At 70.4% G+C, this 428,770-nt stretch carries 397 protein-coding genes, 1 tRNA gene and 1 other RNA gene; 195 read left to right on the top strand and 204 right to left on the bottom strand.

The genetic code is table 11. The features are described from left to right. The first annotated feature begins 337 nt into the window (after window positions 1-337). From ACIBI5_RS29025 to ACIBI5_RS29035, 3 genes are all read left to right on the top strand, one after another. Complete coding sequence (locus tag ACIBI5_RS29025) at window positions 338-493, top strand: hypothetical protein (protein WP_397251908.1); 156 nt, start codon at window positions 338-340, stop codon at window positions 491-493. Window positions 494-561: 68 nt separating this feature from the next. Continuing rightward, entirely contained in the window at window positions 562-936 is a 375-nt protein-coding gene (locus ACIBI5_RS29030) for a hypothetical protein (protein ID WP_397251909.1), read from the top strand. Between the two features lie 255 nt (window positions 937-1,191). After that, complete coding sequence (locus tag ACIBI5_RS29035; protein ID WP_397251910.1) at window positions 1,192-2,328, top strand: recombinase family protein; 1,137 nt, start codon at window positions 1,192-1,194, stop codon at window positions 2,326-2,328. Between the two features lie 122 nt (window positions 2,329-2,450). Here the strand turns inward: ACIBI5_RS29035 and ACIBI5_RS29040 are convergent, their stop codons facing one another. Next, the gene (locus ACIBI5_RS29040; protein ID WP_397251911.1) at window positions 2,451-3,251 is read right to left on the bottom strand and encodes a DUF6551 family protein; all 801 of its coding nucleotides are present in this window, start codon (window positions 3,249-3,251) and stop codon (window positions 2,451-2,453) included. A gap of 653 nt (window positions 3,252-3,904) precedes the next feature. On the opposite strand from ACIBI5_RS29040, the gene ACIBI5_RS29045 reads away from it, so the two are divergent. After that, complete coding sequence (locus ACIBI5_RS29045; protein ID WP_397251912.1) at window positions 3,905-4,738, top strand: hypothetical protein; 834 nt, start codon at window positions 3,905-3,907, stop codon at window positions 4,736-4,738. Between the two features lie 56 nt (window positions 4,739-4,794). Here the strand turns inward: ACIBI5_RS29045 and ACIBI5_RS29050 are convergent, their stop codons facing one another. After that, window positions 4,795-5,460, bottom strand: a complete 666-nt coding sequence (locus tag ACIBI5_RS29050) for a GntR family transcriptional regulator (protein ID WP_397251913.1) — start codon at window positions 5,458-5,460, stop codon at window positions 4,795-4,797. 380 nt (window positions 5,461-5,840) lie between these two features. Between ACIBI5_RS29050 and ACIBI5_RS29055 the strand changes: the two genes are divergently transcribed. The 8 genes from ACIBI5_RS29055 (at window position 5,841) to ACIBI5_RS29090 (ending at window position 8,943) form a co-directional block, all read left to right on the top strand. Further along, window positions 5,841-6,170 carry a hypothetical protein gene (locus ACIBI5_RS29055; protein ID WP_397251914.1) on the top strand — a complete coding sequence of 110 codons (330 nt, stop codon included), beginning with the start codon at window positions 5,841-5,843 and terminating at the stop codon, window positions 6,168-6,170. 93 nt (window positions 6,171-6,263) lie between these two features. Then, the gene (locus tag ACIBI5_RS29060; RefSeq protein ID WP_397251915.1) at window positions 6,264-6,539 is read left to right on the top strand and encodes a DNA translocase FtsK; all 276 of its coding nucleotides are present in this window, start codon (window positions 6,264-6,266) and stop codon (window positions 6,537-6,539) included. Window positions 6,540-6,624: 85 nt separating this feature from the next. Further along, complete coding sequence (locus tag ACIBI5_RS29065; RefSeq protein WP_397251916.1) at window positions 6,625-6,882, top strand: hypothetical protein; 258 nt, start codon at window positions 6,625-6,627, stop codon at window positions 6,880-6,882. Further along, window positions 6,879-7,388, top strand: a complete 510-nt coding sequence (locus ACIBI5_RS29070) for a hypothetical protein (protein ID WP_397251917.1) — start codon at window positions 6,879-6,881, stop codon at window positions 7,386-7,388. The genes ACIBI5_RS29065 and ACIBI5_RS29070 overlap by 4 nt, the downstream gene beginning before the upstream one ends. Then, entirely contained in the window at window positions 7,385-7,897 is a 513-nt protein-coding gene (locus ACIBI5_RS29075; RefSeq protein ID WP_397251918.1) for a hypothetical protein, read from the top strand. Before ACIBI5_RS29070 ends, ACIBI5_RS29075 begins: the two co-directional genes overlap by 4 nt. Further along, window positions 7,897-8,127 (top strand): hypothetical protein, encoded by a 231-nt coding sequence (locus ACIBI5_RS29080; RefSeq protein ID WP_397251919.1) that lies wholly within the window; start codon window positions 7,897-7,899, stop codon window positions 8,125-8,127. Before ACIBI5_RS29075 ends, ACIBI5_RS29080 begins: the two co-directional genes overlap by 1 nt. Before the next feature lie 178 nt (window positions 8,128-8,305). Beyond that, the gene (locus ACIBI5_RS29085) at window positions 8,306-8,623 is read left to right on the top strand and encodes a hypothetical protein (RefSeq protein WP_397251920.1); all 318 of its coding nucleotides are present in this window, start codon (window positions 8,306-8,308) and stop codon (window positions 8,621-8,623) included. Next, window positions 8,620-8,943, top strand: coding sequence for a WhiB family transcriptional regulator (locus ACIBI5_RS29090; RefSeq protein ID WP_397251921.1), 324 nt, complete (start codon window positions 8,620-8,622; stop codon window positions 8,941-8,943). The genes ACIBI5_RS29085 and ACIBI5_RS29090 overlap by 4 nt, the downstream gene beginning before the upstream one ends. Before the next feature lie 78 nt (window positions 8,944-9,021). Here ACIBI5_RS29090 and ACIBI5_RS29095 read toward each other — a convergent pair whose 3' ends face one another. Both ACIBI5_RS29095 and ACIBI5_RS29100 read right to left on the bottom strand, forming a co-directional pair. Beyond that, the gene (locus ACIBI5_RS29095) at window positions 9,022-9,204 is read right to left on the bottom strand and encodes a hypothetical protein (RefSeq protein ID WP_397251922.1); all 183 of its coding nucleotides are present in this window, start codon (window positions 9,202-9,204) and stop codon (window positions 9,022-9,024) included. 285 nt (window positions 9,205-9,489) lie between these two features. Then, window positions 9,490-10,443 (bottom strand): restriction endonuclease, encoded by a 954-nt coding sequence (locus tag ACIBI5_RS29100; RefSeq protein WP_397251923.1) that lies wholly within the window; start codon window positions 10,441-10,443, stop codon window positions 9,490-9,492. A 233-nt stretch (window positions 10,444-10,676) separates the two neighbouring features. Between ACIBI5_RS29100 and ACIBI5_RS29105 the strand changes: the two genes are divergently transcribed. The 14 genes from ACIBI5_RS29105 to ACIBI5_RS29170 all read left to right on the top strand — a co-directional run bounded on the left by ACIBI5_RS29105 (window position 10,677) and on the right by ACIBI5_RS29170 (window position 23,159). Continuing rightward, on the top strand, window positions 10,677-11,357 hold the full coding sequence (locus ACIBI5_RS29105) for a hypothetical protein (RefSeq protein WP_397251924.1): 681 nt from the start codon (window positions 10,677-10,679) through the stop codon (window positions 11,355-11,357). Between the two features lie 168 nt (window positions 11,358-11,525). Continuing rightward, window positions 11,526-12,926, top strand: a complete 1,401-nt coding sequence (locus ACIBI5_RS29110) for a hypothetical protein (RefSeq protein ID WP_397251925.1) — start codon at window positions 11,526-11,528, stop codon at window positions 12,924-12,926. 97 nt (window positions 12,927-13,023) lie between these two features. Continuing rightward, window positions 13,024-13,539: a hypothetical protein gene (locus ACIBI5_RS29115; protein WP_397251926.1), complete on the top strand. Its 516-nt coding sequence runs from the start codon at window positions 13,024-13,026 to the stop codon at window positions 13,537-13,539. Continuing rightward, window positions 13,523-14,344 (top strand): hypothetical protein, encoded by an 822-nt coding sequence (locus ACIBI5_RS29120; protein WP_397251927.1) that lies wholly within the window; start codon window positions 13,523-13,525, stop codon window positions 14,342-14,344. Before ACIBI5_RS29115 ends, ACIBI5_RS29120 begins: the two co-directional genes overlap by 17 nt. Before the next feature lie 153 nt (window positions 14,345-14,497). Further along, complete coding sequence (locus tag ACIBI5_RS29125; RefSeq protein WP_397251928.1) at window positions 14,498-15,118, top strand: hypothetical protein; 621 nt, start codon at window positions 14,498-14,500, stop codon at window positions 15,116-15,118. Beyond that, window positions 15,115-15,285 carry an Rmf/CrpP family protein gene (locus tag ACIBI5_RS29130; protein ID WP_397251929.1) on the top strand — a complete coding sequence of 57 codons (171 nt, stop codon included), beginning with the start codon at window positions 15,115-15,117 and terminating at the stop codon, window positions 15,283-15,285. Before ACIBI5_RS29125 ends, ACIBI5_RS29130 begins: the two co-directional genes overlap by 4 nt. Window positions 15,286-15,333: 48 nt before the next feature. Further along, window positions 15,334-17,463, top strand: coding sequence for a hypothetical protein (locus tag ACIBI5_RS29135; RefSeq protein ID WP_397251930.1), 2,130 nt, complete (start codon window positions 15,334-15,336; stop codon window positions 17,461-17,463). A gap of 155 nt (window positions 17,464-17,618) precedes the next feature. Then, complete coding sequence (locus ACIBI5_RS29140) at window positions 17,619-17,882, top strand: hypothetical protein (protein ID WP_397251931.1); 264 nt, start codon at window positions 17,619-17,621, stop codon at window positions 17,880-17,882. Between the two features lie 42 nt (window positions 17,883-17,924). Then, the gene (locus ACIBI5_RS29145) at window positions 17,925-18,083 is read left to right on the top strand and encodes a hypothetical protein (RefSeq protein ID WP_397251932.1); all 159 of its coding nucleotides are present in this window, start codon (window positions 17,925-17,927) and stop codon (window positions 18,081-18,083) included. Beyond that, window positions 18,080-18,643, top strand: a complete 564-nt coding sequence (locus ACIBI5_RS29150; protein WP_397251933.1) for a hypothetical protein — start codon at window positions 18,080-18,082, stop codon at window positions 18,641-18,643. Before ACIBI5_RS29145 ends, ACIBI5_RS29150 begins: the two co-directional genes overlap by 4 nt. Before the next feature lie 81 nt (window positions 18,644-18,724). Then, window positions 18,725-19,630 (top strand): bifunctional DNA primase/polymerase, encoded by a 906-nt coding sequence (locus ACIBI5_RS29155; protein ID WP_397251934.1) that lies wholly within the window; start codon window positions 18,725-18,727, stop codon window positions 19,628-19,630. Continuing rightward, window positions 19,627-21,204, top strand: coding sequence for a hypothetical protein (locus ACIBI5_RS29160; protein WP_397251935.1), 1,578 nt, complete (start codon window positions 19,627-19,629; stop codon window positions 21,202-21,204). The genes ACIBI5_RS29155 and ACIBI5_RS29160 overlap by 4 nt, the downstream gene beginning before the upstream one ends. Before the next feature lie 387 nt (window positions 21,205-21,591). Continuing rightward, window positions 21,592-21,792, top strand: coding sequence for a helix-turn-helix transcriptional regulator (locus tag ACIBI5_RS29165; protein ID WP_397251936.1), 201 nt, complete (start codon window positions 21,592-21,594; stop codon window positions 21,790-21,792). Then, window positions 21,789-23,159, top strand: a complete 1,371-nt coding sequence (locus ACIBI5_RS29170; protein WP_397251937.1) for a tyrosine-type recombinase/integrase — start codon at window positions 21,789-21,791, stop codon at window positions 23,157-23,159. Before ACIBI5_RS29165 ends, ACIBI5_RS29170 begins: the two co-directional genes overlap by 4 nt. A 130-nt stretch (window positions 23,160-23,289) precedes the next feature. On the opposite strand, the gene ACIBI5_RS29175 is transcribed toward ACIBI5_RS29170, so the two are convergent. After that, window positions 23,290-23,361 (bottom strand) — tRNA-Arg (locus ACIBI5_RS29175). A 117-nt stretch (window positions 23,362-23,478) separates the two neighbouring features. On the opposite strand from ACIBI5_RS29175, the gene ACIBI5_RS29180 reads away from it, so the two are divergent. Continuing rightward, the gene (locus ACIBI5_RS29180; RefSeq protein WP_397251938.1) at window positions 23,479-23,865 is read left to right on the top strand and encodes a response regulator transcription factor; all 387 of its coding nucleotides are present in this window, start codon (window positions 23,479-23,481) and stop codon (window positions 23,863-23,865) included. Between the two features lie 8 nt (window positions 23,866-23,873). Here the strand turns inward: ACIBI5_RS29180 and ACIBI5_RS29185 are convergent, their stop codons facing one another. Beyond that, window positions 23,874-26,621 (bottom strand): AAA family ATPase, encoded by a 2,748-nt coding sequence (locus ACIBI5_RS29185; protein WP_397251939.1) that lies wholly within the window; start codon window positions 26,619-26,621, stop codon window positions 23,874-23,876. 537 nt (window positions 26,622-27,158) lie between these two features. On the opposite strand from ACIBI5_RS29185, the gene ACIBI5_RS29190 reads away from it, so the two are divergent. From ACIBI5_RS29190 to ACIBI5_RS29200, 3 genes are read left to right on the top strand one after another with little or no spacing between them, the layout of a single operon-like run. After that, a complete protein-coding gene (locus ACIBI5_RS29190; RefSeq protein WP_397251940.1) occupies window positions 27,159-27,653 on the top strand; it encodes a (2Fe-2S)-binding protein in 495 nt (164 codons plus the stop codon). A 52-nt stretch (window positions 27,654-27,705) separates the two neighbouring features. Next, complete coding sequence (locus tag ACIBI5_RS29195) at window positions 27,706-28,686, top strand: FAD binding domain-containing protein (protein ID WP_397251941.1); 981 nt, start codon at window positions 27,706-27,708, stop codon at window positions 28,684-28,686. 37 nt (window positions 28,687-28,723) lie between these two features. Next, window positions 28,724-30,949 carry a xanthine dehydrogenase family protein molybdopterin-binding subunit gene (locus ACIBI5_RS29200; protein WP_397251942.1) on the top strand — a complete coding sequence of 742 codons (2,226 nt, stop codon included), beginning with the start codon at window positions 28,724-28,726 and terminating at the stop codon, window positions 30,947-30,949. On the opposite strand, the gene ACIBI5_RS29205 is transcribed toward ACIBI5_RS29200, so the two are convergent. Further along, window positions 30,938-32,371, bottom strand: coding sequence for a GMC family oxidoreductase (locus ACIBI5_RS29205; protein ID WP_397251943.1), 1,434 nt, complete (start codon window positions 32,369-32,371; stop codon window positions 30,938-30,940). The two genes, ACIBI5_RS29200 and ACIBI5_RS29205, sit on opposite strands and share 12 nt — an antisense overlap. Before the next feature lie 73 nt (window positions 32,372-32,444). Between ACIBI5_RS29205 and ACIBI5_RS29210 the strand changes: the two genes are divergently transcribed. The 9 genes from ACIBI5_RS29210 to ACIBI5_RS29250 are packed head-to-tail and all read left to right on the top strand — an operon-like array spanning window position 32,445 to window position 40,884. Continuing rightward, window positions 32,445-32,840 carry a nuclear transport factor 2 family protein gene (locus tag ACIBI5_RS29210; protein ID WP_397251944.1) on the top strand — a complete coding sequence of 132 codons (396 nt, stop codon included), beginning with the start codon at window positions 32,445-32,447 and terminating at the stop codon, window positions 32,838-32,840. A gap of 30 nt (window positions 32,841-32,870) precedes the next feature. After that, window positions 32,871-34,058, top strand: coding sequence for an ABC transporter substrate-binding protein (locus tag ACIBI5_RS29215; protein WP_397251945.1), 1,188 nt, complete (start codon window positions 32,871-32,873; stop codon window positions 34,056-34,058). Beyond that, window positions 34,058-34,915: a branched-chain amino acid ABC transporter permease gene (locus ACIBI5_RS29220; RefSeq protein ID WP_397251946.1), complete on the top strand. Its 858-nt coding sequence runs from the start codon at window positions 34,058-34,060 to the stop codon at window positions 34,913-34,915. Before ACIBI5_RS29215 ends, ACIBI5_RS29220 begins: the two co-directional genes overlap by 1 nt. Then, window positions 34,902-36,602, top strand: coding sequence for an ATP-binding cassette domain-containing protein (locus ACIBI5_RS29225; protein ID WP_397251947.1), 1,701 nt, complete (start codon window positions 34,902-34,904; stop codon window positions 36,600-36,602). The genes ACIBI5_RS29220 and ACIBI5_RS29225 overlap by 14 nt, the downstream gene beginning before the upstream one ends. Further along, the gene (locus ACIBI5_RS29230; protein ID WP_397251948.1) at window positions 36,599-37,285 is read left to right on the top strand and encodes an ABC transporter ATP-binding protein; all 687 of its coding nucleotides are present in this window, start codon (window positions 36,599-36,601) and stop codon (window positions 37,283-37,285) included. Before ACIBI5_RS29225 ends, ACIBI5_RS29230 begins: the two co-directional genes overlap by 4 nt. Continuing rightward, on the top strand, window positions 37,282-38,844 hold the full coding sequence (locus ACIBI5_RS29235) for an amidohydrolase (protein WP_397251949.1): 1,563 nt from the start codon (window positions 37,282-37,284) through the stop codon (window positions 38,842-38,844). Before ACIBI5_RS29230 ends, ACIBI5_RS29235 begins: the two co-directional genes overlap by 4 nt. A gap of 21 nt (window positions 38,845-38,865) precedes the next feature. Next, entirely contained in the window at window positions 38,866-39,663 is a 798-nt protein-coding gene (locus ACIBI5_RS29240; RefSeq protein ID WP_397251950.1) for a class I SAM-dependent methyltransferase, read from the top strand. Window positions 39,664-39,718: 55 nt separating this feature from the next. Next, window positions 39,719-40,336 carry a LysE family translocator gene (locus tag ACIBI5_RS29245; protein WP_397251951.1) on the top strand — a complete coding sequence of 206 codons (618 nt, stop codon included), beginning with the start codon at window positions 39,719-39,721 and terminating at the stop codon, window positions 40,334-40,336. A gap of 5 nt (window positions 40,337-40,341) precedes the next feature. Then, on the top strand, window positions 40,342-40,884 hold the full coding sequence (locus ACIBI5_RS29250; RefSeq protein WP_397251952.1) for a TetR/AcrR family transcriptional regulator: 543 nt from the start codon (window positions 40,342-40,344) through the stop codon (window positions 40,882-40,884). On the opposite strand, the gene ACIBI5_RS29255 is transcribed toward ACIBI5_RS29250, so the two are convergent. Genes ACIBI5_RS29255 through ACIBI5_RS29270 form a run of 4 tightly spaced genes read right to left on the bottom strand, consistent with a single transcriptional unit; the run spans window position 40,877 to window position 45,092 of the window. Beyond that, window positions 40,877-42,073 (bottom strand): hypothetical protein, encoded by a 1,197-nt coding sequence (locus ACIBI5_RS29255; RefSeq protein WP_397251953.1) that lies wholly within the window; start codon window positions 42,071-42,073, stop codon window positions 40,877-40,879. The two genes, ACIBI5_RS29250 and ACIBI5_RS29255, sit on opposite strands and share 8 nt — an antisense overlap. A gap of 9 nt (window positions 42,074-42,082) precedes the next feature. After that, window positions 42,083-42,463 (bottom strand): RidA family protein, encoded by a 381-nt coding sequence (locus tag ACIBI5_RS29260; RefSeq protein ID WP_397251955.1) that lies wholly within the window; start codon window positions 42,461-42,463, stop codon window positions 42,083-42,085. 8 nt (window positions 42,464-42,471) lie between these two features. Next, window positions 42,472-43,530, bottom strand: coding sequence for an alanine racemase (locus tag ACIBI5_RS29265; protein ID WP_397251957.1), 1,059 nt, complete (start codon window positions 43,528-43,530; stop codon window positions 42,472-42,474). A 29-nt stretch (window positions 43,531-43,559) separates the two neighbouring features. Continuing rightward, a complete protein-coding gene (locus ACIBI5_RS29270) occupies window positions 43,560-45,092 on the bottom strand; it encodes an amidohydrolase family protein (protein ID WP_397251958.1) in 1,533 nt (510 codons plus the stop codon). 74 nt (window positions 45,093-45,166) lie between these two features. On the opposite strand from ACIBI5_RS29270, the gene ACIBI5_RS29275 reads away from it, so the two are divergent. Next, window positions 45,167-46,348, top strand: coding sequence for a glycosyl hydrolase family 8 (locus ACIBI5_RS29275; protein WP_397251959.1), 1,182 nt, complete (start codon window positions 45,167-45,169; stop codon window positions 46,346-46,348). Here ACIBI5_RS29275 and ACIBI5_RS29280 read toward each other — a convergent pair. Continuing rightward, a complete protein-coding gene (locus ACIBI5_RS29280; protein ID WP_397251960.1) occupies window positions 46,345-49,731 on the bottom strand; it encodes a DUF4153 domain-containing protein in 3,387 nt (1,128 codons plus the stop codon). The genes ACIBI5_RS29275 and ACIBI5_RS29280 overlap by 4 nt on opposite strands. Further along, complete coding sequence (locus ACIBI5_RS29285; RefSeq protein ID WP_397251961.1) at window positions 49,728-50,402, bottom strand: response regulator; 675 nt, start codon at window positions 50,400-50,402, stop codon at window positions 49,728-49,730. Before ACIBI5_RS29285 ends, ACIBI5_RS29280 begins: the two co-directional genes overlap by 4 nt. Before the next feature lie 73 nt (window positions 50,403-50,475). On the opposite strand from ACIBI5_RS29285, the gene ACIBI5_RS29290 reads away from it, so the two are divergent. Further along, window positions 50,476-51,336, top strand: a complete 861-nt coding sequence (locus ACIBI5_RS29290; protein ID WP_397251962.1) for an arylamine N-acetyltransferase — start codon at window positions 50,476-50,478, stop codon at window positions 51,334-51,336. On the opposite strand, the gene ACIBI5_RS29295 is transcribed toward ACIBI5_RS29290, so the two are convergent. Then, window positions 51,296-52,033 (bottom strand): alpha/beta hydrolase, encoded by a 738-nt coding sequence (locus ACIBI5_RS29295; protein ID WP_397251963.1) that lies wholly within the window; start codon window positions 52,031-52,033, stop codon window positions 51,296-51,298. The genes ACIBI5_RS29290 and ACIBI5_RS29295 overlap by 41 nt on opposite strands. 108 nt (window positions 52,034-52,141) lie before the next feature. On the opposite strand from ACIBI5_RS29295, the gene ACIBI5_RS29300 reads away from it, so the two are divergent. Next, window positions 52,142-54,295, top strand: a complete 2,154-nt coding sequence (locus tag ACIBI5_RS29300; RefSeq protein WP_397251964.1) for a hypothetical protein — start codon at window positions 52,142-52,144, stop codon at window positions 54,293-54,295. 91 nt (window positions 54,296-54,386) lie between these two features. Then, on the top strand, window positions 54,387-54,578 hold the full coding sequence (locus ACIBI5_RS29305; protein ID WP_379621872.1) for a hypothetical protein: 192 nt from the start codon (window positions 54,387-54,389) through the stop codon (window positions 54,576-54,578). Window positions 54,579-54,625: 47 nt separating this feature from the next. On the opposite strand, the gene ACIBI5_RS29310 is transcribed toward ACIBI5_RS29305, so the two are convergent. Next, window positions 54,626-54,934, bottom strand: a complete 309-nt coding sequence (locus ACIBI5_RS29310) for a DUF3817 domain-containing protein (RefSeq protein ID WP_397251965.1) — start codon at window positions 54,932-54,934, stop codon at window positions 54,626-54,628. An 8-nt stretch (window positions 54,935-54,942) separates the two neighbouring features. Then, on the bottom strand, window positions 54,943-55,725 hold the full coding sequence (locus ACIBI5_RS29315) for an SURF1 family protein (protein WP_397251966.1): 783 nt from the start codon (window positions 55,723-55,725) through the stop codon (window positions 54,943-54,945). A gap of 105 nt (window positions 55,726-55,830) precedes the next feature. On the opposite strand from ACIBI5_RS29315, the gene ACIBI5_RS29320 reads away from it, so the two are divergent. From ACIBI5_RS29320 to ACIBI5_RS29340, 5 genes are all read left to right on the top strand, one after another. Next, entirely contained in the window at window positions 55,831-55,998 is a 168-nt protein-coding gene (locus ACIBI5_RS29320; RefSeq protein WP_397251967.1) for a hypothetical protein, read from the top strand. Window positions 55,999-56,271: 273 nt separating this feature from the next. Next, window positions 56,272-57,090: a M24 family metallopeptidase gene (locus tag ACIBI5_RS29325; RefSeq protein ID WP_397251968.1), complete on the top strand. Its 819-nt coding sequence runs from the start codon at window positions 56,272-56,274 to the stop codon at window positions 57,088-57,090. Next, on the top strand, window positions 57,087-57,959 hold the full coding sequence (locus tag ACIBI5_RS29330) for a metal-dependent hydrolase (RefSeq protein ID WP_397251969.1): 873 nt from the start codon (window positions 57,087-57,089) through the stop codon (window positions 57,957-57,959). Before ACIBI5_RS29325 ends, ACIBI5_RS29330 begins: the two co-directional genes overlap by 4 nt. Next, window positions 57,956-59,410, top strand: coding sequence for a flavin-containing monooxygenase (locus ACIBI5_RS29335; RefSeq protein WP_397251970.1), 1,455 nt, complete (start codon window positions 57,956-57,958; stop codon window positions 59,408-59,410). The genes ACIBI5_RS29330 and ACIBI5_RS29335 overlap by 4 nt, the downstream gene beginning before the upstream one ends. A 59-nt stretch (window positions 59,411-59,469) precedes the next feature. After that, window positions 59,470-62,229 (top strand): hypothetical protein, encoded by a 2,760-nt coding sequence (locus tag ACIBI5_RS29340; RefSeq protein WP_397251971.1) that lies wholly within the window; start codon window positions 59,470-59,472, stop codon window positions 62,227-62,229. A gap of 504 nt (window positions 62,230-62,733) precedes the next feature. Here the strand turns inward: ACIBI5_RS29340 and ACIBI5_RS29345 are convergent. Together ACIBI5_RS29345 and ggt are read right to left on the bottom strand one after the other, a co-directional pair. Then, window positions 62,734-64,257: an alkaline phosphatase family protein gene (locus tag ACIBI5_RS29345; protein WP_397251972.1), complete on the bottom strand. Its 1,524-nt coding sequence runs from the start codon at window positions 64,255-64,257 to the stop codon at window positions 62,734-62,736. A 62-nt stretch (window positions 64,258-64,319) separates the two neighbouring features. Next, window positions 64,320-66,047, bottom strand: coding sequence for a gamma-glutamyltransferase (gene ggt, locus ACIBI5_RS29350; RefSeq protein WP_397251973.1), 1,728 nt, complete (start codon window positions 66,045-66,047; stop codon window positions 64,320-64,322). A gap of 94 nt (window positions 66,048-66,141) precedes the next feature. On the opposite strand from ggt, the gene ACIBI5_RS29355 reads away from it, so the two are divergent. Both ACIBI5_RS29355 and ACIBI5_RS29360 read left to right on the top strand, forming a co-directional pair. After that, window positions 66,142-67,242 carry a sensor histidine kinase gene (locus ACIBI5_RS29355; RefSeq protein ID WP_397251974.1) on the top strand — a complete coding sequence of 367 codons (1,101 nt, stop codon included), beginning with the start codon at window positions 66,142-66,144 and terminating at the stop codon, window positions 67,240-67,242. Next, a complete protein-coding gene (locus ACIBI5_RS29360; RefSeq protein ID WP_379621894.1) occupies window positions 67,239-67,886 on the top strand; it encodes a response regulator in 648 nt (215 codons plus the stop codon). Before ACIBI5_RS29355 ends, ACIBI5_RS29360 begins: the two co-directional genes overlap by 4 nt. Before the next feature lie 9 nt (window positions 67,887-67,895). Here the strand turns inward: ACIBI5_RS29360 and ACIBI5_RS29365 are convergent, their stop codons facing one another. Next, the gene (locus tag ACIBI5_RS29365) at window positions 67,896-68,279 is read right to left on the bottom strand and encodes a helix-turn-helix domain-containing protein (protein WP_397251975.1); all 384 of its coding nucleotides are present in this window, start codon (window positions 68,277-68,279) and stop codon (window positions 67,896-67,898) included. Window positions 68,280-68,412: 133 nt separating this feature from the next. Here ACIBI5_RS29365 and ACIBI5_RS29370 point away from each other — a divergent pair, with 133 nt between their 5' ends. The 4 genes from ACIBI5_RS29370 (at window position 68,413) to ACIBI5_RS29385 (ending at window position 72,119) form a co-directional block, all read left to right on the top strand. Continuing rightward, window positions 68,413-68,637, top strand: a complete 225-nt coding sequence (locus tag ACIBI5_RS29370; protein ID WP_397251976.1) for an SHOCT domain-containing protein — start codon at window positions 68,413-68,415, stop codon at window positions 68,635-68,637. A gap of 99 nt (window positions 68,638-68,736) precedes the next feature. Continuing rightward, window positions 68,737-69,642 (top strand): sulfite exporter TauE/SafE family protein, encoded by a 906-nt coding sequence (locus ACIBI5_RS29375; RefSeq protein ID WP_397251977.1) that lies wholly within the window; start codon window positions 68,737-68,739, stop codon window positions 69,640-69,642. A gap of 57 nt (window positions 69,643-69,699) precedes the next feature. Continuing rightward, window positions 69,700-71,088, top strand: a complete 1,389-nt coding sequence (locus ACIBI5_RS29380; protein WP_397251978.1) for a sel1 repeat family protein — start codon at window positions 69,700-69,702, stop codon at window positions 71,086-71,088. A 134-nt stretch (window positions 71,089-71,222) separates the two neighbouring features. After that, window positions 71,223-72,119, top strand: coding sequence for a hypothetical protein (locus tag ACIBI5_RS29385; protein ID WP_397251979.1), 897 nt, complete (start codon window positions 71,223-71,225; stop codon window positions 72,117-72,119). A gap of 217 nt (window positions 72,120-72,336) precedes the next feature. Here ACIBI5_RS29385 and ACIBI5_RS29390 read toward each other — a convergent pair whose 3' ends face one another. Beyond that, window positions 72,337-72,708 (bottom strand): VOC family protein, encoded by a 372-nt coding sequence (locus ACIBI5_RS29390; RefSeq protein WP_397251980.1) that lies wholly within the window; start codon window positions 72,706-72,708, stop codon window positions 72,337-72,339. A gap of 60 nt (window positions 72,709-72,768) precedes the next feature. On the opposite strand from ACIBI5_RS29390, the gene ACIBI5_RS29395 reads away from it, so the two are divergent. Together ACIBI5_RS29395 and ACIBI5_RS29400 are read left to right on the top strand one after the other, a co-directional pair. After that, a complete protein-coding gene (locus ACIBI5_RS29395; protein WP_397251981.1) occupies window positions 72,769-73,086 on the top strand; it encodes a PadR family transcriptional regulator in 318 nt (105 codons plus the stop codon). 5 nt (window positions 73,087-73,091) lie between these two features. Beyond that, window positions 73,092-73,553: a VOC family protein gene (locus ACIBI5_RS29400; RefSeq protein WP_397252265.1), complete on the top strand. Its 462-nt coding sequence runs from the start codon at window positions 73,092-73,094 to the stop codon at window positions 73,551-73,553. A 275-nt stretch (window positions 73,554-73,828) separates the two neighbouring features. On the opposite strand, the gene ald is transcribed toward ACIBI5_RS29400, so the two are convergent. Together ald and ACIBI5_RS29410 are read right to left on the bottom strand one after the other, a co-directional pair. Then, window positions 73,829-74,944: an alanine dehydrogenase gene (ald, locus tag ACIBI5_RS29405; RefSeq protein ID WP_397251982.1), complete on the bottom strand. Its 1,116-nt coding sequence runs from the start codon at window positions 74,942-74,944 to the stop codon at window positions 73,829-73,831. Between the two features lie 49 nt (window positions 74,945-74,993). Further along, a complete protein-coding gene (locus tag ACIBI5_RS29410; protein WP_397251983.1) occupies window positions 74,994-76,376 on the bottom strand; it encodes an aspartate aminotransferase family protein in 1,383 nt (460 codons plus the stop codon). A gap of 221 nt (window positions 76,377-76,597) precedes the next feature. On the opposite strand from ACIBI5_RS29410, the gene ACIBI5_RS29415 reads away from it, so the two are divergent. Then, complete coding sequence (locus ACIBI5_RS29415; protein WP_379621914.1) at window positions 76,598-77,953, top strand: dipeptidase; 1,356 nt, start codon at window positions 76,598-76,600, stop codon at window positions 77,951-77,953. A gap of 55 nt (window positions 77,954-78,008) precedes the next feature. Here the strand turns inward: ACIBI5_RS29415 and ACIBI5_RS29420 are convergent, their stop codons facing one another. Beyond that, entirely contained in the window at window positions 78,009-78,695 is a 687-nt protein-coding gene (locus tag ACIBI5_RS29420; protein WP_397251984.1) for a poly-gamma-glutamate hydrolase family protein, read from the bottom strand. Window positions 78,696-78,790: 95 nt separating this feature from the next. Between ACIBI5_RS29420 and ACIBI5_RS29425 the strand changes: the two genes are divergently transcribed. The 3 genes from ACIBI5_RS29425 to ACIBI5_RS29435 are packed head-to-tail and all read left to right on the top strand — an operon-like array spanning window position 78,791 to window position 80,404. Continuing rightward, window positions 78,791-79,654, top strand: a complete 864-nt coding sequence (locus tag ACIBI5_RS29425; RefSeq protein ID WP_397251985.1) for a lysostaphin resistance A-like protein — start codon at window positions 78,791-78,793, stop codon at window positions 79,652-79,654. Window positions 79,655-79,658: 4 nt separating this feature from the next. Then, window positions 79,659-79,895, top strand: coding sequence for an alpha/beta fold hydrolase (locus ACIBI5_RS29430; protein ID WP_397252266.1), 237 nt, complete (start codon window positions 79,659-79,661; stop codon window positions 79,893-79,895). A gap of 47 nt (window positions 79,896-79,942) precedes the next feature. Next, window positions 79,943-80,404, top strand: coding sequence for a PPA1309 family protein (locus ACIBI5_RS29435; protein WP_397251986.1), 462 nt, complete (start codon window positions 79,943-79,945; stop codon window positions 80,402-80,404). Here the strand turns inward: ACIBI5_RS29435 and ACIBI5_RS29440 are convergent. Genes ACIBI5_RS29440 through ACIBI5_RS29465 form a run of 6 tightly spaced genes read right to left on the bottom strand, consistent with a single transcriptional unit; the run spans window position 80,308 to window position 86,625 of the window. Next, the gene (locus ACIBI5_RS29440; protein ID WP_397251987.1) at window positions 80,308-81,537 is read right to left on the bottom strand and encodes a hypothetical protein; all 1,230 of its coding nucleotides are present in this window, start codon (window positions 81,535-81,537) and stop codon (window positions 80,308-80,310) included. The two genes, ACIBI5_RS29435 and ACIBI5_RS29440, sit on opposite strands and share 97 nt — an antisense overlap. 57 nt (window positions 81,538-81,594) lie before the next feature. Then, the gene (locus tag ACIBI5_RS29445) at window positions 81,595-82,749 is read right to left on the bottom strand and encodes an MFS transporter (RefSeq protein WP_397251988.1); all 1,155 of its coding nucleotides are present in this window, start codon (window positions 82,747-82,749) and stop codon (window positions 81,595-81,597) included. Between the two features lie 21 nt (window positions 82,750-82,770). Then, window positions 82,771-83,232, bottom strand: a complete 462-nt coding sequence (locus tag ACIBI5_RS29450) for an RrF2 family transcriptional regulator (protein ID WP_397251989.1) — start codon at window positions 83,230-83,232, stop codon at window positions 82,771-82,773. Between the two features lie 23 nt (window positions 83,233-83,255). Then, window positions 83,256-83,822: a TetR/AcrR family transcriptional regulator gene (locus ACIBI5_RS29455; protein ID WP_397251990.1), complete on the bottom strand. Its 567-nt coding sequence runs from the start codon at window positions 83,820-83,822 to the stop codon at window positions 83,256-83,258. Beyond that, window positions 83,819-86,062: a YhgE/Pip family protein gene (locus ACIBI5_RS29460; RefSeq protein WP_397251991.1), complete on the bottom strand. Its 2,244-nt coding sequence runs from the start codon at window positions 86,060-86,062 to the stop codon at window positions 83,819-83,821. Before ACIBI5_RS29460 ends, ACIBI5_RS29455 begins: the two co-directional genes overlap by 4 nt. Then, window positions 86,059-86,625: an ATP-binding cassette domain-containing protein gene (locus ACIBI5_RS29465; RefSeq protein WP_397251992.1), complete on the bottom strand. Its 567-nt coding sequence runs from the start codon at window positions 86,623-86,625 to the stop codon at window positions 86,059-86,061. Before ACIBI5_RS29465 ends, ACIBI5_RS29460 begins: the two co-directional genes overlap by 4 nt. A 117-nt stretch (window positions 86,626-86,742) precedes the next feature. On the opposite strand from ACIBI5_RS29465, the gene ACIBI5_RS29470 reads away from it, so the two are divergent. After that, window positions 86,743-88,548, top strand: coding sequence for an extracellular solute-binding protein (locus ACIBI5_RS29470; RefSeq protein WP_397251993.1), 1,806 nt, complete (start codon window positions 86,743-86,745; stop codon window positions 88,546-88,548). A 139-nt stretch (window positions 88,549-88,687) separates the two neighbouring features. On the opposite strand, the gene ACIBI5_RS29475 is transcribed toward ACIBI5_RS29470, so the two are convergent. The 5 genes from ACIBI5_RS29475 to ACIBI5_RS29495 all read right to left on the bottom strand — a co-directional run bounded on the left by ACIBI5_RS29475 (window position 88,688) and on the right by ACIBI5_RS29495 (window position 93,660). Continuing rightward, on the bottom strand, window positions 88,688-89,500 hold the full coding sequence (locus ACIBI5_RS29475) for a carbohydrate ABC transporter permease (protein ID WP_379621932.1): 813 nt from the start codon (window positions 89,498-89,500) through the stop codon (window positions 88,688-88,690). Continuing rightward, window positions 89,497-90,474: a carbohydrate ABC transporter permease gene (locus ACIBI5_RS29480; protein WP_397251994.1), complete on the bottom strand. Its 978-nt coding sequence runs from the start codon at window positions 90,472-90,474 to the stop codon at window positions 89,497-89,499. Before ACIBI5_RS29480 ends, ACIBI5_RS29475 begins: the two co-directional genes overlap by 4 nt. A gap of 2 nt (window positions 90,475-90,476) precedes the next feature. Continuing rightward, window positions 90,477-91,964 (bottom strand): ABC transporter substrate-binding protein, encoded by a 1,488-nt coding sequence (locus tag ACIBI5_RS29485; RefSeq protein ID WP_397251995.1) that lies wholly within the window; start codon window positions 91,962-91,964, stop codon window positions 90,477-90,479. A gap of 15 nt (window positions 91,965-91,979) precedes the next feature. After that, window positions 91,980-93,044: a LacI family DNA-binding transcriptional regulator gene (locus ACIBI5_RS29490; protein WP_397251996.1), complete on the bottom strand. Its 1,065-nt coding sequence runs from the start codon at window positions 93,042-93,044 to the stop codon at window positions 91,980-91,982. 94 nt (window positions 93,045-93,138) lie between these two features. After that, window positions 93,139-93,660, bottom strand: coding sequence for a cysteine dioxygenase (locus tag ACIBI5_RS29495; RefSeq protein WP_397251997.1), 522 nt, complete (start codon window positions 93,658-93,660; stop codon window positions 93,139-93,141). Between the two features lie 99 nt (window positions 93,661-93,759). Here ACIBI5_RS29495 and ACIBI5_RS29500 point away from each other — a divergent pair, with 99 nt between their 5' ends. Together ACIBI5_RS29500 and ACIBI5_RS29505 are read left to right on the top strand one after the other, a co-directional pair. Then, window positions 93,760-94,626, top strand: coding sequence for a LysR family transcriptional regulator (locus ACIBI5_RS29500; RefSeq protein ID WP_397251998.1), 867 nt, complete (start codon window positions 93,760-93,762; stop codon window positions 94,624-94,626). A gap of 358 nt (window positions 94,627-94,984) precedes the next feature. Continuing rightward, window positions 94,985-95,611, top strand: coding sequence for a LysE family translocator (locus ACIBI5_RS29505; RefSeq protein ID WP_397251999.1), 627 nt, complete (start codon window positions 94,985-94,987; stop codon window positions 95,609-95,611). Here ACIBI5_RS29505 and ACIBI5_RS29510 read toward each other — a convergent pair. The 6 genes from ACIBI5_RS29510 to ACIBI5_RS29535 form a co-directional block, all read right to left on the bottom strand. Then, window positions 95,592-96,215, bottom strand: a complete 624-nt coding sequence (locus tag ACIBI5_RS29510) for an HAD family hydrolase (RefSeq protein ID WP_397252001.1) — start codon at window positions 96,213-96,215, stop codon at window positions 95,592-95,594. The genes ACIBI5_RS29505 and ACIBI5_RS29510 overlap by 20 nt on opposite strands. A 69-nt stretch (window positions 96,216-96,284) precedes the next feature. Then, window positions 96,285-97,859 (bottom strand): acyl-CoA synthetase, encoded by a 1,575-nt coding sequence (locus ACIBI5_RS29515; RefSeq protein ID WP_397252002.1) that lies wholly within the window; start codon window positions 97,857-97,859, stop codon window positions 96,285-96,287. After that, entirely contained in the window at window positions 97,859-99,007 is a 1,149-nt protein-coding gene (locus ACIBI5_RS29520; RefSeq protein WP_379621958.1) for a thiolase domain-containing protein, read from the bottom strand. Before ACIBI5_RS29520 ends, ACIBI5_RS29515 begins: the two co-directional genes overlap by 1 nt. Next, window positions 99,007-99,990: a lipid-transfer protein gene (locus tag ACIBI5_RS29525; protein ID WP_397252003.1), complete on the bottom strand. Its 984-nt coding sequence runs from the start codon at window positions 99,988-99,990 to the stop codon at window positions 99,007-99,009. Before ACIBI5_RS29525 ends, ACIBI5_RS29520 begins: the two co-directional genes overlap by 1 nt. Beyond that, on the bottom strand, window positions 99,990-100,886 hold the full coding sequence (locus tag ACIBI5_RS29530) for a Zn-ribbon domain-containing OB-fold protein (RefSeq protein WP_397252004.1): 897 nt from the start codon (window positions 100,884-100,886) through the stop codon (window positions 99,990-99,992). Before ACIBI5_RS29530 ends, ACIBI5_RS29525 begins: the two co-directional genes overlap by 1 nt. Next, window positions 100,876-102,420, bottom strand: coding sequence for an acyl-CoA synthetase (locus tag ACIBI5_RS29535; RefSeq protein WP_397252005.1), 1,545 nt, complete (start codon window positions 102,418-102,420; stop codon window positions 100,876-100,878). The genes ACIBI5_RS29530 and ACIBI5_RS29535 overlap by 11 nt, the downstream gene beginning before the upstream one ends. Before the next feature lie 289 nt (window positions 102,421-102,709). Here ACIBI5_RS29535 and ACIBI5_RS29540 point away from each other — a divergent pair, with 289 nt between their 5' ends. From ACIBI5_RS29540 to ACIBI5_RS29560, 5 genes are all read left to right on the top strand, one after another. Then, window positions 102,710-104,503 (top strand): hypothetical protein, encoded by a 1,794-nt coding sequence (locus tag ACIBI5_RS29540; RefSeq protein ID WP_397252006.1) that lies wholly within the window; start codon window positions 102,710-102,712, stop codon window positions 104,501-104,503. Window positions 104,504-104,686: 183 nt separating this feature from the next. Next, complete coding sequence (locus ACIBI5_RS29545) at window positions 104,687-105,313, top strand: class F sortase (RefSeq protein ID WP_397252007.1); 627 nt, start codon at window positions 104,687-104,689, stop codon at window positions 105,311-105,313. 43 nt (window positions 105,314-105,356) lie between these two features. After that, window positions 105,357-106,166 (top strand): crotonase/enoyl-CoA hydratase family protein, encoded by an 810-nt coding sequence (locus ACIBI5_RS29550; protein ID WP_397252008.1) that lies wholly within the window; start codon window positions 105,357-105,359, stop codon window positions 106,164-106,166. A gap of 19 nt (window positions 106,167-106,185) precedes the next feature. Beyond that, on the top strand, window positions 106,186-107,091 hold the full coding sequence (locus ACIBI5_RS29555) for an RNA polymerase subunit sigma-70 (RefSeq protein ID WP_397252009.1): 906 nt from the start codon (window positions 106,186-106,188) through the stop codon (window positions 107,089-107,091). Between the two features lie 38 nt (window positions 107,092-107,129). Beyond that, complete coding sequence (locus ACIBI5_RS29560) at window positions 107,130-107,531, top strand: hypothetical protein (RefSeq protein ID WP_397252010.1); 402 nt, start codon at window positions 107,130-107,132, stop codon at window positions 107,529-107,531. On the opposite strand, the gene ACIBI5_RS29565 is transcribed toward ACIBI5_RS29560, so the two are convergent. Both ACIBI5_RS29565 and ACIBI5_RS29570 read right to left on the bottom strand, forming a co-directional pair. Continuing rightward, window positions 107,518-108,618 (bottom strand): NAD(P)H-dependent flavin oxidoreductase, encoded by a 1,101-nt coding sequence (locus ACIBI5_RS29565; RefSeq protein WP_397252011.1) that lies wholly within the window; start codon window positions 108,616-108,618, stop codon window positions 107,518-107,520. The two genes, ACIBI5_RS29560 and ACIBI5_RS29565, sit on opposite strands and share 14 nt — an antisense overlap. A 167-nt stretch (window positions 108,619-108,785) precedes the next feature. Beyond that, a complete protein-coding gene (locus ACIBI5_RS29570; RefSeq protein WP_397252012.1) occupies window positions 108,786-109,697 on the bottom strand; it encodes a DUF3068 domain-containing protein in 912 nt (303 codons plus the stop codon). Window positions 109,698-109,831: 134 nt separating this feature from the next. On the opposite strand from ACIBI5_RS29570, the gene ACIBI5_RS29575 reads away from it, so the two are divergent. Both ACIBI5_RS29575 and ACIBI5_RS29580 read left to right on the top strand, forming a co-directional pair. Continuing rightward, window positions 109,832-110,551, top strand: a complete 720-nt coding sequence (locus ACIBI5_RS29575) for a class I SAM-dependent methyltransferase (RefSeq protein WP_397252013.1) — start codon at window positions 109,832-109,834, stop codon at window positions 110,549-110,551. Then, a complete protein-coding gene (locus ACIBI5_RS29580) occupies window positions 110,548-112,242 on the top strand; it encodes an acyltransferase family protein (RefSeq protein WP_397252014.1) in 1,695 nt (564 codons plus the stop codon). The genes ACIBI5_RS29575 and ACIBI5_RS29580 overlap by 4 nt, the downstream gene beginning before the upstream one ends. Here the strand turns inward: ACIBI5_RS29580 and ACIBI5_RS29585 are convergent. The 4 genes from ACIBI5_RS29585 to ACIBI5_RS29600 are packed head-to-tail and all read right to left on the bottom strand — an operon-like array spanning window position 112,166 to window position 118,686. After that, entirely contained in the window at window positions 112,166-116,614 is a 4,449-nt protein-coding gene (locus ACIBI5_RS29585) for an alpha-(1->3)-arabinofuranosyltransferase family protein (RefSeq protein ID WP_397252015.1), read from the bottom strand. The genes ACIBI5_RS29580 and ACIBI5_RS29585 overlap by 77 nt on opposite strands. Beyond that, window positions 116,611-117,741, bottom strand: a complete 1,131-nt coding sequence (locus ACIBI5_RS29590; protein ID WP_397252016.1) for a glycosyltransferase family 4 protein — start codon at window positions 117,739-117,741, stop codon at window positions 116,611-116,613. The genes ACIBI5_RS29585 and ACIBI5_RS29590 overlap by 4 nt, the downstream gene beginning before the upstream one ends. Then, on the bottom strand, window positions 117,738-118,541 hold the full coding sequence (locus tag ACIBI5_RS29595; RefSeq protein ID WP_397252017.1) for a glycosyltransferase: 804 nt from the start codon (window positions 118,539-118,541) through the stop codon (window positions 117,738-117,740). The genes ACIBI5_RS29590 and ACIBI5_RS29595 overlap by 4 nt, the downstream gene beginning before the upstream one ends. Window positions 118,542-118,551: 10 nt before the next feature. Beyond that, window positions 118,552-118,686, bottom strand: coding sequence for a hypothetical protein (locus ACIBI5_RS29600; protein WP_281395023.1), 135 nt, complete (start codon window positions 118,684-118,686; stop codon window positions 118,552-118,554). Between the two features lie 218 nt (window positions 118,687-118,904). On the opposite strand from ACIBI5_RS29600, the gene ACIBI5_RS29605 reads away from it, so the two are divergent. Then, window positions 118,905-119,075, top strand: a complete 171-nt coding sequence (locus ACIBI5_RS29605) for a hypothetical protein (RefSeq protein ID WP_397252018.1) — start codon at window positions 118,905-118,907, stop codon at window positions 119,073-119,075. Here ACIBI5_RS29605 and ACIBI5_RS29610 read toward each other — a convergent pair. Continuing rightward, window positions 119,070-120,629, bottom strand: a complete 1,560-nt coding sequence (locus ACIBI5_RS29610; protein WP_397252019.1) for a hypothetical protein — start codon at window positions 120,627-120,629, stop codon at window positions 119,070-119,072. The genes ACIBI5_RS29605 and ACIBI5_RS29610 overlap by 6 nt on opposite strands. A gap of 73 nt (window positions 120,630-120,702) precedes the next feature. On the opposite strand from ACIBI5_RS29610, the gene ACIBI5_RS29615 reads away from it, so the two are divergent. Then, window positions 120,703-122,523 (top strand): hypothetical protein, encoded by a 1,821-nt coding sequence (locus ACIBI5_RS29615; protein ID WP_397252020.1) that lies wholly within the window; start codon window positions 120,703-120,705, stop codon window positions 122,521-122,523. A gap of 51 nt (window positions 122,524-122,574) precedes the next feature. After that, complete coding sequence (locus tag ACIBI5_RS29620) at window positions 122,575-123,981, top strand: serine hydrolase (protein WP_397252022.1); 1,407 nt, start codon at window positions 122,575-122,577, stop codon at window positions 123,979-123,981. A 42-nt stretch (window positions 123,982-124,023) separates the two neighbouring features. Here ACIBI5_RS29620 and ACIBI5_RS29625 read toward each other — a convergent pair whose 3' ends face one another. Both ACIBI5_RS29625 and ACIBI5_RS29630 read right to left on the bottom strand, forming a co-directional pair. Then, complete coding sequence (locus ACIBI5_RS29625) at window positions 124,024-126,213, bottom strand: acyl-CoA dehydrogenase (protein ID WP_397252023.1); 2,190 nt, start codon at window positions 126,211-126,213, stop codon at window positions 124,024-124,026. 60 nt (window positions 126,214-126,273) lie between these two features. Further along, on the bottom strand, window positions 126,274-127,389 hold the full coding sequence (locus ACIBI5_RS29630) for a hypothetical protein (protein ID WP_397252024.1): 1,116 nt from the start codon (window positions 127,387-127,389) through the stop codon (window positions 126,274-126,276). A 67-nt stretch (window positions 127,390-127,456) separates the two neighbouring features. Here ACIBI5_RS29630 and ACIBI5_RS29635 point away from each other — a divergent pair, with 67 nt between their 5' ends. Next, window positions 127,457-128,878 carry an AMP-binding protein gene (locus tag ACIBI5_RS29635; RefSeq protein ID WP_397252025.1) on the top strand — a complete coding sequence of 474 codons (1,422 nt, stop codon included), beginning with the start codon at window positions 127,457-127,459 and terminating at the stop codon, window positions 128,876-128,878. Between the two features lie 19 nt (window positions 128,879-128,897). Continuing rightward, the gene (locus ACIBI5_RS29640; protein ID WP_397252026.1) at window positions 128,898-129,944 is read left to right on the top strand and encodes a S1C family serine protease; all 1,047 of its coding nucleotides are present in this window, start codon (window positions 128,898-128,900) and stop codon (window positions 129,942-129,944) included. Window positions 129,945-130,002: 58 nt separating this feature from the next. Here ACIBI5_RS29640 and ACIBI5_RS29645 read toward each other — a convergent pair whose 3' ends face one another. Together ACIBI5_RS29645 and ACIBI5_RS29650 are read right to left on the bottom strand one after the other, a co-directional pair. Next, complete coding sequence (locus tag ACIBI5_RS29645; RefSeq protein ID WP_397252027.1) at window positions 130,003-132,759, bottom strand: BTAD domain-containing putative transcriptional regulator; 2,757 nt, start codon at window positions 132,757-132,759, stop codon at window positions 130,003-130,005. Next, complete coding sequence (locus tag ACIBI5_RS29650; protein ID WP_397252028.1) at window positions 132,756-134,249, bottom strand: serine/threonine-protein kinase; 1,494 nt, start codon at window positions 134,247-134,249, stop codon at window positions 132,756-132,758. Before ACIBI5_RS29650 ends, ACIBI5_RS29645 begins: the two co-directional genes overlap by 4 nt. A gap of 86 nt (window positions 134,250-134,335) precedes the next feature. On the opposite strand from ACIBI5_RS29650, the gene ACIBI5_RS29655 reads away from it, so the two are divergent. From ACIBI5_RS29655 to ACIBI5_RS29670, 4 genes are all read left to right on the top strand, one after another. Then, complete coding sequence (locus tag ACIBI5_RS29655) at window positions 134,336-135,037, top strand: helix-turn-helix domain-containing protein (RefSeq protein ID WP_397252030.1); 702 nt, start codon at window positions 134,336-134,338, stop codon at window positions 135,035-135,037. 55 nt (window positions 135,038-135,092) lie between these two features. Then, the gene (locus ACIBI5_RS29660) at window positions 135,093-135,638 is read left to right on the top strand and encodes a dihydrofolate reductase family protein (protein ID WP_397252031.1); all 546 of its coding nucleotides are present in this window, start codon (window positions 135,093-135,095) and stop codon (window positions 135,636-135,638) included. A 143-nt stretch (window positions 135,639-135,781) separates the two neighbouring features. Beyond that, entirely contained in the window at window positions 135,782-136,111 is a 330-nt protein-coding gene (locus tag ACIBI5_RS29665; RefSeq protein WP_397252032.1) for a hypothetical protein, read from the top strand. Further along, window positions 136,111-139,662, top strand: coding sequence for a hypothetical protein (locus ACIBI5_RS29670; RefSeq protein ID WP_397252033.1), 3,552 nt, complete (start codon window positions 136,111-136,113; stop codon window positions 139,660-139,662). Before ACIBI5_RS29665 ends, ACIBI5_RS29670 begins: the two co-directional genes overlap by 1 nt. A gap of 1 nt (window position 139,663) precedes the next feature. Here ACIBI5_RS29670 and ACIBI5_RS29675 read toward each other — a convergent pair whose 3' ends face one another. From ACIBI5_RS29675 to sigJ, 6 genes are all read right to left on the bottom strand, one after another. Next, complete coding sequence (locus tag ACIBI5_RS29675; protein WP_397252034.1) at window positions 139,664-141,361, bottom strand: ABC transporter ATP-binding protein; 1,698 nt, start codon at window positions 141,359-141,361, stop codon at window positions 139,664-139,666. Window positions 141,362-141,369: 8 nt separating this feature from the next. Next, window positions 141,370-143,115: an ABC transporter ATP-binding protein gene (locus tag ACIBI5_RS29680; RefSeq protein WP_397252035.1), complete on the bottom strand. Its 1,746-nt coding sequence runs from the start codon at window positions 143,113-143,115 to the stop codon at window positions 141,370-141,372. Beyond that, window positions 143,112-143,480: a cupin gene (locus tag ACIBI5_RS29685; RefSeq protein WP_397252036.1), complete on the bottom strand. Its 369-nt coding sequence runs from the start codon at window positions 143,478-143,480 to the stop codon at window positions 143,112-143,114. Before ACIBI5_RS29685 ends, ACIBI5_RS29680 begins: the two co-directional genes overlap by 4 nt. Further along, window positions 143,477-144,874: an MFS transporter gene (locus ACIBI5_RS29690; RefSeq protein ID WP_397252037.1), complete on the bottom strand. Its 1,398-nt coding sequence runs from the start codon at window positions 144,872-144,874 to the stop codon at window positions 143,477-143,479. Before ACIBI5_RS29690 ends, ACIBI5_RS29685 begins: the two co-directional genes overlap by 4 nt. A gap of 107 nt (window positions 144,875-144,981) precedes the next feature. Beyond that, entirely contained in the window at window positions 144,982-145,812 is an 831-nt protein-coding gene (locus tag ACIBI5_RS29695) for an SDR family NAD(P)-dependent oxidoreductase (RefSeq protein ID WP_397252038.1), read from the bottom strand. A gap of 90 nt (window positions 145,813-145,902) precedes the next feature. Beyond that, window positions 145,903-146,841 (bottom strand): RNA polymerase sigma factor SigJ, encoded by a 939-nt coding sequence (gene sigJ / locus ACIBI5_RS29700; protein ID WP_397252039.1) that lies wholly within the window; start codon window positions 146,839-146,841, stop codon window positions 145,903-145,905. A gap of 159 nt (window positions 146,842-147,000) precedes the next feature. On the opposite strand from sigJ, the gene ACIBI5_RS29705 reads away from it, so the two are divergent. Then, the gene (locus ACIBI5_RS29705) at window positions 147,001-147,663 is read left to right on the top strand and encodes a DUF2306 domain-containing protein (RefSeq protein WP_397252040.1); all 663 of its coding nucleotides are present in this window, start codon (window positions 147,001-147,003) and stop codon (window positions 147,661-147,663) included. Here ACIBI5_RS29705 and ACIBI5_RS29710 read toward each other — a convergent pair. Beyond that, entirely contained in the window at window positions 147,589-148,491 is a 903-nt protein-coding gene (locus tag ACIBI5_RS29710) for a LysR family transcriptional regulator (RefSeq protein WP_397252041.1), read from the bottom strand. The genes ACIBI5_RS29705 and ACIBI5_RS29710 overlap by 75 nt on opposite strands. Window positions 148,492-148,573: 82 nt before the next feature. Between ACIBI5_RS29710 and ACIBI5_RS29715 the strand changes: the two genes are divergently transcribed. Next, complete coding sequence (locus ACIBI5_RS29715; protein WP_397252042.1) at window positions 148,574-149,410, top strand: LLM class flavin-dependent oxidoreductase; 837 nt, start codon at window positions 148,574-148,576, stop codon at window positions 149,408-149,410. A 4-nt stretch (window positions 149,411-149,414) separates the two neighbouring features. Next, on the top strand, window positions 149,415-149,942 hold the full coding sequence (locus tag ACIBI5_RS29720) for a hypothetical protein (protein ID WP_397252043.1): 528 nt from the start codon (window positions 149,415-149,417) through the stop codon (window positions 149,940-149,942). On the opposite strand, the gene ACIBI5_RS29725 is transcribed toward ACIBI5_RS29720, so the two are convergent. Beyond that, window positions 149,939-151,162: an oxygenase MpaB family protein gene (locus ACIBI5_RS29725; RefSeq protein WP_397252044.1), complete on the bottom strand. Its 1,224-nt coding sequence runs from the start codon at window positions 151,160-151,162 to the stop codon at window positions 149,939-149,941. The genes ACIBI5_RS29720 and ACIBI5_RS29725 overlap by 4 nt on opposite strands. Window positions 151,163-151,300: 138 nt before the next feature. Here ACIBI5_RS29725 and ACIBI5_RS29730 point away from each other — a divergent pair, with 138 nt between their 5' ends. Together ACIBI5_RS29730 and ACIBI5_RS29735 are read left to right on the top strand one after the other, a co-directional pair. After that, a complete protein-coding gene (locus ACIBI5_RS29730) occupies window positions 151,301-151,945 on the top strand; it encodes a TetR/AcrR family transcriptional regulator (protein ID WP_397252045.1) in 645 nt (214 codons plus the stop codon). Between the two features lie 54 nt (window positions 151,946-151,999). After that, window positions 152,000-153,832 (top strand): CocE/NonD family hydrolase, encoded by a 1,833-nt coding sequence (locus ACIBI5_RS29735; protein WP_397252046.1) that lies wholly within the window; start codon window positions 152,000-152,002, stop codon window positions 153,830-153,832. Window positions 153,833-153,924: 92 nt separating this feature from the next. Here ACIBI5_RS29735 and ACIBI5_RS29740 read toward each other — a convergent pair whose 3' ends face one another. After that, on the bottom strand, window positions 153,925-154,494 hold the full coding sequence (locus ACIBI5_RS29740; RefSeq protein WP_397252047.1) for a hypothetical protein: 570 nt from the start codon (window positions 154,492-154,494) through the stop codon (window positions 153,925-153,927). Between the two features lie 196 nt (window positions 154,495-154,690). On the opposite strand from ACIBI5_RS29740, the gene ACIBI5_RS29745 reads away from it, so the two are divergent. Beyond that, window positions 154,691-155,956: an erythromycin esterase family protein gene (locus tag ACIBI5_RS29745; protein WP_397252048.1), complete on the top strand. Its 1,266-nt coding sequence runs from the start codon at window positions 154,691-154,693 to the stop codon at window positions 155,954-155,956. Window positions 155,957-156,527: 571 nt separating this feature from the next. Here ACIBI5_RS29745 and ACIBI5_RS29750 read toward each other — a convergent pair. From ACIBI5_RS29750 to ftsE, 6 genes are all read right to left on the bottom strand, one after another. Next, window positions 156,528-156,875 carry a type II toxin-antitoxin system VapC family toxin gene (locus tag ACIBI5_RS29750; protein WP_397252049.1) on the bottom strand — a complete coding sequence of 116 codons (348 nt, stop codon included), beginning with the start codon at window positions 156,873-156,875 and terminating at the stop codon, window positions 156,528-156,530. 567 nt (window positions 156,876-157,442) lie between these two features. Continuing rightward, window positions 157,443-157,827: a transfer-messenger RNA gene (gene ssrA / locus ACIBI5_RS29755) on the bottom strand. 295 nt (window positions 157,828-158,122) lie between these two features. Next, a complete protein-coding gene (locus ACIBI5_RS29760) occupies window positions 158,123-159,982 on the bottom strand; it encodes a penicillin-binding transpeptidase domain-containing protein (RefSeq protein WP_397252051.1) in 1,860 nt (619 codons plus the stop codon). Further along, entirely contained in the window at window positions 159,979-160,446 is a 468-nt protein-coding gene (gene smpB / locus ACIBI5_RS29765) for an SsrA-binding protein SmpB (protein ID WP_379609812.1), read from the bottom strand. The genes ACIBI5_RS29760 and smpB overlap by 4 nt, the downstream gene beginning before the upstream one ends. 23 nt (window positions 160,447-160,469) lie before the next feature. Then, window positions 160,470-161,375: a permease-like cell division protein FtsX gene (ftsX, locus tag ACIBI5_RS29770; protein WP_397252052.1), complete on the bottom strand. Its 906-nt coding sequence runs from the start codon at window positions 161,373-161,375 to the stop codon at window positions 160,470-160,472. A 20-nt stretch (window positions 161,376-161,395) separates the two neighbouring features. Then, complete coding sequence (ftsE, locus tag ACIBI5_RS29775; protein ID WP_091079803.1) at window positions 161,396-162,085, bottom strand: cell division ATP-binding protein FtsE; 690 nt, start codon at window positions 162,083-162,085, stop codon at window positions 161,396-161,398. A gap of 202 nt (window positions 162,086-162,287) precedes the next feature. Between ftsE and ACIBI5_RS29780 the strand changes: the two genes are divergently transcribed. Continuing rightward, window positions 162,288-162,479 (top strand): hypothetical protein, encoded by a 192-nt coding sequence (locus tag ACIBI5_RS29780; protein WP_379609814.1) that lies wholly within the window; start codon window positions 162,288-162,290, stop codon window positions 162,477-162,479. Here ACIBI5_RS29780 and prfB read toward each other — a convergent pair. Then, a complete protein-coding gene (prfB, locus tag ACIBI5_RS29785) occupies window positions 162,465-163,580 on the bottom strand; it encodes a peptide chain release factor 2 (RefSeq protein ID WP_397252053.1) in 1,116 nt (371 codons plus the stop codon). The two genes, ACIBI5_RS29780 and prfB, sit on opposite strands and share 15 nt — an antisense overlap. Before the next feature lie 47 nt (window positions 163,581-163,627). Between prfB and ACIBI5_RS29790 the strand changes: the two genes are divergently transcribed. Next, window positions 163,628-164,653, top strand: a complete 1,026-nt coding sequence (locus ACIBI5_RS29790; protein ID WP_397252054.1) for a hypothetical protein — start codon at window positions 163,628-163,630, stop codon at window positions 164,651-164,653. A 155-nt stretch (window positions 164,654-164,808) separates the two neighbouring features. Here ACIBI5_RS29790 and ACIBI5_RS29795 read toward each other — a convergent pair whose 3' ends face one another. Genes ACIBI5_RS29795 through ACIBI5_RS29810 form a run of 4 tightly spaced genes read right to left on the bottom strand, consistent with a single transcriptional unit; the run spans window position 164,809 to window position 171,301 of the window. Further along, window positions 164,809-169,677, bottom strand: coding sequence for an NAD-glutamate dehydrogenase (locus tag ACIBI5_RS29795; RefSeq protein WP_397252055.1), 4,869 nt, complete (start codon window positions 169,675-169,677; stop codon window positions 164,809-164,811). Between the two features lie 47 nt (window positions 169,678-169,724). Then, window positions 169,725-170,519, bottom strand: coding sequence for a tryptophan 2,3-dioxygenase (locus ACIBI5_RS29800; protein WP_397252056.1), 795 nt, complete (start codon window positions 170,517-170,519; stop codon window positions 169,725-169,727). 60 nt (window positions 170,520-170,579) lie between these two features. Further along, window positions 170,580-170,759, bottom strand: a complete 180-nt coding sequence (locus ACIBI5_RS29805) for a zf-HC2 domain-containing protein (RefSeq protein ID WP_184957688.1) — start codon at window positions 170,757-170,759, stop codon at window positions 170,580-170,582. After that, a complete protein-coding gene (locus ACIBI5_RS29810; RefSeq protein WP_184957689.1) occupies window positions 170,759-171,301 on the bottom strand; it encodes a sigma-70 family RNA polymerase sigma factor in 543 nt (180 codons plus the stop codon). Before ACIBI5_RS29810 ends, ACIBI5_RS29805 begins: the two co-directional genes overlap by 1 nt. A gap of 109 nt (window positions 171,302-171,410) precedes the next feature. Between ACIBI5_RS29810 and ACIBI5_RS29815 the strand changes: the two genes are divergently transcribed. From ACIBI5_RS29815 to ACIBI5_RS29835, 5 genes are all read left to right on the top strand, one after another. Next, the gene (locus ACIBI5_RS29815) at window positions 171,411-172,022 is read left to right on the top strand and encodes a DUF4142 domain-containing protein (RefSeq protein ID WP_397093965.1); all 612 of its coding nucleotides are present in this window, start codon (window positions 171,411-171,413) and stop codon (window positions 172,020-172,022) included. A gap of 16 nt (window positions 172,023-172,038) precedes the next feature. Further along, entirely contained in the window at window positions 172,039-173,460 is a 1,422-nt protein-coding gene (locus tag ACIBI5_RS29820) for a DUF1996 domain-containing protein (protein ID WP_397252057.1), read from the top strand. 56 nt (window positions 173,461-173,516) lie between these two features. Next, entirely contained in the window at window positions 173,517-174,239 is a 723-nt protein-coding gene (locus ACIBI5_RS29825; RefSeq protein ID WP_397252058.1) for a hypothetical protein, read from the top strand. Between the two features lie 16 nt (window positions 174,240-174,255). Further along, window positions 174,256-175,728: an NADH-ubiquinone oxidoreductase-F iron-sulfur binding region domain-containing protein gene (locus ACIBI5_RS29830; RefSeq protein ID WP_397252059.1), complete on the top strand. Its 1,473-nt coding sequence runs from the start codon at window positions 174,256-174,258 to the stop codon at window positions 175,726-175,728. 179 nt (window positions 175,729-175,907) lie between these two features. Further along, a complete protein-coding gene (locus tag ACIBI5_RS29835; RefSeq protein WP_397252060.1) occupies window positions 175,908-176,378 on the top strand; it encodes a hypothetical protein in 471 nt (156 codons plus the stop codon). A gap of 62 nt (window positions 176,379-176,440) precedes the next feature. Here the strand turns inward: ACIBI5_RS29835 and ACIBI5_RS29840 are convergent, their stop codons facing one another. The 7 genes from ACIBI5_RS29840 to ACIBI5_RS29870 all read right to left on the bottom strand — a co-directional run bounded on the left by ACIBI5_RS29840 (window position 176,441) and on the right by ACIBI5_RS29870 (window position 182,955). Beyond that, on the bottom strand, window positions 176,441-177,433 hold the full coding sequence (locus tag ACIBI5_RS29840; protein WP_397252061.1) for an ABC transporter permease: 993 nt from the start codon (window positions 177,431-177,433) through the stop codon (window positions 176,441-176,443). Further along, complete coding sequence (locus ACIBI5_RS29845; protein ID WP_397252062.1) at window positions 177,430-178,917, bottom strand: sugar ABC transporter ATP-binding protein; 1,488 nt, start codon at window positions 178,915-178,917, stop codon at window positions 177,430-177,432. The genes ACIBI5_RS29840 and ACIBI5_RS29845 overlap by 4 nt, the downstream gene beginning before the upstream one ends. Then, complete coding sequence (locus tag ACIBI5_RS29850; RefSeq protein ID WP_379630897.1) at window positions 178,914-179,885, bottom strand: sugar ABC transporter substrate-binding protein; 972 nt, start codon at window positions 179,883-179,885, stop codon at window positions 178,914-178,916. Before ACIBI5_RS29850 ends, ACIBI5_RS29845 begins: the two co-directional genes overlap by 4 nt. A 12-nt stretch (window positions 179,886-179,897) precedes the next feature. Further along, the gene (rbsD, locus tag ACIBI5_RS29855) at window positions 179,898-180,269 is read right to left on the bottom strand and encodes a D-ribose pyranase (RefSeq protein ID WP_379609828.1); all 372 of its coding nucleotides are present in this window, start codon (window positions 180,267-180,269) and stop codon (window positions 179,898-179,900) included. A 62-nt stretch (window positions 180,270-180,331) separates the two neighbouring features. Further along, window positions 180,332-181,342, bottom strand: a complete 1,011-nt coding sequence (locus ACIBI5_RS29860) for a LacI family DNA-binding transcriptional regulator (protein ID WP_397252063.1) — start codon at window positions 181,340-181,342, stop codon at window positions 180,332-180,334. A gap of 200 nt (window positions 181,343-181,542) precedes the next feature. Then, window positions 181,543-181,743: a ferredoxin gene (locus ACIBI5_RS29865; protein WP_397252064.1), complete on the bottom strand. Its 201-nt coding sequence runs from the start codon at window positions 181,741-181,743 to the stop codon at window positions 181,543-181,545. Window positions 181,744-181,746: 3 nt separating this feature from the next. Beyond that, window positions 181,747-182,955 (bottom strand): cytochrome P450, encoded by a 1,209-nt coding sequence (locus ACIBI5_RS29870; RefSeq protein ID WP_397252065.1) that lies wholly within the window; start codon window positions 182,953-182,955, stop codon window positions 181,747-181,749. A 115-nt stretch (window positions 182,956-183,070) separates the two neighbouring features. Here ACIBI5_RS29870 and ACIBI5_RS29875 point away from each other — a divergent pair, with 115 nt between their 5' ends. Further along, a complete protein-coding gene (locus tag ACIBI5_RS29875) occupies window positions 183,071-184,435 on the top strand; it encodes an FAD-binding oxidoreductase (RefSeq protein ID WP_397252066.1) in 1,365 nt (454 codons plus the stop codon). Window positions 184,436-184,454: 19 nt separating this feature from the next. Next, window positions 184,455-185,087, top strand: coding sequence for a GNAT family N-acetyltransferase (locus tag ACIBI5_RS29880; protein WP_397252067.1), 633 nt, complete (start codon window positions 184,455-184,457; stop codon window positions 185,085-185,087). Here the strand turns inward: ACIBI5_RS29880 and ACIBI5_RS29885 are convergent. Next, window positions 185,044-186,021, bottom strand: coding sequence for an AraC family transcriptional regulator (locus ACIBI5_RS29885; RefSeq protein ID WP_397252068.1), 978 nt, complete (start codon window positions 186,019-186,021; stop codon window positions 185,044-185,046). The two genes, ACIBI5_RS29880 and ACIBI5_RS29885, sit on opposite strands and share 44 nt — an antisense overlap. Window positions 186,022-186,110: 89 nt before the next feature. Between ACIBI5_RS29885 and ACIBI5_RS29890 the strand changes: the two genes are divergently transcribed. Next, a complete protein-coding gene (locus ACIBI5_RS29890) occupies window positions 186,111-186,668 on the top strand; it encodes an NADPH-dependent FMN reductase (RefSeq protein WP_397252069.1) in 558 nt (185 codons plus the stop codon). Here the strand turns inward: ACIBI5_RS29890 and ACIBI5_RS29895 are convergent. The 3 genes from ACIBI5_RS29895 to ACIBI5_RS29905 are packed head-to-tail and all read right to left on the bottom strand — an operon-like array spanning window position 186,658 to window position 190,433. Beyond that, window positions 186,658-188,604 carry an acetoacetate--CoA ligase gene (locus ACIBI5_RS29895; RefSeq protein ID WP_397252070.1) on the bottom strand — a complete coding sequence of 649 codons (1,947 nt, stop codon included), beginning with the start codon at window positions 188,602-188,604 and terminating at the stop codon, window positions 186,658-186,660. The genes ACIBI5_RS29890 and ACIBI5_RS29895 overlap by 11 nt on opposite strands. Window positions 188,605-188,661: 57 nt before the next feature. Further along, complete coding sequence (locus ACIBI5_RS29900; RefSeq protein WP_397252071.1) at window positions 188,662-189,519, bottom strand: serine hydrolase; 858 nt, start codon at window positions 189,517-189,519, stop codon at window positions 188,662-188,664. Next, complete coding sequence (locus tag ACIBI5_RS29905; protein ID WP_397252072.1) at window positions 189,516-190,433, bottom strand: LysR family transcriptional regulator; 918 nt, start codon at window positions 190,431-190,433, stop codon at window positions 189,516-189,518. Before ACIBI5_RS29905 ends, ACIBI5_RS29900 begins: the two co-directional genes overlap by 4 nt. Window positions 190,434-190,520: 87 nt before the next feature. Here ACIBI5_RS29905 and ACIBI5_RS29910 point away from each other — a divergent pair, with 87 nt between their 5' ends. Beyond that, entirely contained in the window at window positions 190,521-192,155 is a 1,635-nt protein-coding gene (locus tag ACIBI5_RS29910; protein WP_397252073.1) for a penicillin-binding transpeptidase domain-containing protein, read from the top strand. Window positions 192,156-192,332: 177 nt separating this feature from the next. Here ACIBI5_RS29910 and ACIBI5_RS29915 read toward each other — a convergent pair whose 3' ends face one another. Beyond that, the gene (locus tag ACIBI5_RS29915) at window positions 192,333-193,040 is read right to left on the bottom strand and encodes an HAD family hydrolase (protein WP_397252074.1); all 708 of its coding nucleotides are present in this window, start codon (window positions 193,038-193,040) and stop codon (window positions 192,333-192,335) included. A 188-nt stretch (window positions 193,041-193,228) separates the two neighbouring features. On the opposite strand from ACIBI5_RS29915, the gene ACIBI5_RS29920 reads away from it, so the two are divergent. The 3 genes from ACIBI5_RS29920 (at window position 193,229) to ACIBI5_RS29930 (ending at window position 196,293) form a co-directional block, all read left to right on the top strand. After that, window positions 193,229-194,434, top strand: a complete 1,206-nt coding sequence (locus ACIBI5_RS29920) for a sensor histidine kinase (RefSeq protein ID WP_397252075.1) — start codon at window positions 193,229-193,231, stop codon at window positions 194,432-194,434. Then, window positions 194,424-195,119: a response regulator gene (locus ACIBI5_RS29925; protein ID WP_397252076.1), complete on the top strand. Its 696-nt coding sequence runs from the start codon at window positions 194,424-194,426 to the stop codon at window positions 195,117-195,119. The genes ACIBI5_RS29920 and ACIBI5_RS29925 overlap by 11 nt, the downstream gene beginning before the upstream one ends. 106 nt (window positions 195,120-195,225) lie before the next feature. Next, on the top strand, window positions 195,226-196,293 hold the full coding sequence (locus tag ACIBI5_RS29930; RefSeq protein ID WP_397252077.1) for a hypothetical protein: 1,068 nt from the start codon (window positions 195,226-195,228) through the stop codon (window positions 196,291-196,293). 4 nt (window positions 196,294-196,297) lie between these two features. On the opposite strand, the gene ACIBI5_RS29935 is transcribed toward ACIBI5_RS29930, so the two are convergent. The 5 genes from ACIBI5_RS29935 to ACIBI5_RS29955 all read right to left on the bottom strand — a co-directional run bounded on the left by ACIBI5_RS29935 (window position 196,298) and on the right by ACIBI5_RS29955 (window position 199,767). Then, the gene (locus ACIBI5_RS29935) at window positions 196,298-197,251 is read right to left on the bottom strand and encodes a DNA polymerase domain-containing protein (protein WP_397252078.1); all 954 of its coding nucleotides are present in this window, start codon (window positions 197,249-197,251) and stop codon (window positions 196,298-196,300) included. A gap of 48 nt (window positions 197,252-197,299) precedes the next feature. Then, a complete protein-coding gene (locus tag ACIBI5_RS29940; protein WP_397252079.1) occupies window positions 197,300-197,926 on the bottom strand; it encodes an HAD family hydrolase in 627 nt (208 codons plus the stop codon). A 107-nt stretch (window positions 197,927-198,033) separates the two neighbouring features. Then, window positions 198,034-198,486 carry a DUF2690 domain-containing protein gene (locus tag ACIBI5_RS29945; protein WP_397252080.1) on the bottom strand — a complete coding sequence of 151 codons (453 nt, stop codon included), beginning with the start codon at window positions 198,484-198,486 and terminating at the stop codon, window positions 198,034-198,036. Between the two features lie 98 nt (window positions 198,487-198,584). Then, entirely contained in the window at window positions 198,585-199,091 is a 507-nt protein-coding gene (locus ACIBI5_RS29950) for a DUF6912 family protein (protein WP_379609845.1), read from the bottom strand. A 31-nt stretch (window positions 199,092-199,122) separates the two neighbouring features. After that, a complete protein-coding gene (locus tag ACIBI5_RS29955; RefSeq protein ID WP_397252081.1) occupies window positions 199,123-199,767 on the bottom strand; it encodes an HAD family hydrolase in 645 nt (214 codons plus the stop codon). 117 nt (window positions 199,768-199,884) lie between these two features. Between ACIBI5_RS29955 and atpB the strand changes: the two genes are divergently transcribed. Beyond that, entirely contained in the window at window positions 199,885-200,661 is a 777-nt protein-coding gene (gene atpB / locus ACIBI5_RS29960; protein ID WP_397252082.1) for a F0F1 ATP synthase subunit A, read from the top strand. A gap of 8 nt (window positions 200,662-200,669) precedes the next feature. On the opposite strand, the gene ACIBI5_RS29965 is transcribed toward atpB, so the two are convergent. The 7 genes from ACIBI5_RS29965 to ACIBI5_RS29995 are packed head-to-tail and all read right to left on the bottom strand — an operon-like array spanning window position 200,670 to window position 206,361. Then, the gene (locus tag ACIBI5_RS29965; protein ID WP_397252083.1) at window positions 200,670-201,953 is read right to left on the bottom strand and encodes a glycoside hydrolase family 3 protein; all 1,284 of its coding nucleotides are present in this window, start codon (window positions 201,951-201,953) and stop codon (window positions 200,670-200,672) included. A gap of 45 nt (window positions 201,954-201,998) precedes the next feature. Further along, window positions 201,999-203,672 (bottom strand): phosphoenolpyruvate--protein phosphotransferase, encoded by a 1,674-nt coding sequence (gene ptsP / locus ACIBI5_RS29970; RefSeq protein WP_397252084.1) that lies wholly within the window; start codon window positions 203,670-203,672, stop codon window positions 201,999-202,001. Further along, complete coding sequence (locus tag ACIBI5_RS29975; RefSeq protein WP_397093921.1) at window positions 203,669-203,926, bottom strand: HPr family phosphocarrier protein; 258 nt, start codon at window positions 203,924-203,926, stop codon at window positions 203,669-203,671. Before ACIBI5_RS29975 ends, ptsP begins: the two co-directional genes overlap by 4 nt. A 44-nt stretch (window positions 203,927-203,970) precedes the next feature. Then, window positions 203,971-204,591 carry an HAD family hydrolase gene (locus tag ACIBI5_RS29980; protein ID WP_397252085.1) on the bottom strand — a complete coding sequence of 207 codons (621 nt, stop codon included), beginning with the start codon at window positions 204,589-204,591 and terminating at the stop codon, window positions 203,971-203,973. Further along, the gene (locus tag ACIBI5_RS29985) at window positions 204,582-205,028 is read right to left on the bottom strand and encodes a PTS glucose transporter subunit IIA (RefSeq protein WP_184957721.1); all 447 of its coding nucleotides are present in this window, start codon (window positions 205,026-205,028) and stop codon (window positions 204,582-204,584) included. The genes ACIBI5_RS29980 and ACIBI5_RS29985 overlap by 10 nt, the downstream gene beginning before the upstream one ends. 11 nt (window positions 205,029-205,039) lie before the next feature. After that, window positions 205,040-205,276, bottom strand: a complete 237-nt coding sequence (locus ACIBI5_RS29990) for a glucose PTS transporter subunit EIIB (RefSeq protein WP_184957722.1) — start codon at window positions 205,274-205,276, stop codon at window positions 205,040-205,042. 50 nt (window positions 205,277-205,326) lie between these two features. After that, window positions 205,327-206,361, bottom strand: coding sequence for an SIS domain-containing protein (locus ACIBI5_RS29995; protein WP_379609852.1), 1,035 nt, complete (start codon window positions 206,359-206,361; stop codon window positions 205,327-205,329). 104 nt (window positions 206,362-206,465) lie between these two features. Here ACIBI5_RS29995 and ACIBI5_RS30000 point away from each other — a divergent pair, with 104 nt between their 5' ends. The 4 genes from ACIBI5_RS30000 to ACIBI5_RS30015 all read left to right on the top strand — a co-directional run bounded on the left by ACIBI5_RS30000 (window position 206,466) and on the right by ACIBI5_RS30015 (window position 210,905). After that, window positions 206,466-207,203, top strand: coding sequence for a GntR family transcriptional regulator (locus ACIBI5_RS30000; protein WP_184957724.1), 738 nt, complete (start codon window positions 206,466-206,468; stop codon window positions 207,201-207,203). A gap of 11 nt (window positions 207,204-207,214) precedes the next feature. Further along, window positions 207,215-208,558, top strand: coding sequence for a PTS transporter subunit EIIC (locus ACIBI5_RS30005; protein WP_397252086.1), 1,344 nt, complete (start codon window positions 207,215-207,217; stop codon window positions 208,556-208,558). 394 nt (window positions 208,559-208,952) lie between these two features. Next, complete coding sequence (locus tag ACIBI5_RS30010) at window positions 208,953-210,257, top strand: PTS transporter subunit EIIC (protein WP_397252087.1); 1,305 nt, start codon at window positions 208,953-208,955, stop codon at window positions 210,255-210,257. Window positions 210,258-210,485: 228 nt separating this feature from the next. Further along, on the top strand, window positions 210,486-210,905 hold the full coding sequence (locus tag ACIBI5_RS30015; RefSeq protein WP_397252088.1) for an Rv3235 family protein: 420 nt from the start codon (window positions 210,486-210,488) through the stop codon (window positions 210,903-210,905). 86 nt (window positions 210,906-210,991) lie between these two features. Here the strand turns inward: ACIBI5_RS30015 and secA are convergent, their stop codons facing one another. Continuing rightward, window positions 210,992-213,781, bottom strand: a complete 2,790-nt coding sequence (secA, locus tag ACIBI5_RS30020) for a preprotein translocase subunit SecA (protein WP_397252089.1) — start codon at window positions 213,779-213,781, stop codon at window positions 210,992-210,994. Between the two features lie 228 nt (window positions 213,782-214,009). Between secA and ACIBI5_RS30025 the strand changes: the two genes are divergently transcribed. Further along, entirely contained in the window at window positions 214,010-214,252 is a 243-nt protein-coding gene (locus ACIBI5_RS30025; RefSeq protein ID WP_184957727.1) for an HGxxPAAW family protein, read from the top strand. Between the two features lie 220 nt (window positions 214,253-214,472). Next, window positions 214,473-215,651 (top strand): winged helix-turn-helix domain-containing protein, encoded by a 1,179-nt coding sequence (locus ACIBI5_RS30030; protein ID WP_397252090.1) that lies wholly within the window; start codon window positions 214,473-214,475, stop codon window positions 215,649-215,651. Between the two features lie 444 nt (window positions 215,652-216,095). On the opposite strand, the gene ACIBI5_RS30035 is transcribed toward ACIBI5_RS30030, so the two are convergent. The 6 genes from ACIBI5_RS30035 to mtrA all read right to left on the bottom strand — a co-directional run bounded on the left by ACIBI5_RS30035 (window position 216,096) and on the right by mtrA (window position 223,299). Beyond that, complete coding sequence (locus ACIBI5_RS30035) at window positions 216,096-216,743, bottom strand: response regulator (RefSeq protein WP_221339980.1); 648 nt, start codon at window positions 216,741-216,743, stop codon at window positions 216,096-216,098. Window positions 216,744-217,171: 428 nt separating this feature from the next. Continuing rightward, entirely contained in the window at window positions 217,172-217,834 is a 663-nt protein-coding gene (gene hpf / locus ACIBI5_RS30040; RefSeq protein WP_379609860.1) for a ribosome hibernation-promoting factor, HPF/YfiA family, read from the bottom strand. 630 nt (window positions 217,835-218,464) lie between these two features. Beyond that, entirely contained in the window at window positions 218,465-219,145 is a 681-nt protein-coding gene (locus ACIBI5_RS30045; RefSeq protein WP_397252091.1) for a ComF family protein, read from the bottom strand. 48 nt (window positions 219,146-219,193) lie between these two features. After that, window positions 219,194-220,873, bottom strand: a complete 1,680-nt coding sequence (locus ACIBI5_RS30050) for an LpqB family beta-propeller domain-containing protein (protein ID WP_397252092.1) — start codon at window positions 220,871-220,873, stop codon at window positions 219,194-219,196. Beyond that, window positions 220,863-222,602, bottom strand: coding sequence for an MtrAB system histidine kinase MtrB (gene mtrB, locus ACIBI5_RS30055; protein WP_379609863.1), 1,740 nt, complete (start codon window positions 222,600-222,602; stop codon window positions 220,863-220,865). Before mtrB ends, ACIBI5_RS30050 begins: the two co-directional genes overlap by 11 nt. 19 nt (window positions 222,603-222,621) lie before the next feature. Continuing rightward, on the bottom strand, window positions 222,622-223,299 hold the full coding sequence (gene mtrA, locus ACIBI5_RS30060; RefSeq protein ID WP_043620615.1) for an MtrAB system response regulator MtrA: 678 nt from the start codon (window positions 223,297-223,299) through the stop codon (window positions 222,622-222,624). A 271-nt stretch (window positions 223,300-223,570) separates the two neighbouring features. Here mtrA and ACIBI5_RS30065 point away from each other — a divergent pair, with 271 nt between their 5' ends. Genes ACIBI5_RS30065 through ACIBI5_RS30085 form a run of 5 tightly spaced genes read left to right on the top strand, consistent with a single transcriptional unit; the run spans window position 223,571 to window position 228,935 of the window. After that, a complete protein-coding gene (locus ACIBI5_RS30065) occupies window positions 223,571-224,842 on the top strand; it encodes a glycerophosphoryl diester phosphodiesterase membrane domain-containing protein (RefSeq protein WP_397252093.1) in 1,272 nt (423 codons plus the stop codon). Beyond that, window positions 224,839-225,444 carry a DUF4129 domain-containing protein gene (locus ACIBI5_RS30070; protein WP_397252094.1) on the top strand — a complete coding sequence of 202 codons (606 nt, stop codon included), beginning with the start codon at window positions 224,839-224,841 and terminating at the stop codon, window positions 225,442-225,444. Before ACIBI5_RS30065 ends, ACIBI5_RS30070 begins: the two co-directional genes overlap by 4 nt. Further along, a complete protein-coding gene (locus tag ACIBI5_RS30075; protein WP_397252095.1) occupies window positions 225,441-226,580 on the top strand; it encodes a DUF4350 domain-containing protein in 1,140 nt (379 codons plus the stop codon). The genes ACIBI5_RS30070 and ACIBI5_RS30075 overlap by 4 nt, the downstream gene beginning before the upstream one ends. Further along, complete coding sequence (locus tag ACIBI5_RS30080) at window positions 226,570-227,556, top strand: AAA family ATPase (RefSeq protein ID WP_397252097.1); 987 nt, start codon at window positions 226,570-226,572, stop codon at window positions 227,554-227,556. The genes ACIBI5_RS30075 and ACIBI5_RS30080 overlap by 11 nt, the downstream gene beginning before the upstream one ends. After that, window positions 227,556-228,935 carry a DUF58 domain-containing protein gene (locus ACIBI5_RS30085; protein WP_397252098.1) on the top strand — a complete coding sequence of 460 codons (1,380 nt, stop codon included), beginning with the start codon at window positions 227,556-227,558 and terminating at the stop codon, window positions 228,933-228,935. The genes ACIBI5_RS30080 and ACIBI5_RS30085 overlap by 1 nt, the downstream gene beginning before the upstream one ends. A gap of 6 nt (window positions 228,936-228,941) precedes the next feature. On the opposite strand, the gene ACIBI5_RS30090 is transcribed toward ACIBI5_RS30085, so the two are convergent. Then, entirely contained in the window at window positions 228,942-229,934 is a 993-nt protein-coding gene (locus ACIBI5_RS30090; protein ID WP_397252099.1) for a stage II sporulation protein M, read from the bottom strand. Between the two features lie 30 nt (window positions 229,935-229,964). Between ACIBI5_RS30090 and ACIBI5_RS30095 the strand changes: the two genes are divergently transcribed. Then, a complete protein-coding gene (locus ACIBI5_RS30095) occupies window positions 229,965-231,203 on the top strand; it encodes an RDD family protein (protein WP_397252100.1) in 1,239 nt (412 codons plus the stop codon). A gap of 16 nt (window positions 231,204-231,219) precedes the next feature. Here ACIBI5_RS30095 and ACIBI5_RS30100 read toward each other — a convergent pair whose 3' ends face one another. The 3 genes from ACIBI5_RS30100 to ACIBI5_RS30110 all read right to left on the bottom strand — a co-directional run bounded on the left by ACIBI5_RS30100 (window position 231,220) and on the right by ACIBI5_RS30110 (window position 235,649). Next, the gene (locus ACIBI5_RS30100; protein WP_397252267.1) at window positions 231,220-232,521 is read right to left on the bottom strand and encodes an LVIVD repeat-containing protein; all 1,302 of its coding nucleotides are present in this window, start codon (window positions 232,519-232,521) and stop codon (window positions 231,220-231,222) included. Between the two features lie 313 nt (window positions 232,522-232,834). Next, window positions 232,835-234,214 (bottom strand): LVIVD repeat-containing protein, encoded by a 1,380-nt coding sequence (locus tag ACIBI5_RS30105; RefSeq protein WP_397252268.1) that lies wholly within the window; start codon window positions 234,212-234,214, stop codon window positions 232,835-232,837. 22 nt (window positions 234,215-234,236) lie between these two features. After that, window positions 234,237-235,649, bottom strand: coding sequence for an LVIVD repeat-containing protein (locus tag ACIBI5_RS30110; protein WP_397252101.1), 1,413 nt, complete (start codon window positions 235,647-235,649; stop codon window positions 234,237-234,239). A gap of 164 nt (window positions 235,650-235,813) precedes the next feature. Here ACIBI5_RS30110 and ACIBI5_RS30115 point away from each other — a divergent pair, with 164 nt between their 5' ends. Further along, window positions 235,814-236,446 (top strand): DUF305 domain-containing protein, encoded by a 633-nt coding sequence (locus tag ACIBI5_RS30115; protein WP_397252102.1) that lies wholly within the window; start codon window positions 235,814-235,816, stop codon window positions 236,444-236,446. Between the two features lie 56 nt (window positions 236,447-236,502). Here the strand turns inward: ACIBI5_RS30115 and ACIBI5_RS30120 are convergent, their stop codons facing one another. From ACIBI5_RS30120 to ahcY, 3 genes are all read right to left on the bottom strand, one after another. Next, on the bottom strand, window positions 236,503-237,813 hold the full coding sequence (locus tag ACIBI5_RS30120; protein WP_397252269.1) for an LVIVD repeat-containing protein: 1,311 nt from the start codon (window positions 237,811-237,813) through the stop codon (window positions 236,503-236,505). Window positions 237,814-237,961: 148 nt separating this feature from the next. Continuing rightward, window positions 237,962-239,194 (bottom strand): adenosylhomocysteinase, encoded by a 1,233-nt coding sequence (locus ACIBI5_RS30125; protein ID WP_397252103.1) that lies wholly within the window; start codon window positions 239,192-239,194, stop codon window positions 237,962-237,964. Between the two features lie 167 nt (window positions 239,195-239,361). Continuing rightward, a complete protein-coding gene (gene ahcY, locus ACIBI5_RS30130) occupies window positions 239,362-240,789 on the bottom strand; it encodes an adenosylhomocysteinase (RefSeq protein WP_397252104.1) in 1,428 nt (475 codons plus the stop codon). Window positions 240,790-240,890: 101 nt separating this feature from the next. Between ahcY and ACIBI5_RS30135 the strand changes: the two genes are divergently transcribed. From ACIBI5_RS30135 to ACIBI5_RS30150, 4 genes are read left to right on the top strand one after another with little or no spacing between them, the layout of a single operon-like run. Beyond that, entirely contained in the window at window positions 240,891-241,262 is a 372-nt protein-coding gene (locus ACIBI5_RS30135; protein ID WP_397252105.1) for a MerR family DNA-binding transcriptional regulator, read from the top strand. A gap of 16 nt (window positions 241,263-241,278) precedes the next feature. After that, on the top strand, window positions 241,279-242,982 hold the full coding sequence (locus tag ACIBI5_RS30140) for an asparagine synthase-related protein (protein WP_397252106.1): 1,704 nt from the start codon (window positions 241,279-241,281) through the stop codon (window positions 242,980-242,982). 5 nt (window positions 242,983-242,987) lie between these two features. Then, window positions 242,988-243,464, top strand: coding sequence for a GerMN domain-containing protein (locus tag ACIBI5_RS30145; protein ID WP_397252107.1), 477 nt, complete (start codon window positions 242,988-242,990; stop codon window positions 243,462-243,464). 24 nt (window positions 243,465-243,488) lie between these two features. Next, complete coding sequence (locus tag ACIBI5_RS30150) at window positions 243,489-245,444, top strand: protein kinase (protein ID WP_397252108.1); 1,956 nt, start codon at window positions 243,489-243,491, stop codon at window positions 245,442-245,444. Window positions 245,445-245,458: 14 nt separating this feature from the next. Here the strand turns inward: ACIBI5_RS30150 and ACIBI5_RS30155 are convergent, their stop codons facing one another. Genes ACIBI5_RS30155 through ACIBI5_RS30175 form a run of 5 tightly spaced genes read right to left on the bottom strand, consistent with a single transcriptional unit; the run spans window position 245,459 to window position 249,438 of the window. Next, window positions 245,459-246,379 (bottom strand): cation diffusion facilitator family transporter, encoded by a 921-nt coding sequence (locus ACIBI5_RS30155; RefSeq protein WP_397252109.1) that lies wholly within the window; start codon window positions 246,377-246,379, stop codon window positions 245,459-245,461. Window positions 246,380-246,422: 43 nt separating this feature from the next. Next, window positions 246,423-247,523, bottom strand: a complete 1,101-nt coding sequence (locus tag ACIBI5_RS30160; RefSeq protein ID WP_397252110.1) for a bifunctional phosphoglucose/phosphomannose isomerase — start codon at window positions 247,521-247,523, stop codon at window positions 246,423-246,425. Beyond that, on the bottom strand, window positions 247,520-247,693 hold the full coding sequence (locus tag ACIBI5_RS30165; protein WP_221339873.1) for a Trm112 family protein: 174 nt from the start codon (window positions 247,691-247,693) through the stop codon (window positions 247,520-247,522). Before ACIBI5_RS30165 ends, ACIBI5_RS30160 begins: the two co-directional genes overlap by 4 nt. After that, window positions 247,690-249,039: a phosphomannomutase/phosphoglucomutase gene (locus ACIBI5_RS30170; RefSeq protein WP_397252111.1), complete on the bottom strand. Its 1,350-nt coding sequence runs from the start codon at window positions 249,037-249,039 to the stop codon at window positions 247,690-247,692. Before ACIBI5_RS30170 ends, ACIBI5_RS30165 begins: the two co-directional genes overlap by 4 nt. A 30-nt stretch (window positions 249,040-249,069) precedes the next feature. Further along, window positions 249,070-249,438, bottom strand: coding sequence for a DUF3499 domain-containing protein (locus tag ACIBI5_RS30175; RefSeq protein ID WP_184957752.1), 369 nt, complete (start codon window positions 249,436-249,438; stop codon window positions 249,070-249,072). A gap of 148 nt (window positions 249,439-249,586) precedes the next feature. Here ACIBI5_RS30175 and ACIBI5_RS30180 point away from each other — a divergent pair, with 148 nt between their 5' ends. Further along, the gene (locus tag ACIBI5_RS30180; RefSeq protein ID WP_397252112.1) at window positions 249,587-250,012 is read left to right on the top strand and encodes a metallopeptidase family protein; all 426 of its coding nucleotides are present in this window, start codon (window positions 249,587-249,589) and stop codon (window positions 250,010-250,012) included. A 70-nt stretch (window positions 250,013-250,082) separates the two neighbouring features. On the opposite strand, the gene ACIBI5_RS30185 is transcribed toward ACIBI5_RS30180, so the two are convergent. Next, a complete protein-coding gene (locus ACIBI5_RS30185; protein ID WP_184957754.1) occupies window positions 250,083-250,343 on the bottom strand; it encodes a WhiB family transcriptional regulator in 261 nt (86 codons plus the stop codon). 317 nt (window positions 250,344-250,660) lie between these two features. Next, window positions 250,661-252,640, bottom strand: a complete 1,980-nt coding sequence (locus ACIBI5_RS30190) for a hypothetical protein (protein ID WP_397252113.1) — start codon at window positions 252,638-252,640, stop codon at window positions 250,661-250,663. 166 nt (window positions 252,641-252,806) lie between these two features. Between ACIBI5_RS30190 and cofD the strand changes: the two genes are divergently transcribed. From cofD to ACIBI5_RS30210, 4 genes are all read left to right on the top strand, one after another. Then, window positions 252,807-253,745, top strand: a complete 939-nt coding sequence (cofD, locus tag ACIBI5_RS30195; RefSeq protein ID WP_397252114.1) for a 2-phospho-L-lactate transferase — start codon at window positions 252,807-252,809, stop codon at window positions 253,743-253,745. 95 nt (window positions 253,746-253,840) lie between these two features. After that, complete coding sequence (locus tag ACIBI5_RS30200) at window positions 253,841-254,959, top strand: coenzyme F420-0:L-glutamate ligase (protein ID WP_397252270.1); 1,119 nt, start codon at window positions 253,841-253,843, stop codon at window positions 254,957-254,959. Window positions 254,960-255,056: 97 nt separating this feature from the next. Further along, on the top strand, window positions 255,057-255,791 hold the full coding sequence (locus tag ACIBI5_RS30205; protein WP_397252115.1) for a lytic polysaccharide monooxygenase: 735 nt from the start codon (window positions 255,057-255,059) through the stop codon (window positions 255,789-255,791). Window positions 255,792-255,795: 4 nt separating this feature from the next. Then, complete coding sequence (locus tag ACIBI5_RS30210) at window positions 255,796-256,218, top strand: DoxX family protein (RefSeq protein WP_397252116.1); 423 nt, start codon at window positions 255,796-255,798, stop codon at window positions 256,216-256,218. Between the two features lie 57 nt (window positions 256,219-256,275). Here the strand turns inward: ACIBI5_RS30210 and ACIBI5_RS30215 are convergent, their stop codons facing one another. Beyond that, a complete protein-coding gene (locus ACIBI5_RS30215; RefSeq protein ID WP_397252117.1) occupies window positions 256,276-258,003 on the bottom strand; it encodes a substrate-binding and VWA domain-containing protein in 1,728 nt (575 codons plus the stop codon). 81 nt (window positions 258,004-258,084) lie between these two features. Continuing rightward, window positions 258,085-260,631 carry a bifunctional FO biosynthesis protein CofGH gene (locus tag ACIBI5_RS30220; protein WP_397252118.1) on the bottom strand — a complete coding sequence of 849 codons (2,547 nt, stop codon included), beginning with the start codon at window positions 260,629-260,631 and terminating at the stop codon, window positions 258,085-258,087. Window positions 260,632-260,768: 137 nt separating this feature from the next. Here ACIBI5_RS30220 and ACIBI5_RS30225 point away from each other — a divergent pair, with 137 nt between their 5' ends. Both ACIBI5_RS30225 and ACIBI5_RS30230 read left to right on the top strand, forming a co-directional pair. Further along, window positions 260,769-262,295 carry an alpha/beta hydrolase gene (locus ACIBI5_RS30225; RefSeq protein ID WP_397252119.1) on the top strand — a complete coding sequence of 509 codons (1,527 nt, stop codon included), beginning with the start codon at window positions 260,769-260,771 and terminating at the stop codon, window positions 262,293-262,295. A 73-nt stretch (window positions 262,296-262,368) separates the two neighbouring features. After that, the gene (locus tag ACIBI5_RS30230) at window positions 262,369-263,265 is read left to right on the top strand and encodes a DNA-3-methyladenine glycosylase family protein (RefSeq protein WP_397252120.1); all 897 of its coding nucleotides are present in this window, start codon (window positions 262,369-262,371) and stop codon (window positions 263,263-263,265) included. Window positions 263,266-263,582: 317 nt separating this feature from the next. Here ACIBI5_RS30230 and ACIBI5_RS30235 read toward each other — a convergent pair whose 3' ends face one another. From ACIBI5_RS30235 to ACIBI5_RS30250, 4 genes are all read right to left on the bottom strand, one after another. After that, window positions 263,583-264,674, bottom strand: a complete 1,092-nt coding sequence (locus ACIBI5_RS30235) for a sugar phosphate nucleotidyltransferase (protein WP_397252121.1) — start codon at window positions 264,672-264,674, stop codon at window positions 263,583-263,585. Between the two features lie 20 nt (window positions 264,675-264,694). Continuing rightward, window positions 264,695-265,813 carry a glycosyltransferase family 4 protein gene (locus ACIBI5_RS30240; RefSeq protein WP_397252122.1) on the bottom strand — a complete coding sequence of 373 codons (1,119 nt, stop codon included), beginning with the start codon at window positions 265,811-265,813 and terminating at the stop codon, window positions 264,695-264,697. 93 nt (window positions 265,814-265,906) lie between these two features. Further along, a complete protein-coding gene (locus ACIBI5_RS30245; RefSeq protein ID WP_397252123.1) occupies window positions 265,907-266,803 on the bottom strand; it encodes a YbhN family protein in 897 nt (298 codons plus the stop codon). Further along, on the bottom strand, window positions 266,800-267,615 hold the full coding sequence (locus ACIBI5_RS30250; protein ID WP_184957762.1) for a class I SAM-dependent methyltransferase: 816 nt from the start codon (window positions 267,613-267,615) through the stop codon (window positions 266,800-266,802). Before ACIBI5_RS30250 ends, ACIBI5_RS30245 begins: the two co-directional genes overlap by 4 nt. 175 nt (window positions 267,616-267,790) lie before the next feature. Between ACIBI5_RS30250 and ACIBI5_RS30255 the strand changes: the two genes are divergently transcribed. From ACIBI5_RS30255 to ACIBI5_RS30265, 3 genes are read left to right on the top strand one after another with little or no spacing between them, the layout of a single operon-like run. After that, window positions 267,791-268,855, top strand: coding sequence for an SPFH domain-containing protein (locus ACIBI5_RS30255; RefSeq protein WP_397252124.1), 1,065 nt, complete (start codon window positions 267,791-267,793; stop codon window positions 268,853-268,855). A gap of 20 nt (window positions 268,856-268,875) precedes the next feature. Continuing rightward, complete coding sequence (locus ACIBI5_RS30260) at window positions 268,876-269,946, top strand: hypothetical protein (protein ID WP_397252125.1); 1,071 nt, start codon at window positions 268,876-268,878, stop codon at window positions 269,944-269,946. A 9-nt stretch (window positions 269,947-269,955) separates the two neighbouring features. Next, a complete protein-coding gene (locus ACIBI5_RS30265; protein WP_397252126.1) occupies window positions 269,956-270,909 on the top strand; it encodes a lysylphosphatidylglycerol synthase domain-containing protein in 954 nt (317 codons plus the stop codon). Here ACIBI5_RS30265 and ACIBI5_RS30270 read toward each other — a convergent pair. The 4 genes from ACIBI5_RS30270 to ACIBI5_RS30285 are packed head-to-tail and all read right to left on the bottom strand — an operon-like array spanning window position 270,816 to window position 276,252. Continuing rightward, on the bottom strand, window positions 270,816-271,871 hold the full coding sequence (locus tag ACIBI5_RS30270) for a glycosyltransferase family 4 protein (protein WP_397252127.1): 1,056 nt from the start codon (window positions 271,869-271,871) through the stop codon (window positions 270,816-270,818). The two genes, ACIBI5_RS30265 and ACIBI5_RS30270, sit on opposite strands and share 94 nt — an antisense overlap. Further along, entirely contained in the window at window positions 271,872-272,801 is a 930-nt protein-coding gene (locus ACIBI5_RS30275) for a glycosyltransferase family 2 protein (RefSeq protein ID WP_379609897.1), read from the bottom strand. 42 nt (window positions 272,802-272,843) lie between these two features. Then, a complete protein-coding gene (locus ACIBI5_RS30280; RefSeq protein ID WP_397252128.1) occupies window positions 272,844-273,704 on the bottom strand; it encodes a hypothetical protein in 861 nt (286 codons plus the stop codon). Window positions 273,705-273,738: 34 nt separating this feature from the next. Continuing rightward, a complete protein-coding gene (locus ACIBI5_RS30285) occupies window positions 273,739-276,252 on the bottom strand; it encodes a hypothetical protein (protein WP_397252129.1) in 2,514 nt (837 codons plus the stop codon). Between the two features lie 109 nt (window positions 276,253-276,361). Between ACIBI5_RS30285 and ACIBI5_RS30290 the strand changes: the two genes are divergently transcribed. The 4 genes from ACIBI5_RS30290 (at window position 276,362) to ACIBI5_RS30305 (ending at window position 282,056) form a co-directional block, all read left to right on the top strand. Continuing rightward, window positions 276,362-277,894, top strand: a complete 1,533-nt coding sequence (locus tag ACIBI5_RS30290; RefSeq protein ID WP_397252130.1) for a hypothetical protein — start codon at window positions 276,362-276,364, stop codon at window positions 277,892-277,894. 215 nt (window positions 277,895-278,109) lie between these two features. Then, the gene (locus ACIBI5_RS30295; RefSeq protein WP_397252131.1) at window positions 278,110-279,726 is read left to right on the top strand and encodes an LCP family protein; all 1,617 of its coding nucleotides are present in this window, start codon (window positions 278,110-278,112) and stop codon (window positions 279,724-279,726) included. A gap of 171 nt (window positions 279,727-279,897) precedes the next feature. Next, window positions 279,898-281,040 (top strand): acyltransferase family protein, encoded by a 1,143-nt coding sequence (locus ACIBI5_RS30300; protein ID WP_397252132.1) that lies wholly within the window; start codon window positions 279,898-279,900, stop codon window positions 281,038-281,040. A 107-nt stretch (window positions 281,041-281,147) separates the two neighbouring features. Then, window positions 281,148-282,056 carry a glycosyltransferase gene (locus tag ACIBI5_RS30305; RefSeq protein ID WP_397252133.1) on the top strand — a complete coding sequence of 303 codons (909 nt, stop codon included), beginning with the start codon at window positions 281,148-281,150 and terminating at the stop codon, window positions 282,054-282,056. On the opposite strand, the gene ACIBI5_RS30310 is transcribed toward ACIBI5_RS30305, so the two are convergent. After that, window positions 282,053-282,970, bottom strand: a complete 918-nt coding sequence (locus tag ACIBI5_RS30310) for a hypothetical protein (RefSeq protein WP_397252134.1) — start codon at window positions 282,968-282,970, stop codon at window positions 282,053-282,055. The two genes, ACIBI5_RS30305 and ACIBI5_RS30310, sit on opposite strands and share 4 nt — an antisense overlap. Beyond that, on the bottom strand, window positions 282,967-283,425 hold the full coding sequence (locus ACIBI5_RS30315; protein WP_397252271.1) for an RNA polymerase sigma factor: 459 nt from the start codon (window positions 283,423-283,425) through the stop codon (window positions 282,967-282,969). The genes ACIBI5_RS30310 and ACIBI5_RS30315 overlap by 4 nt, the downstream gene beginning before the upstream one ends. A gap of 89 nt (window positions 283,426-283,514) precedes the next feature. On the opposite strand from ACIBI5_RS30315, the gene ACIBI5_RS30320 reads away from it, so the two are divergent. Then, window positions 283,515-284,222 carry an acetoacetate decarboxylase family protein gene (locus ACIBI5_RS30320; protein ID WP_397252135.1) on the top strand — a complete coding sequence of 236 codons (708 nt, stop codon included), beginning with the start codon at window positions 283,515-283,517 and terminating at the stop codon, window positions 284,220-284,222. Here ACIBI5_RS30320 and ACIBI5_RS30325 read toward each other — a convergent pair. From ACIBI5_RS30325 to ACIBI5_RS30350, 6 genes are all read right to left on the bottom strand, one after another. After that, window positions 284,219-285,100: a glycosyltransferase family 2 protein gene (locus ACIBI5_RS30325; RefSeq protein ID WP_397093842.1), complete on the bottom strand. Its 882-nt coding sequence runs from the start codon at window positions 285,098-285,100 to the stop codon at window positions 284,219-284,221. The genes ACIBI5_RS30320 and ACIBI5_RS30325 overlap by 4 nt on opposite strands. A 187-nt stretch (window positions 285,101-285,287) precedes the next feature. Further along, entirely contained in the window at window positions 285,288-286,055 is a 768-nt protein-coding gene (locus ACIBI5_RS30330) for a CDP-alcohol phosphatidyltransferase family protein (protein ID WP_397252136.1), read from the bottom strand. Next, the gene (locus ACIBI5_RS30335) at window positions 286,033-287,091 is read right to left on the bottom strand and encodes an iron-containing alcohol dehydrogenase family protein (RefSeq protein ID WP_397252137.1); all 1,059 of its coding nucleotides are present in this window, start codon (window positions 287,089-287,091) and stop codon (window positions 286,033-286,035) included. The genes ACIBI5_RS30330 and ACIBI5_RS30335 overlap by 23 nt, the downstream gene beginning before the upstream one ends. Before the next feature lie 11 nt (window positions 287,092-287,102). Next, complete coding sequence (locus ACIBI5_RS30340) at window positions 287,103-287,834, bottom strand: sugar phosphate nucleotidyltransferase (RefSeq protein WP_397252138.1); 732 nt, start codon at window positions 287,832-287,834, stop codon at window positions 287,103-287,105. Between the two features lie 78 nt (window positions 287,835-287,912). Beyond that, window positions 287,913-288,521 (bottom strand): DUF5941 domain-containing protein, encoded by a 609-nt coding sequence (locus ACIBI5_RS30345; RefSeq protein ID WP_397252139.1) that lies wholly within the window; start codon window positions 288,519-288,521, stop codon window positions 287,913-287,915. An 11-nt stretch (window positions 288,522-288,532) separates the two neighbouring features. Beyond that, on the bottom strand, window positions 288,533-289,990 hold the full coding sequence (locus tag ACIBI5_RS30350; protein ID WP_397252141.1) for a CDP-alcohol phosphatidyltransferase family protein: 1,458 nt from the start codon (window positions 289,988-289,990) through the stop codon (window positions 288,533-288,535). A 95-nt stretch (window positions 289,991-290,085) separates the two neighbouring features. On the opposite strand from ACIBI5_RS30350, the gene ACIBI5_RS30355 reads away from it, so the two are divergent. Together ACIBI5_RS30355 and ACIBI5_RS30360 are read left to right on the top strand one after the other, a co-directional pair. Beyond that, window positions 290,086-291,477 (top strand): SDR family NAD(P)-dependent oxidoreductase, encoded by a 1,392-nt coding sequence (locus ACIBI5_RS30355; protein ID WP_397252142.1) that lies wholly within the window; start codon window positions 290,086-290,088, stop codon window positions 291,475-291,477. 20 nt (window positions 291,478-291,497) lie between these two features. Continuing rightward, entirely contained in the window at window positions 291,498-293,225 is a 1,728-nt protein-coding gene (locus ACIBI5_RS30360) for a CDP-glycerol glycerophosphotransferase family protein (RefSeq protein ID WP_397252143.1), read from the top strand. Here ACIBI5_RS30360 and ACIBI5_RS30365 read toward each other — a convergent pair. Continuing rightward, window positions 293,188-294,204 carry a glycosyltransferase family 2 protein gene (locus ACIBI5_RS30365; protein WP_397252144.1) on the bottom strand — a complete coding sequence of 339 codons (1,017 nt, stop codon included), beginning with the start codon at window positions 294,202-294,204 and terminating at the stop codon, window positions 293,188-293,190. The two genes, ACIBI5_RS30360 and ACIBI5_RS30365, sit on opposite strands and share 38 nt — an antisense overlap. Before the next feature lie 82 nt (window positions 294,205-294,286). Between ACIBI5_RS30365 and ACIBI5_RS30370 the strand changes: the two genes are divergently transcribed. The 9 genes from ACIBI5_RS30370 to ACIBI5_RS30410 all read left to right on the top strand — a co-directional run bounded on the left by ACIBI5_RS30370 (window position 294,287) and on the right by ACIBI5_RS30410 (window position 300,643). Then, window positions 294,287-295,741: an LCP family protein gene (locus ACIBI5_RS30370; protein WP_397252145.1), complete on the top strand. Its 1,455-nt coding sequence runs from the start codon at window positions 294,287-294,289 to the stop codon at window positions 295,739-295,741. A gap of 28 nt (window positions 295,742-295,769) precedes the next feature. Next, on the top strand, window positions 295,770-296,117 hold the full coding sequence (locus tag ACIBI5_RS30375; protein ID WP_397252146.1) for an STAS domain-containing protein: 348 nt from the start codon (window positions 295,770-295,772) through the stop codon (window positions 296,115-296,117). Between the two features lie 23 nt (window positions 296,118-296,140). Then, on the top strand, window positions 296,141-296,986 hold the full coding sequence (locus ACIBI5_RS30380; protein ID WP_397252147.1) for a GNAT family N-acetyltransferase: 846 nt from the start codon (window positions 296,141-296,143) through the stop codon (window positions 296,984-296,986). After that, the gene (locus ACIBI5_RS30385; protein ID WP_397252148.1) at window positions 296,983-297,822 is read left to right on the top strand and encodes an LLM class flavin-dependent oxidoreductase; all 840 of its coding nucleotides are present in this window, start codon (window positions 296,983-296,985) and stop codon (window positions 297,820-297,822) included. The genes ACIBI5_RS30380 and ACIBI5_RS30385 overlap by 4 nt, the downstream gene beginning before the upstream one ends. A 76-nt stretch (window positions 297,823-297,898) precedes the next feature. Continuing rightward, window positions 297,899-298,618, top strand: a complete 720-nt coding sequence (locus ACIBI5_RS30390) for a hypothetical protein (RefSeq protein WP_397252149.1) — start codon at window positions 297,899-297,901, stop codon at window positions 298,616-298,618. A 21-nt stretch (window positions 298,619-298,639) separates the two neighbouring features. After that, the gene (locus ACIBI5_RS30395) at window positions 298,640-299,197 is read left to right on the top strand and encodes a TetR/AcrR family transcriptional regulator (protein ID WP_397252150.1); all 558 of its coding nucleotides are present in this window, start codon (window positions 298,640-298,642) and stop codon (window positions 299,195-299,197) included. Next, complete coding sequence (locus ACIBI5_RS30400) at window positions 299,194-299,721, top strand: hypothetical protein (protein ID WP_397252151.1); 528 nt, start codon at window positions 299,194-299,196, stop codon at window positions 299,719-299,721. The genes ACIBI5_RS30395 and ACIBI5_RS30400 overlap by 4 nt, the downstream gene beginning before the upstream one ends. A 35-nt stretch (window positions 299,722-299,756) precedes the next feature. Further along, window positions 299,757-300,188, top strand: a complete 432-nt coding sequence (locus ACIBI5_RS30405; protein WP_397252152.1) for a nitroreductase/quinone reductase family protein — start codon at window positions 299,757-299,759, stop codon at window positions 300,186-300,188. Between the two features lie 35 nt (window positions 300,189-300,223). Continuing rightward, window positions 300,224-300,643, top strand: a complete 420-nt coding sequence (locus ACIBI5_RS30410; protein ID WP_397252153.1) for a hypothetical protein — start codon at window positions 300,224-300,226, stop codon at window positions 300,641-300,643. 4 nt (window positions 300,644-300,647) lie between these two features. Here ACIBI5_RS30410 and ACIBI5_RS30415 read toward each other — a convergent pair whose 3' ends face one another. Continuing rightward, entirely contained in the window at window positions 300,648-300,800 is a 153-nt protein-coding gene (locus ACIBI5_RS30415) for a hypothetical protein (RefSeq protein ID WP_397252154.1), read from the bottom strand. A 76-nt stretch (window positions 300,801-300,876) separates the two neighbouring features. On the opposite strand from ACIBI5_RS30415, the gene ACIBI5_RS30420 reads away from it, so the two are divergent. Both ACIBI5_RS30420 and ACIBI5_RS30425 read left to right on the top strand, forming a co-directional pair. Continuing rightward, window positions 300,877-301,161: a hypothetical protein gene (locus ACIBI5_RS30420; protein ID WP_397252155.1), complete on the top strand. Its 285-nt coding sequence runs from the start codon at window positions 300,877-300,879 to the stop codon at window positions 301,159-301,161. After that, window positions 301,154-301,777 (top strand): class I SAM-dependent methyltransferase, encoded by a 624-nt coding sequence (locus ACIBI5_RS30425; RefSeq protein WP_397252156.1) that lies wholly within the window; start codon window positions 301,154-301,156, stop codon window positions 301,775-301,777. Before ACIBI5_RS30420 ends, ACIBI5_RS30425 begins: the two co-directional genes overlap by 8 nt. A 6-nt stretch (window positions 301,778-301,783) precedes the next feature. Here ACIBI5_RS30425 and ACIBI5_RS30430 read toward each other — a convergent pair whose 3' ends face one another. Then, window positions 301,784-302,278, bottom strand: coding sequence for an HIT family protein (locus tag ACIBI5_RS30430; protein ID WP_397252157.1), 495 nt, complete (start codon window positions 302,276-302,278; stop codon window positions 301,784-301,786). A 70-nt stretch (window positions 302,279-302,348) separates the two neighbouring features. Continuing rightward, the gene (locus tag ACIBI5_RS30435) at window positions 302,349-303,512 is read right to left on the bottom strand and encodes an acyl-CoA dehydrogenase family protein (RefSeq protein ID WP_397252158.1); all 1,164 of its coding nucleotides are present in this window, start codon (window positions 303,510-303,512) and stop codon (window positions 302,349-302,351) included. 125 nt (window positions 303,513-303,637) lie between these two features. On the opposite strand from ACIBI5_RS30435, the gene ACIBI5_RS30440 reads away from it, so the two are divergent. After that, the gene (locus ACIBI5_RS30440) at window positions 303,638-304,951 is read left to right on the top strand and encodes a UDP-glucose dehydrogenase family protein (protein ID WP_397252159.1); all 1,314 of its coding nucleotides are present in this window, start codon (window positions 303,638-303,640) and stop codon (window positions 304,949-304,951) included. 187 nt (window positions 304,952-305,138) lie between these two features. Here the strand turns inward: ACIBI5_RS30440 and ACIBI5_RS30445 are convergent, their stop codons facing one another. Further along, window positions 305,139-305,603: a ribosomal protein L7/L12 gene (locus tag ACIBI5_RS30445; protein ID WP_397252160.1), complete on the bottom strand. Its 465-nt coding sequence runs from the start codon at window positions 305,601-305,603 to the stop codon at window positions 305,139-305,141. A gap of 46 nt (window positions 305,604-305,649) precedes the next feature. Beyond that, window positions 305,650-307,065: a serine hydrolase domain-containing protein gene (locus ACIBI5_RS30450; protein WP_397252161.1), complete on the bottom strand. Its 1,416-nt coding sequence runs from the start codon at window positions 307,063-307,065 to the stop codon at window positions 305,650-305,652. Between the two features lie 77 nt (window positions 307,066-307,142). On the opposite strand from ACIBI5_RS30450, the gene ACIBI5_RS30455 reads away from it, so the two are divergent. Then, the gene (locus tag ACIBI5_RS30455) at window positions 307,143-307,907 is read left to right on the top strand and encodes a TetR/AcrR family transcriptional regulator (protein WP_397252162.1); all 765 of its coding nucleotides are present in this window, start codon (window positions 307,143-307,145) and stop codon (window positions 307,905-307,907) included. Between the two features lie 42 nt (window positions 307,908-307,949). Continuing rightward, entirely contained in the window at window positions 307,950-308,462 is a 513-nt protein-coding gene (locus tag ACIBI5_RS30460; RefSeq protein WP_397252163.1) for a SecDF P1 head subdomain-containing protein, read from the top strand. A gap of 5 nt (window positions 308,463-308,467) precedes the next feature. Here the strand turns inward: ACIBI5_RS30460 and purE are convergent, their stop codons facing one another. From purE to ACIBI5_RS30475, 3 genes are read right to left on the bottom strand one after another with little or no spacing between them, the layout of a single operon-like run. Next, window positions 308,468-308,962, bottom strand: coding sequence for a 5-(carboxyamino)imidazole ribonucleotide mutase (purE, locus tag ACIBI5_RS30465; RefSeq protein ID WP_397252164.1), 495 nt, complete (start codon window positions 308,960-308,962; stop codon window positions 308,468-308,470). Beyond that, entirely contained in the window at window positions 308,959-310,113 is a 1,155-nt protein-coding gene (locus ACIBI5_RS30470; RefSeq protein WP_397252165.1) for a 5-(carboxyamino)imidazole ribonucleotide synthase, read from the bottom strand. The genes purE and ACIBI5_RS30470 overlap by 4 nt, the downstream gene beginning before the upstream one ends. 27 nt (window positions 310,114-310,140) lie before the next feature. Next, a complete protein-coding gene (locus tag ACIBI5_RS30475) occupies window positions 310,141-311,061 on the bottom strand; it encodes a hypothetical protein (protein WP_397252166.1) in 921 nt (306 codons plus the stop codon). Between the two features lie 232 nt (window positions 311,062-311,293). On the opposite strand from ACIBI5_RS30475, the gene ACIBI5_RS30480 reads away from it, so the two are divergent. Next, window positions 311,294-311,767, top strand: a complete 474-nt coding sequence (locus ACIBI5_RS30480; RefSeq protein ID WP_397252167.1) for a GtrA family protein — start codon at window positions 311,294-311,296, stop codon at window positions 311,765-311,767. 27 nt (window positions 311,768-311,794) lie between these two features. Here the strand turns inward: ACIBI5_RS30480 and ACIBI5_RS30485 are convergent, their stop codons facing one another. The 9 genes from ACIBI5_RS30485 to ACIBI5_RS30525 all read right to left on the bottom strand — a co-directional run bounded on the left by ACIBI5_RS30485 (window position 311,795) and on the right by ACIBI5_RS30525 (window position 318,899). Then, window positions 311,795-313,072 (bottom strand): ATP-binding protein, encoded by a 1,278-nt coding sequence (locus tag ACIBI5_RS30485; protein WP_379609939.1) that lies wholly within the window; start codon window positions 313,070-313,072, stop codon window positions 311,795-311,797. A gap of 3 nt (window positions 313,073-313,075) precedes the next feature. Further along, window positions 313,076-313,744 (bottom strand): response regulator transcription factor, encoded by a 669-nt coding sequence (locus ACIBI5_RS30490; protein WP_012888073.1) that lies wholly within the window; start codon window positions 313,742-313,744, stop codon window positions 313,076-313,078. 260 nt (window positions 313,745-314,004) lie between these two features. Continuing rightward, window positions 314,005-314,487 carry a bacterioferritin gene (gene bfr, locus ACIBI5_RS30495; RefSeq protein WP_379609940.1) on the bottom strand — a complete coding sequence of 161 codons (483 nt, stop codon included), beginning with the start codon at window positions 314,485-314,487 and terminating at the stop codon, window positions 314,005-314,007. 16 nt (window positions 314,488-314,503) lie between these two features. After that, entirely contained in the window at window positions 314,504-314,680 is a 177-nt protein-coding gene (locus ACIBI5_RS30500) for a bacterioferritin-associated ferredoxin (RefSeq protein ID WP_184957801.1), read from the bottom strand. 132 nt (window positions 314,681-314,812) lie between these two features. Beyond that, on the bottom strand, window positions 314,813-315,421 hold the full coding sequence (locus ACIBI5_RS30505; protein ID WP_397252168.1) for an MBL fold metallo-hydrolase: 609 nt from the start codon (window positions 315,419-315,421) through the stop codon (window positions 314,813-314,815). 31 nt (window positions 315,422-315,452) lie between these two features. Continuing rightward, the gene (locus ACIBI5_RS30510) at window positions 315,453-316,538 is read right to left on the bottom strand and encodes an S-(hydroxymethyl)mycothiol dehydrogenase (protein WP_184957803.1); all 1,086 of its coding nucleotides are present in this window, start codon (window positions 316,536-316,538) and stop codon (window positions 315,453-315,455) included. 16 nt (window positions 316,539-316,554) lie between these two features. After that, window positions 316,555-317,529: an adenylate cyclase regulatory domain-containing protein gene (locus ACIBI5_RS30515; RefSeq protein WP_397252169.1), complete on the bottom strand. Its 975-nt coding sequence runs from the start codon at window positions 317,527-317,529 to the stop codon at window positions 316,555-316,557. 9 nt (window positions 317,530-317,538) lie between these two features. After that, complete coding sequence (locus ACIBI5_RS30520) at window positions 317,539-318,051, bottom strand: PH domain-containing protein (RefSeq protein WP_397093793.1); 513 nt, start codon at window positions 318,049-318,051, stop codon at window positions 317,539-317,541. Between the two features lie 17 nt (window positions 318,052-318,068). Beyond that, on the bottom strand, window positions 318,069-318,899 hold the full coding sequence (locus tag ACIBI5_RS30525; protein ID WP_397252170.1) for a biotin--[acetyl-CoA-carboxylase] ligase: 831 nt from the start codon (window positions 318,897-318,899) through the stop codon (window positions 318,069-318,071). Between the two features lie 48 nt (window positions 318,900-318,947). On the opposite strand from ACIBI5_RS30525, the gene ACIBI5_RS30530 reads away from it, so the two are divergent. The 5 genes from ACIBI5_RS30530 to ACIBI5_RS30550 all read left to right on the top strand — a co-directional run bounded on the left by ACIBI5_RS30530 (window position 318,948) and on the right by ACIBI5_RS30550 (window position 326,016). Continuing rightward, complete coding sequence (locus ACIBI5_RS30530; protein WP_397252171.1) at window positions 318,948-321,161, top strand: FdhF/YdeP family oxidoreductase; 2,214 nt, start codon at window positions 318,948-318,950, stop codon at window positions 321,159-321,161. Beyond that, on the top strand, window positions 321,158-321,997 hold the full coding sequence (gene fdhD / locus ACIBI5_RS30535; protein ID WP_397252172.1) for a formate dehydrogenase accessory sulfurtransferase FdhD: 840 nt from the start codon (window positions 321,158-321,160) through the stop codon (window positions 321,995-321,997). Before ACIBI5_RS30530 ends, fdhD begins: the two co-directional genes overlap by 4 nt. 75 nt (window positions 321,998-322,072) lie before the next feature. After that, window positions 322,073-323,161 (top strand): epoxide hydrolase family protein, encoded by a 1,089-nt coding sequence (locus ACIBI5_RS30540; protein WP_397252173.1) that lies wholly within the window; start codon window positions 322,073-322,075, stop codon window positions 323,159-323,161. Window positions 323,162-323,312: 151 nt separating this feature from the next. Next, window positions 323,313-324,740, top strand: a complete 1,428-nt coding sequence (locus ACIBI5_RS30545) for an MFS transporter (protein WP_397252174.1) — start codon at window positions 323,313-323,315, stop codon at window positions 324,738-324,740. Between the two features lie 115 nt (window positions 324,741-324,855). After that, entirely contained in the window at window positions 324,856-326,016 is a 1,161-nt protein-coding gene (locus ACIBI5_RS30550; RefSeq protein ID WP_397252175.1) for a DUF418 domain-containing protein, read from the top strand. On the opposite strand, the gene ACIBI5_RS30555 is transcribed toward ACIBI5_RS30550, so the two are convergent. The 3 genes from ACIBI5_RS30555 to ACIBI5_RS30565 form a co-directional block, all read right to left on the bottom strand. Then, a complete protein-coding gene (locus tag ACIBI5_RS30555; protein ID WP_397252176.1) occupies window positions 325,979-328,600 on the bottom strand; it encodes a phosphoenolpyruvate carboxylase in 2,622 nt (873 codons plus the stop codon). The two genes, ACIBI5_RS30550 and ACIBI5_RS30555, sit on opposite strands and share 38 nt — an antisense overlap. A 68-nt stretch (window positions 328,601-328,668) precedes the next feature. After that, on the bottom strand, window positions 328,669-330,234 hold the full coding sequence (locus ACIBI5_RS30560; protein ID WP_397252177.1) for a hypothetical protein: 1,566 nt from the start codon (window positions 330,232-330,234) through the stop codon (window positions 328,669-328,671). After that, window positions 330,231-331,043 (bottom strand): ABC transporter ATP-binding protein, encoded by an 813-nt coding sequence (locus ACIBI5_RS30565; protein WP_397252179.1) that lies wholly within the window; start codon window positions 331,041-331,043, stop codon window positions 330,231-330,233. The genes ACIBI5_RS30560 and ACIBI5_RS30565 overlap by 4 nt, the downstream gene beginning before the upstream one ends. Before the next feature lie 36 nt (window positions 331,044-331,079). Between ACIBI5_RS30565 and ACIBI5_RS30570 the strand changes: the two genes are divergently transcribed. The 3 genes from ACIBI5_RS30570 to ACIBI5_RS30580 all read left to right on the top strand — a co-directional run bounded on the left by ACIBI5_RS30570 (window position 331,080) and on the right by ACIBI5_RS30580 (window position 334,088). Further along, window positions 331,080-332,666, top strand: coding sequence for an acyl-CoA carboxylase subunit beta (locus tag ACIBI5_RS30570; RefSeq protein WP_397252181.1), 1,587 nt, complete (start codon window positions 331,080-331,082; stop codon window positions 332,664-332,666). Continuing rightward, window positions 332,666-333,037, top strand: coding sequence for an acyl-CoA carboxylase subunit epsilon (locus tag ACIBI5_RS30575; RefSeq protein WP_397252182.1), 372 nt, complete (start codon window positions 332,666-332,668; stop codon window positions 333,035-333,037). The genes ACIBI5_RS30570 and ACIBI5_RS30575 overlap by 1 nt, the downstream gene beginning before the upstream one ends. A 106-nt stretch (window positions 333,038-333,143) precedes the next feature. Beyond that, entirely contained in the window at window positions 333,144-334,088 is a 945-nt protein-coding gene (locus tag ACIBI5_RS30580; protein ID WP_184957816.1) for an NYN domain-containing protein, read from the top strand. On the opposite strand, the gene ACIBI5_RS30585 is transcribed toward ACIBI5_RS30580, so the two are convergent. Next, window positions 334,062-335,039 (bottom strand): DUF5937 family protein, encoded by a 978-nt coding sequence (locus ACIBI5_RS30585; RefSeq protein ID WP_397252183.1) that lies wholly within the window; start codon window positions 335,037-335,039, stop codon window positions 334,062-334,064. The genes ACIBI5_RS30580 and ACIBI5_RS30585 overlap by 27 nt on opposite strands. Window positions 335,040-335,100: 61 nt before the next feature. Between ACIBI5_RS30585 and ACIBI5_RS30590 the strand changes: the two genes are divergently transcribed. Further along, window positions 335,101-336,315: an MFS transporter gene (locus ACIBI5_RS30590; RefSeq protein WP_397252184.1), complete on the top strand. Its 1,215-nt coding sequence runs from the start codon at window positions 335,101-335,103 to the stop codon at window positions 336,313-336,315. A 1-nt stretch (window position 336,316) separates the two neighbouring features. On the opposite strand, the gene ACIBI5_RS30595 is transcribed toward ACIBI5_RS30590, so the two are convergent. After that, window positions 336,317-337,213 carry a cation diffusion facilitator family transporter gene (locus tag ACIBI5_RS30595; RefSeq protein WP_397252185.1) on the bottom strand — a complete coding sequence of 299 codons (897 nt, stop codon included), beginning with the start codon at window positions 337,211-337,213 and terminating at the stop codon, window positions 336,317-336,319. Next, on the bottom strand, window positions 337,213-337,617 hold the full coding sequence (locus tag ACIBI5_RS30600) for a metalloregulator ArsR/SmtB family transcription factor (RefSeq protein WP_184957820.1): 405 nt from the start codon (window positions 337,615-337,617) through the stop codon (window positions 337,213-337,215). Before ACIBI5_RS30600 ends, ACIBI5_RS30595 begins: the two co-directional genes overlap by 1 nt. A gap of 94 nt (window positions 337,618-337,711) precedes the next feature. Here ACIBI5_RS30600 and ACIBI5_RS30605 point away from each other — a divergent pair, with 94 nt between their 5' ends. From ACIBI5_RS30605 to ACIBI5_RS30615, 3 genes are all read left to right on the top strand, one after another. Next, on the top strand, window positions 337,712-339,094 hold the full coding sequence (locus tag ACIBI5_RS30605; protein WP_397252186.1) for a DNA-3-methyladenine glycosylase 2 family protein: 1,383 nt from the start codon (window positions 337,712-337,714) through the stop codon (window positions 339,092-339,094). Next, on the top strand, window positions 339,091-339,591 hold the full coding sequence (locus ACIBI5_RS30610; RefSeq protein WP_397252187.1) for a methylated-DNA--[protein]-cysteine S-methyltransferase: 501 nt from the start codon (window positions 339,091-339,093) through the stop codon (window positions 339,589-339,591). The genes ACIBI5_RS30605 and ACIBI5_RS30610 overlap by 4 nt, the downstream gene beginning before the upstream one ends. Window positions 339,592-339,661: 70 nt before the next feature. Next, a complete protein-coding gene (locus ACIBI5_RS30615) occupies window positions 339,662-340,492 on the top strand; it encodes a hypothetical protein (protein ID WP_397252188.1) in 831 nt (276 codons plus the stop codon). A 50-nt stretch (window positions 340,493-340,542) separates the two neighbouring features. On the opposite strand, the gene ACIBI5_RS30620 is transcribed toward ACIBI5_RS30615, so the two are convergent. Continuing rightward, window positions 340,543-341,700: an MFS transporter gene (locus ACIBI5_RS30620; RefSeq protein ID WP_397252189.1), complete on the bottom strand. Its 1,158-nt coding sequence runs from the start codon at window positions 341,698-341,700 to the stop codon at window positions 340,543-340,545. Window positions 341,701-341,788: 88 nt separating this feature from the next. On the opposite strand from ACIBI5_RS30620, the gene ACIBI5_RS30625 reads away from it, so the two are divergent. Next, complete coding sequence (locus ACIBI5_RS30625; protein WP_397252190.1) at window positions 341,789-342,226, top strand: MarR family winged helix-turn-helix transcriptional regulator; 438 nt, start codon at window positions 341,789-341,791, stop codon at window positions 342,224-342,226. Here the strand turns inward: ACIBI5_RS30625 and ACIBI5_RS30630 are convergent. The 12 genes from ACIBI5_RS30630 to ACIBI5_RS30685 form a co-directional block, all read right to left on the bottom strand. Continuing rightward, entirely contained in the window at window positions 342,223-343,140 is a 918-nt protein-coding gene (locus ACIBI5_RS30630; protein WP_397252191.1) for a hypothetical protein, read from the bottom strand. The two genes, ACIBI5_RS30625 and ACIBI5_RS30630, sit on opposite strands and share 4 nt — an antisense overlap. After that, window positions 343,137-343,715, bottom strand: coding sequence for a hypothetical protein (locus ACIBI5_RS30635; protein ID WP_397252192.1), 579 nt, complete (start codon window positions 343,713-343,715; stop codon window positions 343,137-343,139). Before ACIBI5_RS30635 ends, ACIBI5_RS30630 begins: the two co-directional genes overlap by 4 nt. Next, a complete protein-coding gene (locus ACIBI5_RS30640; protein WP_397252193.1) occupies window positions 343,712-346,444 on the bottom strand; it encodes a BTAD domain-containing putative transcriptional regulator in 2,733 nt (910 codons plus the stop codon). Before ACIBI5_RS30640 ends, ACIBI5_RS30635 begins: the two co-directional genes overlap by 4 nt. 74 nt (window positions 346,445-346,518) lie before the next feature. Further along, a complete protein-coding gene (locus ACIBI5_RS30645) occupies window positions 346,519-346,932 on the bottom strand; it encodes a pilus assembly protein TadG-related protein (protein WP_397252194.1) in 414 nt (137 codons plus the stop codon). Continuing rightward, window positions 346,929-347,297: a TadE family protein gene (locus ACIBI5_RS30650; RefSeq protein ID WP_397252195.1), complete on the bottom strand. Its 369-nt coding sequence runs from the start codon at window positions 347,295-347,297 to the stop codon at window positions 346,929-346,931. Before ACIBI5_RS30650 ends, ACIBI5_RS30645 begins: the two co-directional genes overlap by 4 nt. A 10-nt stretch (window positions 347,298-347,307) precedes the next feature. Next, window positions 347,308-347,733, bottom strand: a complete 426-nt coding sequence (locus ACIBI5_RS30655) for a TadE/TadG family type IV pilus assembly protein (protein WP_397252196.1) — start codon at window positions 347,731-347,733, stop codon at window positions 347,308-347,310. After that, a complete protein-coding gene (locus ACIBI5_RS30660) occupies window positions 347,717-347,950 on the bottom strand; it encodes a hypothetical protein (RefSeq protein ID WP_379609969.1) in 234 nt (77 codons plus the stop codon). Before ACIBI5_RS30660 ends, ACIBI5_RS30655 begins: the two co-directional genes overlap by 17 nt. Further along, the gene (locus ACIBI5_RS30665; protein ID WP_397252197.1) at window positions 347,950-348,870 is read right to left on the bottom strand and encodes a type II secretion system protein; all 921 of its coding nucleotides are present in this window, start codon (window positions 348,868-348,870) and stop codon (window positions 347,950-347,952) included. The genes ACIBI5_RS30660 and ACIBI5_RS30665 overlap by 1 nt, the downstream gene beginning before the upstream one ends. After that, window positions 348,863-349,732, bottom strand: coding sequence for a type II secretion system F family protein (locus ACIBI5_RS30670; protein WP_397252198.1), 870 nt, complete (start codon window positions 349,730-349,732; stop codon window positions 348,863-348,865). The genes ACIBI5_RS30665 and ACIBI5_RS30670 overlap by 8 nt, the downstream gene beginning before the upstream one ends. Next, the gene (locus ACIBI5_RS30675) at window positions 349,732-351,000 is read right to left on the bottom strand and encodes a CpaF family protein (protein ID WP_397252200.1); all 1,269 of its coding nucleotides are present in this window, start codon (window positions 350,998-351,000) and stop codon (window positions 349,732-349,734) included. Before ACIBI5_RS30675 ends, ACIBI5_RS30670 begins: the two co-directional genes overlap by 1 nt. Beyond that, window positions 350,997-351,713 (bottom strand): hypothetical protein, encoded by a 717-nt coding sequence (locus ACIBI5_RS30680; RefSeq protein ID WP_397252201.1) that lies wholly within the window; start codon window positions 351,711-351,713, stop codon window positions 350,997-350,999. Before ACIBI5_RS30680 ends, ACIBI5_RS30675 begins: the two co-directional genes overlap by 4 nt. A gap of 1 nt (window position 351,714) precedes the next feature. Then, complete coding sequence (locus tag ACIBI5_RS30685) at window positions 351,715-352,368, bottom strand: hypothetical protein (RefSeq protein ID WP_397252202.1); 654 nt, start codon at window positions 352,366-352,368, stop codon at window positions 351,715-351,717. Between the two features lie 1,112 nt (window positions 352,369-353,480). Here ACIBI5_RS30685 and ACIBI5_RS30690 point away from each other — a divergent pair. The 5 genes from ACIBI5_RS30690 to eccB all read left to right on the top strand — a co-directional run bounded on the left by ACIBI5_RS30690 (window position 353,481) and on the right by eccB (window position 362,772). Further along, window positions 353,481-358,430: an FtsK/SpoIIIE domain-containing protein gene (locus ACIBI5_RS30690; RefSeq protein ID WP_397252203.1), complete on the top strand. Its 4,950-nt coding sequence runs from the start codon at window positions 353,481-353,483 to the stop codon at window positions 358,428-358,430. A 555-nt stretch (window positions 358,431-358,985) separates the two neighbouring features. After that, window positions 358,986-359,279, top strand: a complete 294-nt coding sequence (locus ACIBI5_RS30695) for a hypothetical protein (protein WP_397252204.1) — start codon at window positions 358,986-358,988, stop codon at window positions 359,277-359,279. Continuing rightward, window positions 359,272-360,249, top strand: a complete 978-nt coding sequence (locus tag ACIBI5_RS30700) for a hypothetical protein (protein ID WP_397252205.1) — start codon at window positions 359,272-359,274, stop codon at window positions 360,247-360,249. The genes ACIBI5_RS30695 and ACIBI5_RS30700 overlap by 8 nt, the downstream gene beginning before the upstream one ends. Then, window positions 360,233-360,649, top strand: a complete 417-nt coding sequence (locus ACIBI5_RS30705; RefSeq protein ID WP_397252206.1) for a YbaB/EbfC family nucleoid-associated protein — start codon at window positions 360,233-360,235, stop codon at window positions 360,647-360,649. Before ACIBI5_RS30700 ends, ACIBI5_RS30705 begins: the two co-directional genes overlap by 17 nt. A 704-nt stretch (window positions 360,650-361,353) precedes the next feature. Next, on the top strand, window positions 361,354-362,772 hold the full coding sequence (gene eccB, locus ACIBI5_RS30710) for a type VII secretion protein EccB (RefSeq protein WP_397252207.1): 1,419 nt from the start codon (window positions 361,354-361,356) through the stop codon (window positions 362,770-362,772). 607 nt (window positions 362,773-363,379) lie between these two features. Here the strand turns inward: eccB and ACIBI5_RS30715 are convergent. Continuing rightward, on the bottom strand, window positions 363,380-364,156 hold the full coding sequence (locus ACIBI5_RS30715; RefSeq protein ID WP_397252208.1) for a hypothetical protein: 777 nt from the start codon (window positions 364,154-364,156) through the stop codon (window positions 363,380-363,382). Window positions 364,157-364,165: 9 nt separating this feature from the next. Then, the gene (locus ACIBI5_RS30720; RefSeq protein ID WP_397252209.1) at window positions 364,166-365,281 is read right to left on the bottom strand and encodes a hypothetical protein; all 1,116 of its coding nucleotides are present in this window, start codon (window positions 365,279-365,281) and stop codon (window positions 364,166-364,168) included. Window positions 365,282-365,566: 285 nt separating this feature from the next. On the opposite strand from ACIBI5_RS30720, the gene ACIBI5_RS30725 reads away from it, so the two are divergent. Genes ACIBI5_RS30725 through ACIBI5_RS30750 form a run of 6 tightly spaced genes read left to right on the top strand, consistent with a single transcriptional unit; the run spans window position 365,567 to window position 369,810 of the window. Next, window positions 365,567-365,902, top strand: coding sequence for a WXG100 family type VII secretion target (locus ACIBI5_RS30725; RefSeq protein ID WP_397252210.1), 336 nt, complete (start codon window positions 365,567-365,569; stop codon window positions 365,900-365,902). A 33-nt stretch (window positions 365,903-365,935) separates the two neighbouring features. Beyond that, window positions 365,936-366,244 (top strand): WXG100 family type VII secretion target, encoded by a 309-nt coding sequence (locus ACIBI5_RS30730; protein WP_397252211.1) that lies wholly within the window; start codon window positions 365,936-365,938, stop codon window positions 366,242-366,244. A gap of 18 nt (window positions 366,245-366,262) precedes the next feature. Beyond that, window positions 366,263-366,631 carry a hypothetical protein gene (locus tag ACIBI5_RS30735; RefSeq protein ID WP_397252212.1) on the top strand — a complete coding sequence of 123 codons (369 nt, stop codon included), beginning with the start codon at window positions 366,263-366,265 and terminating at the stop codon, window positions 366,629-366,631. A 13-nt stretch (window positions 366,632-366,644) separates the two neighbouring features. Next, window positions 366,645-368,051, top strand: a complete 1,407-nt coding sequence (locus ACIBI5_RS30740; RefSeq protein WP_397252213.1) for a WXG100 family type VII secretion target — start codon at window positions 366,645-366,647, stop codon at window positions 368,049-368,051. Beyond that, entirely contained in the window at window positions 368,048-368,458 is a 411-nt protein-coding gene (locus ACIBI5_RS30745) for a hypothetical protein (protein WP_397252214.1), read from the top strand. Before ACIBI5_RS30740 ends, ACIBI5_RS30745 begins: the two co-directional genes overlap by 4 nt. 8 nt (window positions 368,459-368,466) lie before the next feature. Further along, on the top strand, window positions 368,467-369,810 hold the full coding sequence (locus tag ACIBI5_RS30750; protein ID WP_397252215.1) for a hypothetical protein: 1,344 nt from the start codon (window positions 368,467-368,469) through the stop codon (window positions 369,808-369,810). 4 nt (window positions 369,811-369,814) lie between these two features. Here the strand turns inward: ACIBI5_RS30750 and ACIBI5_RS30755 are convergent, their stop codons facing one another. From ACIBI5_RS30755 to ACIBI5_RS30765, 3 genes are read right to left on the bottom strand one after another with little or no spacing between them, the layout of a single operon-like run. Beyond that, window positions 369,815-370,252, bottom strand: a complete 438-nt coding sequence (locus ACIBI5_RS30755; RefSeq protein WP_397252216.1) for a YbaB/EbfC family nucleoid-associated protein — start codon at window positions 370,250-370,252, stop codon at window positions 369,815-369,817. A 58-nt stretch (window positions 370,253-370,310) separates the two neighbouring features. Beyond that, window positions 370,311-371,144, bottom strand: a complete 834-nt coding sequence (locus ACIBI5_RS30760; protein ID WP_397252217.1) for a hypothetical protein — start codon at window positions 371,142-371,144, stop codon at window positions 370,311-370,313. Further along, window positions 371,144-371,470, bottom strand: a complete 327-nt coding sequence (locus ACIBI5_RS30765; protein WP_397252218.1) for a hypothetical protein — start codon at window positions 371,468-371,470, stop codon at window positions 371,144-371,146. The genes ACIBI5_RS30760 and ACIBI5_RS30765 overlap by 1 nt, the downstream gene beginning before the upstream one ends. Before the next feature lie 142 nt (window positions 371,471-371,612). Here ACIBI5_RS30765 and ACIBI5_RS30770 point away from each other — a divergent pair, with 142 nt between their 5' ends. Then, window positions 371,613-372,023 carry a YbaB/EbfC family nucleoid-associated protein gene (locus ACIBI5_RS30770; RefSeq protein ID WP_397252219.1) on the top strand — a complete coding sequence of 137 codons (411 nt, stop codon included), beginning with the start codon at window positions 371,613-371,615 and terminating at the stop codon, window positions 372,021-372,023. Window positions 372,024-372,036: 13 nt separating this feature from the next. Here the strand turns inward: ACIBI5_RS30770 and eccD are convergent, their stop codons facing one another. Next, window positions 372,037-373,479, bottom strand: a complete 1,443-nt coding sequence (gene eccD / locus ACIBI5_RS30775) for a type VII secretion integral membrane protein EccD (RefSeq protein WP_397252220.1) — start codon at window positions 373,477-373,479, stop codon at window positions 372,037-372,039. 88 nt (window positions 373,480-373,567) lie between these two features. Here eccD and eccCa point away from each other — a divergent pair, with 88 nt between their 5' ends. Genes eccCa through ACIBI5_RS30790 form a run of 3 tightly spaced genes read left to right on the top strand, consistent with a single transcriptional unit; the run spans window position 373,568 to window position 378,993 of the window. Then, on the top strand, window positions 373,568-377,575 hold the full coding sequence (eccCa, locus tag ACIBI5_RS30780; protein WP_397252221.1) for a type VII secretion protein EccCa: 4,008 nt from the start codon (window positions 373,568-373,570) through the stop codon (window positions 377,573-377,575). Between the two features lie 3 nt (window positions 377,576-377,578). Further along, entirely contained in the window at window positions 377,579-377,914 is a 336-nt protein-coding gene (locus tag ACIBI5_RS30785) for a hypothetical protein (protein ID WP_397252222.1), read from the top strand. Beyond that, on the top strand, window positions 377,911-378,993 hold the full coding sequence (locus ACIBI5_RS30790) for a transglycosylase SLT domain-containing protein (protein WP_397252223.1): 1,083 nt from the start codon (window positions 377,911-377,913) through the stop codon (window positions 378,991-378,993). Before ACIBI5_RS30785 ends, ACIBI5_RS30790 begins: the two co-directional genes overlap by 4 nt. A 46-nt stretch (window positions 378,994-379,039) precedes the next feature. On the opposite strand, the gene ACIBI5_RS30795 is transcribed toward ACIBI5_RS30790, so the two are convergent. The 3 genes from ACIBI5_RS30795 to ACIBI5_RS30805 all read right to left on the bottom strand — a co-directional run bounded on the left by ACIBI5_RS30795 (window position 379,040) and on the right by ACIBI5_RS30805 (window position 382,800). Next, entirely contained in the window at window positions 379,040-381,094 is a 2,055-nt protein-coding gene (locus ACIBI5_RS30795; protein WP_397252224.1) for a serine/threonine protein kinase, read from the bottom strand. Between the two features lie 116 nt (window positions 381,095-381,210). Then, window positions 381,211-382,347, bottom strand: coding sequence for a S8 family serine peptidase (locus ACIBI5_RS30800; RefSeq protein WP_397252225.1), 1,137 nt, complete (start codon window positions 382,345-382,347; stop codon window positions 381,211-381,213). Window positions 382,348-382,527: 180 nt separating this feature from the next. Then, entirely contained in the window at window positions 382,528-382,800 is a 273-nt protein-coding gene (locus tag ACIBI5_RS30805) for a WXG100 family type VII secretion target (protein WP_184957858.1), read from the bottom strand. A 129-nt stretch (window positions 382,801-382,929) separates the two neighbouring features. On the opposite strand from ACIBI5_RS30805, the gene ACIBI5_RS30810 reads away from it, so the two are divergent. The 3 genes from ACIBI5_RS30810 to ACIBI5_RS30820 all read left to right on the top strand — a co-directional run bounded on the left by ACIBI5_RS30810 (window position 382,930) and on the right by ACIBI5_RS30820 (window position 386,900). Continuing rightward, window positions 382,930-383,649, top strand: coding sequence for an SDR family NAD(P)-dependent oxidoreductase (locus ACIBI5_RS30810; RefSeq protein ID WP_397252226.1), 720 nt, complete (start codon window positions 382,930-382,932; stop codon window positions 383,647-383,649). Between the two features lie 36 nt (window positions 383,650-383,685). Next, window positions 383,686-385,431 (top strand): acetyl/propionyl/methylcrotonyl-CoA carboxylase subunit alpha, encoded by a 1,746-nt coding sequence (locus ACIBI5_RS30815; protein WP_397252227.1) that lies wholly within the window; start codon window positions 383,686-383,688, stop codon window positions 385,429-385,431. A 113-nt stretch (window positions 385,432-385,544) separates the two neighbouring features. Next, complete coding sequence (locus tag ACIBI5_RS30820; protein ID WP_397252228.1) at window positions 385,545-386,900, top strand: LPXTG cell wall anchor domain-containing protein; 1,356 nt, start codon at window positions 385,545-385,547, stop codon at window positions 386,898-386,900. A gap of 242 nt (window positions 386,901-387,142) precedes the next feature. On the opposite strand, the gene ACIBI5_RS30825 is transcribed toward ACIBI5_RS30820, so the two are convergent. Next, a complete protein-coding gene (locus ACIBI5_RS30825) occupies window positions 387,143-388,537 on the bottom strand; it encodes an NAD(P)H-quinone dehydrogenase (protein WP_397252229.1) in 1,395 nt (464 codons plus the stop codon). A gap of 60 nt (window positions 388,538-388,597) precedes the next feature. Between ACIBI5_RS30825 and ACIBI5_RS30830 the strand changes: the two genes are divergently transcribed. Further along, entirely contained in the window at window positions 388,598-389,029 is a 432-nt protein-coding gene (locus ACIBI5_RS30830; RefSeq protein WP_184957863.1) for a gamma-glutamylcyclotransferase, read from the top strand. 58 nt (window positions 389,030-389,087) lie between these two features. Here the strand turns inward: ACIBI5_RS30830 and ACIBI5_RS30835 are convergent, their stop codons facing one another. Next, complete coding sequence (locus ACIBI5_RS30835; RefSeq protein ID WP_397252230.1) at window positions 389,088-390,392, bottom strand: MFS transporter; 1,305 nt, start codon at window positions 390,390-390,392, stop codon at window positions 389,088-389,090. 111 nt (window positions 390,393-390,503) lie between these two features. Between ACIBI5_RS30835 and ACIBI5_RS30840 the strand changes: the two genes are divergently transcribed. The 4 genes from ACIBI5_RS30840 to ACIBI5_RS30855 are packed head-to-tail and all read left to right on the top strand — an operon-like array spanning window position 390,504 to window position 395,245. Further along, window positions 390,504-391,481 (top strand): Lrp/AsnC family transcriptional regulator, encoded by a 978-nt coding sequence (locus ACIBI5_RS30840; protein WP_397252231.1) that lies wholly within the window; start codon window positions 390,504-390,506, stop codon window positions 391,479-391,481. After that, window positions 391,478-392,782: a M20/M25/M40 family metallo-hydrolase gene (locus tag ACIBI5_RS30845; protein WP_397252232.1), complete on the top strand. Its 1,305-nt coding sequence runs from the start codon at window positions 391,478-391,480 to the stop codon at window positions 392,780-392,782. Before ACIBI5_RS30840 ends, ACIBI5_RS30845 begins: the two co-directional genes overlap by 4 nt. A 1-nt stretch (window position 392,783) precedes the next feature. Next, on the top strand, window positions 392,784-393,587 hold the full coding sequence (locus ACIBI5_RS30850) for a purine-nucleoside phosphorylase (RefSeq protein ID WP_397252233.1): 804 nt from the start codon (window positions 392,784-392,786) through the stop codon (window positions 393,585-393,587). After that, window positions 393,584-395,245 carry a phospho-sugar mutase gene (locus tag ACIBI5_RS30855; RefSeq protein WP_397252234.1) on the top strand — a complete coding sequence of 554 codons (1,662 nt, stop codon included), beginning with the start codon at window positions 393,584-393,586 and terminating at the stop codon, window positions 395,243-395,245. Before ACIBI5_RS30850 ends, ACIBI5_RS30855 begins: the two co-directional genes overlap by 4 nt. On the opposite strand, the gene ACIBI5_RS30860 is transcribed toward ACIBI5_RS30855, so the two are convergent. The 3 genes from ACIBI5_RS30860 to ACIBI5_RS30870 are packed head-to-tail and all read right to left on the bottom strand — an operon-like array spanning window position 395,229 to window position 397,417. Then, the gene (locus ACIBI5_RS30860) at window positions 395,229-395,708 is read right to left on the bottom strand and encodes a GyrI-like domain-containing protein (protein WP_397252235.1); all 480 of its coding nucleotides are present in this window, start codon (window positions 395,706-395,708) and stop codon (window positions 395,229-395,231) included. The two genes, ACIBI5_RS30855 and ACIBI5_RS30860, sit on opposite strands and share 17 nt — an antisense overlap. Before the next feature lie 4 nt (window positions 395,709-395,712). Next, entirely contained in the window at window positions 395,713-396,606 is an 894-nt protein-coding gene (locus tag ACIBI5_RS30865) for an RNA polymerase subunit sigma-70 (protein ID WP_397252236.1), read from the bottom strand. Window position 396,607: 1 nt separating this feature from the next. After that, window positions 396,608-397,417, bottom strand: a complete 810-nt coding sequence (locus tag ACIBI5_RS30870) for a MerR family transcriptional regulator (RefSeq protein WP_397252237.1) — start codon at window positions 397,415-397,417, stop codon at window positions 396,608-396,610. Between the two features lie 56 nt (window positions 397,418-397,473). On the opposite strand from ACIBI5_RS30870, the gene ACIBI5_RS30875 reads away from it, so the two are divergent. After that, window positions 397,474-398,736 (top strand): FG-GAP repeat domain-containing protein, encoded by a 1,263-nt coding sequence (locus ACIBI5_RS30875; RefSeq protein ID WP_397252238.1) that lies wholly within the window; start codon window positions 397,474-397,476, stop codon window positions 398,734-398,736. A 4-nt stretch (window positions 398,737-398,740) separates the two neighbouring features. Here the strand turns inward: ACIBI5_RS30875 and ACIBI5_RS30880 are convergent, their stop codons facing one another. Then, on the bottom strand, window positions 398,741-399,733 hold the full coding sequence (locus ACIBI5_RS30880; RefSeq protein ID WP_397252239.1) for a FecCD family ABC transporter permease: 993 nt from the start codon (window positions 399,731-399,733) through the stop codon (window positions 398,741-398,743). A gap of 221 nt (window positions 399,734-399,954) precedes the next feature. Next, window positions 399,955-400,848, bottom strand: a complete 894-nt coding sequence (locus ACIBI5_RS30885; protein WP_397252240.1) for a hemin ABC transporter substrate-binding protein — start codon at window positions 400,846-400,848, stop codon at window positions 399,955-399,957. A gap of 122 nt (window positions 400,849-400,970) precedes the next feature. Between ACIBI5_RS30885 and ACIBI5_RS30890 the strand changes: the two genes are divergently transcribed. The 3 genes from ACIBI5_RS30890 to ACIBI5_RS30900 are packed head-to-tail and all read left to right on the top strand — an operon-like array spanning window position 400,971 to window position 403,796. Then, window positions 400,971-401,642, top strand: coding sequence for a TetR/AcrR family transcriptional regulator (locus ACIBI5_RS30890; RefSeq protein WP_397252241.1), 672 nt, complete (start codon window positions 400,971-400,973; stop codon window positions 401,640-401,642). Then, window positions 401,599-403,074 (top strand): class I adenylate-forming enzyme family protein, encoded by a 1,476-nt coding sequence (locus tag ACIBI5_RS30895; RefSeq protein ID WP_397252243.1) that lies wholly within the window; start codon window positions 401,599-401,601, stop codon window positions 403,072-403,074. Before ACIBI5_RS30890 ends, ACIBI5_RS30895 begins: the two co-directional genes overlap by 44 nt. Further along, a complete protein-coding gene (locus tag ACIBI5_RS30900) occupies window positions 403,071-403,796 on the top strand; it encodes an enoyl-CoA hydratase/isomerase family protein (protein WP_397252244.1) in 726 nt (241 codons plus the stop codon). The genes ACIBI5_RS30895 and ACIBI5_RS30900 overlap by 4 nt, the downstream gene beginning before the upstream one ends. Before the next feature lie 4 nt (window positions 403,797-403,800). Here the strand turns inward: ACIBI5_RS30900 and ACIBI5_RS30905 are convergent, their stop codons facing one another. Continuing rightward, window positions 403,801-404,415, bottom strand: coding sequence for a PH domain-containing protein (locus ACIBI5_RS30905; protein WP_397252245.1), 615 nt, complete (start codon window positions 404,413-404,415; stop codon window positions 403,801-403,803). Continuing rightward, window positions 404,412-405,491, bottom strand: a complete 1,080-nt coding sequence (locus ACIBI5_RS30910) for an adenosine deaminase (RefSeq protein ID WP_397252246.1) — start codon at window positions 405,489-405,491, stop codon at window positions 404,412-404,414. The genes ACIBI5_RS30905 and ACIBI5_RS30910 overlap by 4 nt, the downstream gene beginning before the upstream one ends. 22 nt (window positions 405,492-405,513) lie before the next feature. Between ACIBI5_RS30910 and ACIBI5_RS30915 the strand changes: the two genes are divergently transcribed. After that, window positions 405,514-408,432, top strand: a complete 2,919-nt coding sequence (locus ACIBI5_RS30915) for an ATP-binding protein (RefSeq protein WP_397252247.1) — start codon at window positions 405,514-405,516, stop codon at window positions 408,430-408,432. Between the two features lie 151 nt (window positions 408,433-408,583). Here the strand turns inward: ACIBI5_RS30915 and ACIBI5_RS30920 are convergent, their stop codons facing one another. From ACIBI5_RS30920 to ACIBI5_RS30935, 4 genes are all read right to left on the bottom strand, one after another. After that, window positions 408,584-409,402 (bottom strand): NAD(P)H-binding protein, encoded by an 819-nt coding sequence (locus ACIBI5_RS30920; RefSeq protein WP_397252248.1) that lies wholly within the window; start codon window positions 409,400-409,402, stop codon window positions 408,584-408,586. 62 nt (window positions 409,403-409,464) lie between these two features. Continuing rightward, entirely contained in the window at window positions 409,465-409,815 is a 351-nt protein-coding gene (locus ACIBI5_RS30925) for a cupin domain-containing protein (RefSeq protein WP_379610025.1), read from the bottom strand. A gap of 5 nt (window positions 409,816-409,820) precedes the next feature. Next, window positions 409,821-410,402 (bottom strand): hypothetical protein, encoded by a 582-nt coding sequence (locus tag ACIBI5_RS30930; RefSeq protein WP_397252249.1) that lies wholly within the window; start codon window positions 410,400-410,402, stop codon window positions 409,821-409,823. A 58-nt stretch (window positions 410,403-410,460) separates the two neighbouring features. Then, window positions 410,461-411,867 carry an MFS transporter gene (locus ACIBI5_RS30935; RefSeq protein ID WP_397252250.1) on the bottom strand — a complete coding sequence of 469 codons (1,407 nt, stop codon included), beginning with the start codon at window positions 411,865-411,867 and terminating at the stop codon, window positions 410,461-410,463. 87 nt (window positions 411,868-411,954) lie between these two features. Between ACIBI5_RS30935 and ACIBI5_RS30940 the strand changes: the two genes are divergently transcribed. Continuing rightward, complete coding sequence (locus tag ACIBI5_RS30940) at window positions 411,955-412,347, top strand: MarR family winged helix-turn-helix transcriptional regulator (protein ID WP_397252251.1); 393 nt, start codon at window positions 411,955-411,957, stop codon at window positions 412,345-412,347. Here the strand turns inward: ACIBI5_RS30940 and ACIBI5_RS30945 are convergent. Beyond that, window positions 412,344-413,165 carry an NAD(P)H-binding protein gene (locus ACIBI5_RS30945; protein ID WP_397252252.1) on the bottom strand — a complete coding sequence of 274 codons (822 nt, stop codon included), beginning with the start codon at window positions 413,163-413,165 and terminating at the stop codon, window positions 412,344-412,346. The two genes, ACIBI5_RS30940 and ACIBI5_RS30945, sit on opposite strands and share 4 nt — an antisense overlap. An 82-nt stretch (window positions 413,166-413,247) precedes the next feature. Here ACIBI5_RS30945 and ACIBI5_RS30950 point away from each other — a divergent pair, with 82 nt between their 5' ends. After that, a complete protein-coding gene (locus ACIBI5_RS30950; RefSeq protein ID WP_397252253.1) occupies window positions 413,248-414,174 on the top strand; it encodes an AraC family transcriptional regulator in 927 nt (308 codons plus the stop codon). A 69-nt stretch (window positions 414,175-414,243) separates the two neighbouring features. Here the strand turns inward: ACIBI5_RS30950 and ACIBI5_RS30955 are convergent, their stop codons facing one another. The 7 genes from ACIBI5_RS30955 to ACIBI5_RS30985 all read right to left on the bottom strand — a co-directional run bounded on the left by ACIBI5_RS30955 (window position 414,244) and on the right by ACIBI5_RS30985 (window position 421,661). Continuing rightward, window positions 414,244-414,522, bottom strand: a complete 279-nt coding sequence (locus ACIBI5_RS30955; protein ID WP_397252254.1) for a hypothetical protein — start codon at window positions 414,520-414,522, stop codon at window positions 414,244-414,246. A 99-nt stretch (window positions 414,523-414,621) separates the two neighbouring features. Beyond that, complete coding sequence (locus ACIBI5_RS30960; protein ID WP_397252255.1) at window positions 414,622-415,893, bottom strand: thymidine phosphorylase; 1,272 nt, start codon at window positions 415,891-415,893, stop codon at window positions 414,622-414,624. Then, the gene (locus ACIBI5_RS30965; protein WP_397252256.1) at window positions 415,893-416,288 is read right to left on the bottom strand and encodes a cytidine deaminase; all 396 of its coding nucleotides are present in this window, start codon (window positions 416,286-416,288) and stop codon (window positions 415,893-415,895) included. The genes ACIBI5_RS30960 and ACIBI5_RS30965 overlap by 1 nt, the downstream gene beginning before the upstream one ends. Then, a complete protein-coding gene (locus ACIBI5_RS30970; RefSeq protein ID WP_397252257.1) occupies window positions 416,288-417,568 on the bottom strand; it encodes an ABC transporter permease in 1,281 nt (426 codons plus the stop codon). The genes ACIBI5_RS30965 and ACIBI5_RS30970 overlap by 1 nt, the downstream gene beginning before the upstream one ends. After that, window positions 417,565-418,704 carry an ABC transporter permease gene (locus ACIBI5_RS30975; RefSeq protein ID WP_397252258.1) on the bottom strand — a complete coding sequence of 380 codons (1,140 nt, stop codon included), beginning with the start codon at window positions 418,702-418,704 and terminating at the stop codon, window positions 417,565-417,567. Before ACIBI5_RS30975 ends, ACIBI5_RS30970 begins: the two co-directional genes overlap by 4 nt. Next, the gene (locus ACIBI5_RS30980; RefSeq protein WP_397252259.1) at window positions 418,704-420,314 is read right to left on the bottom strand and encodes an ABC transporter ATP-binding protein; all 1,611 of its coding nucleotides are present in this window, start codon (window positions 420,312-420,314) and stop codon (window positions 418,704-418,706) included. Before ACIBI5_RS30980 ends, ACIBI5_RS30975 begins: the two co-directional genes overlap by 1 nt. Window positions 420,315-420,590: 276 nt before the next feature. Continuing rightward, on the bottom strand, window positions 420,591-421,661 hold the full coding sequence (locus tag ACIBI5_RS30985) for a BMP family protein (RefSeq protein WP_184957892.1): 1,071 nt from the start codon (window positions 421,659-421,661) through the stop codon (window positions 420,591-420,593). A 269-nt stretch (window positions 421,662-421,930) separates the two neighbouring features. Between ACIBI5_RS30985 and ACIBI5_RS30990 the strand changes: the two genes are divergently transcribed. After that, the gene (locus tag ACIBI5_RS30990; RefSeq protein WP_397252260.1) at window positions 421,931-423,808 is read left to right on the top strand and encodes a Xaa-Pro dipeptidyl-peptidase; all 1,878 of its coding nucleotides are present in this window, start codon (window positions 421,931-421,933) and stop codon (window positions 423,806-423,808) included. Between the two features lie 394 nt (window positions 423,809-424,202). On the opposite strand, the gene ACIBI5_RS30995 is transcribed toward ACIBI5_RS30990, so the two are convergent. Continuing rightward, complete coding sequence (locus tag ACIBI5_RS30995) at window positions 424,203-425,429, bottom strand: M20 family metallopeptidase (protein ID WP_397252261.1); 1,227 nt, start codon at window positions 425,427-425,429, stop codon at window positions 424,203-424,205. Window positions 425,430-425,910: 481 nt separating this feature from the next. Here ACIBI5_RS30995 and ACIBI5_RS31000 point away from each other — a divergent pair, with 481 nt between their 5' ends. After that, on the top strand, window positions 425,911-427,263 hold the full coding sequence (locus ACIBI5_RS31000; protein ID WP_397252262.1) for a peptide ligase PGM1-related protein: 1,353 nt from the start codon (window positions 425,911-425,913) through the stop codon (window positions 427,261-427,263). On the opposite strand, the gene ACIBI5_RS31005 is transcribed toward ACIBI5_RS31000, so the two are convergent. Further along, window positions 427,260-427,472: an SCO4848 family membrane protein gene (locus ACIBI5_RS31005; protein ID WP_397252263.1), complete on the bottom strand. Its 213-nt coding sequence runs from the start codon at window positions 427,470-427,472 to the stop codon at window positions 427,260-427,262. The genes ACIBI5_RS31000 and ACIBI5_RS31005 overlap by 4 nt on opposite strands. A gap of 83 nt (window positions 427,473-427,555) precedes the next feature. On the opposite strand from ACIBI5_RS31005, the gene ACIBI5_RS31010 reads away from it, so the two are divergent. Continuing rightward, window positions 427,556-428,674, top strand: a complete 1,119-nt coding sequence (locus ACIBI5_RS31010; RefSeq protein WP_397252264.1) for a D-alanyl-D-alanine carboxypeptidase family protein — start codon at window positions 427,556-427,558, stop codon at window positions 428,672-428,674. Between the two features lie 10 nt (window positions 428,675-428,684). On the opposite strand, the gene ACIBI5_RS31015 is transcribed toward ACIBI5_RS31010, so the two are convergent. Further along, window positions 428,685-428,770, bottom strand: an 86-nt coding sequence (locus ACIBI5_RS31015) for an integrase core domain-containing protein (RefSeq protein WP_397251324.1), incomplete at its 5' end; no start/stop codon positions are given.

The following is a 428,770-nucleotide window of genomic DNA, read 5'->3' on the forward strand; positions in this document are numbered from 1 at the left end:
CAAGCGGTTCCTTCATAGACGGCGACTCCACGGCGGTCTCGGACATCGAGTGTCTCTCCCATGATCATCAGATCCGCCGTTAGTTTTACAGTCCCTAGCCATGCCGCTGCGGGCGTCTCTGGTGCGGCGATGGCTCGGTGGCGGGGGCAGGTTTAGGGATTCTTGACCGATGGAGACGTCCGATCTCGCTCGTTCGAGGCGGTATTTGGATAAGTAAGAGGCCGCGTCGAGCTGGGTGAGGTGTCTCGTTTGGTGACCTGGTTGCTGTGCTTGACATGCCCCATAGAGGTTGGGGTCGATGATGCCCGCCCCCTGGCCGGGGCATGGCAGGGCGGGAATGATCGCCGTGCGCTTTGATGTGAGCGATCCACCACAGATCGACTTCGAGCTGGTGGTCGCTGAGTCGGCGCTTGATGATCAGCTTCGCCATCAACAAGCTCAAGTGATCGCGGAGGTACTGCAGTGGCTCATGGTCAGCCGCCCATCCCACTAAACGAGCTGGTCGCGGGAACCAGAGGTGTCAATGCCAGACGGGTAGGACGGGGGCCTTTCACCGGGGCGTTGCGTGTTGCGTTCGCAGGGCGCACCTCGACCGAGGATCAGCAGGACCCGACGCTGTCGATCCCGCGTCAGCTCGCCAACAGCCGGGCCGCCCTTCCCGCACACGCTCTCATTACAGCCCACTTCTACGACATCGAGTCCGGACGTAAGGACCTTGCTGCCCGAGGGCGCGGACGCGGCCACGAGCACATGGACATCCCAGTACCCCGGGACGGGGGAATCACCGACCTCCTCGCGGAAGCGGCCCGCCCGGACAGGCGCTTCGATGCGGTGATTTGCGAGTCGATCGACCGCATTTCCCGCCGCACGTATGTAGGAACGCTGATCGAGAACCAGCTGGAGCAGCTTGGTGTGCTGCTGCTGGCCTCCCGATGAGCCGATCATGTTGAACGGGAAGCGGGCCACCCAGATCCTCACTCGCCGGGTCAAGCAGGGCGTCGCTGAGTGGTAACGTCCTGGAGTTGCTGGAGAAGTCCTGGGACGGCTTTGAGGCGCACATCGGGCAGGGCTTCAATATCGGCAAGCCGCCCTACGGGTACCCAGGCAGCCAAGATTCCGCACCCTGTCCCAGCACGTCGCGCCGAGGGGGCAACCAAGCACCGTCTTGTGCCCGACCCGGTGCGTGGACCCGTGGTCACCCAGATCTTCGCCTGGCGCATCGGTGAACGGCTCAGCTACACCCACATCGCTGATCGCCTCAACTTGAGCCTGGAGCGCTGTCCGCCTCCGGTGCCGCCGGATCCGGCCAGGGCATTGGGGCGGTGGAGCGGCAGCGCCGTACGCGACATCCTGACCAACCCCAAGTACACCGGCTACATGGTGTGGAACCGGCGCAGTACCAAGACCGCCTCCGGCAAGGTGGATCCGCCCGAGCAGTGGGTGTGGTCTGACCAGCAAAGCCACGAGCCGCTTGTCACCCGGGAAGTGTTCATCACAGCGCAGCGGATCGCCAAGAGCCGTGAACGCTCTCGCAGCGAAGCGGGGCCCAGTGCGCATGTGCAGACCAAACGCTCCTATGCGCTGCGGTCGTTTATCTTCTGCTCGTTGTGTGATCGGCGCATGTTCGGCAAGACACGCCGGGAGACCGCCTACTACACCTGTCTGCCCGCGCGTGGCTACCGGCCCGAAGGGCATCCTCCGACCGTCTACGTGCGCGAAGACCGCCTGATGGAGGGCATCACCGAGTTCTTCGCCCGCAATGTCTTCGGCCCGGCTCGAAAGGCGCGCCTGAGCAGCGCCCTCATCCAGGCCAGCGAGCGAGAGGTCGACGCACACGCTCAAGGTTGCAGGGCGTTGCAGCGCCTTATCGAGGACCTCGATGCGCGCAGAGCCCGCCTCATCACCACCCTGGAGATCACTGACGATCCCACGGGTGACCTCGCTCGCGACATTCAGGAGCGTATGGCCGCGCTGGCCAGCCAGAAAGCCGACAAGGTGGCGCAGCTGCGTGATCTGGAGAGGAAACCGCCGGTGCGTCAGGCGCCCGATCTCCTCGACGCTCTGCCTACGGGCGTCCCAAGCCTGGACGGATTGCCCGAGGAACTGCTCCGGAGGCTGTTTGATGTGTTTCGCTTGCGGGTCCGCTACGACAGGGCCACGCACATAGCAACCTGTACAGTAACCCTGACAGGTGACGCCATCGACGTGGCGAGAGCTACCTCGGAGGGAGCCCTGGAAAAGCCAAACGGGCTCGTCGCCGCGCCCGTTTGTATGGTGCCCCCTGTAGGATTCGAACCTACGCACCCGGCTCCGGAGGCCACTCCCTGATCGCGCTCCCGCCTGACGATCCCTCCCTTGCGCTGCTTCCGCTGCCCGCCTATAGCCCGGAGATCGCTGGGGTAGCGTCGCTGACTACTCCATGCGCGCGCCCGCTCGGCGGCGCGGGACGGTTACTCCTCCTCGGAAGTCTCGGTGGCACGGGCTGGTGATACCAGCATCTTCCTCCGGTCGCGCAGACCTGAGTTGTAGGCCGTAACGATGTTCTCGGCCAGAGGGAGGCTGCGGGAGTTCGAGCCGCCACCCGAGGTCGTCATCCGGACCGCGTGCATCTTCCAATGACCTACAGGGGCTTTCTGTAGGGTGCGGGCCAGGCGGTCGAGCTGCACTGTGTCCCAGTTGGTGTCGATGACCATCCCTACGGCCCGAATGGCCATGTTGTCCCACGTAGAGCGGTCCTTCGTCCAGGCTTCGGCCAGAGTGTTCAGAACTTTGGGCAGCAGCCCTTCCCGCTTGGTGCCCACAGCCATGACGGCCTGGACGGCACCGATCTGATTGGTCGAGGTGCTGCCGGTCACGGTCAGTCCGCAGGACAGCACCTCGTTGTTGATCCGGGTCACCAATTCATCCATGGCGGTCAGCGCTACCCGGAAGTTGTCGACCGGACGGACAGCTCTCCTGTCGCGGTTGGCGGCGAGGAAAAGAGCGGCTTCCTCTGCGCGGGTCAGACCCTCGTAGACCATGCAGTGCCGGGCGAAGTTCGGCCCGTGCTTATCCATGGCCACCTTTGTGGAGTGCTGGCCGTCCAACAGGTAGTACCGGCCGTCCTCCCGCTTGGAGACAATCGCGGCGAGCAGGACTGCAGGGTTCCAGATGCTCGCGAGCTTGTTGGCCCAGGGACGCTGGAACATGCGCTGCGCGTCTAGCAACGGGTCGACCTCTAGGCGGCCCACGGGAATCAGCTCGTGGTACACGGGCCGTTCGTCCTTTGGCGGTACCACGTACTGGGGGGGCGTGTTGCTTCGCTGCTTGCCGCCGGCCCTCTTTGCCGGGGCGGTCTTCGTTGCCAAGGTAGCTCCCCTGGGGTGAAGGCATCGTGGGCGTTCAGTAAAGCGTAGATATTTCTCGCATGTCAAATGTTCTCGCACCACGATTCTTCTCGCACTCGCAGAATTCTCGCATCGCCCCTGGTGGGCGCCGGTGAGCCTGCAAGACCAAAGGGGCCGCGCGTCACAGTGGAGTGGTGAGCCAGGGTTGGTGATCAGCCTCCAACCTTGGGCGTCCACCGGGTCGAGAAACTCGTCTGCAGCGCTCAGGTCACTGATGTACCTCCGTCCACGGCCGGAGATTTCCGAGGCTCGGCGCCTGGCCGTGTTCTGGATCTCGATCTGACACTAGGGCAGGCCGAAAGGCGCAGCGGAAGCCGAACGCCTGCCATGTCAACGCCCCGCCGCATCGCTGCCCGCTTGAAGCACCGGGCTCAGACGTAGAGCCAAGATCGGAGATGTCCAACGCTGAGGGCGCCGTCGGCACACTAGGTTGCCAAGCGCCACCCCACGCAGGCTCGACCGTCAAAGGTTCGCTCAAAGAGTGGCACGAGGGGCAGCGGCGCGAGAAGCTTGGTTGCATGGCCAAGGTCACCATGACGGCACAGAGATGGGATCAACTCACGGCTCTACTGAAGGACGAGCAGCGTCTTCAGGCCGAATATCCCAAAGTAGCTGAGTATCTAGATGTGGCGGAGGGGCTTTCAGGAACCGGTGACGATCAGGTAGACGCCGCGTTTGACCTACGGTTCGTGCACTATATGACGGGTGGAAGCACAGTCAGCTCGAACCCATACTGGGACATCGTTGAACCTCTTGTGTCCGAGCATGAGGGCCGCCAGGTAGCGAACGGTGGTCGGTTGAAGGGGAGTGCGCGACTCGCGTTTGCACAGACGATCCTGCAGGCGGCGTACGCCTACGCGATCCCTTCCCCGAAGACCATCGAGTGGGTGTCCGGCTTCAGTGCTGATCTCCCGATAGTAGAACTGGGAGCTGGCCGGGGATATTGGGCAGGACAGCTGTCTCGCGCCGGAATAGCTGTTGAGGCGTATGATCTGGAGCCGCCTGACAAGGCCAAGAACGTCTCGTTCCTCGGAGCGGCTGGCCAGATCGATGTTTGGCACCCGGTGGGTTCTCTCGAAGAGTTTGCAACGCGCTCCCGATCAATGAATTATGTACTGTTCCTCTGCTGGCCCCCTGGATGGGGCAACACGATGGCATCTGAGGCGCTTCTGTCGTTCGAGAAAGCCGGAGGGGAGCGGCTCATTTACATTGGCGAGCCAAAGGGTGGCATAACTGGAGATGATGCCTTCTTTTATGCACTCTCGGAGCGCTGGAGGCTGGACTCCACAGACCAGCATTTCGTTTCATGGTGGACGTCGGCAGACATAGCCCAGAGCTGGATTCGAAAATAGACCACCAAAAAAAGGAGGGGTATCGCGTCATCGATACCCCCCTTTTTTTTGATGGTCTATTTGAGGCGCATGCGGAAAACGAAGGCGTCGTAACGGTCGCGCGGATATGAAATATCAGAAATCATCATGGTTCGCCTATCGGCTGCAAAGAACCGTTGGTGGACCGTCTGGACGAGATCTCCTGGTGCCGTACGCAACCAGGTTGCGTGCGCCTGTGCCGGCAGTTGATCAGACAGAGTCTCCTCCAGGTAGACGGCTTCCGATGTGTCGGTGAGGTCCAACGGATGATAGGTGTCTGAGATCGAGATGGGCCGGCCGTCCTCGGTGGCTCGGGTAACGACGTGCATGATCTGCTCACCCACCGAGACGTCGAACGCTTCGGCGAGTTCGTCGGTCGCGGCGATCTGCGTTACCTCGCGCTCCACTGCGACATCTCGGTCGGATTCATTCTCGAAGGAGCGCTCGGCTGTCTCCATCTGGCGCTCGGGTGAGACACGAACGAGGTTGGGCCGGTGCGCGACGAAGATGCCACGGCGCGGGACGGATCGAACGAGCCCCTGACTTTGAAGCAGCTGGACAGCCTGTCGGACCACGATGTCCGAGACGGTGTGCTGTTGGGCGATCTCGGCGTAACTGGGCAACTGTATGCCTGGCGGAAGCTCTCCCGCTCGGATCTGTCGGGCGTACTCACCTGCGATGCGAACGTAGGCCGGCTCTGCCATTTGGTGATCACTCCTTCGGGGAAGTTTTCCGCGACACGACCAGCGTATACGCATCAATGTATACCTAGGGCTTGTGCGTATACGCAACTGCGTATACGTTAGAGAACGTCAAGGCACGCCACTGAACGCCGAGAGCCCCAGTGAGCTCCGACTCGCCGGGAGTTAGCGATCTTGAGAACTGAAGAGTGACGTAACGGCCAGTTTGGGCCGGAGATCTAGGTTGACGAACCACAAGGCGCCTTGATCTCGGGTCGGTACGGCTGGCAGCACGTGCAGCGCTTGCGCTGCCTGTCCGGCACGAACCCGGCCACTTCGGTAGGGCGGGTTCGTGGCGGGCGGAGAACGCAAGCCCCCAGCCCGTGTTCATGAGGAGACGCCCCGTGCGCTCGAACGGTCGATCCATCCTGGCGAGCACTCTGCCGCCAAACGATCTCAACCTGCACCCCGGGGAACGGCTGACCATGGTCTGCCCCGATTGCCGCAGTTGGCGCGTGATCCGGCGCGGCATGATCTGGCCGCATCGCGCTGATGACGGCATGACCCGCTGCCCCGGCAGCGGTACTCGCCTGGTGGTCGATTTGACGTCCGTGGAATGGCAGAGCGCCATGGTCGTAGCCGTCCGGCAGGCCGCAACCCGCCATGGCAGCCGGACGCACCGCAAACCCGCCCCGCCGACGCCCCAGCCGCTCCACCGTATTGCTGCCGCCTGACAGGTCGGCACTCCCGTCCCGGCGCCCGATCGGACCCAGATACCAGGTCCGGCCGGGCGCTTTCTCATGCCCTCACACCCGAGGAGTCTCCCGGTGCCAGCCAATGACGGTCGCGCCCGACGCTCGGGCCAGGAGTATGAGCTGCTGATGATCGCTGCTGAGCTGGTGGTCACCGCTCAGTACGGCTCCCCGCGGATGCTCGCCCGCAAGCTCCGCATGCCCCTCGCTGGGGCCGAGTTGTTCATGGACGAGTTAGAGCGTCGTGGTGTCGTCGGCCCCAGCACCGGCGCAAAGGCGCGCGACGTGCTGGTGAACCCCGCCAGCCTGGACGTCCTCCTCGCTGGCCTGCGGCAGCGCGCCGCCGCCTAATCCAAATCCCACCCTGAGCGCCCGGTCGGACTCCACGCGGATGTGGCCGGGCGCCTACTCATGCCCAAGCAGAAAGGGGCAACCAATGACCGACAGCTATGACACGCACTCCTCGACCGTCGAGACGCATCGGGGCTGGGCCGGGTGGGAGCTGAACGAGGCACTCGGCTACGACCCGGACCTCGCTACAGCCGTCGACCGGGCGCAGTTCGACACCCGGATGCGGGTTGCCGAGCTGGCCGCGCGGCTGGCCCAGGTCGACGCGCTGGAGCGCATCGCCGGCACGTTCGACCAGGTCCTGAACGAGCTGCGCAGCCAGCGGCGCGCGGGCGGTCCGTCATGATGAGCCGCGCCCGCTTCGACGGTCTGCGGGAGCACACCCAGGCCGCGCTTCTGGTCAACGACGCCGCCGAACTGGCCGGCATCGTCGACGAACTGCTGGCCGAGGTCGCCAGTAGCCGCGTGCGGGAGAGCCTGACGCGCGCCGACTACATTGCTCTGCTGGCTGCCGCTCGCGCCGCCATCGCCGCTGATGGTTGCGGGGAGGCCGCTCCGCTGACGTTCGTGCGGTGGGAGTTGGAGCGCCACGGTCAGCTGCCGGCCGACGGTGTCACCGCGGCGCGCGTGCTGGCCGACGCCGCGGCCACCCGAGCCCTGCTTGACGGTTCCCTCCCCGATGTCGTGTGCCCGCCCGGTGTCGGCTGGAGCTGCCGGGGCTGCGGCCACGCGATGCTCACCGCAGGTATCGACGTGCAGCCGCCGGAGGCCCGGCTGTGCCCGCGCTGCGTCCGCCCCGCCGACAGCAGCCAGACCGGAGTCCGGCTCGTCCGCATGGAGATGGGCACATGACCCCGCACAACCTGGCCGAAGCCCGTAACAACGCGCGCCACCGGCTAGAAGCCGCAGTCGTCGACCTGGTGGCCGAGACCTACGGCCAACAGGCCATCGCTATACGGCCGATCTTCCCGGGCGCCTTGTCTCACGATCGGGTCGCCGATCCGCTGCCCGGATTGTGGGCGGCCAAGCTGCTGGCCGCACTGGCCAGGGCTGAGATCGGCCGCCAGGCGCGGCACGCTCGCGAGGCCGGCCACACCTGGCACGAGATCGGCCAAGCCCTTGAGCTGCCCAATGACGACCATCGCGCGCTCAGCGAGGCCGCGTTCGAGTACATGACCGAAGGCGGTTACGGCGATCCCAATGTCACCTGGCGCTGCCCCGACCTGGCATGCGGGCAGCTGATCCTCGACTACGGCCCGTACAACGGCCACCCCGACGACTGCGAACGCGGCCACGCCACCGCCTGCGAACGTCACGGACGAGAACTGGCCGCCTGGTATGACGAGCGGGAAGGCGAGTAGTGAAGCTTCACCCCTACAGCGAATACGCCCGGCAGGCTCGCTCCTGCCTGTCCGATGCACGGGATTGGCTCAACTCCGACTGGCCAGACGGGCATGGCCCAACATCCGAGCAGGCACAGGGCAGACGGGACGCCATGGTGTTGATGGCGTACGCCAAGGAGGCCATCGAGGGCCGGTGGCTGCTGACCGATGAAGCGCGCGATGCACTGGCACGAAGCGCCGAGCACTAACCGATGAGCGTGCGGCTGTCCGAGATACCACAGCCGCTCGGGCTGATCGTCCTTCTACCGCCCCGATGGTCGCAGGCAGGGTTCGACTCCCTGCCGGGGCACTTCGGCAATCTCCCGCACTCCCGCATGCACGCCCGGCCTGGCGTGCGCCTTCTTCCGTGTTGATCGGAGCTTCGTCATGCGTACATTCCTGCGCCTTGCCGGGCTGGCCATGCCCGGCATCACTCCCGTCATCGCCGGCTACCTGGTCATGGGCTGGCGCGTCGTCATCGTGCTCGGCGCCGTTGCCGCCGTCGCCCTGACCATCGTCATGGTTGCCGTCCCGATCGGCATCCGGCACGAGGACCGGTACGGCACGCTTTCCGGCCGCCCGCCGAGCCTGGCCGCCCGCATCGCTCGCGGCGTGCTGAACACCCACGTGCGCTTCCCCGCCCCCAACAACATCGGCGACACCGCCGATGACGCCAACCCGAACCGCTTGCAGGAGACGTCATGAACACCGACCTCGACCGGGTGTGGCAGGACCTGGCGTTGTGCCAGGAAGTCGACCCCGAGCTGTTCTTTCCCGACCAGGGCGACCACGCCGGCGCCGCCGCGGCCAAAGGGGTGTGCGCCGCCTGTCCGGTCCGCTTCGAGTGCCTGACCGACGCGCTGGTCCGGCGTGAGCGGTGGGGTATCTGGGGCGGAATGTCGGAGCGCAAGCGGCGCGCAATCAAGCATCTCCCGCACAGGTGCGAGCACTGCTTGGGTCCCGTCCTCGACCACGGCAGCACCTCCTGCGGTGAGTGCGCCCACCCGCAGGAGAGTGCCGCATAAGCTCCCTTCGCCTGACATCGAGGTCGTCGCCCTGCTCGGGTGGGTCGACATCCACCCGAGCAGGGGACTGCTTCGGCGTCAGCGCCTGAGCTTGGCGAACGCCTCAAGGAACGCGACGGGGTCGAACCCGTTGGCGATCAAAAACACCGAGGCGATCGTCACAGCGATGGCGATGACGGCGCCTGTCGAGCATGACAGCGTGAAGGTGAACCGTTCCTCGGTCTTGTCGGGGGGCGGCTTGGACGGTGCTTTGGTAGGCACCTAGCCTCCTGAAACGCAGTTACAGGATGGGATGCCGGACGGCGAAGCCGCTTTGCTCACGCGCTGGGGGCAGCTACCGTGCACCTGTACAGGTAGGTAACGACCCCTGGGTTGTGGACCGGCCGTGGTGTCGCGTCGAACGGCCAAAGCTCGAACCGCTGCAACGATTCGAGCGGCCGTTCGCCGCAACTCAGGGAGCTCGTTTAGGGCCCAGCGTGCGGGTGGCGCACTCTCATCGGGCACGGATATCCCGGCGGAGAACGCGCTCGCGCGTAGGTCAAGGCTCTAGAAGAAGAACTTGTCACGGGTACTGCGGTATCCCCTCCCCTCAGGCCAAATGATCACGATGTTCTGGGCGTCGGCGAGGTCGATCAGGTCCTGACGCTTGGGCTTAATGGGCAGCAGGATCGCGCGGGTGGCCTCAGGGAGGAAGCGGCCGTAGTCGGCCAACTGGCCGATCGCCATCCGTAGGTTCTCTCGGGTGACGCTGCCCTTCGCCTCCACCAGCAGCTTCAGGTCATGGTCATACAGGTCGGTGAACAGCGGCCGGCTCTCGCCTGCGGGCAGAATCTGCTGCCGACCGACGACGTGGCCCAAGTTGCGCAAGTAGTCGGCCAGCGCCTGGACCAAGCTGGCCTCCTTCCGCTCAGCCTCATAGACCTCGCCCGCCGGGTTGACGAAGGTGCGCTCGGTGAGGTGCTGCTCCAGCGGCAGCTCCAACACCGGTTTCTCCGGCGGCGGAGCCTCGCTGAGCAGCCGCGCAAGACTGGTCTGCGGCGGCTGCACGACGGCATCGATAGGGCGCAGCCGAAAGACGATCACCCGACGAAGCAGACCACCGCCCGTCTCCGGCGCGTCCGCCTCATACCACGGCTCATCTTCGTCAACCTCGAACTGCCCCAGGTACGTCACGGTCCCCCGGGCGCCCTGGAAGACGCGCAGGGCACGGCTGTCCCGCTTGTGGTTGAGGATGCTGGAGTTCCCGGACAGCATCCGCTGATCGCCGTACTGGCCCTCGCCGCTGTAGTGGAACAGGCCGTCCGGCATCCAGCCGTCGAAGTAGCCATGCTTCTCGCCCGCGATCGGGTCGGTGAAGACGAACACGTTGGGCGTGCGGCTGGAAGGGCCGATGCCACCCTGAGTACGTCCACCGAACTGTTCGTGCAGCGTCTTGCGCTCGATCCGCTCGCTCGGCTCCAGGTACCACGCAGGCGCGGACGAAGCATCGGTGTCGGCCATGTCTCTCCCCATGAAGATCTTCCTCAAGAGGAAGCATACCGAACCCAGAGCTGGCATATACGAATCGGATGCCGTTTTTTTGCATCCGATTCGTGTGTTAGGTCACTGGCTCGTGTGTTGGCTCGATGTCCCGACATCGCGGTACTCGAACAAAGCGCCAGGTCGACATGCTTCCGCGCCCCGACGCGTCACTCTGCGATCTCGCCATCCACCTCTACGAACGGAGAGTCTCTATGTTCACCTCACCCACATCCCTGCCCGGCGAGCGCCACAATCTGCTCGCCACCTACACCGCCCTGACCGCGCTGACCAAGCATCTAGCACGAGCGGCCGGCCTGCCGGCGGTCATGCTGGTCACCGACCCCGATCAGCCGTCCACGGTGTCTGTCGAGCGCACCGACGAAGACAGTCCCATCCCGATCATCACGGTCGGCGAGCACCTGCTGCACGGCGATGCCGACACTCCGCTCGGGCGGATGGCAGCCGGCACGCTGGCCTATGCGCTCGTCAGCCACGAGTGGCAGCCCACCATCTGGCAGCGCTGGACCAGCCGTCTGACCATGGTGGCCTTCACGGTCACCGTCACCGGCATGCTGGTCGCGCTGACCTCGGGAAGCGTCCGGACGCTGCTGCTGGGGAGTCTGGCCTGGGGCGTCGGCACGCTGGCCGACCTCGCTCTGCAGCGGCGCGGCGAGTACGGCATCGACCGGGCCGCCGTGCGCCTGCTTGAGCAGGCCGGGCTCGACGGTTTCGGCTGCATGCATGCCATGCTGACCGATCTCGCCGAGCGCGAATCGACCTTTTACCAGCGTGCGGGCTGGATTCTGTCCACCGTTCCGACGGCAGAGGACCGCGCCCGCGCCCTGGCCGCGGCGAGCGAGCACACGCCCGGCCGGAATGGGCGCCAGCGGTGAACCTCCGTCTCACGTGCGCGCCCGGCCAGGTCGATGCCGCCATGGCAGCCCTGGCCGGCGCGCTCGACGTCTGTCGGGCCGGAGTGTTCCCCAGCGCGGCCTTCTCGCACCCCTACTTGGGGCGCAGCCATGCGGACGATGTCCGCGTCTATCTGGAGGTGACCCCGAATGGCGACCCTTAACGATCTGTTGTCCCTCGTGCGGGCCGACCCGGTCACCGCTGTCGCGTGGCTCGTGCTGGCCGGGCTCAGCATCGGGTCCGGCTGGCTGGCCTGGCGCGTGCTGCGCAAGACCGGCGCGACTCCGGCCGACCGGCTGACCGTGCTGTCGGCGCTGGTGGCCAGCGCGGTGGCCGCCAGCGGAATGTGGGAGTTCTTCGACGAGAAGCTCCCGCGCCTGCCAATCGCCCTGCGCGTGGTGTTCTTCGGCTTCCTGGAGCTGGCCGTACTCACCTCCGCCGTGCGCGCCCGTCAGAACATCCGCGACGCAGACGGGCCAGGCACCGCCGGTGTCGACGGGCTGGCCGTGTGGGTGCTGACCGGCCTGTCCGCAGTACTGTCCGCGCTGGCGGCTGACTCCTTCGCCGTCGACGTGCTGCGACTGGCAACCCCGTTCGTGGCCGCGTGGTTGTGGGAGCGCGGTCTGGCCGGAGAGCGGCGCAAGCGCGCCGGCGCTCAGCAACGCGAGCGGGTGTATTGGCGGTTGACCCGCGAACGCATTCTGGTCCGGCTCGGGCTGGCCGAACCCGCTGACCGCGCCATCTCCGAGGTGGCCGCCCACCGGCGGGTCACCGCGGTGGCGCGGGCCGCTCATCGCGTCCAGCTCACCGCCGGCGCCCGGATCGCCGGAGGCTGGCGGCGTTCGCGTGCTCTGGCGCGGCTGCGCAAGAGCATGAACGCGGCGATCGAGCACGCCGCCCTCGCCACCGATCCCGGCCAGCAGCGAACGCTGATCTCCCAGATCGGCGCTCTCACCCACGCGGCCAGCCTGACCAGCGCTGGCATGCCCGCCCCATGGACGCGCGTACTCGCCTCACTGACCGTCGACCAGATCCAGCCCGATCCGGAGGTCGAGCAGGCCAAAGCTGTACTCGACTCCTGGGCCAACCTGTGGAATGGCCCAAACGCGCTCGGCTCCCACCCACGGCAGCTGTTCACCGACCCGCCGCCTGCGCCCCCGTCGCTGACCCCGGCTGCTGACCCCACTGCCCCTCCGACCCCCGGCGCTGGGGGTCACCTGCCCGCGCCTGACCCCGCCTTGCCCCTGCTCGGTGACCCCGCGTTGACCCCACGTCCGAGCCACCTTGACCCCGGACCCGATCGGGTGACTCCACTCACGGAGCAAGCTGCCTTGGTCCCGGTGATCGCTGATCTGTCGCAGGCCGCGCACGACTCCCAGCGCATCCGCGTGGCTATCGACGCACTCGGCACCGCCACGAGCCCCGGCGACATCGTCGCGTGGCTGGCCGCGCACGGCGTCACCGTCACCGCCTCCAACGCCAAAACCGTGCTCAAGCGCTACAAGCGCAGCAGCGCCGGACCGACGTCTCCCGGACGGCCCGCCGCCTGACCCGCGCCCCCAACCAGGCGCCCCGCCCTGCAGCCCACCGGACATCTCCTGTCCCCCGGTGGGCTGTTTCGTCCCTGCTCACGGAGGAGAACCGCTCATGGAAGCGGGCAAATGGATCATCTTCGCTGCGCTGGCCGGCGCCGTGCTGGTCGGCTTCAAGTCTCGGCAGCTCAAGACGTACGAGTTCATCGTCTGTGGCCTGTTCGTGCTGCTGCTGGATGGCCTGGTGTTCAAAGGCCAGATCAGCAAATGGGTCGGCGACCTCGGCTCGAACCTGCCCGAGGTGGCGAACTCGATCACCACCTCCAGCCTGGCTCTGTGGCTCACCCCGAACGCCCGGCACCGCCTGATCGCCTTCGGGCGGGCGATGTGGGCGCACCGTCCCGGCTGGGGCGACTACCTCGTCTGCGCCTCGCTCACGGTCGTCGCCCACTACCTGCTGGGCATGTCCTGGTGGTTCGGCCTGCTGCTGGCCAGCGTGCTGGCCGCCGCCACCGCCGTCAACGCCCTACTGGCCACCCCGAAGGCAACCGTGGAGGGCGAGGAGGCCACCGAGAACAACGACGGCCCCGGCCAGTACGGCCACGCCGAAGGGGATGAGCGCCGTGGGTGACCCCGTCACCCTGCTCATCGTGCTGGCCGCGGTCATGACCGTCACCAAGACCGGCCGCGGCATGGTCGGCAACGCCGTGCGCTCCGGCTACAAGGCCACCGGCTGGCGCACCCCCGGCAAGGCGCTCATCCACCACTCCGGCCGCGCCGGAGCGTGGACCGGCCGCGTCACGGCCAAGACCGCCCACGCCGGCCGGGCAGGCGTCCTCCGTCGGCTCAAAGCGCGGTGGGAGCGACGCAAGCAGGCCAACCCCGAACCGACCCCGCTGTTCAGTCGACGCCCCCGCGACCCCGACCCACCGCCACTCGACCCCACCCCACCGCAAGACAAGCCCAAGCCCGCACCGGGTACGGCTCCCGCCCCGGAGACCGAGCCGCCGGCCAGTGCCACATCTGAGCAGGCCACGCCGCCCCAACTTCAGCACCAACCCGCGCCCACCGAGGCAAGCCCCCAACCGCCTGCGCCGCCCGAACCCACTACTTCCTCCGGAGGAAGCATGTCCAACCCCCGCAGAGTCGTCCTCGATCTGGATGAGCCGAAGTCCGACGCCGAGTTCCTCGATGACTGCCACGCCATCGCTTCCTTCCTGCGGTCCAGCGCTCTGGCGATATCGGAATGGGCTGAGGTCGTAGCCCGCAGAAAGCTGCCGAAGCACATCACCCAGCCGTTGATCGGCATCGGCGAAGGTCTGACCGAAGCCGCCAACTCCGCAATGACCGCCGCCACCCGTTTCGAGGAAGAGTTCGAGGAAGCTCGCGACGTCGCCGCCGCCGGCATGACGATCACCGGCCGCGACGCCGCTTGAAGAGCACCCCGGCACCGCCACCATGCCCCTGTTGCCCGATCCCTGCGAGCGGGCAACAGCCCGGCGGCCGAGACGGAGCCCACCGGCCCGGCCCACGCAGAACCCCGCCCCAAGGCAGAACCGCCCTCGCATGACCAGGCGCCGGGCTGGGCCTTGCGGGAAGTCGACGCCGCCCTGTCGGAACTACCTGCGGACTTCGCCTCGGTGACCGGCGAACGGCTGGTCAACCTCATCACGCGGTTTCGTGACCACCCCGGCCTGGAGCACCTGCTCAACCGGCTGGACGAGCGCGAACGCCGCCACAACCCGGCCTGGGACTGGCGACAGCTCGAAACTGACCAGGACCGGCAGATTACCAACCTGATCGCCTCCGGTATGGATCAGCTGGACGCCTACGCCCAGGTCTACCGGATGGACGTCGACGACCTGCACCGTCAGCAAGCCCGAGCGCACCTACACGCTCAACGCCTGCCCGGCGAAAGAGTCGACGCCCTGGTCCGGCGCCTGTACGGCGAATGGATCGAAGCGCAGTTCCTGGCCGCCGAGCATGCCACCCGCGGGGTGCTGGTCAACAAGCGCGGCCGAGCCCAGGGCGTTGACGGTCGCAGCCTGCTGCACGGCAGCCCGCGCCGCGCCGCCGCCTACGCCAGCGAGGAACTCAAAGCCTGGTGGCACGACCATCCCCGCCTGACGTTGACCGAGTTCCGCGCCCAGCTACTGCACCGCGACGCCGACGTCAAAGCCGCCCGCCGTCACCAAGAGGACCGCACATGACCATCCCCGAACGGGACCGCCGGGCGGCCATCACCTCCGCCATGCTCGCCGCGACCCGCGGCCTGCCCGCGACGACCTGCCCCTACGACCCCGGTGGCGACCCGGCGCAGGCCGCCCTGGCTGTGCTCTGGCTGCGCGCCTACCTCAGGTTGCTCGGCCGCGCATAAACACCAGCCCCTACTTCGCCCCAAGGATTTCGTGAGGAGAACTGCTCCATGGCGCGGCGCAACCCCCGGCGCGACCGTTCCCACCGCCCCCGACACGACGGGCGATGGGGCGATGAGGCGCCCCATCGATCGTCCGGCTATTACCGCGACCGGATCACCTTCGGCCGCGTGCTCGGTGCGGCTATGCGCGGGTACGCCCGGTGGGTTGCCCGCTCCCCGGACACCCGCGGCCTGGCCACCGGCCTGACCGCCCTGTATCCGGCAGGCCAGCTCGCCCACCTGATGCAGCTGCCCGACCCCTTGTGGGTGGCCGCTCCGTCCGCGCCGCTGGCCCTGGCCGCCTGGACCGCCACCTACCGAAAGCACCGCTCCAAGAGCTACTCCGCCACCGTGGCCGCCACCGTCGCGGCGGTCCCAGGCTGGCTGGCCTTCGCCGCCCACGCGGGGGCTTTCACCCTCCCCACTCTGGCCGTCTACAGCGGCGCAGCCGCCCTTGCCTGGTCGGCCTACACCTGGTCCGACGTGCTGCGCGAGCGCCGCAACTGGCAGGCCGAATGCGCCGGCTGGGAGCACCTCGCCCAAGCAGCAAGCCTGACCGATTCGCGGCTTATCTCGGTCAAGGATGTCCGGTTGGGAAAGCGTTACCGCGTCGACATCCGTAAGACCGGCAAGCGCGCCAGCCAGCTGGCCGGCAGCAACAACGCCATGGCCGAAGACATCGCCGGCGCGCTCGCCCTGCCGCGCGAGCGCGTCAAGGTCACCGACTATCACAAGCACGCCGGAATCATCATCGTGGACGTGCACACAGTCGACCCCTGGCAGGGCAAGGTCGAAAGCCCCGCCCTGACCAGCCAGACGGCGCCGACGCCCCGGCGTTCCATCATGGACGGGCCGCTCGTGATCGGCTTCGACCCCGACTCCGGCCGCGACATGCCCCTGGTGGTGTTCGATCGTGCCGGCGGCCACCACACGTTCATCGTCGCCCCGACCGGCAGCGGCAAGACCGTCTTGTACTGCAACATCATCGAACAGGCCACCGCCTGCCGCGACGTCCTGGTGTGGGGAATCGACCTGGGCAAGGGCACCCTGGGCGCCATCTGGGGCGACGCCCTGGACGCCTACGCAGGTATCGACGAGTACGACCGGGCGTTGCAGATCCTCACTTGGGCCGACCAGGTCATCAAGTACCGGTCGCTGAAGTCGGGCGGACGTAACCACGTACCGTCCCCGAGCGAGCCGTTCATCCTGATCCCGATCGACGAGCTGGATGAGCTGGCAGGCTACAACTCACCCATCGGACACAAGGCGAAGCCCCTGTTCGAGACGATTTACCGGCGTGGCCGCTCAGCCGGCGTCGGGGTGGCCACCGCCTCCCAGCGCGGCGTGGTGCAATACACCGGCACCAAGGACCCGCACGCCAACGCCGACAACAAGATTGTGCTGCGCCTGAATCGCGCCAGCGAGATGGGCAACGTCATCCCCGACTGGCAGATCGACGGCATGCCCAACATGGTCAGCTACGCCCGCGGAGTCAAAGGCGTGGCGCTGGTGGTCGACGGCGAAAACCTGTGGTCGGCCGGCCGCGTCCGCAACATGTCCGACCTGGACGCCGTCGAAGCCCTCGCCCACACCCGCGGCGCCCCGGCCGCGACGCTGGAGCCGGACCTGGCCGCCGCAATGGACGGCTACGCCGACCGCCGCCGCGTCCGCGCCGCCGCCGGAAGCGGCACAGGTCGCGGACCCACCCCTGCTCCAAACTCGGGCTGGGGGATCGACCCCGCCGACCCGGGCGCCGTCGAGCGGCTCGCCCACGACCTGGTCGCCGACGTCGAATCCCGCCTCGCCGGCATGCCCGACCCGCCCGAGCATGCCACCAGTCTCGACGACCTGGTCGCGGCCAAGCAGCTGTTCGACAACGCCGAAAGCAACGACCCGGGCCTCAACCGCGGCATCACCATCCCGGCCCACATCGCCCAGCCCGTCCTGACGCTGCTGGACGAGCGCGGCCCGGAGGGGGCCAGCCCGGCCGATCTCGTCAAGGCCACCGGCAAACCCGAATCCACGGTCCGGCGGTGGCTGGCGATCATGCGCGACCAAGGGCTGACCATCAGCCGCGGCAGCACTCGCGCCGCCCGGTACTACCTGCCCGAGCACGCCCCCGATGATCACGAAGAGTAGCCAACTTCGGGGCGTTTCCGCTCGCTGATTCCGCTCACTGATTCCGCTCACCGGACCCCTATGTGAGGCCACATGAGCGGAAAGAGCGAAATCCCGGCCTCCGCCCGGCCACTACACACCGTCACGGGCGCCCCCCGCCGTTAGGAGCTTTCGTCGTGCACCCACTTCTTGCCTTCGTCCTGTCCGCGCCTGCTGCTGAGGCGGGCGACCCCACCTTTGGTTGGCTATTCCTGGCCGGGCTCGCCGCCCTCTACAGCGTCGGCTACACGATCTCCATCCGGCTGCACCCCTACCGCAACTGTCGACGCTGCCAGGGCTCCCGCAAACACCGCGGCGCCATCTTCACCCGCTCGTTTCGCGCCTGCGACCGCTGCGACGGCACCGGCCGCGAACTACGCCTGTTCGCCAAACACCCCTAACCCGGCCAGCCCCTGCCCCGTGTCCCCAACAGGCTTCTGGAGATGATCGTGAAGATCCGCATTGTCGGCCTGCCCGACGAAGTCGACCGCGCCGCCGCCGAGATCGCCCGCGTGCTGACCGTGATCGAGACCTCCGCCCCCTACCCGAGCCGCGGCAACTCGCGCCAGGTGCGCCTCTACCTAGAGGTGCGCCTGCCATGACCGGCACCATCTACCTGCTGCACTTCGCCGAGCCCTACCGGCACGCCCGCCACTATCTGGGGTGGACCTCCGACTTGCCGACCCGGTTAGCCGAGCACGCGGCCGGCCGCGGGGCGCGGCTGCTGGCCGTCGTCCGGGATGCCGGGATCAGCTGGACGCTGGCGCGTACCTGGCCAGGCAACCGGGCTCGCGAACGCGCGCTCAAGCGCCAAGGCGGATCGGCCCGCCGCTGCCCGCTGTGCGGCGTGCAACCTCGCACCTGCCCAACGCCGACGCACGCGGTCGTCTCCGTGCCGGCTGCCGTCGTTCGGCCGCGGCCCGGCGACGAACTCATGCTTGCCCGGGTGGCGGATGCGTTCCTCGACGGCGAATCCCTGCTGACCGTCGATGAGATCGCTTGGCGGCTCCCAGTCTGCCCCAACGGGCCCCGCTTCGGATGGGAAGCCTCCGTCATGGCCGCCTTGCTCGGTCGCAACGGAGTGAGCGTCCGCCCTCACAGCGATCATCCCCGAGTCGTGCTGCTCTCCGACGTCCGGACCGCTCTGACCTTTTCGGCCTGACTCCCCCGGGCTCGTCCCCGGGGAATATCAGGCCGTCCCCGGCGTCTGACGTCCCCGCACAAAGCAAAGGGAGAACGACCGATGCCCACCCCCAACACCCTGCGATACGCCCTGGCCGCCGCCGCTCGCGGCTGGTGGGTGTTCCCCCTCACCCCTGGCGACAAGGTGCCGCTGTCCGGGATGAGCTGGAAGCGACTGGCCACCACCGACCCAGCGGTGATCGCACGGATCTGGGCCCGCCGCCCCTACAACGTCGGGATCGCCTGCGGCCCCAGCCACCTGGTGGTGATCGACCTCGACACCCCCAAGCCGGGCGAGCAGCCGCCCGAGCGCTGGCGCCAGCCCGGCGTCCACTCCGGCGCCGACGTCTTCGCGCTCCTGTGTGAGCAGGCAGGGCAACCCGTGCCCTGGGAGACATTCCAGGTCAGGACCAGGCGCGGCGGCCTGCACCTTTACTTCACCGCCCCGAGCGACGGCCCGCAGTTGGGCAACACCTCCGGTGACCAGGGCAACGGGCTCGGCTGGAAAATCGACACCCGCGCGGCCGGCGGGCTCGTCGTCGGTCCCGGCAGCCACGTCGACCTGCCCGACGGCACCGGCAGCTATCAGGTGCTGCACGCCGCCGCTCCGGCGCCACTGCCGGGGTGGCTCGCCCAGCGCCTGCGACCTGAACCGGTCCCTGCCCGACCCGCCGCCCCCGTCACCCGGCGGTCTGGAAGCCGCGGCGCCTACCTGGGCGCCGCCATCGCCGGATGCCTGGACCGCATCGCCGCGTCCCAAGTTGATGGCAACCGCAACGCCACCCTGTGGGGCGCATCCGTCGCGCTCGGCCAGCTGGTTGCCGGCGGCGCCCTCGACGAAACCACGACCGAGACCCAACTGCTGGAAGCCGCCCTGCAGACCGGCCTATCGGCGGGCGAGGCGTCCAAGACCATCCGGTCCGGCTTCCGACACGGTGCACGAAGGCCCCGGACGGTTCCCGCATGACCGCCCCGCGGCCTCACTCTGTCGAGGTCGGCTCCGGCCCGGAGACCATCCGCGTGTTGAAGGCCGCGCTGGCTGACCGGCTGCTGCCCGACACCTACGTCTCCGCTGGGGATCTGGTCCACATGGAGACCGTCTCCGGTGGGCATGTCAGCCCAGCCGCGGACGAGGATTCGCCCCTGCCCGTCACCGCCAGTCCGCTGACGCCTGCCACGCTGGCAGGGCTGCTGGCCGAGCACGCCTACGTCTACCGGCTGCGCTCCCGTAAAACCAAGAGCGGCAGCGCAGAGATCTACGAAGAGGAGGTCACCCCGCCCCGCGACACCCTGGCCTCCGTACTAGCCGGCAAGACCTGGCCCGAGCTGCCGCCGCTGCGCGGGGTCATCGGCGCCCCGGTGCTGCGCCGCGACGGCACCCTGCTGCAGGAGGTCGGCTACGACAAGGCGACCGGGCTGTATCTGGCAGCCAAGGTCGCCTTGCCCCCGATCCCGGACGAACCCACCGCCGACCAGGTGGCCGCCGCCCGCGCCTTCCTGCTGGAGCGATTTCTGCGCGACTTCCCGTGGTCCAGCCCGGCCGACCGGGCCAACTACGTGGCGCTGCTGGCCACCCCGATCCTGCGGCATTTCACCCGCAGCCTCACTCCGTTCGCCCTCATCGACGCCACCATGCCCGCCTCCGGCAAAAGCATCCTCACCGGCGGCCCCGGCATGCTCTACGGCCAGCGCGTCATGCCTTGGCCGTACGCGGAGGAAGAACTACGCAAGGCCATCACTGCCGTGCTGACCGAACAGGTGGGCGTGGTGGTCTGGGACAACCTGGCCGAAGGCACCGTGATCGACTCGCCCACCCTGGCCCTGCTGGTCACCGCCGGCGTCTGGTCCGACCGGCAACTCGGCGCCTCCCGCAACATCGCCACCGTCAACGACCGGCTGTGGATGGCCACCGGCAACAACCTCCAAGTCGGCGGCGACATGGCCTCACGAACCGTGCGCGTCCACCTCGACCCCGACATGCCCCGCCCCGAACAGCGCGACCAAGCCCAGTTCGGCATCCCGCACCTCGACCAGTGGATCACTGCCCCGGCCAACCAGCACACCGTCCTGTACCACTTGCTGATCCTGGTGCTGGACTGGACCCGCGCCGGCGCGCCCAAGGCCGCGACGCTGGCCATGCGCCAGTTCACTCCTTGGGCCCAAGCCCTCGGCGGGTTCCTGGCCCATCACGGCATCACCGGGTTCCTGGCCAACGCCGCCGACGTGCGCGCCATTGACGAAGACGAAACCCGTTGGCGCGCGTTCCTAGCCTGCTGGCACACCTTGCACGGCACCGAGCCCATGACCGCGGCCGAGCTGCGCCGATCGGCCGAACCCGACTTCTTCGCCAACCAGGAACACGACCGGTGGGACGGCCAGTTCATCACCACCCATACCGGTCGCCTGCCCAACGCCCTGTCTCTCGGTCGCCTCCTGGCCGGCCAGGCCGGGCGCTGGCGCGGCGACTACGTGGTGCGCTCAGGCAAGAACGACCGCGGCGACCGAGCCGTGTTCTGGGTGGAGTGCCATGCGAGCGCCTGACCGAAACCCATCGTCCGAACGAGAAGCGCTGAAACATCTCCGCATCTCCGCATCTCCGTAAACACAACTGTGACCAGGGAGAACGCTTGCGGAGATGGACCGAGTCCAAAATCGCTATCTCCGCATCTCCGCCGATTCTGCGGAGATGGAGGCCGTTTGCGGAGATGGAGTCACTCCAGGATTTCTATCTCCGCAAGCATTTCCCCAGGTCAGACATGATCATGCGGAGTTGTGGAGATGCGGAGATGTTTCAGCCTCCGCATGTAGGAGCGCACACAATCGCCCCCGCACTCCGGCAAGAGCGACGCGATAGTTCCCGCCCGAAACGGCCCCGGCGAGTCAGCGTCTCCCGACATCCAGCCCGCCCTCCCGAAGGAGCACTTCGCCATGCCCGCAACCCGTTCAACGAAATACGAGTGGCTCACAGTCGGTGAAGTATGCACCGAGCTGCGGATCTCCCGGCGCTCGTGGGACCGCTGGCGGGAGCAAGGAACTGGCCCCAAGGCCGTCCGACTCGCGAGAAACGGCCCGATCCGCGTCCGCCGTGACTGGCTGGACGCCTGGCTTGACGCCCAGGCGGCTGCATGAAGAGCTACCAGGTCCGCTTCTGGAACATCCAGACCAGGAAAGGCCGTCGCCGCCCCCACATTGTCCGCTGGGTGGTGGAGAGCTTCGAGTTCAACGAGGCATTCACCACGACCGGCCTGGCCGACTCCTTCCGCTCCCAGCTCGTCACCGCCGCACGCGCCGGGGAAGCGTTCGACACCGAAAGCGGCTTACCCGACTCCATGCACCGGGAAAAGCAGGCCGTTACGTGGCTCGTCCACGCGGTCGACTACGTGGAGATGAAGTGGCGCAAGGCGTCACCCAACTCCCGACGCTCCATCATCGAAACGATGCTCGCAGTGTCGCCCGTGCTCGTTCTCGACAAGCGCGGCGCACCGGCCGTCCCGATTTTGCGTGCGGCCCTGAGGTGGGCGTTCATCCCCTCCCGGGACGAGGAGCAGGCGCCCGAAGAGCTGCAGACTGCCTTGGCATGGCTCCGCCGTAACTCGATAGCGATCACCGAGTTGACCGCCCGCCGCACCCTGGACAGGGCATTGACGGCCTGCAGCACCAAACTCGACGGCGGCCAAGCGGCGCCCGAGTACCACCGCAGGATGCGTCGCGTGTTCTACAACAGCCTGCGTTTCGCGGTTGCCCGCGAGCGCCTGCGGGATAACCCGCTCGACTCCCCCGCGGTGAAACAGGACTGGGCGCAGCCCAAAATGGACCTCGCCGTCGACCCGCGGGTTGTCGGCAATCCGCGCCAGGTCCGCCAGGCGCTCATCGCCTGCAGTTACGTCGGCCGGCGCCAGGGGGGCCGGTTCGTCGCGTTCTTCGGCTGCCTGTACTTCGCGATGATGCGGCCCGCGGAGGCCATACGTCTGCGCGATGTGAACTGCACACTCCCGCAGATCGGATGGGGAAAGCTCATGCTGGACGCCACCACACCCGAGGTGGGCAAGGACTACACCGACAACGGCCGGCTGCACGACGACCGCGGGCTCAAGAACCGCCCCAGGAAAGCCGTCCGGGCCGTTCCGATCCCGCCCGAGTTGGTTGCCCTTCTCCGCCGGCACATCGAACGGTACGGCGTCGCCTACGACGGCCGCCTCTTCCGGTCCGAAAGCGGTAAGCCCGTCCCCAAGTCCACCTACTCCAGGCTGTGGGCCAAACTGAGGCCCCTCGCGCTCACCCCCGAGCAAGTCGCATCCCCCCTCATGGCAAGGCCGTACGACCTGCGCCACGCCGGCGTCACCTGGCGGCTGACCGCCGGCGTGCCGGCCGCCCAAGTCGCAGAGTGGGCCGGCCACAGCGTCGAAGTGCTGCAGAGGATCTACCACCGATGCATGGCCGACTACGACGACCTCTGGATCGACCGCATGAACCAAGCCCGTGACGACCTCGGATGATCTCTGCCCGTGGGCTGCCCGTGGCGGTCGTCATTTGGCGTCTACGGCTGTCGCAACATGGCATGACCGATATCCCGGCCGATCAAGCAAAAAGCCAGGTCAGACGATGTCTGGCCTGGCTGGTAATGGGTGCCCCCTGTAGGATTCGAACCTACGCACCCGGCTCCGGAGGCCGGTGCTCTATCCCCTGAGCTAAGGGGGCTCCAACGAGCCCTAAGGCTATCAGCATCCCGCCACCACTCCGCACACGATAAAGCTCCGGGCACACATCCATCGAAAACCGCACGTGACCACCCCGTCACGGGTTAGCTTCGTGGCCGTGGGCGAGGTACTGGGCAGAGTTCTGGTTGTCGATGATGACGAGGTCATCAGGCAGCTCATCGCGGTCAACCTGACCCTGGAGGGGTTCGAGGTGGAGACGGCCACCGATGGTGCGGACTGTCTGGATCGTGTGCTTGATGTCATGCCCGACGTGGTCACCCTGGATGTGATGATGCCGTGCCTGGACGGGTGGGTTACGGCGCATCGGTTGCGGAGTGATGAGGCTACGAGCCATATCAAGGTGGTTCTGATCACGGCTCGGGCGCAGGATGATGATCGGCGCCGGGGGCTGGGGATCGGGGTGGACGCCTATCTGACCAAGCCGTTCGATCCGGCTGAGCTCATTCAGGTGGTTCGCGATCTGGCTGCTCGGGCTCGTAGCTGAAGATCGGGTTAGGCGGGTTGGTCGGAGAGCAGGCCGCGGGAGCGGGCGGTGGCGGCGGCCTGGGTGCGGGTGGAGGCGTCTAGTTTGCCCAGGATGTTGGAGACGTGGACGCTCACCGTCTTCTGGGCGATGTAGAGGCGTTCTGCTATCTCGCGGTTGGTGAGGCCGTCGGCGACCAGGCGGAGGACTTCGAGTTCGCGGGCGGTCAGGGAGCCGTCGGTCGAGGCGGTGGTGAAGCGGGCCCGGCGGGCGAACTCCTCCAGTGCCGATGCCAGCGGGACCGCCTTCAGGTTGTCGGCGGCGTCCCGGGCGAGCAGCCAGGTGGCCTGCGCGGATTCACGGTCGCCGGTGGAGAGCTGGGCTTCGGCCAGGCGCCAGCGGACTCGGGCCGTCTCGTACACGAAGCCGTAGTCGAACGCTTCCACGACCCTTTCCCACAGGGCCACGTCGTGGCGGCCCTGCACGCGTACCCATTCGGCTTCTACGCGCAGCGCCCACGCGCGGCCCTCCAGGCCCATGGGTCCGCGTTTGCCGTCCGGGCCCGCGACGGCGGTGCGGGCGCGTTCGCGCAGGTCGTCGGCTTCGTCGGTACGGCCCAGCTCCGCCAACGCCCACAATCCGGTGGCGCAGATCCGCAGGTTGGCCGGGTCGGCGGGGATGAGCTGGGACAGGCAGGCCCGTACGTGTTCCCACGCGGCGGTCGGGTCGCCCTTCCACAGGGCGTCCTCGGCGGCGAGGCCGCGCGCCATGTAGGTGACGAGGTCGTTGGACCAGAAGGGGCGCAGCCAGTCGATGCGGGGGCCGACGGCGGGTAGTCCGCGGCCCACCTCCACGAACAGGGCGAACGACGACAGGATCGCCTCGGGGACCGTTCCGACGCGGGCGCCGAAGGTTCCGGCCACACGTTCGGCGTCGTCCCATTCGCCGGCCACGTAATGGATGAGGAAGCGAAGGAAGCGCAGGTCGGTGCCGTACGTACTCCAGTTCAGCCCGTTCTCCTCCGCCAGCCGGATGCCGCTGTCGGTGGCGGAGGCGGCCTCGACGAGGTCGCCCTGCTCGTACAGCAGGCGGGCGCGGGCGAACTCGGCACGCAGGTCCATGGCGAGGATGCCGGAGGTGCGGGAGGTGGCCTGTTCGTAGCGGGCGGCGGCGGTGGAGAAGTCGCCGTCCAGCTCCGACAGCAGGGCGAGGCTGATCAGGGCGCCCTTCTCCGCGTCGGGGACGCCTGCGGAGCGGGCGACTTCCAGGGCTCGGCGGGCGCGGGGGGCGACTTCGGCGTGGCGGTCGGTCCAGGCCAGGGCGCGGGCGCTGGTGGCCAGGGCGCGGGCGAGTTCCGCGGGGGTTCGCGCGGTTTCCACGGCGGTCTCGCCGGCTTGGACCGCGGCGTCGTCCTGGCCCAGTTCGGCCAGGTAGTAGGCCAGGCGTTCGTTGACCTGCGAGGTCTGCGGGAGGGCACGGAGCTGGGTGACGGCGCGGTGGTTGTCGCCGCTGTCGGCGGCCATGATGGCGCTGCGCAGGGCCAGGTCGGCGCGGCCCTCGCCGGCCAGGGACTCGGCGTCGGGAACGCGGTCCCAGAGGCTGAGCGCCTGGTCGTAGTGGCGGTGGGCTTCCGCGGGCGCGCCGAGGCGTTCGGCCTGGCGGCCGGCTTCGGCGGAGGCGGTCAGGGCACCGGACAGGTCGTGGCCCGCCAGGTGGTGGTGGGCCAGTTCGGCGGGCGCGGTGAGCAAGGTGGCGAACGTGGCGTGAAGCCTGGTGCGCTCGCCTGGCAGGAGGTCGGTGTAGACGGCCTCCTGGAGGAGGGCGTGGCGGAAGGCGTAGCCGTACCCGTCGACTCTGAGCAGTCCGCGCGAGACGATCTCGCGCACGGCCTCCTCGAAGTCGGCGAGTGGCAGGCCGGAGACCTCGCGCAGGAGCACGTCCTCGACGCGGCGGCCGGCGACGGCGGCGGCGCGCAGGACGCGCTGGCCGGGCTCGGAGAGGACCTCGACGCGCGACATCAGCAGGCTGGCCAGGCCGTCGGGGAGGGTCTCGCCTTCGGAGAGGGCGGCGTAGAGCTCTTCGGCGTAGAAGGGGTTGCCGTCGGCGCGGCTGACGATCTCGCCGAGTTCGCGACTGTCTATGTCACCGAAGGTGGCGACATAGTCGGAGATTTCGGCTGAGGGCATGGGGCCCACGTCCACCGCGGTCACCGAGGGCAGGCGCTTGAGCTCGGCCAGGACGGAGCGCAGGGGGTGGCGGCGGTGCAGGTCGTCGGTGCGGTAGGTGCCGACGAGGCAGACGCGCTCGCTCTGGAGCATGCGGCTCAGGAACACCAGCAGGTCGCGGGTCGAACGATCGGCCCAATGCAGGTCCTCGATCACGAACAGGACCGGTTGCACCGCGGCCAGCAGGCCCAGCAGCGAGCCGAACAGCCTCTGCTGGGTGAGGCCCGACGACGGCGCGGTCTCGCTGCCCGGCAGCAGCTGCTCCAGGACGGGGCGCTCGGCGATGGCGGCGCGCAGCGTGGGGCCGGCGCCGCGCAGGGCGTCGGCGAGCGGGAGGTATGGGAGGGCATCGCCCAGTTCGGCGCACTGGCCGATCATGACGTTGAAGCCGCGCTCGCGGGCCTGGGCGACGAGCTCGCAGGTCAGGCGGGTCTTGCCGATGCCCGCGTCGCCCCCGACGAGCGCCACGCCGGCGGTGCCGTCGCCGGCGGTTTCGAGCACGCGAACGAGTCTCCTCAGCTCAGCTGAGCGTCCGATAAGAAGACTGTTCACCTCGGCAACTCTATAGGTAACAGAATCATGATTCTTTACGGCACAGCCCCACCCCCGCCACCCGCCGCCGTGCGCCGGCGCCGATCGGGGGGATCGCTTCTCACGTCGGACGGGGCTGGTCACCGTCACGGCCTGTGTCCACCCCCTAAGTGGTCCCCTCTTTACCCCCGACCAGCAAGGCAGACCGGGGCCGGAGGGGTGGACCCCAGGACGCCTACGACCAAGCCCCAGAACGGATGGCCGAGACGGAAGGCCGAGACGGAAGGCGGGGAGCGGACGGGCTCGGAGGCGGATGGGCCGGAGGCGGGGTCCGAAAGCCGCTGGCAGGGGGGCGGGCCCAGGCGGAGGGACGAGGCCGAAGGGCGGCCCGGAGGGGCGGGCGGAGGTACAGGAAGGGAGGGGGAAGCGGCCGGCGAGGAGGGGTGGGGTGGGGATTTGGTGACATATACCCGCAGAGTGGGGCGCGCTTTGCTCGTGGAAAACCCGACGACTTGGACACTGCTGGAGGAAGGGCCAGGAGAACGCTGAGGAGCCCCGATGGATGGTCCGCTGGAGAAGACTGAGCGCGGCCCCGAACCCGCGAAGCTGTCCCTGTCCGTCAACGGCGCCACCCTGGTGGCCGAGGTGGAGCCGCGGGCCAGTCTGCTGGACACCCTGCGCGAGAGCTTCGATCTCACCGGCACCAAGAAGGGCTGCAACCAGGGCGCCTGCGGCGCGTGCACCGTCTGGGTGGACGGCCGTCGAGTGGTCTCCTGTCTGACGTTGGCGGTCGCGTGCGAGGGCAGGGAAGTCACCACGATCGAGGGTCTGGTCGAGCACCCGATGCAGGACGCCTTTCTGGCCTGTGACGCGCTGCAGTGCGGCTACTGCACGCCGGGGCAGATCATGTCGGCGGTCAAGCTGCTGGAGGAGGGCCACGCCGGCGACGACGCCGAGATCGCGGAGTGGATGAGCGGCAACCTGTGCCGTTGCGCCGCCTACCCGCACATCCGCCAGGCGATCCGGGAGGTGCGTGATGGCGGGCACCAATAGACCGGCGCACACCACCCAAGCGCACACGCCCACACATCAAGGCAGGTAACCAGTGCACGCCATCAGTTACGCCAGAGTCGGCGACGTAGCCTCCGCGCTGGCCGAAGGGGCCGATCCGGGGAGCAGGTTTCTGGCCGGCGGGACCACCGAGGTGGACATGCTGCGCATCGGTGTGGCCCGGGAGCGGCGGCTGGTCGACATCAATGATCTGCCGCTCGACACCATCGAGGACCTGCCGGGCGGCGGCCTGCGACTGGGGGCGCTGGCCAGGATGAGTGACGTCGCCGCGGCCCCCGGCGTGCGGGAACGGTTCCCGATGATCGCGCAGGCGTTGGAACTGGGCGCGTCGGCGCAGTTGCGGAACATGGCCTCGATGGGCGGCAACATGATGCAGCGGGTCCGCTGCGGCTACTTTCGCGAGGCCGGCATGCCGTGCAACAAGCGGGAGCCGGGGTCCGGCTGCGCGGCCGAGGGTGGGTTTCATCGGGGGCATGCCGTGCTCGGGACCAGCGAGCATTGTTTCGCGACGCATCCGTCCGACGTCGCGGTGCCGTTGGTGGCGCTGGACGCGGTGATCCACCTGCAGAGCCGGTACGGCGAGCGGTCGATGCCGCTGGAGGACTTCTTCCTGCAACCCGGAGACGCCCCGGAACACGAGCACCCGATCGAGCACGGCGAGCTGATCACCGCGATCGAGGTGCCCGCCGCCCCGGTGGCGCGTACGTCGTTGTACTGGAAGGTGCGTGACCGCGAGTCGTACGAGTTCGCACTGGCCTCGGCGGCCGTGGCGGCCACGGTCACCGACGGGGTCATCCGCGAGGTACGGCTGGCGCTCGGCGGCGTGGCCACCCGCCCGTGGCGGGCCAGGGCGGCGGAACAGCTGCTGACCGGCGGTCCTGCCATCGGCGACGCCTTCGAGGCGGCGGCCGCGGCCGAACTGGCCCCTGCCGTGGGCCACCCGCAGAACGCCTTCAAGATCGAACTGGCCAAACGCACGATCGTGCGGGTCCTGGAAAGGGTGACGGCGGCATGAACAGGACCGCTCAAGCACTGGAAAGGGTGACGGCGGCATGACCACCACGCTCATCGGGCAGCCCGTCACCCGGGTGGACGGCCGTGCCAAGGTGACCGGCGCCGCCAAGTACACCGCCGAAATCTCGCTGCCGGGCATGCGCCACGCGGTCATCGCCGGTTCCGGGATTCCCGCCGGACGCGTCACCGGCATCGACAAGTCCAGGGCCATGGCCGAGCCGGGCGTGCTGGCCGTACTCACGTATGAGGATCTTCCGAAGGTGGCCGCGCAGCCGGTCCTCACGCTCTCGCTGGCCGGCACCGTCGCCCACGGCCAGAGCTTCTTCCCGATGCAGGACCCGGTCATCCACTACGCGGGCCAGCCTGTGGCCATCGTCGTGGGCGAGACGCTGGACGCCGCCACCCGGGGCGCCAAACTGCTGGACGTGAGCTACGAGCGTGCGGAGTCGATCACCGTGATCGACGAGGGCCGCGACCAGGCCTACGTGCCCGAGCGGATCCTGGCCGGCCTGGCACCGGGTCAGATGGGCCGGGGCGACGTGGACGCAGGACTGGCGGCGGCCGAACTGACGGTGGAGGCCACGTTCACGTTCACGGCCAACCACCAGAACCCGCTGGAGATGTCGGCCTCGGTGGCCTCCTGGGACGACGGGCAGCTCACGCTGTGGGACGCGACCCATGGTCCGACCGCCACCCAGATGACGGTCGCGAACCTGCTGGGCATCCCGGCCTCGCGGATCCGGGTGATCACCCGGTTCGTCGGCGGCAGTTTCGGGGCCAAGGCCATGATCTGGGCGCATCCGACGCTGGCCGCCATGACCGCCCAGATCATGCGCAGGCCGATCAAGCTGGCGCTGACGAGAGAGCAAATGTTCACAGGGTGCGGGCTGCGGGAGGACAACGAGCAGACGATCACGCTCGGCGCCGCCGCCGACGGGCGGCTGACCGCGATCCGCCATGAGAAGGTGTCGATCACCTCGGCCTACGACGACTGGGCCGAGCCCGCGCTGAGCGGTTCCGGCGAGCTCTACGCCTGCGACAACTTCGCGGCCGTCTACCACCTCATCAAGGGCAACACGATGACGCCCACGTTCATGCGCGGACCGGGTGAGACGGCGGGGCTGGCCGTACTGGAATGCGCGATGGACGAGCTGGCGGAGCGGGCCGGGCTGGATCCGATCGAGCTGCGGCTGCGCAACCACGCCGACGTCGATCCGGTGAGCGGGCGGCCGTGGTCGAGCAAGGGGCTCAAGGAGTGCTATGAGCGGGGCGCCGAGCTGATCGGGTGGGCCGATCGGGACCCGCGTCCCGGTACGCGGCGCGAGGGCGACTGGCTGATCGGCATGGGAATGGCCACGGCGATCTATCCCGTCTATCCGCTGATGAATCCGCAGCGGGCGCGGGCCCGGCTTTACGCGGACGGCACCGCCGTCATCCAGACCGCCGCGTCCGACATCGGCACCGGCGCGGCCACGGTGCTCACCCAGATCGCCGCCGAGGGGCTCGGGCTGCCGCTGGAGATGGTCAGGGTGGAGTACGGCGACACGTCCCTGCCGTTCCTGGCGGCCTCGGTCGGCTCGACCGGGTCCACGGCGGGCGGCAACGCCGTGCATCTGGCCGCGACGGGCCTGCGGGAGCAGCTCATCGCCCAGGCGGTCCAGGACGAGGGCTCGCCGCTGCACGGCGCGGACCCGGAGCTGGTCGAGGTCGTGGACGGCGTCATGACCGGGCCTTCGGGGTCGGAGAGTTACGGCGAGATGCTCAGCCGCAACTTCGTCCCGGAGACCGAGTACCTGGGCACCTACCAGCATCGCGTCGACGAGGAGCACGCGCTGCTGAACTTCGGCGCCCAGTTCGCCGAGGTGGCCGTGGACGCCGATCTGGGGGTGGTGCGGGTGCGCAGGATGGCCGGGGTGTTCGCGCCCGGCCGCGTGCTGAACCAGAAGACGGCGCGCAGCCAGCTCATGGGCGGCATGATCTGGGGTCTGTCCCAGGCGTTGCTTGAGGCCACGCACATGGACCCGCGCTACGGCCGCTGGGCCAACCCGAGCCTGGGCGACTACCTGGTGCCGGTCAACGCCGACGTGCCCGAGGTGATGGTGGAGACGGTGGAGGTGGACGATCCGTTCGTCAACCCGCTGGGGGTCAAGGGCATCGGGGAGATCGGCATGGTGGGGATGGCGGGCGCGATCGGCAACGCGGTTCACAACGCCACGGGCAGGCGGGTGCGTTCGTTCCCGATCACCATCGAGTCACTGCTCTGACAGCACGAGGTCCGCGCAACGCTCCCCGATCATGATCGCGGGAGCGTTGGTGTTTCCCGAGGTGACCGCGGGCATCACCGAGGCGTCGGCGACGCGCAGTCCGTCGACGCCGAGCACGCGTAGGCGGTGGTCCACGACCGCGCCCATCCGGCAGGTGCCCGCCTGGTGGTGGTAGGTGACGAGCGTGCGCTCGATGTAGGCGGAAAGATCGTCATCGCGGGGGTAGAGCTCACGGCCCAGCTCGGCCCCGATCTCCCTGCACAGTTCCACCGCCGCCCGCATGCACCGCCGGTCGGCCTCCTCGCGCAGGTAGGCGGGGTCGGCCAGCAGCGGCGCCCCCGGGTCCGCGGAGGTGAGGCGGAGCGTGCCCCGGCTCTCCGGCCGGATGATCCCGGCCATCAGCGTGAACGCGTCCGGCGGCCCGCTCATCGTCTCGTCGTACAACGGCACGTGGAAGAAGAGCGGCTGCACGTCCGGCGCGGGCAGGCCGCCGCGGCTGCGCCAGAACAGCTGGCTGTGCATCACGGGCAGCCCGGCCACCGGCGGCGGCACCGGCCCGCGGGCCGCCACGATCACCGGGACCAGCGCGTGGTCGTGCAGGTTCGCGCCGACCGGCAGGTCCGCCCGCACCGGCACGCCGAGCCGGCGTAGCTCGTCGGCCGGTCCGATTCCGCTGAGCATGAGCAGCCGGGGCGACTCCAGGGCGCCCGCGCTCAGCACGACCTGCCCGGCGTACACGCGCTCGCCCGGCCCGACCTCGACCCCGACGCACCGCGACCCCTCGAACAGCAGCCTGGTCACGGCCGCTCCCGTTCTGATCCGCACCCGGCCGCCGCGCAGATAGGCCGCCGCCGTGCTGTGCCGCCGCCCGTCCTTGACGGTGAGCTGGCAGAAGCCCGCCCCGTCCTGCGCCGCGCCGTTGCAGTCCTCGTTGTACGGCAGGCCGAGCCCCACAGCCGCCTCGACCACGGCAGCGTTGACCGGATGCGGACGGTAGTCGGACATCACCCGGACCGGCCCGCCCACGCCGTGATGCTCGGAGGCGCCCCGGTCGAAGTCCTCCAGCCGCTTGAAGACCGGCAGCACCTCCGGCCAGGTCCATCCCGGTCCCCAGTCGTAGTCGGCCGGGTTGCCGCGTACGAAGATCATGCCGTTGAGCGAGGAGGAGCCGCCCAGCACCCGCCCGCGCGGCCAGCGCAGCCGCCGCCCGCTGAGCCCGGCCTGCGGCGTGGTGAGGTAGTCGTAGTCCTCCGCGCCGCCCCACAGCCGGAAGACCCCGCCCGGGTCGTGGATGTCGGGATTGCCGTCGGGACCGCCCGCCTCCAGCAGCAGCACGGACAGCCCTTCGACCTCGGCCAGCCGCCCGGCGAGCGCCGCCCCGGCCGACCCGGCTCCGACGACCACCACGTCAGCGCTCTCCATCGGGACAGCTCCTTTTCGGACGATGAGGAAAGCTATATGATTTCATAGACGACTTCATGGAGGAAGGATTGCCATGACCGGCAAGAACCTGGACGCCGTCCGTGAGTCCTACGCCGCCTCGGCCCGCGGCGACATCGAAGGCATCCTGGCCCTCCTCGCGCCGGACGCCCGCTGGACCGAGATGGCCGGATTCCCGTACGCGGGCACGTACGTGGGCCGTGAGGAGGTGCTGAAGGGCGTCTTCTCCCGCCTGGGCGCCGAATGGGCGGACTACCGGGCCGACCCCGAGGAGTACGTGGACGGCGGCGACACCATCGTGGCGATCGGCTTCTACAGCGGCGTCTACCGGGCCACCGGCAAGGCGATGCGGGTCCGCTTCACCCACGTCTGGAAGCTGCGGGACGGGGTGGCCGTCAGCTTCGAGCAGTTCACCGACACCGCGCTGGTGGCCGAGGCCCTGAGCGCGTAGGGCACTTCACGCACGAGAGGTCCCATCGCCATGATCGCTTCCAGGACGCTGTCCGTCTTACTGCTGGCCGCCGTGGCGGGCTGCGGGCTCGCCGACACCCCCACCACCGGCCGCGACGGGCCGGGCACGGGCGTCATCCGGGTGGGCGCGGTCAGCTCGCTCAGCGGTCCCGTCACCTTCCCCGACTCCTCCGCCGCCGCGAAGGCGGTCTTCGACCGGGTCAACGAGCAGGGCGGCATCAACGGCCAGAAGATCGAGTATCTGGTCGCCGACGACAAGGGCGACCCGGCGGCCGCCGCGCAGGCCGCCCGCGACCTGGTCACCAACCAGGGCGTGGTGCTGCTGGCCGGCTCGGCCAGCCTGCTGGACTGCGCGGTCAACGCGCCCTTCTACGTCCAGTCCGCGATCGTCGCGGTCCAGGGCACCGGCGTCGACCCGACCTGCTTCGAGTCGCCGGCCATCTCGCCGGTCAACACGGGGCCGTACCTCAACATGGCGATCAACATGTACTACGCCTCCGAGGTGCTCAAGCGGGACAAGGTCTGCATGTTCCTGGCGATCCTCGGCAACACCAACGACGCCTATGGCGGCGCCGTACAGAGCTGGTCGAAGCTCACCGGCAAGAAGCTCACGCTCGACGACCGCACGGTGAAGCCCGACTCCGACCCGACCCCGTTCGTCCTGCGCGCCCGCTCGGCCGGCTGCCAGGCGGTCCTCTACAACGGCACCGAGCCGATGGCGATCGCCTGGATGAAGGTGGTCAAACAGCAGAACGTCACCGGCATCGACTGGCTGCTCACCACCGCCCCCTACACCGAGGCCGTCGGCAAGGCGCTCGGCCCCGACGGCGAGGGCACCTACGCCAACGCGGAGTTCGAGCCCTTCACCGACGCCGGCTCGGCGGTGCTGAAGGACTGGCGCGAGCTGATGGCGGCCAAGAAGGTCCCGCTGACCTCGTTCGGCCAGGGCGGGTATCTGGCCGCCACCTATGTCGTCGACACGCTCAAGGGCATCAAGGGCGCGATCACCCGCGAGTCGGTCGGCCAGGCGTTCAAGGCGCTCAAGCCCATCCAGAATCCGCTGGTGGGCACGGCGTACGAGTTCGGCGCGGCGGCCAAGCACCGGTCCAACCGGGCCGGGAAGATCGTCCAGCTGCGCGGCGGGACCTGGCGGGTCGTGACGCCCGAATGGGTGCGTTATCCGGGGACGCTCGGCTGATGCTCCAAGGTCTCGTCTCCGGGCTGGCCGCGGGCGGCACCTACGCCGCCCTCGGCCTGCTGCTCACCGCCATGTACCGGCTGACCGCCACGGTCAACCTGGCCGTCGCGGCCACCGGCATGGCCGGGGTCTACGTGATGGCCGCGCTGGCCGAGACGGGCCTGCCGTACGGGATGGCCGCGGTCGCCGGGGTGGCGGCGGGCGCGCTGACGTCGGCGGGGTGCGGCGCGGTCATGGTGCGGTGGTTCGCCGGCAGCGGCGCCCAGCTGCGCACGGCGGTCTCCATCGCGCAGCTCATCGGGATCATCGCGCTGGCCTACATCCTGTTCGGCGACACCCCGCGGGTGCTGCAGAACCCGGCCGGCGCCCCGGTGGCCACGCTGGCCGGGGTGGTGATCACCTGGGGCACTCCCGCGCTGATCTCGCTGGCGGTGCTCATCGGCGGCGGCACCCACCTGCTGCTGGTGCGTACCTCGCTCGGGCTGCGGCTGCGCGCCATGGCCGAGCGGCCGGTCACCACCGAGCTCCTCGGCATCGGCACCCGTGTACCGGCGGTCGCGCTCTGGGGGGCCGCCGGCGCGCTGGCCGCGCTCGTGCTGCTCCTGGTCGCGCCGGTGCGCTCCAGCGACATCCTCTCGCTCAGCATGCTCATCGTGCCCGCGTGCGCCGCGGCGCTGGCGGGCGGGCTGACGCGGCTGCCGGGGGCGCTGCTGGGCGGGCTGGCGCTGGGCCTGCTGGAGGGTCTGCTGGCCGGTTCAGCGGCGGTGCGCGAGTACCGCGACGCGGTGCCGTTCGCGGCCATCCTGCTTCTGCTGCTGTGGAGCCGGCGCGGGGAGGTGTGGGATGCCGCGCGCTGACCGAGCCGTCCGCTGGGGACTGGCGGTGCTCGCCCTGGCCGTCCTCGCGTACGGCCTGGCCGCCGCCCTGCCCGCCTACTGGGTCTTCCTGGCCATGTCCGCGGTCATCTCCGGCGTGCTCCTGCAGAGCCTCGGGGTGATCGCCGGACAGGCCGGGATGGTCTCGCTGTGCCAGGCGGCCTTCGCGGCGATCGGCGCCTGGAGCACCGCGCAGCTCAGCCTGTGGGGCGTGCCGGGCGGGCTGTACGTGTGGCTGCCGCTGGCGGGCCTGGCGGCGGTGCCGTTCGGGCTGCTCATCGGGCTGCCCGCGCTGCGCCTGCGCGGGGTGCACCTGGCGATCGTCACGCTCGGCTTCGCGGCGACCGTGGACATCGTGCTGGCCGCCGCCTCCTTTCCCGGCGTGGACCTGGGGCTGAGCGTGGGCCGGCCGGCGGGGCTGAGTTCCGAGCGGCAGTACTTCCTGTTCTGCGTCGGGGTCTTCGCCCTGGTCGCGGTGGGGCTGGCGGTGGTGCGGCGGACCAGGTTCGGCGCCACGTGGTGGGCGTTGCGCGAGTCGGAGCGGGCCACCGCGGCCGCCGGTACGAGCGTGCCGGGGGCCAAGCTGAGCGCCTTCGCGGTCAGCTCGTTCATCGCGGGGCTGTCCGGGGCGCTGCTGGCGGGGCAGCTCGGCATGCTGCTCGCGCGCAACTTCGACCCCGGTCAGTCGCTGACGGCGTACGCGGTGGCGGTCATGGCGGGGGCGCACCACGCGGAGGGCGCGCTCATCGGCGGCGCGCTCGGCGTGCTGGTCGCGGAGCTGCTGAGGCGGTTCGGCATCCCGCAGCAGTGGGCGAACGTGGTCTTCGCGGTCGGCGCCATCCAGGCCTTCACCCAGGGCGCGGGCATCAGCGACGCGCTGCGCGCGCTCTTACGGCGGCGCAATGGGCACCGGGCGGTGGCGCCCGTTCCGCTCGTGGAGAAGGCCGTTCCTCATGCCGCCACCGGTACGGCGTTGCGGATCACCGGGCTGAGCGTGCGCTACGGGCAGGTGGCCGCCGTCCAGGCCGTCTCCCTGGAGGTGCGGGCGGGTAGCGTGCACGGGCTGGTCGGGCCGAACGGCGCGGGCAAGTCCTCGCTGGTCGACGCCGTCACCGGCTTCACCACCTGCACGGGCGCGGTGGAGCTCGCCGGGCACGACCTGAACGGCCGGCCCGCCCACCTGCGGGCGCGGGCGGGCCTGCGCAGGACGTTCCAGCAGGACCGGGTGCCCACCGGCCTGACCGCCGGGGAGTACCTGCGCTTCGCCGCCCGCCGCCCCCTGACCGCCCGCGACCTGGCCGAGGCGCTCGGCGACCTGGTCGCGGTGGATCCCGGGCGGACGATCGCCGACCTGGACGTGGGCACCAGACGCCTGCTGGAGGTGGCCGGGGCGCTGCTGGCCCGGCCCGAACTGGCCGTGCTGGACGAACCGGCCGCCGGACTCGGTCACGCCGAGACCGAGCGGCTCGGCCGGTGGCTGCGCGCGGCGCCGGAGCGGTTCGGCTGCGCCGTCCTGCTGATCGAGCACGACCTCGACCTGGTCCGGGCGGTCTGCGCGCGGGTCAGCGTGATGGACTTCGGCCGCGTCATCGCCGAGGGCCCGCCCGCCGAGGTCTTCGCCGACCCGCGGGTGCTCCGCGCGTACCTGGGCGAGGAGGTGACGGCGTGACGCTCTCCCTCCAAGGGCTGACCGTGGCGCGCGGCGGGCAGCCGGTCGTGCGCGAGGTCACGCTGCACGCCGGGCGCGGGCAGGTGAGCGTGCTGCTCGGGCCGAACGGCGCGGGCAAGACCACCTTGCTGGAGGCGGTCTCCGGCATCCTGCCCAGCCGTTCCGGCCGGATCACGCTCGGCGGACACGACCTGACCGGACGGCCCCGCACCCGCAGGGCCCGGCTCGGCCTGGCCCACGTCGAGCAGAGCCGCGCCGTCTTCGCCACGCTCACCACCCGCGAGAACCTCCTGCTGGCCGGCGACCCGGACCGGGCGCTGACGCTCTTCCCCGAGCTCGCTCCCCGCCTGCAGGTGCGGGCCGGGCTGCTGTCCGGCGGCGAGCAGCAGATGCTCGTGCTGGCCCGCGCGATCCTGCGCGAACCGGCCGCGCTGCTGCTGGACGAGATGTCCATGGGCCTGGCCCCGGCGGTGGTGCGCCGGCTGCTGCCGGTCATCCGCGCGCTGGCCGACGCCGGGTGCGCGGTGCTGCTGGTGGAGCAGTTCGCGCACGCCGCGCTGGCGCTGGCCGACACCGCGTACGTGCTGTCGCGCGGCGCCCTGACCTACAGCGGCGACCCCGGGCCGCTGCGCGAGGACGACTCCGCGCTGCGGCGCGCCTACCTGGGAGAGGACCGGGCATGACGAGCGCGGATCTGGTGCTGGTCGACGGGCGGGTCCTGACCATGGATCCGGCGCTGCCGTACGCGAGTTCGGTGGCGGTGCGCGGCGGCGAGATCGTCCACGTCGGCGAGCGGGCCGCGCGGTGGGCAGGACCCCGCACCGAGGTGATCGACCTGCGCGGCCGGCTGCTGCTGCCCGGCATCAACGATTCCCACCTGCACGCCGTCGGGTACGGGCTGCACCGGCCGCCGTTCTGCCTGGACGTCGCGCTCGGCTCCGTCGCCGCCGTCCAGGCAGAGGTCGCCCACGCGGTACGGCACGCCAAGCCGGGCGCCTGGATCAGGGGCATCGGCTGGCATCCCGGACGGCTGGCCGAGGTGGCGGCAGGCGGGACGATGAGCGCGGCCGACCTGGACACCGCGGCGCCCGAGAATCCTGTGGTGCTGCAGGACTTCTCCGGCCACGCCGTCTGGGCCAACAGCGCGGCGTTACGCCTGGCCGGGGTCGAGTCGTCCGGAGGAGTGCTGCACCACGGCGAGCAGAGCCTGGTCATGCGGGCGGTGCCGCATCCTGAGGGCGGGCTGGCCGCGGTGGTGCGCGACGTGGTCGCCGAGCTCAACCGGCTCGGCATCACCGGCTTCACCGAACCCGGACTCGGGCCCGGCGGCGAGGAGGCGTTCGCGGGCGGCATGAGCGGCGCCGCGCTGGACGCCTACATCGCGCTGGCGCGCTCGGGCGAGCTGACCGCGCGGGTGAGCGTGCTGGGGCTGCCGAGCCCGATGTCGGGCGCGTCGGTGGCCGACACCCGGGCGTGGCTGGCCGATCCGCCCCGGCTGGACGGGGTCGATCCCCGGGTGCTGCGGCTGCTGGGGGTCAAGGTGTTCGCCGACGGGATCCCGCCTTCGGAGACGGCGTGGATGCGGGAGCCGTACCCGTCGGGCGGGCACGGCGCGCTGTGCACGCGCGGGGACAGTGACGCCGAGCGGGTGGCCGAGCTGGAGGAGATCATGCGCCTGGTGCACGCCGCCGGTCACCAGCTGGGCGTGCACGTGGTGGGCAGCCGGGGCGTCGACGCGGTGACGGCGGCGCTGGCGGCGCTGCCGGGCGGGGCGCGGCACTATCTGATCCACGGGCAGTTCGCGAGCGAGGCGGCGCTGGCCACGCTCGCCGGGCTCGGCTACGGCATCAACCTGCAGCCGGTGCTCCAGGCCATGGAGTCGGACACCACCCACGCCCTGTTCGGCGCGGACTGGGCGGAGCGGGAGTGGCCCGCGCGCTCGGCGCTCGCGGCCGGGGTGAACACGGCGTGCAGCTCCGACGCGCCGGTGACCGGCCCCGACTGGCGGGCCGGCGTGGCCGCGCTGGTCGCCAGGCAGGGCCAGGGGCTGACGCTGGAGGAGGCGCTGGGCACCTACACGCGCGGCGCCGCCTGGCAGGACCACGCGGAGGGCTGGAAGGGCACGGTCAGCGCCGGCAAGGTCGCCGACCTCTGCGTGAGCGCGGCCACCGCGCCGGACGAGATCGTCGACGCGCCGGTCGATCTCACGGTCTTCGGCGGCAGGATCGTGCATCCGGGCTGAGCGCGTGGATACCGTTCGAGCATGGGTGCGGACATCTGGGCGGTCGGGGATGCCTACGAGGGCTACATGGGCCGGTGGAGCCGGCCGGTGGCGGCGGCGTTCGTGGCGTGGCTGGGCGTCCCGGCCGGGCGGCGCTGGCTGGACGCCGGCTGCGGGACGGGGGCGCTGACCGCCGCGGTGCTGGCCGCCGCCGGGCCGGACCGCATCGCCGGAGCCGATCCGTCGGCCGGGTTCGTCCGGCATGCCCGGAACCTGGTCGCCGACGCGCGGGCCGGGTTCGCCGTCGCGGACGCGCGGGCTCTGCCGTTCGGGGACGGGCGGTTCGGCGCGGCGGTGAGCGGGCTGGTGCTGAACTTCGTGCCCGATCCGGCGGCGGCCGTCGCCGAGCTGGCCCGGGTGACCGCCCCGGGCGGCACGGTCGCGGCCTACGTCTGGGACTACGCCCGGCGGATGGACGTGATCAGGGCCTTCTGGTCGGCGGCCGTGGAGCTCGATCCCGACGCCGGAGCACTGGACGAGGGCGCCAGGTTCCCGCTGTGCCGTCCTGAGCCGTTGCGGGCGCTGTGGGACGGTGCCGGGCTGACCTGGGTAGAGGTCGCGCCGATCGACATGGACGCGGTGTTCCGGGACTTCGACGACTACTGGCGGCCCTTCCTCGCCGGTCAGGGGCCGGCCCCTGCGTACGCGGCCGCGCTGCCGCGGGCGCGCCGGGCGGCGCTGCGGGAGCGGATCCGGGAGCGGATGCCGGTGGCGGCGGACGGCTCGATCACCCTGCGGACCCGCGCCTGGGCGGTACGCGGCGAGGTATTGGCCCACTGAAGCACCACCGCATTGGACTCCGTTCGTGGACCAAGCCTCCTCTACCGTCAGAGGCATGATCGCCCTTCCCACCCTGGCCCTGTTCGCCGTCACCGCGCTGGCCCTGGTCGTCATCCCGGGGCCGAATCACCTCTACATCGCCGCCCGAGGCCTGGCCCAGGGGCGCTCGGCCGCGCTGGCCAGCGCGTTCGGGGTGGAGGCCGGCACGCTGGTGCACATACTCGCCGCCGCCGCGGGTCTCTCCTACGTGATCACCCAGTCGGCCGCGTTGTTCTCGATCGTCAAGTGGGCCGGCGTCGCCTACCTCGTCTACCTGGGCATCCGCGCGCTCACCAGCAAGGACGAGCAGCACGCACAGGCGCCGGCGCCGCAGCCGTTGCGCAAGGTGTTCCTCGAAGGCGTGGTCATCAACATCCTCAACCCCAAGGTCACCCTGTTCTTCCTGGCGCTCCTGCCGCAGTTCGTGGACCCGGCGGCCGGCTCCCCCGCGCTCCAGATCGTGGTGCTCGGCGCCGTCCTGATGGTGCTCGGCCTGCTCTCGGACATGATCTACGCGTTCACCGCCGGCGCCCTGGGCCACCGGCTGGCCGCCAAGGCGCGGGCGCTGCGCTACTTCTCCGGCGTGGTCTACCTGGGACTCGGCGTGGTCACCGCGCTCACCGGGAGAAAATAGCCCGCATGGCACCGAGGAAGCAGCGGGAGATCTTCGCGGCGACGCTGCGGCTACTGGCCGGCAAGGGCTACGACGGGCTGACCGTCGAGGGCGTGGCCGAGGCGTCGGGCGTCAACAAGACGACGATCTACCGCTGGTGGCCCTCGAAGGCCGCCCTGCTGGCGGCGGCGCTGGTCGAGGCGGACATGCTCGACTTCGACGTGCCCGACACCGGATCGCTGCGCGGCGACCTGGTGGCGCTGGTGGAGGCGTTGGGTGCGCTGCTCACCGAGCCGCCCGGGAAGGATGTGGCGGTGGCCGCGCTCGGCGCCGCCGTACACCATCCCGAGATCGACGCGCGGCGCTTCTTCGCCGACCGCCTCGCCCGCGAGCGCGTGGTCTTCGAGCGCGCGGTACGGCGCGGCGAACTCCCCGAGACGGCCGACCCGATGCTCGTCATGGACCTGCTGGCAGGGGCGATGTGGGTCAGGGCGGTGTTCAGGGGCCTGCCGCTGGGCGCGGACTTCGCCGCCGAGGCGGTCGCGGCCGTGCTCGACGGGGTCAGCTAGCCTCGTTCAGCGCCGCCGGGATGCGATCGAGCACCGGGTGCGGCACCAGCCCATAGGCGTAGAAGTCGACCGCCGCCGCGCCCGCCGCCTTGGCCCCGAGCGCCTTGGCCACGAGCCGGTCGGTGGAGTCGCTGTCGGGGTAGCCGGGGCGCAGCACCGCCCGTACCTCCCGGTCCTTGCCGACCGAGCGGAGATAGGCGCCGACGTCGTCGGCCACCCGGGCGGCGTCGCGGGCGTAGGCGAGCACGCCGAAGGCGGGCACCAGGTCACCCAGGGCGACCAGGTCGACGCCGAGCTGCCAGGCGTCATGGGCGGCCAGACCGGGCGAGGGCAGGCCGTCGCGGTAGCCCTTGACCGAGCCTGTGTAGTCGATGAACACCAGCTTGGAACCCTCCTCCGCCACCGCGGACGCCACCTCGGACACCAGCGTGGTCACGGTCTCCGAGCGGGCGCGGGCGTAGGCCACGACGTCGGGACCGGCGTAGGCGGTCAGCGCGGCCCTGGTCACCTCGCCCTGGGCGGCGGGGTCACCGTCGAAGACGCCGCCGACGATCCTGGCGCACTCGTCGCGCGCCACCTCGGCGTTGACGCCCAGGTCGGTGGCGCGGCGCATGCAGTAGTCGCAGAAGCACAGGCCGAACAGGTAGTTGTCCATGGGGCCGAGCGGGACGAAAGAGCGCTCGGGGCGCAGCGGCCTGAAGTGCAGCGACTCGGCCACCACGCTGTCGACGCCGAGCCTCGCCACCGACCTGGCCAGCGCCACGGCGTACTCGCGCACGTCGGGGTGGGCGGGGCACAGGTCGGTGAGCGAGCCGCGGTCGCCGAAGCAGTCGCGCACGGTCACGTCGGGATGGCGGGTGCCGAGCGTGAGGTTGCGCAGGAACACCGTCCAGCCGTGGAGCTTCAGGCCCCGCTTCGAGCAGGCCTCGCGGACGCCGTCGAGCGCGTCGGTGTAGCCGGGGACCGGCGTGAGGCGCAGCCCGGAGAACAGGTCGTGCGGCGGGACGAAGTGGGCGCCGTCGTGGCGCAGGGTCAGCCTGGACAGCCCGTGCGGGGTGACGTCGCGGGAGCCGTGGTGCACGGCGCCCACGGTGATGCCGGCCGTGCCGTATCCGGCGACACGGTCGAGCACCTTGTCGACGCCCTCACCCCGGAGGTCCTCGACGAAGACGTATACCGAACTGTCCACGGGTTGACCTTACGCGCTCTTGTGCGCGACGAAGTCGATCTCCACCAGGATGTCCATCAGGTCGGATCCCACCGTGGTGCGGACCGGGAAGGGCTGGTTGAAGTACGACTTGTACACCTCGTTGTAGGCCGCGAAGTCACGCTTGAGGTGCTGCAGGTGCACGGTCGCCTTGACCACGTCGTCGAAGCCGAGCCCGTGGGCGGCCAGGACGGCGCCGAGGTTCTTCATCGTCTGGTGCGTCTGGGCGGCCACGTCGTCGCCGACGACCTCGCCGGTCACCGGGTCGAGCGGCCCGGCGCCCGAGGTGTAGACGAAGTCGCCGACCACGAGGCCCTGGGAGTAGGCCCCGACGGGAGCGGCGCCGTCGGTGGTCCTGATTTCCTTCTTCACGAGATCTCCTAGAAATGCGTGGTTATGGTGCCGACCTGGCGGTAGTCAGGGTCGACGAGGGGCAGCGCGCGCCACTTGTCGAAGGCGGTGCACGGGTGCGAGATGCCGAAGGAGAGCACGTCCCCGGGACGCAGGCCGTCGCCGTGCACGACCGTGTGCTGGTCCTGCATCTTGGCGATGGTCAGGCCCTCGCGCCTGGGCACCGGCAGCCCCTCGTCATAGGGCGCGTCGCGCTTGCCCATGCCGACGATCGCCAGGCCGGGCTCGGGGGTGGACAGCACGTGCGCGAAGATCTCGAAGGCCGGGCGTAGCTCGCCGTCGATCCGGTTGAAGGGGGTGCGCTCGCGGTAGTAGCCGTCGTCGTGGGTGACGTACGCGCCGCTGCGCAGCACCACCGTGGCCTGGGCGGCGACCAGTTCGCGCCCGATGACGTCGAACCACTGGCTGCCGCCGACGGTCAGGATGGGGTTCTTGACCCGCAGGTACTCGACCGCGTCCTGGAGCAGGCCCAGATATTTCCGGACTTCTCCGGCTGAGGTGAGCGCACCTTCGTACCCGGCCACGCCGGCCAGCGACACACCATCCGCGGTCTGGATATATCCGGCCAGATCGACGACCTCGTCCACCGACCGGCAGCCCGCGCGCCCACCGGCGTGCCCCAGCTCCACCAGCACGCGGAACCCCCGCGACGGCGCGTGCGCGCGCAGGATGTCCACGCCCTCGCGCGAGTCGGCGAAGCACAGGAAGTCGAACCCGGGGTCGCGCTCCAGCTCGGCCGCCAGCCAGTCGAGCCCGACCGGGTCCACGACCTGGTTGGCCACCATGATCCGGCTCGCGCCGAAGCCGCGGACGATCCTCGCCTGCCGGGAGTTGGCCACGGTCAGGCCCCACGCCCCGGCGCCGAGCTGCATCGCGGAGATCTCGGGCGACAGGTGGGTCTTGGCGTGCGGCGCGAGCTCCAGCCCGTGGCCGCGCGCGAAGGCGGCCATCGTGGCCACGTTGTGCTCCAGCGCGGCGCGGTGCACGACCATCAACGGCAGCTCGGACTCCGCGAGAATTCCCTGCACGATGCCCCCATTCATCCGCGTTGACCCTATCAACGCGAGCGCAGCGCCCGGCCTGGGGTGGCCCCGGTCAGCTCGCCTCCGGCCAGCACCTGGACACCCGAGACGAACACGTCGTCCACCCCCGTGGCCGGCGTGCGCGGCGCGGCGTAGGTGGCCTCGTCGCCGACCTTGGCCGGGTCCAGGACGATCAGGTCCGCCGCCGACCCGGCGCGCACCAGCCCGCGCCCGTCCAGCCCGAAACGGCGGGCCGGATGGGAGGCCAGATGCACGGCCGCCTCCTGCCAGGTCCAGTCACCGAGCTCGCGCACGTGCCGTCCCAGGAAGCGGGCGAAGGCGCCCCAGCCGCGCGGGTGCGGGTGGCCGCCGACGTAGATGCCGTCGGAGCCGCCGGTGTGCACGGGGTGGCGCAGGATCCGGCGGACCGACTCCTCCCCCTCGGGTCCCTCGTCGGGCCGCGCGGTCACGCACCCGGCTTCGAGCCGCGTGTCGATGAGCAGCTTCTTGCAGAACTCCGCGGGCGGCAGCCCGGCGCGGGCCGCCGCCTCGACCATCGTCAGCCCCTCGGCCCAGGCGGAGCCGGGCGCGTGCGAGATCGTCAGCCTCGGCCAGGTGTCCTCCAGCGAGGCCCACCAGGAGTCGAAATCGGGAGAGGCGAGCATCTCGACCGCCCGGTCCACCTCGGCCCCCGGCACCGACGGCGGCAGCACGACCATCGCCAGGATGGTGCTCCCCCGCAGGTAGGGGTAGGTGTCGAAGGTCAGGTCGACGTCCTGGGCCAGCGCCCGTTCCACCAGCGGCAGCAGCACCCCGGCCGGGCCGTGCAGGTGCGAGACGTGCACCGCCGCCCCCGACAGGCGCGCGATCTCGCCGACCTCGTCCATGCCGATCGCGGCCTTCGCGCCATAGGCGCGCATATGGGTGACGTACGGCAGGCCGCCCAGCGGAGCACAGAGCGCGGCCAGTTCCTCGGCCGAGGCGTAACGGCCCGGCAGGTACTCCAGCCCGCTCGACAGCCCGACGGCCCCCTCGCCCAGCCCGCGCTCCACCCTGGCCAGCATCGCCGCGATCTCGGCGGGCCCCGCCGCGCTGGGCGAGGGGCCCATCACGTCGTAGCGGATCGTGCCGTGCGGCAGCAGGTAGGCGGTGTTCAGCGCGACCGTCCGGTCGTAGCCGCCGAGCAGTTCACCGACCGAGAGCGGCCCCTCGTGCGGCAGCCGCCCGTTGACGGCGGTGAAGTACCGGGTGGCATAGGCGACGGTCGCGGCGGAGCCCGGCGCGAACGACAGCCCGTCCTGCCCCAGCACGAACGTGGTCACCCCCTGCCGCAGCGCCGCGAGCTGCACCGCCGGGTCGAAGACGGCGGCCTCGCCGTGCGCGTGGCAGTCGACGAACCCGGGCGCGACGAACCGCCCGGCCGCCTCCACGACCCGCGCCGCCCGCGCGCCGTCCAGCCGGCCGACCGCCGCCACGCGATCGCCGCTGAGCGCCACGTCGGCCCGATACGGCGGAGCGCCCGTCCCGTCAAGCACCCGGGCACCGCTGATGATCACATCGAAAGCCACTCAAGGATTAAACCTGATTTGGCACCCAGGCTGCCGTTCTCATACCGTCTGGCGACTCATCAGAAGGGACACCCATGCGCCGCCTGACCATCCTTTCCCTCGTAGTCCTGATAGCGGGCGCCACCGGATGCGCGGGGGCGCCGCCTTCGGCGAAGCCCGCCGCCACCGGCCCCGCCTCCATGGAGCAGCCGGTGCCGTTCGGCAGTCACCGCGTGCCGTACGCGCAGGGTGTGCTGCGCCCGAAGGGCGACGCGGACGGGCAGGTGCGCGACTACTACGCGAAGTGGAAGGCGGCCTTCGTCACCGCGAAGTGCGGCTCGCTGCAGGTGATCTCACCGGACGCCGACCACCCGTACGTCGCGGAGGCGCAGGGCTACGGCCTGGTCATCGCGGCCACGATGGGCGACAGAGAGCTCTTCGACGGCATCCTCACCTACGTCGAGGCGCACCCGTCGGTCAACAACCCCGACCTGCTCGCCGCCGAGCAGGACAAGAACTGCATGAGCGTCAACGGCTCCGACTCGGCCACCGACGGCGACCTCGACGTGGCCTACGGCCTGCTCATGGCCCAGCGGCAGTGGGGTGGCGGCTACCGTGACAAGGCGGTCAAGCGGATCGCCGCGATCAAGGAGTCGGAGGTGAACCCGGACACCAAGCTGGTCAAGCTGGGCGACTGGGCCACCCAGGACGACCCGCTGTCGAAGGTCTCACGCACCTCCGACTGGATGATCGACCACTTCCGGGCCTTCGAGAAGATCGACCCGGCCTGGGCGGAGATCCGGCAGGCGCACCAGAAGCTCATCGCCGAGATCCCGAACGAGACCGGCCTGCTGCCCGACTTCGTGAAGAACGGCAAGCCGGTCAAGGGCCAGGTGCTGGAGGACGCGCACGACGGCGACTACAACTGGAACGCCCTGCGCGACCCGTGGCGCATCGGCGCCGACGCGGTCACCAGCGGCGACGCCGCCTCCACTGCCGCCGCCCGCAAGATGAGCACCTGGATCTCCAAGGTCGGCGACCCGGAGAAGATCGCCGGCGGCTACACCCTCGACGGCAGGCCGCTGGAGGAGGGTCCGGAGCCGGCGTTCGTGGCGCCGTTCGCGGTGGCCGCGCTCGTCCAGCCGGACGGGCAGGCCTGGCTGGACAAGCTGTGGGCGTACCTGACCTCGCGGGAGATCGGGAAGAAGGACTACTTCGCGGCCACCGTGCAGCTCCAGTCGATGATCGTCGCCTCCGGCAACCACTGGGTGCCCTAGCTGCCCCTGGTTCCGGGGGGGCAGCTGGCCGTGACGGTGACCGGTTGCCGGGCGAGCAGCTCCCTGGCCTGCGAACGGGCCAGGTTCCAGCCGTTCCACGGGTCCGGCCGCTCCAGGCCGTTGGCCTTGACCACGTTGAACAACACGCAGCTGCGCTGGGGCTCCGGCAGCCGGACGAGCGCGGGCACGGCCTCCGCGCCCAGGTCGCCCAGGTAGTCGGAGTCCATCTGCGCCACGCCGCGCACCGCCACCTGGGTCTCGGCCACGCGCAGGTCCGGGTTGACCATGGCGAAGGCGCCCAGGCCCAGCGCCGTCACCAGGACGATCGTGCGCGGCAGCCAGCCCGAGCCGCGGCCCGCCAGCCGGGCCGCCCCGGCCAGCAGGACCAGCGCGAACACCACGCCGAGCCACCAGACCGTGGCCTGGACCGAGATCCGCAGCCGCGACAGCCCGTACACCTCGGTGTAGAGGTCCATGCGGTGCAGCGCGGAGGCCAGGATGACCAGCGTCAGCGCGCACAGCACGCCCAGCTGACCGGCCAGCACCCAGCGCTCGCGGCGGCCGGTGCGCAGCACGCCCCCGACCACGGCCACGATGCCGAGCACGATCATGCTGACCAGGACGAGCTGGAAGAAGCCCTCCCTGGCGTACTCGGCATAGGTCAGGCCCTCGGTGTTGCGCACCGTCGCCGCGCCGCCGAACAGGAACCTGATCTGCACCGCCACGAACGCCCCGAACAGCAGGTTCAGCGCGGTCAGCGGCACCAGCCAGACCGACCGCGCGACCGTGACCTTGACGCCGGGTCCGACGGGGTCCTTGACCGGCCGCAGCGCGACCAGGACCAGCGCCGACAGCAGCGCCCCGAACACCGCGAACAGCAGAACGCGCGACGGGAGCGACTCCATCCAGTCGGGCGTGGCCGTCAGCCGTTCCAGGTAGCGGGCGAACACACGGTCGGCCGAGGCGAACAACAGCCCGAACACCCCGACCAGCACCACCGCGATGCCCACGCCCGCCAGCGCCGGCATGATCCGCCGCCGGGCGACCAGGTGCTTGACCGGCCCCGACAGCAGCCAGGGCACCGGGCCGAGCGCCAGCACCACCGACATGCCGCCCCTGATCACGCCCAGCCAGCCGGTGCCCGCGCCCGAGACCGCCAGCGCGATCAGCCCGGCCCCGGCCATCACCATGATCAGGACCAGCCAGTCGGCGTCCCTGACCACGGCCGTCGAGATCAGCCAGTAGCCGGTCAGCCCGAACGCCAGCGTCCACGGCGTCGCCCTGCGCAGCACCGCCGGGAGCGCGCCGGCCCCGAGCACCAGCGCGACCAGCACCAGGCCGAGCCCGGTCTGCGCGTCCGGCAGCGCCACGGCGGCGAACACCCCCGCGCCCGCCGCCGCGGGCAGCAGCCAGCGCGGCGTCTCGGGCAGCTCGGGCCTCGGCAGCAGCGGGGGCGGCTGGTAGGGGGGTGGCGGCGGTCCGTAGGCGCCCGGCGCGAGCGGCTGCGGAGGTCTGCGCTGCTTGTACGGCTGCCGCGCCGCCGTGTCGGCGGCCACGACCGAACCCACGGCGCCGCCCGCGGCCGTGGCCAGGATCAGCGTGATCAGCGCGGCCACGCCCCCGAACGCGACACCCATGACGACGGCGGCGAACAGCCCGACGAGGAACCCGGCCAGCAGCCCCAGGAAGATCCCCCAGAACAACCGCCCGAACCAGTTCCCCGGCTGCCGCTGCCCACCCCCTGGCCCCGGAGACTGACCCACCCCGTCAACCGCCACAGGCCACGCCCCACCCGGCACGGCCCGCGCCGCAGCGTTTCCGGCGACCGGCGTAGGTCGTGTGGCCGGGGCCTCGACCGGCACGGTGAGCGGGCCGGTGCGGGCGACCGCCGCCGCCTCGGCCGCCACGACCCCCTCGGCCGTCACGGCCACCGCCACGCCGTCCTTCACCGTCGCGGGCACGCCTCCGGGCCGCGCCTCGGCCGTCACGACCGGGACCGCGGTCGTCGCCTCGGCCGCCGCACCGTCCCGCGACGCGGCGGCCGCGCCGTCCTGCGGCACTGCGAGGACGCCGTCCTGCGACATCACGAGGACACCTCCGGCGGCCATTGCCACCCCGTCCTGCGGGACCGCAGCCGCGCCTCCGACGGCGGCCCGCTGGTCCTCTCCTGCGGGCGCGTCCCCCGCCGTCGCCCCGGCTGTCGCCTCTGGCAGCCCCTCGGCCGTCACTGCCGCCGTCGCCGCGGCCGTCGTCTTGGCCGTCACGCCCGCGGTGGCCCCCGCCGTCGTCTCGGCCGCCACGACGGCCGGCTTGGCCGTGACCGCCTCCTGGGGTGGGTGGGCCGCCCGTTCCTGCGGGCGTTCCTCCCCGGTCCCGACCGATGTTTCCGCCATCGTGGTCCTCCCCGGTAAGTCGACGACCATCCGGCATCCGGTGCCGTCGCCGATGTGAATGGAGCCGCCGTGCAGCTCGACGATCTCCTTGACGATGGCCAGACCGAGCCCCGAGCCGCCCGAGTCGGCCGCCCGGCCGGAGTCCAGCCGGGAGAAGCGTTCGAACACCCGCGCCCTGGCCTCGGCAGGGATGCCCGGCCCCTCGTCGGCGACGGTGATGCGGATCCCCGCGCCCTGGCCCGCGCCCGCGATGGTGACCAGGGCGCCGGGCGGGCTGTGCCGTACCGCGTTGTCGAGGAGGTTGGCCAGCACCTGGGCCAGCAGGTCGGGGTCGGCGCGCACCACGAGGCCGGGCGGGATCCGCCCCTCCAGCCGCACGTCCTCGCGCGCCAGCCCCGCCTCGCGCAGCGCCTGTTCGAGCAGCGGCCCGAGTTCGATCGCCTCGGGCTCGATCAGGCGGGCGCCGGAGTCGAGCCGCGACAGGTCGAGCAGCTGGGTGACCAGGCGGCCCAGCCGTTCCGTCTGGGCGAGCGCGGTGCTCATCGTGACGGGGTCGGGCGTGGAGACGCCGTCGACGACGTTCTCCAGTACGGCCCGCAGCCCCGTGATCGGCGTGCGCAGCTCGTGACTGACGTTGGCGATCAGCTCGCGGCGCTGCCTGTCGACCTCGGCCAGGTCGGCGGCCATCGCGTTGAACGCCCTGGCCAGCTCCCCCACCTCGTCACGCGAGGTGGCGCGGACCCGGAGCGCGTAGCTGCCCTTGGCGACGGTCTGCGCGGCCGAGGCCATCTCGCGCAGCGGCTTGGTCATGCCTCTGGCCAGCCACTGAACCATGATCAGCGCGAGGAGGGCGGCGACGGCGATGCGTACCTCGCGCGAGTAGCCGGAGTTGATGCCGACCTCGTTGACCACGAACGCCACGCCCACGGCCAGGACGATGACGAGGCCCAGCTTGACCTTGATCCGGCCGAGGAAGTCGAGTGGCCTCATCGCCGCACCAGGGCGTAGCCCACGCCGTGCACGGTGCGCACGACGTCCGGGCCGAGTTTGCGGCGCAGCGCCCGTACGTGGCTGTCGACGGTCCTGGTGGCGGCGGCCTCGGAGAAGCCCCACACGTCCGACAGCAGCCGGTCGCGCTCGAAGACCTGGCCGGGACGCTCGGCCAGGCGGCGCAGCAGGTCGAACTCGGTCCGGGTGAGCTGGGCCTCCTGTCCCCCGACGAACACGCGGCGGGCGGCGGTGTCGATCTCCACCTCGCCCACGCGGATCACCGTGTCCTCGGCGGCCAGCTGGGCGGCCCGTTCGACCCGGCGCAGCAGCGCGTGGATCCTGGCGACCAGTTCGCGCATGCTGAACGGCTTGGCGATGTAGTCGTCAGCGCCCACCCCCAGCCCGACCAGCACGTCGGTCTCCTCCCCGAGCGCCGTCAGCATCAGGACCGGAACCGGGCGGGCCGCCTGCATCCGGCGGCACACCTCAAGCCCGTCGAGACCGGGCAGCAGGCGGTCGAGGATCACCAGGTCGGGCTCGGCTCTGCCGTAGGCGGCCATGGCGCTCTCGCCGTCGCCGGCCACCTGGACGTCGAAGCCCTCGGCGGCCAGCCGGTCGCGTACCGCGCGTGCGATCGTCTCGTCGTCTTCGACGACCAGGACCCTTTTCACGACTCGAAGCCTAGAAGGGGACTGTGCAGACGACACTCGGCAATTTGTGGACATCCCGTGCAGACTTGTGCTCGTGAACGTCGCCGCTTACCTCTCCCGCATCGGCCGCCCCGACCTCCTCAACGCCCCGCCCAGCGTGGACCACCTGCGCGAACTCCACATCGCCCATATCGAACGGGTCTCCTACGAGGCCCTGCAGATCTGGCTCGGCCGGCCGACCACGGTCGACCCGCAGGAGTCCGCGGCCCGCATCATCGGCGGCCGGGGCGGCTACTGCTACCACCTCAACGGCGCCTTCTCCCTCCTGGCCACTGCGCTCGGCTACGAGGTCACCAAGCACTTCGCCGGCGCCCAGCAGGAGTCCGCCACCGGACCGCACCTCGCCGGCAACCACCTGGTGCTCACGGTCCGCCTGCCCGACGGCGAATGGCTGGTCGACCTCGGGCTCGGCGACGCCATCCGCGAGCCGCTCCCCCTGGTCGCGGGCACCTACCGCCAAGGACCCTTCGAGTACGGCCTGCGCCCCTCGGAGATCGCGCCCGGCGGCTGGCGCTTCGACCACGACCCGCGCGGCTCGTTCATCGGCATGGACTTCGGCCCGGCTCCAGCGCAGATGTCCGACTTCGCCGACAAGCACCGCGAGCTGACCACGTCGCCGGATTCGGGCTTCGTCCGGGTCGCCGTCGTGCAGCGCCGCGACGCCGGCGGCGTGGACACCATGCGCGGCCTCGTGCTGACCAGGATCGGCGACCGCTCGCTGCGCACGACGATCACCACCCAGGCGGACTACTTCGCCGCGCTGGCCGACGTGTTCGGGCTCCCCATGGCCGACGTCAGCGCGCGGGAGCGGGAGAAGTTGTGGCGCAGGCTCCAGGAGGCCCAGGAGCGCTGGGTCAGCGGCAAAGGCTCCCCGGTTCAGGAAGAGCGCCCTTGAGCAGGTAGGCGTCCACCGCGGCGTCGACGCAGGCGTTCTTGCCGCCATAGGCGCCGTGGCGGTCGCCGTCCCAGGTGAGGAGCCGGGCCGAGGAGAGTTGCCCGGCGACGTCGGCGGCGTACTCGTAGACGCCGTCGGGGTCGCCGGTGTTGCCGACGACCAGGATGGGCGGGGCGCCCGCGCCGCTCAGGCGACCGGAGTGCGGGTCGGCGGACTTGGGCCAGTAGGCGCAGTTGAGCAGCGTGGGGTCGGCGGTGAACGCGGTAGCCAGGTCCTCCTTGGTGAGGCACCGGACGGGGTTGCTCTCGCCCACGCCGCGCGGGTCGTACCCGATCAGGTCGTGGCGCTCGCCGAGGGTGTCGTGCGCCGCGGTCAGGGCCCGCGGGAAGTCGAGGCCGGTAGCGCCGGGACCGCCCGGGTTGAACACCAGGCTGCCGAGCCGCCTGCCGGGGTCGCGGGCCGGGAGGCGGGTGAGGGCCAGCGTGATGCGTTCACCTTGGGGCCGGGCGTGGTCGAGTGGCACGTCCAGGGTGCCGCACTCACGCGGACCGCACGGCGTCCACGCGATGCTGGTGTCCGTCCTGGTTTCGGATGTCCGGGGTACGGCCGGCGGTGCGGCCTGGCAGCCGGCGGCGAGGATGAGGGCGATGGGAAGGAGTTTCCGCATGCTGTCGAGGGTGCCGGGAAGGCTGGGCACCAGCCCACCTCACCAGGCACGATTCCGGGTAAACACATCGGTGTACCCCCCGCGCATGGCTATGCCCGGAGATATCCCGCTATCGTGCGTTTCGAAATGGGAGAAAGCATGAAGCTGGGCGGGCGCTATCGGCTGCTGAACCCCTTGGGCGAAGGCACGGTACGGCTGGCCTTCGACGAGGTGGCGCACCGTGACGTCGCCGTCAGGGACATGCGGGCGCAGCCGGCCGAGGAGGCCCGGCGGGCGCTCGGACTGCGGCATCCATCGATCGTCCCACTCCTCGACCTCGTGGAGGAGGAGGGCGGGCCGTGGCTGGTCACGGAGTTCGTGTCCGGGGCGTCGCTGGCGCGTACCGTCGACGCCAAGCGGCCCCTGCCGGAGCTCCAGGCCGCCCGCGCCGGGCTCTGCCTCCTGGAGGCCCTGACGACCGCGCACGGGGCCGGGATCGTGCACGGCAACCTCAACCCCGGCAAGGTCATGCTCACGGCGACCGGCCGCGCCGTACTGACCGGCTTCGGCCTGCCGCACCCCGGCCTGCGCCCGCCGGCGGACCTGTGGTCACTCGCCGCCACCCTGCACTTCGCGGTGGAGGGCCGCCCGCCGGGCACCGCACCGGCCACCGACCCCGAGCCGTTGCGCGCCCTGATCCGCGCCATGCTCGACCCCGCCGGACCGCCGTCCCTGGACGACATCACCTCCACCTTGACCCGCCTGGCCCTCAACCACCCCATCACCACCACCCACCCCCTGTCGGTCCCCACCACGGGCAGCTTCCCCCCAACCCCGGCGACACCCCCCGGCCCGTCGGTCACCCCACCCTTCGGCCACCCGTCGCCCGCCCTCGACCACCCCGCGACGCCCCCCGGCGACCCCGCGCCCCCATCCCTCGGCCACCCGTCGCCGCCCACCTCCGACCAACCGGCGGGCCCGGCTCTCGGCCACGCGGCAGGCCAGGACTTCGGCCAACCGCCAGGCCCGGACTTCGGCCACCCCGGTGACCCTGCGCCGCCCGTGCTTGGTCATCTGGCTGAGACTCCGCCGTTGGGCACCCCTGTCGCCCCGCACGTCGGCGGCGAAGCGCCGGCGCACCCCGGCGACCAGAGCGGCCCGGTGCCCGCACCGCAGGACGAGCCGCCCAGCCCGCCCGCCAAGTCCCGCCTGCTGGGCCTGCGCAAGGTGTTCGGCCGACGCCGCCAGTCCCCGCCCGCCCCCGAGAACCCGCCATCCACCGAGCCGCCGCTCACCGCACCGCCCATCATCACCCCGGACACACCTGTCGAGCACCCGCACGCCCCCTTCCCCCACCCGCAGAGCAGTCCACCCCAGAACACCCCACCCCAGAGCACTCCACCCCAGGACGCCCCTCTCCACAACGGCCCCTTCCCGCAGCCCCCGAACACGCCACCGCAGAACGCCCCCTTCGGGCACCCCCTGGACGCCCCACCGCAGTCCCCGGACGCCTTCCCCACGCCGCCGGACGCCCCCTTCCCGCCGCCTCCCGGTCCCGGGGCCTCCCCGGCGCCTCCGGCCGACGACTCCTACCCGACGCCACCGGTAGCCGCGTTCCCCACACCGCCCGGCGGGACCTTCCCGGCCCCGCCGTCCGACGGCTTCCCCACGCCGTCCGCCCAGAACTTCCCGACGCCACCCGCACAGAACTTCCCGACGCCACCGGCCGACTTCCCGACACCGCCCGTAGAGCCCGCCGCGCCGATCAGTGACGTGCTGTACCCGTCGCCCTCCTGGCCGGTCGCCTACGACCCCACGCCCCCGCACAGACCGCGCCACGCCGCCCCCGGCTCCACCCCGACGGACCGGGCGCTGGATCAGGTGATCGGCACCACCGGCCCGCTTCCTCCGGTCCAGGTGGCCGCGATCGGGCTGGCCGTACTGGATCAGCTGGTGGGTCTGCACGCCCGAGGCGAGCACCACGGCGACATCCGCCCAGGCAACATCCTGCTGTCGCCCTCCGGCCAGGCCATTCTCAGCCCGCCGCTGATGCCGAACGGGATCTCCGCCTACACCGCCCCCGAGGGCGCGACGGGGCCGGCCGCTGACATGTGGTCGCTGGGTGCGACGTTGTTCGCCGCGGTCGAGGGGTTGCCGCCGGCTCCGGGCGCGCCGCTGACGAGGGCGGGCGCGCTGGCGGCGGTACTGTACGCGTTGCTGGCCGGCGACCCGGCGGCCAGACCGGCCCCGGCGCCCCTGCGCCAGGAGTTCCTGACCATCTCCCAGAGCCTCGATCCACGCGACATATCGTGAATGGAACCCCACCGGTCCCCCACTCGTTGGACCGAAGACGCACAATGTGAGAGAGGCGGGGCGCGCGCTCCGCGTTCGGAGGAAGTTGAGGATGTCGCCAATCCAGAAGTACGCGGTAGGCGCGGGCGCCGCCGTACTGCTCTCGCTGATCTTCCTGCCGGGTTGGCTCACCCTGCTGGTCGTCCTCGGCGTGGTCGCCGCTCCGGTGGTCGGCTATTTCATGCTCGACCCGTCTCAGCGCGAGCGCCTCAAGCGCGTGCGCAGGCGCGGCATCGGCAACTGAGCCAGGAGGAAGTGCGGCGAGGGCCCGGACCAAGACCCTCGCCGTGCTCAGGCCTGCGCCAGGGCTGCCTGAACACGCTGGGTCACCCTGCGCTCGACGTAGAACGACAGGAACGGCACCGTCCCGCCGAGCATGATGCCCAGCATGTACGGCCAGCTCCATCGCGCCTTCATGCCCAGGTTCATGACGGTGACCAGATAGATCATGTACAGGAACCCGTGCACCTGCGCGATGATCAGCCCCGGCCACCACGTGACCCGGACGACGTAGTTGAGGAACATGCCCACGCAGAGCACGAGCAGCATCACGCCCACCATGTAGGCGAGCACCCGGAAGGGCTTGAGGGCGGACTCCACTAGTTTTCCTAACCTTCCAGAACCATCTCAGGGGACTGTCGAGCACGGCCCCGATCACCCCGTACGGCGTCGCGTACGAAGTGGAACCACATGAAGACGGCGAACCCCGCGAAGATCCACCAGTTGGCCGCATAGGCCGCGTTGCGCCACGTGAACGTACCGCCGACGACCGGCGGCGCCACCGAGACAGGGGCGAGCGCCCCGGAGGCGGGCTGCGCGACGACGAACCCGTTGCGCACCTTCTCGCCCTTCCACAGGTTGATCAGCTCGCCGGTGGAAACGGTCTGCACCTGCCCCGCGGGCAGTCCTTCCGCGCGCCGCTGCACGCTGTCGGTCCCCTGCGGCGGCCGCAGCCGCCCCGACACGTTCACGTTCCCAGCCGGTACGGCGGCGCCCGCGTCACCGGCCGAGGCCACCCACCCGCGCACGACGGGCATGAGCGTCCCGTCGGCGAGCCGGAGCGGCGTGAGCACCCAGAAGCCCTCGTCCCGCGCGACGTTGCCGCCCGGCGTGTCCACGCTGGGCCTGCGGTCTGCGACGAGAAGCTGCCGTCCCCCGTCGTAGACGCCCTGCGCGGTGACCTTCCGTCCCACGGCCGCGTTCTCGAACCCGGCGCCCACCTTGGCCAGGCCGTCCACGGCGACCGGGGCGGGATCGGTGGCCGCGTGGGGCTTGCCGGAGTCCTGGAAGACTCCGAGCTGCCAGCGACCGAGCAGGATGAACGCGGTCAGGACCCCGATCGTGAGCAGATGCAGCCCGATCAGTCGCGGGGAGAACAGGGTCCTGAGCATGCTTCAAAACTATCCGCCGGACGGTGTGGTCCGTCATCAGGGGCACCCACACCAGTCCTGGCAAAAGGTGCAAACGGCTCACCCGTTCCGGCTAGAGTGCTGCGCATGTCTGACCAGCATCCCGACCCGGCCGGCAACACGCAGCAGTTCCGCGCGTTCGCACAGCAGAGCGAGCAGGATGGCGCGCGCAAGCGCTCGGCGGCCCTTCCCATCATCGCCGGTGTGGTCGTCCTCGCGATCATCGCGGTGGCGGTCTACCTCGTCCTGAAGTAACCCGACTCCGACATAGCCAAGCGCCGACGGCCACGCTCTCGGCGCTTTTCGTGTGCCCGGAACGGCCCTGCCCGCACGTCAGCCCGGCGGCCCCGGACGCACACCTTCCCAGCGCGCACCACAGCGGCCCGCGCCCGGCCTGAGCGGCCGCCCCCGCGAACGCGCGCGTCTCGCCACCACCCGCACCTCCGGCGGGGAGCAGGCGACCACCAGCATGCGATGTGACCCGGCTCACTCTGGACCGGGCAACTTCGGCTGACTACATTGGACAATGTGTCCAATAAGACTGCGGACCTCGACCGGTTCCGCGAGTTGCAGCAGCTCGCCTATCGGGGCGCCGAGCATGTCGCCGCGCGGCTCGAACCCGGAGTGACCGAGCGCATGGCCGCCACCGCCCTGCGAAAGTGGCTGGAGCGGCACGGCGCGGACGACTGGTTCCACGTGCCGTTCGCGTGGTTCGGAGACCGGACGGCATTCCGGAAATTTCGTGTTCCGACCCAATTCCTGGCTACCTCGCGGAGGCTCGAAGAGGGCATGCCCTTCGTCCTGGACTGCGCGCCCGTCAGGGACGGGTTCGTCGCCGACATCGGGTACTCGGGGCGCTTGGGGGACAACGCCGGCTGGGACCGGCTGGATCGGGATCTGGCCGGGTTCCGGGGGAAGATCCTGGAGCTGGTACGGGCCCGCCGTACCTTTCGCGATATCTACGCGGAAGTCGACCGGCTCATCGCCGAACTAGGACATCGAAACCGGCACAAGGTTTATCCCGGGCGGGTGATCGGGCATCAGGTCGCCCGTATCCGCCTGGGCGGGCCGCGTTTCGTGGTTTTCCAGTCCTTCGGGGTCAGGACCCTGCGTACGATCGGGCGCGAACTCGTCAAGGAACGCCTCGAAGGCCGCTCACCGCTCTGGGCAGGCGGCAAGGCCAGTGAGCATCCGCCGACCCCAGGGCTGTGGGCCGTCGAGCCGCATCTGGGCACCGCCGGTGACACGGTCGGCGCCAAGTTCGAGGAACTGCTGGTCGTCACCGAAGACGACGCCTACTGGCTGGATGACGACCTTCCCCACGTCCGCCGCTGGGAGTCCCGATGACCGACACCTCGATCAAGCCGCGCCGGGTCAGGTTCTCGTGGGAGGAGACGCCGCTGCACTGGGTGCCCGGCGACCCCTTCACCACACACCTGATCAACGTGCTGCACATGCTGCTGCCCGCCGGTGAGCGCTGGTTCGTGCACGTGTTCAAGCAGGCTCTGCCGTACATCCAGGATCCGCGGCTGAAAGCCGAGGTCAAGGGGTTCATGGGGCAGGAGGGGACACACGCGGTCGCGCACCAGCGCGTGCTGGAGCACATGAAGGAGCAGGGGCTCGACCCCGGGCCGTACGTCGAGAACATCGAGTGGATCTTCGAGCGGATGCTCGGCGACGACACGATGCCGCCGATCGCGCGGACGTACTGGCTGAAGGAGCGGGTCGCGCTGATCGCGGCCATCGAGCACTACACCGCGGTGCTCGGGCAGTGGATCCTGGACGCCCGGCCCCTGGACGACGCCGGCGCCGACGCGGTCATGATGGACCTGCTGCGCTGGCACGGGGCCGAGGAGGTCGAGCACAGGAACGTGGCGTTCGACCTGTTCATGCACCTCGACGGCTCGTACGCGCGGCGCACGCGGACGATGATGGTCACCGGGCCGATGATCGTTCTGCTGCTGAAGCGGGGCGCCGGATTCCTCATGGCCAACGACCCGATCCTGCGCGGGCGGCTGCGGGCGAAATGGACGCATTACTTCTACCGCGCGCGCCAGGGGCGCGTGCCCACGTTGCGCAGCCTGGCGCTGGCCGTGCCGCGCTATCTGCGGCCGGGCTTCCACCCCAGCCAGGAGGGCGATCTCCGGCAGGCGCTCGACTACATCGCGATCTCTCCCGCGCACGCCGAGTTCGAGAGCTACAGGAGGGTCCAGTGACGAAGCCGGGGATCGTGATCATCGGCTCGGGGTTCGCCGGCATCGGGATGGCGATCAAGCTCAAGGAGGCCGGCTTCGACGACTTCGTCATCCTCGAAAAGGCCACCGACCTGGGCGGGACCTGGCGGGACAACGTCTACCCCGGCTGCGCGTGCGACGTGCCGTCGCACATGTACTCCTTCTCGTTCGAGCTGAATCCCGGCTGGTCGCGGATGTTCTCCCCGCAGGATGAGATCTGGGAGTACATGCGGGCGTGCGTCGACAAGTACCGCATCGGGTCGCATATCCGGTACGGCAAGCAGGTCGCCGGCCTGGAATACGACGACGAGGCCAGGGAATGGCAGATCACCACGGAGGACGGCGCGACGATGCGGGCCAACGCCGTCATCTCGGGCATCGGCGCCCTCCATATCCCGAAATTTCCTGAAATCCAGGGACGTGAGGCCTTCGCCGGGCCGTCCTTCCACTCCAGCGCCTGGGACCACTCCGCCGACCTGGCCGGCAAGCGCGTCGCGGTCATCGGCACAGGCGCCTCGGCCATCCAGTTCGTCCCCCAGATCGCCCCCCTGGCCAGGGAACTCCTCCTCTTCCAGCGCACCCCGCCCTGGATCCAGGCCAAGCCCGACTTCGCCATCCCCGGCGCCATGCGCAGAGCCCTCGGCCTGCCCGGCGCCGCCCGCCTGCTCCGCAACACCATCTACTGGGGCCTGGAGACCCGCGCCCTGGGCTTCGCCGTGGACCCGCGCCTGATGAGGATCCACGAGACCATGGCCCGCAGGCACCTCGCACGCCAGGTCCCCGACCCGGCGCTGCGCGCCAAGCTCACCCCCGACTACACCATCGGCTGCAAGCGCATCCTGCTGTCCAGCGACTACTATCCCGCCCTGACCAGGCCGAACGTCTCCCTGATCACCGACGGCATCACCGAGATCCGTGACCGCTCGATCGTCGATGCGACCGGCGCCGAGCACGAGGTCGACGTCATCGTCTACGGCACCGGCTTCAAGGTCACCGACTCGCTGCAGGAACAACGCATCGTCGGCAGGGGCGGCCGCAAGATCCAGGACGCCTGGCAGGACGGCATCGAGACCTACTACGGCATCACCACCGCCGGCTTCCCGAACCTGTTCTTCCTGCTGGGCCCCAACACCGGCCTCGGGCACAACTCGGTCGTCTTCATGATCGAGTCCCAGGTCCGCTATGTCATGAACTGCCTGCGCCTCCTCTCCAAGACCCAGGCCAGAGCCATCGACGTCAAACCCGGCCACCAGCGCGCCTTCCAGGACCGCCTGCACCGGCGCCTCGACCCCCTGGTCTGGAACTCCGGCGGCTGCGAGTCCTGGTACCTCGACGAGCACGGCGTCAACCGCACGGTCTGGCCCGGCTTCACCTTCGAGTACTGGGCCCGCACCCTCCGCGTCGACCCCACCGCCTACGACCTCATCTACTGACTCCAGGCATACGAACGCATCTCCGAAAACTGTCGGTGACGATCTTTACAGTCTTCCGCATGACGACTGGGGCATGGGAGGCGGTCCGCAAGGCCGTCGACGCCTATGACATGCACGCGGTGGCCCTGCTGGCCGCCGGTTTCGGCGACGACGAGCGCCGCGAGGTGGCCGCGGAGCTGACGGCGTACCTGCCGGTGGCCCGCAGGATCGGCGAGGAGGACGACGAGCGCCGCCTCGACCGCCACCACGAGAAGTGGGACGCGCTCCAGGCCCGCGCCGACGAGCTCGACACGCCGGTCCACAGCCTCCCCGAAGCCCAGCACCTCATGCGGCCCTGGATCTCCGAGCGCTGGATCGAGCCGATGCGGGTCGCCGGCGCCGCCACCCTGCCGGGCGCGGCCGCGGTGACCGCCTGGCTCAACCGCCGCGAGCTGCGCCGCCCGCTTGGCGGCTGGCGGGGAACGATCGACGACGTCCCGCAGTTGGTCGCGGTCCTGTCGGCCCGTCCCGCCGCCTGGCAGTCCGATCTCGCGGTACGGCTGGCGCTCCGGCTGCGCGGCGCCCGGCCGGAGGCGGACAACCAGGTGCGCCTCGTGCTGGAGATGCTGCGCCGTACCGGAGCGGAGCCGCCCGAGCACGACCCGCTGACGCTCGCATGGCTGGCCGCCGCCACCCCGTCGTCGTCCGCGACGCTGGCCAAGGACGCGCTGCTCGACGCGATGGTGCCGCGGTTGTTCGAGGCGGAGGGCGTGGGCAGGGCGCTGCGCGACTCGACGGACTGGCCGAAGGCGCTGCACAAGCTGACCGCGAGATCGTTGACCGGCGCGGCGCGGGTGTCCAGGAAGGCGCTGCTGTCGGGCTGCGTGCGCCGGTTCCTGCGCGGTGGGCAGGCGGCCGACCTGCGCTTCTTCGTACGGTTGCACGACCTGCTCGACCCCACCGACGGCGAGGTGGCCGAGCACGGGCGCGACTACCTGCGGTTGCTGCCCACCGCGCCGGGCAACGTGGCGGAGCCGGCGCTCAAGCGGGTGCGCAGGCTGGGCGAGCTGCCCGTCCACGAGGCGAGCGAGGCGGTGCTGGGGCTGCTGTTCCGGCAGGAGAGCAAACTGGTCGGCTCCGGGCTGAGCTGGCTGGAGCGGCTGCTGCGCGACCCCGCCCACGACCTCGACGACTACGCCTCCGCGCTGGCCACGGCGCTGGCCGGTGAGTCCGCCGTCGTACGTGAGCGCGCGGTGAAGCTGGCGGTCAAACACGCGGCCCGCTTCAGCCCGCTCGGCGCCGAGACGATCAGGCAGGTCGTCGAGCTCCTGCCCGCCGACCAGGGCGGCGCTCTCGCGACCGCGTTCGGCGGCGAGGCCGGCTCCCCCGACCAGGCTCCCGCACCGCTGCCGCCCCGGCCGCTGCCGCCCGCTCCGGAGCCGGGACCGTTCGCCGCCCCGCCGTCCACGCCCGGGGATCTGGCGGTGTTCCTGCCCACGGAGTTCGACTGGCCGAGCCAGGAGACGTGGCTCGACGCGTTCGTCCGGCTGGCCGCGGGCGACCGCGCCGCACTGGCCGCCGGGCTGGCGGGACTGGCCGCCCGCTGCAAGGACCTGGAGTACTGGACGTCGCCGTGGTGGGAAACCGCCGACTGGGCCGCCGCCATGGCCAGGGAGCTGACCGAGCCGGGCGCGGAACGCACCGCACCCTCCCGGGCCGGCCTGGCCGCGACCGCGGGGAGCCCGGTGGGCGAGCAGATCCTGTCCAACCTGGGCGGCGTTCCCACCCGCACGATCGCCGAGCGCGTCCCCGGCCCCACGGAGTGCGACGCCTCGAAGTACCTGCCGCTGGCCCGCTACGCGGAGGTCTACCAAGCTCTGCTCGACGAACGGCTTCCGCCGTACCTGCTGGCCACCCCGAGCCGCGAGGACGGCGGGCTGGACGCGGCGGTGCTGGTGGAGCGCCTGGCGACATACCCGGACGGCGTGCTCCCGCTCCCCACCGACCTGCGGCAGGCACTGCTGCGGCTGCGAAGGACGGCGAGCGAGGGGGTGGTGGCACGGGCCCGGCGACTGCCCGGCGAGGCAGGACGGATGGTGGCCGCGCGGCTGACCGCGCGGCCCGCGGAGCCGCAGGTGACGCTGCGGTGGACGATGCACGGCGACGACCCGCGCGTCGTCGCCGACATCATCCCGGCGCCGGAGGATCGCGACCTTTTCCGCGACCTGCTGACGGTGCGGACACATGGTGAGTCGTGCGGACGGATGCTGGCCGTGCTGGCCGGCTACCGGGAGGTGGCGGCGGCGCGTTCGGTGTACGGGCTGCTGTCCGCCTGGCCGATCGCCCGGCCGGACACGGACGACCTGCGCCGGCTGGCACGCGCCGACGGGCCGGCCGGGCCGGGCATCGCGTTGCTGCTGGCCTGGTCGCTGTTGCGCGGAGACGGTGGCGCGGTGGCCAAGAGGCCGTTCCTGTGGCTGGCGGCCTCGGGCGACCTGCCGGGCGAGGAGATCGGCAGGCAACTCGCCGCCCTGCTCCCCCACCTGAGACGCGACCTCCCCGACGCGCTACGCACCCTGCGGGAGCTGGCGGAGCTCGGGGCCCATCAAGAGGTATGGCAGGTGATGACCGGCCTGCTCCCCGTCTACCTCCAAGCCGAACGCGCCACGACCACCCACACCCGCCTGGTCTCCTTCGCCGCCGACGCGGCCGCCTGGGCGGGAGCACGCGGCGAACTCCCCGCCATAGCCGACCTGGCCACCAGAACCCGCACCAGCGACCTGGTCCGCCAGGCCCGCCGCCTCCACACCTACCTGACCACCCCAGCCCCCAACCCCTAAAGGAACCCCACCCACCCCCACAACCCCAGGCCCCGCCCCCGGGCTCGCCCTGCGCCCCACCCCGGACCCCGGACCCCGCCCTGCCCCCGACCCCGGACCAAGGACCCCGCCCTGCGACCCGGCCTTGGGGCGTGCCCAGGGCCGCGGCCCTGCACCCCGGCCCGGAACCCGGTGCGGGAGACAGCGCCGCCTCGTGGGAGGCGGCGCTCGGAGCACTGTCTGTGGGGCGCGCTTTGGGGACAACAGCGAGCCCTGGGATGTGGCGGTCCCGGGACGCGGCACCCGGTACCTGGGCGCGTCCAAGGAGCGCGAGGCCTTGGCGTGCCGTGGGCGAGGTGTGTCCTGGGGGTGCGGCGTGCTCGGGACACGCGGCGGTGCCGTGCCGGGCGGGCGTATGGGTGTGGGGGGCCGGGGTGTGGGGGGCCGGGGTGTGGGGGGCCGGGGTGTGGGGGGCCGGGGTGTGGGGGGCCGGGGTGTGGGGGGCCGGGGTGTGGGGGGCCGGGGTCAGGGTTGGCGGGCTTTGGTGGCGGCGGTGCGGAAGGCGGGGAGGGCCTGGGCCAGGGCTCGTTGGTCGCGGGCGCGCCAGCTCACCCCCGCGAACACCGCGAGACGGCCGCGGAGGCGGGCGCGGACGCGGCGGGCCAGTACGGCCAGGTCACGGCAGTGGTCGGGCAGGTGGTCCCGTGGTGGCTGGGCGGCGGCGGTCGTGTCGTGGGCGGGGTCGCCGCCGGAGGACGGCGCGCCGCCCAGGGGGAGGGCGTAGCGGGTCAGGTCGGGTAGGTCGGTGCGGGGAGCGGAAAGCGTCAGCAGCGTGTCGAAGCGGCCCGCGGCGGCGTCCCTGGTGGTCAGGGGCGGGCGGTCGGGGGCGAACAGCGCGCGGAGCGTGGCGGGAACGCTGGCGTGCTCCATGGGGGTGGTGCTCATCGTGCCCTTGGGGATCAGAGGGGAGACGATCACGGCGGGGACCCGGGCGCCGGAGGAGGAGAAGTCGAAGGCGGCGCTCTTCTTGTGTGCCAGCAGGCGCAGCAGGCGGGCCAGCAGGCCGGGGGAAGAACCCGGGTCGGGCAGGCCGGTCAGCGGCGGGGCGTGGTCGTAGAGGCCGCCGTGCTCGTCGTAGGTGATGACGAGCACGGTCTGGCCGAACGCCTCCGGGTTGGACTTCAGCGCCTCGTACACGGCCGCGACCAGCGACTCGGCGCGGGCGAAGTCGGTCGAGGCGCCGACCTGGTCCTTGATCTGGTTGTTGCCGGGATGCTGGCTGTTGGACGGGCGGTCGTTCAGGCGGACCGGGGGGCGATGGTTGGGTTCGATGAAGGAGTACGCGGGCAGCTCTCCGGCCGCCGCGTGGGCGGTGAACTCCGAGATGTCGAACCAGCGGGCGATCCGGTCGGCGCCGTTCCACAGGTTGGAGAACGCCCACACCTGCGGCACGTCGTCGTGATAGACGTGCCAGCCGTGTCCCGCCGCCTCAAGCGTCTCGAAGATGGTCGGGTCGGTGTAGAAGCGCGGCTGGATGTTGGTCATCCCGTCGGAGGTGGCGGCGTGCAGGTAGTTGCGGTTGGGCCAGGTCTCCCCCGGCACCGAGCAGTGCCACCGCGTGCACACCGCGAACTCCAGCGCCAGCGTCGCCAGCACCGGCACCCCGGCGGGGTCCTGGCAGCGCATCACCTCGGGCCCGACCCCGAAGATCGGCTCCTTCTTCGCGAACTTCGGATACAGCCACCCGATCAGCGGCCCCAGCAGCCCGCCGAACCGCGGCTCCGCCAGCCCGCGCGCCTTGCGTTCGTGCGCGCTGACCCAGCCGCCGCCGAGTTGCTCCATCGCCGCGTCGTGCGAATGGTCGAAGTCCATCGTGGCGAGCGGCCCCGCGTCCGCTGAGGCCGCCACGGGCGGGCCGCCGTCCCAGCCGGGGCTGGTGTACGGCCCGCCGCCCCGCAACCCGTCGTACCCGGGGTCGGGATGGACGAGGTAGCCGAGCATGTGGTCGAACGACCGGTTCTCCAGCATCAACACCACGACGTGCCGCACCTGAGCCTGAGCCTGAGACCCAGGCTCGGGCCCCGGCCCAGGCGTGTCACTCTCGGATTCGCTCATCGCGACGGATGCACCACCAGCGCGCTGCCGCCGCCGCGCCGCGCGGGCTCGGCGACCGCCTGTACCCGTCCCCGGCCGAGGAACTCCAGTCCGGTCGCCGCCCCGATCTCCGGGTTCGGCGCGAACACGTGCCCACGCGATTCAAGGGCGGCCCCGTGCTGGGCGAGGAAGGCGGGCTCGGCCTGGGTGGCGGCGGTGTTGCGCTGGGTGGCGCGGGGCGCGGCCAGCGCGTCGGGCAGGTTCATGCCCAGGTCGTAGCGGTTGACGAGGATCTGCAGCACGGTCGTGATGATCGTGGATCCGCCGGGCGAGCCGACGGCCAGCACCGGCTTGCCGTGCTTGAACACCAGCGTGGGCGCCATCGAGGAGCGGGGGCGCTTGCCGGGGGCGGGCAGGTTCGGGTCGCCGGGCGCGGGGCCGAAGGTGAAGTCGGTCAGCTCGTTGTTGAGCAGGACGCCGCGGCCGGGCACGACGATGCCGTTGCCGCCGGTGGACTCGATCGTGAGGTTGTAGGCCACCACGTTGCCCCACCTGTCGGCGACCGTGAGGTGGGTGGTCTCCGGGCCCTCGTCGGCGATGTCGGGGGCGGTGCCGGTGGGCCGCTCGCAGTCGGAGTAGGAGCCGTCGGGCGAGCCGGGGGCCGCCGGGTGGGCCATGGCGCGTTCGCCGACCAGGCACGAACGTTCCTTGGCGAAGCCGTCGGACAGGAGTTCGCGCAGGGGGACGCCGGGGATGTCGCCGACGTACTTGCCCCGGTCGGCGAAGGCCAGCCGGGAGGCATCCAGGTACTCGTGCAGGCCGACGCGGGGCAGCGCCTCCAGGATGTTGAGCGCCTCGCCGACCGTGGAGCCGCCGGAGGACGGGGGGGCCATGCCGTACACCTGAAGGCCCTTGTACTCGACGTGGGTCGGTTCGCGCATCAGCGCGCGGTAGGCGCGCAGGTCGGACACCTCCATGAGGCCGGGCCGCACGTTGCGCGTGGTGCCGGGGGTGAGCGGCGGCTTCTTGACGGTGGCCACGATCTCCTGGCCGAGGCGGCCGTCGTAGAGCCAGTCGGTGCCGCGTCTGCCCAGTTCGCGGTAGGTGTCGGCGAGTTCGGGGTTGCGGAAGACCGTGCCCACGGGCGGCGGCGCGCCGTTCGGGAGGTAGAGCTTGGCGGTGGAGGCGATGTCCTTGAAGCGGGCGGCGTTCGCGGCGGTCTGGTCGTGGAAGGTCTGGTCCACGACGAAGCCCTTGGAGGCCACGTCGATGGCGGGTTTGAGCGCCTGTCTCAGGCTGATGGTGCCGAAGCGGCGCAGCGCCGTCTCCCACTGGGCGACCGTGCCCGGCACGCCGGCCGACAGGCCGCTGGTGACGCCCTCGTCGAAGGGGATGCCTTCGAGCGAGGTCGAGGTCATGGCGCGCGGCGCGGTCTCGCGGCCGTCGATCGTGTAGACCTTACGGCGGGAGGCGTCGTAGTAGACCATGAAGCCGCCTCCGGCCAGCCCGGAGGAGTACGGCTCGGTGACGCCCAGGACCGCGCCCGCGGCGACGGCCGCGTCCATGGCGTTGCCGCCCTTCTTCAGCACGGCCACCGCGGCCTTGCTGGCGTCGAGGTCGACGGTGGACACGGCGCCGCCGTACCCCTCGGCGACCGGGACCTTCTGCTGGGGCTCAGCCATGGCGGGCGGCGCGGTGGTGAGCGTGACGAGGACTGCTGCTGCGGGAACGATCACTCGGCGCATGGTGTCCACGATGGACCAGGTACGCCTCCGGTGGTAGGGCCCCCTGCCACATCCAGATGATGCGCTGGTCAGAGAGCTGAAATAGCGTAGGACCGTGAAGTCCCGACTCGACCCTTATCTGGCGCTCGTTCTGGCCGTCGCCCAGGTGGTGATCGGCCAGGGCGCCGAGTGGGGGCAGCGCTTCGATCGGGCGGCGCTCGACTGGTACGCCTACTCCCTGCTCCTGATCGGTCCGGCGCTGATCCTGGTGCGCCGCCGCTACCCCGTCGCCACGACCGTGATCACGCTGCTCGTGACCGCCGCGTACCTGGCCGGCGGCTATCCCTACGGGCCGATCTTCTTCACGCCCGGCGTGATGCTGTTCTGGCTGGTGATCGACGGCCGGCGGCTGGTCGCCTGGCTGCTGGCGGCGGGCATGTTCGGCTTCTTCGAGGCCTACGCCTGGGTGATCGGCAATCGCAGCCTCTTCCACGCCGTGTGGATCTCCACGGCGATGATGCTGCTCATGGTCGTGGCCGAGCTGGTCAGGATCCTGCGCGAACGGCGGGCCGAACGGGCCAGGGCGGAAGAGGAGGAGGCCAGGCGGCAGGCCAGCGAGGAGCGCCTGACCATGGCGCAGGAGTTGCACGACGTGCTCGCGCACAACATCTCGCTCATCCACGTGCAGGCCTCGACCGCGCTGCATCTCATCGACGACCAGCCCGACCAGGCCAGGACGGCGCTGGCCACGATCAAGACCGCCTCCAAGGAGGTGCTCGGCGAGATGCGCTCGGTCCTGAACGTGCTGCGCGAGGGCGCCCCGCGCTCCCCCACCTCGGGCCTGGACCATCTGGACAACCTCATCGAGCGCTCCGGCCTCGACGTCACGCTGAAGCGCGTGGGATCACGGCCCCTTCCCGCGCAGGTCGAGCGGGCGGCGTACCGGATCGTGCAGGAGTCGCTCACCAACGTCACGCGCCACGCCCCCGGCGCGAAGGTCACGGTCAGGCTGGAGTACGGCACGGCCGAGCTGACCGTCCGCGTCACCGACACGGGCGCCGTCTCGCCCGCCCCGCTGTCGGAGGACGGCAGCGGCAACGGCATCCCGGGCATGCGCGAGCGGGCCGCCGCCCTGGGCGGTTCGCTGGTCGCCGGCCCGGTCGGCAACGGCTTCCAGGTCGAGGCCAGGCTGCCCCTACCTGAGGAGAACGCATGATCAAGCTGCTGCTCGCCGACGACCAGGCGCTGGTGCGCGCGGGGTTCAAGGCGTTGCTGGACGCCCAGCCCGACATGAGCGTGGTGGCCGAGGCCGCCGACGGCGCGGAGGCGGTACGGCTGGCCGCCCAGCACACTCCCGACGTGGTGCTGATGGACATCCGGATGCCCGGCACCGACGGCTTGACCGCCACCCGCCAGATGCCGCCGGGTCCGAAGATCATCATCTTGACCACGTTCGAGCTGGACGAGTACGTCTTCGAGGCGCTGCGCGGCGGCGCCAGCGGCTTCCTGGTGAAGGACACGGAACCGGCCGAGCTGATCCAGGCGGTCCGGGTGGTGGCCGACGGCGAGGCGCTGCTGTCGCCGAGCGTGACCAGGCGGCTGATCGCCGAGTACGCCACGCGGGCCAAGGCGCCGGTCTCGACCGAGGGCCTGGACCAGCTCACCGACCGGGAACGCGAGGTGCTGGCGCTGGTGGGCACCGGGATGACCAACGACGAGATCGCGAGCAAGCTGTTCATGTCACCGGCCACGGCGAAGACGCACGTGAGCCGGGCGATGATGAAGCTGCACGCCAGGGACCGCGCGCAGCTCGTGGTGATCGCCTACGAGTCGGGGCTGGTCAAGCCGGGCTGGCTCTGAGGACAACGGTCAGGTCAGCGCCTCGATCAGCCGCAGGACGTCGGCGGTGCGGCCGGGGCCGCCCAGGATGATCACCTTGAGCGTGGCGCGCTCCTCGTTGTAGACCATCTCGACCCGCAGCCCGGTGGCGGTCGCCATGACGGCGGTGTTCAGCCGGTCCAGGTCGTGCCGGCCGACCGCGTCCACTTGGACGATCGTGGAGACCTCGACGTAGCGGTCCTGGCTGGGGCGGGAGGCGAGGGGCGCGCCGGTGAAGGACTCCAGGTCCACCCTGGAGATCCGGTACTGCTTGCCCACCTTCACGGCCTTCAGCCGGCCGTCGCGGACGTAACCGCGCACGGTCTTGACGTGCAGATCCAGCAGGTCGGCGACCTGGCTCACGGTGAAATCCACTCCCTATCACTCCCCTCAAGGCGGGAGTATAGGGATACGGCCAGCGATGTACAGGGGAGCGCGACCGGCGTCTGATTCGCCTGCCCGGTTTTCGGTCGACTCTGGAGGTACGACACCGAAGGAGGAGAGCGACATGTATGGACACTTTTTTCCGATCTTCCCGGCTTTCTGGGGACTGTTCTGGGTGGCCGTGGTCGGGCTGGTCATCTGGGCCAAGCGCACCGGCCGGTGGGGGCCGCGCCGTACGGTGGCGGCCAGTCCCACGGCGTCGGCCGAGCAGATCCTCGCCGAGCGGTACGCCCGCGGCGAGTTGAGCGACGACGAGTACATGGAGCGCATGTCGGTGCTCCGTTCCTAAGCGCTCCACAGAGTGAAAGAAGTGTCACTGGCCGCATTTGACAGGCGCGGGTTACGCTGCGTCCATGCGGCCCGACACCCCGGCCCCCTCACCCTGAGCATGGGGCCGGGCGCACTGTTCGTCAGTGGCCTCGCCGCCGGACTGGTGGCGGGGACCGCTTCCTGTACGGCACTGCAGGGCGGCCTGCTCGTCGGCCTCACCGGCGGCGGATGCCGCGAGGACTGCGGCCACGGCAGGACCCGGCCCTGGCTGGTGGCCCAGTTCCTGACCGGACGGCTGGCGGCGTACGTGCTGGCCGGGACGCTGCTCGGCTGGCTCGGCTCCGCCGTTCAACTGCCACCGCAGGCACGCGCGGGACTGCTCGTCGCGGCCGGGGTCGTCGTGATCGCCTTCGCCGTCCGGCTGATCCGGCGGCGCGCGGCCTGCGCGCAGCACCGCACCCCGCGCCGGGCCGCCGCGCCGGTCATGGGCGCCGCGACGATCCTGCTGCCGTGCGGCGTCACGCTCGGCACCGAGATGGTGGCCGTCTCCACCGGCTCGGCGCTGTCGGGGGCGGCGGTGATGGCCGGGTTCGTCGTGGGCACCTCACCGGCGTTCGCCCTGCTCGGCTACATCCTGCGACGACTGTCCCGGACCCGCCTGGCCGCCTTCGCCGGGGCCGCCGCGATCGCCGTCGGCCTCTGGACGATCGGCTCCGGCATCAGCCTCGGCGGCTGGCTGCCCGCCTCCCCCGCACCCGCCCTGGCCCTGACCGCACGCGGCGAACAGAAAGTGGACATCTGGGCCATGCGCGACGGCTACCGTCCCGCGATGGTCGAGGCCCGCGCGGGCGTACCCGTGGAGGTCACCTTCCACCTGGCCGACCAAGGATGCACCCGCACGGTGACGCTCGCCGGCCGCGACCACACCCTCCCCGCCACGGTACGGCTCCCGCCCCAGCTCCCCAGCACCCTGCGATACGTCTGCTCCATGGGCATGTACACCGGTTTCATTCGCTTCTCCTAGAGCACCAGCTCCGCGATTACATTCCGCAGTCGCTTGATTACATGTCACGCTGAGTGGATGGCGTGGTGGCAAGGAGAGGTGGCGGAGGCGGCCGTTCCGGCGCCCCGTACCGGAGACGAACCCGAGCTGATCGCGGAAGCCCAGTCAGGCGACCCGCAGGCGGCCCATCGCCTGGGCAAGCTCTACGCCCAGCGCGGCGACCGCTCGGCGGCGCGGCACTGGTGGGAGCGCGCCGCGGCGGCCGGCAACATCGACAGCGCCTACAACCTGGGCGTCTGGCACGAGAAGCACGGCAGCCTGGAGGAGGCCGTGTCCTGGTACGAGCTGGCCGCGGGCACCGGCGACGCCGAGGCCGCGCTCAACCTCGCCACGCTCCTGCTGGAGCAGCGCGGCGACCTGCCCGGCGCCAAGGCCTGGTACGACAAGGCAGCCCGCGCCGGTTCCCGCACCGCCGCCCGCCGGCTCGCGCTGCTCTGCGAGGACGCCGGCGAGCAGGCCGCGGCCCGCGACTGGCACCGCAGAGCCGCCGTGGACGGCGACGTCGCCTCCGGCCACGACCTCGGCTTCCTCGCCTACTCGGCGGGCGAGGACGAGGAGACCGTCCAGTGGTGGGAGTTCTCCGCGCGCGGCGGCCACGCCGAGGCCGCCTACCACCTCGGCCTGTTCCTGCAGGCCAGCCGTGACCCCGAGGGCGCCGAGGCCTACTACCGGCTCGCCGCCAAGAGCGAGCACCCCGGCGCCGCCTCCCAGCTCGGCGGCATCGCCCTGTCCCGGCGCGACCTGCGCACGGCCCGCGCGTGGTTCGAGCGCGCCGCCAACGCGGGGCGGCTGGAGGACCAGCGGATGGCCGGGTTCGTCTGCGTCGAGCTCAGCGACTCGCCGGCCGCGAGCCACTGGTTCGGCCGCGCGGCGGCCAGCGGCGACGCCGAGTCGGCCTTCAACTTCGGCCTGCTGCTGATCGCCGAGTTCGGCGACCTGGCCGGAGGCCAGCACTGGTTCCGCCAGGCCGCGCTGTCCGGGCACCACAGGGCGGCGATGGAGCTCGGCGGCCTGCTGTCGGCGGCCGGCCACAACCACGAGGCCGAGCAGTGGCTCGCCGACCCGCCCCAGCCCACCTGGGACCGCCTGGCCGAGCCCGAACTCCACGCCCGCGCCGAACTCGCCGCCGCCGCCACCGGCCGGCGCAGCGGGGTTCCACTGAGCGTGCCCGAGCTGACGGAGATCCTCGGCACCTGGGACCTCGTCACCCGTCCGCTGCGAGACCACGCCGACGTGGTGGTCTGGCTGGTCGAACGCAGCGGCCTGCACGCGGGCGCCATCGACCACCTGGCCTCGATCCGCACCACCCTGATCCGCCCCGGCTCCGCCCCGTGGCCGAGCCCCGGCGAGGTCACCCACGTGCTGGCCACGGCCCGCGACCTGCGCACCCGTCTCGGCCTGCGCTGACCCCGCCGCCTGAGCGGGCGCACAGATCGCTTGGGCGGGCGCACAGATCATCAGGTGATCACCCCCGGTTGTGAGCCCGGAGACGGGTGTGGCGCGTCATAGGGAGGGTGAGCTTGTGATCTTAGGTGGGATTGATGATCAGATATTTCGTGATCCTGGTGCTTTTGGCCGCGGTGGTACCGGGCGCACGGAACGAGGCGGGGCCGTCGGCGTCCTTCGAGGGACGGGCGGAACGGGCACTGATGAGCTGGCGAGCGGGTCCGGGAGCGGTGTGGCAGTCCGGCTTCAACCCGCGCCAGGACTTGACGATCATGTCACCCGAGGTCGCCGCGGCCAGGTTCGGAAACCCTGATCTCGGCCTGGTCTACGACAAGCCCACCGTGACCAGCCCGGCGACGGGGACGGTCCGCTGGGCCGACGGCCGCACGCTGGAGGTGCCGCTCGTCCCGGCCGACATCGCCGCCTACCAGGTGGCCAACCCACGGGAGATTCCCGGCAGGCCGTCGGTGAACCCGGTGTGCCAGGGCGGGATCACCGAGGAGGAGCGGGAACGGCGAAGCGAGGAGACCGGTGGCGACCCTGCCAAATGCGAGAAGGCGAAGGTGACCCGGGTGACCATGGAGACGGTCACCGTGCGCACGCACCGGGGCCCGGCCGAGGCGCCGGCCTGGCGCTTCGACGTGGACGGGCTGCCGGGACCGATCCGGCGGGTGGCGGTGGCCGACGCGGCGGTCGACCCGATGCCGCCCGGTCTCGGGCCGACGACACCGTTCGACGGCAGCTTCGAGGAGGCGCCGGACGGCGCGCTGACGATCCACCTCATCCACCTGAAATGCGGCCGCCTGCTGGGGATGAACGTCCGCGAGGAACCGGACGCGGTCGTGGTCGAGCCGCGTGTCCAGCCGTACGGGCCGGCGTGCTCCGGATGGGCGTCGATCGAGAAGCGCCCGGTCGAACTACGCACCCCTCTGGGCGACCGCCCCGTCCTCGACGCCAGAACCGGGCTCCGCCTGTTCTACGGTCCCCTGTAGCCAAGCCCTTTCACGAAGGTTCGGCATGCCGGCTTCGCGATATCCGGCCCGGAGCGGAGTTGTCGCGGCGAGGACCCCGTGAGCCTTCACGACCATCGCTCGACAGCCGCGCGCCCATGCCGGCGGGGCGGGTGGGCGGGGCGGAGCCGTAACGGAAGGTCGGCCCGAACCCGAGCGGGCAGCACCAGCAGCCGCAACGGGAACCGGATGGAAGCGGTCATCGCTGGCTGAGGTGGAAGCGGTGGCCTTCATTGTCGAGGAAGACGGCGGACCAGCCCCAGGGCTCCTCCTTGGGCGGGGCGTCGAACGTCACGCCTCTGGCGGCCAGGCTCTCGTGGGTCTTGACGATGTCCTCGGTGTCGAACAACACGTAGTTCGGCTGGTCCTGGCTGAGCGTCGGCCAGCCGGGGCCGGCCTTGAACAGGACGAGGCCGACGCCGCCGCCGGGTGGGGAGACCTCGATCCAGCGGGTGTCGGGGCCGTACGGCTGGTCGGTGGTGACCTCGAAGCCGACTTTCCGGGTCCAGAAGTCGAGGGCGGCGGCCTGGTCCTGGACGTAGAGCGTGACCTTGTTGACGTTGATCGTCATTATGCTCTCCTTGGTTATATCCAGTTCGGATATAACCACTGTGGTGCTATGGTGTCAAGCATGCTCACCACCGCCGGGTTCCACGTGCTCCTGGCATTGGCCGGCGAACCCGCCCACGGCTACGCGATCATGCGGTTCGTCGAGCACGTCAGCGGCGGAGCGGTCAAACTGGGTCCGGGCACCCTCTACCGGACCATCAGCAGGCTGCTGGCCGACGGACTGGTGGAAGAGACGGAAGAAGGCGATCCGGCAGCCCCCCACGACGCCCGGCGCCGCTACTACCGGCTGACCCAGGCGGGCGAGGCGGCCGCGCGCGCCGAGGCCGAGCTCATGGCCCGCATGGTGACGGCCGCACGAGAGGCTGGACTGGTCACGTGACGACGATGAGGCCGCAGGGGCTGAGCCCGCATCTGTTCGTGCTCGACACCGAGAGCGCGATCACGTTCTACAAGGCCGCGTTCGGGGCGGTCGAGGTGTTCAGGAACACGCTGCCCAACGGGGCGATCCTCTTCGTCGAGCTGCAGGTCGGCGACGGGCGGCTGCTGGTGAGCGAGGAGACGCCCGAACTGGGCGCGCTGGCGCCGCCGACGGTGGGCGGCAGTCCGGTGCTGATCCTGCTGGAGGTCGACGACCCCGATGAGGTCGAACGGCGGGCCCTCGACGCGGGCGCCGCCTCGGAGATGCCGGTGCAGGAGGCGTTCTGGGGGGAGAAGTACGGGGTCATCCGGGACCCGTTCGGCCACCGGTGGGCGGTGACGACGGCCCGCGAACAGCTCACCCCTGACGACATCCTCGGCCAGACCCCAGAAGACCCCACCCACCAAACCCCCGAAGAACCCGGTTGACAACGGGCGGCACACCGCGACCAGCCGTCCATGGCAGGCGAACCCCGGTCGGCAACACGCGGGCAGAGACGGCCGGTAGGCGCCGGACGACCGGTGCCGAGCGAACCCCGGCCGGCAACACGCGGACAGCCGGTGGCCGGTGGATGCCGAAGGGGCCGGCCGGCGGTGCGCGCGTTGCGGTGGCCCGCCACGCGCGGCCTGCCTGCCGTTCCCCTGGAATGCCCCCGACCCCGTGCGGGGGGTGGGGGCAACCGGGCCTGCCGTACCAGAAGGAACTACGCGGCGAGAACCTCGGCGAGAGGAACAGACGGGATGCCGAGCGCGACGCCGACGGGAGCGTTGGTGAGGGCGCCGTTGTGGGTGTTGAGGCCGAGGGCGAGGGCCGGATCGCTCTGGAGGGCTTCCTTCCACCCCCGGTTGGCCAGTTTGACCGCGTACGGCAGGGTCGCGTTGGTCAGCGCGTAGGTGGAGGTGTTGGCCACCGAGCCCGGCATGTTCGCCACGCAGTAGAACACCGAGTCGTGCACCATGTAGGTCGGCTCGGCGTGCGTGGTCGGGCGGGAGTCCTCGAAGCAGCCGCCCTGGTCGATGGCGATGTCGACGAGCACGGAGCCCGGCTTCATGCGCGACACGAGCTCGTTGGAGATGAGCGTCGGGGCCTTGGCGCCGGGGATGAGGACCGCGCCGATCACCAGGTCGGCCTGCAAGACCTCGCGCTCGATGGCGTAGGAGGTGGAGACCAGGGTCTTGAGCCGGCCCTGGTAGATGGCGTCGATGAAGCGCAGGCGGTCGACGTTGGTGTCGAGGACGGTGACGTCGGCGCCCATGCCGACGGCGATCTGCGCCGCGTTGAGGCCGGACACGCCGCCGCCGATCACGACGATCTTGGCGGGCGAGACGCCGGGCACGCCGCCCGGCAGCACGCCGCGCCCGCCGTTGAACCGCATCAGGTTGTACGCGCCGACCTGCGGAGCCAGCCGACCGGCCACCTCCGACATCGGGGCGAGCAGCGGAAGGGCGTTGCCCACCTGGACGGTCTCGTACGCGATGCCGGTGACCTTGTTGTCCAGGAGGGCCTGGGCACACTCCCTGCCCGCGGCGAGGTGGAGGTAGGTGAACAGCACCTGGCCCTCGCGCATGCGGTGGTACTCCTGGGCGATGGGCTCCTTGACCTTGAGCACCATGTCCGCCTCGCCCCACACGGCGTCGGCCGTGTCGAGGATCTTCGCGCCCGCGCCGAGGAACTCCTCGTCGGTGATGGACGAGCCGAGTCCGGCACCACGCTGGACGAAAACCTCGTGGCCACCGCGGGTGAGTTCGTGAACTCCTGCGGGGGTGGCGGCGACGCGATACTCGTGGTTCTTGACCTCGGCAGGCACGCCGATCTTCATGGGTCGTTCCTTTCGTTCTCCGGCACCACGCTGTGCCGGACGGAGGGTGTCAGAGGCGTTTCCACGCCTCGGTGAGGACGGAGCGCAGGATCGACTCGATCTCGTCGAACTCCTTCTCACCCGCGATCAGCGGCGGCGCGAGCTGGATCACGGGGTCGCCCCGGTCGTCGGCGCGGCAGTAGAGGCCGGCGTCGTAGAGCGCGTGCGACAGGTAGCCGCGAATCAGCCGCTCGGACTCGTCCGCGTCGAAGGTCTCCTTGGTGTCCTTGTCCTTGACCAGCTCGATGCCCCAGAAGTACCCGGCGCCGCGGACGTCGCCGACGATCGGCAGGTCCTTCAGGCTTTCGAGCTTGCCGCGGAAGACGGGCTCGTTGCGGGTCACGTGGCCGAGCAGGTCCTCGCGCTCGAAGATGTCGAGGTTGGCGAGGGCGACGGCGGCGCTGACCGGGTGGCCGCCGAAGGTGTAGCCGTGGGCGAACATCGTGTCGCCGCTCTTGAACGGCTCGAACAGCCGCTCGTGCGCGATCATCGCGCCGATCGGCGAGTAGCCGCTGGTCATGCCCTTGGCGCAGGTGATGATGTCGGGCACGTAGTCGAACTTCTGGCCGCCGAACATCGTGCCGAGCCGGCCGAAGGCGCAGATGACCTCGTCGGAGACGAGCAGCACGTCGTACTCGTCGCAGATCTCGCGCAGGCGCTGGAAGTAGCCGGGTGGGGGCGGGAAACAGCCGCCCGCGTTCTGCACCGGCTCGGCGAAGACGGCGGCCACGGTGTCCGGGCCTTCCATCTCGATGGCCTGGGCGACGCGGTCGGCGGCCCAGCGGCCGTACTCCTCAGCCGTCATCCCGGCGACGCCGGAGATCTCCTCGGCGCGGTAGTGGTTCGTGTTGGGGACCCGGATCGAGCCGGGTACCAGCGGCTCGAACATCTGCTTGAACGCGGGGATGCCGGTGATCGACAGGGCGCCCTGCGGGGTGCCGTGGTAGGCGATCTGGCGGCTGATGACCTTGTGCTTGAGCGGCTTGCCGACGAGCTTGTAGTACTGCTTGGCGAGCTTCCACGCGGTCTCGACCGCCTCGCCGCCGCCGGTGGTGAAGAAGACGCGGTTGAGCTCGCCCGGCGTGTGCTCGGCCAGGCGCGCGGCCAGCTCGATCGCCTTGGGGTGCGCGTAGGACCACAGCGGGAAGAAGGCCAGCTCCTGGGCCTGCTTGGCGGCCGCCTCCGCCAGTTCGCCGCGCCCGTGCCCGGCCTGGACGACGAAGAGCCCCGCGAGACCGTCGAGGTAGCGCTTGCCGTGGATGTCGTAGATGTACGAGCCCTCACCGCGCACGATGGTGGGGATCTCGTTCTGCTCGTAGGCGCTGTGCCTGGTGAAGTGCAGCCACAGGTTGTCTTGCGCGGCCTTGAGGATGTCGGATTCCGGCTGCGTCATGGTTATCTTCCCTCGTGTCTGAGCTCCCAACAGTCTGCCCTTTCACCTGGGGTATTGCCAAGTGAAAGCGTCGCACCAATATGCAAGAAAACCGAGATCCGTAGAACCTATATGTAACGGCAACGAAATCCGCAGGTAGATTAGCTTGGTCGGTTTCCACCCTGTGGAACCTTCTGTGATCCAATGAGTTGTACTGTTAGACCGACCCGGGGGACCGTCCCGTGACTCCTGACCAGATCGAGAGCGCCGTCGCCGCCGCGATGCCGCAGGCCGTCGAGGAACTCAAGCGCCTCGCCGCCATCCCCTCCGTGGCCTTTCCCGGGCACCCCGCAGAGCCGGTTCACGCCGCGGCTGCCGTAACCGAGGAACTGCTACGCTCCGCCGGCCTCCCGCACGTCCAGCAGATCGCGGTCGAGGGAAGCTTCCCCGCGGTGTACGGCGAGGCCCCCGCGCCTCCCGGCGCCCCCACCGTCCTGTTGTACGCGCACTACGACGTGCAGCCCGCAGGTGACCCGGCGGCGTGGCGTACCCCGCCGTTCGAGCCGACGCTCATCAACGGCCAGCTGTTCGGCAGGGGCACCGCCGACGACAAGTCCGGCATCATCAGCCATGTCCTGGCGCTGCGCGCCTTCCAGGGCCAGTTCCCCGTGGGCATCAAGGTCATCATCGAGGGCCAGGAGGAGTACGCCGGCGAGCGCCTCGAGGCCTTCGTCGAGCGCAACCCCGACCTGCTGCGCGCCGATGCCATCGTGGTGGCCGACACCGGCAACCCGAAGATCGGCGACCCGTCGGTGACCACGTCGCTGCGCGGCATGGCCGCCTTCACCATCGAGGTGCGGACGCTGAAGGAGGCCGTCCACAGCGGCTCGTTCGGCGGCGCGGCGCCCGACGCGCTCTCGGCGCTGATGCGCATGCTGACCACCTTGCACGACGACAACGGCGACATCCGCGTCCCGGGTCTGCCGCGTGGCACGTTCCTGGGCCAGGGGCCGTCGGAGGACGAGTTCCGCCAGACCGCCGGCGTCCTGGACCACGTGAGCCTGGTCGGCTCGGGCAGCCTGGCCGACCGCCTCTGGTCGTCGTACGCGATCACCGTCACCGGTCTGGACGTCCCGTCGGTGTCGGGCGCGGTCAACGCCGTCCAGCCGGCGGCCAGGGCGCGCGTCACGGTCCGGATCCCGCCGGCCGCCGACCCCAAGACGACCGTGGACGCGGTCGTCGACTTCCTGCGCCAGGCGACTCCGTGGGGCGCGCAGGTCGGCTTCACCGACTTCACGGTGGGCTCCGGCTTCCAGGCCGACTCGGGCGGCAAGGCCCGCTCCGCGCTCAACCGCGCCATGGACCGCGCCTTCGGCCGCCCGCCCCGCGACGTGGGCGCCGGCGGCTCGATCCCGCTGGTGAACACGCTGCTCAAGCAGTTCCCCGCGGCGGAGATCCTGCTGTTCGGCGCGGAGGACGAGGACGCGGCCATCCACGCCCCGAACGAGCGGGTGGACCTGGAGGAGCTGCGCCGCATCGCCACGACGGAGGCCCTGTTCCTCCACGAGCTGAGCCTGCCCTCCGCTCTCGGCGTCTAGCCGTCAGGGGCCCGCTCCCCTTCCGGGGGGCGGGCCCTTCGGCTCTGTAGCACCTCTATCGCAGCGCGCGGTTGACGGCCGCGACGTAGGAGTAGAAGTCCTTGGTCCGGTGCGCGGGGTCCTCGACCCAGGCCCTGGCCAGCTTCCCGCCCTCGAAGAACCGCTCCCGCTGCCCCCTGCTGATCTCCAGCTGCACGCCCATCCCGCGCCGGTTGCGGTTGGCGATGTTGCGGGGATCGTCGCCGCCGATCTCCTGGGGCACCTCGGCCGCCACGCGGAACCCGGCCGCCCGCAGCGCGCCGCTCACCTTCTTGATCAGCGCCTTGTCCCGGCCGCCCACGTACGTGGTGACCTTGTCGCCCGCGGCGGCGTGCCAGGAGACGGTGGTGCCGACCGCGCCGACCAGCTTGAGCGCGCGCGGCTCGTCGAAGCGGGTCGAGGTGATGTGGAGCTTGCTGTTGCCGTCGGGCTTGAGGCCGACGAAGGAGTAGAAGGCGTACCTGGAGCCGGCGGCGTGGTCGGCCAGCTGGGTGGTGGGCGACTCGATCGCGCCGCCGTGGATGGCGATGTGCGCCACCTTGGCCCCGCTCGGGAATCGCTGGATCCGCCGGTAGTCCGTCCCCTCGCGCTCGTGCGCGGCCAGGTCGGCGTAGTTCTTGTAGGTGTCCGCCGCGGCGGCGGGCGGGGCGAGGAGCGCGACGAGGCTCACTGCGGCGACGACGGCGGGCAGGGCTCTCTTCACGTGACACCTTTCAGTTGGAGATCATCACCAGCAGGCTAGGGCATCCTGCTTTTGGAGGAATGTCAGGCTGACTGAATCCCGCGATGATGGTTCCCATGCGCTCCACGGTGTCCCAGACGTCACGTTCTCGCCTCGCCTTCGCGGTGGCGGGCGGCGCCCTCTTCGTCCTGGCGTACGGCTGGCTGGTGCTGACCGGCCACACCGAGATCGTTCCGTCGTCCGGCGCCGGCGCGCCCGGCATCTCCCTGTGGTCCGCCTTCGTGCCCGCGCTGGCCGCGATCGTGCTGGCGATGCTGGTGTCACCGAAGACCGAGCCGTCGCTGCCCTTGCTTGAGTTGCCCCGCGCCCGGCTGGTCAGGGAGACCCAGGTTCTGGTGGGCGCCGCCGTCCTCATGGCGATCGCCGCGCCGTTCGCCCAGGGGCTTCTCTACCACGTCGCGAAGATCGTCTTCCTGCTGGTCATCCCGCTCGTGGCCTTCCGGCTGATCCGGGGCGGCGAGCCCAAGGCCAGGGCGATCCCGAAGCCGGTGACGTGGCTGGCGCCACTGCCCGCCGTGGTGGCCTGGTTCGTGCTGTCGCAGATCGGGCCGCTGGCGCCGCCGCCGCACGGTGAGCTGCCGGACATGGTCACGCTCGTGGTGCTGTCCCTGCTCACGCTGCTGACGGCGAGCGTACTGGAGGAGTTCTTCTACCGGGCGTGGCTGCAGACCCGCCTGGAGGTGCTGTTCGGCAGGTGGCCGGCGATCATGGCCTCCTCGTTGCTGTTCGCGTTCATGCACACCTCCCGGATCAAGCCCGACGACCCGCTGCTCGGCATCGCCACGATCATCGCCTTCCAGGGGGTGTTCGGGCTGCTGACCGGATACCTGTGGTCGCGCTACCGCAACCTGTGGGTGCCGGTGTTCATCCACGTGGTGACGAACCTGGTCTTCGTCCAGATGCTGCTGAACGCGCTGTGACCGCCTGCCAGGATGGGGCACATGGCCACTTTCGCACGGTGGTGCGGGCGGTCGGGCCGCCTGGCCGGACGTGCCGACCCGGTTCCTGCTGTGCCGGGAGGACCGGTGGTTCGAGGCCGCGTTCATGCGCCGGATGGCGCGCGAACGGCTGGGCGTCGTCCCCGACGAGATGGACGGCGGCCACTCCCCCATGCTGTCGCGCCCCAAGGACCTGGCCGACCGCCTGGAGTCCTACCTCTGACCGGCCAGGGGCTATCCCTCGCGCCCGTCCGGCGGGATGATCCCGGCATGGCAGGTCACGACGCACTGGCGGCAGCGGTGATGGCCGCCGAGCGCGACGCCGACGCCGAGGGGTGGAACGGCGGGCGCCGCCTGTATGCCCTGACCGACCGCGACACCTATCTCAACACCGCCTACCCCCTGGACGAACTGACGGACCTGCCACCGGACGCCCTCCTGGCGATCCCGCTCACCCCGCTGCCCGGGGGTGACCTCAAGACGGTACTGACCAAGGTGACCTGGCCGGACGATGTGCTCGGCTGTGTGCTGATCGCCGAGATGGTCATGAGGACCAGCCTGGCCAGGCGGCCCCGCGGCATGGACGTCCGGTGGCGCCTGGCTCACCTGGCCATCGGCGTCCTACGCGACGGCTCTCACCTGTCCCTGCTCAGATTGCGGGAGACCGACGAATGGCGCTCCGGGCCCGACGACCTGGTGCCCTCACTGCTGGCGACGTTCGGCACGGACTGATCCCAGACCGTCACCGCTCCCCGGCCGTCGGGTGGCGCGGCGTGGACCGTGTCGGTGCGCACGTTGCCCGTGCCTATCGTGATCCCGCTCGCGCGGTAGATGCGCTCGACCGGTGCGCCGGGCTCGCGGGCGATCCGCTCCACGTGCTTCTTCGCGGTGATGAGTTTGGCCAGCATCGCGCCCAGGTCCCGGTCGGCGCTCCGGTCGCCCGGCCTGCCGTAGACCTTGGCGATGCGCTGCAGCGCGGCCGAGTTCTGGGCCAGGGATCTGGCCAGCAGCGCGTCCGGCCGTTCGAGGCGGTAGTGGAAATGGTTGTTCTGGACGTTGCCGCGGCCGATCACGACACCTCGCGACCGGTGCACCACGATGTCGCCGCTGGGACCGAGCACGCCTGTCAGGCGGGCTCGTTTGGGTTCCGACCTGGTGCTGACGGCGCGTTTGCCGGACAGGAGCCGGTCGGCCTGCCGTTCGAGGAGCGCACTCATGGCGCGTGTGGAGCGGGCGTCCGTGGGGTCTTTGATGAGGTTGGCGAGCGCGCGCTTGTGGGCGGGGGTCGCGGTGAGCAGTTCCGGCAGCGAGACCGGGCGGTCGGCGACCTCGTAGTGGAAGTGATTGTTCTGCCGGTTCCTGTCGCCGATCACGATGCCGCAGGATCCCCCGATGTCCACTCTGCGGGTCCGTCCGTCCAGCACGGTCTCCTCGACGGTGACGCCGCCCGCGTCCTGCCGCCCGACGGTCAGTTCCTTCTCCGCGTACGGCGACGCCGGCGGGGTGATGACGGCCTCAAGCCGCCCTTTCAGGCTGGACAGCTCGTCCTGAGGCGCGGGCCAGGACGGGCGCCGCCGCCGCGCCGGCCGGGCCTCCTTCGCCAGGCCTTTCACCTCGGTCAGAAGCCGCTGTGCCTGTTCGGTTCTGCGTGGCGCCGGTGGCTGCTTCTCCACCTCGCGCACGGCCGCACGCAGCCGCGGGAGCGGGTCGGGCGGCGGCGGCTCTGCGAAGGGCCGGCGCAGGACGCCTTTTCCGGAGGGCGCGGCTTCGAGGCGTGGAAGGTCCTGCTTGGGCTGCTCGTTCTCCTGCTCGGCCGGCTTGCTCCGCGGCCGCGTGACCTGGCGTTGAATCGGTTCCCTGTACATGCCGGCCCATCCCCTCGGTCGGCGGCACTCCACACTTCCCGCGCGTGCCCGCAGCCGTCAAGACGACATCTCCGTATCGGCATGCTGCGCCGTGTAGGCCAGGGAGAGGGTGGCGAGCAGGGCGGCGGCGCCGTACATCCAGAGGGTTCCGGCGCTGAGGGCCAGGCCGCCGAGTACGGTGCCGAGCCCGATGCCGGAGTAGATCGCCGAGGAGTTGAGGGAGACCAGGAGCGCGGCCTCCGCCGGCGCGGCGGCGATGAGGCGGTGCTGCTGTGGCGGGGTCTGGCACCAGCTGCTCGCGCCCCACGCCGCCATCAGGACGCCCACCAGCACCGGCAGCCGCGCGCCCGACGCGGCCAGCCAGGCCAGGGCGGCCATGGTGAGCGCCATGACCGTGTATCCGGCGGCCAGGACATGGCGGGCGCCCCACCGGTCGGTGGCGTAGCCGGACAGCAGGTTGCCCGCCACGGCGCCCGCGCCGTACAGGAAGAGCATCGGCCCGACCGCCCCCACCCCGACGCCCGCCAGCGCGGGGACGCTGTAGGCGTAGGCCGTGTACGCCGCCCCCATCCCCAGCACGGTCAGCGGTAGCACACGCACGACGGCGGGGCGGCGCAGCACCGCCAGCCGCTCGCGCAGCGGCACGCGCGGGTTGCCGGGCAGCTCGGGCAGCACGGCGCGGACCGCGGGCGCGGCGGCCAGCGCGAGCACGGCCACCAGCGCGAGCGCGCCACGCCAGCTGAGCTGCTGCGCGGCCAGGCTGCCCAGCGGGACACCGAGCGCCGTGGCGATCGTCAGCCCGCCCACCACCACGCTCAACGCCCGTGCCCGGTGTCGCGGCGCGGACAGGGCGGCCGCCGCGGCGCCCGCGTTCGGCGTGTACGCGGCGGCGCCCAGCGCGGCCACCACCCGCGTCACCATCAGCACGCCCAGATCGGACGACAGCGCCGACCCCAGGTTCGCCAGCCCGAGCACGGCCAGCGCGGCCACCAGCAGCCTGCGCCGCGGCACCCGGGCCGTCAGCGTGGCCAGCACCGGTGAGCCCAGCGCGTAGGCGACGGCGAACACGGTCACCGACTGCCCCGCCGCGGCCTCGGACACCCCGAGGTCGGCGGCCATCTCCGGCAGGAACCCGGCCACCACGAAGGCGTCGGTCCCGACCGCGAACGTCCCGAGCGCCAGCACCCAGCTTCTAATCGGGATAGTAGACATCCCTATTCTCCTCACGAAAAACTACAGACGTGCGTACCGCTGACGCATCCGGGCCGCCGCGCCCGGCGGCGCCGTGGCCACGAGGTCGGCCACGGTCTGCCCCGCCAGCTCTCGCCGCCAGGCCAGCTCCGCCCGTCGCATGGCGGTGGCCACCCCGCACGGCCGGGCGAACTCCGGGGACGGCTCCACCCCGCGCTGCCGGATCTCGGTGCAGCGGAACGCCTCGTCCGGCCCTTCGAGCGCGGTCACGACGTCCATCAGCGTGATCCGCTCGGGCGCCCTGGCCAGCAGGAATCCCCCCTTGGCCCCCGGCGCCGAGGTGAGGACACCGGCCCTGACCAGCGCCTGAAGCCTCTTCTTCAGGTACGCCGGCGGCAGTTCGAACAACGTCGCGAACTTGGCCGTCGACACCGGCTGCTCACCGAGCCACGCGAGCGTGAGGCAGCAGTGCAGCCCCCACTCCACTCCTTCACCGATCCGCATAATCGGGATATTACACGTCCCGGTTACCGCACCCTGCCGTGCAGAAGCTCGACCAGCGTCGCGTGCGTCTCCTCCAGCGGACGATCCGGGTGCATGACCCGGCGTTCGATCGAGACCGTCAGCACCATGCCGAAGATGGCCGTGGCCGCCGTCTCCACGTCGAGGTCGGCACGGACCTCGCCGCCGTCGGCCGCCTGGCGCAGCACCTCGGCGTAGACGCCGAGCGCCCGCGCGCGCAGCTGGGCCACGGCCTCCTGCCAGGCGGTACGCCACATCTCGGCCAGCAGGACCCGGGCGAACGGGCCGTACTGCTCGAAGAAGCGCAGTTGCCCGAGCACCACCGCGTCCAGGCGCTCCAGCGCGCTCGCGCCCACCGCCGCCTCCGACAGCGCCTCGGCCAGCTTGCCGATCGAGTGCTCCAGCAGGGCGCCGAACAGCCCTTCCTTGCTGCCGAAGTTGTAGAACACGGTGCCCTTGGCCACCCCGGCCCGCTCGGCGATCGCGTCGACCGTCGTGGCCGAGTAGCCCTGCTCGGCGATCAGCGCGACGGCCGCGCCGAACACCTTCATGCGGGTGTCGGCGCGACTCACAGCGACAGCTCCGGGTGCAGGCGCTTCACGGACCAGACGCGGCTGCGCTCCACGGCGAGCGCGGTCAGCGCGAGCGCGAGCAGGAGGAATGCTGACAACACCCCGCAAGCCTGCCACACCACGGTCAGATCGCCGCCGCTGATGAGCCGGCGCAGCGCCGAGACCACCCAGCTCATCGGCAGCCACGGCGAGATCGTCTGGAAGAACCCGGGCGAGGTCTCGATCGGGTACGTGCCCGCCGCCGAGGTCAGCTGCAGCATGAGCAGCGCCAGCGCCGCCACCCGGCCGGGCGCGCCGAGCAGCGCGTTGACCGCCTGGACGATCGCCATGAACGCCGCCGCGGTCAGCAGCAGCAGCCCGGCCACGCCCGCCCAGTGCGCCGCCTCCAGGCCGAGGGCGAACCTCAGCACCGCCAGCAGCACGCCCACCTGGGCCGCGCCCAGCGCGAGAGCGGGCAGCCAGCCGGCCATGACGATCCGCAGCGGGCCCGAGGCGCCGGCCAGCAGCCGCTGGTTGAGCGGCTTCAGCACCATGAACGCGATCATCGCGCCCACCCACAGCGCCAGGGGCAGGAAGAACGGGGCGAATCCGGTGCCGTAGTTCGGCACCTCGTTGTCGACCGTCTTGGCCAGCCGCACCGGATCGCTCATGACGTCGGTGCGGGACTCGCGCTGCTGCTCGGAGTAGTCGGGGATCTTCTCGGCGCCGTCGCCGAGGCCGTCGGCCAGGTCTTCCGAGCCCTTGGTCAGCTTGGTCATGCCGTCGTCGACCTTGCCCGCGCCGTCGTGCAGCTTGCCGACGCCCGAGTGCAGCTGGGTGGCGCCGTCGCCGAGCTTGACCAGCCCGCCGCCGAGCTTGCCGATCCCGTCGGTGACCTGCTGGGAGCCGTCCTGGAGCTTGGTGGCGGCGGTGTGGAGCTTGGTGACGCCCTGCCTGGCCTTGGTGGCGCCCGTGTCCAGCTTCGCCGCGCCGTCGGCCAGCTTGGCCAGGCCCGCGTCGAGCGCGTTGACCTGCTCCCTGACCCGGTCGAGCTTGGGGCCGAGTTCGGGGGCCAGGGCGGCGATCTTGCGCGCGTTCCCGGCCAGCTCGCGGGCGCGTTCCGGCAGGGTCGAGGTGCCGCCGAGGCGTTCCTGGAGCTGCCCCGCCTGCTCGGCGGCGCGCTCCGCCGCGTTCGCCGTGCTCCTGAGCAGACCGCGCAGCTGTGGGTCGGAATCGCCGTCCAGCAGGTCGAGGGCGGCCCGCGCCTGGGAGGCGGCCTCCTGGGCGTTGCCGCCGGCGCGTCCGGCCAGCCCTTCCAGGCCGTCAGCGAGCTGGTCGGCGGCGTCGGCGACCGCGTTGGCCGACTCGGCCACCATGGGCCCGTACTCGTTGAGCACCGGCACGTACGTGTCGGCGAGCTGGTTGACCGTGCCACGCTGCGCGTGCACCTGCTCGTACGCCTGCCGGCTCCCGTCGGCCAGCTTCCCCGCGCCGTCGCCCAGCTCGTCCAGGCCCTTCTTGAGCTTGCCCATCGCGCCCGTGGCCTTGCCGATGCCCTGGGTGACCTTGGCGGAGCCGTTCTGGAGCTTGCCGGTGGCGGTGTTGGCGCTGCTGAGTCCCACCGAGAGCTGCTTGGCGCCGTCCTCGGCGCTGCCGAGGCCGGTGTTGAGCTGGGAGACGCCGTCACCGGCCTTGACCGTGCCGTCGTGGAGCTCGCCCGCGCCGTCGGCGGCCTCGGTGGTCTTGTCGTGGATGTCGCCGATGGAGACGAAGACCTTGTCGAAGTAGTCGCGTACGGCGGTGCGCGCGGCGGCCGAGCGCACCTCGTTGAAGACCGCGTCGGAGATGGTGCCGACGATGTAGCTGCGCCCGGTGTCCACCCGCAGCCCGAGCTGGGCGGGAGACGGCGTGCCCTTGTCGTCGGAGGGCGAGGCGAGGTTGGCGCTGAAGTCGCGCGGGATCGTCAGCGACAGGTAGAAGCTGCCGTCGTTGACGCCGTCGGCCGCCTCCTGAGCGGTCGTGCGGCGCCAGTCGAAGACCTCGCGCCCGGCCAGTTCGTCGGCCAGTTCCTTCCCGGCGTCGACGGTCTTGCCGTCCACGGTGGCGGGCCGGTCCTCCATGACCAGCGCCACCGGCACCCGGTCGAGGTTGCCCTGCGGGTCCCAGAACGACCACAGGTACAGGCCCGCGTACAGCAGCGGCAGCACCACCACGGCCGCCAGCGCCGCCCTGGTCAGCCGGGAGCGCAACATCGCCTTCATGACAGCTCCACCACGGTGTCGACGCGGGCGGGGGCTTCGACCGCCGAGGCCACCACGGTGTGCCCGGCCGCGGCCAGGTCCCGCAGGGCCTGCCAGACCGCGAGCCGCCGGTCGTCGGGCAGCCCGAGGTCCACGTTGTCGGCGACGATCACTTGGGGCTCGTCGAGAAGGGCAAGGGCCAGGCCGAGCCGTACACGCTGCTCGCGGTCGAGCTCGCGGGTGAGCGCGCGCTCGTCCGCGACCACGCCCGCCCTCTTCAAAGCCAGGGTGTACGGCTTACGCCGCCGCTCACGCAGGTGCTCCCGGACGGTGAGCGAGCGGTCGAGGTCGGTCACCCCGTCGACCAGCGCCAGCGCGGCGGCCTTGCGGATGGCGCGCGGCCGGGTGTGCCCGGCGACGCTGAGCGTGCCCCCTGTCGGCTTCATCCGGCCGGCCAGCGTGAGCAGCAGGCTCGTCCGCCCGCTGCCCGCCGGACCCGCGACCACCGTCAGAGTCCCTTTCCCGGACTCGAACGTGACCTCGGGAAACACCCCGTCCACCGCCAACCCTCTGGCGACAATCACGACACTCACCTCTTGAACTGACCAGTCAGTACAAATTTCAGCGTACACCCACGAAAGCGCGCTGCAACTCCGCGGGGTTCTCATTCGTCGGACAGGTAGCGACACGGGGAGGCTGGGGTGTACACACCGACTCAGCGGCGCAGGCGCCGGTTAGGGCGCTTCGTCGTCGTGGCCGTCCTGGCCGGCGGGCTCGTCGTGGCGCTGCGGGTGATCCTCGTCGGGGTCGGGACGGACGCCGCGCCGCGACCGGACCGGCAGCACGCCTGCGACGAGAACGGCGGCGCCAAGCTCAGGGTCCTCGCCTCGCCGGAGAAGTCCGAGCTGCTCGAAAGGATGGCCGCCGCCTACAACCGGCGCGGCTCCGGCGGTTCGTGCACCGACGTGATCGTCGTCACCAAGGCCAGCGGCAGCGCGCTCACCGCGCTGGCCACCACCTGGGACAAGCGCCTCGACGGCCCGCGCCCCGACGTGTGGTCACCGGCGAGCAGCAGCTGGCTGACGCTGCTGCGCCAGCGCGCGTCCGCCGCCGGCAAGCCCTCGCCGGTCGCCGCCGACAACCCGTCGATCGCCAGGACACCGCTGGTCATCGCGATGCCGCGGCCCATGGCCGAGGCGCTGGGCTGGCCGGACAAGGCGCTCGGCTGGTCCGACATCCTCGAACTGTCCGGGCAGGGCTGGGCCAAGTACGGCCGCCCGGAGTGGGGCAGCTTCCGCCTCGGCAAGACCAACCCGAACTTCTCCACCTCCGGCCTCAACGCGACCGTCGGCGCCTACTTCGCCGCCACCGGCCTGTCCGGCGACCTCACCGAGAAGAACGTGGCCGACGCCGGGACCCGCAGGTTCGTCCAGGCGATGGAACGTTCGATCGTGCACTACGGCGACACCACGCTCACGTTCCTGTCGAACCTGCGGCGCGCCGACGACGCCGGCGCGGGCCTGACCTACATCTCGGCGGTGACCGTCGAGGAGAAGTCGGTGTGGGACTACAACCAGGGCAACCCGACCGGCGACCCGAAGACGCTGGGCAAGCACGCCAAGCCGAAGGTCCCGCTGGTGGCCATCTACCCGAAGGAGGGCACGCTCTCCTCCGACAACCCCTTCGCCCTGCTCAACCAGGCGAAAGCACAGGCCGCCGCCGACTTCGTGAAATATCTCCAGGCGCCCGAACAGCAGGCCCGGTTCGCCGAGTACGCCTTCCGCGGCCACGACGGCACTCCGGGCAAGCTGATCACCGAGGCCAACGGCCTGCTGCCCCGCCAACCGGCCACCGAGCTCAAGCCACCCGCGCCGGACGTGCTCGACAAGGTGCTCCGGAGCTGGGCCGAGCTCCGCAAGCCCGCCAACGTGCTGCTCGTCATCGACACCTCCGGTTCGATGGGCGCGCCCGCGCCCAAGACCGGCAAGAGCAAGCTCGAACTGGCCCAGCAGGCGGCCGTGAGGACGCTTCCCCAGTTCGGCCCCGCCGACCGGGTGGGGCTCTGGATGTTCTCCCTGAAACGCGACGGCGACAAGGACCACCTGCGCCTGGCCGAGATCGCGCCGATGACCCCCGAGCACCGCGACGAGATCGAGCGGCGCATCCAGGGCCTGGTCCCCGAAGGCGGCACCGGCCTGTACGACACCGCGCTCGCCGCCCACCGGCAGGTGTCCGGCACCCAGAGCCAGGACGCGATCAACGCCGTGGTCTTCCTCACCGACGGCCAGAACGAGGACAAGAAGAGCATCTCCCTGAAGAACCTGCTGCCCAAGCTGAAGACGGAGCAGGGCGCGGAGACGGTCCGCCTGTTCACCATCGCCTACGGCAAGGACGCCGACCTCGGGGTGCTCAAGCGGATCTCCGAGGCCACGAACGCGGCCGCCTACGACTCCCGCAAGCCGGGGAGCATCGACCAGGTGTTCACCGCGGTGGTGAGCAACTTCTGACGCCCTTTCCCGTGCCGTTGCGGTGGTGCGTTTGTCCGACGTGAGAAGCGACCCCCACGATCGGCGCCCGCCCGCGACGGCGGGTGGCGTGGGGGCGGCTTGCCGTACGGGATGGAAGGCTTGAAAAAGAGAGGAGAAGTCACGCCTTCACGGCGCCCGCGATGGCGTCGACCACGTAGCGCTGGGCGACGACGAACACCACGACGATCGGCGCGAGGGAGATGATGGCGGCGGCGCAGAGCAGGGTCCAGTTGGTGGAGGTCTGGCTGGTGAAGGCGTACAGGCCCACCCCCAGCGTGCGGAGCTCCGGCTTGCCCAGGGTGAACACCAGCGGCAGGAAGAAGTTGTTCCACGAGCCGATGAACGTGAACAGCCCCAGCGTCGCCGCCATCGGCCGCGACAGCGGCAGGATCACCCGGAAGAACAGCGTGTTGTAGCCGGCGCCGTCCACCCTGGCCGCCTCTTCGAGCTCCTTGGGCATCGCCTGGAAGTACGCCATGAACATGAACGTGCCGAACACCAGCCCACCGCCGACCTGCACGAGGATCACGGACCAGATGGTGTCCAGCAGCCCCAGGGCCTTCACGATGTCGAAGACCGGGATGATCGTGTACCCGTGCGGCAGCAGGAACGTCGCGCCGATGACGAACAGCAGGGTCTTGCGGCCGGGGAAGGTGTGCCGGGCCAGCGCGTAGCCGGCCATCGCGGTCAGCAGCAGCGTGAAGGCCACCGTGACGAGCGAGATCACGAGCGTGTTGACGAAGTACGTGCCGAAGCTGGCCTGGTCCCAGGCCTTGGCGTAGTTCTCCCACCGCATCTCGGCCGGGATCAGGCTGAGGCCGCCGTCGAGGAAGTCCATGGGCGTCTTGAGCGAGCTGCCGAGCGCCCACAGGAACGGGTAGACGTAGGCGAGCCCGAAGCCCAGCAGCAGGATGTGCCGTGTCACCTTCATGCGCGCGCCGCCTTCCGTGCCCGCATGACCTTGATGGCCCACATCTGTCCCAGCGTGAGCACGAGCAGGATGATCCCGAAGAAGAATGAGGCCGCCGAGGCGTAGCCGACGTTGGGTTCCGCCGAGCCGCCGCTGCCGATGCTGCCGCCGAAGGCCTGGTGGTAGATGTAGGTGTTCACGACCTCGGTCGCGAAGTACGGCCCGCCGCCGGTCAGCACCATCACCAGGTCGAACACCTGAAGGCTGCCGATGATGGCGAGGAAGACGATGACGACGCCGACGCCGCGCAGGCCGGGCACGGTGACATGCACGAACTGGGCGACCTTCCCCGCCCCGTCGATCTGCGCCGCCTCGTACTGCTCCTTGGGGATGGTCTGGAGCCCGGCCAGGAAGTAGACCATGTTGTAGCCGAGCGTGTTCCAGATGCCGATGACGATCACCGCCCACAGCGCGGTGTCGGGGTTGCCGAGGAAGTCGAGTGGCTGGTCGGTCAGGCCCACCGCCATCAGCGGCCGGCTGAGCACGTCGCTGAAGTTCGACAGCATGAGCTTGAGCACGATGCCGACGATGGCCACCGAGGTGACCGCGGGCAGGAAGTAGACGGCCCGGTAGAAGGTGGAGCCGCGCAGCTTGGGGTTGTTGAGCACGAGGGCCAGGGCCAGCGCGAGCACGAGCTGCACCGGTACGAGCACCAGCGTGTACAGGGCGGCGTGCCGGAAGGAGCTCCAGAAGAACTCGTCGGCCGCCACGTCGGCGAAGTTCCGCAGCCCGATGAAGTCGGTGGGATCGCCGAGCCCGTCCCACTCGTACAGGGTGTAGCCGAGTGAGGCGAAGATCGGGTAGATCACGAAGACCGCGGTCAGGATCGCGAACGGGGCGAGGTAGACGTAGGTCCAGCCGTGGCGGCGGACGGGGCCGGGGCGCTGGGTCGTGGGAGTGGGGGCGCTCACCCGGGTGAGCTGTGCCGTCGCCATTCCTACTTGGCGCCGATGTACTCGGGGATGTCCCACTTGTAGGGCTTGGTGAGATCCCAGTCGGCGAACACGTAGTCGTCCAGGCTCACCTTGTGGCCCTTCTTCCTGGCCTTGTCCAGCGCCTCGGTGAACACGCGCTCCTGCTCTTCCGCGAGCTTGGCCAGCGCTCCGGCCACGTCCTTGATCTGTCCGGTGTAGAGGCCGGTGGTGATGGCGTCGAAGTCCGGGGTGATCTTCTTGGGTACGACGTTGGCGGTGGCCGGGTTGCGCAGGGCCGGGCTGGGACCGGGCAGGATGAGCTTGGCCATGCCGACGTAGGCGGCGAAGGGCGCGAAGTCGATCTTGCTGGGGTCGTTGGCCTCGGGGTGCGAGGACAGCCCGCCCTTGAGTTCCTGGACCCACCTGCTTCCGGCGTCGAGGCCGTGGTACCACGTGAACCACTCCCACGCCTGGTCCGGGTTCTTGGTGGTGGCGGAGATGGCCAGGCTGTACTTGCCGGGTCCGTGGTAGAAGAAGCTCTTCTGCTGCGCCTCCGGCGTGATCAGGGTCGTCACCGAGTAGTCGGTGAAGCCGAGCTCCGTCCAGCCGGGCTGGTTCCAGACGCCGCCGACGATCATGCCGAACTTGCCCCGGGCGAAGTGCTGGCGGGAGATCTCGTCGTCCACGCTGAGCGCGTTCGGCACGACGAAGCCCTTCGTCTTCCACTCCAGGAACAGCGTGAGGAAGTCGCTGACCACCCGGTCGGTGCTCCGGGTGAACTTCCCGGTACGCGGGTCGAGCCCGCCGGGGAAGCCGGACGGCATCGAACCCGGGTACCCGGCCCCCGCCGTGAACAGCTCCGTCCACCACGGGATCATCGCGAACGCGCTGTTGCCGAACCCGATCCCGTGGACGCTCCCGTTGCCCTTCTTGACGATCTGCTCGGCGAACAGCGTCACCTCGTCCCACGTCTTCGGGATCTTGACGGTGCCGTCCGCCTCGACCAGACCGGCGTCCTTGAACACCTTGTTGTTGACGTAGAGCTGCACCCAGGGCGCCTCGCCGTCGAACGGCGCGCCGTACACCTTGCCGTTGATGGCGTTGACGCCCTCCACGAACGAGTACGCGGGGAACGTCTTCTGCCACTCCAGCGTCGCGTACTTGTCGAGGGCCAGCACGCGGCCCTCCTCCACGTAGTCGTCGAGCTTGTCGCTGGGCACCTTGAAGACGTCCGGCGCGTTGCCGCCGCGCCAGGCCAGGTCGAGCAGCTTCTCCAGGTCGCCGCTGGCCTGCTGGGTGCGCTTGACCACGATGTCGGGGCGGGCGGCCTGGAAGAGCTCGATCTCCTTCTTGATCCACGGCTCCTGGCTGACCATCTGGTCCCAGTGGGTCAGTTCGGCGCCTTTGCCGGACGAGGCGCTCTTCTCGGAGGTCCCGCAGGCGGCCAGGGCCGAGGTGGCGAGGGCGCCGGCGAGGAAGCCGCGCCGGGACAGGTGACGGGATTCTGACATGGGGTTCCTTCGGTGTTAGGGGGTGACCCGCACTGGCGCGGTGGAGGCCCGCACGATCAGCTCGGGCGAAGGGGGGTCGGGGTCGGCCGGCCGGCCGTCGATCCTGGCCAGGAGCAGTTCGGCGGCGATCGCGCCGATGCCGATCGGGTCCTGGCGGACGGTGGTCAGCGGCGGGTGCAGGTGCGCCGCCTCGGGGTTGTCGTCGAAGCCGGTGATGGAGATGTCGCCGGGCACGTCCAGGCCCTTCTCCCTGACCACGGACATGCCGGCGATGGCCATCAGGTCGCTGGCGTAGACGATCGCGGTGGGCCCGTGTTCGAGCAGCCGCCTGGTCGCGGCCGCCCCGCCGTCGCCGGTGAAATGCCCGGCATCCCGCAGTACGGCGGGCAGCCCGTGATCCTCCATGGCCCGGCGCCAGGCGAGCAGGCGGGAGGTGGAGTGCCGGTAGGCGGGCGCGCCCTCGACGAAGGCGATGCCGCGGTGGCCGAGCCGGACGAGATGGCCGACCGCGGCGGCGATGCCGTCGCCGTCGCGCACGCCCACGGCGGGCATGTCCCCGTAGTCGGCGCCGGCGGGACCGACCGCGACGGTGGGCAGCCCGAGTTCGCGGAGGAGCGCGGGGCGCTGGTCGCCGTCGCGGATGTCGAGCAGGAACGCGCCGTCGATGCGCCGCTCGGTGACCAGCCGCCGGTAGGCGGCGGCCTCGACCTCCTCGTCCTCGCCCACGACCTGCAGCACCAGCACCGACCCGCTGCCCTGCAGCACGGTCTCGACGCCGCCGAGGAAGCCGGCGAAGAACGGATCGACGGCCAGGTGGCGGGTGTCGCGGGCGAGCACGAGCCCGACCGCGAACGCCCGTGAGCTCAGCATCGCCCGCGCGTGGATGCTGGGACGCCAGTTGAGGTCCTGGGCGGCCTGCTTGATGCGGCGGCGGGTCTCGTCGCTGACGCCCGGCTTGTCGTTGAGTGCCAGGGACACGGCGCCCTTCGACACGCCGGCCAGGCGCGCAACGTCGGCAATCGTCGGAGGTGTCTCGCTGGCCATGGCACCCCTGGGTTGGACGTAGGGAACTAAATGCATTTAGTAGTCCCACACGTCGGAGGATGTCAAGAGCCGCTTACTGAAACGGCGAAGGGCCGCCCGGGTGTGCTGGGCGGCCCTTCGGGTCTTTCCGCTAGCGGATCGGCAGGTCGTAGTAGCGGCGGACGCTGGAGCCGAGCCTGCCCACGTCGGCCCCGTAGACGTGGAGGGAGACGCCGATCTCGTCGCTGGTGTTCTCGACCTTGTGGATGTCGCCGGGCGGAGCGAAGCCGCTGACCTCGCCCGGCTGGTTGGCGGCGCGGCCGATCTCCACCAGGTGGTCGCCCATGTCCCGATAAAGCGTCTCGTATTCCACGCCACTGAGAATGCCGAACGTACACCAGGACACATGGTCGTGGATGCGCGTCTGCTGGCCTGGCCGCCACACGACGGCCACGACGGAGAACTCCTCCTGCGTGTGCAACGGGAAGGAGCGATAGGTCTCCGGGTCCCCCGCGCGCTCCTCGTCGGTGAGCACGTCGAGGCCCGGAAGGTTCAGCCGCAGGAAGTCCGCTACGGCGAAGGCGGTGTCTCTCGGTGAAAGGTCCTTGGCCACGATGTCCCCGACTCCGGACACGAGCTGGTCGAGTCCGGGCCTGGCCAGCATGATTTCCATGGTTTCCCCCTAGGGAATGGTGTTATTCCGCCTTCCCCTTCTACAGTGCTCTAATGAGATTCATAGGTCCAACAGAAGTATTTGGGGATATTCATAGACATGCTTGATGTCACCCGGCTAAGGGTCCTGGTCGCCGTGGCCCGCAAGGGCTCCGTCACCGCCGCCGCCAAGGAACTGCACTACTCGCAGCCCTCGGTCAGCCACCACCTGGCCCGCCTGGAGGCCGAGACCGGCGCCCAGCTCATCCAGCGCGTCGGGCGCGGCATCCGCCTCACCGAGGCCGGGCACCTGCTCGCCGACCGCGCCGCGGAGATCATCACCCGGCTTGACGCCACCGCGGAGGAGCTCGCCGCCCACGTGGGCCTGCGCTCCGGCCGCGTACGGCTGGCCGCCTTCCCCTCCGCCCTCGGCACCTTCGTCCCCAGGGCGGTCCGCCGCCTGTCGGCCGAGTACCCCGGGCTCCAGCTGAGCCTGATCGAGACCGAGCCGCCCGAGGCCCTGCGCCTGCTCCGCGCCGGACGGGTGGACGTGGCGGTCATGTTCCGCTACGACGACACCGCCCCCGAGGACACCGGCCTCCGGATGCTGCACCTGCTGGACGACCCCAGCTACCTCGTCTCCCCCGAACCCCCGGGCCCGCTGGCCGAACACGCCGACTCCATGTGGATCGCGGGCTGCGACCGGTGCCGCAGCCACCTGCTCGACATCTGCGCCAAGGCGGGCTTCGAGCCGCGCATCTCCTTCACCAGCGACGACATCGTGGCCGTCCAGGCGCTCGTGGCGGCCGGGATGGGCCTGACGGTGCTGCCCGGCCTGGCCCTGAGCGCCCACCGGAGCGCGGCGGTGGAGGTGGCCGAGATCCCCGGCTCGACCCGCCACGTCTTCGCCGCCACCTACGGCGACCCGCCCTACCCACCCGCCACCCAGGCCCTGCTCGCCGCCCTCACCGACGCCTGGCCAGGCTGAGACCGGAGGCGACGCCCGGGGGTGATGCCCGTCGGGTAACGCCCGTGGGGACGCCCCGGGTGGTGACGCTGCGCGGTCAGGACTGGGGTAACGCCCGCGGGGACGCCCCGGGGGTGACGCGCAAAGGGGTGACGCCGCGCGGCCAGGGCGGACGTTGACACCCGGGGGGTGACGCGCGGAGAGGTGACGCCGTGCGGTCAGGGCGGGGGTGACGCCGGGGGGACGTCCCAGGGGGTGACACCCGGGGTGACGCTCAAGGGGTGACGCCGTGCGGTGAGGGCGGGGGGCCGCCGGAGGTGGGGCGGGGGCGGGGCGGAAATCTGTGGCGGTTGTGGGGGTGGGCCCCTACCCTCGGGTTATGCCGGACATCTCGACTCTTGCCCTGTTCGCGGTGGCCACGCTGGCCATCCTGGTCGTCCCGGGACCCGCGGTGCTGTTCATCGTGACCCGGAGTGTCGCGCAAGGGCGGGCGGCGGGGATGGTGTCGGTGCTCGGGGTGCACGCGGGCTCACTGGTCCACGTGGCCGCCGCCGCGCTCGGGATCAGCGCGCTGCTGGCCGCCTCGGCCACGGCCTTCACGATCGTGAAGTTCGCCGGCGTCGCGTACCTGCTCTTCCTCGGCATCAGGAAGCTGCTGTCCAAGCCGGCCGACGAGGAAGCGGTCGAGTTCCCCGTCCAGTCGCGCCGGCGGATGTTCTGGGAGGGGTTCGTGGTCAACGTGCTCAACCCGAAGACGGCCATCTTCTTCCTGGCCTTCCTGCCGAACTTCACCAGCCCGGAATCGGGCCCGATCGGGCCGCAGATCCTGCTGCTCGGCGCCATCTGGGTGGTCCTGGGCCTGGCCTCCGACGGCGTGGTCGCGCTGGCCTCCTCGGCGCTGGCCGGGCGGATGCGCCGTTCGATCAAGGCCAGGCGGCGTCTCGACGTGGGCAGCGGCGTGATCTACATCGGCCTCGCCGCGCTGCTCACCGGCGAGAAGGCATAGGCATCCCGTACGTGCGCGCCAGCAGGTGCGCCCGCAGGGTGGGCAGCGAGGTGTAGTGGTGGGCCTGCATGCCCTCGGCCAGCGCGCCCGCCACGTTGGCCGGGCGCGCGTCCACGAACATGATCCGGTCGGCGGGCAGGCCGAACCGCTCGACGCACCAGAGGTACGCCTCGGGTGAAGGTTTGGCGTGGCCGATCCGGCTCGACAGTCCCAGGACATCGAAGATCTTGAAGACTTCGGCATGATAAGTCGCGAAATAGTGGGACAAGTCGCTGGGGATGTTGGATAGCAAACCTACGCGAATGCCACGGTTGGCCAGGGTCCGGATGTAGGCGATCAACTCGGTGTCCACCCGGCTCCAGCTTGCCACGTCCAGCGCGACCAGCGCGTCCGCGTCGTCGAACGATCTTCCCAGCCGCTCGCCCACCGCCCGCCAGTACTGCCGCCCGGTCAGCTCACCCCGGTCGTAGCCGTCGCGCGCGTCCCAGTAGGCGTTCCAGAACACCGATCCCTTGATACCCGCCGCCGCCTCGATCCCGGCACGGTCCTGCGCGGTCTGGCCCGGCGCGATGACCCCGAACAAGTCGAACAGCAGCGCGTCCACTCTTCCCCCGACATAGATGACTGTTTCGGGGGGTCATGGAACTCTATAGAGGCTTTGCCGCGACGGCGCTCACCGCCACGCCTGTTCGGCCGTCTCGCGTGCCCAGCGGTAGTCGGCCTTTCCGGCGGGCGAGCGCATGATCTCCTCCACGAACGCGTAGGTCCGCGGCACCTTGTAGCTCGACAGCCGCTCCCTGCAGTGCGCGTCGAGGTCGGCGGAGGCCACCTCGACCCCCGGCCTGGGCTCGACCACCGCGGCCACCCTGCTGCCCCAGCGCTCGTCCGGGATCCCGGTCACGACCGCGTCGAACACCGCGGGATGCCCCTTGAGCACCGCCTCCACCTCTTCGGGGAAGACCTTCTCGCCGCCGGTGTTGATGCACTGGGAGCCGCGGCCGAAGATGTTGACGGTGCCGTCGGCGTCCACGGTGGCCAGGTCACCGGTCAGCAGCCAGCGGGTGCCGTCGGCGTCGGTGACGAACGTGCGGGCCGTCTTCTCCGGGTCGTTGTAGTACCCGAAGGCCACCCGGCCCGACTTGGCCACGGTGCCGAGCTGCCCCTCGGGGACCGGCTTGAGGCTCTCGTCGAGCACGACCAGGTTGGCGGTGGCGTTGGGCTGGTAGCGCAGCCCCTTCTCGGGTGTGGAGCCGGCCACGCCGGAGGCGGTGTAGCCGGACTCGGTGGAGCCGAAGTTGTCGAGGATCATCACGTTCGGCAGCAGTTCCTGTAACCGGTCGCGCACCGTCCCGCTGAGGATCGCGCCGGTCGAGCTGATCACGAACAACGACGACAGATCGTAGGAGCCGCCCGCCAGCGCCTCGGCCAGCGGCCTGGCCATCGCGTCACCGGTGATGTTCATGGTGAACACCCGCTCGCGCTCGGCCGTCCGCCACACGTCCCCGGCCTCGAACCTGCGCACGTACGCGATCGTCGCCCCCATCCACCAGGCGATGAACGTGCCCATCTGCGCCGCCCCGTGCATCAGCGGCGGCGCCGCCATCATCACCATCGGGTTCGCCTTGACCGCCTCGTCGACGACCTCCTGCGGGGTCGCGCGCGGCTCGCCGTACGGATTGCCGCCCCCGAACGCCATGAACAGGTCCTCGACGTGCCACATCGCGCCCTTGGGCATGCCCGTGGTGCCGCCGGTGTAGATGATGTAGACGTCCTCGCCGCTGCGCTCGGGGAAGCCGCGCGTCTCCGGCTGACCTTCCAGCGCCTTCTCGTACGGCACCGCCCCCGCGACCTCCCCGCCCACCGAGATCAGGTGGCGCAGCTTGGCCGCCTCGGGCGCCACCGCCGCCACCCGGCCCGCGAACTCCGCGTCGTAGACCAGCGCCACGATGTCGGAGTCGTTGTAGAGGTAGAGCAGTTCGGCCTCGACGTAGCGGTAGTTGACGTTGATCGGCACCGCGCGCAGCTTGAGCGCGGCCAGCAGCCCGGCCACGTACTCGACGCCGTTGTACAGGTGCAGGCCCACGTGCTGGCCGGGGCCGACGCCCAGGCTCTCCAGGTAGTGCGCCAGCCGGTTCGCCTCGGCGTCCAGCTCGGCGTAGGTGCGGCGCTGGTCGCCGCAGACGACCGCGACACGCTCGCCGATCCGGTCCACGAGCGCTTCGAACAGGTCCGCGTGGTTGAACTCCATCAGGGCTTCTCCCGTCCGACGACCCACATCGCGAAGAACTGGGCTCCCCCGCCATAGGCGTGGCCGAGCGCCCGCCGGGCGCCGTCCACCTGATGCTCCCCCGCCATCCCCCGGACCTGCTGCGCCGCCTCGGCGAACCTGATCAGCCCGGAGGCGCCGATCGGGTTGGACGACAGGACGCCGCCCGAGGCGTTCCACGGGATGTCGCCGTCGAGCGCGGTCGCGCCCGACTCGGTGAGCTTCCATCCCTCGCCCTCGGCGGCGAAGCCGAGGTTCTCCAGCCACATGGGCTCGTACCAGGAGAACGGCACGTAGGTCTCGGCCACGTCGATGTCCCTGCGCGGGTCGGCGATCCCGGCCTGCCGGTAGACGTCGGCGGCGCAGTCCTTGCCGCCCTGCGGGTTCACGGTGTCGCGACCGGCCCGGAAGATCGGCTCGGAGCGCATCGCCGTACCGTGGACCCATGCGGGCGTGCCGGTCACGGCCGACTCCGACGCGAGCACCATCGCGCAGGCGCCGTCGCTGGACGGGCAGGTCTCCAGGTAGCGGATGGGCTCCCAGAGCATGGGCGTGGACTCGACCATCTGGCGGTTGATGCCGGGGATCTTCAGGTGCGCGTAGGGGTTCTTCAGCGCGTTCTGGCGGTCCTTGACGGCGACGAGCGTGCCGATGTGCTCGGGCGCGCCGGAGCGGCGCATGTACTCGCGGATGTGCGGCGCGAAGTAGCCGCCCGCGCCCACGACCAGCGAGGCGTTGAACGGCAGGTGCGTCGACAGGGCCCAGGTGGCGTTCGACTCCGACTGCTTCTCGAAGGCGACGACGAGCACCCGGTCGTGCACGCCGCCCTGGATCAGCGAGGCGCCGACCAGCGCGGTGGAGCCGCCGACCGATCCGGCCGTGTGCACCCGCATCATCGGCTTGCCCGCGGCGCCGAGCGCGTCGGCCAGGTAGGCCTCCGGCATCATCACGCCCTCGAACAGGTCGGGCGCCTTGCCGATGACGACGGCGTCGATGTCCTTGAACGTGAGCCCGGCGTCCTCCAGCGCGCGCAACGCGGCCTCACGGACCAGCCCGGCGATGGAGACGTCGCGCCGCTTCGTCGTGTAGTACGTCTGCCCGACGCCGATCACCGCGCACGAGTTGCCCATCACGCCTCCAGAACGGTCACGAGGTTGTGCTGCAGGCAGGGGCCGCCGGCGGCGTGGCCGACGGTGCGCGCGGCACGGCCGTCGAGGATGTGGCTCGCGGCCTCGCCGATGCGGATCAGGCCCGTGGCCATGACGGGGTTGGCGGCCAGCGGGCCACCGCTGGGGTTGATCACGGTCTCGGCGGGCAGCTCCAGCGCCCGCCTGAGGATGATCTCCTCGTGGGCGAACTGGGCGTGCAGTTCGGCGACCTCGACCCGGCCCTTGCCGACCCCGGCCGCGCGGGCGGCGTCCGCGGCGGAGACCGAGCGGGACAGGTCGCGCATGCCCGGGTAGTGGGGTTCGATCCGGTGTGCGATGCCCCTGATGTAGGCGGGGTTCGCGCAGAGCTCCCCGGCCCTGTCACCGGCCGCCAGGACCACCGCCGCCGCGCCGTCCGTGATGGGTGGCTCGCCGCCTTCCAACGGAAGGTCCAGCGCGTAGGGGTTGGCCCGCCCGTCGGTACGGCTGCGCCGTACGATCTCGTCGAGCTCTTCCCGAGGCGCGCCCAGCGCCGAGGCCTGCAGGCCCGCCATGGACAGCTGGTCGAGCCCGAGCGGTTCGAGGTAGTACGGGTCGAGCTGGAGCGTCATGATCGTGCGCAGGTCCCCGAGCGACGACTTGCCGAAGCCGTAGACGAGCGCGGTGTCGACGTCGCCGTGCTGCAGGCGTACCCACGCCTCGTAGAGCGCCCAGGCGCCGTCCATCTCGACGTGGCTCTCGGAGATCGGCGGCCAGGCGCCGAGCGCGTCGAGCGCGGAGACGAACGAGAACGGCGCTCCGGCCAGGTAGTCGCAGCTGCCGGAGCAGGTGAAGCCGAAGGCGCGCAGCCCGGTCTTCTCGCGGATCTCGTCGATGACGGGCAGGATCAGCTCCGGCTCCGAGACGCCGGTGTCGTGGTCGGTGTGGTGGGTCTGGGCGAAGGCGACGACGGCCACATCGCGCATTAGAGCTCCGCGTCTGGTTCTCCGGTGGGGGTGAACCACCGGATGTTGGACATCGACAGGGTGCGTTCGGCCTCGGGCACCCACACGGCGCGTACCCGCATGCCCTGGCGGACCTCGTGGGCGGGGACGCCGCCGACGAGGGCGATCATGGGGATGTCCGCGCCGTCGAGCAGGATGTAGGCGGAGACGAAGGGCACCTCGGGGGCGCGCGGGTCGGGCAGGTTGTTGATGGCGAAGGTGGTGATGGTGCCGGAGTCGGGCAGCTCCACCTCGTCGGTGATCGCGTTTCCGCATTCGGGGCAGGACAGGCGGTAGGGGACGTACACCTTGTCGCAGGTCGTGCACCGGCAGCCGACGAAGACGCCGCGTCTGATCCCTTCGAGGAAGTGGGTCAGCGACCTGCTCGCGGTGATCTTGTAGGCGGCCTTCACCGGCGAGACGATCTTCGTCACCTCAGGGGCGAAGTGGGAGATGTCGGTGATGTGGCCCTTGCGGGTGGTGCTCCAGACGGGCCGCACCCGCGTGCCCGCCTCCAGCGCCTTCGCGTTGCCCGCGTCCACGGCGTGCACCAGCGCCGTGTCGGCGCCGTCCAGCCGGATCAGCGCCCAGGCGAAGGGCCGGTCCAGCGGATGCTGATCCAGCGGCGTCTCCACCCAGGTCCAGGCGGTGACGGTGCCGGCCGGGCCGACCTCCACGTACTCGCCGCTGACCGGGTCGCCGCTGTCCGGGTCGTACTCCAGCGGCGGCACCAGCACCCTTCCCTCCGCCGTGCGGACGCCGACGATGCGCCCGTCACGCAGTTCGGTCAGGAACCTGCCGATGACCGGCCCCGTCGTACGCGTGTATCCGCCGGGGAACTCCAGGACGTGGTCGGCGACCAGGGGCTCAGATGGCACGGCCGTGTCCCTCCCAGTAGGGCGCGCGCAGCTTGCGTTTGAGTAGCTTGCCGTTGGGTTCCCGTGGCATCTCGGCGATGAAGTCGACGGACTTGGGCCACTTCATCCGCGCCAGCCGTCCCTCCAGCGAGGCGAGGATCTCCTCGGCCAGCTCGGGGCCGGGTTCGCAGCCTTCGGCGGGCTCGATGACCGCCTTGATCTGCTCGCCCCACTCCTCGTCGGGAATGCCGAAGACCGCGACGTCGGCGACCTTGGGGTGGATCATGAGCTCGTTCTCGATCTCGGCCGGGTAGATGTTCGCGCCGCCCGAGATGATCATGTCGGCCTTGCGGTCGCAGAGGAACAGGAAGCCGTCCTCGTCCAGGTAGCCGATGTCGCCGACGGTGAAGTGGTCCTTGAGGCGGTTCGCCGCGGTCTTGTCGGGATCGCCCTTGTACTCGAAGGAGACGCCCATCATCTTCATGTAGATCGTCCCGGGGGTGCCCGTGGGCACCGGCTGGCCGGAGTCGTCCACGATGAGCAGTTCGCTGATCGGCCAGGCCTTGCCGACCGTGCCCGGATGCTCCTTCCACTCCTGGGGCGTGGCCAGGGTGCCGCCGCCCTCGGTGGCCGCGTAGTACTCGTAGACCACCTCGCCCCACCAGTCGAGCATCTGGTGCTTGACCGGGACCGGGCAGGGGGCCGCCGCGTGGATCATCCACCTGAGCGAGGACAGGTCGTACTTCTCCCGCGTCTCTGCGGGCAGCGCGAGCAGCCGCTTGAAGTGGGTGGGGACCATGTGGGAGTTGGTCACGCCGTGGCGTTCGCACAGCCGCAGGGTCTCCTCGGCCTCCCATCGGTCCATGTAGACGAGGGTGTGGCCCATGTGCAGCGCCGTACCGCCGAACTGCGTGACGGCGGTGTGGTAGTTCGGCGCGGTCACGAGGTGCGCGTTGGGCCGGCCGGGCGTGATGCCGAACAACGTCAGCAGGAACGTCATCAGCTCCGCGCCGTCGTCGGGGTCCAGGCCGCTCAGCTTCCGCCTGACGCCCTTGGGCTTGCCGGTGGTGCCGGAGGTGTAGTGCATCGTGGCGCCCGCCGTGCGGTCCTGCGGCGCCGTCGTCGGCCGGCCTTCGGTCAACTCCTCGATCGGGCGGAACCCCTCGATCGGCCGTACGGCGAAGCGGCGGTGCGGCTCGATGACCTGGGCGCCCCTGGTGCCCTCGGCCGCGTAGCGCGGGTCGACGACGAAGGCCTTGGCCTCGCTGTCCTCGACGATGTAGGCGATCTCAGGGCCGGTGAGATGCCAGTTGACCGGGGTGTAGTACCAGCCCGCCTGGAGCGCGGCGAGGTAGAGGACGAGTCCGTCGGCGCCGTTGGGCACCAGTCCGCAGATGCCGTCGCCGGGCTGGAGCCCGAGTTCGCGCAGGCCGTGGACGAGCTGGTTGGAACGGGCTAAGAGGTCACCGGCCCGATGCTCGGTGCCGTCGGGGTCCACGGCGGCGATCCAGCCGGGATCCGCCTGCGCCAGCCGCCAGAATCCGAGCGTGCCCATCGCGCTCCCTCGTGTCGGGGGGTAGAGCTTCAGGCGAGCGTAACGCGCTGACAAAGCCCCGAGCAAGCGCTTGATTTCACACGAGTCCCGCCACGTCCCACGACTCCGCTAGAGTTACCGCTTTGGGCTCTTATCTGCCTAGACGTAATGAAATAGTCAAGAAACTTGGCTTTTGTCCACTTTTGTCACTTCCGTCACTTTTGTTGCGAGATGATGTTCGTCGCGAGGCGGCGTGTTCCCGAGCACGGGGGTCTCCTGAACCCCGCGCCGCCTCATCGATTGGGAGAACATGCGCTTCAACAAGTCCCTGGCGGCTGCCGGTGCCCTCGGTCTCGCCGTACTCACCGCGAGCCCCGCTCTCGCGGACACCCCCACGGACCTCCCCGTCGCCCCGGTCGAGACCAGCTCTCCCGAGGCGCCGGTCGAGACGCCCAAGCCCTCCGAAAAGCCCTCAGAGAAGCCATCCGAGAAGCCCTCTGACAAGCCCGCGGCGAAGCCTTCGGCCAAGCCCTCGGCCAAGGCTTCGGCTTCCACCAAGGCCCCCGAGAAGAAGGAGGTGGAGCAGAAGGGCTCCATCACCCTCAGCTCCACGACGGCCAAGCCCGGCGAGATCATCACGGTCTCGGTCACCTCCACGCGCGAGGCCATCACGGCCATCACCTCGCGCGGCTTCAACCCGCCGTCCTGGAACGTGCCGGGCAAGCGCACGGACTACCGCTTCCAGGTACGCGTGTCGCAGACCCCCGGCGAGTACCCGGTCGACGCCCACTTCGCCGACGGCTCCTCCGCCCGCGCGGTGCTGACCGTCGAGAAGCCGGCCGCCGCCAAGACGAGCATCACCGTCGACCGGTCCAGCGCCAAGCCCGGCGACATCGTCAACGTGAGCGTCAAGTCGGACGGCCCGGATGTGAAGGCCATCACCTCGCGTGCCTTCTCCCCTGGTTCGTGGAACGTCCCCGCCGGCCACAAGGAGTACCGCTTCCAGGTCCGCGTCTCCGGCGAGCTCGGCGAGCACCCGGTCGACGCGCACTTCGCCGACGGCTCCTCCGCCCGGACGACCCTGACCGTCGAGAAGTCGGTCGACGTCAAGTACGGCGTCGCCGTCAGCCCGAGCGCCGCCGAGCCCGGTGACAAGGTCTCCTACACCGTCACCGGCAAGGCCGCCGACGCGTACATCGAGTCGCCGGCGTTCTGGGCGAAGATCACCGAGAACATGACGCTCGGCACCACCAGGACCGGCACCGTGCCGATCCGCCCGGACGCCAAGCCCGGCGTCTACCCGGTCGATGTGGTGTTCAAGGACGCCGCCGGCCGTACCGTGGGGACCGCCTCCACCACGATCACCGTGAAGGGCCCGGTCAAGCCGGTGCCGGTGACGGGGCTGGAGCTGGACCTGTCGCCGAGCAAGATCGTGGCGGGCCAGAGCTACTACGCCGGCGTCACCACCACGAACGTCAAGGCCGGCACCCCGGTCACCATCACCGACCCGGCCGGCCGCAGGCACGTCGTGCGCGTCGACTCCTGGGGTGAGGCGGGCGTCAAGCTGACCTCGCCCAAGGGCACGCGCCCCGGCGCGTACACCGTCCGGGCCTCGCTGGACAGCGGCCAGAGCACTTCGGCGCGCCTCACCGTGGTCAAGCGGCACCCGCACACCCAGCTCGCGCTGATCCTCGACCCGGACAAGGTGTACGCGGGCGGCAAGTTCACCGCCATCGTCGCCACCTCGTCGTTCGGCAAGACGACGAAGGCGACGATCACCGACCCGTCCGGCAAGCGGTTCACCGTGAAGGTCGGCAAGTCGGGCGTGGGCGCGAAGAAGTTCCACGTGCCCTCCAGCACCCGCGCGGGCACCTACTGGTTCAAGGCCAAGCTGGCCAACGGCGCCACCGACTGGGCCAAGCTCACCGTCAAGCCCCGCTACCGGGCCAGCGGCTTCACGCTGACCCCCAAGGGCGGCGCGGACACCGGCGGCGGCCTGCCCGAGGGCAACGCCAACTTCGGCGGGGTGGCGCTCGGCGGCATGCTGATCGCGGGCGGCGCGGGCTCGGCCCTGTTCGTCCGCCGTCGCACCGACGAGGCCTGATCGTGGAGCGCGCCCCGGCTCAACGCCGGGTCGCGCTCCTCAGAGGCGCGGCCCGTCCCGGCGGCGGGCCGCTCTTCTCGGGTACGGCCCGGCCGCCTGGCCTGGCCGTTCCTCGGGGGGTACGGCCCGGCAGCACGCGGGCCGTACCCCTTCCTTCCTTCGTCGACCGATCGGGGAACAGTCATGATCAGGAGCACGCTGGTCCAGGCCGCGGCGGCCGTACTGGTGTTCTCCGGCGGCCTGGCGGTCGCCGGTTCGTTCAGGGGCGAGCCTCTGCCCGCTCAGGCGGCGGAGACTCGCCCGGCCGCGGTGCCGCGGCAGGCGCCGATGTTCGCCGACGCGGACGCGGCCATGAAGAAGTCGGAGCCCGTCAGCGTCTCGATCGGGAGGATCGGGGTGAAGGACGCGCCGATCGACCCGGTGGGGCTCAAACCCGACCAGTCGGTGGAGGTGCCGCCGCTGGACCGGCCGGAGCTGGTGGGCTGGTACAAGCACCGGCCGACGCCGGGTGAGGACGGGCCGGCCGTACTGCTGGGGCATGTGGACGCGCACGGCAGGCCCGCGGTCTTCCACAAGGCCGGCACGCTCGGACAGGGCGACACGATCTCGGTCAAGCGGGCGGACGGCTCGGTGGCGGAGTTCGCCGTGGATGCGGTGGAGCGGGTGGACAAGGACGCCTTTCCCACCGAGAAGGTGTACGGCGCGACAGAGGGGGCGGAGTTGCGACTGGTGACCTGCGGCGGCGCGTTCGATCCCGCGACGGGCCACTATGAGGACAACGTCATCGTCTACGCGCACCTCACCGTGTAACCTAGCAAGCGCTTGATACTTCAGCGCCTCCGGAGGTTGCCCCGTGGAACTCCTGCCGATCAGCACCCCGCACTGCCGGATCGAGCGCGACGGCCACGTCGTGATCGTCACCATGAACCGGCCGGAGGCCCGCAACGCGCTCTCCTCCGACATGTTGATCGGCCTGGCCTCGGCCTGGGCCTACGTCTCGGCCGAGCCCGGCGTACGGGTGGCGGTGCTGACCGGGGCGGAAGGCACGTTCTGCGCCGGAGCCGACCTCAAGGCGATGGGCCAGCCGTCCCAGGACCCGGACGTGCAGGCCCGTGCCGCCCAGATCCCCAACTTCCACTGGAAAGGGCTGCTGCGGGAGGACCTGCCCACCAAGCCGATCGTCTGCGCGGCCGAGGGCTACGCGGTGGCGGGCGGAACCGAACTGCTCATCGGCACCGACCTGCGCGTCGTGGCCGAGTCGGCGACGCTGGGGCTGTTCGAGGCCAAGCGGGCGCTGTTCCCCATGGGCGGGGCGGCGATCCGGCTGCCACGCCAGATCCCGTACTGCCACGCCATGGACCTCCTGCTCACCGGCCGCCCGGTGACCGCCGCGGAGGCGCTGTCGATGGGCCTGGTCAACCGCGTGGTCCCCGACGGAGAGGCGCTGGCGGTGGCCAGGGAGATGGCCGACGACATCGCCGGGTCGGGACCGCTGGCCGTACAGGCGATCCTGCGGACCTACCGCGACACCCTGGGCCTGCCCGAGCCGGAGGCCCTGAAGGTCTCCGACGAGTACGGCTGGCCGGTCATCGGCTCCGAGGACGCCCGAGAGGGCTCCCGCGCCTTCAAGGAGAAGCGCCCCGCGACCTACCGGGGCGTGTAACCGCCGGTAGGGTGGCGGGGTGGAGGAGGCGGAGCGGTACCGGCGTGAACTGCACGTGCACTGCTACCGCATGCTCGGCTCCTACACCGAGGCCGAGGACGCCGTTCAGGAGACGATGCTGCGCGCCTGGCGCAGGGCCGACACCTACGAGGGCCGTTCCACCTACCGCGCCTGGCTCTACAAGATCGCGACCAACGTCTGCCTCGACCTTCTCGCCAAGCGCAAGGACGTGGTGCTGTCGGAGGCGCCGCTGTCGGATGTGCCGTGGCTGGAGCCGTACCCCGACCAGCAGCTTCCGGAGGAGCTGGCCGTCGCGAGAGAGACCATCGAGCTGGCCTTTCTGGCGGTCATCCAGCATCTGCCCGCACGCCAGCGCGCGGTGCTGGTCATGCGCGACGTGCTCGGCTGGCCCGCGGAGGAGACCGCCGAGGCGCTGGAGATGACGGTGCCGTCCGTCAAGAGCGCGCTCCAGCGCGGCCGGGCCACACTCCGCAAGCACCTTCCCGAACGGCGCGGCGACTGGGCGGCCGCCACCGAGCCGAGCCCCGAGGAGCGGGCCGTTCTCAAGCGCTTCGTCGAGGCGTCGATGAAGGCGGACATGCGCACGCTGGCGACCCTGCTGCGCGAGGACGCGCTGCAGGCCATGCCGCCGGCGATGATGTTCTTCCCTGGACGCCAGGCGATCCTCGACATGTGGGCGCCGGTCATGGCGGGCCAGGAGGCGTGGGGCGAGTGGCGGGCGCGTACCACCACCGCGAACAGGATGCCCGCGGTGGCCAACTACGTGCGGCGGCCGGGCGAGGACTTCTTCGGCGCGGTCAACCTCGACGTGCTGCGCATCGAGGACGGCCTGATCGCCGAGATCACCACGTTCGGGCCCGAGACGCTGCCCACGTTCGGGCTGCCGGAAAGAATCTTCGACTGAGACCGATTCCTTTCCGCGCGCCGCCCGGTCATACGGGCATGAACACTTACGACAGGCTCATCGGCACCTGGAAAGTCTCCGGCGGCACCACCGGCACGATCACCTACCGCTGGCTGGAAGGCCGCAACTTCCTCGTCCAGGACATCGCGATGGACAGCGAGACCGGCCCCGTCCTGGGCATGGAGGTCATCGGCAGGGAGATGCCGTTCGGCGCGGACAAGCCCGGCGACGAGGTCAAGTCCCGCTACTACGGCTCCGGCGGCGAGACCTACGACTACGTCTACGAACTCGAAGGCGACACGCTGACGATCTGGGGCGGCGAGAAGGGCTCGCCCGCCTACTACCAGGGCACGTTCAGCGCGGACGGCGACACCCTGACCGGCGCCTGGCACTACCCGGGCGGCGGCGGGTACGACTCGGTCTCCGTCAGGATTCCGTGATCCCGTCGAGCCGTTCGATCGCCTCGACATACTCCTCGACCAGCCCGAACATCACCTCCTTGACCGGCCGGACCTGATTGGTGATGCCGATGATCTGACCCGCCGGGAACGTGGCCAGCTCGGCGGCGTCGGATCTCCCGATCCGCCGCAGCGCATCGGACACCAGCATGAACTGCAGCGGCATCGGCAACGTCCCCGGGGAGTCCGCGGCTTCCCAGGCGTCGGTCCACTCGTTCTTGAGCAGGCGCGCGGGCTTGCCCGTCCAGCTGCGCGAACGGACGGTGTCGCGCGAGGTGGCTTCGAGGATGCGCGCCTTGGCCATGGCCGGGGTGTCGGCCTCCTCGGCGGTGAGCCAGAGCGAGCCGGTCCACACGCCTTCCGCGCCCAGCGCCATCCCGGCCGCCATCTGGCGGCCGTTGCCGATGCCGCCCGCGGCCAGCACGGGAACGTCCACGGCATCCACGACCTGCGGGATCAGCACCATCGTGGAAATCTCCCCGGTGTGCCCGCCGGCCTCGGTGCCCTGGGCGACCACGACGTCGACGCCCACCTCCACCTGCTTGAGCGCGTGGCGGGGCGTGGAGGCCAGCGCGGCCACCTTGACGCCGTGCCGGTGCGCCAGCTCGACGACGTCGGCGGGCGGCGGCCCGAGCGCGTTGGCCAGCAGCGCGATCGGATGCCGCAAGGCCACCTCGACCTGCGGCCTGGCGGTGGCGTCCGTCCAGCCGAGCAGGACCCTGCCCGCGTCGGCCGACGATTCCGGGACGTCGTGGCGCTGGAGCAGGTCCTCCACGAACGCCCGGTGCCCCTCGGGGATCATCCCCTGGAGCTTGCCGACGAGCTCCTCGGGCGCGAAGTCCGCGCCCTCGTAGGAGGCGGGCATGACCACGTCCACGCCGTACGGCTTGCCGTCCACGTGGTCGTCGATCCATTTGAGCTCCATCTCGAGCTCTTCCGGCGTGAAGTAGAGGGCGCCGAGGACGCCCATGCCGCCCGCCCGGCTGACCGCGGCGACGACATCCCGGCAGTGGCTGAAGGCGAAGATCGGCAGTTCGATCCCGAACATCTCGGTGACACGGGTCCGCATGGCCTGACGTTAATCCCGACTTCAGGTTAATTGCAACACGTTCTACTCTAGAACATCACGTCGGTACTGGTGGGTAACATCATGCAAGAACGTGTTCTAACTACGCTTCGTGGTGAAAACGAAGGGCCCGCCCCTGCCCAGGGACGGGCCTTTCGGGAAACCGGGTGTCAGCGCTCGGCGCGGCGGCCCACCAGGACGCCCACGAGCACGAAGGCGATGCCGACGATCAGCAGCACCAGCGGGATGATGTTCTTCAGGAGATTGATCTGGCTCTTGCTCTTCTGGGCGCTGGAAACCAGGTCGGTGACGGTCTGGTCGGTCATCTTCGCCGTGGCCACGAAGGCCAGCGAACGCTCGACGCCGTCCTGGGTCTTCAGCACCTCGTGGCGCTGCTGCTCCTGTTTGACCGGGGCGCCGGTGGCCGGCTCGATCCAGAAGGTGACCTTGCCGTCGTAGTAGCGGTCGACCTGGACGTCGCCCTCCTCGGTCATGCCGAGCACGGAGGCGGGGGCGGTCAGGGTCTCGGTCTTGGTGGAGGGGATCTGCTGCTCGAAGACGTAGACGGGCAGGCCGTTCACCGACTCCTCGCGCACGAACGTGGCGTCGAAGGCCTTCTGCACGCTGGAGTTGAACACCTTGTAGGTCTTCTTCTCCACGCCGAACGGGAACTTGTAGATCTGGCCCTCAAGGGTGACGGGGGCCTTCTTGACGTTGACGGCGCAGCAGTTCACGCCGGCGCCGGTGTACTTGTCGAACGCGCTGCGGCGGTCCGACAGGTCGATCTGGGGGCGCCGGTTCGTCACGTCGTTGACGACGGTGGCCTCGTCCCAGACGACCACGTCGTCCTTGGACTCCTTCACGTCGCCGCGGGTCGTGACGATGATGTCGAGGTCGGCGGTGAGGACCTTGAGGTCCTGCTTGGAGAAGTACTGCGCGCCCGTCGCCGTCAGCCGGGTGATGCCGAACTGGTTGGCCGGGGCGGCGATGATCTTTTCCGCCGCCCAGAACTTCACCAGCGGGGCTAATGCGATGAAGAACGCTCCGACCCCGATGAGAACAAGCGTGGAAATGCGACCCATCAACGGCTCCTAGAACGTGTTGTCGTATGACCCGGCGCTAGGGGACCAAAGTATGACAGTGAGTGACATGCGTCACCGGGCGGTATAGAGCCGCAACCAAATCGATAGAAACAGGTTCTAACGTGGGTTGGGTTATGGGAGACACTCCGGTGCGCGCCGATCTCGCGCGGTCCTTACGGCTGTTCCGCGCCTTCCGCTCCGAACAGAGCGACGGGGACGCCTACTACACGACGCTGGCCGCCGACACCGCCGCCCAGCTCGTGGGGTACGCGGACCTGGACGGCCGGACCGTGCTCGACGTGGGCGGCGGCCCCGGCTACTTCGCGCGCGAGTTCCGGCGCAGGGGCGCGCGCTGCGTCTGCGTCGACGTGAACGCGGGCGAACTGGCGGGCGGCGGGCTCCTGGGCAGCGCGATGGACCTGCCGTTCCGCGACGGCAGCGTGGACGTCTGCTTCTCCTCGAACGTGCTGGAGCACGTGCCGGACCCGTGGCGGATGGCCGCCGAGATGGCCCGGGTGACAAGACCGGGCGGCCTGGTCTTCCTCGCCTACACGAACTGGCTGTCGCCGTGGGGCGGGCACGAGACGTCGCCGTGGCACTACTTGGGTGGGGAGTTGGCCGCCCGGAAATACCACGACAAACACGGCCAACCGCCGAAAAATCGGTACAAGGAGAGTCTGTACCCCGTCTCGGTGGCCGCAGGCCTCCGCTGGGCCCGAACCACCGCCGAGGTCGAGCTGGTGGACGCGATCCCGCGCTACCTGCCCTGGTGGTACCGCCCGATGCTGAAGGTCCCGATCGTCAGGGAGTTCGCAACGTGGAACCTGGTGCTCGTCCTGAGGAAACGCCCGTGAGAAAACCCCCCAAAGACAAACTGGTAGCCGGCCCCCCACCCCCACCTTCAACCCCGCCCCAATCCCAAGCCCCCCACTCACCCCCAAACCCCCACCCGCGACCGACCCCCGAACCCCCTACCAACCAGTCGGCACCCACCGCCGCACCCCACTCCCCCGCCGCACCCACCAACCAGTCGGCACCCACCGCCGCACCCCACTCCCCCGCCGCACCCACCAACCAGTCGGCAAGCGGCAGCACGTCCGAAGGCTCCGCGCCTACCAACCGGTCGGCAAGCAGCGGGCCAACCCCTCACGCCACCGAACCCACCGAGCAGCCGCCAGACACCTGGCCAGCGCACCACCGCGCCGAGCCCACCGACCAGTCGGCAGGTGGCGAGGCGTTCGAGAGCTCTGCGCCTGCCAACTGGTCAGCAGGTGACGCGGCTCACCGGTCAGCAGGTGAGGCGGCTCCCCTTCCCCTCGCGCATGCCCCCGCCACCGCCTCGCCAGGGGGCGGCGCAGCAACCCCACACGGTCACACCACCAACCGGTCGGCAGGTGGGGGTGGGCGGGACGCGGCTCTGGATGGGATTCGGGGGTTGGCGGCGCTGGGGGTCTGGCTGTTGCATGTGGGAGGGAACACGGGGGTCATCTATCGGGATGGGATGTTCGCCTGGATGACCACGCGGCTCGGGATCGCGGTGCCGATCTTCTTTCTGCTTTCCGGGCTGCTGTTGTTTCGGCCTTGGGCCAAGGCCTTTGTCGAGGGGGCTCGGGCGCCTGGTACGCCGCGGTATCTGTGGCGGCGGCTTCTGCGGGTGTTCCCTGCCTACTGGCTGGTGACCGCGCTGGCGCTGTGGGCTTGGGGTTCGCTCGACGGGTACGGCTGGGCCACCTGGATGCTGATGCTCCAGAACTACACCGGCCAAGGTCAGGCCCCTGACGGGCTCTATCAGATGTGGACCATGCCGATCGAGCTGGCCTTCTATCTGGCTTTGCCGCTTATCGCCTGGTGTCTGGGGGTTTGGGCGCGGCGTGGGAATCGGGCGGTTCGGCTGTTGGGGGGCATCGCCGTACTGCCGGTGATCTCGATTGCCACGGTGGTGGCGGCGCATGTGTGGGATCAGCCGCAGATGGCCTTGTGGCTGCCGCATCACCTGATCTACTTCGCGGCTGGGATGGCCATGGCTGTTCTGTCGGTTTGGATCAAGGAGTCCCGGGCGCTGGACTCGCTGGCGCCGCAGTTGCTGGTGCTGGCGGTGCTGCTGTACGCGATGCTCAGTACGGAGCTGGCGGGGCCGCGTACGTTGACGTTGCCTTCGTTGTCGCAGTCGCTCTGGCGGATGATGTTGGAGACCGCGGTGGCGGTGCTGGTCGTGGCGCCGTTCGCGTTGGCGCCTCGTACCGACTCTTTGCGGCATCGGGTGCTGGGAAATCCCGTGTCGGCATACCTGGGGCGGATCTCCTACAGCGTGTTCCTCTGGCACGCGCCGGTGATCACTTTGTATTACAAGGTGACGGACGCGGAGCCGTTCAATGGGAACTTCTGGCCTGTCGCGACCTTCACGCTGATCGGGACGCTGCTGATCAGTGCGGGGAGTTACCACCTCGTTGAGGAGAACGCCCTGCGGCTCAGCGGGCTGCGGCGGCGAGCTCCTGCTCCACCACCGGGACCTCCGGCTCGGGAACCGTCCGGGGCGGCACGGTGACCAGGGCCCCGAACAGCGCTCCCATGGCGGCGCAGGCGATCAGCTGAGCCACCTGGTCGGTCAGGACCGGCAGATCGAGCCGGATCCCGGCCGCCACGGCCGCCGCCGCCAGCACGAACAGCACCGCTCCCAGCCACGGCGACGCCACCATCCCCGCGATCCGGCCGCCCCGGCCGTGGGTCGCCTCGGGTACCTCACCCGGAGCTGGGGCACCCGTGCCGGGCAAGGACGCGGAGACGGAGACGACGGCCGAGCCGCGCAAGGGCACAGACGCCGGTGCGGTGGCCTGGGGTGTCGGGACGGGCGTGCTCTCAGGGCCGGGCGAAGGGGTTTGGGCCTGCGGGGACGGGACGGCGCCGTGGGCGGGCTTGGCGGGATGGCCGTGGGCGGGCGCGGGAGTGTGGGCGGGCGGCCGCGCGGAAGCGCCGCCATAGGCAGGCGTGGGGGTGTGGCCGGGTGGCGACGTGCGGTCGCTGCCGGGGGCGGGAGCGGGTGACGGCGTGGTAACTCGGCCGTAGGAGGGGGTGGGTGTGCGGGTCTGGGTTGTGGTGGGGTGGAGGCGGGTTAGGAGGACCAGGGCGGTTGTCGCCAGGACGGCGGCCATGCCGGGCCAGCTGGCCACCCAGCCGCCGAACGCCAGACCCAGCACGATCACGTACGGCACCCGCCACCGGTCCAGCCGCGACCGGTGAGCGGGCGCGGTCCGCAGGACATGCTCAGGACGTGGCCCACGCATGACGAGCGCCAGCAACGCGAGCCCCGCGATGCCCGCCAGCCCCGCCGCCAGCGCCAGCCAGTAGGTCCGGTCAGGCCCGTATGAGAGGCGTACGGTCCCGGTGGTGCCCGCGGGCAGTTCCCAGGCCTGCTTCCAGCCGTCGATCCGCACCGGCCGCAGTGTCTGGCCGTCGAGTTCGGCCCGCCACCCCTCGTTGAAGTTCTCGTTGACGATGAGGAAGGAGTCCTTGGGCGCGGTGACGCGTACCTCGCGCAGGGACGGCGTCCAAGTGCCCTGGACGGCGGCGCCGGCGACGGCGGGTGAGCCGGGCTGGAGCGAGCCGACCATCAGGCTGGACACCGCCCAGGGCTCCCAGCCGGGGATCCTGACACGGTTGGCGCCTGGGGAGATCGCGGCCTTGGCGCAGCTGACGAAGCGGACGGGCCGCTGTTCCAGCAGGTCGGCGTAGGTGCCGCTGACCTTGGTCTGGACCTGCTCGCCGTTCAGCTGAAGGGTGGGGCCCTGCCCGCAGCCCAGGCGGAACGGGATGCCCTCGGGGCGGCTGGCCGGGGTCACTCCGGGGATGATCAGCTCGGTCACCTGGAGGCGGCGGGAGGCGGCGAAGAAGCGGAGTTTGAGTGTGCGCGTGGTCATGGGCTTGAAGACCAGGTTGCCGCCGGCGTCGACGCGGGCGCCGCGGGTGGCGCCCTTGTCGCCGGTGACGATGACGTCCAGGGGTTCCTTGTCGCCGCCCGGCCGGGCGATCTGGATCCGGGAGAGCGTCTTCGGCTTCTTCCAGCCGATGGTCAGGGCGGGCTCGGCGTCGGGGCCGGCGGGGATCCAGGTGGTGCCGGCGTCGGCGTCGAAGGCGGAGCGGGGGGCGACGACCGGGTCCTTGCTGACCTGGGAGGTGCCTTTGACGGTGGGCAGGTCGTCGGTCAGGCGGGTGTAGCGGTCGACGAGCGCGGGGTCGCGCAGGACGGCGAAGCCGCTCAGCCCGCTCTTGGCGTCGTCGGCGGCGGTGAAGGTGCGGTCGAAGCCGGCCCCTTCCTCGCCGGGGCGTTCCAGGAGGGGGTTGCAGACCCAGCGGGCCTGGTTGCGCATGCAGCGGGGGCGTTCGTCGACGCCGCGGTCCATGACGTAGACGTCGCCGGTGGCCTGCGGCAGCCGGATGGTACGGCCGGGCAGCAGGCCGGGGATGGCGATCTCGCTGATGCCGACCCGCTCGACGAAGTTCCAGGAGCGGCTCGTGGTGGCGACGACCTTGATGCGTAGCCAGCCGGTGGCGCCGGACGGGACGCGCAGGCTCTGCGGGCTGTTGGTCTGCTGGACGTCCTGGACGATCCGCCCGTTCTCGGTCTCCACGGCCACGGTCTTGATGGACTGGCCGAGCAGCACGTTGTTGGTGAAGGTGACCTTCATGCCGGGCAGCGCGCGTTCGGCGGGGAAGTCGAGGCGCAGCCACTCGCCCACGGGCGGTTTCCAGCCGCTGGTCTCCCAGTTGGTCTCGTAGTCGCCGTCCAGGGCTGCCCACGGGCTGCGTCCCGAACTGCTGATGCCGGGTACGGCCCCGGCGTCGGCGGCGGAGGAGGAGGCGGTCACGGCGGAGACGCCCTCGTACTCGGCGGTGGCGGTGTCGTCCAGCCAGCCGTCTTCGAGCAGGTCGAGGGCGCGTACGCCGGTGAAGTCCTCGCGGTGGTCGGCGGTGAGCGTCTGGGTCCAGTTGGAGCGGATCTCGCCGAAGTGGCGCTCGCGCAGCCGGAGCGCGTCGCTGACCACGGTCGGCGCCTCGCGGGTGCCGGCGTCGCCGTTGACCAGGACGGGCGAGTCCCCCAGCAGGCCGAGGTCGCCCATGGACAACAAGGAATCCGGCCCACCGCGTACGGCCAGCGCGTCGCCGGCCGGAAGCACCCCGACCGCCCCTGAACTTCCCGACACCTCATACAGGTCCAGGGCGGCGAAGGGCCAGTCGACGGAGTTCTCGGCGTCGTCGGTCTTGGTGTCGCCGACCTCGCCGCCGAACGACTGCAGCCGGGTGATGCCGGGTGACTCGCGCAGCGCCTCGTAGATCCTGGAGGGGTAGGCGCCGGCGATGGCGGCCCGGTTCAGGTCGTTGCGGACGAGCAGGTAGCGCACGCCCATGCGGCGCAGGACCTCGGTCAGGCCGGGCGAGCCGTGCCCGGCCGCGAAGCGCTGGTCGACGGCGTCGAGCAGCCGGCTGAGCCCGATCGAGCCGGCCGCCGTCACCTGCCTGGTCGTCCAGCGGGCGGCGAACATGGGCTGCATGGGGTCGTCCATGGGCCGGCCCCACAGGTACTCGCCGAACTTGGCGCCGGGCACGACCAGGACGCCTTCGCCGCCGGCGTTCTCGTTGACCCAGGCGGCGGCCTGGCGCCAGTAGAGCGGGACCTCCTTGAAGTGCCCCGGAGCGCCCAGGCCCTGGTTGAACACGGGCAGCACCAGGCAGGCGAAGGCGGTCGCGGCCACGGCCTTGACCGGCACGCGGACCTTGAGGAGGAGGTGGGCCAGGCCGAGGGCGAGCGGCAGCCGTACCAGAGGATCGAATTTGCGCAGGTTGCGCAGCGGGGCCAGCGGACCGTCGAGCAGCCAGCGCACGGGCTCGGCGACGACGGGCTCCAGCGCGCTCATGTGGCCGGCGGTCAGCGCGGTCACGCCGACGAGGAAGAGCGCGATCACGAAGCCGCGCGCGGGCAGGTCGCGGTGGGCGAGGCCGGCCAGGCCGAGCGCGGCGATCACGCCGGTCACGACGATCATGAGCGCGGAGGTCGCGATGGCGAAGCTCGCGGGCTGGGTGTCCACGCCGTTGACGGTCAGGAAGCGCACCCAGTCGGAGGCGCCGCGCAGCACGTTGGTCAGCGAGGTGACCTGGGTGGTGGCGGTGGAGGTCTCGGTGTAGGGCAGGAAGGAGAAGGCGTACCGGCCCACGAGCAGCAGCGGCAGCCACCAGAACAGCGTGGCCACGCCCACCGCGCCGCTCCACCAGGCCAGCATGCGCCAGCGCGGGACGGGCTTGGGCCTGGTCACGATGTAGAGCACGGGAGCGATGAGCACGGCCAGCACGGCGACGGCGTTGACGCCGCCGCAGAGGGCGACGGCCAGGCCCGATCTGATCGCCGCCCTGGCCCGCTGGCCGGTCTCGGCGGCGGTCAGCAGCGGGAGCAGGATCCACGGCAGCATCGCGGCGGGCAGCCACTCGGCGGAGATCTCGCCGATGATCGACAGCACGCGGGGCGCGATCGCGTACGCCAGGGCGCCCGCGACACGAGTGCCGGGGTTGCCGATGCCGAGTTGCCTGGCCAGCCGTTCCACACCGAGGAACGCGACGCACATGAGCAGTGTCAGCCAGAGCCGCTGGGTGATCCAGGGGTCCAGGCCGAGCAGCTCGCCGAGGGCGAAGAACGGGCCCATGGGGAAGAGGTAGCCGGCGACCTGGTTCTGGAGCTGGCCGAAGTGCTGGAGGTCCCAGAGGTGGGCCAGGCGTTCCAGCCAGCCGACCGGGTTGAGCGCGAGGTCGATCTTGGTGTCGGCGATGATGTCGCCCGGACTGGTGGTGAACGCCAGGACGGCGAAGCCGAGGCAGCAGATCGCCAGCCAAAGCCGGTGCCTGGCCCGCCCGCTGACCGGGGTGTCGTTCACGACGGCTCCCAACCGAAGACCCGCATCGGAGCGACCGGACGGCCGAGGGCCAGCGTGGCCAGCCGTTCGGCGCTGTTGTCCCAGCGGAACCTCGACGCCCAGGTGCGGCAGCTCGCGCTCTGGGCGCCGTCGAGCTCGTCGAGCGCGGCGGCGATGCCCTTGGCCAGGTCGGCGCCCTCGGACACGAGCCAGCCGGTCTCGCCGTGGCGGATGGCGTCCCTGAGCCCGTCCACGTCGAAGGCGACCGTGGGCACGCCGAGCGCGGCGGCCTCCAGCACGCACAGTCCCCAGCCCTCGCCCTGGGAGGCGTTGACCTGCAGCCACGCGGTCGAGATGAGCCGTTCCTTCTCCTCTTCGGACACGTAGCCGTGAATGGTCACGCCTTCCGGCAGCCGCGCGCGCAGCCGTTCCTCCTCTGGGCCGCGGCCGACGATGTCCACGGTCAGCTCGGGCCAGCGTTCGCGCAGCTCGGGCACGGCGTCGAGCAGCAGGTCGACGCGCTTGTGCGCGACCAGCCTGCCCACGCAGACGAGCTTGGGCGTACGGCTGCGCGCCGCCCGGTGATCCGTGCCCGGTTCGACGCCGTTCGGGACGATGTCGATCGGGCCGTGCCAGCCGAGCCGTTCGCGCATGGCCGCCACCGTCGAGGGGGAGACCGCGACGCTGCGCCGCCCGCGGTAGGTCCAGCGCGAGGCCGGGCCCTCCAGGAAGCAGCCCAGCATGGCCAGCCACCGCGGCAGGTGCACGTCGAACTGCCGGTCGTGCACGTGGTGCACGACGCAGATCACTCTGGTACGGCGGCGCAGCACCCACGGCGTGAAGAACGGGATGCCGTTCTGGCAGTCGAGCACGACGTCGAACCTGTTCCTGCGGCGCAGCAGCCAGGCCAGCACCAGCGGGTAGACGGTGAACAGGCCGCCCATCCTGGCCAGCCGTACCCCGTCGACGGTCTGGTGGCGGGCCTGGCCGGGCGCGCGCGCCGTCACGAAGCTCACCCGCGCGCCCGCGCGGGCGAAGCGCCTGGCCATCTGCCAGGCGTAGGTCTCCGCGCCGCCGGCGGCCGGGTGCCACGGATCCCGCCAGTTGACGACGGCGACGCGTAGTCCTTCGAGTTCGGACGGGATCACGAATATCCGACGGGGTCGGGCGCGTGCTCCCACGCCGGGCGTACGACGCCGCGTGACTCGGCGCGCAGCCGCAGCCAGATCCCGCCGAGTTCGAGCAGGATCCCGGCGCTGTGGCGGGCCGGGGAGAAGCGCGATCCCGGCATGTCGTGCCATTGGATGGGGATCTCCATCGCCGCGGAGCCCAGCGCCGCGCACCGGGCGAGGAACTCCACGTCGAAGGCGAACCCGGGCGTGCGCATGCGTGCGGCCACCTCGCGGGCGAGCCGGCCGTCGAAGAACTTGAAGCCGCACTGCGTGTCGCTCACCCCGCGGACGAGACGGCGGGCGAGCGCGCGGAAGCCCACGGCGCCCAGTTCGCGGACACGGCTGTGGCGGTTCTCGACCTCGGAGAACGTGTGCGCCCGCGAGCCGACGACCACGCGCTCCCCGGAGAGCAGCAGACCGACGGCCACGTCGACCGCGTCGAGGTCGGTGGCCATGTCGGCGTCGCAGAACCCGACCAGCGGGGCCCGCGTCTCCAGTAGTCCCGCCCGCACCGCGGCGCCCTTGCCGGGGACGGGGCAGGCGATCAGGCGGACCGGAACCTCGCCCTCCGGCCACGTCTTGACGATCTCGGCTGTGGTGTCCGTGCTGTTGTTGTCGACGACGATGACGGCGGCCGGGAACGGCATTTGGGCAAGCTTCGCGCACAGCTGCAGGAGGCCCCCGGGGAGTCGTCGTTCCTCGTTGTAGGCGGGGACGACGATCTCAAGCAGTGGTGTACGGCTTACCCGCGCGTCCCCTCGGCGGGACGGCGGCATGACGTGCGGCTTACCGGTCGCCGTAGTTGTAAAGCGGCCTGTTGACAGGTGTCGCGGTAGAACCCGTGAGCGAGACGGTTGTCACCGTCGTCACCAGAGCGGCCACGGCGATGCCGATGATCGCTGCTAAGAGGATCTTGATCACGGGGGGTTCCTCCTCTTGCGGGCTGTGATGTGGGGGCCGTCACAAACCTAGAACCAATTCTAGCTACTCGGAAGTAGCTAGACGGAATCTTAATATTCCGGACTTGTCTACCAGGGGTGTCAACCTCATCCGTAAACCCGGCGACGCCACTGCCCTTGACGGGTGAATGTCCAGGCCTGCACGCTGCCGGAGTACCAGATCCTCGCCGCGTTCGGACGATGAGGCGCTGCTGGCCGAACTGGCCGCCGCCCGTTCCCTGCGCCGGCTCGGAGCGGGAGACCCTGGAGGCCCTGCGAGCGGCGGGCTACACCCCGGCGCTGGAGGCCGAGAGCGAAGCCACCGTGCTGGAGCTGGACGAAGTCACCCGCGCGCCCAGGCGCTTCTCATAGCTCCAGGGCGTAGAGCCGCAGTTCCGGGCGGTCCATAAGGAGCCTGGCGCCGGGAAGATCCGGACTTCCGGAATCCACCACCACATACCGGATGCCCTCCTCGGCCAGCCGCCGCGGGTCGCCCAGCACCGCGGCGACCCGCTTCGCCCGCGCGTCCTCGGTGCCGACCACCAGATCGCCGACCCTGACCGAGTCGTTGACCACCACCTCGCGGCCCGGCGTGGCGAAGAACCGCTGCGCCGGGTCGAGCACCGCCCGATCGCCGTTCCACGGAAAGCGCCGGTAGGACTCGAACGGCAGCACCAGCACATCGCCCTTCGCGGGGTCCCGGCCGATGATCTCGCGCGCCTCCACCCAGCTCAGCGGGTACGGCACCGCCGCCAGCGCACCCGAAGCCCCCCACGCCAGCGTCGGCACCACGGCCAGCGGCGCCAGCACCAGAGCGACGGCCCAGCGCGAGGTCACCCGGGCGGCGAGCATGCCCAGGCCGACGGCGGCCAGGAGGGCCAGCGGGGCGAGGTACTGCTGGGCGTCACGCAGGACAGCGAACCCGCTCCAGACCCCGATGAGCCACTTGAGCAGGTCCCTGCCGGGCCCGGTCACCCCGAGGCAGGCGATCAGGAACCCCGCGCCGGCCGCCACCGCCAGCCCCGGCCCGAACCGCGGCTTCGTGTTCCTGAGCGTCAGCCAGAAGCCCGCGATGCCGGCCAGGACCAGAGCCAGCCGGGCCGCCGCGGTGACCGGCTGGTCGAAGCCCGCGGGGACGGCCCAGGCGTTCCAGACGCCGCCCAGCGACAACAGGCTGACGACGGTGCCGAACGGCCCGTCGGCGCGGGCGGCGAAGGCGTCCACGCCCACCGGGTCGCCGGTCAGCCCGTCGGCCCGGGTCAGCGCGGTCACCAGCCAGGGCAGGCTGAAGGCCACCAGCAGCAACGCCACGCCTCCGGCCCTCTTCGACCGCTTCGCCGTACCGGAAGGCCCCGCCGTACCGGACGTGCCGGACGTACCGGACGTGCCGGAGAGCGCGAGAGGGAGGGCCGCGACGGCGGTGACGATCATCGCGGCGAACCCGCCCACGGCGGCGGGCAGCAGCGCGACGGCGGGCAGCCGGCGGCGGGCCAGCGCCCGCACCACCCAGGGCAGCCCCGCGTACCCGAGCAGCAACGCCCACTGCCCCATGAGCAGCCGCTCGGCCACATAGGGGTTCCAGACGTAGAAGGCCCCCGCGACCAGCCGGGGCGCCAGCGCGGCCCCGGGCACCAGCAGCGCGGCCCCGGAACAGCCCAGGGCGAAGACGCCCAGCAGGACGAGCTTCTGCACCAGGTCGGCGGGCAGCACCTGGGCCAGCACCGTGACCACCAGGTCGCTGGGCACCGCGCGGGGCGAGCCGCCCGCCAGTCCGAAGGTGAACGGCGAGAAGGCCGGGTCGGGGACGAAGACCATGTCCTGGATGAGGATGTACCCGGGAGCGAGTCCTGGCCCGAGGCAGAGGGCGCCCAGGCCGGTGCCGAGCAGGGCGGCCCACCACCCATAGCGCGACACCTGCGGAAACATTCCGATATAACACCACATCACAACCGGACAACGCCCATTCCATCAGGATCAACGGCGTCGTTAGCCTTCATCCGTGACGGCGGCGAGCGAGACCGTGGTGGAGCCCAGGCAGTGGCTGCGCGGCGACGGCGTGCTCGCCGCGGCGATGGTCATGGTCGCCGTCCAGCTCGTCTGGAAGTTCGACCTGGTCCGCAGGACCTACTTCAGGCAGGACGACTTCACCTTCATCGCCCGCGGCCTGGAGAACGGTCTGACCTGGGACTATCTCATGCGCGCCGACTACGGGCACCTGATGCCCGGCCCGTTCGGCGCGCACTGGGCGATGGGCCGCCTCGGCGTCTACAACGACGTGCTGATGCACGTGGTCACCATCGTGCTCATGGGTGCGGCAGCGCTGGCCCTGCTGCGCCTGCTCTTCCTCCTGTACGGCTCCCGCCCCGCCATCCTGATCCCCTTCGCCTTCTACCTGCTCACCCCGATGACGATCTCGTCGCTGTCCTGGTGGGCGGTGGTGATCGAGACCCTCCCGTTCCAGGTCGCCCTGCCGATGGCCCTGGGCGCGCACATCCTGTACGTACGCACGCGGCGCTTCCGTCACGCCCTGGCCGCCGCCGGCTGGACCGTCTTCGCGATGGTGTTCTTCGTCAAGGCCCCGTTCATCCCGGTCCTGGCCTTCGTGATCACCGCGGGCTGGCTCGGCGGCATCCGGAAGTGGCAGTGGCCGGCCTGGGCCCTGTACGCCGCGATCGTGGCCGGGTACGCGGCGATCCTGTTCCCGGCCGTGTTCACCTCCGTGCAGCTCACCAACGACACGGTCCAGCCCAGCCTGCCCCCGCTCGCCGTGGCGGCGGCGTTCGCCTGGCGGTTGTTCTCCGGCTCGCTGGTGGCCTCCTCCCTGGGCGGCCCCTGGCGCTGGCACCCGATCGGCGACGACTACGCCATCGCCGCCACCCCCGACGCCGCCGTCTGGGCCGGGCTCGGCGCGGCCGCGCTGGTCGTGGCGCTGACCATCCGTTTCCGGCGGCGCGCGTGGCTGGCCTGGCTCATGCTGCTCGGGTACTTCCTGCTGGCCGACGTCGTCCCCGTCATGATCGGCAGGATCGAGCAGCTCGGGCCCGACCTCGGCGGCTTCGAGCTGCGTTACATCGCGCCCACGGCCTCGCTGACGGCCGTCGTGGTGGCGCTGGCCTTCATCCCGCGCGAGGGCGAGCGCCCGCTGCGGATCGTGTGGATCCCGCTGGCCGCCGTCTTCGCCGCGGGTTCGATCTGGTCCGTCACCCAGTACACGCGCCTGCCCCTCGGTGAGAACGTCAAGTCCTACATCGAGACCGGCCGCGTCGCCCTGCGCAGGGCGCCCGCGGGCCTCGTCGTCCTGGACACCCACGTCCCCGCCAAGGTCGTCTACCCGATCTTCTTCTACGACTACGCGCTGGCCTCCAAGGTCCTCGGCCCGATCGCCGCCCGCCCGGTCACCTGGGTCCGGCAGCTCGACGGCCCGCTGCGCAACCTGATGACCTTCGACGAGCGCGGACGGCTGCGCCCGGTCAACATCGAGGGCCTGACCGTCCCGGCCGGAACCGCCTGCCGCCCGATCGGCTCCGCCCCGGAACGTTTCCGCCTCCCGCTCCCCCTTCCGCAGGGCACCTGGACCGTGCAGGTCAGCTACCTCAACCCGCGCCCGGCCCAGCTGACCATCGGCGTCGGCACCGGATCGGCCGACGCGCAGACGGGCAAGGACCTCGGCTGGACGTACGCCACGGTGAAGGGCGGCGGGCAGGAGCTGACCATCCGCTCCCCCGACGGCGCCCGGCCCTGCGTGGGCGAGATCAGGGTCGGCGTGCCCATGCCCGCCAGGACCGGCAGCCCCATCCCCCTACAGCCGGTCACGCCCTGACATTCCCGAATCGGCGCCGTCCCCCAAGATCAGTAAATAAGATCAAGTCACATGTCATTCCTTCAGAAGAGCCGCCGAACCGCCGCGGGGGTCGCCGCCGGCACCCTCTTCCTGAGCCTCACCACGATGCCCGCCCAGGCCGCGGAGAGCGGGCACGTCGCCCGCTTCCTCCAGCAGGCCATGGACCGGGCGCGCTTCCAGGAGGTGCTCGACCTGGCCCCGCCGGGGTCGTCCCAGGCACGGGTGCTCGCCTCCTCCGCCGAGGAGAAGGAGGCCACGCCGCCCGGTGACTACGCCCGCCTGTTCGCCTCGGCCGATCCCAAGCCGATCGTCCAGCAGCCGCAGCTCGACGTCACCGTCCTCGAACTCGACCGCCACGGCAGGCCGCTGTCGTCCGGCACCGTGCTGATGAGCCCGCAGCACCCGCGCGGCGTCGTCGTCCCCGTCGACAGAAACTTCCACACCAGCGCCGTGCGCTGGCGCCAGTGGGACGACAACGGCTGGTACGCCAACCAGGGCAAGGGCACCATCGACATCGTCCCGGGCCGTGAGCAGGCGCCCATCGACTTCATGTCGCCCTACCCCGCCTCCGTGCTGAAGCTGATGGTCGCCTTCGGCGTGCTGCGCCTGGTCGACAAGGGCACCATCGCGCTGGCCGACACCTACGACTACCGTCCCACCGAGACCAGCTCCCTGTGCCAGGGCGACACCAGCAACACGGTCGCCAACTACCTCGAAGCCTCCCTCACCTCCTCCAACAACCCCGCCACCTGCGCGCTCGTCAAGCTTCTGCACGACAAGGGCGCCGTCGACGAGCTCAACCAGACCTTCCAGGGCCTCGGCCTGGAGACGCTGCAGTTCAAGAACACCAACCCGGCCACCGGCGGGCGCTGGTCGAACCCCGTCACGATGAGCTCGCTCGACACCGCCAAGCTGCTCGCCCTGGTCAACGGCCTGCCCGGCAGGGCCTGGACGACTCCGGGCGGCAAGCCGGTGACCGAGACCGTGCTGAGCGCGTCCTCCCGCCAGGTGTTCAAGCGCCACCTCGCCGCCCAGGGCTGGAACGACATGCTCTCCTCGGCCAACCGGTGCGGCAGCGCGTACCCGGCCGCGGGCATCCCGCACGCCGTCGCGGACCGCTGGATCGGCGCCGACGGGACCGTCACCGTCGCCGGCAACAAGTTCGGCCGCGACGTCCGCCCCTGCAACGCCAAGGCGGAGGTGACCTACCTCCACAAGACCGGCTGGGTCGGCAACTCCGGCGCCGACGCCGGCATCGTCAGGTCGCTGCCCGGCAAGGACGGCAGGCACTACATCGTCGTCGCCCTGACCAACCTCGGCACCCAGTACGTGGACGCGGGCCGTCCGCCCGCCGAGCCCGGCCTCTTCCCCGTGACCTACACGGAGAAGCTCGCGCGGCTCGGCCGCGCGGTGGACAGCTACGAGGCGCGCCGCTGACCGCTCCGGGTACGGCCCGGCCGGGCCGTACCCGATCTCTGTCTAGCGGCCCGGCTCGGGGTCCCGGGGGAGGCCGAGCATGCGCTCGCCGATGATGTTCAGCTGCACCTCGGTGGTGCCGCCGTAGATGGTCATGGCCCTGGTCGCCAGCACGGCGCGGTTCCAGTAGCCGGCGTCGCCGAGCTTCATGTCGGCGGCGATCACGGCCTGGGCGCCGAGCAGGCCGACCGCGGTCTCCGAGACGTGCTGCGCGTGAGAGGTGGACAGCAGCTTGCGCACCGACGCGTCGGCGCCGGGTTCGCCTCCGGCCAGTTGCTTGAGCGTGACCCGCAGGGAGAGCGCGTTGATCGAGTGCCCCTCGCAGATGACACCGGCGAGCTCCACGGCCTCGACGGGGGTGAGGTCGCGGCCCAGGCGGGAGGTCAGGCCCAGCAGGTCGGACACGGACGAGCCGGTCCCGCCCGAGCCGGACGACAGCGAGACGCGCTCGTTGGACAGCGTGTTGCGGGCCACCCGCCAGCCGTTGTCGACCTCGCCGACCACCAGGTCGTCGGGGACGAAGACGTCGTCGAGGAAGACCTCGTTGAACAGGTTCTCGCCGGTCATCTCCGTCAGCGGCCGGACCGTGACGCCCGCGCCCTTCATGTCGACGAGGAAGTAGGTGATGCCGTCGTGCTTGGGCTTGGACGGGTCGGTACGCGCGATGCAGATGCCCCATTCGGCCACATGCGCGACTGAGGTCCAGATCTTCTGGCCGTTCAGGCGCCAGCCGCCCTCGACCTTCTCCGCCTTCATCTGCACGTTGGCCAGGTCGGATCCTGCGCCGGGCTCGGAGAACAGCTGGCACCAGATCATCTCGCCGCTGAGCGTCTTGGGCAGGAAGCGCTCCTGCTGCTCGGGCGTGCCGTACGTGGCGATGGAGGGCACCACCCACGCACCGATGATCATCTGCGGCAGCCTGACCTTGGCGGCCTTGAGCTCCTGCTGGATGAGCACCTGCTCCAGCGGCTTGGCGGCGCGGCCCCACGGCCGGGGCAGGTGGGACATCACGAAGCCCTGGCCGGCCAGCGCCCGCTTCTGCTCCTGTCCCTCCAGCTTCGCCAGCTCGGCGATCTCGGCGCGGATCGCGGCGCGCATCTCCTCCGCGCCCTCGGGCAGGTCGATCTCCATCTCGCGGGTGACGCCCTGCAGCGCCAGCGCGGTGACCGAGGCGGCCCACTCGGCGCTCGGGCCGAGCAGCGCGCGCAAGGAGAGCGCCCGGCGGTAGTACAGGTGGGCGTCGTGCTCGAAGGTGTAGCCGATGCCGCCGAAGGTCTGGATCGCGTCCTTGGCGCACTGGACGGCGGCGTCCGGGGCCATGACGCCGGCGATCGCGGCGGCGTACTCCAGCTCGCGGCCCTCCGCGCGGGTGGCGTCCCACACGGTGGCCCTGGCCTGCTCCAGCGCCACCAGCATGCGCGAGAGCTTGTGCTTGATGCCCTGGAACTGGCCGATCGGCCGGCCGAACTGCTCGCGTACCTTCGCGTAGCCGGAGGCGGCCCGCACGCACCACGACGCCAGGCCCGTGGCCTCGGCGCCCAGCAGGATGGCGGCGAGGTTGAGCACGTCGGGCCCCTCGACCCCGTCCAGAACCCGCTCAGCCGGTACGGCTGCCGCCGCCACCTCCACCTTGGCCACCGAGCGCGTGATGTCCAGCGACGCGACGGCCGTAACGGTGGCGGCGGAGGCGTCGAGCGCGATCCATTCCTCGCCCTCGCCGGTGGACACCGGCAGGACCAGGATGTCGGCCATCGCGCCGCCCAGGACGGGCTCGGCCGTTCCGGAGACGACGAGGGAGCCGTCGGCGGCGCGCTCGCCCGTCAGCGCGGAGCCGAGCGCGACGGCGCCGGTCAGCGTGCCGTCGGCCAGGCCGGACAGCAGTGCGTGCTGCTTGGAGGCGTGGATGACCGCGCCGGCCAGCACCGTCGGGACGTACGGCCCCGGCGCCATCCGCTCGGCCAGCGCCTCGACCGCGACGGCGGCCTCCAGCAGCCCGTAGCCGGAGCCGCCGTACTCCTCGGGCAGGTGCTGGCCCAGCAGCCCCTGCTCGGCCAGCCCCGGCCAGAACGCGGGGCGTTCCCCGGCGTCGGCTTCCGTGCCGGACCGCAGCAGCTCGGCGGGGATGTTGCGCTCCGCCCAGCCGGTGACAGACTCGCGGAGCGCCTCGTGCTCCTCGCTCAACCCGATCGCCATTACTCATCCTCCAGCGCGTCCCGTGCCATGGCAGAACCATATTCTAGAGGATGCTTCTGTCTATAGCGGGCGGACACCTTTCAGAAGTGTCGTCAGATCGCGCCACTGCGCCTTGCGGCCGTCGGCGACGGTCGCCAGCATCATCGCGGGCTTCGTCTTGCCCACCTCGACCACGGCCACCACCGCCTGCGAGGACTTGGCCCCATAGGTGACCTGGTAGCCGAGCAGCCAGCCCTTGCCCGTGGCCAGCGGCTGCGAGCCCGTCCAGGCCAGCGTCGAGCCCGCCGGGAACTGCGTGCGCAGCGACCAGCGCGCCGCCCGCACCGCCAGCTCGCGGTAGCCGGACTCCTCCTTGGGCTTGGCCTTGGGGGCCTCGATCGGGTACTTCGCCGAGACGATCATCGTGTACGGCTGCGCCACCTTGCCGATCCGCTGGGCCACGGTGTACGGCGCGTACGACTTGGACTGCCACGGCGTGCCGAGCCTGGGATACACGATGCCCGTCTTGGTGTCGGCCACCAGGCCGATCACGACCGCGGCCTTGCCCTTGTAGGCGGGGAAGGCCTTGGCCTCCGGGGCCGGAGGGAGGGCGAGCTCGGACGGGGAGGCCCCGGCCAGGCTGGCGGTCGAGGTGGCCCTGGCCGGGTTCGCGTCGGGGGTGTCGCCGGAGAAGAAGACGAAGATGAGCAGGACGGCGATGATCGTGGCGATGACGGCGCCGACCATGTAGACGACCCGGAAGGGGATCTCACTGACGCCCCGCTTGGGCGGGGGCGGGATCATCGGCATGCGCGGCGGCGACACGCGCGGCACGGTCACCGTCTCGACCGCGGCCTTGGACTTCTCGACCGGCCCTTCCGCCGGTCTCGCGCCGGGCTCCTCCACGGGCCTCGCCGCAGGCTTCTCCGCGGGCCTTTCCGCAGGCTTGGCGGCGGGCTTGGCGGCGGGCTTGGCCGCGGGCTTGGCCGCGGGCTTGATGACGGGGCGCCGGACGTAGGCCGTCGTGGTGTCGTCGACCTCGGGTTCTGGTTCCGGATCAGGTGCGGGCTCGTCGGGCAGGACGATCCTGGGCATCTGCACGGTGTCGTCGGGCTCGGCGTCGGCGGGCACGACCACCCGCTGGAAGGGGGTGGTCGGAGCATCGTAAGAGGGCACTTGGTCGCCGACGTCCGCCATGACGTCGAGGCTAGACGAGATTGAGACCATTCCCGGGACAGAATCAAATTCTGTAGTGTCGCCTGACATGAGGGGCTTTTACGAGATCGCCGCCGCCAACCCCGACCGTCCCGCCCTGCTGGGAGAGGGTCAGACCACCTACGGCGCCCTGCTCGAACGCGCCAACCGCTTCTCCCACGGCCTTCGCGCCGAAGGCGTGGACCGGGGCGACGCCGTCGTCAGCGTCCTGCGCAACGGCCTCGACGCCCTGACCATGATGCTGGCCACCTACCAGATCGGCGCCTACCACGTGCCGGTCAACTGGCACTACACGGACGAGGAGATCGACTACATCATCGCCGACTGCGGCGCCGTGGCCGTCTTCCGCGGCCCGATCGGCGACCGCTTCGACGCCCTGCCCGGCACCCCGCCCGAGCACCGCAGGGCCGGATCGATGATGCTCTACACCTCCGGCACCACCGGCCGCCCCAAGGGCGTGCGCAGGCGACTGCTCGACCTCGCCCCCGAGGACGTCCACCCGATCCTGATGCGCAAGAGCTGGCGGCACTTCGGGCTGCCCGCGGACGGCGTGCACCTGGTCTGCTCGCAGCTCTACCACTCGGCCCCCTACGGCCAGGTCATGATGGCCCTGCAGTACGGCCACGCGATCGTGGCCCCGGATCGCTTCGACGCCGAGGGCACGTTGCGGCTGATCCAGGAGCACCGGGTGACGAACGCCTTCATGGTCCCGACCATGTTCCACCGGCTGCTGGCCGTACCGGATCGGGAGAAATACGATCTGTCCTCGCTCACCCACCTCTACCACGGCGCGGCCCCCTGCCCGCCCGCGACCAAGCAGGCGATGATCGACTGGCTGGGCCCGGTGCTGTGGGAGTACTACGGCTCCACCGAGGCGGCGGTCGCCACGATGGTCTCCTCGCGGGAGTGGCAGGAGCGCCCCGGCACGGTCGGCCGCGCGCTGGACGGGATGTCGTTCACGATCGTGGACGAGGACGGCGCCGAGGCCGCTCCCGGCGCGCCCGGCCTGGTGTACATCGGCGGCATCAACCGCTTCGAGTATCACGGCGACCCCGGGAAGACCGCCGCGGCCATGCGCGAGCGCGCCTACACGCCCGGCGACATCGGCTACGTGGACGAGGACGGCTACCTCTTCCTGCTCGACCGCAGAACCGACCTGATCATCTCCGGCGGCGTCAACATCTACCCGGCCGAGATCGAGGCGGCGCTCCTGGAACATCCCGCGGTGGCCGACGTGGCCGTGATCGGCGTGCCCGACCCCGAATGGGGACACAAGGTCGTGGCGCTCGTCCAGCCCGTACCCGGCGCGACCCCGGGCGAGGAGCTGACCGCCGCGCTCCTGGCCCACTGCGAGCCCCGGCTGGCCCGGCTCAAGCATCCCCGGCTCATCGAGTACCGGACATCTCTCCCCAGAACCCCCACCGGCAAGCTCAGCAGGAGCAACGTCAGAAGAGAGTATCTTTCCGCCTGACCTGGGAAGATACTCACGTATGAGGTTGATCGCGGCGGGTCTCGCCGTCGTTCTGGCCGCCGGGTGCGGCGCGTCCACACCACAGGGCACGGGTACGGCCACGCCGTCCGGCAGCCCGACCGGCGGCACCCCTCAGGCCGCCCAAGTGGAGTCCGGCTACGAGCAGGTCATCACCCAGGTACTGCCGTCCATCGTGCAGATCACCACCAAGGTGGGGCTCGGCTCCGGCGTCGTGTACGACTCCTCCGGCCACGTGGTGACCAACGCCCACGTCGTCGGCCAGGCCACCGAGATGGAGGTGTCCCTGGCCACCGGCGGCACCCCGCGCAAGGCCAAGCTCGTCTCGTCGTTCCCGGCCGGCGACCTCGCGGTGATCAAGGTGGAGGACCCCAACGGGCTGAAGCCCGCCACGTTCGGCGACTCCTCCAAGCTGCGCGTGGGCCAGCTCGTCCTGGCCATGGGCAACCCGCTCGGCCTGTCGGGCAGCGTCACCCAGGGCATCGTCTCGGCGCTCGGCCGCACGGTCAGCGAGCCGCAGAACCCGGGCTCGCCCGGCGCGACGATCGCCGGAGCCATCCAGACCTCGGCCGCGATCAACCCCGGCAACAGCGGCGGCGCGCTGGTCGACATGAACGGCCAGGTGATCGGCATCCCGACGCTCGCCGCCACCGACCCGGAGCTCGGCGGCGGCGCCGCACCCGGCATCGGCTTCGCCATCCCCAGCAACACCGCCGCCGACATCGCCGGCCAGATCGTCAAGAGCGGCAGGGTCACCAACAGCCACCGCGCGGCGCTCGGCCTCAGGGGCCGTACGGTCCTGGGCGAGAACGGGCAGCCCGTGGGCGTCGCGGTGGCAGGGGTGGAGCGCGGCGGCGCGGCGGCGAAGGCGGGCATCGACACCGGCGACGTGATCGTCTCGATCAACGGCAAGCCCACGCCCACCATGTCCGACTTGTCGGAGATTCTCACCACGCTCAAGCCGGGCGACCAGGTCAAGGTCGAGGTGATCCGCCCGGACGGCACCACCGAGACCGTGACGGCCACCCTGGGCGAGCTCAAGGCCTGAATGGCGGCGGTGGCCGGGCGTCGGTGCCGGGGTCGGCGGCCGTCCAGGAGGGCGGCGTTCAGGATCCGTACAGCCCGCGACGCCGCCGCGCCTCCCGCGCCAGCCCCTCCGCCTCGGTGAGGCCACGCTGATCGCCGAGCAGGACGAACTCTCCCGTGGCACGCTCAAGCCCCTCAACCGCCTCATCCACCTCGTCGAGGTCGAGATGTGCCTCGGCCATGGCGAGCAGGGCCTGCCCGGCGCCCTTGCGGTCGCCGAACGTCCGGAAGATCTCCAGGGCGGCGGCCGCGGCCCGGGGATCCGGCCGGCCTTCGGCGCGCGAGATCCGCGCCAGGACCAGGAGCCCGGCCGCCTCCGGCAGCCGGTCGCCGAGCCGCCGGTTGATCCGCAGGCGGCGCTCCGCGCACGCGCGCGCCTCCGGGAGCCTGCGCGCCGACAGGTGCAGGTTCGCCAGGTCGAGCAGCGCCTCGGCCTCGCCGCGCGGATCGCCCAGCGCCAGGTATCCGGCCAGGCTCTCCTCCAGCAGCCCCCGGTCGCCCTTCAGCGCGCCGAGCGCGCGCAGCGTGTCCGTCCTGCCGCGCTGGTCGCCCGCCTGCTCGAAGACGGCCAGACAGCGGGCGTACGCGCGCTCGTCACCCGTCACCAGCCCGAGCCTGAGCGTGACCCGGGCCAGTTCCAGACCCTCGACCAGCGGCTGGGCGGCACGCAGCGCGGCCGCGGCGGCCTGCGGGTCGCCCTCGATCCGGTGCAGGTCGGCCAGGCCGCGCAGCAGCAGAGCCTCGCCCTGCCGGTGGCCGGCCGCCCTGGCCGCGTCCAGTCCGGTGGCCGTCGACTGGTGCCAGTCGTCGTGGTGGGCGCCCAGCTCGTAGAACGGCGCCAGGTAGAAGGCCAGCCGCCAGGCGGCCTCGTGCAGCCCGGCGGCATGGAAGTCGGTCACGCACGCGGACAGAAACCCTCGCTCCGACCGCAGCCATCCCGCCGACTCGCGCAGCAGCGTGGTCTCCAGAACCTGCTCCTCGGTCAGCGCGACGGTCCGGCCGGAACCGGGCTCGGCGGGCAGCAGCAGTCGTCTGGCCCGTCTGGCCCGGTCGAGGATCTCCCCCGCCACTCCGGCCAGCACCTCGCGGCCCTCCGCGGCCAGGAGCTCGGCGGCGTAGAGGCGGGTGAGGTCGTGCCAGCCGTAGCGCTCCTGGCCGGACTCGTCGAGGCCGCGCGACCGCAGCAGTCCCGCCTCGGCCAGCGGCTCCAGGTCGCCGAACACCCATGGGGCGAAGTCCGGCGCCGACAGCGCGCCCAGACGGCGAAACAGCGTACCCTCCCGGTCGGCCAGCCCGTCGTACCCCAGCGCGAGACTCCCCCGCACCGCCAGGTCGCCCGCGCTCAGCTCGTCCAGGCGGCGCCGCGAGTCGCCCAGGCGGCCGGCCAGGTGTTCAAGCGTCCAGCCGGGCTTCCTGGCCAGGCGGGATCCGGCCACGCGCAGGGCGAGCGGCAGGTGCCCGCACAGCAGCGCGATCCTGGCCGCCGCCTGCGGCTCCGCCGCGACCCGCCGCCGTCCGGCGACGGCCGCGAGCAGGTCGAGCGCCTCCTGCGGGGAGAGCACGCCCAGTTCCCAGGCACGGGACGCCTCCAGCCCCGACAGGGACGAGCGGCTCGTGACCAGCGTCATGCTCCCGGCGCCCGTGGGCAGCAGCGGGCGTACCTGGGACTCGCCTGAAGCGTCGTCGAGCACGACGAGCAGCCGCCGCGACGCCGTCATACTCCGATAAAGCCGGATCCGCTCGGTCAGCGCGGCCGGAACCGCGCCCTCGGGACACCCGAGCGAGCGCAGCAGATCCTCCAGCACCGCCCCGGGCGCACGCTCGCGCAACGTCGCGAACAGCACCCCGCCGGTGAACTCGCCGCCCGCCGACGCCGCGGCGTGCACGGCGACCGCGGTCTTCCCGCACCCCGGCGCCCCGTGCACCACCAGGTGAACCGGCGCGCCACCCGCCGCGGGCACCGCCTCGCCGATCCACCGCAGCACCTCCGCCCGCCCCGTGAAGTCCGCGATGTCGGGTGGCGTCTCCTTGGGCGCCCGCACGGACGGCTCCCGCCCGGCCAGTACGTCCGCGTGCGCCTGCCGCACCTCCGCGCCCGGCTCCAGGCCGAGCTCGTCCACCAGCACCCGCCGGGCCTCCTGATAGGCCTCCAGCGCCTCGGATCGCCGCCCCGCCAGCCGCAGCGCCGTGATCAGCTGGGCCCAGGCCCGCTCACGCAGCGGGTAGGCGCCGACCAGCGCCCGCAGTTCGCCGACCACCTCACCGCCGCGCCCCAGCAGCAGGTCCAGCTCCACGCGCTCTTCGAGCGCCCGCAACCGAAGCTCCTCCAGCGGTACGGCATGCGCCCGCCGCAACCGACCGGAATCCACATCCGCCAGCGCCGGCCCACGCCACAGCCCGAGCGCCGCCCGCAGGTGATCGGCCGCCTGGGCCAGGCTCCCCGCCTCCCTGGCCCGCCGCCCCCGCTCCACCAGCCGCTCGAACCGGTGCCAGTCGACCCGCTCCGGCTCGACCGCCAGCAGATACCCACCGGGAACCGTCCGGATCCCGTCGACGACCTTGCGCAACGCGCTCACGTACACGCGCAGCACCGACTCGGCCGACGCGGGCGGCTCGCCGTCCCACACGAGCGCCATGAGCCGCTCGATCGGCACCATCCGGCCGGGCGACAGCAGCAACGCGGCCAGCAGCGCACGATGCTTGGCCGGACCGGGCGGCGGCGCGCCGTCCGGCAGCATGAGCGGCCCCAGCACCCCGAAGGCCACGGCGTCGCTCACGGCTCGACCGGCTCCAGCGTGAACGCGCTGAACCGCACCCGCATCGCCCGTTCACCGGACGGCGCCGCGTGCACGCCCGCCACCCTGTTCAGATACGCCTGGTTCGTGTCGCTCACCTCGCCGACCTTGCGGTCGTTGACCCACATGCCCAGGGCGGCCTTGCCGCTCTCCCGGGTGCACCGGGCAGTGACACGGGTCTCGGCGGTGGTCCTGACGCGGGCGGGGCCGTACAGGATGGCGGGTTCGGCTCCCGCGCGGCGCTTGACGATCGTGGCCTGCCCCGCCGCGCTCACCGAGAACTCGTAGCGGTCGCCCGCCCGCTCCGTCCCGTGGCACCACACGCCGAACTCGCCCGCGCCCTCCTCGACCTTCGCCCGCGCGCTGACCGTCACACCTCGCTCGGGCTCCTCCCTGGGCGCCGACTTCCACAGCCGCCACCCCGGCCTGGCCGTCAGCACGTACGCCGCGCCGTCCACGCGCGCCTCGCCGCCCTGCGACGCCCCCACCTCCCAGGCCTCACCGAAGCCCGCCTGATAGGGCCACTTCTCCCCCAGCACAGCCGGTACGGCCACCGCCGCCCCACCCGCGACCAGCACCGCCAGCCCACCGGCCAGCCACCACTTCCACCGCCCGCGACGGGCCGGCGGCTCCCGAACCGTCCATGTGCGCTCCACCACCTGGCTGGCCTCGGCCGGAGCCGAGCTCCGCGTCCCGACCAGCGCGTCCAGCAGTTGCTGGGCCGTGGGCCGCGCGGTGGGGTCCTTGGCCAGCGCCCACTCCACGAGCCCGCGCATGCGCTCGTCGAGCCCGTCGAGGTTCGGCCCCTCGTTGACGATCCGGTACAGCACCTCGTGCGGCGCCCCGCCGCCGAACGGCAGCCGCCCCGTCCCGGCGAAGGCGATCACGCCGCCCCACGCGTAGACGTCGGCGGCGGGCGTCACCGGCTCGGCCCGTACCTGCTCGGGCGCCATGAACGCGGGCGTCCCCAGAACGGCCTGGCTGACCAGGCTCTGCGCGTCCACGAGCTGGGCGATGCCGAAGTCGATCACCCTGGGCCCGAGCGGCGACAGCAGCACGTTGGACGGCTTGAGGTCGCGGTGCACGACTCCGGCCCCGTGGATCGCGCTCAGGGCCGTCGCGATGCCGACCGCGAGCGCCTCCAGGTTCGAGCCGCCGAACGCCCCCTGGTCGCGTACGGCGGCGGCCAGATCGGGGCCTTTCACGTACTCGGTGACCAGGTAGGCCGTCTCCCCGTCCAGCCCCGCGTCGATGACCGGGGCGGTGCAGAACCGGGCGACCCTGCGCGCCGCGGCGACCTCCCGCTCGAACCGCCGCCGGAACGCCGCTTCCCTGGCCAGCTGCGGATGGATCACCTTCACCGCCGCCATGCCGCCCGTGGGCCCGGTGGCCAGGTAGACCTCGCCCATGCCGCCCCGCCCGAGCAACCGCCGCAGCGTGTACCCGCCCACCACCCGTTCCGTACCGTTCATCGCAGGACACACATTAGCCAGATACCGCCTTTGCCGGACGCTCCGCACGTGCCAGACTGCCTGCTCGGCGGCCAGGAGGGACAGCGATGGGCTTGCACGTGGAAAGCCGGGCCTCCGACTCGCCCTACATCGATCGGGTATGGCGCAGCCGGAGCTCCGACATCGCCCAGATGATGTCCATCGCGGCGGCCCGCTGGGACCTCGTCTTCTGGGAGCACCGGGGCCAGGTCTGCGCCGCCGTACAGGGGCCCGAGACGCGGGCGCGCGCCGCGCCCGTCCCCGAGGACGCGACGTTCTTCGGCATCACCTTCTCCCTCGGCACCGCGATGCCCCACCTGCCCATCGACCGGCTCGTCGACAACTCCGCGACGATCCCCGGCACCACCGGCAGCTCGTTCTGGCTGAAGGGCTCGACCTGGCGCCTGCCCGGCTACGACGACGCCGAGGCGTTCGTCCGGCGGCTCGTCCGCGAGGACGTCCTGGCCCGCGACCCGATCGTCGCCGCCGCGCTCGACGGCACCCGCCCGGAGGTCTCGGACCGCACGCTCCAACGACGGTTCCTGGCGGCCACCGGCCTCACCCGCGGGGCCGTACGCCAGATCGACCGGGCGAGGCACGCGGCGATCCTTCTGCGGGACGGCCGCCCGGCCCAGGAGGTGGTCCACCGGCTCGGCTACTTCGACCAGCCCCACCTGGCCCGCTCGCTGACCCGGTTCATCGGCCGGACCGCCACGCAGCTGGCCGGCCCGCCGCAGCCGGAACCGCTGTCGCTTCTGTACAAGACCTGACCGGCCGTTCCGGCCTACCCTCCCACTCGTATCGAACGACCTAAGGAGCACCGCGATGGCGAAGATCATCTCCAGTTTCTTCATCTCCCTGGACGGCGTCGTCGAGTCGCCCGACAAGTGGCACTTCCCGTACTGGAGCGATGAGATGGGCGCCGTGATCATGGAGGGCATGGGCAGCGCCGCCGGCTTCCTCATGGGCCGCACGCTGTACGACGAGTGGTCCTCCTACTGGCCGACCGCCGAGGCCGACCCGGAGGCCGGCAGGTCCCTCAACGAGAGCCGCAAGTGGGTCGTGTCCAACAGCCTCGAAAAGGCCGACTGGAACAACACCACGATCATCTCCGGCGACGTCGCCGCCAAGATCCGCGACCTCAAGGAGCAGACCGAGGGCGACATCCAGATGTCCGGCTCCGCGACGACGGTCCGCTGGCTCCTGGCCCAAGGGCTCCTGGACCAGCTGAACCTGCTCGTCCACCCCATCGTCGTCGGCCATGGCCGGCGGTTGTTCGAGGACACCCCGACCCACCCGCTGAAGCTCACCAACTCCGTGACCTTCGACAGCGGCGTCCTGAACCTCTCCTACGTCCCGGCCCCCAGCTAAGCGATCACCAGCCGAGCCCCGGGCAGCCCGCCATCGGCCGCCATGGGTCGTTCGAACGTCGCCGGGAGCATAGGCGGTCACGGAGCAACGTCAATGTGCCCGATCCCATGGGATCGTGGCTCGCCTCCGTGGACAATTCCGGTATGACGACCCGGCGCTGGGTGCTCGTGGGAACGGCCGTGCTGGTGGCCGTTCTGGCGATCCTGTTCGCCGTCCTGGGATGGGACACCGCGAACCGGCTCGCCTCGCTGTTGTCCGCGCTCGCGGGCGTGGCCGCCGTCGGAGTCGCGGTGTGGGCCGCGCTGCCCACCGGGACCGGGGTACGGGTCTCCCGCACGGGCAGGGCCACGGCCGGGAACGGCGGTTCCGCCAACACGGGTCTGACCGGTCGCACCCAGGCCGGGCCGGTTCGCGTGGACAAGACCGGCGACGCCGACGGCGGTGACGCCAACACCGGCGTCAGGCTCGGCTGATGGCGCGGTGGTCGAGGAACGACATCAGGCGGACCGGCGCCGCCACGGCCGGCGACCAGAGCTACGTCAACACCGGCGGCCACTACGGCGACGTCTACCTGGCGGGCGCGGCCCCGGTCGCGCAGTCGGCGTACCGGGAGCAGGTCGAGCAGATCTTCCCGTGGGATCTCGTGGACCGGGAGTACGAGCTGGCCGAGCTGGCCGCCTTCTGCACGGGTGAGCACAAGGCCGCGTACGCGTGGTGGCAGGGGCCGCCCTGGGCGGGGAAGTCCGCGCTGATGGCGACGTTCGTGCTCCATCCGCCGCCGGGTGTCCGCGTCGTCTCGTTCTTCGTCACCGCGCGTTACGCGGGCCAGAGCGACTGGCAGGCGTTCCTGGACGTGGTCATGGAACAGCTCGCCGAACTGCTGCACCAGCCCATGCCGGCACTGCTGCTGGAGAGCACGCGGACCGCGTGGTTCGCCCGCCTGCTGAAGGACGCGGCGCTGGCCTGCCGGCAGGCGGGCGAGCGTCTGGTCCTGCTGGTGGATGGGCTGGACGAGGATCGAGGAGCGAGCGGATCGGGCGCGCAGAGCATCGCCGCCCTCCTGCCCGCCGCGCCGCCGTACGGCATGCGGATCATCGTGGCCGGGCGGCCCGATCCGCCGGTGCCGGCGAACGTTCCCGCCCACCACCCGCTGCGCGACCGCGGCGTCATCCGGGCGCTGAGCCCGTCGGCCGAGGCCCAGATCGTCAGGGACGACGCCGAGCGCGAACTGGACGTGCTGCTGTCCGGCGACACCGCCGCGCACCGCCTGCTGGGTCTGCTGGTCGCCGCCGGTGGCGGCCTGAGCAGCCGGGATCTCGCCGAGCTCACCGGTATGACGGTCAGCTCGGTGGACAAACGGCTGCGCGCGGTGTCCGGCCGTACCTTCAGCAGCCGCGACAGCCATTGGCAGCCCAGAGACGGCGCCAAGGTCTTCGTCCTGGCCCACGAGGAGTTGCAGAAGACGGCGGCGGCCACGCTGGGCGAGGCCGCGCTGGACGGGCACCGCAGGGATCTGCACGCGTGGGCCGACGGCTACCGCGAGCGCGGCTGGCCGGCCGGCACCCCCGAGTACCTGCTGCGCGGATACCACCGGCTGCTTCAGGAAGCGTCGGACCTGCCGCGCATGGTGGCCCACGCCACCGACCAGACCAGGCTCGACCGCATGCTCGACATCAGCGGCGGCGACGCCACGGCCCTGGCCGAGGTTCTCACCTGCCAGGCGGTCATCCGCGCCCAGCCGGAACCCGACCTGTACGCGGTGCTGACGCTGGCGCGCATCCGGGAACGGCTGGCCGGCCGCAACGCGTACATCCCCAGCCAGTTGCCCGCGGTGTGGGCCGAACTCGGCAACCCGACCCGCGGGGAGGCTCTGGCGCGCGGCATCACCAACCCGGAACGCCAGACGCGCGCGCTGGTCGGGCTGATGAAGGTGCTGGCGGCCACGAAACGGCACGAGCACGCCCTGCTCGCCGCCGAGCACGCGAGAAGCGCGGCGGAGGCCCTCACGAACGCCGACAGCCAGATCAAGTACCTGATCTCCCTGTCGGAGCACCTGACCAGAGCGAGCTACCACGACCAGGCACTCGACGTGGCCCGGGACGTCGAGGAGCGCATCGGCGCGCAGGCGGCCGCCTCGCGGTGGTCCACGCACGCCCGGCTGGTCGACGCGCGGATCGCGACGGGCCGCCTCGACGACGCCGAGCGGACGGCGGAATCCATCGGCGCGCCGGACCCGCGCATCCTGGCGTACGCGGACCTGATCAGGGCGCTCGTCGCCGCGGGCCGGCACGACGCGGCCCAGCGGACGGCGGCGAAGGCCACGGCTTTGGCCCGCACCGTCCGCGGCGAGGAGGGCATGGCCCCCGCGTTCGTCGCCCTGGCCCGCGCGCTGGCCGCGGCGGACGAGCCGAAGGCGGCCGGTGAGCTGCTGGAGGGCGCGGAGGCGGATGCGGAGCAGCGCTTCGCGGACGAGTTCCCCGAGACGCTGGCAGAGCTGATCAAGATCTACGCCAAGGTGGGCCTGGGCGGCCGCGCGAGCGCCCTGGCCGACAGGGCCAGGGCGAAGGCGCAGAACGGTGACCAGCTGGGCGCCCTGGTGTCCGCGCTGGCCGAAGCGGGGTTGTTCAGGCCGGCAGAAGCGATGCTGACCATGATCCGGCCGGAGGAGGGCGAGCCCGCGGCGGACGCGCGGAACAAGGCGTTCCTCGCCATGGCGGGCGGCCTGTCGAAGGCGGGGAAGTTCTGGGAGGCCGCCGCCTTCGTCCATCGCATCACCCATGAGGAGACGCGCTCGCTCGCCCGATCCCGGCAGGCGATGGCCCTGGCCATGGCGGGTGAACTGGCGGAGGCCGAAGGCATGGTGCGGCGCATGTCCGCGCCGGGCGACCGGGTGAACACGCTGGCGGTCCTGGTCATAGCGACCCAGGCGAGCGGCGACAGCGAGCACGCCCGGCGCCTGGCCCGTCAGGCCGACACCGAGGCCGAATCCATCGGCGACCCGCACGCCCAGGTCGGCGCCCGCATGAACCTGCTGGCGGCGCTGACCAAGGCGGGACACCAGGACCACGCGCGGGAGGTGGCGCACGGCGTGGAGGCCGTCGCCCGCTCCATCACCCATCCCGGCATCGAGATGCAGACCCACCTGGAACTGATCGCCGCCCTCGCCGCATCGGGCCAGAACGAGCGGATCGGTCTGGTGGCCGGCCAGGCGATGTCGGTCGCCCGCGGGGTGCCGGAATCCCAGGAGCGCTCCCATGCCCTGGTCGGCCTGGCCGATCAGCTGGCCGCGGTCGGTCACCTGGACCTGGCTGTGGAGGCGGCGGTCGCCGTACCCCTGCCTGAGGTACGTCACCACGCGTTCGCGCGGCTGACCGCGGACCTCCTCGCGGCGGGCGCGCTCGACAGGGCCCGGTCGCTCGCCGAGGACATCACCGATCCCCGGGTACGGGCCGGCGTCCTGATCTCGCTGCTCGCGAAGCTGGCCGGGGGCGAGGACGGCGAGCGGGCGGCCGCGGTGGCCGCGGACGCCGAGAGCGCCGTCGGATCCATCGTCGACCTGGACGCGCAGACGAGGGCGCTGGCCCGGCTCGTCTCCGTCCTCGGCAGCGCCGGCCAGTGGTCCCGGGCCGAGTCCGCCGCCCGTTCCGTCGACGACCCCTACGCCCAGAGCCAGGCGCTCGCCGCGCTCACGACCGCGCTCATCGAGGCCGACCGGCTGCCAGAGGCCAGGAACACCGCCCGCACGATCCCGGTGCCCGAGGTCCAGACCCGCGCCCTCACCGAGACGGTGAAGGGCTTGGCCGCCGCGGGCCTGCTCGACGAGGCCGAGGAGATCATCCGCGACATCCCCGACCTGGAGACGGCCGTCGAGGGGCTCTGGGCCATCGCGCGGGCCGACCCTTCACGGGCCCGCCGGCTGATCGCCTGGGCCTCGGCCAGGGTCCGGCCGGGCCTGCTGCTGGAGACCGTCGCCAGGATCGAACCCTCGGTGCTGGCCCGGCTCGCGACCCAGGACCGCGCCTGACTCAGGAGCTGTTCAGCGAGACGTTCCAGAAGCCGGCGTAGCGGCCGCCGCGGCGCAGCAGCTCGTCGTGGCCGCCCTCCTCCACGATCCCGCCGTCGTCGAGGAAGACGATGCGGTCGGCGCGGCGGACGGTCCGCATCCGATGCGCCACCATCACCACGGTACGGCCGGCCATCAGATGTTCGATCCCCTCATGGACGGCCGCCTCGTTCACCGGGTCCAGGGCGGAGGTGACCTCGTCCAGCAGCACGATGGGCGCGTCCTTCAGCAGCGCCCGCGCGATCGAGACACGCTGGCGCTCGCCGCCCGACAGCAGCGCGCCGCCCTCGCCGACGTTCGTCGCCCAGCCGCCGGGCAGCCGCTCGATCACCTCGTCCAGCCGGGCGGCGGTGGCGGCGGCCCGTACGTCGGCGTCGTCGGCGCCGGGGCGTCCGAGCCGTACGTTCTCCTCGATCGTGCCGTCGAAGAGGTAGACGTCCTGGAAGACGATGGAGATCCGCTCCATCAGCGCCTCTGAGCTCATCGCGCGCACGTCCACGCCGCCCACCCGGACGGTGCCCGCGTCCACGTCGTAGAAGCGCGCGAGCAGTTGCAGCAGCGTGCTCTTGCCCGAGCCGGACGGCCCGACCACGGCCAGCCGCTGTCCCTGCGGCACGGACAGCGACACCTCGTCGAGCACCGTCCGCTCGCCGTGCCGGAAGGTGACGGCCTCGAACTCCAGGTCGTGGCCGCGCGGCAGGACCGGGTCGCGGGGTTCCGGCAGCGGTTCGGTACGCAGCACCGCGTCGAGCCTGGCCAGCTCGGCCCGCGCGCCGCGTACCTTGCCGCCGATGTCCGACAGCGACAGCAGCGGGTCGGCGCTGCGGGCGGCCAGCACCAGGATCGCCAGCATCTCCGCCACTCCGACGCCCCCGCCGAGCGCGAGGTAGGCGCCTAGGACCAGCAGCGCGGTGAACACCGCCTGCACGGTGATCGTCGTGGCCACCACGCCGGACAGCGCCGACAGCACGGTACGGCGGGAGGCCCGCTGGAGTTCGCTCAGCGAGTCGTCGAGCAGCCGGAACCGCTCGTGGGTCCGGCCACCGGCGCGCAGCACCGGCTGGGCCTGCAAATATTCGATGACCCGCCCGGTCGCCTCGTGTCCGCGCTCCGCGGTCCGCGCGTCGGCGGCGGCCATCGAGCGTCCCGACCAGGCCTGGATCGCCGCCACGACCGGCACGGCGACCAGCGCGGCCAGCCCCAGCTGCCAGTTGAAGGCGAGCATCACGGCCACGATCGTCAGCGGAGTCACCCCGGCCGCGATGAACGGCGACAGCAGGTGCGCGATCACGCTCATCGCCTGCAGCACGCCCTCACCGGCCAGGACCGACACCTGCCCGACGCGCCGGGCGTCGTACCAGCCGATGGGCAGCCGGGCCAGATGCCCGCCGAGCCGGTGGTACATGCCGCGCAACAGCGAGATCCCCATCCGGAATCCGGACAGATCACTGAAGTAGCGCAGCCCGGCGTAGAGCGCGACCGCGACCCCGAACGCGACCAGCCAGGGCACGGCCTCCCCCGGCGTGCCCCCGAACAGCGCCCGCAGCACCGGGAACAGCAGCGCGTAGGACAACCCCTCGGCCACCGCGGTCGCGGTCATCAGGGCCACGGTGCGGCGCAACGGCCGGGCGTACTCGTCGCCCAGCACACGAAGCAGCATGCGGATCATCAGAGTTCGTCTCCCTGCGGTGATCGGTGGGACTGCCAGAACGCGGCGAACCTGCCGCCTCGCGCCAGCAACTCGGCGGGCCCGCCGCGCTCGACGATCTCGCCGTCCTCCAGCAGGACGACGGTGTCGGCGTCGGCGACCGTCTCCAGGCGATGGGCGATGACCAGGATCGTGAGCTCACCCGCCAGCCGGGCCAGGGCCTGGCGTACCGCCTGTTCGGTGTGCGGGTCGGCGAAGGAGGTCGCCTCGTCGAGCACGAGGACGGGCGCGTCGGCGAGCAGCGCGCGGGCCAGCGAGATCCGCTGTGCCTCGCCGCCCGACAACCTCACGTCCTCGCCGATCACGGTGTCGTAGCCCCGTGGCAGTTCGAGCACACGCTCGTGGATGTTGGCCATGCGCGCGGCGCGTACCACGTCGTCGAGGTCGGCGTGCGGTACGGCCAGCGCGATGTTGTCCGCGACCGAGGCGCGCAGCAGGCGCACGTCCTGGAAGACGAAGGAGACCGACCGGTAGAGCTCCCGGCTGCCGAGCTCGCGCAGATCGACGCCGCCCAGCAGGACCGACCCGTGGCTCGGGTCGAAGAACCGCGGCAGCAGCTGGACCAGCGTGGACTTGCCGCCGCCCGACGGGCCGACGACGGCGGTGACCGTGCCCGGCTCCAGGACCAGGTCGATCCCGCGCAGCACCTCGTGATCGTCGTCGTAGCCGAACCGGACGCCGCGCAGCTCCACCCGGTGCCCCCGCGGCGCGACCGGGTGGGCGGGCTCGCGCAGGGACGGCACCGCGAGCACGTCCTTGATCCGCCCGACCGCGCGCCCGGCCGCCTGCATCTCGTCGAAGCCGTGGCCGAGAGCCGCCACCGGTGCGGTCAGCCCCAGCCCGAGCAGCAGGAACGGCAGCAGGTCGGCGGGGGCGAGACCCCCGGACGTGATCAGGACCGTGCCGCCGACCAGCACCACCAGCAGCACGAACGGCGGCGACAACGCCACCTGCATGCCCGCGCCGATCCCGGAGATGCCGTAGATCAGCCGGGAGAAGATGCCGACGAACTCGTCCACCGCCGTCACGAACCTGCGGTGGGCCCGCCCGGATCCGCCGAACGCCTTCACCACCGAGATCCCCTGCACGAACTCGACGACCGAGCTCGTGATCCGTCCCATGGCCGCGTCGAACGCCTTCTGCTCGCGCAGCCTGGCCGGGGTCATCATCAAGGGCACCAGCGCCAGGGCCAGCACGACCGGGATGAGCGTGATCAGCGTGAGCCGCCAGTCGACGGTGAACAGGTAGACGAGCGACACGAGCGGCACCACGAACGCGGAGACGAGCTCGCCCGGCGTGTGGGCGATGAACGGGTGCACGGCGCTCACGTCGTCGCCGACCACCTTGGCCAGCTCGCCGCTGTGGCGCCGGGAGAACCAGCCGATCGGCGCCCGTCCCAGCCGCGCCGCGAGCTGCCTGCGGAACATCAGCTGCACCTGGCCGTCGACCAGGTGCCCGATCCCGGACGACGCGGCCGTGAACAGCAGCCGGGCGAACAACCCGGCCGCTCCCGCGATCACGACGGTCCAGACGTGGCCGTGGTCGGGCGGGCCGGGCGACAGCAGCGTACGGCCCAGCTCGACGACCGCGAGCAGCGGTGCGAGCCCCGCGACGGCGCCGATCACCTGAAGGGCGACCACGGCGGCGAAACTCAGGGCATGGGGGCGCAGCAACCGCGCCATGCCCGGTGACTCGGTGACGTTCATCGCTTCTCCATGCGGCTGCCGCGCGGCAGGGTGACGGCCATGATGTTGCTGGGGATGTCGAGCTCGATGCGGTGCCAGCGCCCGCGCGGGACGACGGCCGCGGTTCCGGCGATCAGCCTGATCTCCTCCTCCGGCCGGCCGGGCCGTTCCGGACGCAGGTAGAGGCGGATCTTCCCGATGAGACAGGACACGAGCTCGTCGGCCTCGGGGTGGATCTCCCAGTGGTCGGCGTGGACGTCGGCGCCGGTCTTCGCGTGGAAGGCGGTCAGCCGCCAGCCGTCCTGGCCGGGGGTTCCGGCCTTGACCTGGCCGTCCTGGTGGAGATGGAGGGGGGAGGCGAACAGATCGATCGGGGTGATGGTCATGCCGGGACGACCTTCCTGCGCAGGACGGTGAGGGCGATGAGGGCGGCGACGGTCAGGAGCGCGGCGCAGACGGTCAGGCTGAGCGCGTAGCCGTCGGTGAGGGTCTGCGGCGTGAGGACCTGGCCGGTGCGGTGGTGTGCCACGGTGCCGAGGGCGGCCAGCCCGAGCGAGGCGCCGAGCTGGCGTGAGCTGTTGAGCAGGCCCGAGGCGGTGCCGCTCTCGTGGGCCGCGACGCCGGTGGTGGCCGTGGAGACGATCGGCCCGAGGCAGAGCCCGAACCCGACGCCGATCACGACCGACGGCGCCAGGACGTGGGTGAGGAAGGTACCGTCCGGGCTGATCATCCCGAACCAGATGAATCCGGCCCCGGTCAGCAGCCCGCCGGCGATCAGCAGTGTGCGCGGCGCGGCCCGGTAGCCGAGCTTGACCGCGAGCACGGACCCGGCGACCACCGCGAGCGCCATCGGCAGGAACATGAGTCCGGTCAGCGCCGGCCCCGTCCCGAGCACACGCTGGAGGTAGAGGGAGGCGAAGTAGAAGGACGCGGCCATGGCTCCGCCGACCAGCATGCTGAACAGGTTCGCGCCGAGTACCGACCGGTTGGCGAGCAGGCCGAGCCGGATCAGCGGCTCGCGCCGGGTGGTCAGCTCGACCCGCACGAACGCGACCAGCAGCGCGATCGCGACCGCGAGCGTCGTCACGGTGATCGGCGAGGTCCACGCATGGTGTTCGGTACGCACGACGCCGAACACCAGCAGGGTCACGCCCGCCGTGGCCAGGACGGCTCCGAGCACGTCCGGACGGCCGCCGCGAACCGGCGCCGGGCCCGCGGCGACACCTCTCCAGGCCAGGGCCAGCGCGCCTGCGGCCATCGGCACGTTCACGAACATCACCCAGCGCCAGCTCGCGTACTCGGTGAGCAGACCTCCGATCAGCACGCCGAGCGCGCCGCCCGCGGCGTTGGTGGCGCTCCATATGCCGAAGGCACGCACCCGCTCCCTGCCCCCCGGAAACGTCGTGGCCAGCAGCGACAACGCGGCCGGAGCCAGCGCGGCGGCTCCGATGCCCTGGGCGGCTCGGGCGGCGATCAGATGGGCGGGTTCCTGGGCGAAGCCGCCGATGAGCGAGGCGAGGCCGAACAGGCCGAGCCCCAGCAGAAGGACCTGTTTGCGGCCATACCGGTCGGCCGCCTTGCCACCGAGCAGGAGCAGCCCGCCGAAGGTGAGCGCGTAGGCGTGGATCACCCAGGTCAGTCCCACCGCGCTGAAGCCGAGGCCGGCCGCGATCTGCGGGAGTCCGACGTTGACCACCGACAGGTCCAGCGACACCATGAACTGCACGACCGCCACTGTCGCCAGCGTGGACCCCGTGCGTGTGCGGACCGATATCGTCATGCCCGCAATCGTGGTCGAGCCGCAGTTCAGGGGCGTCGTACCCGTGAAGTCAATTGCCGCTACCGCCCCGGCACCAGTGGCGGGCCCGACTACGCCGGCGGGAGTAGTCAGCCGTGGGACGCCGCCGAAAGGTCCTGCCCGTCGGCCCAGGTCTTGAGCCGGTCGGCATAGACCTGCTGGATCATCGGATAGAAGCCCTGCCCGAAGAGCACCCGCAGGGGCGGATTGTCCGAGTCGACGATCGTGAGCAGCGTCTGAGCGGCGGCGGCCGGATCCCCGGCGGGCTGGTCCTTCATCACCCCGGCCAGGCTCTGCCGCAGAGCGTCATAGGCCGGGTTGAGCTCCGCCATGAACCCGTTGTCCAGCGGATCGGGATTCTTCCCCTCCCTGGTGGCGAACCCGGCGGGCTCGATCACGGTCACCTTGATCCCGAATCCCGCGACCTCACGGGCCAGGGTCTCGTTGAGCGCTTCGAGAGCCCACTTGGAGGCCTGGTAGGCGCCTCCGAGCGGCATGGCGACGAGCCCGGCCACCGAGGACAGCTGGACGATGTGCCCCGAACCCTGCTCGCGCAGGTGGGGCAGCGCCGCCTGGAGAACCCAGACCGCCCCGAACAGGTTCGTCTCGAACTGGTCGCGCAGTTCCCGCTCGGTCAGCTCCTCGATCGCGCCGATCTGGGCGTATCCGGCATTGTTCACCACGACGTCGAGCCGCCCGAAGTGCTCCTTGGCCAGCTTCACGCTCTCGAAGACCGCGGCCTTGTCGGTCACGTCCAGCTCCAGCGGAAGCACCGCGTCGCCATAGGCGGCGACCAGCCCATCAAGGCTTCCGGCGTTCCGGGCGGTAGCCGCCACCCGGTCACCGCGCGAGAGGGCCGCCTCGGCGAAGTTACGGCCAAGCCCGCGCGACGACCCGGTGACGAACCAAACCTTGCTCATGATGTCTTCCCGTTCCTTCGCTGTCGGCTGCGTTCACCTCCTGAACCGGACAGCCGCACGATTCCTGACAGTGAAGGAACGTGACGTGACTCACCACCCGCTCATGATGGGCTGCCGCGGCCCGGCGGCCGCCCACTGCCGGGTGATGCGCTCAAGCTTGCCGGGGTTGACCTGAAGGTGGATCGCCGCGACCCCGCCGGGACCCACGTCGAGGCAGAAGACGCCGAAGACCCGCTCACCGGCCTGGACCAGCAGGGCGGGACCGCCGTTGACGACGGCGGCGTGGAAGGTGAGATTGTCGCCGTCGAGCATGGCCCGCTTGGCGTCGGTCGGCCGGAACACGTGCTCCAGGTACCGCGCGATACCCGGCGCGCCGACGATCGGGCCCCTGCGGGCCGGAACCCGGCCACCGCCGTCGGCCACGCTGACCGCGTCATCGGTGAGCAGCCGGACCAGCGGCTCGGTGTCGCCGCTGAGCGCCGCGGCCAGAAATCCTCGGACGATCTTCTCCGCCACCCCGGCGTCGACCTCGCCCCGGGAGCGCCCGGCGGCCAGGTGCTGCCTGGCCCGCCGGTAGATCTGCTGGCAGTTCACCTCGGTCAGGTCGAGGATCTCCGCGATCTCGCGATGGGGGTAGCCGAACGCCTCGCGCAGCACGTACACCACGCGCTCGTTGGGCGAGAGCCGTTCCATGAGGGTGAGCATCGCCATGGACACCGACTCCCGCTGCTCAGCGGTGTCGGCCGGGCCGAGCATGCGGTCCCCGGCCAGAACCGGCTCCGGCAGCCACTGCCCCACATAGGTCTCCCGCCGGACCCGCGCCGAGCCGAGCTGGCTGAGGCAGAGGTTGGTGAGCACCTTCGTGAGCCAGGCTTCGGGCGTCTCGATCAGCTCCCGGTCCGCCGCGTGCCACCGCAGGAAGGTGTCCTGCACCACGTCCTCGGCGTCACTGGCCGACCCCAGCAGCCGGTAGGCGATCGCCTCCAGGCGACCTCTGAAGCTCTCGAAGAAATCGGCCTCTAGCGACATGCTTCCATGCTCGACCATGCTGGGCGCCCTCCTCCAACCGCCCCCTGAGATGAGGCAGGGGTGACCCCAGGGCAGTACTCAGGGGCGCACCCGATGCCCGGCCGATCGCGCCCGGATCATGCTGTGCACATGCGGATCAGCTGGGCCGGTTGGGCCCTCATGACTGTGCTATCCCTGTTCATCGTCTCCGTCGCCGCCAAATATCTGACCTTCGACCCGGCGGTGTACTTCGAGCAGCAACGCGAGATCTACGTCGAACGTGTCCTCGCCCTCGGACTGCACATCTCCGGTGCGATCGTCGCCCTTGCGATCGGACCCCTGCAGTTCGTGGGAGCGATACGGCGCCGCCTGCCCCGCCTCCACCGCGCGATCGGAGTCCTCTACCTCCTGGGCTGCCTGGCCGGCGGAATCGGCGGCCTCCTCCTGGCCCCCACCGCCCACGGCGGCCCCATCGCCGGCCTGGGCTTCGCCGGCCTGGCCGTCAGCTGGCTGGTGACCGGTGCCATCGGTCTCCGCATGATCTTCACCGGCCGCGTGGCCGACCACCGCCGCTGGATGATCCGCAGCTTCGCCCTCACCTTCTCCGCCGTCACGCTGCGCCTCATGCTCCTCGTGTACGGCGGGCTGGCCTCGGCCGAGCTCATCACCCTCGACTTCACCACGGCCTACGTGGCGATCGCCTGGCTGTGCTGGGTCCCCAACCTCCTCATCGCCATCCACTTCACCCCGGCCCGGGTTCCGCACGCGTCAAGCACCGGCCGGCGGCGCGAGTTCGGTCGCGACCTCGACCGCGATCTCGATGGCGCGGCCGGCGAGCGGTGAGTGGGTACGGCCGGCCCGCCAGTGCAGGTAGATCTGCCGCGGTGGCAAGGAGGGCCGCAGCTCGTGGACGCGGAGCCGGTCGTCGGATGAGAGGTCGGCTCCGCGGATGGCGAGCCACGGCAGCACCGCCGAACCCAGACCCGCTCGCACCATCGAGAGCAGGGTGTCGTTGACCGCGCTGCGGAACACGAACTGCGGGCGGGCGCCGTTGCGGGCGAGGGCCTGTTCCATCAAGGGCTGGTCGCAGGTCAGGGGCCAGGCCACCATCGGGACTCCGTCCAGCCGCTCCAGCGCGACCGGCCCGTCGGGGAAGGCGCCGGCGCCCGCCACCAGCAGGTACGGATCGTCGAGCAGCTTGAGGTGATCGCTGTCGCCGTCGATGAGGCCGTCGTAGAACAGCAGGTCGAGGTCGCCGAGCTGCGGCTGGTCCGGCTCCTCCTCGGACAGCCTGATGTCGCAGCCGGGGTGCTCGGCGCGCAGGCGCCGTACCACCGAGGGGAGGATCACGTTGGACACGCTCTGGAACGTGCCGATGTCGATCCGGCCGTCGCCCGCCTTGAACCGGTCCACGGCGTCGTTCAGCGCGTCGGCCTTCGCCAGCAGGCCGCGAGCGTGATCGAGGACCACGACGCCGAGCGGGGTGAGGCGTACGGGCTTGGGGCCGCCCGGCCGGTCGAACACCAGGCCGCCGACGGCCCTCTCCAGCGCGGCGACCTGCTGGCTCACCGTGGACTGGGTGTAACCGAGCCGGGCGGCCGCCCGGCCGAACGAACCCTCCTCGGCGATGGCGGCCATCGCCGCCAGGTGGCGCAACTCGATGTCGGACACGTCCCCATCATAGTCCTTAGCGATTGAATCAATCGAGAATCATCGCTTTTCACGATTGAGATGCCTGCCTAACGTGGCAGACATGACAAACCACCGGCTGCGGTCGGCGCTCTGGCTGCCGCTCTTCGACGAACTCGCCGACCCCCTGGTGATCGCGCGCCTCGCCGCCGAGGCGGAGGAAGCCGGATGGGACGGCTGCTTCGTGTGGGATCAGCTGTCCTGGCGGGCTCCGGTCCGCTCGCTCGCCGACCCGTGGATCACGCTGGCGGCGATCGCGACCGCGACCGAACGGCTGCGGCTCGGCCCGATGGTGACACCGCTCGCCCGCCGCCGCCCGGCCAAACTGGCGCGGGAGACCGCGACGCTGGATCGGCTCAGCGGCGGCCGCCTCACCCTCGGCGTCGGCCTCGGCAGCGACCGGTACGGCGGCGAACTGTCCAGGACCGGCGAGCAACTCGACGACCGGCGGCGCGGGCGGATGCTCGACGAGTCGCTGACGATCCTGTCCGCCGCCTGGTCCGGCGAGCCGGTGCGCCATCAAGGCGAGCACTACACCGTCGACGACCTCACGTTCCTCCCACGACCGGTTCAGCGGCCCGGCGTCCCGGTGTGGGCCGCGGGATTCCCGGGCAACATCAAGCCGATCCGCCGGGCCGCCCGGCTCGACGGCTTCTTCCCGGCCAACCTCGAACACCCCGACCAGCTCGCCGAGGTCGCCGCCACCCTCGCCGAACTGCGCGACGACACGACGGCCCCCTACGACATCGCCGTCGGCCTGTCGCCCGGCGTCGATCCCGCGCCGTACGCGAAGGCCGGCGCGACGTGGTGGCTGGCGGACTTCGACCCTGGTGTACGGCCGGCGGCCGTACGCGACGTCATCCGCGACGGCCCCGCGAGGGCGGTGCATGTGGTGCGATGAGGCCATGGAGACCGTGCTGGCCGGAGCCGTTGCCGTTGTAGGAACTCTCCTGGGTTCCATCGTCACGTACTGGTTACAACGACGTGCGTCCGATCATGGTGAGAAGCGACTCCGAAGCTCCCAGCTACGGCAGGAGCGGATCGAGGCCTACGGCGCCTTCGCCGCGGCGGCGACCACCCTCCGGCAGGCACGGACCACGCGGTGGTACCGACGGCAGGACGATTCCGGAGGATCCGCCTACCACGAGGCGCGCGCGGCGAGCGATCAGGCCCAGGGAGTCGCGCTGCACGCCCTCTTCCGTGCGCAGATCGTCGCCGGCGAGAACGACGTGACAGCCAGCGCCCAGGCTGCCCTCGACGCGATCGACGAGATCCGTCCCGGCCTGTCACGGCCGGACTTCCAGGCGAAGCTGGAGAACAGCGGGCTGCTGCTCGCCCAGTTCGTGGCGCACGCCTCTCGTGACGTGACGGACTGGGAGAGCTCACCCGCTCTGCGAGAGCTGCCCGAGTATCCCGAGGAAGCCCGCCCCTAGCCGGGCCGGTTGCCCGTCGGGATCACGATCTTGGTCTGTGCCCCACGGGTGAGGTAGTACGTGGTCCACTTCTTGACCATCTCGTCGAGCAGCCAGGCGGCGGCGGGCACCAGCGGCAGCCCGATCAGTCCCTCCCGGAACCGCACCAGCAGCGGCCAGGCGGTCTTGACGACCGGGTCCCACAGCGGCTCGCGCCGGATGCCGTTCCAGTCGGCGACCTGGTTGCCGGTGAGGTATCTGGAGAACGCGTTGACCAGCGGCTTGTCGATGCCACCCGGGCTGGTCAGCTCCGCGAGCATGTCCCGCAGGATGGCGTTGAGTTCCACTCCCTCCCGGGTCGGCCCCATGTTCCTGGGCAGGACCAGGTCCGACTGGGTGTAGGAGGTTTCCCAGGTGGCGGGGAGAAACTCGTCCCTGATGCCGAGCATGTGGCCCAGCATCTGCACCGAGTGCAGGTATCCCTCGACCTCGGTGGCGGACATGCGCACCTTCCACTCCCGCAGGCCGCGCATGGAGTACGTCGCCAGGGTGTGCCACGTGACGAGCATGTCCTCCTGGCTGATCGGGATGGGACCCGACCAGTGGGGGGACGACTTGAGCAGGTGCCGTACCGCCGCGTGCACCAGCCGGGTCTTCACCGCCTCGACGACGGCCGTGCCGCCGGCGCCCCAGGCGTTCTGGGGCCGGACCGCGTAGGCCAGGATGTTCGTCTTGGCGATCCGGTCCTTCAGATCCGCGCCGCCCGCGGAGTAGTAGACCGCGCGGGCCTCCTTGGGGATGGCGGTGGCCAGCATTCCGGCGCCGACGATGGTGAGGACGACGATGTAGTTCCCCTTGAGCGCGTGGAAGCGCGCCCCGGCGTCCAGCTTGGCGGGGTCGGCCCACGACGGCAGCTGCCGCGCCTGCTCGATGAAGGCCCGCAGATCCTCCGGCAGTCCGGCGGGCAGGGGCTGGTCGTTGCGGTTCCAGTCGTACAGCAGCCGGTTGACCTCGGGGATGAGCCCGCGCTCGAACAGTGAGGCGAGCAGCGGATCGGCCACCTCGTCCCACACCCAGCGGGGGTCCGCGCCGGTGCCGGAACCCGCGATCGAGCCACTGGCCGGCCAGGTCCAGTCGCCGGCCAGGGAGTCCGCCTGGGCCGGGGAGGACACGCCTAACGCGCCGAGCGCTCCCAGTGCGGCGCCCGAGATCAGTGCCTCGCGCCTGCTCAGCTCTGCCATGCTCGCACTCCTTTCAGGGCATGCGAGAAAGGGATGATACGAAGAAACAAGCTTTGAATCTGTGTATCATCATCAGAGCACAGGGTGACGAGCATCACAAGACCGCGATTGAGGCAGAATCCCCTACAGGAGGTGGTCGTGGAATCCGTGCTGTCCGGATTGCTGGAGCGCGCCTACGTCGATGCCGTCGAACGCGTCGACGACACCGACGAGCTGAGGACGCGCATCCTCGACGCCGCGTACGAGCAGTTCTGCCGGATGGGCATCAGGCGCTCCACCATGGAGGACGTCGCCCGCCTCGCGAAGGTGTCGCGGATCACGGTCTACCGGCGCTTCGACAGCAAGGACACCCTGGTCGAACACGTGGTACGCCGGGAGTTCCGCCGCTACTTCGACCGATTCCTCATCGACATCGAACAAGCCGGCACCGCCTCCGACAGAGTGGTTCTGGGCTTCGTCAGCTCGTTGCGGGCCATTCGCGGCAACCCGCTGATCGGCGGCCTCATCGCCACGGAACCGGACCTGCTGGTCCCCTCCATGACGGCCGACGGCGGTCAGACCCTGGCCACGGTCCGGCATTTCGTCGCCGGCCAGCTCCGCAGCGAGCAACGCGCGGGCAACGTGTCGGGCCGCCTCGACGTCGACCTCGTGGCCGAGATGATGGTGCGCATCTCCACCTCTTTCCTGACGATCCCCAGCACGATCATCGACCTGGACGACGACGAGCAACTGGCCGCGGTGGCCCGCCGGTTCCTCGTACCCATGCTGGAACCACCGTCCTGAGCGTGTCAGCGCCGCGACGGTCCGGTGTCAGGACGGTCGGCGACCGTTGGCGCCATGACGTACACAGTGATCGCGTTACTCGCGAGCGCTCTCGTGTCCCCGACGATGGAGGTCCCAGACGGCCTCACCCAGCCCACCTACTCCTACGAAGACGCGATCCGCGAGCACGTCCGCGTCGAGTCGACCGTCGACAGCGACGGTGACGGCAAGAAGGACCTGGTCCGGGTCGACATCATCCGGCCGAAGGAGTCCGCCTCCGGGCTCAAGGTCCCGGTGATCATGCAGGAAAGCCCGTACTACGACGAGCCCGGCGTCGGCTTCGAGATCGAGAAGAAGAAGTACGACGCGAACGGCAACGTCACGAAGTTCCCGATGTACTACGACAACTACTTCGTGCCGCGCGGGTACGCGTTCGTGTCCGTCGACATGATCGGCACCAGGCTGTCCGACGGCTGCCCGGCCAGCTATGGTCCGTCGGACGTGCTGGGCGGCAAGGCGGTCGTCGACTGGCTCAACGGCCGGGCGACCGCCTACGACGCCAAGGGCGATCCGGTCAAGGCCACCTGGACCACCGGGCGTACCGGGATGATCGGTCACTCCTACGAGGGATCGCTCGCCGTCGGCATCGCCGGCACCGGCGTGCGTGGCCTGGAGACGATCGTGCCGCTGGCGTCGTTCAGCAGAGGCTACGAGATGTGGCGCGCGAACGGCACCCTCACCTGGTTCAAGGGCGGGGCGGCCTGGCAGTCCAAGCGGGTCGACAAGGACCCGGACGAGAAGTGCGGGGCCCTACGGCAGCGGATGCAGGAGGACTCCGACGACGCCACCGGCGACTACAACGCGTTCTGGCACGAGCGCGACTACCTCAACGGACCGCAGTTCAAGGCGAGCAACGTGCGCGCCAGCGTCTTCGCGGTGATGGGATTCCAGGACCGGAACGTGGTGGGCAGCCAGTTCTCCGAGTGGTGGGCCAAGCTGCCGCGTACCGTGGAGCGCAAGGCCTGGGTGACGCAGTACGGTCACCTCGACCCCTTCTGGGCACGCCGCGACGTCTGGGTCAACACGCTGCACCAGTGGTTCGACCACGAGCTGATGGGCGTCGACAACGACATCATGCGCCGGCCCCGCATCGACGTGCAGCACGGCCCCGGCCGCTGGCTCGCCCAAGCCGCCTGGCCGGCACCGTCCAAGGCCGTCACCCTGCGGCCCCAGCGGGACGGCTCGCTCGCCACGACACCGTCCACCGGCACCGGCGACTACATCGACATCGCCAAGACCGAGACCGCGATGTCCGAGAACCCCGCCACCGCCAACCCCAACCGCCTGGCCTTCCTGACCCCGCCGCTGAAGGCCGCCACGCGGTTGTCCGGAACTCCGTCGGTGAGCATGCGGGTCAAGCTGGACAAACCAGCCGCCAACCTCGGCGTCCTGCTCGTCGACTACGGCACCGACACCCGCATCGACTACCGCGAAACAGGCCCGGACCGCGGGCAGGGGCTCAAGTTCATCGGCGGCGAAGACTGCGTCGGCGCGAGCACGAACGATGACGACGGCTGCTATCTGAGGGCCGCCGACAACACGGCGACCTCCGCCTTCAACGTCGTCAGCCGCGGCATCATCGACACGCAGAACCACAGGTCACTGAGCCGCTCGACGCCGCTGGTGCCCGGCAAGGCGTACCAGATCAGCTGGAAACTGCAGCCGCAGGACTACGAGTTCAAGGCAGGACACCGGCTCGGCCTGATCCTGACCGGCAGCAACGACGACTCCAACCTCGACCCGAGCGGTTCCGGCGGCGGCGACGACGCCGAGCCCGGCACCGGCGCCAAGATCACCGTCGACCTGGGCGGTACCTCGATCAAACTCCCACTGACCACCAGGAAGTAGCGCATCGCCTACGGTCGCGGCCCATGTGGTCGCGACCAGCCGGTCACTACCCGAGCCCGCCGCGGACGGGCTGTTGCCGCCCAGTCACGTGGTCAGAGGCGGCGGCACTGGTCCTCCTTGTTGCCGCCGACCACGTTGCCACCGCCCTCCGGCGCTGGGCTGTTCTCCTTGCACTGCAGATTGCCCTTGACCGTGTTGCGCTCCACCAGCGCCCGCCCGCTGTTGCCGACGATCTGAATGCTCCCGCCGACCCGGTTGCCGGCCGCCTGGAGCCGGCCCCGGTTGGCGTCGTACTGGATGTCACCGCTGACCCGCGACGAACGGACCGTCGCCGCCCCGCCCTGCTTGACCTGCACGCTCCCGCCCACCTTGGAACCACCGGTGACGGTGACGCCCCGCGCGCCCTCAGCCTGGACGTTGCCGATCACGTGCACCCCGCGCGCCACGAGCACCGCGTCCCGCTCCACCTTGACCGTGCCCTTCACCCGCGTCCCGGTGAGCGTGCACGTCGCGCCCTGCGGCACCCGTACGTTGTCGAGCGTGCTCGCCCCGACCGAACCGCGGCACGTCCGCTCCTCCGCCAGCGCGGGCCCGGCCAGCGCCACGGCCCCCATCCCGAGCCCGAGCACCGAACCCATCAGAACCAGCTTGATCTTGCCCATGTCCGGTCTCCTCGTCTTTTGTCCGCTGCCAGCAGCCTCCCGGCGACCGATGAGACGCCGCTGGCACCGCCATGAGAGACCTCTCATGCACTGGAAGCCGATGCCGGGACGCCGGCCCGGGGTAGTGCCAGCCGTACCGGCGAGAGGGCAGTTCGCGGGATCGAGACGGCGAGGACCGATCCCTACGGTTGAACGCATGAACAAGCTCTCCCTACTGACGTTCGGCCTGGTCGCGGCGCTGGCCGCGCCGATTCTGGCCGCTCCGGCCCACGCCGCCGCCGACAAGGGCGTCGTGGCCGGACTCGACCGGTACGCCCGCCCGCTGAGCGACCTGGACGCGCTGTCCAAGATGACCCGCGACGCCTCGATCGTGGGCATCGGCGAAGTGACCCACGGGTCAAAGGAGCTGTTCACCGTACGCAATCGGATGTTCCGGCACCTGGTCAGCAAGCAGGGCTTCACCACGATCGCCCTTGAGGCGCCCTGGTCGGCGGGCGTCCGGCTCGACGAGTACGTCCGCACCGGAAAGGGCGACCTGCGCACCATCCTGCGCGAGGACTTCCAGCAGGCCTACAGCTCCTGGCAGACCAAGGAGTGGCTGGAGCTCTACACCTGGATGCGCGAGTACAACCGCACGGCCCGCCACAAACTCCGTGTCATGGGCTTCGACATCGGCGACGTCCATCCGGACCAGTACCGGCGAGTGATCGCCTGGGCCGAGAAGAACAAGCCCGCGATCGTGCCCGGCCTCCGCCGTCACTACGCCGATCTGCTCGCCCTTCCCGCCGGTACGGCGGAGCGCATGAGCGCCATCGCCGCCCTCCCACCGGAGCGGCGCAAGACCCTGGCCGAGAATGCCGAGGCCGCCTACCGCCTGGTTGAGAACGCCACCCCGATCGTGGCCCAGGAAGCGCGGGTCATCGCGCAAATGACCACGATGTACGCCTTGGACGGCCCCGCCCTGCACGGCCACCGCGACAAGGCCATGGCGCAGAACACGTGGTGGTGGAACCGGCAGACCGGCCTGAAGACGGTGGCGGCCGCTCACAACGGCCACATCGGCTACGTCTCGGCCTGGCCGGAGACGTACCCGGTCACGCAGGGCGCCCACCTGCGCGCGATGGCCGGCAAGTCCTACGTCGCCATCGCCACCACCATCCACTCCGGCCGGTTCCGCGCCATGGATCCGAAGACCGGCAAGGTCGGAGTCTTCGACACCGGCACCCCGGGCACCGGCAGCAGCGAGCACACCCTCGACCAGGTCGGCCACCGCGACTACCTCGTGAACCTCCGCCAGGCCGGCCGGAACCCGGCGGTACGCACCTGGCTCGACACCCCCCGGCCCACCTACACGATCCCGGCCACATACCTGCCGGAGATGTTCACCAAGCCCCTGGCCCTGGGCAAGGCCTACGACGCGCTGATCCACCTCCACCGCGTGAAGGCCGCCGACCCCCTCTGAGCCGCCGTATGCCGCGTCCGCCCGCAGGCGTGAGGATGGCCACTGCCGGTCCACCACACGCCGGCGGGTTCGGCAGCAGCAGGACGGCCGGGGCCGACGCCCGGACCTGATTCGCCGCTCTGGCCGTGCCATACCCGGCGGGCGCGGTCTCCCAGCGGCCCGGAAGCGCTTGGGAGCATCGTGTGGGTGACCAGCCGGCGTCCGAGGTTCGGTCGGCGCATGGAGTCCCTCGAACAGACACCGGGATGTCGTTCGGACGTCGCGGGCGCACGGAGCTCCCGATGATCCGGATGCCTTCAGGCCGCTGAAGGCATCCGCACCGGACCGATGATCAGAGCGAGCTCCAACCACCCAACCGGGCAACGTGCCGGCCCAGAGAGCGCGCGAAGCACGAACAGGAGTCGGGGCCACGCCCTGATTGGCAGAACACGCGAAGCACCATGCTTGTGGACCTCATCGCTGCCCACTCGAACACTGCACCGCAGGCGGCGATACGATCAAGTGCTTGAGACACGCCGGAAACAGGAAGTCTGCCTAGAGAACAGACCGCACGTCCGTGTGGGGAAAGTCCCTACTGCTTGTACAGCAGCGGTTCTCCGGCGTCCTTCGCCGGCGCATAGGCAAAGCAGTCCCCGAAGTTAAGCTTCGCCGGGTGACCACTGCCTCGGCCGAAATCACGATACGCCTCGCGGGCGATACGGGCCTGCTCAACCGACACCGCCTCCACCACGATGTCAGCGTGCGTGATGAGTTCGTCGAACTCGCGACGAACCACCGGATCTCCCCGCCCGTCGGCCACCATCGAAGCCTCCAGCCAGCTGGCCGCCGACATACGAGCCGAGCGCGCACCCGCTATCGCCTCAGCGAAGACAGCAGCGTCAGGCTCCGCGGTAATGATCGCGCTCGAATCGACGATCACTTCGGCTTTCAGGACGAGCTCTTGACCCGGCTGGACGCCTGGACATATACGCGGCCCACACCCTGTACGGCATGTACCTCAGAGCATGCACCTACGCTCGTCTGAAGACTGTGAAGTTCAGGACACCCCACTGATGATCCAGGGTCCCCGATTTCGACGCGATGAGGGTGTAGACGACCTCCCGCGCATCCCACACACCACCACCTCTTCAAGGTCGACCGGTCGACGCTGGACGCGGGTGACGTGAAGAACCGGCCTCCAGTGACGACACGCCTGCCTGGACCTGCTCCACCTGATCCCCTCACCCCACGCGCAAGCCGCGCGCCGAAGGCGCGCACGATCAAGACGCCCGAGCGAAGCGAGGACCGATGATCAGGGGCGGGCTCCAACCGCCCAACCACCCAACCGGGCAACGGGCGGGCTCAAAAGAGCGCGCGAAGCACGACCAGGGGTCGGGGCCGCGCCCCGACTGGAAGAACGCGCGGAGCGAAGCGAAGCACCATGCTCGTAACCCCAGAAAACAGCCTTGCCCCCCACGCCCGAAGGGCGCAGAGGGCAAGACCATGCTTGTGGAGGTGGCGGGAATCGAACCCGCGTCCTTCAACCCCAAATCAGGGCTTCTCCGGGCGCAGCCTGCTTAACGTGTTCTCAGCCCCGGCGCTCACGCAGGCGCGTCGCCGACAAGCTCAGCCACTGTTTGATTTCCCGCTCTCCCCCGTGGCCGGGTCGAGCGGTGGAGCCCTCTAGCGATGCCAGGCCCTGAGCCGAGGGCGTGCTCAGGCTGACAGAGGTTTCGCTACTTAGGCAGCGAGAGCCAGGGAACCCTGGCTGACCTCAGAGTGCTTCTTATTGGCACTTATTGTTTGCGGTCACAGTGTTAACGAGGTTATGTCCGCCGTCCTCGGCCCGCTTCCCCTGACTTGCAAAGTCAAAGTCGAAGCCAGTCACCCCCATGTTCTGTTGTCAACACGGCCACCGAAGCGACCGAGCAACAAGAAGATACTCCCCACAACACCGCCAACGCCAACTCATATTCCGCCGGACATGCCGAAACCCCGGAGACGCGGCACAGCAGCACGCATCCCCGGGGTCGACCGGCAGGGTCGAGCCGGTCCGGACGGCAGGACTTCCCCCGAGATGAAGTCCTGTCTCGTCACGGTGACTGAGTCCGCAACCCCCCGAGCGGGCCCAGTCATCCAGTAAGACGCAGGCGAGAGCCCGTTTGGTTGCTCACCGTCACAGGAAAATCACCTAGGGTTACGGAGCGCTCCGAAGAAGCGGCCCGCCGTCGCGGCGGCGTCGGAGTTCTTGGTGAGTACGGCTACCGCCACATCCCCCTGCCAGCCCACGAACCAGCCAAGCTGCTGGCTCGGCACGGCGGCGGCCACGCCGTACACCCTGCCCGCTCCCGCCTGCGCGGACGGCGAGCTGGCGACGCCGGCCTTCATCATCGCGGTGAGGGCGGTGCGGACGGAGGGGTCGACCGGCACGCTGGCGGGCGGCTTGACGGCGAGTTGCTCGGCGGCGGGGTCGGGGCGGTCGGGGCTGGTCACCAGCGACGGCGGCCGCCAGGTGCCGGACTTGACCGCCGCGGCCACGAGCGCCATGGACAGCGGGCTGACCTCGACGTTCTGGCCGGCGATGGCTTGGGCCTTCTCCGCGTCGGTGGCCAGGCCGGGCATCTTGCCGGTGAACGCCTTGAGGGGGAGCTGCCAGTTGACGCCGATGCCGTAGGCCTCGGCGCTGCGCTTGAGCTGCTCGGAATCGACCCGGCGGGCCAGCGAGGCGAGGGCGGTCACGCAGCCTCTGGCGAAGCTCTCCTGGAAGGTGGCGGTGGGCTGCTGCGTCTGGCCGGTCAGGACGAACCTGGCGCCGCCCACCGTCCGCTCGGCGGGGCAGCGCAAACGCTGGCTGGGCTTCACGCCCGCCTTGAGCAGGGCGTCGGCCGCCACGATGGAGAAGGCGGTGCCGGCCGGGTACTTGCCGCCCAGGGCGTCCTTGACCTGGCCCATGTCCTTGGCTCCCACCGCGAGGATCTCGCCGGTGGAGGCCTTGACGGCGACGAGCGTGCCGGACTGCGTGGTGCTCACGGCGGCGTCGGCGGCCTGCTGGGTGAGGCTGTCGAGGGTGGTGTGGACGGGCCCGTTGGGGCGGCCCGGCCACTCTTTGAGCACGGCGACGTCCTCGCCGGTCTCAAGGTCGAGGGTGATCACCTGGGTCTTCGTGGAGCCGGTCAGGTGGTTCTGGTAGGCCTTCTGCAGGCCGTTGCGGCCCACCGAGTCGCCGGCGCGCTGCGGGCCGCCGAGCTTGACCTCGGTCTCCGGGGTGAGCGCGCCGACCTTGCCGACGATGTCGCGCGGCGGGGCCGGGTCGACCGGCTGGTCCTGGGGCTGGACGTGCACCTTCGGGCGGATCTCCGCGATCTTCTGCTGCACTTGCAGGTAGCGGTCCCGGCCGAACGTGGCGAGCTGCACGAAGTCGCCGGGCGGCGAGGACCTGACCCGGCTCAGCAGGCGGTCCTCGGCGAAGCCGGTGATCGCGGCCAGCTGCTTGACGACGCTGGAGGTCTGGTCGCCGAGCGCGGACGGGGTCACGCCGACGACGTAGAGCCTGCCGGGCCGCTGGAGCGCCTCTCCGGTGCGGTCGACGACCTTCTGGCGGGGCTCGGAGCTCGGGCGTACGGCCAGCCGCTGCCCGTCCTTGAGCTGCGGATGCAGCACCGACTGCGACCAGCGCACCTTCCACACGCCGTTGACCAGGTGCAGCGGAAGCGTGCTCTCGTACTCCCACAGCGGGCTGTTCTCGCCCAGGTCCACCTCGGCGCCGAACTGGGCGGTCGTGGCGTCGCCCTGCCGGTTGAGTGACTTCACACGAAAGCGGAAGGAGGCGGCGTCAAGGTCGAGCTTGGCGGCTTCAAGCGCCTTGCGGACGACGGCCGGGTCTCCGTCGGCGCGGCTCGCGGCCAGCTCGTAGTCCTCCGACTGCCAGCCGACCAGGAAGTCGCGCACGGCGTCGTGCGCCGACGGCTCCTCGAAGCAGCCGGTCAGCGTCATGCTCGCGGCCGTCAGCGTGACGGCCGCGGCGAGGATACGGCGGGCCCTGCTCATCGGTTGCGTTGCCGTAGGGCCCTGGCCATTTCGCGCTTGGCCTGCTGATCGGCCAAGGTCTGCCGCTTGTCCCAGTCTTTCTTGCCGCGCGCGATGCCGATCTCGACCTTGGCCTTGCCGTCCTTGAAGTAGAGCTGCAGCGGCACGATCGTCAGCCCGCCCTCCTTCGTCTTGGCGGCCAGCTTGTCGATCTCCTTGCGGTGCAGGAGCAGCTTGCGCTTGCGGCGGGCGGTGTGGTTGGTCCACGTCCCCTGCGCGTACTCGGGGATGTGGACGTTCATGAGCCACGCTTCGCCGTCGTCGATGCTGGCATAGCCGTCGACGAGTGAGGCGCGGCCCTCGCGCAGCGACTTCACCTCAGTGCCCTGCAGCACGAGCCCCGCCTCGAAGGTGTCCTCGACGTGGAAGTCGTGCCGGGCACGCTTGTTCTGGGCGATGACCTTCCGCCCGGTCTCACGTGGCATGGTTCGACTGTACCGGCGTTCCGCTACACCCTGAGGTATCGGCGGAGCGTCACGAACGAGGCGAGCACACAGATGAACACGCCGATCACCATCGTGGACGAGATGACCGAGGCCACGGAGTCCCAGCCCAGGGCGGTGGAGGAGCCCAGGTACTTGGACAGTTCCTCGAAGATGAAGACCTTCGTGACGATCAGCATGACCGCCGCGACGACGCCGCCGACCAGGCCGGCGATGACGCCTTCCATGACGAACGGCAGCTGGATGTAGAGGTTCGAGGCCCCGACCAGCCGCATGATGCCCGTTTCCCGGCGTCTGTTGTAGGCCGACAACCGGACGGTGTTGCCGATCAGCAGAGCAGCGGCGAGCACCAGGACGATGGCCACGATGACGGCGGCCCATCTCAGGGTGTCGAGCATCTCGAAGAACTTGCCGATCAGGTCCTTGTGGTTGATCACCTGGGCGACGCCGGTCTTGCCGGTCAGCGCCTGGATCACCGGCTGGTAGTTGTCGGGGTCGTGCAGCTTCACCCGGAACGACTCCGGCATGTCCTCGGCTCGGGCGGCCTGGACGAGCGCCTGGTTGCTGCCGAAGGACTGCTGGAAGTTCTTGTAGGCCTCCGCCTGGTTCTCAAAGACCACGTCTTTGACGCCCTGGATGCCCTGGATCTCGCCCTTGAGCGTCTCGACCTGGGCCGGTGTGGCTCCCTTGCCCTTACAGGCGGGCATGGCGGAGTCCTTGCTGCACAAGAAGACCGAGATCTCGACCTTGTCGTACCAGAAGTTCTTCATCATGCCGACCTGGGTGTTGATCAACAGGCCTACACCCAGCATCGCCATGCCGACCGCGACCGTGATGATCACTGCGATGGTCATGGTCAGGTTGCGGCGGAGGCCGATCCAGACCTCGGAGAAGATGAAGTTCGCCCGCATGTTGTGTCTGTAGCTCCCTGTCAGTACGCCTGGCCGTAGACGCCACGCGACTGGTCGCGGACGATCTTGCCGTCCTCGAGTTCCACGACCCTCTTGCGCATGGAGTCGACGATGGCCGCATCGTGCGTGGCCATCACGACCGTCGTACCGGTCCGGTTGATGCGGTCGAGCACCTTCATGATGCCGATGCTCGTCGCGGGGTCGATGTTGCCCGTCGGCTCGTCGGCCAGCAGGATCATGGGCCGGTTGACGAAGGCGCGGGCCATGGCGACACGCTGCTGCTCGCCGCCGGACAGCTCGTCGGGCATGCGGTGTGCCTTGCCTTCGAGGCCGACCAGCTCGATGACTTCCGGGACCACCTTGCGGATGAACCGCCGCGGCTTTCCGATGACCTCGAGCGCGAACGCCACGTTCTCGTAGACGTTCTTGTTCGGGAGCAGGCGGAAGTCCTGGAAGACGCAGCCGATACGGCGGCGCAGGTGCGGCACCTTGAAGTTCGACAGTCGGGCCAGATCCTTGCCGGCGACATGGATCGCACCCGAATTCGGCCGTTCTTCCTTGAGGATCAGGCGGAGAAACGTGGACTTGCCTGAGCCAGAGGGACCGACGAGGAACACGAACTCGCCCTTGTCCACGTCAACGGAGACGTGGTCGAGAGCGGGCCGGTTCTGGTTCGCGTAGACCTTGGTGACATTATCGAAATGGATCACGAGAGCATCACGGCATGCCAGTCTAGGGGTCAGGACGGAAGCAAGGGTGGCACATGCCCACTTCCCGCCGCGGCCCACCGGGGGCGTCCATCTTTACTGATGATCGACGTTCCGATTGGCCAGAGCACAGTCTAGGGGGAAGACTGGCATGGAACGTCCATAACGGAAACAAAACGATTGTGCGGCTACACTTGGGGCTGACATGAGTTGCGAAGACCTCGTCTGCGCGCGCTGCGCCCATCCGGTCATCGAGGGCCGCTGCGCACTTTGCCGCGCCAACCGCGACCGGATGCACCAGCACGGATTCGGCGGGCTCTCACCCGCCGTGATCGTCCTGGTGCTGCTCGTCCTTCTCTTTTTCGCCCTCGCGGCCAGGCACCTAGTTGGCGCCTGACTCCTGACGGCGCATCCAGCGGATCTCCGACTCGATGAACCCGTCCAGGTCGCCGTCGAGCACGGCGGTCGGGTTGCCCGCCTCGGTGCCGGTGCGCAGGTCCTTCACGATCTGGTACGGGTGCAGGACGTAGTTGCGGATCTGCGTGCCCCATGAGGTGGTGGTGGCGCCGCGCAGCTCCGACATCTTCTCCGCCTCCTCCTGCCGCTTGCGCTCCAGCAGCTTGGCCTGCAGCACGACCATCGCGGTCGCGCGGTTCTGCAGCTGGGAGCGCTCGTTCTGGCAGGAGACCACGATGCCGGTCGGCAGGTGAGTGATGCGCACCGCCGAGTCGGTGGTGTTGACGCCCTGGCCGCCGGGACCGCTGGAGCGGTAGACGTCGATGCGGAGCTCGTCCTCGTTGATGTCGATGTGGTCGGTCTGCTCCACCACGGGGACGATGTCCACGCCCGCGAAGGAGGTCTGGCGCCGGCCCTGGTTGTCGAAGGGGCTGATGCGGACCAGCCGGTGGGTGCCGTGCTCGCCACGGAGCGTGCCGTAGGCGTAGGGGGCCTTGACGCTGAAGGTGGCGGACTTGATGCCGGCCTCCTCCGCGTAGGAGGTCTCGTAGACCTCGGTGGAGTAGCCCTTGCGCTCGGCCCAGCGCAGGTACATGCGCAGCAGCATCTCCGCCCAGTCGGCCGCGTCGACGCCGCCGGCCTGGGAGTTGATCGTGATCAGCGCCTCGCGCGCGTCGTACTCGCCCGACAGCAGCGTGCGGACCTCCATCGCGCCGATGTCGGTGCGCAACGTGGCCAGGTCCTTGTCGGCCTCGGCCCTGGTGTCCTCGTCGCCTTCCTCGGCGGCCAGCTCGTACAGGACGCCGATGTCCTCGAGGCGCCGGCTGAGGCCTTCGACCCGGTTGAGCTCGCCCTGGAGGTGGGAGAGCTTGCTGGTCACCTTCTGCGCCTGGTCGGGGTCGTCCCACAGATCCGGCGCGGCGACCTGCTCCTCCAGCTCCGCGATCTGCTTGCGCATCGCATCGAGGTCGAGCACGTCCTGAATGCTCCCGAGCGTGCCCGCGAGCTCGTTGATCTCTTCTGCCGGATCGATGAGTGCCACGTCTCCCAAGGGTACGCGACCCTCGCCCGCCCGAATAACATGGCGAGGTGCGTGCTTACGGTCGGCGGAAGGTGCTGGCGCTCGCCGCCGGCCTGCTGGCCGCGACGGTCGCCTGCTCGGGCACCCCTGACACCACGCCCACGAGGGCCGCGAACGTCTCCGGCGGGCCGGTCACCGCGACGCCCACGACCTCGCCCGAGGCCCCGGCCATCACCCCGGACGAGGCGCGCGAGATCTTCACCGAGATCACGGCGACCGACTCCGTGCTGCGCACGGCCGGCGATCTCAGGTTCGCCGTCGACCTGACCCGCGACGGGCTGCGCGACCTCACCTCGGCGGCGTTCGACTCCAGCGGCGGCCGGCCGCCGCTGCGCACGTGGGGGCAGCCGACGATGCTCGTGCCGCGCTTCCCCGGGGACGCGACGTCGCCATGGTTCAGCGTGCTGGTGCCGCGCGACGGGCAGCCGACGTTCCTCGTCTTCGCGAAGTCGACCGACAAGTGGCGGCTGAGCTCGGCGGCGCGGCTGCTGCCCGGGGAGAAGGTGCCGGAGGTCGAGGTGGACGCCCAGGGGTACGCCACGGCGGTCCCGCCGGACGACAAGGGCGTGCTGATCGGGCCCAAGTTCATGGCGCCGCTGCATGCCACGGTGGCCGAGGCCGGCTCGGGTGGTGTGGCCGCCGATCTGCTGTCGGCGGGGCCGTACACGACGGACATCGCCTCGCAGATCGCCGAGGACCGGGCGCGCTGGGAGCAGGACGGTTTCACCTACGACTCGATTCTGAGCGCGGGCGAGTACCCCGTGTTCGCGCTGCGCACCAAGGACGGCGGCGCGCTCATCCAGTACACGCTGACCAGGACCTCCACGACCACGCCCGCGACGAAGAGCGCGGAGAGCGACGGCATCCCGGTGCCCGACGACGCGCGCTGGGCGATCTCGTCCGCCAAGCTGCGGCGGTCGCTGAAGGTGTCGGAGATCCACCAGTACGCGACGTCGGTCCCACCCGCGTCCGCGCCGACGCGCGCCGAGGTGATCGCCCACGACGGCGGCGTGACCCGCGCTTCCGGCGACTAACCCCCTCCATCCGTTACGGCAAGCCAAGCAGGCGCCTCCCGCCGCCGTGGGTGGCCGCCGATCGTCGGGCGCTTCTCACGTCGGACGTGGCGACGCGCCGCGACGCCGTACCGCTGGCCGGTCCCGGGCCCGCGCGGGGCCCGGGACCGTGAGGTTCACTCCGTGTGCGGCAGGTTGCTGGCCGAGACCAGCGTGCGGATGGCGCGCAGCGCGACCGACAGCGTGGCGAGGTCGAAGTTGTCGCTCTCCCAGATCTCCGACAGCGTCTGGCGGGCCCGTCCGACCGCCGCCGAGTTGGACTCCGACCACCGGGCCAGCCGCTCCTCCGGTGACGCGCCCGGCGCCGTGTGGGCCAGGACGTCGCGGGTGAGAGAGGCGTGGGCCGCGTACAGGTCGTCGCGCAGCGCGGAGCGGGCCATGGCGTTCCACCGGTTGTCCCGGGGCAGCGCGATGACGCGTTCGCGCAGCTGGGCGAGCTGCAGGCGGTCGGCGAGGTCGAAGTAGACCTCGGCCACCTCGTTGACCGGCCGGTCCGTCAGCGAGCTGACCTCGACCAGGTCGAACGTGGAGTAGGCGGGCACCATCGCGGCCGACCGCTCGGCCAGCTCCATCGGCACCCCACGGGCCACGAACGCGTCGCGGCGCTCCTCGAACGCGGCCAGGTCGGGGCCGGTGAGCAGCTTGGGGATGTGCGAGAGGAGCCCGTTGACGCCCTTGACGAAGAAGTTCACCGAACCGGACAGGTCCATCGGCGGGCGGCGGTTGTTGAGCAGCCACCGGGTGCCGCGCTCGGCGAGCTTGCGCGCCTCCAGGAGCATGGCGATCTGCGTGGAGGTGTCGGCCTTGTTGTCGAGCGACTCCACCGCGCGGAAGAAGCTGGCCAGGTCGAAGACCTCGCGGGTGACCAGCCAGGCGCGCACGATGTCCGGCGTGGAGGCGCCGGTCTCCTCGCCCAGGCGGAACATGAACGTGGTTCCGGCCGAGTTGACCAGCTCGTTCACCACGCAGGTGGTGATGATCTCGCGGCGCAGCGGGTGGGCGTCCATGTACGAGCGGAAGCGCTCGCGCAGCGCCGACGGGAAGTACGACACCAGCCACGAGGCCAGCGCGGGGTCGTCGGGCAGGTCGGAGCCGAGCAGTTGGGCGTCGACCACGAGCTTGGTGTAGGCGAGCAGGACCGAGAACTCCGGCGCGGTCAGGCCGAGCCTGGCCTGGCGGCGTTCGGCCAGCTGCTTGTCCGAGGGCAGGAACTCCAGCTCGCGGTTGACCAGCCCGTCGCGTTCCAGCTTGCGCAGGTAGCGGGCGTGGATGTGGAGCATCTCGGGGCCCTGGGCGCGGGCGGCGGCCAGGACCACGTTCTGGTTGTAGTTGTCGCGCAGGACCAGGTTGGCGACCTCGTCGGTCATCGAGGTGAAGACCTGGTTGCGCTGCTTGTCGGTCAGCTCGCCGTCGCGTACGACCTGGTCGAGCAGGATCTTGATGTTGACCTCGTGGTCGGAGGTGTCGACGCCGGCGGAGTTGTCGATGAAGTCGGTGTTGACCAGGCCGCCGTTGAGCGCGAACTCGATGCGGGCCAGCTGGGTGAAGCCCAGGTTGCCGCCCTCGCCGATGACCTTGCATCGCAGCTCGGCGGCGTTGACCCGCAGCCCGTCGTTGGCCTTGTCGCCGACGTCGGCGTTGGACTCGGTGGAGGCCTTGACGTAGGTGCCGATGCCGCCGTTCCACAGCAGGTCGACCGGGGCCTTGAGGATGGCGCTGATCAGGTCGTTGGGCGCCATCGACGTGATGCCCTCGGCGATTCCCAGCGCCTGGCGGATCTGCGGCGAGATCTGGACGGACTTGGCGGTGCGCGGGAACACGCCGCCACCGGCCGAGATCAGCTCGGCGTCGTAGTCGGCCCAGGAGCTGCGCGGCAGCTCGAACAATCGGCGCCGCTCGGCGAACGAGCGATCCGCGTCGGGGTCGGGGTCGATGAAGATGTGCCGGTGGTCGAAGGCGGCCAGGAGCCGGATGTGCTGGGACAGCAGCATGCCGTTGCCGAAGACGTCACCGGACATGTCGCCGATGCCGGCCACGGTGAAGTCGGTGTGCTGGATGTCCACGCCGGTGGTGCGGAAGTGGTACTTCACCGACTCCCAGGCGCCGCGCGCCGTGATGCCCATGGCCTTGTGGTCGTAGCCGACGGACCCGCCTGAGGCGAACGCGTCGCCGAGCCAAAATCCGTACTCCTTGGCGACGCTGTTGGCGATGTCGGAGAACGTCGCGGTGCCCTTGTCGGCGGCGACGACCAGGTAGGTGTCGTCGCCGTCGTGCCTGACGGTGTCCGGCGGCGGCACGACCTTGCCGTCCACCAGGTTGTCGGTGACGTCGAGCAGGCCGGAGATGAAGGTGCGGTAGCAGTCGATGCCCTCGGCCATCAACTCCTCCCTGCCGCCGGCCGGTGGGCGCTTGACCACGAATCCGCCCTTGGAGCCCGTGGGCACGATGACGGTGTTCTTCACCATCTGCGCCTTGACCAGGCCGAGGATCTCGGTCCTGAAGTCCTCCATCCGGTCCGACCAGCGCAGCCCACCGCGCGCGACCTTGCCGAAGCGCAGGTGCACGCCCTCGACCCGCGGCGAGTAGACGAAGATCTCGTACTTCGGCCGGGGCAGCGGGAGCACGCTGATCGCCAGCGGGTCGAACTTCAGCGCGATGTACGCCTTGCGCTGCCCGTCGGCCCCACTCTGGAAGTAGTTCGTGCGCAGGGTGGCCTGGATCATCTCCAGGTAGGCCCGCAGGATGCGGTCCTCGTCGAGCGAGGCCACCTCGTCCAGCGCGCCCAGGATCTCCTCGGTGAGCGCCTCGACCAGGTCGGCGCGGACGTCGTCGGCGCGCCGCGGGTCGAGCCTGGCCTCGAACAGGCGCACCAGCAGCCTGGCCAGCCGTACGTTGCCGCCGAGGACGCGTTCCATGTAGCGCTGGCTGAAGGTGGTGCCGGCCTGGCGCAGGTACTTGGCGTAGACGCGCAGGATCTCGACCTGTTCCCAGGTGAGCCCCGCCGACAGCACGAGCGCGTTGAAGTTGTCGGCCTGGATCTCGCCCTTCCACAGCGCGCCGAGCGCGTCCTGGAACAGGCGCTTGAAGTCGTTGCGGTCGACTTCGGGCGAAGGCGTGTAGTGCAGCCCGAAGTCGTAGATCCAGGCGTTCTTGGTGGCCGGGTCGTTGTCCCTGTCGACCTCGTACGGCCGCTCGTCGACCACCTCGACGCCGAGGCGCTGGATGAGCGGGAGCACCTTGGACAGGGAGATCGGGGTGCCGACCTTGTAGATCTTGAGCCGGCGCTCGCCCTCCGCGGCGTCGTAGGGCTCGTAGAGGTTGATGCCGACCTCGCCGTCGGGCGCGCCGACGAGCTGCTCCAGCCGGCGCAGGTCGACCACGGCCATCTTCGGCGGGAAGTCGGCCTTGTACCCCTCGGGGAAGGCCGACTGGTAGCGCCGGATGAGCCCGGGGGCCTCCTCCTCCGAGGTCATCTCGGACAGGGCGGTCGCCAGGTCGTCCTCCCAGGAGCGGGTGATCGCGGCCAGCCGCGACTCCAGCTCCTCGACATCGACGCCCGGAGGCGGAAGCTGCTTGCCGCGTTCACCACGAACCACCAGGTGCAGGCGGGCCAGCGCGGACTCGCCGATCATCGCGCTGTAGTCGAGCGTGCTGCCGCCGAGGGCCTTGAGCAGGAGCTCCTGCATCTTGAGCCGGACCTTGGTGGTGTAGCGGTCGCGCGGCAGGTAGATGAGGCAGGAGATGTAGCGGCCGTAGTCGTCGCGCCGCAGGAACAGCCGGACCTGCTTGCGCTCGCGCAGCCGCAGCACGCCCATCGCGATGGGGACCAGCTGCTCGACCGAGGTCTGGAACAGCTCGTCGCGCGGGAAGGTCTCCAGGATCTCGATGAGATCCTTGCCGTCGTGGCTGTCGGCGGCGAGGCCCGCCTGGTCCAGCACCTCGGCGAGCTTGCGGCGCAGCACCGGGATGCGGGAGATCGACTCGTTGTACGCCACGTGCGTGAACAGGCCGAGGAAGCGGCGCTCGCCCACGACCTCGCCGTCGGGCGAGAAGAGCTTGACCCCGATGTAGTCGAGGTAGGCGGCCCGGTGGACGGTCGCCCGCGAGTTGGCCTTGGTGATGATGAGCAGCTGCTTCTCGCGGGCCTTGGCGCGTACCTCGGCCGGCAGGGTGGAGAAGCTCTCTGAGCCGACCCGGTCGTCGCGCAGGATGCCGAGCGCGGCGCCGGGCAGCGAGCGCAGCGCGTCGCCCTCCTCGGTCTCCTCCAGGCGGTACTCGCGGTAGCCGAGGAAGGTGAAGTGCCCGTCGGCCAGCCAGCGCAGGAGGTCGAGGCTGTCCTCGACCTCGGCGGGCTCCAGCGGCGGCGGATTGAGCGTGAGGTCCTCCGCGGTCTGCACGGCGAGGGCCCGCATCTTGGCGAAGTCCTCGACGGCGTGGCGCACGTCCGACAGCACGCGAAGGATGTCGGCTTCGAGCCGCTTGAGCACCTCGGGGTCGGCCTGCCGGTCGACCTCGATGTGGATCCACGACTCGACCAGCATCTGACCGGTCACGTCCTCCTGGCCGCGGCCGAGCATCTTGCCCGTCATGTCGCGGCGTACCCGCATCTGCGGGTGGACGACCAGATGGATGCCGATGTCGAGGCGGTCCAGCTCCATCGTCACCGAGTCCACGAGGAACGGCATGTCGTCGGTGACGACCTCGACCACCGAATGGCCGGGGTCCCAGCCGTTGTCCTCCAAGGTGGGGGTGAACGCCCTGACCACCGCCCTGCCCTGCGGTCGCACCTCGGCCAGCTGCTTGTGCGACATCGCCGGGCCGTACACGTCAATGGGGTTGCGGTCGAGCAGGTCCTCCGGGGCGACATGCCGGTAGTAGACGCGCAGGAAGGCCAGCGCCTCCTCGGGGGTCACATGGTCGTTTCCGGCGGCGCATCTCTGGGCGGCTCGCTGGAGCAGCTCATCCTTGGCCTCGTCGAGCGGCATCTCGCTCTCACTCCTTTGTGAGGGTTTGCCAAACATCGCCTGGCTGGTCATAGCCAGGCTCTCAGTTCCCACAGCAAGGGGAAGTAGTGCAGGCGCGTCCTGCCTCGCAGGTAGGGCGCGCCGGTCGAGCCACCGGTGCCGGACTTGGTGCCGATCTGGCGCTCGACCATCTGGACGTGCCGCATCCGCCACAGCTGAGCGGTCTCGTCATGGGTCAGCAGGTCTTCGGCCAGTTGCCACAGGTCGTCGTGCGACCGGCGGTCCCTCGCCACGGCCAGCAGCGAATCCATGATCTCGTCGTCGGAGACCGGCAGATCACGCTGGGAGAGGGCGGTGAGATAAGCATCCCACAGCGTGGGCTCGATGAGCCGCCTGCGGAGCCTGGCGAGTTCTTCCTCGCTGGCGTCCCTGAGGCGGGCGAGATAGCGGGCGTCCTTGGCGCCGGAAAGGAACTCCAGCTCGCGAAACTGCACCGACTGGAATCCGCTGGCCGGTGACAGCTTGGAACGGAACTCCAGGAAGTCCTGGGGCGTCATCGTCTCCAGGACCTGGACCTGCTCGACGAGCACGCGTTCGACGGCGTGCACGCGCTGGAAGACGTGCCGGGCCTGCCACAGCTCGCCGTTGAACATGGCCGAGCGGGCCGCCTCCAGCTCGTGCAGGAGCAGCTTGAACCACAGCTCGTAGACCTGGTGCACGGTGATGAACAGCAGCTCGTCCGGGGCCTGCGATTGGGGTTGCTGCTGTGCGAGCAGCTCCGTCAGGCGCAAATAGCCACCGTAGGACAGCTGCCCGCCCTCTTCGCCGAACCGCCTGTCCGGGGGATCAGCGTTGAACCCCACCGGGCACCTCCCCCAACTTCTACCGGCCGTACCGATACCACCTCAAAAGGAACCCCTACGTCAATGTGAGTCTTCCGAGGCGGTGGGGGAATGCTTCAGTTCGTCGAGCAGCTCGGGAACCTCACTCAGCTCCCTGAGCTGCACCTGACAGTCTTGGCACGCGTCGAGGTGGCGCTCGAACGCCTCATGCTCCTCTTCGTCCAGGACACCGAGGACATAAGCCGCCACCTCGTGGTGCATCAGCCAGCTGCCCCCTTCTCACGCAGAAGTTCACGCAGTGCCCTGATCCCGTAGTAGAGACGGGACTTGACAGTGCCGGGCGGGATCCCCAGAATCTCCGCCGCTTCACTTATCGTACGATCCCGTAGGTAGGTCTGTTCAATGACTTCGCGGTGTTCGTCCGACAGAGCGCGGAGCGCGTCGGCGACGACGATCGCCGACAGCGCGCGATCGGAGGCGTCGGGCACAGCGACGGTATCCACCTCCGGGGGTTCTACCTCCTGCGGCCGGGCGCTGCGGCGGCGGCGCCCGTCGATCACGATACGGCGGGCCACCGTCAGCAGCCACGCCCAGATGAGGCTGGGTTCCCATTGCAGTCTCGCCGAGTTCCGCCAGGCGCGGACGATCGTCTCCTGGACGACGTCCTCCGCCCATTGCAGGTCGTTTCCGGTCGCCTTGCGCACGTGGCGCAGGAGCGGGCCGCGAAACTCCTGGTAGAGCACCAAGATGCGATGCTCCTCGTCGGCGTCTGTACCGTCGAAGTGAGCTAGCACGGCCCACATCTTTACACCTTCGTTACCACTTCGGTAGTCACTCCGATAACTCCAGTCATTTCTGACTATCTCGCCTCAATAGGTGAACCGGCCCCCGCAAACCCGCGTATCCCCGACCATGCGTAGGTTTCGCCGCCGTTTGGGGGCGGGAGAGTTCTTCATGCTCGGCTCGTTCGCCGTGGCGGCCGTGGTGACGGTCCTGCTGGTGCTGCCTCCCGGCAGCACGACAGCGCAGGCGGGCTGGACGATGACGGACTCGGGCCCGCTCGGGCCGGCCGACCGCGATCTTCTGATCAAGGTACGGCAGGCCGGGCTCTGGGAGATCCCCACCAGCCAGCAGGCCCAGCAACGCGGCCAGAGCGCCCGGCTGAAGGAGGTCGCCGGGCACATCATCGAAGACCACCTCAAGCTCGACGTCGAGGTCAGGGCCGTGGCAGCGGAGCTCGACGTCGCGCTGCCCAGCACCGCCTCGGCCGACCAGCAGACCTGGATGGCGCAGATCTCCGCCGCCTCGGCCGCCGACTACGACCGCGAGTACACCAACCTGCTGCGCCAGGCGCACGGGAAGGTCTTCTCGGTCGTGGCGGCCGTCCGGGCGGGAACGCGCAACGACGAGGTCAGGAAGTTCGCCGCCAAGGCGAACGCCGCGGTGCTCAGACACATGACGCTGCTGGAGTCGATCGGCCTGGTCAACTACTCCGACCTGCCCGAACCCCCGGCACCGCGCTAACCCAAGGAGAGATGCGATGAGCAGATCCAAACCCGTGGCCGCGGCCGTGTCCGCACTGGCCCTGGTGGCCGGCGGGCTGGTGTCCGCGGCCGTCATCGGCGTGGTCCCCGCGCGAGCCGACCACTGCGATCCGGCCGAGCAGGGCCGCCAGCAGTCCCAGAACCGCCAGGCCGACCAGCAGAACCCGGACGACCAGAACCAGCAGGACAACAACCCTCAAGGCGACCAGAACCCTCAGGACAACCAGCAGAGCGACCAGGGCCGGCAGGGCGACCAGCAGGACGACCGGCAGGGCGACCAGAACCGGCAAGGTGACCAGCAGGACGACTTCGGCTCGGGTGGCGGGATCGCTCCCCCGGCTCTGTCGCCGGATCCCGAGCGGGCGGACAGCCGTACCCGATCGCGGGAGCCCAGCAGGGCGCCCACGCGCACCCCGTCACAGAACCCCAGCCAGAACCCCAGCCAAGACCCCTCCCAAGACCCGAGCCAGGACCCGTCGCAGGATCCCGGTCAGGACCCGTCGCAGGACCCGAGCCAGGAGCCGTCGCCCTCCCCCAGCGACAGTGAGAACGCCGAGGAGAACTGCGCCGACCTGGGCCCGTTCGTGGAGGACTTCATCGACATCAGGCGCGTGCGGCCGAACGCGCGCGGCAACCTCCTCCAGGCCAGGGGCTCGTTCGTGTCCGCCTGTGGCACCAACGGCAACGGCCACAACAACCCCGACAACTTCATCGTCGCGCCGGGTGTCCGCAACGGCGCCCACCACCTGCACGACTACGTGGGCAACCTGTCCACGGATGCCTTCTCCACCGACCAGAGCCTCGCCGCCGCCGGCACCACCTGCCGCCTGGGCGACAAATCCACATATTTCTGGCCGGTGCTCCGAGACCGCAAGGTCGACGACAACGTCAGCGACCCGGACGGAAACGTCGGCCGCGTGCTGCGGCCCCGCTCGGTCACCCTGCAGTTCCGCGCGGCGTCCAACAGCCGGGTGGTCGCCATGCCGAGGTTCCTCAGGCTGATCACCGGTGACGCCAAGGCCGCCACGAACGGCGGCGCCAACGCCCGAGCCCAGTGGACCTGCACCGGCTTCACCAACCGGATCACCACCAAGTATCCGCTGTGCCCGCGCTTCAGCCAGGTCGTCCGCGTCCTGGACTTCCCCAGCTGCTGGGACGGCCAGAACACCGACAGCGCCAACCACCGCACCCACGTGGTCTTCCCCGGCCAGGGCGGATGTCCCCAGGGCACCCGGGCCGTACCCCAGCTGCGGATGGTCCTGACCTACACCGTCCCACAGGGCGCCTCCTACGCCCTTGACGCCTTCCCCGAACAGAAGCACAACCCGGTCACCGACCACGCCGACTTCGCCAACGTGATGCCGGACCGGCTGATGGCCTTCGCCGTCAACTGCATCAACCGCGGGCGCCGCTGCTAGCGCCCGGCGGCGGCGCTCCCCCGAGTCGCACCCTCAACCGACCCTGGGAGGAACGCATGCTCCACCGACGAAATCCCCGGCACGCGCCGTCCAAACTGGACACGCGACCGGTCCGCCTCGGCCTCACCGCCGGGATCACCGCACTACTGCTGTCCGGCTACGCGCTGGCCAGATCGCCGCGCGGGCTGGAACTGCTGGGCTTCCTCGATTTCTACGTAGGCGTGATCGCTCTGGTGACGCTGACCGCGACCGTGGCCCTCGGCCTCATCGCCACCGAACGGGTCTTCCTGTCCGCCCGCCATCGCGTGTACGCGCAGTTCGCCCACCGGATCATGGCCATGGCCGGGATGGCGGCACTGGCCACGCACGTGGCGCTGAAGATCGAACGGCCGCCGGTCCTGGGCGCGGTGGCGGCCGGGCTCCTCGTCATCTCCGCCACCAGCGGGCTGCTGCGCGGCATGTTCGCCGGCTCGCCCCAGCCCTGGATCTGGCGCTCGCTGCACGCCTGCGCGTACCTCGCGTGGCCGGTCGCCGTCCTGCACGGGCTGACCGCCGGACGGGCGCCCTCGGCGTGGGTGAGCTGGTCGTACGTGGCCTGCCTCGCGGCCGTGGGCGCTGCCCTGCTGGTACGGGTCGTGGCCACGATGGTGCGGCCGCCGGCCGTACCAGAACCGGTGGAGACGCCGGAAGCGGTGCCGCAGACGCGCACCGAACCCCAGGTCACCGAGGCGCCCGTCAGCCTCGACGCCGCTCGCCGGAAGTTCCGGGCGGCGGGCTGAGAAAGGAGTCCCACCGATGATTCCGCACAGGGTGCCGCGTGTTCAGCGGCTCGGCCCCGCCAGGATCACCGCCGGCCTCGACCACTGCCGGCGGCTCGACCTGCCCGCCCACCGCACCGTCCACGGCACACCCGCCCCGCGTGACCTGGAGAACCTCCTCGCCCAGGTCGAGGAGGTCGACCTGAGAGGGCGGGGCGGGGCGGCCTTCCCGTTCGCCCGCAAGATGCGCGCCGTCGCCGAGGCGGCCGGCGCGCGCGAGAGCGTGGTGCTGGTCAACGCCGTCGAGGGCGAGCCGGCCAGCTCCAAGGACGCCATGCTCCTCGTGCGCACCCCGCACCTGGTACTCGACGGCGCGGTGCTCGCCGCCGAGGCGCTCCACGCCCGCGAGGTGGTGATCGCCACCGTCGAGGGCGAGGTGGCCGAAGGGTCCATGGCGGCGGCGGTGGCCGAACGCAAGGCCGCCGCCGTCGCCGGCGCCGAGGAGAGCCACCTGCGCATCCGCGTCGTCGGGCTGCCCGAGCGGTTCGTGTCCGGCGAGGGCGGCGCGCTGGTGCGCGGGGTCAACGGGCTCGAAGCGATGCCGCCGGGACGCAAGAAGCGGGCCAGCAACTCCGGCGTCAACGGGCTGCCGACGCTGCTGTCCAACGCCGAGACGTTCGCGCAGGTCGCCGTACTGGCCGAGCTCGGCACCGAGGGCTACGCCGACGCCGGGACCTCCCGCGAACCCGGCACCCTGCTGCTCACCGTGAGCGGCGGTGCCGCGTCCGAGTCGGTCGTCGAGGTGGCGGCGGGCATGCCGCTCGCGACCGTGCTGGACCTGTGCGACGCGGAACCCGGCGACGGCGTGCTCGTGGGCGGCTACCACGGCGCCTGGTTAGATCCCGCGGCCGCCGCGGTCGCCACCATCTCCCGCGAGGGGATGAAACTGGCCGGAGGAGAACTCGGGGCCGGGATCGTGGTGCCCATCGGCACCGCCACCTGCCCGCTCGGGGAGGCCGCGCGGGTGGCTTCGTACCTGTCGGCGCAGTCGTCGGGACAGTGCGGTCCGTGCCGGCTCGGGCTGCCGGACGTGGCTCGGGCGCTGGGCTCGCTGGCGGGCGGGTCGGGATCTCCCGATGCGGTACGGCGGGCCGTACGCGCGATCGAGAGACGCGGCGCCTGCTTCCACCCGGACGGGACGGCGCGCTTCATCCTGTCGGCACTGGACGTGTTCGCCGACGACATCGCGGCCCACCAGGACGGAGGAGGCTGCGGCCGCCCGGTGAGAGGCGTCCTCCCGCTGCCCGAGGCGGTGGCGGAGCCGGAGTACAGGCTGGACGTCGACTGGACCCGCTGCCAGGGCCACGGCCTGTGCGCCCACCTACTCCCCGAGTTCGTGGAGCTTGACGATTTCGGCTACCCAAGCTTCCGGCCAGTGCCGGAATGGATGCTGAAGGAGGCCAAACGAGCAGTAGGCATGTGCCCCGCCCTGGCCCTGCGCCTCGCCTAAAGGCAAGGTGCTGCCCACCACAACCGGCGAAGCGTCTGATCGACCCTGGACAAAGCGCAGGAGATCCCAGATCGCTCCGGAAGAGGTATGAGAAGAGGATGAGTGATGATGGATCACCACCCGTTCCGGAGGAGCGGCCCGGCACCGTAATGCGGCAACAGGCCCTTCTGGAACCGGACATGACCAAGCTTTCACGCTGGGGTGACGATCACCCCGACCTGCTGGGAGGCATCTGGTGGGACATCACCACAGCGCCGGAGGGCGGCGTGACCATGTGCCTCGGTGTCGTCGGTGACGGCGCCGCGGTGGTCGCGCGGCTCCGCCGCTCCCTCTCTCATCCTCGGTACCTCAAAGTGATCGCACAGCGCTACACCCTGCGGGAACCGCGACACCTGCAGGAGACCATCAGCGACGACGAGGAGGCTCGCTGGCAAGCACTCTGGGATTCCGGGGAATGCGCTTCCGAGGAGGACTTCTGGCGCCGTCGCCGCGAGGGTCCTCTGATCGTTCAGATCGGTGTCGACCCGACGATCAACAAGGTGACGCTCGGCGTCAGCCCGCTCCACAGCGCTTTCACCTCCGCTCCCATCGACCGGTACGGGGCAGATCGTGTCCGCGTCTACCCGGACAGACTGGTCGCGATGTGGTGACAAGACAGGCAGCAGATCCTCTCCTCTGCCTGGTTGATCAGGCAGAGGAGCCTTTGTGAGGGTCAGGGCGTCACCGGGGTGGCGGGCTGGGCGGGTTGGGTGACGGCGAGTTTGCGGGCCAGCCTCAGTCGGTAGGCGTCCAGGACCACGGCCACCAGGATGACCAGCCCCGTGATGATCTGGCGTTCGAAGTCGGACACCCCCATCAGCAACAGCCCGTTCGTGAGAACACCCAGCAGGCAGGCGCCCAGGAAGGTGCCGACCATCGAGCCGCGGCCGCCCATCAGTGAAGCGCCGCCGATCACGACCGCCGCGATCGCGTTGAGTTCGTAGCCCTGGCCGAGGATGGGGCTGGCGATGTTGAGGCGGGCCATGTACAGGATCGCCGCGATGCCCACGGTGAAGCCGGCGATCACGAAGGCGGCGATCTTGATGCGGGACGTCTTGTGGCCGGACAGGCGTACCGCCTCCTCGTTGTTGCCCGTCGCGTAGATGAGGCGGCCGAAGACCGTCCTGGACAGGACGAACCAGCCGGCCCCTGCCAGCAGTACCGCCACCCAGAACACGGCGGGGATGCCGATCAGGGTGAGGGTGCCGAAGTCGTTCAGGGCGGTGGGGAGGTTGTAGATGGTGGCGGCGTCGGTGTAGCGCTCGGCCGCGCCGCGGGCGATGTTGAGCATGGCCAGGGTCACGATGAACGACGGGACCCGCCACTGTTCGGAGATGAAGCCGTTCAGCCAGCCGACGACTCCGCCGACGAGCACGCTGACCAGGATCGCGCCGATCAGGGTCATAGGGGAGGACGATCCGGCCATCATGGTGCCGGACACGACGGCGCACAGCGCCATCGACGAGCCCACCGACAGGTCGATGCCGCCCACCAGAATCACGAACGTCATGCCGACGGCCAGCACGGTGTTCAGCGTGATCTGGGTCATGATGTTGCGGAGGTTCTGCTCGGTGGCGAAGTTCGGGGCGGCGAGGACGAAGAATCCCGCGAGCACCACCAGGGCGACACCGATGCCCGCCTCGCCGAGGACGAGCCGTCTGATCATGGTTTTTCACCGTTCTTGAGGTAGCCCGAGTAGGCCAGCGTGAGGATGCGTTCGGCGTCGAAGCCGGCTCTGGCCACCTCTCCGGCGATCTTGCCGCGGGAGAAGACGAGGATGCGGTCGCAGATGCCCATCAGCTCGGGCAGGTCGGAGGAGACGACGAGCAGGGCTTTGCCCTCCGCGGCCAGGCCGAGCAGGAGTTCGTGGATCTCGTACTTGGCGCCTACGTCGATGCCTCGGGTGGGTTCGTCCACGATGAGCACGTCGGATCCGGCGTTGAGCCATTTGGCCAGGACGACCTTCTGCTGGTTGCCGCCGGACAGCGTGCGCACGTGCTGGGAGACGCCGGCCGAGCGCAGGTGCAGGCGGCCGCCCAGCTGCTGGGCGAGAGCGCGTTCCCGCTTGAAGGAGAGAAGGGCACCGCGCAGCTTGGCCAGGGTGACGTTGGCGCTGATGGGCAGGTCCAGGACGAGACCCTGTGACTTGCGGTCCTCGGTGAGCAGGCTGATGCCGTGCCGCACGGCATCCTTGGGGTGGCGGATTCGTACTTTCCGCCCGTGAAGCTCGATATTTCCGGATAGGGCGCTGTCGGCGCCGAAGATCGCCCGCATCGCCTCGGTACGGCCCGCCCCCACCAGCCCGGCGAACCCCACCACCTCCCCCGCCCGCACCGAGAACGACAGCGGCCCCTCGAACCCGCTGACCCGCAGCCCCGTGACCCTGAGCATCTCCTCGCCCCGCGCCCGCTCCGGCAGCGGCGGGTACTCCTGGGCCAGATCCCGCCCCACCATCGCCCGCACCAGGTCCGGCGCGGTGACACCGGCCATCGGACGGCTCACGACGCTGCGGCCGTTCCGCAGAACCGTCACCCGATCGGCCAGCTCCAGCACTTCCCGCAGGTGATGCGAGATGTAGACGATCGCCACGCCGCGCTCGCGCAGCCCGCGCAGGATGCCGAACAGCCGCCCGGACTCGCGCGAGGTGAGCGTCGCGGTCGGCTCGTCCATGATCAGGAGCCTGGCCTCGGTGGAGATCGCCTTGGCGATCTCCACGAGCTGCATCTGCGCGATGCCGAGCCGCTCGACGGGCGTGTCGGGCGCGACGTCCAGCCCGATCTCGGCCAGCAGCGCCGCCGCGTCCGTGCGCAGCCGCCGCCGGTCGACCACTCCCGCCTTGCGCGGGAGCGCGCGCAGGAAGAGGTTCTCCGCCACGGTGAGGTACGGCAGCAGCGCCAGCTCCTGATGAACGACCGAGATCCCCGCCGCCAGTCCGTCGGCGGCGCTGCCGGGCCTGTAGGGCCGCCCGTCCAGCGTCATCGAGCCGCCGTCCGGCGCGTGGATCCCGGCCAGCGCCTTGACCAGCGTGGACTTGCCGGCGCCGTTCTCACCGACCAGGGCGTGGATCTCGCCCGCCCGGATGTCCAGGTCGACGCCGTCCAGCGCCACCACGCCGGGGAAGCGCTTGACGAGGCCGGTGACCCGCATCATCCGACGTTGTCCTTGGTGATGAGCTTGATCTCGGTCTTCTGCCAGCCGCTGACGTTCTCGCCGGCGATCATCTTCATCGCGTAGTCGATGCCGTTGGCGGCCTGCTGCGCGCCGTACTGGTCGAGGGTCGACACGACCGCGCCGCTCTTGACGTAGGAGGCGATGGCCGGGATGTTGTCGAACGCGGCGACCTTGATCTGCTCCTTCTTGCCCTGCTCCTCGATGGCCTTGAGCGCGCCGAGCGCCATGTTGTCGTTGGCGGCCAGCACGCCCTTGATGTTCGGGTGGGCGGTGAGCATGTTGCCGAAGACGGTGTGGGCCTCGTTCGTCTCCCAGTGGGCGGTCTTGGAGTCGACCAGTTTGAGACCGCCCTCCTTGATCGCGTCCTGGAACCCGGTCTTGCGCTGGGTGGCGTTGGCCGCGCCCGGGTTGCCCTCCAGGATGACCACCTCGGCGTCCTTGCCGACGGCCTTGACCAGCTCCATGCCGGACTGCTTGGCGCCCTCGCGGTTGTCGGGGCCGACGAAGGGCACCTTGTCCGCGATTCCGGCCGACTTCATCGCGCCCTCCTCCAGCTGGACGTCGATGTTGACGACCTTCACGCCGGAGTCCACGGCGCGCTTGAGCGGGGCGACCAGCGCGCGCGAGTCGGCCGGGGCGATCACGATCGCCTTGGCCTGCTGCGTCACGCACTTCTCGATCGCGGCGACCTGGTTGTCGATGTCGGTCTCGTTCTGGATGCCGACCACGCTCAGCGTGAGGTCGCCGCGCTTGGCCGCGTGCTCCTCCGCGCCCTTCTGCATCTGCTGGAAGAACTCGTTGGCCAGCGACTTCATCACCAAACACACGCCCGGCTTCTCACCGGGCTCGGGCGCGGCGGCGCTCTGTCCACCGGTCGTGCCGCCCTCCTTGCCGCACGCGGCGAGCGCGAGGGCCAGACCGGCCACAACGACGATCTTCTTGTTCATCTGGTGTCTCCTTCAGAAGGGAACGCCCGCTTGGAGCACGACGTTGCTGTACGGCGTGGCCTCGCCGGTCCTGACGACCGCGCGGGCCTGGGCGGCAAGCTCTTTGAGCTGGGTGTGCGGGATACGTTCTGGCCGGGTCAGGACGCCGTCGAGGAAGCCGTCGGGCGACTCCTCGGCGATGTAGGCGGTCTCGACGACGAGTTCGGCGAGCACCTCGCGCAGGACGGGGAGGAAGGCCGGCTCACCCCTGCGCCAGACGAGGTCCACCGTCTCGACGCCGGGCGGCACGGGCAGGCCGGGATCGGCCACCACGATCAGGTCGGTGTGTCCGGCCGCCGAGAGGATCTGCAGCAGGCGCGGATGCCACAGCCCGTCAGGACGCATGTGACGCCCTCCCGGCTCGCGTGCCGTACCGGATGACGGCCGCGAACGCGCTCCACACGGGCTCAGCCATCGTCCACCCCGCCCACGGGGTCGGGACAACCGCAGGACCCGCGCCGGATCAGCGTCGCCTCCAGCACCACCCGCTCGCCCCGCGTCGCGTCGCCGCCGATCTTGGCGGCGAGCAGTTCGACGGCACGCCGGCCGAGTTCCTCGATCGGCTGCCGCATGGTGGTCAGGGCCGGCACGGTGTACGACGAGGCGGCGATCCCGTCGAAGGAGCACAGGGCGACGTCGCCGGGCACCGTCAGCCCCAGCTCGGCCGCCGCGCGCATCACCCCGATGGCCTGCTCGTCGCTGGTCACGAACAGCGCCGTGGGCCGATCCTCCCTGGACAGCAGCTCCCGCCCGCTCAGGTAGCCCTGCCGCCGCCCGAACGGCCCATGCGCCAGCGGCATCACCGACGGATCGAGCCCCGCCTCGGTGAGCGCCCGCGCCCACCCGGCGACCCGGTCGACGGTGGGGTGGATGTCCTTGGGACCGGCCACGCAGCCGATGCGCCGCTGCCCGTGGCCGAGCAGGTGGCGGGTGGCCTCGTGGGCGCCGCCCTCGTTGTCGAGCAGCAGGTGGCTGGCGGGGGTGTCGTCGAGCTCGCGGTCCAGGACGATGCACGGCACCCGGGAGGCGGCCAGCTGGGAGCGCCAGGCGCGCGGGCCGTGGGCGGGAATGAGGATCAGGCCGTCGACCTGCCGGTCGATCAGGGTCCGCACGTACGCGGCCTCGCGCTCGTCGTCGTCCATGGCGTTGCCGAGCAGCAGGGTCAGGCCGTGCTCGAACGCGACGTCCTCGATCTCGCGGGCCAGTTCGGCGAAGAACGGGTTGGCGTTGTCGGGGACGACGAGCCCGATCGTGTGGGTACGGCTGGTGCGCAGCGACCGGGCCACGACGTTCGGGCGGTAGCCGAGCTCGTCGATCGCGCGCAGGATCCGTTCGCGGGTGTGGGGGGCGACGTTGCGCGGCCCGTTGTTGAGCACGTAGCTGACGACGGCCTCTGAGGTGCCGGCCAGTCGTGCCACGTCACGGCGTGTGACCACTGCGGGTTCGCCCTTCGGTCGTATCAACTCGTGTTGATTCCGCAGTATTCGTCCGCCCTTCCCGGTTGGCAACACGTGTAGATGGGACGTTATCCAGGTGTTACCCCAGATAGGACGGCATCACGACGCGAAAGTGCGCGACGGCCGGGATGACCGGCCGCCGCGCACGTCGGATGTCGCTCCTAAGGTCCGCTGGAGATGGCGATCGCCCCGGCGGGGCACCGATCGACGGCCTGGCGGACCGCGTCCCGCGTCTCGGCGGGCGGTTCGGGCCGGACGACGACCACCCTGCCGTCCTCCTCGCTCTGGTCGAACACCTCACCCACCGTCAGCGCGCACATTCCCGACCCGATGCAGCGCTCGGTGTCCGCGGTGATCCTCATGGGTCACGCGTCCCAGGTGACCGGGAGGCTGTTGACCCCGAAGATGTCGGCGATCTCAGGACGCAGCACGACCTCTTCAGCCGGTACGGCCAGCCGCAGTGTCGGGAAGCGCTGGACCAGCGCGGCGAAGGCCACCCGCATCTCGATCCTGGCCAGCTGCTGCCCCAGGCACTGGTGGATGCCGTGCCCGAAGGCCAGATGGCCGCCGTCCTGCCGGCGCAGATCCAGAACGTGCGGATCGGAGAACCGCTCCGGGTCACGATTGGCCGTGTTGTACGACAGGATCACCGCGGTCCCCGCCGCGATGGTCTGCCCGCCCAGCTCGACGTCCTCCAGGGCCGTCCGCATGGACGTCTTCGCCACGGTCAGATACCGCAGCAGTTCCTCCACGGCCCGCTCGGTGAGCGAAGGGTCGGCCCGCAGCGCGGCCAGCTGCGCCGGGTTGCGCAGCAACGCGAACGTGCCCAGGGCCAGCATGTTCGCGGTGGTGTCCAGCCCGGCCGCCAGGAGAACCAGAGCGACCCCGCGCAGCTCCTCGTCGGTCAGGTCGCCGTCAAGGAGGTCGCTGAGCACGTCGTCGGTGGGGTTGGCGCGCTTGGCCGCGACCAGCTCGGCGAGGTAGGCCTGTACCGCGGTATAGGCGGCGATCAGCTCCTCGTCGGGGGTCTGACCGTCCATGAACTTCTCGACGTTCGCCTGGAAAGTGCCCCGATCCTCATAGGGCACGCCGAGCAGCTCGCAGATCATGACGGCCGGAACCGGCTTGGCGAAGGCGGTCACCAGATCGGTGGGCGGCCCGGCCTTCTCCATGGCGTCCAGGTGCTCGGCGGTGACCTGCTCGATCCGCTCGGTGAGCTGCCGCATCCGCCGTACCGTGAACTTGCCCGCCAGCGGCTTGCGGTAGCGGCTGTGCTGCGGATCGTCCATCAGCAGGAACTCACCCGGCGGCGCCGGCGGCACCTCGATGTCACCGAAGTCGATCAGCGGATGATGACGCATCAGCTCCTTGCGCGAGCTGAACCGCGAGTCCGCCAGTGCCGCTCGAACCAGGTCGTAGCCGGTGACCAGCCAGCCTTCGTGCCCGTCGGGGAAGGTGAACCGGCTGATCGGACCATGGTCGCGCGCCTCGACCAGTTCCTTGGGCGGGTCGAAGGGACAGCCGGGCTGACGCGCCGCCGGCATCGTCGTGACGGTGTGGAGAGATTCGCTCATGGCGCCCACCCTCACCGACCGCCCTGACACAGAACCGTCACCGCGCTGACACGGCGCCGGGGAAGGTGATGGAGTCGTAACCAACCCGTCGGCCACCGGCCTCGTCACATGAGCTGTGAACCGCCGTGACTTTCTGGGCGCCGCCGCGCTGGTCCCCCTGTCCCTCTCCACCGCGCCACCCGACTGGGCGGGCCTGCGCCGCGGGCTCAAGGGCACTCTGGTTCGCCCCGGCGACGCCGCGTACGACCGGTCGAAGCGCCTGTACAACCCGGCCTTCGACCGCATCCGCCCAGGCGGCATCGCGTACTGCGAAACATCAGAAGATGTTGCGAAATGTCTGGCGTTTGCCCGGCGCACCGGCGTCGCGGTCACCGCGCGTTCGGGCGGGCACTCCTACGCGGGCTGGTCCACCGGCTCCGGCCTCGTCGTCGACCTGTCGCGCTTGAACGCCGTCACCCACCGCGCGGGCCTGGCCACGATCGGGCCGGGCGCCAAGCTCATGGACGTCTACACCAAGCTCGCCGGGCACGGGGTGAGCATCCCGGCCGGCTCCTGCCCCACGGTCGGCGTGGGCGGGCTGGCGCTGGGCGGCGGGATCGGCGCGGTCTCCAGGAAGTACGGGCTGACCTGCGACCGGCTGGTCTCCGTGCGGGTGGTCACCGCCGACGGGCGGGTTCTGGACTGCGACGCCATCCGGCATCCCGCGCTGTTCTGGGCCTGCCGCGGCGGTGGCGGCGGCAACTTCGGCGTCGCCACCTCGTTCACGTTCCGCACCCACACCGCGCGTGAGATCGGCCATTTCTTCCTGCGCTGGCCCTGGTCGAAGGCGGCCGCCGCGGTCGCCGCCTGGCAGGCCTGGGCGCCGGGCGCGCCCGACGAGCTGTGGTCGACGCTGCACCTGATACGCGACCGCGGTGGCCTCCACGTCCAGCTCGCCGGGACCTACCTGGGCGGCCTGACCGGGCTCAACCGGCACCTCGCCGCGCTGGTGGCCAAGGTCGGGCAGCCGGAGTCCCGTTCGGCGCGGGTGGTGCCGTACCTGACGGCGATGCGGATCATGGCCGGCGGGCCGGGACCGCGCACGACGTTCTCCGCCAAGTCGCACCTCGCCTACGGCAGGCTCCCCGCCGCGGGCATCGCCGAACTGGTCGCCTGGGTGGCCAGGCCGGGGCAGCACGCGGTGCTGCTGGACGCGTTCGGCGGCGCGATCGGCCGGGTGGGCGTGCGCGACACCGCCTTCCCGCACCGGGCGGCGCTCTACAGCGTCCAGTACTACGCCGACGGCACCTCCCGCACCTGGCTGCGCGGCGTCCACGGCGAGATGCGCGCGTTCTTGGGCGACCACGCCTACGTGAACTACATCGACCCCGACCTGCGCGCGTGGCGCTCGGCCTACTACGGCCCGAACGCCGCCCGGCTGGCCGAGGTCAAGGCGGCCTACGACCCGGGCCGGGTATTTCGGTTGCCCCAGGGCGTCTAGCTGGCATAAACCTGCATGCATGCGTCATTGGCCCCTTTTCAAGCTCCGGATCACCACCCCGAACCTCCAGCTCCACATGCCGTCGTTCGCCGAGCTCGACGAGCTGGCCGAGCGGGCCGCCGAAGGCGTGCACGAGGAGGGATTCATGCCCTTCGTCATCCCGTGGACGGAGGCGGAGCCCGGCGAACGGGCCAAGGCGACGGTGCTCTACCACTTCAAGTCCTGGGGCACCTGGAAGCCGGAGGACTGGGCGGCGAACTTCGTGGTGGTCCGCGACGGCCAGGTGGTCGGCACGCAGTCGGTGGAGGCGGTCGACTTCGCGGTCACCCGCGAGGTGGTCACCGGCTCCTGGCTGGGCCACCGCTTCCACGGCCAGGGCATCGGAACCGAGATGCGCAAGGCCGCGCTGCATCTGGCCTTCGAGGGGCTGGGCGCGCGCTGGGCCAGGACGGTGGCGTTCGAGGACAATCTGCCCTCGCTCGGCGTGACCAGGAAACTCGGCTACCGCGAGGACGGTGTCCAGGTCGACAACCGCAAGGGCGAGGCGGTCCCGAGCAAGCGTTTCCGCATGGCCCGCGAGGACTGGAAGCCGGAGGAGGGCTACACGATCACCGGGCTGGAGCCGTGCCTGCCGCATCTGGGAGCGCGCTGATCGTCGGCAGCCTGCACGACTCGCGGCGGAACTTGCCGGGGGCCAGGCCGTACTCGCGCTTGAAGGCGTTGGCGAAGGCGAACTCCGAGCCGTAGCCGACCCGCGCGGAGATCTCCCCGAGCGGAGCGTCGCTCTCGCGCAGCAGGTGGGCGGCGGTGCCCAGCCGCCACCACGTCAGGTAGCCGAGCGGCGGCTGACCGACCAGCTGCGTGAAGCGGCGGGAGAAGGCTGCCCGCGACAGGCCCGCCTCGCGGCCGAGCGACTCGACCGTCCACGGGGCCGCGGGGTCGCGGTGAATGGCGTCGAGGGCGGCCCTGATCGACGGGTCGGTCAGCGCCCGCGCCCAGTTGTCGACCTTGCAGTGCTCGTGCGAGCCGTCGAACCAGGTGCGCAGGATCAGCAGCAGAAGCATGTCGAGCAGCGAGGAGACGAGCAGGTCGGCCCCGGCGCGCGGGCGGTCGATCTCCGCGCCGAGCAGGTCGACGGCGGCGCGCAGCTCGGGATGGTGGCCGAGGCGGGCGGGCAGGTGGACGACCTCGGGCAGCGAACGCAGGATCGGGTGGAGCCTGGAGGGGTCGAGCCGGTAGCCGCCGCCCAGCAGCACCGTGCCGGGACCGTCGCCGCCCAGGACGGCGGAGGCGAACAGCTCGGGCTCCCCGTCGCCGCAGTCGGCCGTGGCGATCGCGCTGTCGGGCGAGTCGGCCAGCACGTAGGCGTGGCCTTGCGGGAGGAACACGACGTCGCCGACACTCAGCGCGATGGGCTCGCCCTCGGGCGGAAGCAGCCAGCACGAACCTTGCAGGACCACCTGGAAACCGGCGGCCGAACCCGCCGCGGCGGGGAAGGCGTGGCCCCAGGGGGCGCGCCACTCGACCCGGACCGAGTTGGCCCGCCCGACGCGCATGGAGGCGATCACGTCACTCAGCAGATCCACACCGGCAGTATAGCTCTCAAGACGCTCGCGTATAAAATGCAGACGACAGCGCATTGGATGTCTTCATCCGCTTTCCTACTCTGGAACGCATGACGAAGATCGGCATCATCATCGGCAGCACCCGTCCCGGCCGCAACGGCGAGGCCGTCGCCCGCTGGGTTCACGAACTGGCCACCAAGCGCGACGACGCCGCGTACGAACTGATCGACCTCAAGGACCATCGGCTGCCGCACCTGGACGAGGCGCTGGCGGCGGCCTCCGGCGTTTACGACCACCCGCACACCAAGACCTGGTCGGAGACGATCGCCGGATACGACGGCTTCGTCTTCGTGACCCCGGAGTACAACCGGGGCACCCCGGGCGTGCTGAAGACCGCCATCGACTTCCTGTACGCCGAATGGCATGACAAGTCCGCCGGAGTCGTCGGCTACGGCGTGAGCGGCGGCGTACGTGCGGCCGAGCACCTGCGGCAGGTGCTCGGCCAGGTCAAGGTGGCCAACGTGCAGGCCGGCGTGGAGCTGCTGCTGCACGCCGACTTCGAGGACTTCAGCGTCTTCAGGCCGCGCCCCCACCAGGACGACCAGGTCACGATGATGCTCGACCAGGTCGTCGCCTGGAGCCGGGCGCTGGCCGCGGTCAGGGCCTGAAGTGGCGCAGCACCTCGGGGTTGGCCATGGCGTCGGGGTTGGCGGCCTGCTCGACGGGGGTGCCGAGCAGAATCTTGCGCACCGGCACCTCCAGCTTCTTGCCCGACAGGGTCCGCGGGATGCCGGGCACCTCGCGGATCTCGTTGGGCACGTGCCGGGGTGACAGCTCTTCGCGCAGCGTGGTCTTCAGCGCCGCCACCAGCTCGTCGGTGAGCGTGGCCCCCTCGGCCAGCGTGACGTAGAGCAGCAGGCGGCCCTCCTGGCCGAGTTGCCCGGTGTCGATGACCAGGCTGTCGGCGATCTCCTCGAAGCGCTCGACGACCCGGTAGAACTCGCTGGTGCCCATCCGCACGCCGCCGCGGTTCAGCGTCGAGTCGGAGCGGCCGTAGATCACGCAGGAGCCGTCTTCGTTGATCTTGATCCAGTCGCCGTGCCGCCAGACGCCCGGATAGACGTCGAAGTAGCTGTCGCGGTAGCGCTCGCCGCCGGGGTCGTTCCAGAACATCACCGGCATCGAGGGCATCGGCGCGGTCAGCACCAGCTCGCCCACCTCGCCGATCACCGGCTTGCCCGTCGGGTCGAAGGAGGCGATGGCCGCGCCCAGCGACCGGCACGGGATCACGCCCGCCCTGATCTCGTGCAGAGGCGTGGCGCCGACGAAGCCGGTGCACACGTCCGTGCCGCCGGAGAACGAGCCCAGCGGCACGCCGGGCAGCGTCTCGGCCACCCACGCGAACCCCTCGGGCGGCAGGGGGGATCCGGTCGAGCCGATACCCCGCAGCCGGTCGAGGCCGGCCGGCCGTACCTCTGACTTCATCGAGGCGATGATGTACGGCGCGCCGACCCCGAAGTACGTGACGCCCTCGTCGGCGGCGATCTTCCACAGGTCGTTGGGCGCCCCGTCGTACAGGACCGGCACCGCGTCGACCAGCAAGGCCCCGATGAGGTAGTTCCACATCATCCAGCCCGTGGTGGTGTACCAGAAGAACACATCCCCTTCACCGAGGTCCTGGTGGAAGGAGAGCGACTTCAGGTGCTCCAGCACCACGCCGCCGTGCCCGTGCACGATCGGCTTGGGCAGCCCGGTGGTTCCGCTGGAGTAGAGGATCCACAGCGGGTGGCCGAAGGGCACGCGCTCGAACTCCAGCGGCCCCTCCTCCGCGCGCAGCCCCTCCCAGCCCACCACCTCGCCGGACGGCACCGCGGCGGCGTGGCCGGGCGCGGGCTCGGCCCGCTGCGGCGGGCGGCCCTCCTCGGCGGCGGTCAGGTACGGGATCCACACGGTCGCGCGCAGCGAGGGCAGCGCGGCGGCGATCTCGGCGACGGCGGCCGAGCGGTCGAAGCTCTTGCCGTTGTAGGCGTAGCCGTCGACCGCGATCAGCACCTTGGGCGCGATCTGCCGGAACCGGTCGACGATGCTGGGCACGCCGAAGTCGGGCGAACCGGCCGACCAGATCGCCCCCAGCGAGGCGGTGGCGAGGAAGGCGATGAGCGCCTGCGGGATGTTCGGCAGGTAGCCGGCGACGCGGTCGCCGCGCCCCACGCCGAGCCGCACCAGACCGGCGCGGACCCTGCCCACCTCCGAGCGCAGCTCGTCGTAGCCGATCTCCTGGCGGGCGCCGTCCTCGGAGACGAAGACGACCGCGGTGCCCTCGCCGCGGGCGAGCGCGTTCTCGGCGTAGTTCAGCGAGGAGCCGGAGAACCACTCCGCGCCCGGCATCGTCCCCGTGAGGACGGGCCCGTCGCCGCGCTCGCCGACCACCTCGAAGTAGTCCCAGAGCGACTGCCAGAACTCCGCCGGGCTGTCGACCGACCACTGCCACACGTCCTCGTACCGCGCGCCGATCCGGTCCTGCTCACGCAGGTAGGCGGTCAGCTTGGCCCGCCCGACCACCTCGGCGGTCGGCTCCCAGACAAGTGCACCTTCCTCAACCATGCGCCCATCCTGTCGTTCGCCAGGTGGAAAGTCACACTCGACCGCCCACACATCCCGCTACCTTCTTAGGTGGTCAACCGCCATATGCGCCGCCGTGCCGATGATCGCGTCGGCCCTCGGCTGGTTCACCGCGGGGCTGAACGATCGGGTGAAAACGGCCACGGCGTAGCGGCCGCCATCGGGATACTCCACTACCCCCGCTTCGTTGCGAATAGTCGGCAGAGTGCCGGTCTTTCCGCTGACGTCCACATCGTCGTACGGGAAGCCCGCCGCCAGCCGGTGCGGCCACACCTGCAGCGCGAACACCTCGCGCATCCACCCGCACAGCTCGGCCGAGGCCGCCTCGTCCCGCCAGATCATCGCGAACAGCCGCGTCAGCTCCCGCGGCGTGCTGCTGTTGGTCCGCGCCGGGTCCAGCGCCCGCATCCGCGCCAGCTCGTCGAGGTCCTGGAACGGCCAGCCGTGCCCGCTGTCCTCGGCCATGCTGTCCAGCATCGTCGCGCCGTTCATGGTCACCCGGGTTCGGTGGAGCCCGAACCCCGCCAGCATGGCGTTGACCGCGTCCAGCCCCACCCGCTCGACCAGCACGTCGGCGGAGGCGTTGTCGCTGACCGCGATCATCAGGTACGCCAGGTCGCGCAGCGAGATCGTCACCTCGTCCCGCATCGCCGAGAGCCCCGTCGGCCCCGACGTACGCCCCGCCGCCGGCACCAGCACCCGCTCCGCCAGATCGACCCGGCCCGCGTCGGCCTGCCTGCACAGCTCCACGAGCAGCGGCACCTTGAACACCGAGGCGATCGGCCTGGCCTCGTCCGGCTGGTAGCCGCACTCGCGCCCGCCGTCGATGTCGACCGCGTGCAGCCACCCCTCGACCCCGGCCGCCGCGAACACCTCGCCCAGCTCGATCTCGTTCATGCCAGCGCCCCCGGCCTGCGGCTGACCCGCCGCACGGGCGCCGAGCTCTGTTCCGCCATCCCGGCGCTCTCCTTCAGTGTTCGTACGGCCGCCGCCGAGAAGTCGGCCACCGTGTCGGAGGCCACCCGCCACGCGGTGGAGATCCGGTAGGACAGCGGCGAACCGATCAGCGGCCGCCAGACCAGCCCCGGCGACTCCTGCCGTGGCCCGAACGCGACCGCGGCCCCGGCCATGACCAGCCCGAGGCCCGACCCTTCGTGCACCTGCGCGGGAACGTACCCACGGCGACGGCATTCTGCCAGCGCCTCCGCGTGCATGCCCGGCTCGCCCTCCTTCGGCGGCATGAGCAGCTCGCGCCCGGCGAGGTCGGCCAGGTGCACCTCGGCGCGCTGGGTCAGCTCGTCGCCTTCGGCCAGCAGCACGCCCTGGGGCTGGACGAGGGTCTGGCCGAAGTACAGGCCGGGGGCGGTGACCGGGTGCCGGACGACGCCGACGTCGATCGTGCCGGCGGCCAGGGCGGCCACCTGGTCGGCGGTCCAGATCTCGGCGGGCGCCAGCCGTACCTCGGGATGGCTCTCGCGGAAGCCCGCGACCAGGGCGGCGATCACCGCGGCGGCCAGGTCGGGCGGGACGCCCACCTTGAGCACCGCGCCCTCACCGTGCCTGGCCAGCTCGCGCAGGCGGTCGACCCGGGCGACGATCTCGCGGGCCTCACCGAGCAGGAGGCGGCCCGCCTCGGTCAGGCGGACCTGGCGCGCGGAGCGGTCGAACAGGCGCACGCCGAGCTCCTCCTCCAGTCGCTTGATGCGCTGGCTGAGCGGCGGCTGGGCCATGCCGAGGCGGATGGCGGCGTTGCCGAAGTGAAGTTCCTCCGCCACCACGGTGAAGTAGCGCAGGTGCCGGACGAGGTCCATGGCCAGCGATGATATCCGGACTTATATCTACTCTGGGCCTATATCCATATTGGACATGGTTTGGTGGTGTCTGGTGTTCTCTGCGTCATGGCTATGACAGGGGGACCGATGCTCGGCGAGTTGCGGCAGGAGGGGCCGCCACGGCGACGACGGCGGCGCAGGTGGCCGTGGGTGGTCGCGGGGGTGCTCGTGCCCGCCGTCGCGGCGGGCGGCGTCGTCTGGGCCCTGCGTACCGAGGGCTCGGCCGAGAAGACCGCCGACGCCTATCTGTCGGCCTGGTCGAGCAACGACTACGCCGCCATGAAGGCGCTGGTGGCCGATCCGCCCAAGGACTTCGTCGAGTGGCACGAGAAGGTACGCCGCGACCTCAAGCTGGAACGGCAGTCGTTCACCGCGATCAGGAGCGGTGGGGTGTTCGCCTCCGACGCGGCCGATCGCGGCTACGAGAGCTTCGGGGCCAGGCTCATCGGGCGAGGGCCCGACCTGGACTACGAGGGCGAACTCAAGCTGGTCGAGAAGGACCGGCGCTGGATGGTCGCCTGGACGCCCGCCACCATCCACCCCGAGCTCAAGCCCGGCCGGTCGCTGCGGCTGGTGACCGGCAAGGACGAGAACGTGCCCGTCCTGGCGGCGGGCGGCACGCGCATCGACTCCGCGGACGTGCCCGGTTCCGTCCAGCAGATCGTGGCCGGGCTGAAGGCGAAGTACGTCGACCGGCTACGCGTGCCCAACACCGCCAAGATCAACCTGTACGAGGACGGCGACAAGCTGGTCAAAACCCTCGAAGAGGTCAGCGCGGCGAAGCGGGCGCCGTTCCAGACCACGCTCGACCTGCGCGTGCACGCGGCCGGGGCGAAAGCGCTCCGGCTCACCAAGAAGCCCGCCGCGCTGGTCGCCCTGCGCCCCTCAACCGGCGAGATCCTGGCCGTCGTCAACAACCGGGGCGGGTTCGACCGGGCGCTCATGGGCAAGTACCCGCCCGGCTCCACCTTCAAGGTCGTCACCGCCTCCGCGCTCGTCGCCGACGGCGTCTCGGCCACCCAGACGGTCAAGTGCCCCGCCGAGCAGAACATCGGCGGCTTCCCCTTCCACAACGCCGGCTACAAGAACTACGGCAGCCTGCCGTTCCGTGACGCCTTCGCCCACTCGTGCAACACCACGTTCGGCGCCATGACCGTGGGCTCGCTCGGGGCCTCGCGGCTGGCCAAGGTCGCCGGGGACTTCGGCTTCGGCGTGCCCATCGACCCCGGCGTACCCGCGGTGCGGGCCGACTTCCCCGCCGCCAAGGACGACACCGACCTCGCCTCCGCCTCCATCGGTCAGGGCCGCGTCCTGGCCTCCCCCTTGAACATGGCCGCGGTGGCCGCCGCGATCGCCTCCGGCACGTGGCGCCCGCCCCGCCTCGTACCGGCCGAGCTGGTCCCGACCGACGGCGAGGCCCGCCGCCCGCTGGAGGACGACATCGTGAAGGCCCTGCGCACGCTGATGCCCGCCGTCGTCTCCGAGGGCACCGCCCAAGCAGCCCCCTTCCCCGCCGGTACGGCCGGCAAGACCGGCACCGCCGAGTACGGCTCAGGCAAGGAACCGCCGGCCCACTCGTGGTTCATCGGCTACAAGGGGGATTTGGCGTTCTCCGTCATCGTGGAGGGAGGCGGCGCCGGCTCCGCGGTAGCCGCCCCCATAGCCGCCTACTTCCTCAACAACCTCCCCACCCAGCCCTAACCACCCACACCCCGGACCCAGCCCCAGCACAACTACCCGGCAAACCCGAAAGCGCCACACCCGCAGACACCGGGACCGCGGGACACCCCCGAAGCGCCCACCGGGGCTCCTGAGCGCCACCACCCTCTGGGGTGCCGGGTAGTTGTGCCCGGCCGCTGCCCGGGGGTTGGGGTGGGGTTAGACGGCTTTGCGGTCGAGGGGGGAGGTGAGGCCGGCGACGGCGGCGACCACCTCGGAGGCGTTGGTCAGGTCGGGCAGGACCAGGTCGGCCCCCGCCTCACGGAGTTCCGAGGCCATCGAGCGCCCGGAAGCCACCCCGATCATCGCCGCCCCACCGATCTTGGCCGCCTGGACGTCGCGGGTCGAGTCGCCGATCACCACCGTGTTGGCCACCGTGAACGGCGTGCCGGCCCGCTGCTTGGCCCGCCCCTGCGCCACCTGCAACAGGGTGGCCTTCGGGTAGACCTCCTCGCCATAGCCGCCGAGGTCGAAGTCGATGTGCTTGTCCAGCCCGAACGCCTTGAGCTTGTGCACCGCGTTGCTCTTGATGGTGCCGGTCAGCACCGTCTGGATCACCCCGTCGAGCCGGGCCACGGCCTTGAGCGCGTCCTTGGCCCCGGCCATCATCCGCCCCTCCTTGGCCAGCCGCTTGCGCCGGTCGGCGAAGGCCATGGCCAGCGCCGACAGGAACTTGGGCAGGTGGGCGTCCTCGGCCACGATCCCGTTGACGGCCAGCGTCTCGAAGACGATCTCGGAGTCGGGCCGCCCCAGCGCCGGCACCAGTTTGACCAGGGGCCGCCCGGTCACGACCCGGAAGGCCTCCGCGTAGGCGTCGCGGGTCACGATCGCGACGTCGACCAGCGTGAGGTCGATGTTCCAGAGCACAAGGCGGTTGATGGCAGCCTCCTGAGGGGGTTCCTGTCAGGGTACGGCTCCCGCCCCCGCGAAGCTGCCCCGCCAGGGCATTTAAGCATGATTGCCGGTAGTGATGCTTTGTGAGAAGAAACCCGCTCATCATGGCGACACGCAAGAATTGATCAAGCTTCTGACCTGGGAAAACTTATATTGACCCCGTGAGTGCCACAGCACGCCTCCGGCCGACGGCCCGATTCCTGGCGGGTGATCTGATCTGGATCGTCCCGCTGGCCGTCGCGAGCTGGGTGCTGGCCAACCTGTGGCCGCCCCACCAGCCCTGGGCGGACCTGGCGATGACGATCGCCCTGCTGGCGCCGATGATGTGGCGCCACCTGTATCCGGTGGGCGTGTTCACGCTGGTGTCCGCGCTCGCGCTGGTCCAGATGCTCAACGGCTGGCCACCGCTGCTGGCCGACCTGGGCGTCTGCATCGCGCTGGCGACCGTGGCCGTCAGCCGCAGCCTCGCGATCTCGCTGCCCGCGCTGATCCTCACCTGCACGGGCCACGTCGTCTGGGCGCTGGCCTACCCGACGTCGATGATGCCGTTCCCGTGGATGGCCAACCAGTTGTTGTTCATCGTGCTGGTCTGGTTCGCCGGACGCTACGTGCTGGCCAAACGCATGGTCATGCAGGGCATCAGGGAGCGGCTGCTGCTGGCCGAGCGGGCCAGGGAGGGCGAGGCCCGCGCGGCGGTCGACCGCGAACGGCTGCGCATCGCCCGCGACCTGCACGACAGCGTGGCGCACAACGTGACCGTGATGATCACGCATGCCGAGGGCGCGCGGCTCGGGCTCGACGCCGATCCGGCAGGCGCCAAGGCCGCCCTGGCGCAGATCGCCGAGTGCGGCCGCTTCGCCCTGCACGACATGCGCGAACTGGTGAGCGCCCTGCGCGCCGGCTCCTGCCCGCGTCCGTGGCGCGAGGCGATCGACGACCTGGCCCAGCGGATGCGGCGCAGCGGCGTCCCCGGCATCGCGGTACGCGTCGAGGGCGAGCCGGACACCGCGCCGGACGAGGTGCTCCTGGCCGCCCAGCAGGTCGTCGGCGAGGCGCTGACGAACGTGCTCAAGCACGCCGGGCGCGGCGTCGCGGCCTCCGTGTTCGCCGCCTTCACCACGACCGGTGCCTACGTGAAGGTCGAGGACGACGGCGGCGGCCCGCTCGCGGCCGTCTCCCTGCCGGCCGGCGGCAACGGGCTGGTCGGGCTGCGGGAGCGGGTGCGCGGGCTCGGCGGCGAGTTCAGCGCCGGTGCGCGGCGTGGGGGCGGCTTCGTGGTCGAGGCGCGCCTGCCATACCCGATCCGACTGTCCTGCGCGGCCGAGGGCCGCCTGCCGTACGCGAAGGAGAGTGGCGATGCGGCCTGACGGCGAGAACCTCCTGCGGGTCCTGCTCGTGGACGACCAGGAGCTGATCCGCGCGGGCGTGCGGATGGTGCTGCGCTCGGCGCCGGACATCCTGGTGGTCGGCGAGGCGTCGGACGGCGCGCTGGCGCTGGTGGCGCTGCGCGAGACGCCGGCCGACGTCGTGCTCATGGACGTGCGCATGCACGGCATGGACGGGATCGAGGCCACCGCCCGCATGCGGACGGACTTCCCGGCCACGTGCGTCGTCCTGCTGACCGCCTTCGACGAGGACGGCCTGGTCAGAGCTGGGCTGGCGGCGGGAGCCGACGGGTTCGTGCTCAAGGACGCGCCGCCGGAGGAACTGCTGCGCGCCATCCACACGGTCGCGGACGGCGGCGCCTACGTCTCCCCCATGCTCGCCAAGCGCCTGCTGGACGAGTACCGCCCGCAGCTCTACGAGGCCCCGGTGGCGGCGGGCAGCCTCGACGAGCTGACGCGACGGGAGCAGGAGGTGTTCACGCTGGTGGCGCGCGGGCTGACGAACTCCCAGATCGCCGAGCGGCTGTCGCTGTCGCCGGTCACCGTGCGCACCCACGTGGACAACGTGCTCGGCAAGCTGCACCTGCCGCACCGCAGCCGCCTCATCATCTTCGCCTACGAGAATGATCTGGTACGGCCTCAGCGTTTCGATGAGCCGCCAGCGTGAAGATGGTTGCCACGACCGTCTCTGGGGATGACGATAAGCGACATTTCACGACATAGCGTGATTTGCGGAGGTTAACGCTATGTGGAAGTGCGCTATAGGGCGTCACATGCTTTGCCTGGCGGCCTGCCTGGCCGCCGTCATCGCCGGTTCGGCGCTCATCATGGGCGCCTGGATCGGCAACGGCACGGAATCCGGGCGGCTGACCCAATGCTTCTCGTCCGAGCGCATGGACCTCGCGGTGCTGCCCGCCAGCTTCCCGCGCGAGGGCGGCCCGCCACAGATCCCCGGCCGGACGATCGCCGCCCTGCGCGCCCTCCCCGGCGTCACCGCCGTGCGCGAGGTGCGCGGCGGCACCGTACGGGCCAGCTGGCCGCGGGCCGATGCCACCGCGATGGAGGTCGTCGCGCTGCCCGCCAACGGCCTGCCCATGCTTCCCATCGTCCACGGCAGGCCGCCCGCCATCGACGGCGAGGCCGTCGTGGACGAGGCGACCGCCGTCTCCCACGGGCTCGGCGTCGGCAGCACCGTCACCGTCACCGACCCGCGCGGCACGCCGGTCCACCTGCGCGTGAGCGGCGTCCTCCAGGTCGACATGGACCAATCCATGATCGCCAGAGGTACGCTCGGCCTGAACCCGCAGACCGCCGCCGCCCTCGTCAGCCCGATCAGGCTCAGTGGCCTGCAGGTGACGCTCGACTCGGCCTCGCTCGCGGGACCGGTCCGCGACCAGGTCGCCGGCGAGCTGGGCTCCGCCTACACCGTCCACACCCGCCAGGACATCGCCGCCCGCCGCAGCGCCGACGCCGGCGTCATGAGCATCGCGCTGGCCACGCTCGGCATGACCGCCACCACGGTGGGCGCCGCCGCGAGCTGCTCGACCCTGGGCCGGCTGCGTTCCTACCTGCGCCAGTCCGCCGGCGCCCAGGTCGCCGCCCAGGGACGGCGGCGCATCCGCCGCATGATGGTCTACGACCGGCTCATCGGGTTCGCCACCGCGGCGACCGCCGGCGCCGGACTGGTCATCGGAACGCTCGTGCTGCTCGCGGGATCGGGCGCCGACCTGCCGTGCCTCAGCGTGTTCGCGATCTCCTCGACGCTCATGCTGCTGCCCTTGGCCGCCTACACCTGCGCCATGTTCCTCGCGCCCATCCCCGCCCTGCTCCGGCACTCCTGAGCGGTCAGGAGGTCTTGCGGGCGCGGGCGGCGCGGCGCTTGCCCTCGTGCATGGCCTGGACCCGGGCGATCGGGATGGTGTGGCCCTCGGCGACCAGGTCGTCGGGCAGGCGCTGGGGCTCCGGCATGGCCTCGGCCCACGGGTCGGCGCCGGACAGCAGGCCGGGCGCGGTGTGGATGGTGAAGTCGGACGGGCTCACCCGGTCCAGGTCCGCCCACGGGACGGGGAAGGAGACGGGGGCGCCGGGCCGTACCCGCGGACTGTAGGCCGCGACCACGGTCGCGCCGCCCGCGCGGGTGGAGTCCAGGAAGACCTTGCCACCGCGGTCCTCGCGGATGAACGCGGTGGTCGCCAGCGCCGGGTCCAGCCGCTCGGCGCGCGCGGCGACCGCGCGGGTCGCCGCGGCGAGATCCTCGACGCCCGTGCCCTCCGCGACCGGCACGAACACGTGCACGCCCTTGGCGCCGCTGGTCTTCACCGCCCCTTCCAGCCCGTCCGCCCGCAGCGCCGCCCGCACCAGCAGAGCAGCCTGTACGGCCAGCCCGAACGCCCCGTCCTCGGCCGGAGGATCGAGGTCGAGGATCAGATGCGTGGGCCGGTCCCCGCGAAACAGCGACGGGTGGTACTCGACGGCCCGCTGGTTGGCGAACCACAGCAGCGTCCGCCGGTCGCCGCACACGGCGTAGCGGACCTCGCGGTGGGAGCTCTCGGCCCACTGGGTGACGCTGTCGATCCACTCCGGCGCGTACTTGGGCAGGTTCTTCTGCATGAAAGGCGGCTGGCCCGGCCGCACCCGGATCACCGACAGGGCCCGCTCGTCCAGCGCCGCGACGAGCTGGCCGCTCACGGCGTCCAGGTAGTCGACCAGGTCCCGCTTGGTGGCCTCCGCCCCGTCGAACAGCGGCTGGCCGAGGTTGCTGAACTCGACCCCGTCTCGCGTCTCTTCCACCTTGCCCACCGACCCCACGATGCCCATCCCCGCCGCTCAGGTCAACGACGCGACCGCTCAGGCGTAGGAGAGGGCGTCGGCCAGGGTGTCGACCACGGGCAGGCCGGTGGCCTGGAGGTCGGCCCTGGTGGTCATGCCGCCGGTGTAGAGGACGGCTTGGGCGCCGACGTGCCGGGCGGCCAGCCCGTCGTCGACGCTGTCGCCGATCACCAGGACGTCGGCGGGCTCGACGCCGATGGCGGCCAGGTGGGTGCTCATGTGCGCCGCCTTCTCACCGCCGGTGGTGCCGAGCAGCCCGTCGATCCTGGTGAAGTGCTGGTGGATCGCGAACGACTCGACCAGCGGGACCAGGTGGGCGTGCGGCGCCATCGAGCAGAGCGACTGCGTGCCGTCCCAGCCCTGCAGCGCGGCCAGGGCGTCGGCGGCCAGGCCGCAGGCGACGCTCAGGCGGAAGTAGTGCTCGTGGAAGCCGTCGTCGAGCCGCTCCCACTCCCCGTCTTCGAGCGCGCGGCCGAGCATGCGCTCATAGGCCAGCCAGATCGGGCGGGTGTAGACGGCGCGGAAGCCGTCGGCGTCGAGGATGGGCAGTTCGTAGGGCTTGAAGACCTCGTTGGTCGCCCCGACGACCGCGTCGATGTCGTGGAAGAGGGTACCGTTCCAGTCCCAGATGATGTGCTTCGTCATGTCAGGACAATCGTATCGGCCGATCGCGACATTCCGGTGAACATGACGGAGCCGCGACCCGAAGGCCGCGGCTCCCCCGCGTGCTGATCAGCCGCGAGCCAGGGTGATCAGCCGCAGGCCTGCGCGGTCTTGCCGTTGGCCCAGGACTTGGTGTGCTTGGCCACGGCGTAGCCCCAGGCGCAGATGTTGGCGCCCTCGATCATGTCGCCCCAGTGGTGGCCGCCGTTGCCCTTGCCGTAGTCGAAGTGGACCACCCTGTTGCCGTTGCCGTTGGGCTTGGCCAGGATGACGCGGATGAGGCCGGTGTCGAGCGGGGACACCCAGATCTCGGCCCAGTTGGTCTTGCACTTGCGCGACCACATCAGCTTGATCGTGCCGTACTTCTTGCCCGAACCCTTCTGGACCAGCGTGCTCTGCTTCGAGACGATCCCCGAGGCGGCACAGCCGGACTTGTACGGGTCCTTCCCGTCGTAACCCCGAGCGGCGTGCGCGGCGGGAGACATCATGGCCAGAAGCGCCCCCGTGGCCGCCACTCCGGCTACTGCGGCTCGGATTCTCACTGAGACAGACTCCTTCGTGTTATCCGATGTGTAAACCACGGCAGCCTACAAGGGAGGTTCACGAAAGAGTCAAGAACAATCTCCGAATTGGGGCGACCTTAACGAAGGAGGTCGGGGATCTCCTGGGTCGCGTACCACATCAGTTCGTGCGCCTCGGCGCCGTCCACGGTGAAGCGGGCGTCGTCGTCGCCGTCGTCCGCGGCCGGGAGGGCGGCGATGGCCGCTTCGATGTCGGGGATGGCGTACAGGTCGTCCACGTGTGCCGCGGCCACCTTGGACAGGGGGACCGACTCCGCCAGCCGTACCCTGGCGCGCTCGGCCAGGTCCACGCCCACGGTGAGACCCCCGTCGGGGACCTCGGCCGCGACCACCACCCGCCGCGGGGCGGCGTCGACGCCGTCGGCTCGGTCGGCGGCGAGCATGCGCAGCGAGGCGCGGGCCGCCTCGGTGAGCGCCACGTATTCGAGCTCTTCGGTGTCGCCGGAGGCGTACCACTCGGTCAGCGCGGGGGTGACCGCGTAGCCGATCAACGGGGCCGGGCCGAGCTCTCCCGCGGCGACGGCCTTGGCCAGCGCGGGGAGCGTGCACGGCAGATAGACGCGCATGATGTGCCTTTCCGAGAAATCAAGAGCTCTATCATGCCCGCCGCAGCGGCAGGCGGAGGAGCGTCTCGAGTTCGGCGATGGTCGTGTCCGCGTCGCGGTGGTGGATGCCGGTGATGCCGAGGCCGCGGGCGGCGGTGATGTTCGCCTCGATGTCGTCGACGAACACACAGCTCCCGCCGGGCAGTCCCACCAGGTCGAGCGCATGGTGGAAGATGCGCGGCTCGGGCTTGCGCATGCCCACCTCGCCGGAGATCACCACCGCGTCGAAGACCTCGTCCCAGCCGTCGCGCGGGTAGGTGTTGGACCACGAGTTCGACAGCAGGCAGGTTCTGATCCCCGCCGTCCGCGCCATCCGCAGCATGTCGTACATGACGTCCACTCGGTCGAACGCCGCGAACATCCTCTCCAGCAGCCCCTCCGCGACCGGCGGCGCCCCGTCCACGGTGCGCAGCCGCGCCGCCAGGTCCCGCTCGAACGCCGCTCCCGGCATCTCCCCGCGCTCCAGCGCGTGCACGACGCTCTCGCCGTCGCCGTTGTAGGCGTTGTCCACGAGGCCGCGCATGACCGTGCGGTAGTGGGCGCCGTCGATGCGATCGGCCTCGATCCACTTGGCGATCGCGGTGGACAGGCTCGTCGTGAGCACGCCGCCCCAGTCGATCAGCACTCCTGCGACCACGGAGACCTCCCGGTGATGGAATATCGTTCTAGGGTAGTTCCCCCGGGAACGCGGCCGGCGGCGGGCGGGACATAACCGCTTAATCGGGCTCAACCTAACGCTGGTTAGGGTGACCGCATGGTGACCATCGACGACTATCGCGCCCCTGGTCCGGACATCTTCGTCTTCCCGCCGATCATCGACGGCGGCCCCTTCTGGTTCACCAAACCCGTGCTCCTCGCGGTCGTCTGCGCGGGGCTCGTCATCGCCTTCTGCTGGGCCGCCTTCGCCAAGCCCAAGATCGTCCCCCGTGGCGTCCAGAACGCCGGGGAGTACGTCTACCTCTTCGTCCGCGAGCAGGTCGCCAAGCCGTTCCTAGGAGCCGACGCCGACCGCTTCATGGGCCTGCTGTTCGCCTTGTTCCTACTGGTCCTGACCTGGAACCTGGTGGGCCTGATCCCGTTCGTCCAGTTCCCGGCCTCCTCGCACATCGCCTTCCCCGCCGTGCTGGCCGTCGCGATCTTCGTACTCAGGGTCTACCTGGGCGTCAAGCACCAGGGATTCACCGGCTACCTCAGGAACATGTCCATCCCGCCCGACCTGCCCAAGTGGGCACTGGGGATCTACGTGCCCATGGAGCTGGCGCACCAGTTCCTGTTCTCGTGGGCCACCCACGCCATCCGGGTCTTCGCCAACATGTTCGCCGGCCACATGCTGCTGGCCTTCTTCAGCTCGGTCGGCTTCTGGTTCCTGGTGGAGAAGCTCAGCCCGCTGGGCGCCCCGATCGGGCTGCTGGGCGTGGTGATGACGATCCTGCTGACGGCTTTCGAGCTGTTCATCATGTTCCTGCAGGCGTACCTGTTCACCATGCTCTCGGCCATGTACATCGCGAGTGGGCTGCGCGCCGAGCACTAAGCCGAGCGCTAACCGGCTGCGCGGGCGGCCAGCTTCCTGTGCTTGGCCGAGCGCAGTACCTTCGCGGCCTGTTCGGCCGAGGCCTTCGGCGCCTCGGTCAGGAAGCCGCGGTTCTTCCTCAACGTGAGCAGCCGGGTCACCGAGGCGTCCAGCCGCGCCTCGGAGATCCGGCCCGACTTCACCGCCCCCAGCACCGCGTTGTACGCCTTCGGGAAGTCGGCGGGCATGAGCAGCAGATCGGCCCCGGCCAGCACGGCGCGTACCGCCACCTCACCGTCGCCGTACTTCTTGCGCACCCCGCCCATGTTCAGGGCGTCGGTGGAGATCACGCCCTTGAAGCCGAGCCTGTCGCGCAGCAGCCCGGTCAGGATGGGCTTGGACAGCGTGGCCGGATCGCCGGAGTCGTCCAGCTTCGGCATCACGATGTGCGCGCTCATGATCGCGTCCACGCCGGCGTCGATCGCGGCCTGGAACGGCGGCGCGTCCAGCTTCTCCCACTGCGCCCGGGTGTGCTTGATCACCGGAAGCCCGGTGTGGCTGTCGGTCGCGGTGTCGCCGTGGCCGGGGAAGTGCTTGGCGGTGCTGGCGACCCCGGCCTCCCCGAAGCCCTTGACCGCCGCGCCCACCATCTTGGCCACCTTGGCCGGGTCGTCGCCGAAGGCCCGCCGGCCGATCACCGGGTTGCGCGGGTTGAGGTTCACGTCGGCGACCGGGGCGAAGTCGAGGTTGACCCCGAGCGCCTTCAGCTCGTCGCCGGTGGCCCTGGCGACCGCCCGCGAGAACTCCGTGTCCCCGGTGGCGCCGATCCGGTCGGCGCTGGGCAGATCGGTCATCAGCGCCGACATCCGCGAGACCAGGCCGTTCTCCTGGTCGGTACCGATGAGCAGCGGGACCCGCTTCGCGGCCGCCTGCAGGCCGTTGGCGAGCCTGACGACCTGCGCGGTGCTCCTGACGTTGGCCGGGAAGAGGATCACGCCGCCGAGGTGGTACTTGGCGACGACCTTCGCGGGCGTCTGGGCGCCGAACCTGGCCTGGTTCTCGCCGGAGACGCTGTCGGCGGCGGTGCCGTACACGACGGGCATGAACAGCTGCCCGACCTTCTCCTCCCGGCTCATCGCCTTCACCAGCCGCTCGACCTCGCCCGTCCTGGGCTTCGGCGACGTCGGCGCGGAGGCGGCCGGGCTCGGCTGGGCGGCGGCCGCCGCCGAGCTCGGCGCCGCCGGGCCCCCTCCGCCCGCGCACGCGGCCAGAGCGAGAACGAGCATGCCTGCGGTGCCGATGCGTCCAACCATGTCCAACACGTTATCCGGGCAAGGCCGTGCAAGAGCCGCAGGAGGCTAAAGTCCGAGCTCCGCGAGTCCGGGCAGGTTGGAGCGGGCCGCCGCGCGCGCGTGCCGCGCCGTCGCCTGCCCCCGCGCCGCGTGCGCCGCGCGCCCGCACTCGTCCAGCGTGCTCACCGCCAGCGCCGCCCGTACGGCCGGCAGCGCGGTGGCGCTCATCGACAACGTGCTCACCCCGAGCCCGGCCAGCACGCAGGCGAGCACCGGATCGGCCGCCGACTCCCCGCACACCCCGCACTGCCGCCCGTTGTCCGAGGCGGCGGTGGCCGTGGCGGCGACGAGGTCGAGCAGCGCCGGCTGCCACGGGTCCTGCAGCCCGGCCAGCGCGCCCACCTGCCGGTCGGCGGCGAAGGTGTACTGCGACAGGTCGTTGGTCCCGATCGAGAAGAAGTCGGCCTCCTGGGCGAGTCCGTGCGCGCGCAGCGCCGCCGCCGGCACCTCGATCATCACGCCCGCGCTCGGCAGCCCGGCGGCCCGGCACGCTCCCGCGAACCACCTGGCCTCCTCGGCCGTGGCCACCATCGGCGCCATGACGTGCAGTTCGGCGTCGGTGCCTGCCGCCGCGGCGGCCAGAGCGGCCAGCTGCACGGCCATCACCTCCGGATGGAGGCGGAACATCCGCAGGCCCCGCTCCCCCAGCGCCGGGTTCGGCTCCGGAGCGGACGGCTTCAGGAAGGCCAGCGGCTTGTCCGCCCCGGCGTCCAGCGTGCGCACCACGACCTTGCCGCCGGGAAAGGCCTCCAGGACCGCCCGGTACGCGGCTTCCTGCTCCTCGATCGAGGGCGCCTGCGCGCGGTCCAGGAACAGGAACTCCGTCCGGTACAGGCCCACGCCCTCGGCGCCGTTGGCCAGCGCGGGGTCAAGGTCTCCCGGACCACCGATGTTGGCCAGCAGCGGCACCCGGTGCCCGTCCTTGGTCCGCCCGGGGCCGCGGACCGCGGCGATCGCGGCCCGCCTGCTCTCCTGCGCCCCGACCGCGGTGGCCACGTCGTCGTCGGACGGCTCCAGCCGTACCTCGCCGGTGGACCCGTCGACCAGCACCCGGGCGCCGGGCCTGATCGTCGTCGCGCCCGCGCAGGCCACGACGGCGGGCACCCCCATCGCCTTGGCCAGGATCGCGGTATGGCTGGTCGGCCCGCCCTCCTCGGTGACGAACGCGGCCACCACGTCCCTGGACAGCAGCGCGGTGTCGGCCGGCGCGAGGTCACGGGCGATCAGCACGTACGGCTCCGCCGTCTCGACCGGCAGCCCGGGCAGCGGCTGCCCGGTCAGCTGGGCGATCACCCGGTCACGGATGTCGTCGAGGTCGGCGACCCGCTCACCGAGGTAGCCGCCGGCCTTGGCCAGCAGGTCGCGGTACCTGCCGAACGACTCGTACACGGCTCTGGGAGCGGCCAGGCCGCCGTCGATGAGCGACTTGACGCCCACGATCAGGCCGGGGTCCTCGGCCATCAGGGCCTGCGCCTGCAGGATCTCCCTGGCCTCGCCGCCGGCCTTGTCGCCGCGGGCCTCCAGGGCCCCGGCGACCTGCTTGAGCGCGGCCAGCGCGCGCTCCTTCTCCTGGACGGCCTCGCCGGTGAAGGTCTGGCCCGCGGGGGGTTCGGGCACCGAGGCCGTCAGGACGTAGGCGGGACCATGACCGATCCCCTGGCTGACCCCCGTGCCCTTCACGGCGTCTCAGCGATCTTGACCAGCTCGTCCAAGACGTCCTCGGCGCCCTCGCCGTCGGCCGTGATCACGATGGTCTCGCCCTGGCGGACGTCCAGCCCCATGACCGACAGGATGCTCTTGGCGTTGACCTGGGGACCGTCGGCCTTGCCGACCGTGACGTCGATCGGGGCCTTGGTCGCCGTCTGCACGAACGTCGCCGCCGGACGGGCGTGCAGGCCCACTTCGGCGGCGATGACGGCCTTGCGCTCTGCCATGAGACTTTCCTCCTTGATGATGGCGGTCCAGACCAGTTTGAACCTTAGGTGAACGGCGGCCAGTCGACCGCTGTGAGATCGGCCACCACGAGGTCGGCCTGGGCCAGTTCGTCGCCGGCGTGCGAGGTGGCGACGCCGACGCAGCGCATCCCGGCCGCCTTGGCCGCGGCGATGCCGGCCAGCGAGTCCTCGAACACCACGCAGTCGGCCGGATCGGCGCCCAGCCGCTCGGCCCCGAGCAGGAAGCCCGCCGGGTCCGGCTTGCCGACGGCCACGTCCTCGGCCGCGACGATCTCCCTGATCAGCTTCCGTACGCCCACCTGCTCCAGGCGCGTCTCGGCCCAGGCGCGACCGGCCGAGGTGACCAGGCCGATGGGCGAGCCGTACGCGGCGACCTTGCGGACCAGCTCGGCCGCGCCGGGCACCGGCACGATCTCGGGCAGTTCCGGGTGGTCGTTGTAGCCGTAGACCTCGCGGATCAGCTCCTCGACGTCGTGGCCGGGGAACACCTCGGGGATCACGTCGCGGCCCCTGCGGCCCATGAAGACACGCACGTCCTGCTTGACGTCGTGCTTGTCGAGCAGGAGTTGCCACATGGCCATGCTCCGGGCTTCGGTATTGATCAGCGTCCCGTCAAGGTCGAAAAGAGCTGTGTCTATTCCCACCGGAACAACTCGTCCCCCACATGAACCTCCCCCTCCGCGACGCCGGTCACCGACTCGGCCGCCGCGTCCAGTGCGACCACCGGGCAGACCGGCGAGCGGCCGCCCGCCTCGATGGCCGCGGGGTCCCAGGCGACGACCGGCTGACCGGCGCTGACCCGGTCCCCCTCGGCCGCCAGTAGCTGGAACCCCTCCCCCTTGAGCTGGACGGTGTCGATCCCCAGGTGCACCAGCACGCCTCTGCCGTCGTCCCCCACGATGACGTAGGCATGCGGATGCAATTTCATGATTTTTCCGGGTATCGGGGCAACTGCCTTGCCCGGTCCCCGCAAGGGGTCGATGGCCGTGCCCGGCCCCACCATGCCCGCGGAGAAGACCGGATCGGGCACGGCCGCCAACCCCACTGCTGCCCCCTCGACCGGGGCGAGAACAGTCGTCATGGTCTCGCCCTCTAGCCGATGATGTCCTCGATGTCGCTGGCGATCGTGTCGGCCTCCGGCCCCACGACCACCTGGACCACGTTCCCCGCCGCCATCACCCCGTGGGCTCCGGCCGCCTTGAGCGCGGCCTGATCCACCTTGGAGGCGTCGTGCACCTCGGTGCGCAGGCGTGTGATGCAGGGTTCGATCTCGATGATGTTCTCGGCGCCGCCGAGTCCCGCGATGATCGCGTTTACGTCCGTCGCCATCCGGTCCTCCTCCTGAATACTCTCCGACCAGGCTAAACGACGCTCCGTGATCAGTCGGTCTGGGTCACCTTGTTGAGTCCGCGCGGCGCGTCGGGGTCGATGCCGAGCCTGCGGGCCAGCGACTCGGTGAGCAACTGACCGGGCACGATCAGGCCCATCGGGGCGACCCACTCGGGCAGGTCCGGGCCGTTCAGGGCGGCGGTGCCCGCGCCGGCGAGAGCCGTACCCCCGCCGATGGTGAAGGCGGACGCGCCCGCCGCCACGACGCGCTCGGCGAGCGCGACGGTGCCGGAGAGCGTGGGGCTGTTCTCCGCGGCGACAAGCAGCGCGGGGGTGTCGGCGTCGACCACGGCGATGGGGCCGTGCAGGAGGTCGGCGTAGGACAGGCCCATGGCGTGCAGGTAGCAGGCCTCCTTGAGCTTGAGCGCGGTCTCCAGCGCGGTCGAGAACGCCAGGCCGCGGCCGGAGACGACCACGCCCGGCTTGTCGGCCAGGCCCTCGACCACCGCGTCGAGGTCGCCCGGGTCGGTGATCAGCTTCTCCACCGCGTCCGGGACCTTCTGCAGGTCGTCGGCGTCCACGTCGGCGCCCAGCCCCAGCGCGAGAACGGCCAGCGCGGCCAGCTGCGTGGTGTACGTCTTGGTGGCGGGCACGGCCTTCTCCTCGCCGGCCAGCGTGACCAGCGCCAGGTCGGCGACCTGGGCGAGCGGGCTGTCCGGACCGCCGTTCGTGACGCCCACGGTCTTCGCGCCGCAGTCCTTGGCCCAGGCCAGGGTCTCGACGATCTCCTCGGTGCGGCCCGACTGCGAGATGGCCACGGCCAGCACGCCGTCGAGGTCGAGCTTGCGCTTGTAGGTGGTCGCGATGGACGGGGCGGCGAGCGCGGAGAGACGACCCGCATGTGATTCCACCAGGTAGCGCCCGTAGACTGCGGCATTGTCCGAGGTGCCGCGCGCGATGAAGAGCAGCTGACGTGTCTGCTCGCCCAGCGCCCTGACCTCATCGACTCTGGGGAGCAAGGAGTCCAGGGTGGCCCGCAGCGCCGCGGGCTGCTCGGCGATCTCGCTGCGCATCTTCGTGGTCATCTTGTCCTCATCGGCTTGACTGATAATTCCGGCATGTGGTCTAGTCCGGACTAGACCAGTACGAACCATAGCTCATCGACCAGGTCAGATCGAGGGGAGGATCCGTGGCGCACATCGATCCGGACAGCCCGGTGCCCAAGTACTTCCAGCTGCGCGAGATCCTGCTGGACCTCATCGACAGCAACGAGCTCAGCATCGGCGCGGCGATCCCGTCCGAGCGCGAGCTCTGCCAGCGTTTCGGCCTGTCCAGGATGACGGTACGGCAGGCCGTCGATCACCTGGTGTCCGAGGGACGGCTGCACCGGGTGCCGGGAAAAGGCACCTTCGTCGCCCGCCCGAAGATCGAGCTGGCGCTCCAGCTCACCTCGTTCACCGACGACATGCGCGCCCGCGGCATGGAGCCCGGCTCGCGCGACCTGGACCGCCGCGTCGTGCGCGCCAGCGCGCACCTGGCCAAGGAACTGGGCATCCAGCCCGGCGAAGAGGTCCACTTCATCGAGCGGCTGCGTACCGCGGACGGGGAGCCCCTGTCCATCGAGCGCGCGCACATCCCGGTGAAACTGGCCCCCAACCTTGCCGACCACGACCTTTCCGACAGATCCCTGTATGAGCTGCTGGAGAGCCGCTACGGCCTCGTCATGGACGCCGGCGAGCTCACCATAGACGGCGGCATCGCCGACCCCAGCGACGCCGACCTGCTGAAGCTGCCGCGCGGCGGAGCCGTACTCCTGCTCCAGCGCCGGTCCTTCTCCGGCGGCGTCTGCGCCGAGCTGGGCGTGTCCACCTACCGGGCCGACCGCTACCAGCTGCGCACCATCCTGGAAATGCCCGCTCGACGCTGAGGACTCCCGCAGTGAACGAGACCACAGCGGCCGCTCCGTCGCCGCTCTCCCGCGTCATGAATGTGCTGCAGCGGTTAGGCCGCTCCCTCATGCTGCCCATCGCCGCGCTGCCCGCGGCCGGGCTCTTAATGCGCTTCGGCCAGCCCGACATGCTCGGCTCCAACGGCCCCAAGCCCGGCGGCCTGGCCGACGTCGCGGGGTTCGCCTGGATGAGCAGCGTCGCCGCGGTCATCGACGCCGCCGGATCGGCCCTGTTCGAGAACCTTCCCCTGATCTTCGCCGTCGGCGTCGCCATCGGCTTCGCCCGCAAGGCCGACGGCACCACCGCGCTCGCCGCCGTCGTCGGCTACCTGGTCTTCGACCGCGTCACCAAGGTCATGTTCTTCGGCTCGGGCATCCGCGACACCGTGCTCATCAGGGAATCCACACCCGAGGGCGTCAAAGAGATCATCGACTACGGCCTGCAGAACCCCACCAAGGTCCTCGGCGGCATCATGATGGGCCTGGTCGCGGCCATGCTCTGGCAACGCTTCTACCGCATCAAACTGCCCTCCTGGCTGGCCTTCTTCGGCGGGCGCCGGTTCGTACCGATCATCACCTCCATCGTCGCCCTCCTGCTCGGCGTCATCGTCGGCTGGGCGTGGCCGTTGCTCGGCGAATGGATCTCACACGCCGGAGAGGGCCTGGCCAACCTCGGCCCGCTCGGCGCGGGCATCTACGGCCTGATCAACCGGCTGCTCATCCCGCTCGGCCTGCACCACTTCGTCAACTCCATCGTCTGGTACGTCGTGCCGCAATGCGAGGTCGGCGGCCGGGTCCTCAGCGGCGACTGGAACTGCTACTTCGGCGGCGACCCCAACGCCGGGGAGTTCATGGCCGGATTCTTCCCGGTGATGATGTTCGCGCTGCCCGCCGCGGCGCTGGCCATGTGGCGCGCGGCCCCCAAACACCGGCGCGCCACGGTCGGCGGCATCATGCTCTCGGCCGCGCTGGCGTCGTTCGTCACCGGCGTCACCGAGCCGATCGAGTTCGCCTTCATCTTCGTGGCGCCCGTCCTGCTGGTCGTGCACGCGGTGCTGACCGGGCTCGCGATGGCGCTGACCGCGCTGATCGGGGGCCAGCTGGGGTTCGGCTTCTCGGCCGGTCTGCTGGACATGCTGCTCAACATCGGCAAGTCCAACACCCAGAACATCGTCGGCATCCTTGTGCTGGGTGTGGTGTACGGAATCGTGTACTACGTCGTGTTCACGTTCCTGATCCGGCGCTTCAACTTCATGACACCGGGCCGCGAACCAGAGCTCGACCTCGACTCCGGCGAAACCGGAGCCACCCCCACCCAAAGCCGAGACCCCTGACGCCCCCTCCTCCCCACGGGTCCCACAGACGGACACCACCTCCCCCACGCCCAGCGGGGTGCCACGCCCCACCCGGAGGAGCCCCCACCAGCGGGCAACCCCTCGGAGCGCTCCCACCCGGCCATGGCCCCACTCGGTGTGACCCACGCGGCCGCTGCCCACCCGGAGCATGGCGCACCCCGCGACCTCGGAGGGGGCGGGCATGGCGGCCCTGGCTGCCGGAGCGCCGAAGCGCGGCAGCGTGGGCCGTCCGTGTCGTGGTGTCTGTGGCGGGGCTGGAGCGTGGGTGTGGCTTGCGGGTGACCCGCGTGCCAAGGCGCGTGGTGGTTGTTTTTGCCGTGCGTGCGCGTGGTAGGAATCCTGCATCCCCCGGCTGATCTTCCCGGGGGGAACCATGAGCACCACGAGCGCCGAAGCCGGCACGTCCTTCTGGTCGTCCGCCTTCGCCGTCCTGCAGCGCATCGGCCGTTCCCTCATGCTGCCCATCGCCGTCCTGCCCGCCGCCGGGCTGCTGCTCCGGTTCGGTCAGGACGATCTGCTGGGCCGTACCGACAACGCCTTCCTCGACCGGGTCGCGGCGATCTTCGCGGCCGCGGGCGGGGCGCTGTTCGACAACCTGCCGCTGCTGTTCGCGCTGGGGGTGGCGATCGGGTTCGCGAAGAAGGCGGACGGATCTACGGCTCTGGCCGCTTTGGTGGGGTATCTGGTGTTCGACCAGGTGACGCGGCGGATGTTCTTCGAGTCGAGTGCGCCGGCCGTACACGACAAAGTGACGCAGACGCTGGTGGACGGGACGAGGGTCATCAACCAGGCGGCCTCCGCGCAGCCCACCGGCGTGCTCGGCGGCATCCTCATCGGCCTCGTGGCCGCCACCCTCTGGCAGCGCTACTACCGCATCAAGCTCCCCACCTGGCTGGCCTTCTTCGGCGGGCGGCGGTTCGTCCCCATCGTCACCGCGGTGGTCGCACTGCTGCTCGGCGTCCTCATCGGCCTCATCTGGCCGCCCATCGGCCAGGCCCTCACCAGCTTCGGCGACTGGCTGGCCACGAACTCCGCCCTCGGAGCCGGCGTGTACGGCGTGGCCAACCGCTTCCTGATCCCCCTCGGCCTGCACCACTTCGTCAACTCGATCGTCTGGACCGTCATCCCGGAGTGCACGGTCAACGGCGTCCACGCGGCCGGCGACCTCAAGTGCTACGCCATCGGCCAGCAGGGCGCGGGCATCTTCATGACCGGCTTCTTCCCGGTGCTGATGTTCGGCGTCCCCGGCGCGGCGCTGGCCATCTGGCGCGCGGCGCCCAAGCACAGGCGGGCCGCGGTGGGCAGCATCATGGTCGGCGGCGCGCTGACCGCGTTCGTGACGGGGATCACCGAGCCGGTCGAGTTCGCGTTCATCTTCGTGGCGCCGCTGCTGTTCGTCGCCCACGCCCTGCTCACCGGTGCGGCGATGGCGCTCATGGCGGCGCTGGAGACGCGCCTCGGCTTCAACTTCTCCGCCGGACTGTTCGACATGCTCCTGAACGCCAGCAAGTCCAACACGTGGGGTCTCGGACTGATCATCCTGATCGGACTGGCGTATTTCGCGCTCTATTACGTGTTGTTCTCGTTCCTGATCCGGCGCCTGAACATCCCCACACCCGGACGCGAGCCAGAAGACACGCCCAGTGGTGCCGGTCCGGCGGATTCCGCCACACCCTGACCGCCGGTTTCACTGCGTCCGAAAGGATTTCGCGCCGGTCGCAAGCCCGTGCGGCCGGTCCTTAACGCGATCATGCCCGCCCATCCTGGGGCCCCAACCTGAGCTGATCTTCTTCGCCATTCTCCGCATATCGGCGGTCCCGGCGAGAAAGTCGGCGGCCGGGGTATCTGATGGCGTGGCCGAAAACTCCTTCTTACGACGCCGATCCAACCCCCCTGAAGGAGCGCCGTGTCCCCAGAAATCGGAATCCTCCCGCTGCCCGAGCCGCCCTACGACGGCGACCGGCCCCGCGTCGACGGCGCGCTGGCACTCAAGCCGTTCATCTGGGGCCCGGCCGGAGCCTTGCCGGACGAGCGCCGGCTGCGGCTGTTCGGGCAGGCGCTGGCCGAGGTGCTGGCCGGGCGGCGACCGGCCGAGAACCTCGCCGACCGGTTCACCGAGCGGGCCTACCACGAACTGCTCCAGGCCGGGCGCATGATCGACACCGAGCGGCCGCCGTTCGTCGGGGTGCCGCACGTCAACGAGCCACGCGACGGGGCGATCGAGATGTGCCTGCTGGTACACGGCGGCGACCGCAGCCGCGTGCTGGCCGTGCGCCTGGAGCGCCGGGGAGTGCAGTGGGTGTGCACCGACTTCGAGACCGCCTGACGCTTCGCCGTACCGGCGGGAAAGAGCGGGAAAGGACGGAAAGGCCCCCGCGCCCGAAGTGGGGAGCGGGGGCCTTTCGCGGTGCGCTAGGCGGCGTTCTTGGGGTCGCCGTGGCAGCGCTTGAACTTCTTGCCCGAGCCGCACGGGCACGGCGCGTTGCGCTCGACGTTGCCGTAGGCGGCGCGCTCGGCGGCGGTCGTGCGGACCCTGGTGTGCTCGACCTCGCCCTGCTCACCGGGCGCGGAGTACTCCAGCTCGGCGGGACGCTCGGGGCCGCGCAGGCCGCGCGCGATGATCGAGCGGGTCTCCGCCATCATCTCGTCCTCCTCCTCGACGATCGGGTTCTCCTGAACCTCGACCTCGATGTTGAAGAGGAAGCCGACCGAGTCCTCCTTGATGCCCTCCAGCATCCCGGAGAACATCTCGAAGCCCTCGCGCTGGTACTCGATCTGCGGGTCCTTCTGCGCGTAGGCCCGCATGCCGATGCCCTCGCGCAGGTAGTCCATCTCGTAGAGGTGCTCGCGCCACTTGCGGTCGAGGACCGACAGGATGACGCGGCGCTCGAACTCGCGGGTCGCCTCGGCGCCGAGTTCCTCCTCGCGCCGGACGTAGGCGTTGAGCGCGTCCTCCTTGACCTTCGTGCTGATCAGCTCGGCGGTGACCTCCTCGCGGCCGCCGGCCTCCTCGATGAAGTCCTCCAGCTTGAGCGAGACCGGGTAGAGCTCGCCGAAGGCCTTCCACAGCTTGTCGAGGTCCCACTCCTCCGCGAAGCCCTCCGCGGTGGCGCCGGCCACGTAGCCTTCGACGACCTCCTCGATGAAGCCGCGCACCTGCTCGTGCAGGTCGGCGCCTTCGAGGACGCGGTGGCGCTCGGCGTAGATGACCTTGCGCTGGCGGTTCATGACCTCGTCGTACTTCAGAACTTCCTTGCGGATCTCGAAGTTCTGCTGCTCGACCTGGTGCTGGGCGGAGGCGATGGCCTTGGAGACGATGCCCGACTCGATCGGCTGGTCGTCGGGGATGTTGAGCCTGGTCATGATCATCTCGACCCTGGCCGAGTTGAACAGGCGCATCAGGTCGTCGCCGAGCGAGAGGTAGAAGCGGGACTCGCCGGGGTCGCCCTGGCGGCCGGCGCGACCGCGCAGCTGGTTGTCGATGCGGCGCGACTCGTGGCGCTCGGTGCCGAGCACGTACAGGCCGCCGAGCTCGGTGACCTCGTCGTGCTCCGCGCGCACCGCGGTCTTGGTCTTCTCCAGGACCTCGGGCCAGGCCTTCTCGTACTCCTCCGCGGTCTCGACCGGGTCGAGACCCTTGGCCCGGAGCTCCAGGTCGGCGCGGAACTCGGAGTTGCCGCCGAGCATGATGTCGGTGCCTCGGCCGGCCATGTTGGTGGCGACGGTGACGGCGCCCTTGCGGCCCGCCTCGGCGATGATCGTGGCCTCACGCGCGTGGTTCTTCGCGTTGAGCACCTCGTGCTGGACGCCGCGGCGCTTGAGCGCCTTCGACAGCCGCTCGGACTTCTCCACCGAGGTGGTGCCGATGAGGACCGGCTGGCCGGCGTTGTTGCGCTCGACGATGTCCTCGACCACGGCGGAGAACTTGGCGTCCTCGGTCTTGTAGACCACGTCCGCCTGGTCCTTGCGGATCATCGGGCGGTTGGTCGGGATCGGGACCACGCCGAGCTTGTAGGTCTGGTGGAACTCGTTGGCCTCGGTGACCGCGGTGCCGGTCATGCCGGACAGCTTCTCGTAGAGGCGGAAGTAGTTCTGGAGGGTGACGGTGGCGAGCGTCTGGTTCTCGTCCTTGACCTTCACGCTCTCCTTGGCCTCGATGGCCTGGTGCATGCCCTCGTTGTAGCGCCGGCCGTGCAGGATGCGGCCGGTGAACTCGTCGACGATGAGCACCTCGCCGTCGGCGACGATGTAGTCCTTGTCCTTCTTGAACAGCTCCTTGGCCTTCAGGGCGTTGTTCAGGAAGCCGACCAGGTGGGTGTGCTCGGGCTTGTACAGGTTGTCGATGCCGAGCCAGTCCTCGACCTTGGCGACGCCGTCCTCGAGGATGCCGACGGTGCGCTTCTTCTCGTCGACGATGTAGTCGCCGGTGCTCTCCTCGCCCTGGTTCTTGGCCTCGACGCCGCGGCGGAGCCTGGGAACGATCTTGGCGAACTCGGCGTACCACTTGCCGGACTGCTCGCCGGGGCCGGAGATGATCAGCGGCGTACGGGCCTCGTCGATGAGGATGGAGTCGACCTCGTCGACGATGGCGAAGTTGTGGCCGCGCTGCACGCACTCGTCCAGCGACCACGCCATGTTGTCGCGCAGGTAGTCGAAGCCGAACTCGTTGTTGGTGCCGTAGGTGATGTCCGCCTCGTACTGCTTGCGCCGCTCGTCGGGCTGCTGGCCCGAGAGGATCATGCCGACGTCGAGGCCGAGGAAGCGGTAGATGCGGCCCATGTTCTCGGCGCCGACACGCACCAGGTAGTCGTTCACGGTGATGACGTGAACGCCCTTGCCGCTGATCGCGTTGAGGTACGCCGGGAGCGTACAGGTGAGGGTCTTGCCCTCACCGGTCTTCATCTCCGCGATGTTGCCCATGTGGAGCGCGGCTCCACCCATGATCTGCACGTCGAAGTGACGCTGGCCGAGCACGCGCCTCGCGGCCTCGCGCACGGTCGCGAACGCTTCGGGAAGCAGATCTTCAAGGGACTCGCCGTCGGCGTAGCGCTGTCGATACTCGTCCGTGAGCGCGCGCAGCTCCGCGTCGGACATACTCCTGAAGTCGTCCTCGATGGAGTTGACCTGATCGGCGATGCGCTTCAGCTTGCGGAGGGTCTTGCCTTCGCCGGCACGTAGGATCTTGTCGAGAATGGCTGCCACTTTATGTAAAGCTCCTCGCAGGTCTACCCCGGCGGCGCCGCCAGGAGGAGAGGCCGAGACAAACTTCCCCGTTGCCATCGTAGGCGGTCTCGCTACCAGACACAGCCAATGCGACGGGCCACCCGCATCCCCCTTCTGGGAGAATGGTGTTTCGGCAGAGCGTATGCCGAAGTAGACCGATCTCGCACCAATGACTGGCTGGCGGGAGAACATAGGAAGGACAAGGCCATGTCAGGCGGACAAAACCTAGGCAATCACGCCGGCCGCGCGTCGTCGTGGCTCGCGGTGACGGTCGCCCTCGCGGGCTTCATCGTCGCCGGAGTCGGCATGCCCGTCGAGAGCTGGCTGATGATCTGGATCGGCATCGGCCTCGTCGTCGTGGGCGCCATCCTCGCTCTCGTGTTCGACATCATGTCCGACGTCGTCATCGACGCGCCCCGGGTCGGCATGCGAGCGGAGCACCACCGCTAGGACCTCCACGACGGCGGGCGCTCGGCGATCATGCCGGTGCCCGCCGTTTTGCCGGTACCCGCCGTTTGCCGGTACCCACCGTTTGCCGGTACCCGCCGTTCTGCCGGTACCCGCCGTTCTGCCGGTACCCGCCGTTCTGCCGGTGCCCGTCGTTGGCCGGCGCCCGCTGTCCTGCCGGCGCCCCGCCGTTTTGTCGGTGGCCCCCGTTAGCATTCCCGGCATGCTCCTGACCGCCGACGACGCCCGCCGGATCATCCTGCGCGCCCAAGGCCTGCTGGGCTCCGACGGCCGCAAGGGCGGCCCCCACGCCGTGCTCCGCAGACTCGGCGCCGTGCAGCTCGACACCGTCTCGGTGCTGGCCCGCTCCCACGAACTCGTGGCCTACGCCCGCCTGGGCGCGGTCGGCAGGCAGAAGGTCGAGCGCGCCTACTGGCACGCCCCGGCCCAGAGCTTCGAGTACTGGTGCCACGCCGCCTGCATCCTGCCCATCGAGCACTGGCCCCTCTACTCCTTCCGCCGCCGGGCGTACCGCGAGCGCCGCTTCCGCTGGCACCAGGTCCCCGACGGCGTGGAGAAGCTCCTCGATCAGGTACGGCAGAGCGGCCCCATCACCACCTCCGACGTCGGCGGCGCCAAGAACGGCGGCGCCTGGTGGGACTGGTCCGATTCCAAGATCGGCCTGGAGTGGCTGCTCGACATCGGCGAACTCGTCTGCACCCGCCGCGTGGGCTGGCGCCGCGTCTACGACCTGGCCGAGCGCTCCGTCCCCGCCGACCTGCTCGGCCAGGACCTCACCGACGAGGAGTGCATCGTACGGCTGGCGGGCGTGGCCGGCCGTTCCCTGGGTGTGGCCACCACCACGGACCTCGTCGACTTCCTGCGCGTGCGCAACCACCACCGCTCGATCCTGGAGGAATCCCTTGCCGGCGGTGCCGCCGGCCTGGTGCCGGTGGAGGTGTCGGGCTGGGGCCAGAAGGGCAAGTCCGCCAAGGCCTGGGCCGACCCGGTGGCCCTGGAGTCCGCCCCGCGCGGCCGCCACCGCGCCACGCCGATCTCCCCGTTCGACTCGCTCATCTGGCACCGGGGGCGCACCTCACGCGTGTTCGGCTTCGACTACACGCTTGAGCTCTACGTCCCCAAGCACAAGCGCGTCCACGGCTACTTCACCATGCCGATCCTGGCCGGAGGCAGACTCATCGGCCGCGTGGACCCGGGCCGCGAGGGCACCACGTTCGTGGCCCGCCAGATCAGCCTCGAACCCGGCCTGTCGGTGTCCAAGTGGGGCGACTCGGTCCGCGAGGCGCTGTGGGAGGCGGCTTCGTGGGTCGGCTGCGACACAGTCCGGGTAGAGCGCGCCGACCCCTCCCTGGCCACCCACCTCCAAACCACCCCCGCCTGACCACCCCAGCCGCCGGCATGCCCTGCCGGAACTGCCGGTGACACAGGCTCCACCCCGGAAGCGACAGCCCGCCACCAGGCACCCGAGCTCGCAGGCGGCCAACGAGATTGCCGCCAAGCCCGGGGCCAGGCACGGGCACGCACGGTCCGCAGACGGGGAACGCGACCGGGCTTCACGGAGGGTGCCCCGGGGTGCGGGACACCCACGGCTGGCGGTTCGGCATGCCGGCGACAGCCCTGGGCGCCGACCACACGGTCCGCAGAGGGAAACCGAGCCCGGCCCCGCTGAGCGGGCTTCACGGAGGGCGGCGCGTTGTGGCGGCGCACCCGGCGGCTCAGCAGGCCGGAAGGGCGGGCACAGGACCGGCAAAAGGGGAAGGTGGGCGGGGATCGCGTCCCGGGTTGGGAGCGATCCCCCTGGTAGGCGGCTAAGCGGGTGGGATCGTCAGGTGATTTCCAGCATGCGCTCGCGCACCGCGTAGACCACGGCCTCCATCCGCGAGTGCAGTTGCAGCTTGTCCAGGATGTTGCGGACGTGGTTCTTCACCGTGTTCTCCGAGATGAAGAGCTGCTTGGCGATCTCCCGGTTGTTCATGCCCTTGGCCACCAGGCGCAGCACTTCCATCTCGCGCTCGGTCAGGCGCGGGACGGGGAGCTGGGGTGGCCGTTCGGCCTCCTTGCGGCTCATGTTGGCGAACTCGGTGATGAGCTTGGCGGCCATGGCGGGGTTGATGAGGGACTGGCCTTCGTGCACCCCGCGCACGGCGTCGGGGACGTCGTTGATCTGGACGTCTTTCAGCAGGTAGCCGGTGGCTCCCGCCTTGATGGCCTCGAAGAGGTCTTCTTCCTCGTCGCTCACGGTCAGCATGATGATGCGCGTGCTGGGGACCGAGGCCTTGATGCCCTTCGTGGCCTCGATGCCGTCCTGGCGCGGCATCCGCACGTCCATGAGCGCCACGTCGGGCATGAGGCGGTCGGCCATCTCGACCGCCTCCTGACCGTCGCTCGCCTCTCCGACCACCTCGATGTCGGCCTCAGCGGCCAGTGCCAGCGCGAGACTGCGCCTGATCAGCTCGTGATCGTCCACGATCATCACGCGGATCGGCTCGTCTCTCTCCGGCGTGGGGGTCTCGCCGCTGTCAGCCACGGAGCCTCCTCAGCCGGTCGTCGGCCGAGTACCCTCGCCTGCCCCGCATGGTCACGGAGCCTCCTTCGGCTCCGCGACCGCCGCGTGCGGCCTGATCTGCCCGTGACGGGCGCCGCGCGGGATGTCACGCGCGGCGCCGCTGTCGATGATCCGCTCGATCACACGGCCTCCCTGATCGGCCGCGCGACGGTGTTGTCGTCGCTTCGCGTGGGCTCGCCGATGGGAACTCCTCGCTGGAGGGCTTGGAGTTCGCAACCGCGAACGCTTCGCTCGCTCACGTCTCCTCCTCGTGGGGGGCCAGAGCCGTTGAACCGCCAATGATGGCACGGGTGCCGCGGTCCTAGGGTGGTCGAGAAGATCTTCTGAACCGGCGATCAGGGCTCGACGAGCCTCAACACGCCGTAGTTGTAGCCGCGCCGGTTGTACACGACGCTCGGCTGACCACTCTCCTTGTCACGGAACAGATAGAAGTCGTGGCCGACCAGCTCCATCTCGAGGAGGGCCTGGTCGATGGTCATGGGTTCCGCTTTGTGATTCTTCTCCCGGACGATGAGCGGACCGTCGCCGTCCATTTCGATGGGGACGATGTCGTCGTACTGCTTGTCGTCAGGCAGGTCGTCCACTTCGGGTTCTGCCTGTTCGGGGACCACCTTGGCCTTCCGCGGCGCCGATTCGGCGACGTCGCCGAGGGTCGCGGTCAGCTCTGCCACCGAGGGGATGGCGTGGTTGCCGTGGTGGACCTTACGGCGGTCGGCCAGCCTTCTGAGGCGGCCTTCCAGTTTGTCGAGTGCGATGTCGAGGGCGGCGAATCGGTCGTCGGCCGACGCCTCGGCGCGGATGGCCGGGCCTCGGGAGTGAATGGTCAGCTCGACGCGCTCACGCTGGTCGGTGATGCGCGGATTGCGCTCTTTCGACACCTCCACATCGACTCGAATGAGCTTGTTGTCCAGACGCTCGATCCTGGCCAGCTTGGTCGTCACCAAGTCGCGGAACCGGTCGCTCACTCCTGTGTGCCGGCCCTTGACGATGATGTCCATGCAACAGCCCCCCTTCGTCTAACGACTGAGAAAGAGCACCCGACGACGTGCCTGCCGGGCGGGGTCTTCTGTCTGCCTTTCTCTCACCGTTACCCTCTTCCGACGATTCGTTACCGGGAACTCGGTGTATGGCACCCGCCCGGCCGACCTGGTCTTCGACCCCACATTCGCCTGCTGAGGGTTTCGCAGCTCTGCTGCCACTACTGCCCTTCTCTCCTGACGAGGGACATCTGGACCCTCGGGAAGGCAGGACTTACCCCTAAGCCGCACCGTGATCAGTCGACAAAGAGTCGCCTTACGTGGACCGTTTCGCCTGCGGCTGGCATCGGCTAGCAGAGCCGGGAGCCCCGGCTCTGCGCAACCACGGACCCGAACGGGTGCCATGTCAGAACGCTATCCGCATCGGGAAGGAATGTCAGCCGGAGGATCGGTCAAAGGATCACTTTCCGTGATTTTCTCTCGTCTTACATGAGCCGTGAGATGCCCCTTTTGGTGGGGCCGTATCCCTTATGGACGCGCCTCTCCAGAGGGGTGAGCTGCCACAGCACGTCGGCCAGGCAACGTAGATGTGGCCCCAAGGTGAGACAGGCCACTGACACCCGTTCTCACCGAGCGTGATGGTAAAGCGTTTCAAGATCTTCGGCGTGTCGCGGCGATCGTCACGGCCACCACCACCTCCGCCCCCGCCGACCGCAACGCCCGCGCGGCCTCGCCCAGCGTGGCGCCGGTGGTCACGATGTCGTCCACAAGGACCACAGAGGCCCCTGGAGCGCCTCGCAGCCGAGCGGTGACCCTGAGAGACGACCGGAGGTTGGCGGCCCGCTCCGTGGCGCTCAGGCCCGCCTGGTCGGCCACCCGCCGTGCCTGCGCCAGCGCCGGAACCAGGACGGCCCGCACACCGGCCGCCCGCATCCGCGAAGCGGCCAGGGCTCCCAGCCGGCGCACCGGATCGTGCCCGCGCCCCCGTACGGCCCGCCGCGCGCTCGGCACCGGCACCACCACGACGCCCCCGGGAGGCCCGCCCCGCGCCGCCAGCGCCGTCAGGGCCGTGTACGCCAGCGCCTCCCCCAGCGGCACCGCCAGCCCGGTCTGCCCACGCTCCTTGTAGGCCAGGATCGCCTCCCGGAGCGACCCCGAGTAGTCACCCGCCGACCAGCACCGGGGCAGCCCGGCGGGCACCGGAACCGGCGTCCGCGGCGCCACCGAGCCGACCCACCCGGCCAGGCATCCGTCGCACACCCGCCCCATATGGGCCAGACCGCATCCCAGGCAGACCTGCGGCGCCAGCACGTCCAGCAAAGCGGTGAACATGACGCACAGCCTGCCGGGCGTCACCGACAGTTCCGATCCCGAAAGGTCTCATCCCAGCGGGAAGATCGGCTCCTGCGAGGTCTCCTTGACCTTGGTGACCCACCCCTGCTGGTCCTTGAACTCCAGGATCTCGGCGGGGCCGCCGGTCGCCTCGTCCAGCGTTCCCGCCATGATCTGCGGTCCCAGCGCGGCGATCGAGTCGAGGCGTTTGTCCGAGGTCAGCGTGGCCGTCTCCCCGTCGCCGACGTCGATCTCCATGAGCGTCTGCCCGGCCTTGCCCGAGACCAGGACGAGCAGGTGCTCGCCGTCGCGCCAGGCGATGTCCTTGACCGTCTCGCCCTGGCGGACGGTCAGCAGTTGCTGGAAGTTGCCGAGCATCAGCCCTAGGCTGCCGCCGGTGATGGCGCCCACGCGGACTTCCCTGCCGCCCACCCCGGCTGCCACGCGTACCCCGTCACGCGAGATCCGCAGGTCGGTGACGTCCTTGCCATCGAGTTCCGGAGCCGCCACCCGCGTCGGCGCGCCGCCGGGGTCGCGGCGCAGCACGGCGCCCGAGCCCTTCTCGAACGCCCACAGCGATCCGTCGCGATGCCAGGAGGGCGAGGTGAGCCGGCCCTCCATGACCCGCTCCCACTGGCCGTTCGGATTGACGGGGGCGACGTAGATGCCGTCGGCCCCCACCGCGGCGACCTTGTCCCCGTCCTTGGAGAGGGCCTGGCCGGTGTAGCCGTTCGGCTTTCCCGCCTGGCCGTTGACCGCGTTGCCCGCGCCCTCGGTGCTGGTGAAGTGCACCGCGCCGCCGGTCGTGTAATAGGAGGGGCTCTTCGTGGACGGATACCAGGTCTGGGCGTCGTTGGGCTGGATGCCCAGGATGTACGGCTCGCCGTTGTGCAGCACGTCGATGGGCTGCGCCGCGGTGACCTTCTCCAGGCTGGCGCGGAGCTGGGCCTTGAAGGCGTCGGTGTCGGCCAGGGCGGGCGCGCCGCTGAGGCTGATGACGACCTTGTCGTCGGTGGCGGTGACGGAGTCCACGCCGACGTTGCCGGTCAGCGCGGTGCCGACGGCGCCGCGCAGCGCGCTGCTCGGTCCCTTGAGCAGCCGTTCGATGATCGTCTCCGCGAGGTTCTCGCCCGGCTTGAGCCGCAGGTGGACCGCGTCGGAGACCAGCAGCCCGTCCGGCTTCTGCGCGCCGTTGAGGTAGTAGAGCAGCGTGGGACGGTAGGCCCGGCCGACGTCGTCGGCCCGCATCATCAGGCCGTTCTCCAGCCCGCCGTCGACGCGCCAGCCGCCGGACTCCTTCTTGAGCGTGAAGGTCGGCGTCAGCTTCTCCGCGTCGGACACGTACCGGTCGTCGTCCTCGATGCGCGCGATCTTGTTGGCGGTGAGCTGGACCGTCCCGTTGTCCTCCTTGAACGTGGGCGGATCGATCACGGTGATCGGGCCCACGGGACGCCAGGCGTTGCGCGCCCGCTGCGTCATGTACTGCAGGAGCGTCGTGGGGTCGTCGGGGTAGGCGGCCATGGCGGCGAGCATCCCCTCGACGACCTTCCGCGGCGTCCAGTCGTTCTTGGGCGGGGAGACGATCAGGCGCACGAACGGCTTGGTCAGGTCGCCGCCCACCGCCTCCTCCGGCGCGGTCGGGCTGCCCACCGGGATGACCGCGCAGCCGCACGACAGCACGAACGCGAGCGTGAGCACCGCGGCCAGGGCCCGTCTGCTACTCGTCATGGAGATCCCCCGTGGCCGGGGTGAGCACCGGTGTCATGTGGCCGCGCCAGGTGCGGCGCATCTCCACCTCGGGCGGCACCAGCGACAGCGGCGAGCCCTTCAGGTCGAGCCCCGCCGCCCTGGGCAGCGTCAGGCGGAACTGCGAGCCGTCCCCCGGCTGCCCCCACGCCTGCAGCCAGCCGCCGTGCAGCGTGGCGTCCTCACGCGAGATCGCGAGGCCGAGCCCGGTGCCGCCGATGGTCCTGGCCCGCGAGGGGTCGGCCCGCCAGAAGCGGTCGAAGACCATGTTGTCCTCGCCGGGCTTCAGACCAACCCCATGATCCCGTACGGCTACCGCCACCGAGTCCCGGTCGGCCCCCACCGACACCACGATCTCCTTGCCCTCGCCGTGCTCGATGGCGTTGAACAGCAGGTTGCGCAGGATCCGCTCGACCCGGCGGCTGTCGATCTCGGCCATGCAGGGCTCGCTGGGCAGCCGCAGCTCGAAGCGGGTGGAGTGCCGCTCGGCCAGCGCCTCGGAGTCGGCGATGGCGCGCAGGACCACGTCGCGCACGTCGGTGGAGTCGAGGTCGAGCGTGGCCGCTCCGGCGTCGTAGCGGCTGATCTCCAGCAGGTCGGCCAGCATCGACTCGAACCGTTCGAGCTGGGCCTGCATGAGCTCGGCCGAGCGCGAGGCCATCGGGTCGAAGTCCTCGCGGGCGTCGTAGAGCAGGTCGGCGGCCATGCGCACGGTGGTCAGCGGGGTGCGCAGCTCGTGCGAGACGTCGGAGACGAACTGCCGCTGGACCTGCGAGAGCTCCTCCAGCTGGTGGATCTTCAACGCCAGGTTGGCGGCCATCTCGTTGAAGGAGGTGGCCAGGCGGGCCAGGTCGTCCTCGCCGCGTACCTTGAGCCGTTCGTCGAGCTTTCCCGAGGCCAGGCGCTCGGCGGCCTGGCGGGCCAGCCGTACCGGAGTGACGACCTGACGCGCGACCAGGTAGGCGATGGCGGCGAGCAGGAGCACGAGGCCCACGCCCACGACGACCAGCAGCTGGCGCACCGAGGTGAGCATCTCGACTTCCTGCGTGAGCGGGAAGAAGTGGTAGAGCTCGTAGTTCTGGACGCCGGTCTCGCCGGGGACGCTGATCACGACGCCGGTGGCCAGGGTGGGACGGGGCTCGCCCTTGACCGGGATGGTTGTCAGCCAGGAGTAGGGATGGTCGAACTTCTGGCGCTTGACGTCACGTTCGAGGTATTCGCTCAGCTGGAGCGGGATGTCGGCGGGGTTGACGTTGCCGATGGCGCGGGATCTGCCGGGCTCGTGGGGGTTGAGGACGAGCAGGTCGTAGCGCAGGCGCGGGGCGTTCTCGCTGACGCCGGCGATGGCGTTGAGCACCTGGTCGAGCGGGTCGGGCGGCTGCTTCTTGCCCGCTTCTCCGGCTTTGGAGTCCTCGGGCTGCTTCTGGGCCAGGGCGGCGAGGATCTGGGTGCGGTCGCTGAGCGCCTCGTTCATCGCCGCGCGGGCGCGTCCGTTGACGACGCTTTCGTTGATCTCCTGGAACAGGAAGGCGCCCAGCACCGCCACCACGGTCATGGAGATCACCAGCGTGCTGGTGACCACCTGGAGCTGGAGCGAACGGCGCCAGACGCGCCTGACCGTGCCCACCGCACGCCTGGTCCGCCGCCGGACGCCGCCGAGGATCTGGCGGAGCGTACGGCGGCGGCCGGCCTTCTTCGTCGTCGGGGGCATGGCTCGGGGTGGTCCGGCGCTAGGCCGGGCCTGCCTTGTATCCCACGCCGCGGACCGTCACCACGATCTCCGGGTGCTCGGGGTCCTTCTCGATCTTGGCCCGGAGCCGCTGGACGTGCACGTTGACCAGACGGGTGTCGGCCGCGTGCCGGTAGCCCCAGACCTGCTCGAGCAGGACCTCGCGGGTGAAGACCTGGCGCGGCTTGCGCGCCAGCGCGACGAGCAGGTCGAACTCCAGCGGCGTGAGGTTGATGGTCTCCTCACCGCGTTTGACGGAGTGGCCCGCCACGTCGATGGTGATGTCGCCGATCTGCAGGATCTCGGGTGTCGGCTCGTCGGTACGGCGCAGCCGCGCCCGTACCCGAGCCACGAGCTCCTTCGGCTTGAACGGCTTGACGATGTAATCGTCGGCCCCGGACTCGAGTCCGAGTACGACGTCGATCGTGTCGCTCTTGGCGGTGAGCATCACGATCGGAACCCCCGACTCCGCCCTGATCCTGCGCGCGACGTCGATGCCATCCGCCCCCGGCAGCATCAGGTCGAGCAGAACCAGGTCCGGGCGTGTATCCCGGAACGCGTCGAGGGCCTTGTCGCCGTCCGAGACAAAGGATGGTTCGAAGCCTTCTCCGCGCAACACGATGCCAAGCATCTCGGCGAGAGCGGCGTCGTCGTCGACGACCAGCACGCGACCTTTCATGGCCCCTCATTCGTTCTACGCATTGTGGGACATACCCGCATGATTGCTGTAGGTTACCCTTGCCCAGCTCATGGGTGTGACTCCAGCACATCAAAAGCCGAATTTTAGACTTGCAGCGGCGTCCACCTTCTCAGTCTGCGGTAACCGGCCGACTTTCGGCTATCCCCGAAGTTCTGCCCGGGCCGGAAACACCCTGGAATGCAGGGGTAGTTCAGCCGGGCGAAACGACCGCGTGACCCCAATGAGTCGCCCACCATGCCAGGATTGGGATATGTCAGACGGTCCTTCGCCCGAGCGGCCACCAGGATGGTCGGCCGAGCAGCCCCCACCCTACGGCGCGCCGCCGGCTTCCCCATGGACCGCGCCCGGATCCGGGCCGCAGCCGGTCTCCTACGGCCAGCCGTACGGTGAGCAGCCGCCCCCGCCCCCGCCCTACGGCGCGCAGCAGCCTCCTCCCCCGCCCCCTCCCGGAGCGCAGCCGTACCAGCAGCTGCCGCCTCCGCCCGGATACGGCCACATGCCGCCGCCGCAGCACCTGCGGCCCGGCATCATCCCGCTGCGCCCGCTGGGGCTCGGCGACATCCTCGACGGCTCCATCAAGTTCATCCGCTCCAACCCGAAGGCCATCCTCGGCATGTCGGCGCTGGCCGCCGCACTCGCCTCGGTGCCCGTGGCGATCGCCACCGCGGTGATGAACGGCCAGCTGTCCTCGCTCAGCCGCGACCCGGAGAGCGTCAGCAGCGGCGGGGTGATCGGCACCGTCGTCGCCGGCTACAGCGGCATCCTCATCTCGGCGGTCGTCGGCTTCGTCGTGACCACCGTGCTCACCGGCATCCTCACCCGCATCCTCGGCCGGTCCGTCTTCGGCGGGAAGATCACGCCCGGCGAGGCGTGGCACCTGGTCAAGGGCAGGATCGGGGCGCTGTTCGGCGTCGTGGTGCTGGTCGGGCTGGTGATGCTGGCACCTGTCGTACCGCTGGTGGCGCTCTTCGTCGTCCTCGGCCTGAACACCAGCTCGGCGGAAGGCGCGTTCGGCCTGATCGGGCTGATGCTCCTGATGCTCCTGCTGTACGCCGTGTACGCGTTGTTCTTCAACACCAGGTTCGCCTTCGCCGCGCCCATCGTGGTGCTGGAGGGCCGCGGGCCGGTCGAGGCCATGAAACGCTCGTGGCGGCTGGTCTCCGGCGACTTCTGGCGCGTGCTCGGCATCCTGCTCCTGACCGGGATTCTGGCGTACCTGGTCAGCAGCGTCCTGAGCATTCCCTTCTCCTTCGGCGCGCAGTTGCTGGGCGTGACGGGCACCGGCGGCGTCGGCGTGGTGGCGATCAGCGCCGTCCTGATCGCGATCGGCGCCACGCTGTCCGCGATGATCGTCTACCCGTTCCAGGCGGCGGTCGCCGGTCTGCTCTACGCCGACCGCAGGATGCGCAGCGAGGCCTTCGACCTGGTCCTCCAGACCGCGGCGATCGAACAGCAGCGACAGGGGTGGGTGCACTCCTCCGCCGACGAGCTCTGGCACCCGTCGAACGCCGCCCGGTCGTGACCCCGATCGGCCGGGACGAGGCGCGACGGCGCGCCGCGGAGGAACTGCTCAGGCCCGAGTACGAGAAGGAAGGGCTGCTCGCCCGCATCACCCGCGTGGTCCAGCAGTTCATCGGCGACCTGCTGGACGCCGCGACGGGCGGTGGCGCCGCCGGCGGCGTCATCGCGGCGATCCTCATCGGGCTGATCATCCTCGGCGTCGCGGCCCTGGTCGTCTGGCGGCTGCGCAAGACGTCCCGGCGCAACGCCCCCGTCACCGGCCTCGTCTTCGACGATCGCACGCTGACCGCCGCCGAGCACCGCGCCATCGCCGAGCGGCTGGCCGCCGAGCAGCACTGGAGCGAGGCGGTCCAGGAACGCCTGCGCGCCATCGCCCGTGACCTGGAGGAGCGCGCGCTCGTGAACGGCCTGCCCGGCCGCACCGCCGACGAACTGGCCGCGGAGGCCGGGGCCGCGCTGCCCGCGTTCGCCGGCGAACTGGCCGCCGCCGCGCGCTCCTTCGACGACGTCACCTACGGCGACGTGCCCGGCACCCCCGCCGCCTACGACGCGATGACCTCCCTGGACCAGCGGCTCCAGGCGGCGAAGCCGGTGCTGGCATGAGCGTGAGCACCTCGCCCACCACGGGTTCGCTGTGGCGGGCCGGACGGTTCTGGATCGCGCTCGGCGCGCTCGTCGCGGTGACCGCGATCATCGGCGTGGCCCTCGCGCCCGGCGCGCGCGAGGCACGCCGCCTCGACCCCGCCGACACCTCGATGGAAGGCTCGAAGGCGCTGGCGGAACTGCTGCGCAAGCGGGGCGTCACCGTCGACAGGGTCGACTCGGTCGAGGCCGCCATCGCCAAGGGCGGCGGCAGGCTCCTGCTCGTCACCCACACCGCCTCCTTCGACTGGCAGCAACTCGACCGGCTCGCGCAGCTCCAGGGCGACCGGGTGATCGTCGGCCACCTGGACGGGCTCGACGTGCTGGCTCCCGGCATCACGCCCGAGTCGGAGGCGGCCCGGGTGCGCTCCAGAGAGCCCGAATGCGACCTTCCGGCCGCGAGGGCGGCGGGCAGCGTCTATCTGGGGGGCGACCTGTTCAGAGGCGCCAACGGCTGTTACCCCGGCGAGAAGGGCTCGACGCTGGTCCAGGCGCCCGGCGAGGGCGGCACGGTCACCGTGCTCGGCGACGGCACGTTCATGACCAACCAGTACCTGGCCGAGGACGGCAACGCCGCGCTCGCGCTCAACCTGCTCGGGACCAAGCCGGCCGTCACCTGGCTGGTACGTCCCGACCAGCCGCCGACCGGCAGCCTGGCCGGGGCGGGCGGCAAGTCGCTGGGCGAACTGGTCCCGGACAGCGTTCCGTGGGCGGTGCTCGCCGCCTGCCTGGCCGTGCTCGTCACCGCCTACTGGCGCGGGCGCAGGCTCGGGCCCGTCGTCGCCGAGAAGCTGCCCGTCGTGGTGCGCGCCGCCGAGACCGTCGAGGGCCGGGGGCGCCTCTACCGGGCCAGGCGGGCCAGGGAGCGGGCCGCCGCCGTGCTCAGGGCCGGGACCGTCGACCGGCTGACGCCGCGGGTCGGGCTCGCGCCCGGCGCCGGTCAGCATGAGGTCGTGGCGGCGGTGGCCGTACGGACGGGGCAGGACGCGCATCAGGTCGGCGGCGCGCTGTACGGCCCGCCGCCCGCCGACGACGCCGGGCTCGTCGCCCTGGCCCGATACTTGGAATTCATCGAAAGGATCGTGCGTGAACACTGAGGAGACGACGCGCGTCGCCGCCACCGCCCGAGGCGACTCGGCCAGGGAAGCGCTGGGCGCGCTGCGTGCCGAGGTGTCCAAGGCCGTGGTCGGCCAGGACGCGGTGGTGACGGGGCTGGTCATCGCACTGCTGTGCCGCGGGCACGTGCTGCTCGAAGGCGTACCGGGCGTCGCCAAGACCCTGATGGTGCGTACGCTGTCGTCGGCGCTGGCCCTGGACTTCAAGCGGGTGCAGTTCACCCCCGACCTGATGCCCGGCGACGTCACCGGCTCGCTGATCTACGACGCGAAGACCGCCGAGTTCGAGTTCCGCGAGGGACCCGTCTTCACCAACCTCATGCTCGCCGACGAGATCAACCGCACGCCGCCGAAGACGCAGGCCGCACTCCTGGAGGCCATGGAGGAGCGGCAGGTCAGCGTCGAGGGCACCGCGCGCATGCTGCCCGACCCGTTCGTGGTGTGCGCGACCCAGAACCCCGTCGAGTACGAGGGCACCTACCAGCTTCCCGAGGCCCAGCTCGACCGGTTCCTGCTGAAGCTGACCGTGCCGCTGCCGCCGCGCGAGCAGGAGATCGCGGTGCTCCAGCGCCACGCGAACGGCTTCGACCCGCGCGACCTGTCGGAGATCAAGCCCGTCGCCACCGCCGACGACCTCGCCGCGGGCCGCGAGGCCGTCGCGAAGGTGCACGTGGCGCCCGAGGTGCTCGGCTACATCGTCGACGTCGGACGGGCCACGCGCACCTCGCCGTCGCTCCAGCTCGGCGTCTCGCCGCGTGGCGCCACCGCGCTGCTGGCCGCCGCGCGGGCGTGGGCGTGGCTGTCCGGCCGGCCGTACGTCACTCCCGACGACGTCAAGGCGCTGGCCCGTCCGGCGCTGCGCCACCGCATCCAGCTGCGGCCGGAGGCCGAGCTGGAGGGCGCGACCGCCGACGGCCTGCTCGACGGCATCCTGGCCTCGGTCCCGGTCCCGCGCTGATGGCTCTCACGGGGCGGGCCGCGCTGGTCGCGGCGGTGGGGATCGTGGTGGTGCTGATCGCGCCCGAGCCCGGGTTCGCGCTGCTCGGCTGGCTGTTCGTGCTGGCCGCCGCGATCACCGTCGACCTCGTGCTCGCGGGCTCCGTGCGCCCGCTGCGCTTCCACCGCTCAGGCGACAATCTGGTACGGCTCGGCCAGACCGGCACCGTCGAACTGACCGTGGAGAACCCCGGCCCCCGCAGGGTCCAGGGCGTGCTCAGAGACGCCTGGCCGCCCTCGGCCGGAGCCGCACCCCGGGAGCTGAAGCTGGACGTCCCGGCGGGCGAACGCCGCCGCCTGGTGGTGACGCTGACCCCGACCAGGCGCGACGACCGCGCCTCCGCCTCGGTGACGGTCCGCTCCGTGGGCCCGCTCGGCCTGGCCGCCAGGCAGGGCGCCCACAGCGCGCCCTGGTCGGTACGCGTGCTGCCGCCGTTCCTGTCCCGCAAGCACCTGCCCTCGCGCCTGGCCAAGCTGCGCGAGCTCGAAGGACAGCACCCCGCGCTGGTTCGCGGCCAGGGCACCGAGTTCGACTCGCTGCGCGAGTACGTGGTCGGCGACGACGTGCGTTCCATCGACTGGCGGGCCAGCGCCCGCCGCCACGACGTGGTCGTCCGCACGTGGCGTCCCGAACGCGACCGCAGGGTCCTCATCGTCCTGGACACCGGCCGCACGTCGGCCGGGCGCGTGGGCACCGCCCCGGTCCCGCTGACCGGCGACACCGGCAGGGCCGCCCTGGAAGTCCTCACCCCGTCGGACCAGGCCCGCCCCGTCCCCGGCTGGCCGCGCCTGGACTGGTCCATGGACGCCGCTCTGCTGCTGGCCGCCCTGGCCGCCCGCGCCGGCGACCGCGTCGACTTCCTCGCCTACGACCGCGCGGTGCGCGCCTGGGTCTCCGGCGCCTCCCGCACCGAACTGCTCACCGCGCTCGTCAACTCCATGGCCCCCATCGAGGCGGAACTCATCGAAGCCGACTCCCCCGGCATGGTGGCCAACATCCTGTCCCGCGCGAAGCGCCGCTGCCTCGTGGTCCTGCTGACCGACCTGAACGCGTCGGCGCTCGACGAGGGCCTGATGCCGGTGCTGCCCCAGTTGTCCTCGCGCCACCTGGTCCTGGTGGCCGGTGTGTCCGACCCGGCGGTGGCCGACATGGCGGGCCGCAAGGCGACGGCGGAAGAGGTGTACGACGCCGCGGCCGCCGAATACACCCGCATCGAACGCCGCCGGATCACCGCGAGGTTGCGCCGCCACGGGGTGGAGGTCGTGGACGCCGCCCCCGAGGACATCGCCCCCGCCCTGGCCGACGCCTACCTCGCCCTGAAGGCCGCCGGCCGCCTCTGATCCCGGTCAGGCCGTGGGGGCGAGGTCGGGCGCGCGTTCCACGTCCCCGGTCTCCTGGGCGCGCATGGCCCGGCGGCCGTAGAAGACCACGTACGCCAGGAAGGCGGCCTCCGCCAGGACGCCGATGGCGATGCGGGCCCAGGTCGGCAGGCCGGACGGGGTGACGAACGCTTCTATCAGGCCCGACACGAACAGCACCACGACCAGGCCCATGGCCACGCTCATCACCGCCCTGCCCTGCTCGGCCAGCGCCTCGGCGCGCCTCCTGGGGCCTGGGTCGATGACCGTCCAGCCCAGTCTCAGGCCCACCGCCGCGGCCAGGAAGACCGCCGTCAGCTCCAGCAGGCCGTGCGGGGTGATCAGGCCGAAGAAGATGTCGAGCTTGCCGCGGGAAGCCATGAGCCCGCCGGAGACGGCGACGTTGGCGGCGTTCTGGAACAAGAAGTACGGGATGGGCAGGCCCATGAAGATGGCGCCGATGAGCATCAGCGCGGCCACCCACGCGTTGTTGATCCACACCCGGCTGGCGAAGGACGCCGCCGGGTTCTCCGAGTAGTAGTCGGCGAAGTCGTGCTCGACGAGCTGGGTGATCTCCTCCGGTGTGGCGATCGCGCGCTGCACCTCGGGGTCGCCCGCCACCCACGCGCCCATCACCCAGGCCACGACGACGAACGCCACCGTCGCCCCCAGCCACCACCACCGCGCCCGGTAGGCCACGACGGGGAACGACACCGTGAAGAAGCGCGCGAACTCCCGCCACGCCGGCACGTGCGCCCCCGTCACCGCCGAGCGCGCCCGCGCCACCAGGGCGGACAGGCGGCCGGTCAGCATCGCGTCGGTCGAGGCCGAGCGGACGATGGACAGGTGCGTCGACACCCGCTGGTAAAGCTCGACGAGCTCGTCCACCTCCGCCCCGGTCAGCCTGCCGCGGTGCTTGACCAGATGCTCCAGCCGGTCCCAGGTGGGACGGTGTGCGGCGATGAACGCGTCGATATCCACCCGACCATTGTCACCGACTAGGCTCCCGGTATGTCCGAGGTTGTGACGGGAGACGCCGTCGTCGTCGAAGTACGCGTGGCGCAGATGCCCTCGCGGGCCGTCGCCGTCGTGATCGACATGCTGGTCCAAGGCGTTCTGATGATCGGGTTCGCCGTCCTGCTGATCAACTTCGCGGGCATCAGCGACTCCGCGCTGTTCGCCGCGGCCAACATCGTCATGGTCGTGCTGGTGATCGTCGGCTACCCCGTCCTCTTCGAGACGGCCACGCGCGGACGCAGCCTGGGCAAGCTGGCGCTCGGCCTGCGGGTGGTGGGCGACGACGGCAGCCCTGAACGTTTCCGGCAGGCGTTGATGCGGGGGCTGGCGGGGGTGATGGAGTTCTGGATGTTCTCCGGCGCCCCGGCCCTGATCTCGTCCCTGGTCTCGCAGCGCGGCAAGCGGCTCGGTGACGTGTTCGCCGGGACGATCGTGATCTCGGAACGCGCGCCGCGCGACACCACCCAGGCGATCGTGATGCCGCCTCAGCTGGCCGCCTGGGCCGCGAGGCTGGAGCTGTCCCAGTTGCCCGACGAGGTGGCCTCGGCCGCCCGGCAGTACCTGTCGCGCTGGTACGACCTCGCGCCCGCCGTACAGCACGAGATGGGGGTGCGCATCGCCAACCAGGTCGCCTCCTACGTCTCGCCCGCCGCCCCGGGGGGCGTGCCGCCGCACGCGTACCTGAGCGCCGTCCTGGCCGAGCGCCGCCGCCGCGAGGAAGTACGGCTCGCCCGCCACACCCGCCCGCCGGCCCCCTGGACCCAGCCCCCCGGCTCCCCGCACCCGCGACCCGTCAGCGCCCAGCCCGCTCCGGCACCGCCGGGCCGATGGGCTCAGCAGGAACCGGCCGCACCGTGGTCCCAGCCTTGGCAGGTGCCGCAGTCCGCGTCATCCCAAGTGCCGCAGCCCTCCCCTGGGCCCGTTTCGCCGAACCCCTGGGCACTTCCCGGGCAGCCTGCGCCCGTCCAACAGGCGGCCCAGCCCCGGCCCGGGACGGGATGGCACCCGGGCCCCACGCTTCCGCCGCCTCAGCCACCGCCGGCGCCCGGTCAGCCCGAGACGGGGTGGCAGCCCGGCCAGATGAGCCCTCAGCACCCGATGCCGCACCCCGCCCAGCCGGGCCCCGCCCAGCCGGGACCCGCGGTGGACCGGCGGCCAACGGCGCTGCCCGACTACAGCCGGCCGGCGGAGCCGCCCGGTGTCACGCCGGGCGGGTTCGCGCCGCCAGCCTAGGACGTGCCCGGGGCGTTCAGTAGCCGTACTGGGTCTGGGTGTTGAGGATCTTGAGCTTCACCTTCTTGGCCGGGTCGGTGCGCGGGTCGTCGATGCGCAGCACGTCCAGGCCCTTCTGGATGTCGCTGCTGTAGACGTGGCCGTTGTAGTAGTACGCCGACCAGGAGCCGGCGATGTCGCTGCCCTTGAACGGCGGGCGCTCGAAGTAGCCGATCTCCTGCGGCCGGGCGGGGTCGGTGAAGTCGACGAACGAGACGCCGCCCTGGTACCAGGCCTGGACCATGATGTCCTTGCCCTTGACGGGGATGAGCGAGCCGTTGTGGGCGACGCAGTTCTGGCGCTTGTCCTGCGTGCGGGGGATCTTGAAGTACGCCCGCTTGGCCAGTTCCCCGCCGGAGATGTCGTACACGGCGTCGGCGCCCCGCTCGGGCCCGGTGGCCTTGTCGCAGACGCCCGCGGCGCCGCCGCCGAGCTCGTCGGTGAAGAACACCTTGGTGCCCGCGTTGTTGAACGTGGCCGAGTGCCAGAAGGCGAAGTTCTCGTCGGTGACGCGGGCGGTGACCTTGGGCTTCTCGCGGTCGGCGATGTCGAGCAGCACCCCGTCGCCCATGCAGGCGCCGGCGGCGAGGTCCTTGGCCGGGTACACGGTGATGTCGTGGCAGCCGGAGGTGGTCGGCCCGCCGGACTGCTCGGGGAAGAGCACGGGCGTGGCGACGACCTTGGCGGCGGTGGGCTTCTTGAGCGGCACCTTGACGATGGAGATCTTGTCGTGCGGCGGCTTGCACCCGGCGAGGATGTCCCCCGGCCCATACGAGGACACGTAGAGGTAGACCGACTTGCCCTTCTTGTCCGGCACCAGCGTGTGCGTGTGGGAACCGCAGGCGGTCTTCACGGCCTTGATGTACTTGGGCCGCGCCTTGTCGCTGATGTCGAAGATCCGGATGCCTTCCCAGGCGCCCTTGTCCGTCGGCGAACCGTACTCGCTGGAGCACGAGTCACCGGAACGCGACTCGTCCACGGACAGGAACAGCAGCTTCCCGGTGACGGACACGTCGTTCTGCGCCCCGGGACACGACACGCGGCTGACGACCTTCGGCTTGGCCGGATCGCCGATGTCGTACACGGTGAAGCCGTTGTAGTTGCCCTGGTACGCGTACCGCCCCTGGAAGGCCAGGTCGGTGTTGTACGCGTCCTCGGCGGCGAAGGGCGCCTGCTTCGGCACGTTGGCCACGTGCTTGACGTTGGCGCTGGTCTTGGGCTTCTCGGCCGCGTGGGCGGGCACGGCTCCCAGAAGCGCCAGTCCGGCCACCGCGGACATCAGGACCCTGCCGACTCTGGACACCACACAGACCTCCCCTGATCACCTGATGTCCCACTATGTCAGCAATCTTGGCCGTATCGGCGCCCGGCCCCGTCCGACGTGAGAAGCGACCCCCACGATCGGCGCCCACGCACGGCGGCGGGTGGCGGTGGGGCGGCTTGCCGTAGGGGATGGAGGGCTGTGACGGGAAGCCCACCCAAGGCGCGAGGCAACCGGGGCGGAGAGGACCCGTGCGATGGCGACCGGACAAAAGGGGCTCGCCCCCACGGAAGGTGTGGGGGCGAGCCGTGAAGCGCCGAGAACAGAGCGGTCAGTGGTGCCAGCCGTCCCGGTAGGACTCCTGGGTCTGGACGTTGAGCCGGTCGGTGCGGACGCGGTCGGCGCCGCGGACCAGCGGGTCGTTGACCTTGAGCACGTCGAGGCCGTTGTGGAAGTCGGCCGCGTAGATGTAGCCGTTGTAGTAGTACGCCGACCAGATGCCGCCGCCACCCTGGCTGGCCGGACCCCGCTCGAAGTACCCGAACTCACGCGGTCGCGAGATGTCCGTGAAGTCCACGAACGAGACGCCGCCCTGGTACCAGGCCTGGACCATGATGTCCTTGCCCTTGACCGGGATCAGCGAGCCGTTGTGGGCCACGCAGTTCTCGCTGTCCGCCTGGTGGCGGGGGATCTTGAAGTAGCTGCGGAACTTCAGCTGGCCCCTGCGGATGTCGTAGTAGGCGTTGGCACCGCGGGTCGGGCCGGTCGCCTCGTTGCAGGTGGCCGCGCCGCCGCCGCCGAGCTCGTCGGTGAAGACGACCTTCCTGGCGTCGTTGGTGAACGTCGCCGAGTGCCAGAACGCGAAGTTCGGGTCGGTGGTCCTGGCGGTCACCTTGGGGTTGAGCCGGTCGCGGATGTCGAACAGCACGCCGTCACCCATACAGGCGCCGGCCGCGATGTCCTTCTCCGCGTACGCGGTGATGTCGTGGCAGCCGCTGGTGGGCACCAGCAGGCCGGGCTGGGTCTCGTTGCCGCCGTCGGGGAAGACGACCGGCGTGGCGGCGACCGCGGCGGCCGTCGGGTTGCGCAGCGGGACCTTGATGATGGAGATCTTGTCGTGCGGCGGCGCGCAGTCGGGGAAGTTCGCCGCGGGCAGGTACGACGAGACGTACACGTAGAGGTTGCGCCGGCGGTCGTGGCCCTTGCCCGGCACCAGGGTCAGCGTGTGCGAACCGCAGTTCGTCTCGACCGACTTGATGTACTTGGGGTTGGCCTTGTCGCTGACGTCGAAGATGCGGACGCCTTCCCAGGACTCCTTGATCGTGGCGCTCTGGCCGGTGCTGTTGCAGGAGTCGTTGTTGCGGGAGGAGTCGACGGCGGCGAAGAGCAGGTCGCCGTAGACGGAGACGTCCATCTGGGAACCGGGGCAGACGACCGAGCTGACGACCTTGGTCTGCTTCGGGTTGCTGATGTCGTAGATGGAGAAGCCGCCGTAGTTACCGACGTAGGCGTAGTTGCCCTGGAAGGCGATGTCGGTGTTGATGGTGGCGGCGATCGGGGCCGGCTTCGGCACGTTGAGCACGTGCGAGACGTTCGGGCTGGTCACCACCGTGTCGACCGGTGGGATGTCGTTGGCGGCCGCGGGCACGGCCGTCGCCGCTAAGGCGACGGCGGCACCGGCCGCGACGAGGAAGCGCCGTGACGTGGACAGCAGCAAGGGAGTGTCCTCCTGGTCAGTCGTGGTCGTGACCGTGACCACGGTCGGGGTAAGAGGTCTGGGTCTGGGGGTTGAGACTGTCCAGGCGCACCCGCTTGGCCTGGTCGGTACGCCGGTCGTCGATCGACAGCACGTCGAGCCCGAGGTTGAAGTCGGAGCCGTAGATGTGGCCGTTGTAGTAGTACGCCGACCAGATGCCGCCGGACAGGGCCGGGGCGGTGTTGTCGGGGCCGCGCTCGTACCAGCCGATCTCCTTCGGGCGGGCCGAGTCGGTGAAGTCGACGATCGAGATGCCGCCCTGGTACCAGGCCTGGACCATGATGTCCTTGCCCTTGACCGGGATCAGCGAGCCGTTGTGGGCGACGCAGTTCTCCGTGTCCGCCTGCGGGCGCGGGATCTTGAAGTAGCTCTTGAAGTTGAGCTGGCCTCTGCGGATGTCGTAGTAGGCGTTGGCCCCGCGGGTGTTGGCGATGGTGGCGTTGCAGGTGGCGCGGGAGCCGCCGCCGAGCTCGTCGGTGAAGACGACCTTGTTGCCGCGGTTGTTGAAGGTCGCCGAGTGCCAGAACGCGAAGTTGACGTCGTCACGGACGGTGGCGGTGACCCTGGGGTTGAGGCGGTCGGAGATGTCCATCAGGATGCCTTCGCCCATGCAGGCGCCGGCCGCGATGTCCTTCTCCGCGTAGACGGTGATGTCGTGGCAGCCGCTGGTGGCCGACTTGCCGTCCGGGTAGGGCAGCGGAACCCCGGGGTTGCCGCCGTCGGGGAAGAGCACCGGCGTGGCGGCGACGGCTGCGGCCGTCGGGTTGCGCAGGGGCACCTTGATGATCGAGATCTTGTCGTGCGGTACGCCGCAGTCCGGGAAGTCGGCCCGGGGGCTGTAGGAGGAGACGTACACGTAGAGGTTGCGCCGGCGGTCGTGGCCCTTGCCAGGCACCAGGGTCAGCGTGTGCGAACCACAGTTCGTCTCGACCGACTTGATGTACTTGGGGTTGGTCTTGTCGCTGATGTCGAAGATCCGGACGCCTTCCCAGGACTCCTTGATCGTCGCACTCTGACCGGTGCTGTTGCAGGAGTCGTCGTTGCGGGAGGAGTCGACGGCGGCGAAGAGCAGGTCGCCGTAGACGGAGACGTCCATCTGGCCGCCCGGGCAGATCACGGTGCTGACCAGCGACGTCCGCGAGGGGCGCCGGATGTCGTAGATGGAGAAGCCGTAGTAGTTGCCGACGTAGGCGTAGTTGTCCTGGAAGGCCATGTCGGTGTTGATGTCGGCGAGCGCGGCGGGCTTCGGAACGTTCGTGACCTGCCGCATGTTGTCGCTCATGACCACCTCGCCGGGGGCGGGGATGTCGGCCGCCTGAGCGGGCAGCACACCTCCGACCAGGGCGATGGCGGCACCGAGCACGATGAGGGCCCTGCGGGGGGATAACACTCAGTCCTCCTATAAAGGGGGCATAAATGAAGAAATTTTCGTATGAAAACGGTCATTTGACCAGCACGCAAGCTGTCAAAGTTTGTAGCAATTTGCCGTCTTCCAACCCGCGCGATCGTCGTCTAGAGTGCGCTTTTACGGCATGGGGTAGTCAGGGAGGCCAGTTGCGCGTCGCGCTCATCGTCGTCATGGGCGCGGTTGTCGCCCTCGCCGGTTGCACCGGTGAGAAGCAGACACCCCCTCGTGCCGACTCCACGGCTCCCGTCATCGCGCCGGGCCGTCCCGGGGAGAGCGCCAAGACGCTGTCGCCCTCCGAGGCCGTCACGGCGGTACCGTCGCCGACGGCCAACGCCTCGGACATCAAGTACATGCAGGACATGATCATCCATCACCGCCAAGCGCTGGACATGTCGGTACTCGCCCCGAACCGGGCCGAGGCGGCCAAGGTCAAGGGCCTCGCCGCGCGGATCAAGGACGCCCAGGGCCCCGAGATCCAGTACATGACCACCTGGCTCCAGGAACAGAGCCAGAAGGTGCCCGAGCACCACGCCCAGCACCAGGGCATGCCGGGCATGGCCACGCCGGAGCAGATGGCGGCGCTCAAGGCCGCCACCGGCAAGGCGTTCGACAAGCTCTTCCTGGACCTGATGATCAAGCACCACCTGGGCGCGCTCACGATGACCGAGCAGGTGCTCAAGGGCGGCTCGCACATCAGGGTCGAGGAGCTGGCCAACGACGTGGGCGTCACCCAGGCGGCCGAGATCCGCCGCATGCAGCAGATCCAGGCAGAGCTCTAGAAGCGCTTCAGCGGGTACGGCCCGCCGGGCCGCGAGCCGTACCCCGGAGAAGGGCCTTACCAGCCGCGCTCGGGATAGCGGGACTGGGTCTGCGCATTGAGCAGGGACTGCTTCACGCGGTTGGCCGGGTTCGTCCGCCGGTCGTCGACCTTGAGCACGTCGAACCCGCGGGCGATCTCACTGCCGTAGATGTAGCCGTTGTAGTAGTACGTGGACCAGTAACCGCCCAGGACGAGCTGCGTCGGGTCGACCGGGCCGCGGTCGTAGAAGGCGATCTCCTTCGGCCGCGAGGAGTCGGTGAAGTCCCACACCGACAGGCCGCCCTGATACCACGCCTGGACCATGATGTCGCGGCCCTTGACCGGCAGCAGCGAGCCGTTGTGGGCGACGCAGTTCTCCTGGTCGGTCTGCGGGCGGGAGATCTTGTAGTAGCTCTTGAAGACCAGCCGGTGGCCGCGGAGCTCGTAGATCGCGTCGGCGCCGCGGTTCGGGGCCTGCGCGGTGGTGCACATGGCCTCGACGCCGCCACCGAGCTCGTCGGTGAAGACGACCTTGTCACCGTCGTTGTTGAACGTGGCCGAGTGCCAGAACGCGAAGTTCGGGTCGGTCGTCCTGGCCTTGATCCGCGGCCGCTCCCGGTCACGGATGTCGAAGATCACGCCATCGCCCATGCAGGCGCCGGCGGCGAGGTCCTTCTCGGCGTAGACGGTGATGTCGTGGCAGCCGCTGGTGGGCAGCAGCAGGCCGGGCTGGGTCTCGTTGCCGCCGTCGGGGAAGACGACCGGGGTGCCCACCAGCGAGGCCGCGGCCGGGTTGGCGAACGGCACCTTCACGACCGAGATCTTGTCGTGCGGCGGCTGGCAGTCGGGGAAGTTGGCGGCGGGCAGGTAGGAGGAGACGTAGACGTAGAAGAACTTCCTGGCGTCGCGCCCTCGCGCGGGCACCAGGGTGTGCGTGTGGGAGCCGCAGTTCGTCTCGACCGACTTGACGTACCTGGGGTTGCTCTTGTCGCTGACGTCGAAGATCCGTACGCCCTCCCAGGACTCCTTGACCGTCGCGCTCTGCGGCGTGCTCTGGCAGGAGTCGTTGTTGCGGGAGGAGTCGACGGAGGTGACCAGGACGTCACCCAGGATCGTCACGTCCATCTGACCGCCCGGACAGCTCACCGAGCTGACGAGCTGGGGCGACTTCGGGTTCTTGATGTTGTAGATGGAGAACCCGTTGAAGTTGCCGACGTAGGCGTAGTCCCCCTGGAAGGCGAGGTCGCTGTTGATGGCCGCACCCGCCGGCAGGTCGAGGTGCGCTTCCAGACGGATGTTGTCGCTCTTGACGACGTCGTCCGCGGCGTTCGCGGGCGTCCCGGCCATGACGGTGGCCAGAGCCAGAGCTGCTATGGCAGCCAGGCGGGAGGATAAGACGGTGATTCTCACCGGAGGCCTCCTACGGATGGAAGTGCCCCGAATTATCCGCCTATCTAGTGATCGAACCCGGGTTTGTCCGGTATCTGTCACACACTCAGGAGCCGTAGCGCCACGAGTGCAGGTACTCCTCCTGCTCGGCGGTGAGCGTGTCGATCTCCACCCCGGTCGCGGCCAGCTTGAGCCGCGCGACCTCCACGTCGATCTCCCCGGGTACGTCGTAGACGCCGGGAGCCAGCCCGAAACGCTCTTTGGCCAGCCAGGCCACGGCCAGCGCCTGGGCCGAGAACGACAGGTCCATGACCGCCGCCGGATGCCCCTCGGCCGCCGTCAGGTTGACCAGCCGCCCCTCGGCCAGCAGCAGCAGGCGGCGCCCGTCGGCCAGCACGTACTCGTCGGTGTTGGGCCGCACCCCGCGGTGCACCTCCACGCCGAGCCCGTCGAGCGCCCGCACGTCGATCTCCACGTCGAAGTGCCCGGCGTTGGCCAGGATCGCCCCGTCCTTCATCACCGCGAGATGCTCGCCCCTGATCACGTCGCGGTTGCCGGTGACGGTGATGAACACGTCGCCGTCCTCGGCCGCCCGCCCCATCCCCATGACCTCGTAGCCCTGGAGCGTGGCGTCCAGCGCCTTGACCGGGTCCACCTCGGTGACGACCACCCGGGCCCCGAGTCCCTTGGCCCGCTCGGCCACACCTCGCCCGCAGTAGCCGAACCCGGCCACGACCACGGTCTTGCCGGCCAGCATGGTGTTGGTGGCGCGCATGATCCCGTCGAGCGTCGACTGCCCCGTCCCGTAGCGGTTGTCGAACATCCGCTTGGTCCGCGTGTCGTTGACGGCGACGACGGGAAAGCGCAGCGCCCCCTCGGCCGACATCTGCCGCAACCGGATGACCCCGGTCGTGGTCTCCTCACACCCCCCGGAGACCTGCCCAAGAAGATCGGTCCGCTCCGTGTGCAGAATGTTGACCAGGTCACACCCATCGTCAAGCACCAGATCAGGCGAAATATCCAACGCTTGATGAATATGCCGGTAGTAGGTACCCCGATCCACCCCAGCCCGCGCATAAACCGAAATGTCATACCCAGCCAGCGCTTCCGCCACATCATCCTGCGTGGACAACGGATTCGAAGCCGCCAACGCGATCCGCGCGCCTCCGGCCCGCAGAGCCCCCATGAGCACAGCGGTCTCGGCAGTCACATGCAGACAGGCCGCGATGGTCAACCCGGAAAGCGGCTTCTCATCATCGAAGCGCGCCCCGATGGCGGTCAGCACCGGCATGGCCCGCGCCGCCCAACTGATCCGCCGCTCCCCCAGCTCCATCGACATCTCCTATGTACGGCGGCGCCCCCGAGACCACCCAGGCGGTCAAGGGGGCGCCGTAGCGGCGAGCACCACGTCCGACGTGAGAAGCGACCCCCACGATCGGCGCCCGCCGGGGTCGGCGGGTGGCGTGGGGGCGGCTTGCCGTGACGCTAAAAGAGACTGAAAAGAAATCAGTAACGATAGTGGTCGGGCTTGTAGGGGCCCTCGACGTCGACGCCGATGTACTCGGCCTGCTCCTTGGTGAGGGTCGTGAGCTTGACGCCCAGGGCGTCGAGGTGGAGGCGGGCGACCTTCTCGTCCAGGTGCTTGGGCAGGACGTAGACGCCGATCGGGTACTCCTCGGTCTTGGCGAAGAGCTCGATCTGCGCGATCACCTGGTTGGTGAAGGAGTTCGACATGACGAAGCTCGGGTGGCCGGTGGCGCAGCCGAGGTTCATCAGGCGGCCCTCGGCCAGCACGATGATGCTGTGGCCGTCAGGGAAGATCCACTCGTCGACCTGGGGCTTGATGTTGTTGCGGACGATGCCCTCGGTCTTCATGAGGCCGGCCATGTCGATCTCGTTGTCGAAGTGGCCGATGTTGGAGACGATCGCCTGGTGCTTCATCTTCGCCATGTGGTCGGCGCGGATGATGTCGAAGTTACCGGTCGTGGTCACGAAGATGTCGGCGATGCCGACGACCTCGTCCAGCGTGGTGACCTGGAAGCCGTCCATGGCCGCCTGCAGGGCGCAGATCGGGTCGATCTCGGTGACGATGACGCGGGCGCCCTGGCCCTTCAGCGCGTCGGCGCAGCCCTTGCCGACGTCACCGTAACCGCAGATCACGGCCACCTTGCCGCCGATGAGCACGTCGGTGGCGCGGTTGAGGCCGTCGATGACGGAGTGGCGGCAGCCGTACTTGTTGTCGAACTTCGACTTGGTGACCGAGTCGTTGACGTTGATGGCCGGGAACAGCAGCGTGCCGTTCTTGAACATCTCGTACAGGCGGTGGACACCGGTCGTGGTCTCCTCGGTGACGCCCTTGATGCGCTCGGCGGTCTTGGTCCAGCGCTTCTCGTCACCGACCGTGCGCTTGAGCAGGTCGATGATGACGTGCCACTCCTCCGGGTCGTTCTCGGTGGCGGAGGGCACGGCGCCGGCCTTCTCGTACTCGGCGCCCCGGTGGACCAGCAGCGTGGCGTCGCCGCCGTCGTCAAGGATCATGTTGGGGCCGTCGCCGCCCGGCCAGGCCAGGGCCTGGTCGGTGCACCACCAGTACTCCTCCAGCGTCTCGCCCTTCCAGGCGAAGACCGGCACACCCTGCGGGTTCTCGACGGTGCCGTTGGGGCCGACGACGACCGCGGCGGCGGCGTGGTCCTGGGTGGAGAAGATGTTGCAGCTCACCCAGCGGACCTCGGCGCCCAGCGCGACCAGCGTCTCGATGAGGACGGCGGTCTGGATCGTCATGTGCAGCGAGCCCATGATCTTCGCACCGCGCAGGGGCTGGGAGGCCGCGTACTCCTTGCGAACCGCCATGAGTCCGGGCATCTCGTGCTCGGCGAGCCGGATCTCCTTGCGCCCGAACTCGGCCAGCGAAAGGTCGGCGACCTTGAAGTCCATCTGGGTTCCCCTCGTATCACGAAGTTGTCGCCTGCGAGTTTAGGCATCAGGTGAAGCCAGTTGCGACTCACAGACCCCGAATCTGACGTAAGAATGTAAGAATGCGGATTACGGAGGCTGCGAAGCGGCTCGGAATGTCGCCCAGAATGCTCAGATACCGCGAAGCGCTGGGCCTTCTGCCCCCGGTCAGGGAGCAGGGTGCTCACCGGCGCTTCGGCGACGAGGAAATCCAGGCCGTCGCCCAAGGCGTGGACCTGGAGCGGCGCTTCGACGTCTCCCCCGCCGAACTGGCCTTCGCGCTGCGCGTGCTGAGCGAGCCGGCGGTCGCCCAGGCCGTGCGTGAGCTGGGCATCCGCATCGGCCGGCTGCAGGCCCCGCGCCGCGCCCTCGACTTCGAGAAGGAGAAGGCGCTCCGCCTTTTGCGAACTTCCGGACATTCCCCCGCATCCAACCCCAGGAAAGGTGATCGCTAGCGCGTCGGGGGGCGTCATGAGGGTTTTCCTGGCAGTTTCGGCACGTCCACACCGCCAGGAGGCCCTGGGCCAAGCGGTCCAGCGTGCCCGCGAGTCGATCGCGGTGACCTTCCCCGTCGCCCCAGAGCGCGTCAGGGCCAGCGAGTGGACGGCCGCGAACGGCGGCGTGCACGTGCTGACCTGGACCAACGAACCCGGCTGGGAACCCTCGTCCGGCCCCGGCGGCATCACCGTCGTCGCCGGGCACCACCCCGGCGAACCCGGCCATGGGCCCGCCGCCGGGCAGCCCGGCTGCTTCGCCCTCCTGCGCGCAGGCGAGCACGGGATCACCGCCTCGACCTCGATCGCACCCGCCGACCCCGTCTACTACGCCGAGACGCCCGACCTGTTCGTCGTGGGAAACCGCGCCCTCCTGGTACGGCTGGCCGCCCACGACGGTGTCCGCTACGACGTGGCCGCCCTGCAGTCCGTGGCCAGGCAGGGCTACTTCCTGTCCGAGGAGACCCCGTACGCCGGGGTGAGCGCCCTGCCGCCGGCCTCGACGCTGGAGATCGGCGACCGGCTGACGGTGACCACCGAGCCACTGCCCGTGGGGCGCGGCCGTACCGGCGCCGCGCAGGTGGCCGAGCGCATGCTGCGGGCGGTGCGCCCCCTGGCCGGCGGCCCGGACCCGGTGCGCGTCACGCTGACCGGCGGCCGCGACAGCCGCCTGATCGCCGCGCTCCTGCACGGGGCGGGCATCCCGTTCCGCGCCTTCACCTCGGGTTTCGACGACCACCCCGACGTGGTGGTGGCCCGTCGGGTGGCCGCCGCGCTCGGTGTGGAGCACGAGGTGACGACACCGGTCCTCACCACCGAGAACGAACTGTCCGTGGTGCACCCGGCCGACCGGGTCCACCACATCCTGCGCGCCTGCGAGGGCATGCTGTCGGCCTACGAGAACATCACCGCCGACGCCCCCTACAGCGACGTCCCCCGGCTGGGCGGGCACAACGGGGAGATCCTGCGCGGCGGCTACCTGTCCGGCATGGAGGAGACCACGCCCGAGGCGATACGCCGGCGCACCGAGACGCTGTTCCTGTCCAACCGCGGCCTGTTCACGGAGACGGCCAACGCCCACGCCGAGGAACTGGCCTGGAGCTCGGACTCCCTCCACGTGCCCGACCACCTGTACGTGCGCTTCCGCGTGGGCCGCTGGCACGCCGCCGCGCGGGCCGCGATGCTGCGCCAGGGCACGCCGGTGCAGCCGTTCCTGGACAACCGGGTGGTCCGCGCGGCACTCGGCATGGACCCGGGCGTACGCCGGTCGGAGCGGCTGGTCCACCGGCTCGTCAGGACGTTCGCGCCCGCGCTGGCCGAGGTGCCTCTGGAGGGCCGGCCGTGGCGCTTCCGCACCGAGGGCCCGCTCGCGCGCTGGCGGCACAGGGCGGCCCGCCACATCACCGCGCCGAAGCCCAAGCCCTGGAACTGGCGGACCGAACCCGGCCGGGAGCTCGCCGAGGAACTGCGGGAGACGATCGTCTCGTGCGCCCGGCTGGGCCAGATCGTCCGCCTGGACAAGGTGCCCGCGCTGTTCGACGGCGGCAGGCTGGTCAAGCCCGCGCTCGTCTGGCATCTGTACACGGTGGCCGGTCTGCTCGGCGCCGATCTCACCGCGCCGGGAACCGCCTCGCGCGGGCGGGTGACAGTGCCAACCAAGCGTCCGCTGATGGCGTCATAACAAGCATGAAAGAGCTGCTGATGGCAGTGGTCCTCGCCATCTCACCCGCGCACGCGGGCACCGCTCAGACCGTCAAGGTCTACTTCTCGAAGGGTTTCGGCATCCCCGGCAAGACCGTGGCCGTGACCCGCAAGGCGCCCGACCGGGGCGTCGCCCGCTTCTCCGTCGAACAGCTGATCAACGGCCCCACCAAGGCGGAGAAGCGCCGGGGCCTCCATTCCGAGCTGGGCGCGCAGATCCGCGGCCGCTCCGACTGCGGCGCCGACTTCCAGCTGAAGATCGCTTCAGGTACGGCGACGCTGCGATTCTGCCGGACCGTCTACGGCCTCGGCGTGGGCGGCGACGCCCGCGTCCTGCACACGATCGGCAAGACGTTGCTGCAGTTCAAGGCCGTGAAGAAGGTCGTGACGCTGGACAAGGACGGCCGGTGTCTGTTCGACCAGACCGACGCCGGGACATCCTGCCTGACCGGGCACGAGTAGCCCGATTCCTCTAATATCCCGTGAATGCAGCCCCTGACGTCTGATGATCCGCAGACGATCGCCGGCTACCGCCTGCGCGGCCGGCTGGGCGACGGCGGTCAAGGCGTGGTCTACCTCGCCGAGGCCGCCGACGGGCGGCAACTGGCCCTGAAGGTGCTGCACACCAGGGGCGACGCGCAGCTGCGCGACCGCTTCGCCAAGGAACTGGCCGCCGCCCAGCGGGTCTCCCCCGCATGGATCGCCCGCATCGTCGACGCCTCACTGGACGGCCCCCGCCCGTACATCGCCAGCGAATACGTGGAGGGTCCCAGCCTCGCCCGCGCCGTCTCCACCGCCGGCCCGTTCGCGCCAGAACCCCTGATGCGGCTGGCCTCCGGGCTCATGATGGCGCTGGCCGCCATCCACCGGGCCGGGATCGTCCATCGCGACTTCAAACCGGCCAACGTGCTGCTCGGACCCGACGGGCCGCGCCTGATCGACTTCGGCGTGGCCCGTGCCTCCGACATGACCGCCACCCCCTCGGGCAACGTCGTCGGCACGCCTCTCTACCTGGCCCCCGAGTCGTTCCTCGGCCACCGCGCCGAGTCGCCGTCCGACGTGTTCGCCTGGGGCGCCGTCGTGTATTTCGCCGCCACGGGCCGCCACGCCTTCCACGCGGCGGAGATCCCCGCCGTCATGCACCGCATTCTCCACGACTCCCCCGACCTGTCGCCGCTGCCGGAGCCCCTGCGCGCCCCGGTGGCCGCCGCCCTGGCCAAGGACCCCGCCGCCCGCCCCACAGCCGCCGGCCTCCTCCTCGAACTCACCACCGTCGGCCACCTCCCGCCCCCACCCCTCGGCAGGCAGGAACCGGCCGAGCCGGTCCCCGCGAAAGCGGCGCCCCGCCAGGAGACGGGCGCCCAGGACCGCGTGGAGACGCCCCGCGGCCGCGTGAGAGCCCGTGGGAGGGCCGTGCGGGTCGTGGGGGCCCTGGTGGGTGTCGCCGCCGCCGTCGGCGGCGTCTTCGCCGTCAGAGCCTTCGACTCCGGTACGGCCGGCACCCCCGGCCCCGGAGTCACCGCCGCCGCCCGGCAGCCCGGCACGGAGCCCCCGCCGGGGAAATCCGCCGGACAGGCCACCGAGACCCCCTCCGCCGCCCCGGCCCGCGAACCGGGCAAGTCCGCGGAACCGGGCACCACCCGGCCCCCGACGGCCGGGCCCGCCTCGCCGTACCCGAAAGAGCGGACCACCGGGAACGTGCGGATCTACTACAACCTCCCCCGGGCCGCGCACGCCGCCCGCGCCGCCAAGCTGGTCGCGGCCGGGTTCCAGCCGACGTCGCTGAGCCTGGCGCCGGGCGAGCGGTACACGGCGGTGTGGGTGAAGCGTCAGGGGCCGGCGCCGCGGCTGTTCCACGGCCTGAACCCGGACGCCGCCAAGCGCTACCTGACCCGCGCGATGGCCGCCGGCTACCGGCTCAAGCTGATCGCGGGGCTGGGCGCGTGGGAGAACGCCACGTACGCGGGTGTGATGGTCAAGCAGGACGGCGCCGCCGTCAACCACAGCTTCTGGCGGATGACCAAGGCCCAGTTCCAGGACAAGCTCCGCCACTACCAGGACCGCGGCCGCATGACCCTGCGCTGGGTCTCGGCCTACGGCCCCGCGAGCGACCGCCGCTACGCCGCCGTCTGGGAGCCCAACGTGGACACGGCCGGCTGGCGGGCCACCGTGGACCTGGGCTGGGCCCAGCACAAGCGCGCCTACGACCGGCTGCACGCGCGGGGCTACCGCCCGACGATGGTGGCGGCCACCCCGGATCGCAGGTACAGCGCGGTGTGGCGCAAGGAGAGCAGCGCCTACTTCCACTACGGCGACCTCACCCCGGACGCCTACCGCACCAAGCTCCGCCAGATCGCCCCGAAGGGCTACTACCCGGCGGCCCTGCAGGTCTCGGGCACCGCCGACCACCCGTTCTTCACCGCGGTCTGGGCCCCCGAGTAGCGGGGGCCCGCGCGTCACACGGACGGGGTGCGGTCCAGGTCCGGCTCCAGGTAGATGACGCGGGCGATCGGCACCGCCGCGCGGATGCGCTGCTCCGCCTCGTCGATGCCGCGTGCCACCTCGGCCGCGGTGTCGTCGTGCTCGACCGCGATCTTGGCGGCGACCAGCAGCTCTTCCGGCCCGAGATGCAGCGTGCGCATGTGGATCACGCGGGTGACCTCGGGGGCGTTCTCCAGGGCGGACCTGATCTGCTGCTCGACGTCGGGCGAGGCGCCTTCACCCAGCAGCAGCGACTTGGTCTCGATGGCCAGGATGATCGCGATGATGCCGAGCAGCACACCGATCATCAGGGTGCCGACGGCGTCCCAGACCGGGTCGCCGGTGATCGCCGCCATCGAGACGCCGAACAGCGCGAAGATGAGGCCGAGCAGCGCGCCGAGGTCCTCCAGCACGATGACCGGCAGTTCGGGCGACTTCGAGCGGCGGATGAACTCCACCCAGCCCTGCTTGCCGCGTACCGCGTTCGACTCCTTGATCGCGGTGCGGAAGGAGAAGCTCTCGGCGATGATCGCGAAGATCAGCACGCCGATGGCCCAGCTGAGGTTCCCCAGCGGCTCATGCGAGCCCAGCTTGTGGATGCCCTCGTAGATCGAGAAAGCCGAGCCGATGGTGAACAGCACCACGGCCACGACGAACGCGTAGAAGTAACGCTCGCGGCCATAGCCGAACGGGTGCTCCTTGGTCCGCTCCCGCTGCGCCCGCTTGCCACCGATCAGCAGCAGGGCCTGGTTGCCCGAGTCCGCGACCGAGTGGATGGACTCCGCCAGCATCGAGGACGAGCCGGTGAAGACAAAGGCCACGAACTTGGCCACGGCGATGGCCAGGTTCGCGGCCAGAGCCGCGACGATCGCTTTGGTACCGCCACTCGCGCTCACTGCGAATCTCCACTCATAGGGTCGATCAGATCAATCCCGGATCTTATTGGGAAATCCTCGCCTTAAGTTCTGTGATCGCTGTCACTGGGGTCGGATCGATGCCGTAGCCGAGCGCGAGGTAGGTGCTGGCGAAGTCGCCGAGGGCGATGAGGGAGGCCAGCCGTTCGAGCGGATGAGCGCCCTCGGCCGTGAGTTCGGTGACCGCGACGTCGCGGTCCCGCGCCATCCGGACCGACGCCTCGCGCCGCCGCGTGACCTGCGGGTGCTCGTCGGCGTCCCGCATCATCACCAGCCGCAGCGACCGCCCGGCCTCGTCGGCGAAGATGTCCCGCTTGGCCAGCGGGCCGTCGAAGGCGACCACCTGGTTGTGGTTGGCCTCGGGCAGCTCGCCGAAGACCGCGGGGTACTTGGCGTTCTCGTTGAGCTGGCAGGCCAGCCGGTACGCCGCCACCCCGCTCACCCGCGACGAACCCCAGATCATGGGCACGCTCTCGGCCAGCTCCATCGCCAGCTGCTTACCCGGGTTGATGAACGACTCACTGGAGGGACGGCAGCGGTGCGCGATGTCCTCCAGCGACTTCGCCACGCCCTCGATCAGCGCCTCGTCCACACGCGCCAGCCCCAGCCCCGCCGCGGCCACGATCAGGGGTACGGCCAGCAGCCACACGTTGGCCCGCGGCTGCCCGGCCGCCCGCACCGGCACGAAGATGCCGCCGGCCTGCCTGGCCACCGACTCCACCGGCGAGTCGGGAGCGGCGACGGCCACGAGCGTGCAGCCGCGCCTGACCGCCTCGGTCGCGGCCGACAACGTCTCCTCGGTACGCCCCGAGGCCGACACCGCGATCACCAGGTCGGTAGCACCCACCCAGCCGGGGAGCTGGTAGGAGCGGACGGTCAGGATCGGCAGCGGCGCGCCCTGGCCGGCGACGGCCGCCAGGATGTCACCGACGATCGCCGAGCCGCCCATGCCCACGACCACGACGGCTCTCGGACGGCCCCGCAACTCCGCGAGGCCGGCTTCGGACGCGGCGCGCTGCCCCATCCGTACCTGCGCGGCGGAGGCGGCGACCGCCAGCAGCATGCCGCCGGGATCGTTGTCGGTAAGGAATCGCTGGTCATCGAGCCGGTCGGACTCCCAATTCACGGAGTCCTGGCCTCGTCGACCAGCAGGACGGGGATGTCGTCGCGTACCGGATAGACGCGACCGCATCCGGTGCAGGCCAGCTCGTCGGCTTCCGCCTCGGCACGCAGCGCGGACTTGCACGCCGGGCAGGCCAGGATTTCGAGCAGCCAGTCGTCGATCTTCACTTTCAACTCCTTACGACGGCGAGGACCTCGTCCCTGATCGCCGTCATCTTGCCTTCGTCGGCCGCTTCTGTGTTGAGCCTGAGCAGCGGCTCGGTGTTGGACGCACGCAGATTGAACCACCAGCCGGAGCCGCTCACGGTCAGCCCGTCGAGCTCGTCGAAGGTGCCCCGGCCGCCGAACGTCTCGCGGACCCTGGCCAGCGCACCCGCCTGGTCGGCGACGGTGCTGTTGATCTCACCGGAGGCGTGGTAGCGCGAGTAGGCGGCCACGACCTCCGACAGCGGGCTCGCCTGCTCCCCGAGAGCGGCCAGCACGTGCATGGCGGCCAGCATCCCCGAGTCGGCGAACCAGAAGTCGCGGAAGTAGTAGTGGGCCGAGTGCTCCCCTCCGAAGACGGCGCCGGTGGCGGCCATCTCGGCCTTGATGAAGGAGTGGCCCACGCGGGTGCGTACCGGCACGCCGCCGTGCTCGCGGACGATCTCCGGCACGCCCTGCGAGGTGATCAGGTTGTGAATGATCTTGGCGCCCGGGTGTTTGGCCAGTTCGCGGGCGGCGACCAGCGCGGTGACCGCCGACGGCGAGACCGAGCGGCCCCGCTCGTCGATCACCCAGCAGCGGTCGGCGTCGCCGTCGAAGGCCAGGCCGAGGTCGGCGCCGGTCTCGATGACCGCGCGCTGCAGGTCGACCAGGTTGGCCGGCTCCAGGGGGTTGGCCTCGTGGTTGGGGAAGGTGCCGTCGAGCTCGAAGAAGAGCGGCGTCACCTCGATCGGCAGGCCCTCGAAGACCGCGGGCACCGTGTGGCCGCCCATCGCGTTGCCGGCGTCGACCACGACCCGCAGGGGCCGGATCGCGCGCAGGTCGACCAGCCCGCGCAGGTGCGCGGCGTAGCCGCGGAGCAGGTCCTTCTCGGTGACCGAGCCGCGGGTCGCGCCGGGCTCCAAGCCGGCGGCGAGCAGTTCGGCGGCGCGGTCGCGCACGGCGGTGAGCCCGGTGTCGGAGCCGACCGGCACGGCGCCCGCGTGGCACATCTTCAGGCCGTTGTAGCGCGCGGGGTTGTGGCTGGCGGTGAACATCACGCCGGGCAGGTCGAGGCTGCCGCTGGCGTAGTAGAGCAGGTCGGTGGAGCCGAGCCCGGCGTCGATCACGTCGGCCCCGCGCCCGGTGGCGCCCCGGATGAAGGCTCCGGCCAGCGCGACTCCCGAGGTGCGCATGTCCCGCGCCACGACCAGCGACGTCGCGCCGGTCACGTCGACGAAGGCCGCCCCCACGGCTTCGGCGATCGGCTCGTCCAGCTCGTCAGGCACCACGCCGCGTACGTCGTAGGCCTTGAAGATCTTGGCGAGATCGCCCACTCCTGCTCCTAGGTCGTCGTTGAGACGAGCCTACCGGTCGCCGCGTTGCTGCTGGGCGGAGCGGAGCACGCGCAGGTGACCCCGGCGGCCGACCTCGACTCCCTGGCCGACGGGTTCGGTGCCGGAGGGGCTCGGCCTGGCCGCTTCCCTGACGGCGTTGGCGAGCGCTTCGAGATCGTCCGAGCTGGGTGAGGCGCCGTCCGTGGGCAGCCGCACCACCTCCCAGCCGCGGGGGGCGGTGAGCCGCTCGGCGTGCTCGGCGCACAGGTCATAGCAGTGCGGCTCGGCGTACGTCGCCAGAGGGCCGAGAACAGCGGTCGAGTCGGCGTATACGTACGTGAGCGTGAAGACGGCAGGCTGGCTGCAAGCGGTGCGGGAACAGCGGCGGACGGGGCTCACGGAGGGACCGTATCTGGTAAGAGTCCGAGGCGCCACTATCTGAGCGCTCTTAACGAGCGTGTCGCCACAATTCGGACACCTGTCGCAGGCTTTACACCCACCTGTACCAATGCTGCAGTACGGCGGCCGCTCCTCGTAAACTGTGCGGATGACTCCACGACGCCGTGACCGCCACGGTCGCGGCCTTCGAGGCCCGCTGGCTCCCTCCCACGTGCCCATCGCGAAGTCCAGGGGCGAGCGCTTCGACGACTTCGTCCTGGACGCCGTCGAGCGCCTCAAGCCGCGCTGGGGGGCGCAGCTGGCGGCGGTGGAGTTCGCGGTCGAGGAGGTGCCGCCGCTGAGCGAGCTCGGCGACGGGCCGGGCCGCTCGGGCCCGATCCCGTTCGGCCGCGCCGAGCCGGCCCGCGGCGCCCAGCCCGCCTCCGTGGTGGTCTACCGCCGCCCGCTGGAGGCCCGCTCGCGCGACCGGGAGACGCTGGGCGCCCTGGTGCACGACACGGTGGTGGAGCAGGTGGCGTTCCTGCTCGGCCGTTCGCCCGACGAGGTCGATCCGGGCTTCGACAGCCACGGCTGACCCGCAGCCCACGAGAAACGGCGAGGGGCCACGCGGACGATGCCGCGTGACCCCTGAACCGGATATTCGCCTATACGGCCTGGCGCTTGATCCGCCGACGTTCCCGCTCGGACAACCCTCCCCAGATGCCGAACCGCTCGTCGTGTTCCAGCGCGTATTCCAGGCACTCGGCTCGGACCTCACACGTCCGGCAGACCTTTTTGGCCTCGCGTGTGGAGCCGCCCTTCTCCGGGAAGAACGCCTCCGGATCCGTCTGCGCACACAGTGCGCGCTCCTGCCAGCCGAGTTCTTCCGCATCAAGCTGGTCCTGTGCGATGACCAGATCGGTCACTGCGCACCTCCCTGCCGCCCGCCCGCAATGGAGCCCCCCATGAACGCCTTCCTTATTACCCACCCACAGGAAGGCGTAACAACATGGTTGTAATTACACGCGCGTGCCGTACGTGACGTCAAGCGGCATGCCGGTATCCGGGGAAAGACCAGATCTCGCCCCGGTGTGTTTGGCATGTGATGTTCGCGCCCGGTGGTTTCCATGAACCATGGCCTTGACCTGGCGTGTTCCGCGATCTCAGCGGTCGAAACCGTACCAGGGCGGGATTGACCCCCGCCCGTGGCCCACCTTCTCTCTAGCCGTGCTTTGTCAGTTCATTACCTGCGAGGCTCGTTGGGGGTGTATATGGCGGTGGGATCGATCGGGTCGTCCCCCTGCCTGGGCGGGTCGTTCAGCGCGTCGCCGCCGCGGAACATCGACTGGTCGAGCCGGACGGTCGACTCGGCCGGCGACTCACCGCCGTTCCAGCCGGGCTGGTAAGCCTGCTGCGGCTGCTGCAGCGCCGGGGGTTGCTGCTGGGGGTGCCCGAACGGGTCGTCGTAGGGGCCCGCCTGTCCCGTGTAGTCCGGTACGCGCAGGTCAGGTGCGGTGCCGGCGGTGGAGTGCTGGTAGTGCTCGGCCTGCTGGTAGGCGTCGAGCAGCTGCTGGGAGCGCGGGTCGACGGGCGGGTCCGGCTCCTGGTAGTGCTGCGGCTGGGCGTACTCCTGGCCCGGCGAGCCGGTGAACGGCCGGCCCTGCTGCTCGAAGGCGGGCGGGCGCTCGTAATACGGCGTGCCCGCCTGACCGTCCTGGGGCGGCGCGTACGGGTTGGGGGCGTCGGCCGCCGGGGCGTAGGGGGTGGGCTCCGGCGGGGCGAAGGAGCTCGGGGTGGCGTAGGCGTCGTGGGCGCCCGGGTTCTGCGGCGGGGCGTACGGGTTGGGGTCGGGGGCGGTGTACGCGCCGGACTGGGGCTGCTGGTGGTAGACGTCCGGCTGGCTGTCGGCCGGGACGTAGGGGGCCGGGGTGTAGCCGGAGTCGGGCATCGTCTCCGACGGCGTGTAGCCGCCCGAGGGCGGCACCGTGTCGGCGGGGGCGTAGCCGCTGCCGGGGGGCGGCGCGGTGTCGACCGTGTTGTAGCCGTTCTGGGCGGGGGGCGGCTCCGGCGCGTAGACGTTGGGGGTGTCCTGCGAGGAGTAGCCGGGCGTGGTGTACGCGCCGCTCTGAGCGGGCTGGGCGTATTGCGGCTCCTGGCCGTACTGCTGTGGCTCCTGGCTGTAGGGCTGGGGGTCTTGGCTGTAGGGCTGGGGGTCCTGGTTGAACTGCTGGGGCTCCGGCTGCGCGTATTGCTGGGGCTCGGGGGCGGCGGGGAGCGCGGCCCTGGGCTGCGGCGCGGGCGGCTCGGGGGCGGCGGGCCGCTGGAAGCCCTGGTACGCCTCCTGCTCGGCCCCGAAGCCCTGCTGGCCGAAGGACTGGCCCGGCTCGGACTGGGCGAAAGGCGGCTGGCCGTACTGCTGGCCGGGGTCGGGCTGGGCGTGGCCGGGCTGCTGGCCGGGGTCGGCGGCGGCGAAGCCCGGCTGGCCGAAGCCCTGCTGGCCGGTGCCGGGCTGGCCTTGGCCGTATCCGGGCTGGGCGTACGCGGGCTGCTGGCCGGACGGGGGCTGCTGGCCGAACGCCTGGCCTGGGGCCGGCTGGGCGAAGGCCTGGCCGGAGGTGGGCTGCTGGGCGTACTCGGGCTGCTGACCGTATTCGGACTGAGCGTATTCGGGCTGGCCGAAACCGGGCTGCGGAGTGAAGCCGGGCTGCTGGGCGAAGCTCTGCTGGCCGTACCCCTGAGGCTGGCCGAAGCCGGGCTGCGGCGAGAACGTCGTCACGGGACGGCGCGCGGGCAGGGCCTGCGGCATGAGGTAGAGGGCCGCCAGGACGGTCAGGGCGAGGGTGGGCAGGCCGGTGAGGAGGAGTTCGACGATGGAGCGGAAGCCGTTGCCCGCGAAAAGGGCGACGAACAGCGCCAGGACCCCGAACAGCGCCATGGCCGACAGCGTGATCGCCGCGGTCATCGTGACCGGTCCCGCGGACTTGGCCGTGGGGCCGACCTTGGTCAGCAGCAGCACCGCGCCGACCAGCAGCGCGATCGTCACCGGGCTGGTCAGGCTCGAGAAGTAGATGGCGCCGCGCTCGGTGAGGCCGATGCTCGATCCGTAGGCACCGTCTCCGCCGATCAGAAACCGGCCCACGGCCACCAGCGTGGACGTGACGCCGGCAGCCAGCATGATCCAGGCAGCCGGCTCTTTCAGCCGGGCGACGTCAAGTTTGCTCACAACTACCCCCATCGAGCCCTTTGGCCCGCAGTGAGTTTGCCACATGACCGACTTACGCGGCGGGGAACCCAGGAGGCTCATTCCTCACATGTCCCTCATTGCGAGGATTTTTCTGGCATGGGGAGGGGTAAGACTGACCTCTGGGACAGATGGAAGACTGGGTGACATGCACATCGTGTCCCTCGCCGGCGGCATCGGCGGCGCCCGTTTCCTGCGTGGCCTGCGCGCCACCGCCCCCGACGCCCAGATCACCGTCATCGGCAACACCGGCGACGACATCACCCTCTTCGGCCTGCGGGTCTGCCCCGACCTGGACACCGTGATGTACACGCTGGGCGGCGGCATCAACGAGGAGCAGGGCTGGGGCCGGGAGAAGGAGACGCACACGGTCAAGGAAGAGCTGGCCGCGTACGGCGTGGAGCCGCAGTGGTTCGGGCTCGGCGACCGTGACTTCGCCACCCACATCGTGCGCTCGCAGATGATGGAGGCGGGCTACCCGCTCTCGCAGATCACCGAGGCGCTGTGCGCGCGCTGGCGGCCGGGGGTACGGCTGCTGCCCATGAGCGACGACCGCTGCGAGACCCACGTCGTGATCACCGACGAGCAGGGGCGGCGGGCGATCCACTTCCAGGAGTGGTGGGTCAAGCTGCGCGCCTCGATTCCGGCCGAGTCGATCGCCCTGATCGGCGCCGACACCGCCCGGCCCGCGCCCGGCGTCCTGGAGGCGATCGAGGAGGCCGACGTGGTGATCCTCCCGCCGTCGAACCCGGTCGTCAGCATCGGCACGATTCTCCAGGTGCCCGGCATCAGGGACGCGCTGCTGGCCAAGACCGTGGTGGGCGTCTCCCCGATCATCGGCGGCGCGCCCGTGCGCGGCATGGCCGACGCGTGCCTGACCGCCATCGGGGTGGAGACCAGCGCCCAGGCGGTACTGGAGCTCTACGGGCCGGACCTGATCGACGGCTGGCTGGTCGCGCCGGAGGACGACGGGGTGGCCGTGGACGGCATCAGGGTCCAGTCCCGTCCCCTGATCATGCACGACGCCGACGCGGCCGCCGACATCGCCCGCGCCGCCCTCGACCTCGCCCTGGACCTCAACCGATGACCACCCCCGGAACCCCGGCCCCTCGACCAGCGCACCCGGCAGGGCCCACCCCCGAAGAAGCTGTCCCAGGAAGGGTTTCCCCAGAAGGGGTTTCCCTGGAGGCGGGTGTTCCCGAAGAGGTTCGGGTGTCGCCGGTTCTGGGGTTGCCCGATGTGCGCCCCGGTGACGACCTGGCCGGGTTGCTCAAGGGGGCGGATCTGCGGCCGGGTGACATCGTGGTCATCACCTCGAAGATCGTCAGCAAGGCCGAGAACCGCCTGCGGCACGCCCCCGACCGCACCGCCGCCATCGAGGAGGAGACCGAGCGCGTCGTGGCCAGGCGCGGCGACATGGTCATCGCCCAGACCCGCCACGGCTTCGTCATGGCCGCCGCGGGCGTGGACAACTCCAACGTCGCCCCCGGCACGGTCCTGCTCCTGCCAGAGGACAGCGACGCCTCCGCCCGTCGCATCCGCGCCGGCCTCCCCCACGGCGTGGGCGTGATCATCTCCGACACGTTCGGCCGGCCGTGGCGCAACGGCCTCACCGACGTGGCCATCGGCGCCGCCGGCGTGCTCCCCCTGGAGGACTTCCGCGGTGGCGAGGACGCCTACGGCAACCCGCTCAACGCCACCGTCACCGCCCTGGCCGACGAGATCGCCGCGGCGGCGGAACTGGTCAAGGGCAAGCTGGCGGGCGTCCCCGTCGCGGTGGTGCGCGGTCTGGCGCACCTGGTGACCGCGGAGGACGGTCCCGGCGTGCGCCCGCTGATCCGCTCCGCCGACGAGGACCTCTTCCGCTACGGCTCCCGCGACGTGGTCCCCGCCCGCCGCACCGTCCGCGACTTCACCGACGACCCGGTCGACGCGTCCCTGGTACGGCAGGCCGTCGAAGCCGCCTTCACCGCCCCGGGCGCCGAGCACACCCGGTTCGCCCTGGTGGAGTCGCCGGCCGTACGGGAGAAGCTGGTGAACGCCCCGTACCTGGTGGTGCCCTGTGTGACCGAGCCGGGCGAGCCGGCGGCGGCCAGGGCCGGCGCGGCCGTGCAGAACCTGTTGGTCCAGCTCGCGATGGAGGGACTCGGTTCGGCGTGGCTGCCGGTGAGCGGCGGGGAGGAGATTCTGGATCTTCCCGAGGGCTGGCGGCCGATCGGTCTGGTGGCGGTGGGCCACCCCGCCGAGACCCCCGCGGACCGGGAGCCCCAAGATTTTGCGGCCCGCATCGTGCTGCGCTGATCTGACTTCTCCCAGCACTTAGGGGTAAAGCAGGCATTTACCCTTAGGAAACTTTCCTTTATATTCGGGATATCCCCCCATGTAGAGGAGCATTTTTATGAGAAGGGTGCTCACGTTAGCCAGCGCGATGCTCGTGGCGATATCCGCCACGATCTTCGTCGCTTCCCCGGCGCTCGCCCACGGCTACGTCAACTCGCCCCCGAGCCGGCAGTACAACTGCAAGCTCGGCAAGGTGCAGAACTGCGGACCCATCGTCTGGGAGCCGCAGAGCGTCGAAGGCGCCAAGGGCCAGCGCAACTGCCACGCCGGCGACTCCCGCTGGGCCCCGCTCAGCGACGAGAGCAAGCCGTGGCCGGTGACGAACGTAGGCTCGTCCACCAGCTTCAGCTGGACGTTCACCGCCCGTCACGCGACGCTGTCGTACGAGTACTACATCGGCGGCACCCGCGTCGGCTACGTCGCAGGAAACGGCCAGCAACCAGGAGCCACGGTCACGCACAACGTGAACCTGTCCGGCTTCAGCGGCCGCCAGAAGGTCCTGGCCATCTGGAACATCGCCGACACCGCCATGGCGTTCTACGCCTGCGTCGACGTCAACATCGGCGGCGGCGGCCAGCCGACCCCCACTCCCACCCCCACTCCGACACCGACCCCCACTCCCACGCCGACTCCCACCGCCACCAACCCCGGTGGCACCTGGGCGGCAGGCACCGCCTACGCATCGGGCAACACCGTCACCTACGCCGGACAGTCCTATCGTTGCCTCCAGCCGCACACCGCCATAGCGGGATGGGAACCACCGAATGTCCCGGCTCTTTGGCAGCGGATCTGAATCCATGCAGCAGCAAGTTCGTGACGCGGGTGTGTCACTGTTCCGCATCGTGGTCGGGCTGCTGTTCGCCTGTCACGGTGCCGCCAAGCTCTTCGGCGTGCTCGGCGGACCTCGTGGCGGCACTCCACCGGCCTTCCTCGAATGGCCGTCCTGGTGGGCCGCGGTGATCGAACTCGTCGCAGGTGGCCTGGTCCTGCTGGGACTGGCCACCCGGGCGGCGGCGTTCCTCGCCGCGGGTGAGATGGCTTACGCCTACTTCACCGTCCACCAACCCAAGGGGCTGTTTCCCCTCATCAACGGCGGTGAGCTCGCCGCCCTCTTCTGCTGGTCGTTCCTGATCCTCGTTCTCATCGGGAGCGGCCCGTGGTCGCTGGACTCGGTGGTGGCACACCTCCGCCGCCGCATGAAAGTTCCCCAAGGCCCCTAGCGGTCTTTGTGGACGGGCACCCGCTCCGTGCGGCGGGTGGCGGGTGCCCGCGGCCCCTCAGGTGGTCTTGCAGGTGGGGTGGCAAAGGCGGCGCGCCAGCGCGGCCAGGAACACCTCGATGATCTCCCCCGGCTCCTGCGCGACGTGCAGCGAGCCGTTGGTGGCGGTGGTGATCTCCGACAGACCCGCGCGGTCCACGCCTGAACCGAAGGCGATGATGACGATCTGCACAGGCTTGTCGGGGTCCCACTCCGCGCGCAGGCGGTCGAGCAGCTGACGGCGGGTCAGGCCCTTGCCGTCGTCCCTGCCCGCGGTGATGACGAGGAGCGTGTTGTTCATCTCCTCGCGGAACTCGCCGCCGACCTCGCGAAAGCCGCTCAGGATCGCGTCGTGCAGCGAGCTGTCCAGATCGGGGTGGACGGTGATGGCCGAGGTCAGCTCATCGAGCCGGCCGCGGCGCACGACCTGCCCCGACTCGGGCTCGTTGATCGGGCCGAGGCCGACGCGTTCGCGATATCCCTTGGTGCGGCCCAGCGTGTCCGCGAACTCCCACATCCCCATGTGCGTCGAGTCGGGAAACAGCTGCAGCCCGATCTTCGCCGCGGCCAGCGCGGTGCCGAGGCGGTCGGTCATGTGCTTGGAGGTGTCGGCCAGCACCAGGATGTTGGTCGGCGGCGCCAGCCTGCTCCAGGCCTGCAGCGCCGCGTCGATCTCCGCCGGCGAGATGGACGGCCGGGTGCGCGGCGTCTCCGCGGGGATCTGCGGGCCGGGCGAGATCGGCCCGAGCGTGCCGTCACCGGAGCGGAACCCGGCCCGGCGCACGAGTTCCTGCGCCTCGTCGCCGCGCAACCAGTCGGCGAAGACCGTGGAGGCCTCGGCCACCTCGGGATCGGTTGCGGTGACGACGTAGGGGTAGTCGAGGCTGATGGTGCCCTCGCGCGGATGTAAGGCGACCACCGGGTCGGCGGAGGGCCGCCGGTTGTGCTCGCGCACCGACTGCTCGGGGACGATCACCACCGGCCGTTGCCAGAACGCCCGGTCGTCCACGGCCGCGAGCATCGAGCGGTAGTCGGGGGCCGAGCCGGCCTGCGCCCAGCGCACGAACGCGGTCAGCGCCCGGTCGGCCGAGGCGCCGGTGCCGACGACGTCCCTGGCCGCGGCGACGGTGGCGATGCCCGCTCCGGCCAGCGAGGGGTCGGGCACGCGTACCACGTCGGGCTCGTTCTCGTTGGGGCGCAGCCGCCCGCGTACGGTCGAGGGGAAGACCATGCGCCAGTTCATCTCGGTCCTGCCCACCGCGAAGCGTTCGGCCAGCGACTGGCGGGTGGCGAAGACCAGCGGCGAGGTCGCCACCGTGCTCTGCCCGGCCGGCAGCGCGCTGGCGCCCTGCTTGCGGGCCAGCCGGATCCAGGCGGAGGAGTCGGCGATCCAGCCGTCGGGCCGCTGGCGCAGCACGCCCGCGCGGTCGCCGATCAGCGTGCGCAGCACGGTCGCGGGCGGCTGCTCGGTCACCTGGACGAGGACGCAGCGCCCGCCCGTGGCCGTCTTCGTCTCGTTGAAGCGCTCGGCCGCCAGCATCGCCACAGGCGCCACATCCACCGCTGCGGCCACACTGACCAGAACAGGCTCTCGTGTCGAGCACAGGGGTCCGCCACCGCCGAAGACGACCACGAAACCGGCGGCCAGAACGGCCAGGGCCGCCAGCCCCGCCAGCACGCCCCGGCCGAGCGCCTGCCTCCGCCGCTGCTCAGGCGCCGGAGCGGCGCGGTGTCGAGCCAACCGCACGGTGCTACCTCTCCATTCGGGAGTGACGATTCTCCCAGCGCCGCCCGGGGGCGGCGCAAGGTCAGGTAGAACTTGTTATAACTAAACGATCCTGAGGACGCTACGGCAGACGCCGTCGCTCTTGGCCGAAGCGGCCAGCCTTTCCGCGTCCGGCCGGCCGTACCCGGTGGTGCGCTGATGGAGGGGACGGCCGGTCGGCGCGACCATCTCACCGATCTCCGTGATCGTCTTGTAGGAGCCGTTCTCGGAACCGGCCATGCGGCTGATCGTCTCCTCCATCAGCGTGCCGCCCAGGTCGTTGACGCCGCCCTGGAGCACCTCCCGGCACAGGTCGTCCTGGAGCTTCACCCACGAGCACTGGATGTTCTTGATCGAGCCGTGCAGGAGGATCCTGGCCAGCGCGTGCACGGCGCGGTTCTCCTGCGCGGTCGGGCCGGGCCTGGCGATGCCGGCCAGGTAGATCGGGGCGCTGTGGTGCACGAACGGCAGCAGCACGAACTCCGAGAAGCCGCCGGTCTCCTGCTGCAGGCTCCTGATCAGCTTGATGTGCTTGACCCAGTGCAGGTGGTTGTCGACGTGGCCGTACATCATCGTGGAGGTCGTCGGCAGGCCCACCTTGTGCGCGGTGGTGATCACCTCGACCCATTCCCTGGTCGGCAGCTTGCCCTTGGTCAGGACCCAGCGCACGTCGTCGTCCAGGATCTCCGCGGCGGTGCCGGGCAGCGAGTCGACCCCCGCCTCCTTCGCCGCGTGCAGCCAGTCCTCGATCGACAGGTTGGTACGGCTGGCCCCGTTGACCACCTCCATCGGCGAGAACGCGTGCACGTGCATGTCCGGGGTACGCGCCTTGACCGCCTTGGCGATGTCGAAGTAGGCGGTGCCCGGCAGGTCGGGGTGGATGCCGCCCTGCATGCAGACCTCGGTCGCGCCCGCCTGCCACGCCTCGGCGGCCCGGTCGGCGACCTGGTCGAGACTGAGCGTGTAGGCGTCGGCGTCGGTACGCCGCTGGGCGAAGGCGCAGAAGCGGCAGCCGGTGTAGCAGACATTGGTGAAGTTGATGTTCCGGTTGACGACGAAGGTCACGTCGTCCCCGGCGGCCTCGCGGCGCAGGCCGTCGGCGATGCGGGCCAGCTCGTCGAGGGCCGGGCCGTCGGCGCCGAGCAGCGCCACGGCCTCCTCGTCGCTCAGCCCAGCGGGGTCGGACTCGGCGCGGCGCAGCGCCTGGCTCAGGTCGCCCAGGATCGCCGCGGGCGCCGCCGCGGGCAGCCGCTCGCGCAGCGCGTCCCAGTCGCCGTAGACGTTGTCGAAGTCGTCGCGGCGGTCGTTCGTACGGCCCTCGGTGTCCACTGCGGTGTGCAGGTCCACCCGGCCGGAGGCGGAGAAGCCGCCGTCGGGCTCCTGCCAGGGGATGCCCTTCAGGACCGCGTCCTCCCTGGCCAGGCCGGTCTCCGGGTCGGCCAGGGCGCTGATGTGCGCCATCACGCGAGGGTCGGTCCAGGGCTCGCCGGCCAGCACGTACTCGGGGTAGAGGGTCAGGCGCTCGCGCATGCCGTACCCGGCGGCGGCGGTGCGGGCGGCCAGGTCGTCGATCTGCGGCCACGGCTGCTCGGGGCTGACGTGGTCGGGAGTGAGCGGCGAGACGCCGCCCCAGTCGTCGATGCCGGCTCTGACCATCAGCTCGAACTCGCCACCGATGAGGTTCGGCGGCGCCTGGATGCGCATCCTCGGGCCGAGCACCAGCCGCGCGACGGCGATGGTGGCGGCCAGTTCGCGCAGGTCGGCGTCGGGCATGCCGCGCATCGCCGTGTCCGGCTTGGCGCGGAAGTTCTGGACGATGACCTCCTGGACGCCGCCGTACTCGCGGGCGACCTTCCTGATCGCGAAGATCGACTCGGCGCGGTCCTGGACCGTCTCGCCGATGCCGATCAGCACGCCGGTCGTGAACGGCACGTTCGACCGGCCGGCGTCCTCCAGCACCCGCAGCCGCACCGCGGGGTCCTTGTCCGGCGAGCCGTAGTGGGCCTCGCCCTTCTCGGTGAACAAGCGCGTGGAGGTGGTCTCCAGCATCATCCCCATCGACCCGGCGACCGGCTTCAGCCGCTGGAAGTCGCGCCAGGTGAGCGCGCCCGGATTCAGATGCGGCAGGAGGCCGGTCTCCTCCAGCACCCGGATCGCCATCGCGCGGACGTAGGAGATCGTGTCGTCGTAGCCGTGCGCGTCCAGCCACTCGCGCGCCTGGTGCCAGCGGTCCTCGGGCCTGTCGCCGAGCGTGAACAACGCCTCCTTGCACCCCAGGGCGGCGCCCTGCCGGGCGATCTCCAGCACCTCGTCGGGGCTGAGGAACGGCGCGGGCAGCTTGTGCGGGGCCGTCGCGAACGTGCAATAGCCGCAGCGGTCGCGGCACAACCGGCTCAGCGGGATGAACACGTTCTTGCTGTACGTGATCACCCCGTCCCGCCCGGCGTTGCGCAGCCCGGCGTCACGCACACGTCCGGCGTGTTCGAGCAAAGTGTCGAGGTGCCCGTCGCGGGCGTGCAGCAGAACGGTCGCCTCGGTGACGTCGAGTGCCTTGCCATCGCGGGCGCGGGCGAGCGCCCGGCGCAGAGCGGAATCACTGACCACAGTCATAGCGGCACGATACGACCCTCTGAGTCTCTGTAGCGCACCCAGCCCTCGGTATGACGCCCGCTCCTCCCTAGGACCTACTCCTCCAACCCTCCTCAGGTCCCTTTCCCTGACCGGGTTCCGCAACTGATGATCAAGTCATGCGAAGATTCGCCGCCCTGTTAACAGGGCTGTTGGTTCCCCTGTCCCTTCTGACGCCCATGGCCTCGGCCGCGACGCCCGCCAAGCCGGCCGTCGCGTGGGCCCCGTGCCCGGAGGATCCGGCCGTCGAGTGCGGGACGCTGGCCGTACCCGTGGATTGGAACAACCCGGCGAGCGGCACCTTCAACGTCGGCGTGGCGCGGCGCAAGGCCACCGACCCGTCCGCCAGGATCGGCGCGTTCGTGCTGGGCGCCGGCGGGCCCGGCGGGTCCGGGGTCGAAGAGGTGCTCTTCGCCCCGCAGTACCTCAGCCCCGAGCTTCTGCGCCGCTTCGACGTCGTCGGCCTCGACCCGCGCGGCACCAACCGCAGCAACCCGGTGGTCTGCTCCACCGCGGTGCTGGCCGAGGCGCCCCACCCGCTCATGACGAGCCAGGCCGACTTCGACAAGCGGCTCGCCTACAACGAGCGGCTGCGCGCCGACTGCCGGACGCGTACCGGCCCGGTCTTCGACCACGTCGACTCGCTCAGCACCGCCAAGGACCTCGACGCCTTCCGCGCCGCGCTCGGCGAGCGTCAGATCACCTACTGGGGCGGCTCCTACGGCACCCTCCTCGGCCAGCTCTACGCCGAGAACTTCCCCCAGCGCGTACGCGCGCTGACGCTCGACAGCACCATGGACCACAGCCTCGGCACCCGCGGCTTCATGGACACCGAGACATGGGGCGCGCAGGACGCGTTCGACGAGTTCGCCGCCTGGTGCGAGCGTGAGACCTCCTGCCTGCAGCACGGCAAGGACCTGCGGACGATCTGGAAGGACCTCCTGGCCCGCGCCGACCGCGGCGAGATCCACCCCCCGGGACAGCCTGACGTGAAGCTCACCGCCTTCGAGATCATCTCCTTCGCGGTCGGCAATTTCTACGACCCGCGCGGCTGGCCGGAGCTCTCCCAGGTCATCGACGAACTGCTCCGCACCGGGACGCTGAGGAACGGCGCCCAGACCCCGGCCGTCGACCGTACGCAGGAGGTTCAGCCGAACCCGTTCCAGATCTTCTGCCTGGACTTCCGCCTGCCCGTGCGCGACTACCGCGAGTGGAACTCACACGTCCGCCGCCAGAGCAAGATCGCGCCGGACATGCGCTACAGCAGCCTGGCGATCTTCCCGGTCGTCTCCTGCCTCGGCCAGCCCGCCCCGATCCCCAACCCGCAGCACGACCTGAAGGTCCGCACCAAGACCCCGCTGCTGGTGGCCAACTCGCTGCACGACCCGGCCACGGTCTACCCGTGGGCGCTCGGCACCGCGCGGCAGCTCGGCCGCTCGGGCCGGCTGCTCACCTACGAAGGCTGGGGCCACATCGTCTACGGCCGCGGCGCCTGCGCGACCGGGACGATCGACGCGTACCTGCTCTCCCAGCGCCTGCCCGCGCCCGGCGCCCGCTGCCCAGCGGTGCCGCCGTCCGAGGTCAGGTCTCTGCGGGAGTTCACGCCGCCGAAGCCCGGCACCCCCGGATGGGGCTTCCCTTCCTGATCCGGTACGGCTGACGCCGTCCCCTTGGCCCGCGCGGTCGTCCAGGCCGCGCGGGTACGGGCACACTGGAGGCGTGAAAGAGCGAGCGTGGACGCCGGACGAGCCCGTTGACGTGGGCCTCGTCCTGGGCCCGCACCAACATGGCGGCGGCGACCCCACCTGGCGTCAGGGGCGCGACGGCGCGATCTGGCGCACGTCCCGCACGCCCGCCGGCCCCGGCACCTTGCGCGTCTCCCTCAAATCCGCCACCGTGTACGGCCACGCCTGGGGCCCCGGAGCGGACTGGCTGCTGGAAACGTTGCCCGGGTTGGCAGGGGCCGACGACGATGTTTCCGGATTTACCGTGAAACATGCGGTTTTGGAGGATGTTTTCCGGAAGCACCGGGGGTTGCGCATCGGGCGTACCGGCCGCGTCATGGAAGCCCTCGTGCCCGCCGTCCTGGAGCAGAAGGTCGTCGGCCGCGAGGCGTGGCGAGCCTGGCGCTGGCTGCTCAACCGCTACGGCGAACCCGCCCCCGGCCCGGCCCCCGAAGGCATGCGCGTCGTGCCGGAACCCGGCGTCTGGCGCGAGATCCCCGGCTGGGCGTGGCACCGGTCGGGGGCGGAAGCCGTACGGGCGAAGACCATCGCCACCGCGGCCTGGCACGCGGAGAAACTCGAGTCCGCGACGACCAGCGCGGAGGCCGACCGCCTCCTGCGCACCCTGCCCGGCATCGGCGTGTGGACCTCCGCCGAGGTCCGCCAGCGCGCCTTCGGCGACCCGGACGCCGTCAGCGTCGGCGACTTCCACCTGGCCAAAATCGTCGGCTACGCGTTGACCGGCGAAAAGACGGACGACCCCGGCATGATGCGCCTCCTGGAGCCCTACACCGGCCACCGCCACCGCGCCACCGTCCTGATCGGCCTGACCGGCCTCCGCCCCCCACCCCGCGGCCCCCGCATGCCCATCCGCGACTACCGCACCTTCTAACCCCACCCCACCCAGACCCCCACCTCAGGACCCGCACCTCCGGACCCGGCCCCAGGACCAGGACCAGGACCCCCACGCCAAGTCCCCGCCCCACCCACGAAGCCCGAAGCGGGGCCACCCCCAAGCATGGGCACCCCACGCGCACAGACAGCCCAGACCCGGGGACTTCCCGGCAGAGTCCCGGCTTGCAGGTGCCACGGGTGCTTGTCCACATGGCGAAGCGCCGCGTGTCCGCCCGCCGGGGCGCGTGTCCCGGCCACCGCTTCCCCGCGGGGCGCTCCGGGCGTTTCCGCCGGCGAAGCGCCGCGTGTCCTGGGTTAGACGTCGCTGGAGTAGCGGACGGCGCAGTCCGGGAGTTGGATGTCGGGCCACACCCGGATGCCGGCCTGCAGTTCGTTGCCCGCCCCCACCACCGCACGGTCGCCGATCAGCGCGTCGCGTACCACCGCGCCCGCGGCGATCCGGGCTCCCGCGCCCACCACCGAGTCGGTCACCGTGGCACCGGCGCCGACCACGCAGTCGTCCAGCAGGATGCTGCCCGTCACCGTGGCCCCCGCCTCGACCCGGGCCCCGGCGCCCACGACGGTGCCGCCCACCGCCTTGGCCTCGGGCGACAGGAGGGCGCCGGGCAACGCCAGGTGCTCGCCGGTCGGGCCGGGTAGCGCGGGTGAGGCCAGCTTGCCGAGGACGAGGTCGCGCGAGCCCTGGACGAGCGCCGCCGGTGTGCCGACGTCCAGCCAGTAGGTGCGGTCGGCGTATCCGAGCACGAGTTCGCCGGACTCGATGAGCCCGGGGAAGGTCTGCCGTTCGACGGACACGACCTCCCCGGCGGGAATCGAGTCGATCACCGACCGGGTGAACACGTAGCAGCCCGCGTTGATGCGGTTGGTGACCGGGTTGGGGGTCTTCTCCAGGAAGGCGGTGACCCGGCCCGAGGAGTCGGTGGGCACGCAGCCGAACCGGGTCGGGTCGTCGACCTCGGTGAGATGGAGGGTGACGGCGGCCTGCCGGTCCACGTGGCGGCGTATCTGGTCACCGATGTCGTGACCGGACAGGATGTCGCCGTTGAGCACGAGGACGGGCGCGTCGGAGGCGACGGTCAGGGCTTGCGCGGCGTTGCGGATGGCGCCGCCGGTGCCGAGGGGCGTCTCCTCGGTCATGTACTCCAGCTTGAGCCCGAAGTCGGCGCCGTCGCCGAAGACCGGCTCGAACATCGACGCCTTGTAGGAGGTGGCGAACACGATGCGGCGCACCCCGAACGAGCGGGCGCGCGCGAGCTGGTGCGCCAGGAACGGCACACCGGCGGTCGGCAGCAGCGGCTTGGGCGTGCCCAGTGTCAGCGGGCGCAGGCGCGTGCCCTGGCCCCCGACCAGGAGGATCGCCTCGAGGCCTGGCAAAGAGCTCTCCATCACTCCGCGAGGTTATCCAACTATTCGACCGCCCGTTGATAGGAGCTGAGATGTGCCTCGGCCGAGGCGTCCCAGGTGAACTCGCGGGCCCGCGCCAGTCCGGCCCGACGGAGCTGCGCCCGTCGTTCGGAGGAGGCCAGGAGCTGGCCGAGCGCCGTGGCGATGCTGTCGGCGTCCGGCTCGCTGTACGCCACCGCGTCCCCGCCCACTTCGGGCAGCGAGGTGCTGTGGGTGGTCAGCACGGGAGTACCGCAGGCCATGGCTTCCAGCACCGGGAGCCCGAAGCCCTCGCCCTTCGACGGGAAGGCCACCACCAGCGCGCCGCCGAGGAACCCGCGCAGGTCGGGGCTGCGCAGATAGCCGGGGCGGATGACCCTGACCGTGGCCTCGACCTCGCGGCAGGCGGCGTCGACGTCGTCCTCGTGCACGCCGCCGCCGATCACCAGCGCGGGCGGGTCGGGCAGGCTCTTGACGGCCATGGCGAAGCCGCGGATCAGGTTGGGAACGTTCTTACGCGGTTCCAGCGCGCCGAGGAAGGCGACGTAGCGCTGGTCGTGCAGTCCGCACCGCTCGGCCGCGCGCCGGGTCTCCTCTTCGGTCGGCGGGTGGAAGATCTCCTGGTCGACACCGTGGTAGGCGACGTCGATGCGGGTGGGGTCGGCGGCCAGGACGCGGACGAGTTCGTCGCGGGTGGCCTTGGAGGGCACGATGACCCGCCGGGCGTGTCGCACGGCGGTGCGGGTGGCCGAGCGGAAGAAGGACGCTTTGACCGTGTCGTGCTGGTCGGGTTCGGTGAACCAGGTGACGTCGTGGACGGTCACCACCGTCGGCAGGCCGGAGCGCAGCGGGATGGAGTAGTAGGGCGCGTGGATCACGTCGGCGCCGGCCTGCCGGGCGAGCAGAGGTACCCCGGTCTGCTCCCAGGCGAGCCTGGTGGCCCGGTTGGTGATGGCGACGGGTCCCGGCAGGATCCGCGCGGAGGGCGCCAGCCTGCCGTAACGTTCCGCGTCGGAACGCTGGCAGACCACCGCGAGGTCGGCCCCGGCCCGGTGAAGGGCGCCGATGAGGCCGTCTACATATCGGATCAACGCACCGCGGTCAGCGGGGACCGCGGCGGCGTCGACAAGCACACGAGGCATACGAAGATCTTCTCCCCTCAAGATCAACGTGGGACCGGTTGTCCCCCTCTCTCGTTCAGCCTAAGACCAGCGTCCCCAAAAGCGTGGTCCAAATCACACACGGTCGCGACGCGCAACGAATCCGGCGATACCCGCGCAGATCAGGTCACCAACAATGATGACAATCCGCGACACAAGGGCTACGGCGATCGCCGAGCCCCGGTCCATGACCGGTGACAGCACCGCCACCATGGCCACCTCGCGCACCCCCGCCCCCGCGGGCACGACGAACGTCAGGATGCCCAGGCACCACGACAGCGCGAACGCGCCGATCGCGAAGACCAGCCCGGTCTGCGGCGCGACGAAGTATAGGTGCACGCCGTAAGCGGCCCACCCGGCCAGCGCCCAGCCGAGCGCGGTCAGCATGCCGCGCCGGGTGAGCGGGCGTTCGAGCGGTTCGCGCTTGAGCTTGCGCAGCCCGAACCCGATCACCGCGTTGACGACCTTGGGCTCCAGCAGCACGAGGATCACCGGGAGGGCCAGCAGCAGCCAGCCATAGCGGTCCCAGCCGAGGGTGCCGAGCGTGACGAGCAGGCCGGTGGCCAGCTGGATCGGCATCATCAGGAAGAACGCCGCCGCGCTGCGCGACCGGGGTACACCGAGGTCGCGCCCCATCTCCATCTGCGCGATCACCGGCCAGACGGCGCCGGGGATGTACTTGCCGAGCTGGCCCACGAAGAAGACCTTGGCCGCGGACCTGAACGGCAGCGGCGATCCCAGGTCGGCGAGGAGCGTGCGCCACGTGAGCATCGCGCCCAGCAGCGCCGCGACGACCGCGACCAGCGAGGCGGCCACCATGGGCCACGACAGCTTCGCGAACCCGGCGGCCACGGCGTCCCATTGGGAGGCGACCGCCCAGGTGCCGAAGCCCAGGGCGATGGCCAGGAAGCCGAACCTGACCACCTTCTTCACCACGGAGCGGCGTGCCGTGCGCGGCTCCGCCGTACTCAAAGCACTCTTTCCGGCGGCTGCGGGAGCGCGGCGCCGCGCGGGCGGCGCGGCGTCTTGGTGGCCACCCACAGGTAGGTCGGCACGACCGGGAGGAGCAGCTTGAGCACCTCACGGGGGGTTTTCGCCAGTACGGCCCGCACCACCTTGCCCAGCACGCCGGGGAACAGTTCCCCACCGGCGAAGCGGGTCGGCGTGGCCAGCACGGGAAAGGTGTAGTCCCAGACGTGGAAGGCGCGCAGCATGCGCTTGAGCCCGCGCCGGGTGCGGAAGCGCTCGTAGTAGTGGTCGGCGCGGCCGAAGGCGCGCACGTAGCGGTCGGCGAGCGACGGCGGCAGGTAGGACAGGAACGGCAGTTTGTAGTGCGGTTCCATGATGCCGAGCCGGTTGCCGAGGCCGAGGTAGAGGACGCCGTCGTCGGCCAGGACCCGGTGCATCTCGGCGACGACCGCGTCGGGGTCGACCACATGCTCGTAGATGTGGTTGAAGACCAGCACGTCCACCGAGCGGTCGGGGAACGGCAGCGCCGTGCCGTCACCGCAGACGAACGCCACCCGCTCGCCGAAGCGGTCGGCGGCCTTGCGCAGGCCGGGCACGTCGATGTCGATGCCCAGCGTGTGCTTGGCGCCCGCGTCGGCCAGTTCGTCGGCGATGAATCCGGCGGAACAGCCCACGTCGCCCACGGTGAGGCCCGCCAGCGGCCCGTGGAAGTGCTCCAGCACCGCGATGATCTTCGCGGCCTTGCGGCGGCGCTTGCCCTCGTCGAGCATCGCCGCCTGGAACTCGGAGTATTCGAGCTGCTGTTGCCTGCTCATGGGTCGCTAGCCGTTCCTCCACCGTCGCGCGGGCGCTCGTTCACTCCGCTCCGTGCGCCGGGCTCACTCCCGGCCATGCTGCCCAAGGGTACCGGGCTCGCGCGTTAACCAGTTGTCAAACGCCCTTTGGTAGCGTGCCCGCCAGTTATTTCCGACCGTTGGGGGAAATGTGGGCGTGTTCGACAAGATCCGGGGCGAGTTCGTCGACATCGTCGAATGGCTCGACGACAGCCGCGACACCATCGTCTGGCGTTTCCCCCGCTACGAGAACGAGATCAAGATGGGCGCGCGCCTGGTCGTGCGCGAGTCGCAGGTCGCGGTCTTCGTCAACGAGGGCCAGATCGCCGACGCCTTCCCGCCCGGCACGTACACCCTCGAAACCCAGAACCTGCCGATCCTGTCCACGCTCAAAGGCTGGAAGCACGGCTTCCACTCCCCCTTCAAGGCCGAGGTGTACTTCGTCGGCACCCGCCTTTTCGCCGACTTCAAGTGGGGCACCCAGAACCCCGTCATGATCAGGGACGCCGAGTTCGGCCCCATCCGGCTGCGCGCCTTCGGCGCCTACTCCGCCCGCGTCATCGACGCCAGGAAGCTGCTGACCGAGCTGGCCGGGACCGACCAGCAGTTCAGGACCGAGGAGGTCGAGGGCTACCTCCGCCAGATGATCGTCAGCCGGCTCGCGCCCGCGCTGGCCACGGCGGGGATGCCCGTGCTCGACCTGGCCGCCAAACAGCACGAGATGGGCCGCCGCCTGGCCGAGGCGCTCAGCGCCGACCTGGCCGGGGTGGGCATCTCGATCCCGAACTTCAGCATCGAGAACATCTCGCTGCCGCCCGAGGTCGAGCAGGCGCTGGACAAGCGCACCCAGATGGGCATCGTCGGCGACCTGGGACGTTACGCCCAGTTCCAGGCGGCCAACGCGGTGGAGGCCGCCGCGGACAACCCCAACGGCGCCATGGGACTCGGAGTCGGCATGATGGCGGGCCAGCAGGCCGCCGCCTCGGCCTTCGCGCCACCCACCGCACCGCCACCCGCCGCACCGCCGCCCCTGCCGTCCGCGCAGTGGTACGTCGGCGTCGGCGGCGAGCGCAAAGGCCCCTACGACCAGGAAGCGCTCTCCGGCCTCACCCCGGAGACGCTGGTGTGGAAGGCCGGGATGGCGCAGTGGTCGCCCGCCCGGGACGTCCCCGAACTCGCCGGGCTGCTCGCCCAGACGCCCCCACCGCTGCCGCCCGCCTGAACCGCAGAAAGGCTCCGGATTTGTCCTCCCCCGCACAGACCACCCATCCGTGCTCGGGCTGTGGCGCGAGCGTCGCCTACGCCCCCGGCACCAGCGTGCAGCGCTGCCCGTACTGCGGCTTCGAGCAGCGCATCGCCGCCCCGGAACGGGCCGTGCGCGAGCACGACTACGCCGCCTTCCTGGCCAAGCCGCGGGTGGCGGCGGTAGCCGTACACCAGAGCGCCTGTCCCGGGTGCGGCGCTCGCACGGAGAGCGACGCGCTGTCGAAGAGCTGCCAGTTCTGCGGCGCCGCGCTGGTCGCGGACACCTCGGCGGGCGGCCAGATCGCCCCCGAGGCCGTGGTCCCGTTCGCGCTGGACAAGAACGGCTCGCGCGCGGCCCTGCGCGGCTGGGTGAAGTCCCGCTGGTTCGCCCCGAACCGCCTCAAGAAGGTCAGCGAGGCGGAGTCGATGAAGTCCACGTACGTCCCGCACTGGACCTTCGACTCCGGCACCACGTCCGACTACACCGGCTCGCGCGGCGAGCACTACTACGTCACCCAGACCTACACGGAGAACGGCCAGACCAAGACCCGCCGGGTGCGCAAGACCCGCTGGTGGCCGGCCTCCGGCACGGTCTCGCGCCACTTCGACGACGTGCTCGTGCCCGCCACCCACCGGGTCACCCCCGAACAGCTGGCCGAGCTGGAGCCGTGGCCCACCGGCCAGGCCCTCCCCTTCGAGCCCGCCTACATCTCCGGCCACCACACCCTGCGCTACGAGGTCGAGCCGGAGCAGGGCATCGAGACCGCCAAGCGGGAAATGGCCGAGGTCATCGAGCAGGACTGCCGCCGGGACATCGGCGGCGACGAGCAGCGCGTGAGCACGGTCGACACGACGTACACCGATGTCAGGTTCAAGCTCCTGCTGCTGCCCGTGTGGATCGGCTGCTACCTGTTCGGCGGCAAGACCTATCAGGTGCTCATCAACGGCGTCACCGGGGAGGTTCAGGGTCAGCGCCCCTACAGCTGGGTCAAAATCACCCTTACCGCGCTGGCGGCCGCCGCGCTCGTCGGCCTCGTCGTCTGGCTAATCATCGCCAACCGCGCGTAGATTTGGCGAATGCTCCGCCGCCTGCTGCGTGTCCTGCTCGCGCTGGTCGCGCTCGGATTTCTCGGGTACGGCCTGGCCAAGAACTGGGGTGAGACCACGGCCGCGCTGTCCGGCCTGTCGCCCTGGGCGCTGGCGGGGGCGTTCGCCGCGGTCCTTGCCGGGCAGTTCTGCATGCTGGTGGCCTGGCGGGAGGTGCTGGCCGGGCTGGGCTCGCCGCTGTCGTTGCGGGTCAGCGGGCGGATCATGTTCGTGGGCCAGCTGGGCAAGTACATCCCGGGCTCGGTCTGGGCCTACGCGGCCATGATGGATCTCGGGCGCGACCACGGCAGCCCGCCGCGGCGTACGTTCGCGTGCATCTCGCTCGCGCTGGTGATCAACCTCGGGGTGGCGCTGACGATCGCCGCGGCCACGCTGGCCACGCACGAGGCGCTGCGCAAGGCCTGGTACCTGCTGCTGATCGTCCCGGTCATCGTCGTCTGCCTGCATCCCAAGGTGCTGACCTGGGGGCTCAACCTGGCGTTGCGTTTGGCGCGCAAGGAGCCGCTGGAGAGCGTGCTGCCGGGCCGTACCGTGTTGGTGGCCGTGGCGTGGACGGCGCTCGGCTGGCTGATCTACGGCGTGCACACCATGCTGCTGGCCGGCCGGTGGGACCTCTACGTGCTGGCGACCGGCGCCTACGCCTTCGCCTGGGCGACCGGGCTGCTGACGTTCGTGGTGCCGGCCGGGGTGGGGGTGCGCGAGGGCGTGCTGGTGCTGGTGTTCACCCCGCTGATCGGCACGGGCGCGGCCTTCGCGGTGGCGCTGCTGTCGCGCGTGGCCTTCACGCTGGCCGACGCCACCGCGGCCGGAGTCGCCTTCCTGCTGGGCCGTCAGGATTCCAGCAAGGCAGCCGCGTACGCCGACCAGAACGGCTCCGGGTCCACCGACTTGACGCCGGAGCGCAACCCGACCGGGTCGGCGTAGAGCCGCTCGATCGCCTTCCTGAGCCCTTCGACGTCCTCCGGCTCGACCAGCAGGCCGTCCACGCCGTCGGTGATGTGGTCGGCGAGCGCGCCCACCCGGGTGGCGATCACCGGGACGCCGTGCTCGTGGCCGAGCCACACGTTCTGGCTGGCGGTGGCGTTGCGGTAGGGCAGGACCAGGGCGTCGGCGCGGGCGAAGAGCTCCGGCACGTCGTCGGCGGCCACGTACCCGGGCCGCAGTTCCACCCGGTCGCCGATGCCCAGCTCCGCGACGAGCCGTTCGGTCTCCTCCAGCCCGCCCCAGAACTCGCCGGCGACGGTCAGCCCGACCCCGTCCGGCAGCGCCCTGAGCAGCAGATCCAGCCCCTTGTACGGCCGGACGATCCCAAAGAAGAGCAGGTTGTTGTGGACTTGCCCCGATTTTTCGGCATTTTTCGAGGGAAGGTGGGGCGCCATCGCGGCCACCCGGACCGGCTTGGCCGTGAGCTCCGCGGCCAGCGCCGCCTGCTGCTCCGAGTGGGTGAGCACCCTGTCGACCCGCTTGAGCAGCGCCTTCATCAGCGGCCTGTCATACGGCTTGCGCTCGTGCGGCAACACGTTGTGGCACAGCGCTACCGCTGTGGTCCTGCCCGCCATGCCGTACAAAATCCCCAGATAAGCAGGCACCTGCACGGGACTGAGCACCGCGAAGACCACCAGGTCGGCGCCGCGCAACCGCCGCCCGCACGCCACCCACCCGTCCGGCCGCCGCCAGTCGAGCCTGCGCAGCGTCTTCGGGTACGGCCGGCCCTCAGGAGCCGAGATCGTCTGCTGGCCGGGGTAGAGAAAGCCCGGATACTGGGCCTTCCACGACTCGATCACCACGTCATGCCCCAGCGCGCTCAGCCGGTGCGCCAGTTCGGTGGTGTGCTGCGCCCCGCCGCCCTTGTACGGGTACGTCGGGCCGACGATCGCGATCCGCACCTACTCTCCCCTGCTCCGCACGATCAGGTCGGCCAGCAGCGCGACGGCGCCGATCAGCATGCCCGACAGGAAGATCATCACGGTGTTGGCCGGGAAGTAGAAGGGATGCTGGACCATGTCCCACACACCCTTGACGAACCCGATGCCCACCAGCCACAACGCCGGCGGCATCAGGACCTTCAGCGGGTTGAAATACATGATCATCCGCAGGACCTGCAGGATGTAGCGGTAGGCGTCGGAGACGAAGCTGAACTTCGACTTGCCCGCCCGCTTGGCGTAGCCGATCGGCAGGTAGTAGACGTCGTGCTGGTTCGACAGGAACGACAGCGTGATCGTCGTGACACACGAGAACCCGGGAGGCAGCAGCCGCAGGTACGGCCGCGCCACCGACTTGCGGAAGGCCCGCAGGCCGGAGTTGAGATCCGGGATCTTCTGACCGGCGAGCTTCTCGGCGACCTTCCTGATCACCCACTTGGCCGGCACCCGCAGCAGCTTGTGCGAGCCCTCCTCCGACGTGCGCGCGCCCACGACCTGGTCGATCGTCAGGTCCTTCTCCAGGATCTGGACCAGGTCGGGGATGCGCTCGTTCGGGTAGGTCATGTCGGCGTCGGTCCACACGACGATCTCGCCGCGCGCCTCCTGGGTGCCGATCCTGCGTACGGTGCCCGATCCCCCGTTGCGGTGGAACGCCCGGATCCGCATGTTCGGGAATCGCGGGGCGGCCTCCTGAAGCTTCGCCAGCGTCGCGTCCGTCGAGCAGTCGTCGACGGCCACGAGCTCGTAGGTGTAGCCGCTGGAGTCCATCGCCTCGGTGATTCGCTCGACCTCGTCGATGACATGATCCTGCTCGTTGTAGCAGGGCAGGACGATCGTGACGTACGGCGCTTCTTCCACGGCGGGTCCACTCTGGGGGGTCTCAGGCGTGCTCACGTCGGTCGAGGTTACTCTGCCCAGCGGAACGCGGCGTCCACATCAGCGATGCCGGGAAACCTGATCCACCCCCGGAAGACCCCGCAGAGCAGGCCGAATCTGCTCGAACACCGACGAGTCCGTCAGCACGAGATGGAAGTACTCGCCCACGGCGGGCGTCCTGTTCTCGTGGGTGACGCGACGCCAGTTGTCGACCGCGTGCCGGCGCGACTCCAGGTAGACCTTCTTCACACCCTGCAGGGTGCGCAGCGCCTCGAAGACCGCGTCCCGCTCATGGTCGGTGATCGCGCCACGCCCCGGGCAGTTGGCCGGACCGCAGAGCTCGACCTTCGCCTGCGCCCTCCCGGCCCAGAAGTCCGTCCGCCAGACCCTGGCCGTGGTGATCCCGGGCAGCTTCTCCAGCTTGGGGCCCAGGTTCACGTTCGGGACCTTGACCTCCGCCCGGAAGGAAGCCGGGATCGCGCCCTTGCGCACCCGCAGGCCGTCCTCGCGGGCGTTGCGGTAGGCCTCGTCCTCGGAGACGTACCGCACGCCGGACAGCCCGGACAGCCGCTTCAGCAGCCGCTCGATCTTCCGCTTCTGCTCGTCACCCGGACCGCGGCCGTCGCACTTCTTCTGAAGGCTGGCCTTGGAGCACAGGTAGACCGTCAGGCGGCCCGTCGTCGGCCAGGCGGCCTTGGGGGTCGGAAGCGGCGAGACCGCGACCGCGACCACCCCGTCCGCGCCGCTCCCGGGCTCGACGCTCACGTCGCCGGCGCCCGGCTCGGCGTCCCTGTTCTCCTGAGCCTCGTTCAGCGAGGTCTCGCCCAGCGTGCTGTCCGCTGGAGTGTCGGCCGCAGCCGAGCCCATTCCACTGGTCGCCAGCGCCGTCGTTAACGCCGCGACCACCCACGTACGCCTCATGGCGACACATAATCGCGATCACCCACGATCTAGGTCAAATGGGGTTTTTGGGGTGGGACATCCAGACGTTGATCCGCAGGCTCCAGGTGCCGTTGGGCGGTTCGGTCAGCGAGCGTTCGTCCTGGCGGGTGGCCAGGGCCATGACCTGCTCGAACGGACTGTAGAACCGCACCTGGTCCGCGCTCGCCGCGAGGATCACAGGGGTACGGCCCGCCCGTTCCACCCCGGCGATCAGGCGGTCGACGTCCTCCTTCCTGGCCGTGTCCGAACCCGGCTCCCGGCGCACCTCGGCGGACGGGAGGCCGCACATGCCCCGCACCACCTGGGTGAAGCGGTCGGCCGTCACCCGCTCGATGATCAGGACGGAGGCGTCGCGCGGGATCGCCCGGCACATCGCCTCGACGGCCGCCCGCTCGCCCCGCTCGATCGGGGTGAACGCGGTGCCGATGGACGTGATGACCGGCGGGACCAGGATGAGGACCGTCCCGACGCCCGCCGTCCAGGCCTGGACCCGCGAGCCGTACCCCAGCCTGCGGGTCTTGTCGCGGACCCAGTCGAGCCCCCACACCGCCAGCACGACCAACCCCGGTATCACCACCGGGACCAGGCGGCGCGCGGCCCACGGCTGGTCCGGCGTGATCTCGGGACGCAGCAGCGTGGTCACGGTGGTCCAGCCGATGACGGCCAGCGGCAGCAGCCACTCGAACGCGGCGGCGTCGCGCAGCAGCCTGCGCACCAGAACGGCGGCCGCCACCGTGGCCAGCACCACGACCGGGACGCCCACGTACCAGATCACCCAGTACAGCGACTCGTCGAAGTACAGCCGCGTCCCGTCGACCGGCAGGCCGTTGGCCTTCTGCGTCTCCTCGATGAACCGCGCCGTCCGCACGTCGTCCCCGCTCACCGGCTGCCGGTGCACCGTCTGGACCCACGGCCGCGCCGCGAAGCCGACCATCACCAGCGCCACCAGCGCCGCGCCGATCTCGGGCAGCCGCCGGGGCAGCCGGATCCGGGCCAGGCGGGGGGCGGCGGCCGTACCCACAAGCGTCAGAGCCAGGACGACGCCGCAGATCAGCAGCAGCGGCACCACCGAACGGGACAGATAGGCCAGATACGGCCGCGCGAACGTGGAGGCCGCCAGAAACCCCAGCCCGACCCCGACCGCCAGCCCGCCCAGCAGCGGCAGCCCCAGCACGCCGACCGGCCGCCGGAACCGGCTCATGGCGACCAGCAGACCCGCGAACGCCAGCACCGGCAGCACGTCCCGCAACCCGTCGATCCGCACCAGCGTGGCCAGCCCGAACACCAGCCCCGCCAGCCCGGCAACCCACCGAACCCCATTCTCCGGCCCGCCTACCCAACCCCCAGCCCGCCCCTCACCCGCCGCACCGCCACTCGCCGCAGTGCCACCACCGCCTGCGCTCTCACCAGCCGCCGCGCTACCACCGCCGCCCGCGCTACCACCACCGCCCACGGCTCCGACTCCGGCGGCCTCGGCGCCTTCCCCGCCCGCCACTGCCGTCACGGGCTCGTGCGCTGCGCTCTCGGCGCCCTCCGCGCCGGTCCTGGACACGGAAGCGGCTTCTTCACCCGTCCTGCCGGTCTCTCCGTCCACGCTGCCGGGAACGGCCGGGTCGTCCCGCCTGGGCGGGAGCACGTGTGTCGCCGTGGTGCGCCCCGTTGTGCCGCTCGCCCCGAAGCCGCGCGATCGGCCGGCCGTGGGCGACCGGCCAACCCCGCGCGACCGGGTGTCCTCGCGGGACCGGGCGACACCGTGGGGCCGGGCGATCACGGGGGTCCAGATGCGGGTCAGGGCGTCGTGGGCCAGGGCGAGGCCGCCGAACAGGAGGATCAGTGACGGGATCTCGCTGAACGTGGTCCGCGAGGTGTAGAGGATCGGCATGCTCACCGCGAACGCCAGCGCCGCGACCGGCGCCCACCGTCCGCCCGCCAGCCGGGCCGCCACCCCGCCGACCGTGAGCACCGCCAGCGCCCCCAGCACCGGGGGCCCGAGCAGCATTCCGCCGAGCCAGTCGGCCGCCGAGAAGAGCATGGGCGGGCCGGGCATGAACTGCGGCACCACCGCCCCGCCGAAGTCGTAGAGGCCGACGCTGTCGAAGATGAGCGCCGGGTCGGGGCCGCCGAAGGCCTGCTCCTGGTACGGGATGGGCAGCGAGCCGTGCTCGGCGATCCAGGTGGTGTACTGCGCGTAGGTGGCCGGGTCGCGGCGGACGATGAGCTGTTCGCTGTGGAAGATCGCGTTGAAGACCCCGGAGCCCACCGCGATCGCCAGCACCCCGGCCGTCTGCCGCCCGGTGGCCTCCACCGCCTCGGGCAGGCGCCGCAGCCCCGCCCAGCACAGCAGCGCGATGACCGGCAGCGCCAGCACCACCGTGAACACCGGCCGGAACACCCCCGCCATCAGCAGCGGCAGCCCGGCCAGCAGCCAGCCCGCCACCGCCAGGGCAGGCAGCAGCGAGGCCGTGGCGAGCACCCGGCCCGCCGACGGCCTCCGCGTCTCGTCAGGCCGGAGCCAGGAGGGTGCCATCGCTGATCGCGAGGGTATCCAACGGGGCCGGCAACACGCCCGCCTGAGATCGCGAAACGCATGGAAGCCGGTAGCGTACGGCCGGACGGCGGTGAACAGGGGAGGGCCGTTGAAGGAGGCGACACCGGACCAGCCCGGCGCGACCGAAGAGGCACCGGACACACCCGAAGCCGCGCACCGGCGACCCGACGCCTCCCGCCAGGCACAGGACCGGCCCGGCGCGGCGGCCCCGGCACCCGAAAGGCCCGAACAACCCGAGAAGCCCGGCATCGAAAGAGCGGCGGTCCTCGGCCGTGCCGTCCGGGCCGCCAAGCGGCATCGCTGGTTCGTGGGCCTGTTCGCCGCGGGAGCCGTCCTGCGCCTGCTGACGATGCTCGGCTTCCGTCCGGCCCTGTGGTTCCCCGACTCCTACACCTACATCGTCACCGTCTTCCGCCCCCGCCCCGACCTGGTACGCCCGGCCGGGTACTCCATGTTCCTCAAGCTCCTGGAACCGTTCCACAGCTTCGCCGCCGTCACGGCGGTTCAGCACCTCATGGGTCTCGCGGTCGCGGCCATGATCTACCTGGCCGCCCGGAGGGCCCGCCCCTGGATCAGGACGCTGGCGACGGCCCCGGTCCTCCTGGACGCGTACCAGATCGAGCTGGAACATCTGCTGGTCTCCGACACCCTGTTCATGTTCCTGGTCACCGCCGCCGTCGTGCTGGCGATCCGGGACCGGATGACCTGGCGCACGGCGACCGCCATCGGCCTTCTCCTGGCCGCCGCCACCCTGACCAGGACGATCGGCCAGCCCCTGGTCGTGCTGCTGGCCTGCTGGTTCCTGATCCGCGGGCGGCTCGCCCTGACCGGCGTGTTGCTGGCCGCGGCCCTGGTCCCGGTCATGGCGTACATGGGCTGGTTCTACGCCACCTACGACCGCGCCGGCCTGGTCGGCGCCAACGGCGTCTTCCTCTACGCCAGGGCGCAGTCGTTCGCCGACTGCCAGAAGATGGACCCGCCGCCCGACCTGCGGGTGCTCTGCGACCCCCGCCCGCCGGACCGCCGCCCGCCCTCGCAGGAGTACATCTGGTCGCAGGACACCCCGCTGGTCAGGCTGCCCGGCATCACGTTCTCGCGGGCCAACGACGCCCTGGCCGGGCGGTTCGCCCTGCTGGCCATCCGTTCGCAGCCGCTCGACTACGCCGCCTCGATCGCCTCTGAGCTGGCCCGTACGTTCACCTGGGGCCGCCCGGTCTACCCCGACCAGGAGATCTACGACTACTACGAGTTCCCGTCGCGGGAGCCGGGCCCGCCCGGCAGGCACGCGGCGCAGCTGGGCGCCGAGCTGGCCGAGCGCTACGAGGGCGGGCCGATCGCGACCCGGGTGGTGGAGCCGTACGCGGGGTGGCTGCGGGCTTACCAGGATGTGGCGCGGTTGCCGGGGACCCTCCTGCTGCTGGTGCTGCTCGTGCCGCCAGCCCTGTCCGTAATCCGCCGCCGACCGGAACTGGAGTGGCTCGTGCCCTGGTCAACGGCGGTGGCGCTGCTCGTGGTCCCGGCCGCGGTGGCCGAATTCGACTACCGGTACGTGCTGCCGGCCGTACCGCTGGCATGTCTTGCCCTGGCCCTTCGCAGCCGCTCCGACCTGCCGAAACAGTAAAGACTTTCACGCTGATATTCCACGAAATGTCCAGGTCTGAGTATGCTTTGGCCCTGTAACATCACGCTGGGGTCACGACCGATTCGGTCATTCATGGCTCCTGGCACGCCGTACGTGACCTAGTCTCGTGCCGCAAGTGTGCGACCGAGCCAGCTGGATGCGGCCTGGCGAATTCTTCGAATAGAGGAGGGCCGTGTTGGGGCTGAGGGGGGCGTATGAGTGACCACCGGAGTGTGTCCGTCCAGGACAGAAGGAACGCTCAGACCGATCCGGGCGGCATGCGCGGCCCGCGTCGCGCGGCGTCACCGCCTCCGCCCCCCGACGACCAGCCGCCCCGCGGCCGCCGCGCCAAGAGCGGCGGCGGGCCCAACAAGATGCGCGTCCTGGCCTGGGTCAGCATCGGGCTCACCGGCGTGGTCGTGGCCGGCTCGCTGACCGGCTACACGCTCTACCGCGACGCGCTCGGCTCCATCAACAAGAAGAACGTCAACGAGCAGATCCTCAACCCGCGCCCGGCCAACTCCACCGGCGCGCTCAACATCCTCCTGGTCGGCTCCGACACCCGCGACGGCGAGGGCAACGCCCGCTACGGCCAGCTCGACGCCCGCAGAGGCGCCGGCAAGCGCACCGACACGATCATCCTGATGCACATCTCGCCCAATCGCGACGGCGCCAAGCTCATCAGCTTCCCGCGCGACTCGATGGTCGACATCCCGCGGTGCAAGAACGAGACCACCGGCGCGATCATGCCGCCCCACCGGGACATGATCAACGCGGCCTACAACTCCGGCGGCATCGCCTGCACGATGACCACCCTGGAGACGCTGACCGGCATCCCCATCCAGCACTTCGCCGAGGTCGACTTCAGCGGGTTCAAGAACATCGTCGACGCCCTGGGCGGCATCGAGATCTGCCTCAAGAGCGGCGTCAACGACAAGAAGTCCAAGCTCGTGCTGCCGCCTGGCAAGAGCAAGCTCAACGGCGAGAAGGCGCTCGGCTTCGTCCGCCTGCGCAACTACGGTGACGGCAGCGACATCCAGCGCATCCGCCGCCAGCAGCTCTTCCTCGGCAAGGTCGTCGCCAAGGCCACCAGCAGCGAACTGCTGACGAACGTGCCCCAGCTGTCCAGCTTCGTGAAGGCGGCCGGCCAGTCGGTCACCATGGACCCGGGCCTGGCCGACGACCCCGAGAAGCTCATCCAGATCGCGCAGAGCGCGGCGAAGATGACCGCGGGCGACGTCAAGTTCATCACGGTGCCGTGGGGGGCCGACCCCACCGACCCCAACCGCGTGGTCTGGAAGCAGCCCGCCGCCAACGAGCTCTTCAACATGATCAAGACCGACGTCGACATCGCGGTGCCCGAGCCCACCCCCACCGGTTCGGCCAAGCCGAAGATCACGGTCAAACCCGAGCAGGTCGAGGTCCAGGTCCTCAACGGCACCGCCACCCAGGGCAAGGCCAGGGAAGTCGCCGACCAGCTCACCAAGGAGGGCTTCCGGGTCGTCAGCCTGGGCAACTACAAGCCCGCGACCGGCAGCGTCGCCAAGACCGAGCTGCGCTACGGCAAGAAGGCCACCAACGGCGAGGACTACGCCGGCGTCGTGGGCAAGGCGACCTCACCGGCCGTCACCCCGGCCAAGGGCGGCGTGAAGCCGCTGACCACCGAGCCCTACACCTCCACCGTCCCGCCCGCGGAGCCCGTCGGCGGCACGAAACCGCCGGTGATCCAGCTGATCGTCGGCGACGACTGGAAGGGCGTAAAGGTGACGAAGGTATCCGAAGACGTCAAGCAGAACACTGTGAGTGCAAACCAGTCCAACGTGTGCACCTAACCTCCAAGTTCCCTGTGGATACGGGGTTTCTTGGCGCTCCTTCGGAGACAGGAGTGTCCCGCGGCGCTAGTGTTGTGAGGTCGGCGACTGCGCTCGTACGACGTCGTCCAGGCGTCAGTCGAGACAGACGGTCGCGTTCCCCCGACCCCGAACGAACTGAGCGTCTGCCACGTGACTGACACCCGGTCCACCGTCCCTGCCACCACCATCGAGCAGCAGGACAGCACCGACGCCAAGAACCGGTGGCCGCTGCCGGGGCAGGACGCGGGTTTCTGGGGGCAGGAGAAGGACGAGCCGGAGCCGGCGCCGCCGCCGGCCAAGAAGCGCGACCCTTATCTCGACAACGTCAAGTTCGTGCTCATCGCGCTGGTGGTCGTCGGCCACTCGCTGGTACCGACGCTCAACACCGACTCCTCGCGGTCGCTGTACATCTTCATCTACATGTTCCACATGCCGCTGTTCGTGCTGATCAGCGGTTACCTGTCGCGTAACTTCTGGAACTCCAACGCCAAGACCAACAAGCTCGTCGACACGTTCGTCATCCCGTACGTGATCGTCGAGGTCGGCTACGCCGTGCTCCGCACCGCCGTCGGGCAGAAGTGGAGCCTGACGATCATCGATCCGGCGTGGCTCAACTGGTACCTGCTGGCGCTGCTGTTCTGGCGGCTGTCGACGCCGGTGTGGAAGCGGATGAAGTTCCCCATCCCGGTCGCCATCGCGATCTACCTGTTCGCCGGGTTCTCGCAGATCAGCGGCGACTTCAGCATGGACCGCTTCTTCGGCCTGCTGCCCTTCTTCGTGATCGGCCTGGTCATGCGGCCCGAGCACTTCGAGCTGCTCAACCGCAGGTGGATCAAGATCGTCTCGGCGGTCACGCTGGTCGGCGCCGCGGCCAGCGCGATCCTGGTGGCCCGCTTCGACCCCACGCTCAAGCCGTTCTACTTCAAGCACAGCTACCAGGACATGGACCTGTCGTGGTGGATGGGCCTCGGCGTGCGCACCGGTTTGCTGGCCTGCTCGCTGGCGATGTGCTTCGCCGTGCTGTCGCTGGTCCCGCGCGGCGAGACCTGGTACTCCGACCTCGGCACCCGCACGCTGTACGCCTATCTGCTCCACGGCATCCCGGTGCTGATCGCCAAGGACCAGGGCTGGCTCGACCTGCCCTGGCTGCAGGGCCCGCTGGGCGTGCTCGCGATCGCCTCCAGCGCGTTCGCCCTGGCCATCGTCCTGTGCCTGCCCGAGACGCGCACGGTCTTCAAGTGGGTCCTTGAGCCACGCTTGACCTGGCTATACCGCCGTCCCTCCGGAAGTTAATCGTCAGTTCCACCGCCCTTCACCTGACTGACCCGGGCAAACCTCAGCATCAAGACATGCGGGTATGTGTCGCGACGATTGACCATCATCCCGAGGATGCCAGGATCATGCATCGGCAGATCCGCGCACTCCTCGATGCGGACCACGACATCACGTACGTGGCGCCGTTCACCTACTTCAACGTGACACCACCGCTGCCCATCACCGCGATCGACGTACCGCGCGGCGCCGGGCACGGCAGGGCGCGGGCCGCCCTGCGCCGCGGCGTCAGGGGCGCGGACCTGCTGCTCGTGCATGACGCCGACCTGCTGCGCGCCCTGCCCTACCGGCATCCGCCGGTGGTCTGGGACGTACGCGAACCGGCCGACTCCCGGCGTGCCTCACGCGCGGAGCGCCGCCACCACGTGATCTCGCCATCCGTGGTGCCAGAGGCCACTCTGGTGTCGCCCGCCCCTCCCCCTCCCGGCGACACCAGGGTGGTCCACCTCGGTCGCCTGACGGCCGAGCGCGGCGCCGCCGAGCTCATCGCGCTCGCCGAACGGCTGGTGCCGCACGGCATCCGCCTCGATCTCATCGGCCAGGCCGACCGCGAGGCGCGGGTGTTGCTGCGCGACGCCCAGCGGGTCGGCCTGCTCGACTGGTTCGGCCATGTGCCCAACCGCCACGCGCTGCGCATGGTCGAGGGCGCCTTGGCCGGCATCTCCCTGGCGCCCGCCGACGTCACGGGCGTACCGACCAAGGTGCTCGACTACATGGGGCGTGGCGTGCCCGTCATCACCACTCCTCAGTCGGGCACGCTGGTGCAGACCGCTCGCTGCGGGCTCGTCGTCCCATTTGACGTGGACTCGGTACGGCATGCCGTACTCGACCTCAAGGAAGACCCCGACCGCAGGGCCAACATGGGCGCCCGCGGCCACACCTACGCCCGCCTGCACCACCACTGGCCCGACCACGCCCCGGCCTTCGTGGCCCGCATGGAGTCGCTGGCAGGGGTGGCGCACTCACTGGCGGTCTAGAAGCGGGCGAGGTCGAAGGTCGCGTCGATGAGGCCCACCGCGCGCACCCGCGGGTCCTCCAGCAGCTTGCGCAGGCGTTCGACCGGCACGCCCTCGTCGAGGTAGGCGTAGGCGAGCCCGTCCTTGGCGGCCTTGCGGACGCGGTCGAGGGTGAGGTCGAAGGCGCGCAGGTCAGCCGCGTCGGAATCCTGGAGGATCTTGTCCCAGGAGCGGAACTCCGCCAGGATCCCGGTCGGGTTCTCGTAACACCAGCCCGACGTCCCCCTGACCGGCGTGCGATCCCACGTGCCCGACCCGAACGTGATCGGCACGGATCCGGGCCTGGCCTCGTAGACGATCGTCTCGGGGCAGGCGTGGTAGGTCTTGCCGAACGCGACCAGCTGCTCGGCCGTCGCGGGTTGGTTGAACTCCACCATGGCCAGGACGTTCATGCCCTTCGGCAGCTCGGCGAGGATCTTGCGGGCTTCGTCCTTGTCGAGGGGAGACTTGTGCCCGACCCTGCTCAGCGCGGTGGCCACCGCGGTGTTGGCGTCGTTGCCCAGGGGCAGGTGCCGCAGCCCACCGAAGAGGTTCGTGGTGATCTCGTAGGGCACCTCCGCATTGCCGTAGAACCCGCCGTAGGCCCTGAGCTGACCGGCCGTGAGCGGCAGGCTCGCCGACCAGGGGGTGGTGTCGCAGCATTCGCCGAGCACGATCCGATAGGACGGGTTGTACATCTTGAACGCCGTCCCGAACACGTCGTGGATACGGTCCGTCCGCCCACTGCCCTTCTGCACCAGGATCGGCGCCAGCACCAGCACCAGCACCAGCGCGAGCAGCCCGGCCAGCACGAGCGAGGCCGTCTTGACCAGCCCGCGCCGTACCGCCTTCCTGGTGGCCTTGGGGTCGAAGTCGGGCAGGTCCAGCTCGCTCATCCGGGGGCTCCGTAGGTCTCGGCGAAGGCCGCGCGGGCCCGCCATAGCGCTGTCTTGATCGTGTTGTGCTTCTTGCCGGTCATCGCCGCCACCTCGACCATGGAGAAGCCCTCCAGGTAGACCAGCTCCAGCAGCCTCCTGTGCTGGGGCGGAAGGCGGTCGAGGGCGTCGCGTACCTCCAGGGCGTCGACCCCCATGGAGGGGACGCCGAGCTCGTCCGGATCGGGTAAGGCCAGCTCGACCCGCCTCCGGCGCACGTGGTCGAGCAGGACGTTGCGGGCGATGGCCAGCAGCCAGGCCGCCGGGTTCTCTCCGCGCCAGCCGAGCATCGCCCGGGTGGCCTTGACGAAGGTCTCCTGGGCGAGGTCCTCGGCCAGGTGGGGGTCGCGGGTCCGGCGCAGCAGGAACCCGCACACGAGCGGCCAGTGCTCGCGATAGAGCTCCTCGATGATGATGGCCTCCGCATTCCTTGGACAGTCACATCAGACCAGACGGGATCCGGACAGGAATGGTCACATCGCTTCGTGGTTGATGTACTGGAGGCATGGCATCGCATCTGATCCAGGGCCGAACGGTGAGTCTGCCCGTCCGGGTGAGAGACGCGACGGTCTGCAGCACGATGTACCCGGTACGCGCCGACGCCGCCCGAGCGGTGATCGCCTACTCGGGACTGGACGTGGCCGAGGTCTTCCCCGGCAAGGCCGTCTGCACGCTGATCTTCGTCGACTACCGTGACGGCGACCTGGACACCTACCACGAGTTCGGGGTGGCGTTCCTGGTCCGTCAACCGGGTACGGCGGGCACAGCGGGCCTGTCCGATCTGCGGAACGCCGCGGCGTTCATCCACTGGCTACCCGTGGACCAGTCGTTCACCATGGAGGCCGGCCGTTCGATGTGGGGATTTCCCAAGGAGCTGGCCGAGATCGACCTGAGGTTGTCCTCCCCCTACAAGCGCTGCATCGTCCGCAAGGACGGCCGCCTGGTCATCGACCTGCTGCTGAAGCCGGGTTTCCCGGTGCCGAGGCCGGCCGTACCCCTGACCGCCTACACCCACCGCGACGGCGTCACGAGGAAGATCCCCGCAGAGATGTCGGCGAAGGGCGTTCGGCTGCGGCCGGGAGGCGCCCTGGTCAGGCTGGGCAACCACCCGATCGCCAAGGAGCTGAGCGAGCTGGGCCTGCCGAAACGGGCGCTGCTGAGCACGACGGTGGAGCGGGCGAGCATGTCCTTCGGAGCCGCGGTGGATCTCTAGACGATGGGCGGGCGGCCCAGCTTCACCATGCGCCAGGCGGTCTTCCACGCCATCGGGCGGCGTTCGCCCGCCGGCGTGCGCAGGCCCTCCAGGAAGCCGGTGAACCACGCCTTCAGTGCCGTGCCGGAGCGTTCGCGCACCAGCGTGAGCACGACCCAGTTGACCAGGTAGAGGGCGGCCAGCGGCCAGGGCAGGTTGCGCCGGGCGAGCCACACGCGGTTGCGCGCGTTGAGCCGGTAGAAGTCGGCGTGGCGGGTCGGCGGCACCTGCGGGTGGTACATGACGGTCTCGGCGTCGTACTCGATCCGGTAGCCCTCGCCGAGCAGCCGCCAGGCCAGGTCGGTCTCCTCGTGCGCGTAGAAGAAGCGCTCGGGCAGCCCGCCCACCTGGAGGAAGGCGGAACGCCGGATGGCCGAGGCGCCCCCCAGGAACGTGGTGACCGGCGAGGAGCGCTGCGGGTCCCCTGCGCGCAGGCGCGGCACGTGGCGCCGCTGGCCGACGCCGCCTTCCGGGTCCATGACGCGGAAGGAGATGACGGCCAGATCGGGCTCGGTGGCGAAGCGGTCGCGTACGTGGGCGACGACCTTCTGGTTGGCGTACCAGCCGTCGTCGTCGAGGAACAGCACGACGTCGCCCGAGCACTCCTCGACGCCCCGGTTACGTCCGGCCGGGATGCCGGTGTTGTGCTCCAGGCGGACCGTCTTCACGATCGCGGCCGAGCCCTCGGGTGGCGTCGCCGTCACCTCGGGCACGTCGGCCCCGTTGCCCACGATCACCACCTCGACGTCGCCGTCGACCTGGTTGAGCGCGGAATCGACCGCCCGGTTCAGCTCCGCGACCCGGTTGCCCATGGTGAGGATGACGCACGAGATCTTCAACGGGTCATCACCTTGACGCGTTGAGAGCACGAGCGGAGCATTCTTTCATGATCACCGAGTCTGCTGGTATGCATATTTCCTGATATTGGTGGAGCTAAGCGTATCGGAACCGTGGGTGAACCCCCACCGAACGGCGGACGTCCGATCAATACGACGGACGCCGAGCCTGAGCGGTTCCGACGAGGGCTCACGCAAGCCGCCTCGATGCCAAGATGCTCACCAGGTGCAACACCATCTGGAGTCCCGCGGCTATCAGGCAGGCTACGGTGAGTACACGGGTCGCCGTGAGGTTTCCGGCCAGTTGGTCGATCACGGCCGTGCCCAGCGCGAGCAGGGACAACTCGATCGGCTGCACGATCCGGTGAAACTTCGTGGCCGACAGGACGCGCCGGCCCAGCCCCAGCAGCCCCGAGCGGAACTGCCCCACCGACGCCTCACTGGCCGAGTCGAGCCCGCCCTTGGCACGGGCCACGTCGACCAGGTCGGTCTCGGCCTTGATGAGGATCGCGCCGAGCGCGGCGGCGAAGCCCATCACCGTGTACCAGTCGGGCAGCACCTCGGAAGCCCGCCAGCCCAGCCCGGCCAGCACGGCGGCCTCGGTGAAGTAGGCGCCGACCCGGTCGAGGTAGACGCCGGTCAGCGAGGTCTTGCCGGTCCAGCGGGCCAGTTCGCCGTCGGAACAGTCGAGCAGCAGGTACACCTGCACGAGCAGGGCGGCCAGGAAGGCGCCCCAGATCCCGGGCAGGGCCATCGCGAAGCCCGCCAGGACCCCGGCGATCGTCATCACCCAGGTGAGCTGGTTCGGCGTGACCCGGGTCTTGGCCAGCAGCCAGGTGACCCGGATCGAGATCGCGCGCATGTAGAGCACGCCCGCCCAGTGCTCGCCGTTCTTGCGGTCGAGGTGGCCCTCCGGCTGGGCTACCGCGCGCAGCTCAGCTACCGAAGGCCCGGACATAGTCCGCCACCCGTCCACGCACTTCGGATTCCGACAGCCGCATGTGCTCCAGGATCGTGTAGCGACCCGGGCGGGTGGAGGGCGCCAGCATGACGGCCTCGGTGAACTGCTCCGCGCTCAGCCCGATGTCACCGGGCGCGACGGGCAGCCGGTGCTGCCTCAGGCAGTCGACGACCTGCTGGAGTCGGTCGGCGTCGTCCCGCAGGAAATAGCAGAACGCGGTGCCGATCCCGGCGAGCTCGCCGTGATTGGAAGTGCCGGGGAAAAGCTGATCCACGGCATGAAGGATCTCATGATCCCCGCCACTGGAAGGACGGGATGACCCTGCGATTACCATCGACATGCCCGACAAGATCAAGGATTCGGCCAGTACCGTCAGGAAGGCGTCGGTCTCGATGGAGTCCTTACGCCCGATCAGAGCCTCCGCCGCGGTACGCGCCATCGAGCACGCCAGCCCGTCGATCGGCTCCCCGCGCTCGACGTTGGCCAGCTGCCAGTCGTCGATCGCCGACAGGTTGCTGATCACGTCGCCCACCCCCGAACGCACCAGCGACTCGGGCGCGGCGTGGACGAAGTCCAGGTCGACCAGGATCGCCAGCGGCATCGGCACGCCGAACGACCCCTTGCCGCCCTCGTAGACCAGCGAGGCGGTGGGCGAGCAGATGCCGTCGTGCGAGAGGTTCGTGGCCACCGCGACCATGGGGATGCCGGCCAGCGACGCGGCGTACTTCGTGGCGTCGATGGTCCGTCCGCCGCCGACGCCGACGACCACCTCGTAGGCGCCCTTGCGCAGGTCGCCGCCGAGCGAGACGGCCGCGTCGACGGAGCCGTCGGCCACGCGGAAGACCTCGGCCTGATCCAGCGTGGGGGCGATCAGGCCCTCGATGTGGTCGCCCTGGCCGGGGCCGACGGCGACCGCGACCCTGCCGGAGGTGGCCACCCGGCTGTCGTTGAGCAGCGCGCCCAGCTGGGCGACCGCGCCGCGCCGTACCTCCATGGTGAGCGGCGCGGGCAGCATCCTCGCGAGAAGCGGCATCTGCGCCTCCCTCAGTAATTGACGGCTATGGTGCGAGCCTTGGCCAGGTCGTCGTGGTTGTCCACTTCGACCCAGTCGACCTCGCCGATGGGGGCGGCGTGGATCTGCTCACCGCGGTTGACCATCTCCTGGTAGCCGTCCTCGTAGTAGAGCTGAGGGTCGCGCTCGAAGGTGGTCTTGAGCGCGTCGGCCAGGCGGTCGGCGGCGCCGGGACGGATCAGCGTGGCGCCGATGTACTCGCCGTAGGCCTCGGCGGGGTCCATCAGCTTGGTGATGCGCTTGAGCGAGCCGCCCTCCAGGGTGACCTTCATCTCCTCGTCGGCCAGCTTCTTCACGTCGTCGACGGCCAGCAGGATGTCGCTGGTCTCCGGCGCGGACAGCAGCGTCTTCTCGACCGAGACGGGGTGGACGGTGTCGCCGTTGACCAGCAGCGCGCCCTGCGCGAAGTAGTCGCGCGCGCACCACAGGGAGTAGGCGTTGTTCCACTCCTCGGCCTTGTCGTTGTACACGAGCGTGAGGTTGACGCCGTGGCGTTCCTCGAGCGCGGCCTTGCGCTCCTCGACCGTCCCCGCCGCGTAGCCGATGATCACCACGACGTCGCGCAGGCCCACCTCGGCGAGGTTGCGCAGCGAGATGTCCATGATCGTGGTCTCACCGTCGACCGGCACGAGCGCTTTAGGCAACGTGTCGGTGTACGGCCGCAGGCGTCGTCCGGCTCCAGCGGCCAGCACCATTCCCAGCAACGTGCACTCCTCAGTCGAGCGTGACTCTCCAGGCCCCAAAGGTTAGTTGCCTTTTCGCCCTGCGAGGGTAATCCGCTCTTAGTCCTGTGTTCCCATATCCGTTGCTTCCACCCCGGATCTGGGCGCGGCGAGCCAGCAGGTGACGCTTTCCCAGCCGAACAACAACCAAAGGTAGAGGGCCAGCAACGCGAACCCCGCCGTGGGCAGCGATACGAGTACGGCCAGCGAGACGGCGATCATCCGCCCGTCCCAGCCGAGGCCGAAGGTCGTCAGCCACGGCGGCGGATAGACCCGCTGCCTGATCCGGTAGACCAGGTCGTAGTGGTGGAAGGCCATCGCGCCCAGCAGCATGAAGATCAGCACGGGGTGGACCCCGTGGCCGAACCCGCAGCTGGCCACGAAGGCGTACTCGATGACCCGCAGGATCGGCGGGCACAGCCAGTCGAGGCGGCCGTCGTGCGGCGCGCTGCTGCCGGGACCGGCCAGCAGCAGCGTGACCGCCGGCGCGAACACCGCGAGACCGTTGGCGCCGCCGACGCCGATCACCAGCAGGATGCCGGTGACGAAGGCGCCCGCGATGAGCGGCGGCAGGGGCGGCAGCTGCCCGGCGACGAGGGCGCCCATGCCGCGCGAGAGCGGCCCGTCGTCGCGGTAGGCGACGACGGTGCTGGCGGGGACCGGAGTCATGTGAATGGTGATCACTTCGCCATCGACCTCGCGATCCGCCCGGCGAGCGAGTAGAGGGCGGCGACGCCGCCCCACAGGAGCAGGGAGAGGAAGGTGACGCGGGCGTTGAACACCGCGGCGGTGATCGCGATCAGCGCCATCCGCTCTCCGATCGGCAGGACGATGATCTTTTTCAGCCAGCGCAGGACGCTCTCCCCCTCCATGCGCTGGGCCAGGCCGAGCATCCCCTGTTTCGGCACGGTGTAGCGCCCCTCGTCCGCCGACTCCAGCAGGGAGCGGGCCGGGCGGGCGAAGGACGAGCCGATCCGCGCGGCGTCGGAGACCGCGCCGCCGAAGGCGAAGTCGATGGTGTGCCTGACCACCTGGAGGACCATCGCGGCCGCGGCCAGGTACCAGATGCCGCCGGGGCCGCCGCCGGTCCAGGGCAGCCCGGCCGCGTACCCGATGGCGAGCCCGACATAGACGACATACTCCTTCAGCCGGTCGGCCATCGCGTCGACCCACGAGCCGAGCGGCGAGAAGGTGCGCGTGTAGCGGGCCACCTGCCCGTCGAGGCAGTCGAGCATGAACGAGAGGTAGAGCAGCACCGCTCCGGCGATCTGCGCCTCACGCGTGCCCGCCGAGAACCACACGGCCGCCAGTACGGCGAGCCCGATCGAGATCCCGGTGATGGCGTTGGGCGTGAGCCGGAGCCTGGCCGCCAGCCTGATGAGGTAGCGCGACCAGACCGAGACGAAGTGGGTGGCGAAGAAGCCGTCGTCGTCCTTGACCGCGAAGTTGAGCCGCACCCGCGACTCGTCCACCTCCGACAGCCGCTCGATGGCGCTGTCGGCGGAGGCCTGCGCGGTGACCCGGTCGCTGTGCAGCGGCCCGATCGCCGCCGCGCGCACCCGCACGCCGTATCGGACCAGCCCGACCAGCAGCAGGTCGATCGCCTCGACGGGGCTGACCGGGCCGAGCCGGCCGGTCTCGGCCAGTTCCGCGAGCTCTTCCGCGACCTCGGCCAGGCTGCCGAGGTCGGCCTCGCCGGCCTGAAGGACGCCGCGGAAGGTGGCGTTGGCCTCGGGGACGAGGTGGAAGGAACTGCCCGCGGCCACGACCTTGCCGCCCTCGACGCGCACGGGCGGGCGCAGGGGCGCGGCGGAGGGGTCGTGGCTGACCAGCGCCGCCGAGCCACGGGCCGGATGTTCGAGCACCAGGGCGAGCGCCTCGGTGTGGGCGACCAGGTCGGCGGGCAGCACCGCGACGGGACCGGCGCAGACGCGCGCCAGCTTGGCCACGCCGCGCAGGTCGGAGCTGAGCCCGTTGCCGGACGACAGCACCTGCACGTCGCGCACGGGCAACGTGACGAGTTGGTCGCTGATCCGGTCGAGCAGGGTTCCGTCGGCGCAGGAGAGCGTGGCGGCCGGTGTCGTGGCGAGGATGGCCACGGATGTGGCGGTGATCTCTCGCGTGAGTGAATCGGGCAAAGCGCAGGTCTCCTCCCAGTCGCGAGGGAGTGCGTGGACACAGCGTAGCGACCTGGCGACGCGATATCACGGAACAAGACCGTTACGCTCGCGGCATGGACTCTCGGTTGCGCTCTGTAGGGGTGGTTCTGGCCGGCGGGGTCGGTCAGCGTGTCGGGCTGAACACGCCCAAACAGCTGATCAAGATCGCCGGGCGGACGATCCTGGAGCACACGCTGGCCCTGTTCGACTCCGCGCCGGAGATCGACGAGATCGTGGTGCTGATGACTCCCGGCTTCACCGACCAGGTCGAGGAGATCGTGGCACGGGGGCGTTTCGGCAAGGTCAGCAAGATCATTGAGGGTGGCGCGAGCCGTACGGAGACGACGTGGCGGGCGCTGAAGGCGCTCGGCCCGCAGGAGTGCAACGTGCTCCTGCACGACGCCGTGAGACCGCTCCTGGAGCCCCGGATCCTCACCGAGTGTGTTCGGGCCCTGGAGACCTATTCGGCCGTGGACGTGGCCATCCCGAGCTCCGACACGGTCGTCGTGGCGGTGCCGGGACCGCGCGGGGAGATCATCCGCGACATCCCCGACCGGTCGCGGCTGCGGCGCGGGCAGACGCCCCAGTGCTTCCGGCTGTCGGTGATCCGCGAGGCGTACGAGCGGGCGTTCGCCGACCCCGACTTCGACAAGCAGCCGGCCACCGACGACTGCGGCGTGGTGCTGCGTTATCTGCCGGACGTGCCGATCTACATCGTGCCGGGCAGCGAGCACAACATGAAGGTGACGCATCCGGTCGACGTGTACATCGCCGACAAGCTCTTCCAGCTCGCCGCGGCCGGCGCGCCGGCGCCGCAGCCGCGCGACTACCGCGAGGCGCTGGCCGGGCGGAGCGTGGTCGTCTTCGGCGGCAGCTACGGCATCGGCGCCGACGTGGTGGACCTGGCCCGCGGCCACGGCGCCGAGGTGCACTCCTTCTCGCGTACGCAGAACGGCGTGCGGGTCGAGGACCTCTCCTCGGTGGCCAAGGCGCTGGCCCAGGTCGGCCGGGTCGACTACGTGGTCAACACCGCGGGCGTGCTGCACATGGGCAAGCTGGCCGAGGTCACCGACGAGACGATCGCCGAGACGGTCGGGGTCAACTACCTGGGCCCGGTCAACGTGGCCCGCGCCGCCTATCCGTACCTGCGCGAAAGCAACGGCTGCCTGCTGCTCTACACCTCCTCCAGCTACACGAGGGGCCGCGCCGACTACAGCCTCTACTCCTCGACGAAGGCGGCGGTGGTCAACCTGACCCAGGCGCTGGCCGACGAGTGGGCGGGCGACGGCATCCGGGTCAACTGCGTCAACCCGGAGCGCACCAGCACGCCCATGCGCGAACGCGCCTTCGGCGAGGAACCCGCAAACACTCTGCTGTCTCCGCGCGCCGTCGCCCAGACCTCACTCGACGTGCTGATTTCCGACCTGACGGGGCAGGTGATCGACGTCCGGCTCGACGGGACCTAAAGCTGTTACTGTCCGAATGCATGCGGAGACTCTGTGTCAAGGCCGTGCTTCTGGGCAGCTATCCGGTCCTGCTGCTGGCCGCCCTGTGGCCGCACCCGCTGCTGTTCGCCGCCGTGGCCGCGCTCTCCTACCTCGCCGAGCACCTCGCGGCCCGCGTGGCCAGGCCGTTCGTGGACCTGCTTTCGCGGGTGCACCTGGGCGTCACAGTGCGCTTCGTGATCAGGGAGATGGCCGCGGTGATCCTCGTGGCCAAGACCACGGGCCCCGGCTCGCCCTGGCTCACGGCACTGGCCGTCGGGCTGTTCGCGATGCACGGGGTCCGCGCGGTGCAGACGAGCCTCGCCATACGGCTGCGCCAGACCGTCGCCACCATGCCGGTCACCACCCGCCACCTCGACGTCACCGCGCTCAACCTCCCGAAGACGCCGCCCGAGTTCCTCACCAACTACCGCGGCGTGCGCTTCCTCTACCTCGACGTCCTGCCCGTGCTCGGCGCCGCGCTGGGCGGACTGGCCGCCGCCGCGGGCGCGGCTCTCGGCCTGCTGCTGGGCTGCGCCGGGGTGCTGCTCCTCATCCCCTACGTACGGCGGGCCGCCCCGCTGACCGACGCCCCCCGCATCCTGGCCGTCGTCGACAAGCAGGTCAGGGACTACCACCCCGAGGTCATCCTGTACTTCAGCGGCGCCAACGAGGCCGCCTACCAGGCCAGGATGTGGCTGGCGACGCTGGAGCGGATCGACCGCCGGGCCATCGTGGTCCTGCGCGAGCGCGGCCTGGCCGACCGGCTGGGCCAGACCACGCTGCCGGTCCTGTGCATCCCGTCGTCGGCCGACCTCATGGGCTTCCACGCGCTGGGCAGCGCCCGGCTGTGCCTGTACGTGGCCAACGTCGGCAAGAACATCCACATGCTGCGCATCCCCGGCATGCGCAGCGTCTTCGTCGGGCACGGCGACAGCGACAAGGAGGCGTCGTTCAACCCGTTCTCGCGGGTCTACGACGAGGTGTGGGTGGCCGGTCCCGCCGGGCGCGACCGCTACCGGCGGGCCAGGGTCGGGGTGCGGGACGAGAACGTGCACGAGGTGGGACGGCCCCAGCTGGAGGGGATCTCGGCCGAGGGGCCCGGCCTGCCGTACCGGACGGTGCTGTACGCGCCGACGTGGGAGGGATGGACGGACGACCTGCACCACACCTCGCTGACCACGATGGGGCCGCGGATCGTGCGGGCGCTGCTCGACCACGAGCCGGAGCTGCGAGTGGTCTACAAGCCGCATCCGCTGACCGGGCACCGGGACAAGGCGGCCGCGCGGGCCCACGCGGAGATCGTGGCGATGCTGGACGCCGCCGCGCTGGCCAGGTCGAAGGCCAGGCATCCGTCGGGCGGGGCGGCCAGGGCGCCGGTCAAGCATCTCGTGGTGACGAAGCCGGACCTGTACGCGTGCTTCAACCAGGCGGACCTGATGATCACCGACATCTCCAGCGTGGTGGCCGACTTCCTGGCCAGCGGCAAGCCGTACGCGGTGACGAACGTGTCGGGGATGGCGGAGAAGGCCTTCCACGAGCGCTACCCGACGACGGGCGCCGGGGTGTTGCTGGGCCAGGACCTCGCGGCCCTGGCCGGGTTCTTGGACGGGGAGGACGCGCTGGCGTGCGCGCGGCGGAAGCTGCGCGCCTACCTGCTGGGCCCGGACGAGCCGGATGCCCTCACGCGGTTCAACGCCGCGGTCGAGCGAGCTTTCTGGGACTCGTGAGGAAGCCCCAGCCCCAGGAGACGTGCATGGTCGCGTAGACCGCCGGGAGCCTGAGCTTGGCCGCCCCGGGCAGGCCGCTGCCGGTCAGCGCGGAGCCGGCCACGATGGCCAGCGCGTAGCCGCCGGGAACGATCAGCGCCAGGGGGAAGAACGGCGAGACGATCAGCCCGAGCGCCATCGCCAGCACCGCGAAGGGCGGGGCGAGGTAGCGCAGGTTGATCGTGCCCTCGTGGGTGCGGGAGACCACGCGGCGCCAGCGGCCGTAGTGGAAGTACTGCTTGGCCAGGGCCTTCACGTTGGGCCTCGGCCGGTAGGAGACCCGCATCCTGGGCTGGAACCACACGAGCCCGCCGGTCTGGCGGATGCGGTGGTTCATCTCCCAGTCCTGGGCGCGCTGGAAGTGCTCGTCGTAGCCGCCGACCCGCTCCAGCGCCTCCCTGCGGAAGACGCCCAGGTAGACGGTGTCGGCGGGGCCGGCCGTACCGCCGATGTGGAAGGCGGCGGCGCCGACGCCGATCTTGGAGGTCATCGCGCACGCGACGGCCTGCTCGAACGGCGTGATCCCTTCGGCGGCCATGATGCCGCCGACGTTGTCGGCGCCGGTCTCCTCCAGCGTCTCCACGGCCACGCGCAGGTAGTCGTCGGGCAGCATGGCGTGCCCGTCGACCCTGGCGATGATCTTGTTGCGGGAGGCGCCGATGGCGGCGTTGAGCGCGTTGGGGGTGCGCCCGGTGGGGTTGGGGACGACCGTGATCCGCCGGTCGGCCGCCGCGATGGCGTCGGCGACCTCCTGCGTCCGGTCATGGGAGGGTCCTACGGCCAGCACGACTTCGATCTCGCCCGGGTATCGCTGGGACAGGATCATGTCGACGGCCTCTTGGAGGTGCCGCTCCTCGTTGAGGATGGGCATGACGACGGAGATGGGTGGCCAGGCGCGCGTATCCGCGTGCGCGTGCGGCGAGTCGGGCAACTGCTTCATGGCGGGCCTCACGCTACTGTACGAGCAGGGGAGGAAGGCAATCGAAAGCCAGATCCCTCCGGCAGGATAAAGGGGGCAGTGCATGGGCGGGCCGGGCGAGGAGGACGCGGGAGTGCATGTGGGCGGCGACGCCTACGGCGGCGTCAGGCTCGCGAGCGGCCGCAAGCGCAAGCCCCCCAAGAGCGCCAAGGCCCGGCGGCGTAACCTGCTGATCGCGGGGGCGCTGTCGACGGCGGTGCTGGTCGGCACCGGTGTGGTGTGGGCGACGCCGCGCCAGATCGCCGGGGTCGACGCCGGCATCACCGAGTCCGCCCCCACGAGCGCCATGAACATCCTGCTGGTCGGCGTGGACAAGCGCGACAACCTCACCCGCCGGCAGCAGAACCAGCTGAAACTGGGCCGGGAGAGCGGCGAGCGCACCGACACGATGATGGTGATCCATCTGTCGGCCGACCACCGCAAGGTGACCGTGGTCAGCCTCCCCCGCGACACCTGGACCGAGATCCCCGGCAAGGGCCAGCACAAGATCAACTCTGCCTACCAGTTCGGCGGGGCGCCGCTGGCGGTCAAGGCGGTGCAGCAGGCGACCGGGCTGAAGATCCACCGCTACATCGAGGTCAACGTCCTCGGCTTCATCGACGTGGTCGACTCGCTCGGCGGCGTGACCGTGTGCACACCGGTGCCGATCAACGACCCCAAGACCGGGCTCAACCTCGCCGCCGGCACCCACGAGCTGGCCGGGACCCAGGCGCTCGGCTACGCGCGCACCCGCGCCACCGTCCGCTCCGACCTCGACCGCATCGACCGCCAGCAGCAGGTCATCTCGGCGCTGCTCAACAAGGCGCTCAGCGCCGGCACGCTGGGCAACCCGGCGCGGCTGGCCGCGTTCGTCAACTCCACGCTCAGGACCATCAAGATCGACCCGGACGACGGGCTGCTGGGGCTGGCCACGCAGATGCGCGACGTGTCGCTCGACGACGTGCGCTTCGCCACCGTCCCCCTGGCCAATCTCGACTTCAAGACGCCGACCGGCGAGTCGGCGGTGCTGTGGGAGAAGGACGCGGCCAAGGAGTTGTTCCGCCGCATCGCCGCCGACGAGGACCTCGCCAAGCCCACGCCCAAGCCGACGCCCAGCGCGACGCCGTCCGCCACGACGACCATCCCGCCGGAGCGCATCTCGGTCAAGGTGCTCAACGGCACGCTGATCACCGGTCTGGGCGCGCGGACCAAGACCGCGCTGAAGGAGTCGGGCTTCCAGGTCCCGGGCGAGCCGGGCAACACGACGAAGAAGGACTACAAGAAGACGATCATCCGGTACGGCCCCGGCCGGGCCGACTCCGCGCGTACGGTGGCGGCGGCCATCCCCGGCGCCGAGCTGCGCGAGGCCGACATCCCGGGCATCGAAGTGGTCATCGGCGCGGACCAGCCGAAGATCAAGAAGCTCAAGCCGTCCGGCGAGCCGAGCCCCAAGCCGAGCTCCACCGCGACCCCTACGACGAAGACCGCATCCCAGAACATCTGCCGGAAACAAGCATAAGAGCCTGCAATCCGGGCAGGTGACGGGCATGGAGGTCAGGTCCTGGCACGAGGAAGGCTGTACGGTCGTCCACGCCCGCGGAGATCTAGACGTCTCAGGGGCGCCCCGTCTCAGCGAGGCCATCGACGCGGTGTGGAGCGGAGCCGATCCTCCCCATCTCGTGATCGACCTGACCGAGGTCCCGTTCTGCGACTCCGTCGGGCTCGGTGTGCTCGTGGGCGCGCTCAACCACGTACGGGAGCTCTCGGGACGGCTCGTCCTGGTCGTGGAACCGGGCATGATCACACACCTTCTCACCATCACCAACCTCGACCAGCACTTCGTGACCAGCCCTTCTGTCACGGCGGCACGCGCCACACTGACCACGGCGGCCTAAGCTCCCACTGACGTTCTTTGTCCGTGGAGGCATTCGCATTGTTCGATCAGTTCCCCGAGCCCGCGCGCTCCCAGCTCATCGCCGCCCATGACGAGGGCAAGGTCAGGCCCGAGTGGTGCTTCACCGACGGCGACGCTCGCGTGTGCTTCTGGGCCCCCTACCGGGGCGCAGAACCGGTGATCACGTGGCACTTCTCCCCCGGCCCCGACCCGGCCACCGGCGCGGCGCTGCTGCGGCGCGGCCTGGCCGACGTGGGGCTCACCAAGATCTTCCATGACATCGCTCTGTCCCCCGGGATGACCCCCACCGTGGACCGGCCGGTCGAGCACGACGCGCTGATGGGCGCCGGCTTCACGCTGGAGGTCGAACGGGTGCGGCTGGAATGGGGCTCCGGCAGCGACATCCCCGCCGACTCCGGCCGGCTCACCTACCGCCCCGCCCGCAAGCACACCGAGCGCGAGGTGCTCGACGTGCTGGTACGCGTCTCCGAAGGCTCACTCGACCACGACACTCAGGTCGAGCTGGCCACCGTAGGCCCCGAGCACGAGGCCAGGTCCATGTACGACGACCTGATCAACCGCAAGGGCAAGCCCGACTGGTTCGTCATCGGCTACGCGGCCGAGGAGCCCGTCGGCCTGGTCGCCCCCGACGACCACTCCATCGCCTACATCGGTGTCGTGCCTGAGCACCGTGGCAAGGGCTACGTCTCCGACCTGCTCGCCCAGGGCACCCGCACGCTCGCCGAGGCCGGGGTTGAGCGCATCGTGGCCGCCACCGACGTGGCCAACACCCCCACGTCCAACGCCTTCCGGCGGGCCGGATACTCCGAGGTCGGCAGGCTGTTCCGTTACTACTGGAGGGCCCCGTGAGACTCGGCGTGATGTTCGACCGCGACCTGCCGCCCGAGCGGCTCGTCCCCTTCGCCCGCGAGCTCGACGCCACCGTCGTGGACGACCTGTGGGTCGTGGAGGACCTCGGCTGGACAGGCGGCGTCTCCTCGGCCGCCACCGCCCTGGCCGCCAGCTCGCGGTTGCGCGTCGGCCTCGGCATCGCGCCCGCGCCGTTGCGGAACCCGGCCCTGCTGGCCATGGAGTTCGGCAACCTGGCCAGGCTCCATCCCGGCCGCCTGGCCGCGGGGGTCGGGCACGGTGTCCAGGCGTGGATGCGGCAGGTCGGCGCGGCCGTACCGTCTCCGCTGGCTTTGCTTGAGGAGACGATCACGAGCGTGCGGGCGCTGCTGCGCGGCGAGAGCGTGGTCGTGGACGGCAAGGCCGTCCACCTCGACGGCGTCTCGCTCGTCCACCCGCCCGCCGAGCCGCCGCCCGTGCTGGCGGGGGTGCTGAGCCCCAGGTCGCTCGCGCTGTCGGGACGTGTGGCCGACGGGACGATCATCCCCGAGGGCTTCGGGGCGGCGCGGGTGCCGTGGGTGCGCGCGCGGATCGCCGCGGACGGGCCGCACGAGCTGGTCGCCTTCACTCACCTGTACGTCGGCGACGACGCCGAGCAGGTGGCGCGGCCGATCGTGGCCGAGTACAGCGCGTTCCTGAAGGTGGCGCCGGAGGAGGTGGCCATGGCGGTCGGCGGCGTCGAGCAGGCCGCGGGCCACGTCCGCGCGCTGTGGTCGGCAGGGGTGGACACCGTCGTGCTGCGCCCGGTCGGCTCTTCCCCGCTGCGGCACGTGCACGAGGTTCTCAAGGCCCTGTGAATCTGGCCGTTCGGCCGATGCCGGGTCGGTCGCGCGGCCGATGGCGGGGGGCGGCGGCCGCGCGACGATCTCTTCCATGAGACGAATCGCGGTGATGGCCGCGGGCATCGCGCTCCTCGCGGGCTGCGGCGTGGAACTCGACGCGCCCGAGCAGCATTCGGCACAGACGTTCACCCACACCGGTGGCACGCTCACGATCAAGTCGTCGCTCGGCGGGCTCCGGGTCGAGAAGGGCTCGCCCGGAGTGGTCAAGGTCGACCGGTGGCTCAAGGGCAAGGCGGCCGAAACGGGCAACTCCTCCTGGTCACTGTCCGGCGACATGCTGCGGCTCAGCGCCAACTGCAACATGGTCATCGGCGACTGCGGCGGGCGCTACCTGATCACGGTGCCGCCCGGCATCAAGCTCGTGGTCGAGGGCAGCGACGGGGTGATCGCCACCGGCCTGGCGCAGGACGTCGACATCGCGGCGACGGAGTCGATCCGCGTGATCGACATGGCCGGCGCCCTGCGCCTGCGGACCGAGGGCGCGGTCACCGGGGAGCGCCTGCGCTCGGGCCGGGTGCGCGTGCGCACCGACTTCGGCGCGATCCACCTGCGGTTCGCGGTACGGCCGGCGAACGTGGACGTCCTCTCCCGGGACGGCGGCGTGGTGACCGCGGTGCCCGCCGGCGTGTACAAGGTGGTGGCCAAGAGCCAGGACGGCTCGGTCAGCACCAAGGTCAAGAACGGCGACAGCCCGGACACGATCACCGCCAGAAGCGGAAGCGGCAACATCAAAGTCCTTTACGATGACTGACCAGTCAGTCATAATAGGCTCATGTCACCGAAACGAGTGGACAAGGCGGCCCGCAAGCAGGAGATCCTGGCCGCCGCCGTCCGCGTCTTCGCGCGCAAGGGCTTCGCCGCCTCGCGCATCGACGACGTCGCGGAGGAGGCCGGCATCGCCAAGGGCAGCGTCTACCTCTACTTCGACAGCCGCGACGCCCTCCTGGAAGCCGCCTTCTCCCAATACACCGCCGACGCCGACGCCATCCTCCGCCAAGCCCTGAACGGCACGGACCCGCCGCTGGAGCGCCTGGGCCTGCTGGTCCGCGGCACCATCGACGTGATCGCCGGCGCGCCCGATCTGGCCAGAACCCTGCTCGACCTGTGGGCGACCGACCACATGCGCCCCGCGTACAAGGCCTACCGCGAGGCCGTCGCCGAACTGATCGGCCAGATCCGCCCCGGCCTCGGCCTGCCGCACGCCACCGTCATCGTCGGCGCCATCGAAGGCGTGGTGCTGCAGTGGCTCGTCGACCCCGAGGTGCCGATCGCCGACCTGGCGGGCCCCGTCCTCGAGGTCGTGGTCGAGGGCCTGAGGGAGCGCGCATGAGCACCCACCGCACGCTCGACGATCGCCTCATCGCCCCCGGCGCCACCCCGCGCGACCGCGCCGTCGTCTACACCAGCGCCGTGGCCGGCACCGTTCTCGCCACCACGCTGGCCTATGGCGCGGGGCTGTCCGCGCTGCCGCTCGTGCTGATCGCGATCGTGGCCTTCGACCTGTACGGCGGGGCCGCCGTCAACGCCACCACCGCCGCCAAACGGCACTTCCACCGGCCGGGCCGTACCTGGCGGCATCACGTGGGATTCGTCGCCATCCATGTGCAGCCGTTCCTGCTCGCCCTGGTCGTACCCGGATTCACGTGGACCGCCGCCGCCGTCGTCTACGCGCTGGCCCTCGGGGGCGCCGTCATCACCGTCAGCGTGCCCTCGGACGTGCGGCGGCCGGTCGCCTTCGGCTGCACCGCGCTCGCGATCGGGCTGGCGCTGCCGCTGGCGATCCCGGCGGCGATCGGCTGGCTCGCGCCCGTGCTGTTCGTCAAGCTCCTGCTCGCCCATCTCCAACCGCTCTGAAGAAAATCCGAAGTCCCGCCACGCACCATGGCCGCATGACCGAGACCACCGACAGCAGGGACCGATCCGTCGCCGAGCACGTCCGCCGCTACCTGGCGACGGACGGCCGGGACGGCTACATGGAAGGCGGCGTGACCAACCTCGTCCTGACGACTGTGGGCAGGAAGAGCGGGGTGCGGCGCCGTACCGGACTGTTCTTCGGACAGGACGGCGACGCCTACGTGCTGGTCGCGTCGGGCAGCGCCTATGGCGCGCCGCTCCCGGACTGGTATCTGAACACGGTGGCGAACCCCGAGGTGGACGTCCAGATCCTCGCCGACCGCTTCCAAGCCCGCGCCAGAACCACCACCGGCGCCGAACGCGCCCGGCTGTGGGCGATGATGCTCGCCGTCGCCCCGGCCTACCGCCCCTACGCCGCCGCCGCGCTCCAGGAGATCCCGATCGTGGTCCTGGAGCGCGTCCGATAGTCTCCGACCCGATCGAGAGGACGGAGACCGGAGCCATGACCATGTCGAGGAAGGGCTCGCGCCCGATCACCGTCGACGGCGCCGATTTCCGCTGGCGGCTCAGCCGCCGGCCCGGCGACGACCGGGCCCCGCTGACCTTCACCGTCGAACGAGCCGAGGAGCCGGGCAGCGTCCTGATGGTGTCGCTCCCCTGCGGCCGCCCGGACAACCACGTGGGCGAGCGCACCATCGCGGTCCGCCCCGTCCTGGTCGCCGGATGCGTCCGCCAGGCCGTGGAACAGGGCTGGGACTCCGCTCAGCGAGGCCCGGTCTTCACCCTCAAGATCACCGACGAAGAACTCGCCACCCACCTGGGCGAACCCCCCACGTACCTGATCCCCTTCCTCTGGGGCATGATCCCGGAAGGCGGCACCGTCAGGGACCTCCCCCGAGCCACCCAGATCTGGAGCCGCTGACCCTTCAGGTGGCGTGTCGCCACGGGACACCGGGAAGATCCTCGACCCTGCCGTCGGCCCGGCGCAGGCGGACCTCTCGCTCCTCGGTGGCGTAACCGATGTCGAACAGCTGAAAGCCCTGGTCGGCGAAGACCTTGGCGAGCTCGGCCCCTGCCACCAGGAAGCTCCGTCCCACGCCGGGGGTCGGGGTCGTCGGACTGTGCTGGAAGCACGATCAGGAGACCAGCGTCAACGTGGAGGAACTCGTCCGGAATCTGACCGACAAAGCGGCGTTCGAGGCCTTCAAAAGGACGGCCGGCGTGGACGCCGTCATGGGATTCACGTGGGAGGAGTTCCAGCGTTACAGCCATCGCGGCGCGGTCTTCTCCAGCCCGGTCAGAAATGCCCACGCGAAATTCATGGGTTGCGTGAGCATCGATGTCTCCCATGGTTACCATGACATGGACGCGCAGCGCGTCTGGCACGTGCTGAATTCCCTGGGCTTCGTTCTCGGGCAGGACGGATTCGAAAATGCCTGATCTCCTCCGTGACATCACCCGTGCCACTTGCGCCGCTTATGACGCCCATGCCGATGCCTATGGTGAGATTTCCGAGGACTACGACCAGTTTCCCGGCCTCCGGCAGGAGGTCGTCGGCTTCGCGGACCGCGCGCCGTACGGCCCGCCCGTCCTCGACCTGGGATGCGGCGGCGGGCGCGACACCCGCCTGCTGGCGGCCCTGGGTCGCCGGGTGGTCGCGGGCGACTACTCCCCCGGCATGCTCACCTGGGCGCGGAGCCGTTCGGCCGGTCCGTCGGGCTTCCTGCGGCTGGACGCGCTCTCGCTCCCTCTCCGCGACCGCTGCGTCGCGGGCGTGTGGGCTTCGGGTTCCCTCCTGCACCTACCGCTGGCCTTGATGGGCGGGGCGCTGGCCGAGGCGTACCGGGTGCTGGTTCCGGGCGGGATCACCGTGATCAGCATGCGCGACGGCGAAGGCGGGGGCTGGCGGAGCGGCGGGTCGCTGGAAGGAGAGCGCTGGTTCACCTTCGTCCGCCCGGAGACTTTCACCGGGTATATGGAGTCGGCGGGGTTCTCCGGCATCCGCGTCCGGTTCTCGGGCCGCGCGGGATGGTATGTGGCGTCGGGTGAGCGGTAGTTCCCGTTACGTCCAGGCGTCGGGGTCGCAGTTCGGGGCCGCTCTGCGGATGCCGCCCCTGGGGTCGTCGACGTCGCCCTGATGCCGGGGGATCAAGTGAATGTGCAGGTGGTCGATGGTCCGGCCGGCGGCCTTTCCGTCGTTGATCCCGATCGTGTACGCCTCGGGAAAATGTTTGTCATCGATCAGGTTCTTCGCTTCACGCATCAGGGCGTAAGCACTGAGCATCTCCCGCTCATCGAGCTCGAAGAAAGACTCGACATGCCGTTTGGGCACGACCTCGACGTGGCCCGGATTGGCGGGGTAATTGTCGAACCGCGCATAGAACAACTCGTTCTCACACAGAGTCGTATGGAGCGAGGGGTCGTCCGGTTTACAGAAAATACAGTCGACATTAGCGCCGTCGCCTGAACTGTCCGCAATGAGCATTGCGTCCCCTGTCACCATAATATGCGCCATCGAGATATTGACGAACTGCCCACTACCGTACTGCGGACGCATACTGAGGGACGTCGATTCGGGGACTTTCGGCACCCGGCCCCCACAACGAGAGGACCGGGTGCGTCAATCGCTACTTGAGGAGCTGGCGGGCCATGACCATGCGCTGGATCTGGTTGGTGCCCTCGTAGATCTGGGTGATCTTGGCGTCGCGCATCATGCGCTCGACCGGGAACTCACGCGTGTAGCCGTATCCGCCCAGGAGCTGGACGGCGTCGGTGGTGATCTCCATGGCGGCGTCCGAGGCGGCGCACTTGGCGGCGCTGGACAGGAACGTCAGGTCCTTCTGGGGGGTGCCGTGCATGGCGAGTTCGGACTTGGCGGCCGCGTGGTAGGTGAGCTGCCTGGCCGCCTCCAGCTTCATCGCCATGTCGGCGAGCATGAACTGGACGCCCTGGAAGTCCCCGATCGGCTTGCCGAACTGCTTGCGGTCCTTGACGTAGCCCACGGCGAAGTCCAGGGCGCCCTGGGCGATGCCGAGGGCCTGGGCGGCGATGGTGATGCGGGTGTGGTCCAGGGTGGCCAGGGCGGTCTTGAAGCCGGTGCCGGGGTCGCCGATCATGCGGGACGCGGGGATGCGGACGTTGTCCAGGATCACCTGGCGGGTGGGCGAGGCCTTGATGCCGAGCTTCTTCTCCTTGGGGCCGAAGGAGACGCCCTCGTCGGTCTTCTCCACGACGAAGGCCGAGATGCCCCTGGCGCCTTCGCCGGGCGCCGTGACGGCCATCACCGTGTAGTACTCGGAGATGCCGGCATTGGTGATCCACATCTTGGCGCCGTTGAGGACGTAGTGGTCGCCGTCCGGCACGGCCTTGGTCTTCATGGCGGCGGCGTCCGAACCGGCCTCGGCCTCTGACAGGGCGTAGGAGAACATCGCCTCACCGGTGGCCACCGGGGCCAGGTAACGCGACTTCAGGTCCTCGGACGCGGACAGGAGCAGGGGTACGGTGCCCAGCTTGTTGACCGCCGGGATCAGGGACGAGGACGCGCAGGCCCTGGCCACCTCTTCGATGACGATGACCGTGGCCAGGGCGTCGGCGCCGGCTCCGCCGTACTCCTCGGGGACGTGTACGGCGTGCAGGTCGGACGCGACGAGCGCCTTGTAGACGTCCCAGGGAAATTCCTCGTTCTCGTCGGCCTCCGCCGCACGCGGGGCGATCTTCTCATCGGCCAGGGCGCGGACGGTCTCGCGAAGCATGTCGTGCTCTTCGGCCGGCGCGTAGAGAGGGAAGCTCATAGCACAAATACTAGGACGTCCGAGCAACTTGTTACCAGCGGGTACGGTTTGCTGGGTTTATGCAGGTGGCACAGACGAGGTAGTGAGGGCCGGTAGCATGCCTGGCGATCGAAAGGAGCTCACTCGTGCCATATCGCCTCACGGTGATCGGGACCGGATACCTGGGTGTCACGCATGCCGCGTGCATGGCCGACCTCGGATTCGACGTCCTGGGCCTAGACATCGACGCGGACAAGATCCGCCGCCTCCAGAACGGTGAGCTTCCCATCCACGAACCCGGGCTGGAACCCGTTCTGCGCCGCGGGCTCGAATCCGGCCGGCTGCGCTTCACGACCTCCTACGAGGAGGCCGGGGAGTTCGGCGACGTGCACTTCCTCGCCCTCGGCACGCCGCAGAAGCAGGGCGAATACGCGGCCGACACCTCCTACCTCGACGCGGCCGTCGAGTCGCTGGCGCCGTACCTCACGCGGGACTGCCTGATCGTCGGCAAGTCGACCGTGCCCGTCGGCACCGCCGCCCGGCTGGCCGACAAGCTGGCCAGGCTCGCGCCGATCGGCGCCCAGGCGGAGATGGCCTGGAACCCCGAGTTTTTGCGGGAGGGCCACGCCGTACAGGACACGATGCACCCCGACCGCATCGTCGTCGGCGTGCGCTCCGAGCGGGCCGAGAAGATCCTGCGCGAGGTTTACGAACCGCTGGGCGAAGTGCCCATGGTCGTCACCGACTTCGCCACCTCCGAGCTGGTCAAGGCGGCCGCGAACTCGTTCCTCGCCACCAAGATCTCCTTCATCAACGCGATGGCCGAGGTCTGCGAGGCGGCCCACGCGGATGTCCAGCAGCTGGCGACCGCGCTCTCCTACGACGACCGGATCGGCGGCAAGTTCCTCAACGCCGGGCTCGGGTTCGGCGGCGGCTGCCTGCCCAAGGACATCCGGGCGTTCATGGCCCGCGCGGGCGAGTTGGGCGCCGACCAGGCGCTGACGTTCCTGCGCGAGGTCGACGCGATCAACATGCGGCGCCGGGCCCGCATGGTGGACCTGGCGCGCGAACTGGCCGGCGGCTCGTTCCGCGGCTGCACGGTCGGCGTGCTGGGCGCCGCGTTCAAGCCCAACTCCGACGACATCCGCGACTCCCCCGCGCTCGACGTCGCGGTCACGATCGGCGAGCAGGGCGGCGCCGTCACCGTGTACGACCCGATCGCCCTCGACAACGCCCGCAAGGCCCACCCCGAGCTGAACTACGGCACCTCGGCCGTGGACGCCGTCCGAGGGGCGCATGTCGTCCTGTTGCTCACGGAATGGCAGGAGTTCGTGGACCTCGACCCCGAAGCCCTCGGCACGGTGGTCGCGGAACGCAAGATCGTCGACGGCCGCAACGCCCTCAACCCCACCGCCTGGCGCGCCGCCGCCTGGCACTACCGCGCCCTCGGCCGCCCCTGACTCTCCTTCTATCCTTTACGGCCGGCCCCCGGCCCACGCCACCCGCCGACGCGGGCTGACGCAGGTCGGGGGGATCGCTTCTCACGTCGGACGTGGTCCCCACCGCAACGGCCGTCCCTGGGCCACCTGGACCGGAAACCCCTTCCTCGGCACGCTCTGCCCTCGCCTCTGGGTTGAGGTGTGGGTTTCAGGTGGTTGTCAGGCTGGTGATGAAGAGTTCGGCCTCTTCTTCGCCCATTCCGGTTTCGCCGCGTACCAGGTAGATCGCCTGTTGGCGGTGGCCTTCCGCGACCAGGTCGCGGACCCGGCCCGCCAGGTCGCCCGCGGGCCGGCGGGACAGTGACGGGCGCATGCCGGCGAAGGCCGGGTGGTCGGTGAGCCTGCGGCGGCCCGCGGCCACGTCCTCCACCAGGTCCTTGGCCTCTTTCAGGCCGAGCCGGGTGCGCTCACGGACGATCTTGATGGCCTGGATGGTCTTTCCCTGCCGCAGCAGGCGGAGGACTTCCTGCTCGGTGTCCGCGGCCGAGTGGAGTGAGGGAGGCGGCGGCTTCTGTTCGCCCCGGCGCCGGCCGGCCAGCGTCACCAGGCTCACGCCTACCGCGGCCGCCACCACTCCGAGGATCAGCACCATCTCCATCAGCCCGAGTCCCATGCCCCGCATGATATTCACGGCCGGACGCGATGGCACCCTTCGGATGTCAGCTCGCGCGCTTGGGCGTGAATCGCAGGCCGGAGTGCAGCCCGGCCGGACGGTCGCCGGTGGCGGGCAGGGCGGCCAGCAGGGCTCCCCTGCCGATGACGCCGGAGAAGACGGAAGCGTCCAGGCCTTCTGGCGCGTAGAGGCCGGGGGCGAGGCTGCGGTAGGTGACCGGCGGGGCGGCGCCGGCCGGGACCCCGCAGGCCTCGTAGGTGGCGCGGTGGTCGTCGTCGTAGGGCTCGAAGTGGTTGGTGACCCGCAGCGCGTCGTCGTCGACCTCGACCACGACGCGGCTCTGGAACGAACCGTACTCGCCGGCCAGTTCGGGGCCGGGACGCTCGGGCGGGCCGCCGAAGGGCGGGGTCACCGCGCGTCCGGTCACCTCTTCGATCACGGCGATGTGCAGCTGGTCCTGGAGCAGGACGTTGGCCGGGCCGGTGCCGAAGCTGGTGATGACCGTGTCGTACTCCGGCAGGATCGTGAAGGCCGAGTTGCCGCCCGGTGAGGTGCCGCCGTGGAAGGCGGCGGTGGTGCCGGCGATGGGCTCGAGCCACCAGCCCAGCCCGATGGGCGGCGCCTGCGGAATGCCCAGGTCGAAGGTCGGGGTCAGCATGGCCTTCACCGAATCGGCCTCGATCACGCGGGTGCCGTTCTGGGCGACGCCGGCGTTGAGATGCATGCGGCCGAACGCGAGCATGTCCGCGACGGTGACGATCGGCGTCCCGCCCGCGGCCCCGATCGATTCGGGGACGCTGAACAGCGACGTCGCGCGCAGGGCCATCGCCTCCATGTCGAAGAAGGCGCCGACGGCCGTGCGGCGCAGGAACGCCTGGGTCTGGACGGCGGTGGCGTCCCGCATCCCGCACGGCTCGAACAGGTCGCGCCGGATCGCCACCTCGTACGGCAGGCCGGTCTGTTCCTCGATGATGCGACCGGCGAGCACGAATCCCGGGTTCGAGTAGTGAATGCACGTGCCCGGCTCGAACAGGACGTTCACGTTCCGCAGATGCTCCACGTACTCCCGGTGGGCGTCCCTGCCGCGCACCGCGCTGGGCACGAGCCCGTCGGCGTCGATGCCGTTGGTGTGGTTGACCAGCATCCGCACGGTGATCCGGTCGGCCGCCGCCGGATCGCTCAGGCCGAACTCGGGCACGTACCGCCGCACCGGCGCGTCCAGGTCGACGGAGCCGCGCTCGACGAGCTGGAGCAGCATCGTCGTGGTGAGGACCTTGCCGACCGAGCCGAGCAGCCACGCGGTGTCCTCGGTGAACGGCTGGTCCGTGTTGAGGTTGGCGGTCCCCCGCGCGAGCGTGAACTGCTCACCGCCCACGGAGACGCCGATGACGGCCCCTGCCACCGCGCCGCCGGCCAGCGACTCCTGAAGCGTCTCGTCAAGACGCCGCCGAATCGATTCCATCGTTTCCATCCCCCTAGTCGTACGCGGTACGAGCTCTTCGTACCGCGTACGATTAACGTACGGATACGCTGTACGAGATGTCAACTCAGGACCAGAACCAGCCGCGGACGCCCCTGTGGGCCCGTCCCGCCCCAGCGGTGCGGCAACCACGGTTCACGCGGGAGCAGATCGCGAAGGCGGCGATCGCGATCGCCGACGCGGAGGGGTTCGCGGCGCTGTCCATGCGCCGGCTCGCCGACGAGCTCGGCGCGGGCACGATGACCCTGTACCACTACGTGCCGAGCAAGCAGGACCTGCTCGCGCTGATGAACGACGAGATCCTGAGCGAGCTGGCCGGCCCCGACACGGGCCCCGGAGCGCTATCCGACACCGGCTGGCGCGACGCCCTCGCCCGCTTCGGGCGGGGCCTGCGCGCGATCTCGGAGCACCGCCCCTGGGTGATCACGGTCCTGGGCAGCAAGGACATCGGCCCGAACGGCATGCGCGCCCTTGAGCGGGTCCTCGCCTCGCTGGCCGGCACGCCCTTCGACGCCGCGGAGAAGCTGGAGCTGATCGCGCTCATCAGCTATTACGTGGCCGGCTACACCACGCAGGCGACCCCGGCCGAGGAACCCGGCGAGGAGTGGATCAACGGCGTCGCCGCCTTCGTCACCTCACGCCTGGAGACCGGGGAGTTCCCGCACATCCAGCAACTCCTGGACGGCGGTGACGCCGAAGCCTTCGTCCGCCGGCTGGACACGCAGACGGCCGGCGACGAACAGTTCGAACGCGGGCTCACGCGGATCCTCGACGGGATCGAGGCCGAGCTCGGACGACGTTGGCCTGCCCGCGACACTTCGTGATCTCATGGCAGGTGAGCCGATTCCTACGTGGAGGGCGATGCCGTGAAACCCGGTCCGATTCTCGCGATCGTCGCTGGAGCGCTCGTCAACGTCGGGGTGGTCCTCGTCGTCGTCTACGCCATGGTGATCGGCGCCGCGTCCTCCAGGCTCCCGTGGAAGCCCGTCAGCGAGTCCTTCGCGTTGCGGCCGGTCCTCGACATGCGGGCCGCGCCCTGCGCCGCCGGCTGGATCGCCGGCCAGGACAACGCCTCCTGCTACCAGCTCGACCAGGCCACGGAGGTCACCGCCGAGAAGGCGACGGCGAACTTCGGGCCGTCGGGGCAGTGGGTCATCCAGGTCACGCTGAACGAGGCGGACGGGCGCGAGTTCACGGCGCTGACGGAGAAGGTCCACCAGCTGCCGCAACCGCGTAACCAGCTCGCGATCGTCATCGGCGGCAAGGTGATCAGCGCGCCGACCGTCCTGGAGCCGATTCCCGGACGGGTGCTGGAGATCACCGGCGGGTTCGACAAGAAGACCGCCGAGGAGCTGGCCGCGCGGCTGGGCGGCGGCTGAACCGCCTAGGACAGCTCCGCGGCCTCGGCGCGCAGCTTCTCGCCCTTCGCGTACGCCTGCTGCTTCAGGTCCTCCTGGAAGGTCACCATGCGCTGCCTGAGGGCGTCGTCGGAGGTGGCCAGAATGCGGACGGCCAGCAGCCCGGCGTTGCGGGCGCCGCCGATCGCGACCGTGGCGACCGGCACCCCGGCCGGCATCTGGACGATGGACAGCAGGGAGTCCATGCCGTCCAGGTACTTCAGCGGCACCGGCACCCCGATCACCGGCAGCGGGGTCACCGAGGCGAGCATCCCGGGCAGGTGGGCCGCGCCGCCGGCGCCGGCGATGATGACGCGGATGCCGCGGGCGTCGGCCTGCCGGCCGTACTCGATCATCTCGGCGGGCATGCGGTGCGCGGAGACCACGTCGGCCTCGAAGGGGACGTCGAACTCCGCGACCGCCTCGGCGGCCGCCTTCATCACAGGCCAGTCGGAGTCGCTGCCCATCACGATGCCGATCATGTGTACTCCCCTGTCGTGAGGTAGACGGCGGCGTGGCGGGCGCGAGCCCGTACCTCGTCGAGGTCCTTGCCGAGTGCGGTCACGTGACCGATCTTGCGGCCGGGACGCACGTCCTTGCCGTAGAAGTGGACCTTGACGGCGGGGTCGTGGGCCATCACGTGTTCGTAGCGTTTGAAGAGGTCGGGGTCGTCGCCGCCGAGCAGGTTGACCATGACCACGTACGGCGCGGTCATGGCCGGCGAGCCGAGCGGCAGGTCGAGGACGGCGCGCAGGTGCTGCTCGAACTGGGAGGTCAGCGCGCCCTCGATGGTCCAGTGGCCGCTGTTGTGGGGGCGCATGGCCAGCTCGTTGACGACCAGGCCGTGCTCGGTCTCGAACATCTCGACGGCCAGCAGGCCGGTCACGCCCAGCTCGTGGGCGATCTTCAGGGCGATGCGCTGGGCCTGGGCGGCGTCCTCCGAGTCGAGCATCGGGGCCGGGGCGATGACCTCGACGCAGATGCCGTCCTCCTGGACGGTCTCCACCACGGGGTAGCTGACGCCCTGGCCGTGGGGCGAGCGGGCCACCAGCACGGCCAGCTCCCGCTCGAACGGCACGAAGGCCTCGGCCATCAGCGGAATCCCGCTCTGGAACGCCTCCCTGACCTGGCCGGTGTCCCGGCACACCCAGACGCCGCGCCCGTCGTAGCCGCCCCTGACCGCCTTGAGCACGACCGGCCAGCCGTGCTCGGCGGCGAACCGCTCGACCTCACCCGGCTCCGCGACCCGCGACCACGCGGGGCACGGCGCGCCGATCTCGGTGAGCCGCTCGCGCATGACCGCCTTGTCCTGCGCGTGCACGAGCGCGTCGGCGCCGGGGTGTACGGCGTGCCCGTCGGCGGCCAGTTCCCTGATGTGCTCGGTGGGCACGTGCTCGTGGTCGAAGGTGATCGCGTCACAGCCCTTGGCGAACTCGCGCAGCTCGCTCAGGTCGCGGTAGTCACCGACGCGGGTGTCGACGATCACGCGGGCGGCGCTCTCGTCGAGCGCGTTGGCCAGTACGCGCAGTTCAACACCGAGCGCGATCGCGGGCTGCTGCGTCATCCTGGCCAGCTGACCGGCGCCGACGACACCGACGACCGGCCCGATGGGGCGGTAAGAGGGGCTGCTCACGTGCCCAGAGCATACCGTCGCCCACCGTCACGGCCGTACGTCGGCCAGGTCCCTGCGCGATCCCAGGGTCCGCACCTTGTTGTCCGGCGTCAGCTCGCTGACCAGGCTGACGATCTCGACCCCGGTCAGGCGGTCCAGGTCGCTCTCGCCGGTGAAGGCGCGCAGGTCGGCCTTGCCGTACAGGGGATGGGCGTCGCCGCGCTGGCGGAAGGTCAGCCGCAGCGTGTGGAAGACCAGCATCGACCCGCCCGCCGTCCCGATCGTGCGCGGTGCGTCGAGCAGCTCCACGTCGACGGTCAGCCGGTCGGGACGCACCCGGGCGGGCTTGGCGGCGAGTTCGTCGCGCAGCTCGCGCACCGGATCCGCGTCGGGGAAGCGCACCCCCGACAGCCCGGCCGGGTCGGTGAGGTACGTCAGGTGGCGTTGCGGCACGAGCCGGGCCCGCCGCACGATGACCGGATCGGGTTCGCCACCGGGCGAAGTGGAGCTGCCCGGAGTGTCGCTGGGCGGGTCGTCGGTGACCGGGACGGGGCCGAAGCCGAGCCGCCACCCGCCGCCCGCGTGGACGAAGACGAAGTAGGCGGGCTCCGGCTCGGTGGCCAGGACGGCGAACCATCCGCCCTCCTCCGGCAGCAGGAAGGCCGGCTTGGAGTAGGTCGTGCGGGCCGGAGCTGGGCGGCCGTTCCGGGTCGCCGCGCAGGCACGGCCGCCCAGCGTCTTCTCCGCCCAGGTGGTCGCGGCGACCACGGCGGCGCAGTCGCGCTCGCGCCAGGCCTCGTCGAGGCCGGCGAGCGAGGCGAAGGTCCGCGCGGCGGTGGCCTCGTCGATCCGCTGGGCGGTGGACGGTGTTTCCGAGGGCGGGCCGGCGGCCGGGGGAAGGCTCGTGCCACCGCAACCGGCCGTCGCCATGGACAGACCGGCGAGCAGGGCGATCAGTTGACGCGGCAAGGGGGAGTCCCTGAGGTCATGGCCGTCCGGGGTCCTGTCCCCGAGCTGAACCGCACACTAGTGCCCCAGAAATGCAAATACCCGTCATAGGACGATATTTGTAGACCCCTAATTTGGTGCGTGGTTGATGATTCATGTTGAGGCTAGGGGTCCGCCCCCAGACCTGGACCGGTACCCTGGGAGCGACGTTGCCGGATATGCGCAGTGGATCGGAAAGGACCGAGGACGAGACGTGGAGTTTGTGAAGCGCCTCTACCAGCGGTTCGCCACCCTGGTCCACGAGCTGGCCAAGTTCGGCACGATCGGCGCGCTCGCCTTCGTCGTCGACTTCGTCGCCCTCAACCTGTTCCGCCAGGGCTTCGGCCCGCTGACCTCGCTGGTGTTCGCCACGATCATCTCCACCACCTTCGCCTACGTGGGCAATCGCTGGTGGACCTTCCGGCATCGCGAGCAGAGCGGCCTCGGCCGCGAATACTTCCTGTTCTTCCTGTTCAACGGCATCGCCCTGCTGATCAGACTGCTGATCACGGGCTTCACCACCTACACGCTCGGCATGCACGACCTGCTGAGCTACAACATCGCCAACGTCATCGGCGTCGGCCTCGGCACCCTGTTCCGCTTCTGGTCCTACAAGCGCTGGGTGTTCCTGGAGGCCACGGAGCCGATCCCCGCCGAGCTGCCCGAGGTCGAGAGCCGGCGGCGGTGACCGAACCCCGCGTGGGCCGCTGAGGCCTCAGGCGGGTCCGGTCACCACACGGCTCGGGCGCTTCTCCTCCGCCGGGCGCAGGAACAACGAGAACACCGCGGGGCGGCGCCGTACGAGCTCCAGCCTTCCGCCGTCGGCGGCGGCCAGCGCGCGGGCGAGCGTCAGCCCGAGACCGGTGCCGCCACCGCCGCTGACGTTGCGCTCGAACACCCGGCCGGCCAGGTCGTCGGCGATGCCGGGGCCCTCGTCGGCCACCTCGATGACCACGTAGTTGTCGCTGCGACTGGTCGAGACCTTGACCGTGCCGCCGCCGTGACGCAGGGAGTTCTCCAGGAGCGAGGCGACGACCTGGCCGAGTCCGCCGGTGGTGCCCAGCGCCTCCAGGCCACGCTCGCCTTCGAGCAGCAGGTCGCGCCCGCTGCCGCGGAAGACCGGCGCCCACTCGGTGACCTGCTGGACGAGCACGTCGTCCACGGTGATGGGCTCGGCCTGGGAGTGCCGCTGCCTGCGTGCGGCGGCGAGCAGTTCGTCGATCACCGCGGTGAGCCGCTCGGCCTGCACGATGGCGGCGTCGCCCTCCTCACGCACGACCTCGGGGTGGTCGGCGGCGGCCACGATCTCCTCCAGACGCATGGTCAGCCCGGTCAGGGGCGTGCGCAGCTGGTGGGAGGCGTCGGTGGCGAACTCCCGCTCACGGGTGAGCAGGTCGGAGATCCGGGTGGCGCTGCGGTCGAGGACCTCCGCCACCCGGTCGAGTTCGGGTATGCCGTACCGGTGCTTGCTGGGCCGGGCGTCACCTGAGCCCAGCCGTTCGGCGATCTTGGCAAGGTCCTGGAGGGGGAGCGTCAACCTGCGGGACTGGACGATGGCCAGCCCCACGGCGACGGCCAGAGCCGCGACGGCCAGAGCCACGATGAGGAGCAGGCGTGCGCGCACGTCCTGCTCCACCTGGTCCTTGTCGCGGCTCACCCGGACGTAGATGCCGCTTTCCGACTGGGCGTCCTCCGTCATCTGGTGACCGGACGGCGGCGGCGCGCCGACGATGGTCGCCTTGGGGGGGTTGCCCCGCTCGTAGATCTGGATATATCGCTCTGGATACTTCTGCTCCAGCTGCTGGGGGTCGAGAGGCGTGTCCTGGATGCGAGCGTATTCGACCTCACCCACCAGCCGCGTCGCCTCCGCCCTGAGCTCCTGGGAAGCCTCGTCGACGATCAGGCGGCTGACCACGAGACCCAAGGGGACCCCGAGCAGCAGAACCGCGATGACGGCGACGAGCAGGGTGGAGGAGAGCAGGCGGCGGCGCATCGCCTACTCGCGTTCGAAGCGGAAGCCGACTCCCCGGACGGTGGTGATGTATCGGGGCTTCGCGGCGTCGTCGCCCAGCTTGCGGCGCAGCCAGGAGATGTGCATGTCGAGGGTCTTGGTGGAACCCCACCAGTTGGTGTCCCAGACCTCCCGCATGATCTGCTCCCGGGTGACGACCTTTCCGGCGTCACGCACCAGCACGCGCAGCAGGTCGAACTCCTTGGTGGTCAGGTGCAGCTCCTTGTCGCCCATCCAGGCTCGGCGGGAGTCGGCGTCGATGCGGACGCCCTGCACGACCGGGGTCTCCGAGGTGCCGCGGCGCAGCAGCGCCCGCACCCTGGCCAGCAGCTCCGCCAGGCGGAACGGCTTGGTGACGTAGTCGTCGGCGCCGGCGTCGAGTCCGACGACGGTGTCCACCTCGTCGACGCGTGCGGTCAGGATCAGCACCGGCGTGCCGTGGCCTTCGGCCCGGATCCGGCGGGCGACCTCCAAGCCGTCCATTTCCGGTAGTCCGAGATCGAGAACTATGAGATCGATGCCGCCCGACAGGGCCCTCTCCAGGGCCTGCGGGCCGTCGGGACTCACCTCAACCTGATAACCCTCGCGACGCAGGGCGCGCGCGAGCGGCTCGGAGATCGAGGTGTCATCCTCGGCGAGAAGTACGCAGGTCATGAAGCGATCGTAGGACCTTAGGCGATCGTTTCCCGGGCACAGCGCGCGGTTTGACTTGTCGTTGACCTATCCATTGACCTGGGCAAACGATGATATACGTTGGTTATTGGCGATTTACCCACCCGGCCAAACACCCCCATGCTTCTCCCCGCCCAACCGGCCTGTGCGCCTTCGGCGTGTCGCGGCTTCGCCATAGGAGAAGACAGCCGTACGAGAAGAGAAACGCCCGCCGGAACCCCGGCGGGCGCTTGGTGAATCCTCTAGCTGGCGGACGGCGGCTCCGCGTAGCGGGCGAGGTAAAGCTGCTCGCCCAGCGACTGGATCAGAGCGAGCTCCGTCTCCAGGTAGTCGATGTGGTGCTCCTCGTCGGCGAGGATGTCCTCGAAGACACGCGCGGAGGTCGCGTCACCCTTTTCCCGCATGAGCAGGATCGCCGGCCGCAGCCGCTTCACCACCGACAACTCGACGTCCAGGTCCGCCTTGAGCTGCTCTTCGACCGTCTGCCCGATGTGCAGCGTGCCCAGCCGCTGGTAGTTGGGCAGGCCTTCCAGGAAGAGGATGCGGTCGGTGAGGCGCTCGGCGTGCCGCATCTCGTCGATCGACTCGGCGCGCGTGTGCTCGGCGAGCTTGGTGTAACCCCAGTTCTCCTGCATTTTGGCGTGCAGGAAATACTGGTTGATCGCGGTGAGCTCGGCGGTGAGCTGCTCGTTGAGCAGCTCGATGATCTGCTTGTCGCCCTGCATGGACGGGCCCCTCGTGCTAAGCGGTCGTCAGTTCTTCAGACCGCTTCAGGATCGCACAGATCTTGCGCACGCAAGATGCACAGTCGCCGCCGGCGCCTGTGGTGTCGCGGATCTGCCGCACACTCTTGGCGCCGGATGCGATGCAGTCGTGGACCTCATTTTCGGTCACAGCACGACAAACGCATACGTACATCCGGGGGCAGCCTCTCGCAAGATATAAGGTTAGGCACGCCTAAGGTACCTCACTTCGGTAAGGCTTGCCTATGTTAGGTGTGCCACACGGACACTACCCACCAGAGAGGACATTCCCCCTAGGGGGTATGTTTCAGTGACCCCGCTTGATCCACTCCTCCAGATGCGGGGCCTCCGCGCCGATCGAGGTCGAGTCGCCGTGGCCGGTGTGGACGCGGGTTTCGGCAGGTAGCGTCAGCAACCGCTCCTTGATCGACTCGACGATCGTCTCGAAGGAGGAGTACGACCTGCCGGTCGCGCCGGGCCCTCCGTGGAAGAGCGTGTCGCCGCTGAACAGCGCGGTGAGCTCGGGCGCGTAGAGGCAGACCGCCCCCGGCGAGTGGCCCGGGGTGTGGATCACCCGCAGCTCGATCCCGCCGACCTCCAGCTTGTCGCCGTCGCTCAACGGCTCGTACGTCACGGAGTCGCCGTACACCTGCTCCCACAGCACCTGGTCGGCCGGGTGCAGCAGGATCGGCGCGTTCAGCTCGGCCGCGGCGTTGATGTGGTCGTTGTGGGCATGCGTGCAGACGATCGCCTTGATCCGGCGGCCGCCCACGCGCTCGGCGATGGCCGCCGCGGAGTGCGCCGCGTCGATGACGATCACCTCACGGGCGTCGCCGACCAGCCAGACGTTGTTGTCGACCTCCCAGGTCCCGCCGTCCAGCGAGAACGTCCCCGAAGTGATCACTTTGTCGATCATGCGTTGTCTCCTAGGCAGGCGGGCGGAACGGTCACAGCACCACGACCGACCGCAGCACCTCACCACGGTGCATCTTGGCGAACGCCTCCTCCACCTGGTCCAGCGCGATCTCCTCCGAGACGAACTTGTCCAGCGGCAGCCGGTTCTGCAGGAACAGGTCGACGAGCATGGGGAAGTCACGGGAGGGCAGGCAGTCGCCGTACCAGGAGGACTTGAGCGCGCCGCCGCGGCCGAAGACGTCGAGCAGCGGCAGCTCCAGCGTCATCTCCGGCGTCGGCACGCCGACCAGCACGACGGTGCCGGCCAGGTCGCGGGCGTAGAAGGCCTGCTTGTAGGTCTCGGGGCGGCCGACGGCCTCGATCACGACGTCGGCGCCGTTGCCGCCGGTCAGCTCGCGGATCGCCTCGACGGGGTCCTGCGAGCGGGAGTTGACGGTGTGGGTGGCCCCGAAGCCCTTGGCCAGCTCCAGCTTGCGGTCGTCCACGTCCACGGCGATGATCGTCCCGGCTCCGGCCAGCGAGGAGCCCAGGACGGCCGCGTCGCCGACGCCGCCACAGCCGATCACGGCCACGCTGTCGCCCCTGCCGACGCCGCCGGTGTTGATCGCGGCGCCGATGCCGGCCATGACGCCGCAACCCAGCAGCCCGGCCACCTGCGCCGGCGCCTCCGCCGAGACCTTGGTGCACTGACCGGCGGCGACCAGCGTCTTCTGCAGGAACGCGCCGATGCCCAGGGCGGGCGAGAGCTCGGTGCCGTCGGCCAGCGTCATCTTCTGCTTCGCGTTGTGGGTGGCGAAGCAGTACCAGGGACGGCCGCGCAGGCAGGCGCGGCACTGGCCGCACACCGCGCGCCAGTTGAGGATCACGAAGTCGCCCGGCTCCAGCCCGGTGACGCCCTCGCCGACCGCCTCGACGGTGCCGGCGGCCTCGTGGCCGAGCAGGAACGGGAAGTCGTCGTTGATGCCGCCCTCCCGGTAGTGGAGGTCGGTGTGGCAGACACCGCACGCCTGCACGTTCACCACCGCCTCGCCGGGACCCGGGTCCGGCACCAGCACGGTCTCGACGGAAACTTCCTGGCCCTTGCCTCTGGCGATGACGCCACTGACTTCGTACGGCATGCCAGTCATCTTGCTTTCAAGAGGAAGATCTTCGCAAGACGTAGGGCTGCACCACGCCGAGCCCCCGAGCAGGGCGACGCCGGATCCTGAGCACGTCGAGGCCCGGCTGCCCGGCGAGTTCGGCGGCCAGGCCCGCGTCCACGACGATCGTGCCGGGCCGGGCGATGGCGGTGAGGCGGGCGGCGAGGTTCACGGTGGTGCCGAAGACGTCGCCCATCATCTGCAGCACCGGCCCGTAGGCCAGGCCGATGCGCAGTTCGTCCGCCTCGACCAGCTCAAGCGCGATCCGCGCGGCCACCCCGGCGGACGGCGCGCTGAACAGCACCTCGTCGCCGAGCGTCTTCACCAGCCGGGCGCCGTGGGCGGCCACCACGTCCGCCGCCCGCGCCTCGAAGCCCTCCACCAACGCCGCGAGCTGCCGTTCGTCGAGGTCACGGGCGCGCCGGGTGAAGGAGACCAGGTCGGCGAAGCCCACCGCGATGTTGACCTTGGCCATCTCGGTCTCTTCGCTGATGTCGGCCAGTGCGAGCATCCTGGTGCCCGCGGCGGCCAGCTGCGCCCGCCAGACGTGCACGAGCACGTGCTCGAAGTCGGGCAGCAGGTTCTGGGCGGTCTCCAGCACCGCCGCCAGCTCGCTGTCGCTCGCCTCTGCGTCCTTGGGCAGCATCGCGCCGACCATGATCTCGGCCTGCCACTGCGCCAGCCTGGCCGTGGTACGGCCCAGCGCGCGGGTCATGCGCAGCACGGTCTGCTCGTCGAGCAGGCCGCTGTCGAGCATGGTGCGCACCCGCCCGAGCGCGGCCACGTCGGCGTCGCTGAAGGCCACCGCGTCGTCGGACAGCGTGGCGAAGCCGAGCGCGCGCCAGATCCGCTCGGCCAGATCCTGGGAGACCCCGGACTTGGCCGCCACCTCCGCGCGCGTGTAGCGGGCGGGCGTGCCGACCAGCAGCCGCTCGATCTCCTCTGCCGTGGGCCGGCCCGGTGTCTCCACGCCCGCGGGCTACTTGCCGTCGACCTCGCCGTCGGAGACGTCCTCGACGGCGCGGAACAGGTCGGCTCGGACGTCCTGGATCTGCGGGATGTCACGCAGCGCGAGCTGCCCCTGGTCGCTGGCCGACTCCACGGTCAGCGTGCCGCAGCCCAGGATGCGCTCGGCGAACGACTGGTCGGAGCTGACCGAGTTGACCTTGGTCAGCGGGATCTCGTCCGTCGACTTGTTCAGCACGCCGGTGCTGATCGTGAAGCGGTGGGTGGTCAGGACGTAGCCGGTGTTCTTCCACTGCAGGTACGGGATGAACGACCAGATCGTCAGCAGCAGGATCGCGACGACGCCGATCGCGAGCCTGCCGTAGGTGGCGTACTGCCAGTCGCCGGGCACGAAGTAGATCGCGACCCCGGAGGCGATGACGATGAGCACCAGCGCGGCGAAGGGCGCGATCAGCCGCTTCCAGTGCGGGTTGAAGGCCCGGATGCGGCGCTCGCCCTGCGTCAAGTGGTGGTCTGGGAGAGTCATGCGGAAATCGTGCCACTCTATGGTGCCGGTCGCACGTGAACGACGTCACCCGCGCTCAACGTGTGACCCTTGCCGTCGGCCTCGACCTGCAGGTGGCCGTTCGGGTCGACGCCGGTGGCCACGCCCTCAAGGACGCGCTCGCCGGGCAGTTCGACCCTGATGCGGCGGCCGATCGTCGCGCAGGACGCCTGGTAGGCGGCGCGCAGCCCGCAGGCGTCGGCGTCGCCGTCGGCCTCGGTCCATTCGCGGTAGTGGCTTTCCAGCTCGCGCAGGATCGCCCTGATCAGCGGGTCGCGGTCGACGCAGGCGGCCTGCTCGACGGCGAGCGAGGTGGCGGTCTCGACGGGCAGTTCGGCCGGCTGGAGCGAGACGTTGAGCCCCATCCCGATCACCACCGCTTCGTCGATCCGCTCGGCCAGCACCCCGGCCAGCTTGCGCTCGCCGATCAGCAGGTCGTTGGGCCACTTGAGCCGGACGTCCACCTCGGCCAGGCGGCGCACCGCGGAGGCGGCGGCCACGCCGAACAGCAGCGGCAGCCAGCCGTGCCGGACCTGCGGGACCCTCGGGCGCAGCAGGACGGAGAACGTCAGGCCGGAGCGCGCGGGCGCGTTCCACACCCGGCCCAGGCGGCCGCGACCGGCGAGCTGGGTCTCGGCGACGAGCACGGCGCCCTGCTCGGCGCCGCCACGGGCGGCCTGGGTCAGGTCGGCGTTGGTGGAGCCGGTGCTGTCGATGACGGTGATGCCGGTCCACAGGCCGCCGGGCCGTACCAGAGCGCGGTTGAGCGCGCCCTGGGACAGAGGCGGGCGATCGAGGTCGGAGTAACGCGAGTCAGCCACGTCCACCATCTTCCTACGGCCTGGTCCCCGGCTCCGCGCGGAGGGGAGAATGGGGAGATGAGCAAGCTTCTTGACCCGCGTAACTGGGCGTCTTGGCGGCCGTTCGGCATCGGCCTGCGCAAGCCCAACAACTACCTGGAGTTGTGGAAGGCGTTCAAATCGGTCAAGGGCAACAGGCGCTACGCCTGGCGCATTCTCAACCAGGGAACCTGCGACGGCTGCGCGCTCGGGACCCAGGGCATGCGCGACTGGACGATGGACGAGATCCACCTGTGCAACATCCGGCTGCGCCTGCTGCCGCTCAACACGATGCCGGCGCTGAAGTACAGGGCGCTCAAGGACGTCTCCGGGCTTCATGGGAAGAAGAGCGCGGAGCTGCGGGAGTTGGGGCGGCTGCCGTACCCGATGATCAGGAGGGCGGGCGAGGCGGGCTTCACGCGCGTTTCGTGGGACGAGGCGCTGGAGGTGGCGGCGCGGCACCTGCGCGAGGCGCGCTTCGGTGTCTACCTGACCAGCCGCGGCGTGCCCAACGAGAACTACTTCGCGGCGCAGAAGGCGGTGCGCGCGATGGGCAGCAACAACGTCGACAACGCGGCGCGCATCTGCCACTCGCCCTCGACGGTGGCGCTGAAGGAGACGATCGGGGCGGCGGCCACGACCTGCTCCTACACCGACTGGATCGGCTCCGACCTGATCGTGTTCATCGGGTCGAACCCGTCCAACAACCAGCCGGTGGCGATGAAGTACCTCTATCACGCCAAGAAGGCCGGGACCCGGATCGCGATGGTCAACGCCTATCGCGAGCCGGGCATGGACAAGTACTGGGTGCCGTCCAACGCGGAGTCCGCGGTGTTCGGCACGAAGATCACCGACGAGTTCTTCGGCGTCAACGTGGGCGGCGACATCGGCTTCCTCAACGGGGTCCTCAAGCACCTGATCGAGAAGGGCTGGGTGGACGAGGAGTTCGTCCGCTCGCGCACGAAGGGCTTCGACGAGGTACGGCAGGCCGTCGCCGCCCAGTCGTGGGAGTCGCTTGAGGCGCTGTCCGGCTCCACCAGGGCCGAGATGCTGCGCATGGCGGAACTGCTGGGCCGGGCCCGCTCGGCGGTGCTGGTGTGGTCGATGGGCATCACGCAGCACGCGTTCGGCGAGGACAACGTGCGCTCGATCGTGAACCTGGCGCTGGCGCGCGGGTTCGTGGGGCGTGACAACTGCGGGCTGATGCCGATCCGGGGGCACAGCGGGGTGCAGGGCGGGGCGGAGATGGGCGCGTACGCGACGGGCCTGCCGGGCGGCCTGCCGATCAACCCACCCAACGCCACGAAATTTACCGACATGTGGGGATTCGAGGTGCCCAGCTCCCCCGGACTCACCGCGACCGAGATGATCGACGCGGCGCACGCGGGCGAGCTGGACGTGCTGATCTCCTCCGGCGGCAACTTCCTGGAGGTGCTGCCCGATCCGGCCTACTGCCGCGAGGCGCTGTCGCGGCTGAAGCTGCGGGTGCACGTGGACATCGTGCTGTCCTCGCAGATGCTGGTGCCGAGCGCGGGCGACGTGCTGCTGCTGCCCGCGCAGACCCGCTACGAGATGGTCGGCGGCGTGACCGAGACCTCCACCGAGCGCCGCATCATCTTCTCGCCCGAGGTCGAGGGCCCGCGGATCGGCGAGGCGTGGCCGGAGTGGAAGATCTTCACCGAGCTGGCCGCCCGAGTCCGCCCGGAAATTTCTGGAAAAATCACCTACACCGGTACGCCCGACATCCGCGAGGACATCGAACGGGCCGTCCCCTTCTACGCCGGAATCGCGGACCTGCGGGTGTTCGGCGACAACGTCCAGTACGGCGGCCGCCACCTGTTCGCCGACGGCCGCTTCCAGACCGCCGACGGCCTGGCCGCCTTCTCCCCGGTCACGCCGCCCTCGCCGGAGCGCCCCGACGGGTCGTTCATGGTGGCCACGCGGCGCGGCAAACAGTTCAACAGCATGGTCCACGAGCGCCGCGACGGCTTCAACGGCGCGATGCGCGAGGCCGTGCTCATGAGCGCCTACGACGCCGACCGCCTCGGCCTGCCCGACGGCGCGCCCGTCGAGCTCACCTCTTTGGGCGAGCGGCAGCGCACCTACCGGGGCAAGGTGCTGCGGGCCCCGCTCATGCCGGGCAACCTGCAGATTCACTGGCCGGAGGGCAACGTGCTGCTCGACGAGTCCCGCCGCTCCCCCGACGCCAAGATCCCCGACTACAACGCCCTCGTCACGGTGAAGCAGCTGTGAGCGAGCGCCCTGGGCCCACCACGCGCGTACGGATCCGGGAGATCACCGGGTCCGCCGCCCGGGACCGCCGCGACGACCTGGCCACCGAGGAGCCTCTGGAGATCCGTCTGCGGTCCGGCGGGGAGCGCAGGACCGCCGCGATCACCATGCGCACGCCGGGGCACGACTTCGAGCTGGCCGCCGGGTTCCTGCACGGCGAGGGGATCGCGGGGCCCGGCGAGATCGCGGCGATCGGCTACTGCACCGACGAGGACGTGCTGCCCGAGGCCCGCTACAACGTCGTCACGGTCCGGCTGCACACGCCGATCCCCGATCTGCCCGCGCTCGAACGCCACTTCCTCACCTCCAGCGCGTGCGGGATCTGCGGCTCGGCCAGCCTCGACGCGCTGCGGCACCGCTGCTCACCGGTCGCGCCGCCGGAGCTGGGGCTGACCCAGGAGGTGCTGTACGGCCTGCCGTACCGGCTGCGCGAGTCGCAGGGGGTCTTCGGCAAGACCGGCGGCCTGCACGCGGCGGGCCTGTTCACGGCGGGCGGCGAGCTGGTGGCCACGCGCGAGGACGTGGGCCGGCACAACGCCGTGGACAAGCTGGTCGGCTGGGCGGGGCTGCGCGGCGAGCTGCCGCTGGCGTCGAACGTCCTGATGGTCAGCGGCCGGGCCAGCTACGAGATCATGCAGAAGGCGCTGGCCGCCGGCGTCCCCGTGGTGTGCGCGGTCTCGGCGCCGTCGTCGCTGGCGGTGGACCTGGCGAGGGAGTTCGGCATGACGCTCGTGGGCTTCCTGCGCGGCGAGCGCTGCAACGTCTACGCGGGAGCGGAGCGCATCAAGGTCGCCTAAGTGTGGAACAAAGCATTCCGTTCTGATAGAGTTCTTATCAGAACGGAACGCTTCGCTTCCCGAAGGAGACCTCCCATGGCCGAGATCCGCCCCTACCGCATCGACGTCCCCCAGGCCGACCTCGACGACCTGAAGGCCCGCCTGGCCAGGACCCGCTTCACCGACGAGCTCCCCGACGCCGGCGAGGACTACGGCGTGAGCGCCGGCCGGGTCCGCCGCATGGTCGAGCACCTGCGCGACGAGTTCGACTGGCGCGCGCTGGAGGCCAGGCTCAACGCCCACCCGCAGTTCACGACCGAGATCGACGGCCAGAACGTGCACTTCTTCCACATCCGCTCCGCCAAGGAGGACGCGCTGCCGCTGGTGCTGACCCACGGCTGGCCGGGCACCGCCCTGGAGTACGTCGAGGTGATCGAGCCGCTGTCGCGTGACTTCCACCTGGTCATCCCGTCCGTGCCCGGATTCGGCTTCTCGGGTCCGACCACGGAGCGCGGCTGGAACGCCGCCCGCGTCGCGGCCGCCTGGGCCGAGCTGATGAAGCGCCTGGGCTACGACCGCTACGGCGCCGTGGGCAACGACGGCGGCTCGATCGTCACGCCGTACATCGGCAGGCTCGACCCCGAGCACGCCGTCGCCCTGCACGTCACCCAGATCTTCTCCTTCCCCTCCGGCGACCCGGCCGAGTTCGAGGGGCTGAGCGAGGAGGACATGGGCAGGGTCCGGTTCCTGCAGAGCTTCTGGGAGACCATGGGCGCCTTCAACACCATGCAGTCCCAGGCCCCGCAGACCCTCGCGCACGCCCTCGCCGACTCCCCCGCCGGCCTGCTCGGCTGGATGGGCCAGCTCATGGGCGAGGAACTCGGCATCGACTGGGCGGTGAGCAACATCGCCGTCCACTGGTTGTACGGCACCGCCGCCTCCTCGGCCCGCTTCTACTACGAGAACGCCAAGCTGGAGCAGCCCGCGGAGCCGACCACCGTGCCGATCGGGCTGGCCAACTTCGCCAACGACTTCCAGTCGATCAGGCGCTTCGCCGAGCGCGACCACAAGAACATCGCCCAGTGGAACTTCTACGACGTCGGCGGGCACTACGCCGCGCACGAGGTTCCGGAGGTGTTCGCGCAGGATGTGCGCGATTTCTTCGCGCGGTGGAACGCGGAATGAACCTTTCCGCATAGGGCCGTAGCTTCCGTGCTACGGCCCTTTCGCATGGGGTGCCGGCCGTACGCGAAGATCTTGTGGAAACAGTGGAATGAAGCATTCCGTTCTGCTATTGTTGGAACAGAACAAGCCGTTCCGATTCAGGAGGAACACCATGACCGTCCTCGACACCCGGCCAGTGGCCGCAACCGCCGCTCCCGAGCAGCCCGCCGCCTACAAGTGGCGCTGGCCGGCCCTGGCCGTGATCCTGTCCGGATCCGTCATGGAGCTGCTGGACGCCACGGTCACCCACATCGCGGGGCCGACCATGAGGAACGACTTCGGCGCCGGGAACGCGTTCATCCAGTGGCTGGGCGCCGCGTACATCCTGGCGATGACCGCGGGCCTGCTCACCGGCGGCCGGCTGGGCGACATCGTGGGACGCAGGCGGATGTTCCTCATCGGGATGATCGGCTTCACGGTCGGCTCGCTGCTCTGCGCGGTCTCCGTCTCGCCGGAGATGATCATCGCGGCCCGGGTCGTCCAGGGCCTGTTCGGCGCGGCCATGATCCCCCAGGGGATGGGGATGATGAAGGAGATGTTCCCGCCCAAGGAACTGGCGAGCGCGTTCGGGCTGATGGGCCCGGTCATGGGACTGTCGGCCATCGGCGGCCCGATCCTGGCGGGGTGGCTGGTCAGCGCCGACCTGTTCGGCACCGGCTGGCGGATGATCTTCCTGATCAACCTGCCGATCGGCGTGGCGGCGGTCTTCGCGGCGCTGCGCTTCCTGCCGAAGACCCCGCCGATCGGCGGCGTCAAGCTCGACCTGCCCGGCGCGATCCTCGCCTCCGCCGGTGTCGTCCTGATGGTCTTCCCGCTGGTCCAGGGCCAGGAGCACGGCTGGCCCGCGTGGTCGTTCGCGCTGATGGCCGCCTCGGTCGTCACCCTCGTCGTCTTCGTCGCCTACGAGAAGCGCCGTGCCGCCCGCGGCGGCGACCCGCTGGTGGCGCCCTCGCTCTTCCGCAAGCCCGCGTTCCTGTCCGGCATGGCCGTCGGCACCGTCTACTTCGCCGCCTTCGGCGGGGTGTTCATGGTCATCGGCCTCTACACCCAGCTCATGCTCCACTACGACCCGCTGAAGGCCGCGCTGACCGGCGTCCCCTCCTCCCTCGGCATGATCGTGGGCATGATCGTCGCCCAGTCCACCCAGCGCTTCGGCCGCAAGGTCCTGCTGGCCGGCGCCGTCATCATGGCCCTCGCGGTCGTGGCCCTGCTGATCGTGGCCGAGCCGGGCGTCACCCCCTGGCAGCTCGCTCCGGCCCTGCTCTTCGTCGGTCTCGGCAGCGGCATGATCATGGGCCCGTACTTCAACATCGTCCTGGCCGCCGTGGACCCGCAGGAGACCGGCTCGGCCTCCGGCACGCTGACCGCGCTCCAGCAGGTGGGCAACGCGCTCGGCCTGGCCGTACTCGGGACCGTCTTCTTCGGGACCGGCAGCGCCGAGATCACCTTCGCGGTCGCGGCGGGCATGATCGTGGTCACCTTCCTCGTCGGGCTGATGCTCCCCAAGCAGGCCCGCCAGGACGCCGAGTTCGTGCACTAGGGATTTCGGAAGAAAGGGCCCGGCGTTTTCGCCGGGCCCTTTCCGACTTTGGATGGAGCCGTCCGCGCCCTCGGACGGATGCGGGCCGCCCCTGGGGGTCCGTAGCGTCGCAGGCATGACCACCACGGCGCCGGCTTTAAGGCGCATCCACGAGATCGACGCCGTCCGCGGCTTCGCGCTGGGCGGCATCCTCGTCGCGAACATCAGCTTCTTCGCCGACCCCGGGCTGTCCGTGGCCATCTCCAGCATGGACTTCAACCGCGACCCGGTGAGCCTGACGGTCCAGACGCTGGTGCTGACGAAGTTCTACGTCATCTTCTCGTTCATGTTCGGCTACTCCTTCACGATGCAGATGCGCTCGTGGGGCGAGAAGGTCAAGCCGCGGATGCTCCGCCGCTGCCTCGGGTTGTTCGTGCTCGGCGTCACCCAGGGCATCCTGTTCTGGATCGGCGACATCCTCACGCTGTACGCCGCGCTCGGCCTGATCCTGCTGGCGCTGCGCAACGTCCGGCCGAGAACCGCCGTCAAGATCGGCTGCTGGATCATCGGCGTCATGTCGGCGATCTGGCTCATCCTGGCGGGGCTGACCATGCTCGACCCCTCGGCCGGCGTGACGACGCCCACCGACCCGGCGGTCATGGCCGCCGCGCAGGCGCAGGTCACCGGCAGCCCGCTGAGCTTCCTGCAGTTCCAGCTGGAGACCTACCCGATGCTGGCGGCGTTCATCTGGTTCGGCCAGGGCCCGATGGCGATGGCGTTGTTCCTGTTCGGCATGGCCGCGGGCAAGTCGCGGCTGCTGGAGGACCCCGAGCGCTGGGCGCGCTTCGTGCCGCGCGTCCTCTGGATCGGGTACGGCCTCGGCCTCCCGGCGGCCGTCTTCTTCACCTGGTCCAGCCAGCACGAGGGCGCCCTGCAACTGGTCGGCCTGGCGCTCAACAACATCCTGTCCCTGCCGCTGGCCGCCGCGTACGTGGTGACGCTCCTGCTACTGGTGCGGCGCCTGCCGGCGATCGGCGCCGCGCTGGCCCCGGCGGGCAGGTCCGCCGCCTCCAACTACATCGGGCAGTCCATCCTGCAGTGCCTCGTCTTCACGGGGTACGGGCTGGGGCTCGGCGGCAGGCTGACGCCGATCGCGGTGATCGGCGTGGCCGCGGCGATCTACACGGTTCTGCTGCTGCTGAGCGCCTGGTGGATGCGCAACCACCGCTACGGCCCGATCGAACGGGGCCTGCGCGGGTTCACCCAGTATTCTGCAGACCCGCGGCCACTCCGTTGACCGACAGCAGGAGCAGCGTCGAGAGCCGCTCGGCCTCCCGCTCGGGGACCTCGCCCCTGCGCAGCGCGGTGAGCGCCCGCAGCTGCAGGTGCGACAGAGCGTCGACGTAGGGGTCGCGCAGCTGCACCGCCCGCGAGAGGACCTTGCGGTTCTCCAGCAGGCGGGTGTGCCCGGTGACCTGCAGGACCAGCTTGCGGGTCAGGTCGTACTCGGCCATCACCTGCCCGGCGAAGTCGTTCCGGCCGCCGAGCGCGAGATAGCGCTCGGCGATCGAGCGGTCGGTCTTGGCCAGCGACATCTCGGCGTTGTCCAGCATCGCGTTGAACAACGGCCACTCCTCGTACGCCGCCCGCAGCTCCTCGACCGAGGCGACCGAGGCCAGCCCGGTGCCCAGGCCGTACCAGCCGGGCAGGTTCACCCGGGTCTGCGCCCAGGCGAACACCCACGGGATGGCCCGCAGGTCGTCCAGCGACCGGGGCGCCCCGAGTCCGCGCCGGGCCGGGCGGGAGCCGAGCCGCAACGAGCCGATCTCCTCCAGCGGGCTGACCAGCGCGAACCATTCGGGGAAGCCCGGCGCCTCGGTCAGCGCGCGGTAGGCACCCTCGGAGGCGGAGGCCACCTGCTCGGCCAGCGTGCGGAAGCGCGCGGCGGCAGCGGCGGTACGGCTGCCGTTGGTGGGCGAGGAGGCCAGCAGCACGGCGTTGGCCACCTGCTCCATGTGCCGCCTGGCGATCGCCATGTGGCCGTAGCGGGCGAAGATCACCTCACCCTGCTCGGTCACCTTGAAGCGTCCGGCGACCGAGCCCGGCGCCTGGGCCAGCACCGCCCGGTTGGCCGGGCCGCCGCCGCGGCCGAGCGCGCCACCGCGGCCGTGGAACAGTCGGAGCTTCACCTCGTGCTCGCGGGCCCACTCGGTGAGGCGCTCCTGGGTCTGGTAGAGCTTGAGCGTGGCCGCGGCCGGGCCGAGTTCCTTGGCCGAGTCGGAGTAGCCCAGCATGATCTCCATGCGCCGCCCGGTGGCGGCCAGCCTGGTCTGGACCTTGGGGATCTCCAGCATGCCGGTGAGCACGCCGGGGGCGTTGTCGAGGTCCTGGCCCGACTCGAACAACGGCACCACGTCGAGCACCGGCGCCCGGATGCCGAGCGCCGCCTCGGCCAGCTCGTAGACGGCGGCCACGTCGTCGGCCGAGCGGGTGAAGGAGACGACATACCTGCAGCAGGCGTTCACGCCGAAGCGCTCCTGGATCCAGGAGATCACCCGGATCGTGGACAGAACCTCCTCGGTGAGCGGCGACAGCTCGCCGCCCGCCCTGATCTCCGCCAGAGCCGTCGCGTGCACCTGCGAGTGCTGGCGGACCTCCAGCTCGGCCAGGTGGAAGCCGAACGTCTCCACCTGCCAGATCAGGTGCTGCAGCTCGCCGTACGCCTGCCGGGCCGCGTGGCCGGCCAGCGACTCCTGGGCCAGTCTGAGGTCGGCCAGCAGCTCGGCGGGCGCGCGGTAGGCCAGGTCGAGGTCGCGCTGGTTGGTGGCCGAGATGCGCGCGGCCACGTACAGCAGCCACTGGCGGTGCGGCTCCTGCGGCGAGCGGGTGGCCAGCTCGGAGACCAGGTCGGGGTGCGCGTCCTCGGCCGCGGAGATCGCCGAGCGCAGCGCACGCGACGGCGCGGCGTAGTGGGCGTTGGCGGTGAGCGTGCGGGCGATGCGGGTGGTGGCCGTCTCCAGCGCGGTGAGCACGTGCTCGGCCTGGATGAGCACAGCCTCGCGAGTGACCTTCGCGGTCACGTTGGGGTTGCCGTCGCGGTCGCCGCCGATCCAGCTGCCGTAGCGGATGAACGGCCGCGCCAGCGGCGACCTGGTCCCGGCGCCCTCGCCGAGCGCCGCGTCCAGCGAGCGGTAGACCTGCGGCACCACCCGGAACAACGTCTCGTCGAAGGCGGCCATCGCGGTGCGTACCTCGTCGAGCGGGTCGAGCTTGGTGTCGCGCAGCTGGGCGGTGCGCCAGAGCAGGTCGATCTCCTCCAGCAGCCGCCGCAGGTTCTCCTCGCGCTCCGAGGCGCCCCGGCCGGGCGCGTTGTACTCGGTCAGCTGGGTGCTGACGCGCTGGATCGCGGTGACGACCGCGCGCCTGCGCGCCTCCGTCGGGTGCGCGGTGAGCACCGGGTGCAGCTCCAGCTCCTCCACGAGCTCCTGCACGCGCGCGGTCCCGAGCTCCTGTACGGCGTGCGCCAGCGACTCCTTCAGCACCTCGCCGTCGGTGTCGCGCTCCCGGAGCGTCCTGATGCGGTAGTGCTCCTCGGCCAGGTTCGCCAGGTGGAAGTAGCAGGTGAAGGCCCGCGCGATGAGCACCGCCCGGTCGATCTCCCATTCGGCGACCATCGCGGCGATCTCGTCGGCGGAGGCCTCTCCCCTCCTGGCGGCGATCACGGCCTTGCGCAGCCGCTCGACGTCGGCCAGCAGGTCCTTGCCGCCCTGCTCGGCGATCACGTCGCCGAGCAGCCTGCCGAGCAGTTTCACGTCCCGGCGGAGCTCGTCCGGCATCTCGACGACGGCGGCGCTGCGGCGTTCAACTGCCTGGTCAGTCATGTTTCGAAGGGTACAGAGTGCCTGTGAACGAGCGCAGACCGGTCTCACCTAATGGACTAGACCACTGCTCACGTGGGACGGGACACCGCGGCCAGCACTTCGGGCATGCGCGCGTGACCCACCGTGGCCGCCAGCCTCCGGCCGAAGTACTCCACCGCGAGGCCGTACGGCAGGGCCGCCACGCTCACCCACGCCACCCCGAACACCACCGGCAGGACCAGCGGCAGGCTCAGCCCGGCGATGCCGATCATGGCGGCGAACGACCCGGCGAACGCCTGCCCGCCCTGGCCCGGGGCGGCGCCGGTGAAGGCGTTGAGCCGGTCGGGCACCGTGTACGGCAGGATCACGCTGGTCATGGAGGCCACGCCGAGGCCCACGCCGTACACGCCCCATGCGGTCAGGGCGGCGGGCAGGATGGCCGACGGCGTGCCCGCGAACAGGGAGACGGCCACGGTCATGAGGGCCAGCAAGGGCAGCGCGATGAGCGCCGCGGCCAGATGCCGGCCGGCCAGGTCGGTGCGCAGGCCGCGCTCGTCGCCGAACGCGACCGTGTTCATCCACAGGGAGCGGCCGTCGATGCCGAAGGCGTTGCACGACTGCAGCGCGAGCATCAGCGCGCCGAGGCACGCGGGCCCGATCACCAGCGGCAGGCCACCGCCCCCGCCGGACTGACCGGTGATGGAGAAGGCGATCACGCCGGTGACCACGATCGAGGCGAACCAGCCGACGCGGAAGCGCGGGTCGCGGCGGATGTACTTGAGCTCCTTGGTGACCACGGCGGCGAGCGGGCCGTCGGGCAGGAAGCGGTCGACGATCCCGCTGGAGCGGCGGACGGAGGCCGACTGGGTGGAGGCGTCCGCGGTGACCAGCACGTGGGCCAGCGCCTTGATCCAGAGCCAGCCGATCAGGACCACGAGCGCCGCGACGACGAGCAGTTCGGCCAGGCCGACCAGGCCGCCGTCGGCGATGGCGTGGGCGGCCAGGCCGGGCGGCGTCCAGCGGAGCACTCCCGCGGTGCTGCCGATGAGCGCGACCGGGTCGCCGAGTCCTCTGTTGGCGATGAGGTTGGGCAGCTGGAACAGCAGCACCGCGAAGATCGCCGCCACGGCCAGCGCGTCCCGGCCGCGGCGCGAGCGCAACGCGCCGGACAGGGCCGTGGTGATCAGCCTGGAGGTGACCAGGCAGAGCGCGAACTGCAGGAACACCGCCACGACGCCGACGAGCACGCCGCCGATCCCGCTCGCCAGCCCCACCAGCGCGCCGACCGTGATGATCAGGGTGGCGGCGGGCCAGACGCCGGTCGCGGAGGCGGCGAACATGCCCACGGCCAGCTGCCCCGTGCGCAGGGGGAACAGCGAGAGCCTGGCCGGGTCGAGCGTGTCGTCCAGCCCGAACGCCAGCAGCGGGACGATCGCCCAGCCGATCCAGAACATCGTGAACGCGAGGACGGCCAGGTTGGTGGCCATGGCGGGCTCGGCCAGACGCAGCAGGCTCATCAGCAGGAACCCGAGAGCCGCCACGGCGATCGCGGCGAGCAGGGTGAAGACGAAGCCCAGCTTGCGCGCGAGGTCCCCGCGCAGGTTCCCGGCGACCAGCCGCAGCTTGAGCCGCGCGAACAGCAGCGCCGTGCTCACCGCTCACCGCCGGCGCTGGGGCTCTCCTCCGCTGTGTCCACCGTGGCGCCGTTGGCGCCGAGCCAGGTCAGGCCCGTGTCACCGGCCCGCTTGGGGCCGCCGACGAGGTCGAGGAAGGCCTGGTTGAGTGTACGGTCGCCGCGTACCTGGGCCAGCGGGCCCTGAGCCACGATGTGACCGGCGCTCATCACCGACACCCAGTCGCACAGCCGTTCCACGAGGTCCATGACGTGGCTGGAGAAGATGACCGTCGAGCCGGAGGCGGTGAAGCGCTGGAGCACGTCGGTCAGGGTGTTGGCGCTGACCGGGTCGACGCCTTCGAACGGCTCGTCCAGGAACAGGACCGAGGGGTTGTGCAGCAGCGCGGCGGCCAGGCCGATCTTCTTGCGCATGCCGGTGGAGTAGTCGACGACGAGCTTGTCGGCGGCCTCGCGCAGGTCCATGACGCCCAGCAGTTCCTCGGTGCGCTGCTCGACCTCGGCCATGGGGATGGCGCGTAGCCGGCCGTTGTAGTGGAGCAGCTCGCGGCCGGACAGGCGCTCGAACAGCCGCAGGCCCTCCGGCAGCACGCCGACCCTCGCCTTGACCTGGACCGGATCTCGCCAGACGTCCAGGCCGTCGATCACCGCCCGGCCGCCGTCCGGGCGCAGCAGTCCGGTGATCATGCTGAGTGTGGTGGTCTTGCCCGCGCCGTTCGGCCCGACCAGGCCGGCGAAGCTTCCCGCCGGCACCACCAGGTCGACTCCCGCGACCGCGATCTGCTGGCCGTAGCGCTTGAAGAGCCCCTGTGTGCGAACCGCCTCCGTCATGGAACCAGCGTAGAAGGAGGGATTAACCTTCTGGGCATGAGTGCTGCTGAGGAATTGCCGGAACTGCCGGATATTCACACCACCGCCGGTAAGATCGCCGACCTTGAGCGCCGGCTGGACGAGGCCGCGCACGCGGGGTCCGCGGCGGCGGTGGAAAAGCAGCACGCCAGAGGCAAGATGACCGCGCGCGAGCGGGTTGTGGCGCTTTTGGATGAGGGTTCGTTCGTGGAGTTCGACGAGTTCGCGCGGCACCGCTCGACGATGTTCGGGCTGGAGGGCAAGCGGCCTTACTCCGATGGAGTGATCACCGGTTACGGCACGGTCGACGGCCGTCAGGTGTGCGTCTTCTCACAGGATGTGACGGTTTTCGGGGGCTCGCTGGGTGAGGTCTATGGCGAGAAGATCGTGAAAATTCTGGATATGGCGATCAAGACCGGCTGCCCGATCATCGGGATCAACGAGGGCGGCGGCGCGCGTATCCAGGAGGGCGTGGTCGCGCTCGGCCTCTACGCCGAGATCTTCAAGCGCAACGTGCACGCCTCGGGCGTGATCCCGCAGATCTCGCTGATCATGGGCGCGGCGGCGGGCGGGCACGTGTACTCCCCGGCGCTGACCGACTTCGTGGTCATGGTCGACCAGACCTCGCACATGTTCATCACCGGCCCGGACGTCATCAAGACGGTCACCGGCGAGGAGGTGACGTTCGAGGAGCTCGGCGGCGCCCACACGCACAACACCAGGTCCGGCGTGGCCCACTACCTGGCCACCGACGAGGACGACGCGCTGGAGTACGTGAAGGCGCTGCTGTCGTACCTGCCCTCCAACAACCTGGACGAGGCCCCCGTCTACGAGGCCGCCGCCGCCCTGGAGCCGGACCCGGAGCTCGACACGCTCATCCCCGACTCGGCCAACCAGCCCTATGACATGCACCTGGTCATCGAGCACGTGCTGGACGACGGTGAGTTTCTGGAGGTTCACGCGCAGTTCGCGCCCAATGTGGTGGTCGGCTACGGCAGGGTGGACGGCCATCCCGTCGGGGTCGTGGCCAACCAGCCGATGCATTTCGCGGGATGCCTCGATATCAACGCATCGGAGAAGGCCGCACGATTTATCCGAACATGCGATGCATTTAATATCCCAATCGTGACTTTTGTTGATGTCCCGGGATTCCTTCCGGGCACCGACCAGGAATGGAACGGCATCATCCGGCGCGGCGCCAAGCTCCTCTACGCGTACGCCGAGGCCACCGTCCCGCTCGTCACGATCATCACCCGCAAGGCGTACGGCGGGGCCTACGACGTCATGGGCTCCAAGCACCTCGGCGCCGACATCAACCTGGCGTGGCCCACCGCCCAGATCGCGGTCATGGGCGCCCAGGGCGCCGTCAACATCCTCTACCGCCGCGAACTGGCCGCCGCCGGCGACCCCGACGCCGAGCGCGCCCGGCTCGTCACCGAATACGAAGACACGCTGGCCAATCCGTATATCGCCGCTGAGCGGGGTTATGTCGATGCCGTAATCCGTCCATCGGACACCCGGCCGCAAGTGGTGAAGGCTCTGCGGGCCCTCCGTAACAAGCGTGCCTCGCTACCACCTAAGAAGCATGGGAACATCCCGTTGTGATGGATGCCCGCAGCGTAGCGAGGACATCCATCACAACGCACGAGCGAAGCGAGTCAAAGCAACACCGTGATGGATGCCCGCAGCGTAGCGAGGACATCCATCACAACGCACGAGCGAAGCGAGTCAAACAGCACCGTGATGGATCCCGGCATAGCGAGCGAAAGAGCACTGTGACAGCACATCTGAAAGTCGTGCGGGGCGATGCGACGCCCGAGGAGATCGCCGCTCTGGTCACCGTCCTGACCACGCGGCAACCGGAACCCACGCATACGCCGGGCCGTAAGCCCGAAACTTGGCGAAACCCAGCCCGAGCCATGCGTAGGCGACTCGTGCCAGGGAAGTCGGCTTGGCGGTTGAGCGCCCTACCCTAGATGGATCCCTGGAATCGGGTGTCAACTTCCCCGAGAGTTGGGACTATCTAGAAAAGTAGGCGTATATAGTCAGCCGATCAACTAAGGCCGCGGCCTGGAGGACGACATGCCCATCCCAGACCTCACGCCGCATCCTGTGGCAGCGAAGTACGCCGTCCTGGTGGATGTCGGTTATCTGTATGCCGCCGCAGGTGAAGTGCTGCTTGGCGCGAAGGAACGCAAGGAATATCGGGTTGCGGCGGATGAGCTCATCCAGAGCCTCCAGAAACATGCAATGGAACGTATTTCCGGAGAACTGCTGCGGATCTATTGGTATGACGCCGCACGCGACCGAGTGCCCACCGTCGATCAGCGAGTGATCGCACAGTTGCCCTGGGTGAAGGTACGACTGGGCAACCTTAACGCGCGTGGCCAGCAGAAGGGCGTGGACGCTCAGATCAGGAGCGACCTTGAAGCGCTGGCCAGGCATCACGCGGTGACCGACACGATCCTGCTGGCGGGCGATGAGGACATGGTGCCCGCCGTCGAGGCCGCGCAGGCCTACGGCGTGCGGATACACCTGTGGGGCGTCGAACCCCCGTATGGCACCAACCAGGCCGAGCGCCTCGTGTGGGAGTCCGACACCGTTGAAGTGATTTCTGCAGATTTCCTGAGACCTTTTTTCAGCCGCGCACCACAACCCGTCCCGGTCACGCCACCCGCCGCGGCGCCGTCGCCGGCCACCGTCTTCGCCGGTCGCCCCGCCACCCCGAAGCCGCAGGTCAAGCCCGGCCAGGTGGCCAAGCTCGGCCCGTCGCGGCCGCGCGTGGAGGACGTGGGCGAGCACGTGGCGCAGAAGTGGATCCTCACCCGCGGCCGCGACAACATCCGCGACCTGCTGCCGGGGCCGATCCTGCCGACGGTCATCGACACCGAACTGCTCATAGAGGCGGAGAAGGAGCTCGGGCACTCGCTGCGTCCCTACCCGGAGGCGCGGGTGTGGCTGCGTGACGGGTTCTGGGCCCGGGTCTATCGGGAGTTCGACCTAGGTGTGGGGGTCTCCAGCAAGTAGGGCCTCGGCGACGGCCGTACGGGCGTAGAGGACATAGCGCCCCGTGCGGTGGGCGCTGCACAGGCCCGCTCTGCGCAGCGCGGTGAGGTGCTGGCTGGCGCCCGGCTCCGACAGGCCGGTGCGGACGGCCAGCTCGCGCGTCGAGGCGGGCTGGTCGAGCGAGGCCAGCAGGCGGGCGCGGGTGCGGCCGAGCACGGCCGCCAGCGCCTGCGGCGGGTCGCTCTCGCGGTGCTCCCACAGCGTGGCGATGCCGCGCGGCGAGTAGCGCAGCGTCGGCTGGAACGGCGGCACGGTGATGGAGAAGATCCTCGGCCAGGTGAAGACCGACGGCACGAGCAGCAGGCCGCGCCCGTCGAGCGCGCGCGTGCCGTGGCAGAACCGGTGGTCCAGGCGCAGGCGCTCGCCCTGCCAGCGCACGTTCTCGTCGAGGCCGGTCAGCATGCCGCGTACGCCGTCCTGCGTCAGCGCCTTGGCGCGGTAGAGCACGTCGCCCTCGCACAGGCTGCGGATGCGCGGCCAGTAGGGGGCGATGGCTGCCGCCCAGTACGCCCGGATCTCGCCGGCCAGGCGGGCCAGACCGGCGGCGGGGTCGTCGTGGAGTGCCTGGATCCTGGGGGTTCGCGGGCCGCCGTGGCGCCAGGTGTCGAGCTGGTCGCGTACCTCGTGCTCGGCGGCGAGCAGTCCGGCCAGTTCCAGCTCCAGATCCGGTACCGCAGTCGCGGGCGGCGGGCTGATGAAGCAGACCAGGGAGATCGTCGGCACCGGGACGAGGTCGGACAGCAGTCTCCAGTCGACGTCGGCAAGGCGGCGGCGTACCCGCTCGGCCCAGGGGCGGTTGAGGCCGGTCGGCTCCTTGAGCACGCGGACGCTGGCCACGACCTCCCACAGCGGAGAGATCGCGAAGCGGGTGTTGGCCACGTCCTCGGCGGTGAAGGACAGATCGAGGGTCATTCGATTCGCTGCTCACTTAATCAATCGCGTCAACGGACGTCAGTTCACCATCGTGGGCGGCGTGAAGACAACCTCGTTGCTGCTTGAAGCCGGATTCCGGAACCTGTACCTCGGCTCGGCCGTGAGCGCTTTCGGGGCCCAGGTGGGATATGTCGCCCTGCCGCTGCTGGCCGTGACCACGCTGCACGCGGGCGCCGGTCAGGTGGGGCTGCTCAGCGCGCTGGCCACGATCTCGGTGCTGGTCGTCGGGCTGCCGGCCGGGGCGTGGATCGACCGGATGCGCAAGAAGCCCCTGATGATCGTGGCCGATCTCGTGCGGGCCGTCCTGCTGGCCTCCGTGCCGGTGGCCGCCTGGCTCGGCGGGCTGACGATGGAGCATCTGTACGCCGTGGCCGCGCTGACCGGTGTGGGCACGCTCTTCTTCGACGTGGCCGCACAAAGCCTCGTGCCCAGGCTGGTCGGCAGGGAGCGGCTCACCGAGGCCAACTCATTGCTGGTCGGCACGAACGCGGCCATGGACATCTCCGGCCGCAGCTTCGCCGGAGTGCTCGTCGGCGCGGCGGGCGCCCCGGCGGCCGTGCTGCTGAACGCGGCCGGCTACCTCGGCTCCGCGTTGTTCCTGCGCGGGGAGCCCGGCATCGAGACCCCGCCCGCCCCCGGCCCGCGGCCCAGGCTGGCCACGCAGATCGGCGAGGGCGTGCGCTTCGTGCTCGGCCATGCCACGCTGCGGCCGATCGTGCTGCAGGGCGCGATGACGAACCTGGGCTTCCCGCTGTACTCGGTTCTGCTGCCGGTGCTCGTCGTCTCCCAGCTCGGCTACCCCGAATGGGTGCTCGGCCTGTACCTGGCCGTGGGCGGCGTCGGCACGCTGGCCGGTTCGGCCACCGCCCACCACGTCGGCGCCCGCCTCGGCCGCGGCCGCGCGGTGTGGATCGTCTCCTTGATCACGACGCCCGCGTCGCTGCTGGTCCCGCTGCTGAACGACGGCGCGTGGATCTGGGTCTCGGCCGCCGCCTGGTTCGCGCTCACCTACCGCACCGGGCTCAACAACGTGCTGCTGGTCAGCTTCCGCCAGCGCGTGACGCCGGATGAGATGCTCGGGCGCGTGAACGCCACCATGCGCCTCATCCTCATGGGCGCCGTCGGCATCGGCGGCCTGCTCGCGGGCCTGGTCGGCGAGCTGTGGGGCGTGCGCGCCGCGCTCTGGGCGGGCGCGCTGTTCATGTCCCTCAGCTGGGTGCCGATCTACTTCTCGCCGCTGCGCGCCGAGCGCTGAGTCACCAGCCGATCTCGTCGCAGCCCTTGTGGTTGGCGGGCTCCACCTGCAGCGTCGCGTGCGCGACCCCATGCCGGGCGCGCAGCACGTCACGAGCCTGATCCAGTACGGCGTGGCTGCGCGACTCCTCGGCGACCAGGTGCGCGGTCGCCACGTGCATGCCGGAGGTGAGCGTCCACAGGTGCAGGTCGTGGACGTCCTCGACACCTTCGATGGCCGCGAGATCGCCCGCGACCTCGTCGGCGCTCATGCCCTCCGGCACATGCTGGCCGAGTACGGCGAAGACCTGCTTGCCCAGCCCGACGGCCCGGATGGCGACGAACGCGCCGATGGCCAGCGCCACGAGCGTGTCCCAGACGGGGTTGCCGGTGGAGGAGACGAGCCAGCCGGCCACGATGACGCCGACCGAGCCGGCCGTATCGGCCATGACCTCCAGGTAGGCGCCCTTGACGTTGAGGCTCTCCGAGGCGCCGCTGCGCAGCAGGAACAGCGCGACCAGGTTGATCAGGAGGCCGATGGCGCCGACGATCATCATCGGGCCGGTGGATATCTCGGCCTGCTCGCCGATCCGGCCGATCGCCTCGGCCACCACGTACACGGCGACGCCGATCATCAACGCGACGGCGAGAAGTGAGGCGAAGACCTCGGCGCGGTAGGAGCCGTAGCTGCGCCGGCCGGTGGTGTCCGGTCTGCTCGCGATCCGCGTGGCCACCAGGGCCGCGCCGAGCGTCACCACGTCCGCGGCCATGTGGCCGGCGTCGGACAGCAGCGACAGCGAGCCCGTGATCAGTCCGAAGATCAGCTCGACCACGAAGAACGAGCCGATCAACACGAAGGAGACGACCAGCCGCCAGCGGTGCTTGGCGCCCGCGTGGCCGTGTCCGTGTCCCGCTCCCATCAGTCGTTCCCTCCACGCTCGGGATGAATGGCCTGCGTGTGCCCGGTGTGGGCGATCGCCAGATCAAGCAGCATCCGCACGTGCGCGTCCTCCAATCGGTAGTAGGCCATCCGGCCGGCGCGGCGGACCGCGACGACCCGGTGCGCGCGCAGCAGCCGCAGGGCGTGGGAGACGGCAGATTCGCTCTGGCCCGTCACCGCGGCGAGGTCGCACACGCACAGTTCGCCATCCAGGAGGGCGAGCAGCAGCCGCAGCCGGTTGGGGTCGCCGAGGAGCCCGAACACCTCTGCCGTGTCGGCGAGGTCTTCCTGGCCCGGCATCCGCGAGCGCACGGACTCCACCCGCGGCGCGTCCACGACCCTTACCGTGCAGCCATCGATCTGCACCTCTGAATAGCTGTTCATATGAGAAGGCTAGCGGAAGTTGTCTTCTTTCTGTCAATGCATACGTCTGATTTCCGCCAGTCGCCAATCCTGTCCGGCACATACTGTCGATGACATGGCACCTGTAGAGCTCGACTTCGACTCCTGCTACCGGGCGGTCTCCGCACGGGACGCCCGGTTCGACGGGCGCTTCTACACCGCGGTGAAGACGACGCGCATCTACTGCCGACCGATCTGCCCGGCGCGCACCCCCGCCTCGCGCAACGTGCGCTTCTACCGGCACGCCGCCTCCGCCGAGGCGGCCGGATTCCGCCCCTGCAAGCGCTGCCGGCCCGAACTCTCCCCCGGCGACCCCGGCTGGGACCTGCGCGGCGACCTCATCGGCCGTGCGCTGCGCCTCATCGACGACGGCGCGGCCGACGACACCGGGGTGGCCGGGCTGGCCAAGCGGCTGCACATCACCGAGCGCCACCTGCACCGGCTGTTCGTGACCGAGCTGGGCGTCGGGCCGCTGGCCGTGGCCAGGACCCGGCGGCTGCTGCTGGCCAAGCAGTTGCTGACCGAGACGGGGCTGCCGGTGACGGAGGTGGCGTTCGCCGCGGGGTTCGGCAGCGTGCGGCAGTTCAACGCGACCATGCGGGAGACCTACGGCTTCACGCCCAGCGAACTCCGGGCCACCGCGGGACCTTTGTCCGAGTCGTCCGCCGCGGGGTTGCGGCTGCGGTTGCACCGGCGGGAGCCGTACGACGTGGAGGGGATCTTCGCGTTTCTGGCCAGCCGGGCGATTCCCGGTCTGGAAAGCGTGGACGGGCTCTCCTACACCCGGCTGGTGGCGGGCGGGACGCTCACGCTGACACCGGGGCCGGGCGTGTTCCAACTGGACGTCAAGCTGGACGACACCCGCCAACTGGCCCGCGTCGTGGCCCGCTGCCGCCGGCTGCTCGACCTCGACGCCGACCCGGACGCGATCGCCTCGGCCTTGGGCGCCACCTCCCTGGAGCCCCTGGTCACGGCCCGTCCAGGACTGCGGGTCCCGGGCACGTTCGACGGCTTCGAGCTGGCGGTACGCGCGATCGTCGGCCAGCAGATCTCGGTGGCCGGAGCCCGCACGCTCCTGGGCCGGATCGTCACGCGGCACGGCCCGCTGTTCCCGAGCGCCGCCGTCCTGGCCGAGGCCGACCTGGATGGCCTGGGCTTCACCACCCGTCGCATCGCGACCATGAAAGACCTGGCGGAACGGGTCGCCGACGGCCGCATCGACCTCGACGGCGGCCAGGAACCCGGGCACGCGGTGGCCGAGCTGCTGAAGGTTCCCGGAATCGGCCCGTGGACCGCCGCGTACATCGGGCTGCGGGCGCTGCGCGACCCCGATGCCTGGCCCACGGGCGACCTCGTACTGAACAAGCGCATGGCCGCCCTGGGCATCCCCGCCGACCACATCGAGCGCTGGCGCCCGTGGCGCGCCTACGCCGCCCTACACCTGTGGAGCTCCAAATGATCGAAGCCCAAATCCTGCCGACTCCCGCCGGCCCGCTCGCGCTCCTCGCCCGCGAGGGCGTCCTGGTGGCGGCGGGCTTCACCGCCGACCCGATGGAGATGTTCACCCGCCTGTCGCCCGACCTCCAGCCCGAAGGCCTGGACGTCGTGGACGACCTGGGCGACATCACCCGCCTGACCCTGGCCTACCTCGACGGCGATCTGGAGGCCATCGACACCCTGCCCGTCGCCCAGCCCGGCACCCCGAAGCGCCAGGCCCTGCACAAGGCACTGCGCGAGGTGAAGCCCGGCACCACCGTCACCTACGGCGAACTCGCCGAACGCGCCGGCCTCCCCCGCACCGCGGCCCGAGCCGCCGGCACCGCCTGCGCCCAGAACCTGATCGCCCCCTTCGTCCCGTGCCACCGGGTCCTTCCCGGCAGCGGGGGCTATGGCGGGTATTACTACGGCACGGCGGTGAAGGAGTGGCTGCTGGCGCATGAGTCGGCAAAGATCTGAAACACTCCGTCATCTGACACCAACAGTCCGTAATCTTTACTCCATGCCGTCATTGGCTCACGAGTCCCTCGTGGACCTGTTCAGAAACCACCCCCTGCTCGCATCCACATTGGTGGGCGAACACGGCGTGGACATCCCCTCCCACGATCAGGTCAGCTTGGAGTCGGGCGACTTTCCCGACATCAGGCCAACCGAGTATCGCGCCGACGCCGTCATGGTGCTCCGGCGCAGGAAAGAGGCACAACTCGCCGTTATCGTCGAGGTCCAGCTCAAGCACGACCCGCGCAAGGAGTGGTCATGGCCGGTCTACATGACGACCCTGCGCGCCCGGCTGAAATGCCCGGTCGTCCTCTTGGTCGCCTGCCCCTGCCCCAACGCCACCAAGCGGTACAGCGCGCCCATCCCCCTGGGGCATCCGGGCATGACCCTGCTCCCGCTCATGGTCGGGCCAGGGTCGGTTCCCGTGATGTCCGACGTCAAGGAGGCGATCGAGCGGCCGGAGCTCGCGACGCTGTCGGCCATCATGCACAGCAAGACCGCAGACGCCGCTGTATCGTTCGACACGTTCCGGCAGATGCTCGCATTCCTGCCCGTCGAGCAGCAGCCCGTCTACTGCGACGCAGTGCTCGGAGGACTAACCTATGAAGTAGCCATCGCGTTCTGGAGGGAACTCATGTCCGTGGCGACCCAGAAGTTCAAGAGCCCGATCATGCAGAAGTTCCAAGCCGAGTGCATAGCCAAGGGTGAGGCGGAGTCCATCGTCAAGTTCCTGCGCGGCCGTGGCGTCGAGGTCACGGAAGACGCCGAGCACCGCATCCTGAGCTGCGATGACACTGAGCAGCTCGACTCCTGGCTGACCGGTGCCATCACCGTCAGCCACGTGGACGAGCTTTTCGACTGAGCACGTAGCAGAGCAGGAGGGTCCCGGTTCTGGGCCCTCCTGCTCTGTATTCAGGCGGTGGCCAGGGTGTGGCGGCGGGCCTGGACGCCTGCCAGACCGGCCACTCCCAGGCCCACCAAACCCAGGAGGGCGGCGGTCCAGGCGGGTGAGGTGTAGCCGAGGCCCGCGTCGATGGTGAGGCCGGCCGCGAAGGAGCCGATGGCGTTGCCCACGTTGAAGGCGCCGATGTTGGCTGCCGAGGCCAGGGTCGGGGCGCCGGCGGCGGCGTCCAGGACTCTGGTCTGGAGGGGCGGGACGGTGGCGAAGGCCGCCACCCCGAACAGCGTGATGGCCGCCACGAAGGCGATCTGGTTGCCGGCCAGCCAGGCGACCACCACGGCGAGCAGCGTCAGCGCGGCCACGGAGCCGTAGATGGCGGGCATCAGTGCCCGGTCGGCCAGTTTGCCGCCGATGATGTTGCCCACGACCAGTCCGACGCCGAACAGGGCCATGACGACGGGGACGGCGCCGGGCGAGAAGCCGCCGACGCCGGTCATCATCGGGGCGATGAAGGTGATCACCGCGAAGACCGGGGCGAAGCCGAAGACCGTCATGGCCAGGGCCAGCCATACGCCGCCCTTCTTGAACGTGGCCAGTTCCGCGCGCAGGCTCACCGGCCGGCGGTCCTGGCGCGGGACCAGGGCCAGGACTCCCGCCAGGCCGATGACGCCGATCACGACGACGACCCAGAACGTGGAGCGCCAGCCGTACGCCTGCCCGATCCAGGTGCCGAGCGGGACCCCGAGCACGTTCGCGAGCGTCAGGCCGGTGAACATCAGCGCGATCGCGCTGGCCCGCTTCTGCGGCGCGACGAGGTCGGCGGCGACGACGGAGCCGACGCCGAAGTACGCGCCGTGCGAGAACGCGGCCAGGAGGCGGCCTGCCATCAGGACGCCGTAGTCGGGCGCCAGGGCCGACAGCAGGTTGCCGGCGATGAACAACAGCATCAACGCGAGCAGCATGGTCTTGCGTGACCACCGGCCGCCGAGCATGGTCAGCGGCGGCCCTCCGACGGCGACGCCCAGGGCGTATCCGGAGACGAGCAGGCCGGCGGCGGGGATGGTGACCCCGAAGTCGTGGGCCATCTCGGGGAGCAGGCCGTTGATGATGAACTCGGTGGTTCCGATGCCGAAGGCGCTGATCGCGAGCGCGAACAAGGCGAGAGGCATAGAATATCCCTTAGACGACGTTAGTGAGCGTATGCATTAGTTGCACGCGCCGACTATATGAGCACACAACGAGCTGAGGGGTCAAACCATGGCCATCGCCGACGACGCCGTGGAAGCTCGCGCCCAGGGCTGGCGCACGCTCGCCGCGCTGCACGCCCGCATCGAGGAGCGCCTGGAGAAGTCGCTGCAGAAGGGGCACGGGCTGAGCGTGAGCGAGTACACCGTGCTGGACGTGCTCGACCGGCAGGACGGCTGGCACATGCGCATGCAGCAACTGGCCAGGGCGGTCGTCCTGAGCCAGAGCGCCACCACCCGGCTGGTCACCAGGCTGGAGAACCGCGACCTGCTGCGCAGGTACCTGTGCGAGGACGACCGGCGCGGCATCTACTCCGAGGTGACGCCCGCCGGCCGCGCGCTCCTCGCCGAGGCGAGTCCCACGCACGACGCCGTGCTGAAGGAGGTGCTCGACGAGGCCGCGCGGCTACCCGAGCTCGCCCCGCTCGTCAGCGTGATCGCCGACCGCTAGGGCCGGACCGTGCTCTGGACCTCCCCCACGGGAACGTCGCGCCGCGCCTGGACCTGGACGGGCGCGTACTGGAACGGCACCACGTCGTCCACGACCTCCACCGGCCACACCGTGGTGACCGTGAGCACGTACACCTTGCGCGCCTGGTCGACGGAGGCCTGCAGGTAACGCACGCCGCAGGTGAACTCCCCGCCCTTCACGTACGGCCGGCCGCTCGTCCCGCACTGCTCGCGCACCTCGGCCCGCCGCTTGTCGGTGCCGGGGTCGATCTTGATGTCCTCCAGCGTCGCCCGCACCGTCGCCGACATGACGCCGGGGATCGAAGCCGTCACCGACCGGCTCGTCTCGCCCACGCCGTCCAGCCACACCCAGGTGGGCAGGTTGACGTAGCTCTTGGCGTCGGGGTTCAGCTTGACGTCCGGCTCCGGCACGGTCAGCGCGGCACGGGCGATCTCGGCCAGCTCGGCCAGCGTGATGCCCGACGGCGGGGTCGTACCCGGCGGAACCCAGACGAACTCATCCAGGCCGCCCCAGCACGCGCGGCCCCGCGAATCGGCCTCGTTGTAGGCGGGCGTCCACCAGCGGCCCGGCTGGCCGATCTTGTCCTTGAACTGCTTGAGGAACTTCTCGAACTGCTCCTCGGTCCCGTTCGGGTTCATGCGGAACCAGTACGCCCGCACGTCCTCCTGGGTCTTCAGCATCTCGTCGGCGCCGGGTCCCGGCTCGTACCAGCAGGGGCGTTTGAGCTGGTAGCCGTCGCTCTTGCCGCCCTTCACCCCGTTGCCGGTGATCACGATCTTGGAGTTCTCCAGCCGGACACCGGCGGTGCGGCCGTCCTGGAAGCCTTCGCCACGCGTGCCGCCGGGGTCGAGCAGCAGGACTCCCGCGGCCAGTACCGAGAGCAGGCGGTTCATCGGTCACACCCTTCGCTGCTGTGGCGGAAGTCCTTGACCCGCCAAACGCCGTCGTCGCCGCGGTGCGTGATCGCGGCCTGCAGGTAGGTCTCGCGCGTCCACGAGGGCTGGCGCGTGAAGGCCCGGCCGGTGCTCTTGGAGATCAGCCGCAGGCCGGTCTCGTCGACACACGCGTTGATCTGCGCGCCCTCGCCCATCCGCGCGCTCACGGCCAGCGCGTAGAGCTTCGCGGTGCCGGTCACCGAACTCCTGCCGAAGCCCTTCACCCAGTCGTAGGACTCCTTCGCGGCCGGCCCCTCGACCTGCTCCAGATAGGTGTCGTCGCCGCTGACCACCGCCCGCCACGAGTCCACGTAGTAGTCGGTGAACGTCTTCAGCAAAGGGTCGGCGGCCGCGGGCCACTCGACCTGGACCGTGAGCTTCTCGCCGACCTCGATCGTCTCCGTGGTCGGCGACGGTACGGCGGAAGCCGCCGACCCGGCGGGAGCGGGAGCGACCCTGGGCGTGTAGACCTTCTCCGGCTGCGCCGCGCACCCGGCGACCAGCAGGCACGACACGATCAGCACGCGCCTCATGCCGACGACTCCCTCACGATGTGGATCCGCCAGGACGGCAGCAGTTCGTCGATGAGCGCCTCGGTCTCCGGCGCCATTCCGCCGCCGTACGGGTGCGAGGACGACCTCCTGGTCAGCCCGTCGACGACGGCGCGCAGCCGTACCTGGTCGCCGGTGGCGTGGGTGGCGCGCAGCAGGTCGCGCCAGAGGCCCTCGTCGTCGGCTGCCAGCAGCAGCCCGGCCCGCGCGGCCGCGACGGCGGCGTCGGGCTCGCCGTGCGCCAGGCGGATCTCGCACAGCCGGTGGGCGGCGTCGGCGACCCCGGCCGCGACGTCGTACTCCAGCTCGTCGGCGGCCAGCCACGCGTATCTGCCGGGCGGGCGTCCGCTCAGCAACGGGCCTCTGACCAGCCCGAGGGCCTTGTCGAGTATGACGGCCCGCGCCGTGGCATCCCCGTGCGAGCGCCTGACCAGCTCGCGGAAGAGCACCCAGTCGGTACGCACGCCCGGCCCGAGCCGCAATCTCCCGGCGTCATCGGTGAACAGGTGTTCCTCGCCCAGCCAGTCGGCCACGCGGGCGATGGTCGCGTCCCTGACCATGGCCTGTACGCCACGCGGCCAGAGCACGCCGCCGAGCACCACCGGGTGCACGCCGCCGGGATGGGTGGCCAGGTAGATCAGCAGCTCGACGGCGATCGCCATCCGCCCGGCCTCCAGCGGTTCCGGGCCGATGACCTCGATCGGGCCGAGCAGCCTGATCTCGACGGCGGGGGGCTGCATCTCGTCCAGCGGCTCCGGGTCGGGCACGGCCTCGCCGTCGAGCTGCTCCGCCGTACGGAAGAGATCGATCAGGGCCTTGTAGTGACGCCGCGGCAGGAGCTGCGCGGCGACCTCGAAGCCGAGTTCGGCGATGCGGGCGCGGCCGTCGTCGGTGATCTCCAGCGTCCAGGTGGCGTGCGGCGACTCGCCGGGCACGACGTATCCGGCGGTGTCCTTGCGGGCCAGCAGCGCCAGGCGGCGCGCCTCCTCCTGGGTGGGCGCGACCGCCGACAGCAGGAAGTGGGCGTCGCGCGGGCTGCCGTTGACGCGCCCGGTGAGCACCTGCTCGCGCGGCGCGGCCGTGGCCTCCAGCTCGGGCAGCACCTCGGCGAGGCTGCCGACCGCCTTGATCCGGTCGGGGGCGATCGCGGTCAGCTCCTCGCCGAACCCGATCAGCGTGACGCGCATCCGGTCGGACCAGCGGTTGGTGGCCAGCTCCACGGCGAGCGCGCCGAGCGCCGCGGTCGTCTGCGCGCCGCGGATGTTGATCAGGCCCTGCGCCGCCTCCAGGTCGATCAGGACCCGTCCCGACTCGTCCGTGCCGAGCGAGACCAGCCCGGGGTACGGCGCGCCGCCCTGCTGGGCCGGTCCCCGGTCGGTCAGCAGGCGGCCCTCGTGCGCGTACAGCCGCCACACCTGGCCGCCGTCCTGGACCGTCCAGGGCGCGGGCGGGTCGTTGTCCGGCGGGTGGATCCACAGGTCGAGGTGGCGCGCGGACAGATGTGCGGCGTAAACGGTGGGCGGCGTGCGGTCCTGGGCCGCCAACTCCGCCCCGAGCAGGCGCAGGCCGACGTCGAGAATGCGGGTGCCCGGCGCGTCCGCGCCGAACCTCAGCGCCACCTCGGCCTTGGCGGCGTCGTCACGCGGTCGCACCACGCGATGGCCGAACGCGCGCCGCCACAGTTGTTCGCGCCTGCGCCTGCCCAGCACCACCAGCAGGCCCGCCGCCGCGAGCGACGCCCCCGCCAGGTAGTCCACCAGATCCAGCCCTTGGCTCATCTCCTCCTCGGGCATGGGCTGTTGCGGCGTTTCGCCTACTATTTCCGGCTTTTTCGTGATCTCGGGCTGGCTGGTCGTCTCCTTCTTGACCAGCGGCGCCTGCTCCTGCGTGGCCGACTTCTCCGCCTTGCCGGACACCCTGCCGACCGGCTCCGCGCGTCCCGGATGCTCGCGCAGCGTCTCCACCCGGCCCTGCCCGGCGGGCACGACGTGCACGTTGCGCGCGTCGTCCGGCATGTCCAGCACCCAGCCGGGCCGGATCAGGTCGGCCATCCGCAGCCGGGTGCCGTCGGGCTGCTCCTTGTGCTGGTTGAGCCGGTAGATCTCCGGATATCGCCGCCCGTCGCCCAGGCACTTCTCGGCGATCTCCCACAGGCTCTCGTGGTGGCGGCCGTGCGGCGGCTGCACCACGTACACCTTCTTGGCCTTCTTCGTCGTCTCCGCCTCGACGATCGGGGCCGCGAGCGCGACCGTCGCGATCGGGTGCGAGGCCGGCGGCGGTGCGCCCAGCCGGGCGATCGGCACCACGGCGGCGGAGGCGGTGAACAAGAGCAGCACCGCCGAGACCAGCTTGTTGGCCAGCACCTGAGTGCCGCCGGACAGGGGTACGCGGGCGGGCATCCCGACCCGTCGTACGCCCGCGTAGACCTCCACCACCACGCAGACCAGCAGTTGGAACCAGGCCAGCCACACCAGCAGGACCAGCAGCGCGACGATCGTGCTCGGCCCGACACGGCTGGTCAGCAGGTCGAGGTCGAGCAGTTCCGCGGTGATCGGCGGGCCCGCCAGCACGAGCAGCGCGTACGGCACGCCGCCCACGAGCGCGACCAGCACCACGAGCGCCCCGAGCCCGGCGAGCACGTCACCCGCGGTCCGCCTGGTCGGGATGCGCACGGGCGCCCGCCTGGGCCGCACCGGCTCTCGCGTCGGCATCGCCACTCCCTTCTCGCTCCAGCGTTGTCATGAACGGCCCGCCCAGGCCAGCGAGTGGCCGGTTTCGGTCTGGATCATCTGGCGTCCGGCGCCGCGGTGGCCTCGCCCTCCATCTCCGATCCGGTGAAGCCGAGCGCGCCGAGGAAGAAGGCGTCCCAGCGGACGGTCACGGTGACGCGTACCTCGGCGCCGCCGGAGACCGCGCAGTCGCCGCGCGCGACCTCGTCGGCGTCGTGCGCGGAGACCACCTCGTCGGCCCGCCCGCACACCTCGCTCTCGCCCAGCAGCCTGGCCTGCCCGGTGGCGCGCAGGTGCTCGACGTCGACCTGGTCGGCGGCGGCGCGCGCCGCCTGCTCGGCGATGTCGGTGGCGCGCAGCTTGGCGTTGATCGCGGCGCCGCCGTCCACGAGCAGCCCGGCCAGCAGGAACACCACGACCGAGAAGAGCACGGTGAACACCGACATCGAGCCCCGCTCGCCGCCGCTCATTCGACCCTCCTGAACTGCTCCAGCGGCACCACCGAGGTCCCGGTGAGCCGCTTGGTCGCGCCGAATCCGAGGAAGCCCAGGTCCAGCTCGCAACTGACCTCGGCGTGCACCTGGCCGCCCTCGGTCCACTCCGACCCGGACAGCGACACCTCGTGCGACTGGCACCTGCCCCTGAGCGCGTGCCCGGCCGACGACTTCGCGGCGGTCTCGGCCGTGTCCATGGTCCGCTGCACCGACGCGGCGCGGGCGGAGTCCCTGGCCGCGCCGTTCACCTCGCCTTGGGCCTCCACCAGCCGTCCGGCACCGACCAGGAACATGAGGAACAGCAGGAACACCGGCGCGAGCATGACCGTCTCGACCGCCATCGACCCCTGGTCACCTCTCATCGCAGTCCAGCCCGCCGTCGTCGGGACGGAAGCACTCGACCGGGCCGCCCGAGGTCGCGCTGACGGTGAACGCCAGTTCGGGCAGCAGCGGAATCACCTGGACGGCGGTGCCGGTCACGGTCACCCAGCGCTCGTCGGGCTCCCTGGTCGAGGTGGTGGCGTCGGCGCCGGTCAGCAGGCGCGGGCCGATCGCGCCGACCACGGCCTTGGCCTTGGCCTTGGCCGGTTCCTCCCAGGCTCCGCTCACGGGCGCCGACCTGGCGACCCGCGCGCCCTCCCTGGCCGCGGCCTCGGCCACCTGCCTGCCGTGGAACCAGAGCGCGACCTGCACGATGAGCAGGGCGACGGCCAGGATGACCGGCATGAGGAAGGCCAGCTCCACGACCGTGGCGCCGCGGTCATTCCTTGCCGCCACCGCCGCCACCATTGCCGAAGCTGTTCTGGATCTCGCTCTGCTTCTGCTCGACCAGAGTCTTGATCAACGTCGCCAGGCCCAGCGCGACTCCCGCGATGATCGCGGTAATGATCACCCATTCGACGGCCGAGGCGCCGCGCGAGGGTGCGGTGCGCGCGCGATGGACACGCACTCCCAGGTAGGCGACCAGGTAGACGACCCAAGGATGGTTCAGCATCACGACCCCAACATCTTCATAGCGGCGGGAAAACTGAGAAAGATCACAAAGCCCGCGCAGAGCAGCAGCTGGGCGACGAGCATCGACTGCGAGCGCTCGCCCGCCCGCCCCTCGATCTCGGCCAGCTCACGTCGGCGCAGGGTGGCGGCGCGGGCGGTGAGCGAGGCGCGCACCTTCGCGCCGTCGTCGGCCACCAGGCCCAGCGCGGCGGACAGGTCGCGCAGCTCGTCGACGTTGATCTCCTCGCCGAGCTGGCCGAGCGCCTGCCACGGGGTGATGCCGACGATCCGCGCGCCGCTCAGCGCGTCGCGGATGCGGGACATCGCCCAGTTGGGCTGCTCGCCGCTGACCGACACGGCCATGACCAGCGCTTCGGGTACGCCCCGTCCGCCGGCCAGGTTCATCGACACGAGGTCGAGGAAGGCGCCGACGACATGGCGGAAGTCACGCCGCCGGGCCGCCGCGTCCCGCCGTATCTGCAGGTCGGGCAGGAAGAAGAAGACCACGGCCACCACGACGGCCGCCCAGAACGGCATCGCCGGCGAGGTACCCCACTCCATGAGCACCAGCCAGCCGAGCAGCACGGGGAAGGCGAGCAGCCCGGCCGCCGCGAGCAGCACCTTGGTGGCCAGGAACCCCTCGAACGAGCGCCCGACCAGCGCCAGGTCCGCCCTGATCGAGCGCGCCTCCCAGCCCCGCGACAGCAGGAGGCGAGCCAGGCGCACGCCGAGCCCGCGGCGGAACGCGCTGACCTCCTCGTCGGGAAGGACGAGCTGCAGCCGGGGCGCGCCCGCGTCCTCGCGGACCGCGTCCAGCGCCAGCAACCGCGCCACCAGCCCCGGCCTGGCCGGGAACAGCGCCCGCAGCAGCAGGAAGGCTCCCAGCCCGAACGCGCCGCCCGCCAGCACACCCTCAACCATGCTTCACCGCCTGGGGTACGTCCGCGGCGACCTGCGGGGCCAGCAGCCGCGTCGGCTTGTCGAACCTCGCCAGGCGCCGCATCCACGCGAACCCGGCGCCGAACAACCCCGCCACCACGAGCAGCACGGCCTGCCCCAGCCACGAGCTGTACTCGCTGACGTAGGAGGGGTTGAACACCACCAGCAGCCCGGCGAAGACCAGCGCGGTGATCACCACGATCTGCACGCTGCGCCGGGTGGAGCGGCGTTCGGCCTCGACCCGTCGGCGCATGTCGAGTTCCTCGCGCGCCGAGACGGCCAGCGCCCCCAGCACGTCGCGCAGACCCGGCCCGCGCAGCCGCGAGTTGAGTATCAGCGCCGCCACCACCAGGTCGGCCGAGGGGTCGTCCAGCTCGTCGGCGAACAGCCGCAGCGCGTCGGGCAGCGCCATCCGGGAGTGCATCCGGTCGACCAGCGCGCGCAGGTGCGGCCTGAGCATCGGCGCGGCGGCCCTGATCGAGGCCGGGATGGCCTGTTCGAGCCCGGCGGCGCCGGCGATCGTGTCGCGCAGCGACTCGGTCCAGGCGGCCAGTCCTTCGAGGCGGCGCATCGCCCCGCGTTCCTCCGAGGCGCCCCCTGACAGCCCGCGCCACGCGAACACCAGCAGCACCGCCCCCACCGCGACCACCGGCCAGCCGGTGACCACCATGATCAACGCCGCGCTGACGCCGGCGATGGCGGTGCGGGTGGTCAGCATCCTGATGACCTCGCGCTTGGGCCTGCCGGGGTGGGGACGCATGCCGTACAGGGAAAGAAAGAGCAGGAACAGGCCGCCGCCGGTGGCGGCGCCCGCGAGCATCGTGAAGGGGTCGAGGTTGATCATCACCAGTTCCCCAGATCGGCCTGCACGGGAGCATGGGGTACGGCGTGGCCGTCGGGACCGGGCGCGAAGATCTCGCTCGACAGCACGCGGCCGTCGCAGCCGTTGACCTCGCGCACGCTGGAGACGAAACGGCGCAGGCTGCCGCCCTGGTCGTAGTCGTTGTGCTTCTCGATGAAGACGACGAAGTCGATGGCGCCGGCGATGAGCATGTGCGTGGCGTCGATGGGCAGGCGCTCGTTGGCCTGGAGGGCGTAGGTGGCGATGCGGTTGAAGACCTCCATGCTGGAGTTGGCGTGGATGGTCGACAGGGAGCCGTCGTTGCCCTGGGTCATCGCGTTGAGCATGGTGACGATCTCGTCGCCGAGGACCTCGCCGACGATGACGCGGCTGGGGTTCATGCGCAGGCTTCTGCGGACGAGCTCGGCCATGGTGATCTCGCCCTGGCCCTCGGAGTTGGGCAGGCGCTGCTCGAAGGCGACCACGTTCGGATGGAGCTCGGGGAACTGGTCGAGTCCCAGCTCCAGGGCGCGTTCGACGGTGATGAGACGCTCGCCGGAGGGGATCTCGTTGGCCAGGGCACGCAGGAGCGTGGTCTTTCCCGCGTTGGTGGATCCGGCGATCATGATGTTCTGGCGCGTGGCGACCGCCGCCTGGAGGAACCTGGCGATGTCCGGGGTCAGCGTGCCGTTGCCGACCAGGTCGGACAGGAACACCTTGCCCAGGCGGCTGCGGCGGATCGAGACGGCCGGCCGTACCGTGACGTCCATGACGGCGCTCAGCCGGGAACCGTCGGGCAGGCGCAGGTCGAGCTGGGGGTTGGCGGTGTCGAACGGGCGGCTCGACAGGCCCGAGTAGGCGGCCAGGATCTGGATGAGCTCGACGAGTTCGTCGTCGGAGTCGGCGACCGGCTCGTGCAGCGACTCGCGGCCGTCGGCGTAGGAGACGAAGACCTTGTCGTGGCCGTTGATGTCGATGTTCTCGACCTCGGTGTCGTCGAGGAGCGGCTGCAGGCGGCCGACGCCGAACAACGCCGCGTGGATGCCCGCGGCCAGCCCCTCCTCCTCCTCGATCGTCGGCGGGGTGCGGCCCATGCCGATCTCGCCGCGCGCGTGCTCCTCCAGGACCTGCGAGATGAGCGCCCTGGCGAACTGGCGCTCGTCCTCGCCGGTCATCGCGGGCAGGCCGTTGGCCTGGTCGATGCGGCGCTGGTGGGCCAGGCGGTCGCCCACTTCCTGGCGGAAGCGCTTGACCAGGGAGTGGTCGATCACTGGTGGTTCACCAGCCTTCCCGCCAGGTCGCGTGCCGTACGGATCAGGAGAGATCGGTCGAGGCGGCCGCCCCATTCGCCGCGTAGCAGTTCGGCGCCCTTGGGGTCGTCGGCCAGGCCGTGGACGAACGTGACGTTCGGGCCGACGACGCGGCGTACCTCCTCGATGGAGGCGCGGTAGCGGCGCGGGTTGGCGATCACCACGACGCCGTGGGCCTTGGTGATGGACAGGCGCTCGCGCAGGTGCGCGACGTGGTCGAGGCTGGGCCTGGTCAGCAGGACGGTCACCGCGGCCTCGTGGATGAGGTCGTTGACCTGTGGATAAGTTCCGAGGCGGCCGCAGTCGGCGATGACGTCGGCGTTGGGCATGCCCGCCAGCGAACGTCCCAGGGGTCCCCACAGCCACGTCAGGCCCGCCGCCTGCTCACCGTGCGTGAGCCCGGCCAGCACGTCGAGCCCGCCGACGATCTTCTGGGTGTGCTCGTGGATCTGGGCGGGTTCGATTCCCCTGCGGGCGACGGCGCCCAGGCTGAGCAGCCCCTTTCCCGGGTTGAGCACGCCGCCGTCGGCGGCCGGCAGCCGGTAGGCCAGATCACCTCCCGCGGGATCGCACTCGGCGAGCAGCACCGGCCGCGGCCACACGGCGGCCAGGGCCGTCGCGGCGGTGGTGACGCCCGGCGCGCCCTTGTCGGCGGCCAGCACGATCAGCGCCACGTCAGCGGGCCCCCGGGAGTTCGGCCACGGCGATCTCCCCGCTGGAGGCGTAGCCGACCACCTCGGCCGAGACGGCCGTGTCGACGATCACGGTGACCAGGCCCTTCTCCCCGACGCCGTGGACCAGCGCGCTCGCCGCGAGAACCCTGGACCGTTCGGTACCGCTGCGGCTGGGCACGTGCACGACCTGGACCCGGTCACCCTTTGTCAGGCCCTCTGGCATCTGCCCGGGTTTCAGCGCCAATCCCACCTTGGCCTTTCCCGGCCCGAGCTCCCTGCTGGCGTTTATCCCCATGTCACTCGTGAGCAAGGTGCCGGGCAGGATGGTGACGGCGGCAAACGATTTGATCACCTCTCCGCGCTGCGACCACGGAACGTAGTCAATGCCGGTGTCGGCGATCTGGACTTCTTCCAATGCCTGTTCGGTGAATTGCTGACCGGCGCCCACCTGCTGGATCACGCGGACCGCGGAAATACGGTCGCCGCTGCGCATCACCAGAAGCGTGGTCGCCAGGGCGCCGCCCAGAATCAGGAGGACGGCGAGGGCGGCCAGAGCGGGCTTACGCTCGCGTGGGGGTACGGGGAGCTTGCGCTCGGCGGAGAGCGCGCCACTTGGCCCCGCCGAATTCGTGGCGGGTTTCTCACTGGTCCTCATGGGTGGGGGGCTCCCATATGCGAAATTGTAGAATTCACGCCATTATGTGCATCCACGTGCGGGAGTGGGGCGGGAATGCGGTGACCAATGCTCGTTTCGCAGGTGGGGGCCTGTCAACACCAAATCGGTAGACCGGTTGGGTTGGGTTGGTTGATTCAGACCGAAATTTCGTGATACAGGGCGCAGAAATCACAGGCGTCACAGATGTCACAGTGCTGGGGATCTTGATGTGATATTTGGGGATCTTCTGAACGGGTTCAGGTTGTGGGATCATTCGGGCATGGCCAGTCGTGTGCGGTCGTTCCTTGCTCGTCCTGGTGTGCGGGCGTTTGTGGGGCGGGTGGCTTCTGCCCGGGTGTCGCGGAGGGTGGCCGGGAGGCTGCATCGGGCGGCGAGCGGGCTGGCGGCGGTGACCTCCGAGGTGGACGCCTATGCGGGCCTCCTGGAAGAAAAGGCCGACGCCCTCCACGCCAAAACCCACCCCCACAAATCCCCCTAACCTCCCCACCTCCCTTTCCCCCTCTCGCCCCCTCGGCCACGGCACCGACCCCGCCACGCCTCGCACCGCGCCCCCACCCCCCGCGCCCCGCACGAGCTTCCACGCCACGCCGACCCCGTCCTTGCCCGTCAGCACACCCCTCGCCGCACGCCCGCAGGCACTTCCTCGCCGGTCACGGTGTCCACGCCGCCCCTTCCCCGACGCCTCTCACGCTCCACAACGCCTCCCCTCCTTCCGCTCCCGGCGTCCACCACGCCCCCTCGCTCCGCCGGCTTTTCGCCGCCCCGCCGCCTCCTTCCACGCTCGAAATCGTCACTCTCCGTAATCGAGCGCTTGTCGCCGTTGTCCGCGCTTCCGGAGCGGCCGGGCGCGGCCCGGCACGCCCGTCGATCCCCAAGCTCCCCCTGGCCGAGGCCCTGGTCACAGCGTGCGTCCACAGGGTTATCCACAGGCCACGTCCCAAGTCCTGGCAAAATCTCCCCATGTTTTCCACAGGTCCGTTTCGTTGTCCACAGGCAAGCCCGATCATGCCCGTGCCGTCAATCCGCGGGCCTAACCTCACTTCTGGCGTTACCGTGACGCCGAGGTCCGACCCCCTGCGAGGAGACGGCACATGCGGATCATGCTCACCGTGCTCGGCGAGCAGGGCGACCGTGACGTGGTGGTCGAGCTCGACGACGGCGTCACCGTGGCCCGGGTGGCCGAGGCCCTCGACGGGGGGCGGGAGCCGCTGGCCAAGGTCGTCAAGCTGCCCCGGTCCCGGGCTCCTTATGGGATGTCGTCGGCGCCGCCGTACCCGCAGCGTCATGAGCGTGCGGTCCCGCGCGTCCCCGAGCAGCGCGAGCCCGAGCGGGGCGACGGGCTGGGGCAGGAGGGTCCGGCGCTGTGGCGCGGCGGGCGGCAGGTCGACTCGCGGGCGCTGGCCAGGGCGGTCCTCCACGACGGCGACCGGATCACGCTCGAACGCCATCTGGCCCGCGCGACCGTCACCGAGGAGCCGCTCGGGGTGGCCGAGGTGCGGATCGTGGGTGGTCCGGGGGCGGGAGCGGTCCACCGGCTGAGCCTGGGCTCCCATGTGATCGGCTCCGATGCCATGTGCGCGATTGCCGTACCGGATCCTGTGCTGGCGCCGGAGGCGGCGACGCTGCGGATCACGCCCGAGGCGATCACGATCGAGCCGGTGCGCAGGGAGCCGCCGCCGGGACCGCGGCGACGGCGGATCAAGGGCCGCTACGCCGAGGAGCTCACCGAGCTGGCCGAGCGCGACGACCAGCGCGAGGCCGACCGCTGGGAGGCGTCCGAACGCGCCCGTTATCTCGCGCCCGCCGACGACGACCTGCGTGCCGTCTGGCCCGGCGGTCCGCCCGAGCTCGACGGCAAGCCACTGGCCGAGGCCGCCGACTGGCCGGAGCACGCGTTGCTGACGTGCGGGTCCTCGGTGTTCGCGCTGGGTGCGGTGGAGCCGCGCGACGCCCATCTGGCGCCCGCTCCCGAGGGAGGTGTGGCGTACAACCGGCCGCCGAGGCTGCGGCGCCCCGAGCCGGAGCGCAGGTTCGAGCGGCCCGCGGAGCCGCGCAAGAACGAGGGGATGCGGCTGCAGTTGCTGGCCGCCTTTCTGCCCGCCGTGCTGGGAGTGGTGCTGACGCTGGTGCTGGGTCAGTGGTACTTCCTGCTCATCGCGCTGATGACCCCGCTGATCATGATCGGTCAGTGGTGGAGCGACCGCCGCCACGGCAGGAAGCAGCACCGCCAGGCGATGCGCGAGCATCAGGAGCGGCTGGCCGAGTACGAGCGGGTGGTCGAGCGGGCCCGCGCCGACGACGAGGTGGCACGGCGTTCCGACGCCCCCGACCCCGCCGAGGTGCTGCTGACCGCGACCGGCCCGCGCAGGCGGCTGTGGGAGCGGCGCATCCACGACCCCGACGCGCTGCGGCTGCGGGTGGGTCTGGCCGACCTGCCAGCCAACCTGGAGCTGGTCGAGGAGAGCGGCGGTGGGCGGCTGGACCCGCCGATGTGCGCCAGCGTGCCCGTGGCCCTCGCGATGCGCCGCCTCGGCGTCGCCGGGGTCACCGGTCCGCGCGAGACGTCGACCGCGCTGGCGGGCTGGCTGATCGGCCAGGCCGCGACCCTGCACAGCCCGCGTGACCTGGCCGTGGTGGTGCTGTCCGCGCATGCCGACGGGGAGCGGCGCTGGAGCTGGGTGCGCTGGTTGCCCCACTGCGCCCCGCGCGGCGGTGAGGACTGCCTCGTGCTGATCGGCGCCGATCCCGACTCGGCCGCGCGGCGCGTGTCCGAGCTGGCCGCCCTCATCGACGAGCGCCAGAACACCGCCATCCCCGAGCTCGGCAAGATCCCCACAGGCTGGGACGATCTGGGCGGCCCCGAGCCTCCCGCCTTCTCCACCTACGACGAGCGTCCCTACGACGTCCTGGTCGTCCTCGACGGCGCCCAGGCCCTGCGCGGGCTGGCGGGCATGCCGCAGGTTCTGCGCCACGGCCCGCGCGCGGGCGTCTTCACGCTCGCGCTCGACGAGGACCAGCGCCTGCTGCCCGAAGAGTGCGCCACGGTCGCGACGTGCGGAGCCGACGGTCTGGTACGCCTGCGCGGCGGCGGCCTGGACGCCATCGGCGCGGTGCTGGCCGACCAGGTGTCCCCGCAGTGGTGCGACCGGCTGGCCAGGTCGCTGGCGCCGATCCGCGACGTGAGCAGGGACGACCCGTCGGGCAACCTGCCGGAGTCGGTACGCCTGCTCGACCTGCTCGGCCTGCGTGCCCCTACCGGCCAGGACATTCTCGCCGGATGGCGCGACACCGGGTCCACCAGGGCGTTGATCGGCATGGGTCCTGATGGCGCGTTCCCGATCGATCTGCGCCTCGACGGTCCTCATGGGCTGGTCGCGGGCACGACCGGCGCGGGAAAGTCGGAGCTGCTGCAGTCGCTGATCTGCTCGCTGGCCGTGGCCAACCGGCCGGACCAGCTGGCGTTCGTCCTGATCGACTACAAGGGCGGGGCAGCGTTCAAGGAGTGCGCCCGGCTGCCGCACACGGTGGGCATGGTCAGCGACCTCGACGGGCACCTGACCCGGCGGGCGCTCGACTCGCTGGGCGCCGAGATCAGGCGACGCGAGCGGCTGCTGCTGGACGCGGGGGCCAAGGACATCGACGACTACACCGACCTCCGGCGACCTGACCTCCGGCGGCCGTCTCCCGGCGACCGGGACGTCACCGGCTCACGGCTCGGCAGGCCGTACGCGGCTTCCTCTGCGGACGGCCTGAGTCCTGGTGTGCCCGCCGGTCAGGCCCGGCTCGATCGGGGGCTGACCGGAGAGGCTCGGCTCGATCGGGATTTGTCCGGAAATGACCGGCCTGCGATGCCGCGACTGGTGCTGATCATCGATGAGTTCGCGGCGCTGGTGGCGGAGCTGCCCGACTTCGTCGCCGGGCTCGTCGACATCGCGCGGCGTGGCCGTTCGCTGGGCGTTCACCTCATCCTGGCGACGCAGCGACCGGCCGGGGTCGTGACGGCTGACATCCAGGCCAACACCTCGCTCCGGATCGCGCTGCGGGTGACGGAGCCGGTCGAGTCCACGGATGTGATCGACCTGCCTGACGCGGCCCACATCCCCAAGTCGGCGCCGGGCCGCTGTTACGTGAAGTCGGGGGCCGGGGCGGCGGTAGCCGTACAGACGGGGCGGGTGGGGGGTCGCGCGCCCGGCGCGGCCGCGGACGAGGACGGCAGGCGGCGCGCGGTCCGCGTGGTCGAGCTGGACTGGCGTGCCCTGGGCAGGTCGCTGCCCGCGGCCCCGGAACCCGCCGAGACCTCCGCCGTCACCGACCTCACCCTGCTGGCCGACGCTCTGACGGAGGCCGCCAGGCTGGCCGGCGTACCGCCCCAGCCGAGCCCGTGGCTGGAGCCACTGCCCGACCACCTCGTCCTCCCCTCCGACGGCGGCACCCCGCGTACCGGCGACTTCGACGGGGACATACCGCGGACCGGCCATTTCGACGGGGGCACCCCACGGACCGGCGACTTCGACGGGAGCACGCCGTGGCCCGGCGACTTCCGTGAGGTGGAACCGCTGGTGTTCGGCGCCACCGACCGTCCCTGGGCGCAGGACCGGCGGCCGCTCACCCTCGACCTCGCTCACGGCGGCCACCTGCTCATCGCGGGCGCCGCGCGAAGCGGCAGGTCCACGGCGTTGCGGACGATCGCGGGCGCCATAGCGGCCCGTACCTCCCCCGCCGACGTACACCTGCACGCCGTCGACTGCGGTTCCGGCGCCCTCCTCCCCCTGGTCGCGATGCCGCACTGCGGCGCCGTGGTCACCCGCGACCAACTGGACCGGGTCGAGCGCCTCCTGTCCCGCCTGCGCGCCGAGGTGGGCCGCCGTCAGCAGATCCTCGCCGAGGCCGGTCACGCCTCCCTGGCCGAATGCCGGCAAGCGGGGCACCGGCTTCCCTGGCTGGTGCTCATGCTCGACCGCTGGGAGGGGTACGTGGCCGCTTTTGAGGCGTACGACTACGGCCGGCTCACGGAAGCCCTCCTCCAGCTGCTGCGCGAAGGCCCGGCGGTGGGGTTGCGGGCGGTGGTGACCGGTGACCGTTCCAGCCTGCTGGGGCAGGTCTCCACGGTCTTCGACGACCGCCTGATCCTCCGCCTGGCCGACCAGGCGGACTACGCCCTCGCCGGCCTCCCCCTCAAGGACCTTCCCGCCGCCATGCCCCCCGGCCGCGCCCTGTCCACCGGCGAACACGGCGTGGTGGAGAACCAGATCGCCCTCCTGACCGAAGACCCGTCCGGCCAGGCCCAGGTGGCGACCCTGCAAGCATGGTCCAGAGAGGCCGCTCCCGCCGGCCTCGGCGAAGACCAGCGCCCCCTGCGCGTGGACGCCCTCCCCATGCGCATGACCGCCGACCAGGCCTTGGCCCTGCGCCCGTCCTTCACCGCCCCGTCGCCGCTGTGGGCCCTCCTCGGCGCGGGCGGCGACGCCCTGGCGCCCATGGGCATCGACCTCCTGGCCCACGGCCCAGGCGCGGTGATCGCCGGCCCGCCGAGATCCGGCCGCTCCTCGGCCCTGATGACCGCCGCCCACTCCCTGATCGCCCAGAACACCCCGGTGATCGCGGTGGTCCCCCGCCGCAGCCCGCTACGCGACCTCGAAGGCGCCGCGGCCATCCTGGACGGCAACGGCACCGGTCTCCAGGATCTGGTGGCCCCGCTGACGAGCTACGTGGTGATCGTCGACGACGCCGAACTCATCAACCCCGACGCCCCACTCGGCATGGCCCTGGACGAGATCCTCCGTACCGGCCGGGACGGCGACCATGGCCTGATCATCGCCGGCGCGACCGGCGACCTGGCGACGGCCTACCGCGGCTTCGTCGCCGAGGCCCGAAAGTCCCGCACCGGTCTCCTGCTGTCCATCCAGAGCCCGGCCGACGGCGACCTCTTCACGGTACGGCTCCCGCGCGGCGCCGTGGGCGGCCCCCCGGGCCGCGGCCTCCTCCTCACCATGGGCACCACCACCCCCATCCAAACCGCCCTCCCCACCCGGCCTTCGTAAGCTCCCACCCGCCTGAAGGGCCCGTTCGGAAATCCGCGACCGTTCCGTCACCCCGTTCCAGAGCACCGCACATGACATCCCCCAGCTCACATCACGGTGGGTTGCCGGCACGGGACGCGCCGCCCGGCCTGCCGGCACGGCGCACAGCCCGGGTTGTCGGTCGGCCCGGGTCCGGGAGCCTGGGAGAACTCGGCCATCGAGAAGTGGGACTACTCGGCCGCCGCGGGTTGGCAGGCAGGGGATCGAGGCTCGGCCGTTGTGGACTGGTTGGCGTGGGTCTGGGGTGTTGGCGGCGGGGTGTTGGGTCAAGGGGCTAGGTGGAGGCGTTGGGAACGCGTCAATGGGGTGTAGGGAGGGCGTCAAGATCGCTGAGGTGGGGGCGGTGGGGTGGTTGTGTTTGGGAGGAAGGGGGATGCAATGCCCGATCTTGGCAGCCTGCTCAATCACGGACACGCACGGCCCAGCGGCGCCCCGCCCGGGATGCGCGCGGACCAGCCGATGCGGAGGGATTCAGGACCAGACAACGAAGCGGCTCCGCGCCGGGGTGAGGCGGGGATGGACCGGGGGCGGGTACGGCGGCTGGCCGAGGATCTGACGGAGCAAGGGGTTCCGCCTCTGGCCCAGGCGCTGGAGAAGATCGTGGGGCTTCGGGTGATCGAGGCCGCGCCGACCGCGTTCACGCTGAGTCTGTTCGCCGCTTGTGCCGAGGCCGAGGGGTATCTGGCCCAGCGTGTACGGCGGCGCCTGCAACGGGTCACGGAAGCCGGCGCCAAGCTCATGGACGGACGGCAGAACTGGAAGCGGGGCGAGGATGCCAGCACGGTGTCGCCGGGGACGTTCGATGCCTGATCCCTGGCAGCGCGTCCCGGAGGCGACCGTTGCCGCGCTGGGCTATGGGAAGTACCTCGCGCATGCCAACATCGGGCTCGCCACCGCCGCCTGCGCGGTCGTGTGGGGCGGGTGGCCGTTGCTGGGCAAGCTTTATGTGCATCAGTACGACACGGGTGCCCTGGCGGCGGCGTACCAGGTGCTTGAGGATGCGGCCGGCGATCTCGGGGCGGGACGGACGAACATCGCGAACCTCGTGGCCGGGCTGAGTGCCGAGCAGTGGCCAGGGGATGATCGCCGGGACTTCGACGCCTGGATGCGCACGCTCGGCAGCGACCTGCTGTCCGAGGAGATGTCGGCCCGGCTGCTCGGGATCATGTTGCTGGTCAGTGCTTCGTTGTTGTTCGCGTTCATCGTCTACACCTCGGCGGTCGTGTTGCGGTTGGTATGGCTTGCCGTACAGGTGGCGCGAGCGTCGTTCGGCGGCGGGGTGGGGTTTCTCGCGGCGCAGGTGGCGGCGGGCAAGCAGGCGCGGGTGTTGTTCGCGCAGTTCCAGGCGCGGGAGGCGCGGCTGACGACGGCGCTCAACGGGATCGCGACGGCCATCGCCGCCGGACTGGGGGCCAAGGTCGCCAAGGACAGCCTGACCGGCGACCGGCAAGGACTGCTCGACCTGCGGCAGGCGACGATCAATCAGGGACCGGCGCTGGTGTGGGGGTTCGCCAACCATGTGGAGCGCAACCTGACGGCGAAGATGATGACCGGCCGTTCGCCGCTGTCCTCGGGCCGCGCGGGAACGGGCGCCAAGGGCCAACCCCGACCCATGCCCACATCTCCCCACGACCTGACCCCGACCAAGTGGCAACTCGGCGCCGCGGCCAAGGGCGCCATGGACGTGATCAGTGGCCGCATGCCCACCGGCTTCCTTCTGCCAGATCGCTACGAAAGCGGCGCGTACCAGGGATACGAGGACATTGAGCGACGACTCTAGGCATTCCTTCGGCTTCGACCCCGACGAGATGCACACCTTCACCGGCGACTTCCTCACGGCGCTCAGCCAGGTGCAGGAGGAGATGGCAGAGCTGACCGGCCAGGGACAGGCCGCGGACGGTCAGGTATCGGTGGCGTACTCGGAACTGGAGGGCGTCCACAACCTCAGAATCGGCCCGCGCGCGATGCGGCTGGGCGCCGACGTGCTCGCCGAGACCATCCTGGAGGCCATCGCGACCGCCAGAACCGACCTCCGCACCCAGGCCGCCGACCTGGTCACCGACTCCCTGGGCGCCACCTCCGGCCTCGAAGCCACGGTGACCACCCTGGCAACCTCCGCAGAAGACGCCCTGACCCGCAGCCTCCACAACACCACCACCCTCACCAACCGCCTCCGCTAGCCATCCCCACACCCGCGCAAAACCCCAAGCACCAGCCGGTACGGCAAGCCGCCCCGGCACGAGAGGCCGAGGCGCTGGCCCGGCACCGGCAAGGGCAGGGGATGCGGGACATCGGGCGTGAGACACCCGCAGAGCACAGGCCCAGGACGGCAGGCGCGCGCGGACACCCACAGAGCACGGGCCCAGGACGCCAGACGCGCGGCGCGCGGACACCCACAGAGCACGGGCCCAGGACGCCAGACGCGCGGACACCCGCAGAGCACGGACCGCGACGCCAGACGGGACACGAGGCACGGGAGACGAGGCGCGAGGCGCGAGGCGCCCGCAGAGTGCGGACCCAGGACGCGCGGAATGCGTGACACGGGGACACGAAGCGGGCAGGCGGAGTGGCGGGATGGCTGACAGGTGTGAGGCGGCGGGGAGCGAGAGGACGGGGAGGAGGTGGGGCAGGGCGGGAAAGCAGGGCTGGGAGCGAGAACGCGGAGCGGGGAGGAGGTGGGGGGCAGGGCTGGGAGCGAGAACGCGGAGTGGGGAGGGGAGAGGGCGGGGAGGGGGTGGCGGGCAGGAGGCAGGGCGGGGAGGGGTGGTGGCGGGGAGGTGGGGTGGTGTTTGGGGGTGGTGGGGTGGGAGAAAGGTGGGTGTTGTCCGGGGAAAGGTGGTTCACCACTACTCTGGGGCGCGTCGTGTGATCGGGGAGAGGTGACATGCAGACCAAGAAGGACCTCTACCAAGCGCACCGCCTGATGCAGCAACGCCTGGGCATGGCGCTGCTGCAAGCCGAGCCGGATGTGCCAGAGTCGCCCCTGCGCCGCCAGAACATCGCGATGTTCGGCGGCATTCTGGTGGCTGTTCTGATCATGGCGGTGTTCGGGATCTGGGGTCTGGTCAGCCCGGGTGGCGCCACCAAGCTCACCGAACCCGGCCAACTCCTGGTGGAGAAGGAAACGGGCGCCAAATACGTCTACAGCCAGAAGCAGAGCAGGCTGCTGCCGGTGGCGAACTATGTCTCGGCGCGGTTGATCCTCGACACCCCCGACGTCAAGACGCGCAGCGTGGCTTCGGCGTCCCTGGACGAGCTGGCCAGGGGGCCGCTGGTCGGCATCCAGGGGTTGCCCGACTCCCTTCCTCCCCGGGCCAAACTGGTCAAGGCGCCCTGGTCGGTCTGTGTGGTGGACGGGCCCGACCCCGCGGGGGGCGTGAAGCAGTACACGACGATGATCGGCGGGATCGACGTCGGCGGGCGGCCGGTCGGCGCCGGGGTGATGGTCGTCATGGACGACCACGGCCAGAAGTGGGCGATCTGGAACAACCAGCGCATGCGGATCAACGACTCCGGTGTGAGTGCGCTCAGCGCCAAGCCTCGCAAGGTCCCCGCCTCGTGGCTCAACGCGGTCAAGGTCGGCGTCGACTTCGCGGGGCCGAAGGTGGCCGAACGCGGCAAGAAGGTACGCGGCCCGGACGGCAAGGTGACCGCGATCGTCGGCCAGGTGTTCAAGGTGCCGTCGATGACCGGGGGCCCCTCCCGCTGGTACGTCCTCCTGAACGACGGCCTGGCCGCGATCACCGAGACCCAGGCCCTTCTCCTGCTGGAGGACCCGGCCACGAAAAAGGCGTACGGCAACCGGAGCGCCCAGCCGATCCAGATCGACGCCGCCTCCGCCAACGCCTCCCCGTCCCGCCAGCAGATCGCCGGCGCCGGGCTGCCCGAGACCCTGCCCAAGGCGATGTCGCTGCCCGCGACGGCGCCGCTGTGCTCGGTGTACGGCGACACGCTGAAGGGCTCCTTCTCCGCCAGGATCACCGGGGGCAGTTCGCTGGCCCTGCCGATCCCGGCGTCGAGCGGCGGCCAGGACCGGGTGGACCAGATCCTGCTGCCCCCGGGCAGCGCGGTGGTGGCGGGTCAACTGCCCGGAGACGGACAGATCGGCTCGATCACCACCTACTTCCTGATCAGCGATCAGGGCGTCCGTTATCCGCTGCAGTCCGGCGACCAGATCGCCAAGCTCGGCTTCGAGGGCGGCGACGTGGCCCCAGTCCCCGGCAACCTTCTCCAGCAGATCCCCACGGGCCCGGTCCTCGACCCCGCCGCCGCCCTGTCCCCCCTGACCGTGGCCAGCCGATAGAACCCGTGGCCACCCGGTAGAACCCCACCCTGACCTCTAGGCAAAGCACCAAGCCGGAAAGGCCCTGGACGCGCTGCTCCGCACCATCCTCGGGGCCATCACCATCGGATAGGCGCTCTCGGGCGGGCGTCTCTGCGGCACTCGCGTACGGCAGGGCGATCCGCGCGGTCGGCCAGGCGGTGGGCCCGCTGAGATGGCTCCGGCCTTCAACCTGAGCCCGATGACGTTCACACAGGCTTCGCGCATCTCGGGTCGCTGGGCACGGTGATCCTCTCGGGCGGCAGGGCGATGGCCGGGTGTCAGGGATGGGAGTTCGGCGAGGCGTGGGGCGCGTCCGGCTCGACAGGGGCGGCCAGCCTGGTGAAGTCCGGCGGTGACATCGGCGTCTCGGCGGTGGCGTCCGGCGCCCGCGTCTCCTCGCGTCACGGCATGATCGCCCTCCACCCGGCGCCGGCCGTGCTCAAGAACCCGCTCACATCGGGCTTCCGCGTCGTCATACCGCTCAACACGCCGGCCGAGGTCGGGAAACGTTCCACATTTCGCGGCACGGAAGCCCAGCCATGCCGTTCGAGACGGCTCACTCGCCGACGCGGGTGCCCTCGACCCGCTAGATGCCCATCTCGGGCACGATGCTGGTGTCGGGTGCCTTCATCTTGGGCATCGGGTCATCGCCGATCGTCAGTTCGGCCGGATTCCAGACGGCCTTGGCCTCGATCAGGTTCGGCGCGCTCTGGTTCAGCGCGGACATCATGGGCAGCATCCGGGTGAACTGGCCGAACGCCGCCCCGGCGACCGCCACGACGGCGGAGGCCTTCCAGATGAACTTGGTGTGGGAGCCGAACACTTCCTTCAGGCCCTTCCAGAGGCCGATGACAGCCCTGGAAGCGGCGACACGGGCCTGGGCGTGCATGGGTGGATACACCGTGGACGCCAGCACGTACGCCGCGATCATGGCGATGACGAGGGCGTAAGCGCCAACCAGCCAGGACAGGAAGTGGGTGACCGAAGCCGAGGTGTCAAGCGTCCGCCCGGCCCCCTGGCCGCACCGGTCGATCTCGTCGAGTGATTTGTCGAGAAGATCGACCTTTCCCATGAACGCCTGATATGCCTCGCCGGTCCAGATCTTGTCCTTGCCCGCGTTCACCGCCATCGTCCGCACCGACTCGCGCAGGAGCTTGATGGAGGACGACGACGGGCACTGGTCGTCGATGGAGGTGGTGGCCACGCTGAGCCATTCCTGCGAGGCCTTCTTCATCGCCGCCGGATCGGAAATGATCAGGCCGAGTATCGCCGCGATCGGCGCGGCCTCGGGCAGCACGACGGTGGCCGCGGTCACCTCGGCGAAAGCGTTGCGGAAGCGCTCGAAGTCGTCCTCGTAAGCCATGCCGGTCGGTCACTCCTTGCCGAGTACGGGCGGTGCGATGTCCTCGTCGCCGCCCCAGACACCCTCGTCCTCGGTGAGGTACGTGGAGCGTTCGCGGTCCTGGTTTCCGTCGCCGCCGGTGCCCGCGCCGCCCATGGGAGCCATCGGCATCATGGGCATGCCGCCGCCGTTGAGCGCCTTGGCGATGTTGCCCATGCCGTTGGCCCCGCCGAGGCCGCCGCCCGCACCACCCCTGCCCAGCCCGCTGTCGGCGCCGGAGAAGCCGCCGGTGCCGGTGCTGGTGGGCGTACCGGTGAGCCGGCCGTCCGGCAGGGTGGGGTTCCGGTTGGCCAGGTCGTTCAGGCCGGGCACCTTCGGATCCACGCCCGCCAGGTCCGTCTTGGCATCCTGCAGCCTCTTGTCCAGGTCGCCGGTGTCGAGGTTCGGCGTATTGGTCGTCGGCAGGTTCGGGTTGGGAATGTTCGGGTTGGGAATGTTGGGGCTCGGGGTGTCGGGGCCCGGCCGGTTGCCCAGGTTGTCGTAGTCCGGCTGCTTCGGCGTGTCGATCTTGTCGGAGTCCTTGGGGTTCTTCAGGTTCAGGTCGTCCAGGTCGGACGGCTTCTTCCCGAGGTCGCCGGGACCCTTGATGTCGTCGGGACCGGGCATCTTGAGCCCGTCGCCCGGTCCGCCGGGGCCCGTCTTCAGGCTCGACGGGTCGAAGCCGGTGCCCTTCGGCATCTGGGGTCCGGGCCCGGTCTCAGGCCCCGCGTTGGGCGGGGGCTTGCTCTTTTCATGGGCGTCGTCGACATGTTGTGCGACGTCGCCCAGCGCCTTCTTCCAGGAGTCCAGGACTTCCTTGCCGTCGGAGAGGGCGCTGGCGGCGCTGTCGACGGTGTTGCGATGGGCCACGTTGAGGCCGCCGCCGATGAACCCGAAGGTGCCGCTCGGCATGTCGATCACTCTGGTCTTCTCGCTCAGGCCCGTCAGGTCGCTACTGCGGTTCCCGATGTTGGTGCCGAGGTCTCTGACCAGTTTGGTGTTCATCTCGAACCCGCGGTCCTTGGTCGCGGGGTCGACGACCGACGCTCCGGGCATGGTCAAGCCGGCGAACGGGTCGGACGCGCTGGAGCTTCCTGATTCCGCCACTACGCCCCCAAAAGCTGATCACATCCATCACATACGTTACGCCGATCCCACGCGTGCCGTACAGGAAACTTCTGGACATGTCGCCGAGAGCACACCTTGTGGGCCTAAAACCCACTGAGCAGGCACAACTTCACATCGACGCAGAATTGTTATGGAGAGTTAACCTGATCTTCCAGGCAAGGTGCGACGTATGGTGACTAATGTGACCAAAGCGCCGACATTGTCTGACGTGGTATGTCAGCAGGTCACGTCAAGGCGCAACCGTGAACCAGCTGAAGGAGAAACGTGGGAGCCGAGCCGCAGACTCAAGTAAGCCAAGCCGACCTGACCGCCGCCATGCACCTGATCGAGAAGGCGGCCGAGGACATCCGGAAGATTCAGCTGAATCTCGACATGGCCGGTGCGTCCCTGAAGAGCAACTGGGTCGGCGAGTCGCATGCCGCCTTCAACGCCGTGCACGTCAAGTGGCACGAGCGCATGGACGTCATCCTGAGCAGCCTGCGCCGTCTGGCCGCCAGCATCCAGGGAAGCGGCAAGAACTACGCCGAGTTCAACCGCGAGCGGACCGAGGCGCTGAACAGCATCGCCAACCTGATCAACCAGGCACCGGTCACCCGCTGAACCCCGTTCTGACTTCCCGAGACTGGAGACCACGTGTCCGACGACATCTACGACGTCACAAAGATCAACTACGGCGGCCTGTCCACGGGTGAGACCGAGTTCGGCACCGCCTTCAAGAGCCTGGTCACCACGCTGGAGACCCTGCAGACCGAGCTCGACAAGAAGACCGCGATCTGGCAGGGCGAGGCCAAGGTCGTCTACGAGAGCGTCAAGCAGACCTGGAACACCGAGGCCAGGGACCTGGCGCAGTTCGTTGACCTGCTGGCCAAGAACATCAACATCACCGGCATGAACATGCGGCAGGTCGAGAAGGTCAACTCCCAGATCTTCGACGGCCGCTAAACCGGTCCAGGGGGGATCGTGGGAGACTCTGGCGGCGTCGACGTAAGCCGCAAAGCGATCAAGGCACTGCGGACCGACCTCGAGGAAGCGCTCGGGATGCTCGATCCCACGCTCAAGCAAGGGACCCCGGCCCCGGGGATGAAGCCGGTCCTGCGCGCGGACGGCGAGGCGTACCAGGTGGCGCAGGGAAAGGCGCTCGCCGGCTTCTGGCCTGCCGCCACCGGGTTCCAGACGAGCACGATGAACGCGGTCACGACGGTCTCGAACTCCTACAACATGATCAATGTGCAGGTGGGCAACGCGATCGACCTGTTCACGCAGGTCCTGAAGAACCTCGACGCCTTCGAGACCGGCGGAGCGGGCGAACCCGGCCAGGCGGACGTCTGAGGAAGGGGGGTCCGTGCCCGAACAAGAAGACGCCATCAAGTTCCAGATCACCAGCACGGAGTTCGACGGCGCGACGCTCGACATGCTTCGCGAAACGCTGAAGAACAACAAACCCGAGCTCGTGAAGCTGGCGGCCGCCGAGCTCTCGTCGGCGAAGAAGCGGCTGGACAACCTGGTCGCCGTCCTGGACAAACACCTCGCCGCGCTGGAGACGTCCTGGCCCGCGGGGCAGGACGCCACGATGGTCAAGGACCAGTTGCGCAGGCTCAAGGGATCGGCGGAGAACGTCTCCAAGGCGATCGCGTACGAGTCCGGCGGGAAGGCGTTCGGGGTCGCTCCCGCCTTGGTCTCGCAGGCGACCGTACTGGCCGCGATGAGCGGCAAGAGCGTGCCCAAGGATCCGGGCAGTGACATCTCCTTCCTGGAAGCCGCCTACGAGGGTGGCACGGCCGGAACCGTGGTGGGCGCGGGGGTCGGCTTCTTCGTCGGTGGCGTGGGCGCCGTCCCCGGTGCCGTGATCGGCGCCGTCACCGGCTCGATCATCGGCGGCATCACCTCGTTGTTCACCGACACCCCCTTCGCCAACCTGTTCGGTGAGTCCAAGGAGGAGAAGGAGCGCAAGCTCGCCAAGGAGCACATCCAGAAGCTGAGCGAGCTCACCAAGATCAACAACGATCTGTTCCCCGACACACTCCGGACCAACACGCCCGACTGGGACTTCTCCTTCAAAGGCCCGGAGCTGTCCCCGTACAACGGGTCGATGCCCAACCCGGGCGGGTTGCCGACCGGGACGAACGTCGCCTTCGACCCTGACGCGCTCAAGGGCTTCGACCCGAGCCTCAACGGAGACCTGAACGCCGGCAAACCCGGCCAGATCCCCGGGTTCGACGCGTTCGACCCGTCGAGCAAGCTGCCGGGCGGCGCCAACCTCAACGGAACCGGCCTGCCCGGCATGGACGGCAACGGCCTCGACGGCAACGGCATGAACGGCGACGGGAACCTCAACGGCGGTGCCCCCAACGGGAACCTGCCCGGCACGCCCGGCTTCGACCCGAACGCGCTCAGCGCCCCCAACGGCAAGGGCGGCCCGGAAACGACCCTGGCCGGGTACAACCCCGAGTTGTCCACCTTCAACAGCGGCAACCCGGCCACGACGCACGGCAACGCCAACGTGGGCAACGGCGGCTTCGGCGGTTCGGGCGGAGGTTCCGGCAACGCCAACGGCGCGATGGGGGCCGTGCGCGCGTACGGCGGCGCGGGCTCGATGACGCCGATGATGCCCATGACCGCCGCGGGCAACAAGAGCGAAGAGGAGGAGCGGGAGCGCAGCACCTGGCTGCTGGAGGACGACGACGTGTTCACCAGCGACCAGAAGACCACCATCCCGCTGATCAACGGCAAGTCGAAGGGCAAGGCATGAAGCCCCCGGACGACTGGGGCCAGGCGCCCCCTTCGCTCGAACTCACTCCCAACTGGCCAGGGCTGGACGGGTACGGGGACCACGACGGCCCGCACATCGACCACACGCGGGTCAAGCAGATCCTCAAGGTGCTCAGGGAGGATCTGGGCTCCCTGAAGGGCAAGGCGGGCGAGCTCAGCGCGGGTGGAAGCGGCACCCCCGCGGACCTCAAGACCGCGAGCTCCATCGGCCCGGAGCAGACCGGCAAGTGGGATGTCGCCAACTACTTCGGCCAGAACGCCACGCAGGCGCACGAGGTGCTCACCGGCAAGTACCTGATGCTCATCGACCATGTCGAGAAGCTGGTCGAAGGCATCGAGAAGGCTGTGCAGAACTATGAAAAAGGCCACCAGGACAGCAGTGCTTAGGATCGGCAATGGCTGAGAACAAGGGCTGGGAGCCCATCCGGATCTACGACTACCTGGGCGAGCTCGAAGAAACCAAGCTGACCAGGGACGAGATCGACCGGCTCCTTCAGGCGACCGACCCGGACAAGGTCGCCACCGCGGGCCAGGCGTTCAAGGCCGCGATGGATCTGGTCGGAGCCGACGACGGCGGCATCAAGGGCGCGCTGACCCGCGCCGCCACGGAGCTGGCGAAGGTGTGGCGCGACGACGGCGCGACGACGGCGCAGAACACCCTGCGCGCGCTGCACTCCACCGCGGGCGCGATCGGCGACGCCATGAAGCAGACCGCGACGCCCCTGTCCTCCTACGCGCAGACGCTGCGCCAGTACCGCACCACCGTGCCCTCCAGCACGCCGGAGAAGACCGGTGAGGTCGGCGGCACGACGGGCGATCCGGAGACGAACACTCCCAAGACGCCCGACGAGGCCGCGCGAGCGCATCTCAAGGCGCTCAACAACGCGATCATCACCTACAACGGGCAGCTCGCCGACGGACTGGCCTTCGACTTCCCGGCCATCACGCCGATCGAGGTGGCCACCAAGAAGGCGCCCAACATCGACCCGGGCGGCGGCTCCAACGTGCCCACCGGCAAGGATGGGACGTGGCAGGGCGGCAACCAAGGCACCGGAGGAACTGGCGGCACCGGTGGAACCGGGGACACGGGGAGCACAGGGAACGACGGCGTCCAGAAGCCCGGCGACCAGACGCCCGGTGACACCAAGCCGGGCGACCAGACACCGGGTGACGACAAGCCAGGCGACGACAAGCCCGGCGGCAACACACCCCCTGGCGACGGCAAGCCCGGAGACGAGAACCCGGGCGAGCAGAACCCGGGCGACCAGAACCCCGGTGACCAGAAGCCGGGCGAGGACAAGCCCGGCGACCAGAAGCCCGGTCAGGAACAGGAGAGCGTGCCCCCGGTGATCGGCGGCGAGCCGAAGACCGAGCTGTCCGACTTCCAGAACAACCCGACGGGCAACCCGCCCGGCACCCCGCCCACGACCACCACGCACAATCCGACGCCCACGCCGCACAACCCGACCGCCACGGGCAACCCGTTCACGCCAACGGGCGTGATCACCAACGGTCAGCAGCCCGCCACGGGCTACGGCACCGGCTCGACGGGTGGTCCAGGCGCGGCGCCCGCGGTCCTTCGCGGCGGTACGCCCGGCACCGGCTCACCGTTCATGCCCTTCATGCCGGCGGCAGGAGGCGCGGAGAGCGGCGGCTCGGAGCGCGACCGGGACATCTACGACCCGGAGGGTGACGTCTGGGCCGTTCCCCACCAGCTCAGCCCGGACCGCATCGGCTAGTCCCTTACATGTCCATTCGATCGCGGATCCGGTCGAGTTCGCCCATGGCATCCTCGACCACGCGGTTGTAGGCGGATTCCGCCATCCGGACCTCGGCGAGCATGCCGTCGGGGTCATTGGCGTACCGCATCGGGTTCTGGTCGCCGAAGGCCTTGTCCATGGCCTCGGCGATCTGGCCCTGGAGGTGGGCGATGGCCTCGGAGATCAGCAGCTTGATGCGGTCGGCGAGCTCGCCCGAGCTGAGCCGCATGGCCTTGGGGTGGAGCGTGAGTTCGCTCAGGCCCGCGCTGGTGTACTCCACGAAGACGAGCCCGTCCTCGTCCTGCGCGCGTCCGACGAGCTCGGACAAGGTCTGCTGAAGCTCCCCCACCTTGGCGAACTGGCGTTCGGCCGATCGCATGACCTTGTCCAGGTCTTCGGCCCGGAACTCCCCTTCTTCCATGAAGCCCCTCCAAAACCGGCTAAAAGGATCAAACGCTCGGAGCAGCCTGCCCGAAGGTTTACGGCTTGTCCAGCGGAGCCGGGACCTGCTTGGGCTCGATCCAGTCGAACTTCTCGTGCCCGTCCGGCATCGCGCCCGGCTTGGGCGGCACCTTGAACGACGGGTACTTGGCGCTGTCGAAGGTGATGCTCTTGAAGTCGATCGCCGCGTCGCCGCCGGGCGTCACGTAGCCGAACTGGTGCCGCTTCTTCAGCACGGTCGTCATCACCTCGCCGGCCGACTTCAGCGTGGACGACAGCACCATCGTCAGGATCGCGGTGGTCGCGTTGACGCCGAGCGTCACGAACTTCTCCAGCAGCATCCCGGCCATCGCGGTCTGCGGCACCATCTGGAGCCGCTTGGAGAAGATCAGCAGGGTCGCGGCGGCGACCGCGAGGTTGGCCATCCGCAGCCAGAAGCTCCGGTAGCTGGCCGCCACCTCGTCGATCATGCCGCCGACGTCGCCCAGCGTGGAGCGCAGCGCGCCGATCTCCCGGTGGAAGACCCACAGCACCCGCTCGAACTCCTCGCGGTCGCGGGCGATCCAGCCGTCCTTGGAGGTGCTGATGAGCTGCGGGAGGAGCTGTTTGATGCCGTCGTCCAGCCGGGCGGAGACGCCGTTCTTCCAGTTGCTGGCGGCCTGGGCCATGCCGGGCTCGTTGGCGACCATGCCGCCCGCGATGGCGATCGCGGGCGACAGGCCGAGCCCGATCCGGCCGACCTTCTTCAGGTATCTGTGCACCTTCGCGCCGAACGGCTCCGCCGCCGGGGGCGGCGAGGCGGGCGGCACCGGCGGGGCGGCCGGATACCCCGGCGGCGGGCCGCTGGGCATCGGCGGGGGCGGCATGCTCATCAGCGGTACCGGACCTTGCTGGCCTCCTCGGCGGTGCGCCAGTTGCGCCTGGCCTGCTCCAGTCCGGAGGACCAGCCGTCGACCGCGCCTTTGGCGTCGCCGAGCGTCGTGTCGGCCCAGGCGCGCAGTTCCTCGTACGCGCCACCCATGATCATCCCGCCGAACGCCCCGAACCCGATCCCGTCCACGCCGGTGGTGCCGACCAGGTCGCGCACGAAGGTGACCGCTACCGCGAGCTCGTTGTCGAGCCGGGTACGCAGGTGCGCGATGGACGAGGAGGTCACGTAGACGTCCTGCGCGGGCGGCGCCGCGGCGAGGCCGTTCATCGGCTGATTTGTTGCCACAAATCCGGATTCTTGCCGACATTCAGCGCCATCCCTGCCGATAGCGCCGGTTTTCATGATCGGTTCAGCGAGGCGTCAGCCACCGCTCGCCATCGGTTAACCCGCCGCCGGTGGCCTTCCCCTCATGGAGTACAGCGAACACGACCTCGACGACCTGGTCCGAGCCAGCGAGCGCGGCATGCGCGAACTGCTCGACGCCATGGAAGGGCTGAAGGAGGTCTCGGGCGCGGGCGAGAGCCGTAGCGGCATGATCAACGCCGAGGTCGGCCCCAACGGCCGGATCAGCAGGCTCAAGATCGAGGCCCGCGCGATGCGGCTCGACTCCGCCGAGCTGGCCGAGCAGGTGGTCGAGGCCGTCACCGCCGCCCAGGACGAGCTCGACCGCGCCACCCGCGCCCTGCTGCCGCCCGGCGAGAACGCCGACCCGGCCGACATCATGCGGCAGTTCGAGGACCTCCAGGACGGCTTCGCCCGGGAGAGCGACGACCGCGTCGACCGGCTCCAGCGCCTGCGCACCCGCGACCGGGACGAGTAGGCGGGCGGCCGGGTCAGCCGGACAGCCCCCGGATCCACGAGTACACGTCCAGCACGCCCAGAGCGAGCGGGAAGAGCGCGACGATCAGGATGACGTCCACGATGTCCCCGGCCCTGCCCCAGAACGGCGAGGGCCGCCCTGCGGGCAGCCATAGCCCCAGCCCGAGCGCCAGCAGCGCGGCCCAGAGCAGCCCCAGCGCCAGCCCGGCCGCCGCGACCGTCCCCATGCCCGCGCTCATCCCGACTCCCAGCGCGACCAGCCCGGCCACGCCGGTGACCAGCAACCAGATGCGCTGCCCGAGCCCGTGGTAGACCCGCGAGCGCATGATCAGGGCCAGGCAGAGCACCGCGGCCATCGCCACGGCCATCCACGTGGACTCCATGACCAGGAGCACCAGCGCCCCGGCCGCGGTCAGCGCGAGGCCGATGATCATTCCGGTGGAGTAGCGGCGGGCCTGTCCGGTCCGCTCCAGCACGGCCGCGCTGTCGAGCCGCTGGTTGTCGGCGCGCAGTTCCTCGGCGTTGGTCGGCAGTTCGGGCAGCGGCACCCTGGCCATCTTGAACGACAGCCCGGGAACCATCGGGCTGAAGGCGATCAGCAGCGTGATGGTGATCGCGGCCACGCCCGCCGCCGGGACATCGAAGATCATGACGACGGCCGCGCCGATCGCGCCCACGACCGTGGCGATGGCCGTACCCAGGAATCCCGCGACGCCGTCGGAGGTGAGCGCGGCGCCGAGCGTGGCCACCAGCGCGGTGCAGGCGAGCGCGGCGAGCAGCTGCGGCGCGCCGACCACCCCCGAGCTCAGCGCGAACAGACCCCCGAGGAAGGCGTACGGCAGCGCCGTGTAGCCGATCAGCGCGCCGGCGAAGGAGTTGCCCACGGCCCGCGACAGCACCGTGCCGACGATCAGCAGCACCAGCGCGAGCATCCCCGACACGACCGCGAGGCTCACCGCCGACCCGCCGGCCAGCATGAGCGCGGGCGCCCCGAGCGCGAGCAGCCCGGTGGCCACCCCGACGCCCATGGCTTTGGTGTGGCGCTGCTCCCAGCGTCCGGAACCGTCCTTCACGCCGGTGGCCACCACGTCGGCCACGTCGTCGAAGAGGGCGGCGGGCATGGCCGCCTCCCGGGGACGCAGATAGAGGATCTCCCCGTCGAGCACCCCCAAAGCGCCCAGCGACTGCCCGAGGTCGAGCGGCGCGCCGCCGAGGCGCTGCAGCACCCAGCCGGGGTCGGAGGCCGCCTCTCCGCCCGCCTCCCCCAGCGCGCGCAACAGGCCGGGCATCACGTGTGGCAGCGGGATGTCCGCGGGGAGCGCGAGGTCGGCCCTGCGGCGCGGGGCGACGACGGTCACATGACACAGGGGTGTCAGCGGGGCCGGGGCCTGCGGCAACGCACCCTGCTGGACGGGTTGCATCGGCTGTTGCATCGGCTGATGGGCAAGCGAAGTCACGACCGTTCCTCCTCCAAGGGACAGGCCGAACATATCGGGACATTGCATCTGGTATGAAGGTGATCTGCGACAGGAGGTTTCACCGCCAGTGAGCATCGTTGTAGTACGGCGCCCGGAACGCCGGCCCAGCCCGCAGCCTCCCCGAGGGGAGATTCTGCTGGAATCGCCCCCCGAGATCCCCGAGGTGCAGCCCGCAGGGCTGATGGGCATGCTCACCTGGGTGCCGATGCTCGCCGGAGGCGCGGCGATGGGCCTGATGTTCACCGCGGGCGGCAACTCCAGCCCGCTCATGTACGTCGCCAGCGGCCTGTTCGCCGTCTCGATGCTCGGCATGTCCATCGGCCAGATGGGCCGCAACGCCGGCGAGCGCAAGAACCGCCTCAACGGCCTGCGCCGCGACTACTTCCGCTACCTCGCCCAGATCCGCCGCAAGGTCCGCAAGGCCGCCGTCCAGCAGCGCGAGGCGCTCGAATGGAGCGGCCCCTCGCCCGACTCGCTGTGGTGGGTGGCCATGGGCCCGCGCCTGTGGGAACGCCGTCCGCGCGACGACGACTTCGGCACGGTACGGCTCGGCACCGGCGTCCAGAAGCTGGCCGTGCAGCTCGTCCCACCGGACTCCAAGCCCGTCGAGGACCTCGACGCGCTGTCGGCCGGCGCGCTGCGCAGGTTCGTCCGCGCCCACTCCACGGTCTCGCAGCTGCCCGTGGCCGTGGCGCTCAACTCCTTCGCCCGCATCCACCTCAGCGGCGACCCGGTGGCCGTCCGCGAGCTGGTCAGGGCGATCATCGCCCAGCTGGCCGTCTTCCACTCCCCCGACGACATGCGGATCATGGTCTGCGCCGGCCAGGAGTGGATGCCGCACTGGGAGTGGGTGAAGTGGATGCCCCACGCCCTCCACCCCGAGGCGCGCGACGGAGCCGGCCAGGTCAGGCTGATCACCGACAACATGGGCGAACTCGACCAGATGGTCGGCGACGAGCTCAAGGAGCGGGCCAGGTTCCGGGCCGGGAGCCCCGCGGACGCGCTGCCGTACCACGTGGTGATCGTGGACGGCGGGACCGTGCCGCACGACTCCCAGCTCGGCACCGACGCCATCCAGGGCGTCACCGTGATCGACCTGTCGGAGTCCACGGGCGTGGTCGAGGAGCGCAGCATGCTCCGCCTGGACGTGCAGGCGGACGGGTTCCACATGGTCAAGATCGACCACGCGGGCAAGCGTTCCACCACGCGGCTCGGCGACCCCGACGCGCTCGACTTCCTGCGGGCGGAGGGCCTGGCCCGCCAGCTCGCGCCGCTGCGCGCCTCGGCCGTGTCCGGCGGCGGCGAGGCCCAGGACATCCTGGGCGTCAACACCTCGCTGACCGACCTGCTCGGCGTCGGCGACCCCAGCAGGCTGCACCCCGCCGTGACCTGGCAGCCGCGCGCGGGCCGCAACCGGCTGCGGGTGCCGATCGGGCTCGGCGCCGACGGCCGCGTGGTCGAGCTGGACATCAAGGAGTCCGCTCAGGGCGGCATGGGCCCGCACGGCCTGGTCATCGGCGCGACCGGATCCGGCAAGTCGGAGCTGCTGCGCACGCTGGTGCTCGGCCTCGCCATCACGCACTCCTCGGAGATCCTCAACTTCGTCCTCGTCGACTTCAAGGGCGGCGCGACCTTCCTCGGCCTGGAGACCCTCAAGCACGTCTCCGCGGTCATCACCAACCTTGAGGACGAGCTGCCGCTGGTCGACCGTATGCACGACGCGCTGCACGGCGAGATGGTGCGCCGCCAGGAGCTGCTGCGCTCGGCGGGCAACTACGCCTCGCTGCGCGACTACGAGCGCGCCCGCGAGCAGGGCGCCGACCTGCGGCCGATGCCCACGCTGTTCGTCGTGCTCGACGAGTTCAGCGAACTGCTGTCGGCCAAGCCGGAGTTCATCGACCTGTTCGTCATGATCGGCCGCCTCGGCCGCTCGCTCGGCGTGCACCTGCTGCTGGCCTCGCAGCGCCTGGAAGAGGGACGGCTGCGCGGCCTGGACACCCACCTGTCCTACCGGATCGGCCTGCGAACCTTCTCGGCCATGGAGAGCCGGGTGGTCCTGGGCGTGGCCGACGCGTACGAGCTGCCGTCCGCGCCCGGCAACGGCTACCTGAAGTTCGACACGACCGGCATGACCCGCTTCAAGGCCGCCTACGTCTCCGGCGCGTACGTCGCCGACCCCTCCGGCGCCGTCACCTCCGACGGCCGCGCGCCCTCCCACCAGATCTTCGAGTACGGCACCGCCTTCGTCCCCCTCCCGGAAGAGGACGAGCCACCCGCGCCCGAACCGGACGAGGAGGACCAGCAGGAGGAACCCGCCGGCGGCGGCCAGAACAGCCTCCTGGACGTCGTCGTCGGCCGCCTGTCGGAGCACGGCCCGGTCGCGCACCGCATCTGGCTGCCGCCGCTCGCGGAGCCGGCCACGCTGGCGCACCTGCTGCCGCCGCTGACGGTCACCCCCGAGTTCGGCCTGTCCACCGCCGACTGGCCGGGCAGGGGCAAGCTGCACGCCGTCGTCGGCATCATCGACAAGCCCTTCGAGCAGCGCCGGGACCCGCTCTGGCTGGACCTTTCCGGCGGCGGCGGCCACGTCGGCCTGGCCGGCGGCACCCAGAGCGGCAAGAGCACGGCCCTGCGCACGCTGGTGGCGGGCATGGCGCTCACCCACACGCCCCGCGAGGTGCAGTTCTACTGCCTGGACTTCGGCGGCGGCGCGCTGGCCTCCCTGGAGGGCCTGCCGCACGTGGGCGGCGTCGCCACCCGCCTGGACGGCGACCGCGTACGCCGGACGGTCGCCGAGATCTCCACCATCCTGGAACAGCGCGAGCGCGGCTTCGCCGAACAGGGCATCGAGTCGATCACCGCCTACCGCCGGATGCTGGTGGAGGGCACGATCGAGGGCGACGGCTGGGGCGACGTCTTCCTGCTCGTGGACGGCTGGCTTACGCTGCGCCAGGACTTCGAGGGCCTGGAGCCGACCATCACCGACCTGGCCGCGCGCGGGCTCGGCTACGGCATCCACGTCATCGCCTCGACCAACAAGTGGTCGGAGTTCCGCCCCAGCATCCGCGACCTGTTCGGCACCAGGATCGAGCTCAGGCTCGGCGACTCCTACGAGTCCGAGGTCAACAGGAAGAAGGCCCTGGCGGTGCCCGAGGGAGTCCCGGGCCGCGGCCTCACGAAGGACGGATTCCACTTCCTGTCGGCGCTGCCGCGCATCGACGGCGTGCAGAACCCCGATGACCTCGCCAACGGGGTACGCGGGCTCGTGCAGGCCGTACGCGACGCCTGGAAGGGCCCTCAGGCCCCGGTGGTACGCCTGCTGCCCGCCGTCCTGCCCGCCTCGACGCTGCCGGGCCCCGACCAGGCCTCGCCGCACCAGATCCCGATCGGCATCGACGAGGCGACCCTCCAGCCCGCGCTGCTGGACTTCGACAACGACCCGCACTTCATCGTGCTGGGCGACAACGAGAGCGGCAAGTCGAACCTGCTGCGGCTCGTGGCCGAGAGCCTGGTCGCCAGGCAGACGCCCGCCCAGGCCATGATGATCATGATCGACTACCGCCGGGCGCTGCTCGACGCGGCCGTCGGCGACCACCGCATCGGCTACGCCGCCTCCAGCGCGGCCGCCGCCGAGATCATCAACGACGCCAAGGGCGCGCTGCTCAGCCGCCTGCCCCCGGCCGACCTGACCCCCGACCAGCTCCGCTCGCGCAGCTGGTGGGCGGGCTCCGACCTGTACATCTTCGTCGACGACTACGACCTGGTCGCCACCTCGTCCAACCCGTTGCTGGGGCTGGTGGACCTGCTGCCGCAGGCCCGCGACATCGGCCTGCACGTGATCATCTCGCGGCAGATGGGCGGCGCGGGCCGGGCGATGTTCGACCCCGTCATCCAGCGGATCAAGGACATGGCCAGCCCCGCGCTCATCATGTCGGGCAGCAAGGACGAGGGCTACCTGTTCAACAACGTACGGGCGCAGCCGCTGCCTCCCGGACGCGGCACCCTCGTCGACAGGAAGTTCGGCACGCGCCTCATCCAGACCGCCTTCCTCAGCCCACCGGAGACCGAAGAGTAGGAAATGGCGAACCTCGAGATCCACTACAAGGCACTCGACCAGTGCCGCACTGCCATCTACAAGGCCAAGAACCAGTACGGAGACGTCCGGCTGGAGAACAACGACGGCAAGGAGCCCACCTACGACAAGGAGGGCAAGGTCGAGATCCGGCGCAAGGCGACCCCGGCGGAGGCGGCCGGGCACCTGACGGACTCCGCCGCCCTGGTCAAGATCGTGGACGAGGTCTGGTCGACGCTGATCAACGAGGGCGACCAGGCCAGGAGGAAGCTCCACGACGTCGAGATCGGGCTCAGCGCGGTGGAGCAGAACATCAAGGACGCGCACAAGGCGACGTCATGAGCGCGACGCCGGCCGTACCGGAGAGGATCGCGGCGCTCCAGCGCAAGGTCACCGGCGACCCCGCGGCACTCGACGCCATCGCCAAGTCCTGGCGGGGCATCTCGGACGAGACCGACGACTACGTGGGCTCGCTGGGCCGCGCCGTCAACGTGGTGGACGAGGCCTGGTACGGCCGCTCCGCCGACGCCTTCGTGGAGTACATGCGCAAGTACGGCAAGGCCGGCGAGGGCCTGTACCTGCTGCTGTCCAACGCCGCGTCCTCCCTCGACACGGCGGCGGCCTCGCTGCGCTCCGCCAAGTCGGGCGTGGACGGCATCGCCACCAAGCTGATCACCGACATGACGAACCACCACACGACCTACTTCGCCAACAACAAGGACGCCACCGAGGCGGGCTGCGACGCGGGCACGAAGCCGCTGATCGACCAGGCGGAGATCGACGCCAAGGTGCACGTCGACAAGGCGGAGAAGGACGTGAGCGCCGCGAAGACGGCGATCCGCGGCTTCCTGGACGGCCGGCCGCTCACCTTCGCCGCCATCCCCGAGGTCGCCAAGGAGGAGTTCACGCCCGCCAAGGGCCGCACGATCGTCTGGGAGCCCACCGAGGGCTACGGCAAGAACGGCGGCGGCGCGGGCGGCCCCGACGGCGGCGGCGGACGTAACGTCGGCGGCTACGGCCCCAGCGGCCCGCCACCCGCCGCGGGCGGCGGCCCGGCGCCGACCGGCAAGGTCAAGGAGTGGATCGACCAGGCCATGAAGATCCTTGAGGCCAACGGCGTGCCGATCGGGAAGATGAACCCCAACGACATCTGGATGATCATCCAGCACGAGTCGGGCGGCAACCCGCACGCCATCAACCTGTGGGACTCCAACGCCGCCGCCGGCCACCCCTCCAAGGGACTGATGCAGACGATCGACCCGACGTTCAACTCCTACGCGCTGCCGGATCACAGGAACATCTACGACCCGGTGGACAACATCATCGCCGGGGTCCGCTACGCGGTCAGCAGGTACGGATCGGTCTCGAACGTGCCCGGCGTGGTCGGCATGAAGACCGGCGCCGGCTACAGCGGCTACTAAAAGGAAAGCGCCCCCCGGTTCCTCCCGGAGGGCGCCTTCGTATCCGCTATCCGCAGTTGGCCCAGCCCGCGCTGGTGCTCCCGGAGCCGGCGCTCCCGGAGAACCGCACGCACTTGCCCTTGGCCGGCAGCTTCACCGGACCCGCGTAGTACTCGAAGTTGCCGCTGTCGGTCTTGGTCCCGCCGCCCTGAACCTCCAGGGTGGCGCTGACCGGGCTGGCCTTGCCGACGTTGACCGTCTTCATCGTGACCACGCAGTTCTCACCCGTGCTGTTGTTGTACAGCTGGTAGGTGACGCCGCCGGCGAACGACTGGCTGCGCTGGACGGAGAATCCGCCACCGCAGGCCGAGGTCGGCGTGTGCGGGTTCGGCTTCTCCGGCTCCGGCTTCGGCGGGTCGGGCGTCGGCTTGGGCTTCTCCGGCTCGGGCTTCTCCGTCGGAGTGGGCTTCTGCGTCGGCGTCGGCTTGGGCTCCTCCGACGGCTTCTGCGTGGGCTTCGGCGTCGGGGTGGGCTTCGGCGCCTCGGTGGTCGGCGTCGGAGTCGGCGTCGGAGTCGGCTTGGGCTCCTCGGTCGGCTTCTGCGTGGGCGTCGGGGTGGGCTTGTCCGACGGCTCCACGGTCTTGGTCACCGTGGCCGTCGGGGACGGCTTGCCCGAGCCCTTGCGCGGCTTCTCCGTCGTCGGCTGAGCCGTGGGCTGCTGCGCCGTGGGCTGCGTGGTGGCCACGTTGGGCACCGAGGGCGCGCTGGTCGGCGTCGGCGGCGAAGTGAGCTCGGGCACCGACGGCGTACCACTGGCCGAGGGCCACTCGGTCGGCAGCACCAGAGGGCCCACGCCGTCGTCGTCCAGCGGCGGAGAGGTGACCGCCCACGGAACCGTGACCGTGGGCTGCGGCTGATCGGGCTGCCCCTGGCCGTCTGCGGGAACACCGGCCGAGGGCACGCCCCCGGTCCCGGTGCCCGACTCGCCGGCGACCGACGGGATCTTCACCACGTTGTTGCCGCTGGCCGCCGACTGCGCGACCGGCTGGATCTCCGCGTACCGCCCGGCGCCCCACAGCCCGATGCCGGACAGCAGCGCGATGACGCCGAGTCCGGCCACGAGGGCGAGGGGGAAGCGCTTGCGCGGGCGCTCGGCGCCCACGGCGGTGCCGGCGAGCGGCTCCATCCTGATCGGCGGCTGCTGCTGGTTCGGGATCTGCGGCGGCCCCCACGAGGGCCCCTGCTGCTGCGCCGGCGGCGCCACCGGAGCCACCGGACCCGGCTGCACCGGCACCCCCTGAACGGGCTGCTCCTGGTGGACCATGGTCTCGGCGTCCGGGCGTACGGCCGGCGGCGGCGGGATCATCCCGCTGGCCGGACCGGTGTCGCCGAGCAGTTGCAGCAGCGCGGTGTAGGTGGTCGGGCGCTGGTGCACGCCCTTGGCCAGCGCGGCCCGCACGACACGGTGCAGCGGCTCGGCGTCGAAGGGCAGGTGCGGCTCGGCGTTGAGCACGGCCTGCCCGTCCTGGCCGAACGGCGGCTCGCCGCTGCCGGCGAAGGCCACGACGGCGCCCCAGGCGAACACGTCCGCGTACGGCCCGTACTGCAGGCCGTTGATCTGCTCGGGCGCCTGGTAGCCGACCTCGCCGACGGGGTCGCCGAGACCGACGTCGGTGACCCTCGGGCCGTCAGCGCCCATGATCACGTTGTGCGGGGTCAGGCTGCGGTGCGCGATGCCCGCCAGGTGCACGGCCGACAGGGCGGTGAGCATGCCGAGTGCGAGCCGTTCGAGCGCGTCCTCGGCCAGCGGGCCGTCCTCGGCCACGGTCTCGGCCAGGCTGCGGCCTTCGACGTGCTCGCGGACCAGGTACGGCCGGTCCTCGTGCCAGCCGGAGTCGAGCACACGCGCGATATAGGAGCTCGAGACCCGCCTGGCCGCGGTGAATCGAGCGAGAGCCTCCGGTGTGACCTCGGGCTCGGGCGGCAGCAGCTTGATCGCCCTGATGGGGGCGTCGTCCTCTGCCCGGCCCAGATACATGGCCCCGCGAGGTCCCTCACCCAAAAAGCCGATGAGGGTGTACTCGCCGATCTGCGGGGGATCCTCCGGCCGCAAAGGCGTCATTGGCCGTCTCTTTCATGAGTAGTCATGATCGAGACACATTGAACCAAAAAAGCCCCATATGTATCAGTAGTTTCGGTTACGATCCGACATTTCACTGTCAAGACGCCGTACTGACACTAAATCGGGCCGCGGGCCCGCCTGCGGCTCATGGGCATGAAGACCCGGGCGGTGATGACGAGGATCACCAGGAGCGTGGCCACCCCCGCGATGATCCCGGCCTTCGCGATCGCGTCGTGGTCCACCGGAGGCGCCTTGGTCACCACGTCCCTGCCCATCGGCGCGGGCGGCGGCGGGGCCACCACCGGGGCGTTGACCGGCTCGTACGGCAGGACCATCGTCACCGCCAGCATCGGGTTGACCATGCCGGCGCCGGTGCCCTTGCCGGTGGAGCCCTCCGCGGTGGCGATGACGCGGCGCCGTACCTGGTCCTGGTTGAGGTGGGGGAAACGCGCGCGCACCAGCGCGACCACGCCCGTCACGTACGGCACGGCGAAGCTCGTGCCGTTGAGGTCGGCCTGGTAGGACTTGCCGGGCCAGGTCGCGGTGATCTCCTGGCCGGGGCCGAGGACGGCCACCGGTGTCTTGGAGTTGGAGAAGTCGGAGCGCACGCCCTGCTTGCCGGCGGCGCCGACGGCGAGCACTCCCTCATAGGCCGCGGGGTAGGCGGCGCTCTCCGTGCGGTCCTCTTTCCTGATGTTGCCCGCCGCGGCGACGATCACCGCGTCCTTGGCCAGCGCGTAGTCGACGGCGGCCTTCAGCGCGGGGTGGTGCTCGGCCTGGATCGAGATGTTGATCACTTCGGCGCCGAGGTCGGCGGCGGCCTTGATGCCCCGCACCAGCAGGCTGAGCTCGCCCTTGCCGTCGTGCGACTGCTTGAACGACATCAGGTTCACGTTCGGCGCCATGCCGTGGAAGGCGACGCCCTTCATGTCGCGGGCGGCGATGATGCCGGCGACGGCGGTACCGTGGCCCACGCAGTCGCGGTAGCCCTTGCCGGTCAGGTCCGCCTTTCCCGACACGGGGATCTGCGGGTGGGTCAGATCGACGCCACTGTCGATGACGGCCACCTTGACGCCGTCGCCCCGGGTCAGCGGCCACACTCGCCGCACGTCCATGCGCTGCTGCGCCCACGAGACGCCGGGCTGGAAGTTGCCCTTCTCCGGGTCGCAGTCGTCGCGCGCGGCCTGGGCCGCGGCGGGCGCGGCGAGGAACTGCAGCGCGACCAGGCTGACCAGAAAGGCGCGACCCATCATGGCCGTTTACCCTATCCGGTCGCGTTTTGCCCGACCCCGTCCGGCTTGAAGAAGGCCTGACCGGCTTCGGGCGGCCTGACTGCTCCTGCTCCTGCTTCGGGCGGCCTGGCTACCCCCGCTCCTGCTTCGAGCAGCCACGCGGTACGGCTCCGCGGCCCGGGACCGCGGAGCCGTCGCGGGTCAGCGTGTGGCGGACTCGATGTTGCCCCGGTAGGTGTTGATCACCCGGGCCGCTTCCTGGAGTTCCTCGGCCATCCGCTGGAAGGAGGCCCGGTAGGTCTGCCAGGCACCGTTGAAGCGGTCGGCGCCCGGACCCGTCCAGGCCGTGCCCACCTTGGCGGCCTCGCGGTCCAGCGCCGCCATCGTGGCCCGCACCGTCTCCGACTGCTGCGTGAACTGGGTCGCCATCTGCTGCATTTCCGCGGGGTTGCCACCTAGCAGACCCTGACTCATGGTTGCCTCCTGCTGTCGCGACGAGAGAGCGACCTCACCATAGGCATCAGAGGGGCCCATCGCCCCCAGTTATGCCGAGCGGTTATGGTCTTCCAGAGGATTGTTCTGACCTGGAGGAGCTTCGTCCCCATGCGCGAGGTTGTCGTCACCGGCGGCGGCACCGGCATCGGATACGCGATCGCCGCGGCGTTCATCGCGCTCGGCGACCGCGTCACGATCACCGGCCGCCGCGAGCATGTCCTGAAGGAAGCGGCCCGGCGGCTCGGCGCCGCGCACGTGGCCTTCGACGCCGCCGCGCCCGAGGCGGTCAAGGACGCCGCGCCGCGCCTTCCCGGGCACGTGGACGTGCTCGTCAACAACGCGGGCGGCAACACCAACCTCGACCGCGAGCCGTCCGGCGAACTCCCGGACGTGGCCGAGGCCTGGTGGGCCAACCTCAACGCCAACCTGCTGTCCGCCGTCCTGGTCACGACCGCGCTGCTGCCGCGCTTCGGCAAGGGCGGCCGGATCATCTCGATCGGCTCCATCGCCGCCCGCGGCACCGGCTCCGGCTCGTACGGCGCGGCGAAGGCGGCCGTCGAGTCGTGGACCGCGGACCTGGCCGCCGAACTCGGCCCACGCGGCGTCACCGCCAACGTCGTCTCCCCCGGCCTGGTCGTCGACACCGAGTTCTTCAGAGGCCGCCTGACCGAGGACGGCATCAGGGCCAGGGTCAACAACACGCGCAACGGGCGACCCGCCACACCGGCCGACGTGGCCGAGACCGTACTCTTTCTGGCCTCGCCCGGTGCGAGACATCTGACGGGGCAGGTGGTCCACGTCAACGGAGGGGCGTACCTCGGTAGATAAACTCCGTTCCAGCTTGTCGAGGAAGGAAAGACACCGGTGCACAAGGTTCTCATCGCCAACCGGGGCGAGATCGCCGTACGGGTGGCCCGCGCGTGCAAGGACGCGGGCATCGCCAGCGTCGCCGTCTACGCCGAGCAGGACCTCGACGCCCTTCACGTCAAGACCGCCGACGAGGCCTACGCGCTCGGCGGCCAGTCTCCCGCCGAGACCTACCTCGACATCGCCAAGCTGCTGCGGATCGCCGCCGAGTCCGGCGCCGACGCCGTCCACCCCGGCTACGGCTTCCTGGCCGAGAACGCCAGCTTCGCCCAGGCCGTCATCGACGCCGGGCTGACCTGGATCGGGCCGCCGCCCGCCGCCATCGCGGCGCTGGGCGACAAGGTGCAGGCCAGGCACATCGCCGCCAAGGTGGGCGCGCCGCTGGTCGCCGGCACCAAGGACCCGGTCTCCGGGGTCGAGGAGGTCGTCGCGTTCGCCGAACAGCACGGCCTGCCGATCGCCATCAAGGCCGCGTACGGCGGCGGCGGCCGCGGCATCAAGGTGGCCCGCACCCTGGAGGAGGTCCCCGACCTCTACGAGTCGGCGGTGCGCGAGGCCGTGACCGCGTTCGGGCGGGGCGAGTGCTTCGTCGAGCGCTACCTCGACCGCCCGCGCCACGTCGAGACCCAGTGCCTGGCCGACGCCCACGGCAACGTGGTCGTGGTCAGCACCCGCGACTGCTCGCTCCAGCGCCGCCACCAGAAGCTCGTGGAGGAGGCGCCCGCCCCGTTCCTGTCCCCCGAGCAGGTCGAGACCCTCTACACCAGTTCCAAGGCCATCCTGCGCGAAGCCGGCTACGTCGGCGCGGGCACCTGCGAGTTCCTCGTCGGCCAGGACGGCACGATCTCCTTCCTGGAGGTCAACACCCGGCTCCAGGTCGAGCACCCGGTCACCGAGGAGGTCTCCGGCATCGACCTGGTGCGTGAGATGTTCCGCGTGGCCGACGGCGAGGCGCTGGGCTACGACGACCCGGCGCTGCGCGGGCACTCCTTCGAGTTCCGCATCAACGCCGAGGACGCGGGGCGCGACTTCCTGCCCGCCCCCGGGACGCTGACCGTGCTTCGGGCGCCGTCGGGGCCCGGCGTGCGGCTCGACTCCGGGTACGAGGCGGGGATGACGGTACCCCAGACGTTCGACTCGCTGGTGGCCAAGCTGATCGTGACGGGGCGCGGCCGTACCGAGGCGCTGGAGCGCTCGCGCCGGGCGCTGGCGGAGTTCGAGATCGACGGCATGCCGACCGTGCTGCCCTTCCACCGGACCGTCGTCGAGGATCCGGCCTTCACCGCCGAGCCGTTCGCCGTCCACACCCGGTGGATCGAGACCGAGTTCGACAACACGATCCCGCCCTATTCCGGGGAGATCGCCGCCGGTGAGGCCCCGGCCCGGGAGACGGTGACCGTCGAGGTGGGGGGCAAGCGCCTGGAGGTGGTCCTGCCCGCCGGTCTCGGCACCGCCGGCAGTACGCCCTCGGCGAACACCAAGGCCCCCAAGCGCGGCGCCGGCGGCGCCAAGAAGGCGGCGGGCGGCGACGCGCTCGTCAGCCCGATGCAGGGCACGATCGTCAAGGTCGTGGCCGGCGACGGCGACACGGTGGCGGAAGGCGACACGGTGGTCGTCCTGGAGGCCATGAAGATGGAGCAGCCGCTCACCGCGCACAAGGCGGGCGTCATCACCGGCCTGGCCGCGGCCGTCGGGCAGACGGTGACCTCAGGGGCGATCATCTGCGAGATCAAGGATGCCTGAGGGCTCCAAGCCCGCCCAACGCCCATCCGATGCCCTCCAGACGGGTAACGTGCGAGATGAGGAACTTTCCCGACCGCCCGTTCGTCCTGAAGGGCGAAGGAGGCTAGCTGCCCATGACCCACTCGCTGCGCCGAGCGGGGGCCGCGACCGCGGCTCTGATCGCCGGTCTACTCGCTGTATTCGCGCTGTCCCCCGCTGCTCACGCCGCGGCGCCGCCTGACGCCCAGACCATCCTGTCCCATTGGAAGGACAAGAAGGATCCGCTCTACGTGGAGAACGGCTCCGCGTTGACGTCCGACGAGCAGTCGGAGATCCGGTCCGCCCTGAAGGACTCCAAGAGCGACATCTACGTCGCGGCGCTGCCCGACGGCTCGGTCACCGACGTGAAGACCTACCTGACCACCCTGGGCAACGCGACGGCCGCGGCGAAGAACAACGCCCGCGTGACCGTCGCCGTCCTCGACGGCAAGACCCTGTTCGCCGGATCGAACTTCGGCAGCGGCAGGACCGGTCAGATCGCGAACCTGTCGACGCGCAACAACTCCGACATCGCCGCAGGCATGAACGAGTTCGTCAACCGGATCAACCTGCTGGCCGAGGGCAAGAGCAAGTCCGCGCTGTCGTCCGGCTCGCCCAGCAGTGGCGGGAGCGGCACCGGCGCGCTGATCGGTCTCGGCGCCATCGCCCTGGTGGGTGGCGGCGGCTACTTCCTCTACTCCAAGAACAAGAAGAAGAAGCTCGCCGAGAAGCAGGCCAAGGAACTCGCGATGGTCAAGACGACCGTCGACGAGGACGTCACCAAGTTCGGTGAGGAGATCACCTCGCTCGACACCGACGTCACCCTCGCGGGTGAGGGCGGCCAGCACATCGACGAGTGGCAGCACGCGCTCGACTCCTACGAGAAGGCCAAGACCCAGCTCGCCACGATCGAGCGGTCCGACCAGATCCGCGAGGTCACCCAGACGCTGGAGGACGGCCGCTACTCGCTGGCCGTGGTCAAGGCCAAGGTCAACAACCAGCCGGTGCCCGAGCGCCGCGCGCCCTGTTTCTTCAACCCGCAGCACGGCCCGTCCGTCCGCGACGTCAGCTGGGCCCCGCCCAACGGCGCCGTGCGCGAAGTGCCGGCCTGCGCGCAGGACGCCGAGGCGGTCGAGCGCGGCTTCGACCCGCAGATGCGCGAGGTCATGGTCGACGGCCAGCGCCGCCCGTACTACGACGCGGGCCCGGCCTACCAGCCGTACGCCTACGGCTACTACGGCGGCTTCGGCGACATCATGACCGGCATGTTCATCGGCACGATGATGGGCAGCATGATGGGCGGCTGGGGAATGGGCGGCTACGGCGCCGGCTACTCCGACGCGGGCGCCGGCGGCGACTTCGGCGGCGGCGGAAGTGACTTCGGCGGCGGCGACAGCGGCGGCGGCTGGGGCGACTTCGGCGGCGGCGACTTCGGCGGCGGCGACTGGTAGACGTCTCTCATCCGATAGACACCGCGGGCGCGTCCTCTTCGGAGGGCGCGCCCGTCGTCTTGAGGGCCTTCCGGCCGTTACGGCAAGTGGAGGGGCTTACGTCTTACCCGGCCAAGGTGGGCCGTAGCGGCGGCGCGTCCGTGCGACGTGAGAAGCGACCCCCACGATCGGCGCCCGCGCGGGGCGGCGGGTGGCGTGGGAGCGGCCTGCCGTAACGGCTGGAAGGAGGGGTAAGGGGTGGGTCAGATGCCGATGGCCGCTTCTGGTTGCATGAGGCGGCGGGCGGCTTCGGTGATGCTGCCGGACAGCGACGGGTAGACGGCGAAGGTGTGGGCCAGCTGGTCCACCGTCAGGCGTTGCTGGACCGCCACCGAGACCGCCAGGATCAGTTCGGAGGCTCTCGGGGCCACCACCACGCCGCCCAGGACTATTCCGGTGTGGGGGCGGCAGAACAGTTTCACGAAGCCGTCGTTGAAGCCCGACATCTTGGCTCTGGCGTTGGTGGCCAGGGGGAGTTTGACGACGTTGGCCTCGATCTCGCCCGCTTCGATCGAGCGCTGTGCCACGCCGACCGCGGCGATCTCCGGGTCGGTGAAGATGTTGGAGGCCACCGTGGCCAGGCGGAGCGGCTGGACGGCCTCGCCCAGCGCGTGCCAGACGGCGATCCGGCCCTGCATCGCGGCCACCGAGGCCAGCATGAGCACGCCGGTGCAGTCGCCCGCGGCGTAGACGCCCGGCGCGGAGGTGCGGGAGACCTTGTCGACCTTGATGAAGCCGTTGCGGTCGAGCTGGACCCCGGCCTCGGCCAGGCCGATGCCGGTGGTGTTGGGGACCATGCCGACCGTCATCAGCGCGTGGGAACCCTCGGCCACGCGGCCGTCCTCCAGCGTGACCAGGACGCCGTCGGCCGTACGCGTCACCGAGGCGGCCCTGGAGCGGCCCATGACGTTCATGCCGCGCCTGCGGTAGACCTCCTCCAGCACCTCGGCGCCGTCGGCGTCCTCGTTGGGCATCATGCGGTCGCGGCTGGAGACGAGCGTGACCTCGCAGCCCAGGGAGCGGTAGGCGCCGGCGAACTCGGCGCCGGTGACGCCGGAGCCGACCACGATCAGGTGCTCGGGCAGCGCGTCGAGGTCGTAGAGCTGGCGCCAGGTGAGGATGCGCTCGCCGTCGGGCTCGGCGCCGGGCAGGATGCGCGGGGTCGCGCCGGTGGCCACGAGGACCACGTCCGCCCTGATCGTCCGCTCGCCCGCCTTGACGACCTGCGGATCCACGAGGCGCCCGTGCGCCTTGATGATCTCGACGCCCTCGGCGGCCACCCTGGTCTCGATGTCCATGGACTGGGCCTGGGCCAGCTCCTTGACCCGCTTGTTGACCAGCGGCAGGTCGACCTGCGCGACACCGGCGTCGCCGTCGAGCCCGCCGGAGAAGGAGACGCCCAGCGACGGCGCGTCCATCAGCGCCTGCTTGCGGACCGAGGTGGCGATGAGCGTCTTGGACGGCACGCAGTCGGTGAGCACGCACGCGCCGCCTGGACCGTCCTGCTCGACCATCGTGACCTGCGCGCCAAGTTGCGCGGCTACCAGCGCCGCCTCGTAGCCGCCTGGTCCGCCACCGATGATCACGATCCTAGTCACGTGTCCCATTCTTCCGTATGTCCTGAGCAGCAGGCGAACGGGGCGCTAGTCTTAGCTGCTGTGCCTGTCTACGCCGCATACGGCAGCAACCTGGACCCCGGGCAGATGGCCTTGCGGGCGCCGCATTCTCCAGTCCGGAGCGCGGGCTGGCTGCAGGGCTGGCGCCTGACGTTCGGCGGCCCCGAGGCGCTGGCGACGATCGTCGAGGATCCCGACGAGCACGTCTTCGTGGTGCTCTACGACGTGCCCGAGTTCGACGAGGACTCACTCGACCAGTGGGAGGGCGCGGCGCGCGGCGTCTACCACAAGGTGCGGCTGCGGGTGCAGACGCTGGAGGGCGAGCTGGTCGCCTGGTTCTACGTCCTCGACGCCTATGAGGGCGGCCTTCCGCCGGCCCGCTACCTGGGTTTCCTGGCCGACGCCGCCGAGAAGGCCGGCGCGCCGGACGACTACGTGAAGGAACTGCGCGGCCGCCCCTGCACGTCCCTCTGACCGGGCCGCGACACGCCCGGGCGCGTGTGAACACGCCCGGGATGTGCCACCGGGACGGTCAGCGCAGCGGCTGGTCCTTGGTCTCCTTCAGGGCGAAGATGTAGACGAGCGTCGAGACCAGGGCCAGCGCCGACATGTACCAGGGGAAGGCCCCGGGGATCTTGGCGTCGATGAAGGCGGTCCCGATGAGCGGAGCCGTTCCGCCGAAGAGGGCGACCGTGAGCGAGTACGGGAAGCCCGCGCCCGCGGCCCGCACCCGGGTGGGGAACAGCTCGGAGTTCACCGCGGCCGAGATCGAGGTGAAGCAGCCCAGGAAGACCATGCCGACGCACTGGATGAGCAGCAGGCTGGCGAAGGTGTTGTCCAGCATGCCCAGGAGCGGCACCGGCAGCAGGGTGAAGCCGACGCCGAAGGTGATCAGCAGGGGCTTGCGGCCGATCCGGTCCGAGAGCATGCCGAGCAGCGGCTGCAGGATCATGAAGAAGACGAGCGAGATCGTGCCGACGAGTTGCGCCTCGGTCTTGGAGAAGTTGACGGTGATGTTCGCGTAGGTCGGCAGGAACGTGGTCCACGTGTAGTAGGCCACGGTGCCGGCGATGGTGATGCCGACGATGAGGGCGGCCTGCTTGGGGTAGTTGCGCAGGAAGTCGAAGAGCCTGGGCCGCTCGACCTTGCCTTCCTGGATCTCCTGGGCGACGTGCGAGGTCTCGTCGGCGCCCTTGCGGATCCACAGGCCCACGAGGCTGAGCACGGCGCCGATCACGAAGGGGATGCGCCAGCCCCAGCCGTTCATGTCGGATTCGGCCAGCATGGCTCCCAGCCCGGCGGCCAGGCCCAGAGCGAGGAGCTGGCCGATGGTCGTGCTGACGTACTGGAAGCTTGAGAACAGGCCGCGGCGGCCGGGCCCCGCCGACTCCACGAGGAAGGTGGTGGCGGCGGCGAACTCACCGCCGACCGACAGGCCCTGGATGAGGCGGGCCAGCGTGAGGATGATCGGGGCGAGGACGCCCGCCGCCTCATAGGTAGGAGTGACAGCGAGCATGAGGGAGCCGACGCCCATCAGCACGATGGTGAAGGTCATCGCGGCCTTGCGGCCGAACCGGTCGGCGAACGAGCCGACGAGCAGGCCGCCGAGTGGCCGCATGAAGAACCCGACCGCGAAGACGCCGTACGTGGCCAGCAGGGGCACGAGGGAGGCGTCGGCGCTCTTGGGGAAGACCTGGACGGAGAAATATGCGGCCAAGGCGGCGTAGGCGTACCAGTCGTACCACTCCACCACGTTGCCGATGCTGGCGGCCATGAGCTGGCGGACACGGCTTCTGGGGATGCCAAGCGGCGACTCAGTCGCAGGTGAGGTTGCCACCAGGGGCTCCTTTGCTTACAGGTCAGGTGGTGCCCTACTGTGCAAGTGGACGACCGAAATAGTCAAACATCCAGAGATTTATTTACAAACCCGACACAGAAACGGTTCTCCATGGACGTTCTCGACCGGCGCCTGATCGCGGCCCTGCAGGTCAGCCCGCGCGCGTCCTGGGGTGAGATCGGCCGGGTGGTCGGTGAGCATGAGCGCACGGTCGCGCGCCGGCTCCAGCGCGTCATCAACGAGGGCATGGTCCGCGTCACCGCGATCTACGACGATCTGCGCACCGGCCACGGCCGTCCGGTCCATCTGCACGTCCAGGTACGGCCCGGCGCCTCGGCCAAGGTGGCGGCGGCGCTGAGCGAGCGCCGCGACACCCGCTCGGTCTACTCCCTCACCGGCGAGGCGGATCTCGGCTGCGAACTGGTCGCCCCGAGCAGGGAGATGCTGCACGACATCGTCTCCTCCGAGGTCACCGAGATCAGCGGCGTCCTGCAGACGCGCACCCAGGTCGTCCTGCACACGTTCACGACCGTGGCCGAGTGGCACGCGCCGTTCCTCACCCCCGAGGAGGTCGCCGAGCTGCGCCCCGTCTACAGCGCGGGGCCGCTGCCCGACCAGGATGGGCTCTCGCCGCTGGAGGAGGAGATCGCCGAGTTGCTGGTCGCCGACGGCCGGGCGGCGTTCACCGCGATCGCCGAGCGGCTGGACGTGTCGCTGCCGACCGCGCGCCGGCGGGCCACCTCCCTGCTCGACCGCAGGCTCCTGCTCATGCGCGCCGAGATCGAGCCGGCGCTGCTCGGCCTGGAGGTCGAGGCGCAGATCTGGCTGAAGGTCCGCCCGCACGGGCTGGACCAGGTCGGCCTGACGCTGGCCGCGCACCCGGACGTGCGCTACTGCGCCGCCACCTCGGGCACCCACTCGGTCATCGTCCAGGTGGTCGCGGCGCACGAGGCCGACCTTTACCGTTTTCTCACGAACGTCGTCGGCCCGATCGACGACGTCACCGACGTCAACGTCACGCTGATCACCCGCGCCCACAAGCGCGGGCACCTCCGCAAGTCCGGTCTGCTCACATTGGAGAGAACATGACGCCCGCTGAGAAGGAAGTAGCCGACCTGTGCGTGGAGCTCATCCGCGTCGACAGCAGCAACTACGGTGACGGCAGCGGTCCCGGCGAGCGGGCCGCCGCCGAAGTGGTCATGGCCAGGCTGGACGAGGTCGGCATCGAGTCCACCTACATCGAGAGCGAGCCGGGCCGCGGCAACGTCGTCACCCGCGTGGAGGGCAGCGACTCCAGCCTGCCCGCGCTGCTGGTCCACGGGCACCTGGACGTCGTGCCGGCCAATGCCGCCGACTGGTCGGTCGACCCGTTCGCCGGCGAGGTGCGCGACGGCTACATCTGGGGCCGTGGCGCGGTGGACATGAAGGACATGGACGCCATGATGCTGGCCGTACTGCGGCAGATGAAGCGCGAGGTCAGGAAGCCCAAGCGTGACATCGTCTTCGCGTGGGTGGCCGACGAGGAGGCCGGCGGCGTCTACGGCGCCAAGCACCTGACCGCCCACCACCCCGAGCTGTTCGAGGGCGTCACCGAGTCGATCAGCGAGGTCGGCGGCTACTCGCTTGAGGTGGACCCGTCGCTGCGGCTCTACCTGATCGAGACGGCCCAGAAGGGCCTGGCCTGGATGAAGCTGATCGCCGACGGCACCGCCGGGCACGGCTCCATGCTCAACTCCGACAACGCCGTCACCGAGGTGGCCAAGGCCGTCGCCAGGATCGGCGCCCACGAGTGGCCGATCACGCTGACGCCGACCGTGCGGACGTTCCTCACCGAGGTGGCCGACGCCTTCCAGATCCCGTTCGACCCGGCGAACCCGCAGAACGTGCTGGACAAGATCGGGCCGCTGGTCCGCTTCGTCGGCGCGACGCTGAGCCACACCTCCAACCCGACCCAGCTCGGCGCCGGCTACAAGTCGAACGTGATCCCCGGCCAGGCCACCGCCGTGGTCGACGGGCGCTTCCTGCCCGGCCACGAGGAGGACTTCTTCAAGACCGTCGACTCGCTGATCGGGGAGAAGGTACGCCGCGAGTTCGTGCATCACGACATCGCGCTGGAAACCACGTTCGACGGGGCGCTGGTCGAGTCGATGATCGCGGCGCTCAAGGCCGAGGACCCGACGGCGCGGGCGGTGCCGTACTGCATGTCGGGCGGGACCGACAACAAGACCTTCTTCGCCGACCTGAACATCCGGGGCTTCGGGTTCGTGCCGCTGCGGCTGCCGAAGGACATGGACTTCGCCGCGATGTTCCACGGCGTGGACGAGCGGGTGCCGGTCGAGGCCCTGCAGTTCGGTGTGAGGGTGCTCGACAGGCTGCTCCTAAACTACTGAGGTGAGCAACGACGCCTACACCCTGGCACAGGACGCCGCCGCCGCGCTGAAGGGCGCGGCGGGCGTCGACACCTTCGACGTGGCCCTCGTGATGGGCTCCGGCTGGGTTCCCGCCGCCGACGCGCTCGGACAGACCGTCACCGAGGTGGCCTTCACCGACCTGCCCGGTTTCGCGCCACCCGCGGTGGCCGGGCACGGCGGCAAGATCCGGGTCGTCCGCACCGACGCGGGACGCCACGCGCTGGTCCTGCTCGGTCGCACGCACCTGTACGAGGGCCGCCCGGTCGACAAGGTGGTCCACGGCATCCGCACGGCCGCCGCGGCCGGGGTGAGGGCGGTCGTGCTCACCAACGCCGCCGGCGGCCTGCGCCCCGAGACGCAGAACGTCGGCGACCCGGTCCTGATCAGCGACCACATCAACATGACCGGCGCCAACCCGCTGACCGGCACGACCTTCCTCGACCTGACCGAGGTCTACAGCAAGCGGCTGCGCGCGCTGGTGCGCGAGATCGACCCGGCCATCGCCGAGGGCGTCTACGTCGCCTTCCGCGGCCCGACCTACGAGACGCCCGCCGAGATCCGCATGCTGCGCACGCTGGGCGGCGATCTGATCGGCATGTCCACCGTCCTGGAGGCGATCACCGCCCGCGAGGCGGGGCTTGAGGTGCTCGGCGTCTCCCTCGTCACCAACCCCGGGGCGGGCCTGGCCGGCGAGCCGCTCAACCACGAAGAGGTGCTCCAGGTCGGCAAGGCCACCGCCGCGCGCATGGGCGGCCTGCTGGCCAAGGTGGTCGACCGGGTATGAGCGACCTGCTGAGGCAGGCCCGCGCGTGGCTGGCCCAGGACCCCGACCCCGACACCCGAGCCGAGCTCTCCGACCTCATCGAGCGCGCCGACCTCGGCACGCTGACGTCCCGCTTCGGCGCCAAGCTCGAGTTCGGTACGGCCGGCCTGCGCGGCGAACTGGGCGCGGGCCCCAACCGCATGAACCGGGTCACGGTCATGCGCGCGGCCGCCGGCCTGGCCGCGGTGCTGGGCCCCGGCAAACACGTGGTCATCGGCTACGACGCCCGCTACAAGTCCGACGTGTTCGCCCGCGACACCGCCGCGGTGCTGACCGGCGCGGGCATCCACGCCTCGCTGCTGCCCCGGCCGCTGCCGACGCCGGTGCTGGCCTTCGCCGTACGCCACCTGGGCGCCGACGCCGGGGTCACGGTGACGGCCAGCCACAACCCGCCCAGGGACAACGGCTACAAGGTCTATTGGAACGACGGCTCCCAGATCGTGCCGCCCGTCGACGGGCAGATCTCCGCGGCGATCGACGCGGTGGGCCGGGTGGACGGGCTGCCGCTGGGCGCGCCGTACGAGGAGAGGGGGCTCGACGCGGCCCCCGGCACCTTCACCGAGCTGGGCGAGGACCTGCTCGACGACTACGTCGAGGCGGTGACCGCGCTGCCGCTGGGCACGGCGCGCACGCTGAAGGTGGCCTACACGCCGCTGCACGGCGTGGGCGCGGGCACGCTGACCGGCGCGTTCCTGGCGGCGGGGTTCGCCAGCCCGATGGCGGTCGAGCAGCAGCGCAACCCCGACCCGGCCTTCCCGACCGTCGCCTTCCCCAACCCGGAGGAGCCGGGGGCGATGGACCTGGCGCTGGCGCTGGCCGGCAAGATCGGCGCGGACCTCGTGCTGGCCAACGACCCCGACGCGGACCGGTGCGCGGTGGGCCTGCCGGTGGGCGACGGCTCGTGGCGGATGCTGACCGGTGACGAGGTGGGCACGCTGCTCGGCGAGTACGTGATCGCCAACACCACCGGCGACCGGCTGGTGGCGACCACGATCGTGTCCTCCACGCTGCTCGGCAAGATCGCCGCGGCGCACGGGGTGCGCTACGCCGAGACGCTGACCGGCTTCAAGTGGATCATGCGGGCCGGGGAGGGCCTGGTCTACGGCTACGAGGAGGCGCTGGGCTACAGCGTCGGCTCCCACGCCGGGCTGCCCGTCCACGACAAGGACGGGATCGGGGCGGCGCTGACCGTGGCCGCGATCGCGGCGGAGGCCAAGCGGGCCGGGCGTACGCTCCTGGACCTGCTGGACGACCAGGCCAGGCGCTACGGCCTGCACGCCACCTCGCAGCTGTCGGTGCGGGTGGAGGACGTGTCGCTGATCTCCGCCGCGATGGCGCGGTTGCGCGCCGAGCCCGCGAAGGAGCTCGGCGGGCGCGTGGTCGAGGGCATCGACGACCTGGCCAAGGGCGAGGGCGGGCTGCCGCCGACCGACGGGCTGCGCTATCGGCTGGCCGGCGGGGCGCGGGTCGTGGTGCGACCCTCCGGCACGGAACCCAAGCTCAAGTGCTACCTCGAAGTGGTGGTGCCGGTCGAGGTCGAGGTGGCGGCGGCCAGGACCAAGGCGGCCGCGGGGCTGGCCGCCCTGGCCGCCGACCTCAAGGTCACGCTGGGTCTTTGAGCCTGAACTGAAGCTCGATCTCCCACTTGTTCATGTCGGGCTGCTCGGCCGGGTTGGTGTGGTAGATCTCCAGGCGCGAACCCCAGTGCTCGCCGTCGGCCTCCTCGGTCATGTCGAAGTCGAGGCCGGGGGTGGCACGCAGCTTCTCGATGACCGGGAGGAGCTGGTCGGGGTGGCCGATCTGGCGGACGCTCGCGTAGCGGCCGGCGGGCAGGGTGGCGGCGGCGAAGTCGCCCTCCCCCTCGACCGGCCCGGCCACCGGCACGCCCGCCTCGACGTCCAGTTCGCCCTCCATGTCGATGACGTGGAAGCGGAAGAACGGCGCGCCCTCCATGGCCACGCCCTTCGCGGCCAGCCAGCCGTAGATCTCCGGAATGCGGTCGCCGACCACTCCGAACGTGGTCAGGGTGATGGTCTTGCGGACGGCCACGTAGTGCCGCTCGGGAAATTCGATGATGTCCATGCTCTTACTTACGGTCGGGACCCCCGAAACTCATCGGCAGGTCGTACAACGGGAACAAACGCGGATCCAGATACGTGGTCGTACCCCTGATCAGGCCGCCCGACGTCTCCAGGACCACGATCGCGAACGCCTCCCCGTTCAGGTACTGGCCGAACGTGGTCGGCCCCGCCCGTACCAGCCTGCTGCCCCGGCAGCCTTCCCCGCCCGAGGCGACCAGCACCTCGCGCATGGCCGCCCGGCCCGCCAGCCACCAGGCGAACGGCGGCATCGACTCGACGGCGTCCTCGTGGGTGAGGGCGACCAGCGTGTCCACGTCGAAACGTTCGAACGCGTCCACGTAGCGGGCCAGCAGGTCCTCGTCCACCTCCAGGCGTGGCTCGGCCGTGGCGGGCAGGGCCGTCCTGGCCCGCTGGAGAGCGCTGTTGACCGAGGCCACGCTGGTCTCCAGCAGGTTCGCCACCTCGGCGGCCGACCAGGTCAGCACGTCGCGCAGGATCAGGACCGCCCTCTGCCTGGGCGGGAGGTGCTGGAGCGCTGCCACGAAGGCCAGCCGTACCGACTCGCGGGAGACCGCCAGCTCGGCCGGGTCCATGAGCTGGTCGGGCATCGGGTAGACCCAGCGTTCGTAGGCGATCGGCTCGCCCAGTCCTTCGCCCGGCTCGGCGGCCGGGCCCAGGTCCATGGCGCGCGCCCGGCGCTGGGCGCTGCGGAGCATGTCGATGCAGACGTTGGTGGCGATGCCGTACAGCCAGGGGCGCAGCGCGCCGCGCTCGGGGTCGAACGTCTTCCACGCCCGGGTGAAGGTCTCCTGGACGGCGTCCTCCGCCTCGAAGCCGGAGCCGAGCATGCGGTAGCAGTACCCGGCCAGTTCCTTGCGGTGGCGCTCCAGCTCGACCACGTCAGCGAGTCACCTCGATCTGCAGCTCGGTGACCCATTCGTCGCGGTTTTCCGGGCAGTGGAGAGAGACCTCGCGCGACAGGCCGAGGGCGCGGTAGCCGTTGTCCTCGATCCAGTGGGCGAGAGCCTGCATGGTCGTGCCGACGTGATCCATCGAGCCGGTGTGGATGATCGCGGCGGCGGTCTCGATGCCGGCCAGGTTCAGGAAGCCGACGTCGGCGCCCTCGGAGACCCCCACCTCGACGGCGGCGTGGACCATCACGGTGCCGTCGTCCTCCGGGAGGTAGTAGGCGCAGCCCGGCCCGGTGATCTTGATATCCGCCTCGCAGAGCCGCTTCATCAGCTGGGCGTAGAGCGGCTGGATGACCGGGCCGATGTCCTCGCTGTCGTAGCTGGCCGCCCGGCCGCTGAGCTCGGCGATCCGCATGGGGGCGACCTTCTTGAGCACGACGTCGTCGGTGCGCATGTGCCCTTCCCTCTCTATCGTGCGGAGTCTCGCCTCCACCCCGCGCAACCTGGCCAGATCGGCGCTGATCTGCTCCTCCAGCTGGGCGCGGCGCAGCCGTACCATGCCGTGCAGTTCCTCCGTGCTCACCTTGTCGTCGAGGATCGCACCCACCTGCTCCAGCGTGAACCCGAGGTCCTTGATCGCGACGATCCGGTTGAGCCTGGACAGCTGGGCGGCCTGGTAGGAGCGGTAGCCGGTGGCCGGGTCCACGTGCGCGGGCCTGAGCAGCCCGATCGCGTCGTAGTGGCGCAACATGCGCACCGACACCAGCCCCAGCCTGGCGAAGTCTCCGATGCTGAACATGACGCCCCCAGATGTAGCCCCTCACACGGTGTCAGGGTCAACACTACGATGCCCGCATGCCCCGAACCTCCCTGTTCGTCGTGGTCCTGCTGCTCACGGGGTGCGGGGCCGCGCAGCCCGCCGCCCCCACGCGGACAGACGCCGCGCCGCCCACCGTCCCCACCCGGACGAGCGCCGCGCCGTCGTCGGCGCCGCCCTCCGCGCGCGTGCGGCAGACGTCAGCGCGGCCCGACGACATCGACGGCGACGGCTTCTCCGACCTGGCCTTCCAGGTCCGGATCGCCGACCGCGAGCGCCTGGTCATCCTGTACGGCTCCCGCCGCGGCCTCGACCCGGCGCGACGCACGGTGCTCAGCCGGTTCGTCCCGTGGATCATCGACGGCGGCCTCCACGCCGACCTCGACGGCGACGGCTTCGGCGACGTGCTCGCCTTCGGGGCGGCGGGCGGACTGGACGAGCCGCAGGCGCCCAGCGTGTTCTGGGGCGGCAAGTCCGGCATCGCCGCCGACGCCGTCCCCACCCCGATCGCGAGGGCGATCGACGGCGGCGACACGCACCGCGCGGTCACCGGCGACTTCGACGGCGACGGCGCGGCCGACGTGGCGATGGCGGTGCTGGACGAGTCCCGGCCCGGGCTGGCCCTGCTCTACGGGCCGTTCGACCGCGAGGGGACACCGGCCCGGCGGGTCGTCCGTTCCTCTCCGACCGGCGAGGAGTTCTGGCGCATGACGGCCGACCGGATCGGCGCGTGGCCGGGCGGGCTGGTGACCTTCGAGGGCGACGACGGAGAGCAGCAGCCGGGCTGGCTGCTCGCCGGACGCCGGGGCGGGCCCGCCGAGCGGGCGCGCGAGCTCACCCCCGGCATGGCGGCGGCCTTCGGAGACTTCGACGGCGACGGGACCAGAGACCTGGCCGCCGGTGACGACGGCTCGCGCAACGACGAGCCGGGCGAGGAGACGGAGCCGCCCGAGGTGGACCGCACACTGACCGTCTACTACGGCGACGGGCGCGAAGGCCGCTTCAAGGGTGCCAACGGCCAGGCGATCGCGACCGACCTGAACGGCGACGGCCACGACGACCTGGTCTTCGGCAGGGGGAAAAGCCACACGGACGCGCCGGAGGGCCTCTCGCCCCCGAACGTCCACTGGGGCGGTCCCGGCGGCCTCGGCCCCGGGCGGCCTCTGCCCGGAGCGATCGGCACCCCGCTGGCCTCCGGCGACTACGACGGGGATCGCGACGGAGAGGTGGTCCTCATCGCCGAGGGCAAGATCCAGGTGACCGACGGCAGGCGCATCGTGGCATCCTTCGACGTCACCTGAGCCCTCAGGCCCAGCCGCCCTGCTTCCTGCGCGTACGGCGGAGCAGCACCAGAAAGAACGGCCCGCCCAGCAAAGCCGTCAGCACCCCGATCGGCAGTTCCGCCGGCGCCCCGGCGGTCCTGGCGATCAGGTCGGCCAGGACCAGTACGCAGCCTCCGGCCAGCGCGGAGGCGGGCAGAAGGACCCGGTGACCGGGACCGGCGACCAGCCTGATCAGATGCGGTACGACCAGGCCGACGAACGAGATGGCCCCGGCCGCGGCCACGGAGGCGCCGGTCAGGAGAGAGGCCAGGAAGATGACGGCCAGCCGTACGCGCTCGGTTTCGACGCCCAGGTGGCGGGCGCCGCGCTCGCCCAGCGCCAGCAGGTCCAGGGAACGCGACAGCAAGGGGGTCAGCGCGAGCCCGGCCACGACGAACGGGGTGACGGCGCCCACCAGCGACCAGGTGGCGCCGCCGAGGGTCCCGAGGTTCCAGAAGGTGATGGAGCGTAGTTGCTGGTCGTCGGCCAGGAAGGTGAAGATGCCCACGATGGCCCAGGCGATGGCGTTGATCGCGATGCCGGTCAGGACGAGGGTGACGACTTCGGTGCGGCCTTGGGTTCTGGCCATGCCGTACACGATGAAGGTGGTGAGGAGGCCGGTGGCGAACGCGCAGACGGCCACCGACCAGTCGCCGAACGTGCTGACGCCGAGGACGATGGCGCCGACCGCGCCGACCGCCGCGCCGGAGGAGACGCCGATGACGCCCGGTTCGGCGAGCGGGTTGCCGAAGACGCCCTGCATGCCCGCGCCCGCCACGGCCAGGGCGGCGCCGACGAGCACCGCGAGCACCACGCGCGGGAAGCGGATCTGCCACAGCACCTCGTGCTCCCCCGGCCCGGCCAGCGCCGCCAGCACCTCGCCGAAGGGCACGTGAACCGCGCCGATCCCCGCCGACGCGACACAAAGCGTGGCGAGCAGCACCGCGAGAGCGGGGATCAGCGCGAGCTTGAGCACCGCGCGGCCGGGACGGGACGCGGCGAACCGCGGTGCCTCAGATGCCCCGTCCCGGCGTGCGGCAACGGTTTCGCGGGAATGGTCCCGCTCGACCGAGGTGTCGGCCTCACGGGAATGGTCCCGCTCGACCGGAGTGTCGGCTTCGTGGGAATGGTCCCGCGACGCCGGGGTTACGGCTTCGCGGGAGCTGTGGGACGCCCGCGAGGCCGCGTTCGAGGTCGTCACCGCTGGTGGAAAGCGGTGACGAGCTTGGCGAGGGCCTGGCCGGTACGCGGGCCCATGCCGAGCAGTTCCAGATCGTCAAGGGCGACCACGCGCCCGTTCTTGGCCGCCGGAGTCTGCGCGACGCCCGGCAGCTTGAGCAGGCCCGCCTCGCCACCGACGGAGTCGAGCCCCATCTTCATGACGAGGATGACGTCGGGCGCCGCCTTCACCATGGACTCGGCGGTGATCGGCTTGAAGCCCTTCACCCCGGCCGCGGTCCCGGCGTCTTCGCCGCCCGCCGCGAGGATCATGGCGTCGGCCCGCGTTCCTGCGCCCCCGAGCTGGTAGGTCTTGGACTGGCCGCGCAGGTAGAGGAAGGCCACGCGCGGCTTCTCGGCTCCGGCCCGCACGCTCGCCTTGGCGGCGTCGATCTCGGCCTTGGTGGCGGCGGCGAGCGCGGCGCCCTTGCCGGGCTCACCCACGGCCTCGGCCACCTGCTCGATCTTGCCCGGCACCTCGTCGACCGAGGCGGCGCCGGTAGGCACCAGGACGATCCGCAACCCGGCCCCCTTCAGCTGTTCGATCACCGGCGGCGGGCCGGCGTCCTCGGTGCCGACGAGCACGGTGGGCTTGAGCGACAGGATGCCCTCGGCGGCCAGCGCCCGCTGGTAGCCGATCCGCGCCTTGCCCTTGGCCTCCGGCAGTCCCATCGCGGACAGGTCCACGCCGACGACCTTGTCGGTCAGGCCGAGCTTGAAGACGATCTCGGCGACGTCGCCGGTGAGCGGGACGATACGCGCGGACGGCGCGGCGGCCGAGGTGGCGGGGGCGGCCGCGGAGCCTTGCGCGTTTCCGCAGCCCGCGAGCGCGATCACCGCCACTCCGATTAGTGCCCCAAGTCCGCGCTTCACGATTCTCCACTCCTCTGCTTAGGTAAGCCTTACCTAAGCAGATGGCCTCGGCGAGGTCAAGAATGACACTGGTTACCGATCGTTCGGTCGGCTAGGCTCCTACCAAACGTTCGGTAGGAGACATGGACACAGGACTACGCATCAGAACCGCCGCGATGCGGCTCTTCGCCGACCAGGGCTACGCGGCGACGAGCATCAGAGACCTCGCGCGGGCCGTCGACATGACCAACGCCGGCATCTACCACCACGTGGCCAGCAAGGAGGCCCTGCTCGCCGACCTCATGCGCCTGAGCCAGCTCGGGCTCATCGACGCGACCGACCGCCAGCTGGCGAGCCTGCGCGACCCCGCCGAGCGCCTGGCCGCGCTCATCACCTCGCTCACCGCCATCCACGCGCTCAACCCGATGACCACCCGCGTCATGGACGGCGAGCTGCGCTCGCTCACCGCCGGCTCCAGCGCCCGCGACGAGATCATCGCCCTGCGCGACCTCTACGAGCAGCGCTGGAAGACCGCGCTGGCCGACGGCGTCCAGCGGGGCGCCTTCCACGTCGCCGACCAGAAGCTGACCCGGCTGGCCCTGATGTCCATGTGCACCGGCACCAGCGAGTGGTACCGCCCCGACGGCGAGTCCACGCTGGAGCAGGTGTGCGCCGAGTTCGTGACGATCGGGCTGGCCGCGGTCCGTTCGCCCGCCCAGGTGACCATGCGGCTTGATCTCACCCTGCTGCCCGAATACCCATGGGAGCCCCATGACGATCCCCGCGCTGCTCCGGCGGGCCGCACGACTCCATAAGGACCGCCCGTTCCTGATCTTTCCCGACCGCACGCTCGGGTTCGCCGAGGTCGACGAGCGCACCGACCAGCTCGCGGGCGCCCTGGCCGGCCATGGCGTACGGCCCGGCGACCGCGTGGCCATCATGCAGGACAACGTCCCCGACTGGCCCCTCGGGTGGCTGGCCGTCCTGAAGGCCGGAGCGATCTCGGTCCCGGTCAACGCCCGTTACCGCTCGGCCGATCTGGCCCACGTGCTGCGCGACTCCGGCGCCGTGATGGCGCTGGCCTCGCCGGACTACGCCCCGTTCATCCGCGAGGCCGGGGTGCCGGTGCTGGAGGAGCGCACCGGCAAGGCGCCGGACGTGTCCATCGATCCTTGGGACATCGCCACCTTCTCCTACACCTCGGGCACCACCGGCTTCCCGAAGGCGTGCATGCTGCCCCACGACTACTGGACGCGTACCGCGGAGGTCATGGCCGACCTGGTCGGGTTCCGGGAGGACGACGTGGTCATGGTGGCCCAGCCGTTCTCGTACATGGATCCGCAGTGGATGGCGCTGATGTGCCTGGTGGGCGGGGTGCCGCTCGTGGTGCTGCCGCGCTTCTCCGCCTCCGGGTTCTGGCCGGCCGCCCGCCGCCACGGCGCCACCGTCACGTACGTGCTGGGCACGATGCCGACGCTGCTGTTCAAGCAGCCGCCGCACGAGCTCGACCGGGACAACCGGATGCGGCTGGTGATGTGCTCCGGCATCCCGGCCAAGCTGCACGCCGCGCTGGAGGAGCGCTGGGACGCGCCCTGGCGGGAGCTGTACGGCTCCACCGAGAGCGGCTCCGACCTGCTCGTCCAGCCGGACGACGACCGTACCGTCGGCACCGGCGCCATGGGCTACGCGCCGCCGGGCAAGGAGGTCAAGGTCCTGGCCGAGGACGGGCAGCCGGGCGAGATCGTGGTGCGCGGCACGCCGATGATGCGCGGCTACTGGAACCACCCCGACGCCACCGCGCACGTCTTCCGCGACGGCTGGTTCCACACCGGCGACCTGGGCTTCCGCGACGAGCACGGCTACATCCACCACGCCGGCCGGCTGAAGGACATGGTACGGCGGGGCGGCGAGAACATCTCCTGCGCCGAGGTCGAGACCGTCCTGGCCCAGCACCCGGCGGTCAGGGCCGCCGCGCTCGTCCCGGTCCCCGACGACCTGTGGGGCGAGCTGCCGAAGGCGTTCATCCACCTCAACGCCGGCCACGACCCAGACGACGCCACGGCCGCCGAGGTCATCGCCCACGCCCGCGAACGGCTGGCCAGGTTCAAGATCCCGGCCTTCGTCGAGTTCGTGACCGGCTTCTCCTACACGCCGTCCCAGCGCATCGAGAAGCGCCACCTGCTCCACCCCGAACGCGACCAGCGCGCCGGGGCCATCGCCATCGAGACCCCGAGGGAGACCACATGATCGACGTCAGCACGCGCGGCGAGGTGACGGTGATCACGCTGCGCCGGCCGGACAAGCTCAACGCGCTCACCTCCGGCATGCGGCTACGCCTGGCGGCGGCGGTACGCGAGCACGGCCACGGCGGCCGCGGCATCGTGGTGACCGGCGAGGGCCGGGCCTTCTGCGCCGGCGAGGACCTGCACGAGGCGGCGGGCAAGTCGCTGCTGGAGGAGGTCGAGACGTTCCACGACCTGACCAGGGCGGTGCTGGAGACGTCGGTGCCGGTCGTGGCCGCGGTCAACGGACTGGCCGTGGGCGGCGCAGCCGAGTGGACGCTGTGCTTCGACTCCCGCATCGGCTCACCGTCGGCCGGCTACTTCCTCCCGGAGAACGGCATCGGCCTGTCGATCTCCAACGCCTCCAGCCTGCTCCTGCGCCGCGTCGTGGGCGGCAGGGCGCTGCGGCTGGTGCTGGACTCGGCCCGGCTGGACGCGGACGAAGCCCTGGCCGCGGGGCTGCTGGACGAGATCGTGCCGCCGGAGTCGCTGGTGGAGGCGGCCGTCGGCCTGGTCGAGCGCTGGACGGAGCCGGGGACGGCGACAGCCGTACACCTGAGATTGCTGCGGCCCGCGCTCGATGACGTCGAGCGCGCCTTCGCGCGGGAGACGGAGGCGGCGCGGGAGGTGGAGGAGTCGGGGATCGCCAAGGACGGCATGCGGCGCTTCGCCACGCGCGCCCGCTGAGCGGTCAGGGGACGAGCAGGGCGGCCACCACCAGGGCGAGCGCGACGCCGACGACCGCGAGGGAGTCGGCCGCCCACGTGGTGGTCACCGGGCCCGCCTCCTCCTTGCGGCGGCGGGCCGCCTCGGCGCGCTCGGTGATCTGGTCGCCCACCCAGTCGGCGTGGGTCTTCCCGGCGAACGCCTCCTGCGCCGCCTGCTCGGCCTTGGTCACGGTCGGCTCGGTCCTGAGCCGGCCGCGCCTGGCCGGAGCCATGCCCCGGCCCTGGGCCTTGGCGCGTTCGCGGGCGGTCGCGGTCGGGGTCCAGAGCCGCACGGACTCCTCGCCCTCGGCCTGGGCGACGGTGATGGCGTGGGAGACCGTCACGTCGCCGACCGAGGCCCATGGCATCACGGTCGTGCGGAACGGGTTGCGGACGGTCAGCACCCGCTCCTGCAGCAGCGTGACCGGCCGCAGCGCGATGAGGTAGATGAGCGCGGTCAGCACGCCCAGCACCGCCCCGGCCACCATCGAGGACTTGCCGGAGTAGCGCAGGACCAGGTCGACGGCGTTGGCCGCGACGAACGCCACCCACACCCACCCGAGCACGTAGGCGAACTTGGAGCGGAAGGCCTGTTTCATGACTGCCACTTGAGCTGCGCGAATCCCGGTTTGATCACACCGTTGATGAGCGCGAGCCGCTCGTCGAAGGGGATGAACGCCGACTTCATCGCGTTCACCGTGAACCACTGCAGGTCATCCCAGCCGTAGCCGAACGCCTCGACCAGCTTGGCGAACTCCTCCGAGACGCTGGTGCGGCTCATGAGCCGGTTGTCGGTGTTGACCGTGACCCGGAAGTGGAGGCGGCGCAGCAGCCCGATCGGGTGGTCGGCGATGGAGGCGGCGGCGCCGGTCTGCAGGTTGGAGGTGGGGCACATCTCCAGCGGGATGCGCTTGTCACGCACGTACGCGGCGAGCCGGCCGAGCTTGGCCGAACCGTCGTCGGCCACGGTGATGTCGTCGATGATGCGCACGCCGTGACCGAGCCGGTCGGCGCCGCACCACTGGATCGCCTGCCAGATCGACGGCAGCCCGAACGCCTCGCCCGCGTGGATGGTGAAGTGCGCGTTCTCCCGCTGCAGGTACTCGAACGCGTCCAGGTGGCGGGTGGGCGGGTACCCGGCCTCCGCCCCGGCGATGTCGAAGCCGACCACGCCGACGTCGCGGTAGCGCACGGCCAGCTCCGCGATCTCCATCGAGCGGGCCTGGTGGCGCATGGCCGTCAGCAGCGTGCCGACCTTGATGCCGCGGCCCTCCGAGCCCTGGCGGAAGCCCTCCAGCACCGCCTCGACGACCTGGTCGAGGCTGAGCCCGGTGGTGGTGTGCTGCTCGGGGGCGTAGCGCACCTCGGCGTAGACGACGCCGTCGGCGGCCAGGTCTTCGGCGCACTCGGCGGCCACGCGGATCAGCGACTCGCGCGACTGCATGACACCGACCGTGTGGTCGAAGGTCTCCAGGTAGCGTACGAGCGAGCCGGAGTCGGACGCTTCCTGGAACCATTCGCGCAGGTTCGCCGGGTCGTTGGTGGGCAGCCGGTCGTAGCCGGACTCGCGGGCCAGATCGACGATCGTCTCGGCCCGCAGACCGCCGTCGAGATGGTCATGGAGCAGGACTTTCGGCGCGCGCCTGATCTCGTCTGGGGTCGGCTGCTGGCTCATCTCGCCATCATAATGTGCCTTGATGGCCATCCTCATCGGACGAGAACACCCCACCGCGATTCTGCGCGGCGAGGTCGGACGCGCGCTCACCAGCCACGGCTCGCTGGTTTTGGTGACCGGCGAGGCCGGCGTCGGCAAGAGCACGCTGGTCGCCGAGGCGGCCGGGCACGCGGTGGCCGCCGGCGCCCAGGTGCTGAGCGCCGCCTGCTGGGAGGGCGAGGGCGCCCCTGGCTACTGGCCGTGGGTGCAGGTCGTGCGCAGGCTGGACCCCGCCGCCGACGTCTTCGAGTCCGCGCGCACCCCCTTCGAGCTGTACGACGCGGTGACCGCCCTGCTGGTAGCCCTCTCGCGCGAGCGGCCCGTGGTGATCGTGCTGGAGGACCTCCACTGGGCCGACGCCGCCTCCCTCAAACTCCTGGAGTTCGTGGTACGGCACGCCTGGTTCGAACGCATCCTGGTGATCGGCACCTACCGGGCGGGCGAGGCCGAGCTGCCACCGGAGCTGAAGGCGACCACGCTGGCCCTGTCCGGCCTCGGCCGCGAGGAGGTCGGCGAGCTGGTCGCCCAGACCACCGGCCTGCGGCCGGACGACGAGCTGGTGACCGAGATCCACCGGCGCACCGGCGGCAACCCGTTCTTCGTCGAGCAGGCCGCCCGGCTGTGGCAGGGCGGCAGCCCGCTGGACACGATCCCGGCCGAGGTGCGCGCGGCCGTCGAACGCCGCCTGTCCCGGCTGTCGGGCGAGGTGCATGAGACGCTGCGGGCAGCGGCGGTGCTGGGGCGGGAATTCGCCGACGCGGTGCTGGAGGCGAGCGTGGGGCGGGGCGTGGCCGTACCGCTGGGGCAGGCGGTGGCGGCCAAGCTGGTCGCGCCCGCGGGAGAGGGGCGGCACGCGTTCGTGCACGATCTGGTGCGCGAGGCGCTTTACGCGGAGCTGGACGAGGCGGGCAGGCGGGCGGGGCATGCGGCGGCGCTCGACGCGCTCGGCTCCACAGGCGCCTACCCCGCTTCGCTGGCCCACCACGCGTACCTGGCCGCCGTGCCGGAGGCGCCCGCCCTTCTGCTGGCCGCCGCCCAGGACGCCGAGGCGCGGCTGGCCGACGAGGAGGCCGTGGGGCACTACCGGCGGGCGTTGGAGCTCGTGCCCGAGTGGGAGCGGGCCCGCCGTACCGGGATCGAGCTCGACCTCGGGCTGACGCTGCAGCGGATCGGCGAGCATGAGGAGGGCGGGCGCGCGATCGAGGCGGCCATCGCGGCGGCCCGCAAGCTCGACGACCCCGGCCTGCTCGCGCACGCGGCGCTCAAGCTGTACCACCTCGGCTTCCCCGACTTCGTGCGCGAGGCGCACCGGCGGCTGGCGCGCGGTGAGGTCGCGTCCGCCGACGACGTGGGCGAGCGGCTGAGCGGCCTGGCCGCCGACCGGGCCAGGCACGCGGGTGACGACCAGGCGCTGGCGTTCACGTTGCTGGCCCGGCTGTCGGCGATCTGGCGGCCGGGGACGGCCGGGGAGCGGGTCTCGCTCGCGGAGGAACTGGCCGACGTCGCCACCAGGGCGAACGACACCCAGCACCTGCTCCACGCCCTGTCCTGGCGGGCCGGCGCGCTGCTCGAACGGGGCGACCCCGCCCACACCGCTGCCGACCAGGACTTCCTCCGGCAGGCCGAGCGCTCGGGACTACCGCTGTTCGAGCACGAGGCCATGGTGATCAGGACCAGGCACGCGCTGCTCCAAGGCCGTTTCGACGAGGCCAGGGCGCTGTCGGAGACCGCCCGCGAACTCGGCGAGCAGCCCTACGTCAGCGGCTCCGAACTGCGCTGGACCCAGTTGCTGTCGGCCGCCCTGCTCCAGGGCCGCTTCGAGGAGGCCGACGCGCTGCTGGCCGAGATGCGCGCCGCCCACAGCCCCAACCTGCCCATCTTCGAGGGCGTCACGGCCGCCGAGCGCGGCGACGCCCGCGGCGCGCTGAACCACCTGACCCGGCTCATGGCCGGCGGCGAGGACCTGCTGACCTGGATGGCGCCGCTCTGGCTCCGCTTCCAGGCGCAGGCGGCGGCGCTGTCCAAGGACCCCGAACTCTGCCAGAACGCCCGCGAGGCCATCGCCCCCCACCTCGGGCAGTGGGCGGTGACCTCGACGATCGTCGTGGACGGTCCGTTCGAGCACTGGGCGGCGGTGCTCGACGCGGCCCAGTGCCGCTGGCGCGCGGCCGCCGACGGCTTCACCGCCGCCTACCGCGCGGCCGACCGGCTGGGCGCCCGCCCGTGGTCGCTGCTGTCCCGCGCACGCCTGGCCGAGGTCCTCCTCGCCGCCGGCGAGGACCCGGGACCGCTGCTCGCCGACGTCGCCCGCGAGGCCGAAGAACTGGAGATGCGGGTACGGCTGCCGCAGCGCGCGGCCGGCGTCTTCCGGCTGGACGGCGACGTGTGGACGCTGACCTTCGCCGGGCGCACCGTCCATCTACCCGACGCCAAGGGCCTGCGCGACCTGAGGACCCTGATGGGCAGTCCGGGCACCGACATCTCCGCCGTGGAGCTGCTGAACCCGGCGGGCGGGGCCGAGGCGGTGGCCGCGCGGCGCATGGGCGGCGACGCGGTCCTCGACGACGAGGCCAAGGCCCAGTACCGGCGGCGGCTGGAGCTCCTGGACGACGAGATCGACCGGGCGGCCGTGCGGGGGAACGACCAGCGGGTCGCCGCCCTCGACGCCGAACGGCAGGCGCTGCTGTCCGAACTCCGCAGGGCGGCGGGACTGGGCGGACGCACGCGCCGGCTGGGCGACGAGGCGGAACGGGCCCGCAAGGCCGTCACCAACCGCATCCGCAACACGCTACGCCAGCTCGACGACCGCCACCCCGACCTGGCCGCCCACCTACGCGCCGGCATCTCCACCGGCGCCACCTGCCGCTACCAGCCCGCCGACCCCATCACCTGGACCTGGTAGCCCCCAGCCCCCGGGCTCCCGGCATTCCGGTCCCTTGGAACGTCACGGGTTCGGCAACACGGGCACGGGACCCCACCGCCACGTGGCCCGACCCGACGCCGGGCCACGGTGTGGGATCCCCGTGAGGCTGTTCCGGAACCCCGGGTGTGGGTCAGGGGCGGAAGGCGGCGGCGTTTTCCTGGGCCCACTGGGCGAAGGTGCGAGCGGGGCGGCCGGTGACCTGTTCGACCGTGGGCAGGATCGTGGAACCGGCGGCCGGCGGGTGGGTGCCGAGCATGACCGCGAACTCGATCGTCTCCTCGTCCATCCCCCAAGCAGCCATGCGCTCCCGAAGCTGGGCCTCGGTCAGCGGTTCGAAGCGCAGGTCGTGCCCGCTGGCCTCGGCGAGCAGCCGTACCCGCTCCTCGGGGGTGGTGAGCTCGGGACCGGTGAGCTGGTACGTGCGGCCCTCGTGCCCGGCGGAGGTCAGGGCGGCCACGGCCACCGCGGCGATGTCGGCCTCATGCACCAGCGCGCCCGGCTGGTTGCCGAAGACCCGGACCACGCCCTCGGCACGCGCCTCCGCCTGCCAGTCGAAGGCGTTCGCCATGAACTCCACGCCCTGCAACTGCGTCCAGGGCAGCGAGCTCTCGCGCAGGGCCGCTTCGACGCTGCCCTCGTCCCAGCTGCTCAGCACGGTGACGCGTTCGACCCCGGCTTTGGCGGCCAGCGCGACGATCTCCTCGCCGTTGGGCAGCAGGGGCAGGCCCTCACCGCCCACGGTGATGAGGTGCAGGGCGGTGACACCGTCGAACGCGGGCGCCAGCGACTCGATGACCTGGAGGTCTCCGGCGGCCACCTCGACGCCCGCGGGGAAGTTCGCGCGGGACGGGTCGCGGGTCAGCGCGCGTACGCGCTCGCCCCGCTCGACCAGCTGGGCGACGATGTGGCTGCCCACGCTCCCGGTGGCGCCGGTCACAAGAATGGTCATGGTGTCCTCCTGGTGAGCTGTTCCTTCTCACCCGGGAGGCGCTACATCGGATGTAGCGGGCGCTAGTCGCGGCGCGCCGCGTCGGGTGAGAAGGCGGGCAGGCAGACCGCCACGTACTCGGCGCCTTCGGGCCCGCAGCTGTAGCGGACCTTCTCCCCCGCCTCCGTCACGATCGACTGGCCCGCGTGCACCTCGGTGGTGCCCTCCGCGTGCTCGACGAGGACGGTGCCGCGCAGGACCACGGTGTACTCCGTGAACTCGGGCGTCTGGGCGGGCTCGTCCCAGCCGGGCGGCGCCACCATGTGGGCGATCGAGATCGCCTCGTCGCCGCTGTTCACGCGGCCGACGTGCTCGTCGATGACCTTGCCGCCGGGCACCGGAATCCGGGTCGCCCCTTCGATCTTTCTGACCACGAGGGTCAGTGTGCCACGTCGATGACGACCCGGTTCGGCCGGCGCTGCTCGGTGACGTCGAAAGCGGCGCGCCGGTCGAGCACGATGCCCACGCCCACGCGCCCCTCGAAGTCGCCGGTCTTGACCACGCTGCTGACGTTGCCGAGGTCGGCCTGGAAGATCGGGCCGCCGGTCCAGGTGGGCTTGCCCTTGGCCGTGTGCGCGTCGGCCGGGGTGAGGGTCACCTGCAGGTACGCGCCGCCCTCGACGTCGATCGGCTTGCCGGAGCCGTCCTCGACGAGTTCGTCCACCCAGGTGACCGTGTATCCGGGCATCTCCCCCTTGAAGTCGACGACCACGCGGTCGAAGTTCGGGTGGGTGGCGTAGCGGACGCCGTACACGATGACGGCCTCGCCGCCGGTGCGCTCGACGTCGATCTCCGCGGTGCCGGTGGGCGCGGGCTCCCGCGGGGAGGCGGGCGGCGCGCCGGTGGTGGGCGCGCGGGTCGGAGGACTGGCCGTGGCCGTGGTGCCGCCGGTGCGGGCCGTACCGCATCCACACAGTACGGCGAGGCACAGCAGGGCCGCGAGGCTGCGTGTGGGCCGCATACCCGGTGTATGCCCAGCGAAAGGGCCCCGCACCCGGCGGGGCCCTTCACGAACTGGGTCAGACCGTCTCGTACACCTTGGTCTCGTCGGCCTTGACCGCGGGCGCCGAGCGGAAGCGCAGGCCGGTCAGCGCGATGCCGAGCCCGACCACGCCCAGGATGAGCGAGACCACGATCCCGCCGCGCAGCGCCTCGATCGACAGGGTGCCGCCCGAGGTGAGCACGGCGGTGACCACGGCGAGCACGACCGCGCCGCCGACCTGGCCGGAGGTGTTGAGCAGGCCGGAGGCCAGCCCCTGCTCGTCGTCGTGGACGCCGTTCGTCGCCTGGATGTTGAGCGACGGGAACGACAGCGCGAACGCGATGCCGAGCAGGACCATGCCGGGCAGCACCATTCCGAGCACGCTGGGCGCGGTGGAGATGCCGACGAAGAAGAAGGCGTACCCGGCGGCGAGCGCGGCCGAGCCGATCGTGATCAGGCGGGCGGTGCCGAAGCGGTCGGCGAAGTCGCCCATCTTGGTCGAGGTCAGCGCGACCAGGATTCCGGCGGGCAGGAAGGCCAGCGCGGTCTCCATGGCCGACCACTTGAGCAGGTTCTGGAAGTACTGCATGGCGACGAACTGGAAGCCGACGTAGGAGCCGAACAGGATCACCAGTCCGAGATTGGCCCTGACGATGGGGCCGGAGCGCAGGATGCCGAGCCGTACCAGCGGGTGCTTCATCCGCAGTTCGGCGAAGACGAACAGCCCGAGCAGCAGGGCGGCGACGGCGAGTGAGCCGAGGGTGCGCAGCGAGGTCCATCCTGCCTCGGGGGCCTGCACCACGGTGAAGACGAGCAGCAGCATGGAGGCGGTGATCAGCACGGCGCCGATCAGGTCGTGGCCGCCTTCGGCCCGCTCCTCCTTGACCTTGGGCAGCACCTTCAGCGCGGCGATCAGCGCGATGATCGCGACCGGCACCGGCATCAGGAACGTCCAGCGCCAGCCCAGCTGGGTCAGCACCCCGGACAACACGAGGCCGAGGGAGAAGCCGCTGGCGCCGGAGGCGGTGAACACGCTCAGCGCCTTGTTGCGCTTCGGCCCCTCGGGGAACGTCGTGGTGATGATCGACAACGCGGCGGGCGCGGTGAAAGCCGCGCTCACGCCCTTGACGAAGCGGGCGGCGATCAGCAGGGCGCCGTCGTCGACGATGCCACCCAGGAGGGAGGCCACCGCGAAGACGCCCAAAGCGACCAGGAACACCCTGCGTCGCCCAAGCAGGTCAGCCGTCCTGCCGCCAAGGAGCAGAAGACCGCCGTATCCGAGCACGTATCCGCTGACAACCCATTGCAGAGAAGAAGTAGAGAGCCCCAGGTCGTGCTGGATGGCGGGCAGGGCCACGCCGACCATCGACACGTCAAGGGCGTCGAGGAAGATCACTGCGCAGAGCACGACGAGCGCGCCCCAACGGGAAGAGGAAGTGGACATGGGATGGAACATTACATGCAACTGCATCAAATGCAACAGCATTTAATTCCGTTGCATGAGATTTATCGGGATGGTAACCTCCGCGTCATGGACGAGGAGTTCGTGGTCGGGACCTGGCACTACGTCCTGGCCAAGCACGCGAAGACCATGTGCTCGCTGGAGCGTGAGCTCGGCGAGAAGCACGACCTGGGCGCCAGCGAGTTCGAGGTGCTCGACCGGATGATCCACCACGACGACAAGCTGCGCGTCCAGGCGCTCTGCGGCGAGGTCCACCTCAGCCAGAGCGCGCTCTCCCGCGTGATCGCCCGTCTGGAGAAGGCCGATCTGGTCACCAGGCTCGTCTGCGACGTCGACCGGCGGGGCGTCTTCGTGATGATCACGGAGGAGGGCCGCCGGCGGCACGCCGAGGCCCTGCCCACCCATCGCGCGGTGCTCCGGGACATCTTCGCCGACGCCCCGGACCCCGTTCCGACCCCTTAGGCGCCGCTCCCCCACGCGGTCCGCTCGGCGTAGGCGCGGAAGGTGCCCGGCTCACGGCCGAGCACCCGCCGTACGCCGTCGGACAGCGCCGCGCCCCGGCCGAGCCTGATGTGCTCGAAGAGGCTCTCCACCCCGGCCGCGTAGGCTTCGGAATATCCGCGCGCGACGAGCCGCCGCCGCGCCTCCTCGCCGTCCACAGACCTGAAGCCGATGGTACGGCCGGCAGCCCGCGCGATCTCCGCCACCGCCTCCCCCCAGGTGATCGCCTCGGGCCCGGACAGGTCGTAGATCTGCCCCGCGTGACCCGGCTCCGTCAATGCCACGGCGGCCACCTCGGCGACGTCGTCCAGGTCCACGAACGGCTCGCGCCCGTCCCCGGTGGACACGCTCACCTCACCCTCGGCCACCGGCTCGCTGAGCAGCGGTTCCTCGCTGAAGTTCTGGGCGAACCAGGTCGGGCGCAGGATCGTCCACTCCGCCCCGGACCCCCGGATCGCCTCCTCGCCGGCCAGCCCGCCGCCTTCGCCGAACTCGCCCCACACCCGCGCCGACAGCAGCACCAGCCGCTCGACGCCCTTGGCCACGGCCAGGTCGCCGAAGGCGCGCAGCCGTTCTGCCGCGTCGCCGGTCTGCGCGTCGACCAGGTAGGCCGCGCGTACGCCCGCGACGGCCGCGTCCCAGGTCGTCTCGTCGTGCCAGTCGAAGCGCCACTCTCCCGATCGGGAGGCCGTCCTGGGGCTGAGGCCCTGCTCACGCAGTCGCGCGACCACCCTGCGGCCGGTCTTGCCGGTGCCGCCCACTACCAAGATCTCTGCCATGCGTTCCAGTCAACCCTGCCAGCCTCGGACTCTGAATGGCTGGGAGTCCGGGAAAGATGTTCGAGCGTCTAGACTCGGCCATATGGAAGACGCGCTGTCGAGCCTGCTGCACGATGTCCGTCCCGCGGGGGCGCTGTTCGACCAGTCGTACGTGCGGGCCCCCTGGGCGCTGCGCTTCCTGGACTGGACGCCGCTCACACTGCTGACGATGCTCAGCGGCGAGGCCTGGGTGACACCCGAGGGCGGTTCGCCGGTCCGGCTGGGCACCCAGGACGTGGCGGTCGTGCGCGGCCCCGGCCCGTACACGGTGGCCGACCGCCCCGAGACCGCGCCCATGGCCGTCATCCACAACGCCGAGATGTGCACCACGCCCGAGGGCGGCGACGCCGCGGGCCTGGCGATGTGCGGCTACGCGGGCGACCTCGGCTCCACCGTCCTGCTCACCGGCACCTTCCAGGTGAAGGGCAGCGTGTCGCAGCGGGTGCTCGACGCCCTGCCCCGCGTGGCCCTCGTCCCCGCCGGCGACGGCCGGTGCGCGACCATGGACATGATCGTCGCCGAGATCAGCCGCGACAAACCGGGCCAGCAGGCCGTGCTCGACCGCCTGCTGGACCTGCTGCTCGTCTCCAGCCTGCGCGAGTGGTTCGACCGGCCGGACTCACAGGCCCCTTCCTGGTACGCCGCGCACTCCGACCAGCTGATCGGCCGGGCCCTGCGGGCCATCCACGAGGATCCGGCCCGGCCGTGGACCGTCGAGGGCCTGGCCCGCGTCTCCGGAGCCTCCCGCGCCACCTTCGCCCAGCGCTTCACCGAACTCGTCGGCCAGCCGCCCATGGCCTACCTCACCGAATGGCGCATCTGCCAGGCCGCCGACCTGCTCGCCAGCACCGACGACACCGTGGACGTGATCGCCCACCAGGTCGGCTACTCCAACGCCTACGCGCTCAGCGTGGCCTTCAAGCGCACCCTGGGCATCCGCCCCAGCCAGCACCGCGTCAGCGCACGATGAACCCGCGCCAGATGACCAGCCCGCGGTGCGGGACCGGCCGCTCGCCGCTCCCGGCGCCCCGCTGTCTTCTCAGACGAGCGTGCAGTTCTCGGCGCCGAGCTGGCTGTTCCACACGAACGTCCACCCGCACGAGTAGTCGCCCGCCGCGGGGCCGAAGCGAATCGTGACCGTCGTGCCGCTGTGCCCGTCGCACCCGCCCGCGTACACCTTGTAGTAGCCGCCGCCGGTCGCCGTCCGCTGCCCGTTGAAGCACACGGCGTCGCTGACGGCCGCCTGCGCCGACACGGCGGACACCGAGCCGACGAGCGCCGCCGCGCTCAGGGCCGCGGCCAGGCTGGATGCTCTCATGGTGCTCCTTCCCATCGTGCGCCGAGAGGGTCAGAGCCACGGTAACGAGCGACGGGCGACGGAACCCAGAGGCATCCGTCACCCGTCGATGTGCGATCGTCACACGATACGGTCGATGATCAGCGGCAGTTGCTCCCCGCCGGCCGCGCCCACCGCGTACCCGCCCTCCAGCGCCTCCAGGGCACGGGCGAAGCGGGCCGTCTCGTCGGCGTGCAGCGTCATCAGGGGCTGTCCCGCCCGCACCAGATCGCCCGGCTTGGCGTGCAGGGTGATCCCCGCGCCGAAGGAGACCGGATCCTCCTGCCGGGCCCGGCCCGCGCCCAGCCGCCAGGCCGCCAGGCCCACCGCGTACGCGTCCAGCCTCGTCAGGACACCGGACTCCGGCGCCTCCACCGTCATCGTCTCGGCCGCCTTCGGCAGGACCGCGTCCGGGTCGCCGCCCTGGGCGGAGACCATGCGGCGCCAGGCGTCCATGGCGGAGCCGTCCTTCAGCGCCTGCTCGGGGTCCTTGCCGGTGATCCCGGCGGCCTCCAGCATCTCGCGGGCCAGCCGTACCGTCAGCTCGACCACGTCGGACGGACCGCCGCCCGCCAGGACCTCGACCGACTCCACGACCTCCAGGGCGTTGCCCACGGCCAGGCCAAGCGGGCGGTCCATGGCGGTCAGCAGGGCCACGGTACGGACGCCCGCGTCGGAGCCCAGCGCCACCATGGTCTCGGCGAGCTCCCTGGCACGCTCCACCGTCTTCATGAACGCGCCGGAGCCCACCTTCACGTCGAGGACCAGCGAGCCCGTCCCCTCGGCGATCTTCTTGGACATGATGGACGAGGCGATCAGCGGGATCGACTCGACCGTGCCGGTGACGTCGCGCAGGGCGTACAGCTTCTTGTCGGCGGGCGCGAGGCCGGTGCCGGCGGCGCAGATGACCGCGCCCGCGCCGCGCAGGACGGCCAGCATCTCCTCGTTGGACAGCGACGCCCGCCAGCCGGGGATCGACTCCAGCTTGTCGAGCGTCCCGCCGGTGTGGCCCAGGCCCCGCCCGGACAACTGCGGGACGTACGCGCCGCAGGCGGCCACCAGGGGCGCCAGCGGCAGCGTGATCTTGTCGCCGACGCCGCCGGTGGAGTGCTTGTCGGCGGTGGGCCGGTCGAGCATCGACCAGTCCATGCGCTCGCCGGAACGGATCATCGCCTGGGTCCACTCGGCGATCTCGCGGCGGTCCATGCCGTTGAGCAGGATGGCCATGGCCAGCGCGGACATCTGCTCGTGGGCCACCTCGCCCCGGGTGTAGGCGTCGATCACCCAGTCGATCTGCGCGGTGGTCAGCTCGCCGCCGTCGCGCTTGGCGACGATGACCTCGATGGCGTCCATCAGGCTCCCTTGGTCAGGTCGTCGGGTCCGAAGGCGTACGGCAGGATCTCGGCCATACGCTTGGGGCCGTCGGGGGTTTCGACCAGGAGGTCGTCGCCGCCGAACTCGTACAGGAGCTGACGGCAGCGGCCGCACGGCATGAGCAGCTCGCCGTGGCCGTCGACGCAGGTGAAGCCCACGAGCCGGCCGCCGCCCGAGGCGTGCAGCGCGGAGACCAGGCCGCATTCCGCGCACAGGCCGAGGCCGTAGGAGGCGTTCTCGACGTTGCAGCCGGTCACGACGCGGCCGTCGTCCACGACGGCCGCCGCCCCGACCGGGAACTTGGAGTAGGGCGCGTAGGCGTTGCGCATCGCGGTCCGCGCCTCGTCGCGCAGACCGTCCCAGTCGATGTTCATCAGTGCTGTTCCCCCCGGCGGTACCGCACGCCGTCGGCCTTGGGCATGCGCAGGCGCTGCGAGGCGACCAGGAGCACGAGCAGGGTGAGGACGTGCGGGGTGATGTAGACGAACTCGTTCGGCAGCTTGTCGATGACCATCCACATCCAGATGAGGACCACGGCGCCGGCTGCCGCGCCCGCCATGATCGTGTAGTCCTTGGCGGTACGGCCGGCCAGCTCGGCCGGCTGACCGGGCCGCGTCATCAGGCGGATCTTGTTGCCGAGATAGATGAGCAGCAGGATCGCGCCGAACAGGAAGAACGTGGTGATGGCGCCCTGGCTGCGCAGTTGCAGGCCGTCGGCATAGCCGAACAGCGACGCGCCGGCCGCGAGCCCGCCCGGCCGCCAGTTGCCGAAGATCATGGCCGCGAGGCCGATGAAGCCGCGTCCCTGCGTCTGGCCCTCGACGTATTTCGTGGTGACGAAGACCAGGAAGACGCCGCCGAGCCCGGCGAACGCGCCGGACATGACCACCGCGATGTACTTGAACCGGTAGACGTTGACGCCGAGCGACTCGGCCGCCCACGGGTTCTCGCCCACCGAGCGCAGGCGCAGGCCGAAGGCGGTGTGCCAGAGCACGTAGAAGGTCAGCGGGATCATCGCCACGGCCAGGATGACCAGGACGTCCACGTTGCGCGTGAGCCCACCGAGGATTCCCGCCAGGTCGGAGATGAGGAACCAGTGAGTGCGCTCCAGCATGCCGAACAGGTCGGGGCCGCTGGAGAGCAGTGGCAGGCTCCCGTGCCAGGCTTCGCCCGACATCGCCGGTGAGGTGGTGATGCCCGCTCCGGCCTCCGCCGCCGGAGTCCCTTCCTTGTAGAGGACCTCCGACAGGAACCGGGTGATACCGGGACCGACCAGGTTGATGGCCACACCGCTGATGATGTGGTCGACGCCGAAGGTGACGGTGGCGATGGCGTGGATGAGACCGCCTACGGCCCCGGCCAGCAGGCCGGCCACCAGGGCGGCCAGCGGCCCCCACTGATATCCGGCCCAGCCGGCGAACCACGTCCCGAGCACCATCATGCCTTCGAGGCCGATGTTGACCACGCCCGCGCGCTCGGCCCACAGGCCGCCGAGCCCGGCCAGGCCGATCGGCACGGACAGCATCAGCGCGGCCGCGAAGGTGCCGGAGGAGGTGATGTCGTTGTGTCCGGTGATCACCCGGACCACCGAAACGATGAGGATCAGCAGGGAGACGCCGATCAGCGCCAGGTGGTACTTGCGGACCCGCGTCATGCTGCCACCTCAACAGGCTTGTCGGTGCCCAGTTGGCGGGCGGCCCGCCGTTCCTCGGAGCGCAGGGCCATCCGGCTGGTGATCTCGTTGAAGACGACCACCAGAAGGACGATGACGCCCTGCATGATGACGATGACGCTGGGCGGCACGTTGGCGAACTGCAGCGGGCCCTGAGCCCTGTCCAGGAAGGCGAACAGGAGCGCCGCGATCGCGATGCCGGCCGGTTTGTTGCGCCCGAGCAGCGCCACCGCGATGCCCAGGAAGCCCAGGCCGGGAGTGAAGTTCGTGTTGTAGGCGTGCGTGGAGCCGAGGATCTCGGGCAGGCCGATGAGCCCGGCGATCGCCCCCGACAGCACCATGGCCGAGATGACCATCTTCTTGGGGTTGACGCCGGAGGCCAGGGCGGCGGAGGCGTTCAGGCCGCTGGCCTTGACGTCGAAGCCGAACCGGGTGCGCTCCAGCACGATCCACAGGCCGATGCCCAGCAGAATCGCCACGATGAGGAAGCCCCACAGTCCGCCGCCGCGGGGGGCCGGCAGCCCGAACATCTCGAAGACGAAGTTCAGGTTGGGGAACCACGCCGACTCCGGCAGCTGCGGCGTCGAAATGGTCAGCTGTCCGGCCGGCCGCGGACCGACGAACGGCCCGCGGACGAGGAAGGCCGCGAGGTTGATGGCGATGTAGTTGAGCATGATCGTGGAGATCACCTCGTTCACCCCGCGGCCGACCTTCATCACCGCCGGGATCAACGCGTAGAGGCCGCCGACGGCCGCCGCCACCACGATGATCACCGGGATCTGGATCCAGGCGGGCGCCACGAACGTCGAGCCCACGAAGGCCGCCACCACGGCGGCGATCCGGTACTGGCCCTCCACACCGATGTTGAAGAGGTTCATCCGGAAGCCGACGGCGACCGCGAGCCCCGCGATGAACAGCGGGACCGCGCGGTTGAGCATCGTCGTGATCGAGTTGACCACGGCTCGCGTCGTCTCGCCGAAGTCGAAGAACGCGGCGAAGGCGGCGGCCGGATTCGCGCCGGCCGCGAGGATCGCCACGCTGGAGATCGCGATGGCGAGCACGATGGCGACGACCGCGCCCGCCAAGGTCAGCAGCGCGCGATAGAGCCCTGCGGGCATCACATCTCCTCGGTGGCGGTGATGGCGCCGGTCATGTAGCCGCCGAGCCGCTCGGGCGTGACGTCGGACGGGTCGAGGCGGGCGACGAGCCGCCCTCGGTAGATCACGTTCAGCGTGTCGGACAAGCCGATGAGCTCGTCGAGGTCCGCGGAGATCAGCAGTACGGCGAGGCCGGCGGCACGGGCGTCGCGAAGGTGGTCCCAGATGGCCGCCTGGGCGCCCACGTCGACGCCTCTGGTGGGGTGCGCGGCGATGAGGAAGGCGGGCTCGCCGCTCATCTCGCGCCCGACGATGAGCTTCTGCTGGTTGCCGCCGGACAGCGCGAGCGCGAGGGTGTCGGCGCCCGGGGTGCGGACGTCGTACTTCTTGATGATGCGCTGGGTGTCGGCCTTGGACGCGCGGCGGTTGATCCAGATGCCGCTCTTGGCGGGTTTCTGCGTCTGGTGGCCGAGCACCCGGTTCTCCCAGAGGGAGGCTTCGAGCAGCAGGCCCTGGCGGTGGCGGTCCTCGGGGATGTAGCCGATGCCGGATTCGCGGCGCTTGAGCGTGGACCAGGCGCTGATGTCCTGGCCGGCCAGGGTGATCTCGCCGTGCGCCTGGCGGATGCCCATGATGGCCTCGATCAGCTCGGACTGGCCGTTGCCCTCCACGCCCGCGATGCCGAGGATCTCACCCTTGTGGATCTCGAAGGAGACGTCGTCGAGCAGGAGCCGTTTGCCCTCGGCCTTGAGCTTGTCGACATAGAGGCGGACGGAGGTGCCCTTGGGGACGGGACGGTAGCCGTCGGACTCCATCGACAGGCCGGCGACCTTCAGCGCGACGGTCTCCGTCACGGTGGACTCGCGGGTCTCGGGGGTGGGCAGCTCGCTGCCGACCATGAGTTCGGCGAGCTGGCGGGCGCTGCTGATCTCGCTGCGCGGCAGGCTGGCGACGGTGGTGCCACGCCTGATCACCGTGATCGCGTCGGCGATGCCGAGCACCTCGTCGAGCTTGTGGGAGATGAAGATGACGGTGAGGCCGTCGGCCTTGAGCTCGCGCAGGTTGTCGAAGAGCTCCTCGACCTCCTGCGGCACGAGCACGGCCGTCGGCTCGTCGAGGATGAGGATGCGGGCGCCGCGGTAGAGGACCTTGAGGATCTCCACGCGCTGCCGGTCGCCGACGCCGAGGTCCTCGACCAGGCGGTCGGGGTCGACGCGCAGGCCGTGGGCCTCGGCCAGTTCCTTGATCCGCTTGCGGGCGCGCGCCACGTCGAGGCGTCCGGCCCGCTTCGGCTCGGCGCCGAGAACGATGTTCTCCAGCACGGTGAGGTTGTCGGCCAGCATGAAGTGCTGGTGGACCATGCCGATGCCGACGTTGATCGCGTCGCTGGGCGAGCGGAAGGTCACGTCTGTGCCGTTCACCCGGATCTGGCCCTCGTCCGGCTTCTGCATGCCGTAAAGGATCTTCATCAGGGTGGACTTGCCCGCTCCGTTCTCGCCGCAGATGGCGTGGACGGTGCCGGGCTGGATGGCGATCCGGATGTCGTGGTTGGCGACGACGCCCGGGAAACGTTTGGTGATGCCCTCCAGCTCGACGGCGGGTTGCGCCGGAGCGAGCGTGTCGGAACTCATTGGTCGCTCACCGCTCCTCATTCGCTACGCGGCCGGCTTCGTCCCCCAGCCGTCCACTTCGCTCACTGCGTCGGATTCGCGAGCTCATTGGTCGCTCACCGCTCCTCATTCGCTACGCGGCCGGCTTCGTCCCTCAGCCGTCCACTTCGCTCACTGCGTCGGATTCGCTCCGCACTCATGTGGGTCTCCAACGAGCCAAGGTGGATAGAACAAAGGCCCGGGGAGCGGACGGTGGGTCCGCTCCCCGGGCCCTCGAACGAGATTCTCCTACCCAGGTTACGGCTTGGACGGAACCTGGATTTCGCCGGAGACAATCTTCTCCCTGGCGGCGTCGATCTCGGTCTTGATGTCGTCGACCTCGCCACCGGTGGTGGCCAGGCCCACACCGTCGACCTTCAGGTCGTAGGTGACGTTGCTGCCACCCTTGGCGCCGCCCTGGAAGGCCTTGATGAACTCGAACACGCCGACGTCGACGCGCTTGATCATCGAGGTCATGATGACCGACTGCAGGTCGGCCTCCTTGACCGTCAGACGCTGGTCGGAGTCGACGCCGATGGCCTTCTTCTTGGCGGCGGCGGCCGCCTGGAAGACGCCGAGGCCGGAGTCGCCGGAGGCGTGGTAAACGATCTCCGCGCCGTCCTGGAACATCTTTTCGGCCGCGACCTTGCCCTTGTCGGGGGCCTTGAAGCCGGAGAAGTCACCGTCGGGGGTGAGGTACTTGATGTCGATCTTCGCGTCCTTCTTGACCGACTTCACGCCGGCGACGAAGCCCGCCTCGAACTTCTTGATCAGGTCGTTCTCGACGCCGCCGACGAAGCCGACGTGGCCGCTCTTGGCCTTGGTCGCCGCGGCGACGCCCGCCAGGTAGGAGCCCTGCTCCTCGGCGAACAGCAGGCCGGTCACGTTCGGCGCGTTGGAGGCGGAGTCCACGACCGCGAACTGGATCTCGGGATACTCCGTCGCCGCCTTCTTGATGTCCTCGCCGTAGGCGAAGCCGACCCCGATGATCGGGTTGTAGCCGGCGTCGGCGAGCTGACGGAGCAGGTCACCGCGGTTGGAGCCGTCGCCCGCGGGGCTCAGCTCCTTGATCTCGGCCTTCAGATCCGTCTTCGCCTTCTCGAGGCCCGCGTAGGCGGCGTCGTTGAAGGACTTGTCGCCGCGACCGCCGACGTCGAAAGCGAGGCCGACCTTGAGCGCGCCCTCCTGGGGTGCTTCACTGGCCGCACCACTGCTCGGAGCGGTGCTCGCGGTGGTCCCCCCGCCGCTGCCGCCGCACGCCGCTGCCGCCATAAGCATGGCGCCGGCCAACGTGCCGATCGCCGTCTTGCCGAATCGCTTGCTGAGCAAGGCGACTCCCTTCCATTTCCCCGCCGTCAAACTTCATCGCAGGCGCGAAGAAATGCACGGCAACCCTGCTCGGAAGATAGTTGCTTGACCAGCGCATACCAAACCGTACAGAGGTCCGCAACCGCTCCGTTACCGACATCAGTCGCGTCTGTGACCTGGATCCAGGAAGTGAACCTTTGCCGAACTTTTGAGGTTGTCAAGATCTTGCCGTGACTCGTCAAGTGGCAGAGATTACGGTCGTAGGTCGTCACACTTCCCTGGAGCCACTCATGCTTCGCAGGACGGCGTTAGCCGTATCGCTGCTGCTCATCGCGTCGCTGACCGCGACACCCGCAGCCGCGGACACTCCCACGATCAAGATCGAGAACAACGCGACACAACCCGTCTTCTCGCGTGCCGACGCGATCACCCAGACCGTCTTCGTCGAGGTCGCCGGAACCGACAGCGACGCCGACGGCCAGGCCGACCGGGTCGCCGTCGACATCCTGCGGCCCAAGGAGACCGACCAGGGTCTCAAGGTGCCCGTGATCATGGAGGCCAGCCCCTACTACGCCGGCGGCAACGACGTCGCCAACCACCCCGTCGACGTCGACGAGAACGGCAACCCGCTGCCGAGCACGCTGCGCTCGCTGCTGACCGTGAAGGACGCCGGGCCGTTCGACGGCTACTACGACAACTTCTTCGTGCCCCGCGGGTACGCCATCGCGCTCGTCGAGAACATCGGCAGCGGCCGCGCCACCGGCTGCCCGACCACCGGCGACCCCGCCGAGACCGCCGGCCCGAAGGCCGCCATCGACTGGCTGAACGGCCGCGCCCGCGGCTTCGACGCCGCCGGCAACCCCGTCGCGGCCACCTGGTCCACCGGCAACGTCGGCATGATCGGCACCTCCTACAACGGCACCCTGCCCAACGCCGTGGCCACCACCGGCGTCCAGGGACTCAAGACGATCGTGCCGATCGCCGCGATCTCCTCCTGGTACGACTACTACCGCGCCAACGGCGGCGTCCTCGCGCCCGGCGGCTACCAGGGCGAAGACGCCGACGTGCTGGCCCGCTACGTCCTGACCAGGCAGAACGGCCAGGCCGTCTGCGGCGCCCTGATGGACCGCATCGAAGCAGAACAGGACCGGATCACCGGCGACTACAGCCCCTTCTGGGACGCCCGCAACTACCTCAACGACGTGCGCAAGGTGAAGGCCAGCGTCTTCGTCGCCCACGGGCTCAACGACTGGAACGTCAAGACCAAGCAGGCCGTCCAGTGGTGGGACGCGCTCGGCAAGCGCAACGTCCCCCGCAAGATCTGGCTGCACCAGGGCACCCACCGCGACCCGTTCAGCCTGCGCGCCAAGGAGTGGCTGCGCCAGCTGCACGGCTGGTTCGACCAATGGCTCTACAACATCGACAGCGGCATCATGCGTGAGCCGCAGGCCGACGTCGAGATCGCTCCCGGCCAGTGGGGTCAGCACGCCTCGTGGCCGGTGCCGGGCAGCGCGAACATCCCGCTGTGGCTGGGCTCGGGCGGGAAGCTCGGGCTGCTGCCCCGGCCGCTGTCGGCGCGCGAGTCGTTCGTGGACCAGAAGACGCGTACGGCGGAGCAGCTCGTCGAGACGGTCCCCGCGGCCGACCCCAACCGCCTGGCCTACGTGACCAAGGAACTCAAGACCGACGTCCGCGTCTCGGGCACGCCCAAGATCTCGCTGCGGGCCTCGTTCACCAAGGGCGCCTCGCCGTACCTGACCGCATTGCTGGTGGACTTCGGCACCGACTCCCGCCCGACCGGCGGGCTCGTGCCGACCGGAGAGACGTGGTGCTACGGGCAGGGCGTACCGGGTGACACCGGCTGCACCGCGATCCGTACGCACGCGGTGGCCGAGACGCCCTACAAGATCGTCTCCCGGGGCTGGCTGGACGCGCGCAACCGCAACCGGATGGACCGGACGGAGCCGCTGCGGCCGGGCAAGGAGTACACGTTCACGTGGGACTTCCAGCCGCAGGACTACGTGTTCAAGAAGGGCCACAAGCTGGGTGTGGTCGTCCTGTCGACGGACTACGACTACACGCTGCGATACCCGGCGGGCACGAACATCCGCGTCACCCCGGGCCTGTCCTCCCTCCGCCTCCCGATCGTCTTCGGCTCCCTGAACTAGCAACCCCCTGGGTTCCGCCCCAGAACCCTTCAACCGCCCAACAACCCCCTACCAACCCTGCGCACACCGCACCCCGGCACCCGAGTGGGCCCGGCGCCGGCGCACGGGCAACCCGCCCGGCGCCGGCCAGGGGCGGCCTTCGGCATTGGGTCGGGGATGACCCTCGACGCCGGCCAAGGGGCGGGCCTTCGGCCTTGGCCAAGGAGCCGCCCCGAGGCGCTGGCCCCAGGGCCGGCCCTGGGGCGCTGACCAAGATGGTGGGCCGGTGCGGGTCAAGGAGGCGGCCGTTGCGGTGCTCGGCCTGAGCGCCCGGTGACCGTGAAAAGGACCGCCGCCCGCCGATGTCGGCGGGCGGCGGTCATCTCGGCGAAGCCGTAAAAGACAAGCAGGAATGTCAGGCGAGAGCCGACGTGATAGGGAGGATGGGGGCGCCCTCCCAGAGGGCGGTGAGCGCGGTGGTGGCCATAAAGCGCACGCCGGTGGGGATGGCGCTTTCGTCCACGTCGAAGGTGCCCTGGTGGATGTCGTAGGTGACGCCGTTCTCCGGTGAGCGGGTGCCGAGGCGGGCGAAGGCGCCGGGGATCGACTCCAGGTACCAGGCGAAGTCCTCGCCGCCGAGCGACTGCTGGGTCGGGACGACGCTGGCGCTGCCGAGGGCGCGTTCCGCGGCCTCGGCCAGCATCTCGACGCTGACCTCGTCGTTGACCACGGGCGGGACGCCGCGGGTGTACTCCATCGTGGCCTCGACGCCGTAGGCGCCGGCGACCGACTCCAGGAGCGCCTTGATCAGGTCGGGGGCGGCGTGCCAGGCGTTCTCGTCGAGGCAGCGCACGGTGCCTTCGGCCACCCCGTCGTCGGGGATGGCGTTGGCCGCGGAACCGGCCTCGACCCTGCCCCAGACCAGGCTCAGCGAGGAGCGCGGATCGACGCGGCGGGAGAGCGCGGCGGGCAGTTCGGTGAGGATCTTGGCCAGCGCGAACACCAGGTCTGCGGTCAGGTGCGGGCGCGCGGTGTGGCCGCCGGGGCCGGAGACGCGGATGAGCAGCCGGTCGCAGGCGCTGGTGATCGGGCCTGCTTTGAGTCCGATCTGGCCGACGTCGACGCGCGGGTCGCAGTGCAGGCCGAAGATGCGGTCGACGCCGCTGATGCCGCCGTGCGCCATGACCTCCAGCGCGCCGCCGGGCAGTTCCTCGGCGGGCTGGAAGATCAGCCGGACCCGGCCGGGCAGCAGACCGGCCGCGGCCTGCTGGGCCAGGAAGAGCGAGGTGCCGAGCAGGATCGTGGTGTGCACGTCGTGGCCGCACGCGTGGCAGGCGCCGGGCACGGTCGAGCGGTAGGACGTGTCCTTCTCGTCCTGCAGCGGGAGGGCGTCGATGTCGGCGCGCAGGGCGATGGTCGGACCGTCGCCGCTGCCTACGTCGCAGATCAGGCCGGTGCCACGCGGCAGAACCGACGGAACCAGGCCGACTGCGCTGAGCCGCTCGGCGATCCGCTGGGTCGTGCGGTATTCGGCGAAGGCGAGTTCAGGATGCATGTGCAGGTCGCGGCGGAACGCCACGAGGTCCTTTTCCGTCTCCGCCAGGAACGCGTCGAGTTCCCCCCGCAGCTCACGTCCCCGCATCGTTCACCGTCCCGTCGAAAAGCGGCGTGCGAGCGCCTCTACCCAGCTTCGCACAGCCGATTGCGCTGTTCTTCGTCATTTCTTGCACTGCGGTTGCAGCCGCGTCGCTTGGTGATCTACACCCGATCGGGACGATCATCCGCGGTCTGGGGGTCAGCGGTAGCCGTGCACCCGATGGCGATGCTTCGACTTTATCGCTCCGGGTGACCCTCTCGTGGACAACTACACCAAAAGTTGGCCGGCGGCATGCCCGTAACCGCAGGTCACCACGCTGTGTGACCGGCGGCCTCACCCCGGAAATAGTCACAAGGGATCATTAGATGGTGACCCGTTGTCGCTACTTCCAAACTTGTGCGCGGTTTCGAATCCTGTCACCTTCCGGCTTGGTCATGACACGGCCGCGATGGCTGCTTTTGCGATAAATAGGTGTTTCACTCGCAATATGATCACTAATATCCCGTTCGGGGAGAAGCATGCACAGTTGAGCATCTTCGAGCCGAGTGAGGGGACCCTGGTGGTCGTGCCCTCGCTCTCCCTTCCACAGGATGAGCTGCGCCGTATCACCGGCGCGAGGTGCTACGAGGAAAGGCTCCTGTTCCTCCTGCTGACGCTCCGCAGGCCCGGGGTCAAGGTGGTCTACGTCTCCTCCGCCCCCGTGGATCCGGACATCGTCTCCTACTACTTCGGCTTCTTACCCGACCCGGATGACGCCGCCAGGCGACTGACGATGATCAGCCTGGACGACACCCGCTCCCAGCCGCTCACCAGAACGCTGCTGGCCCGGCCGGAGGCGCTGCGCCGGATACGCAAGGCGATCGACGGCGACGCCTGGATGGTCCCGTTCGTGATGAGCGACCTGGAGGAACGGCTGGCGTCGTCGCTCAACGTGCCCATCTACGGCCCGGCCATGTCGCTGGCCTACTACGGCTCCAAGAGCGGCGCCCGCGAGGTCGGCACGGAGGCCGCGGTGCCCATGGCGCGCGGCTTCGGCGACCTGCACCACCAGGGCGAGATCGAGGACGCGGTCTTCTCGCTGCCCGGCGAGCGCGTCATCGTCAAGCTGAACGACGGCTACTCCGGGCTCGGGAACGCGATCGTCACCAAGAGCGACTGGTCACGGACACGCTTCTCCGCCGACGGCGAGACGTGGGAGACCTTCTCCGCCAAGATCTCCGAGCGCGGGGCGGTGGTGGAGGAGTTCATCGAGCACCGGCCGCTGTTCTTCCCCAGCGCGCTGGCAAGGATCACGCCCGGCGGGCACCACGACGTCGTGGCCACCCACGACCAGGTGCTCGGCGGCGCGAACGCCGACGTCTACCAGGGCTGCACGTTCCCGGCCCGCTCCGAGTACCGGCACGAGGTGGGCGAGTCGGCCGCCAGGATCGCCGCGATCCTCGCCGAGCGCGGCGTGGTGGGACTGTTCGGGATGGACTTCTTCGCACTGAAGGCCGACTCCGGGTACGCGGCCCTGCTGTGCGAGATCAACCTGCGGATCGGCGGGACCACGCACCCGTTCGGCGCGGCGCTGCTGACCACCGGCGCCACCTACGACCCGGCCACCGGGCTGCTGATGGACGGCACGCAGCCGAAGTACTACACGGCCACGGACAACTGCTCGGCGGCGTGCCTGCGCGGGCGCACGCCGGGCGAGGTGGTGCGCATGGTGGAGGAGCGCGGGCTCGGGTTCGACGCGGCCCGCCGTACCGGGAACGTGCTGCATCTGCTCGGGGCGATCCCCGAGCACGGCAAGCTGGGCTTCACCTCGATCGGCGACTCGCGCGACGAGGCCGACGAGCTCCACCGGGCCACGCGGCTCGCCCTCTGCGGCGGCTAGCGGGGCTTCGGCCGGCGGCTGCTCTTGAGACCCTTCCATCCGATGATTCCCACGGTCACGGCCAGCACGAGGTTGACGGCGATCAAGATGCCGTGGACCACGTAAAAGCTGGTTTTGTGCCCGTCTGCCAGGTTAAACCCAAGGTTGATCCACTCGAAGATCATGAACGCGCCCAGCGCGACCAGGAATCCGGCGATCTTTCGCGACATAACCACTTCTCTAGTATCAGGGGCGGATCATCGGGGGATGTGACCGCACATGGGCAACGACTCGAAGCTACGCTGAGACCGCCATGTGGACGAAACTGGTGCCGGCCACGGCACTCCTCGCGACGGTCACTCTGACCGCATACGCGGGCGCGCCTGCCGGTGCGGCCGCGACTTCCGGCAGCCCGATCGGCGGCGACCGGCTCGGCAGCCGCGGGCTCGTCGTGCCGGACGGCGTCAAGGCCCCGCCCAAGACCAAGGCCACGTCGTTCCTGATCGCGGAGGCGGAGACCGGGCAGGTGCTGGCGGCCAAGAACCCCCACGGCCGCTTCCTGCCCGCCAGCACGCTCAAGACGCTGACCGCGCTCACGCTCATCCCCAAACTTGAGGCGGGCAAGACGGTCAAGCCGAGCTCCAACGCCGTCAACCAGGAGGGTTCCGCGGTCGGTCTGTCCACCAAGCCGATCTACAAGGTGCACGACCTGTTCCGCGCGCTGATGATGTCCTCCGGCAACGACGCCGCGATGGCCCTGGCCGAGGCCAACGGCGGCCTGGCCAAGACCATGCGGGACATGAACGCCGAGGCCAAGCGCCTGCAGGCCAACGACACGGTGGCCAAGACGCCGAGCGGCCTGGACAAGCCCGGCCAGAGCAGTTCGGCCTACGACCTGGCCCTGATCGCCCGAGCCGGCCTCGCAAACCCCGATTTCAGGCGATATATCAGCACTAAGACCGCCAAATTCCCCGCGCCGAAGAAGTTCTACGAGATCAGCAACCACAACAAGCTGCTCTGGCGCTACAAGGGCATGGTCGGCGTCAAGAACGGCTGGACGTCCAAGGCCCTCGGCAGCTTCGTCGGGGCCGCCAGCCGCGACGGCCGCACGATCATCGTGACGATCATGCGGCACGAGGGCTACTTCTGGGAGGAAGTGGAGAAGCTGCTCGACTGGGGCTTCGCCGCCCGCGGCAAGGTCACGCCCGTCGGCCAGCTGGTGGACCCGCTGCCCGCCCAGCCCGATCCCGTCCAGCAGCAGGCCACGGCCTCCCAGCCGCCGGCCGCCGCCCCGCTGCTCGACTCGGCCGCGGCCAAGCAGACCGACACGAGCCGGACCGTCGGCATGGCCGTGATCGGCGGCGGGCTGTTCTTCGGGCTGGCGTGGCTGGGCTTCGGCATCTTCCGCAGGCGGAGCAGGGCCAGGTCCTAGCTGTACTCGGTCATGAACTTGGTGTCAGTCGAGTGATGGGTGGCTGGCCGCCGAGGGCTGTGTGGGGTCGTTGGGTGTTGTAGTAGTGCAGCCATG

This window comes from Nonomuraea sp. NPDC050540, assembly GCF_044457485.1.
Lineage (GTDB): Bacteria > Actinomycetota > Actinomycetes > Streptosporangiales > Streptosporangiaceae > Nonomuraea.

What these genes read in the sequence shown, in the direction of transcription:
- ACIBI5_RS30645 (WP_397252194.1), bottom strand. Translation starts at nt 346,932, where the DNA reads ATGAGCGGCGGCGAGCGGGGCTCGATGTCGGTGTTCACCGTGCTCTTC.
- ACIBI5_RS29925 (WP_397252076.1), top strand. Translation starts at nt 194,424, where the DNA reads ATGCGGCCTGACGGCGAGAACCTCCTGCGGGTCCTGCTCGTGGACGAC.
- ACIBI5_RS30450 (WP_397252161.1), bottom strand. Translation starts at nt 307,065, where the DNA reads ATGGAATCGATTCGGCGGCGTCTTGACGAGACGCTTCAGGAGTCGCTG.
- ACIBI5_RS29845 (WP_397252062.1), bottom strand. Translation starts at nt 178,917, where the DNA reads ATGATGCGGGTCACCGGCCTCGTCAAGCGCTTCCCCGGCGTGGTGGCG.
- ACIBI5_RS30755 (WP_397252216.1), bottom strand. Translation starts at nt 370,252, where the DNA reads ATGGAAGAAGGGGAGTTCCGGGCCGAAGACCTGGACAAGGTCATGCGA.
- mtrA (WP_043620615.1), bottom strand. Translation starts at nt 223,299, where the DNA reads ATGAAAGGTCGCGTGCTGGTCGTCGACGACGACGCCGCTCTCGCCGAG.
- ACIBI5_RS29705 (WP_397252040.1), top strand. Translation starts at nt 147,001, where the DNA reads ATGACTGTGCTATCCCTGTTCATCGTCTCCGTCGCCGCCAAATATCTG.
- ACIBI5_RS29610 (WP_397252019.1), bottom strand. Translation starts at nt 120,629, where the DNA reads ATGTTTCCGCAGGTGTCGCGCTATGGGTGGTGGGCCGCCCTGCTCGGC.
- ACIBI5_RS29690 (WP_397252037.1), bottom strand. Translation starts at nt 144,874, where the DNA reads ATGACGATATCGGTCCGCACACGCACGGGGTCCACGCTGGCGACAGTG.
- ACIBI5_RS29525 (WP_397252003.1), bottom strand. Translation starts at nt 99,990, where the DNA reads ATGCGCGATGTGGCCGTCGTCGCCTTCGCCCAGACCCACCACACCGAC.
- ACIBI5_RS29145 (WP_397251932.1), top strand. Translation starts at nt 17,925, where the DNA reads ATGATCGTGAAGATCCGCATTGTCGGCCTGCCCGACGAAGTCGACCGC.
- ACIBI5_RS29445 (WP_397251988.1), bottom strand. Translation starts at nt 82,749, where the DNA reads ATGTCTACTATCCCGATTAGAAGCTGGGTGCTGGCGCTCGGGACGTTC.
- ACIBI5_RS29655 (WP_397252030.1), top strand. Translation starts at nt 134,336, where the DNA reads ATGGGCTTGCACGTGGAAAGCCGGGCCTCCGACTCGCCCTACATCGAT.
- ACIBI5_RS29200 (WP_397251942.1), top strand. Translation starts at nt 28,724, where the DNA reads ATGACCACCACGCTCATCGGGCAGCCCGTCACCCGGGTGGACGGCCGT.
- ACIBI5_RS30145 (WP_397252107.1), top strand. Translation starts at nt 242,988, where the DNA reads ATGAAAGAGCTGCTGATGGCAGTGGTCCTCGCCATCTCACCCGCGCAC.
- smpB (WP_379609812.1), bottom strand. Translation starts at nt 160,446, where the DNA reads ATGCCACGTGAGACCGGGCGGAAGGTCATCGCCCAGAACAAGCGTGCC.
- ACIBI5_RS30405 (WP_397252152.1), top strand. Translation starts at nt 299,757, where the DNA reads ATGACCGAGACCACCGACAGCAGGGACCGATCCGTCGCCGAGCACGTC.
- ACIBI5_RS29120 (WP_397251927.1), top strand. Translation starts at nt 13,523, where the DNA reads ATGAGCGCCGTGGGTGACCCCGTCACCCTGCTCATCGTGCTGGCCGCG.
- ACIBI5_RS29215 (WP_397251945.1), top strand. Translation starts at nt 32,871, where the DNA reads ATGATCGCTTCCAGGACGCTGTCCGTCTTACTGCTGGCCGCCGTGGCG.
- ACIBI5_RS29305 (WP_379621872.1), top strand. Translation starts at nt 54,387, where the DNA reads ATGTCGCCAATCCAGAAGTACGCGGTAGGCGCGGGCGCCGCCGTACTG.
- ACIBI5_RS30065 (WP_397252093.1), top strand. Translation starts at nt 223,571, where the DNA reads ATGTCAGACGGTCCTTCGCCCGAGCGGCCACCAGGATGGTCGGCCGAG.
- ACIBI5_RS29540 (WP_397252006.1), top strand. Translation starts at nt 102,710, where the DNA reads ATGCGCTTCAACAAGTCCCTGGCGGCTGCCGGTGCCCTCGGTCTCGCC.
- ACIBI5_RS30940 (WP_397252251.1), top strand. Translation starts at nt 411,955, where the DNA reads ATGGACGAGGAGTTCGTGGTCGGGACCTGGCACTACGTCCTGGCCAAG.
- ACIBI5_RS29745 (WP_397252048.1), top strand. Translation starts at nt 154,691, where the DNA reads ATGAACAAGCTCTCCCTACTGACGTTCGGCCTGGTCGCGGCGCTGGCC.
- ACIBI5_RS29890 (WP_397252069.1), top strand. Translation starts at nt 186,111, where the DNA reads ATGACGAAGATCGGCATCATCATCGGCAGCACCCGTCCCGGCCGCAAC.
- ACIBI5_RS30795 (WP_397252224.1), bottom strand. Translation starts at nt 381,094, where the DNA reads ATGACGCCTTTGCGGCCGGAGGATCCCCCGCAGATCGGCGAGTACACC.
- ACIBI5_RS29535 (WP_397252005.1), bottom strand. Translation starts at nt 102,420, where the DNA reads ATGGGCACGCTCGGATTCTGGCGGCTGGCGCAGGCGGATCCCGGCTGG.
- ACIBI5_RS29720 (WP_397252043.1), top strand. Translation starts at nt 149,415, where the DNA reads ATGGAGACCGTGCTGGCCGGAGCCGTTGCCGTTGTAGGAACTCTCCTG.
- ACIBI5_RS30370 (WP_397252145.1), top strand. Translation starts at nt 294,287, where the DNA reads ATGGGCGGGCCGGGCGAGGAGGACGCGGGAGTGCATGTGGGCGGCGAC.
- ACIBI5_RS30500 (WP_184957801.1), bottom strand. Translation starts at nt 314,680, where the DNA reads ATGTACGTATGCGTTTGTCGTGCTGTGACCGAAAATGAGGTCCACGAC.
- ACIBI5_RS29275 (WP_397251959.1), top strand. Translation starts at nt 45,167, where the DNA reads ATGCGCCGCCTGACCATCCTTTCCCTCGTAGTCCTGATAGCGGGCGCC.
- ACIBI5_RS30820 (WP_397252228.1), top strand. Translation starts at nt 385,545, where the DNA reads ATGACCCACTCGCTGCGCCGAGCGGGGGCCGCGACCGCGGCTCTGATC.
- ACIBI5_RS29250 (WP_397251952.1), top strand. Translation starts at nt 40,342, where the DNA reads ATGGCACCGAGGAAGCAGCGGGAGATCTTCGCGGCGACGCTGCGGCTA.
- ACIBI5_RS29515 (WP_397252002.1), bottom strand. Translation starts at nt 97,859, where the DNA reads ATGGAGTTCAACCACGCGGACCTGTTCGAAGCGCTCGTGGACCGGATC.
- ACIBI5_RS29390 (WP_397251980.1), bottom strand. Translation starts at nt 72,708, where the DNA reads ATGACGATCAACGTCAACAAGGTCACGCTCTACGTCCAGGACCAGGCC.
- ACIBI5_RS29315 (WP_397251966.1), bottom strand. Translation starts at nt 55,725, where the DNA reads ATGCTCAGGACCCTGTTCTCCCCGCGACTGATCGGGCTGCATCTGCTC.
- ACIBI5_RS30570 (WP_397252181.1), top strand. Translation starts at nt 331,080, where the DNA reads ATGAGTGCTGCTGAGGAATTGCCGGAACTGCCGGATATTCACACCACC.
- ACIBI5_RS29370 (WP_397251976.1), top strand. Translation starts at nt 68,413, where the DNA reads ATGTATGGACACTTTTTTCCGATCTTCCCGGCTTTCTGGGGACTGTTC.
- ACIBI5_RS30205 (WP_397252115.1), top strand. Translation starts at nt 255,057, where the DNA reads ATGAGAAGGGTGCTCACGTTAGCCAGCGCGATGCTCGTGGCGATATCC.
- ACIBI5_RS30445 (WP_397252160.1), bottom strand. Translation starts at nt 305,603, where the DNA reads ATGGGACTCGGGCTGATGGAGATGGTGCTGATCCTCGGAGTGGTGGCG.
- ACIBI5_RS29395 (WP_397251981.1), top strand. Translation starts at nt 72,769, where the DNA reads ATGCTCACCACCGCCGGGTTCCACGTGCTCCTGGCATTGGCCGGCGAA.
- ACIBI5_RS29760 (WP_397252051.1), bottom strand. Translation starts at nt 159,982, where the DNA reads ATGAGCAGGGCCCGCCGTATCCTCGCCGCGGCCGTCACGCTGACGGCC.
- ACIBI5_RS29340 (WP_397251971.1), top strand. Translation starts at nt 59,470, where the DNA reads ATGACGACTGGGGCATGGGAGGCGGTCCGCAAGGCCGTCGACGCCTAT.
- ACIBI5_RS29930 (WP_397252077.1), top strand. Translation starts at nt 195,226, where the DNA reads ATGCTTTGCCTGGCGGCCTGCCTGGCCGCCGTCATCGCCGGTTCGGCG.
- ACIBI5_RS30265 (WP_397252126.1), top strand. Translation starts at nt 269,956, where the DNA reads ATGCTCCGCCGCCTGCTGCGTGTCCTGCTCGCGCTGGTCGCGCTCGGA.
- ACIBI5_RS30035 (WP_221339980.1), bottom strand. Translation starts at nt 216,743, where the DNA reads ATGATCGTGGACGATCACGAGCTGATCAGGCGCAGTCTCGCGCTGGCA.
- ACIBI5_RS30805 (WP_184957858.1), bottom strand. Translation starts at nt 382,800, where the DNA reads ATGAGTCAGGGTCTGCTAGGTGGCAACCCCGCGGAAATGCAGCAGATG.
- ACIBI5_RS29115 (WP_397251926.1), top strand. Translation starts at nt 13,024, where the DNA reads ATGGAAGCGGGCAAATGGATCATCTTCGCTGCGCTGGCCGGCGCCGTG.
- ACIBI5_RS29740 (WP_397252047.1), bottom strand. Translation starts at nt 154,494, where the DNA reads ATGGGCAAGATCAAGCTGGTTCTGATGGGTTCGGTGCTCGGGCTCGGG.
- ACIBI5_RS30250 (WP_184957762.1), bottom strand. Translation starts at nt 267,615, where the DNA reads ATGAGCAGGCAACAGCAGCTCGAATACTCCGAGTTCCAGGCGGCGATG.
- ACIBI5_RS29680 (WP_397252035.1), bottom strand. Translation starts at nt 143,115, where the DNA reads ATGAACGTCACCGAGTCACCGGGCATGGCGCGGTTGCTGCGCCCCCAT.
- ACIBI5_RS30770 (WP_397252219.1), top strand. Translation starts at nt 371,613, where the DNA reads ATGGAGTACAGCGAACACGACCTCGACGACCTGGTCCGAGCCAGCGAG.
- ACIBI5_RS29670 (WP_397252033.1), top strand. Translation starts at nt 136,111, where the DNA reads ATGGCGCGGTGGTCGAGGAACGACATCAGGCGGACCGGCGCCGCCACG.
- ACIBI5_RS30990 (WP_397252260.1), top strand. Translation starts at nt 421,931, where the DNA reads ATGCTTCGCAGGACGGCGTTAGCCGTATCGCTGCTGCTCATCGCGTCG.
- ACIBI5_RS30715 (WP_397252208.1), bottom strand. Translation starts at nt 364,156, where the DNA reads ATGGCTTACGAGGACGACTTCGAGCGCTTCCGCAACGCTTTCGCCGAG.
- ACIBI5_RS29065 (WP_397251916.1), top strand. Translation starts at nt 6,625, where the DNA reads ATGACCGACAGCTATGACACGCACTCCTCGACCGTCGAGACGCATCGG.
- ACIBI5_RS29320 (WP_397251967.1), top strand. Translation starts at nt 55,831, where the DNA reads ATGTCTGACCAGCATCCCGACCCGGCCGGCAACACGCAGCAGTTCCGC.
- ACIBI5_RS29130 (WP_397251929.1), top strand. Translation starts at nt 15,115, where the DNA reads ATGACCATCCCCGAACGGGACCGCCGGGCGGCCATCACCTCCGCCATG.
- ACIBI5_RS30585 (WP_397252183.1), bottom strand. Translation starts at nt 335,039, where the DNA reads ATGACCCTCGATCTGTCCTTCACCGCCGAGGACGTGGCCAACACCCGC.
- ACIBI5_RS30970 (WP_397252257.1), bottom strand. Translation starts at nt 417,568, where the DNA reads ATGACGCGGGTCCGCAAGTACCACCTGGCGCTGATCGGCGTCTCCCTG.
- ACIBI5_RS29815 (WP_397093965.1), top strand. Translation starts at nt 171,411, where the DNA reads ATGCGTAGGTTTCGCCGCCGTTTGGGGGCGGGAGAGTTCTTCATGCTC.
- ACIBI5_RS30930 (WP_397252249.1), bottom strand. Translation starts at nt 410,402, where the DNA reads ATGCGGCCCACACGCAGCCTCGCGGCCCTGCTGTGCCTCGCCGTACTG.
- ACIBI5_RS29905 (WP_397252072.1), bottom strand. Translation starts at nt 190,433, where the DNA reads ATGGACCTCGTCCGGCACCTGCGCTACTTCACCGTGGTGGCGGAGGAA.
- ACIBI5_RS29870 (WP_397252065.1), bottom strand. Translation starts at nt 182,955, where the DNA reads ATGAGCGAATCTCTCCACACCGTCACGACGATGCCGGCGGCGCGTCAG.
- ACIBI5_RS30295 (WP_397252131.1), top strand. Translation starts at nt 278,110, where the DNA reads ATGAGTGACCACCGGAGTGTGTCCGTCCAGGACAGAAGGAACGCTCAG.
- ACIBI5_RS29575 (WP_397252013.1), top strand. Translation starts at nt 109,832, where the DNA reads ATGGGAGACACTCCGGTGCGCGCCGATCTCGCGCGGTCCTTACGGCTG.
- ACIBI5_RS30960 (WP_397252255.1), bottom strand. Translation starts at nt 415,893, where the DNA reads ATGGACGCCATCGAGGTCATCGTCGCCAAGCGCGACGGCGGCGAGCTG.
- ACIBI5_RS30625 (WP_397252190.1), top strand. Translation starts at nt 341,789, where the DNA reads ATGGCCATCGCCGACGACGCCGTGGAAGCTCGCGCCCAGGGCTGGCGC.
- ACIBI5_RS30410 (WP_397252153.1), top strand. Translation starts at nt 300,224, where the DNA reads ATGACCATGTCGAGGAAGGGCTCGCGCCCGATCACCGTCGACGGCGCC.
- ACIBI5_RS29220 (WP_397251946.1), top strand. Translation starts at nt 34,058, where the DNA reads ATGCTCCAAGGTCTCGTCTCCGGGCTGGCCGCGGGCGGCACCTACGCC.
- ACIBI5_RS29545 (WP_397252007.1), top strand. Translation starts at nt 104,687, where the DNA reads ATGATCAGGAGCACGCTGGTCCAGGCCGCGGCGGCCGTACTGGTGTTC.
- ACIBI5_RS29475 (WP_379621932.1), bottom strand. Translation starts at nt 89,500, where the DNA reads ATGAAGGTGACACGGCACATCCTGCTGCTGGGCTTCGGGCTCGCCTAC.
- ACIBI5_RS29825 (WP_397252058.1), top strand. Translation starts at nt 173,517, where the DNA reads ATGCTCCACCGACGAAATCCCCGGCACGCGCCGTCCAAACTGGACACG.
- ACIBI5_RS30765 (WP_397252218.1), bottom strand. Translation starts at nt 371,470, where the DNA reads ATGAACGGCCTCGCCGCGGCGCCGCCCGCGCAGGACGTCTACGTGACC.
- ACIBI5_RS30390 (WP_397252149.1), top strand. Translation starts at nt 297,899, where the DNA reads ATGAGACGAATCGCGGTGATGGCCGCGGGCATCGCGCTCCTCGCGGGC.
- ACIBI5_RS30910 (WP_397252246.1), bottom strand. Translation starts at nt 405,491, where the DNA reads ATGAGCCAGCAGCCGACCCCAGACGAGATCAGGCGCGCGCCGAAAGTC.
- ACIBI5_RS29170 (WP_397251937.1), top strand. Translation starts at nt 21,789, where the DNA reads ATGAAGAGCTACCAGGTCCGCTTCTGGAACATCCAGACCAGGAAAGGC.
- ACIBI5_RS30785 (WP_397252222.1), top strand. Translation starts at nt 377,579, where the DNA reads ATGGCGAACCTCGAGATCCACTACAAGGCACTCGACCAGTGCCGCACT.
- ACIBI5_RS29880 (WP_397252067.1), top strand. Translation starts at nt 184,455, where the DNA reads ATGCGTCATTGGCCCCTTTTCAAGCTCCGGATCACCACCCCGAACCTC.
- ACIBI5_RS30950 (WP_397252253.1), top strand. Translation starts at nt 413,248, where the DNA reads ATGGAAGACGCGCTGTCGAGCCTGCTGCACGATGTCCGTCCCGCGGGG.
- ACIBI5_RS30870 (WP_397252237.1), bottom strand. Translation starts at nt 397,417, where the DNA reads ATGTTCAGCATCGGAGACTTCGCCAGGCTGGGGCTGGTGTCGGTGCGC.
- ACIBI5_RS29105 (WP_397251924.1), top strand. Translation starts at nt 10,677, where the DNA reads ATGTTCACCTCACCCACATCCCTGCCCGGCGAGCGCCACAATCTGCTC.
- ACIBI5_RS30700 (WP_397252205.1), top strand. Translation starts at nt 359,272, where the DNA reads ATGCCTGATCCCTGGCAGCGCGTCCCGGAGGCGACCGTTGCCGCGCTG.
- ACIBI5_RS29495 (WP_397251997.1), bottom strand. Translation starts at nt 93,660, where the DNA reads ATGGAAATCATGCTGGCCAGGCCCGGACTCGACCAGCTCGTGTCCGGA.
- ACIBI5_RS30095 (WP_397252100.1), top strand. Translation starts at nt 229,965, where the DNA reads ATGTCCGAGGTTGTGACGGGAGACGCCGTCGTCGTCGAAGTACGCGTG.
- ACIBI5_RS30135 (WP_397252105.1), top strand. Translation starts at nt 240,891, where the DNA reads ATGCGGATTACGGAGGCTGCGAAGCGGCTCGGAATGTCGCCCAGAATG.
- ACIBI5_RS29940 (WP_397252079.1), bottom strand. Translation starts at nt 197,926, where the DNA reads ATGACGAAGCACATCATCTGGGACTGGAACGGTACCCTCTTCCACGAC.
- ACIBI5_RS30375 (WP_397252146.1), top strand. Translation starts at nt 295,770, where the DNA reads ATGGAGGTCAGGTCCTGGCACGAGGAAGGCTGTACGGTCGTCCACGCC.
- ACIBI5_RS29490 (WP_397251996.1), bottom strand. Translation starts at nt 93,044, where the DNA reads ATGCATTTAGTTCCCTACGTCCAACCCAGGGGTGCCATGGCCAGCGAG.
- cofD (WP_397252114.1), top strand. Translation starts at nt 252,807, where the DNA reads ATGCACATCGTGTCCCTCGCCGGCGGCATCGGCGGCGCCCGTTTCCTG.
- ACIBI5_RS30875 (WP_397252238.1), top strand. Translation starts at nt 397,474, where the DNA reads ATGCCCCGAACCTCCCTGTTCGTCGTGGTCCTGCTGCTCACGGGGTGC.
- ACIBI5_RS29330 (WP_397251969.1), top strand. Translation starts at nt 57,087, where the DNA reads ATGACCGACACCTCGATCAAGCCGCGCCGGGTCAGGTTCTCGTGGGAG.
- rbsD (WP_379609828.1), bottom strand. Translation starts at nt 180,269, where the DNA reads ATGCGTCCTGACGGGCTGTGGCATCCGCGCCTGCTGCAGATCCTCTCG.
- ACIBI5_RS29090 (WP_397251921.1), top strand. Translation starts at nt 8,620, where the DNA reads ATGAACACCGACCTCGACCGGGTGTGGCAGGACCTGGCGTTGTGCCAG.
- ACIBI5_RS30745 (WP_397252214.1), top strand. Translation starts at nt 368,048, where the DNA reads ATGAAGCCCCCGGACGACTGGGGCCAGGCGCCCCCTTCGCTCGAACTC.
- purE (WP_397252164.1), bottom strand. Translation starts at nt 308,962, where the DNA reads ATGATCGGCATCGTGATGGGCAGCGACTCCGACTGGCCTGTGATGAAG.
- ACIBI5_RS29165 (WP_397251936.1), top strand. Translation starts at nt 21,592, where the DNA reads ATGCCCGCAACCCGTTCAACGAAATACGAGTGGCTCACAGTCGGTGAA.
- ACIBI5_RS30750 (WP_397252215.1), top strand. Translation starts at nt 368,467, where the DNA reads ATGGCTGAGAACAAGGGCTGGGAGCCCATCCGGATCTACGACTACCTG.
- ACIBI5_RS30555 (WP_397252176.1), bottom strand. Translation starts at nt 328,600, where the DNA reads ATGACTGACCAGGCAGTTGAACGCCGCAGCGCCGCCGTCGTCGAGATG.
- ACIBI5_RS29665 (WP_397252032.1), top strand. Translation starts at nt 135,782, where the DNA reads ATGACGACCCGGCGCTGGGTGCTCGTGGGAACGGCCGTGCTGGTGGCC.
- ACIBI5_RS29900 (WP_397252071.1), bottom strand. Translation starts at nt 189,519, where the DNA reads ATGAACGAGATCGAGCTGGGCGAGGTGTTCGCGGCGGCCGGGGTCGAG.
- ACIBI5_RS30280 (WP_397252128.1), bottom strand. Translation starts at nt 273,704, where the DNA reads ATGAGGCGTACGTGGGTGGTCGCGGCGTTAACGACGGCGCTGGCGACC.
- ACIBI5_RS30320 (WP_397252135.1), top strand. Translation starts at nt 283,515, where the DNA reads ATGGCATCGCATCTGATCCAGGGCCGAACGGTGAGTCTGCCCGTCCGG.
- ACIBI5_RS29850 (WP_379630897.1), bottom strand. Translation starts at nt 179,885, where the DNA reads ATGAACAAGAAGATCGTCGTTGTGGCCGGTCTGGCCCTCGCGCTCGCC.
- ACIBI5_RS29620 (WP_397252022.1), top strand. Translation starts at nt 122,575, where the DNA reads ATGTCATTCCTTCAGAAGAGCCGCCGAACCGCCGCGGGGGTCGCCGCC.
- ACIBI5_RS30240 (WP_397252122.1), bottom strand. Translation starts at nt 265,813, where the DNA reads ATGCCTCGTGTGCTTGTCGACGCCGCCGCGGTCCCCGCTGACCGCGGT.
- ACIBI5_RS29460 (WP_397251991.1), bottom strand. Translation starts at nt 86,062, where the DNA reads ATGAAGGCGATGTTGCGCTCCCGGCTGACCAGGGCGGCGCTGGCGGCC.
- ACIBI5_RS30575 (WP_397252182.1), top strand. Translation starts at nt 332,666, where the DNA reads ATGGATGCCCGCAGCGTAGCGAGGACATCCATCACAACGCACGAGCGA.
- ACIBI5_RS29400 (WP_397252265.1), top strand. Translation starts at nt 73,092, where the DNA reads ATGAGGCCGCAGGGGCTGAGCCCGCATCTGTTCGTGCTCGACACCGAG.
- ACIBI5_RS29595 (WP_397252017.1), bottom strand. Translation starts at nt 118,541, where the DNA reads ATGCCGCCGTCCCGCCGAGGGGACGCGCGGGTAAGCCGTACACCACTG.
- ACIBI5_RS29640 (WP_397252026.1), top strand. Translation starts at nt 128,898, where the DNA reads ATGAGGTTGATCGCGGCGGGTCTCGCCGTCGTTCTGGCCGCCGGGTGC.
- ACIBI5_RS30540 (WP_397252173.1), top strand. Translation starts at nt 322,073, where the DNA reads ATGGCCGAGATCCGCCCCTACCGCATCGACGTCCCCCAGGCCGACCTC.
- ACIBI5_RS30595 (WP_397252185.1), bottom strand. Translation starts at nt 337,213, where the DNA reads ATGGGAGCGGGACACGGACACGGCCACGCGGGCGCCAAGCACCGCTGG.
- ACIBI5_RS30895 (WP_397252243.1), top strand. Translation starts at nt 401,599, where the DNA reads ATGACGATCCCCGCGCTGCTCCGGCGGGCCGCACGACTCCATAAGGAC.
- ACIBI5_RS29075 (WP_397251918.1), top strand. Translation starts at nt 7,385, where the DNA reads ATGACCCCGCACAACCTGGCCGAAGCCCGTAACAACGCGCGCCACCGG.
- ACIBI5_RS30335 (WP_397252137.1), bottom strand. Translation starts at nt 287,091, where the DNA reads ATGCCGCTTCTCGCGAGGATGCTGCCCGCGCCGCTCACCATGGAGGTA.
- ACIBI5_RS29225 (WP_397251947.1), top strand. Translation starts at nt 34,902, where the DNA reads ATGCCGCGCGCTGACCGAGCCGTCCGCTGGGGACTGGCGGTGCTCGCC.
- ACIBI5_RS29110 (WP_397251925.1), top strand. Translation starts at nt 11,526, where the DNA reads ATGGCGACCCTTAACGATCTGTTGTCCCTCGTGCGGGCCGACCCGGTC.
- ACIBI5_RS30400 (WP_397252151.1), top strand. Translation starts at nt 299,194, where the DNA reads ATGAGCACCCACCGCACGCTCGACGATCGCCTCATCGCCCCCGGCGCC.
- ACIBI5_RS29975 (WP_397093921.1), bottom strand. Translation starts at nt 203,926, where the DNA reads ATGGCAGAGCGCAAGGCCGTCATCGCCGCCGAAGTGGGCCTGCACGCC.
- ACIBI5_RS29150 (WP_397251933.1), top strand. Translation starts at nt 18,080, where the DNA reads ATGACCGGCACCATCTACCTGCTGCACTTCGCCGAGCCCTACCGGCAC.
- ACIBI5_RS30345 (WP_397252139.1), bottom strand. Translation starts at nt 288,521, where the DNA reads ATGACTCCGGTCCCCGCCAGCACCGTCGTCGCCTACCGCGACGACGGG.
- ACIBI5_RS30150 (WP_397252108.1), top strand. Translation starts at nt 243,489, where the DNA reads ATGCAGCCCCTGACGTCTGATGATCCGCAGACGATCGCCGGCTACCGC.
- ACIBI5_RS29385 (WP_397251979.1), top strand. Translation starts at nt 71,223, where the DNA reads ATGATCAGATATTTCGTGATCCTGGTGCTTTTGGCCGCGGTGGTACCG.
- ACIBI5_RS29300 (WP_397251964.1), top strand. Translation starts at nt 52,142, where the DNA reads ATGAAGCTGGGCGGGCGCTATCGGCTGCTGAACCCCTTGGGCGAAGGC.
- ACIBI5_RS30905 (WP_397252245.1), bottom strand. Translation starts at nt 404,415, where the DNA reads ATGAAACAGGCCTTCCGCTCCAAGTTCGCCTACGTGCTCGGGTGGGTG.
- ACIBI5_RS29485 (WP_397251995.1), bottom strand. Translation starts at nt 91,964, where the DNA reads ATGTCAGAATCCCGTCACCTGTCCCGGCGCGGCTTCCTCGCCGGCGCC.
- ACIBI5_RS30620 (WP_397252189.1), bottom strand. Translation starts at nt 341,700, where the DNA reads ATGCCTCTCGCCTTGTTCGCGCTCGCGATCAGCGCCTTCGGCATCGGA.
- ACIBI5_RS30050 (WP_397252092.1), bottom strand. Translation starts at nt 220,873, where the DNA reads ATGACGAGTAGCAGACGGGCCCTGGCCGCGGTGCTCACGCTCGCGTTC.
- ACIBI5_RS29990 (WP_184957722.1), bottom strand. Translation starts at nt 205,276, where the DNA reads ATGGCGACGGACGTAAACGCGATCATCGCGGGACTCGGCGGCGCCGAG.
- ACIBI5_RS29795 (WP_397252055.1), bottom strand. Translation starts at nt 169,677, where the DNA reads ATGCCGCTCGACGAGGCCAAGGATGAGCTGCTCCAGCGAGCCGCCCAG.
- ACIBI5_RS30430 (WP_397252157.1), bottom strand. Translation starts at nt 302,278, where the DNA reads ATGCGTCCGCAGTACGGTAGTGGGCAGTTCGTCAATATCTCGATGGCG.
- ACIBI5_RS29500 (WP_397251998.1), top strand. Translation starts at nt 93,760, where the DNA reads ATGCTTGATGTCACCCGGCTAAGGGTCCTGGTCGCCGTGGCCCGCAAG.
- ACIBI5_RS30920 (WP_397252248.1), bottom strand. Translation starts at nt 409,402, where the DNA reads ATGACCATTCTTGTGACCGGCGCCACCGGGAGCGTGGGCAGCCACATC.
- ACIBI5_RS29025 (WP_397251908.1), top strand. Translation starts at nt 338, where the DNA reads ATGATCGCCGTGCGCTTTGATGTGAGCGATCCACCACAGATCGACTTC.
- ACIBI5_RS29450 (WP_397251989.1), bottom strand. Translation starts at nt 83,232, where the DNA reads ATGCGGATCGGTGAAGGAGTGGAGTGGGGGCTGCACTGCTGCCTCACG.
- ACIBI5_RS29675 (WP_397252034.1), bottom strand. Translation starts at nt 141,361, where the DNA reads ATGCTGCTTCGTGTGCTGGGCGACGAGTACGCCCGGCCGTTGCGCCGC.
- ACIBI5_RS29505 (WP_397251999.1), top strand. Translation starts at nt 94,985, where the DNA reads ATGCCGGACATCTCGACTCTTGCCCTGTTCGCGGTGGCCACGCTGGCC.
- ACIBI5_RS30045 (WP_397252091.1), bottom strand. Translation starts at nt 219,145, where the DNA reads ATGTTCACCGCTTTGCTGGACGTGCTGGCGCCGCAGGTCTGCCTGGGA.
- ACIBI5_RS29190 (WP_397251940.1), top strand. Translation starts at nt 27,159, where the DNA reads ATGGATGGTCCGCTGGAGAAGACTGAGCGCGGCCCCGAACCCGCGAAG.
- ACIBI5_RS30900 (WP_397252244.1), top strand. Translation starts at nt 403,071, where the DNA reads ATGATCGACGTCAGCACGCGCGGCGAGGTGACGGTGATCACGCTGCGC.
- ACIBI5_RS29380 (WP_397251978.1), top strand. Translation starts at nt 69,700, where the DNA reads ATGGCGTGGTGGCAAGGAGAGGTGGCGGAGGCGGCCGTTCCGGCGCCC.
- ACIBI5_RS30395 (WP_397252150.1), top strand. Translation starts at nt 298,640, where the DNA reads ATGTCACCGAAACGAGTGGACAAGGCGGCCCGCAAGCAGGAGATCCTG.
- ACIBI5_RS30525 (WP_397252170.1), bottom strand. Translation starts at nt 318,899, where the DNA reads ATGGTGGACGTGGCTGACTCGCGTTACTCCGACCTCGATCGCCCGCCT.
- ACIBI5_RS30435 (WP_397252158.1), bottom strand. Translation starts at nt 303,512, where the DNA reads ATGAGCTTCCCTCTCTACGCGCCGGCCGAAGAGCACGACATGCTTCGC.
- hpf (WP_379609860.1), bottom strand. Translation starts at nt 217,834, where the DNA reads ATGGACATCATCGTCAAGGGCCGGCACACAGGAGTGAGCGACCGGTTC.
- ACIBI5_RS29910 (WP_397252073.1), top strand. Translation starts at nt 190,521, where the DNA reads ATGGCTATGACAGGGGGACCGATGCTCGGCGAGTTGCGGCAGGAGGGG.
- ACIBI5_RS29210 (WP_397251944.1), top strand. Translation starts at nt 32,445, where the DNA reads ATGACCGGCAAGAACCTGGACGCCGTCCGTGAGTCCTACGCCGCCTCG.
- ACIBI5_RS29810 (WP_184957689.1), bottom strand. Translation starts at nt 171,301, where the DNA reads ATGTGGGCCGTGCTAGCTCACTTCGACGGTACAGACGCCGACGAGGAG.
- ACIBI5_RS30660 (WP_379609969.1), bottom strand. Translation starts at nt 347,950, where the DNA reads ATGCTGAACCATCCTTGGGTCGTCTACCTGGTCGCCTACCTGGGAGTG.
- ACIBI5_RS30665 (WP_397252197.1), bottom strand. Translation starts at nt 348,870, where the DNA reads ATGGTTGAGGGTGTGCTGGCGGGCGGCGCGTTCGGGCTGGGAGCCTTC.
- ACIBI5_RS30605 (WP_397252186.1), top strand. Translation starts at nt 337,712, where the DNA reads ATGGCACCTGTAGAGCTCGACTTCGACTCCTGCTACCGGGCGGTCTCC.
- ACIBI5_RS30025 (WP_184957727.1), top strand. Translation starts at nt 214,010, where the DNA reads ATGTCAGGCGGACAAAACCTAGGCAATCACGCCGGCCGCGCGTCGTCG.
- ACIBI5_RS30455 (WP_397252162.1), top strand. Translation starts at nt 307,143, where the DNA reads ATGTCAACTCAGGACCAGAACCAGCCGCGGACGCCCCTGTGGGCCCGT.
- ACIBI5_RS30220 (WP_397252118.1), bottom strand. Translation starts at nt 260,631, where the DNA reads ATGACTGTGGTCAGTGATTCCGCTCTGCGCCGGGCGCTCGCCCGCGCC.
- ACIBI5_RS29375 (WP_397251977.1), top strand. Translation starts at nt 68,737, where the DNA reads ATGGGGCCGGGCGCACTGTTCGTCAGTGGCCTCGCCGCCGGACTGGTG.
- ahcY (WP_397252104.1), bottom strand. Translation starts at nt 240,789, where the DNA reads ATGGACTTCAAGGTCGCCGACCTTTCGCTGGCCGAGTTCGGGCGCAAG.
- ACIBI5_RS30695 (WP_397252204.1), top strand. Translation starts at nt 358,986, where the DNA reads ATGGACCGGGGGCGGGTACGGCGGCTGGCCGAGGATCTGACGGAGCAA.
- ACIBI5_RS30840 (WP_397252231.1), top strand. Translation starts at nt 390,504, where the DNA reads ATGGACGTTCTCGACCGGCGCCTGATCGCGGCCCTGCAGGTCAGCCCG.
- ACIBI5_RS29100 (WP_397251923.1), bottom strand. Translation starts at nt 10,443, where the DNA reads ATGGCCGACACCGATGCTTCGTCCGCGCCTGCGTGGTACCTGGAGCCG.
- sigJ (WP_397252039.1), bottom strand. Translation starts at nt 146,841, where the DNA reads ATGTCGCTAGAGGCCGATTTCTTCGAGAGCTTCAGAGGTCGCCTGGAG.
- ACIBI5_RS30365 (WP_397252144.1), bottom strand. Translation starts at nt 294,204, where the DNA reads ATGAAGCAGTTGCCCGACTCGCCGCACGCGCACGCGGATACGCGCGCC.
- ACIBI5_RS30355 (WP_397252142.1), top strand. Translation starts at nt 290,086, where the DNA reads ATGGACTCTCGGTTGCGCTCTGTAGGGGTGGTTCTGGCCGGCGGGGTC.
- ACIBI5_RS30490 (WP_012888073.1), bottom strand. Translation starts at nt 313,744, where the DNA reads ATGACCTGCGTACTTCTCGCCGAGGATGACACCTCGATCTCCGAGCCG.
- ACIBI5_RS29985 (WP_184957721.1), bottom strand. Translation starts at nt 205,028, where the DNA reads ATGACGACTGTTCTCGCCCCGGTCGAGGGGGCAGCAGTGGGGTTGGCG.
- ACIBI5_RS29895 (WP_397252070.1), bottom strand. Translation starts at nt 188,604, where the DNA reads ATGGTTGAGGAAGGTGCACTTGTCTGGGAGCCGACCGCCGAGGTGGTC.
- ACIBI5_RS30980 (WP_397252259.1), bottom strand. Translation starts at nt 420,314, where the DNA reads ATGAGTTCCGACACGCTCGCTCCGGCGCAACCCGCCGTCGAGCTGGAG.
- ACIBI5_RS29240 (WP_397251950.1), top strand. Translation starts at nt 38,866, where the DNA reads ATGGGTGCGGACATCTGGGCGGTCGGGGATGCCTACGAGGGCTACATG.
- ACIBI5_RS29425 (WP_397251985.1), top strand. Translation starts at nt 78,791, where the DNA reads ATGCGCTCCACGGTGTCCCAGACGTCACGTTCTCGCCTCGCCTTCGCG.
- ggt (WP_397251973.1), bottom strand. Translation starts at nt 66,047, where the DNA reads ATGCGCCGAGTGATCGTTCCCGCAGCAGCAGTCCTCGTCACGCTCACC.
- ACIBI5_RS30995 (WP_397252261.1), bottom strand. Translation starts at nt 425,429, where the DNA reads ATGCGGGGACGTGAGCTGCGGGGGGAACTCGACGCGTTCCTGGCGGAG.
- ACIBI5_RS30670 (WP_397252198.1), bottom strand. Translation starts at nt 349,732, where the DNA reads ATGATCAACCTCGACCCCTTCACGATGCTCGCGGGCGCCGCCACCGGC.
- ACIBI5_RS29565 (WP_397252011.1), bottom strand. Translation starts at nt 108,618, where the DNA reads ATGCGGACCCGTGTCACCGAGATGTTCGGGATCGAACTGCCGATCTTC.
- ACIBI5_RS30550 (WP_397252175.1), top strand. Translation starts at nt 324,856, where the DNA reads ATGACCACCACGGCGCCGGCTTTAAGGCGCATCCACGAGATCGACGCC.
- ACIBI5_RS30955 (WP_397252254.1), bottom strand. Translation starts at nt 414,522, where the DNA reads ATGAGAGCATCCAGCCTGGCCGCGGCCCTGAGCGCGGCGGCGCTCGTC.
- ACIBI5_RS30235 (WP_397252121.1), bottom strand. Translation starts at nt 264,674, where the DNA reads ATGGAGAGCTCTTTGCCAGGCCTCGAGGCGATCCTCCTGGTCGGGGGC.
- ACIBI5_RS30075 (WP_397252095.1), top strand. Translation starts at nt 225,441, where the DNA reads ATGAGCGTGAGCACCTCGCCCACCACGGGTTCGCTGTGGCGGGCCGGA.
- ACIBI5_RS30485 (WP_379609939.1), bottom strand. Translation starts at nt 313,072, where the DNA reads ATGCGCCGCCGCCTGCTCTCCTCCACCCTGCTCGTCGCCGTCATCGCG.
- ACIBI5_RS30305 (WP_397252133.1), top strand. Translation starts at nt 281,148, where the DNA reads ATGCATCGGCAGATCCGCGCACTCCTCGATGCGGACCACGACATCACG.
- ACIBI5_RS29650 (WP_397252028.1), bottom strand. Translation starts at nt 134,249, where the DNA reads ATGAACGGTACGGAACGGGTGGTGGGCGGGTACACGCTGCGGCGGTTG.
- ACIBI5_RS29280 (WP_397251960.1), bottom strand. Translation starts at nt 49,731, where the DNA reads ATGAGGCCACTCGACTTCCTCGGCCGGATCAAGGTCAAGCTGGGCCTC.
- ACIBI5_RS29440 (WP_397251987.1), bottom strand. Translation starts at nt 81,537, where the DNA reads ATGTACAGGGAACCGATTCAACGCCAGGTCACGCGGCCGCGGAGCAAG.
- ACIBI5_RS29820 (WP_397252057.1), top strand. Translation starts at nt 172,039, where the DNA reads ATGAGCAGATCCAAACCCGTGGCCGCGGCCGTGTCCGCACTGGCCCTG.
- ACIBI5_RS29625 (WP_397252023.1), bottom strand. Translation starts at nt 126,213, where the DNA reads ATGGCGATCGGGTTGAGCGAGGAGCACGAGGCGCTCCGCGAGTCTGTC.
- ACIBI5_RS30855 (WP_397252234.1), top strand. Translation starts at nt 393,584, where the DNA reads ATGAGCGACCTGCTGAGGCAGGCCCGCGCGTGGCTGGCCCAGGACCCC.
- ACIBI5_RS29560 (WP_397252010.1), top strand. Translation starts at nt 107,130, where the DNA reads ATGAACACTTACGACAGGCTCATCGGCACCTGGAAAGTCTCCGGCGGC.
- ACIBI5_RS29635 (WP_397252025.1), top strand. Translation starts at nt 127,457, where the DNA reads ATGAGGGGCTTTTACGAGATCGCCGCCGCCAACCCCGACCGTCCCGCC.
- ACIBI5_RS30945 (WP_397252252.1), bottom strand. Translation starts at nt 413,165, where the DNA reads ATGGCAGAGATCTTGGTAGTGGGCGGCACCGGCAAGACCGGCCGCAGG.
- ACIBI5_RS30810 (WP_397252226.1), top strand. Translation starts at nt 382,930, where the DNA reads ATGCGCGAGGTTGTCGTCACCGGCGGCGGCACCGGCATCGGATACGCG.
- ACIBI5_RS30935 (WP_397252250.1), bottom strand. Translation starts at nt 411,867, where the DNA reads ATGTCCACTTCCTCTTCCCGTTGGGGCGCGCTCGTCGTGCTCTGCGCA.
- ACIBI5_RS29520 (WP_379621958.1), bottom strand. Translation starts at nt 99,007, where the DNA reads ATGGGCAACTCGTGCGCGGTGATCGGCGTCGGGCAGACGTACTACACG.
- ACIBI5_RS30285 (WP_397252129.1), bottom strand. Translation starts at nt 276,252, where the DNA reads ATGGCACCCTCCTGGCTCCGGCCTGACGAGACGCGGAGGCCGTCGGCG.
- ACIBI5_RS30690 (WP_397252203.1), top strand. Translation starts at nt 353,481, where the DNA reads ATGCGGATCATGCTCACCGTGCTCGGCGAGCAGGGCGACCGTGACGTG.
- ACIBI5_RS30225 (WP_397252119.1), top strand. Translation starts at nt 260,769, where the DNA reads ATGCGAAGATTCGCCGCCCTGTTAACAGGGCTGTTGGTTCCCCTGTCC.
- ACIBI5_RS30180 (WP_397252112.1), top strand. Translation starts at nt 249,587, where the DNA reads ATGACTCCACGACGCCGTGACCGCCACGGTCGCGGCCTTCGAGGCCCG.
- ACIBI5_RS30085 (WP_397252098.1), top strand. Translation starts at nt 227,556, where the DNA reads ATGGCTCTCACGGGGCGGGCCGCGCTGGTCGCGGCGGTGGGGATCGTG.
- ACIBI5_RS30310 (WP_397252134.1), bottom strand. Translation starts at nt 282,970, where the DNA reads ATGAGCGAGCTGGACCTGCCCGACTTCGACCCCAAGGCCACCAGGAAG.
- ACIBI5_RS30120 (WP_397252269.1), bottom strand. Translation starts at nt 237,813, where the DNA reads ATGGCCGGGACGCCCGCGAACGCCGCGGACGACGTCGTCAAGAGCGAC.
- ACIBI5_RS30600 (WP_184957820.1), bottom strand. Translation starts at nt 337,617, where the DNA reads ATGAACAGCTATTCAGAGGTGCAGATCGATGGCTGCACGGTAAGGGTC.
- ACIBI5_RS30030 (WP_397252090.1), top strand. Translation starts at nt 214,473, where the DNA reads ATGCTCCTGACCGCCGACGACGCCCGCCGGATCATCCTGCGCGCCCAA.
- mtrB (WP_379609863.1), bottom strand. Translation starts at nt 222,602, where the DNA reads ATGCCCCCGACGACGAAGAAGGCCGGCCGCCGCCGTACGCTCCGCCAG.
- ACIBI5_RS30520 (WP_397093793.1), bottom strand. Translation starts at nt 318,051, where the DNA reads ATGACTCTCCCAGACCACCACTTGACGCAGGGCGAGCGCCGCATCCGG.
- ACIBI5_RS29780 (WP_379609814.1), top strand. Translation starts at nt 162,288, where the DNA reads ATGAGTTGCGAAGACCTCGTCTGCGCGCGCTGCGCCCATCCGGTCATC.
- ACIBI5_RS30610 (WP_397252187.1), top strand. Translation starts at nt 339,091, where the DNA reads ATGATCGAAGCCCAAATCCTGCCGACTCCCGCCGGCCCGCTCGCGCTC.
- ACIBI5_RS30860 (WP_397252235.1), bottom strand. Translation starts at nt 395,708, where the DNA reads ATGGACATCATCGAATTTCCCGAGCGGCACTACGTGGCCGTCCGCAAG.
- ACIBI5_RS30965 (WP_397252256.1), bottom strand. Translation starts at nt 416,288, where the DNA reads ATGAACATCGACTGGGACGGTCTGCGCGACGAGGCGCGGACCGCGATG.
- ACIBI5_RS29715 (WP_397252042.1), top strand. Translation starts at nt 148,574, where the DNA reads ATGACAAACCACCGGCTGCGGTCGGCGCTCTGGCTGCCGCTCTTCGAC.
- ACIBI5_RS29805 (WP_184957688.1), bottom strand. Translation starts at nt 170,759, where the DNA reads ATGCACCACGAGGTGGCGGCTTATGTCCTCGGTGTCCTGGACGAAGAG.
- ACIBI5_RS30100 (WP_397252267.1), bottom strand. Translation starts at nt 232,521, where the DNA reads ATGTCCGCGGTGGCCGGACTGGCGCTTCTGGGAGCCGTGCCCGCCCAC.
- ACIBI5_RS30580 (WP_184957816.1), top strand. Translation starts at nt 333,144, where the DNA reads ATGCCCATCCCAGACCTCACGCCGCATCCTGTGGCAGCGAAGTACGCC.
- ACIBI5_RS29840 (WP_397252061.1), bottom strand. Translation starts at nt 177,433, where the DNA reads ATGATCAGACGGCTCGTCCTCGGCGAGGCGGGCATCGGTGTCGCCCTG.
- ACIBI5_RS29735 (WP_397252046.1), top strand. Translation starts at nt 152,000, where the DNA reads ATGACGTACACAGTGATCGCGTTACTCGCGAGCGCTCTCGTGTCCCCG.
- ACIBI5_RS29245 (WP_397251951.1), top strand. Translation starts at nt 39,719, where the DNA reads ATGATCGCCCTTCCCACCCTGGCCCTGTTCGCCGTCACCGCGCTGGCC.
- ald (WP_397251982.1), bottom strand. Translation starts at nt 74,944, where the DNA reads ATGAAGATCGGCGTGCCTGCCGAGGTCAAGAACCACGAGTATCGCGTC.
- ACIBI5_RS29045 (WP_397251912.1), top strand. Translation starts at nt 3,905, where the DNA reads ATGGCCAAGGTCACCATGACGGCACAGAGATGGGATCAACTCACGGCT.
- ACIBI5_RS31010 (WP_397252264.1), top strand. Translation starts at nt 427,556, where the DNA reads ATGTGGACGAAACTGGTGCCGGCCACGGCACTCCTCGCGACGGTCACT.
- ACIBI5_RS30760 (WP_397252217.1), bottom strand. Translation starts at nt 371,144, where the DNA reads ATGAGCATGCCGCCCCCGCCGATGCCCAGCGGCCCGCCGCCGGGGTAT.
- ACIBI5_RS29695 (WP_397252038.1), bottom strand. Translation starts at nt 145,812, where the DNA reads ATGAGCAAGGTTTGGTTCGTCACCGGGTCGTCGCGCGGGCTTGGCCGT.
- ACIBI5_RS30510 (WP_184957803.1), bottom strand. Translation starts at nt 316,538, where the DNA reads ATGCCGTACGAAGTCAGTGGCGTCATCGCCAGAGGCAAGGGCCAGGAA.
- ACIBI5_RS29435 (WP_397251986.1), top strand. Translation starts at nt 79,943, where the DNA reads ATGGCAGGTCACGACGCACTGGCGGCAGCGGTGATGGCCGCCGAGCGC.
- ACIBI5_RS30800 (WP_397252225.1), bottom strand. Translation starts at nt 382,347, where the DNA reads ATGATGGGTCGCGCCTTTCTGGTCAGCCTGGTCGCGCTGCAGTTCCTC.
- ACIBI5_RS29865 (WP_397252064.1), bottom strand. Translation starts at nt 181,743, where the DNA reads ATGAGGATCACCGCGGACACCGAGCGCTGCATCGGGTCGGGAATGTGC.
- ACIBI5_RS29235 (WP_397251949.1), top strand. Translation starts at nt 37,282, where the DNA reads ATGACGAGCGCGGATCTGGTGCTGGTCGACGGGCGGGTCCTGACCATG.
- ACIBI5_RS30975 (WP_397252258.1), bottom strand. Translation starts at nt 418,704, where the DNA reads ATGCCCGCAGGGCTCTATCGCGCGCTGCTGACCTTGGCGGGCGCGGTC.
- ACIBI5_RS29835 (WP_397252060.1), top strand. Translation starts at nt 175,908, where the DNA reads ATGACCAAGCTTTCACGCTGGGGTGACGATCACCCCGACCTGCTGGGA.
- ACIBI5_RS30640 (WP_397252193.1), bottom strand. Translation starts at nt 346,444, where the DNA reads ATGCCGACGCGAGAGCCGGTGCGGCCCAGGCGGGCGCCCGTGCGCATC.
- ACIBI5_RS29725 (WP_397252044.1), bottom strand. Translation starts at nt 151,162, where the DNA reads ATGGCAGAGCTGAGCAGGCGCGAGGCACTGATCTCGGGCGCCGCACTG.
- ftsX (WP_397252052.1), bottom strand. Translation starts at nt 161,375, where the DNA reads ATGCGGGCGAACTTCATCTTCTCCGAGGTCTGGATCGGCCTCCGCCGC.
- ACIBI5_RS29570 (WP_397252012.1), bottom strand. Translation starts at nt 109,697, where the DNA reads ATGGGTCGCATTTCCACGCTTGTTCTCATCGGGGTCGGAGCGTTCTTC.
- ACIBI5_RS29160 (WP_397251935.1), top strand. Translation starts at nt 19,627, where the DNA reads ATGACCGCCCCGCGGCCTCACTCTGTCGAGGTCGGCTCCGGCCCGGAG.
- ACIBI5_RS30890 (WP_397252241.1), top strand. Translation starts at nt 400,971, where the DNA reads ATGGACACAGGACTACGCATCAGAACCGCCGCGATGCGGCTCTTCGCC.
- ACIBI5_RS30845 (WP_397252232.1), top strand. Translation starts at nt 391,478, where the DNA reads ATGACGCCCGCTGAGAAGGAAGTAGCCGACCTGTGCGTGGAGCTCATC.
- ACIBI5_RS30010 (WP_397252087.1), top strand. Translation starts at nt 208,953, where the DNA reads ATGAGCACCACGAGCGCCGAAGCCGGCACGTCCTTCTGGTCGTCCGCC.
- ACIBI5_RS29950 (WP_379609845.1), bottom strand. Translation starts at nt 199,091, where the DNA reads ATGCGCGTCTATCTGCCGTGCACGCTCCCCGCGCTGGCCAAGGCCGTC.
- ACIBI5_RS29360 (WP_379621894.1), top strand. Translation starts at nt 67,239, where the DNA reads ATGATCAAGCTGCTGCTCGCCGACGACCAGGCGCTGGTGCGCGCGGGG.
- ACIBI5_RS29205 (WP_397251943.1), bottom strand. Translation starts at nt 32,371, where the DNA reads ATGGAGAGCGCTGACGTGGTGGTCGTCGGAGCCGGGTCGGCCGGGGCG.
- ACIBI5_RS29605 (WP_397252018.1), top strand. Translation starts at nt 118,905, where the DNA reads ATGAGGCGCTGCTGGCCGAACTGGCCGCCGCCCGTTCCCTGCGCCGGC.
- ACIBI5_RS30630 (WP_397252191.1), bottom strand. Translation starts at nt 343,140, where the DNA reads ATGAACCGCCTGCTCTCGGTACTGGCCGCGGGAGTCCTGCTGCTCGAC.
- ACIBI5_RS31005 (WP_397252263.1), bottom strand. Translation starts at nt 427,472, where the DNA reads ATGTCGCGAAAGATCGCCGGATTCCTGGTCGCGCTGGGCGCGTTCATG.
- ACIBI5_RS29995 (WP_379609852.1), bottom strand. Translation starts at nt 206,361, where the DNA reads ATGACCACGAAGATGCGCAGCGAGATCGCCGAGCAGCCCGCGGCGCTG.
- ACIBI5_RS29630 (WP_397252024.1), bottom strand. Translation starts at nt 127,389, where the DNA reads ATGGCGGACGTCGGCGACCAAGTGCCCTCTTACGATGCTCCGACCACC.
- ACIBI5_RS30210 (WP_397252116.1), top strand. Translation starts at nt 255,796, where the DNA reads ATGCAGCAGCAAGTTCGTGACGCGGGTGTGTCACTGTTCCGCATCGTG.
- ACIBI5_RS29050 (WP_397251913.1), bottom strand. Translation starts at nt 5,460, where the DNA reads ATGGCAGAGCCGGCCTACGTTCGCATCGCAGGTGAGTACGCCCGACAG.
- ACIBI5_RS30125 (WP_397252103.1), bottom strand. Translation starts at nt 239,194, where the DNA reads ATGTCGATGGAGCTGGGGGAGCGGCGGATCAGTTGGGCGGCGCGGGCC.
- ACIBI5_RS29830 (WP_397252059.1), top strand. Translation starts at nt 174,256, where the DNA reads ATGATTCCGCACAGGGTGCCGCGTGTTCAGCGGCTCGGCCCCGCCAGG.
- atpB (WP_397252082.1), top strand. Translation starts at nt 199,885, where the DNA reads ATGGTGACCATCGACGACTATCGCGCCCCTGGTCCGGACATCTTCGTC.
- ACIBI5_RS30565 (WP_397252179.1), bottom strand. Translation starts at nt 331,043, where the DNA reads ATGACGGAGGCGGTTCGCACACAGGGGCTCTTCAAGCGCTACGGCCAG.
- ACIBI5_RS30915 (WP_397252247.1), top strand. Translation starts at nt 405,514, where the DNA reads ATGGCCATCCTCATCGGACGAGAACACCCCACCGCGATTCTGCGCGGC.
- ACIBI5_RS29085 (WP_397251920.1), top strand. Translation starts at nt 8,306, where the DNA reads ATGCGTACATTCCTGCGCCTTGCCGGGCTGGCCATGCCCGGCATCACT.
- ACIBI5_RS30140 (WP_397252106.1), top strand. Translation starts at nt 241,279, where the DNA reads ATGAGGGTTTTCCTGGCAGTTTCGGCACGTCCACACCGCCAGGAGGCC.
- ACIBI5_RS29965 (WP_397252083.1), bottom strand. Translation starts at nt 201,953, where the DNA reads ATGGTTGGACGCATCGGCACCGCAGGCATGCTCGTTCTCGCTCTGGCC.
- ACIBI5_RS30505 (WP_397252168.1), bottom strand. Translation starts at nt 315,421, where the DNA reads ATGATCGACAAAGTGATCACTTCGGGGACGTTCTCGCTGGACGGCGGG.
- ACIBI5_RS30635 (WP_397252192.1), bottom strand. Translation starts at nt 343,715, where the DNA reads ATGAGGCGCGTGCTGATCGTGTCGTGCCTGCTGGTCGCCGGGTGCGCG.
- ACIBI5_RS30685 (WP_397252202.1), bottom strand. Translation starts at nt 352,368, where the DNA reads ATGAGGACCAGTGAGAAACCCGCCACGAATTCGGCGGGGCCAAGTGGC.
- ACIBI5_RS29135 (WP_397251930.1), top strand. Translation starts at nt 15,334, where the DNA reads ATGGCGCGGCGCAACCCCCGGCGCGACCGTTCCCACCGCCCCCGACAC.
- ACIBI5_RS30360 (WP_397252143.1), top strand. Translation starts at nt 291,498, where the DNA reads ATGCGGAGACTCTGTGTCAAGGCCGTGCTTCTGGGCAGCTATCCGGTC.
- ACIBI5_RS29480 (WP_397251994.1), bottom strand. Translation starts at nt 90,474, where the DNA reads ATGGCGACGGCACAGCTCACCCGGGTGAGCGCCCCCACTCCCACGACC.
- ACIBI5_RS30650 (WP_397252195.1), bottom strand. Translation starts at nt 347,297, where the DNA reads ATGGCGGTCGAGACGGTCATGCTCGCGCCGGTGTTCCTGCTGTTCCTC.
- ACIBI5_RS30545 (WP_397252174.1), top strand. Translation starts at nt 323,313, where the DNA reads ATGACCGTCCTCGACACCCGGCCAGTGGCCGCAACCGCCGCTCCCGAG.
- ACIBI5_RS30330 (WP_397252136.1), bottom strand. Translation starts at nt 286,055, where the DNA reads ATGTCCGGGCCTTCGGTAGCTGAGCTGCGCGCGGTAGCCCAGCCGGAG.
- ACIBI5_RS30425 (WP_397252156.1), top strand. Translation starts at nt 301,154, where the DNA reads ATGCCTGATCTCCTCCGTGACATCACCCGTGCCACTTGCGCCGCTTAT.
- ACIBI5_RS29070 (WP_397251917.1), top strand. Translation starts at nt 6,879, where the DNA reads ATGATGAGCCGCGCCCGCTTCGACGGTCTGCGGGAGCACACCCAGGCC.
- ACIBI5_RS30530 (WP_397252171.1), top strand. Translation starts at nt 318,948, where the DNA reads ATGAGCAAGCTTCTTGACCCGCGTAACTGGGCGTCTTGGCGGCCGTTC.
- ACIBI5_RS30790 (WP_397252223.1), top strand. Translation starts at nt 377,911, where the DNA reads ATGAGCGCGACGCCGGCCGTACCGGAGAGGATCGCGGCGCTCCAGCGC.
- ACIBI5_RS29410 (WP_397251983.1), bottom strand. Translation starts at nt 76,376, where the DNA reads ATGACGCAGCCGGAATCCGACATCCTCAAGGCCGCGCAAGACAACCTG.
- ACIBI5_RS29685 (WP_397252036.1), bottom strand. Translation starts at nt 143,480, where the DNA reads ATGACCATCACCCCGATCGATCTGTTCGCCTCCCCCCTCCATCTCCAC.
- eccB (WP_397252207.1), top strand. Translation starts at nt 361,354, where the DNA reads ATGCAGACCAAGAAGGACCTCTACCAAGCGCACCGCCTGATGCAGCAA.
- bfr (WP_379609940.1), bottom strand. Translation starts at nt 314,487, where the DNA reads ATGCAGGGCGACAAGCAGATCATCGAGCTGCTCAACGAGCAGCTCACC.
- ACIBI5_RS29155 (WP_397251934.1), top strand. Translation starts at nt 18,725, where the DNA reads ATGCCCACCCCCAACACCCTGCGATACGCCCTGGCCGCCGCCGCTCGC.
- ACIBI5_RS29660 (WP_397252031.1), top strand. Translation starts at nt 135,093, where the DNA reads ATGGCGAAGATCATCTCCAGTTTCTTCATCTCCCTGGACGGCGTCGTC.